Source organism: Paenibacillus gansuensis (assembly GCF_042684925.1).
Lineage (GTDB): Bacteria > Bacillota > Bacilli > Paenibacillales > DY6 > Paenibacillus_N > Paenibacillus_N gansuensis.
Genome location: NZ_JBHUME010000005.1, coordinates 57,672 through 519,044 on the forward strand (window position 1 = coordinate 57,672; position 461,373 = coordinate 519,044).

Sequence of the window (461,373 nt, forward strand, 5' to 3'; positions counted from 1 at the left end):
GTCGCTGAACCTGGTGTTAGTTAACTCTCTCCGAGCGGCCGCGGATGCCAAATTCACGGTTTACATTGGGTTCTTAACGATGGTAGGCATTAGTGTCCCGCTTGGATACTTGTTTGTCTTTCATTGGGATATGGGTTTGCCGGGCGTTTGGCTCGCCATTGCCTCTGATGAATGGCTGCGGGGAATTATCATGTGGTTCCGCTGGAAAAGCAAAGTATGGCAGCGACAATCATTGGTTGAACCTGCACCTGTATCCCACGGTATGGAAGCATGACTTTAACAAGCTTAAAAAGCTGCGGGGCCTTCACTGGTACCTGTAGCTTTTTTATCATAGTCCGACATTTCGTCCCGGCTGTCGATGTTTCAATTTAAAATAGAGTGACGAAATTTCCTATCAATACGAATCATGGGGGAGGAGATACTATGTATTTCAGCAAAAAATCAGGAACCGTCTATCTTATCTCTGGTCCACTTGGTGTAGGGAAATCAACCGTCTCCAAGACTCTGGCTAATGCGATGAACCAATGTGTCTTGATTGAGGGTGATCTCCTTCTCCATGTCTACCGAGGGGAGACCGAACCGCCATGGGAGGAACGACTCCGACTGGCATGGCTTAATATCGTCGCGGTGACGCGGAATTTTCTCCTGAACGGGCTAGACGTGGTTATCGATTTCGTCGTCGAAGATGAACTTCAATGGTTCACTAACCAACTATCGGATCTCGAGGTAACGCTCCATTATATTGTGCTGCACGCGGCACCTGACAACCTTACCGCTCGACTTTATCAGCGAGGAGATGCGCAATCTATCCACCGCTCGCTCTTCCTTCGGAACAAATTGATGGCGTCACCGACAAATGAGCCATTCCTGCTGGACACCGATGGTAAGAATCCGGTTGAACTTGCTGAAGAAATCATAAAAAATGTCAGATATCGGATACAGGGTTAGAAAATCCGAAACCGAATACCAACCCGGCTGTAAATGTTTGATTAGGTCATGCAGCGACAAGTCCTTGCACGTCTTTAACAGTGACCGCAGTGTATTTTTATCTCATTCGCTATAAACCGCGGCATGAATGTTGCCCCATCGTCTCCGTGATTGGATTCAACCAACTTATGATGTTATGCCTTCATCGAGTAAATAGGTACTTGCCTATGTCATATACTGGCAAAGACACATTTTACTTGGGGGTCATATGACGGATGGATTTTCGTGAAGAAGCATTGTTTGAATTAAGATTTTGGATGCAGATAATGGGTGACCACAGCCGGTTTTACAGCGAGTCTTTTGCGCCGGACGAAACAAACCGATTGGCGACGTCGAATGCTTTTACTCAGCGTTTTGATCAACTTCTTCTCCGGTCGAGGCAACCCCTGGACGACCAAAAGCTGGTATCGTTATTGCAGGAATCGGCGGTTGCCAGCGAGCAATTTCATCCGTTTACATTGTCGCTTCTGAAAGGTCGTTTAACCGGAAATATAAAAACGGGTCTCCCTCCTACTTTCTTTAATCACAAGGTAAGCGAAGGGTTAGAAGCGATTAGAGTACTGAGGGCTCTTGCCCAAGGCAAGTCACCCGAAGCTCATCCGCTCCACCATGATCTTCTTTGGCTTCTCGATGCGGCTGCCCACGCCGGGGCGGTCCGCGACAGATCTGATTTCACCGAGAAAAATTTGAAGCAGCGCGGCCACGAATTTGCAATGGCATGGGAAGAGTTTTATGTGGAGGCCGTCGAATATGCGGGATACCTGCGAACGAATATTTCTCAATTTCCGGCATTGGCCAGGTTCCATAGGGAGATCGAGTATAAGATGTACACGTTCTTAAAGTTTCTGCGGGAATTGGAGGAAATGGCTCTGAACAAGGAGCTGTTGGGCGGTATCAGTCCGTTAATGATCGACCACATGGCCCGCGAGGGATGTTATTACTTAACGAAGCTGACGCAGACAACGGAAGTGAAATCTCCGCCATGCGACCCGACAAAGCCGCGGACGGAATCGGCGCGAGCTTGATCAGCCGGATTGAGTAGAAGCTTATTCGCCCGAATGGGCGGCGTTAGAATTAGAATGTTTAGAATGAACGAACCTGCCGTGAGGCAGGTTTTATTTTGTCCAGAACTTGCACATTCATTGATATGTATCCAAAATTGTTGGTTAGCCGAATAGGTAACGCGCACTGAAACCCCTACAATATACATACGATATGAATTTGCAAGGAAGATTGGAATGAAACAGCAGCCGGCCGTTGCGAAACAGGCTTGAATCTTGTGATTAAAAGCTCAGTTCATTAAGCTAACGGGAACGTTAGTTCAATAAAGGAAACTGACGAGGCTGCCACGAATATGTATGGCAGCCTCGTTAAGCTAAAGGAATAAAGTGGAATTTATTATGTGGATTTTAGGCTATGCTAATTCATAAGATAAATCATGAATTGTCCTTAAGATTATTCTATATAGATGACGCCGAAGAGTTATTTAATTTGATTATTGCTTCAAAGAGAGAATGGCCCGGTTGGCTTGATTAAGAGTTGAGAATACCGTCGAAGCCATAAAGTGCGGGCTGGCTCGTCCGGTCGCCATTGTGTAAGAGTAGGGGGCATTCATGTTTGGTTTCGCTAAACATAGTAGGACTGACTGAGTAACGCAACAAGGATTTTCCTTTTATTGGAAAGTCCTTGTTTGTTGTCGATTGACAAAAATATAGTACCTTAACCTTGTTCCGCTTCCATGTTCATGCAGTTAATGGCCCACAGATGGCCGTCCAAGTCTACGAATCCCCAATGATACATAAACCCATGATCTTCAGGTTCAGCATGCAATTTCCCGCCCATGGAGACCGCGGTATTCACGATTTCATCGACCTTTTCGCGGCTCTCGAACGCCAAAGCGATCGTCATCTGCGCATACTTGCTCGTATCCACGGATTCCTTCTCCGTGAGCGTAGTAAAGAATGCTTGATTGATCAGCATGACCTGCAGGTTGTCGCCGATCACGATGGCTGTCGAATTCTCGTTCTCGGGGAATTGCGGGTTGAGCTCAAATCCGAGTCCGGTGAAGAACGCTTTCGATTGTTCTACGTTTTTTACAGGCAGGTTGAAACTCGTGAATGAGGACGTTAATGCCATTTTCAAAACACCTCTTTGTCAAATTATGACTTCGTATATATAGACGACAGCCGATCCGGGAATTCATCGGTCAACGGTAAGGAAATAGCAGGGACTTACTTTTTGTTTATTTGGCCCGGTCTGTATGGATGGTCCTGCCTTCATAATACATTTTGGATGGTACCGGCTCATTCTCTTTAGCTGACAGGGAAGCTGCGGCCAGCTTATACACGGCCGTTTTACTTCCTAAAGAAGACACATACCGCTCCAGATGGCTTTTTGCAAGAGGACGGTCATAATAACCTGGCACATATTTATCCAGCATGGCCTGCATGGCATCTGTAGCCTCGTTACTATCGTTTACCAGGGTTATAGTTCCTTCAATAATAACGCTCATATAGGCGGTATCCGTGTTGGCAGGTACCACGTCCGTGATCGTCCCGTAATCTTCGCCGACTGTAAAGCATCCCAAGGGGTTATGCTCAATATATGAGATTTTGCGGCCTTCTTGGGCGCCGTGAAAGTAGATGGCATCGTTCAACCAAACGAAGTTTAGCGGGATTACGTAAGGAACTCCTTCAGATGATAATCCCAGAAAACCGGTCTGGGCCCGTGCAAGGAAGTTCTGAATTTTTGCTGTATCGGTAGCTGTGCGTCTCTGTACTCGGATAGGGAACATGATAGAATCACCTTCATAATATTATTTTGATTTTTTATTTTTCAACTTGAATGAACTCTGATGTATGCAGCATATTGGGTGTCGGGGAACAAGAACATTATCTCATGAAAGGACGCGAAAATCGCGGCTTTTTGCATTTATGGGATAAAGTTCTTGTTAAAACCAAATGACAAGAACTTTATCTCATTTCCGAAATTGACAAGAACTTGATCTCATTCCCGACAGAACATACAATGTTACTAATAAGAACGGCAGAAATGGTGGTATGAGCATGAGTCACTACTTTGTTGGGGTCAAAACCATGAAGCGACTCCTTGTGCAAAATGGTCAAATCCTCGATAATCTACATTGGTGGTGTATAAGTAATGGATAACTCAAATCAGAGGATAGAGATCGCTACATTTGCAGGAGGCTGTTTCTGGTGCATGGTGCAGCCGTTCGACAAACTTCCCGGGATTGATTCTGTCGTTTCCGGGTATACAGGTGGCCATACCATAAATCCGACCTACGAAGAAGTCGGTACGGAAACGACAGGTCATGTCGAAGCTGTTCAAATTACATTTCAGCCGGAGTTGTTTCCTTATGAGCGACTCCTTGACATCTATTGGCAGCTAATTGATCCCACTGATCGTGGCGGGCAATTCGGGGACCGTGGCTCATCATACCGAACTGCGATATTTGTACATAATGAGGAACAGCGCAAGAAGGCAGAATCCTCTAAGCAAGCGTTGCAGAAGAGCAAACGATTCAAGAAGCCTATTTTGACCGAGATCGTACCCGCGGTGCAATTCTTTCCTGCAGAGGATGAGCATCAGGATTATTACAATACGCACCGAAGATCCTACAATTTGTATCATGACGGCAGCGGACGAAAAGAATTCTTCGAACGAAGTTGGAATACGAAGAAAGACAAGGATCAACTGCGTCAGCAGTTAACGGAGCTTCAATATAACGTTACACAGAATAGGGAGACAGAACCTGCGTTTCAGAACACATATTGGAATAACGAACGGGAGGGGCTTTATGTCGATGTCATAAACGGCGATCCGTTGTTCAGCTCCAGGGACAAGTACGATGCGGGAACCGGCTGGCCAACTTTCTCAAAGCCCATCGAAGAGGGCTGGATTCGGAAAGAAGCCGACTTAAGCAACGGTCAGGTGCGAACGGCGCTGTGCAGTCGAATATCCAAATCGCATTTGGGTCACTTAGTCCAAGATCGTAACCAACCTCAATACCGCATCAATTCCGCTTCTTTACGCTTTATTCCGGTAGAACAATTGAAGACGGAAGGGTACGGCCGCTATATGCCCTTTTTTGCATAATGGAGCGTCAACTTCGTGCTTATTCGCAGGATCTCACCAATGGATATTTCATTCTTTGGACAGAAAAGGCTTGGTACCGTCAAATTCGGCAACTGAAAGGCATGCGGGAACAGAAGGGGCGAGGTTTCGCTCCTTTTTTTGTTGTTCTGCTGCACGCTGCTCCACATACCTCCGGAAGCTTTCACTCCCATTTCTCGACGGGTCGTTGCCCTTTCATTCCTTCGTCACGCCTGTCCAGAGGGTGGAGGCCGGTATTTAACTCCTCGTTCCACCATTACACAATAACCTATTGTAACACTCTTCGTCGTTGATTAGATTCCATACATGAGTTATATGACCCGGTAAGCAGGAATAAGACGAATGCAGTTGATGGACGTTAATTTTTTGGCGGATTAGATCAGGGAATTCACGGTAATACCGATTTGCCCGACCTAAACCGTAACATTTGTTACTTTATGGTGACTATGTAACAAATAAGTGGGTACTGTTGATTGCAGAAGATTTGGATTATGCTATACGCACGGATGAGGAAAGGATGATGTGAAGTGAAAACCGATACAAATTATAACGTTAATTTTTTTGACATTGTTAGAGGAAGGCGATCTGTGCGGGAATATGACTCTGCTTACAAGATGACAAAGGAAGAAGTAGAGGAAATCATTCAAGACACTTTAATTGCGCCATCTGCAGGCAATCTTCAACCAACACGATATATGATCATTCATGATGAAGAATCCAAAAACCGTTTATACCCTATTGCAAATCATCAAGCCCAAGTGAAATCTGCCTCTGTTGTCATTGCCATACTAGGTGATCTGGAAGGTCATACGAAAGCTGAAGTAATATATGGGGAAGCAGCAGAGAAAGGGTATATGACACATGAGGTAAAAAATACTATTGTCAAAAATTATTCCGCATTGTTTTCACGGTTGAGTAACGAGAATTTGAGAGAGCTTGTTACTTTTGATGCCGGTCTCGCGACGATGCAGCTTATGTTAGCGGCAAGGGCCAGAAATTATGAGACCAATCCCATGAGCGGTTTTGATAAAGAAAGATTCAGCAAGGAATTTGGAGTTGAAGACCGTTATGTGGTTATGGCACTAGTAACCATAGGCAAAGGGGTTAAACCCGGTCATCAAACAACCCGTCTACCGGTAGAACAGGTAACTTTTTGGTATAAATAATCTCTCAGTGGGAAATTTCAACATGTCTGCATTAGGTACCATCTTCCGAGTAAGGAGACTTTAGGAGAAGCGCTAATCACCAGATATCATCGGGAACTCGTTGATACTGTCGCTCAAATTGACACTGAGACGCAGAACAATTTGGAGAAAATAAGAAGATATATTATAATTTTCAGTATCCCTGTCGATATGTACTGCACCTGCATGATCGTGATGCTTACTTCGGACTTGAATACCTTAACGGAAAAGGTGGATGAGAAGCTGGCTGAATTCTTCGACGCCAACTTGGCATGGTTTCCTTATATAAAAAGATATCCATCCGACCTGCATTTATTAAGACTAGTAAGTGTTGCACTTCGTTAGTAACAGATTTCTTGTCTATTAAAGATGATATTAAAATATCAAGCATTATAAACGTAGAATGGAACTGTTTGATAATCTAAGATTCTATTAAAAGACTCACATGTTAAAAAAATTGTTTTGCTCGGAAATGATATGCCCGGACTATCTGTAAGTGTAGCGCGCATCGCAATATTGATTCAAAAAGCGGTATAAGAAAAGGTCCGTAAAAAGCCTTGATCATCACTGATCGAGGCTTTTTTTGTCCGGAGTAAAAATCATCTGTGCATAATTATTCTCATCCCCACCTTCTCAGGATTTTTGGCGCCACTCATTTTTCAACAACTACGGATGATGGCGGCATGGATACAATCACTTTCGATGCAGTACAAGCAAGATATGTGAAGATATTATGTACGGCACGCGGGACACCTTGGGGAAGTTCTTTCTGGGAGATTGGCGTTTTTAACGAGAACTAACTGCCTCAAACTACAGCCATGTCTAAGGATATGGCTGTTTTTTAATAATCGGGGACTATATAGGAGATAACATAAATGAAGGGAATTATACTAGCACATGGGCAGGCTCCAGATTATTTTCATTAACAAAGGTGACAAATAAACATTTTTATCGATCGGAAAATAACCTGGAAGGGGAATTCCCGTCAAATTTTTGCAATTTCGGGCAAGGTAATTTAAAGATAAAATGGAAAATTGAAACAGATTTATATTCTTGACTGATCGTTCTTTATATGCTAAATTTACTTTGAAAGGAGGGAGCAACAGTTGGCCAGAACAAAGGAATTCGATGAAGATGCAGTTCTGCTTAAAGCCATGCACTTATTCTGGGAACAAGGCTATGAGAAAACATCTATCCAGGATCTGGTTTCCCATTTAGGAATTCATAAAGGGAGTCTGTATGATACCTATGGTGATAAACATACCCTATATATCAAAGCTTTGAAACGCTATATTGAATCGTTTGAGCAAAAGGTTATCCGCCCGGTTAAAAGGCATATGGCTGATACTGGTTCTGCCAAGGAAGCAATCCGTATGATGCTTGAAATGGCAGTTCTACTGAACGAAGAGATCCCTGTCGGCTGCTTTGCTGTAAATACCGCGGTCGAGTTGGCTAAACATGATTCTGAGTGTAGAGAATATGTGCTTCTGAGCTGGTCCCGGGTAGAACAGCTATTACACGAATTAATTGTGGAAGGCCAGCAATCGGGAGAACTTTCCATGTCACTAAACGTTGAATGGTTATCTCATTATTTTAACAATGCAATAATTGGACTTCGCGTTATGGCTAAGGGTATAACGGACAGAGAAAAGTTTAACCAAATTATTGAGATGAATATGTCAGTATTGGAATAATCGGATGAGTCAATATAGGAAAACATGATTGAAATTGATTCATCCTTCTACTTTGTTCCAAAATTTTGGCGTTTTTGTAGTTCAGCAGAATCAAATTTTATTCATTTTTGAACGATCGTTCAAAAATAGGGAACGAATGTTCTGTTTCCGGTATAGCGGGAGTAAATAATGATATTTTAATCAAAATATTAAAAGGAGAGTTGTAATAATGGTTAAAATGGAAAAACAATTGTACAAAGCTACGGTAACAGTTGAAGGCGCAAGAGAAGGTAGAGCAGTTTCGAGCGACGGTAACCTTAACGTTAACTTGGGATACCCGAAAGAACTAGGCGGTAACGGCACTGGAACAAATCCGGAGCAATTGTTCGCTGCAGGTTTTGCTGCATGTTTTGAAGGTGCAATGGGTACAGTGATGAGACAAAAAGGTATTAAATCAGAAGGAGTAACAATCGTTTCTAACTGTGCGCTTGGTAAAGATGCAAACGACGGTTACGTACTAGCTCTTACTTTGGACATCACAATCAAAGGCGTTGAAGTAAGCGTTGCTAAAGAAGTTGTAGCAGAAGCTCACAAAGTTTGCCCTTATGCTAAAGCAACTCATGGCAACATCGAAGTAATCTCGAACGTTATTGGCTAATTAGCCAGTCTTTTGAATTATTTTGAATCTTAGTTTTAAACATAAAATATACCGAGTAATTGTTCGCTTTCAGGTTTTGCTGCATGTTTTGAAGGTGCAATGGGTACTGTAATGAGACAAAATTATAGCAATCTCAAAATCTAACATGAAAAAAAATTAAGGAGCGATACAAATGCAAACAAATCTTTTCGATACTATTTTTGATCAAATGGGCCACGTTAGAAGTCAAACACTAGAATTGGTGGAGGGCGTAACAGAGGAGCTCGCAGATCGTATTCCTGAAGGGTTCCGCAATAATATCCGTTGGCAACTCGGTCACGTCTATCTCGCTACGGAAGCATTTTCATTGATGCAATTGAATCTTCCGTTACAATTACCGGAAGGCTTTATGGAGCGGTATGCTTACTCTACGACCCCGCAGGATGAGGCCGCAAAATCGTTCCCTGTGTTGACGATACCGGAGCTGGTGAGCATGCTGAAAGAACAGCCGGATAGAATTCGCGAGACGTTTCCAATTAGCCGCTTGAACGAAAGTGTATCTCCCCTTACAACGTCAACAGGACTTGATCTGCTTACACCAGAGCAGTCGATCCGTTATTGCCTGTATCATGAAGGATTGCATTTCGGGACCATCAACGCTTACAAAAAAATCTTGTCCCGTTAAAACCTATCCAGGTATACCTAGATAACGTCGACGGACTATTTATAAACTGAAAATATTCAATTTTTCGTTATACCTGAACTGTAACCCGAAAGGTCAGACACTTTGAAAAGTGCCCATCTTTCGGGTTTTTACGTTTTAATCATAATAACAACTACTAATGAGGTCCTTGAATAACTCTTCCCACGAAGCAGACGGTATTGTCGGTGTGGGTGTCTATAGTTTGACAAACAACGACAATCGTTTCATTTATTGTTGTCGTTGTTTCAATTATTGGCGAAGCTTTTACGGCGCATACTGCCTACAACGTACATAAGGATTGGGATCCCTATCATGACGATAGGAAATATATAAGGAACCCACAGTTTCTGGGCATAATCTTCAGAAACCAGTGCGATGTTAGGAGGGAGCACTGAAGCGACAAATATAATAGCGGCAAAATACCAGATGACTTTTTTCCAGTTCTTAATGCCAAGCCATTGGGCTGTTCCATATGAGCAAATAAACATATAGAGGGAGAGCTTTAAATATACGGCTAACACCCAAACGAGGATGACCCAAATATCCATATTTTCAATAAATTCTAATACTGAAATAAACCGCACAGCAAAAAAATAAGGATACAAAAAATTTGCCGGATAATATGGTCCGTAGATCATTATCACTAAAGTGACAGCAAGCGTAACTGTAATCGTTGTCGTAACGATGATCAGAAATAGATCAATGGTAGATTTTTTCTTTGAAACTAAGAACGGCATCAGCATAAAAATAAAATAAGTCTCCCCTAAAAAGGAGGCATAGGTAACCGAACCTTTTACAATCGAAGGTATCCCCGTATCTGCAAAGACGGGGAGAATGAAGTTCGGCTGAATGTTATTGAAATTGAAGATGAAGGTAAAGGCAATAACAACAAGGAGTAACGGACAGGCAATTTCACCGAATCTTCCCATTGTAGACAGATTCCCGCGATAATTTATATACAGCATTAACATTAGAACGACGGCGATTAGTATATAAATCGGCGTTTGACGAAACAAAACCGTTTGCAGGAAATCGGCCGCATCGCGCAAAACGACTGCTGAAACAGAATACCAAGTTACGAAATAAAGCAGAGAAATACATTTGCCAAGCCATTTTCCAAAAATAATCTCGGTAAACTGAATTAAGGTTTTATCGGGATACCTCAAACTAATTCTAGCCATCAGGAAACCAACGCCAACTCCGATCAATCCGCCAACTAACATTGAAATCCAACTGTCTTGTCTGGCTGCTTTGAGTGCCGGGCTGATCGTAAGCCAAATGGTCATACACACTTCCAAAGCCGTCATTACGCAGAAAAATTGCCACCGGGTAAGTTTCATCGTCGTCTCCCTTTACATAATCCTAATGGCCAGTCTGATGCGGCCTGGGTCCATAAACGCCGATTCGTTTTAACCGGGTCTGCACTTTGACGGTCACATCGAGCTTATGAAAATGATCTTCCCAATTCTGCTTCAACTTTTTCCACTCCTGCGGGTATTCTCTGTGCAAGGTTTCCCCGAAACCGTAGATGTCAGTCCTAAACTGCTCCTGAATTTTCCGAACACAATCTTTAGTTACTGACTCAACATATTGATTCATGCGATTTTCAACCATCTTGAGATCATGTGAGCGGCTCAAGTCTAAGTCCGTATTATTTTCCCTGACACTTCCTACACCTTTCAAATGAACGGTGATTATCGGCTTGCCGTTCTTCATTTCAGAAGTAATTTTAGATTTTAAATTGGTTTCATAGACAGTTACGTAACCTTTCCCTTCCGGTATATATGATGTTAGAAAATGGATTTTCAAACGGTTAATGATCCATAAACTGACCATCGATTCTTCATTGTTTAATAACCCTACCATTTGCAGCTTCTTATTAAAGACAGCCAGGCGATCGATGTTGACGACTTTGTTTTGCTCTTCTTTGGACATCCCGCTTAAGCTAATCGCAGACATAACCGGACTCGTTCCTTGGGAGGAGTAATTAACAACCAAGTCGCGGGAAGCGACATCACCGATTTTGGCATATTTGTCCTGCATTACAATGGCATCGGCTGAAAAGGGATTAAACGGGCTCTCGATTTTTAACACCCGCTCGGGATCACTGCCTAAAACCACAAACAAACCGGTACGGAGAGAAAGCTCAGCATTTCTGGTGTACATATCGATAATTTGACTTAGTCCTTCCTTAGCCAGACGTTCGGATATAAACACACTTCTGCGATGACCGATAAATAAACGCCGAGGCAGTTTATTCTGAATAGACAAGCATGTATCCAACAGCGTATTCCCTTCCGCAGAAATGACGATATTACTGCGGTTGGACCCGCCTTCTTTGGACTGGGAGGCGATTTGCTTCGGAATGGCGATTTGAGCGCTCACTCGAAACTTTTTTTTCTCTCCCTTATCCAGTAAGGTCCCCATCCAAAAGGCATAGTTGTTAATTTCGGTACGATCCCAGCATCCGGGCAAAAGTAAAAGACTGCTGCACATAAATATTAATAGTATACATTTAGCTTTCATGACTGCTGCCTTCCATGGGGAGAACGCCACACCGTGTCTTTCAGGCGCTTGATATGCAGGGGAGCAATCGGTGTGAAGTAAGGTTCTCCGAAAGATTCCAATATACAGAGGTGCACTATAATGGCAATAATTCCGGCTGATATCCCGAAGAAGCCTAACGTACCCGATAGTGCCATTAAAGGGAAACGGAGCAGCCGGAACGGCAGACCCATGCTGTATCTAGGAATGGCAAACGATGCGATTCCTGTGCTTGCCACAATAATGACAATCGGTGCGGAAATAAAGCCGGCCTGTACCGCCGCCTCACCGATTACGAGCGCTCCGACAATGCTAACTGCAGAACCTATGGCCTTAGGTAACCGGAGTCCGGCTTCACGCAATCCTTCAAACATGATGTCCATCAAAAGCGTTTCGACCATCGTAGGGAAGGGGATTCCTTCTCTTGCCGAGGAAATGCTCATCATAAGGGCTACGGGTATCATTTGGGGGTGGAACGTCGTCAATGCTATGTAAAAGGAAGGCAGCAGAAGAGACATGGTAAATAATATGAGCCTAATAATTCTGACGGCTGATACATACATAAATTTTTCATAATGATCTTCTGGGGCCTGAAATCCGTTCCAAAAAGTCATAGGTGCAATTATTACGTTGGGGGACCCGTCAACCAGAATTGCCACTTTTCCTTCAAGTAAGCTCGCGGCTACCGTATCCGGCCTTTCTGTATTTTGTAATTGAGGAAAAGGGGAGTACGTGTGATCTTCCAGGATTTCTTCTATATAACCTGCATCCAGAATGGAGGCAGTATTTGCCCGCTTCAAACGATCTCGCACTGTCTGAAGTAAACTCGCAGCAGCAGTTCCCTCTAAATAAGCCAATACGATTGTAGTGTTCGTTACTGTTCCAAGTGTAAAGGTTTCCATCTTTAATAAGGAAGTCGTAAGTCTCCGGCGCAGCATGCTTGTATTGGTTTTCAGCGCTTCGGTAAAGGCTTCTCTAGGACCCCGAATCGAAGATTCATTTACAGGTTCAGTCACGGAACGCTTATCAAATTTGGTAAAGTCGGCAATCAGTACATAAGGGCGGTCTTTACCCAGCAAAATTGCCTTACCGGTTAAGATTCCTTCCGTCGCATCGGTAAAGCTCTCTGATTTCACTAGTTTAGCAGCGGGAAGAATACCGTTCTTGAAAGAATCCATCCCGTCTTGTTGAAGTAATGGCTGGATCACAAATTGTTCTAATGCATCGGTATTGGTTAGCCCGTCTATGTATACCAGTAATGTTTCCATCTGTTCTTCCGAAGGCAGTTTTCGAAATACAATATCAGAACAACTGGAGAACACTTTACGCAGTACATTTTCATTTTCCTGAAGATTAGGGCTAAGCTGATAACGTAGAAGTTCCCTTTGCTGTAATACATCCCCCATGGCATTCCTCTGCTCCTTATCTTGCCAAGTTTAAAAGTAGTATGCCGTAATCATGGTTTCTTATTCTTTGAAAGGGAGACTTCCTTATTGTTCATTGGTGGAACATAAAGACACAAAAAAGAGATCGACCAGAAAGATCTGGTGACCTCGAACTAAGAATGGGAATGATACTTATTATAAATTAAATTTCATAGTATTTGAAACCTAGAGCGGATAATTATAGACAATGAACCCACTGTGATACGCAACCTTGTCATAGAGTGTACGGGCGGTGACGTTGTCCTGATGAGTTTGCCAGTAGAGATCCGTAACGTTATTGGCGCGCGACTCTTGAGCCGCCCGTTCAATGAGTGCGCGTGCTACACCTAGCCCGCGAACTGTTTCGTCAACGTAGAGGTCTCGAAGGTAGCAGCAGCACTCGCCTTTTTCCAAAATTGTACGATGAAACAGGTAGTGCGTAATTCCGACCAAGTTACCTTGAACATACGCGACTAAACCGAATATACCATCCGAGGAAAGCAAGCGATCCCAAACCTCTTTTGTCTGGGGGGGAAGTTCAGGGTAATTTCATGCCCTATTTAAATTCACCAATTCAAGATATGTACTAGATACACATGTACATCATGTACTTTTAGGTCCTAGCAAGATCTTTCCCCAGCACTATTCTCTAATACTAGTATATCTATATATAATAGAACAATGCGGTTAAGACCTAGATATCTCGAGATTTGGCCGGGATATTTCTCAGAACCCGTAAACTGCGCGCCTTGATATATTCACGGTGTTGGGACTCTTCAAGCGTGGGCTTGCCCGGTACACAACAAAATTCATTCATCTTACGTTCCTATAATGCAATAACAGTGCGGGCAACGGAAACGTTACTTGAATAAATTAGCGGCAGTCTAATACTTTATTTACGGAAAAGTTACATGTTAATGCAATTTTTATCGACATCGATAATTTCATTTTTTGATTTATTAATACCGAGTATACTTTGGCTTCAATCCGACCCAAATTCGTTATGTAAAGCATTGAGGATCTGAACTGGGAAAACTGTTCAGCTAGTGTCAACGGTGTATGGACTAAATACAGTATATAACTACTGTTTCGTTGAAAAATAAATGAGTTTAGGATCCTGATTTCTTTCATCATACTTCAAGTTGCCAGAACGGAGGTAGTTCTTGTGTACCGATTTGTCAAATAAAATCACCTCATAGGATTCACAACAGAGGTTGGTATGCGAGTATTAACCAATATCCATTTATGATCGGTAATAATCGCTATGTCCGTAGTTACCATTAACCTTATGAGCAGTATAGGCATATGTTGATGTATCTTAATACCGAAAGGAATAAGAACATGCAATATTATGACCAATCTTTAACAAACACGTATTATCAAGCTGCCTTCGCAGGCCGCGGACCAGTTTTTGCATGGCCAAATGCAGGCATTTATCCTCCTTCTCTGAATTGGAACTACGGTTATCATCACCCTGTTACACAACCGGCTTGGGGACCGCATTATTTGCCCCGTTCGGAACATGAGCAAGGTCTTGAACAGCGACAGCGTCTTACGTTTGTTCTCATCCACGGTTCCTGGGCAGATGCGAGTTTTTGGGATGGGATCGCCGCCGAACTGCGCAGAATGGGCCATACCGTTCATGTCCCTGAATATCCCGGACACGGTGCTGATCCAAACAAGAATGTTACCCATGCAATGATCACGAAATCGGTCGCCGATTACATCACTTCGAGAAATTTACAAAACATCATTTTGGTCGGCCACAGCTTTGGAGGTACCATTATTCAAAAAGTATCCGAGATGATACCTGACCGGATCAAGAGGCTCGTATTCTACAACGCGTTTGTACTTAAAGATGGGCAAAGCGTTGCAGATGAGCTGCCAGCTCCGGCCAGGGAAGCTTTTGAACAATTAAGGAAAGGCTCAAGGGACGATACCATCATGCTGCCGTTTCCAGTGTTCCGGGAAACTTTCGCAAATCTGGCCAGCCTCGCAACAGCTCAGCAATTGTACAACCAAATTCCCCCCGAGCCTGCCAAACCTCTATTTGAAAAGCTGGATCTCAAAAAATTTTACAGCCTGGAGATTCCAAAGAGCTATCTATTCCTTACGGAAGATAACGTTTTGCCTCAAGGCGAAGGGTTCGGCTTTCACCCGCATATGTCCATTCGACTAGGCTTATTCCGGTTAATCAAAGAACGCGGGGACCATATATCCACAGCAAAGACGGAGCCTAAAAAGGTAGCCCAAAGAATTTTCCAAGCTGCCAGAGATTGAATTGGAACGATAACGAAGTACGATATATTACGAGGCTGCCGCGGATCGACCGGCAGCCTCTTTACGAATTTACTTATCGATTTCATGTACATAGTTGGCTTGAATTACAATCCCAATTAACATTGGGTAAAACGAACTTACCCGGGACAACCCCTGCTAGGCGGCGTTGCCCGTACCGTAGTCACCCTAGGCGAAGATGGGGTTATCCGTCATTTGATTGCGATTCATCAATTTACATACGGTAAATTCCGCAATTTCACGGAGCAGCATTACGAAGCAATTAGAACGGCCTTGTCAGTCGTTCCCTTGTTCGTGGAGAAGTCCGATATAGAGCGTGATCTCTGGCAGAAGTATGCCCTCATCAATGTGCTGTCCGGGTTGACGTCACTCTTCCAAGCGTCCGTCGGAGATATTCGGGACTCCTCTCAAGGTATGGATACGTTTAAGCAAGCTTTTCAGGAAACGTCGGAGGTCATCCGCCTTGCGGGCGGCAAGTTAAACGAAGGCTTCATCGAGAAGCAATTGTTGATGATTGAAAAGTGGCCCCGAGAAGCCACGTCCTCTACGTTCAGAGATCTCTCACTGGGACTGCCCACGGAGTTCGAGCATATCCAAGGCTATGGTGGAGCTAGCGCATCGGTACGGATGCAGCGTTCCCCTTCTAGAGATCATCCGCGAGAAGTTGGAGATTTATGAGAATCGCCGAATAGCCGCCTTATTATAGCTTAATAAAATGAAGTAACTATAAATAAGTGTGAAAAAAAGATTGACTTTTTAGCGCCAGTAATATATCTTGAACTTAAGATAATTAAATGTGAGATATTTCATTGATGGTAATCCGGATCCAATTCATTGAAGTATTCAAAGAAAGACGGTCGGTGGTAAAGTTCGTCCCCGTATTCCGATCTCTTATTAGAAATAAAAGTTAGACACAATAATCAGGAGGAGAATGAATGTGAATAGTCATCAACTAGGTGCTTTAATTTTAAGAGTCGTACTAGGAATAACCTTTTTAGTTCATGGAATAGTTAAATTCCAAGGGGGAATCGGTAATATCGCCGGTTGGTTCGAAACCATCGGCCTTTCCGGATTTATGGCCTATGCGGTTGCAGGGATCGAAATCGCAGGCGGTATAGCGCTTATTATTGGATTGGGAACACGAGTAGTTTCCGCTCTATTCGCCATCATGATGATCGGAGCGACTTTAAAAGTAAAGTTATCGGTTGGTTTTCTGGGGAACGGCCAATTGGCTGGATGGGAACTAGACCTTGCCTTCTTGGCTATCGCTATCTATTTAGTTTTAAACGGAAGCTATGCATTATCGTTAGATAAAGCTTTGGGCTTTTCAAAAAGAGACGATAGAGCGGCTTAATGGAAATCCGGCATGGCTGCGTTCGTTACTACACTAAATTTTAAGAACAGGAGTGTGTGAAATGGGTTTTCTAAGCAGAATTTTTGGACAACAAAATCAAGAACAGGAGCGTGTGAAAATGGAAAATGTAAAATTGGCTGTTATCTATTACAGTATGACTGGAACGAATTATCGTTTAGCTCAATGGGCGGCAGAGGGCGCTAGAGAACAGGGTGCGGAAGTGAGAGTTCTTAAAGTTCCGGAACTTGCTTCTGAAGCGGAAATCCTTGCCAACCCCGCTTGGAAAAAGCATGCTGACGAAGCGAAGCATATTCCAACGGTAACCTTGGACGATCTGGAATGGGCTGACGCGATCATTTTCAGCGTACCGACTCGTTTCGGTACCATGCCGGGACAATTGAAACAGTTCCTTGATACGACGGGAGGACTGTGGTTCCAAGGCAAGCTTGCGAATAAAGCTGTCAGCGCCATGACTACCGCTCAAAATGCTCACGGAGGCCAAGAGCAAACGATCCTTGGCATCTATACAACGATGTACCACTGGGGTGCCATTATTGCAGCTCCTGGCTATACAGATACATCGATCTTTACGGCCGGCGGAAATCCTTACGGAACGAGCGTATCCGTGCAAAATGGGGAAATGGTTGAAGACGTTCAGGCTGCGGTTAAGCACCAAGCCAAGCGTACAGTAACTGTAGCGGAATGGATTAAGGCGGGACAATCTAAATAAATTTGCTAATGTTTAAAAGACAAATTTTAGTTGCGATTCACATGGTGTCTTAATTGTTTAGAACATTTTAATGAAATTGTGGTGAAGTATGCTTCAATTTCCTATACTGGCTGGGCGTAAGCCCAGTCTTTTTTTTGAACACACGGTTATGAAATAAGTAACTGCCATGGTAGCTTCTGCGGCCTTCATAGAAAAAAGGTCACCAGAGGCTTGGGGAAGACCTCATCCCGATGTGGAACTTTACATTTCAGGGTGGTAAGAACGAGGAGCCTAGAGATACGTCGGCGGCGGCATAAACCGAATCATTCAGGCGTCAGGCCCTCGTTGATCTATGGAGATTATTATTCTGCTTAAGCGGTTGCCAGATTGTTAAACGAGACGGTTGTGTACTGGTAAATCTATGATTTGAGATGAAGGAAGCGCCCTCGTTATCCATGTTTCGCGGATGCGAGGGCGCTTTCGTTTGCACGCCTGTTTACTCCCAATCTATATTCTCATTCTTCAGCAGCTGCTGCAGGGCACGGATCGCTGTAACTACACGTTTCGGATTGCTAGAGTGCGGTAAGTACTGGTGAAGATGCGGTTCTACGGAAAGGTAACCGTGATATTCACGATCTTTTAAAGCAGTTAGCAGCTCGGGCAGCTGCCCGAGACCAGAGCCGGCAGGTACCCAGCTTACCTCAGTAGAATCCTTCACGTGAATGTAATCGACATATTCTTTCAGAAGGGGGTAAGCTTCCGTCATCGGCTGGCTGCCGGCACGGACGAAGTTGCCCGGGTCGAAGGCCATACGGAGTGACGGGGAAGCGCAGTGACGCAGCAATTCTAAGCACCGTTCCGGAGCAGAGCCGTACAAATTGCTGTCGTTTTCCAGTAGGAGTACCATCTTATGCTGTTCAGCCAGCTTGACGAGACTCTCCATTCTCCACAGCGACTCTGTACGGCATTCATCAAGATTCGCGCCTTCCGGAGGATGGAATGAAAAAATCCGGATGTAAGGCGTTTCCAGCGCATTCGCAGCGTTGATTGCGGTTTCTAAAGCTTCGAGCTGCGGCTGAAACTCGTCAGCCAGCGGGTACTTGCCGATCGGTGAACCGATCGACGATACGGCAAACCCGCGCTGACGCAGGGAATAACGAATTCGGTCCAACTCTTCAGGCGTTAATTCCAATACATTTTTACCCCATAACCCGCGCAGTTCCAGATGCTTGACGCCCTGAGCTTCAAGAACGTCCATTTGTTCGTCCAGATCATGAGAAATTTCGTCGGCAAAGCAGGTGATTTTAGGTATAGCTATCTGGGTCATTTGGTCATGTCTCCTTATCCATTTTTGCTAAAAGAAGTTGAGAAATCCTCTTCCGGGGACGTCTCTAGGATCGGTTTCTTGACATATTTCGAGCTCTGAATCAGCTCCTGCAGCTTAAACTCATAGGTATCAGTGTCTATCGGCACTTGGATTGGCTTGCCTTGGAAAGATGACAACATAATGCCGTTTGCCAACGTCAGCGAGCCTGTGCCCTCGATCCCTTCTGCAATCAGATCGATATTCTCCCCTTGAAGCCGGCGGACGAATAACTCCGTCACTGCCTTATGTCCAGAAGGCTGGGCTGGGTCGATTGTAATTTCCTCCGGGGTAATATCCCAGGTAACGAAGCGCTGCGTAGTTGTACGGGTGAATGCTTGCAGCGGCTCCGGATAGCGGTGGATCCAGATTTTCCCGTGCTCCATAATGACCTTCGCCTTGTCACCAACGATTTCGAGCCTGTTCGTACCCGGTAGTTCGGCGGTAGTGACGATGAGGTGGCCGATCATGCCGCTTTCGTGTTCAAAATACGCAGTGACCTCGTCCTCGACTTCTATATCATGATATTTGCCGATATGGGCATGCCCTGATATAAGCGAAGGCAGACCGAACAGCCATTGATAGACATCCAGGGTGTGCGGGCATTGGTTCGTCAGGATGCCTCCGCCTTCGCCGGCCCAAGTAGCCCGCCAATCGCCGCTGTCATAATACGTCTGGGAGCGGAACCATTGGGTGTGAATCCACGTCACTCTGGCAAGCGTACCGAGCTCGCCGCTTGAGACGATGTCCTTCAGTTTGCTGTAGAAAGGAAGCGTACGCTCCTGAAACATGATCCCGAATTGGAGGTTCGGGTATTGCAGTTTCGCGTTTTCAAAAGCCGTGATCATCCGATAGGCATCATTCAGATGCACGGCAATCGGTTTCTCACAGAGCACATGGATACCGCGCTTGAACGCATCGATGGCGATACGCGGATGCTCGTAATGCGGGACGGCAATGATGAGGAAATCGAGCCGGGTGTTCTCTAGCAGTTCCACATGGTTGGCATAGGCTGAAGTATTGTATTCAGCGGCTTTGCCCTCCGCGTTGGAGGTTACGATGTCACAGACGCCAACAAGCTCGACCTGATCCATTTCGCTCAAGTATTTCAGATGATGATTGCCGATTGCACCGAGCCCGACGACACCGACTTTGATTTTGTTTGACGACATAAGTATCCTCCTTATAAATGCAGAATGATTGACTACCCCTCAAGGGTAAAGGATAATGGATGTAATTTCCTTGAACTTTTGGCTAAATAAGTGGAGAAAAATGACCTAATCAGGAGATGCCTTTTATGCTGGAAACCTACATAGATGAGATTGACAAACATATTCGATTCGCCCATCAGGTGAAGCCTGTGTTCACTATGAATTTTCATCTGCATCAAGGCTGTGAGATCTATTTCCTCATTCGGGGGGACGTCAACTACTTTGTGGACAAATCAATCTATTCGCTGCAGTACGGCGATCTGATCATTACGAATGAGCATGAAATTCATAAGCCTGCATTCTCGACGGATGCGCTGTATGAGAGGATCACGATGGAGTTTACACCGGCACTGGCCCGGATGTTCCACACGGCGAACTTCCAGCCGTCGGCTTGCTTCTACAATCGGCCAAACGGACGAAAAAACCGGGTGAAGTTAACAAGTAAGGAAGTTACACAGATTACGGCTTTGTTTATGAAATATGACCGATTAATGAAGTCCCCGCATGAAGGGGATGCAATCCTCAAGCTGGGCTGTTTCATGGAAATATTAGTGTTAATTCATCGTGCGTTCAGCGATCAGAGAGTGACCGAGGGCGGGCAGGACTTGCCTCATAAGCTAGCTCCTGTGCTGGAGTATATTGAATCGAATCTGGAGGAGGACTTATCTCTGGTGAATTTGGAGCGAAAGTTTTTTCTTAATCGCTATTATCTGAACCGGCTGTTTAAGAGGCATACAGGAAGCACGATCCATGAGTATATTATTTACAAACGGATTGCTAGGGCAAAGCAGTTTTTGGCTAATGGATACAATGTAACGGAGGCTTGTCAGCGTTCTGGTTTTAATGATTATACTGGATTTCTAAGGATGTTTAAGAAGAAGGTAGGCATTCTGCCGAAGGATTACACGAAATTGACTTTAAGATAGTAACATTGCACCTTCATGCAAAGATAGAAACGAGGGAAAACATAACTGAACCCGAAAGATAGACACTTTAAAAAAAGTGCCCGTCTTTCGGGTTTTTCTGTTTTCAGCTGCAGGCAGCATACTACATTTACTCTTCTCAAATTTTGAAACATTAATTCTGTAGTCTAAGTGACTAAGTTACGGTTTAAGTTCCTTTTACTTGCTAATATGAAGTGGCACTACATTAAATCAAATAGCAAATAGGAGGCTTTATATAATGAAAAATGTCGGAGGTTTTGACAGAGCTTTTCGTATCGTTGCAGGGATTGTCCTATTGTCACTTTTCTTTGTTCTGCCTGGGTACTGGAAACTGCTTGGAACTATAGCATTCCCGTTACTGATTACGGGATTGACTCAGAAATGCGCAATCAACAAAATGCTTGGCCGAAACACATGTAAATTGTAATTATAGGACATAAAAACCCCATCTCTATTTTATTGAGATGGGGTTTGTCTTTATTTTTCTGTTATTTTCGTGACGAATATCCGGACACCCTAAGTGGCAAAATATGCGCGTGTCTCTTGCCGTGTTTGTTTCGGCAGTGTGCGGTCCAGCTCTTCGTTCAACCAACCCAGCGTACGTTCCCGCAGGAATTTGCGCATATGTTCTTCCGCTTCCAGCATAACCGAATTAATCGCACAAAAAGCCGGGCCTGTTTCGCATGGCGGACACTCTTGGTTTTGATACAAATAACCGTTCGCAATAATGTTCTTGCATTGAAATATAGGTTTCGGTCCTTCGACGGCTTCTACGACGTCCCAGAACGTAATCGCATCGGGAGAGCGTGACAACCGATATCCGCCTTTTACTCCGGGCACAGAGTTTACAATGCCTGCTTTGGATAGTTTACCGAAAATTTTGGAAAGGTATGTCTCGGACACACCCTGGAATGTAGAAAGTTCCTTAATTCCTATACTTGAATCGGGTGGACTATCAATTAAATAAACAAGGCAGTGCAGGGCATATTCTACACCGATACTATACTGCATGTTGTCACCCGCTCCTTTGCAAATTTGTTGTAGTTAATATTAAAAACAAAAAAAATCTTTTGTCAAACATACATTATATTCAGCTGGTAACCAGAAACCGCCAACACGAAATCGTTTGACATGAAGTTTAATTTACGTTAAATTAAAGACATTAATAATCGACGATTAATTCAGTCGTCAATATTCTAATTTATACGATGATTTTATCCCGATCGCCTTCCTGCGGGCAGGTGAAAAGGCTGTGCAGCAGGAGAAGCTAACTGATGAAGAGCAGCGGGTGCTTGACCGTTCCGCCTTAATGCGATGTTCAACTTTTTGGGGAACCGCAATTCTTAACCGGGACGATTGTCCTGAACAAAGCGTTTAAAGAAGCGGAAGAAGATGCAAAGCATTTAACTGACGTGCAGGCGAAGATTGTTTCATGAACAAAAAAGGCATACTAAAAATCAAATTAAAATAAGAAATTTGGAGGAGATCATCATGGAAGTTAGATTTAATTATCAACAGGCAAACCAGGATGCTTTTCGGGCGATGCTGAAGCTGGAGGATTATGTTAAAACAAGCGGATTGGATGCAACGCTGCTCGAGTTTATCAAAATCAGAGCGTCGCAAATCAACGGCTGTGCCTTCTGTTTAGACATGCATACGCGGGATCTGCGTAAGATGGGGGAAACCGAGCAGCGGATTTATTTGCTCAGCGCATGGCGTGAAGCTCCGTTCTATTCTGACAAAGAAAAAGCGGTGCTGGAACTGACGGAGGCAGTGGTTCGAATTTCCGAACAGGGAGTACCGCAGGATCTGTACGAACGGGTTCGGGCTCACTTTGATGAGAAGGAATATGTAAATCTTATTATGGCGGTTAATACGATTAATGCCTGGAATCGACTTGCAATTTCCACGGGGATGTTCCCTAAAGAGGACAAGTAAGAGGGTTACGATGGGTTAACCATTTCGCTAAGAAATAAAATATACATAACAAGGCTGCCGTATTGATACGGCAGCCTTGTTATGTTGGCCGGCTTAAAGAGAATCCGGCCCGTTTCCGTGTTCGATGCCATACCCAAGTTTCTTAAGAAGCCTAATCAGTTCGAGTTTCTCCTCATCTGTGATGTAGGACAAATTATCGCAAATCGTCTGAACATGCTTAGGAAAGATCTGATGAAAATAGCTGCGGCCTTCCTCTGTCAATGCCACATTCGTTTTGCGCCGGTCCCCTGGGATGGACAGCCGTTCTACGTACCCTTTTTTCTCCAATTTATCTACCACATAAGTGATGCTTCCGTTTGGAATGGAGAATGTATCACTTATTTTTTGAATGGGGTGCGGACCTCTATTGTAAAGAAACTCAAGAATTTGGAAGGTTTCCGTACTGAGGCCATAAGAGTCGATATCGCGTTTTAAACTCCCGAACAGTGCATTCGACATGTTTCTAATGACGCGTACCACTCTTAGATCTAGAGCTTGCCCCTCCGCATTGCGTTCTGCCATTGTTCAACCACCCTTATCTATATATCCTATACAAAGGATATTCTACTTCTGTAAGAACTTCAATGGTTAAGATCCAAGCCCTCTGACATATTTGAGAACTTTCCAACAAGAAAACATGCACATGGGCTGCTACATTATACAATTTATCTACTGGTAGGTAGACTCGGGGGGTGAAGTTGGGAGATATTTATGCGGATTCTCATACAATGATTGCTGTGTGGGAAAAATGGAAGTGCAATGACTAAACTTGTCAGGAGAGATATGCATGAGTTTATTTAAAAACCTATTTAAAAAGGAGATTACCGAAATGCCGACATCCAAAGTGAATTTAGCAGTGATCTATTACAGCTCCACTGGAACGAACTATCAATTGGCTCAATGGGCAGCAGAAGGCGGACGTCAAGCCGGAGCAGAGGTAAAAGTCTTCAAAGTTACGGAAACTGCGCCGCAAGCTGCCATTGACAGTAATCCCGCCTGGAAGGCGCATCTGGAAGAAACCAAAAGTGTCCCAACTGTATCTTTGGAGGATATCGAATGGGCGGATGCGATCATCTTCAGTATGCCTACCCGGTTTGGGAACCTTCCGGCTCAGATGAAGCAGTTCCTCGATACAACCGGCGGTCTTTGGTTCCAAGGCAAAACCGTAAATAAAGTCGTGAGCGCTATGACTTCCGCACAGAATCCTAACGCAGGACAGGAACAAACCATTCTTCAGCTGTACACATCGATGTACCACTGGGGTGCGATTGTAGCAGCTCCTGGATTTACGGATCCTTCGGTATTTGTTGCCGGCGGGAATCCATACGGGACAAGCGTAAGTGTGGATCAAAACGGAGCGATGAAGGAAGACGTGCAGGCAGCTGCTGAACATCAAGCAAAACGTACGGTAACGATTGCTAAAGCGGTGAAGAACGAAGCGGGACAATCCTAACATTCGAAAGGTGAACGGGGACTTGACTATTCAGGGGAAAGTAGTTGTGATCACGGGCGGCAGCAGCGGTCTTGGGAAAGCAATGGCGATTGAGTATGTGAAACGGGGAGCTAATGTCGTCATCAATGGACGCCGGGAAGAAGCGTTAGTTGAAGCGGCAAAGGAAATTGACGCCACAGGAAAACACGTTCGTTATCTTGCCGGTGACATTGCGGATCCTAACGTCGCACAGCGGCTAATTGAAGAAGGTATCGCTGCCTATGGCCGGATTGATACGCTGATTAACAATGCCGGCATCTTCATGTCCAAGCCGTTTACGGAGTATACGCAAGAAGATTTTACCCGATATTTATCCACGAATGTCGTCGGGTTCTTCCACGTTACCCAAAGCGCGGCGGCAGTGATGCTTCAACAAGGCAAAGGACATATCGTCAACATCACGACAAGCCTGGTCGATCAACCGTCTGTTGACGTTCCTTCTGTTCTTGCTTCCTTGACGAAGGGCGGACTGCAGGCTGCAACCAAATCGTTAGCCATTGAATATGCTTCCCGGGGTGTTCGAGTGAATGCCATTTCGCCAGGCGTCATTAAAACACCTATGCACCCTGTTGAAGCGCACGAGACGCTGGCTAAACTGCATCCTATGGGACGCATGGGTGAGGAACACGAAATCGTCGAAGCTGTCGTATACCTGGATTCAGCGAACTTTGTAACAGGTGAAATCCTTCATGTTGACGGTGGACAGAACGCCGGTCACTGACCATAAGCTGCCGGTGCTGGAGTATCGCAAACAGCTTGTCGAAAACAATGATATCAACATGATTTTAACGGAGCACATCGCACTTCAGCTGAAATGGGCCCGCATCTCCAATAAGAAGGCGGACAAAGCAGGAGTCATTAGCGTGTCTTTGCGCCTGATGAACACCGTTGTGAAGACCGAATGCTTGCCGGGAATCGTATGACAGCGGATGCGGCCTTGCTGCTCCGCTTCCTCTACGATGGAGCGGGGCAATAGAGAGATGCCGAGTCCGGCGCTGACACATCCGATAACCGTTTCAAACGATTCGAATTCCATTTGCTTGACGGGCACGATTCCATCTTCCTGAAGTAATTGATACAGTCTAGCCCTGAAGGAACAGCCTGAATGGAATACCAGCAGAGTGCACGGCTGCACGTCATGGGTCGAATCGATGGGCGGATGGTCGGCAGAGGTGACAAGAACCAATTCCTCATCAATCACCTTCTCTTGAACCAAATCGGGATGTTCAACGGGACCTGCTACGAAGGCTCCGCTCAGTTCATAATGAAGGACGGCATGAAGATTCTGCTCGGTATAAGCGGTAAGTAAAGAAATATCGACCGACGGATATTGGGCATGATACTTGGAAAGCAGTGTAGGCAGCCGAACGGCAGCAGTAGTTTCTATAGCCCCTAAACGAAGCGGCCCTGAGGGAATGGTGGAATTTCCTACAGCTTGTCTGGCTTCCCTTATAACGTGCAGGATCTTCTCTGCATACGAAACCAGAATTTGACCTGAAGGAGTCAGCGTAATACCCCGGTTATGCCGGTAAAACAGCTGGGTTCCCAAATCGGCCTCCAGCTGTTGAATTTTATGGGTGACGTTGGACTGGGCAAAATTTAATGTTTGAGCCGCCTTAGATATACTGCCTTCCTGAGCTGTAGTGAAAAATACTTTTAGCAATTGAATATCCATATAGAGCTCCTCTGTATGTGGGATAAGATAATTTGAATTATACATGATAAGGAAACCAGGAAGAAATACGGACACATATTAGTTGAAAAACGAATATTGGCTTTTGTAAGCCGAAGCTTCGCCTTCTTTATATATGAAGGTGAGGCTTCGGCTTTGCTGTGGAGTATGAGTATAGAGCCGCCCCAGTATTCGCAGCCAAAAAAGTCTTATTGTAGGAAAGTGGTCATCCCTATAAAGTAAGGAAGGTAATTTTACAGTTATTTTATAGAGGAGAGATCAGTTATGAAAAAGAAGACGATTCTACTTCGTTCTTCCTGGCAAATCGTAAATATCGGTGATATTGCGCATACCCCGGGTGTGTTGACGCTGCTGGAAAATTACATACCTGAAGCAGAAGTAATTTTATGGGCTTCGGATGATTTTACAGAAGAAGCATTAGCTATGATCCGTAAAAGGTTTCCCAATCTTCAAGCCGTGAAGGGACGCATTGGAATGGATGGTAGAGCAGAAAATCCGGAGCTTCAACAGGCGTTGGATCAAAGTGATTTCCTGCTGCATGGTTCCGGACCGCTGCTGGTAGCCCATGAGGATGTGCTCGCTTATACGAAACACTTGGGGAAGCCGTTCGGCGTGTTCGGTATCACCTATGGAGGCTACAACGAATCGAACTGGCCTGAAGTGAGGCAGATTTTATCGGAGGCCGCTTTTATTTATTTCAGAGATTCCGTTTCTCTGGAACAAGCGAAAAGCGACGGTATCACAAGTCCGCTGATGGAATTCGGACCTGACGCCGCTTTCGCCGTTGATCTAAGAGATGAGCTGAGAGCGCAGGCTTTTTTGGCTGATAACGGCTTGGAGGAAGGGGAATTTCTTTGCTGTATCACACGAAACAGGTATACTCCTTTCTGGAAAGTGAAAGATGTTCCTTTCAGTGAAGAAAAACACGCTAGGAATGAAGCAATGAAGGAGCAGGACCATGAGGATCTCCGGCAGGCGATTATTGAGGTCACAAGGCAAACCTCTTTCAAAGTGTTGATTTGTCCCGAAGATATGACCCAAATGGAATTGACGAAGGAAATGCTTTGGGACAGACTGCCGGAAGATGTTAGGCAGCGCGTCGTTTGGCGGGAAAACTTTTGGCTTACGGATGAAGCTCTTAGCGTGTACGTGCGCTCTGCCGGATTATTCGGAAGTGAAATGCATTCCCCAATTATGTGCATAGGAAACGGAATACCGGCTATCGTATGCAGGTGGATGGAACAATCGACCAAAGGATACATGTGGAAGGACATTGGTCTTGAGGAGTGGCTCTTCGATTTGGATCAAGAGGCAGAGAGAAGAGCTGTCGTCCCTGCGGTGCTGGATCTTGCTATTAACAATACCGAAGCACGACGGAAAGCTTTAGCTGCAAAGGAGCGGGTGGAAGAGCTGCACAAAAACATGGCGGCTGTGTTGGAGAATGAACTTAACAAATAGACTTTAAAGGTGCATCCTTAGGGGTGCGCCTTTTTTCTATGGTTACAACTTCTAATTTCCAGAAAAAACAACAACAAAATATCATCCATCTCCAATTATTTCTATTTAGCGGCGGGTGGCGATCATTTACGCTAATAGTGCAAGGAGAATTTCAAGAGGAAAGGAGGTTAGCTTCAGCGTATTGTTGACTACAAAGATACCAAAGTTGAAGAGGAGGCAATGATATGAAAAAAAGCCTGGCCCATTGGAAAAAAGCAGGATCCATTGCATTTGCTGCAGTTCTGCTTATACAGCCTTTCAGCGCGTTACCGAAAGCGAACGCCGCGTTCAACACAACGTTCACCATCGATACGACACAGGAACGGTCAGCGATAAGTCCTTACATTTATGGCACAAATATGAGCTTGGGCGGCGGAGAGAATTTCAGTTTCGTCCGTCAAGGCGGAAACCGCATGACCGGGTACAACTGGGAGAACAATGCGTCCAACGCAGGCTCCGATTATTTGCACTCCAGCGATGATTTGCTTTGCGAGAGCCTCACGTCCACGGAATGCAATACGGCAGGCAGGTCGGTGACGAAGTTTCAGGACCAGCGGATAGCGGAAGGTACCAAGAGTGCGGTTACCCTTCAGATGGCGGGATACGTGTCTAAAGACAAGAACGGGGTGGTGTCTACAACGGAACAGGCGCCGTCTTCCCGATGGGTGGAAGTTGCGAACCGCAAAGGAAGCACGCTGAGTTATCCTCCTAACACTTCAGACAATAAAGTATACATGGACGAATTTGTCGATTATCTTGTCGATCAATATGGAAGCGCTTCTACAAGCAACGGCATTATGGCTTATCTGCTGGATAATGAGCCGGGATTGTGGGCGGAGACGCATCCTCGCATTCACCCGGCTAAAGCAGGAGCGGTCGAAGTAAAGAATAAATCGGTTGATTTGGCTAAGGTCGTAAAAGACAGGGATCCGTCAGCCCTCGTGATCGGAGGCGAAATGTACGGTTACGGCGAATATTTAAACCTGCAGGGCGCGCCTGACTGGAATTCCGTTAAAGGAAGCCACAGCTGGTTTATCGATTACTTCCTGAAGGAAATGAAGAACGCTTCGGATGCGGACGGAAGGCGTCTTGTAGATGTACTGGGCCTTCATTACTATTCCGAAGCGCAAGGCGGCGGTCAGCGCGTAGTTTGGAACGGCGGAGCCGGGACGGCCGAAACGCAGGCGGCCCGCGTTCAGGCACCGAGGACGTTGTGGGATTCCAATTACAGCGAGAACAGCTGGATTGCCCAAAACCATTCGGCTTTTCTTCCGGTCATTCCGAAAGTATACGATTCGATCAATGCGAATAATCCGGGAACGAAACTTGCATTTACCGAATGGAGCTTTGGCGGAGAAAGCCATATTTCCGGAGGAATTGCGGCAGCTGATACACTAGGTATCTTTGGACGATATGGGGTATGGGGAGCGAATTTTTGGGCGTCCGAGTCAGATTCCAGCTATGTAAATGCAGCGTTCAAGCTGTACCGCAATTATAACGGCAGCAACGGGACCTTCGGGGATACGAAAGTGAAATCCAATACGAATGATACTGCGAACAGCTCCGTGTACAGCTCTGTGTTCCAGGGAAATGACGGGAAACTGCATGTGATCGCCATCAACAAAAGCGCAAATGACAGTATGAACGCTGCTTTTAACATTACAAGCCCTTCGAACTTTACCAGCGGCCAGGTGTACGGGTTTGACGGCAGCAGTGCAAGTATCACACAAAAGGCATCCGTATCGGGCATAACGGGTAACAGCTTTACTTACTCCATCCCTGCTATGTCGGCATATCATTTCGTATTGACCGCTTCGGGAAGCGGAAACATTGACAGTGCGCAGTTTAACTTTGAGAGCGGTCAGCTGCAAGGCTTCTATGCAGCCGGCGGTGCCACAGTAGCTGCGAGTACGGCCCAAAAATACGCAGGGAGTTCTTCCCTCCAGTTGAGCGTGAACGGAAACGGCTACTACTATGCGAGAAAAGACAGCCCTTCCGGACTTACAGCCGGGAAGACGGTATCCTTCCGGGTATGGGTTCCTTCCGGTGCCGGCATCGAGTCGGTGCAGCCCTATGTTCAGGATGGCAATTGGAGCTGGTATGGCGCCTGGACGGGATACTCATCCCTAACCAAAAACGCATGGAACACGATCACGCTGACCATTCCGTCCAATGCGCCTTCCCCAATTAATGTAATCGGCTTGGAACTGAAAACATCCGCTTCATGGAACGGAAGCATATATCTAGACAGTATCAGCTGGTAATAGAGAAGGCCCTTGGCGGACATCGTCAAGGGCTTTCAACCGATGAGCGCCTGCGTCATGACTTAGAAAGCGGGGAAACCATATGTATCAGCTTTTGATCGTAGACGATGAAGAACAGCTTGCCGATGGTTTAGCCGAGGCTGTTCCCTGGGAAGAGATCGGAATCAAGGCAGTCTATAAAGCTTATTCGGCCAAAAAAGCGCTGGAATGGATGGATGCGGTACCGATCGATATAGTGATAACGGATATCCGTATGCCAGGCATGTCCGGGTTGGAGCTGCTGCAGGAAATCCGGAATCAATGGTCCAGAACAAGGGTAGTCCTGCTTACGGGCTATTCCGAATTCGATTATGCCAAACAGGCGGTACAAAGCAAAGCGGCGGACTATTTGCTGAAGCCGGTGCGGGAGCGGGAACTGATGCTTACCGTTGGGAGGATTACGGAAGAGCTGACGAGCGAATGGAAAGAAATTCTCTCCCATCAACAGGCTCTTCAAGCGCTGAGGGCGAATCTTCCTCTGCTCCGCGGAAGACTGCTGGCCCAGCTTCTTCAAGGACGGAAGTATGATTCCGCGCAGCTGGAAAAGGAACTGGGGCTTCTGGAACTGCCCTTTCGGGCAGATGATCTTTACAGCATGATGCTGCTGCGGATGGAAGACGATTTTGCAGCCTATGATTCTGCAGGGTTGTCCCTGATGGAATATGCTGTTGAGAATATTGTACAGGAAGTGCTGGGGGAACATTTCATGTCCTGGTCCTGTCGGGATCATCATGGCCACCTGATTTTCTTGATCCGCAGCAGAAGGGGACCGGCTCCTGAGGATGGATTCACTGATGAAAAGCAGGTAAATCAGCAGCTGGATCGCATGATATCGCAAATGTATCATCATATCCGGCATTTTTTGAAAGGAAAGGTGTCTTTCTGCCTGGGCAAATGGGAGCGTTTCCCATCCCGGTTAAGCGCTGTTTATCAGGAAGCGCTCAGCCAGCTGAGACGTACGACAGGGGAGGATGACCAATTTTTGGTGAAGGTGGAGGAGCCTCTGCCCGCCAGAAATGTGGCAACACTGCAAAGCTTATATGAACCTCCCCTGCTGCTGCACTTGGTAGAGATGAGCCGTTGGGACGAGGCAGAGACGAAGATCTTCTCCGTTCTGGAGGAGTTAGCGGCAGCGCCCAAGCATTCGCCGGAGCATCTTCAGGAGGCTTATTTCGCTATGGCAGGCGCCTTTTTGCATATGGCCCATAAGACGGGACGGACCTTTAGTGAACTAGTGCAGCCCAGTTTGATGCAAGGATTCGAGAATGCATCGATACGCACTGTCGCGGCTCTGAGGGAATGGGCGCTGACGGTTCTCTCTTGTTTCCGGAACAGCACAGCAGAAGAATACAGGGACCGGCGTATGATACTGATCCGTCAGGTTCAGTGTTACGTTGAGAAGCATTTGGCCGACTCGATTTCACTTCAGTCGATTGCGGATCATGTCTACATGCATCCGACTCATCTTTCCAAAGTATATAAGGCGGAAACAGGGGAAGGGTTAAGCGAGTATATGTACAGGCTTCGAATGGAAAAAGCGGCGTTCCTGCTGCAGCACACTAATGATCGGATTTATGAAATCGGGATCCGGGTCGGGTATGTAAACGCCAATTATTTTATCAAAATATTCCGCAAGTATTATCAGATGACGCCGCAGGAGTACAGGGAAGTGCAGAAAGCTATGCCAATATTGTTTCATGATCCATAAATCATTTCTATTTGAAACGGCTTACATACCTTCTACACTTAAACTTGTAAACCAATCGAATACTAGGGGGACTGCTTTTTGAAAACCGGAAATCGACATGCCTGGAAATGGATTGTCTGTATGGTTGCCTGTCTCGCGTTCGCAGCCGGATGCAGCGGTAATTCCGATCCAGGGAACTCGCAGGCGGATGGGAACAAGGGAAAGACGGAGTCCAAGCTGGTAAACGGGAAATTCGAACCTCCAATCACCATAACGACGGCCTTCTCTGTTGGTTCCGATACGAAATTTAAAGAAGGCGAGAGTGCGGAAGACAATGTCATGATCCGCTGGGGCCGGGAGAAGCTCGGGATCGATGTAAAACCGTTGTGGGTGGTTGCCTCGGAGAACGAAGGATACGACCAGAAGCTGAAGCTGACGCTGTCGGCAGGTGACAAAATGCCCGACGTAGTCGCAACAACGAACAAAATGACGGCCAACATGCTGATGGAATCCGGCCTCTTTAAGGACATTAAAGAGGATTTCAGAACATACGCAAGCGAGCGGATTCAGAAGCTGTATGAATCAAATGCCAGCGTGTGGAACAGCGTATCCAAAGACGGAAAATATATGGCTCTGCCGACGATGACTGAAGGTATCAACCTCGACTCCGTCATGTGGGTCCGTCAGGATTGGCTCGATAAGCTGGGCTTGAAGGCTCCGGAGACGATCGAAGATTACGAGAAAGTGATGGACGCGTTTGTAAATCAGGATCCGGACGGGAACGGCGCGAAGGATACGATCGGAATGTCCATTTCCCTGAAAAGCCGGGTGACGACCTGGATGACGGAAGGCAGTTTCATCTTCGGCGCTTACGGCAATGCTTACCCTTCGCAATGGGGAAAAGCTGCGGACGGAAGCCTGGAATACGGTTCAATCCAGCCGTCAGTAAAGCAAGGGCTGTCGAAGCTCGCAGAGTGGTATAAAAAAGGCTACATCGATCCGGAAGCGGCAACTTACGATGAGATTAAAGCAACGGAAAGTTTCATTCAAGGAAAGTCGGGAATTTTGTTTGGGGCGTTTTGGATGCCGGATTGGCCGTTGAATGAATTATACAAGAACGACCCGAAAGCAGTAATGAAAGCTTATCCGGTGCCGGCCGGACCGGACGGTAAACGCGGAATCCGCGGCAGCGACTCGGTCAACCGCTGGATTTTGTTCAACAAAGACTTTCACCATATGGATGCTTTCTTCTTGTACATGGATCATCTGTACGGCCCATCGCTGTATGACGAAACATCTGAATTTAAATACGGTGCTTTCGAGGGTTACGATTATGTCATGGTGGACGGCAAGCCAAGTATTGATGAGAAGGACTTCCCCGACGGGCGCCGCATTCCTAAACCTTTCGATTATTCCTTATCAGGCGGCGGCTTCGAAGAAGTTCCTCCGGGTGTAGTGCCGGACGAGAAGAATCCGAAGCTGCGCGCACTGAAAGGGATTGTGGAAACGCCTTATGATCAGAAGGCAGCCTCCAAAGGCATGGTGTACAATGCAGCGTATAAAATCGCTTACGAACAACGCAAGTATGCAAGCCCGAATCTGTTTACGGCACCGCCTACGGCAACCATGGAATCCAAGCTGAGCTTCCTGGATAAGATGGAGCTGGAAACGTTCAACAAGATCATATACGGCACCGCCCCCCTTGATGTGTTCGACCAATTCGTGAAAGACTGGAAATCCAATGGCGGAGATCAGATCACCGCGGAAGTCAACGAATGGTGGAAGTCGGCGGGCGGTCAATAAGAAACGGCAGGTGGAAAAGCCATGAATAGTAGAAGCGGGTGGAATTGGAGAAGGACTTGGCCTTTGCACCTTCTAGTCCTTCCTTCTGTAGTGCTTGTCCTTTTGTTCAATTACACACCGATGTTGGGCCTGGTTATGGCTTTTCAAGATTATAAGCCTTACTTGGGTTTTACGAAATCAGCCTGGGTCGGCCTGGATCATTTCAAGTTCATGTTCCAGATGCCGGACAGCAAGCAGATTATATGGAATACGCTGCTGATTGCCAGCTTGAAGATCGTCGTAGGCTTCATTGTCCCTTTCGTCTTTGCTTTACTGCTAAATGAAGTGCGGATTCATTTCCTGAAGCGTTCGATCCAGACACTGGTGTATTTGCCCCATTTTCTCTCCTGGGTCATCCTGGGCGGAATTTTACTGGATATGCTGTCCATAAAATACGGAATTGTGAATCAAATACTGGGGGAACTGGGGATCAAACCAATCTATTTTTTGGGTCACGGGGACTGGTTCCGGTTTACACTCGTCGTCAGCGATACATGGAAAGAATTCGGATTTTCCGCCATTATCTATCTTGCCGCGCTCGCCGGGGTGCATCCCGCATTATATGAAGCTGCAGAAATGGACGGTGCAAACCGCATGCAGCAGACGCTGCACGTTACCATTCCGTCTGTGCTCCCGATTGCAGCTGTGGTGGTCACCCTGTCGCTGGGGCGGGTGCTGGACGGGAATTTCGAACAGGTCTATATGCTGTTGAATCCGCTGGTTATGAGCAAGGGCGATATTATCGACACGTTCGTGTACCGTACCGGATTAATCGATAACAATTTCAGTTTCGCAGCGGCGGTCGGTGTATTTAAGTCCGTTATCAGCTTCATTCTTGTATTGGTTACGTACCGGCTGGCGCACAGGTATGCGAACTACCGTATTTTCTGAGGAGGAAGATCGATGTATCACAAAACCGCCGGCTACCGGATCTTTTCCGCTATCAATTTGCTTTTCCTAGTTGTGGTGTCATTGTCCTGTATTCTGCCGCTGGTTCACATCCTTGCAGTTTCCCTTAGTTCCAGCTGGGCGGCCAGCGGGGGGCTGGTCCGGTTCTGGCCGGTAGGCTTTACTACGGCAGCCTTCGAGAAAACGCTGAATAACCCTAATTTTCTACATGCTATTTGGGTTAGTGTGCTGCGTACTGTGCTGGGGACGGTCCTGACCATGACGCTTATTACGATGGCAGCCTACGCCTTGTCGAAGGAAGACAGGGCGTTCAAAGGCCGCACCGCTTACGTCTGGTTCTTTGTGTTTACGATGCTGTTCAACGCGGGCATCATTCCTACCTACATTGTTATTAATAAACTTGGGCTGCTCAACCAGATATGGGCGCTGGTGCTGCCGGGTGCGGTATCGGTGTTCAGTCTGGTGCTGATGCTGAATTTTTTCCGGGGGATCCCGAAAGAACTCGAAGAGGCGGCCTTGATGGACGGGGCGGGACATTTTCGCACGCTGTTCAGCATGTACCTTCCCTTATCGCTGCCATCTATTGCGACATTAACGCTTTTTTCCATAGTCGGTCATTGGAACGCCTGGTTCGATGCCCTGATGTATATGACGGATTACCGGAATTACCCTTTAGCCACCTTTCTTCAATCGATTGTGGTAAACCTGGACGCGACCCGGCTCGGAATCACCCCCGAAGACTTGAAAAGCATTTCAGACCGCACGTTGAAAGCATCCCAGGTTTTCATTGCATCGCTGCCCATCATTGCGCTTTATCCTTTCCTGCAAAAATACTTTGTTCACGGACTGACACTCGGTTCCGTCAAAGAATAGGCCGGTCTGGCCCTCGTCCAGCCCGCCGTTGTTTGGTAACATATGCCTATAACCAATCGGACGGGGTGGTCGAATGAGAAGGATGGACATCTATAAGCGGATTGTGCTGCTGCTGTTTAGTATGCTGGTGCCGATTTTGACGCTGTTCGGCTATTTGAACAGCCAGACCGTCATGCTGATGGAAAATCAGCTGAAGGAGTCGAATTTAAACAAACTTACTTTCTTTTTGACCCAGCTGGAAACGAATGCGGATAAAATGTCGGGAAACCTGCTTACGTTAAAGGAAGACAGGGATGTGCTCCAGTTTGTGAACAGCTACAGCTTTGAAGGCTATACAAAAGCCAGAACCAAGCTGGACGTGGAAAATAAGCTGGCCATCCAAAGCCTGGCAAGCTCGTGGAAGAACCGGATAGCGGTGTATGTTCTCTCAACAGGGCAGACGGCATCAAGCGATTCCACGGCCACGCCGGCCGATTTACGCGGCAGGAAGGAGTACCCGAAGCAGTGGAAACTGGTTCGTTCAGGGGAACAATCCTATTTTACGAGATATTTGACAGACAGCCTGAAAGCCAATGGAGAGCCGGGCAAAGCGAATGTAGTGATGGAAGTCCGCTTTTCAATCGAGAACATTAGAACGATGCTCAAGCAGTATCAAGAGGGAGGGAGCGGTGACCCGTTCATGCTTTTTCCCGGCGGGGTAGAGATCACCAACAGCTCCGGCAATGCGAACCTTGCCGAGATTACCCGAAGACTTGATCCCGGTGCTATGAACGAACGGGGGTATACCACGATGACGTTCGGCGGAGAAACTTACCTGGTCACCTATATTCATTCTCCGAAGCTTGGCGGATATCTGGTCGATTACCTGCCTACCGCAGAGTTTCTGGCACCTATTGAAAAGCAGCGCATTTTATTTTATTCCTTCGGCGGGCTGCTGCTGGCTACCAGTGTAATGGCTGCATGGCTGCTGTACCGTCATGTCCAGCTGCCGATCCGTCAGCTGCTTTCCGGAGTGCAGGGGATCAAAGATGGACGGTATTCGATTCGTGTGGCGCGTAAAGCGAAGACGGAATTTGATTTCCTGTTTAAACGCTTTAACGAGATGGCCGAGCAGATTCAAGAGCTTATAGAACACGTGTATGAAGAGAAGCTGCGGTCGCGGGATGCTAAAGTGAAACAGCTTCAATCGCAGATTAATCCCCATTTTTTGTACAACTGCTTTGCTCATATTATTCAAATGACCCGGCTGGGAAGGGAGGAGGCTGTCATAGCCATGTCCCATAATCTTTGCGATTATTACCGGTACACAACCAGGATCGAGAAGCCGCTGGCTAATTTGAAGGAAGAAGTGGAATTTATAGAAAATTATTTGGAAATCCAGAAGATGAGAATGACCCGGATGCGATACGAACTGGTTGTCGAGGAACGTTTACTGGAATTCCCGTTGCCGCGGCTCAGTCTTCAGCCCATTGTTGAGAACGCGATCATCCACGGCTTGGAGCCTAAAGAATCACCGGGATGGATTCGGATTTGCGCCAGACAACAGGGAGATTCTGTCCTGATCACGGTCTCGGACGATGGAGTGGGGATGGATGTCAGGCGATTAGAGGAACTGAACAGGAGCATACAAGAAACAGACCGGGGCGAAGAAGGCGGGTGCGGGCTTTCCAATACGCATCAAAGGCTGCGGCTCCATTACGGCGCCGATTCGGGGATTGTTTTGGCGGCAAATCAAGAGGAAGAGGGAATGAGAGTAGAGGTGCGGATTCATGCCGGATCCGGGGGAGCGGGAGTAATTAGAGCTTCAGGCATGTGAAAAGGATGGAGCAAGGAACAGAAATCAAACAGCTGAGGGGTGAAGATATGTTTACTGACATACAGAAAGCTAGAATGGAATGGTCGAAACTAAGGTACGGGATGTTTATCCATTTCGGGCCGAATACATTTGAAGGAACCGGATGGGGTAGCGGGGCCTTCCCCGCAGGCATGTTTGCTCCGGCGAATCTGGATGTATCCCAATGGGCTCAGACCGCTGTTGAAGCAGGTATGAAGTATGCTGTATTGACGGCGAAACATCATGACGGCTTCTGCTTGTGGCCAAGTGAGCATACGGACTATTCCGTCCGGCATTCTCCTGCGGGGATCGACATCGTGGGGGCTTTCGCAGAAGAGTTCCGCAAGGCAGGGCTGCAAGTCGGATTATACTATTCCTTGTGGGACCGTAATTATCCGGACTATGAAGATGACGAGAAGTATGCCCGCTACATGAAACTCCAAATTACAGAACTGCTCACAGAGTACGGGGATCTGGTGGAGCTTTGGTTTGATGGGGGATGGGATAAAGAACACCCGACAAGGGAATGGCCGTATCAACCAGAGTGGGAAACGATGCCTGACAGCGGGTTCAACCGCGGGGAACGGTGGCGCTGGGAATCCCTGTACCATCTGATTCACGAGCTCCAGCCGGGATGTCTTGTAATCAACAACTCTTCCAGTGACCGTCCGGGACAAGTCCGCTACATGCCGGTGGATGTAAGGACAGCGGAGCATTTTCATTATATATGGCAGGAACAGGAGTGTATGCTTCCACCGGCTTCCGGAGATGAACATGGACTGCCGCTCGAATTTTGCACCAGCTTGAATCCGGATTGGTTTTGGACGGGAAGAAGCTATCCGCATCCCGGGGTCGCCGCGATACGCGAATGGTATGGTGAGGCAAGGAGACACGGGGGGAACCTGTTGTTGAATGTCGGGCCGAACCGTGACGGGTTAATTCCGGAGTATCACAGGGCGATGTTAAAGCAGGCTAAAATATAACATCATCAAATCTCCAGCTTTTGAATGAATCACCCGAATCAGGGTTAGATTATATGTTAATTGTACATTCAAAGGTTGGAGGAAAATGATGCCTGCAATGAAACCTGCCCAAATGGAACGATCCTTAGAAGACATCGATCTCAACGTTCTCGTACAAAAGGGGATCAAAGGGCTGATAGTAAACTGGAATAATACGGTTCGAAACAAACGCTCCAGAAGTTACTCGATCCAACTCCAGGCGTGGTTGAAGAGAGCTTCGGACCATCATGAGCTGAAAGTGATTATCGTGACGAACAGCGAGCAGTCTGATGAAGCTAACGTGTTAAATACCTTCTTTCCCATCCTGTTTAGCGCCGGTAAGCCAAGGAAGGCGCCATTTCTGAAAGCATTGGACATTCTGGGTACGGAGGCATATCAGACAGCGGTGATCGGCAATGGCATCTTAACGGATCTATGGGGCGGGAACCGGCTTGGTATGTACACCATTTTCGTATCTCCGCCCTGGACAAGTCCACCGATGCTGGGTGCGGCCAAATGGGCATTGGTGAAGCTGTTGAACAGATAATTTGGATAATAACGCTACTAGCGGCAAAAACCTTGATTCGAAGTATCGGATCAAGGTTTTTTTGTGACCACATAAGAAAGTATAAGGTTTCATAAACGAAAACGGGCTTTTTTATTGGCGGATAAACCTGCATCTGAACACGGTGGTCTCCCTTCTTCGTAAGACCTCGAAAGAGGATGATCTCATTTTCTTCATACAGGATGATGAATTAAAACGACACCATTGTCATTTTTAATTGACAAGATCAAATACCGGGTGTTACAATTCAAAACGACAACAATGTCGTTTTTATTCAATAGGGACCGGCAAATTTGCGAAAGGAAGGTTAGGATGAAGAAAGCAGGAAGAGGTACATCCGGAAAACATGCTTTGAAACAGATCCTGCTTCCTCTGGCAGCGGCGGTTCTAGCACCGGTGCTGGCAGGAGCGGTAATTGGGGGAATCTACATCGCCGTTCAGCTATTACGGGGGTTCACCTTCGCGGAAGCCATGAAAGACGTGGAGCAGTTGCAGCAGACGATCATGCCTTATACTACAGCACTATTTGTTATTGCCATCATAATGTTTGCCTTTCAAGCCATAAGAAAATCAAAGAAATCCTAAGGAGGACATAAATCCATGTTAATCACAATGCTTACTACCGGATCCCGCGGCGACACGCAGCCCTACATTGCGCTTGGCCTGGCTTTGAAAAAGAAAGGCCACCGCGTACGAATTGCGGCATCCGAGTCCTTTAGGGACTTCGTGGAACAGTACGGGCTTGAATATTCGCTCATCCGGGGAGATGTAAATAAGATCGCTCAAAGTGAACTTGCTAAAGACGCAGGAAAGGCCGACAATCCTCTGAAGTTTTTCAAAAGCCTGAAGAAGGAAGAGTTTAAGCAGTTATTTCTGGAAATGCAGCAGGATATGTACCAGGCATGTCTTGGCGCGGATGCGATTGTATATCACCCGGGTGCCACACTGGGTTATTTTGCGGCACAGGAGCTGAAAATCCCGAGCATCTTGGCGACACCCTTTCCCATGACTCCAACCCGAGCCTATCCGAATCTGCTGTTCTATAACCGCCCAAGCTTCGGGAAACTGTATAATAAACTGACGCATCGAATTTTTGAGCAGGGATTTTGGATGATTTCCGGCGGTCAAGTGAAACAATTTTGGAAGAACCAGTTCGGCATGGTTCCGCGGAAGTTTTCCAACCCGTTCCCGAAACAGCGCACGGCAACCCACCCAACGCTCATCTCGCTTAGCCCTTCCGTGTTCCCTCGGCCGGACGATTGGTCAGAGCATGTGCATTGTGACGGATACTGGTTTTTGGAACCGGACCGGAGCTACAACCCGCCTCAAGAGCTTCAGGATTTTCTGGATGCAGGCAAGCCTCCGGTGTACGTAGGTTTCGGGAGCATCTCGGGCCAAGCGCAGGCTTCGGAAACGACAGCCATCGTCATCGAAGCGCTGAAGCGCAGCGGCCAGCGCGGCATAATCGCAAAGGGCTGGGGCGGGATGGAGCGTCCGGATGAATTGGACAAGGATATCCTCTTTATAGACGGGGCTCCCCATGATTGGCTGTTTCCCCGCATGGCTGCGGTTGTCCATCACGGCGGCGCGGGAACGACGGCGGAGGGGCTTCGATCGGGTGTGCCGAGCCTGATCATTCCTTTCACGAATGATCAGTTTGCATGGGGACAAAGAGTGCATGAACTCGGCGCAGGCGCCAAAGCGATTCCGCGAAAACAGCTGAATTCATCAAATTTGGCGGAAGCCATCCGGCATACGCAAACGGATGAGGTCAAAGCCAAAGCCCAGGCGCTGGGCAGCCGAATCCGATTCGAACAGGGGGCGGAGGCCTCTGCACAGGCAGTCATTGACTGCATTGAAACTTACCATAGGAAGGGGAAGTAACATGCCTAAAGTCAAAGAAGAACATTATGAGCTTAAGAAACTGGAAATTTTGGAAGCTGCCAAACGGGTTGCTTCTAGAAAGCCTATATATCACGTTACGATGAGGGATGTTGTACTGGAAGCAGGCATGAGCCAAGGAGGGGTCTATAAATATTTCTCGAATATCGATGAACTGTTCGCCGCTTTGCTGGGTCAAAATTCGCTGACGTCCGAGGTAAAAAGCGAAATTGACGCCATTTTTGAGGAAGACAAAGATCCTATGATAGTTCTACGCGATTTCCTGGACTATGTCGGAGCCTTTATCGAAACTTCCGTTAACGGCAGCGGCAAAATCATCCACGAGCTGATTGCATTCTATGCCAATGAACCGGAACGGTTTGAGAAAGTGAGCAGCCAGCTGCTGCAGGCTTCGACTCTGGATTATTTGCAAAAGAAGTTCATCCGCTTTCTTCAGGTACAAGTCGATGCCAACCGTTTTCAGCCGGCTGTACCGCTGGAAGAGGCAATAGCTTTCATTGCGACTGCGATCAATGGAATCACGCATGATGCTCTCATGGCCCAAAATGCCGTTTACGCCCGCAATCTTATGCCTGCTCCGAAAATACAACGGTTAATGAATACCCTTTATATTGCTATGAGTTCCATTCTGGGAGCCGTAAAACCTTAGTCGCGTACGTAACAGGACTACTTTGCACGAAAGGAGGCAGTCTAAGCATGCTGTTTCATAATAAGTACGTAAGACTGATCCTGCTGTCCAATATTCTTCTTCAGCTGGGGATTTGGGCCAGGAACTATGCCATATTGTTATATGTAAGTGATATTTCTAATAACAATCCTTACTATGTCTCTTTGATTTCGGCAGCGGAGTACGGGCCTATTTTCCTGTTTTCCATCATTGGGGGCACGTTCGCTGACCGTTGGAAGCCTAAACTGACGATGGTTTGGTGCGACATTTTATCCGGCGTCTCCATCTTTGGTGTTCTGCTGGCTCTGCTGTATGGTTCGTGGCACACGGTGTTTTTAGCAACGTTGGTTTCAGCGGTTTTGTCCCAGTTCTCCCAACCTTCGGCGATGAAGCTGTTGAAACAGCATGTTAAGGAAGACCAGCTGCAGCAGGTCATGGCGATGTATCAGACGATCGCTTCCTTGTTCCTGATCATTGGCCCGATGCTCGGCACGTTTGTCTATCAAAAGTTCGGCGTAGAGTTTTCAATTGGTGTCATGGGGGTTATGTTTATGGCTTCCGCCTTAGTGCTGCTGTTTCTTCCTGCGGATGAGGTCAAGTCTGTACCGGTGCGGCGGCAGGCATTTACCAGAGAACTGGGCAAAGGCCTCCGCTATGTCTGGACGAACCCTGCTTTGAAAAGGCTGGCGCTGTTGTTTGGTTTTGTCGGCTTGGGGGCGGGGCTTGTACAGCCCATGATGATCTTCATTTCTACGGAACAATTGGGGATGGGCAAAGACTTTCTCCAATGGATGACGATGGCAAGCGGTGCAGCTATGCTGTTGGGCGGCGGAGTCATTATGAAATTATCTGCAAAATTCAAGCCGCAGACTCTGTTGTTCATGGGGTTGATCAGCAGCGTTGTAACGACATGGGGCATAGGCTGGTCTACTATTCCTGCGCTGACCTTAGTGCTTCAAGCCGTTTCAGGGTTATTCTTTCCTTGTATCCACATCGGGATCAATACGCTGATTCTGCGCAACACGACCCAGGAGTTCACAGGAAGAGTCAACGGGGTAATGACCCCGATGCTAACGGGACTTATGGTGGTCGGCATGTCGGCTTCCGGCTTTATGAAAGCAAATCTGTCGCTGATGATTGTATATGCAGTCTCAAGTCTGCTGTATGCAGCAGGCGTTGTGTTCCTTGTCCCTCTATTTAAGCGGGAGAAAGACAATGTTACAATAGCAGGATGAAGACGGTACGCCGTCATGCGGAATAGAGAAGGAGTAAAGTTTATGGCAAAAGTGTACATGATTACCGGAGCATCGCGGGGGTTGGGCGAAGCGATAGCTCTGCAGCTGCTGGAAGAGGGGAACGAACTTCACTGCATAGCACGTACCCGCAGTGACAGGCTGGAGCAAGCTGCGTTGAAGTCCGGCGCCTCGTTGTCATGGTACCAGGCCGATCTCGGTCAAGCGGCCAATGAGGGAGGAGCGGCTGATGAGCTGCTCCAACAAATTTTTAGGAATTTCGATACAGGGGCTTTCTCCGGGCTGCGTCTCATCAACAATGCGGGCGTACTGAATCCGATCGGCCCTGCCCACCGAAACGACGCAGCAGATGCTGCAGCACATATCGCAGTCAATTTGACTGCACCGATGGCTCTAACCTCATCGTTCCTACGCTTCACCGAAGCCTTGGCGGCAGACAAACGGATTCTGCAAGTCTCCTCCGGAGCCGGACGCAAACCTTATGCGGGCTGGAGCGTTTATTGTGCCGCTAAAGCGGGTTTGGATCATTTCACGCGCTGCGTGAAGCTTGAACAAGATGCGCTTCCCCACGGAGCCAAAGTGGCCTCGGTAGCGCCCGGTGTGGTGGATACCCAGATGCAGGCACTCATTCGCGAAACAGAGGACGACCGGTTCCCAAGCCGTTCCAGATTTGTCGAGCTGCACGAGGCGGGCGGCCTGCTAATTCCGCACGAGGCAGCAAGCAGGCTGCTTGAGCTGCTTGAGCATGACCGGTTCGGCGAGGAGCCGGTAGCGGATATCCGGGATTGGGTGCGGTAGAGATACCCTATGCCTTGCGCACACTGGCCCGGTAAGTCTGGGGCGTGACGCCCATATGTTTTTTGAAAAACTGGCAGAAATACGAACTGTCCAAACCAGCGCACTCCCGGGCGACTTCGCTTACGGGTTTATCCGTATTGGCAAGCAGCATGCAGGCTTCCCGTATTCTTCGGGCGGCAATGGTGGCGGTCAGTTTCTGTCCCGTATGTTTTTTATAGAGATGGCAAATATGATGGGTGCTTAAAAATAATTCGTTCGACAAGCTTTCCAGCACAAAGGGACTGCGGAAATTGGCTTCGATCCAATCCTGTATTTTCTGAATATGGGGGGACTCCGTCCGGGCGGATCCGCTGACAGCCCCGGGCAGGAGGGAGGCGTGTTGTTCCAGTTGCCGCAGAATGGCAATGAGCAGCAGTGCCCGGTCTTCTTCCCCCGTTGCTTTCGCGTTGACAGTACCCCGCCTGATGTTGTAGCTTTCCAGCAAATTCGGCAGACTGTGATCCGTACCCAAGTCAAAAAAAGGCTGCTTCAGATTTCCTCTCCATAATTTCCGGTAAAAGGCCTGCAGGTTCGGAAAAGGCACCAGATACCTCTCGGCAATTCTCGGATCGAACGTCAGATTGGAGCGGATATAAGTGAATCCGTCTCTAGGCGGCACTTCCACTTTGTGAAGCTGGAACGGCTGAAAGCAGAACAGCCTATCCGGATGCAAAGGGTAGGCCCTGCCGTTGACGGTTACCGTCCCCTCTCCCTCATGAACATATAGAAATTCAAGCCCTTGATGAGCGTGAAACATTCTCCAGTGCTGGTCGCGGGTTTCCGTACGGCAGCTGAAAAGAAAGGAATCGGAACCCAGATCCATCGGTTCGATATGTGCCACTACAGCAGCTCCTCCATCGCAAGATAGCAACATTATAGCACAACATGCTCCTATCGGATCAGAGCTATAATGAAGGGGAATTACATTCCGGAAACGCAGATGGAGGGGAAGTAATATGCTATGGAAAGAGGCTATTGATCACACACTGGCCATTACACGCGCAAATATCGAACGGTTCGGAACCAGGTTCCCTCACGTGAGTGACGGGGACCGTACATACCAATTGAACGATAATACGGATTGGACGGACGGTTTTTGGAGCGGTATTCTCTGGCTCAGTTACGAGTATTCCGGGGAGACTCGGTTCCGCGATGCCGCAGTGCAAACGGTAGAAAGCTTCCGGCATCGGCTGGAGAACCGGATCGGCATAGGACATCATGACATCGGATTTTTGTATTCGCTCTCTTCTAAAGCGCAATGGATTGTCGAGCGCGATGAGCCTGCCCGGAAGCTTACCGTTCAAGCTGCGGATGTGCTGATGGAGCGGTGGCGTGAACGGACGCAGATCTTTCAGGCATGGGGTGCGGAGGACGACCCCGACAACGGCGGCAGGATCATCATCGACTGCCTGATGAATATGCCTCTGCTGCACTGGGCTTATGAACATACCGGAAATGAGAAATACAGAAAGCGGGCGCAAATTCATACCGAAAGGAGCCGGAGGTTTCTTGTCCGCGGAGACGGCAGTTCTTATCATACCTTTTACTTTGATCAACAGACCGGGGACTCGATCCGCGGAGGGACCCACCAAGGGTGGATGGACGGCTCCACTTGGACCCGGGGGCAGGCGTGGGGCGTGTACGGTTTCGCTTTAGCCTATCGTTATTTGCGGGATCCGGCTTTTTTGGAGACATCGAAACAATTGGCCCTGTATTTCCTTGAACGGCTGCCGGAAGACGGCGTGGTGTATTGGGACTTCGATGTTGAGGTTACACCGGAAACGAAACGGGACTCTTCGGCATCCGCAATTACAGCCTGCGGCATTCTGGAGCTGGCTGAACATCTGCCCCAAGAAGATCCGGACCGCGAACGCTTGATCGAAGGGGCCCGCCGCCAGTTAGAATCTCTTTACAAGTATTATGCGGAGCGGGATCCGAACGCCCAAGGCTTTTTGCGCAGAGGATCGTACGGCGTAAAACTTGGACATTCGCCGGATGATTACGTCATTTGGGGAGACTATTATTACTTGGAAGGGCTTCTGAGACTGGAGCGGGGGATCAAGGGATACTGGTATGACCGAAAATAGAAATAACAGCTAAGAAATCTGCGCCAACAGTGCCGACTTTGGATCTGTGTACCGCGTGCGGAACATCGCCGCCGGTGAATGCGGCAGCAAGTGAAATTAAGATGATGAAAGGACCATTGCGGCTGGTGCTGCAGGGTCCTTTTTCATCATTTGTGCCAAGTCGAAGAAAACCCAAGGGACAGGCTCTATAAAGCCGTTTGTCCATCTTATTCAGACAGTGAAGCTAGTTCCTGCCAGGCCTGGGCCATCCGCTGTCCCAATTGTTTGGCTGAAGTGTTGTCATAGTGCAGAAAATCACCCTTATGGGTAAGTCCCGATGATTCTACCAATCGAAATGAGCCAAGGGTAAGAGAGGCTTCATGAAGCGCCTCATCAATCATATGAGTGTACGGATAAGACCGGGGATCCATAAATGACCCCAGTTTTGAGGCGATGAATGGGACTCTTGGAGAATGTAAATCTTGTCTAATATCGTGAATGAATCCAAGTAATCGGTTAGGGTAAGCTTTTGCGTCCGAGATCTCCTTGGAGTCACTTTCGCCTTGAGCCCACAATATGCCCTTGAGAGATCCGCGTTCCATACATGATAAGGTGCGGGCAACTGCGTTCTGGTATAAATCTCCGCCTTTTATCCACCGTTCTATCTTAGTTCCGCCTACAGCACATGGAATTAATCCGATAGGCTCTCCACGCAGGTAAGGCTTGACGGCTTTGGCAAATGAGAGGCCTGGTCCTATCCCGGCAAGATCCGGGTTGTCGTAATGGACAGGTTCGAGCGCAGGCTGCCAATGTCCGTCGGCATCAAGCATGAAGATGTTCTCCTCCGTAACTGATCTACGATCCTGTTCAGTGAGTTCTCCTCTTCCGGCCATGTTGGATTGCCCGATCAATAGAAACAATTGCATATGTAAGCACCTCAATGTCTGATTAAATTTGGGGGAAATCGTAACATATACCTAGCCAAGGCGCAATCAGAAATGAAACCTTCCTTCGTTGAATATGTACATAGCGTCCTTTTTCAATGAGGTGACTCCTGAATGTGAAACTTAAGATTTACAAACCGATGGTCGGTATTTATAATACAAATAAAGGCAGATTGACACGTTTTTTAGGTTCTTTAATCGAACACGGAGGGGATTACTTTGAAGCAAGAGGAACGAAGACTGCAAACGATTAGGCTGCTGCTTGATTCGACCAAAGAGCTGATACGGGAAAAAGGGTGTCACTCCATCACTATGAAAGACATCATGGAAAAATCGGGATTGTCAAAGGGCGCTATCTTCCATTACGTGAAGAGCAAGGACGAGATTTTTGCCTGGGTGCTGCAGGAGCGGCTGGAAGAGACAAACGAACATTTTATGAACGTAGTGGAACAAGGCGAAAAAACGTTCGATGAACCCATGCAGAGGATCATTGACCGTCTTCCGGTGCTGGAAGATGCTCAAGACGTAACGAACAAGGTGCTGATTTATTTGCTTGGAAAGGAAGATCAGCCTCTCATCGCAGAAGCACTTAAAGAGTATTATGGGCGGTCCGTGCATTTAGCCAAGCAATGGATTCTGACCGGCCAACAGCATGGGGTGATTTCGGAATCGATCGATGCTGATAAAACAGCTGATATGTTCGTCCTGCTCTCGTTCGGTTTGCGTGTCCGCTCCTCGATTCCTTTAGGTTCGCTTTCGTTTACTACCCAAGATTATTCGACGTTCATGGTCAATATTTTAAAATCCCGATAAATAGAGAAACGGAGGATGATAGATGGTACCTTTATTTGCACTTGTTGTTTCGTTTCTGCTGTTCCAAGTCTCAGGGCTGTTCGGCTGGTCATATTTCGACAATTGGTATTCGTCGCTTCAGGGAGCAGTGGCCGTTATGCTGCTGCTTACCGCTTCCGCCCACTGGGGAAAAAGACGGCCTGATCTCATCCGGATGGTTCCGGCTGCGATTCCAAGACCGGATTGGATTGTGACAGCCACCGGGTGGCTGGAAATTGCGGGAGCTTTCGGCATTCTGTTCCCGGTTACCTCCCGTGCAGCTTCCATCTGCCTGGCGGTTCTACTCGCGGCCATGTTCCCGGCAAACGTAAGGGCAGCCCGCGAAAGATTGACTATAGGCGGGAGACCTGCACCTAATCTGCTTGTCCGTACCTTGCTGCAGTTCGTATTTCTCGCGGCTGTCCTCTTAGCGGGGTAAGTCTGCGTCTTGTCCATAGAGATCGGACCAGTAAGGATACAATTGATTTACAAAGGCAGCGTGGATTCTTTTCACGCTGCCTTTTCTATTCATGAATTAAATGTGTATCCATAAAGAAAACCCATTTACCTTGCGGGAATTATCTGATAATATAAGTAGAAATATTCAAATGCGATGAAGAGAAGAGTACGTAGGGACATTCTTACACAGAGAGCTCCGGCCGCTGAAAAGGAGCAAGAATGCCCTATCGAAGAAAGCCTCAGAGCAGCAATCGGAACCGGATTTATCGTGGGGATGACTTGCCAGGAGCTCCTGTTACAGAGCTGGAGTACAGCATGGATATGCAGTACTTGAAGAGGTTTCCGTGGCGACACGGTAACGAATCTGGGGTGGTACCGCGAGGAAATAGATCTCGTCCCTAAGGCTTTAGAAGTCTTAGGGGCGGGATTTTTTTAATTTGTACAGGTTTAAGACCATTATTTCACGTGAAAGGATTGGAATCAGATATGGCAGAGAAATTGAAGGTAGGTATCGTCGGCGGCACGGGGATGGTGGGTCAGCGTTTTGTTCAGCTGTTAGACGGGCATCCATGGTTTCAAGTAACGGCTATTGCCGCGAGCGCTGGTTCTGCTGGGAAAACCTATGAACAGTCCGTACAAGGCAGATGGAAGCTGGAGGAGCCGATTCCGCAGGAAGTGAAAGGAATTGTGGTGCAGGATGCTTCCAAGGTGGAAGAGGTAGCCGGTCAGGTTGACTTTATTTTCTGCGCAGTAGATATGAAGAAGAACGAGATTCAAGCGCTGGAGGAGGCCTATGCCAAAACCGGAACGCCTGTCATCTCGAATAACTCGGCTCATCGCTGGACAGCTGACGTGCCGATGGTCATTCCGGAAATTAATCCAAGCCATTTGGAAGTCATCGAGGCTCAAAGAAAACGGCTTGGAACGACAACCGGTTTTATTGCCGTCAAGCCGAACTGCTCCATTCAAAGCTATGTACCGGCATTGCATGCCCTGAAGGAATTCAATCCGACACAAGTGGTTGCTACGACATACCAGGCGATTTCAGGCGCAGGCAAGAATTTTACCGACTGGCCTGACATGCTCGACAACGTGATTCCCTATATCGGAGGGGAAGAAGAGAAAAGCGAGCAGGAGCCTCTGCGCATTTGGGGAAGCGTCGTGGACGGAGAAATTGTCAAAGCGAGCGGACCTTCCATTACGACGCAGTGTATCCGCGTTCCGGTTACCGACGGCCATTTGGCTGCTGTGTTCGTATCGTTTGAGAAGAAGCCGTCCAAGGAAGAAATTCTCGAGCGATGGAGCCAATACCAAGGACGCCCGCAGCAACTGGGTCTGCCGAGCGCACCTAAGCAGTTTATTACTTATTTTGAAGAAGAAAACAGGCCTCAGACAAAACTCGACCGTAATATCGAGCGGGGGATGGGCGTATCCGCAGGCAGACTGCGGGAGGATTCCTTATATGATTATAAATTTGTAGGTTTATCCCATAATACTTTACGCGGAGCGGCCGGAGGCGCAGTGCTGATTGCCGAGCTGCTTAAAGCGGAAGGATATATTCAAGCCAAATAGCAGCACGGTTTATTTCTGAAAACATGTCATGCGTTGAAATCTAGTCTGAGGAGTTTTCGGCAAGTGGTACCGCTAATACCGTTTCTGGTGATCCTGTAAATTTCAGGGTCGCCTTTTTTTTATGTTTGTCCGAAAGCTGTTGTTTTCTTGAACAGGCAATTTTTCCATTGGATAATTGTCCATATTTGAAGTTGTTTCATCCATTTACTCCCTACTAAACGTTCGTATAATTAATAAAGAATACATGAATCATATTGAATTTTCCTGATCAATCAATCGATGATCCGGTGAATGTAAGGGAGGAGTATCTACTTGAGCCATCCGGAAAAGGTGTCAACTCTGATTGTAGGAGCATCCATGTTGGGTTTGGGAATACTGTCGGGCAAAGGGGAAAACGCATTACTGCTGGAATCGGGGAACAGTGTCGGAAGTGAGTTTATCCGAAGCTTTAAGCTGGCAAGGACAGCATATTCGTCTGTAACTTCTAAAGGCAGGGAACTGGAACAAGAGATGGCCGGACGCAACATTTCCGGACAAGACGGAAGGCTTCATTTACCCGGACTAATGCCTGTTCTGATCAAGCTTATCGTTGAGGACAAGCTGAATGTACGAATGCAAACCTCCGTACTGGATGTAAAGGAGCATAAGGGCAAGTATGAAGTCCAGGTTTACGATGCATCAGGCCTGCGGACGATTTGGGCGGATGAAGTCATCGATACGACATTGGCTTGTTCGACACGGCCGGCAGACTTCCGGTGTAAGTCCAAACATGTAAATTTAATCGTAAGAGGGTTGCCGGACAGCTTGCCCGCGGAGGAGATCGAAGGATTTGCCGTTCTGCGCGGAAGGTTCGGGCAGGAGACTGTACTGCAGTTTCCTCTAGATCCTCAGGACGGATGGATCACAGCAAGAAACAAGCTGTTTGAGTTCTGGTTAAACCGGCCGGGGGCACTTGTTTCCAGCGCTTTCGTGACCCATGCGGATGAGTTTGATATGACGTACGATATGGACTGCAGCCAAATCGGTTCCTGCTGGTCTTGGCGTCCTTCCGGATATTATGCCAGTCCTCTGGAAGCTTTCGATCATGGAATTCATATTGGAAAAGGGGGTTGTTAGCCATGCTGTTTACGGAGAAAAGGGACGGGAGCATCACGTCGGCCGCTGTTCATGCCCATTTTAGCAGCCATTACGATGTCATTGTCGTTGGTTTGGGGACGGCGGGGGCTATTGCAGCCATCACGGCGGCGCGGAAGGGTCTGAAGGTTCTGGGGCTGGAACGCCTGACGTGCATGGGCGGCACAGGGACCGTCGGCGGGGTTGTCGGCTATTATTACGGGAACCGGGGAGGCATATTCGAAGGCATTGACGCCAAGGTAGCATCGTATCAGGAACAGGATGATTTTGTTCCGTTCGAAGGGGTGCATGCTGAAATTAAAAACTGGATTTTGGATAAAGAAGCGGTTACGGCCGGTGTGGAAGTCCATTATAACTCATTCGTAACCGGGGTATTTCTGGATGGGTTAAAGGTGAAAGGGATTCGCTGGGCTTCCCCTGCAGGAATTCACGAAAGCAGTGCTTCCATTGTGATCGATGCCACCGGCAATGCGGACGTATGCGAACTGGCGGGTTGTCAATTGGCAGCGGGAAGAGAGCTGGACCAGGAATGCCAGCCATTCTCTAACGTACAAATGAAGCTGTACTCTAACGGTTCCGTGGGTAACTTTTATACAGACTCCGGTTATATGCGGACAGGTGATCCGGTAAGTGTAAACAGGGCGATTTTTGAATCAAATTTATTAGGCACGCATCTGCGGGAAAAATTTACGGACGATCCGCTGCTATTGAAGACTGCACCGCTTTTAGGCATTCGTGAAAGCAGCCGCATTGTGGGGGAGGAGCAGGTTACGCTGTCCGATGTACTTGCGGACCGGTTAACGCAAGAACCGGTTTTCTTTGGATTTTCCAATTTGGATAATCATGGAAAGGATATGGCCTTTGAAAGCGAAATTCAGCAGGATTGGCTTGTTGCCGCCTCTCTTTTCGGACCTAACCTGAATGTGCCGATTCCAAAAGGTGTGCTGATCCCGCAAGGTTATGACGGGCTGCTTGCTGCAGGACGCTGCATTTCACTCGATCATGACATTGCTTCGGCGGTCAGGCAGAAGCGCGATATGGAGAAGTGCGGGGAAGTGGCAGCGTCTATGGCCTATCTTTCCGTCCAGCAAGGCGTTTCTCTCAAAGATGTCCCTTACGGGGAGCTGAGGAAGATGCTTCTTGAGACGAACTGCCTGAATCCGGAGCAGAAGATGGAGATTCGGGAGATTACGCCGCAAGAGGACCATAAACAGATAGCGGTACCTGAAGTTTCCTGGTTAACGGAGACGGATGAAATTAGGGATGCCCTTGCTGGCGAGAAACCGGGTATTGCCATCTGGTCTGTAAAACGGTTAGGCGAACAGGCTGCCGCTTCACTGACGGAATGGCTGATTTGCCAAGACCAGCCGCTGCTCCGGAAAAACAGTGCAATTGCTTTAGCATTATTAGAAAATCGGGTTTGCCTGCCGGTACTTAGGGAGATGGTGTATGCACGTGACCTTTATCTTCCCAAGACAAGCAGAAAATACAATCAGCCTCACGTGTTCGCGGCCATTTATCTGCTCGGCCGGTTGAAGGACCAGGAGATCATGCCTGAACTGCTTCATTTTATGAACGAGGATTCCTTCCTCTATACTCAGCAAACAGATAACAGGAACGAGGAGTTTATTTACGACCTTAAGGAACTCTATTTTCAATATTTCACCTTCTCCATGATGGCGGCCTTGCGGATTGCCGATACTTACGAGCATTGGAGAAATCCCCTCATGGAGGCTGTTTCCCGCCGATTGGCGGATCCGGGGCTGGATCTGACCATTACGCTGAAATCTCACTTCCGGGAGGCTAACGGCTTTCTTAAAAAGCGGATGAACGATCGGGTTCAGCGGATTTATGAAAATTATGTGAGGAAATGGGACTGCTAAACATTCGATTATGTTATACTCAGTTCTGATATTTCGTCGGAATGAAACGAATTTCTCACCTTCCAGGTCGGGAAGTTCGTTTCGCCTTTAAGCATAATTTTTCACCTTTCATTGAGGGGGAATCCCTATGGACCAGGAATTTATAAACGGCTTTATGCCGCGGATTTTTGATGTATTGCTGAGGGATGAGACTCACTGGCGACATCATGATTTTCAAGTCGTCATTCCTTCGACAAGAATGTGTAATTTGGGTTTCGTCATCCAGGGGGAAGGCACTCTGGAGATCAACGGGATCAAGCATCAGCTGCAGAAGGGCTGTGTTTATCACATCTCGCCGCCGGGCAGCAGTCTTATTTTCTCGACGAATGCAACGAATCCGTTGCTGTATATTGCAGTTCATTTTGACTACCGGTTAATTCAATGGGAGGGGATGGAGCTGCTGTCCAAAGAGCCGGCTGGAGCTCTCCCGCTGCCGCATGTCCTGACGACGGAAGAAGATTCGTGGACAAAGGAGAAATTTCAACAATTGCAGGATGGCTGGAATGAGAAACAACCGGGTTATGAATGGCGCTGCAGGGCGCTGCTTGTAAAACTGCTTTCAGAGGTGGAGAAGAGGCAGCACTCCGCCTCTTTAGCTTTGTTACGGTCGGAACAATCGATGAGGGGAGCGATGGAACATGTTCATTCTCAATTTAAACATCCCAAGAGCCGGTTGCAGATGGCAAGAGAGTGTTCTATGTCCATCAGTAATTTTTCGTTATTGTTCAAAAGGATATCCGGTTACAGCTATGTAAGTTATATTAACAAAATACGGATGGAGAGGGCTAAAAGCCTTTTGCGCAATGGCATCGCCCCGATCAATGAGATAGCTTACGAAGTCGGATATTCAGATCCGCTTTATTTTTCCAGGTTGTTTTCCCGGGAAACCGGAATGTCCCCGCGGGAATACCGTCAAGGCCAGCCTGGATGATAAGCCTGAGGCAAGGGCTTGACGCAAATGATGAAGTTAACGAAGGTGAACCCTGTGTTGAAGGAGGGCTCAACTTTTTTGCGTTATCAGATGTCTATTATCCTAATACCAAACTAAAACTTTCGCAGGAACTTTTCTAAACCTTTGGGTTGGAAATGCATGTGAAGATAATGATGGGAAACCCTCACTCAATGCATGAATTTTACGGAGCAGCTTCAGTCGTCTCAGGACGAAATAAGGAAAAGCCTGTGCCGGCAGAACGGGCTGATTCACCGGATTACAAGGGACAATGAGTGAAGGTAACCTGTTTGATCTAAGTCCGGATAAAGTGATAGGCAAAGAATTGTGCGACTTGCCGCCAGGTTCACTGGCGGAACAATGCACAACTTGGAGAAGTGTCGCATGCTGAGTTAAACAAAATTCACGCTATTTGACCGCCCGTATTAGACCGTTCCGTAAATTCAATGCGTTATTGGTCATGAGATCGTCATGCCGCAGCAGCATTTCCCAGACTTCCTCATCCATTAAGCTGCCCTCATCCATGTAAGACAGATGTTCCTCGTCCGGCTCCTCATGTTCGGAAATGGTAAAATCTAAATGGCTGTTCTCCAAAAGATCGACTTGGCTGAAGTTCAATGACTTCAGCTGAAGGGTCCATGCCTCCGCGCTAACGATGCTGTTTAATCCGAAGAAGTCGTTAAATTCCTGTAAAGCATTCGGTGCAGCTGAAGGATCCAGCATCAGCTCCCGGATATAGGCACACCCGCCCGGGACCAATACCCGATAGCATTCCGACAAGGCGGCTGATCTGTCCGCAAAATTAAATACAGACTCCACAAGCACGACATCGAACTCTCCGTCGCGGAAGGGAAGGGACGCTGCATCTGCCTGTATAAATTCAATGGATGTCTTTGCTGCTGCGGCCCTCTGCTTAGCTTTACGAATCATTTCTGAATGAAGATCCACGGCCGTCACCCGATGTCCTAAAGAGGCCAGCATACAAGCGGTTTTGCCCGTACCGCACCCGATTTCAAGAATACGGGTGTTGATACCGAGCGGGTATTGACGGAGCAGAGACCGGGTGGATGCAAGTCCCCCCGGGTGAGCACTCCCTGCGCCAAATCTAGCCAATACATCAATGTACTTCACTATCGATTCCTCCCCGGCCTGTTTCCAGTTCTGTGTAATTACCCTATGTTGCCGTTCAGGCCGGGAATTGGACTATGGTCCAGGTTCAGTAAATTTAATACGGATTTCAATTAAAGCATTTGAATAACCACGATTTGATGACACTCCACAGAAGGTACCGTGTAACGGATGGTCGTTCCTTGTTGATCGAACGGCAGGGCGGTCCCTTGCGGCTCCAAAGTCACTGCGGCTGCTTCGCCGGGAAGCTCTGCCGTCACCTGAATATCGGAAAGCGGGACGATATCTTCAATCACTTCAATGCCATCTCCCCGCTTGACAGGCGATGCGTAAAGCAAGTGGTTGACATAGCGGTTTTCTTTCGCCTGATGCTGCAGGGTGACAATGCCTTGTGCGGGGAGGGTGGATGTTAACGTATGACGCCCTAAAAGTTTACCAAGGGCATACAGCACCGTTTCCCGCAAAATCAGGCTGCCCTTTATCGCATAATCCTCGAATAGATTCCACGCGATGTAGACCCCATCTGCACCTTCCACCATGCCCGGCCCCGCCGGCTCTCCGGTGCTGGGCGTGTGCTGATGCGAGCAGAAAGTGAAGGTCTCGCGGTTAAAGTAGGGATGTTCCCGATAGCCGAGGACCTCACCGCTCGTAAGCGCTACATCCTGCCCCTGCCCGTACATGATATAAGAGGCAGGCCCCCAGAGGCTTACGTCGAAAGCAGGCTTGAAATAATCCGGCCGGTAAGGGTTTGAACCTTTCCAGGCAACGCCAAAATCGAAGGCGAAACCTGTTCCATCCTGTCTTAAACCGCTTGACCCCGTTGCCAGCAGCTTTCCGCCTTGAGCGAGGTAGGCTGACAGTTTTGCCTGAAGATCGCTGTCCACCTGTACTTCATCCGGGAGAATCACTGCCCGATAGGGAGTAAGGTCGGTTTCCCGGTCAGCAACATCAAATAGAATATGTCCCTCCAGCAGCATCCGAACGGCTCCTGTTTCGGACAAGGCCAGCCTTGATGCCAGTTCAGGAGAATCACTGGAATGAAGCGATTCCGGAGAAAGCAAAGCTACATCAGCCACGTTCGTTACGCCTGTGCACCAGGCTTCTTTCTGCTCCGCCTCTCTGTAAGCCGCTCCGATCAGCCGATAAGTAGCCTCATCCATCGTGCCCGACGGGTGCAGCTGGTCACCGATCGAGCATTTGGCCCCGTTCGCCAAACTTAATGCGACTTCATATCTTAGCGCATTCGGATGCTTGTACCCGCCGAATTCCCCCCAGGACGTATGGAATTTGCCTGTCATACCCAAATACTCCATGCCCAGCTGCTGTACATAACGGACCGAAGAAGGGAAGTGGTCGTAGCCCCAACCGCCGGTAGGAAGCGATTCGATCTCAATATGGCTGTTCATCCGGGCCAGATCCCTGCGCCCTTTGCGGATGTGGCCGCCGTTATGGAACACCGGAAGTCCCGGTTTCAACCGGTTGATCAGCTCCTGTATACGGGCGGTATAGTTGGCATAGGTACGCTCTCCCAAACGCAGTACGGCTTGCTCATCACCCGGATGCTGTCCTGCTTCGCGAAGTGACTGTATGCAATATTGGCAATAGCAGGTACGGACTCCCACGATATCCAGAAAAAGCCCGTCCGCATCGTATTGCTGCACGACTTCTTCGACCTGCCTTAGCAGGACGTCTAGATAAGGCGAATTAAAGCAGAATTCGTGATACCCCGGTTCCATGAAGCTTTTGGCCCATTGGGTTTGTTCCTGTTTGTTGCGGATGAGCCAGTCCGGATGGCGCCTGGCCAGTTTCTCATCCAGCCCGGCAGAGATGTAGACAGGTGTACGAACCCCGATTTCATGTGCGGCCTCGATCATGGCGCCCAGCAGATCAAAGGTCAAATGAGGGTACATTTCATTGGCCTTGCTCGGGTGATAGGCCCAACCATGGTGGCACTTGGAGAATACCGTTATAGAATCTACATGGCCCAGCTTAAGCATAGACTGGAATTGTTCCTTGGAGAACGATGCCCCAATGGCAGGGATAGCCTCAGAAGTATGAAAATCGAGATGAACTTGACGAAAACGCAAATGACTCAGCTCCTTTGTATTGGCTTTTAAATTGACTATAGGATAAAAAGGATTTCGCCGTATAGCGGAGAAAACGATATCTATAGCATAAAAGCGACTAAATATAGTAGGAGGCGAACCGATGGAGTGCTTACAGTTTGAAATTCCGCCGACCCCCCAATTTATGACCGTAGGGCATGGGACGTGGGCCCCTGGCCAGCGTCATTTTGAACGGAATTTTCAAGTATACGACATGTTGTTTGTCATAACAGGTGCGCTGTATATGGGAGAGGAGGGCCGGGAATATTCTATTCTTCCGGGTCAGCTGCTCATTTTGGAAGCAGGTAAAACGCATGTGGGCACGAGACCGTGTGAGGAACATACCGAAATCTATTGGGTTCATTTCATTCATGCGGAGCCGGCGGAGCATGTGGACTCTCAGCATATTGCCTGGGACAGTGTGATACCGAGGGATACGGACGAAAGCACAACGCCGACCAGGCAGTTTATGTATCTACCGAAATATGCTTATATCGACATCCGTCCGCTGCTTCCTATTTTGAACGGGATGGTGTCCCTGCATGCTGACTTCACGCTTCAGCGTTCGATGGAGCTTCATGCAAGAGTGATGCAGCTGTTCATGGAACTGCAAATCCAGGTAGCCGCATCCCAGCAGCCGACACAGTCCCGGAAAATCAGCGAGCAGGCGCAGGCGTTTCTTCGGGATACGCATCTGCAGCCTTTTTCTTCTGAAGCTCTGGAGCGGGAATTGAAGTATAATGTGGATTACATCACCAGATGTATGAAAAAGCACACGGGCATGTCTCCGGTGAAGTATTTGCACTACCTGCGGATTGAGGACGCAAAGCAGCGGCTGATTCATACGGATGCGCCGCTTCCTCTGCTGGCCGAGCAGACAGGATTTCCTGATTATAACTATTTCATCAGGCTGTTCAGGCAGCACACGGGCACTACGCCGGGCCAGTACAGGAGGATCCGCAGAGGGCAAGTGTAAGAACACGATTCGTACTGCATGCAAATGACGCGGGAGCAAGGCCGTTACGGCGCAAAGCTGAAGATGTGCGGTTGTTTAGTATTGGCTTTTTGGCTTTATCTGCGGTGTTCTTGCCGTTTACGCTGAATCTGTCTCAGGACATTCTCATCCCATCCTATATTGTTATGGCTGCAGGGGGACTGATCGTTTACCTGCGCTTATATCTTCTCTTGAGACGGGCGGGCAGGGTGTTGGAGAAACGCGGGACCAGAGTGGACGTGAAAATTTGAAAGGGGTCTGTACATGGTTATTCCTGAAAAGTTTCAGAGTAAAATCATAGGGGCTTTCGGCGAAGAAGGCCGGAGATGGCTTGAGACACTGGATGACAGGTTGCGGAGATATGCGGAAAGGTGGGAGTTACAGATAGGGGAGCCTTATGCTAACTTATCTTACAATTATGTGGTAAAGGCGGTTGACTCTACAGGAGAACTAGTGGTGTTAAAGCTGGGCGTGCCGAACTTTGATACAAGAAACGAAATTCACACGCTGGAAACTTACCAAGGCGAAGGATGTGTGCGGCTGCTAAAATCGGACCCCGCGGAAGGCGTTTTTTTGCTGGAACGGCTGAGTCCCGGTACGATGCTGAAGGAACTGGGGGAGGATGCGGCGCTGGAGCAAGCCATGAACGTTTGGAAAGCTTTGCGCCGTCCCGTTCCCGCTGGCTTCCGGGGTCCGAGTATTATGGATTGGGCAAGGGGGCTGGAGCAGTACGAACAGCGATATATTTCCGGGGAAATGCCGATCCCTGCTGAAGCTGTTGAAACCGCCCGGGACCTGTTCCGGGAGCTTACCGAAACCTCTGAAGGCGCCGAGCTGCTTCATGGAGATTTGCATCACCAGAACATATTGTATTCGGAGCAGCGCGGCTGGATAGCGATAGACCCGAAGGGTGTTGCAGGCGATCCGTATTTCGGCTTGATTACCTTTCTTCACAATGAACTCCACCACAACACGAATCCGAAACAATTGTTGAGACGGCGGATTGAGGGATTGTGCTCGGGACTGCGCTTGGACAAGACGAGGCTGCTGCAGGCCGCATTTTCTTTGACCGTGCTGTATGCCTGCTGGGCGGCGGAGGATCAGGACTCTTTCATGAAGGAAACCTACCGGTGTGCTGAGTGGTACGGGGAGTGGCTGCGCGAAGAAGAGATAGTAAGTTAAAGTAATGATCAGCAACAAAGGGACCCCGCAGGTTAAACTGCGGGGTCCTTTTTCATACGAGGTATGGGCAGCTATGCAACGGTACTTTTGGTCGCTACAGAGTCGCGGTCCTTCGTGCAACGGTACTTTTGGCCGATACAAAGACACGGTCCCTCATGCAACGGTACTTTTGGCCGCTGCAGAGCCATGGGTCCCGCGTGCAACGGTACTTTTGGCCGCTGTAGAGTCGCGGTCCCGCGTGTAAGGGTACTTTTGGTCGCTACAGAGTCGCGGTCCTTCGCGCAACGGTACTTTTGGCCGATACAGAGACACGGTCCCTCATGCAACGGTACTTTTGGCCGCTACAGAGTCACGGTCCTTCGTGCAACGGTACTTTTGGCCGTTACAGAGACACCGTCCCGCGATTTATTGCCCGCGGTCCTTCGCCTCATCCCGGATCTCTGATCGGAACGCGTCCAAGCTGTCGCGGCGGCGCTCGTTTTTCGCCATAATCCGCTCGCGGTCCTCGGGACTCAATTCGCTTGCATGCTCATCCAGATATTCTTCGGCTTCCTCGAGGCTGCTGATTGTATAATCAATGTTTTTCTGCAGATGCTCCACGTTATCAGCGCGGTTGTCCTGTTTTGCCATATTTCATCACTCCTGCTAAATAGTTTAGGCTTGCTTGTCGCACCTATACTACGTTCTCACCATTTTCGCCAATCTATTCATATGGAAACGTCTACAAAACATCACAAAAATCGAAATTGTATTATATCACCAGCTCCGCTTCCTTAGGTACAATTTGGATAAGCGCTTACATGATGGATGAGCGCAAAACCAGAACCGAAAGGATGAACTGATGTTGAAGAATAATGTGAAAAGCATGTCCAGATGGAAATGGGTGCCGTTAGCCGTGGCGGGCGTATGCCTGCTGAGCACCGTTGCCGCTAACTCCGCTTCCGCCGCAAGGGATCCTTGGCTGCAGCCGTTCGCCCAGGACAGCATCTGGAATATGCCGCTCGGCTCGGGAGCGGATTACCAGTCCAAGGGGCATTTTCCAGCCGGATCCTACGTGCATGCAGATCCGGAGTTCCATGTGAAAACTTCGGCAAGCGATCCGGTCCGCAACATATACGGAGTGCCGAATTGGACCAGCCGCTGCAGCGACACCTCCTCACCCCAGGGAACGATCAATATTCCCGACGACTTCATTGTACCGGATGCCATTACAACCGGCGGCGTGTATGAAACGCCTAACAATGTGGCAGCTTTTCTGAAACCGGATGGAAGGCATCTGATTCAATTGGAGCCGCTGACCCGCTGTACAGCCGGAGGTAACGTATTCGGTTACCGATGGCAGGAAGATCTGGATATTCAAGGCGCCGGGATCGGCGGGACTCACTGGGGCTCGGGCCTGTCTGCTATTGGGGGATCAATCCGTCACGGCGAGCTGACCGGCACAGATCCTATCAAACATGCCTTAAAGCTGAATGTATGGGGCAACTATTTGTACTATAACGCTTCGGATCCGACAAAGGGCTACCGTTGGCCTGCGGACCGCTCCGATGCCAAGTCGGCAAACACCTATTTCGGGACCAATCCGAAAATCGAGATGGGCGCCTTAATGGCCCTCCATCCGACGGAAACCGAGGCAAGCCTTGGACTGCAGACAGAGGCCGGCAAAAAGCTGTTCCATGCCCTGCAGGATTACGGCGCCTACATTGCCGATGATACCGGTTGGGATGCGTATGCTTTCTCACTATCAAATGAGGCGATGTTTGAATTCGAAGAGAAGTACGGTTATTCGTTCAATCAGGGTTCCGGAGCATCGGGAGAAGCCAAGAAATATTTCGACGATTTCAACAAGCTCATTACTAGCCTGTATGTAGTGGATAACAATACGGCGGCAAATGTCGGCGGCGGCGGAACACGCAGGCAGCCATTGGCGGATGCGGCGTTCGCAAGCATGGACAGCACGGCACCATCCGTACCTGCCGGTCTTTCGGTGACGAACCGTACTACTTCGTCGGTAAGTCTGTCTTGGACCGGATCCACGGACAATGTCAGAGTCATGCAGTACGAGATTTATAACGGCTCGGCATATGTCGGTTCCACTTATGGAAAGACGACGTACACAGCTTATAATCTTGCACCAAACACTGCATATGCTTTTAAAGTGCGTGCAAAGGATACCAACACCAACCGTTCCGCTTTCAGCTCGGCAGTGAATGTATCCACTTATGACGGATATACGGAAAATTTTAATGACGGGGCAGCGCAAAACTGGACGTTAGGAAGCGGTTCCCAGGTCGAGTACGGGAAATTGAAAATGACCAACTGGGGCGGGCCGGACATCTCATTTTATACGAACGGAACTTATTCTGCGCCGAATGCCGGCAATAATTATGTGTATAAAGTGAGGCTGCAAACCGATTCCGGGGATAATTTCGGGAAAACACGCGTGTATTTCAATTACAGCGACAGCAGCAACACGTACTATGTACAGTTTGGGGGAGGTACTTCCAACACGGTAGAGTTAAAAAAGGTGATCGGCGGTACGGAGTCGACCTTGGCGACTTACAGCGGCTCTTACGAAATCAAGAACGGGAGCTATCCTGCCATTGAAATCAAATATGAAAACGGAGGATATATAACCGTGAGCGGCAACCGCGGCGGGAGCGTGACTACTTTGTTCAACCGGATTCAGGATACTTCCAGAACATCCGGTAAAATCGGCGTAGGCGTCCAGGGGTCGCAGTCTTTTGCTGAAGATGTGGAGGTCCTTGTCAATTATGGCGTAACAGGAGGGGGCGGAAGCTCGCCTGCTCCCTATGCGGAGAACTTTGATGACGGCGCAGCGCAAAACTGGTCTTTGACCGGTTCGCTGGTGGAATATCAGCGTCTCAAAATGACCAACTGGGGCGGCACGGCACAGGGGATTTATACTGGAGATACGTATTCCGGATCCTACACGTATAAGGCCGCGCTTCAGACCGATGCTGCAGACGACAACGGCAAAACCCGGCTTTATTTCAATTACACGGACGCTAATAATACGTACTATGTAGAATTCGGCGGAGGCGCCTCCAATACGGTAACGTTAAAAAAAGTCGTGAGCGGGACGACCACGCAGCTCGCTTCGTACAGCGGTAATTATACGATCAAAAACTGGGACTGGCCGGTCATTCAAATTCAGTATAACAACGGATCCATTACGGTAAAAGGCACGAGAGCGGGTAATGTGACCACGTTATTCAATTCGGTATCCGATGCTTCATTGACCTCCGGCAAAGTAGGCGCGGGTGTACTCAATACCCAATCGTTCCTTGAAGATGCAAGTGTAAATTAATACATCAGCCTGCATGACCAAATAAGCCTGTTCTCCTATACGGAGAGCAGGTTTTTTTCGCTGGCATCACCGTACGTTGTTCTTCTTAAACAGCAGGCAGTAGATCCATAGATGAATACATGTCACCGTTATGTACACGGGGATGGAATAGGCTATCCGATATCCGTTCTTGTAATGAAAAATACCTGCAAGCACAGACAGCCATTCGACGGCGATGCCCATGGCGCTCCATAGTAAAATATATGCAATCAGCAGGTAACTCGTACGAATTTTGAACAGCTCATAGAAATAAATAAATATATAGCCGAACGGCATGTACATCGCGTAGGAAAACACATCGAGCAACTGATATTTGGACTGGTCCCCGACATCGTAGAAGTCATACGGGGGGATGGCAATGGTATGGTCAAAGAGTAAACCGAAAAAGACTCCGATCAACAGATGAAACAGGACGGCGGGAGGAGAAAACCGTCTGGGCAGCTTCCATACAGCATAACCGCCGATCACGATCATAGCGATTGTAAACCACTCATTTGCGTTAAAGCTCCGGTCATATACGATATTCTCCACTGCCATAGCCTCCTTTTTTCACGAGATAGACGCATAACTTCCCGATCCAGACCGAAAGGATCAGCAGCAAAAGAAGACAGGTGTAATCAAACCAGACACCAAAGCTGTTGTAAGACAAAGCATCGAACCAATGCAGCAGCTGGCAGGAAAACATAATAAACGCATAGGTGAAAATGGCGTACCCCCATCTCACGGAAGACCGCTGCGCCGTAAGCCACACATTGATAAAGGCGATCAGGGCAAGGGTAAATGTACCGTTGCGGAACAAAATGACCGACCAGAATTCAGCCAGCCCCGTATTGATTTTGACCTTCTCCCAATAGTAGGCCAGCAGGGCCAGCTTGTTGATATCGAGTATCGACAGGATCAAGTAAGCAAGTACATTCGTGATGACCGGCAGTTTTTTCGGAGCGCAGATAACGAGCATTAGGCTGAACCAGGCTACTAAGAACGAATAGACAAGTACCATACGACACCTCCTTTTCCTAGCTTTTCCTGTTTTCCGGCCGCTTATGAGAAATCCGAAAATTTCAAACCTTCTGCCGTAGATCGGGGAACAGCAGGGAGGTCCCGTTTCTTATACTTATCTTAAGAAACCCGAGGAAAGGAGGTGAAGCGGTGACTCAAACGATATGGCGTAATCTTCGTGCCTACAGAATGCTTTATCTGCTGCTGCTGCCGGGATTGATTTATTTTACCGTGTTTAAATACGTCCCGATGGCAGGGGTTGTAATCGCATTCAAAGATTACAGCCTGACCGATGGAATTTGGAAGAGTCCGTGGGTCGGATTGGAGAATTTCCGGCGGTTTTTCGAAGGTGTCTACTTCGCACAAATTATGGCCAATACACTGTTGATTGCACTTTATAAGCTGGTCATTGGCTTTCCGGCCCCCATTGTCCTGGCGCTCATGCTGAATTCAGTGAAGCGGGAGTGGTTTAAACGCTTGATACAGACGATAACCTACCTTCCGCATTTTATTTCCTGGGTCGTCATTTACGGTTTGATGCTCGCGCTTCTGTCCCCGGGCGAAGGGCTTGTGAATTTGCTGCTGAAGGAATACGGGTTCCAGCCGGTTTCGTTTCTGACGGAGCCTTCCTGGATCAGGACTTTGCTGGTATCTTCGGACCTATGGCACGGTGTGGGATGGGGCGCGATTATATATTTAGCCTCGCTGTCAGGCATCGACCCCTCGCTTTATGAAGCGGCTCAAGTGGACGGCGCTTCGCGCTGGCGTAAGCTATGGCACGTAACGCTGCCAGGGATACGGAATGTGATTATTCTTATGCTGATATTGCGTCTTAGCCACATACTCGATGTCGGCTTCGATCAAGTGTTTATGATGTCGAATATTTTCAACCAAGACCGCTCTGACATAATCGATACCTGGGTGTACCGGGTGGGTCTTCAGGAGATGGAATACGGCCTTGCTACCGCAGTCGGCTTGTTTAAATCGGTGATCGGCTTTGTGCTTCTGATGGGTGCCAATAAGCTTGCAAAGCGGTATGACGGTCAAATTTGGTAATGGAATACAGCAGGGTGACTCTTCAGAAAGGAGGACGTTATGGAACAGGTGACATGGTCAAGCAGAACCGTTCATGCAGTGAATTATGTGCTGCTTTCCTTACTGGCGCTTTCCTGCCTGCTTCCGTTCCTGTATGTGTTGAGCGTATCGGTCACGCCCATGTCGGAGATCGCCCGGCGGGGAATCGTGATCATCCCGCTGCAGACCACATTCTCAGCATACGAGGAACTCCTGGTAGGGAATCAAATGATTAACGCTTATAAGATTACGATTTTTATAACGGTTGTGGGCACGCTGCTGAATTTGCTGTTTACACTGACTACCGCTTATCCGCTGGCCAGGAAGCAGCTTCCCGGGAGAAACTTCTTTCTGCTGTTTATCTTGTTCACGATGCTGTTCAGCGGAGGAATGATTCCGCAATTCTTGGTAGTCAAAAGCCTGGGCCTTCTGAACAGCACCTGGTCCCTGATCATTCCGGGCATGGTCAGCGGATTTTTGCTACTTGTCATGAAGGGATACTTTGAACAGCTGCCCGAAGAAATCTTTGAATCGGCCAGACTTGACGGAGCAGGAGAAGCAAGGCTGATTTGGAATGTGCTCCTGCCCCTGTCCATGCCGATTTTTGCTACGATCGCTTTATTCTACGCGGTGGGACATTGGAACAGTTTTTTCGATGCTGTACTGTACATCAATGACCCTAACAAATATCCGCTGCAGCTTGTGCTGCGATATATTCTTCTCGGAGCGACCGATGTGACCAGCGAATTTATTCCTGAAGCTCAGGATCAGGTGAATCCGCTATCCATACAAATGGCCGCAGTCGTAATTACGACGCTGCCGATCATGCTGGTATATCCTTTTATTCAAAAACATTTTACAAAAGGAGTATTGCTGGGCTCTGTCAAAGGTTAATTATGGAAAAAAAGGGGAGTGTACATTAGAATGGCAAAAAACTGGGGGAAATTAACAGTTGCTGTGTTATGTTTAACTGCGTTGCTTACGGCATGTACGGGAAATAACAACCCGCCGGCGGACACCGGCAACAAAGATGGGAATCAGCCTCCGGCTCAAAGTCAAAATAACGGTGAGAAGAAAGACCCTCCGGCGGAAGAGAAAAAGTACAAAATCACGATGTTCAACCCTGGTTTCGGACTTGATAAGCCGCACCCTGACCGGGCGGATGACCCTGCAAGACAAATGCTGGAAGAGAAGTTGAACATTGAACTGGATTTTGTATTCTCTCCTGATCAGAAAATGCAGAAGATCAATACGCTGATTGCTTCCGGAAACGTGCCCGATCTGATATCGCTGGATGACCGGGATTCCGCGGTTAAACTGTTTAGTCAGAACGCCATTGTGCCGCTTGACGATTATTTGAAGGATGTACCGGAGCTGGTCGGCTATTTTGACGAGTCCCGCTGGAATGCCATGAAATATAACGGCCAAACGATCGGTGTGCCCGGAACGGAAGGCATCGGCGGAGTGAACGGCTATTGGATCCGCAACGACTGGTTAAAGAAACTGAACCTGCCGGTGCCGCAGACAAGTGAGGAACTGTTGGACGTCATGCGAGCCTTCACTTTCAAGGATCCGGACGGAAACGGCAAAGCGGATACGTATGGCTTTGCAGGCGGGTTGACGAAAGAAGGGAAGCTGGACTCAGGCCTTGAGTATCTGTTCTGGATGTTCGGCGTAAGCCCGGAAGGAATGCATCTTCAGGACGGAAAACTGGCAGTGGATAATGTGGATCCGCGGATGAAAGAAGCTTTGGCTTACGTGAATACGATTGTGAAAGAGAAAGTAATTGATCCCGACTGGGTTACGATCAATATGCGTTCGCAGCTGGATGAGAAGATGAACAAAGGGAAAGTTGGCGTCGTAGTAGCGGATTGGCGGCGGATGGAGCCAGACGGTCAGAAGCTGATGCAGGAAATGGGCGGCGAGGTGCCGGATTGGATTCAGATCGCTCCGCCGAAAGGACCTCACGGTGACCAGATCCTGTCTCTCGACGTATTCCAAAGCGCCCAATGGGTAGTTTCCAAGAAAACAGCCGAAGACCCGGCTAAAGTTAAGAAGGCGCTCGAGCTGCTGCAGTACATGTATACGGACAAGGAAATTTATCCTTGGCTGGCTTACGGGGTGAAAGATGTGACCTGGAAGCAGAACGGGGACAACGCGGAAGTGACGGACAAATTTGTGGATAAAGCTTACGGTTGGACCCGCCATTATGCATTCGTGCGCCGCGCCGACGACAAGACCTATTTTAATTTCAAAAATGAGATGACGAACAAAAACCTTGAACTGAACCAGAAGTACCTGAAGCCGAACGAAGTCATGCCTTTCCTGGTCCCGGATCCGGAGGATACGCTTGCAGTGGACCGGACCAAATATATGAGGGAAATGATGCTCAAGTTTATCACCGGCAAAGAGCCGCTTTCCAAGTGGGACAGCTATGTTGAAACACTCAACACGAAGTTCAAATTAAACGTCCTGATCGACAGCAGCACGAAGCAGCTGATGGAGCAAGGCATACTGAAATAAGGACTTGTCTCATAGAATCAGATAGAACCTATTTTACTCTAACGTATGGAACGTGATCGATATGGCCTGGATCTACAGAATCTCCTTCAAACTGTTTGCCTTGTGCTTTGTCATTCTGCTTAGCAGCATTGTTTCGATCAGCCTGATCTCCTATCAATATATGAGGGCGGAAATGATGAAGCATGAACAAGTTTATACGGAACAGCTGCTGTTGAAAGTGGAGCAATATCTCGACTTGTATTCCGCTATGGCGCAGTCGCTTCTCTCCTCTGTGGATACCATGGTGGAGGAGGGAACGGAGGAGGCTCTGCAGAGCCAAATGGATCACTTGTACGACTCTAGCATCGACTATATCAATAACATTTATATCATCCGGCCGGATTTGTCGGTAACCGGAGGCAACATCTATACGAAAGTATTCTCAGAAGCGGTCCCTGCCAGAGAGTCGATCTACAATAACGCAGTAAAAGCCTGGCCGGAAACCGTGATCAGCGAGCCTTATCAAAGCAAGTATTCCGGGTATACGGTAACGGTCTCCAAAGGGCTGCGCAAGGGGCATGAATATGTTGTTGCTGCGGTAGATTTGAATATTCGGTCGTTAAAAGGAAGGCTTCTTGAGCTGAGCGGCACCGATGATGTCACATTGGGCCTGCTCAGCGCCAAGGGGCAGGTCGTGGCTTGGCCGGCAGAAGGCCCGGAACGGGCGGGAAACCAGGCTCAGCCGGACATTGGCGGGCTGACGGTGCAGGATCTGCTGAACGAACCGTATCGCCAAATTACGGTGGATGAGGGCGGACGGCCTAAATTTTACATTGAAAAGCGGTATTTGGAAAGGCTGAACTGGGTTGCCGTTGCCGAACTGAAAGGAACCCGGGTTGAAAATGCTTTGGATCTGCTTGAGCATTATCTTGTCTATTTCATTATTTTTGGACTTCTGGTCAGTCTGGGGGCTTCCTGGGCCATATCCCGTTATATCCGAAAGCCGCTCAACTCCTTGATCAGGATTATGCGGAGAATGCGGAGCGGGAACCTGAACATCACGATCTATAACCGCCGGAAAGATGAGTTTGGCGAGCTGGCTTCCGCATTTTCAGAGATGATCCGCCGGATCCGCCATCTGATTGATGATCTCAATGCAAGCGAATCGTTAAAGAGAACGCTGGAAATTCAAATGCTGCAGTCCCAGATTAATCCTCATTTCCTATATAACACGCTGGGTTCCATCAGCAATGTAGTGGAGCTGGGCAGGCCGGAACAGGTCGATCCCATCATCAGGTCGCTCATTTCAATTCTGGAATACGGAGTGGAAGATGCCGCGGATGAAGTGACCTTGAAAGAGGAATTGGAGAACGTAAAGCATTATTTATATATACAAAATATACGCTACGACTGCACTTTCGAATTAGAACTTCATATTGCACCCGAATTGATGGGGATGAACGTATTGAGGCTTATGCTGCAGCCAATTGTGGAGAACAGTATTTTTCACGGTTATCAGGGAGGAAGAAAGAAAGGGCCGATCCGGATTGCAGCCTATTGCACGGAAAAAGGTGCCGTAATCGAGGTGACGGATTACGGGGCCGGTATGGAAGGAGCGGATGCTGAGCCATGGAAACGGCAGAGCGCAAGCGAAAACAAGCCGTCCCGAAGGCAGCGGATCGGGTTATATAACATCCACAAGCGGCTGCAGCTGCATTATGGAGACAAGAGCGGAATCGGCGTCAGGACCGCTCCGGGTCAAGGGACGACCGTCATCATTCGAATTCAGAAAGGCGGGGGAACGGGCCATGCGAACCTTAACTTGCCTGATCGTGGACGATGAGCCTTTGATCTTGCAAAGATTGGAGCAGTTATTTGGGAAATTGGAGTTTACGATGCAGGGATACAAGCTGATCGGCAGCGCTTCCTCCGGACAAGAGGCGTTGGAACTGGCTGCTGCAGCGAAGCCTGACGTCGTTATCACAGATATCGTCATGCCGGTTATGTCCGGGATGGAACTGATAGAGGCTATGAAGCCGATGCTGCCTCATAGTTTTTTTGTGATTTTAAGCGCGTACAAGGATTTCGAATATGCAAAGCAGGCCATTGCTCTAGACGTGACGGAATATGTCGTGAAGGTGCCTTTGGACGATAAGGCGCTGCTCGAAGCGCTCGGTAAGGCAAAAGAGCGGATCATGCTCAAAGAGGAGAGTGCAAGCCGTCTGAACCGAATGCAGCAATCGATTCGTGAGCATGCGCTGCGGCTTCGCAAACAGCTGGTAGCGGAGCTGATCGCCGGGACGTCTTCGGCTGACCGGATTATGGATCATAACAAAGGCCCGCTGCAAATCGATTTTGAGCCCCGGAATTACTGCGGTTTTCATCTGAAAATCGACCGGTTCCGGGATTTTCTTTCGAAATACAGCAGTACCGACCGGCAGCATTTGAAATATGCCCTGCTGAACATTGCAGAGGAGACATTGCATAAATACGGCAAAGGTTTCATGTGCGAACTGGAAGAGAACCGCCTGGCCGGCTTCATTTCATGGGAAGGGGTGAAGAGTGAGTCCCGCGTTGAGGAACAATGCTATGAGTTTGGCACAGAGCTGACGAGGAATGCATACGGCTATCTGCGGTTAAGGGTTTCCGTCGGGTTTAGCAAGCCCCGTCAAGGCTGGAGAACGGCGGGAGTATGCCTCTCGGAGGCGGGGCTTTCGCTGAAGGATGCATTTTACCAGCCGGGAACCGTAATCACACCGGTTCGGAGGCTGGTATACGATGACGGCGCTTTGGATAAGCTTCGGGCCCTATTAGATAGCTGTATGGAATACCTGCTCGCAGGCAGCGGAGGGGATGAAGATATTTCCCCGGTTTTAGGACTGCTTTCTGCCAAATCGGCAGAGCCGGTACGGGCTGCGGAAACGCTGCAAGCATGGATGTTTGAATTAAAGCGAAAGAGCCTGTTTCCGCTGACAGAGCAGCCGGACTGGACTCCGGACGGCATGCCGCTGCTTTTGACCAGAGAGGAATTAGAAGACGAACTCCGCAGCATCTGGCTGGGGGCCCTGAAGAAGAAGACGGAGCTGGACAGCGAGCATCGCGAACGTCCGGAAATCCGGAAAGCGAAGCAATATATTAAAACCAGGCTGGCGGAGAAGATTACTTTGTCCGAAGTGGCTGACTTTGTAGGCATGAATATGACTTATTTCAGCGAGACGTTCAAGAAAGAAGGGAACGAGAGCTTTACCGACTATGTTAACCGAATCCGGATCGAGAAGGCGGTTACACTGATCGGTTCCGGCAGATACAGCAACCAGGAGCTTTCCGCGGCGGTGGGCATCCCCAATGAGAGGTATTTTTGTACCCTGTTCAAAAAGTATACAGGCACAACGCCCCAGAAATTCGGGAACCGGGAGACAAGGAGGGGCTAACTTCCGAAAAAACCAAAGTTCTTTCCGAAAATGCTGAAGTTTTCGGCCTTAAGTTCTAACTAAACTAAGTGTAAAGCGCTTACAAAGTAGTGCTGGGCTATCATCTGCTGTTTAAGTGGGCAGACTGGTAGTTATCCTTGCACGGATCCCCGTTCAAACATGAGCGCCGGATTACCTAATCCTTAGGCTGGGGGATGGTTTAGTTGAAATTTAGGGCCAAATTGTTTAAAAAAGCAATTGGTGTAGTTGCTGCGGTTTTGCTGCTTCAAAGTGTATTGCCCTTTTTATATGTTTCTTCTTCGCTTCAGGCCGCTCCGGATAGGAGCATCCGTTATATCGAATCTTTTGCCTCGGGCCGGGCGGACGGCTGGAAACTGAGCAGCGCCTCTTGGAAGGTGTCGACGGTCAGCGACGCCGTGTACGGGGAATCTCAGGTGTTGAGCCAAGGGGTAAACGGATCAACGCCGGACACGGCTTTAACAGGCGACGCCAGCTGGACCGACTATACGGTTCGATCCTCGATTCGTCCGAAGAATACCGCGGCAAACGGCGGCAGCGCCATCTTGTTTCGCGCAGCGGACACCAAAAATTATTACTGGGTCCGCTTTTACCGGGCTGCAGACCAGACTGCCTATCTGCAGCTAATGCGGACTGTGAACGGCACGGTCAGCAGTATCGGGCAGAAGCCTTATGCCTGGCAGGACGGCACCTGGTATGATGTCCAAATTCAAGCTGCGGGTACCGTATTGAAGGTATCCGTGAACGGCAGCGCGGAGCTAAGCTATACTGATAAATCGGCGGCTCCTCTACTCAAAGGAGGAATCGGCTTCCGCACCTATTTATCGGAAGCGGAGATAGACCGTGTGGAGGTGAACGGTACACTGTCTCTGCCGGCGCGCGAGCTTGGGGTCCAGGCCGTAGTCACAGGGAGCGGCATCCGACTACAGTGGCAGCCGTTTCCGGAGCCGGAAGCCGCTTCTTATGTCATCCGTAAAGGAATACCCGATGCTGGGAGCGGAAGCGCTTCCTACTCCGATCTGATACAGGTCTCCTTGGAACAGGCAGCCCAGGGGGTTGTAGATTCGGCGGTCGAACCGGAAGGAAGCTATTCGTATATCGTGCAGGCATTGGATGTAAACGGGGCAGCGATAGGAGAGTCCGCTCCTGTTTCCGCCCAGTACAGTCCGGACAGCCAGCGGCTGTATATCGATTCCTTTAATGACGGCAGCGCCGACGGCTGGAGCCTCGGCAGCGGTTCCTGGGTAACCCGCCAGGCGGCAGGCCCTGCGGGAACGGAATCCTATGTACTTGCCCAAAGCCGAAACAGCCAGACGACGGAATATTCATTTCTGGGGGGAAGCGACTGGTCCGAGTATTCAGCTGAATTCGACATGCGCTCCTTAAACACCTCTCCCGGCGGAAGCAGCTCGATATTGTTCCGGGCGAAAGACGCCAAAAATTATTACATGTTCCGTTTCGTAAAAACAACCAGCTCTGCTTATGTACTGCAAACCTTTAAGGCGCTTGAAGGGAAGCTGACGACGCTTGCACAGCGTACGTTCGCATGGAAGGAAGGCGATTGGTACCGCGTTAAGGTCACTGTTTCCGGCAGCGGCTTTCAAGTGTATTTGAATGAGGAGAAGATGGCCGACATTCAGGATACCACGAACCCGCTGCTCACGGGAGGAATCGGCCTTCGGACGTATTTGACCGAGATGGAAATCGATCGGGTAAAGGCCGAAGGACGTATAGCTCCGCCCCGGCAGGATTACGGATTGCGGAGTAAGATAGACAATGGCCGGGTGCTGCTGGAATGGAAGCCTTCTGCGGAGCCTGAAGCTTACCGCTATCAGGTGTTCCGCGGCCGGATGGATGCAGTTGGCGGAACGTTCTCTTATGAACCGGTCAGCGGGCTGGTGAGTGAAACTTCGTTCACTGACCCCGCGGCTTTAGCGGGTGAAAGCTACTCGTATTATATCGAAGTATCCGATCAACTGGAGCGGGTGTTCTCCCGTTCGTACCCGACCACAGTCACCCCGCTGCAAGAAGAAACCCTTGCCGTGCTGCAGAATGGTATCATAAAAGTCGAATTTGTCCGTACGGCTGCAGCCGGTACGGAGCCGTTTATCGGAAAGCGGATTTATCTTGCGGACGGCTCCGGAGGCTGGCTGCAGACTCCCGTCAACCCGGTAGACGAGAAAATGGCGGTCATTTACTCGCCTGACGTGAAGCTGGGCAAAAATCAGTTCGAGACCGATAACCAGCAAACACACCCGGTATGGACGAATGTGTCAGGAAACTCGACGCCGAACCTGTTTGAGGCGGGAACAACGTATTGGGTCCGGCCGTCAACCCTTGAGCAACAGGGAGGGCAAGTGCTGCTCCGAGCGGCGGATCAGGCAGGTTCATTTCAGCTCGAACAGGTATGGAGCCTGGCGCCGGATGCCGGTTGGCCTAAAGTCGAACAAACGCTGATCCCGGGAAGCGCAGGGTATTGGTCGGTTATCTCCGAAGGTTTTTTTAATAAGCCTTTGAATGAAGTGGAATATCTGCAGCTGGGTTTCCTGATCAACCAGAAGCGGCTTCCCGCAGAGCCTTACACCGTACCGGAATACCAGCTGCCGAATCCAGTCGTACTGGCTCAAGCGGAAGTAGAGGGGGCGGGCCCGGTCAATTTCGGCTTGGTGCCGGACCGAAGCGAGATTCCTCCCCGGATGGCAAAGCTGGAAACATCAAGGTTCGGACTGCTGATTTCCGGCCCCAACCGTGCCGTTCAGCCCGGTTTGGCCGCACCGCTGCTAGGAACCGAGCTTTCCAAGATGGCTGCAGGGCAGTCCTTTACGTTCACGTACCATTACATTGTGGAAAAAGGGCAATGGGCGGATGTGTATGAGAAGGTTGCCAGGACCGTATTCGGCTTCGGCGATTACCGCACTTCCTGGAACACTTCCGTGACCGATACGATCCATAATTTAATTGATTTGATGATGGATGACGTCTATTCCGGCTGGTGGGCGAGAGCGAAGGGCTATAAAGACATTGAGATTCTGAATTCCGTTAAACACGGGAATACCCTTGCGGCTTACGAAGCTTACTTGTTGACCGGCAACGAGGATATTTACCGCAGGCGGGTGCTGCCGTTGACCGAGTTCCTTATTTCCCGAAGCGACCGTGTGTATTCGCCGATCGCGGACCGAAAGGGGGCCAGTGCCATATCCGAGCTGGGAGGCGAAACTACGGCTTACGGTGCTGCTGCGCTGATGCCTGCTTACGAGATGGGCCGGCAAAGCTCAGGTATCCTGCATGAAAAAGCATTGTCGGAGCTGGACAGCGGCCGGAAGGCAAGTTTGGAAGATTATATTGCAGCCTATAAGACAACGAAGAAGGAATCGTACTTGACGGCCGCGAAGCAGATCGCCGATCAGATCGTGACGGCGGAACTTGCCCCAGGGCAGACGTATACGCTTAGCGGTACGCAGTTTGTGTTTCTGAATTGGCCCGATTGGGAAGGGCTTATGGATTTATATGAGCTGACGGGAGAGCAGCGGTACTTGGATGGTGTCAAAAAAGCGGCGGACCTGTTTCTTACCTCCGTATGGATGCAGCCGGTGCCTGGTAAGGAACAGGTGACTGTACCTAGTTCCGTTCATCGTTCGCCTTATGTTCATTGGACCGGCGGCAGGATCGGATGGCCTTATGATCTGCAGGCAATCCAACAGACAACCGAAGGCTGGATCCCCTCTCAGGCGGGACTGACTTTGGAACAAGGCATTACCTATGAAGATCTGGGCGGCAACGGCGTCATTATGAATCCCGGATGGGCCGGGTACCTGATGAGATTGTCCCAGCTAAGCGGGAAGGCCTTGTATAAAGACGCTGCCCGCAGCAGTATCGTAGGTAGAAACGGCAATTACCCGGGTTATTACTACCGGCAGTTCTCAGTGAACCAAATGGACCCGTTATACCCTTACAAAGGGCCGGATATAACAGAGATCTATTATCATCACATTCCGATTCAGCTGGGGCTGACGGTGGATTTCCTGCTAAGCGATATGATGTACCGCGCGGGAGGAGCCATCCGTTTTGAGGGAGAGACCGACCCGGGCTTGAGTGTAGGGAACAATCAATATTTATGGTTCCGCAGCAAGTATTACGGCCATAAACCCGGAGAAATGTACGGACGGACCGGTATGCATCTATGGCTGCCCAAAGGGCTTGTAAACACCGGAAATCCGCAGGTAAGCTGGCTTACGGCAACTGACGGAAGTACCATGTTTATTCCCCTTTTGAACTATGATGATAAGCCGCAAACGGTAAATGTTAAGCTGAATACTGCGCTTGCCGGTGCTGCAGCAGACGGTACGTTACAGGTGCTGGATGAGCAAGGAAGAGCGCTTCCGTCAGCAGCCATGAAGGCTGGAGTCGTGAATGTAACGATTCCTGCCAAAGGGATGCGCACACTTCGGATGGACGGCGTAACGGGACGGACAAAAGCAATGGATTGGGGAGGCAGCGGTTTATCTCCTGATCAGCAAAAGCTTAGTTTCCGCAAAGACGAAACCGCAACGAATGAACTCGGAACGATTGAAAGCGCCTTGTTGATTCACGAGAAACAGAACTATGATGCTTATGTCTATACGACTGCGAAGGATGATATTATATCGGAAGCTGTGCTTCATTACAATGCAGGAAAAGGATGGACCCGGTCGGTCAATAATCAATTTCCGTTCGAGTTCTCTGTCGGTCCGCTGCCTCAGGAGCAGCCTTTCCAGTATATCCTGGAAACCAGGACACTGTCCGGCGAGGTGCACTCTTCAGAAATGCGGCAGATTCAGGTCACCAATGACCTTGCTTGGCAGCAAAGTCGCTTGACTCTTCAGCTGAATGCAGCAGAGAAAGCTGCAGCAGCCGTGACGGCCGGAAAGCCGGCGAACCAGCAGTGCGACCTTGTGCGCATGATCCAAACACTGAAGGTTTCAGGGGCGCGAGCTGTTTCGGATACGGCCGGCCAGACGGCGGAGAAAACGAATGTGCTGCTTCAGTTTCTCCGTGATCTGCAGAAAGTGAAGAGCTCCGCTGAGAAATGTTCGCCTTTATCGCTCAGAGGTCACTCCGCATCTCTTCATCAGGCCTTGGATATGGCGCATTCCGTTGTCCAACAACGGCTTGGGATACTGATTCCGGTATCCGCAGATGAGGCAATTACCTCCAACCGGCTGTTCCAGGGAGATAGCACTGCCGCAACTGTTACGATCGGAAATGGCAGCAGCTACACTGTCACGGAAGGGAAGCTGACCCTGCAGCTGCCGTCAGGCTGGAGTTCGTCTGCCGGCACGACAGTCAGCGTACCTCAGCTGCTTCCGGGGGGGCAGAACGTATTTCAGTCAAGCTTGACGGTATCTTCCTCTGCTCCGCCGGGAACTTATCTGCTGCCTGCTGTGCTTCAATATAAAGTCAACAATGCGCTGCTTACGAAACCATTGCAGGTAAAGGCAGATGTAGTTTCAAAGCTGAGGCTGGAACTTCAAACGTATAAAACCACCGTGCTGGCAGGGGAGCCTGCTCCGATACAGCTTACGCTGCGCAATGACGGTACTCAGCCGGTAAGCGGAAACATCGTACTCGAACTTCCTGCGCAATGGAGAGCGGATGGGGACCTCGCCTATTCCAATTTGGCTGCAGGAGGAACGCTTCAACGTACGATTACGGTTACGCCTGATCCCAATCTGCAGGCTTCGGAACAAACCATCGCGATTTCGGCTCAAGGAACCGGGGCCCAGTCTCCTAAAGTATTATGGAAGGCAACCGGAACCCGGAACGTAGCTTTATCGGCACTGGGCAGCCAAGCAACCGCAAGCACCGAGCTGGTTGCGGCGCACTCGGCGATGAAAGCCATAGACGGCGGCTACTCCTCGCCGCAGGCCGAACGGTGGATCAGCTTGGACAGCGAAACGATTCACGATCTAGTCATTAACTTCGGCAAGCCAAGGACGATTGGTAAAATTATCGTGCGCCATATGGGGACGGCGGGAGATCCTTCCTTTAACACAGCCGATTTCCAGCTGCAAACCGCTGCTTCCCCAAGCGGGCCATGGACCGACTTAGTAACGCCGGTTACAGGGAATACGGATTCGGTAACCGAGCATACGTTCACCCCTGTAACAACCAGCTATATCAGGCTTCATATCACCAAAGGAAGCCCTAGAGACAATTATGCAAGGATTTATGAAGTAGAGGCGATTCTAGCTGGACCTGGAGGTTAAACTGTTGTTTCAAATCGGGGTAAACCGAACACAGCCGGGCTGCTATTCGCATAATAGAATGTTCCCGCTGCATCCTTAGTAACAATAGATGGAAATGAATTAGGGCAGCCCTAAAAGGTATATGATACCTTCTGAGGGCTGCCCTTTCTTGAAACAGGGATGTTTCCTTCGGAATGGAACGAATTCCCTACTGAAGGGATGGCGGAAGCCGGTTCACCGCGGTTCTCTTGAATCGGTCAGGTTTGTTGCATTCTCTTTTGGGTAAGTAGTAACAACATCCCGAGGAGGTCCGCTATGGTTACCAACCGGTTTTTGAGAAACTGCGCGGGCGTCATTGCCGTGCTTGTCATTATCTATTTGCTGTATAAAATTAAATTTTTGTTCAGCCCGCTGCTAACGGTGTTTAATCTGCTGCTGGTACCTTTTGTGACGGCAGGTTTCTTCTATTATGTGCTCCGGCCGGCTATCCATTATTTGGACAGGAGGCATACGAAGCGGATCGTGTCGGTGCTGCTGATCTATCTATTGATAATCGGCCTGATCATGGTGCTGTTCGTGTCGGTGTGGCCTGTTCTGGTTCGCCAGGTAAAGGAATTTGTAAGCAATTTCCCGGCATTGGTAACCGCTCTTAACGGGCAGACGGCGGAACTGACCCAAAGCAAATATTTCTCGATGCTGAGCTCGGGTGATGTTGACTTATCGGCGAAGCTCTCCGAATATGCCAACCGTGCGTTTGCCTTCGTCACGGACTATACGAACCGGCTGTTTGCTTTTATTTCACGTTTCGTGATCGTGCTGGGAACCGCGCCTATCATCTTGTTCTTCTTGTTGAAAGACGGAGAGAAGACGCCGGGTAAAATCTTGAAAATCATCCCCAGAAGTTACCGGCCTGAAGCTGCGGCAGCGCTTACCGAGATAGACGATGCCCTAAGCGGCTATATCTCAGGAAGAATGATCAGTACGCTGCTGCTGGCCGTCATGATGTACATCAGTTTTCTGCTGATCGGGCTGCCGTATTCCTTGCTGCTTACCATTGTCGCGGCGTTGCTGTCGTTTATTCCGTTTGTGGGCACGTTTATCGGAGCCGTTCCCCCGATCATCATCGGATTCATAGAATCCCCGCAAATGGCGTTGTGGGTGCTGCTGATCATCGTGCTGGCACAGCAGGTCCAGGATAACCTGCTAACACCGCTGATATTCGGCCGCAAGCTGGATATTCACCCCCTGACATCGATTCTGCTGTTGTTAGTCGTCGGAAACTTTGCAGGCATCCTGGGGATGCTGCTTGCCGTTCCTGCGTACATGATTGTAAAGATCATATCCATCCATCTGTATGATTTATTCATGAAGGAGAAGGTAGACGAGATCATCGAGGAGCAATGAGAAAAGCCCGTTCAGTTAGAACGGGCTGCTTTCTTTCTCATCGCAAAGTACGCGCCGCAGACGAGCAGGGCGATCCCCGAAACGGAGAGAATCATCTGGGTAGGCGTCAAAGCAAGCCATTGGGCCAAATAAACGGAGTAAGCCAGAATAGAGGAGGTAAGCAACTTGGAAACGGCGGCAATGAGCAGAAACCGTTTGGGCGAGACGCCGCTGATGCCGGCCCCGACACAGACAAGCTCATCCGGAAGAACCGGAATAATGAATAGAAGAATCATAATGACCGTTTCATTCTTGGAGACGTATTTATGATACTGCTCCAATTTCGACGGTTGGATCAGGCGCTGCACCAGCTTCAATCCGCCGATCCGGGAAGCGGTAAACATGACTGCTTCTCCAAGCCAGGTACCCGCAAAGCCGATCGCGAAGGCGGGAAATGCACCGAACGCCGAGCTCCCGGCTACAACGGTCACGGCCTCGGGAATCGGCAGCATGATCGGCTGAGCGAAACAGAGCGCGAAATAGATCCATTTAGCGGTGGATAAATGCTCCTGGAACACCGACTCCAAACCCCGTTCGTCGGTAATGACCATAAATGCGGAAATATAGTAGATAACCATAATAATGAAGGTTACGACCGTATAGTAAACCGTTACCCAGTGCAGGACGCGGACAACCCGGTGCTGACCCAGCAAGTGCGCTGTAACCGTGCCGAGCGTCATCAACAATGCCATAACGGTCGCCGTAATTTGATATCCGGTAAATAGCGTCGGCATGCCGATGCGGATCATGAGAACGGCTAAAATGCCTAACAGCAAAGTGACGTAAGGGAATTTCTCGTATTTAGCCATACCGGACCTCTTTGATTTTACTTGTTGTGTTCATAATGTGCCTCTTATCATTTGAAATATGCTGTATTTAACTTGCTTTTCTATTGTAACTCAAGAACCGTAACTATGCATCTGATTCCAGACCGAACCGAACCTGGACCTCAGACGGGGAATAATTGAAAAGGCGCCCTGTGAAGGACGCCGTAAGAATGCGGTATTTACGAGAGGGTGACCATCGGTTTCACCGCCGCGTTGAATGCAGAACGATTCTCCCATAGAAAAGAGACAATGTTTTGCGGCTGGTCGAAAAATTGTTCCTGCTCATCTGCATAGTCCAGCCCGATCCCATGGATACTGAACAGGTCTTTCTCATACTGCATCAGAGTCCACTGTCCGCCGCGCTTGCGGTCTTCGAATACAAAATAGTGCTTTCGACCTTCCTGATCCCAATGGGCTACCTCTGGAAACGTCTCCAAAACCAAATCAATATCCGCTTTTTTCTTGATCAGCAAATCGGTCACTCTCCCTGTCTATGAAATGTATTTTCTGATAGCATTATATAAATAGTTTCGGGAGAAGAATGTCGGTTGTTCGGGGGGAAGGATGATAACTTTTGTCGAATTGCAAAATCCCGGCTTCTTCTGACATAAAGCGACAGTGAAGCCCGCAGTTTTCCGATATAATGAGGGAAAAGAAGATTGGATTTGCCATCAGAAACGAGTCGGGAGTGTTCAGGTTGGAACATTTTATCGTTAGGTCGGTGTTCGTCAGTTTTCTCTGCACCTTCATCGGTGTGTCATCCATATGGATGAATAAAGCTTCCAGCGTCCCGGCGGTGATAGCCTTTGGAATTGCATTCTGTCTAAGTATGGGGCTGTCAGGGAAATACAGTAAACTGAGTTGGTTTCAGCTGCCGCTCCTTGCAGGGTTCCACTGGTTCGCCGAGCTCAATTGGTGTTTCGTTTTATATTTCATCATCATTGCCTATGCCATTATGAAAAAGCCCAGCCTTTCCTATACGATTTCTATGTCAGCCGCCGCCATTTCAGTATACTCCTGCGTCAGGCTGTACTACCAGCCGGTCACTGAATACAATGTGCTGGTAACCGTACAGGATCTGATGAGCGTTGCCGCATTTGTGCTTTTGGTGCATTACGTGCTGGGTTCCGAGAGGGAGAAGCAGAGGCTTGCTTCGGAGAAGGAATTTTTGATCACACATGATCCTCTTACCGGCCTGTTGAATTACGAAGGGTATATCAGCAGGGTTGAGGAGCTGATGATAGCCCGGACTCCATTTGTACTGGTGCTGCTGGACTTCCAGGATTTCAAGTCTGTAAATACCGAGAGCATTTCAACCGGGAATGAAACGCTCACGAACATTTCGAACCTGCTGCGGCGACTGTTTCCTGATTACTATGCGGTGTCAAGATATGCCGGAGACCGTTTCGCCATCCTGATTCCGCCAAGAGGGGAAATGTCCGCCGTATTAACAGATAAACTGGAATCCGGGAGACTAGGCTATCAGGTAACCTACAGTTTTGGGGAGTTCCCGAGAGAATCTGCCGTGAAGGAAGAGCTGATTTCCCTTGTGGAGGAGAGGCTGTTTCAGGGAAAAAGGAATGTTTGGATCCATAGGGAAGAAGAATTGTTCCGATCGGAGAAGATGAAAGTAGTCGGCGAACTGGCGGCGGGAATGGCACATGAAATCCGCAACCCGTTAACAACCATCAAAGGTTTTATGCAGATTGCATCCCAGAATGATTTCAATGTGCGCCCCTGGTTTGATATTATTATGGGTGAAATCACCAGAATGAATGAGCTCACCGCAGAGTTTCTTCAGTTCTCGAAGCCGCATATCAGCAACATGAAGCCGGAACCGCTGGAAGAATGCATACATAGAGTGCTGTCGCTCACGGAATCCGATGCGCTGTTCCGGGGACATAGGATATTAGTCCAGCCTGCGATGGAGTCGATTTACATTTATACAGATCGGGATAAGATGGTGCAAGTTCTTCTGAATCTGATCCAAAATGCCTATGAAGCTATGCAGCAGCCCGGAGAAGTCTATGTTCGCGTAGCAAAAGAAGAGTATGTTGTGAGAATTGAAATCGAAGACACGGGGCCGGGAATTCCGGAGGAAGAATTGAAGGAAATCTTCAATCCATTTTATACAACGAAAGAAACGGGGACTGGATTAGGTTTATCGATCTGCCAGAAAATTGTACAAGACCACAACGGGGTCATCGACGTAAAAAGCACATTGAACCGTGGATCCATATTTAGTATATTTCTGCCGGTCTATGTAGCGGGTCAGCCCGAGCAAGAAACAGCGACAAATACACCTGAGAAACAGGCGAATTTTGCTTAACTGAACATAACATTATTAAAGTAAGTAAATATTTATTTGTAATTAACTTTAAAGTGGTATACAATAGCTCCTGTAAGTCATTTATAAATCAAAGGAGAGAACATATTATGGCAACAGTACTTTACATTACAGCACATCCTCACGATCATCAAACATCATACAGCATGGCTGTGGGCAAAGAGTTTATCGATGCTTACCGCGAAGCAAACAAAGGTGACGAAGTTATTCATCTGGACCTGTACTCCATGAACCTTCCTCAACTTGACGCTGACGTATTCAGCGGCTGGGGCAAACTGCGCGGAGGCAGCGCGTTCAACGAACTGAGTTCCGAGGAGCAAGCTAAAGTCGGCCGTTTGAACGAACTGGTTGACCAGTTTGTAGCAGCTGACAAATACGTATTCGTTTCCCCAATGTGGAACTTCTCGTTCCCTCCGGTATTGAAAGCTTACATTGATTCCGTATGTATCGCAGGTAAAACTTTCAAATACACAGAAACAGGTCCTGTCGGCCTGCTGACTGACAAGAAAGCTGTTCATATCCAAGCAAGCGGCGGCGTTTACTCCGAAGGCCCTGCAGCATCGTTCGAAAGCGGACACAGCTACCTGCAAAAAGTTGCTATGTTCACTGGTATTCCTTCCTTGGAAGGCATCTTTGTAGAAGGTATGGCTGCTGCTCCAGACCAAGCGGAATCGATTAAAGCTAAAGCAATCGTGAAAGCTAAAGAAGTAGCTGCCCGTTTCTAAGACTTGTATATCACAAAAGCCTCTCCAGCCCGCGTCAGCGGATGGAGAGGCTTTTTTTATGAAAGTGAAACGAACTTCCCGCCTGCAGAGGACGGCGAAATCCGTTAGTAACGTCCTGCTGCTGCTTTTCGGAATGCAGCCATATAGGCTTCGGCTTTCTGTGTGATCAAAGAAAAATCGCCTGACGCCAGCGCCTCTTTCGTCAGATCCGAGCCGATACCGACAGCAAAGGCTCCTGCTGCCACCCAGTCCTGCAGGTTTTCCAGGTTCACGCCGCCTGTTGGCATCAGGTTTGCCTGCGGCAAAGGACCGCGGAGGGTAGGGATGATCGAGGGAGAGTACAGATTGCCTGGGAATAATTTCACAACATCGACGCCTAATTCCATGGCGGACGTAATTTCCTTGACAGTCATCGCTCCCGGCAGGACGGGCACGCCATAGCGGTTGCATAAGCGCACAGTGGCCTCATCCAGGCTTGGAGAGACTACGAATTCCGCACCCGCAAGAAGAGTAGCGCGGGCGGTTTCAGCATCCAGCACCGTACCCGAGCCGATGACGGCATACTTCTCCCCGGAGGGATCTTCGCTTTGATAAGTTTTGGTCAATTCAGTGATAGCCTCGCAAGCCTGAGGAACCGTCATCGTGATTTCGATAATCCGGATGCCGCCCTCGATTGCTTTTTCCGCCATAAGGGCCACTTGCTCCGCTGAAGAACCGCGCAGTACGGCAACAACCCCCGCATCACGGATTTGCTGCAGCAGCTGTATTTTTTTCATAATTCCACCATTCCTCCTTAACAATATATCCGGATGCACCCGGCTACCGTTCGATATGGCCCCGCCCGGTCAGATAACGGTCCACTTCGTCCCACGTCGGGAGTGCTTCCCAGTCTCCTTGCTGCTGTACAGTAAGGGCACCGGCAATTCCTCCGATCCGGACGGCTTCCTGCAAATTATATCCTTTGGACAAACCGGCCAAAAAACCGCCCGTAAACGCATCCCCCGCTCCAATCGGATCGATCATATGCTCGACGCGTTCAAACGGGATCCGCACGATGTCCTCAGGTGTAACCAGGACGTTGTGGCCGTCCCAGCTCTTCACTACGGTAATGCCTGGCAAAGCGCGGAGCTGCCGGAGCAGTTCGGCCTCATCTTCGGTCTGGTAAAGCAATTTCAACTCGTCATATCCTGGCAGAAAATAATCCGCCATGCCCGCCAGCTTCAGCAGCACGGGACGGGCTTCATCCGCACTCCAGAGCTTGAGCCGGATGTTGGGATCGAAAGAAATCCGGGTACCGGCCTCAACCGCCGCGGTCATTGCTGCTTCCACTGCATCTGCGCAGGAACCGCTCAGCGCAGGAGTTATGCCGGTAACGTGCAGCAGGCGTGCGTCCGCGATATACTGTTTGTCTACATGGGCAGGGGAGAGGAGACTGGCGGCTGAACCCCGGCGGTAATAAAAGACGGATAATCTGCCCCTGACATTTTCGCGGAGCATAAGTCCGGTAGACGCTTCCGACGTCGAGATTACCCGGCTCACGTCCACTCCTTCTCCGCGGACCGTCTTGACGATACTTGTTCCAATGGGGTCCTCGCCGACCCGGCTGAACCAGCCGGCTGAACAGCCCATTCTAGCCAATGCGATGGCTACATTGCTCTCGGCTCCCCCGAAAGTTTGCGTGAGGCGGGCCCGCTGCTGCAAGCCGCCGCTATCTTCCGGATAAAGCAAGCCCATTGTTTCGCCAAAAGTAATTACGTCCCATTTCTTCGTTCTCAACATTATCTGGCCAACCACCCTCCGTCCACGCTTAATACGTGGCCATTCACATAGTCCGAAGCGGAGGAAGCGAGGAAGACGACAGGTCCCTGCAAATCTTCCGGCTTCCCCCAGCGTCCCGCAGGAATCCGTTCCGTAATCGATTGATAACGTTTCTGATCCGCTAAGATCGGGGCGGTATTATTTGTTTCCATATAACCAGGCGCTATGGCGTTTACTTGAATGCCGGATCCGGCCCACTCATTGGCGAACGCTTTCGTTAAACCGGTAACTCCGTGTTTACTCGCTGTATAGCCCGGGACGTTGATGCCGCCCTGGAATGAAAGCATGGAAGCAATATTAATGATCTTGCCGCTTCCGCGCTCGATCATATGCCGTCCGGCCAGCTGGCACAGCCGGAAGACGGCGTTTAAATTCAGTTGAATGACGTCGTTCCAGTCCTCCATGGCATGGTCGGCTGCAGGCGTTCTGCGAATGATGCCGGCATTGTTTACCAGAATATCAATGCGGCCGTACACATGGACCGCCTTATTGAACAGGGAGTCCAAATCATTGACCCGGCTTAAATCAGCAGAGATTTGCTCCGCCTGCCCGCCTTGGCTGCGGATACTCTCCACCATGCTGGCGCTGCCGGACGACGAGATTCCGATGATGGAAGCGCCCGCGGCAGCAAGGCCTTCCGCCATTGCCCGGCCCAGTCCGCCTGAGGTTCCGGTAACTAACGCCGTTTTGCCGTTTAATTGAAACATCCGAAATTCCTCCTCACCTAGACAAGATTGGAATAGATTATGCAGTATTAAAGCGCGTTTATTTGGGTGCGACTTGGATGTTGAGGCCCGATGACCGATAGGCGGCTTCCGTCTCCGAAGCGATTCCCGAATCGGTCAGCACAGCTTCGATCTCCGGAAATTGGGCGTACGTCAATAAAGCGCTCTGCCCGAACTTGTGGTGGGCCGCTGCTACATAGGACGTGCGTGAAGCTTCCAACAGCGCCCGTTTCATTTCCATCAGTTCCCCCGTGTAAATCGTAAATCCGTAATCGGTATGAATACCAGTTGCGGACAGAAACGCCTTGTGTATGTTTAGCTTTCGGACAAATTCCACTGACTCCGGACCCGCCAGCATATTTCGTACGCGGTAGCCGCCGGGAACGACCAGCCGGATTTGCTCTTTGGAAGCCAGCTCCGAAATGATATGAATGTCGTTCGTCACAACGGTTTGAGGACGGTTTTCCAACTGCCTCGCAATCTCTAGTGTCGTGCTGCCAACGTCCAGAGCGATAACTTCGTAAGGTTCAATCATGCTGACAGCCATGGCTGCTATGGCGCTCTTCTCGGCAGCATGCGGCGTCACAGGCCCCTTGGGCGTAAGCAGGCCCAACTGGTCCGAATGGGCGAGAAGGGCGCCGCCATGCACCCGGTGGAGCAATCCTTTCTCCTCCAGCTTGGCCAGATCCTCGCGGATCGTCTTGCCCGTCACTTGCAGCTGTTCGCTCAACTCGGCTACCGTAACTTCCCGCTTGCTGAGGAGCTGCTCCATGATGGCTTCATATCTTCGCACAGAATTCATTTCAGTTCGCTCATCGCCACGGGATCCATATCTTCAAACGTCTGGTTCTCTCCCGCCATGCCCCAGATAAACGTGTAGCTGCCTGTTCCCGCCCCGCTGTGGATGGACCAGCTTGGAGAGATGACGCCTTGTTCGTTGCGTACTACCAGGTGCCTGGTTTCCTGCGGCTCGCCCATGAAGTGGAACACTGTGCTGTCCGCCGTCATATCAAAATAGAAATAAACCTCCGAGCGACGGTTGTGCGTATGGCAGGGCATCGTATTCCAAATGCTGCCTGTCTTCAGCAGGGTCATGCCCATGACAAGCTGGCAGCTTTGAATGCCGCCCGTGTGAATATATTTATAGATTGTCCGCTCATTGGATGTAGCAGGGCTGCCCAAATGGTTCGGCGCCGCTTCGCTGATGGCAGCTTTGACGGTAGGGTAAGAGGTGTGTGCAGGAGTGGAATTGAAGTAAAACTTAGCCGGTTCGGAGGAGTCGCTGCTGCTGAACAGAACATCGCGTGCTCCCCGTCCGATATACAGGCAGTCCTTCGTGTCCATCGGATAGGCTTCGCCGTCGACAGTAACCGTACCTTGGCCGCCAACGTTAATGATGCCGATTTCCCTGCGCTCAAGGAAGGTGGCGGCCCCAATGGAGGCAGCATCCGCTGCCAGTTTTACATTTCCCTTAACAGGCAGTGCCCCGCCAATGATAAAGCGGTCTACATGCGTGTAATACAAGGTTAACTCGTCTTCGGCAAATAAAGTTTCCAGCAGAAATTCTTCCCGCAGCCGCGCGGTATCAAACGCTTTCACTTCCTTGGGGTGGGACGCATAACGATTTTGCATACTCTGCCTCCTAATGTTCATATGTGTTAATAAATGTTCATTTAGGTTCATATTAAACCACATATGTTCATTTCGCAAGGATTAATTAGCATGAAAAAAATGCGCACCGATCAGAGCCAAGGCAGCTTGCAATCCTCCGCTTTCGTTTGGACGAAAGACTGGATAGAGGGTTGGCGCATCGAGCGGCCTTCCTGCCAGCGCCATTCACTGAACTGGACTTTCACGGTGACGCCGGGACGCACCCAATAAGCATCCTTGTGCCGTTCCGGCCGATTTGTAAAAGGGCGTTCCTTTACAACCGAAGGGGCTAACAAATCCGTAAGCTGACGCCAGTCGGCTTTGGAAAGTTTGCCTGTTCCCGTATGACCGATATACCAGAATTTCCCTTCATGATCGAACTGGCCCAGCAGCACTGCATTGACAAAACCGCCTCCCAGCGTAAATCCGCCGATGGCCGCAACGGTATCCCCGTAATTTTTCACTTTCATCCAACGGTCGTCTTTCCTTCCGAAGGCGTAGGCGCTTCGCAAGTCTTTACATACGATGCCTTCCATGTTCTGCTGCTGCATGACCTGAAACAGCTTGTTTCCGTCGGGATGCGCCGCGGCAAGCTGGATGTGAGGAAGCGGGGTAATGATCTTTTCCAGCAGCTGCAGCCGTTCTGCCAGCGGCCAAGTGTGAACCCAGGTTCCGTTATGATATAGTACATCAAATATCATGTAGGTCACCGGAACCGCCGGCTGAACTTCTTTGATCCGTTCCATGCGTGTAAGCAGATCCCTGCGCATCACTTCATGAAACGAGGGCTTTCCGTCGCGGCCCAGGGCAATCATTTCCCCGTCCAGAATGACCGATTCGGCCATGCAATAGGAATGTATATCCTGAAGTTCAGGATAGTGGTGCGTACGCTCTCGCTGTTTGCGGTTATATACGGTAACGGTTCCCTGATCATAATAAGTGACCATCCGGGTGCCGTCCCATTTGATTTCGTATCTCCAATGATCTCCTTCGGGGACGGAAGTTCCCATGACCGGTTCAAAAGGCGTTATCAGCTGCAAAATATCATTCGACCTCCTAGTGGTTACACATAGTTTGAACAATGCGAAGTAGAATAATAACGCAAGTAAGGAAGTTTCATGCAATCCGGAAGGAGCAGCACTTTTGAAGCAAATGTCGGTAGGAGTTCTAATCACGGACGGGAGGCAGTTTCTTGCCTGCCATTCCACAGGCAATTCATTCTATGATCTGCCTAAAGGGCTGAAAGAAGAAGGGGAGACGCCCGTCGAAGCGGGGATCCGCGAAACAAGGGAGGAAACGGGGATCGAGCTGGACGCCGCGCTCTTGGAGGATTTGGGCGTATTTCCTTACCTGCGGAATAAGGACCTCCATCTGTTCCGCTGGACTGCTGACCAGCTGCCGGATGTAAAGCAGCTGCGTTGTACCTCGTATTTTATCCATCCGCGTTCAGGCAAAAAGATACCGGAAGCGGACGGTTACAAATATGTACTGTTTGAGCAGCTTGAAAAGGATATGGCGAAAAGTATGGCCAAGCTTCTCCGGTCATTGTACCCCAAGGAGATGGATGTGCTTTGAAAAAGCCGCAAACCCGGACAGGGCTGCGGCTTTGGCATGGGCAGGGATTATTTTTTTAGATTGTTCCACGTTTTATTTAAGTCATCCAAGAGCTGATCCCTTGTGCGCTTTCCGGAAATATAGGCCTGTATGTTGGCGGCGAACTCGTTAGGAGCGCCTTCCGGAAACTTGAACCAGTTCCAGCTGAGCGTTTTGCCCTCGGAGCTGTACTGGCTGATATTTGTGGCGAGGTCGCCAAGGACATCAGGATTTTTGACCTCAATCGATTTCAGTGCCGGAATGAACTTGAACTCTTCTACGATATAGCGTTTTCCGGACTCGCTGGTTACCAGCCAATTCAGGAAATCTTTCGCTTCCTGCTTCACCTTGGAGTTTTTGTGAACGACCCAGTTGTTCGGAACGCCAACCAGCAGCTTGTCGTTTTCGGCCGGATCATCGTTAATCGGCATCGGCAGTACGCCAAGGTTTAATTCCGGATTGATCTGGTCAATTTGGACCTGGGTCCAATTCCCTTGCTGCATCATGGCGGCTTGTCCGCTGGCGAACATGGTCACTTGAGAATTATAGTCCGTGGTCAACGGATTTTTGTTGCTGTATTTCAGTGTGACGTCAAGCAAATCCAGCCATTGATTGAACTTTTCGTTCCCTTTGATTTTCGCTTGGCCGGAGTTCAATTGTCCGATAAACTGATCCGGATCCGGCTGGTGTGCGAAAGGTACGTTCACATTGTGGTTGCCCAGCACCCACCATTCCTGGTAACCGTTTGCGAACGGCGTAATTCCTTTGGCTTTCAGCTTCTCGGCGGCCGCTTTCAACTCGGTCAGCGTATGGGGAGGCTCCGTAATGCCGGCTTCATTAAACAGATCTTTATTATAAACAAATCCGTAACCTTCGAGGTTCATTGGCAGGCCGTACAGCTTACCGTCTTTCGTCATCGGCTCCTTAGCTACATCCAGCACATCGTTCACCCATGGCTGATCAGACAGATCCTCCAGATATTCCAGCCACGTATCGCGTTCTGAGAACCCTCCGTTAAAGAAAATATCGGGAATGTCTCCGGATGCGACTTTCGCTTTCAAACCGGCGCCGTAATCCTGGCCTCCGCCCATGGATTCGATCTGGAGCTTAATGCCCGGATGCTCCTTCTCGTAATCGGCTTTCATCCGATCCAGCGCCTCGGCGATTTCCACTTTAAAGTTGAACAGCTTGATTGTTTTTGTTTTGCCTCCGCCATTGCCTCCGGAGGAACCGCCTTCCCCGGCTTGATTGTTACCGCCGTTGTTCCCATTGTTCCCGCATCCGGACAAGACGCTTAGAGACAAAATCAGGGACAGGCCGATCAGCTTCCATTTTGACATAGAAACCCTTCCTTTCATCGCTTTCCATAATGTGGATATCGGTATCTGTTATATAGTGACCAATGACCCGTAATCCATACATACCCCTTAGATGAAGGAGGGAAACCATCGGCCTATGCAGGGTGAAACGCCTTACACCGTCCTTTTAGGCGAAAAGATCGTTTCATTCCGGAGAAATATCAGAACTGAGTATAATGTGAAACTTATACTCTCTGATATTGCCAAAAAAACCGCCCTTCGGCGGTTTCCATGTTAATCTATGTCGCAGGAAGGGGAGGCAGGTCTTGACCCGATACAATCAGGCTGAGTCCGCGTTCGCACACCCCATAAGGCTGCCAAGGACAAGAATGGCATAGTACCGGAATATCTTCCGGAACATACGATACTCTAATTTTCTGAACGATGCTGTTCCAGGAAAGAGTCTCCCCGCGGGTCAGCCCGAGCCTGTCCAGTATGGCATCGTCTTTGGCATGCACTCCCGGGGTGTCGCAGTGATTGGGCTGATCAGCCGGAAAGCAGCTGCACAGGTCATCCGCACCCTTGACCAGCGTAACCTCTGTTTCCGGAGACTCGCGCAATTGTTCGTACACGTTCCGCATATTGGCCGCGAACCCGGGTGAATATCCCATGCCGCGGAATCCTAATAAACATAATAAATGATGGCCTCGAAGGTGAATCTTCATATACCCGACACTCCTCTCCATTGCTCCCAGCACCGGATTCCGGCCAGCAGCAGGAAAATAACGATACCGAACCGAAGCGCACGGCCTCCTATTCTCTTGTCCGTCTGCAGGACCGGAAGCTGCTCTCTCTGACGGCTGCCGAAGCCTTTCATTTCCATTGCGAGAATAAGTTCCTCCACCGATTGAAATAACGATAGCAGCAGCGGGATGGCGAAAACAGGCAAGTCGCGTACGGGCATCTGGTTTTTGCGGAAGCTGCGTTTTCCCCGCGCCTTGGCAATAGTGGCGAACCGGTCTGTTTCCTCCACAATCAAAGGGATGAATCGAAGGGTCAAGGATGCGGCTAAAGAGAGCATTTGTACCGGCGCCCCCAAATTCTTCAGCGGCCTCAGAGCAGCTTCCAGGCCTTGCTTCATGGCGGAGGTGCTTGTGGTCAGTGTAAAGGCCAGCCCCAGCAATGTAATTTCAAAAAGTACGGAAAGCCGCCGCAGCGTTCCTAGCGCCCTGGAACCGTCAAATTCGACCCGATGCAGCCTAGGCACAGAAGCTTCGGTTGCAAAGCCGATGCCCGAAATGAAGACCGCCAGTGCCATAAAGTAAAGGAACGGCCTGCTAAGCTGCGCAAGCTTCCGCCGGTCCGCGGGTTGAAGCATCAGAAGCAGAACCGGGACGATCAGCATGGACGCAGCCAGGCCGGTCCAGCTGCTTTGCAGCAGGACTCCCAGGGAAATGAGCATGTATACCAGCCATTTCAGCTTGGCGTCCAGCTGGTACAGCATGCCGATCCCGCTGCCGGTATGCAGCGGGGGAGCAGGCTGTTCCTGCCGTGAGGCCGGTGGCTGAACGGCAGGGCCGGGGCCGGGTGCAGGGTCTGGGCTATGCCGGGACCCTGCGCCGGCCTGTAGCCGCCGCGCCAAGGCCGCTGCCATCCCGGCGGGTGCCGGGATGCCTTCGGGCAAGGCGCAGCCGGCCTGGCGGAGCGCCCCGGCGAGTTCCATCGCCGGCGTGAGGCCCACCCCCGCATCGACCAGGAGATGCGGGTGCTGGTAAAGCTGCTCCGGCGCGAGGTCCGCGGCCAGTTCGCCTTTCGCCAGAACGAGCACCCTGTCCGCGAGCGGCAGGAAGGCATCGATATCGTGCGTAACCAGCACGATGCTGCGCTTTTCCTTCCACCGGCTGAGCTCCTCGCGGAGCCGGGTGAGGCTTTTGGCGTCGAGCCCGGCGGACGGCTCGTCGAGCAAAAGCCAGGGCGCCTCAGCCGCCATTAAAGCGGCCAGAGCGGCCCGGCGCTTCTGTCCGCCGCTCAGCGTGAACGGCGAGGCGTCCAGCAGGGACACCGGCAGCCGCTGGCTGTGCATGGCGGCGTCCGTGCGCCGGAGCCTTTCGGGTTTAGGCAGCCGGTAAGGCTTCAGCGAATAATCGAATTCCCGTTGGAGCGTGGGGGCGAACAGCTGGTGTTCCGGGAATTGAAACGCAACCGCGCTCTGCAGCAGCAGGGGGCGGCTGACACGATTTTTGCGCCAAAGGGGCTCTCCGTCATACAGTAGCTCACCGCTCCCCGGAGGCACAAGTCCGCCCAGCGTCCGCAGCAGCGTTGATTTCCCGGAGCCGGATTTACCTATGATCAGGGTAAGGCTCTCCTTAGGCAGAGAGCAGCTGATGTCCTTTAGGACCGGTTCCGCCTTAGCGTCCTCTCCATATACGGTGAGATTTCTGATAGTTATCGGCATAACAGGTTCACAGCCTTAGCTAGTTGGTCCGGAGTCAGAGGGCGTTCCGGCCAGTCGACCCCGTACTTGTGCAGTTCTTTTACGGTCTGTACCGTAAGCGGCGGCTCCAGGCCGAACGATTCGCAAGGGGAGAGCTGGCCGGTAACAGCGTTACCGTAAAAAAAATCAACCGGCGTCCCGTCATACGCCAACCGCCCCTCTTCCAGCAGCAGGATGCGGTCGGCATATACCAGTTCTTCCATCCTGTGGCTGATCCAGAGAATCGTCGTCCCTTTGGCATGAAGCCGGGATGCGGCCTCAAGCACCAAGCTTCGGGAGGACGGGTCCAGCATCGACAAAGATTCGTCGAACAGCAGTACGTCGGCACCCGCCGCAAGGCAGCAGGCAATGTTCAGCAGCTGCTTCTGTCCGCCGGACAAGAGGCGCACAGGGGTATGTAGCGGCACATGCTGCAAGCCGGACTCCCGCAGATAACGCTTCATCTGCGCTTCGCGTTCTGTGACAGCTGCAGGCGAATCCTCCGGAAGACTGAGCCATATTTCCTCATAAACGGTTTCCCCTAAAATCTGAATCTCCGGATGCTGCATTACCATATGAACCCTGATTCCGTCTGCAGTGATCACTTTGCCATCCGTTAGCGGGCTTAGCCCGGCAGCCGCTTTCGCAAGCGTACTCTTTCCGCTCCCGTTATCTCCTGCAACGGCAACCCAGGTCCCTTGCTCCACAACCAGTGAGATCCGGTCCAATGCGGGGTGTCCGGTAGCATTGCCTATGTAGTCGACCGTGACATCCTCCAATTGAAGTACCGGCGAAAAAATACGTGACATGAGTCTACCATTTCCTTTTTTTGCGTGCTATAATGCGAATTGTTAACCTGAATTGTTGATACTTGGTTAACAATCGAAATTACATATAACTTTATCATGGGAAAGGGAGAATGACAATTGGCACAAGCACTATCTTTAAGAGGAGTGGCCTTCAGCGCATTATTCGCCGCCCTTGTGGTTGTTTTCGGTTATGTCAGCATTCCTCTGGCGTTTAGTCCGGTTCCGGTTACGCTGCAGACGCTGGCTGTACTGCTGGCGGGAGGGCTGCTCGGGGCGAGGTACGGTTTTTTCAGCATGATGCTGATCATCGTGCTTACTGCTTTAGGCATGCCTTTGCTGCAAGGAAAAGGGGGCTTATCCACTCTGTTAGGACCCACGGGCGGCTATGTCATCATGTGGCCTTTCGCGGCAATGCTGATAGGTTTTGTCGTCAGCAAATTGCGGAGCAACAACACGGCAGCGTTCCTGACGATCTTGCTCACTATGGCGTTTGGTTCCCTCTTGATCTTTGTTACCGGTGTGCCTTGGCTTGCCTATGCCGCAGACTTGAGCTTCTCAAAGGCGCTTGCCGGCGGGTTTTACCCTTTCATCATCGGCGACGCTCTGAAAGCCATAGCGGCCACGGTGATTACCGCAGCTGTCCGCCAGGTATTCCCGCTGGAACGGTTAACCGGCCATGGGCATTATGCAGTGCGGCAGCAGACTGTTTCCAAGTAAAGCATAGCAATCTCCCGCAGAACGGGAACAAGACCCTGGCCTAGAGCCGGGGTCTTGTTTCTACTTGGCGTTAATAACTGATTGGAAAGCAAGATTCCAAATCAAGATTCCATGTAACCGAAAAAGGAAAATGGCTGCCTGCTATCGAAATCAACCGATGTTAGAGTACTGCGCCGCAAATGCTGCCACATTCTCTTCGCAGCAACGCCATTTCAGGGAGCAGGGGAGGCCCCGGCTTGAGCACGCTTATGAAGCATTCTTGATCTCTTGTATTTCAAATATTCGGCTTCGATTTCTTTCTTGGTGATTTCATTTTTCTGGAGCGTAAGTTTGTCGCTGAAACGGATAAGCAGCTCAGCTGTGTTTATTGCATCGTCAATGCCTCGGTGGGCTTGGCCCGTGGGCACGATGCCGGCAATGTCCAGTGCATCCTTCAGGCCAAGCTGCTGTTTCAGCTTATCATTCATGAGCCGGCTGATCTGCTGCTGCACATCGTTGTAATTTACGAACCAGTCCAGAGGGATTTTCGTGCGGACACATTGGTTCACCATATGCAGCCGGTCATCGCGGCCCCAGGAGCATAAATAATAGTCTGTTCCGAGCCAGGAGGCAAAGCGCTTAACTCCTTCCTCGAAGGGAACTGCGCTCTGCACGTCGGCCTCCGTCATTTTGATGAACTTGCGCGTACTTTTTGACACATGCCCGCTCTTCGGCAGGATATACACTTGAAAATCGTCCGTAATGGTTTTGGTGGCCAAGTCGACCTTACACGCCCCGATTTCCACGATTTCACTTAGCTGGCCTTTACGAAATCTTTTGACCAATTCTAAATCATACACAACAGCCTGCAACCTGATCCTTCCTTCCGGACGCTTGATGTCCATCTTAGTTTCGTATAGGAAACTGTTGATTTAGAAAATGCACATGCGTCATACTGAATTAATCATACTCTGTTCGGAGCTGGTGATCTATGTTTACTTTCGATGAGGAACCTCTTTTATTGAATTTTTTCTTCGTGTTGGTTCCGCTGGTCTTCTACCATTTTATCCTAACAAAAGATCATGTACTCCAAACCGCGCTGCGGGATGTGCTGTCGTTTCTATTGTTCGGGCTGGCTTCGGTTGTTTGTATGAAATTTCCGGTTACCGTCCATGAGGGGCTTATTTTTGATTTCCGTTTAGTCCCGTTTCTGCTTGCGGGCTTTTACTGCAGAGTGCCTGTTTTTGCGGCCCTGTATGCAGTGCTGGTCGGGTACCGCTTTTGGATCGGAGGCGCCGGTGCCTATTTAAACCTGATCTCCGTATCATCAACTTTCTTGTTCATACTGCTGTGCAAGCCGGCGTACCGTTCCTCCAGTCTACCGGTCAAAATACTGGTCGCTGCAGGATTGTCTTTTCTGTGCAAATCAGCTGCCCTTACCGTGAATTTATTGCTGGACCCCGGATACCAGATGAAGCTGGGTCTGCTTATTTTTGCCATCCAATCATTGTTTACCGGTTTAGCCGTTTATATTGTGGAGGCGATTCACCGGAACGCGGACCTCCGCAGGGAGTTGATGGACAATGAGCGGATGCGGGTCGTCAGTGTCATTTCCGCCTCGGTAGCCCACGAAATCCGCAACCCGCTTACGGCGGTGAGGGGCTTTATTCAGCTGCTGTCCAGGAACGAATTGGCCGAGGACAAAAGGCGGAACTACGGCATGATCTGTCTGGATGAACTTGACAGGGCGCAGCAGATTATTAACGACTATTTAACGTTGGCCAAGCCTCAGCCGGAAGTGCTGGAGGAGCTCGATATAGCGGATGAGGTTGCCTATGTTGCCAAGGTGCTGACATCCTATGCGAATTTGGAAGGCGTTGAAATTTCTACGACCTGCGCCCCGGAACTGGCCGTCATGGGAGACCGCTCCAAGTTTCGCCAAAGCATTATTAATATAGCCAAAAATGGCATCGAGGCGATGGAGTCGCTTGGCGGAAATTTGGAGATTACGGCCGGAAAACAGCAGGGCCAGGTTATGCTGCGCATCCGCGATAACGGCAACGGCATGAACAAGGAGCAGATTAGCCGCCTGGGAACGCCGTATTTCTCCACGAAAGAGAAAGGAACCGGACTCGGCACAATGGTATCCTATACCATTATCCAAAGCATGATGGGGAAAATCAGCGTGAACAGCGAACCGGGGAAAGGAACCGAATACGTCATCCTGCTGCCGCATATAAATAGGGTAAGATCCGGGTGACCGGAGAGAATGGTTCCGCATATAATTGTAAGCGTTAACATGGATGCGCTATTCCATTTTGGGAGGGAATATCATGGGAACCCGCTTATATTCCGAGTATTTGATAAAGAAGCATTGCCCGCATGTGAAATACGTGCGCGTTCATACGAGCGGTAAACATACCGCGATGATCTATGCCTGGAACGAGGATTTGAAGCTGAGCGAGGAAGAGACGGCGGACCTGGAGCACTTTGCTTCGTTATATTTGCTGCAGCATGTCTGTTTTCATGTGAAAGCCTACCCTGCATTGCGGGCAGACCGTGTGCCTATGATTGAGGATTTGCCGGACCGGATCGTGGAAGCGGCTATGCAGCGGGACCTGGATCAATACAAAATTTTGCGGGTCATCAATTCCCTGTTCACGAATGCGGACGCGTCCTTCCAATTTTACGACGTAAAAACAGGGACCATCCATTTCGAAATCAAGTCCGAGGATCCGATTACGGCTATCGAAAAGGAGCTGGTCCGCAAATACTTATACGAGATCATTCCGCTCGGCTCTTATGTGGAAGTGCATTATGTGTGAAGGATGAGGTTACATTTCTATATTTAGCAGGGCTCTGGCTGAGAAGCCGGGGCCTTTTTTGATTGTTCCTAGTTAAGATACGAAATGTATCATGAATTGGCGTTCTGATACATATTTTGGTGTAGACGAAGATGACGATTCCTTACATGCCAGCAGGATATCCCTCGGATGATAGATACATATTGTATCTAAGTAGTAAATGACGAATGGAGTGATGAAGTTTGAACATGAAAAGAAAGATGACTCTGTCCTTGCTGGCCCTTAGTGTCACGGCTGGTACCTTTCAGGGAATTCCCTTGTCCTCCAAAGGGTTGGCACAAAAGCTGGGCGCTGCCTCCACTGCCTGGGCTGCAGAGTTTAGCGATCCTTATGTTGTGGAGCGTATGCAGAAAATCCACATTGCGCTGATCGCCATCTCTGAGCAAGTGCCTCAGGACCGGGCGGATGTCCGGGCCGCACGGGATCAGCTGAAGCTGCTGGATCCATCAAAACCTGAGGATCTTGCCTTGATCGATCCGGTATGGAACGAAGTGAAATCAGCTTTTACGGCGGAGGAGCAGGACGGTGTACGGGAAGACATCTTGGGCTTTATCCAAAGTCTGGCGATTACCTATGTCGGGGATGGCAGCGAGCTGGAAGAGATCGCGCAGCAAAATCAGTTTAACGACACAGCACGGAAGTTTGCCGCCAAAGCCGGGGTCAATCAAAATTTGCGTGTCGCGGATTTCAGGGAATTTATTTTTGGCAGTTCCACCTACAAAGGCCTTGAAGTTAAAGCCAAGGAGCATACGGCTAAGCTGACCCTTCCCCAAATTTACGACATTCTTAACAGTCTTCCTGCTAAAGAAGCCTTTGCCGCGGCAGTGATGAAAGATGTGCTGGATGAGCCGAACGCCAATGAGAATGTCATTGGAAAGATTCTGAATTATTACAACAGCTACTCCCCCAATACGATTCCCGCCCTTAATCAGACTCTGACAAATCTGCAGGGAAAGGTACCCAAAGGAAAAGATGCAGCCAAAGCGCTCACGTTCGCGTTTCTGCGGTCCGAGAGTGAAACCTATGCTGCCAAAACCAGCAACCACGGTACCCGGGTTGAGGCTGCGCTGAAGCTGTTTGGCAGAGAAGTGCCGCCGCCATTGGTCGACTGGTCCGTTAAACCAGGCACAACGGCTACAGCCCAAATTAGTAAGCAAGGCATCATCACGATAGATAATAAAGAGGCTTCGGGCAGCGTAACTGCGGTGGCGACTGTATTAGGCCGGCCTCTGGGAGAAAAAACGTTCACCCTAACCAATGAAGGCAGCGGCGGAGGACCGGGGAATCCCGGGAATCCTGGAAATCCGGGGGCGAGTGAAATTATTGCCCAAATTAATGCGTTAACGGCCAAACTCCTCACTGAATGGAAAGATGCTTCCCCGAAGGAGCGGGCAGCACTGTTTAAAGCCTATAACAAGGCGCTGCAGGAACTGCTGCTGAAGCTGATTCTGGTGTCCCTTCCGGTTACAGGTTCTAACGGAAAGGCACAAGGCACCTTATCCGGCATCAGTGTGACGGGGAAGCTTGACGAAGCTGAGACGGTTCTGTCCGGAGTAAAAGCCCAATTGAGCACTTTGAAAGGTCTGCCTAAGATCAAATTCCCGCTGTATGCCGATTTCGGAAAAGACGCTTCTTCCTCTTTCACGATTACGATCCCGAAAGAGGTATGGAAAGAGGCTGCCGGCAGCGGGATCAGCGAGATCACATTGCTTGTGAACGGAGCGAGCATCAGTTTCCCGGTCACGCTGTTTGACGGGGATGCGGTTCTTACAGTCAGCCGTAAAGCCTCTGTAGTCGCCTCTAAGGCGACGCTGTCGGACACTTATGACTTTACATTAACGGTCAACGGCAAACCGGCAGAGCAGTTCAATGAGCCTGTTACGGTCATATTGCCGGTGTCGGGCGTGAAGAACAAGGAGTATGTGACTCTGGCTAAAATAGCCGGCGGAAAACTGCAGCTTAAAGGCGGTAAAGTAACGGAGCAAACTCTGGAAAAGCCGTTGTCGTCTTTCTCGGAGTATGTGATTATTGAAAACCCGGTTTCCTTCAGCGACGTGAAAGAAGTGGAGCTTTGGGCAGGACACCAGATCAGCGTCCTTGCAGCACAGGGCGTATTGGAAGGAAGCGGCGAGGAATATGGACCGCGTTCGCAGTTGACAAGAGGCGAATTTGTCAGTCTGATCATTCAGGCGTTCGGATTGGAAAACAGGAATGCCGGTTCTGCTTTTAAAGATTTGAGCAAAGCGGACCGGTTTGAGCCGTATCTTGCCGCGGCGGAAAAGCTGGGCCTGATCCAAGGTCTGCCGGGAGGCAAATTCAAGCCTCAAGCCCCGATTACGAGAGCTGAAGCGGCTGCAATCACGGCCCGCGCACTGTCCTTATTGAATCCGTTTGTCGTACAGCCTGAAACCGCGCCTGTCCTCTCCGAATTTAAGGATGCGGACAAATTGCACGCCAGCTTGAAAGATGCGGCGGCACTCACGGTGTCAGAGGGCATCTTTGTCGGTTACAACAGGCAGTTTATACCTGATGGCAAGCTGACGAAAGCAGAGGCGGCCGTCATTCTGTATAAGCTGCTTAAAGCGGCCGAATAGTGCGGAGGGCAAGGGATATGCGGAAATGGTGGAAAACAGCAGCTCTTCTCCTGATCGCTTGCTGTACGGCTGCTGCTGTACCCGTTAGTTCCAAGGACATCACGCTTTCGCTGGTGCCTGTCGTTCTTCGGACGTCAGACGGGGGAGCTTATGCGCTGTCTGCTCCGGCGATTCAAGGGAAAATGTATCTGCCTCTGAGAAAAGCGGCCGATGCCCTGCACAAATCGGCGGTTTGGGAGGAGGGGAAGCTGCGGATTCACAGGTCCGGCAAGATTCCGTCCGAAAACCTTAAGGCAGGTGCCGGCAGTCTGAATAGTCCGTATCCACAACCGTCCGGCAAGGCCCGGACCTTGGTTTGGAAAGGGGCCCAATTATGGACGGTACCTGTGACGGAAGAAGAAAGGAACGTGACAATTAAGCTGGAATTAGTCCTGTACAAAGGGACATTCTATATCCCTCTCCGCTCGTTTGCCTTAGCTTTCGGCCAACAGGTACAATGGGACGCAGCCGCCCGGACAGTGACGTTGGGTGATACACTCCCGGCTGCTAAACCCGATGACGGAAAGCAGGGAGAGCCGCAGCCTCCAGACGATGATGCGCCGGGCAGCGCCGGAGAGCCTTCCACCGGCTCCATGACGGGGAACGATAGGGATAGGGAAGCCGTACAGGCGTTTACAGCTCTGGAGGCTTCCTGCGAAGCGGATTTGCGGGCACTGTATGAACAATACGATCCATCAAAGACCAAGCAGGAGCAGAAGGATCTGATTGCGAAAGCTAAAGCGGCGTTGGACAGCTGTAAAATCCGGTTTGACGCCTTGTATACCGGCTTCCAGTCCCAAGGAGTCAGTGCTTCCGTGCTTGAGGAGGCAAAGAAACAATATGAAGCAGGGTTAGGATTGCTTCAAGGATTATAAACAACAGAAAAGAAGAATCCCAAATGCAGACATTTGGGATTCTTCTTTTCGATTTCGTATTCACTTACTCACCATCAATACGGATCGGCTTCATGACCGCTGTCTTTGGACTGGTCCACCGCATCGCCTTTGGCGGTCTCGTTCTCCGCGCCGGTCCGGTCCAAGCCTGCGCGCACCCGCCGTCCATACTCGGCATCGGCCTGTGTAAAGTAGCTGACCATGCGCTCCTGAATGTCCGCTTTGCATGTGCTCAGCGCACCTGCCAGGTTCGAGATAAGCTCATCGCGTTCCCAGTCTTCAAAAGCGCGGTACGTATCGCCTGCCTGCCCGAAATCATTAGTACGCCCGATTTTTTCGCGTACCAGTTTTGCATCGTAATGGGGCTCATGCTCTCCTCCGCGTTTGGGAGCTTCTTTCAAGCCGCCCAAGGAAGAAGGCTCATAGTTCACATGCGGGTTCTGTCCAGGCGCACGGTCTACCCTGATCTGCATCTGGCCTCCGCTTTGATTGGTCGCCACCTGTGTTTTGGGAGCGTTAATGGGTAGCTGCAGATAATTGGCTCCAACCCGGTGCCGCTGGGTGTCGGAATAAGAAAAGGTGCGGCCCTGCAGCAGCTTGTCGTCCGAGAAATCGAGACCGTCCACCAGCACGCCGGTACCAAATGCAGCTTGCTCCACTTCCGTAAAATAGTCTTCCGGATTGCGGTTCAGCGTCATTTTTCCTACGGGAAGGAAAGGGAATTGCTCAGGCGGCCACAGTTTCGTAGGATCAAGCGGGTCGAAATCCAGCTCCGGATGCTCGTCGTCGCTCATGATCTGCACGCATAGCTCCCATTCCGGGTAATCTCCGTTTTCAATCGCCTGATACAGATCGATAGTAGCGTGGTTGAATTCAGTGGACTGGATCGCGTGGGCATCTTTTTGCAGCAAGTTTTTAATGCCCTGTTTCAGAGGTTCCCAATGATATTTCACCAACACGCCTGTTCCGTCTGCATTCACCCATTTATATGTATTGACGCCTGAACCTTGCATCTGGCGGTAGTTGGCGGGTATGCCCCAAGGAGAGAACAGGAAGGTGACCATATGCGTTGCTTCCGGTGTCAGCGAAACAAAATCGAAGAACCGTTCCATGCTTTGCGTATTCGTAATCGGATCGGGCTTGAAGGCATGGACCATGTCGGGGAATTTTAGCGGATCCCTGATAAAAAATATTTTCAAATTGTTCCCGACAAGATCCCAATTGCCGTCCTCCGTATAGAACTTCACGGCAAACCCCCTCGGATCGCGGAGCGTCTCAGGTGAATGGCTCCCGTGGATGACAGTGGAAAATCTGACAAACACAGGAGTTTGCTTGCCTGGCTCCTGGAACAGTTTTGCCCGGGTGTACTTGGAGACGGGCTCATCTCCGGCCTTGCCGTACGCCTCAAATACGCCGTGGGCGCCTGCTCCGCGGGCATGGACGACCCGTTCGGGTATCCGCTCGCGGTCAAAATGGGTGATTTTTTCGATAAAGTGGTAGTTTTCCAGTGTTGTAGGGCCGCGGCTTCCTACAGTTCTCACGTTCTGATTGTCCGTTATCGGATGACCTTGACGGTTCGTCAGAATGCCTTCTTTGGATCCCTGCTCCTTTGTATTGCGCTGTTCTTCGCTCATCGTCCGCATGCCACCTTTCCATGTCAGCTCCCATTGAACCTGTATCATCGGGGAGCAAATAGACTGTTGACTAATCCATATGATCTAAACTAGCCTTATATTCGGACAAATATATCCAGTCAAAGGGTAAAAAACGGCGCGTTTTTAAAAAAAGTTCATAATTAATTTTTAAGATATTGTAAAGTTATGATAATATAGTACGGGGATAATTTTCGTCAAAATTTGCTATAGGTGGTCTGATCAATGTTTAAGAAAAAAGATGTGTTCTTCACCACACTGGAATCCATTTCGGACAATTTGCTGGAAGCCGCGCAATGTTTTGCCAAAGGTATCGAGCAGCCTGGAAATCTCAGTGATTTTGCGAAGAAGATGAAGGCTTATGAGAATAAAGGAGACAGCTATACTCACTTTATTTACAAAGAGCTGAACAAAACGTTTATTACACCGATCGAACAGTCGGATATTATGGCATTGACTTCCGCTTTAGATGACGTACTGGATGAGATGGAGGCATGCGCTTCCCGTTTCGAGATGTACGATATCCGGACAACGGACGAGCATATGAAACGTTTTGCAGGAATTCTCCTGGAATGTTCGGTGGAAATCCAGAAGGTGATGAGACTTCTCAGCACTAAGAAACTGCTTGCTATGAGAGAACATTGTATCCGCATTAATGAACTTGAGAACGAGGCGGACGACCTGCTTCGGGTATGCATCAAGAACGTATTTGCGGAAATTAAGGACCCTATTGAGCTTATAAAAAGAAAAGAATTGTTTGAAATGTTCGAAGAAGCAACTGACAGCTGCGAGCGTGTAGCCAATATGCTTGAATCCGTGATTATGGGGAATTCGTAAACATGACGGCGATTATTATAGTGATCTTTTTGGCTCTGGCATTTGACTTCATCAACGGGTTTCACGATACAGCCAATGCCATTGCCACTTCGGTTTCCACCCGGGCTTTAACGCCTAGAAGAGCGATTCTGCTTGCATCCACGCTGAACTTTGTCGGCGCCATGACCTTTACGGGCGTGGCTAAGACCATCGGCGGCAGTGTGGCCGATCCCGCCACGCTGGAGCATGGGATGCTGATCGTAACTGCAACTTTGATTGCGGCGATCGCCTGGAATCTGATTACCTGGTGGTTCGGTATCCCGTCTTCCTCTTCCCACGCGCTGATCGGTGCGTTGACAGGTGCGGTTGTATCTGCGGCAGGCTTCTCTGCGGTAAACCCTGCGGGCTTTAAGAAGATTCTGTACGCGTTACTGTTATCGCCGATCATTGCATTTGCCGTGGGCTTCACGATCATGTGGATCTTAAAGATGGTATTCGCTAAAGCGAATCCTCATAAGACGAACAAAGGCTTCCGCGGGATGCAGGTACTCACCGCAGCGTTCCAATCTTTTACCCACGGTACGAACGATGCCCAGAAAGCGATGGGGATCATCACCTTTGCACTGGTAGCCGGAGGGTTCCAGGAGACGTTGGACGTTCCGACTTGGGTGAAAATTTCCGCTGCCCTGGCCATGGCCCTGGGTACATCGGTCGGAGGATGGAAGATCATCAAGACGATGGGAACCAAAATTTTCAAAATCGAGCCGGTAAACGGTTTTGCTGCGGATTTGTCTTCGGCAGGCGTCATCTTGACGGCTACACTGAACGAACTTCCTGTCAGCACGACGCATGCAATTACCTCTTCCATTCTAGGGGTTGGTTCCGCTAAACGGTTTTCTGCTGTGAAGTGGGGCGTAGCTGGACGTATAGTGGTTGCATGGGTGATTACGATCCCGGTGGCGGGCCTGCTTGCAGCAGTTATTTACAGATTGATTGCGCTGGTAAGCCTGTAAGAGGACAAGCTCAATATCATTTTTTTAGGGGGGCCTGCGGGCTCCCTTTTTGCGTTTTTGTTTGTTGAGGTTGCTTGTTGCAGTGTGTATAAATCGCGTCAGGGTAAATATGAATCAGGGCTGCGCCTAAAGAATCGCAGCAGCGAATTCCTTTTTCCGGCAAAGTGGAAGTATGTCCTCCGTTTTTTGGGTACATAATGAGTGTACGGTATATTTCATACGGTGAAGGGTGGAGTCCACGATGGTCAACTGGATTAAGCAAGTAAACTTGTTATGGCTGTTTGTCCTCCTGTTTGCATTTCACGGGATTCTCTACTATGCGCTTGGTACCGAGAGCTGGTTCACGGTGACGCTGATGGCGACAGCCGTAGATACGGCCGTTGTTGCGCTGGTGCAGTTCCTGCTTCCGGGCAGGGGACGGCAAAATCAATAAGCCGGCCGTGAAGGCCTGTATCGAAACGGCAAGAAACCGGAAACCTTTTGACATCCATCAGACAGGTTCCGGTTTTTTTGCTATGTGTTGTTGCAAATTACATGTTCATTGTTTCTCACCAGAATTAATCAACAAAATATGCGGATTTCCAGAATAACCAGGGGATGAAAATTAGTTTCGGCGGTGCTGCGGACCGTGCGGGCGCATGCTTTCGCCGTATTTGTCCTGCCTGCGGATCGTGGCCATCAGGGAAACGGCTAGCATGAGCTCAAATACATTTGTTATGGCCGAACTTTCCAATTTCATCGGGATAGCGCGTCCGATAAACAATATCGCCGTAGCCAGCGCCATCCACGGCCAACGCCGTTTCACCCATAACCAGATGCCCGCAATAACAGCCCCGTATAAAAGTCCCCCTGCCCCCGGGCTATTCTGCCGGCGCCGACAAGAAACAGGACAGCGTAGGCAGCGGCCAAAGCAATGTAAATATAGAAGTCCAATACGGTCGCCTCCAACAGTAGAGTGAAAAGTTAATGACAACTTATATTTGTACTTCATCGCTGTAAATGAATCAGGTCAGCCCGACCGGAACATGGAACGGAATTGTGCAGGCGTCATCTGCTCATGCCTGCGGAAGATTTGAATAAAATAGCTGCTTTCCGCAAAACCCGACGCTTCCCCGATTTGCTTTACCGTCATTTCGGTATTCGTCAGCAGCTGCTTCGCACGTACGATGCGGCTCTCTGTCATAAAACTGATCGGGGGCCGTCCGATGATCTCATGAAACCGTCTGCTGAAATAGGAGGGGCTGTAGCCTGCTTTGTTGGCCATGTCTTCGAGCCGGAGATCCTCATGGCAGTGGTTGCGGATATAATCCGCTGCCGAGCGGATCGATTCCCATTGCGGATCTTTGGGCTCATTGAGCTGCGTGGCGTGATATTGAATGCGAACTAGAAGTTCGTACAGCCTGGAGGAGATCGAAGCTTCTTCTTCAATCCGGAAGGTCCGTGCCGATTCCAGCAAAGAATGGAACAGCCTATGAACCGTTTCGGTATCGGAGAAGGAGAATAACCAGGCATCTGCCGTGCCTTTGTCCTGCAGCAGTTCCGCCGCATATGCCCCGCTAAAATGCACCCAGCAGGCTTCCCAGGGACAATCGGGATTAGCTTTATACTCTTGGGTCAACCCCGGGCCGTACAAAAAGCCGGTCCCCCCGGATAACTCATAGATTCTGCCCATCGACGTCAAGGTGCCCTCACCCTTGAACACCAAGTGCAGGTTGTAAGTGTAATGAAACGGATCCGAAGATGCACCTGACCTGTACACAGCATGGCCCTCATCGTCCATGACTTTCCCGATATATTCCGGGTAACAAACGTAGCGTCCGTAAGACGGCTTCGGTAAAGGGATAATTTCCTGCATGAGCGGCCTCTCTTTGACAAAATGATGATATATGATCGCAAAAATATACTATTTCTGTAACCGGAATGATCATTTAGGATAGATATGTAAAGTCTTTTTTTGGAACAACTCTAACAATATTTTAACAAAAAACTATTATATCCACTACTGTAATAAAACAAGAGGAGGAGCTGTCATTGGCTAAAAGCATTCGCAACGATCGACTCCAGCTGGGAGTGTGCTACTATCCTGAACATTGGCCGGAATCGCTGTGGTCCGATGATTTTCGGAGAATGCGCGAGATGAACATCAGTGTAATCCGGATAGCGGAATTCGGATGGGCTATCCTGGAGCCGGAAGAAGGGAATTTCCGTTTTGAGCTCTTTGACAAGGCGGTTGATCTCGCGCATGAGTACGGGCTTCAGGTGATTTTGGGCACCCCGACGGCTACGCCGCCTGCCTGGTTAACCGAGAAGTATCCGGAAGTGCTCAACGCTTCGCGGGAAGGTGTGCTGTTCAGGCATGGCATGAGAAGGCATTACAACTACAGCAGCGCGAAATACAGGGAATTGGGCAACCGCATTACAGCCAAAATGGCCGAAAGGTACGGCAATCACCCGGCCGTCATTGGCTGGCAGATCGACAATGAACTGAACTGCGAGATCAGTGAGTTCTATGCGGAAGCGGATCATGCCGCTTTCCGGGAATGGGTGCGGAACAAGTACGGAACGTTGGACCGTCTGAACGAGGCCTGGGGAACGGTAGTATGGAGCCAAACCTATACGGATTGGGGGCAAATTTATTTAAGCCGGCCGAACCCGGGACAGTCCCCGAATCCGCATTTGCTGCTGGACGAGAAACGGTTCACGTCGGATAATGCGATTTCCTTTGCCGGAGAACAGGCGGACATCATTCGGGCGGCAGCGCCTTCCCAATGGATCACTACGAACGGCCTCTTCGGGCGGCTGGATAATCATGATTTGACAGAGCAGCACTTGGATTTCTTCTCTTATGATTCTTATCCGCAATTTGCTACGATTTTCCCCGAAGGAGGAGTGGAACCGCTCATGGACCGGCGATGGGGAGCAAGCTTGTCCAACGTAAGGTCCGTATCGCCCCAGTTCTGTGTCATGGAACAGCAGGCAGGTCCAGGCGGCTGGGTGAACCGCATTGAGATGGCATCCCCGCGCCCGGGGCAGCTGAGGTTGTGGACGTATCAATCCGTTCTTCACGGGGCTGATATGGTGCTCTATTTCCGCTGGCGTACGGCAACGGTGGGAACCGAGATCTATTGGCACGGGATAAACGATTATCATAACCGTCCGAACCGCAGGGTCCGTGAATTGACACAGGTCGGCGAAGAATTTACACGGTTGGGGGAACTTGCTGCAGGCAGTGAGTATAAGGCCGGTATCGCCATAATCAGGGACTATGACAACCAATGGGACGCGGAATTCGATGTGTGGCATGGGCCCCTGAACGGCCAAAGCGTCAAATCCTGGTACAAGCAGCTGCAGTATCAACATATACCGGCAGACTATCTTTATCTTAAAAATGATACCTTAGTGGAAGATCTGCTGCGCTACGAAGTGCTTGTGTATCCGCATCCCGCCATACTGCCGGATGAGCGGGCCGCGGTGCTGGAAGCTTATGTGCGGCAGGGAGGCAAGCTGGTATTTGGGGCACGCACCGGGTATAAAGATATCCACGGCCGCTGTCCGATGCGTCCGCTTCCCGGCCCTGTTGCCGGGCTGTGCGGCATAACGGTGGAAGACTTCACGCTCATCAAAGGAACGGTAGAGGCGCCGCTGCTGCAGTGGGGAGCAGCTTTAGAGAATGTGAAAACGACCGGCGGCAATGAAATTAGGGCGGCAGGGTTTAACGATATTCTGAGTGTCGAAGCCGAGGATGTGGAAGTGACGGCTGTATATGCATCGGACTATTATGCAGGACAACCGGCCATGACCAAGCGCAAAGTCGGGCAGGGAGAAGTGTGGTATTACGGCGCAGCATTTTCGGAGCCGGTTGTGGATAAGCTGCTGGAATGGCTGGGCCTGGAGTCTCCTGTAAAGGAATGGCTGACTCTGCCTAAAAGCGTAGAGATGGGGATCCGCTCCAAGGACGGGCAGGACCTGATCTTCTTGCTGAATTACAGCGGAGAGCCCATTGCAGCAGCTTCCTCACGTCCCGTAAAGGATGTGCTTACCGGCAATATGCTGCATGGCGAGATTTCGCTTCCGGCTTATGGTGTGATGGTGCTTGAACAATAAAGCTTGATTGGAGAGGGGGTGCCCTTAAAGGTGTAAGTCACCTTTAAGGGCACCCCCTCTCATAGCATGTCAAGTCATGTTCCCGTCAACCGGATGCAGGCAGGACAAGCCATTTTTATTCAAAATGCGAATGGTAATGTTATTTTATGTTACATCGTTTGATGTTCGGAAGAACTCCGTTTCTTTACAATGAAGATACGGCATCGATTATTGGAGCTTGCACGGTACGACCGGGCGCGCTCCGACGGGAGAGGCAAGGACAATAGAAGTCTGCAGGGTGCCATAGGGCATAAGGCGTTCCACCAGAATGCGCAATTCCTCCATGCCCGCTACGGCAGCTTTAAGGATGTATCCAATGTGGCCGGTAACGCGGTGGCATTCCAGTACGACGGGCAGCGAGGCAGCCGCTTTCTCGAACACCAAAGGTGTTACCTTCAATTCGCTGATCTGAATGAATAACAGCGTTCCGCGTCCGACGGCATCGGGGGAGACCGTTGCCGTAAATCCTTCAATAATGCCCCGTTCCTGCAGCCGGTGGAGCCTTTCCGTTACACTGGGGCGGCTCAGTCTCAGCTGTTTGGACAATTCGCTGACCGTCATTCGGCCGTCCTTTTGCAGCAGCAGCAGCAATTGAAGATCGGTTGCATCCATCGGGGCCGCCGCCTTTCTGTCCTCGTGATATAACAAGTATAAGCCGCCTCCGGCCAAAAAATAACACCAGGGTGAAGTACACAACAAGGAGGCACCGCTATGGGAAGATTGAAAACGATCGCCGCCGGATGTATTGTCACTGCAGCAGGCCTGTTATTACTGAAACACGCGCATCTGCTGACCGGCGGGACAGCCGGACTGAGCCTGACCCTTCATTATGTATCCGGCTTCGCCTTCGCTCCGTTATTTTTCCTGATCAATCTCCCCTTCTACTACTTTTCTCTGCGCCGGTTAGGCCTACCATTCACAATATCCACTTTGGTTTCCGTCACGTTTCTTTCGCTGATCACCGGCCTGGACCGGTATCTGCCCCCGTTTCCGGTTCCGCCCGCAATTGGAGCGATCCTCGGAGGAGCACTTATTGGCCTCGGCGTTTCCGTGTTGTTCTCGCACCGTTCCTCCCTGGGAGGGGCGAATATCTTGGCGCTCTATCTGGATAAGAAGTACCAGTGGAATCCGGGCTATACGGTCTTTCTGTTCGATACGTCTGTGGTGCTGTGCGGATTGTACGGGGTGACGCCGGAGCAAGCAGTATATTCCGTCTTGTCTGTTCTCGTAACGTCAACCGTAGTAGGTTCCATAAAATCCTTTCATTCCCACTCCAGCCGATTTATGCTATAACTAGTAGGAAACTATATTTATCGGGGTGCAATGCAATGAGTAAATTTCTTCTGTTTTCTTTGTTATGGTATGTATTAGGGAATCCGTTTCTCGCCATTCTTGCCATGCTGGCCATCGTGTATGTTTTGGACCGCCAATTTGTAGGGGTGTTTCCAAGCTTGACGAAGCCGTTCAAGCGGATCAGGAACATTAGCAGATTAAAGCAGCAGATTGCGATGAGTCCGAGCGATACTTCGTCAAAATACGAACTGGCACGACTGCTTATGGAAAGAAAGAAATACCGGGAAGCGGGCCGCATCCTTAACGACCTTGTCCGGCCGCTGGACGGTTCGGCCGATTTCTGGATCGACCTGGGTACGGTGAAGCTGCAAGAACAGGCAACGGAGGAAGGGGAATCCATGATCAGGAAAGGGCTCGAAATCAATCCTAGGGCCAAATACGGCCAACCTTATCTGATCCTTGCAGAACATTACGGCAACCGGGACGAATCCAAAGCGCTGTCTTATCTGGACCGTTTCCGCGAAATCCACAGCTCTTCCTGTGAGGCCTATTACCGGATGGGGGACCTGCTCAGCAGGCTGGGCAGCAAGAAAGAAGCGAGGGAAGCATTGGACGAAAGCTTTGCCGTGTACCGGGCTCTCCCGAAATATAAGAAGAAGACCGAGCGGAAATGGGTAGTCAAGAGCTTTTTCAAGAAACTGAGCCTATAGCCTTTCTATATAGCAAAAGCAAACCCGGGCCAGCAGATGGCCCGGGTTTAAGTTTCATATTTGCTATTACCTGCGTCAAGATGGTTAAGTTAAAATTCCTTCAATTCGCTCTACGATCTCTGCATCCAAAGTGATGCCGGATGCCTTGACATTCTCTGTCACTTGCTCCGGACGGGATGCGCCTACCAGCGCGCTCGCTACGTTAGGCTGGCGTAAAATCCAGGCTAGGGCCAGCTGTCCGACAGTAATGCCAAGGTCGCCGGCGACTTCGCTCAGTGCACGGACTTTAGCGATTTTCTCCTCCGTAATGCCTTTGGCCATCCAATCCAGCTTTGCTGCGCGGCTGTCTTGAGGCAGCTCGCTGGCGGAAGTATATTTTCCTGTAAGCAGGCCTTGGGCAAGCGGGGAAAAGACTACCTGGCCAATGCCGTTGCGTTCGCCGAAAGGAATGACTTCCTTCTCGATATAGCGTTCGAACATGTTGTAAACCGGCTGGTTCACGACGATGCGGTCGAGCAGGTAACGGTCGGCTGTCCCCAGCGCTTCCGCCATTTGCGATGCTGTCCATTCACTCACGCCAACGTACAGCACTTTTCCTTGACGCACCAGATCATCAATCGTCCGCAGCGTTTCGTATAGAGGCGTTTCCGGGTCATGGCGGTGGCAGTAGAAAATATCTACATATTCCACACCGAGCCTCTTCAGACTGGCATTGCATTGCTCCACAATGTGCTTGCGGGATAAGCCACGGTCGTTCGGGCCGTCGCCCATCGGCCAGAAGGCTTTTGTCGCCAGTACGTAAGATTCCCGCGGGAAGGCTTGGATCGTTTCTCCCAGCAGAATTTCGGCTGCACCTTGTTCATACACATTAGCTGTGTCAAAGAAATTAATGCCTGCCTCATAAGCGGTATGTATAGCTTGCACCGCGTTTTCGCGCTCGGCGTATCCGCCGTAGGTCAGCCAGCTGCCAAGGCTGATTTCGCTGACTTTGAGGCCGCTTCCGCCTAATTTACGATAGTTCATAGGATCAATCCTCCTGATAGTTGGTTTGTCTTCTGCAAAGTTCCTTTTACAACACCCATTATAGTCAGGTAATTATTGTTTTGAAAGTAGTGAAATGTTTATCACTTTATTATATGAAATATATATACTATACTTTATTTCACTAGTTTGACAGGGAGGATCAAGGCGAATGGCGGCGAATAATTACATACCGAAAGTACCTGAAACCATCGATTGCAATATAGAAAAAACATTGGACGTTCTCGGAGGGAAATGGGCTTTTCTCATTCTTCGGGAACTGTTCTGCGGCACAAGGAGGTTTGGCGAGCTGCAGAGGCTGATTCCTTCGGTCAGCCCAAGGGCGCTTACAAGTACGCTTCGGCATCTGGAGGATAAGGGCGTGCTCGAGAGGCATGTATTTCCTACCGTACCCGTGACGGTAGAGTACTCGCTGACGCCCAAAGGGGAGGATTTACACCAGATTCTGAAAGAGATGAAATTGTGGGCGGCAAAATGGACCTAGGCAAAAACTAAATCGACAGGAGCGGATCGAATGACGTTGCGTATTGGAATGGCCGGAACCGGGTGGTTTGCAAATGTGCATGCCCAGTTGCTTAACGCTATGGACGGAGTACAGGTGACTGCGGTATGCGGCACGTCCCGGGACAAAGCTGATTTGTTTGCCGCCAAGCTGGGCGGGGCAGCAGGGTATGCTGATTTTACGGAGATGCTGGACGGGGAGACGCTTGATGCTGTTTATATTTGCGTACCGCCTTCATCGCATGGCACGATGGAGGAGCAGCTGATCGAGAGAGGAATTCCCTTTTTAGTAGAGAAGCCTTTGGATGCAGGCATTGAAAAGCCACGGCGGATCGCTGCCATGCTGGAAGAGAAGCCGCTGATTACTTCCGTGGGTTACCATCTGCGTTACAGGGATACGGCAAACCGGCTCCGGGAGGCGCTGAAGCTGGGAACCGTCGGCATGCTTTCCGGAGAATGGATGGGGAACTTCGTCAACAATGCATGGTGGCCGAAGCAGGAGCGCTCCGGTGGCCAATTCGTGGAGCAGACCACCCATATCGTCGATTTATTGCGTTACACGGCAGGGGAAGTGGCTGAAGTATATGCGGCGTATGCCCAGCGCCATGTCCATACGAAATACGATCAAGTATCCGTTGACGACGTGGGGACCGTTGTTTTGAAGCTCCGGTCGGGAGCCGTAGCAAGCTTGAGCAACACCTGCCTGCTGCCCGACGGCGTGTTCGAGGCCGGTTTGAAAGCCTATACGCCTGACGGCTTATGGAACTGGAGCATGGAGGAGCTAAGGCACACGGCAACGGGCCAGCTGACGACCATTGTGAAAGATCAAGGCAATCCGTATGAAGCGGAGAACGCAGCGTTTATTCAAGCGGTGCGCACCGGCGACGCCTCTTTGATCCGCTCGGATTACTCGGATGCATTGAAAACGCAGGAAGTGACTGTAGCGGCGCTGGAATCAGCCCGTTCGGGTAAGCCTGTTTTGCTGCAAGGTGAAACGGCTGGCGCCGTCCTGTAAACGAGAAAGAAAAAAGCACCGTTCCTCGAGAAGGATCGGTGCTTTTTTGCGTCCGCATGACAAAGCACAAAGTCGGTTACTGGAGCAAGTCCGGAACTAATCGGCAGTGTCGCCGGTGCGGTCTGCATTCCCCTCGGTGTTCCCGGTATCGTCGTTTGTCTTGCCTGAATTCCCTGAACCTGAAGTAGTATCGGAAGAACCGGCATCTACACCGGGGTTGTTCCCGCTCTCGCTTACATTGCCTTGAGGCGTATCCACTACATCAGGGTCGTTGCTTCCGCAGCCGGCCAGTCCGATCGCCAGGACGGCGCACAGGGCTGCAGCAGCCATTCGCTTGTTGTTCATGTTGCTCCACTCCTTTGCAGGTTGTTACAAAGGATATACACGGATCCGTCATCAAGTAAACAATGCTGTTACTTCAAGTCATCATAGTAAACCGTTACTACGATATCCTGATTGTAATTGCCGAACTGCTTTCCAAACAGGCTTACACCGCCGCAGTTGCGCGCATCCTCGTGCGACGCGATACGAAAGCGGAAGTCTTCCCCATGAACAATGGAAAGATCACGAATCGAGACATCGGTCAATTTCACGCCGTCCAGGTAAGTGCCGTCTTCTCTGACGGACAGCTTTTTCAGCAGGCCATGTTGTGTCCCGATGTCCCACCAGGCAGGCGTAAATACGCCTCTTCTGCTGCCAAAGTCTCCCGGGCAAGTCCAAACGCCGGTAAGCGTGTCGTTCAAATAAAAGCTGATATCCGAAGGCCAATTTTCGTTGTAGCCGGGCGCTTCCGAGCAAAGCTCCAGTGAAAATTCCACAGCACGGACAGACTGGCCGGCATGAAGATAATTCGGTATGCGGTATTCCACGAATCCGCTCCCGAACCACAAGTGCGCGGCCTGAACCCGCCCCGGATCCGAGAAATACCGCGGGTCGTCATACAAGCCCAGCGCTTTCGTCCCGGATACGAGGCCGCATGTCGGTTTCACGGCGTAATCCGCATATTGGCCGATGGGAACTTCGACCGAATATTTAGCGCTGTCCTCAGCAGGGAGGACCGGTTGACGAAATTGCAGAGTTAAGGAGTCCAGATGCAGAGAGCAGACTTTCTGAGTTCCCCGCACTCCCGCGGAACTATGGGAAGTAATAATGCCGGCATCTTCCAGCTTCTGTATATGTTTGGTTACTATGGCGGAGGACAGCTGCAAGGCTTCCGCCAATTCCTTTATGTTATGCGGCCTGTCCCGCAGCAGTTCAATGATGCGGACTCTGGTTTCCGAAGAGAAACATTCCAATATCGCCATATGTTTCGTACTTACCTCAATTTGCATAACGAACCCCGCTTTCTATTGCGTCCATTATATAACTCAAAAGTTAATTAATCAACATTTATGTTGACTTAATAGCAGGTGTTGCATAAAATAAAATCATTCCTGAACTTTTATATAATGAAATTAACTTAATAATTAACTAATGGGAGGCTTTTCTTATGAACACAATCGCAGCTAGGACGGAATATCCGCGCCCGCAATTCAGCAGAGATGCTTGGGTGAGTTTGAACGGGGAATGGGAATTTGAGTTTGACGATCAACGGGCAGGGGACAGCGAACGCTGGCAGCTTGGAAACCGCGAATTTAGTAAGCGGATTCAAGTTCCTTTTACGTTCGAAAGCAAGCTGAGCGGCATCGGGGAAACCGGTTTTCATGACGTGGTATGGTACCGCCGTACGTTGACGCTACCGGAGCATTTTGCAGGAAAAAGAACGATTCTTCATTTTGGGGCTGTCGACTATGACGCCTCGGTATGGGTAAACGGAGCATTGGTCGTGAAGCATGAAGGCGGCCATACGCCGTTTCACGCGGATATTACGGATGCCCTGCAAAGTGGAGAGAACACCATTATCGTTAAGGCTGAAGATTACGGTACGGATGTCTTTTTGCCCCGCGGGAAGCAGTTCTGGGAAGAGAAATCCCACAGCATCTGGTATACCCGCACAACGGGTATCTGGCAGCCGGTTTGGTTGGAAGCGGTAAGTCCTGTGCATTTAAAGAAAGTGAAATATGTACCGAATATCGATACGAACGAAATTCAAATCCGCACGTTTGTTGCGGGATTACAGCGGAATTCCTCCGATAACGTTAGTCTTCAAGTTAACCTTAGCTTTAAGGGAGAGCCGGTTTCCCAGGATACGTTCCAGGTAACTTCCTTTGATGAGAGCCGCACTATCAAGCTGAAAGGGCTGAACGACCACGGAATGGACCGGTTCTGGTCGCCGGAGCGCCCGAATTTGTACGATGCCGAGTTCGTGGTACTGGTCAACGGAGTGGAAACGGACCGGGTCAGCAGCTACTTTGGGATGAGGAAAATTTCATTGGAAAACGGCAAGTTCAATCTGAACAACCGTCCTTATTTTATGAAGCTGGTATTGGATCAGGGATACTATCCGGACGGCAACCTGACGCCTCCGACGGATGACGCAATGAAGCAGGATGTGGAACTGACGAAAGCGATGGGCTTTAACGGGGCCCGCAAGCACCAGAAAGTAGAAGACCCGCGCTACCTGTATTGGTGTGACCGTCTGGGGCTGCTTGTATGGGGCGAGGCGGCAAATGCTTACGACTATTCCGAGGAATATGTAAGAAGATTTACAAAAGAGTGGCAGGAAGCGGTAGACCGTGATTACAACCATCCTTGTATTGCCGTCTGGGTGCCGATGAACGAAAGCTGGGGCATCCCTAACGTGCAGATCGATGTCCGTCAGCAGCAGCATGCGCTCACTATGTACCATCTGACCAAATCGCTGGATACGACGCGTCTTGTCGTTTCTAACGACGGCTGGGAGCAGCTGAAGACAGACTTGTTCAACATTCATGACTACGAATGGAGACGTGAAGTGCTTGCAGACCGCTACAGCACGGCGGAGAAAGCCGTCACGGCGATGCCTGCGAACCGTCAGTTGAGCGTAGGCGGATATACTTACGAAGGACAGCCGATTCTGGTAACCGAATTCGGAGGCATTGCATATAAGAAGAGCGATTGGGAAGGCTGGGGATATTCCGGCGCGTCGAACGACGAGGATTTTGAAACCCGGCTGCGCAATGTTATTCAGCCGCTGATCTTCTCCGGCGTAGTGCAGGGCTATTGCTATACGCAGCTTACGGACGTGGAACAGGAAATTAACGGGCTTCTGACCTATGACAGACAGCCGAAAATTCCGTTGGAAGTCATTAAATCGATTAACGAAGGAAAGTAATAGGAAGGGGCCGGTTGGAAAGCGGACCGGCCCTTTTATTTTTCAATATAGAAGGGATACTCACACATGAAAAGTTACGTAAATCCGCTGCGGATCGAGATCGGGGATCGGGCAAGGTCCTTTAAGGACGTGCCTTACCAGTATAATCCAGATCCTTATATTTTGAAATATAACGGCAGGTATTATGCTTATGCGACGGCGGCAGCCGGAGTCACGGTCATGCAGTCGGAAGATCTGGTTTCTTGGACTCACGGGGGTTTTGCGTTTACCTATTCGGGGGAGTTTGATTACTGGGCGCCTGCGGTGTTCTATGATAACGGGAAGTTCTATATGTACTATTCTTCGCGGGAAGGGCAGCAGGAGGATGTGCATTATGAATTTATGAAGGCGGCCGTGTCCGATACGCCGGAAGGGCCTTTTGTTTATGCCAAAACGCTGTTCGAATTCTTCACGATCGACGCACATGTAGTGAGGGACGCACAAGGGGAGCTGTATTTGTTCTACTCCACGAATGAAACAGTCGGTACGGACCGCGAGCGGCCCGGTACCGTGATTCTGGCCGACCGCCTGATCGACCCGCTGACACCGGAAGGAAACCCCCGCCTCGTTGTGAAGCCGACCATCGACGAAGAAATTTACGAAGAGAACCGGTTCGGGGACGGACGGGATTGGCATACGATCGAAGGAGCATTCTATTTGAAACGCAGGGACAGGCATTATGTCATGTACAGCGGAAATGCCTTCACCCGTCCGACGTATTATATCGGGTACTCCTCGGCACAGGACAAACCGGGAGCCGGCTTATCGGAGCTGGACTGGATGAAATATCCGGACGAGGATACGTTTCGGCCGCTGCTGATGAAGAATGAGGAAGTTTCCGGGGTCGGCCATAATTCGGTGGCCAAAGCTCCGAATAATGTGGATGATTGGGTTATCTACCACGGACGCTTCGCAGATGTTGGTCCGGGACCGGTCGATACCGAACTGCGCCAGATGCGGATGGATCCGCTTGTTTGGCTCGGCGAGCGGATGTTCGTTCCCGGGCCTACGTCGACGGAACAGCCGGCACCGGCCTTGCCTTCGTTTGCGGACAGCTTTGCCCGCAGCGATCAGGCCGGCCTTGGCGGCGGCTGGGAAACTGCCGGAGGCGAATTCGCCCTGGAAGGACGCGAAGCGGTGCAGCTGTCGCGCATTGGACGCGCGGCAGCACTAGTGCCGGGCACGTACGACTGCGCCTTGTTCGAGGCCAACCTGCGCTGGCTGCCGAACCATATGGGCGGGCTATACGGCATCATTGCCGCTTACCTGGACGAAGCAAATTACACGGAAGTGCTGCTGGACCGCGGTAAGCGGACGATCAGCGCCGTGGAAACGGTGAATGGGGTGCGGCGGACGGCTGCGTCCGCGCAGGTGCACCCTCGCTTCCGTTTCGAGGCGTATCACCAGCTGCTGCTGCGCAAATCAGGCGCGCAGTACGCTGTAGAGCTGGACGGCGTGCGGGCGCTCAGCTTCCGCAGCCGCCACAGCGGCGGCCGTCTCGGCGTGTGCACGCACTCGACGGCCATCCGCTTCGCCGGCATCGCCGTGACACGTCACCTGGCGATGGAGGCCGGCAATGCGGAGGCGGCGATGAGCAGCATCGCCGCAGAGCAGGGCAGCTGGACGCTGGAGGGGGATACTCTCAGCGGAGAGCCTACCGGCGGCGCAGCGGCGCTGACGCTGCGGAAGCCGGAAGGCATGGGCGGCGCAGCCGTGCGCTTTGACGTGAGCGTCAAGCGCAGCAGCGCGCCGTCAGCGGAGCTCGCCATCCGCCTGGACGGGCTGGCGGATGCGCAGCGGATCAAGCTTCCGCATAGGAAGGATGCGGTCACGGAGCATACCGTCACCATCCTTCATACGGAAGGATTCCTGCAGATCCGCTTAAACGAGGAGGTACTGTTCCGCGGCGATTGCGCGGGTGAACTCGTGTCCATCAGCTTGACTTCGGAAGGCCGGTATGCCGTATCGGCGTTAGAGTGGACAGGGCAGTAGGTACAGCAGGAAAGGAGGCTGCCGGAATGAATGACCCAAAAGCAACGGTAAAAGCAGGGTACGATAAAGTTTCGTATGCGTACAGGGAAAATGATGCGGGTTCAGAAACCGAACGATACCGTGAGATGGCTGAGGAGTTTACCGGTAAGGTCCCAAAAGGCAGCAAGGTATTGGATTTAGGATGCGGATGCGGAGTTCCGGCTGCTAAGCTGTTATCTTCGAGGTACCGGGTAACGGGAGTAGATCTATCGGAAGTGCAGATCGAAAGGGCCCGGGCACTGGTGCCTGATGCTGAAAAGTTCATATGCTGCGATATGACGGAGGCGGATTTTTCGGAGGGTGAATTCAATGGCATAGTCTCTTTTTACGCCATCATTCATTTGCCGGTCGAGGAGCAGTATGAACTGTTTCAATCCATCTACAGGTGGCTGGCGTCCGGCGGTTATTTTCTGGTTACGACGGGACATGAGGCCTGGACCGGAACAGAGCGAAATTGGCTGAAAGTGGAAGGGGCAGATATGTTCTGGAGCCACCATGACCGGGATACGTACGCAGGCTGGTTTGGCAGCATTGGATTCGACATCGTAAACGAACGGTTTATTCCGGAAGGGGACAGCGGTCATACCCTGTTTCTCCTTCGTAAACCGAAGTAGCAGAACAAGGAACCCATGTAAGAAGCGTTTGTTGTCAGCCTCTTGCCTGGCGTTCCTTTTTTAATATCCTCCATCTTGCCTTCAGCCTTCTTATTTTACCTCGCAAAAATAAGGGAAAAACAACCCCCAGTAACATCACAGCCCAACTGGGAAGCTAAAAGACGTTCTTATTTTAAAACTGTCCTCAAAGCGGCATGTCCCTCCCCATCCAAAAATATGTCCATTACGTCCAAAAAAGCGACATGTGAACAGCATCTCCCTCCCGGTACAATGAAATTCAGAAAGGTAGCGTTTACAACATGTTCCGGCAAGCACGCCTTTCTAAACAATCCAAATTTTGGGGGACTGTCACATGAGAAAGACACTAAAAGGCCTTGGTCTGATGCTGCTTGTGCTAAGCTTTGTGTTCGTAGCCGCCTGCGGCAACAGCAACAACAGCGGCAGCAATAACGGAAACAAAGGCAATGAAGCGGCAGCCGGCAACGGCGGCGCAAAAGCTGAGAAAGCGGACATCCTGTTCTGGACGCCATTCTCCGGCGCAGACGGCGAGTTCATGAAGAAAATTGTAGAGAAATACAACTCTTCCCAAGATACTTATAAAGTGAAACTGGTCATCCAGCCGAACGGCGAGTACTATAAGCAGCTGGATGTAGCGCTGAGCACCGGCAAAGAGCGTCCGGACCTGGCGATTATGCACGTTGACCAAATTCCGACCTACGTGAACAAAGGCGCACTTCAGCCGATGGACGACATGGCGAAAGCAGCCGGCGTCAACAAAGCTGACTATGTGGCGGCTCCAGTTGACTACGAAACCATCGACGGCAAATGGTACGGCGTACCGTTGGACATTCACCCGCTGGTGATGTACTACAACAAAGATCTGTTTGAGAAAGCAGGCATTACAGCACCTCCTGCAACGCGCGCTGAATTCGATGCGGCAGTGGAGAAACTGACGGATAAAGCAAAAGGCGTATATGGTTATGTTCTACCAACCTTATGGCCTCAGCAGTTCATCTTCCCGACTCTGGTATGGCAGAACGGCGGAGATCTGTGGAACGGAACAGACGTAGCTTACAACTCTCCGGAAGCGGTTGAGATGGTGAAGTACATGCGCAGCTTAGTTGAAAAAGGCATTTCTCCGGGAGACGTACAGCAAGATGGAGAAAATACCCTGTTCCTTCAAGGCAAAAACGCAATTCAATTTAACGGCCCGTGGATGAAAGGCCAGTTTGACGAAGCAGGATTGAACTATGGCGTAGCACCGGTACCTCAATTGGGTAAAGCGAAACAAGCGGTATTCGGCGGTTCCCATAACTTCGTAATGCCTAAAGATGTAACTGATGCGAACGTAATCAAAGGCGCAGGCGACTTCCTGAAATACGTGTCCACGAACTCTATGGACTGGGCAGCTTCCGGTCAGGCGCTTGCTTCCAAACCGATGCTGGAAAGCGCGGAATTCAAAGCTTTGGAAATGCAAAGCAATGTTGCTAAATCCTTCGACTATGTACAATTTGCTCCAAACGTATTGAACTGGGCTCAAATTTCCGAGCCGATCTGGGGCGAGCTGAGCAGCGCGCTGCTAGGCAAGAAAGATCCGCAAAAAGCAATGGACGACGCTGTAGCGAAATCCAGACAAGCGATGAAGAAGTAACCGCAGCTGACTAGATCAGAACGGTTGCAAGAGAAGACAGGGAGGCCGGAAGGCTTCCCGTTTTCCTGCATTTTCACGAGAATTGGAGGAGTTTCCCATGGTTAAGAGTGACTGGAGATCCCGGTTTACCTCTTCATTGTTCGTCCTTCCTTACCTGACCAGTTTTTGCGTATTTTTGCTTTTCCCGATTTTGTATGGTGTGTATATCTCCTTTCACAATTTCGAAATGCTTTCCTCTACACGCAAATTCGTAGGCTTCGAACATTATGTCAAAATTTTTACGCCAGGCTCTTATTTAAACGATCAATTTTTTAGCGGACTATGGAACACGTTTCAGTTCGTCATTTACTCTGTCCCACTGCTGGTAATACTGGGACTGCTGCTGGCCATGCTGGTCAATGCGCTTCCAGGCAAAATCCGGGGCTTGTTCCGGACCTTCTACTTCATGCCGTATGCTATTTCCGGTTCGGTTATGGCGGTTATCTGGCTGATGATGTTTGATACCAATGCAGGTTTTATCAACGGTATGCTTGCGAAATTGAATATATCGCCGATTCCTTGGCTGACGGGCCTTCCATGGGCCTGGGTGTCTCTGGTAATGACGACGCTCTGGTGGACGATCGGCTTTAATATGGTTATTTTTATCAATGCATTGAATGAAGTTCCTGAAGATTATTACGAGGCTGCTTCCATTGACGGCGCTAACGCCTGGAACAAATTCGTAAGTATTACGCTGCCGTCCATCCGGCCGGTTATGCTGTTTATTATCATTACGTCTACGATCGCTTCGTTTAATATTTTTGCACAGCCGTTCCTTCTCACCCGCGGAGGTCCCGGCGACAGTACGAAAGTGCTTCTGATGAACGTGCTCGACGAGGCTTTTAAAGGCAAAGATATGGGATCGGCTTCCGCAATGGCGATTCTGATGGCTTTGATTATTATGCTGGTGTCGGCAGTGCAGTACCGCATTGCCTATGCAAGAAAGGAGTAGCGCCATGAAGAAAACGATGATGATCCTGCTTGCCATTATTGTGGCTGTTGTCTTTCTGCTTCCATTGATTTGGATGCTGTCTACTTCATTCAAGAACGACTTTGAAGCGCTGGCCGGCCAAATGAACTTTATTCCGAAGAAGCCGACACTGGATAATTTCCGGGATGGGCTGAGCGGAGACATGTTGAATGTGCCGATCGTCCGCTGGATCACCAACTCGCTGGTTTCCGGCTTTGCCGGGACGGCGATCGTATTGCTGATCAGCTCTATGGCTGCTTTTGCACTGGCACGCCTGCAAGATTTGCCTTTACGCAAATTCATGTTCTCGATGTTCGTCGCTTCCATGATGATTCCCGGCGTACTGACATTTCTTCCTATGTATATGGAGTTTAACTATTTTGGCTGGATTAATACGTACTATGCGCTCATCTTGCCGTATTCATCCGGAGCTTTCGGCGTATTCCTGCTGTATCAGTTTTTCTCTTCCTTCCCTAAAGAGATCGAAGAAGCGGCGCGGATCGACGGAGCGAACAAATGGCATCTGTACTCCCGCATACTGCTGCCTGCTTCGGTATCGATCATGGTCACGCTCTGCATCTTCACATTTATGGGAATTTACAATGACTTCGTATGGCCGCTGTATGCGACAACATCTCCGGAGATGCGGACCATTACAGCCGGTATCGCAATGATGGCGCAAGGAAGTTATACGCAGGCTTACGGAAAGCTGATGTCGATGACGGTCATCGCGACACTTCCGGTTCTGATCGTGTTTGTGCTCGGCCAGCGCTCCTTCGTAAAAGCCATCACTCAGGCAGGCGTAAAGTAAGTTTCAGTAACACCATTGATGTCATCCTATATGCTTTAAGAAGAGACCCTTGGGGTCTCTTTTTGAAATACTGGGGAGTGATTCAGACTCCCTGTTCGCGCAACGAAGCAGGTTCATATGACGGAGGCGGGATCCTAATGAAACCAATTCATCGAAAAATGGCTGGAACAGCGGCTGCCCTAATAGTGGCGGCTGCAGCCGGCGTGGGGGTATGGGCAGTGAAAGAAGAGAAATCTGCAGGGAGTGCCATTACAGTTCCCTATAACGGCCATGGCGGTACATTCAAAAATACATTGGCAGACATAGATACGCCGGATCCCAGCATGGTGTACAAAGACGGATATTACTATATGACGTTCACGCATAACGGGACGGATGTCACGATAATGAAGTCCAGAACGGTCGACTTTAAGCAGGCTCTCAAGAAAACGGTATGGTTCCCGGATGTCGGAACGAAATACAGCGCGAACCTTTGGGCTCCTGAGATCCAATATATCCAGGGGAAATGGTACATTTATTTTGCTGCGGACGACGGTGCCAACGAGAATCACCGCATGTATGCTTTGGAAGCGGACAGCGGCGATCCGATGGGCTCCTATACGTTCAAAGGCCAGATCAAAGATGCAACGGATAAATGGGCGATTGACGGTTTAGTAATGGAATTGGAAGGAAAGCTGTATTTTGTATGGTCCGGATGGGAAGGCGATGTGAACATTCAGCAAAATACGTACATCGCTCCGATGAGCGATCCGCTGACCATCAGCGGTCCGAGGGTGCTGCTGTCCGAGCCTGATCTGGAATGGGAGCGCGCTGGGGGACCGCCTTATATTAATGAGGGACAGTCGATTTTATACAAAGACGGTACGGTTCATCTTGTCTATTCCGGGGCGGGCAGCTGGACGCCGTTCTACAGCTTGGGGATGCTGAGTTTGAAAAAAGGCGCGGACCCGCTGATTGCCGCCAACTGGACGAAGACGATGGAACCGCTGCTTGCGATGGATGACAAAGCAGGCGTGTACGGTCCAGGGCATAATTCATTTGTTTCTTCGCCTGACGGTAAAGAACAGTGGATTATCTACCATGCGACATCGGGCGTTTCCGACGGCTGGAACAACCGCAAAGCCCGGGCCCAAAAAGTAACCTGGGATGAGCAGGGTATGCCTTCGTTCGGTACACCGCTCTCCTTAGATACGGCGATTCCTAATCCTTCCGGATCCGGCATCTTTGCATTAAAGCCATCAGAAGCTGCAGGCACGTATAATGTGGATTTAATTCCTTCAAGCCAGGATCTGGAGGCGCCGGTTATGATCCATTACACAAACTCCGCAGGTGAAGAGAAGCAAGCGGATATCATCACGGCTGGAGGCGCACCGATTCAGGTTAAACTGCCGCCGACGGAAGGCAGCGCACCGGGATACGCCTATGCCTATGTTCCTTTGAAACAAGGAATGAACAAGATCAGCATAACCGGCGGTGATGCTTCCTTGTCAGTTATCGCGGTAGAAATTCCGCGTTATGAAGCAGAGGATGCGGCTGTTGGACCAGACGGAAACGCTGAGGAGAATGCTTTTGCTTCCGGCACGGGCATCCTAAACATTCAGGCCGGGCAGAAGGAGAGTGTCCGATTCCCGCAGGTCAACGTTCCTTATGATGCAGACTACAACATCAGGCTGGCGATTGCCAATCTTTCCGGAAAAGAAGCGAAGGTAACCTTACGCGTGGAAGGCGGAAAGAAGAAGACGGTGACTGTTCAACCTACAAAGCGAAATGATTTCCAACCCGTCATGATGACGGTTCCATTGAAGTCAGGCGCAAACGGGATTATACTTGAACAGGCTGATGCCGATCTGGCGTTGGACTATATCGATGTAACCGGAATAACACCATAAACAGGGGGAAGGGGCTATGAACCACTTGTCCTTTAAGAAATGTAAAGCAGGCATGCTGACATGCTTCATATTGATCTTCATCGTGTTGGTTACGGCAGGCTGCAAAGAAGAAGAGAACGAGTCTCCTGCCGTACCTGCACCCGTTCAAACACCGTTGCGGCTGGAATATTGGACACCTTTCAGCGGCGGTGATAATTTGTTCATGACGGAGCTGGTTGACCAGTTCAACAGGGAGCATCCCGCGATTCAAGTAGCTCAGAAAAATTCAAGGCTGGATGATTACTACTCCCGGCTGAAAACCGCCGTCCTTTCGGGGAATGCCCCGGATGTCGCCATTATTCACGCTTCCAGCCTGCCTCAGTTTGTTCAGAATGGCTATATTGAAGATGTATCGTTGTCTGCCAAAAAGGCGGGAATCGAATGGAACAACTATAATTCAGCCAATATGAAGGCAGCCACTTTTATCGGCAAGCCCTACGCCGTTCCTTTGGATACTCACGCGCTGGTTATGTACTATAACAAGCCGATGCTCCGTACGGCCGGTGTTCTGAACGCAGACGGAAAGCCGGTTCTTGCAAAGGGTACCAAAGGGTTTACCGCCTTTTTGAAGACACTGCAAGCCTCACTTCCCGATGGCATTACCCCGCTCGCCCAGCCGAGCACCAGAATCGATTCGGTCTGGTTGTGGTGGAGCCTGTACAACCAGATGGAAGGCGGAGGGACGTTTTATAATAAAGAGGGTACCAAAGCGGTGTTTGACAATAAACAAGCTTTGGAATCGCTTAAATACGTTGACGGCCTATATAAAGCGCGGCTGATCGGACCGGACATTAATGACGCGTTCAAGATGTTTTATGAAGGGAAGGCTGCAGTCTTTATTACCGGGATGTGGGCTACCGGAGCTTTGGAGAAGGCGTCCGGCCTGGACTTCGGGGTCGTTCCGCTGCCAACCTTGTATGATAAGCCTGCGGCCTGGGCGGACTCTCATACGCTGGCCATTCCGACGCAGCATGAAATGTCTGAAGAAAAAAGAGAAGCTTCCATGGTATTTATAAAGTGGCTTACGGAACACGGAGCTAAGTGGGCGGAAGCAGGCCATGTGCCAAGTATGAAGCAGGTGATTCATAGTCCGGAGTTTCAGGCGCTGCCTTACCGCAGCGATTATGCAGCATCAGCGAATTCTGTAGCCTACTGGCCTAGACATACACGACAATGGACCTTGGTTGAAATGATTATCCGTCAATTCGAACGGATGATTTACGGCCAGCAGACTCCGGAGGAAACACTAAAAGCTGCTGTGAAACAAATTAATCTCGAACTGTCCAAGTAAGGCGGTGACCTAGTATGAACATCGGAAATCCCCTGCAGGCGGCCAACCGCTGGTTCCGAAACCTTGAGCTGGCCCGGAAGCTGATTTTGATAAACGTCCTGTTGATTGCCGTTCCGCTGGGAGTCATGTGTATGTTCGCCTTCGCCAGCTTTACGGGCAAGATGGAGCAGCAGGTCGGCAAATACCAGCTGCAGACGCTGAAGCAAGTCACTTATAACATCGATACGTATATGAACGAATTGAATCGGCTGTCGCTGATTCCTTACCAATATCAGGAGATTCTCGACTTTCTCGCTTCCGAACGCCAGCCGGGGCAGCCTTTGGAGCTCCAGGAGATCGATCAGTTGAACAGCTTTGTCTCCAAAGTGTTTCTGAACGGCCGGGTCGATATTATGGGTGTTTCTCTGTACGGGGAAAAAGGCGCGTCCTATGTAGTCCTGCCCGAAAGCCAATATATAACGACGTATAAGCTCGATGACACCGCCGAATGGCTGGAACAAGCCAAAGGACGCTACGGTCAACCGACATTTATTACGACCCATGAAGTCCAATCCACCAGCGGTACGGTATACAAAGTGTTTTCGATCGCCCGGGAGCTGCGGAGCTTCGATACCGGACAAACGATCGGATATATCGTTATCGATATTGATCCGGCGGCTGTCCGCAACATTTTGTCCCAAGTCAGCCTGGGCAGTAAAGAATCGCTTTATATTGCAGATAGTATCGGCGATCTGGTGATCCGCAAAGAGAACACGGATGCGTATCCTTCCATGGGACAGCTGAGCGGAGAAGGCGTCCTGCACCGGGAACAGAACGGAAACAGTCTTCTGGTTGCCCATGTGAAATCCAAAATAACCGGATGGACCACCGTCGGCGTAGTTCCCGTAAGGGAATTGACAAAGGAAACCGTAGTCGTCCGCAACTCGCTGCTGCTGATCGGAAGCCTATGTATCCTGCTTGCGGTCCTGTTGTCCGCCTTCATCGCATTCCGTATCACGATGCCTCTTCGGAAGCTGAGAAGTCTGATGCGTAAGGTTGAACATGGTGAGCTGAAGGTCCAGTTTCCCGTGAAACAGTCGGATGAGGTCGGGCAGCTGGGGAACGCGTTCAACATGATGGTTTCCCGGTTAAATGAGCTTGGTTATTTGCTGTACGAGACGGAAATCAGGGAAAAAGACGCCCAAATTGCGGCTCTGCAAAGTAAAATTAATCCTCACTTTTTGTACAATACGCTGGGCTCGATTTCCATGTATGCCGAAGTAGAGGGCAACCGGGAGATCGTCACGATGACCAATAGCTTAAGCAGGCTGTTGAGGTATTCTTTAAGCGGGCGGAAAGAAACGGTCACCCTTAAAGATGAAATAGAGCATGTGAAAGGTTATATGACCATCCAAAAGATGAGATACGGCGACCGGATCCATTTCCGGCTGGATGCCGATGAGTCGCTGATGGATTGTACCGTCATTCCGCTCATGATTCAGCCGATTGTAGAAAATGCGATTAACCACGGGCTGGATAAGGGGATCGGCGACGGGAACATCTCGTTAAGCTGCACTAAGCACAATGGCGTATTATCGGTTACAGTTGAAGACGACGGAATCGGCATGACCGTGGAACAACTCGAGGAAATCCGGTACCGGTTGGATCATTGCCAGGATTTAGGAGGAACTACGGGCAACGGATTATTGAATGTTCACCGCAGAATTCGCCTTCATTACGGAGAGGGTTACGGGCTTCAATTGGAAAGTATGCCGTACCGCGGCTTGAAAGCGACATTAACGCTGCCGGTTTCTTACCTGGCGGGCAAGAATAGCGGGGAGGCCTGACACCTATGGACAAACACAAAATTCTGATTGTCGACGACGAGGCGATTTTTCGTAAAGGGCTCCGGAAAATGATCGAATCCTCCGGGGGACCTTGGGAAGTGGCGGGAGAAGCAGTGGACGGTTATGAAGCGCTTGAACGTCTGGAGGCGCTTCGTCCTGATGTCATGATTACAGACATCCGTATGCCGAGGATGGACGGTATCCAACTGCAGCAAATCGTAAAGGAGAGGTTTCCTGAGCTTCTTGTTATCGTGCTGAGCGGCTATGACGAGTTTACTTATGTACAGCATTCCCTCCGCCATGGCGTTAAAGATTATTTAATGAAGCCGGTGGAACGGGAAGAATTATTCCGTACACTGTCTGAATTGGAGAAGGAGTTAAGCCGCGCGGAAGCCGGTAAATCCGCCACCGCAGACTCTGCGCCGGGCAGCGATCCCGAAATCAGGAAACATGTGAGCGAGCATTTGATTACCGGCCTGCTGCGGGGCTATGTGAGTGAGAAGGAACTCGAACTGCTTTCGAAAATCGGTGTGCAGTTCAATGACCCGCGATTTGCCTGCCTGATTATCAAGCTGGACAAAGATATGATGGACAGGGACCGCTACCGGAAGGCCGATCCTTCGCTGTTTCAGCTCTATATTCAACAAATCGTGCAGGAAATATTGAACCAGAGGACAAACGGGTTCTGCTTTGTGTTCTCGGATTCGGAAGTCGTTGCCTTAGTGAATTTGAAAGAGGGCGAAGCCGCTGCCCAGAGCCTTTCAGATATTTCCGAAACGATCCGGATCCGTATGATTTCACTGTCTAATTTAACGGTAACTATCGCGCAGGGAACTATCGTAGATGGCATCAGGGACATTCCGCGCTCGTTTAACGAAGCCAAAATTGCCCTGTTGTACCGGCTCCTGTTAGGCGGAGACCAGGTGCTTACTTATGAGCAAACGGCCATGGCGCAGACGATCCCGGCCGAAGTGAAGCCCTGGTCTTGGGACGATCTGGAGTCTTCTATTCACGACGGGCGCCAGGAAGAGACAGAACGCCGTGTAGTTACCGTTGTTACAGACTTGTGTGAGCAGTCCAAAAATCCGGAAACGATTCAGCAGCAAATCAGTAAACTGTTGATCTACTATTACGATTTGGCTGAGAAGCTGCAGGTGACCAAGCTTTGGCTGCAAGGAAAAAGCATGCAGAATGTGCTGTTTGATATCTGCTCGATTACCTCCCGCTCCGAACTGGTTGATGCGTGCCGTGTTCTGCTCGGCCGGCTGGCGCGTTCGGTGGAGGAAGGGCGGAAGCAGCAGGATTCTGATCCTGTCGATAAGGCGCTGCGTTATGTGTCACGGCATTTCCGCGAAGCCATCACGCTGAAGGAGGTAGCCGATCAGGTGTATTTGAATCCGGCTTACTTCAGCACGCTGTTCAAACAACGGACCGGCAAAACGTTTGTGGAATACTGGACGGACTTACGAATTGAAGAAGCCAAGAAGCAGCTCTCTTATTCGAATGAGAAAATAGCCGTCATTGCAGAGCAGACCGGGTTTGGGAATATCAGGCATTTTAACCGGGTGTTCAAAAATGTGACAGGCTCAACTCCTAATGATTATCGGGAACAGGCCCGTTCCGTGAGGCAGGACTGATTATTCCTGTATATCGGCTTCACCTTCCTCATCATCCCGCAATTCCTGCTCCACCCTCTCAAATGCCGAGGACAGGGGGACTTTCGTCAAGTCCTCCTGCTGCTTGGCCCAATACTTAATGTTTTCATACAAATCCTTGTCATCCATCACGCACCTGTCCTTTCTGTCCGATGTTGCGGATAGTTTGCGCCAAAGCGGAAAAGAACATCTAAGGAATATTATCGGGTTACTTCGGGGAAAGATAATGCTTGCTGTAAATTTGCCAAGTACCGGGGGATTTCTATGAAATATTACCTTTTGTCGCATAACGATCTGGACGGTGTCGGCTGCGGCATCGTAGCCAAGCTTGCGTTCGGGGACCAGGCCGATATCCGTTATAACTCGCTTTCAGGCTTAAACGTAAGTGTAGAGAGATACCTGGATCGATGGAAAGGGAAAATCCGTGCGGACCAAATGCTCTTTATTACAGATTTATCAGTTCACGAATCCAATGAACAGGCGCTGAGCGAGTTCGCGGAAAAGGGCGGACAAGTTCGCCTGATCGATCATCATAAATCCGCGCTCCACTTGAACGACCGTCCTTGGGCGGAAGTGACCGTAGCGTATGAGGACGGCCGGCTTGCGTCGGCGACTTCGTTGTTCTGCGAGCATTTGATCAAGCAGGGCCTGCTGGAACGGTTTGAGGCATTGGACCATTTTGTAGAGCTGGTGCGCCAGTATGACACTTGGGAATGGGATGCCAACGGGAACGAAGAAGCGAAACGATTGAACGACCTGTTTTATATGGTGTCGATCGATGAGTTTGAAGCCAGTATGCTGGGCAGGCTGCGCAAAGGGGAATCGTTCTCTTTTGATGCTTTTGAAGAACGCATCCTGGACATGGAAGAGGAAAAGATTGGCCGGTATGTGCGCAGGAAAGGGAAAGAACTCGTTCAGACATTTATCGGCGGATTGTGCACGGGCATTGTTCATGCAGAGGCCTATCATTCGGAACTGGGTAACCTGCTCGGTAAGCAAAACCCGCATTTGGACTATATCGCTATTTTGAATATGGGAGGCAAACGGGTCAGCCTGCGTACCATCCATGACCATATCGATGTCTCGGAAATCGCGGGGCAATATGGCGGGGGCGGCCATGCTAAAGCTTCAGGCTGCATGATGACGGAGGAAGTGTACCGGAGCTATGTGTCTGAAATTTTCCCTTTGGAACCGATCCGGCTTGATGCGTTCCGGAATTATTATAACCTGAAAGATTCGGCCGCCGGCGCCCTTTACGAGGACCGGGAAGGCAGCTCGTATTATTTGCACCGCACGCGCGATGGCTGGGGAATTGAGCAGAATGGACAGATCAAGGAGCAGACATTTTCTTCGTTCCAGGAAGCTGAATCTCACATAAAAAGGCAGTTCGGCGCAGCACTGTCGCGGGACGAACGTTACGTTAAGTATCTCACCGATCATCTGCTCCAGACAAAGTTTCCGGTGGAACAAGTGAAAGTCTAGTCGGATTAACGAACTGCAGACACGCTATCTCTTCAATATCCAGCTTTATCGAATTGTATCGAATCAAGGCCACCTTATTTCGCTGACTTTTCACCTTAAAGCGGATTTTTCCGGCTAATAGCGTGTTTCCGGTTCTTTAGACGGGTTGGGCACCGTGTTTTTCGGCGAATAGGGTGTAGAGGATTTATTAGGGGACCCAAAAAGCAAATAAGCACCCGGGAGAGGTGCTTATTTGTTATTACTTAAATAAAAACGCTTTACTTCTGCTTAACATTGATAAGTTTAAACGTCTCAATACTATGATCCATCGTGACAGTTACCATGACGGAATCGTCAGCGTAAACACGGGAATTTGTTTTACCGTTGTCTTTAATATGAATGTTTTTAACAAATTCAGGCTTACCATAGGTGTAACCAAGACTGCTTCCGTCGTACTCAACCTTTAATTTACTCACTTTCACACTCGGATCTCCAATGTATTCGAGACTGAAGTTCTTCGTGAGATTGTTATCATAAGAAAGACGCCCATCCACCTTATCCCATGTCTCAGTTCCTTTGACATGATACTCCGCCTTCCAGTCTTGGCTGGACCCCTTAAACTTGTTATCCAGTTTGGTGATTTCTGCGTGAGAACACGAGGTAAGGAGCAGCATTGCGATCCACAATCCTATTTTTTTCAATGTAATCCTCCAAAAAGATGACGTCTACAAATATTACCATAGCATCCTTTTTCTTAAAAGCAGAAAAAGTCCCCATCTCTCTTTCCATCCCTAAATAACAAAAATCTAACAAAAGGCGTGTCTATGCTAACAAATTAAGCTATACTGATGGAAACGGTAACAAGGAACAGGCACCCACATGACTTCACAGGGATCAGGCAATCAGCAGACAACGAGATGGTCCTGGTTCAGCAATATGCGTATGGAGCGCAAGCTTTTGCTTATCTTTCTCGTCATTATCACCGTCCCGTTAGCTCTGATCGGGTACATTTCCTATAACAATTACGCGAATCAATTGAATACGGCTGTGTACTACCAGAACCTGAGCAGGCATAAGGACTGGCTGAAGCATGGATCGAGTTTTTCGTGAAGGAATCCGGTTATGTGGACGATTCCGGCTTCAAACAATGGAACGACAGATGGAAGCAAGCACGGTCCCAGACCGCAAAATAAGGAAAGATGGAATGGTGCAGATTTTATGTCAAAAAAAATAACCATGCAGCAAATCGCAGATTACTGCGGTGTATCGAAATTCGTAGTTTCCAAAGCGCTTTCGGGCAAAGGGGGTGTCAGCAGCTCAACAAAGGAGCGTGTCATTCAGGCTGCTTCCCAGCTTGGCTATTTTGCGCATAAGAAGATAAATTTCAAGCCGGAGAAGGGTCTGCCCGCCCAGGCCGGAAACGGGAATCACAAGCAAACCGTGCTGGTGCTGATGCCGAACGTCCGGTTTCAGACCAAGGATTCGGTGTATTGGGGGCGGATTGTTGACGGGGTATCGGCCAGGTTGGAGGAGATGGGGCTTGGGATGATCATCATCTCGGAGCAAAGCAACGAACATTTTCTGCAATTGTTCAACCCCAGCGGCATCCTTGGGCTGATCGGCGTAGGGGAAATTTCCACAGGCATGCTGCTGGAGGTGCACCGAATGGGCATCCCGATCGTGCTGATCGACCATGAAGATCCGTTGATCCCTTCGGATACCGTGTTCGTGAACAATTATGATTGTATGGCCCGATTGACCAAACATTTGATAGGTCTGGGCCACCGCAGGCTTGTTTTTTTCGGCAGCCTGCAGTTTTCAAGAAGCTTTCACGATAGATGGCTCGGGTTCCGAACAGCGCTGGAATCCAGCGAGTACGCAGGGCATGAAGGTGACGAACTGCTGTACCCACTGGAGGGGGTTGCGGAGTTCCAGGACCAGATCGGGCGCTGGATTCAAAAGCAAAAGAAAACTTCCTCGATGCCCACAGCCATCGTTTGCGCCAATGACGCCATTGCCATTCAGGCGGTGCAAACGCTGGTGGAAGCAGGGGTCCGCGTTCCCGGAGAGATATCCGTTACCGGGTTTGACAATATTGCCCCGGCGGACCAGCTTGAACCGTCGCTGACGACGGTGAATGTGCCGAAGGAGATGCTCGGCCGCCGTGCCGTTGAGCTGCTGGCCAGCCGCATCGCTGACCGGGACAAGCCTACCGAAAAGCTGCTGGTTTCCGGCGATCTCATGCTCCGGAACTCGAGCGGGGAAGCAGCCAAGGCAGCCGCGTGTGATTGTCTGCAGCGGTAAATTAAAAGGAGGCACCCATCATTGAGTGGAGCCTCCTTTTACTTTTATGATTTCAAATACTCCAAGTTCCGGTTCAAAAAGGTCGCCGGCGTTACCCCGAAGGATTACCGGGACAGTTATGCGAAATAGCGTTTCACGGCAAAAGAAAGCAGCCCGGCAGATTACTGCCGGGCTGCTGCCGCATTGTCGGGAGAACGGCCGTGCATCAGCCGGAACTTCTCCGGCGTCATGCCTTCCGCTTTGCGGAACGTGGCAATGAAATGGCTGGCCTCCCGGAAGCCGGTCATCGCCGATACCGATTGCACGGTGAGCCGCCTGTCCATAATCAGAAACTGCTTGGCTTTCAACAGCCGGAGGGAAATGAGATACTGGTAAGGAGTATAGCCGAAAGCTTTGCGGAACAGAGAATTCAGCTGGCGGGCGGAAATGTCCAGAATGGCGGCCATCGTGTTCATGTCCAGGTCGGGATCGCGGTATTCGGATTCCAGAAACTGCAGAAGCGGGAGCAGGCGCTCCTTCAACGAGTAGAAGGAGGGCTGGTTGTCCACTTTACCGTGTTTCTTCAACTCTACCAGGAACCGGTACACTTCAATGGAATGGTCCAGGCCGGTAATATCGCGGTAAGCCTCGACCCCTGAAATCATCGAAGGCAGCACCTGTTTGAATGCGCTTCCAATATGCCAGTGATAAACCGAGGAAAAGCGGATTCCCAGCGAAGCAGCCGTTTCATTCACTAACTGGCCGTTAAATGTAAGATAGTAAGTGCTCCAGCGTTCGCCCACGGCTTCATACTCATGAGCTACGCCCGGCAGCAGCAGTATGCCGTGATTTTCGGGAAGCGTCACGCTGTGCGACTCCAAATGGATAATGCCCGAACCGCTTGCCGTGTGCAGCCAATGATAACAGGGATAGCCCTCCGGCCTGGACATGAACTGTTCATGATTGTTATATCCAATACTGTCAATATAAAAGGGTAAAGTCTGCTCGGGAACAGGCAGTAGAAAGCGGATCCAGGGTTCAGTCATGGCGTCCTCCTCGAGAAAGCGATTTCGGTAATATTATATCGCATTCTTTTTCTATTGGTAAGAGCGGACTCCACTGTCAACAATTGCTCTTTATTGCGCACCAGGGATGACCTATAATCGAGAGAGAAGAAATAGATCATCTGAGGGGATTATTCCTATGAATATACTCATGCCGCAGCAGCGCCCGGGAGAGCGCTTTGCGGATTGGCTGTACGGCCGTGTAACCAGGATGCGGAGTTATGATACCCGGTATTGGAGGACCTCCTCCGTTGGGGTCGGACTGATGTGCAGCTTGGTGCTGGCTTGTACCGCGCTTGGGATTCCTACCGGGTTCGGAGCAGGCGCGGATATTGCGGTTCTGGTCCTGCTGGGGCTGTTGGGGATGGTACTGGCCGGTTATGCAGGGGCCTTTGTGTTCGCGGTGATGTACCTCCCCGTCCCCAGGTTTCACACGGCCTATGCACTTTATACAGGAGGCGTAGCCTACACGGCGTTTGCTTATGCCGATGTAGGCGAGCTGGAGGCGCTGGCGATTGCGCTGGCCGTCACGGCGGCAGCCGAGCTGCTAGGGATCGGCCTCGCCGTGCTGCGCAGCCGGCGCCTGCCCGCGCCGGCGAAAGCCGCGGCAGCCGTGCTGGCCGCGGCAAGCCTCTGGACGGCGGTGTACCAGCCGTCCATCGGGGTGCCCGCAGCGCTGAAGTTTGGCGCTGCGGACCGGGACGCCGTCGCGGCCGATGCCGGGAGCGCGGCGGATCAAGCGGACGGCGCCGGCGTGCCGGCAGGCGCCGTGGACCGCGCGGGCGGGCCCGCGCAGCTGGCCGCGGCGGATCCTGCCGCGCCGGGAGCGTACCGCTACCGCAGCTTCACCTACGGCAGCGGTACGGACCGCCGCCGGGCCGAGTTCGCCGGCGGCGCGGAAGTGCGGACGCAGCCGGTCGACGCTTCGGCTTACATTACCAAATGGAAGCCGCTGCGAACCTGGTTCTGGGGCTTCGACCAGCATGCGCTTCCGGTCAACGGAAGGGTGTGGATGCCGAAAGGAGACGGCAAGTTTCCGCTGGTGCTGATCGTCCACGGAAACCATTTGATGGAGCAGTATTCGGACGCAGGCTACGCATACCTGGGAGAGCTATTCGCCAGCCGCGGTTTTATTGCGGTGTCCGTGGATGAGAACTTCCTTAACTATTCCGTCTGGTCCGGCATTCCGAATCAGGACATGAAAGTTCGCGCGTGGATGCTTCTGAAGCATTTGCAGCAGCTGCAGGAGCTGAGTTCTAAGGAAGGGTCGCCTTTCTTCGGCAAGATCGACTGGTATCAAATCGGGCTGATCGGCCACTCCCGAGGAGGACAGGCCGCGGCGATGGCGGCGGACAGGGACCGCTGGTTTGCCGACGATAAGGGACTGGATTCCTTGAACGGGCTGAACATAAAAGCGGTGGCCGCCGTAGCTCCTACGGATACGACTGTGGACCATACGGCCGCGAAGTTGAAAGACACGTATTACTTCACAATGCAAGGCGCCCAGGACGGGGATGTGAATAATTTTAACGGGGAAGAGCAGTATATCCGCAGTTCGTTTTCTGAGGGGACAGAGCGGTTTAAATCGTCCCTATATATTGGGGAAGCGAATCACAGCCAATTTAATTCGGACTGGGGACGGATGGATAACAGCATGCCGGACGGAATCCTGCTGAGCCGGAAAGGAATGCTGAAGGCAGCGGAGCAGCGGAAGATTGCAAAAGTGTACCTGAGCGCTTTTCTGGAAACCGCTTTGCATGGGGCAAGCGAGTACAGGGGATTATTTAAGGATTACCGGACAGGGCTGGACTGGCTGCCTGAAGCGCACTATATCAATCGGTTCGAGGACGGCACGTTCCTGTCGATCGACCGGTTCGATGAGGACCGGAACAAGATGGAGCTCAGCGGAGGAACCGCCAATGCGGAAGGAAACGGATTGTCCTGGACCGAGCAGGATGCGCTGAACCGGGACCGGAAGGAAAAAGGCACCCGCGGCGTCGTTCTGGAATGGAAGGATGAGGGAGCCTATACGATCGAGTTATCGCCTGATTACAGGCAGAAGATGAAGGGCAGAAACCTGTCGGAGCTGGTGCTGAATCTGGCTGATATGGGCAGGGACGTATCCTCGGCCGGGAACACTGTGCCGGAAGATTGGAGCGATCCGGACATTACAATGGAGCTTCGGACTGCGGACGGTCAGACCTCGCGCCTTCCGTTAAGCGATTTCGGAACCTACAGCGGCATGCAGCCGACCCGTTTCCTTGCAGTACCGTGGCTGGAACACCGGCTTCGCGACGGAAAGTACAAGGAATCGGTCGAGCCCGTGTTTCAAACGCTGACTGTGCCGCTGTCCGCATTTGCCCGGACATCACCCGGCTTTCAGCCTGAGCAGCTGACCTCGATCACCATCCGCTTCAGCGGCGGACCCGGCAAGATCATGCTCGACGATATCGGCATGAAATAACAGATACATGATACCTCTGCACAAACCAGGCTTGATTTCCGGGTGTGCAGGGGTTTTTGCATAGAAAGTGCATCTCCTGCAAGCGAGTGCACGTACCTACACCCCGCGGTAAGCTTTCCGGTGAAAAGCAGTAATGCTGCGGAACAGCGAAGGGCCGTCCTCGGGAACGGAGGGATCTGGGGTCATTTTGCAATACATAGCTTGATAAGGTTCAGGCACCCAAATGTAGTTGTGTACATAATCGGTTAAGATGAAGCCGTTCGCCTGCCAGAAATGATGCCGTTTCTCATCCTCCGCCGTCGTTCCCGCTTCCGCTTCGATCAGCAGGGTAGTGAACCCTCCGGTACGAAGGGCCCAATCCTTCAGCAGATTCATGAAGGACGTACCGATTCCGGTGCTTCTCCGCTCTGGAGCGACACCAATGTAATCGATCAGCAGAACACGCGGATGACTTGTCCGGCCGCTGATCGCCATTGCCAACGTTTCTCCGGTTGTGTGATCAGCCCCGATATGCAAAAAACACATCTGTTTCTGAAACATGCTTTGGATGACAGCCCGCTTCTTGCGGGTGTGGGCAGCAAACGACTGATGATACACGTTCTCCGCACGCTCCCATAGCTGAGAATCCCACTGATCCGTTGTGAAAAACTCCATGTTCCGGCCTCCTTTAGTACAACTATACCCTTTTTCCTGTTCAAGATTCAGCCGGTGACGATTACAAAAAAAGAAAGCTTTCCCAAGGAAACGATCATCCCTGAAAAAGCCGGTTTTCAATCAAGACTTACTTTACGGAAACGCGGATTACATTCCACGAAGCTTTGCCCAACTGTGCCTGAACGACGGTCCCGTCCGCTTTGGCATTGCCCAGCTTATGAGGCGCAACCTGGTCCGGATCACCCGATGTGTTGACGGCCTTCAAATCGGCATGCTCCAAAACGAGATGCTCGATTACGGAACAGGTACCGAAACTTCGGAGATCAACTGTAAGCGGAAGCGGCTGTTCGATGGACCGGTTCACAGCGAAAACCGTTACTTGGGAAGCTTCTTCGTTGTAAACGGCGATACTCTCTAAGTACGGAACATCCGTCACCTCTTTCGTATCGTACTTCGGCGATTTCACGAGAGGCACCAGCGCCTGGCCGCGTCCATAAAGCGAGGCATGCAGGAACGGATAGTAAATCGGCTGTACCCAAGCCTTGCCGCCGGTTTCGGTCATAATCGGAGCGATTACATTCACCAGCTGGGCTAGACAGGCCATTTTGACACGGTCCGCGTGCTTCATCAGGGCAATGAGCAGGCACCCCACGACAAGCGCATCTTCCATAGTGTAGACATCTTCCAGCTGGGGAGGGGCGGTTTGCCACGGCTCGATCCGGGTATCGGCTTCATGGGAATGAAACCATACGTTCCATTCGTCAAAAGACAGATTCATCGTTTTTCGGCTGCGTTTCTTGGCCTTCACATAATCGCAGGTGGCCGCAACACTGGCTATAAACTGTTCCATTTGCAGCGAGCGGGCAAGGAACAACGGTGTGTCCTGTTCCGCGTTGCCGTAATACTGGTGCAGCGAAAGATACTCTACATGATCGTACGTATGGTCCAACACCACTGCTTCCCATTCAGGATAGGAAGGCATGTGCAGGTTCGAGCTTCCGCAGGCAACCAGCTCAATGGAAGGGTCAACCCACTTCATTACTTTTGCCGTCTCGCAGGCGATACGCCCGTATTCTGCCGCCGTCTTGTGCCCGATTTGCCATGGGCCGTCCATTTCGTTGCCGAGGCACCAGGTTTTGATGCCGTGAGGCTTATCGTATCCGTGACTTTTGCGCAAATCACTCCAATACGTGCCTGACGGATGGTTTGCATACTCGACCAGGCTGCGTGCTTCTTCGGGTCCGTGTGTCCCGAGATTCACAGCCCACATCACCTCGGAGCCTGCGGCTTTCGACCAGTCAACGAATTCGTTCAGCCCGAACCGGTTCGGTTCGATCGTTCTCCAGGCCAGTTCCAACCGGGACTTCCGCTCTTCCAGAGGACCGATCCCATCCCTCCAGTCATAACCGGAGACAAAGTTGCCGCCGGGATACCGGATAATCGGCACTTGAAGTGCCTGGATGAGTTCCAGCACATCGGTCCTGAACCCTTGGCCGTCCGCCTTCGGATGGCCCGGTTCGTAGATCCCGCCATACACGGCTCTTCCTAAATGCTCAATAAAAGAGCCGAACAGCCTTTTATCGACCTCACCGATCTGAAAATCTTTATCTACGGTCATTTCCGCTCTTATGGCATTGCTGTTGTCCATACCTTTATCCTCCCTTATTAAATTAATAAAAATGTGAATTGAAGTAAAGCGCTTACAACGTTATAATTACATTAAAGCGGATGTGGTTCTTTTTGGCAATGCTTTTTCATGACTGATTTTGAATTCATATAAATGTAAATTAGTAGAGTAGAATGGGGGAATACGATGCTGTATGCATCCACTGACCGGAAATGGCTTCCTTTGTACGAGGCGCTGGCCAGCAGCGTCAGGCTTCAAATTCTGGAACTTCTGGGGAATGGCTCTTCCAATGTGAAGGATTTGGCGGAGCAGCTGGGGCTGAGCCCTGCCATCGTAACTATGCACGTCCGTAAGCTGGAGGTAGCAGGCCTGATATCGACAGCCAGAATCCGAAAAGACGGGGGGACTCACAAAATTTGTTCCCTGTCCGAAACGGCGATCGAGATTGCCCTTCCTTCCGCCATGCTGCGCCAACCGCAGAACGTGTACGAGCAATCTATTCCCGTAGGGCATTACACTTCGTTCGAGGTGCATCCGACATGCGGCCTTTCCACTTCCGAACGATGGATTGGGGAATTTGACGACCCCAGGCATTTTTTGAACCCGGAGCGTATGAATGCGGGCGTTCTATGGTTCGGGAAAGGGTATGTGGAGTATCAAACGCCGAATTATCTCAGAAATGGGCAAAAGGTTGAGCAGATAGTGATTGAGGCGGAGCTGGCCTCGGAAGCGCCCGGAGTGAATGAAAACTGGCCTTCGGATATTTCTTTTTACCTGAACGGGGTGCCGCTTGGCTTTTGGACAAGTCCCGGAGACTTCGGTTTATCGCGCGGCAGGTACACGCCTGACTGGTGGTCCGACAGTGTGAACCAGCACGGGCTGTGGAAGGTGATCCGTATTACCAGGGAAGGGACGTTCGCCGATGAGGAGCATATTTCAGACACGACCGTAGATGACGTTGTTACGAACCAGCATTATTGGACGCTTCGTTTTGCCGTTGAGGAGGGGGCGCGGCATGCAGGGGGTATGACGTTATATGGAGCCGGTTTCGGCAATTATAATGAAGATATGAAATTCAAAGTGTTTTACCGCAACGACCATGGCATATAGGAGCGGACCGAGTCCACTTGTACATACAAGTTTACCGCATTATGTTATAATAGACAGCAAACATGATTTGTACTATATGAGGTGTAGGTATTGAAGGAAAGCGGAACGGATCAAGGAAAGATATCAGACAAAAGTAAATCTGCCCCCAAGTATATGCAGCTGAAATCAGAGATATTATCTTGGCTTCACACCGGTCAGCTTAAAGCGGACGAGCAGATGCCTTCGGAGAACGAAATCGCAGGCCGGTTCGGGATGAGCCGCCAAACGGTGCGCCAGGCGCTGGGCGAACTTGAACAGGAGGGCTGGTTATACAGGCTGCAGGGAAAAGGGACATTCGTGTCGGCTCCGAAAAACAAGCCCGCGGCGGACCAGCCTTTGGTCGGAATGCTGACAACGCATATATCGGACTACATTTTTCCGCATATCGTACGGGGGGCGGAGGCCGTGCTTCGGGAACGGGGCTACGGACTGATGCTGTCGAGCACGGACAATGATAAGGACAAAGAGGCGCAGAATTTGAAGCTCCTGCTTGGAAGGCCTCTTCAAGGGCTGATTGTGGAGCCGACGCGGAGTGCGCAGGGGAACCCGAACCTGAATCTGTTTTTGTCGCTGGAGTATAACGGAATCCCTTATGTCATGATCAATGAGCGGTATGCCGAGCTGGAATGTGCTTGTGTCAAAATGGACGACGATGCCGGAGGTTTTCTGGCCGCGGAGCATTTGATACAGGGAGGACACCGCCGGATTGCCGGTTTTTTCAAAACCGATGACCTCCAGGGGGTAAACCGGCTGAAAGGATTCAGGAGAGCGCACAGCCAATATGGATTGCCGCTTCATCCGGAGTATGTCGTTCACTATGCTACGGAAGAGAAGGCCACAAAAACGATGGATGCTCTGCTTGCGCTGCTCGAAGGGCCGGATCGTCCGACAGCGGCGGTCTGTTACAATGACGAACTGGCCGTGCTGCTCCTGGATGCGGTCCGAAAGGCCGGATTACGTGTGCCTGAGGACTTATCTATTGTGGGCTTTGACGATTCGATGCTCGCTACGGCTACGGAAGTCAAGCTGACATCGGTCTCCCACCCTAAAGCGGAACTGGGCATTCGCGCGGCTGAGCTTCTTATGCAAATGATGAGCGGCAGCGGTCCAGGCCCGGGCGCTCCCATCGATGTCGTTTTTCCGCCGAGTCTGGTTATTCGAGAATCTACAAGATCGATATCATCAACGTAGAAAGTCCAGCGGTTCCGGGTCCCTTTGGTCGAAGGTGAATTATCGGTTGGATGACAGGGAAGAGGAGAGGGTCTCATGAACGAGCAGATAAGCAAGGTCAGGAAGGCTGCGGAAACCTGCAGCTGCGGCCGGCATGAACCTGTTGCGATCGATCCGATCGTGATCAGCAGGGATGCTTTACAACAAGCTGCGATCTACATGGCTAAGAGGCAGTATCAGCGGGTGGTGCTGTGCGTTGACGACCATACCTATGAGGCTGCGGGGCGGAAACTGGAACAGGTTTTGCAAGAAGAGGGTATTGATGCTGCGGTTTGCGTGATCTCTCCTAATGCTGCAGGAGATGTTGTTGCTGATGAAGCCTCGATCGTTCAGCTGATGCTGGCGATACAGCCATCCGTAACTCAGGCGGTCATTGCGGCAGGGGCAGGCACGATCCATGATATAGTCCGTTTTGCGGCATACCGGTTGCAGCTTCCGTTCCTTTCCGTACCGACGGCTCCTTCGGTCGACGGTTTTACATCCAAAGGAGCACCCATTGTCATCCGCGGCCAAAAAATCACCGTGCCCGCCTGCGCTCCCGAGGCCCTGTTTGCGGACATCGATGTATTGACCGCTGCCCCCGGGGAGCTAGCTGCAGCGGGATTCGGGGACATGCTCGGCAAGTACACCTCGCTGTTCGATTGGGAATTCGGGCATGCAGCAGGGGGTGAGCCTTACTGCCAAGCGGCTGCATCGCTTACAAGAGAGGCGTTGGAAGCCTGCGCTGCCCATGCGGAGGAGATAGGCCGGCGTACGGAGCAGGGCATCCGCATCCTGATGGAATCGCTCATCCAGTCGGGGCTGGCGATGCTGCTGTTCGGGCAGTCGCACCCCGCTTCGGGCGCAGAGCATCACCTCTCCCATTATTGGGAGATGGACTTTTTGCGCCGGGGGAAGCGGCAGGTGCTCCACGGCGCGAAGGTCGCCGCGGCCAGCGCGGTACTCGCGCAAGTTTACCGGGAACTGGCGGAGGACGGCCGCCTGTTTCCGGGTTCGGCGCGGGCGCAGCTGGCGGCCGCCGCGCGGGGGTTGCCGCAGCCGGAACGGATGCGGGCTTGGCTGCGCGCGGCCCGCGCTCCGGAGATGCCGGAGGAACTCGGCATCGACAGCGGGCTGCTGGCGCGCAGCCTGCGGGAGGCCCACCTTGTGCGGCCGAACCGCTTTACCCTGCTGCGAGCTCGGAACGAGCAGCAGGGGCAGGGCAGCGCGGCCCCCTGATAGGGGGGCCGCTTCTGCCTGCTTACCCGCGAAGTATCCACCCCCATGATCCCTCTATAGCAGGAACAAAACTGCGTGATGCCGCCGAAAATTTCCGCACTGACTAACCCTGTAACCAAGCCCCATTTTTCAACTCATACGAAAATCAGCATCCCCTCTCGTAACTATACTGATATGTTGTTACATAAAAGTGATAGCCAACATGTACGTACAAGTGATATACTGGCAACAATACGTCATAAATTGAATTACAGCAGCTAAGGAACCAGCCCTAATGAAAATTACATATGAGCAGAATTGAGGGATGCACATGCTGGAACAGTTGAAGCAGGAAGTGCTGGAAGCGAATTTGGACCTTCCCCGGCACAAGTTGGTAACGTTTACATGGGGGAATGTAAGCGCGATAGACCGCAGCAGCGGCTATGTTGTCATCAAGCCGAGCGGTATTCCCTACGAGGATCTGCACAGGGACCAGATGGTGGTCGTGGACTTGAATGGGAATGTGATAGAAGGTGATTTGAAGCCGTCCTCCGATACGCCGACACATCTGGTGCTGTATAAGGCGTTCCCCCGTATCGGAGGCATTGTGCATACCCATTCCCCTTGGGCCACGAGCTGGGCGCAGGCGGGCAGAGGAATTCCTGCGCTGGGAACGACGCATGCGGACTATTTCTACGGCGAAGTGCCGGTTACACGTCCCATGACGGAAGCCGAAATTAAAGGCGCCTATGAACTCGAAACCGGCAATGTCATCGTGGAGCGGTTCCGCGATCTCGATCCCGATATGGTGCCGGGAGTGCTGGTCCACTGCCACGCGCCGTTTACCTGGGGACGAAATGCGCACAACGCCGTCCACAACGCAGTCGTGCTTGAAGAAGTGGCGAAGATCGCTTCCCGGACTTACGCGCTCAATTTCAATGCCCAGCCTATGGACCAGGATTTGCTGGACCGGCATTTTCTTCGTAAACATGGGGCGAACGCCTACTACGGGCAATCTTCCTCATAATCGGCGTAAAACCGCATTACTAAACTAAAGGAGTGTTACAAAATGGGAGCAAAATACGCAATCGGTGTGGATTACGGTACACAATCCGGACGTGCAGTACTGGTGAATTTGGCTGACGGAACGGAAGTTGCGGATCATGTAACGCCTTACCCGCACGGGGTAATCGATGAAGTACTGCCGGTTTCCGGAGTGAAGCTGGAACATGACTGGGCGCTGCAGCATCCGGCTGACTATATCGAAGTGCTCCGCCGTTCCGTTCCGGAAGTGATGAAGCAGTCCGGAATTTCACCTGACGATGTCATCGGTATCGGAATCGATTTTACCGCATGCACGATGCTGCCGGTGAATGCGCAAGGTGAGCCGCTGTGCTTGCTGCCTCAGTACAGCGCCAACCCTCACAGCTGGGTGAAGCTTTGGAAGCATCACGCAGCACAGGAAGAAGCCAACCGGATCAATGAAACCGCCGCGCAGCGGGGCGAAACCTTCCTGCCAAGATACGGGGGCAAAATTTCCTCCGAGTGGATGATCGCCAAAGCGTGGCAGATTCTGAACGAGGCACCGGATATTTACGATCAAGCGGACCAATTCCTGGAAGCGGCTGACTGGGTCATTTATAAATTGAGCGGCACGGTCCTTAGAAATTCCTGTACAGCGGGCTATAAAGCGATCTGGCATAAGCAGGACGGCTATCCGGACCGCGAGTTTTTCAAGTCGCTGGACCCACGGCTGGAGCAGCTGACGGCTACGAAGCTGCGCGGCACCATCGTTCCTCTTGGCACGAACGCGGGCGGGCTCACGGCGGAAATGGCCGAACTGATCGGCCTTACTCCAGGTATTGCGGTGGCCGTAGGCAATGTCGATGCGCATGCCGCCGTGCCTGCGGTCGGCGTAACCACTCCGGGCAAGCTGGTTATGGCGATGGGAACGTCCATCTGCCATTTGCTGTTGGGCGAAGAGGAGATGCAGGTCGAAGGCATGTGCGGGGTAGTGGAAGACGGCATTATCCCGGGCTATTTCGGATATGAAGCGGGGCAGTCCGCGGTCGGAGATATTTTTGAATGGTATGTGGAAGAGGCGGTTCCGGCCTATGTGAAAGAGGCATCGGCGGAAGCCGGGCTCAGCGTCCACGAATGGCTGGAACAGAAAGCGTCGGCTTACAAGCCTGGACAAACCGGACTTCTGGCGCTGGATTGGTGGAACGGGAACCGTTCTACGCTTGTTGATACGGACTTGACCGGGCTGCTGCTCGGCTGCACGCTGCTCACGAAGCCCGAGGAAATATACCGTACGCTGCTTGAAGCAACCGCGTTTGGAACGCGGAAAATTGTCGACGCCTTCCACGACAGCGGAGTACGCGTCGAAGAATTGTATGCCTGCGGTGGACTGCCGCAGAAGAACGCGCTGCTCATGCAGATTTACGCTGATGTGACCAACCGCGAGATTAAAGTCGCCGCGTCGAAGCAGACACCAGCGTTGGGAGCCGCGATGTTTGCCGCTGTAGCGGCCGGCGCGGAAGCGGGCGGTTATGACTCGATTGTCGATGCGGCGGAACGCATGGCCCGAGTACGGGAGGAAACATTCCGTCCTATTCCGGAGCATGTGGCTGTCTACGAAAAGCTGTACCAGGAATACAGCCGCTTGTACGATTATTTTGGACGAGGTGACAATGATGTGATGAAACGCCTTAAAGCGATGAAAGAGGAAGCCTCGCAGCCTGCTGCGCAATTTTCGAACGCCAACTAAACCAAGGAGGAGTTACCGCATATGCTGCAAATCAAACCAAGCCGCTTCTGGTTCGTAACCGGAAGCCAGCACTTGTACGGACCGGAGACCCTGAAGGAAGTGGACGCCCATTCCCAAACCATTACGCAAGGATTGGACGGGGATGAAGCCATTCCGTACGAGCTGGTGTTCAAGCCTGTTCTAACGACACCCGAAGCCATTCGTACTCTGTGTATTGAAGCCAACGCCGATGATGAATGTGCAGGAATCATCACATGGATGCACACTTTTTCACCAGCCAAAATGTGGATCGCCGGCCTCTCCCAACTGAATAAGCCGCTGCTTCACCTGCACACGCAGTTTAACCGGGATATCCCTTGGGACTCGATCGACATGGATTTTATGAATCTGAACCAGGCCGCTCACGGCGACCGCGAGTACGGCTTTATCGGGGCACGTATGGGGATTGCACGCAAAATCGTAGTCGGCTACTGGGAAGACCCGGAAGTCCGCGGCAAAATCGGAAGCTGGATGCGCACAGCTGCAGCCTTCGCCGAAAGCCGCAGCCTGAAGGTCGCCCGCTTTGGAGATAACATGCGCCAGGTCGCCGTAACGGAAGGGGACAAAGTGGAAGCCCAAATCCGCTTCGGATGGTCCGTGAACGGCTATGGTGTCGGCGATCTCGTGCAGCGGGTTGAAGCCGTCTCGGATGCGGACCTCAACCGGCTCATGGACGAGTACGACTCTACATATGAAATCGCGCCGGAAGGACGCGCGGACGGCGCCGTACGCGACGCGATCCGCTACCAGGCGCGGATCGAGCTCGGCCTGCGCGCGTTCCTGGAAGAAGGCGGATTCACTGCCTTTACAACTACGTTCGAGGACCTGCACGGCCTCAAGCAGCTGCCTGGCCTCGCCGTTCAGCGCCTAATGGCTAGCGGTTACGGCTTCGGCGGCGAGGGCGACTGGAAAACCGCCGCCCTCGTAAGGCTCATGAAGGTCATGGCGGGCAACCGCGGCACTTCCTTCATGGAAGACTACACCTACCATCTCGATCCCGCGAACGAGCTGGTATTGGGCGCGCACATGCTGGAGATCTGCCCTACGATCTCGGCCGGCAAGCCGAAGATCGAAGTGCATCCGCTCGGCATCGGCGGCAAAGAGGATCCGGCACGCATGGTATTCGACGGCCGCTCCGGCTCCGCGCTGAACGCATCGATTATCGATTTGGGCAGCCGATTCCGGCTGCTGATCAACGAAGTGGATGCGGTCCAGCCGCAGCAGGAAATGCCTAAGCTCCCGGTAGCGCGCGTGCTTTGGAAAGTGCAGCCGAACCTGAAAGACGGCGCAGAGGCATGGATCCGGGCAGGCGGCGCCCATCACACCGGATTTTCTTACGAGGTGACGACGGAGCAGCTCGTTGATTTTGCTGAAATGACGGGACTGGAATGTGTCATCATCGACAAGAATACGACGCCTCTGGCGTTCCGAAATGAACTTCGCCTGAACGACATGGCCTGGAAGCTTATGAAATAAATGCTTAAACCTTTCCGCCGGAGATCTTATGCCGACGGGAAGGTTTTTTTACGAAGACAGCAGGATTGTTAAGGTTTTGAGCATCATTGTTACTTCATGCGGATCGGGGTTTCTTTTATGATGGAGATAGAAGATCATCTAACTTATCGTGGAAGAAAGGCGGATTGGCTATGACGCAGACAGGCATAACACTTACACAGGAAGAAAAGGATTTTTTTGAAAGGGAAGGTTATCTAGTCGTTAAAGGGTTGTTTTCTACAGAGCAAGTCAGTGAAATTGTAGAGACGTTTGAGGACATCTCGAAGCAGACCGTTCCCGGATACTTTGAACCCGATATGGAAGCCGACGACGATCCGCTGAAGCGGTACCCGCGGGTGATGCATCCGCACAGATTCAATGAGACCGCCAGAAAGTATATGCTTCACCAGCCTGTGCTCCAAGTGCTGGCGGATTTATACGGAGAAGAACCCTTGGCAGCCCAGAGCATGTACTATTACAAACCGCCGGGCTCCCGTGGACAGGCGCTGCACCAGGATAATTTTTACCTGAAAGTGGAGCCGGGCAATTGTATTGCCGCTTGGACAGCAATCGATGCAGCCGACGAAGAGAATGGCGGACTTCTGGTCGTTCCGAAAACCAATACGCTGGATATTTCCTGCCCCGACGTGGCGGATTCCCAAGAATCGTTCACTACGCACTATGTAAAACCGCCTAAAGATCAGAAAGCCATGCCCGTCGCAATGGATAAAGGGGATGTGCTGTTCTTCAACGGCAACCTCATCCATGGTTCGTACCGCAACAAAACGAAGGACCGGTTCCGCAGAGCCTTCATCTGCCACTATGCCAACAGTTCGGCAGCAAGCATTTCCTCGCATTACCGTCCGCTCTATAACAGCAGAGGGGAAGAAGTCATGCTTGAGGCGAATCCGGACGGAGGCCCTTGCGGCCAGGAGTTCGACGCTACTTATTATCATTAAGGTGTTAAATATAAGGGCCGCCCAGCGGCCTTTTTCTTTTGAGCGTTGTCAAGCGAACTTCTGTTTTTTTATATAATCCACCCTTAATCTTATATAGACGCATCAGGCTTGAAAGGGTACGCTTACATTATAATGACACCGCTATCAAAAGGAGAGTCCGCTCATGTTGAAAACAAAATCCAAATTCAAATATACTCCCCCTGCCAACGGGTATCCCGAGTGGAACAATAATCCTGACATTTTTCAATTGAACCGGCTTGAAGCTCATGCTACATGGATCAGCTACAATACGCTTGAGGAAGCGCTTAAGGGGGATTTCGAATCTTCCTCTTCCTACCACTCCCTGAACGGTACCTGGAAATTTGCCTGGTCGGAGAATCCGGCGAAACGTCCGGAGGATTTTTACAAAAATAACTTCAGCACCGACACATGGGATGACATCAAAGTGCCCGCTCACTGGCAGCTCCAAGGCTACGATTATCCGCAGTATACGAATATCAATTACCCTTGGTCGGTCAGGGAACCGCTGAAGGCGCCTTTTGCACCGGTGGAGTACAACCCTGTCGGCTCTTATGTGCGCTCGTTCACCGTTCCGGAGGCCTGGAAGGGCAAGCCCGTGTTCATCAGCTTTCAAGGTGTAGAATCCGCTTTCTACGTTTGGCTCAACGGGGAGCTGGTCGGGTACAGTGAAGATACGTTTACTCCGGCGGAGTTTGACCTCACTCCTTATTTGACGGAAGGCGAGAACAGACTGGCCGTGGAAGTGTACCGCTGGTGCGACGCCAGTTGGCTGGAGGATCAGGATTTTTGGCGGATGAGCGGAATATTCCGGGATGTGTACCTGTATACCGCGCCGGAACAGCATATGTATGACTTCTTTGTAAAAACCGAATTGGACGACGAGTGCCGGCATGCACAGCTGCAGGTTGACGTTCAGGTTCTGGATTATGAGGAGCAGGGAGGGCTTGATACACTTGCTGTCCACGCTTCGTTATACGAAGCCGGTTCAACGGATCCCCTTGCTTCCTTTGAAGTTATCAGCCAATCGTATGGAAAATACAATAGGCGGGGACAGGAACATATTGCGCAGCCGAAGCTGTGGAGTGCCGAACACCCGAACCTTTACACTCTTGTGCTGGAATTGCAGAACGGGCAGGGGCAGACCATTCAGTACGTTTCATGCAAAATCGGCTTCCGTAAGTTTGAAATCCAGGACGGCTTGATGAAAATTAACGGTCAGCGCATCCTGTTCAATGGCGTTAACCGCCACGAATTCAACTGCGATCACGGGCGCGCGGTTTCTTATGAGGACATGGTCCGGGATGTGAAGCTCATGAAATCCCATAATATTAATGCGGTGCGCACCTCCCATTATCCGAATCATCCGAAATGGTATGAGCTATGCGATGAATACGGCCTTTATGTCATTGACGAAACGAATATGGAAACGCACGGCAGCTGGTCCTATGGGCAAAAGATCGAAGGAGACACCGTTCCCGGCTCGAAACCGGAGTGGACGGAGAACGTGCTGGACCGGGCTAACTCGATGTTCCAGAGGGATAAAAACCATCCGTCCGTCATCATCTGGTCGTTAGGAAATGAATCGTTCGGCGGGGATAATTTTATCAAAATGCATGATTTTCTGCGGGAATCTGACCCGTCACGGCTTGTGCATTACGAAGGCCTGTTCCAATGGCGCGCTTCCGAGGCGGCTTCCGATATGGAAAGCCAGATGTATTCGACGCCGCATATGCTGGAAGAGTATATCAGGGTTGGGAATACAAAGCCGTTCATCCTGTGCGAATACAGCCATGCAATGGGGAATTCGAGCGGCGGCCTCCATATTTACATGGAGCTGTTCCACAAATATCCTTTGCTGCAGGGCGGGTTCATCTGGGATTGGATTGATCAGGCGATCCGTACCAAAGATGAGAACGGCGTTGAATATATGGCCTATGGCGGCGATTTCGGGGAAACCCCGCATGACGGCAATTTCTGCGGAAACGGCCTGGTTTTTGCGGACGCGACTGTCTCCCCGAAACTGATGGAAGTGAAGAAGTGCTACCAAAATGCGAGATTTGCCGCCCTAGATGCCGAAGCAGGCAAATTCTCGGTTTGGAACGGGAACCTGTTTACAAATCTGGAAGAGTATGATCTGCAGTGGCAGTGGCTGGAGAACGGTGTGGAAACTTCCCGGGGGATGCTTGAAGTAAGCGCAGCTCCGGGGGAAACGGCAGAGCTTGATCTGTCCTCTCTGTATACGAAAGCCAGAGACAGTTCCAAAGAACACGTGTTGACGATCTCACTTGTACTGAAACAGGATACCGCTTGGGCGCAAAAGGGTCACGAGGTTGCTTACGAGCAGTTTATCGTACCGGCGAATGCAGCTGTTATAATTGAAGAATCGCTTGCTGCTCCTGCCGGTACATTGCAGACAGAAGTGACGGAGCGCAACCTTAAAGTTTCCGGCAGCGGATTCGAGCTGACTTTCAGTCTGGAGCACGGGGCTATAGATTCCTATGTTTTTGAGGGCACATCGTTGTTGCGCGCACCAGCCGTTCCTAACTTCTGGCGTGCGTACACCGATAACGACAGGGGGAACGGCCATGCGAAGCGGACAGTAATCTGGCGCGAAGCGGGCGCTTCCCGGAAGCTGAGAGAGTTCCGGTGGAAAGCGGAGGAAAGTTCGGTCACCGTAGTGGTGAGGTATAGTCTGGAGGGCGGATCGGCCTTGTCATTCGATTATCGCATAGCTGCCGACGGGAAAGTTCAAGTGATCCAAGAGCTGGTGCCGGGTGCCGGCCTGCCGGAGATTCCGGAAATCGGAATGATGCTGGAGCTGGACGCCTCCTTCGAAAACCTTACATGGTACGGTCGTGGACCGCATGAGAACTATTGGGACCGGAATACCGGCGCCAGATTGGGCCGGTATGCAGGGAAAACGGCGGACCAGTTTACGCTGTATCTGAGACCGCAGGAGTGCGGCAACAAGACGGACGTACGAAGCGCTTCCATTACGAATGCGGCCGGGGTCGGGCTCGAATTTACGGGGCTGCCTGCGTTCGAACTGAACGCACTGCCTTATACGCCGTTCGAGCTGGAGGCTTACGACCATCCTCATAAGCTGCCGGCGTCCGATAAAACCGTAGTCCGAGTAAATTACAAGCAAATGGGCGTAGGCGGAGACAACAGCTGGGGAGCGCTTCCTAGCAGTGAGTTTATGCTTTATGCAAACAGGAGCTATACGTTCAGCTTTGCTTTTCAGGGTGTTACCGGTAACCAGCAAGCCTGACACTGATGGAGCAAGGACACAGTTTAAAAGATGGGGATGCCCTAAAGGTAGCTTATACCTCTAAGGGCATCCCATTTTTGTGTTAGGAGCGGATTGCTGTTCATTTTGCGGCGAGCAATCTGTTGTTTGAAATTAGGGATGTTATACTGCCGTTCAAGTTACGCATGTAACTTGCATACAGGGCAGCCCCCGTCCCTACCATTTGCGCAATTGCATCATCCAATCCCGCAAATGGCGAATTGGCTAACAAAGTTTCATTTTATCAAAATTGCATCATTTCTAACGCGGACTTAAGCCAGCACAATAGTACATAGTAAGAAAATTAAACCTAATTAGATTCGGCTGCAAACGAACCGATGCATTTGCCACGAATTTCTGCATGCTCAGCAGGTGGATCTGATCCGTTCTCTAATGGGTACGGCCGCCAGATGTTTCTTTTGGGATCGACAAGAGGGAGGAATACCTATGCAAAGACTGCTCGTGCATGAATCCGGCAGGAGATTAATAACGGAAGACGGCAAGCCCTTTTTCTGGCTCGGCGATACAGCATGGGAGCTGTTTCACAGGTTGACGCTCGAGGACGCGGAGTATTATATGAAAGTCAGGAAGGCGCAGGGTTTTAATGTCCTGCTGGCCGCTGCACTGGCTGAACACGATGGGATCCGCACGCCTAATGCCTATGGGGAGCTGCCGCTTAAGGATGAGGATCCGAAGAGGCCGAATGCACGGTATTTTGAACATATGGACCGGGTAGTCCGGCTTGCGGGTGCATACGGTATATATATTGGCTTGCTTCCGACTTGGGGAGACAAAGTACTGGAACCGGGAGACGGGCCGCGGATTTTTCATCCGGTATACCAGGGCCAAGGAACAACGGAAGCTTACGACCGGGCTTATACGTACGGACTGTGGCTGGGGAAGCGTTACCGTGACATGCCCGGTATCATTTGGATACTTGGCGGCGACCGTGACTACCATGAACGCAATGACCCTACAGGGGAGTTGAAGCAGCTGTGGCGCGAGATGGCGAGAGGTCTTCGGGAAGGCGATGGGGGCACCCATCTGATCTCATTTCATGTGTGTGTCGGCTCATCCATTTACTTTCATCAGGAGGACTGGCTGGATTTCAATTTATCGGGAAGTTACCATTTTGAGCGGGACCAGGCGACTTCCTATGAATATACCAGAAGGGATTATGCGCTTACCCCACCTAAACCGACTCTCGAGGCAGAACCGAGATACGAGCATCACCCGGTCAACTGGAATCCGGAACTTGGTTTTTTTAACGAATATGATGTCCGCCAGTCCGCATACTGGTCTGTATTCTCCGGCGCATGCGGCTTTACTTACGGCTGCCATGACGTGTGGCAATTTTGGGATGAGCGGCGGCTCCCGATCTGCTATTCCTCTATTCCCTGGAAGGAGGCTCTTCATCTGCCGGGGGCGAACCAGCTGCAGCTATTGAAGATGCTTGTACAGGCTGACGATACCGGAGAGGTGTTTCGTCCATGCGAACCAGGTGTACTTGTTTCCACCGTCGAAGGAGGAGGTTATATTTGCGGCATGCGAAGCGGGACGCGGGCTTTGTTTTACACCCCGAAAGGTTCGCCAGTTAAGATAGCTCTGCCTCTGCTGGAAGCGGACATTACCGAAGCAATGTGGATACGCCCCCGGGACGGCTTCAGCAGGACTGCGGACGCAACGGGGATCAAGGGCAGCGTTTACGTTCCTCCAACGTCAGGAAACGAAGAAGATTGGGTGCTGGAGTTAAACCTGAAATAACGTTACATGAAGTCTCCGTTGCAGGCGATTGGGAACCATGTTTTGCAGGGATTTCATATGGACAAACCGAACAACCCCGGGAGAGACCCCCCGGGGTTGTTTAATATGGCATTAGCAGGCGGCACACCCCGCGGCGCGGTTATTGTTTGACCAGCGGCGATACCGTGCCGCTGTAAAGTAGATGCAGCTCATGGAGCGCGCGGGTGCACGCGACATAGAGCAGCTTCGCATCGGCCGGGCGGCCGCGGTAGTTCCGCTCGTCGGCATCTGCGATGACGACGGCGTCAAACTCCAGGCCTTTGGCCAGGTACACCGGTACGACGGACAATCCGCCGCCGTACGCCGACTGCTTCGCATCGAGGAGCGACGCCTCGATGCCCTCCGCCGCGAGCTCGCGCTGCAGCTCGCGGCAAGCGGCCGCTGTGCGGCCGATGACGGCGATTGTCTTCGCCGCCGTCTCACCGAGCCCGCGCACGAGCCGCGCGAGCTCTGCGCCCCGCTGCTTCGGCGCGGCGTAGTGGACGCCTACGTCCTGACCGCTCCGGAATACCGGAACGGCCAGGAGCGGCGCCCCGCTGCCCCGAAGCAGCACCTCGTTCGCGAAGTCGATAATCTCCATCGTCGAACGGTAACTGCGGTCCAACTGGTAGTACCCGGTTTCCCCTTCATCGAACAGGCTGAGAAATTCGTCCCATGCCCGAATACCTTTATACCCGTGTATGCCCTGTGATAAGTCGCCGAGAATCGTAAAGGAAGTGTCCCTTGTGAAACGCTTAAGCAGCGCCACCTGGAATGGGGAGAAATCCTGCGCCTCATCGATAACCACATGGTCGAATTTGACCCGCTTTTCATCCCCGTACAGGGCGTGCCGGATATAGACGAGGGCGGGAAGGTCCTCTTCGCGGATTTTTCGGGATTTGGCGTTTTTGGATAATTCCTCAGCCAGAGAAGAGGGGACATAGCTCTTGAGCTCTTCCGGAACGAGGTCACTGCGGTCGGCGTGTGCTAAAATCTCAAGATAGATGCTGAAAGGCTTCGTATCGCCCCATTCTTTCATGTAAGCTTTAAGCCGGGCAGCCGCCTTTTTCTTCAAATCTTTGCGCCGGTTCGGGTCTCTGACCTGATCCAGAGCCATTTGCAGCCAGCGCTCCATCCGGGCGGCTACGCGTTCTTTTCGCTTGACCAGCGGATAATGCGCATATTCTTTCGTATACCATTCGTTAATCGTCGTGAGAGGAAGAACAGCGGTGTCCCACGCTTCAAACTCGCTTCGCGGCATCAACCGGCGCTCCATGCCGACCAGGCACCGATCGATGTAAGCAAGAAATTCCACCGAACCTTTAAAACGGCCGGGGGTAATCTCATTCTGATCCGCATCCTCCGCCTTTACAGCGAACCAATGCTCCAGTTCTTTTGCCGCATCCACCAGGCTGACTTCATGCTCCAGCAGCTCAAGCGCCCAGTCCTGGAACGTAGTTTGCTGAATGTCGCCTACACCGAGCTCAGGCAGAACGCCCGAAATATAATCCAAGAACATCCGGTTCGGGGCCAAAATGATCATCCGCTCAGCCCGTACCTGCTCCCTGTATTGATAGAGCAAAAAGGCCAGCCGATGCAGCGCAACCGTCGTTTTACCGCTGCCTGCAACCCCTTGAATGACCAATGCGGTCTGGCGCGGGGAGCGGATGATTTTATCCTGCTCGGCCTGAATCGTAGAAACGATATCGCGCAGCTTGTTGTCCTTGTTTTCGCCCAGCCGGTACAGCAGGAACTCATCCGTTGCCGAGGCTTCCCCGTCCCCGTCTGCACCGGAGTAGGTATCGACTACACGCTCCAGCTCCCTTTGACGGATGACGATATTCCGCTTCAAATGGACTTTGCCTTCGATCGTCCCTTCCGGGCAGTCATACGCTGCCGGAGCGCTTCCCCCCGTAAACGAATAGAACAGGCTTGCTACCGGCGCGCGCCAATCGATCACGAGCGGCTTGTTCGTCGCTTCGTGGTCGATGCCTTTTTTCCCAATATAGAGGGGTGAGAGTTCGGCTGCTTTCGGACTTTGTTCCTCAAAATCCATCCGCGCAAAATAAGGCTCATGCAGCGAGGACCTCAAATTCCGCCGCCGGGCCTCTCTCGTTTCCTCCAGCACCTGTTCTGTAAAGTCATGCCCTGTATAGCGGGACATCCCTTCCAGACGGCTTAATTGTTCATCCATCACCGCTGCCGTTTTGGTGAGCTGCAGCTGCTCTTCTGCAAAGGCACTTTGAGTCTTTCCTTCCAAGATCAGTTACCTCCTTATGTGATCGAATCCCTTGTAAGTTAAGGATTTCCACTATACCACAACGGCGGCTTCTGGGCAATTAGTCTCTTGTTCGCGGGCGTGAAGTAAAATAGAATGAACATATACAGATTTTGGTATATATGTAAGGAGGCATTTCAGACCGAACCGTCCAAAGAGCAGGCTTCGGCACGCAGGAATCATATGTTACGGCTTCATTTTTTCTTCTTCGCAGCCTTTATTATCTTTTCTGCTTTACTCCTTCGCCTAGCCATGCTGCAGTTTGTGGAAGGTCCGGCCATGTCCCGGATGGAAGACAGCCGTACCAGCAAATCCGTTTCCATTCCGCCGATCCGCGGCAATATTTTGGACAGGACAGGCCATCCGCTCGCTTATTCTACTTCAACGCAGTCGCTGTATTACCGGCTGGATACAAGCATGCCAAGGGAAGAGATTTTAACATTGGCTGAGCGCGTGTCCGGTATATTCAACAAGTACGGCCGCCATACTGCCGGGGAGAAAGTAATGACGCAGGAGGAAGTCCTGAAGGCGATGGATGCGGGCGTAGAGGCTGACGGAAGCGAGAAGGCCATTCTTAATTATGCTTTTGAACCCAGACGAATCAAATCGCAGCTAAGCAATGAGGAAATCGCTTATGTGATGGAGCACCGCGACGAGCTTCCAGGTGTGGAAATAGTGGAGGAGAGCATCCGGAATTATGATCCGGACACGGTAGCCGTACAGCTGGTCGGTTACCTGCGTCCGTATAATACAGCGGTAGGATCTATTGATTTTTACAGGGAAAAGGAGAAGCGGTTGAAAGAGGCCAAAGATTCGTCCGATGCCCTGAACAAGTACCTTATGATTGAGAATGTAGGCTTTGACGGTCTCGAGCTGATGTATCAGGAGGAATTGAGAGGGCGTAACGGGCTTAAAACTTACTCGGTCAACTCGGTGAACAATATTGTCGGTTCCGTAACGGTGCAGCCTCCGCAAAAAGGCCATAATCTGCACCTTACCATTGACAAACAGGTCCAGCTGGCAGCAGAGAAAGCCATCGTTCAGCACATTGACGTCATTAACCGCTCTTATGGAAACAAATTTCAATATGCGCCGAATGCCAAGTCTGGTTACGTAGTTGCCATGGAGGTAAACACCGGGAAAGTAGTGGCCATGGCCAGCATGCCGGATTATAACCCGGACATCTGGAAATCCGGCAGAATCAGCCCCGCTGTGTATAAGCAATTCCAGAAACGGATGTCCAACGGCACGATTCAAACATCCAAGTCGGAATGGCCGGACAACATTTTGAAAAATTACCCGACTTCAATCTTACCGCTGGGATCAACGCAGAAGCCTTTGACCGTGCTGGTCGGGTTGGCCGAAGGTGTCATCACGCCGGGCACCACTTATCAAGATACGGGGGTATTCCAGTACGGGAGAAAACCGGAAGAGCTGACGAACGCTGATAACCATGCGTACGGACCTCTCAAGCCTGCCGAGGCGATAGCAAAGTCATCCAACACGTTCATGGCCGCCATGGTCGGCAATAAACTGTATCAGAAGTATAAAGGAAGCAAATCCGTCGAGGTTTGGGACCGCTATATGAAGCAGTTTGGTCTGGGGGTTGTGACGGGAAGCGGGCTGCCGAACGAAAGCGACGGAACTGTAGACTATTTCCATGAAGCGAAGGCGGCTTCTCCGCAATCAGCGATGATCTTGGCATCCTTCGGCCAGCAGGCCCGGTATACGGCCTTGCAGCTGGCTCAGTATACAGCGATGCTGGCGAACCGTGGGAAGCGGATGAAACCGCAGTTTGTTGAGAAAATCACTACCAATGATAATCAGACATTGGTACGCGGATATAAGGCCGAAGTGTTGAACACGGTGTCCTTTCCAAAAAGGTATTGGGATATCGTGCAGGACGGGATGGAGCGCGTAAAGAAACAGGGGTTTGAAGGGTTTCCATACCAGGTAGCTTCCAAAACCGGAACGTCCCAGCAGGATGTCTGCAACCGCAAAGCGATTGAAAACGCGGTATTTATCGCCTATGCACCGGCTGACAACCCCAAGCTTGCCGTGGCCGTCGTAGTTCCCGACGGCGGATATGGCGGCTACGGCGCTGCGCCCATCGCCAGGAAAATATTTGACGCCTATGATCAGGCTGTCGGGTTAAAGTAGGGGAGAGAAGCTGCTATGAATTCCTATCAGAAAGGCGCTCTCCTTTTTTTTACAGTAATCATCGTCGGGTGGTTCGTCACTTCGCTTTCTCCGGACTTGGTCATCCGAAGATACATCTTATTTATGGGGCATCCGGTCCGCGCCGTAACAGCTCTTATCCCCGATTCAACCAGAAACGACCCGAAATACGGCCATTTATTTCTTCCGAGCGAAGGGTACCGGGAACAGGCTGCCGGGGGAGAGATGGATGTGTTTTACTTGAAGAAATTCGGTATCATCTGGGCAGTGGCGAGTGTAGGAACGGCACCTTGATTACTTTGGCAGGGAGTGAGCGTTGTGGCTAAAGACAACGTACAACATAAGGGGTTGGAATCCGAATTAGGCAGCAGTCAGAGCTCAGATCCATATAACCCTTTTCAGGATGCAACGATCCATCAGAGTGTGCAAACGGACCCTGTCTCTCGGCAACTGGATGTCCGGGAGGGGTTCAACGATGCGCTGAAACATGTGGATACAGTGAACGGGCACCGTCTGCCGAAGCAGCTGACCGACTTTCCGTCACGATGGAGAAAGGTACTCCGATGGGCGATCATAGCCTATATCCTGATGTTTGCCGCCTTCTTGCTGTATAGCACCTTTATAGACCGTTGATCCGATGTACACGAACAACCGCCGGGCGGCTGCCCGGCGGTTGTATGTCTTAGCTCGCTTACCCCTCAATGTGCCTTGGATCGTGACCGTAACTGTTCTTTTCCCGGAACCGGCCGTTCTCGCCCTGAATCGTATGCTCCAGCCCCCGCCTTTTCGCAATGCCGACCGCTGCCTCAATCGCTTCCTTTTGCGTTGGATATTTCCCGGCACCTTCCGGTTTCCCGTTAATTTCATTGACCCAGCTATCTCCATGCTTTAAGGTAACAATCGATTTGTTCGCCATGTTGTCCATCTCCTTGGTCTTATATCAATTTCTTACCTAGTACCCGTGGGGATGGAGGGTGAAACAAGTACTGTTTATGCACTCCCAAAAAAAGTATACTATGGATATGACGAAGTACGTCCTGTTTCTCTATTTAGGAGAGATAGGGCGTTTTTTATGCTGAGGAGGTTAAAAGATGTCGTTTGCGGATACTCATGCACAGTGGTTAAAGGAACATTTGTCAAGCAGGACGGGGGAGCATAAGGGTAGACTGGAAAGAGGTCACGGACATGGGGAGATCCTATTTTTGCAGCAGGTTTGGTGGCCTTTAAGGGGACATCTGCGCGATCTGCATCCGGAATTTGAAGTAATGGATTGGAGAGGGCGACCTTATTATGCTGACTTTTTGTGGATATCGGGGCAGGTTAAATTAGTGATTTTAATCAAAGGTTATGCGACTCACGTGAGGGACTTGGACAGGCGGGGCTTTTGCCGCGAGGTTAACCGTGAAACTTTTCTGCAATCGATCGGCTACCGAATCATTTCTTTTGCATACGACGATGTAGAAAAACGCCCTGATTTATGTATCACCTTGCTGCGAATGATGTTGAACCAGTTTGAAGCGGCGGACAAATCCACAACAAAATCCCGTTTAGAGGAAAAAGAAGTAGTCAGGCTTGCGTATAGATCGGCCGGTATTGTAACACCTCGGGTAGTAGCTGCTCATTTAAATGTAACTCCGAAAACTGCAAGACTTATTCTGAAAAGATTATGTCAACAAGGTATGCTTAAGCCCTTACTTGCCGGAAAAGGGGAGCGTGTCCATAAATATGAGCTGGCAAGGGTGAATTTGGATTGGTGAGGTAAATCCTGCATTTATAACATCCTTCACTTTCGCTAAAGGAGAAAACTTCCTCTATTCCAGCTGATTTTCCTGAAAAACATCAAATAAGGGAATAGATTACTCTTACTCCACCTAATTTAGCTGTTTTTGACTGAAAACCGAGGGAATAGAGGAAGAAATGTTACTTATACAGTTTGTATAGAGAAAATCATGGAAATTAGAGGCAGTAATTTCTTTTAATTCCTACCGAGGCTACTTGTTACTCAACTCTCCCACAATCCATTCGCAGATCCGATGCGTTTCCAAAGCGTCCCGAGGGGAGATGGACGTGCCGGAGGCAGCGCCGCTTCCGCCTGCATCAGCGGCATGGCTGCTGCCCTGAACAGCCTGACGGGCGCGGAGGACATCGTTGATAAAGCTGTCGATGATTTGTACAAAACCGCGCCGGTACAGGACCGGATCCCAGTCCTTGAAGCGGAGCAGCCGCTCTTCGCCGCCGGTGAAGCGGGAGGTCGTGTTCAGGTCATGGACGACCCACTTGTTGCCGGGGGACATGACCTCGAGCGTTTCTTCGTTTTTGCCGTTGTCTCGGTTCATTAGGCCCATCAAGGAGAAACCTTCGCCATCGAGATGGAGTACGAGGTGATGGAGACGGCTTTCCTTCTGCAGCGCCTTGACGCGCATCTCGGTAATTTCGCTGGGAGCAAGCCAGCGCACCGTATCGACGACATGAATGAAGTCGTCGAACACGAACCGGCGCACCTCGCCGGGAAGGTAGGTGCGGTTTTTCTGCATCAGCACAAGCCGGCGTTCATCTTCAGCCTTCAAGGCAGCAACCATGGGCGCGAACCGCCGGTTAAAACCGACAGCTAGCATGAGGGTCATGTTCTCCGCCAGTTCCACGAGGCGAAGCGACTCCGCATACGTGTAGGCGATGGGTTTATCCACATAGACATGAACGCCTGCCCGAAGAAGCTTCTCCACAATCTCAGGATGCGATTCGGTAGCCGTATGAACAAACGCGGCATCAATCCCGTGCAGCAGCAGCTCATCAACGGAAGCTGCTTTGTTCTGTATCCGGTACATGGACGAGACGTGCTCCAGCGTCTGCCTGTTTCGGGTACAGAACACCAACTCCACATCGTTTCGCGCCGTGATCACCGGCAAATAAGCTTTACATGCGATGTCGCCCAATCCGATGATTCCTAGTTTCAGCATGTCTGGATACTCCTTTATCAATCTGACCTATTCTGTATACAACAGCTAACTAGTACCCAAGCTTATAATCCATAAGATTCATCGACGGTTTTCCATGCTCTACGTAGCTCCGCAGGTTCGCGCTGAACAGCTCCGCTACCCGTTCCTTCAGGCGGTCCGTGTCGCCGCCGATATGGGGAGTGAGGATGACGTTGTCCATCGCCCACAACGGATGTTCCGGCGGAAGCGGCTCCGTCTCGAACACATCCAAGCCGGCGCCGCCGAGATGCCCCGAGCGCAGCGCCTCCATCAGCGCCTCCGTCCGCACGGACTTCCCGCGGCCGACGTTAACAAACCAGGCGCCCTGCTTCATCGCAGCGAAGCGGCCGACATCGAACAACCCTTCCGTTTCCGCGGTCAACGGAAGTACATTCACGACCGCGTCGCTGAGTGCGAGCACCTCGTCGAGCTGTGCCGGTTTATACATGTCTGTGACATGCGGAGCCGGAAGCCCGGAACGGCGCACGCCGATGACCTGCATGCCGAACGCCTCCGCCAGCCGCGCGATCTCGCTTCCGATCGCGCCGGCGCCGATGACAGCGAGCGTCCGTCCGCGCAGCTCCGTATAGACGGGACTGCTTTTCCAGACTGCTTCAGACTGTCTGCGCACCGCGTGGTGCAAGTTGCGGGACAGCATGAGCAGCATGCCGATGGCTGTCTCCGCCATCGGTACCGGATGCACATGGCACGCGTCCGTCAGCAGAATACCTCGTTGTTCCAACTGATCAAGCGGCATGTAATCGGCTCCGGAAGACCAAAGCTGAACCCAGCGAAGCTTGGATGGCTGGCGCAGCAAATGCTCCGTATAATCGGGACTCCAGCCGCAAAGAATTTCGGCTTCCTGCAATTCTGCCGGCGTGAAGTCCTTCGGCCGGCCAAATCGTACGTTCCAGCCGGGAGCGGCCTCACGTATAGCTGCTTCCTGTTCCGCGGTGAAGCCATGGAGCGCAATGATCGTGCGTTCTGTCATTGGTTTCTCATCCTTTCCATAATAAAACATGATAAGATAAGCATACCAAATTCTACCCGTTATTGTCGCGCGGCGGTGAATTGCGGGGTATGATGAAGCCATAAGGAGCGATTACTATGGACCGTCTGATCACAAGGGAAGATCATCTTGAACTGTTATCGAAAGTCCGCACGGCGGCACAAGTCTATCCAGAGGTGACGGAAGCCGTCGACGGGTTCGGGCATACTTCGTTTCGGGTGAAAAATAAACCGTTCATCATGCTCGGCGCTTCCGAGAATGGAATGTCCTGCTCGATTAAGACTTCCCCCGAAACACAAAGCATGCTGCTGCAGGGTAACGTATATACCCGGACACCCTATATCGGACAGCACGGGTGGGTGACGGTCTATCTATCCGAACGTACGGACTGGAAGGAACTTAAGGATCTGATCGAGGAAGCATACCATCGGACCGCTCCGCCCAAACTTCGTAAGCTGCATGCCGAACGTCAGGAGCGAACATGAGAAATGACCTTATCGAGGTCTTTCGAAGCGAGCGACCGCGTTCATGTGTAAGTCTCAGAAAACGTGTACTTTCATATGCGGTAAAAAAACGCAATTCCCCTCCACGACAGAGGGGAATTGCGGCTGTAACCCAACAATGTTATTCGCTTTCCATCATCCGGACAAGCTTTGGCGATAAAGCCAGAAGTACAAAACCCAAGGCAATGGCCATCACACCGATAACCAGGAATACCTCGAAGTAGCCGAGAGACTGCGTGAAAGCAGCCAGCTGCCCTCCCAAAATATTGGCCACACCGGTGCTGGCAAACCATACGCCCATGAGAAGTGAAGCTAATTTTAACGGAGCGATTTTGCTGACAAGAGAAAGTCCGACCGGAGATAAGGCCAGTTCCCCAAGCGTATGAAGCAGGTAGGTGAATACGATGAACAGCATATTCACTTTGTGTGTAATGTTCGCTTCATCTCCCCCGGATTGGGACACGGCAACAAGCAGTACCATATAACCCAGTCCGAGCAAAATCATCCCCAAAGCCATTTTAGTAGGCACTTTCAGATCTCCTCGCGGGGAGCGGGCCAATTTGAGCCATAATACCGAAACGGCGGGTGCCAGCAGGATGATCAAGAGCGGGTTCACCGATTGGAACCACGAAGTAGGCACGGTCCATCCGAACAAATCCCGGTCTACGAACTTCTCGGTATATAAGGTGAGGGAGCTGCCCGCCTGCTCGAACCCGGCCCAGAAGAACACGACAAAGCAAGTGATGATGATAATTACGGCCGTTCTCTGCCTTTCCCCCCGGGTCAGCGGTTCTCGGGATTTGGCTGCATCGGGGCCGGAGGCAGTGGCTGCCGTTTTTTTACCGATGTCCCCTAAATACCTGTTGCCTAATGTATTGAACAGAATCTGGCCGATGACCATGCCGATGGCCGCGGCAAGAAATCCGTACCGGAACCCGTATCTCACCACACCGTCTACCGTGGTCCTGAAGGCTTCCTCTGCCAAAAATCCGCACACGAGCGGAGCCAGAAACCCTCCCAAATTAATTCCCATATAAAAAATGGTAAACGCCGCATCGCGCCGCGGATCGTTCTTTCCGTACAGTTCCCCTACTAAGGTCGAAATATTGGGTTTAAAAAATCCGTTCCCGAAAATCAGAAGGGCAAGACCCAAATACAGACCGGTCCTGGAGTGGACGGCAAACAATGCGAAATTGCCCAGCGCCATAGAAATCCCGCCGATAGTAATGGCTAGCCTCCGGCCTAAAAAACGGTCGGACAGATAACCCCCGGCCATAGGTGTAAAGTAGGTTGCACCGGTATATAGTCCATATATGCTTAAAGCCGTCGCCTCGTTGTATCCCAGTCCTCCGGAGATCAACGCAGTTGTGAGGTACAATGTCAGAAGCGCCCTCATTCCATAAAAACTGAACCGTTCCCATAACTCGGTAAAAAATAGGAGATACAAACCTGGTGGATGTTTTGTATCTTGCTGCAATGCAGTATTTGCGGTAGTCATAGTATTCTCCTTTTTCTTCTAGTTTGCTGCGTAAAACTCACATTATACGCACAAAGAAACAAGGGCATCGTTCACGATACCCAAGTCACAAACAACTCCTATTTTGTAAAACAGCCCATAGGTTTTGAAACATCCAAAGTCTGGAGCACCTCTGTACCCGCCGCTTAGAACCTGATATAGTTACATCATCAATGGAGTCAGACTTATCTATTAGGAGGACGTAATATGTTTCATGCTTCAATGTACACTGGGAATCTGCAGGAAGATTATCAGCTTCTCGGCCGTCAGCTTCAGGCGCTGCTGGAGGACGAGCCTGACCGGATCGCCAATTTATCCAATACCGCTGCCTTGTTGAACCAATTTCTGGACCGGATCAATTGGGTAGGATTTTACTTATATGAAGAGAGTACGGAGCAGCTGGTTTTGGGGCCGTTTCAAGGGCTGCCCGCTTGCGTCCGTATTCCCATAAATAAAGGAGTTTGCGGCACGTCCGCAGCTAAACGTGAAACGATCCGTGTTGCGAATGTGCATGATTTCCCCGGTCACATTGCCTGCGATGCCGCTTCCCTTTCCGAAATCGTGATTCCTTTGATCTCAAATGGAAAGCTGATCGGCGTGCTGGATATCGACAGTCCTGAAGAAAACCGTTTCAGCAGTGAGGAACAGGTGGAACTGGAGCGTTTGGTGGATAAGTTGATGCCATATATCGCGTAATTTGTTGTTTCTTATTCCCGTCATAAGGGTAATTACTCTTTGAAATATTTTCACTAAGAAGATAGGGAATTGAGGAACCATGAATTTGAAGTACGATTACAGAAGTTTAAGTACGGCAGAGAGACAAATTTATGACTTGCTGACCACGTTTCGCATTGACACTGAGAACTATGAAGAATTGACCAAACGAAGCGGTTTTAGCGAATTTCATGTGAAAGCGGCTGTTCAGCTTCTGAAGTTGAAAGGGCTGCTGAAATGATATTGAACTCCGAAGGATGAGGCGGGGTTCATTTTTTTTTGCATCCGGACACGGAATACTACGTATTGGAATATAGGGGGTGTGTGTATGGCAGAACTACAGAATCCAACATCGGTACCCGATACACGGGAAGAGTTAATCCGGGCCATCCATGAAATCCGCAAATGGGAGTCGGAACAGAAAGATCTTTGGTTCTGGGAGAAACTCGGCAGACTTCCGTTCGTGCTGCTGGATAAATTGACCCCTGCCTTTGTGCAAAAAAAGATAGGGCTCATCGTCAACGAACTGGGCAGTTACATCCAGACCGGAGGACGTTATCTCATATCCAAAAAAGCGGTGCTTAGCCGCTTGGGAGCAAGCGGGGAGGCTTTGGGGTCAGATCTTATGGAACGGCTGCCCTTAAGCCGGATGGATCAGGCCGCCGATAAGCTGGCACGAGACCGTTCCGGGTTCGCTGCCGTTCAAGGGGCTGCAACCGGGTTTGGCGGGGTATTTACTCTGGCAGCGGATATTCCTGCTGTACTGGGACTTTCCCTAAAATGCATAGGCGAAATTGCCCTGTGCTACGGGTATGATCCTCATGAGAAACAGGAACGGATTTTCGCCGTGAAAGTGCTTCAGTTCGCTTCTTCGGATATTGTAGGTAAGAAAGCGGTTTTGGACGAACTTTCTGCCTTTCATTCAGGAGAAGGGCCGCGCCAAGTCATTTCAGAATTAAAAGGCTGGATGGAAGTTGTACAAGTTTACCGTGATAACTTCGGCTGGAAGAAGCTGTTTCAGATGGTTCCCGTGGCAGGCATGGTGTTTGGATCGCTGATCAACCGGAGTACGCTGCAGGATGTGGCGGAAGCAGGGAAAATGCTGTACCGGAAACGGAGAGCGATGGAGCGGCTGGAGCTGTTGGATTCACCTAAAATATCTGATTCTGAAATTTCTCCTGAATGAAACGAACTGTTCGTTTAAGGACGGCGCCGGCCGTTGTCACCTTGGAGAGAGGCTTGGTAATCTGAGGAAAGAACTTCTTTTATTTGAGATGACGCTGCTTTTTAAGTAAAAAGGAGGGACGGCAAATGAAGTTGAACAATAAGATCGGCGTGATTGTGGACAGTTTCAAATCAGGTGTGAGAGAAGGGCTTATCAAAGCGAAGCAGGCCGGGGCGGATGGCGTGCAGATTTATGCGGTATCCGGGGAGATGGATCCTGCGGCGTTGAACCCTCAGCAAAGGCGGGAACTTCGTAAATACATCGGGAGCCTCGGACTGGAAGTGTCGGCGCTTTGCGGAGACTTAGGTGGCCACGGGTTTCAGGATCGTGCGGCAAATCGGGCCAAAGTGGAACAATCTAAACGTATTATGGATTTGGCGCTGGATTTGGGAAGCCCGATTGTTACAACCCATATTGGTATCATCCCTGAAGATAAGAACAGTGAAGTGTATGCAGCCCTCCATGATGCCTGCACTGAGCTGGGGAATTATGCAAAAAGCGTGAATGCCTATTTTGCCATCGAAACCGGGCCGGAGACCGCCGCTCATTTGAAACAGTTTCTCGATTCCCTGCCTACGAACGGGGTTTCCGTAAATTTTGATCCGGCGAATATGGCAATGGTTACAGGGGATGATCCGGTTCAAGGCGTATATTTGCTTAAGGACTATATTGTACATACGCATGCCAAGGACGGTGTCCGGTTAAGGAGTATCGACCCCCGGGATGTGTACGGTTTTTACGGATACGAGGGGATGAATCATGCACACATAGCGGAGATGGCCGAACAAGGCGAGGCTTTTCGTGAAGTACCGTTAGGCAAGGGCAGCGTGGATTTCGACTCTTACTTTCAGGCGCTGCAGGACATTGGATATGAGGGTTACCTGACCATTGAGCGGGAAGTGGGAGAGAATCCGGAAGAGGACATCCGTAACGCCGTTCAATTCATAAAACAATATCGATCGTAAAAGGGAGATTCTTGCGGCACATCTGCGGGTAATACGCGGTGTGCTATTTTTTTCGTCTGAAACGGATCGCCCCATTAAGGATAAATTGTCAATTCATAGGCAACCTAGAAAGGTATACCTCTCGAAAATCAGCAGCGTGCAAAATTAAATTTGACGAAATTTGTCGGAGTGAGTATAATTCGTACTATTCCACTAGGGATTTTAAAAAAACATCAAGGGGATGAAGGTAATGAGAAAAGGATTCACGTTTGCAATGTTGATGCTCGTACTGGCTATGGTGGTCAGTGCCTGCGGAAACAATAACAATACAGGCAACAAGGGCAACAATTCCGCCGGAAACAACGGGGGCAATGCAGCTGCACCGGCTAATCTGCTGGAGCAGATCAAGAAGGATGGCACCCTGCGTATCGGTACGGAAGGGACTTATGCTCCTTTTACATTCCATGACAAGAGCGGCGCACTGACAGGCTTTGACGTGGAAATCGCCCAGGAAGTAGCGAAGCGCCTTGGGGTAAAGGCAGAATTTATCGAAACGAAATGGGACGGCATGTTTGCCGGACTGGATGCGAAGCGCTTTGATATGGTAGCCAATCAGGTATCGATCCGCGACGACCGGAAAGAGAAATATGATTTTTCCGATCCTTATATCACTTCCAAAGCTGTGTTGATGGTGCATAAGGACAACGATGACATCAAATCACTTGACGACTTGAAAGGCAAAAAGTCCGGACAGTCGCTTACGAGCGATCTCGGTGACATTGCAAAAAGCCATGGAGCGGAAATTGTTCCTGTCGACGGTTTCAACCAGGCGATGGAACTTCTCATTTCCAAACGAATCGATGCAACGATCAATGACTCTCTGTCCTTCCTGGACTTCAAAAAGCAGCGTCCCGACGTTCCGGTAAAAGTAGTAGCCGAAACAGAGAATGCGTCGCAAAGCGGGCTGTTGATAAGAAAGAACAGTAAAGAACTGGTAGACGCTGTAAACAAGGCGCTTGCTGACATGACGGCGGACGGAACGTATCTGAAGATCTCCAACAAGTATTTCGGGGAAGACGTATCGAAATAGAAACAGGTGATAGCGAATGAACGATAGAACGGAACGGATCATTCAAATCCTTATGGATTCTTTCTGGCCGATGCTGAAAGCGGGATTGCAGTTTACCATCCCGCTTACCATCGTCTCTTTTATTCTAGGACTTATTCTTGCATTTCTTACGGCTCTTGCCCGGATGTCCGGGGTGAAGCTGCTGGAGTGGCCTGCCCGCTTTTATGTATGGATTATCCGCGGCACTCCGTTGATCGTGCAGTTGTTTATTATATTCTACGGGCTTGCAAGCGTTGGTATAAGGATTGACCCGTTTCCCGCAGCAGTGATCGGATTTACGCTAAGTGTCGGCGCCTATAACTCTGAAGTAATCAGGGCTGCATTGCAGTCTATTTCTAAAGGACAATGGGAGGCGGCTTACGCAGTAGGCATGACCGGCAGGCAGGCGCTGAGGCGTATTATTGTGCCTCAGGCGGTCCGTGTGGCTGTGCCGCCCTTGGGCAATTCTTTTATCAGCTTAGTTAAAGATACGTCTCTCGCGGCAACAGTAACTGTTGCAGAAATGTTTCAGATCTCGCAGAGGATCACAGCTGCCACCTATGAACCTCTTTGGCTGTACATTGAAGCGGCCTTTATCTACCTGATGTTCAGTACCGTACTCTCGACATTACAAGGATATTTAGAACGGCGTAACGACCGTTATGTTTCCAAATAGGAGGCGGCCAAATGATTACGATGCAAGGGCTGCACAAAAAGTTCGGCGATCTTGAAGTGCTTAAAGGCGTGGATCTGAAAGTATCGAAAGGAAGTACAGTAGTTATCATCGGTCCGTCCGGTTCCGGCAAAACCACGCTGCTGCGCTGTATCAATTTGCTGGAGATTCCTACCGAAGGGGTCGTAGAAATCGGCAATCAGTCCATCCGGTTTAGTCCGGATGCGAAAGTGACGAAAACCGATATCCTTTCCATGCGCAGAAAGACGGGCATGGTGTTTCAGGGCTACAACCTGTTTCCCCACAAAACCGTGCTTCAGAATGTGATGGAAGGACCTGTTACGGTGTTAAAAAAACCATCCGCTCAAGCAGCGGCGGAAGCGAAGGAACTGCTCGCTAAAGTGGGACTTGCCGATAAAGCCGACCAGTTCCCGCATCAGCTGTCAGGCGGACAGCAGCAGCGAGTAGGCATTGCCCGTGCTTTGGCTATGGAGCCGGAGGTCATTTTGTTTGATGAACCGACTTCTGCTTTGGACCCGGAGCTGGTAGGCGAAGTGTTGAAGGTAATGAAAGAAGTGGCGTCGGAAGGCATCACGATGGTGGTTGTTACGCATGAAATGCGTTTTGCCCGGGATGCTGCGGATAAAGTGGTGTTCATGGATCAGGGGATCATCGTTGAGGAAGGCCCGCCGGAGTATATTTTCGAACAGTCACAGAATCCAAGAACGCGGACTTTTTTGAACCGGATCTCATCGATTGAATAGGTGATTTGATGCGGCACAAGTTTGCAAACCTATTGTTTTGTACCTAAGCTAGCGTTATAATTTGGGGACAAACCTATGTTGAGATAAAGGATGTTGATTCATGAGCCTCGTCGATCTTTCCGGTGTCACTCCGCAGTTTTTTCTATTGGCGGTCATTTTCATCTTGTTGATTGGATCGCTGTTCAGCTTTGGTGTGCTTCGTTTTTTTCAAAAACGGGTCAGAGACAGCCTGCTTAGCTTCGGACTTGCTATCGCGGCATTCGTTGTTATGTGTGTTAAATTTTTCGGAACGTCAGGGTAACCGTATCTTTCAAGAAAACAGCTTTTCCTTCGGGAAAGGCTGTTTTTTATTGGGCGGAATTGGGAAAGCTAAAGGCCCGCAACCCAATTGGAATTTGGAAGGAGCATGGGCTATGAAGTTAGTAAAGAGGTGGAAGCTGCTTCTCGTGTCGCTGTGCGCTATAACGATAAGTTGTTACATGCTGCCCACTTTATCGGCTGCCTCAGCGGTGCCTGCAGAGATGTACACCCAGGCGGAAAAAAGGATTGCCGTAGTCATCGATGATTTCGGCAATAACATGAAGGGAACGGAAGAAATGCTGAAGCTGCCGATACCTTTGACTGTGGCGGTGATGCCGCTGCTGCCTTCTTCCCGCCGGGATGCGGAAACCGCGCACCGTCTCGGTAAAGAGGTCATCGTTCATCTTCCGATGGAACCGGTCCGCGGCAAAAAAAGTTGGCTGGGACCCGGCGCGATTACAACCGATCTGACAAATGAAGAAATTCGCTCGAGAGTGCTGGCGGCCATTGACAGCGTTCCTTTTGCGGTGGGGATGAATAACCATATGGGTTCCAAAGCTACGGCAGACCCTCGTGTGATGAAAGTCGTACTGGAGGTCTGTAAGGACAAAGGGTTGTTTTTCCTGGACAGCAGGACCAGCTTTAAAAGCGTGATCCCGCAAGTCGCTGAACAAGTGGGGGTGCCTGTGGTCAGGAACGCGGTATTTCTGGACGATGTGTATTCAGCCGCCCATGTGTCCAAACAAATTTCCAAATTGAAAATGTACCTGGATTCTCATCAAACCTGTGTAACCATCGGGCATGTGGGGCCTCCCGGGAAAATTACGTCCGCCTTGCTGGCCCAATCGATCCCTACGTTCAAAACCACCCGGTTCGTAACCGTGTCCGAATTACTACCGAAGCCGTTACCTCAGATACCCTGAGAGGACAGCAGGGCAAAAAGAAAAGCACAGAACGGTTTCGTTCTGTGCTTGTTGCTGTGTAGTTAACAATTAAAGCAAAGTGCGGTCCGATCCGTAAGTTGTGCCTACTCTTGAGTCGTAATTACCATACGTGTCGGAGTTCAAAGCGCCATGGGAACGGAAGATGTCATATACGCGGGCTTCACGGTCCGCCTCGGCGTTGACAATCACGAGCAGCTTGTCATTATCGACATACTCGTTATACCGTTCCGCCTCGTCTTCCGGAATGCCGAGGCCGATCAATCCGCCGACCAGCGTACCTGCACCAGCTCCAACCGCTGCGCCGGTAAGCGTCGCTGCAATCGGCCCCGCCGCCAGCAGAGGCCCGATACCTGGAATCGCCAGCAAGCCGATACCCGCCAGCAGTCCAGTCACACCGCCGATCACACCGCCCGTTGCGGCGCCAGTAGCCATACCTTCCGGTACGCTGGAACCCGTCTCCTCGCTAATCGTCTCCAAATGATCCTTATTCCGGCTCACAATAGAAATGTCATCGGAATGATAGCCCAACGCCTTCAATTCCTCAATCGCCCGAATTGCTTCATCCCTTGTATCAAACGCGCCAACAATATGCTTCTTCATTCTTCTCGACCTCCTAGTTTAGTTGTGTTGTTGTTCATAGCATTACTTAAACATGTCCGGTCGAAGTTAAACGGGCAATCTTAATGTGATGTGACCGAGTAAGTACCTATGCAGATATGCTGCTTCCCTTCTAGCGCCCAAAAGTACCGTTACAAGAGTGCCCGTGCCCCTGTAGTGCCAAAAAATACCGTTACAGAAGTGCCGGTGTCCCTGTAGCGCCCAAAAGTACCGTTACAGAAGTGCCGGTATCCCTGTAGCGCCCAAAAGTACCGTTACAGATGCACCAGTGCCTCTGTAGCGCTCAAAAGTACCGTTACAAGAGTGCCGAAGCCCCTGTAGTGCCCAAAAGTACCGTTACAGATGCATCAGTGCCCCTATAGCGCCCAAAAGTACCGTTACAGAAATGCTAGTGCCGCTGCAGCGCCCAAAAGTACCGTACCAGATGCATTCGTGCTCTTCTAAGGTAAACCTAAAGCATGGATTTCCTCCACCGCTCCAAAAAAGACGGGTTGAGCAGGTATGCATGTACTCTCCTGCGGCCCGGTAGGAGTCGATTTAATACTTGTTTCGCTGTTAGCGCTTTTAATATCTTTCTTACTGACTTGGGACTGAGGCCGAGTAAATCGCTGATCTCTTTAGTTGTTAATCTGTATTTACCCGACACACTTACATAGCGCAGTACTTCTTTCTCTTTTAAGCTAAATTGATAATCCTCCACTCCCGAACCGCCCCCAGCACCGAAGAAAGTGCCCAGCCACTGCTGAAGGAACTGCTGGCATTGGCGGGGGCGTTCTTTGATGTCGTCGTAGGAGATCCGAAACACTTTCCAACCGTCCAGAACCAGCTGGTTCTGTCGGTTCAAACCGTCCGCAAACCGCTGGCGGTCGATGTTCCTGACATGAGGCCCGAATCCGTCGATTTCGATACAAATCCGGTGAGGCCCCCGCAAGTAAGCGAAGTCCAAAAACCGAGACCCGTCGCGGAAATCCGCCACTTCATATTCGGCATGAAGCTGTCGAAGTGCCCCGCAACCGGCCACCAAACCTGCTTCAGAAACGCCTTTTCGGCGTATCCATGTTCCTCTAACCGGCGTTTCCGCTCCCCGTCGCAAGAGCTCAGCTGCCTACACATCCAATCCTCGTATATCTCCTCCATATCCAGTTCCTCCTTTGCGCAATAAACGCAAAAAACCGCCTCTCCCAGTAAGGAAGAAGGCGGTGTGCTTCACACGCATAGTCATATTCATTCATCATAACCCAGTCCAATCCCTCCTGTCAAAACCGTTACCGCCCGGCTCTTGCTTTCCGGTACTTACATGACTATAGTGTAGTAACGGGAGGTGTACATGTATTGTCCAGTTTTAAATCATACTTAACCTTTGTAAAGCCATACAGGCGCATGGTCATAATTACAGTCCTGATCGGTATGGTGAAGTTCGGAATTCCGCTGACTTTGCCGATCATTATGAAATATGTAGTCGACGATCTGCTTTTGGGACCAATGCCGGCGGACGAGAAAATTAGCAAGCTGCTGACTGTTATGGCGGGGGCTTTTGCTTTATTTGTCGTGGTTAGAGCACCGGTAGAGTATATCAGGCAGTATTTCGCGCAAAAAACGACCAGCCGGATCCTGTTCGATCTGAGAAGCAAGCTGTATGACCATATTCAAAAACTCTCGCTCCGCTACTACCACAACCGCAAAGTAGGCGAGATCATCTCCAGAATGATCAACGACGCCGAACAGACGAAGAGCCTGGTCGAGACCGGCATGATGAACATTTGGCTGGATTTGTTCACGCTCACGATCGCTATCGGCTTTATGTTCACCCTGGATCCGGGGTTGACGCTTGTTTCCATCGCGATTTTCCCTTTTTACGGGATTGCCGTGAAAAAATTATACAAACAGCTCCGATTCCTCTCCCGGTCCCGCTCGCAGGCATTGGCGGAAATGCAGGGATACCTGTACGAGAGGGTAAACGGGATCCCCGTTATTAAGAGTTTCACCCTAGAGGAACACGAAAAAAGCCAGTTTAACCGAAAGAACGGGCACTTTCTGGAGAGGGCGCTGGCCCTGACCCGGTGGAATGCCATGACGAATTCCATAATTAATACGCTTACAGACATCGCTCCGCTGTTGGTTATCAGCTACGGCGGCTATCAGGTAATCCAGGGAAATATAAGTGTCGGTTCCCTGGTTGCCTTCTTTGCCTATCTTGACCGGTTATATTCGCCGCTTCGCAGGCTGGTGAACTCTTCAACCGAACTGACCCAGGCCTCGGCTTCGCTTGACCGTGTCATGGAGCTGCTTCATGAACCATATGACATATCGGATTCGCCGGGCGCCCGGCCGCTGCAAAGGGTGCAGGGGGGGATCAGTTTCAACAATGTTCACTTTAAATACAATCCGGACGGAGAATGGGTGCTAAAGGGGATTGATTTGGATATAGAGCCGGGACAGACGGTTGCTTTTGTAGGCATGAGCGGGGGAGGCAAATCCTCATTGATCAGCCTGCTTCCCCGCTTTTACGATATTCAGGAAGGAGCGATCCGGATAGACGGGACAGATATCCGCAGCGTGACCATCCACAGCTTAAGGAGCCAAATCGGCATGGTTCTTCAGGATAATCTGTTGTTCAGCGGCTCTGTTCGCGAAAACATTCTGTTCGGGCGCCCGGACGCAACGGAAGAGGAAATCATCCAGGCGGCTCAGGCGGCGAATGCGCACGAATTTATCACCGGGCTTCCAAATGGATACGAGACGGAAATCGGGGAAAAAGGCGTGAAACTGTCCGGCGGCCAAAAACAAAGGGTTGCTATTGCCAGAGTATTTTTAAAAGACCCGCGTATCCTTGTGCTGGATGAGGCGACTTCCGCCTTGGATCTGGAATCGGAACACCTTATTCAGGCTTCTCTGGAGTCGTTGGCACGTGACCGTACTACGCTGATTGTCGCGCATAGACTGTCCACGATCACCCATGCGGACCAAATCGTACTGATTGAGCACGGTGAAATCAAGGAAAAAGGGAAGCACGAAGAGCTGATGAGATTGGACGGAGCTTACGCGAGACTGTTTAATGTCCAAAATTTAAACGCACCGGAACCAACTTTATAATCTCAATAGAAGAGCTGCCGGCTAGTAAGCCGGCAGCTCTTTTGTCGATTCAATAAGGAGTAGGGAAAGGTCCGAGGAAGATCAGCCTTAAAGAGACACGGTCAAACGGAATGAGCGGAACGAACAGGGAACTGCCCGTGATCAGCCTGCCGTTTACTCTCAGCTCATAACCTACCTGATAGCCGATGCGAATGCCGGAAACGGCCCGAATCTGTCCGCCAATACCGAATTGGACCTGGCCGGTTTCAAGCAGTGCTTGATACAGTGTGATGCCTGGAAAAAACCGGACACTGTACGTTCTAGGGAAGATTGGGATCGATCGATCTCCCGAAATGGTTACCTGAATGGAAGAGACCGGTCCGGGGCCGGGATACGGCGGGAATGGTCCAGGGAACGGTCCAGGGAACGGTCCTGGTCCAGGGTAAGGCGGGCGGGGCCGGGGTCGGGGCCGGGGCGTCGGGAATGTTCCGGTCCCGGTTCCAGATTCAGGTCCGGGTCCCGGGCTGGGAAACAAGGACCGGGAGCTGGCATCGCCAGTGGAGAACGGCTGGCCGGACGATTCATTGTGCCAATCGTATTGCGTCATGTGGCATAAACTCCTTTGCCGGTAAAATGTCATGGAATACGATATGCTAAATGGCGCCTATGGGTGTTTGTACCGTAGCTGAAATGCCCAGTTGCCTCGAAAAATATCCAATTGCCAACATTTTCACAATGAATCCCAGTTTCCCCCGTGGTAAGCTGTTACATGTCCAACACAACATAAAGGCCGAAGCTCATAAGTGAGCGCGGGGAACCCACAGTTTTGGGGTGAAGCCGCATTTGCGGCGGGGCAGACTCTTCCGTCCCTAACCCGTCAGCTAACCTCGCAGGCCGAATTCGAAGGGAGAAGATTTTATGAAACTATTGGACTTGAAAAAAATGGCGCTTACAGGCGTAATCGCTTTAACGCCGGTGCTAGGAGCCGGAGCTGCGTTTGCCGAAACAGGTACGCCTGCTGTGCAAACGTATCAAGTGAAGGTGAACAGTAACTTGTATACGGTTGCGGTTAACCCGCAAATGTTGCATCCGGATCTGGTCTGGCCCGGATTTATCGTCAAACTGCCGCAATTGCAGCAGCCTGTCGTGCAGCAGCCTGTAAAGCCGCAGCCGATCCCGCAAAAACCTGCAGTGCCGCAGCCGGCCCCGCAAAAACCGGTTCCGCAAAAGCCTCCGGTACAGAAGCCTGTTGAGCAGCCGGCAGTACAACAGCCAACAGCGCCAAAACCGGTACCGCAGCAGCCTGTAGCCTCTGCTGACAGCAGCTATGTCAAAGAAGTAGTGAGCCTTGTGAATCAGGAGCGCGCCAAAGCCGGTCTAAAGCCCGTTGCTTTCGACACTGCCTTATCCAAAATGGCACATGACAAAGCAGTAGATATGTACAATAAAAATTACTTTGACCATAATTCACCTACGTACGGTTCGCCGTTCGATATGATGAATTCCTATGGAATCAAATACTCTACTGCCGGTGAGAACATCGCTAAAGGCCAGCAGTCGCCGCAACAAGTCATGAACGACTGGATGAACAGCCCGGGCCACCGTGCCAACATCCTCAACGGCAGCTTCACCAAAATCGGTGTAGGTTATTACCAAGGCGAGTGGGTACAGGAATTTATCGGGTAAGCCATCATTATTTTATAACATAAGTACACATCAAGGGACTTCTGCACATTCGCAGAAGTCCTTTTTGTGGATTCCAAGCCTCCAAGATTTAAAATTGTAAAAACGGGGTAATTACTTGAAGCTACGGCAACTATTCAACCTAGGGAAGGAAGTGTTTGGAATGCTGAATTCTATACAGCTGCATCCAACCGGCGAGATGGTTTTGGAATCGGGCACCTACATTAGCGAAAACGGCGTCAAATACGACTTGGCCCGGGGCGATAAATTCCCGGCATGCCCGGCGGACGGAAGCAATACGACATGGCGGCCTCAGGATCATCTTCATCAAACTGGGGATTTGGTCACAGAAACCGGCGTTTATGTTTGTAATGCAGGCGAACGCGCTGAGTTTGAGAAGGGAAACTATTTTCCGGTATGTCCCGTAACCGGAGAAGGTACCCAATGGAAACACGTATAGTAAGCCAATGGAATCCATGCAAAGAGTGCCGAAAGGCGCTCTTTTTGTTGCCCTGCCCAGACCCGGGCTAAGCGGGCTACTTTGCATCGGCTCCCTTTTGCATGTAGAATAGGTAAGTTGGTTCATAATAGATAAATAAAGGGAAAGGGGAGCATCAGAGTGACGTTAGGGGCCAGAGTTTTTAAAACGGGAGTCGCGGTTACTCTCGCCCTGTATGCCAGCATGCTGCTGAATTTGTCCCCGCCCATCATCGCCGCGGTTGCTGCTTTATTCGCCATGCAGCCTTCGATCTACCGTTCCTGGAGGTACCTGCTGGAACAGCTGCAAACCAATACGCTTGGCGCGGCGCTTGCCCTCGTGGCCGGATATTTTTTTCAGAATGATCCGATTGCAGTAGGGGTTACTTGTATCATCGTCATTGTGCTATGCCGGCAGTTGAAAATGGAGGAGTCTATCGGTCTTACTCTCGTTACGGTTATCGCTGTTATGGAGGCGCCGGGGGTCATGAAAGCAGCGGATCACATCCTGTTTGCTTTGAACCGTTTTCAGCTTACGATCATCGGTATTATTTCGTCCTTCCTAATCAACATCCTGTTCATTCCGCCGAAGCCGCAAGGCCAGTTCTTTTCGCATGTACAGCAGGTGTTCGGCAATTTGTCCCTGCTGCTCCGCACACTGATTTCCAACGAGATCAAGGAGAATGTGTTTCAAGAGGAGAAAGAAAAGCTGGAGCGCTCGATCCAATCGCTTATCAACAAATATAAGCTGTTTGAAGAGGAAGAGAAGAAACTCAAGCATAAGAAATTCAGTGATGTTCGGCTGCTGGTCGTATATAAGCAAATGCTGAATACCCTTCATAAAGGCTATGAAATTCTGGAAACGGCGGAACAGCACTATTTTCAGGCGGCAAGAGCAGAAGATACCGATGCGGATTTCGATCAAATACTGGAGAAAATCAACAAGTATCACGAGCATGTACTGTTGAAGTTTGACCGCATCATTAAGCCGGATCATTCCGATCAGTACTGTATGGACAAGGAAAATGAGGAGTTTCTGAGCAGCATTATGGACGCTTACGCGGACCGGAAAGACGGCCGGCTTCGTTTAGCGATTGTAGCGGCAGCCATTTACGACTACGGTTTCCAAGTGAGCAGGCTTGATAAGTTGGTGGACCGGCACATCCGGGAATAAGTCCCGCCGGGTCAGGAAATTTCAACCGTTTCTTTCTGAATTCATGGTATAATAGGACCAGAAATTTTATATACGGGGTGGTCACCTTGACAGTATCCATTATTGCGGACAGTGCGGCGGATTTACCGAAATCGTTGATCGAGCAGTACGGAATTGAAGTTTTGCCGTTAAGTGTATCCGATGCGGCGGGACAGTATTCGGACGGAGGAACGCTGCAGCCGAAAACGCTGTTTGAACGGATGAGGGAAGGTCACGTTTACAAGACGGCCCAAGTATCGATCGACCAGTTCCGCAAGGCGTTTACCAAACTGGCGGTGGAAGGAAGATCCGGCGTCTATGTAGCTTTCTCCTCCGGAATTTCGGGGACCTATCAAACTTCGCTGCTCGTGAGAGACATGGTTCAGGAGGAGTATCCTGATCTGGATTTGCGGATTGTGGACACCAAATGCGCCTCTGTAGGCTGCGGACTGGTGGTTGTAAAGGCGGCAGAAGCGGCCCTTGCAGGCAAGAATGCAGACGAGGTGGCGGAAACCGCCGAGTATGCAGCACAGCATATGGAGCATATTTTTACAGTAGATAATCTGGAGTATTTGTACCGGGGCGGACGCGTAAGCAAGACATCGGCTTTTATCGGGGGCTTGCTGAATATTAAGCCGGTACTTCACATGGAAGACGGGAAACTGGTGCCGCTGGAGAAAATCCGCGGAAAGTCCAAGGTGCTCGGACGGATGGTAGAACTGATGGAAAAGCGGGGGGCTGCCGATCTGAAAGATCAGACGATCGGGATCTCTCACGGAGACGATCCGGAGGCGGCTGAAACGCTCGAGCGCATGATCCGGGAGAAGTTCGGATGCGACAAATTCGTTACGAATATGATCGGCGGTGCCATCGGCGCTCACGCAGGACCCGGGACACTGGCTTTATTCTTTTACAATGAGCAGTTATCGTGATAGTCACTGGAAATCACACGGCGTTCAAGCTGTGTGATTTTTTTTCGCGGTTGACTGCTTGAATCACGGGTAGAATACAGTATACTAAGGTATGTTGTGCCAAGCATCCTGTAAGGAGGATTACCTATGTTATTTCAATATTATCCAAGCGTACCGCATTCTTATAAATACGAGCTCCACAAAGATATGAATTTTGCCGCAGCCCATTTCATTCCGGCCTCTTCGGCCGGCCATTGTGCCGACATGCATGGACACACCTATGTCGCAGACATTACGATCGTAGGCAATGAGCTGGACGAAGCCGGTTTTCTGGTAAACTTCGCCGACCTGAAGAAACTGATTCACGGGCGGTATGACCATACGTTGCTGAACGGACATGAAGAATTTAACGGGGCCCCCGGGGAGGAAAGCGGCAAATTTCCAACGACGGAAGTGGTAGCGAAGCAGATTTGGGAGCGGATCGAAGCTTATTTAAGCGAAAGACCCAACCGGCCGCATTGCCTGCAGGTGCTGGTGAGGGAAACACCGACCAGCTATGTCATTTACAGGCCTTGATGTATAAATGATGTTCGCAAATGGCAAGAAAGGCAGTGCACCTTTACGGAGTGCACTGCCTTTTTATTTAAACGGGCCAGCGTTACATGATGTTTGAGTGATCGTGGTGCAGGTTGGCTGCGGTATAAGATCGGCTGCGATAAAGGCGGCTGGCTGCCGGAATACCAGTTTTCTTACCACGGGCTGCTGCCTAGACGGATCCGCTTTTCGCCGTTAGTAAGGAAATCGTACCACCGCTGGCGGAAACGAACCTGAGGGCCATCGGCCGTAAATAGCAGTCACTTCCTCTTCAATGGGCGTAAACGTGACGAAGTTTATAAATTTGCTCCGTTTCCCTTCGTCGGAAGGAGTTAGAATCCACTATTGGGGGACACCTCCAGAAAAAAGATTTTAGTTCGTTTTATAGATTTTACATACATTATACAATCATTATACAAATTCATGAAACGATTGGATAGCGTCAGAAAGTCCCATTTTTCGGTTACTCTGTCATTTACCCAGTTGGAAAAGCAGCCGACTCGCTCTTTGGCAAATAAAAAAGCATTTCAGAAAACCGTTTCCGGTTCTGAAATGCTTAGCTTACATGAAGTTAGTCTTTCAAAATCGCTTCAATCCGCTCCAGCTCTTCAGCTGTAAAGTCAAGATTGTTCAAAGCAGCCACATTCTCCTCAATCTGGCTTACACGGCTTGCACCGATCAGTGCAGAAGTAACACGACCGCCGCGAAGTACCCAGGCAAGTGCCAGCTGAACCATAGTCTGCCCTCGTTCCTGGGCGATTTCATTAAGCTTGCGCACCTTGGCGATTCGCTGCTCGGTGACGTCGGTTTCTTTGAGGAAATGTCCTCTGCTTGCACGGGAATCGCTTGGGATGCCGTCCAAGTAGCGGTTGGTCAACATGCCTTGAGCCAACGGACTGAAGGCAATGGAGCCGACCCCGTTCTCCTCCAGCACATCCAGCAGAGCGTCCTCAACCCAACGGTTGAACATGGAATAAACCGGTTGGTGAATAAGCATCGGCGTCCCCAGTTCCTTCAGGATACGGATCGCTTCCGCAGCCTGATCCGCCTGGTAGTTGGAAATCCCAACGTATAAAGCTTTCCCTTGACGTACAATCAGGTCCAAAGCCGCCATCGTTTCTTCCAAAGGCGTATCCGGGTCCGGACGATGATGATAGAAAATATCGACATAATCCAATCCCATCCGCTTCAGGCTCTGATCCAGGGAACTGACTAAATATTTCTTGGAGCCCCACTCGCCGTAAGGGCCTTCCCACATATAGTAGCCGGCCTTTGTGGAGATGATCAGCTCATCGCGGTAAGCCGCCAGATCCTGTTTCAAAACCTGGCCGAACGTTTCTTCCGCCGAACCCGGAGGAGGGCCGTAGTTGTTAGCCAAATCAAAATGCGTAATGCCCAAATCGAAAGATCTGTGGATCATGGACCGTGCGTTTTCCAAAGTGTCAATTCCGCCGAAGTTATGCCACAAGCCGAGTGAGAGGGCGGGCAGCTTAAGTCCGGATTTACCGGCGCGGTTATACTTCATCGAAGCATATCGTTCTTTACTGGGTTGGTAAGCCAAGTCACAAAACCTCCTATGGACCAAAGATAGTATGTAATTCCATACGTATTATACCATAAATGATTGCGTTTACTATAATAGATGGCCGTTCCAGGGCAGACCCTTCTGGAACCGTTCCCGGTCGTGTGAGCGCCAAAGCACGAGGGAGGCGTATTCGTACATCTCCCAGATCCGGCAAGGTTTGGCATCGGAGCCAGAGGCTTCAAGAATGCAGTTGACCGCCCGGCGGGCCGCTTCGTTCGCACCCTCCATCGTAGCCAAATCCGTATTGGTCCTCACATAATCGGAAGCAAGGAATAAATTAGGAATTTGAGTGTACGCATTCGGGCGCAGATCCCATGTATGCACTTTATTCACCAGCAATGGTTCCATATTGGAACAGGCCCCGTCCGGGTTCGGGTATTGAATGTCGTCATCAAGGAACCAGCTGTGCAGCGCATCGTCGCACAGGACCGTCTGTCCGTCCACGTTGAGGCTTTGCTTCAGCTGCTGCCAAACTTCCTCTTTGATTTCATCAGGAGAGCAGTACATGGCCTGTTTGCCGTATATCAATCCTTCCGTCGTCCAATCGGAAATATCCACGGACAGTACGCCTTTCACCTTACCGTCGCCGTATCCGGACAGATCCGTATGGGGCCAGAACTGCTTTTGGGAAACCGACGTAAGCGCCCAAGGCGTGTCCATATAAATCATATGCCCGTGTATAATAGGAACGTCTTCCGTTAGAAAAAATTGAATCCCATTCATCCAGTCAACGGATTTCGCCAGTTCCGGCAGACGGCCGAGCAGGGGGTCCGCAGCGATCATCGGTTCGGTCACGAGGCCGGCCATCACTTCTACCGGCAAAGCACAAATATAATAATCACCGGTGACGCGGACCGGCTGTCCGGCGATTTCCACCCATGCGCCTTCGATTACTCCGTCTACGCAGTCAATGGACAGCAGTTTTGCATCCAGATGATACTCAACGCCCATACTTTTCAAGTGTTCTAACCATGGATAGAGCCAGACTTCATTCGTTGGGCCGTTCAGAAGCCTGTCGGCGCTCCCCGGAGTGACCATATCCATCATGATCTGCCCGCAGACGGCTCCTACCGTAAAAGCATTGGCTTCCCGCGACTTGGCGGCTACCAGAATCCGGGTCAACCCTGTGAACACTTTGCGGTAGGCCTCCGACTGTTTGTCGGCTTGAATGAAGTTCCACCAGCCGACCCGCTGATATTCCAGGAAACGCCGTTCGTCGCAAGCCGTCATGACCTGCCACAGCTTATTGACATAATGTTCGATATCCTCATCGCTGAGCCCAAGACGGTTATCGAACATCGACTTGATCAGCGTGCGGATATCGGACATGGATCTGGGCAGCTCTGTGCAGAACTCCACTGGCTCATGATCGAAGCGGGCCAACCCGAGCCGGGTTCCCTCGATGAGGTTGTCGTAGACACCTTTTTTATTATTTTGGTAAGGTATGCGTTTCAAAGTATCGGTAATGTGGTTATAGAACTTAGGAAAAAATCTGAATCCGTGTTCGCCAGGCAAATCCTTCCGGCCGTCCTTACCTGAGCCTTTGACGGGAATGCTTCTTGCTTTGCCTCCTGGTAAACCTTTCCTTTCATAGACTTCAACAAAGTAACCGCGTTCGGCCAGCTCGTGTGCAGCACTCATTCCTGCTACACCGCCGCCCAAAATAACAACTTTTGGCATCTTTTACCTCTTTTCTATAGTGCTTAAGAACCAGCGCTAAAGTCCCTTTTCTTTCTAATTTATACCATATGGGCAGAGGAGCCGTAAATCCTTGTTTGAATTTCCATAAGTTGTGACGTAATTGTTCATATTTCGTTGCAATTTTTTAAGTTTATTTTAATATTCGTAATTTATACTATTTTCATAGGGCACGAAGTGAACCTTTTCACGATGTTTCACGTTATACTTATTAAAACTGTCGCCTACTGGAGGTCTTTAATTATGAAAACTGTTATTGAAGTCCAAAATAAGAAAGTTCCAGTATACTTTGAAGAGAAAAGCAAGAAAGCACTGGATAAATTAATTGAAGTGATCAACCTGAAGATTCGGACAGGGAAGCGTACCGTTACCCGGTTTCTAACTTCGCTTGACAGTATAGAGATTGTCGGCAGCGATGCCATTCTTTATTCCACTAAAGAAACGGATACTCTGGCGCTGTCGTTATACTAATTAAACTATGGATTCCGCAGGAGCAAAGGTGGGTCGTTCCGTTTGAAAACCGTGATGATTACAGGCGGGGCGCAGGGCATCGGCCGCGCCGCGGCCCTCCGCTTTGCGGAGGAAGGATATCGCGTGTCCATCAGCGATATTGATCAGGATGCCGGATTGGAAACGATCCGGCATATACATAAGCTCGGAGGGAGCGCCCTGTTCCTGCGCGGTGACAATGCCAGCGAGGCGGATATCCGCCGCTGGTTCGCTGTCGCCGGGGAGGAGTTCGGCGCGCCCAACGTGCTGGTGAACAACGCGGGCATCGGCAAGGGCGGCTCCATGCTGGAGCTGTCCCTTGCCGACTTCGACCGCGTGCTCGGGGTGAACCTTCGCGGCGCTTTCATCTGCGCACAGGAGGCCGCTCGCCGCATGCGTGACAGCGGCGGCGGGGGCAGCATCATCAACATTGCGTCCACACGCGCGTTGATGTCGGAGCCCGACACGGAAGCCTATGCGGCATCGAAAGGCGGCATCCTCGCGTTAACGCACGCGATGGCTGTGAGCCTCGGCCCCCTAGGCATTCGTGTCAACGCGATTTCCCCCGGTTGGATCGAGACCGGGGACTGGCAATACTCGGCGCGGACCAAGACGCCGCGCCACTCGGAGCGCGACCGCCTGCAGCATCCCGCCGGCCGTGTCGGAGTCCCCGGCGATATCGCCGAAGCCTGCCTGTACCTTGCAGGCCCGCACGCCGGGTTCATCACCGGCCAAAACCTCGTCATCGACGGCGGGATGACGGTCAAGATGATCTACGAAGAATAGGCGGGTGCCTCTCTTGGCGTAATTCGGATAGGGGAGATCGGAGTGAAGGTACACGGCGCGATCGACGGCCGGACCCGCTGCAAGCATTATCATAGCGAGCGGGATATCATTGCCATCAAGATGAAGTGCTGCGAAACTTATTATAGCTGCTACTATTGCCATCAAGAGGAAGCTGGACATGTAGCTGCCGTATGGCCTGCCGAACAATGGAACACCCCCGCGGTTCTTTGCGGAAACTGCCGCTCAAAATTAACGGTACGGCAATATATGGACTGCGATTATTCGTGTCCGTCCTGTGGTGCTGCTTTTAACCCGGGATGCAAGCTGCATAACCACTACTATTTTGAAACGGAACACTCGGACTAATGGTTGAACGTACATAGAATGAACATCAACCTGAGCGGAATCTGCGAATTGAGCGGAGGAAACTCAGGTTTTTTCGCTTGCCCTCCCGGATGCGGTTTTCCAACGTTTTTTTGGGTAAATATAAGGATCTAACACAAAAATCTGCAAGGAGGAAACAGGATGAAAACGACTAAAATGCTGCAGATAAAGGATTGCTCATAGCTTGTGCCTTTCTATGGACAGCTTGCGGCGGAAGCGGCGGTTCTCCTGGCAACTCCAGCTCGGACCAAAAACCGATTCCGGACACTGCCTCTCCTCCGTCCAATACTTCAGGAGCAGGAACAACGGAACCATCTGTTCCTGACAATACGGACCAATCGGGCACTTCGCCTGCTCCTGCGCCGCAGCAAGGGCATACGGCCCATCATCAGACAGCGCCGTCCGGTACTGATTCGACGCGGAATGTAATCATGCGGATCTATAAAGATGCACAGAAAGGCAAAGCGAATGGGATCCAGTTTACCGCGCATGCATCGCATATTGATGAAATTACCGCTAAGTGGGGTGAGCCGGATTCCACGGACAGGGCGGGAAAAGGGTTTTATGCAGTGTATAAGAAGAGGCAGGCCGTCTTTGGTTACAACAAGGGCGGCCAGATTTTCGATGTACGTTCCCTATCCCCGAAACTGCACAGCATTACAGCTTCTCAGATAAAAGAAGCTCTGGGGGAACCGGCGGAGGTAAGAAAGACCGGAAACGACAGGATTTATGTGTACCGGGTGAACAAGCAATATGAACTGAAATTTGTCATTCCCTCAGCTTCGGGGAAAGTGGATCATATTTCCGTCTTCTCGCCCAAGGATGCAGTGAATCAAATGGCCGGATAACAATAGGGTAAAAGTAAGCAAAACAACCTGTAAGGAGCCGTCAGTCTCCATTACAGGTTGTTTGTGTTACCACATTAAGAAAGCATAAGTTTTCGGGACCGAAAACAGGCTTTCTTATTGGCGAATAAACCTACATGTAAACGCGGCCGCTCCGCTTTGGAAAGACCTCGATCGAGGTTTATCTCAAGTCTCCAAATTTCTCGCCGAGCTGCTTCTTTCTGTTTGCTTCGGTTCGCGGAACGTGCCGAACAGGCGGTCGTACAGCGTATTCGTCACGCCGAACCAGTAGTGCTCATTTTGGAAATGATGCCATAAATGCACCTTTTTCATCCAACGTCCCCATGGCGTCCTGGGCACGATCGGACGGTGGGCTGCATAGTGGGTCCATTCGTAGTACAGCAGAAACCCTGCGGTTCCCGTAAAAAAGGCAGCTGTAGTCTTCGTATCACCGGTCAGCACATAAAGCAGCACACAAACCCCTGAAATCAGCGGCAAACTGTACCATACGGGCAGAAGCATCAGCTTGATATCGTCAGGTACTACATGATGGTCATAATGAAGCCTTCGGAGAAAAGAAAGGAAGAGCCGGTTTTTTGGAGGTTTTAAGTGAAATAGAAAGCGGTGGATCGCATATTCGCTGAACGTATAGGTCAGCGCGCCGGAGGCAATGGCGGCCCAGCTTTGCCATCTGCCAAGGCTGTCTGCGCAATAGCCGAAAGCCAGCAGCAAGAGCGCGCACATTACGAGGACATCTTTATGTCCGAAAAATTCTTTAACATACTTCCGCATTCTAGATTGCAGCCCCTTTTTGCCTGTGATGTGTGAGCAATTCCACTTACATATATACGACGAAGCAGGCATCGATTCCTCCGGCACGGAAAGAGATGTATTTGGCAACCTTTAGGTGAGTAAGCTACAATAGGAGCAGGAAACGCATAGTTAAGGAGTGTTCGCAATGGAAGCCAAAACTGTGAAAGAATCCCGGGTCATCCGTACGGATCTCGTGATGCCGAATGAGACGAACAATCATAACACGATGTTCGGGGGGATCCTGATGCGCAACATTGACGCCAATTCGGCCATTGCCGCACGCAGGCATTGCCGTACTGATGTAGTGACCGCTTCTACGGATTCAGTGGATTTTCTGGTACCTATTAAGCCTACGGATTCTGTGTGCCTGGAATCGTTCGTTACCTGGACGGGGCGAAGCTCCATTGAAGTGTTTACGAAAGCGATAGCGGAAGACTTGAATACAGGTCAACGGCGAATAGCGGCCACGGCCTTCCTTACCTTTGTCAGCATCAGCCCGGAGGGGAAACCGCAGCAAGTGCCGCAGATCCTGCCCGAGACAGAGGAAGAGAAGAAACTGCATGAAACCGGGGCGGTACGTGCTGAATTGCGCAAAACCCGCCGGAATCAGGCAAAGGAGCTGGCGTCTTATATCTCGTTGTCCAAACCATGGGAGTAAGGGGAAATGAGAAAAATATGAATAAGTTGGAAATAGTACAGCCTTCTAAAGAACATATAGACGGTATTGCAGTCCTGTTCAACGCGTACCGGGAGTTTTACGGACAACCGGAGGATCTGGCAGGTGCCAAAGCTTTCTTGCATGAAAGGTTCGACCGCGGCGAATCCGTACTGTTTGCCGCAAGAAATGAAGAAGGCGCTTTCATCGGGTTCGTTCAGCTGTACCCGTCTTTCTCTTCGGTTTCGATGCAGCGGCTGTGGATCCTTAACGATTTGTTTGTAGCCCACGAGGGGAGGCAGCAGGGTGCGGCAAGGCTTCTTATGGAAGCAGCGAGGGCTTTTGCGGTTGAAACCGGGGCCAAAGGCCTGAGTCTAAGCACAGCCCTGGACAATACGGCTGCACAACGCTTATATGAGTCGCTTGGATATAAGAAGGACACGGAATTTTACAATTATTTTTTTGGCGCTGACAGTATGATCAAAGGGTTGAATCACGTTTGTTTTTCAGTCTCCGATTTGGAGAAGAGCTGCAGGTTCTGGTCAGAGATGATGGGCGCTAAGCTGCTGGTCCGCGGGAAAAGCACGGCCTATTTTGACTTGGCGGGCATGTGGATAGCTTTGAATATGGAGACGGAGATTCCGCGGAAGGAGATCGAGTTCTCCTATACTCATCTTGCGTTTTCCGTCTCTGAAGAAGAGCTTGATGTATTCAAGGACAGATTCAAGAACAACGGTGTGAACCTTCTGCCTGGCAGGGAACGCGATCCGCGGGATGCGAGGTCGGTTTACTTTACGGACCCAGACGGACACAAACTTGAGCTGCACACGGGAACGCTGCAGGATCGGCTGGACTATTACCGGAATGCTAAACCGCATATGTTGTTTACGGAAGACTTATGATGAGGAGTAATTATGGAGCCGATTCTATTATATGCAAAAGAAGTAGCAGTTGAGGCAGTGCTTGCCGCAGGAACAGTGCAGTTGGCAAAATTTAAGGAAGCGGTGTTCGAGGTCAACGACAAGGACGATGCAGGGGATTTGGTTACCGAAGTCGATCTCTTAGCGGAAAAAGAAATTTTGGAACGCTTGCAATACCACTTCCCGGATCATCAGATCCGCAGCGAGGAAACAGGGTGGAGCGGGGCGGAAGGAGACTGGCTTTGGCTGGTAGATCCTTTGGACGGAACGAACAATTACGCTGTCGGACTGCCGTTGTTCGGAGTGTCGGTCACGCTGTTATACCGGAAAGAGCCGGTTCTTGGCGTCATTTACGAAACGGTTACGGACCGTATATACACGGCCGTCAGAGGCCAGGGTGCCGAATGCAACTCGAATCCGTTGGTGCAGGCTGCGCCCAGATCTTCCGATATCCGTAAAATGACGATCAGCTGGATTCAAGGCCATGCCGTGCAAAAACACCCTGAAGCCTTTAAACTCAAGCAGTATATCGATCTTCATTGCAAAAGAACGCTGCGGCTTTGGGCGCCTTCACTGGCATGGTGCTTAACCGCCAAAGGAACGCTGGACGGGATCGTACTGTACAACTCCGAAGGCGATGATCTATATGCCGGCGTACTTATGGTTAAGGAGGCAGGCGGTATCGTTATGGACTTTGAAGGGAATGAGTTTTCCGGGATGAGCAAGGAGCCCTATCTGATCGCCTGCCATCCCGATCATAAGGAACTGATGCTGCAACTGGTCAGAAACGGGCTGGCGGCAGACAGGTAATGAATCTGCGCCACAGGAGGCATAGTTCATGGTAATTAAGGAGAATTGGGTTACCAGTCTCGGGACAGAGATCCATTATATCGAGTCTATTCCCGAGGAACCGTCGTCTGAAGTGCCGCTGTTCATCTGTCCCGGGTTATCGATGAATGCGGAAGATTATATCCCGCTCATGAAACAGCGGACCGCAGATGCGCGGCCGTTACGTTTCGGGGGCGGGGAAAAAGCGGGACGCCGGAGTCCGGGTAGGCGCTGGCAGATCATTTGGCGGATATGGAAGCCGTTTTATGCGAGCTGGATTATCCGTCCTATGTTATATTCGCCTATTCGCGCGGCGTTTCTTACGCTTTAGGCTTCCTGGCGGAGCGGAATCCGTTGTTGTCCGGGATGATTCTTGTCGATTATCCCGCGGAGCATAAAGTCATGCCGTCCGGATGGGCTGAAGATTATATTACCAATTATTTAGTCCCTGCGGGCAGGCTGGAGGCGATCCGTCCAAAGGCGGTGAAAGGCATTGAGCAGGAAGCTGCAGCCGTTGAATTTTATGACGCTTTAGCGCGCACACGATTCCCGGTACTTATTATGAGAGGTGCCCTGGAGGGCGGCCTAATCACACCTGAGGATGAACGTAAATACAGGGATGCTCCTCCTTTTGGGGAACTCGTTACATTCCATCATTCCGGCCACGATGTGCATGCATCGGAAACAGAAAAATACAACCAGTGTATCAAGCATTTCCTGAATAAAATTGACCGATTGTAGATAACCGAATACAGGGAGGGCAATGCTGTATGTTGGAAGAATCTATTTGGTATCAATTGGAAACGGCTAGACATATCACTTTGCGCTGGATCGCTAAAATGACGGAAGAAGTCTGCGATGTGCAGCCTGAGGGTTTTCCGAACAACTTCCGCTGGCATTTAGGCCATATCGCTACGATACAAGCTCAGCTGGCGCACTATTATATCGGACTTCCGCTGATGCTTCCGGACGGCTATCCGGAACGTTTCGCCAACGGGACGCGGCCGTCCGAGTGGATGACACCGGGCCCGGCTCTGCCCGAGCTTGCCGAGGTGCTGGCCGGACAGATTCCCTCTCTCCGCGCGGCTTTGCCGGACGGATTAGCAGTCCCCGCTGTAAAGACGTTCGAGCGTGTCGGCCGCCGGATGGAGACCGCGGCGGATATTTTACTGTTCTCGGCTTATCACGAGGGCCTGCACATCGGCATGATTAACGGGATCAAGTACGGCATGGGCGGCGGAAAAAGGTAGAAAGCATGGTTGCAGGAAGAGCCGGAAACGGCTAGATAAAGGATACCTTACCTTCCCCGCCAGCTTCTCATAGACAGCTAAACAAGCAATTGTGTATACTTTACTATCTACGGATTTTGAACTATAACCTAATTTGAAGCGGAGCGGGGAAGCGTATTATGGCTAAACTTTATTATCGTTACGGGACGATGAACAGCGGCAAATCCATTGATATCCTGAAAATTGCGAACAACTATGAAGAACAGGGCAAGAAAGTACTGATCTTTACTTCGGCAATCGATGACCGCCACGGGGTCGGCAAAATTACGTCCAGGGTCGGTATCCAGCGGGACGCCCTGCTTTTGGATGAGACGGTCTACGACAAAGTTCTCGCAGAGAAACCGGACTGCGTCGTTATTGACGAGGGCCAATTCGCCAGCAGTGAAATTATTGATCAACTGGCCGCAATTGTGGATGAGCAGGATATCCCTGTGATCGTATATGGACTGATGACGGATTTCCAAGGCGATATGTTCGAAGGCAGCAAGCGGCTGTTGGAGCTCGCGGACCGGATTGAAGAAATCAAAACGATCTGCTGGTACTGCAAAAGCAAAGCGAGATTCAATACCAGGTTTAAGGACGGCAAGGCCGTATTTACAGGGGAACAGATTGAAATCGGCGGGAACGATAAATATCTTCCTTTATGCCGAAAATGTTATATGAGAGAAAAGCTTGCCTCGCAGGCTTAAATTACGTTCATTTGACTTTGTATCCGGCGTTTCTTACAATTAGTAAGGTACATATAAACCGTTAGGGACAGGGAGATGAATGTATTGAGATCTTTCGCTTTTCAGAATCCTACGAAATTAATCTTCGGTAAAGGCCAGCTTGAGCAGTTGACTACTGAAGTTCCGAAATACGGTAAGAAAGTTCTCCTGGTTTACGGGGGAGGAAGCATTAAACGTAACGGTATTTACGATAATGTGATGCGCCTGTTGTCAGGAATCGGTGCAGAAGTCCACGAATTGTCCGGGGTGGAACCGAATCCGCGCCACACCACCGTCAATAAGGGAGGCCAAATCTGCAAAGAGCAGGGCATTGAACTGATTTTGGCGGTAGGCGGCGGCAGCGTGCTGGATGCAGCTAAGGCGATTGCCGTTGCGGCGAAATATGACGGGGATGTTTGGGATATTGTGAGCAAGAAAGTGCCGGTTCCGACCGAGGCAGTGCCTATCGGTACCGTGCTTACCCTGGCCGCAACCGGCTCCGAAATGAACTCGGGCTCCGTCATTACAAATTGGGAACTGAACGAGAAGCACGGATGGGGCAGCCCGGCCGTGTTCCCGAAATTCTCGATCCTGGATCCGGAGCATACCGCTTCCTTGCCTAAGGACCATACGGTATACGGTATTGCCGATATGATGGCGCATGTATTCGAACAGTATTTTCACCATGATCCGCATACGCCGGTTCAAGACGGCTTTTGTGAATCCATTCTTCGCGCCGTAATCCAGACCGCCCCAAAACTGGTGGAAGATCTGACCAACTACCAATACCGTGAGACAATCCTTTACTCTGGGACGATGGCGCTGAACGGAACATTGTCCATGGGCGTTCTCGGCGACTGGGCCAATCATGGTCTGGAGCATGCGGTATCGGCCGTATACGATATTCCGCATGGCGGGGGACTTGCCATCCTGTTCCCGAACTGGATGACCTATGTACTTGATGAGAACGTTGGCCGTTTCAAACAGCTGGCCGTCAATGTGTTCGGCATATCAGCAGACGGCAAATCCGACAGGGACGTCGCAGAAGAAGGCATCAAGGCGCTTCGCAGCTTCTGGACCTCCATCGGAGCTCCAAGCCGATTGGCTGACTACGGTATTGATGATTCGAAACTGGACCTCATGGCGGACAAGGTACTGGCTGCCGGCGGTCAAGTGGGTCACTTCAAAGCATTGAATAAAGAGGATATTCTAGCGATCTACAGAATGTCGTTATAAGCTGAAACGGCCGCATCCGTAAGGGTGCGGCCGTTTTTATTCGGGCAGCTCGGCGCTCTGGTACACATAAGGGTCTTTAGGAGGTTGAATTGCAACAGCACTGGACAACTCGAGTTTCATCCGCGGTTCACCGTTCCGCTTGATGACGGTCAGCTTACCCGTCACACGAAACCACTGATCGTCTTGAAGCTTACGGCCATTCCTCAGTTCCGCTAAGATCCCAAGCGGAAGCGCATCCGCGGAACAGCACTGGACACTAAAGCGGCTGACCGCAAACTCGTCCGGGGCCATGGTCTCATCACGGAATAGAAAGCCGCTGACACTGATCCGTTTGCCTGCAAAGGCTTCCTGGTACAGGTCGAGGGTAGTCAACGCATCAATGTAGTTTTCCGATGTGATCCGGATCAGGTCTTGGCTGTAAAGTTGTTTCGCATAAGCTGCGTATTCCTCTGTAAACGGAGTCGAGGGAAAGAGGCTATCCAGGGACGGCTTTTTCCCTTCCGGCAACGAAGGGGCTGACCCGGCATCATTCCCGGTTTTGAGCGCGGAAGCAGCGCTCCAATTCATTCCTTTTTGGGCGGCCATCGAGCTGCTGAGCGTATGATCCGGCAACAGGATACCCATAGCAACGGGAACAATAAACAAACTATATATGACCAGGCTCCGAATGGAAGAGGAAGGCGGAGCATGGTCATGGCCGCAGCCGCAATCATGTTCCGTCTCCGGTTTCAGCCGGAATAGGCGATAGATATGATAAACAGCCCCTGCATAAAGAACGAGCGAAGCGCATTTTACATACAATTCCATACGGGGCGCGATATATAAGGACATGGAACCGCGCTTGACCAAATCCGCAATAAATAATGCGAGCCCGGCAAGAATAACAGCCCTCAGAACAGTGTGCACCTTTCGGATACGTAAATCAGCCATCCCTCGTCATCCCCCTTACTTTGCAAGCCATAAGGCGTCAATAAGATGTGAACCCGCGAGTACCGAGGCAGTAATGAGCAGCATCAGGTACAGCACAAACTTTTTGTTGAACACCGAGAAGAGCATCAGGGTCGTCTTCATATCCAGCATGGCCCCGAAAACAAGAAACGTCAGTAGAGGTCCCGGACTGAACGCTGATGTGAAAGACGCCGCAACAAATGCATCCGAAGTGGAGCAGATGGAAAGCACATAGGCTAGTCCAGCCATAAACATATGCCCCCCGGCGGACTCACTGCCTAATGACATCAGCGTGTCCCGGCTTATTCCGGTTTGGATCAGAGCGGTCAGCAGAATGCCGAACAGCAAATATTTGCCCATATCAAAAAATTCGTCCGAAGCATGAGAGAAGAAAGAGCTAAACTTCCCTCCGATCCCGGCGGTTCCATGCGGATGGTGTTCATGGGTATGGACATGGTGATGATGGGAAGAGGCGTTTTTCAACGGATTGTGTCTGACAGTAAAATAGAGAATGCCGCCGATTGCAGCCGAAACCGCAAAAGCCAGTCCCATTCTGGCATACACGAGCTCCGGCTGATGATGAAAAGCCATCGAAGTGGAAGCAAACACAACCGGGTTCAGGATGGGAGCGGCAAGGATATAACTGATTCCCGCATAAACCGGCATCCCCTTTCGAATAAGCCCCCGGACGACGGGGATCATGCCGCATTCACATAATGGAAGGGCAATCCCAATCAAACAGGCGGTGATAATCGCTAAGGCAGGGTGCTTTGGAAGTACCCGCCTAATGCTGTCTTCCGACACAAAGGTATGCAGCAGGGAAGATACCAATACACCCAACAGCAGAAAAGGCAGGGCTTCCAGCAGAATGCCCAAGACGATCGTTTTAAAATTCTGGATGGTATCGAAAGTTAGGAACGGGGTGACAGCTGCCGGCATTTCGGATCCCTCCACATGTGATCTTTTTAGAGTATATGAGCCCGTCCTATAATGTAGCACGCTAAACGTAAATTTTACGATTAATTAGTTTGTAATCCCAAGTTAGACAAGGTATCTTAGTAATAGAATCAGCAATACATAGAGGAGGATTTATGAAGATTGAGAGTACGGAAGTTTATCTCCTGACCGGTTTTTTGGGGAGCGGCAAGACGACACTGCTCGGCAGGATGCTCGATTATTTTGTTGAGACCGGCAAGAAGGCGGCCGTTCTTATGAATGAACTGGGGGAAGTAAATCTGGATGGAATGCTCTTGGGAGAAGAGGTTCCGATGAAGGAACTGTTAAGCGGATGTATTTGCTGCACAGTTCGGGGGGACTTCGGATTCCAGCTGCACCGGTTGTTGGAAGAACATGCTCCCGATGTCGTTATTGTGGAATCTACCGGCGCTGCGAATCCGATGGAAGTGCTGGACGAACTGTCAGAGCTGTCCTTGTATACGGGAGTGGAGCTGAAAGATGTGATCGCTGTAGCGGACGCGCTTCAGCTGCAAGAGGCCGCACAGAAAGGCAAAGGGCCGACGTACCGGCTGATGAAAGATCAATTGAGATGCGCTTCGGTCATCATCCTGAACAAAACCGATTTGATCCCTTCTCAGCAGCTGCCTACTATTCAGAAGCTGTTAAGGGAATGGAATCCGGCCGCCCCGGCCGTCGTGACCGTCCGGTGTTCGGCGGATCTGGAACAACTTCTTTCAGGGGATGCGGTTCACCCGGAACCTGGAAGCATGCAGGAGAAAGGCGGCGAGCCCAGAAGTTCCCACAATCACGTGTTAGTTTATACGCAAGAGTTGGATAAGCCCGTAAACAGCGAGTCGTTCGAGGCGATGTTCGAGAACATGCCGGAACAGGTGTATCGTGCTAAGGGCATCGTTTCTTTTACGGATACGTCCAAAAGGTATCTGTTCCAATATGCTTATAGACAGCTGGAGTTCACGCCGATTACTCCTCAGGGGAAAGTAAAGGACGTGGCAGTGTTTATCGGGGAGCATTTTGACAAACAGGAGATTCGAAAACGGGTACATGAGCTTATGTAGTTAGCAGGCGACTCTCCCGTTACCTTTGTATCGATTCCGGAAGTAGGTTGGCGGCCTAGTTTTAATTTGAAGGTCAAGTCATCCAAACCGCCGGTTTCTACGAAGTGTAGGATGGGAGGGATATTGGATTGAAAGGGGATATCCTACTAATGACTGAACTTGCAGCAGACGGGGATTTGCTGAAGCGCATTGCCGCCAAGGACGCAGAAGCCCTGGAGCAGCTGTACGACCGGTACGAGAAACCAATGTATTCATTCGCTTACCGGATTGTGAAAGATGCGATGCAAGCCGAAGAGATCGTTCAGGAACTGTTTTTCCGTATCTGGAATGCAGCTGTAAACTATGATCCTTCCCAAGGAAAAGTAACGACATGGATGTTTACCTTAACCCGCAATATTGCCATAGATCTGCTTAGGAAGAAGGAAAACCGCACGGTTAAAGAGATGACGGAACCCGAGAAGATGCAGCGGTATGCCGATCAGATGACCGACACGGAGAAGCAGGCCGAGACGAAATGGGTCGGAGAAGAAATCAGAACGGCGCTTACAACGTTGAATCAAGATCAGCAGCAGGTGATTGAAATGATCTATTTCGGGGGATTGACGCAGCAGGAAGTTTCCACACGGCACAATATCCCGCTGGGGACTGTCAAAAGCAGGGTTAGGCTGGCTATGAAGCAGCTGAAGTCGGCCCTGTCGGGGATCGGGAAGGAGGAAGCGTGGAAATGAAAGAACAACACGGAATGCCTTGCGACTTGTTAGAACTTTTTGTGATAGAAGGACTGGATGAAGTAGATAAAGCGGAATTTGAGAAGCATTTGGCGTCTTGCGCCTCATGCCAAGAAGGGCTGGCGGAATTAAGCCCCGTTATGGACGCTCTTCCCTATGCTGCGGAGCAAGTGGAAGTGCCTCAGGGAATGAAGGGCCGCATATTGGGTTCCATTCTGAGAACGGAACAGGCGGAGCCGAATCCGGAGACGGCTGCCGCGATTTCGGATCTTGACGATCTTATGCCCAAGGTGACGCCGGAACGTCCGGTATACGAAGTTTCAGCCAAGCGGACCGGCTGGAGCAAGTTCCTTAATTACGGCTTGGCCGCCGCTGCGCTGATATCGATTTTTTATAATGTGCAGCTGAAACAAGAGATCAGCCGGCTGGAGACGATTGCGGCTGCTCCCGAAAAGCCGGTTCAGCGACTGCAGACCAACAACGTCGTATCTTTAAATCCGGCAGTGGAGGGACTCGTGGCGAAAGGGCGTGCCTCGATTGTCATTGACAGCAAAGGTACGCATCTGTTGGTTCAGGCGGAAAATTTACCCGAACTGAAACAAAATCAGGCGTTCCAGCTATGGCTGATCAAAGGCGGGGAACCGGTGAATGCGGGGACTTTCGTATCGCATAATGGATCGGGCGCTGTCTATTATACGCTTAGCTCCAAGGATCAGGGCTACGATACGATTGCCATTACGCTGGAGCCCGATGCGTTCGGAGAGAAGCCAAGAGGGAACCCGGTGCTTGCCGCCAAAGTGGAATCCTAGACGTCAGCAGACTGCACTGGTAACGTTAATATCCCTTACACAATCCCGTTGACAGCTGTCTTCTCATGATTTTATAATGAGGTGCTGGGAGACAAGTCAAGTTAGTTAACATAAGGGGATGCATAACATGACGATTGATCAACTCGCGGGCGGCCTGGACACGATATGGGTGGTTCTGAGCGCCGCGATGATTCTTCTGATGGAGGGCGGCTTTGCCCTTCTGGAGGCCGGTTTTGTCAGGCAGAAGAACGCAGTCAGCATTATTATGAAAGTGTTTGTAGACATTACGTTCGGAGCTTTAGTGTTCTTCCTGTTCGGGTTTGCGCTTATGTACGGCAAGGACGCAGGAGGCTTCATCGGAACATCCGGATTTATGCTGGACGGGGATCTGGCACATATCCAGTATCTGATTTCCCACGAAACCTATTGGCTGTTCCAGTGCGCGTTCGTTATCGCCGTCATTTCGATTGTATCGGGTGCGGTAGCCGAACGGTTTAATTTTAAAGCATACATTCTTTATACAATTGCCATGACAGGCATCATCTATCCCGTGGCAGGGCACTGGGTATGGGCTGTCGGGGGCTGGCTGGGCAAGCTGGGCATGATCGATTTTGCCGGCTCGGCGGTCATTCATGCCTTGGGCGGATTTTCCGCCCTCGCCGCAGCGATGTTCATCGGACCCCGGATCGGGAAATTCAATCAGGACGGTTCCGCAAATATCGTGCCCCCTTCAAATCTGCCTCTGGCTTCCGTCGGCGCGTTTATCCTATGGTTCGGCTGGTTCGGATTCAACTCGGGCAGTACGCTCAGCGCGGCAAACTTCTACGAGGCGATTGGCCATATCGCCGTCACTACGATGCTGGCTGCGGCAAGCGGAGGAGCGGCCTGCATCCTGTTTACAATGCTGCGTTACCGAAAGTCCGATCCCCCGATGGTCATTAACGGGGCATTGGCCGGCCTTGTCGGTATTACCGCAGGCTGCGCTTACGTCTCCGACGGGGCAGCGATGCTGATCGGCGCGGTATGCGGGATAGCGATGGTATTCGCTACCGAAATGCTGGAGCGCCGGGGCGTCGACGACCCGGTCGGCGCGTTCGCGGTTCACGGCATCAGCGGCAGCCTCGGCACGCTGGCCGTGGGGTTGTTCGCCATGCCCGAGCTGACGAAAGGGTTCGGCCTGGAAACGGCCGGACTGTTGTATGGCGGGGGCTGGCAGCTGCTGGGCGCACAAGCGCTTGGACTTGTGCTGATCAGCGCCTGGGGCTTCGGGCTCACCTGGCTCGTCCTGAAGGCGATCCAAGCCGTCGTGCCTGTGCGGGTCACCTCCGACGAAGAGCTCGTCGGACTGGACGTAGGCGTGCACGGCGTGCCGGCTTACAGCCAAGAGCACGATTTTATCGCTTTGCCTACGATGGACGGCAAATGAGATAACCTCGATCGAGGTCTTTCGAAGAGGAGTCGACCGCGTTCAAATGTAGGTTTATCCGAAAACTTATACTTTTTTATGTGGTGAAACAAGGAACCCGGAAATGCTGTACTTCAGCGCATTCCCGGGTTCCTTGTTCATTGTTTCACTTTGGTTTGAACGTATACCTTGCCGTACGATACGAAACACTACATGTTAGACTAAACGGCACAACAAAAGCCCCGCAGGTTACCGGGGCTTCTTGATTATGATTTATGCTGCTCCAACATTGCTTTGGCTGCCTCGATTTCCTGCCGGAGGCGCCGTGCTGTCTCCATCGGTTTCTTCACATAATGGATGTACTCAACCGCCAGATGGTGGTCCGGCTTTTTGCCTGTGAGCATTTTGCGGATACCTGACATCGCCTGATAGGTCTGTTCTTCTTTCATCCGCCTCTTCTCATAGCGCTCTATCGCTTTCTCGATCTCGGATATCTGCTGCTCGCGCTTCGCGATATACGTTTCTATAAATGAGTAGATGTCCGCGCCGGGCGGCATGGTAACACGATCATATGATTGTCCCCATAAAGCATCAAACATGAGAGTACACCTACCCTTGAATGTAAGCTATTTTCACACCACAATTTAAGTTTACCTTATTTTTGCATCCTTGAAAAGACCTTCTTCCCGAAAACTTACACATAGGAAATCGCGATTAGAGCCATAATAAGGAGTATCGGCCGACAACCGGAATGAAAATCGCCTGGATAAAGGATGGTTCGAACCAATGGAATCGGATAAAAAGTGGGACCTTATTTCGATCGCATCGATCCCCCTCATCATGACGCTGGGCAATTCCATGCTGATCCCAGTTTTGCCAGCTATCCGTACGCGACTGGGGATAACGTCGCTGCAAGTCAGCCTCTTGATTACCGTATACTCGGCTGTGGCCATTGTTCTAATTCCGGTCGCAGGCTATCTTTCCGACCGTTACGGCCGCAAGGCTGTAATCATACCAAGTCTGATCGCTACGGCATTGGGCGGTCTGCTTTCCGGCCTCGCTTCGTGGTGGATGCCACATCCATATGCTTTGATTTTAGGGGGCCGTGTTCTTCAGGGGATTGGCGCAGCGGGTTCCGCACCGATTGTTCTGCCTTTGATCGGGGATATTTTTAAACGGGAAAGCGACGTAAGCCAAGGACTCGGTATCGTAGAAACGTCCAATACGTTCGGAAAAGTGCTCAGCCCTATATTAGGATCGTTTCTCGCTTCATTTATATGGTTCCTGCCCTTTCTTTTTATCCCGATTTTCTGCTCTATTTCTATACTGATGGTTGCATTTCTTGTGAAATCTCCCGAGAAAAAGGAAGAGCCGCCTGAATTCAAACAGTTTCTTAAATCCGTAAAGTTTATTTTTACGGAAAAAGGCCGGTGGCTTTATGCGATTTTTGCGATCGGGGTCATCTGCATGTTCGTTATTTTCGGGACGCTTTTTTATTTGTCGGATGAGTTGGAACGGCTGTTCAATTTAAAAGGGGTTTTAAAAGGGGCGGTGTTAGCCATTCCGCTGGCAGCTTTATGCCTTGCTTCCTTTTTTACAGGAAAGGCAATCGGCAAAAACAAACCGTTGATGAAATGGCTGACATTTATCGGTACGGTCCTTCTTACCGCAGCTGTCTTTGGGTGCGGGATGATTCATTCGATTCCTTGGATTATTGCACTGCTGTGCCTTGCCGGTATAGGTATGGGGCTAATCCTTCCTTGTCTGGACGCCTTTATTACTGAAGGGATTCAAAAAGAGCAGCGGGGGACAATCACTTCAATATACAGCTCCATGCGGTTTATCGGTGTTGCGCTGGGCCCGCCGGTTGCCTCCGTTCTCCTTGGGGTTTCACACCACGTCATGTTTTACACGATTTCCGGGGCGTGCCTGCTGGCTGCATTGATCTCGCTCTTTGCGATTCATCCCCATGCGAACGATAAACCCCCGGGAGGATCAGGAAAGTATGAGCCTTCGGAAGGCAAAGGGCATGATAAATTGAAGATCCGGATCGGGTGAAATGAACCTGTATCGAGGTCTTTCGAAGAGGAGCGACCGCGTTCAACTGTAGCTTTATTCGCCAATAAGAAAGCCGTTTTCGTTGCCGAAAACTTAAACTTTCTTATATGGTAATAAAACAGGGCTTTCTCTGCATGGTCTTCTAATAAGATCATGCGGAGAAAGCCCTTTATCTCATTACAGCTTGCCGTGCTTGCGGTAACGTTCCGTCAATGTTGTCAGCATGCGGATTCCGATCTGATTTTCGGCACCTTCCGGGATAATAATGTCGGCGTATTTCTTAGAAGGTTCTATGAACGCGTCGTGCATCGGTTTCACCGTCATTAAGTATTGATCCACCACGGATTGCAGGGTACGTCCCCGTTCCTGGATATCTCTTACTACCCGGCGCAAAATACGGATATCCGCATCCGTATCCACGAACACTTTAATGTCGAGGCCGGAACGAAGGTGATCGTCCGAAAGAACATGAAGCCCTTCCACTATAACGATTTGCTTCGGTTCAACCGTCTCCGTTTCCGATGACCGTGCATGCACTGTGAAGTCGTATACCGGGATTTCCACGGTTTCTCCATCCCGGAGACGGGAAAGGTGCTGCAGAAGCAGTTCATTATCGAAAGCATTCGGATGATCGTAATTAATGCGTTCACGCTGTTCCATGGACAGCTCGGAGTGATCCAGATAATAACTGTCCTGCGAGATCAGGACGGCATTCGCATCTCCCATTCGTTCCATTATAGAGCGGGCCACCGAGGTTTTGCCGGAACCGGTGCCGCCGGCGATACCTATAATCAACATAAAGCGTATTCTCTCCTGTCTTTACCTGAAATTCACTTTCACAGTTTACCATATATTTAACAGAAGCCAAAATGGGAATTATGTGACCGGATATCCCGACCTTTTTTCGGAAAAACTGGAACTACAAATCGCCGGCAATCGGGAGGTAACCGAACATGAAAACACCGGAACCAACGAATCATGAGGAACTTCAGCAGTTGACCAAAAGCCTGGATACGAATGCAGCTTATTTAAAACAGGCGCTCGGCGTGAAAAAAAGCTTTGACGTAATCCATCGGGAACTGGAATTCGCCGGGATCAAGATGGGGCTGTTCTTCGTGGACGGTTTTGTTAAAGATGAAGTATTGAACGTGATTTTCCTCCATTTGGCGAAACTTAAGCCTGAAGACATACAGCCTCAGACAATCATGAAGCTGCTGCATACCCATATTGCCTACGTGGAGACGGAAACCGTCAAAGAAACGGAAAAGCTGATCGGTGCCGTGCTTGCCGGTCCGCCTGTTCTTGTCATTGACGGTTACGACGAAGCTTTGCTGATTGATGCCCGTACCTATCCTGCCCGGGGCCCCGATGAACCTGATATTGAACGGGTTGTCCGGGGGGCTAGGGACGGTTTTACGGAAACCCTCATTTTCAATACGGCATTAACCCGCAGGCGTCTGAGAGACCGTTCCCTTAGGATGGAATACATCCAGATCGGCAGACGTTCCAAGACCGATATAGCAATGGCTTACTTGGAAGACGTAGCGGATGATGAATTGGTCAGTGAAATCAGGAGCAGATTGACAGGGATCGAGGTGGAAGGCCTGGCAATGGCCGATAAAGCAATCGAGGAATTTCTGTTCAAAAAACACTGGAATCCATTTCCAATGGTCCGGTATACCGAACGTCCTGACGTAGCTGCGATTCATTTAATGGAAGGACATGTTCTTATTTATACGGATACGTCGCCAAGTGTCATGATTACGCCTACCACATTATTCCATCACGTGCAGCATGCCGAAGAATACAGGCAGAAGCCGATCGTAGGAGCATATTTGCGTTGGGTCAGATTTGCCGCCATGTTAGGTTCCGTATTTATGCTGCCTCTGTGGCTTATGTTTGCCTTGCAGCCTGAGCTGCTTCCGGATATGCTACATTTCCTTCTCCCCAAAGCGAAGGAAAATCAAGTTCCTTTTGTCGTGCAGGCTCTGCTGGCTGAAGTCGGTATTGATGCGCTCCGGATGGCGGCGATTCATACTCCCTCTTCTTTGGCGACGGCCCTCGGCTTGGTGGCTGCTCTAATGATTGGAGATATTGCGGTGGATGTGGGGCTGTTATCGAAGGATATTCTGCTGTTTTTGTCCATTTCGGCGTTGGGTACCTTTGCTACTCCCAGTTATGAATTCGGGATGGCTACCAGAATTGTACGTATTTCGCTGCTGCTGCTTACGGGGTTATTCCATTGGGTCGGGCTGGCAGCCGGCACCTTATTCTGGTTTGTGCTGCTCGCCTTCACCAGGCCTCTAGATACTCCGTATTTGTGGCCGTTGCTTCCATTAAACATAAAAGCAATGGCTGACATTCTCGTTCGTTCTCCGGTACCGGCCAAGAAGAAACGCCCCTCCGTACTGAAACCGAAAGACGGTACACGCTTATAAATGCAAAAAAAACCGGGGCCGCGAGGCTCCGGTTTTTTGGTGTGTAATCTACACCCTGCTGCTTCTTCCTGTGAACAGGGAAATGATAAACAGCACGATGAACACGAAGAACAGCACTTTGGCGATGCCTGCCGCTGCACTTACGATACCCATAAATCCGAATACGGCTGCAATCAAGGCAATGATTAGAAAGATAAAGCTCCATTTTAACATTGTATTCAGCCTCCTTAGGTGTAGTATGCTTTGTCATGCTCTAACTTAAACCCAATTCCCAGGCTTGAAACACAGGGTATTTCGGCGCTGCACCCTTGTTTCAAAGCCGACGCCCCAGGGTATTTCTCATACATATCGACACAACAGATTCCTAAGGAGGATATGAAATGATTACTCAATTAAGCGTTGCGCTTATCGCTGTGGCATTCACATTTCTAGTAGTATATTTAATTAAAACATTAAAGAAAGTAATGGAGTCGCTTGATCAGACAAACCGGACACTCACAGAGGTGCAGCATACGGTAAATGATCTCTCCGTAGAAGCAAAGCAACTCATTCACACGGTAAATCAGATTACAGCGGATGTGAAAGGCAAGATCAGTTCGGTCGATCCTCTCTTCGAAACGGCTCAAGACGTTGGCGAGGTCCTTCATGAAGTCACTGCAACAGTGAAACATGCAGCTGCGTCTGTACTGGGAAACCACAGCGGACAGACTACGACCGCAACGCATTTTATGCCTGATGGAAGCTACACGCAAGAAAAGCAGAATTCTACGCTGAACCGGTTGTCCCATATTGCGAACTATGTATCTCTCGGAAGCCGCATCTTGAACCGCTGGAAATCATCCAGAGTAAAATCCACCTTCTAAAGCAGGCTGCTTACGAAAGGGGCGGACACCTATGAAGAAACGTCTGATTTGGGGATTACTGCTCTGTTTGACGGTGTCGGGTGCAGCGGCGGGAACGCTGCTTCAAGAAGGCTCAGCTTCCGCGGAACCATCTCGCTTTCAGGTGAACGGAATTTCGCTGGGGCAGACGAAAACCGCCGTTGTTCAAAAGAAAGGAGAACCCGTCTCTATAGTAAAAGACAGGCTGCTGGGCACGGAAGAATATCGGTACCGGGATGCGAAGGTCGGTTTTTATGATGGCCGGGTAGAATATATTTCCCTGGCGGCAGCAAGGAGATACATGTCATTGGACGGGAAGCTGGTAGGCATCAGCCGTGCCGGGCTGACCGGGGTGTTCGGCGCTGCCGATTACCGGGCCGAAGACGGGATGGTCTTCATTCAAGCTGACACCGCATTTAAAGCGTACACCGACCCTGAAACGGGAGCAATTGTAAGTGTCGATTACTTTTTTGGAGATGAAACGTGATTCTTTTTGGAGAGGCTGTTTCAAACGGCACCGTATGGTTTAATGTATTTTATAGTTCCTGCCTTTGTGTTTAGCCCAAGATGCTTTACATCAAAAGGCCAAGCTTAACAATATACCAATCCAGTTGAGAATACAGTCTCATCTAGATTGGTATATTTCCGTATGTAAGACAAATTGGCAGAAACCGCTTCTTATGGAACAGGCTGGCTGTGGAAGGATGGACTTTCAAACAGGGATGGACTAGTATGGTTACAAATGCTTAATCGGCACTTCGAAGTGGGTATGAAAAATAAAGGAGCTCTCCATACATGAGTATAATGATCATAGATGATAACCCCACGAACTTAATTATTATTAAAGAAATACTGAAAAAAGCGGGCTACCGCAAGCTTATGGCCGCCTCGTCAGCGAAGGCGATGTTTGAGCTGCTTGAAACCTCCGAAGGGAAAGGGGAAGAACCCGTTCATTTGATCCTGCTTGATATTATGATGCCGGACATGGACGGTATCGAAGCATGCCGGAAGCTGCAGTTATCGGAAAAGCACCGCAACATCCCGGTCATCATGGTTACCGCATTAGGCGATTCCAACAAACTTGCGGAAGCGCTCGATGCCGGGGCCATTGATTATGTAACAAAACCGATCAACCGCGTTGAACTGCTGGCAAGGATCAGGGTAGCCCTGCGGCTGAAATACGAGAAGGACTGGCACAAGGAACGGGACGATCACATGCGAAATGAGCTGGAGCTGGCCAAACAGGTTCAGCACGGGGTGCTCACACCGGCGCTGCTGGAACGGAACATCAAGATCGACGCAATCTATCAGCCCTCACAGGAGCTGGCAGGAGACCTTTATGCCTGGTACCCGGTAGATGAGGACAGGTACGGCATTATTTTGCTCGATGTGATGGGACACGGTATTTCGTCTTCGCTGGTGAGCATGTTTATTGCTTCTATGCTCCGCGATATTATAACCACTCTTGCCAAACCTGAGAAGGTCATACAGGAATTGAACCGGAGAATGAATCTGCTTTACGTTCCCGGACATTTTGTCCAATATTATTTTACGGCCATTTACATTCTGGTGGATACGAATCGGAAGACGATCGAATATGTCAATGCAGGCCATCCTGCCGGTTTTCTGCTGTCGCCCGACGGTCAATGCCGTTCGCTGTCGCAAGGATCCAGCGCTGTCGGTTTTTTTGAAACGATTGAGGTCACTCCCGGCTTGATGGAATATACGGACCGGGCGAAAATTCTGCTGTATACGGACGGGATACTGGAACAGCTGGATCCGGAGGAGGATCAGATCGAAGCAATGTCCAGACTGGCTGTGCAGCATGCTGACTCGAGTTTGGAACAAATCAGAGAGAGATTCTTCACAGGACAGGAGAAACAGGACGATATGTGTTTTGTGATGATTGATCTTACCCCTGACGGATCCGCGGGTAACAAGCAGTAGAAACAATCATGTATTGAAGGGGAGGGGAACCCGCTTGAGAATCAGAGGTAAACTGCTGCTCGGGTTCAGCGCAATGATGCTGATTATGCTGATCCTGACTTCGGTAGCCTATAACCGGATGTCGGCTATTGACCATCAGTTGAAGACGATTTATAACGATCCGTATCAGAATTACAAATACATCCAAAGTTTGCGCGGCCAGGTTAATACTGTTTCGCGTCTGCTTGCCAATGCGATGATCCAAAGGGAATCTACGTCTGCTAACGAGATGAAATTGAAATCGGCTCAATCTCAAGTGCTGGAGTTACTTGAGAAACTGTCTGCGGTCCGCACGGTTGATGTTCAAGAGAGCCAAATGTCCGAAAGATCAGCTGAGCTGGCCAAACGTTTCATGACCTATGTGGACACGGTCATTCCCATGATACAGGGTGGACGGTATACAGAGGCCGTTTCACTGCGTTCGTCTGAAGGATTGAAAAGCCAAGAAGAGTTTTTAACCTTTACCGAGCAATTTCTATCTTTTGAAGAAAAGAAAATAGAAACCGTATTCTATTTGTCCGCAACCACATTTAATAAATCGATCATGTGGCTGTCTATACTTACGCTAGCCGGGCTGCTGATTGGTGTACTTATTATCGTTTGGACAACACTGTCCGTCTCCCGAGGCATTTCAACGGTGAATACGCTCATTAAGGGGTTCACTTCAGGACAGTTCAAAGCTTTGCAGCGCATTAAAATAACATCCAAGGATGAATTGGGGCAGGTTGCTCACTTTATCAAGGATTCGGCCGCGGCATTGGAAGAGAGAAACCGTAACAACCAGCTGTTGATACAAGAGAAAGAAGATTTAAGCTGGCTGAAAACTCAGGTGGCACGGCTTACTGAACTATACAGCGGTTTAACCAGCTTGGAGAAACTGGCGCACAAATTTACCGGTGAATATACACCGATTTTGGGGGCTGCATTCTCTGCTTTTTATATACGTGACCGCCAGAATCTAGCCTATTTGAAGTTAGCGGGAACGTACGGTTACGATGTTTCGGACGTGAAGCCTGTCAGGGTGGGTGAAGGGCTGGTCGGCCAATCTGCCAAGGATAACCGCAGAATCCTGCTGAATAACGTCAAAGCGGAATATGTGAAAATAAAGTCCGGAATCGGCGAAACGGAGGAAGTGTTCTTGCTTCTGCAGCCGATCAGCTTTGAAGGGTCGGTTTTGGCTGTTATAGAATTAGCCAAGTTTCATGAATTTACCGAACGTGAATTGGATCTGGTCGGACAGTTGGCGGAAACGATGGGTACTTTAATGAGCAGGCTCATCGACCGGATGAGAGTGGATGAGCTGCTGAAAGAATCGCAGTCGCTGACGGAGGAAGCCCAGGCGCAGTCGGAAGAGTTGCTGGCGCAGCAAGAAGAGCTGCGGCGGTCAAATGAGGAGCTCGAGCAGAAAACGCAAGCCCTGATGCTTTCAGAAGAGAGATTGCAGAGACAGCAGGAGGAACTGGAACACAGCAATGAAGAGCTGGTGATGAAAACCCAGCTGCTCGAACAGCAAATCAGGAAGACGGACCAGAAACATCAGGAAGTGGAACTCCAGAAGGAATCGCTGGAGAAGCAGGCAATGGAATTGGCCATGAGCACCAAGTATAAAACGGAATTTCTTGCAAACATGTCTCATGAACTGCGCACGCCGCTTAACAGCCTGCTGATTCTTTCCCAGCTGCTGGCTGATAATAAGAACGGTAACCTGGATTCCAAGCAGCTGGAATACGCCCAAACGATTCATTCTTCCGGCAGCGACCTGCTGAAGCTGATCGATGAGATTTTGGATTTATCCAAAGTGGAAACGGGCAGGATGGAAGTATATCCGGAGGAAGTCGAACTGGAGCAAGTCGCCACTTATATCGAAAGAGTCTTCAGCCCCGTTGCGGCCGATAAACGTTTGGAACTCATCGTCCGGCTTGATCCGAAGCTGCCGAAAAGTGTGTACACAGACGAGCAGCGGCTGAAGCAGATCTTGAAAAATCTCGTTTCAAATGCCATTAAATTTACGAAAAAGGGTTATGTGGAAGTTAACGTACTTGCATCCGGAAACAAGAAGATTGAATTCAAAGTAAAAGATACCGGCATAGGCATTGCCAAAGAAAAGCAGGAAATGATTTTTGAAGCCTTCCGGCAGGCAGACGGAACAACCAGCCGCAACTACGGCGGCACGGGACTCGGCCTATCGATCAGCAGGGAATTGGCAAAGCTGCTGCAAGGCCAAATCTCTGTAACGAGTGTAGAAAACAAAGGCAGCGAGTTTACCCTGACTCTTCCGCTTTACTACAGCATGGAGCTCTCATCCGAGGCAGCCGCAGCTGCGGAGGAACAGCCCGTAGTAACCTTGCCGGCGTATCATGAAGTAATCGCTACGATTGCGGCAACCAGGAAGGAAATCCAGGAACCGGCCGCAACAGCCATGCAAATACAGGACGACCGGGATGATCTGGACGAGGAGGACCGCGTGATCCTCATCATTGAGGATGATGTGAACTTTGCCAAGGTGTTGTTGGATATGGCGCGCCAACGCGGGTTTAAAGTACTGGTGGCTTTACAGGGGGACCATGGCTTGACCATGGCCAAAATGTATACGCCGGAAGCCATCCTGCTGGATATTCAGCTGCCGGTGATGAACGGCTGGTCGATTCTGCATCATCTCAAGAATGCTTCCGGGACGCGGCATATTCCGGTTCATGTGATCACAGTGAATGAAGAAATTCTTCAAGGGCTCTCGATGGGAGCACTTGCCTTTCTGAAAAAACCTTCCGGCAGGGAACAGCTGGAAGAAGTCTTTTCCGGGATTGAGGGATTTCTTGAAAAGAAGCTGAAACGGCTGTTGATCGTGGAAGCGGACGAAGAGCAGTGCCGCAATCTGGAAGAATTGATTGGACACGACGATATCGAGATTACCTGTGCAGATACCGGGCGCATAGCGATGGAACTGCTCTCCGGCCAACAGTTTGACTGCATGGTGCTGGATTTGTTCCTGCCGGATATGTCGGGTTTCGACATTCTGGATATGCTGAGGGATACTCATCAGCTGCAAAGCTTGCCGGTCATTATTCATACAAATGAGGACTTGGATAAGAAATCCGAACTCAAACTGAAGAAATACGCCGAATCTATTATTATTAAAGATGTCAAATCACCGGAGCGGCTGTTGGACGAAACCGCTTTGTTCTTACACCGGGTGGAAGCGGACCTTCCTGCAGATAAAAGAGAGATGCTGCGAAAATATCAGAATAAGGAAGCCATTTTCGAAGGAAAACAAATCCTTCTGGTAGATGACGACATCCGCAATGTCTTTGCCATCTCCAGTATACTGGAAGCTAACGGCATGGAGGTGGCTTTTGCCGAAAACGGCAAGGAGGCGCTGGAGCATTTGAACGGAACGGTTCCGTACGATCTTGTCCTTATGGATGTCATGATGCCGGAGATGGACGGATACGAGGCGATGCGCCTGATCAGACAGCATCCGAAGTTCGAGAAGCTCCCGATTATTGCGCTCACCGCGAAGGCCATGAAGGAAGACCGCCAGAAATGCATTGAAGCAGGGGCATCCGACTATGTTATAAAACCGATCCAGAATGAGCAATTATTATCCCTGATGAGAGTTTGGCTTTACAAATAAGGGTTAGAAGGTTGGGTTATGGAAAATAAGCATACCGACGAGGAAGAGCGGGAGAAGATTGAAATCGGGCTTCTGTTGGAAGGGATTTACCGTTATTATGGGTTTGATTTCCGCAATTATGCCTACAGCTCACTGCGAAGGCGGATCTGGCACCGGGTTTATTCGGAGAAACTTCAAACCATTTCGGGGTTGCAGGAGAAAGCATTGCATGACAGGGCATGCCTGGACCGGCTTCTCTCTGACTTAAGCATCTCCGTCACTGAAATGTTCCGGGACCCGGGCATGTTTCTGAAATTCCGGGAAGAGATCGTTCCCGTTCTTCGCAACTATCCTTATATCCGTATATGGCATGCAGGGTGTTCCACTGGGGAAGAAGTGTATTCGATGGCCATTTTGCTTCAGGAAGAAGGGTTATACGACCGTACCCGGATTTATGCGACCGATATGAATCAAGCTTCCTTGGAGAAAGCAAAAGCCGGAGTTTATCCTCTTGAGAAAATGAAGCAATACACTCAGAATTATATAGAAGCGGGGGGGAAGCAGTCTTTCTCCTCCTACTATACCGCGAAGTATAATTCGGTCATCTTTGATCCCAGCCTGAAAAAAAATATGATCTTTGCGGAGCACAATCTGGTGACCGACCGTTCTTTTAACGAATTTCAGGTCATTTTGTGCCGCAACGTACTGATTTATTTCAATAAAGAGCTGCAGGACCGCGTTCATAAGCTGTTTTACGAAAGCCTCAGCCCTAACGGATTTTTGGCTTTGGGCAGTAAGGAGTCCATTCATTTTACTTCTTACGCAGACTGTTACCAGGTCATCAGCGACCGGGAAAACTTATATATGAAATTCACATAATGCCGGAAAGGAGGGGAAGCGTAATGCTGTCTTCTGAAATGGATGACACAATTAACATTTTGCTGGTGGACGATCAGCCTGAAAATTTACTGACGCTGGAGGCAGTACTGTCCGAAGAAAACTATAATCTAGTTAAGGCCGGCTCGGGGGAGGAAGCGCTCCGTTACCTGTTAAAGCATGATTTTGCGGTTATTGTACTGGACGTTCAGATGCCGGGGATGGATGGGTTTCAGACGGCCAAACTGATCAAAGCGAGAGAGAAAACAAAGCATATTCCGATTATCTTCATCTCAGCCAACAGCAAAGAAACCAACCATCTGTTTGCCGGATATTCCGTCGGCGCAATGGACTACATGGTGAAACCGTTCGTACCGCAAATTTTAAAGTCTAAGATAGAAGGATTCGTCAGTCTCTATATCAGCAACAAGACACTTCAGACCCAGACGAGGCTGCTGCATCAGAAAACCCATGAACTCGAAAAGATGAACAGTGAATTGCTGCGGGTTACGTACAGTCTTTCCAAGGCGGAAGCCCAGGCCAGGGTCATTCACGAAACTTCGATCGATTCTATGGTCACTTTTAATGACGAAGGCCGTATTCTCGCTGTCAATCCTGCAGTGGAGACCATGTTCGGCTATCAAGGAGATGCGCTGATCGGCCAGGATATTACCCGGCTGCTGCCCTTCCTTTCGGATATGGAAAACAACGGTGTGGGGATTCACGGCAAATATATCGTCGGGAAATTAACGGAGGTACAGCCCAAGCGAATGGATGGAAGCACCTTCGACGCTGAAATTCAAATCGGGGAGGCCATCATCGAGGAAGCCCGCATTTTCGCTTGCACGATCAGCGACATAACCGAGCGAAAGCGGACAGAACGGGCGCTCTTGCAGGCAAAGGAACGGGCTGAGATCGCTGCAAGAGCCAAGAGCGAATTTCTGGCGATGATGAGCCATGAAATCCGCACGCCGATGAACGGCGTTATCGGCATGACTGATTTACTGCTGGAAACGGGATTATCAGAGGAACAGCAGGAGTATGCCGATATTATCCGCAGAAGCGGCGACGCTCTGGTAGCCATCATCAACGATATTCTGGATATCAGCAAGATGGAGTCGGGCCGTATGGAGCTCGAAGAGCAGCCGTTCAATCTGAAGGGTCTGATTGAAGAAGCCTTGGACCTGTTCACTGCGAAATCCAAGGAATATGATCTGGAAATGATCTACTGTGTAACTCCTGATCTTCCCGCATGGTTTTCTGGAGATACTACCCGTCTAAGGCAGATTCTGATGAACCTCGTCGGCAATGCCGTCAAATTCACGGAAAGAGGCGGCGTTTATATCCTGGTAGACAAGATTCAGGAAGATGATGAGCTGATGGAAATCCGATTCTGTGTAAAAGATACGGGAATCGGCATCCCTCCGGACAAAGTGGAACATTTATTTAAACCTTTCTCTCAGCTGGATTCTTCCATGACCCGCAAATACGGCGGAACGGGATTGGGACTGGCCATCTGTAAAAACCTGGTAGAACTGATGGGCGGCCGGATTTATGTGGAAACGCCTGAGGAAGGGCAGGGGACGATGTTTATTTTCACCCTGCTGCTGGCCCCATATCATAATCCGGATGTATTGGAGTTCGAAGAGTCCAAGAACAGGGATGTTGCAACGGAAGGATACGAGCAGCCTGTCTCCTTTCAATCCCTTATTGCGGAAGACAGGCTGGCTGCAGGCAGCCCCCATACCGATCAGGGTTCCGCCAGAAAACGCGTGCTTGTGGCGGAGGATAATGTCATCAATCAGAGACTGATCGGATGTATGCTGGGGAAATTAGAAATAGATATGGACCTGGCTGAGAACGGGGCGGCCGCCGTTGATCTGGCATTACAAAACCGGTATGACCTGATCCTGATGGATATGCAGATGCCGGTAATGGATGGGCTCGAGGCTTGCAGGCTGATCCAAAGCAAAGATGAAAATGCTCCGCCTGTCGTGGCCATGACCGCCAACGTTCTGGATGACGATAAGAACAAATGTATTGAGGCAGGAATGCAGTCCGTTCTAACCAAACCGTTGAAGATCAAGCAATTACGCAATCTTCTGAATGAGTGTTTTAACAGTAATCAAGATATGAAGTTGTAACGACAAAAAAAGGCCGAACCCGGGTTATGGGTTCGGCCTTTTTACCACATAAGGCGAATAAACCTACATTTGAACGCGGTCGCTCCTCTTCGAAAGACCCCGATAGCCTTACTTAGTGAACGAAAGATCCATTTGCAGAATTTGCTGCTTTGTTTTCGGTGTGCCGTATTCCAGCATCAGGCTGTAAAATTCTTTGAGCGGATTTTCAACTGCCTCAGAGCGGCGTTGAGCCTGCTTCGGCTGGCGGAACTGTTTATCCTTTTTTGCATTTACATGTGCCTTCTTCATAGATGTCACCTCTTATGGAATGTACAAGACGCGGGTCAGAACTTAGGGAAAACATACTGCACCAGGAAGTATAAGATACCGAAAATGATGATAATATAAGCCACATACTTAATGAGTGTCGACGCCACCAGGCTGGAATCCGATTTATGCTCTACATGGCGCTGTTCGATTTCTACATTTTTATTCTCATCCATCATTCATAACCTCCATTAGGTAAGTTGGTAATCTGCAGTCTGAATGTCTTGCCGTCTATCAGTCCTTACCACGGTCGACCTTTCTCTAAACAGGCGCATTCCACATATTGGAAAAGTTTTGTTATGAAATTTGTGTTTCAATTTGATGTTACGTGGTTTAATTAGAACAGACAGCTATATATACTAAAAAATATTTTATTTATAGAGAGGGATCTTAATGAATCAGATGGATAAGTTTCAAATCAGAACGGAAAACAAAGAGAATGAATGCGTGCTGTATGTGAGCGGAGAGCTTGATCTTTCCATGGCAGGCGAGATGCGCTCAGCCGTTGAACCGCTGATGGAGCAGACGGAAAGAACGCTGGTACTGAATCTGAAAGACCTGACCTATATTGACAGCACAGGCATTGGAATCATTCTTTCGATCCTCAAGGCAAGAACTGCCAATAAGGGGCCTTTCCTTGTAGAAGACATTCCAGTGAAAATCAAGCGTCTGTTCGACATGACCGGCGTTTCCAAATTCATCCCGACAAACGGACAATTCGCATAAAGAAAGGATCGAAGAGAAGAATGAATGCAGCAGACAAATACGTAAGTTTGAAACTCCCGGCAGATGCGGAGTATGTGGATATCGTAAGGCTGACCTTATATGGCATTGCTGTCAAAATGGGCTTTTCGTATGAGCAGATTGAAGATATGAAAGTAGCTGTATCCGAGGCCTGCAACAATGCAGTGCTTCATGCTTATGAGGGCATAGCGGCAGGCTATATGGAAATCCGGTTCGAGCGCGGCGTGGATTCTCTAAGCATTACGGTGAAAGACGAAGGCAAGAGCTTCAATGTGGAAGGCCGCGATCCGAACCGTGCATCGATGCATGACAAGCAGTTGGAAGAAGTTCAAGCGGGCGGGTTGGGCTTGTACTTGATGCAGGCCTTAATGGATGATGTACGCGTTGAAAGTAACAGCGGTACGGAGGTAGTGCTGACAAAGCTGCTTAGCCGCAGTGCGGAGAAGGAGATGGCATGATGCCCGGCTCTGCTTCGCAACAACCGCAGTATGATTGGATTGCTCAAATTCTGGAATATCAGCAAACCCGCGACAATGATATTGCCACAGCTTTATTGAAGCAATATGAGTCCATCGTCAAAATTGCTGCCGGCAAAATTTCGCGCAACCGCCCGGATCTGTATGAAGATTTATATCAGGTGGGGCAGCTGTCTCTGCTCCGGTTATTTGACCAGTACGATACCAACGTCGGCATTCAATTTGAGCCCTATGCAATGAAAAGCGTCATCGGTCATATGAAAAATTACCTGCGTGACAAAGCCTGGTATGTGCAAGTTCCGCGCAGAGTGAAGGAAAAAGGCTTTGTTATCCAGCAGGCAATTGACGACCTGACCGTCAAGCTGGAGCGTTCGCCTTCTGTCGAGGAGATTGCGGAACACCTGCAATTGTCCCTGGAAGAAACGATGGAGGTTCTAGCCGGCCGGGAGTGCTATAAATATGTATCACTTGACACTCCTCTTTCCCATGAGGAAAGCGCGGCAACCATCGGCGACTTGATCGGCAGCGGTGTGGATGATTATGATTCCGTGGAGAAGAAGCTTGATCTTCGCGAGGCTTTCGTCAAACTGAAAGACGATGAACAGAAAGTGCTTACCCTTGCTTACGAGAAAGGCTTATCTCAGCGCATGATTGCCCAAATGCTGGGCGTGTCCCAAATGAGCGTGTCCCGGATCCAGAAGCGGGCGGTAGATAAGCTGAAAGAACTGTTGACGGATTATCAGGATGTTATGGACGGATAAAGCAGCAGCCCCGGTCGGGTGACCGGGGCTGTTTTGTTCAAACCACGTTAGATAGTTTACTTGATGTACGAAACAGCTCTGCTGCCGGGTGGGTTTGTCCTTGTACCTGACAGGTAAGAATATCGGCTGCCAGCATGCTCAGAACGGGTTGATTATAACCGCTCCCGAATCCGTAATAGATCCCGCGTTTCTCGGAATCTTCCCCGATGACAGGAAGCGATGCTCCCGCATCTTCCCCGTGAAGGATCCATTGTTTCTCAAGGCTGACGGGGTGTTCCGGAAACAGGTCGCGAAGCTTGTCTTGCAGGTTCCGGAAAGACGCTTGTCTCTCTGAAGGAAGAACGGGCCTGTCCGGTACCGCATGTTCGGTAACAGATGCCAGAAGCCGCCCCTCAGGGGTTGTCCGTACACGCAGCTGAGCCTGCTCTGTATTCTCAAGAAAGCTGCTGTATTCCCACCGGTCCAGGTTATGGAGCGGCGGGGTAATCCCCGCGTACGTCCGGATCTTCCGTACGCGGTTTTTTCTGCTGCATCCGGCCCCGGGTCCTTCTTGCCCGCCTGCGTAGATGACGCTGCGGGCGCTTACCCGGCCTAAGGCCGTATGCAGCAGGTAGCGCCGTCCGGCCTGTTCCCGGCCGAGGACGGCACTGTCACCGTACAGCCGCACCCCGGCTGTACGGGCACGCTCTGCCAGGCCGTCCGCGAAGCCGGCCGGGTTCATCTCCGCATGGCCGTGCGTGCAGAACGCAGCGGCCTTGCGGAAGGGGTACAGCCGCCGCAGCTCGGATTCCTCGAGGAAGGCGGCCGGGATCCCGTGCGCGGAGAACGCACGGTACTCTCTTGCCAGCCGCAGCGTGTCGGCGTCGCTGTCCGCGAAGCGGAGGCTGCTCCGCCGCTGGATGGCGGCGTGCGGCAGCTGTGTGCCAAGCCGCTGCAGGTCGGCCGCGGCTTTGCAGCAGAACCGCTGAAACTGCACCGCTGCGTCTGTCCCGATGACGGCTGCCCGCTCATGAAGCATCATTGATCCGGTATGAATTATGGTCCCAGCAGCATGCGCCGCTTCTACAGCCGGATTCGAACCCTCTTCCAGCAGAACGACGTTCTCCCCTGCCTCTGCAAGCTTCAGTGCGCATAGCAAGCCCGTAAACCCTCCCCCTATGACGGCAGTATCGCTTTCTACATGCCCTTTCAAGGAAGCGCAGGCAGCCGGAGAAGCGATATTCCCTGGTCCGACCCATATTCCGGTTTCTGAATTCAAACGATGAATCCTCCTTTTTCTTTATATAAAACCCCGCTCTATATCTTTTATTACATTTATCAACTGTTTTCGACACTTTGAAACTTCTGTAACTTTCTACAATGTTTCTTGTTTCATCTGACGGTAGCGAGTGTATAAATCAATACAAACGTTAATAGAGTAGATTCGCGTTTATAAACTTGATAACCAGATGAAAGGTGACGATAGAGAATGAAACGAACAGAATGTGTTGCCATGCTGCTGGCAGGAGGAGAAGGGACCCGCCTGAAGTCTCTGACAGCCAATGTGGCAAAGCCCGCCGTACATTTCGGGGGGAAGTACCGCATTATCGATTTTGCCCTGAGCAACTGTGCAAACTCCGGTATCGACACCGTTGGTGTGCTGACGCAATACCAGCCGTTAGCTTTAGGCTCGCACTTGGGTGTGGGAACCCCTTGGGATTTGCATCATGACCGCGGCGGCTTAACCGTATTACCGCCCTATATGGATAAGAAGGAGATGAAGTGGTACACCGGGACGGCTAATGCGGTCTACCAGAATCTCGCTTATCTGGATAGCTGCAACCCGGAATATGTACTGATTTTGTCCGGCGATCACATCTACAACATGGATTACCGCGCTTTAATCGATCGACATAAAACTACGGGAGCGGATGTGACCATTTCGGTCGTAGGCGTGAAGTGGGAAGAGGCAAGCCGATTCGGCATCATGTTTACCGACGGCGAGGACCGGATTACGGAATTTGCCGAGAAACCGGCCAATCCGAAGAGCAACCTGGCTTCCATGGGGATTTATGTATTTAAATGGGACGTGTTAAAAACATATTTGATGCGGGACGAACTGATTCCCGGCTCTTCCCATGATTTCGGCAAAGATATCATTCCTGCTATGCTAGCTGACAAGGTGAAGCTGTATGCCTATCCGTTCGAAGGCTACTGGCGCGATGTAGGAACGATTGAAAGCTTATGGGAGGCTCATATGGATTTGCTGGGCGAACAGCCGCTGTTCAAGTTGAATTCGAAGCGCTGGCCTCTATACACCGCTTCCCAGTCGAGAAGTCCTCAATATATTTCTGCTACCGCATCTATCGCCAACTCGCTTTTGAGCGACGGATGCCAAGTTTCAGGTGACGTTTCGTCTTCGGTTCTCTCGTATGGAGTCAAAGTAGGTGAAGGTTCCGTTATCCGTAATTCCGTCATCATGCCGAACGTGAAAATCGGCAGAAACGTTCAAATCCATAATGCGATTATCGGGGAGGGAACGGTGCTTGCGGACGGCGACATCGTAGGCAACTCCCAATCGGTATCATTGGTTTGCAAGGAAGACATAGTTCCACTGGAGAAGGATAACAAGGTCATCTTCACCTCACGCGAAAAGCAGCTACTACATTTACTGGAAAGGATCGGATAACATGCAGGATATTCTTGGAATCGTTAACCTGACACATACCAAAGAAGAGGCATTGGCGGAACTTACCTGGAACCGCTGCGTAGGCACACTCCCGTTTGCCGCGAATTACAAGCTGATCGATTTTGCCTTATCGAATTTGGTGAATTCCGGCATTACTAAAGCAGCGGTCCTTTCCAATGCGAATTCGCGTGCGTTGATCAATCATGTTTCGTCAGGCAAGGCATGGGGGATGGAACGCCGCCGAGGGGGATTGACCGTGCTGCCGACGTTCCTGGATTTCGGTTACTTGACCGGGGATGTTCATAAATTCTATGCCCATCTCGATTATTTGGAAAGCTGCCCGGAATCTTATGTTCTGCTGACTTCCAGCCATATGATCAGCTCGGCCAACTATTTGCAGTTGTTCGAAATGCATCAGCAGCGGAATGCGGATGTCACCGTTTTGTACAAACCTATTGATCCTGCTCAGGAAGAAATGCCGGCAGGCTGCGATGTATTGCAGCTTGACAGCAAGGGATATGTTACTGGCGCGGCTCCAAGCCATACGGCCTGGAACCATGGCATTCAGAATGTGTATATGGGTACGGCGGTGATGAGCAAAGACTTTTTAGTACAACAGGTCCGTAAAACTTATGCCGAAGGCAAATTTACTACCCTTATGGATGCAGTGCTTCATGCGGACGGCGCCTGCGAAGTGTTTGCTCATCCGTATTACGGCTATACGGCCAACATAAGCTGCACATCCAGCTATTTAAAAGCAAGCCTTGACCTTCTTCGTCCGCAGGTATGGGAGCAGCTGCTTGGAGGAGACCAAACGGTCTTTACGCCTGCGATCGAAAGCTCGCCGACCCAATATGCCCTTCATTCCATTGTGCGGAATTCTCTGATAGCAGGAGATTGCATCATTGAAGGAAACGTAGAAAACTGTGTTATTTTTCACGAATCCCGCATTGCTCGCGGTGCAAGGCTCAAAAATTGTGTCGTTCTGCATGGAAGTCGTGTTGATGCCGATGCGGATTACGAAAATGTCATTATAGGACCTAACGGTGTTATTACTCCGGAAGAAGACTATATCGGCGTAGACAAAGAGTTGCCTGCTTATAGCAGCGGCCTGTTAATCTGAATTGAATCTATGTACTTGCCAAAGCAGCTCCCCGGATCAAGTGTCGGGGAGCTGCTTATTTTCCTTTTTGCTATATTGGTTTATCACAACAGAAAACACCCGGCTTGCCATACCCTATAGGTATAACAGCCAGGTGTTTCTACGTTTCTATGTTACTCTGTTACCTATCTAAGCAGTGATTCCGCTCCGTCGATATAGATCGGAGTGCCGGTGATGTGGTTCGATTCCTCGGAGGCAAGGAAGAGCACTAGATTTGCTACCTGTTTAGGGGAACCTGGGCCGTCTTCCAGCGGCTGGCTTCCGCCTTTCGGAAACTCGATCGGAATTTCGATCTTATCAAGTTCAGGGGTTCTCTTTGTGCTTTGATCAATATGTGTAGAGATGGCACCGGGACAAATCGCGTTGACCCGTATTTTGTATTGCGCCAATTCCAAAGCGGCCATTTGCATAAAGGCAACCTGACCTGCTTTTGCAGTTGAATAGGCGCTCATTCCGAAGCCGGAGAAAACACGGTTCCCGTTAATGGAGCTGGTGATAATAATGCTTCCGCCATTTTCTTTGAGGTGCGGTATTGCATATTTCACTGTTAGGAAGGTGCCGGTTAAGTCGATACTGATCGTTTTGCTCCAGTCCTCCATCTCCATATCTTCAATCGGAGCGAGCGTGCCGTTAATGCCGGCATTCGCAAACACAATGTCGAGCTTTCCCCATGTACCGATGACTTCTTTCACGGCCTGCTTTACCTGCACAGGGTCGGAAACATCCACATCGAGTGCAATCGCTTCGCCGCCGGCTTCTTCGATCTGCCGTTTGACTTTATTGACATTATCGCCTTTCAGATCGATCAGCCCGATTTTGGCTCCCTCTTCTGCAAGCCGAAGGGCCGCCGCTTTCCCGATGCCGGAACCGGAACCGGTAATAAAGGCTACTTTCCCTTGCAGACGTTTCAGGTTCACCTCTTGTTGCTTTCCTGCAGTATTCAAGATGTTCGCCCCTCTCCAGTATCAATTCAACGTTTTTTTCCAAGGAAGTTATTCATCATATACACGTGTTTTTCCAGCGCCAGCTTGAACTCCGTCAGCATGTCAGCCGTAGCATCGTCTTCTTTGTCTTCCTCCGCCATCGTAATGGCCTCCTTCAATTCATCGCAAAGCTGCGTGAAATCCGCAACCACCTGATTTACCATCTCTTCTGCGCTTTCGCCGCCTTCCGCTTCGTTGATCGTAGCGGCTTTCAGCACGTCCTGCAGCCGGGAAGCCGGCTTGTAGCCTAGACCCAGCATTCGCTCAGCCAGTGCGTCTAAATGAAGGGTGACCTCATTGTACATTTCTTCGAACTTCGGATGCAGCGAGAAGAAAGTAGGGCCGGTAACGAACCAGTGATAGTGGTGAAGCTTCATGTACATTACAGAGAAATTGGCTACCTGCTGATTCAGCGCTTCCTCGAGCGTATTTACATTTTTTGTTTTGGTTGGCATAGGTATTTCTCCTCCAATGAACTTATTTTTATGGATCAAGATGTATTGCCTACCCCTTATCTAACCTTACAGCCCTTTGGCTAAACACCGGCAGAGAATTCCGATTCAAACATTTTGTTTGGGTTTAATTAGAAATAAATCATGCGTCAGTTTGGACGCGCCGTGAAATCTACCGTGACCCTCATTTGGAAAGGATTGAGAGCGATGACTAACGAGAAAGAATCGGTGAAGTTATACATACCGGCGGATGAACGTTATATGGATGTAGTTCTTGCCGCGTTATACGGCATAGCAAGCAAGATGGGATTTTGTTTTGAAGATATGGAAGATATGAAAATAGCTGTGACCGAAGCTTGCCGGGGTGCCGTCTCTTTTGGAGAACGGAATGGGAAAAGCGGAGAGCTGCAGCTTTCTTTTCTAATGGACAGTGAAACCCTTACGATTATCGTAAAAGACGAGGAATCCGGCTATTTCTATCAGCGCTCGATCCCGCCGGCTCAAGACGATTTTCAACTAAGCATGCTCATGCTGAACAGCCTTGTCGATCAAGTGCATATTACGCAGGACGGCGGTACGGAAGTGGTGCTCATGAAACAAGTTCACAGGAGCGGATGGTTATGAAGCCGCAGACCGGGCGCACGCTTGAGCAGGAACAGCTGGACCGGATTCAGCTGTATCAGCAAACCGGCAGCCATGATGTCGCAACCGAGCTTCTGCAGCACTTCGAACCGATGGTCAAACTGGCCGCCATCAAAATGTCCCGCAACCGCAATGACCTGTACGAAGATCTGTATCAAATAGGACAAATTGCATTATTGAAGCTGTTCAGCCAATATGATGCAAGTTTGGGGATCCCGTTCGAGCCGTATGCGATGAAAAGCTTGATTGGACGGATGAAGAACTACCTGCGGGACAGCTCTTGGTATATTCAAGTTCCGCGGAGAATCAAGGAAAAGGGAGTCCTGTTCCAACAGGCAATAGACGAGTTGACCATGCAGCTGGAAAGATCCCCCAATATAGCCGAGATTGCAGAGCATTTGCAGCTCTCAGTGGAGGAAACGGTCGAAATTCTGGCGGGAAGAGAGTGCTATCAATATGTATCTTTGGATACGCCTCTATCGGCCGAGGAGGCCGCAACAACGATCGGTGATATGATCTCTTCGGACGCGGACGATTATTCACAGATTGAGAATAGGCTGGACCTTGCGCAGGCATTTGAGAGACTGAAAGAAGAAGAGCGGAGTATATTGAATCTAAGCTACCAAAAAGGGTATTCCCAACGGATGATCGCGCAGGAGCTGGGAATGTCCCAAATGAGTGTTTCCCGAATCCAGCGCAGAGCTATGGAGAAGCTGAAGCGGCTGCTGGCCGAGCCAAACCAAAGTTAAATTATCGAGGAAACGATTCAAGTATATGGGCAAAGGGTAAAGATAACTAACCCCAAAAGCCTTACAAAATCCCTTCAGGTGGTGAGAACAATGCAAAAGGTGAAACATCGTGTGAAATGTTTTGACAGCGAAATATTGGTTGTTGAGAAGACGGAGGCCAAGTACGAGCTCAGCATTCAATCGTTGCTAAACCCGCTGGGGTTCGGGATTCCTTTGGAAACGTTTACAAATGAGGATGATGCGATTTCAGCGTCGCAGTATTTCTGCCACATGTATACCATTGCAAAAGAAAAGGGATATTATCTTCAAAATAACTCCTTTAATAAACCGGACAAAGAAAGCATTACCGTCCAATGGGTCATCCATAATAAATTTACGGAAGACGAATGGTCAACGATTCTGGCCGGTTAATCCGGCAGTCATAGAAGTGCTGACAGAAGCGGGCTGGCAGGCCCGCTTTTATGATGTGTATATAGAGAGGTGTCTGGTATGCCCCAAGGCAAATATTTTCGAATCGGCTACGGGATGATCGTGTTTCTCGTGATTGTCTGGCTGCTGCATCAGGTGGATTTTATATTCAGGCCCTTGTGGACGATAGGGAAAGCTCTGTTCTTCCCTTTTCTGCTTGCGGGTGTATTCTACTACATTTTACGGCCTGTGGTGCTCTTGCTCGAACGAAGGAGAATCAGCCGGACCTTATCGATCGTTGTGCTTTATTTGCTCATAACGTGTGTCATAGTCAGTTTGAGCATGTTCATAGGACCTGTCATCAGGAAGCAGGTAGAAATGCTGATCGCCAATCTTCCGGAACTGATCGACAGCTTTCGAAGCCAGCTGCTGGAATTGCAGGCGAAGCCATGGGCGAGAGGCCTGTTTCAGGAAGGAAATACGGATCTCACCGACCGGGTGGCAGACTATTTCAGCGGGGCGATGACAACGATAGGAGACAGGGCGCTCAATTTAATGGCGGTCACTACAGGCATTCTCGTCATTCTCGGAATGGTTCCGTTTATCCTGTTTTATATGCTGAAAGACGGGGAGAAAGTGCCTCACATTCTGCTTCGGTGGCTGCCGCAAAGGCATGAAGTAGAGGGGCGCAAAATACTTACGGAGATGGATGACGCGCTCAGCTCGTATATTCAGGGACAGTTTATCGTAAGCCTGGTGTTGGGTGTTATTATTTATATAGGGTATTCGATTATCGGCATGGAATACTCACTTCTCCTGGCTATCCTGGCTATGATGACCAATGTGATCCCCTCTGTGGGTCAGCTAATAGGCGTCATTCCAAGCATCATTGTAGCGTTTATTCACTCTCCGTCCATGGTTGTAAAAGTAGTCATAGTCGTCACTATCGCACAGCAGATCGAAGGGAATTTATTATCGCCCCATATTATGGGCAGAAAGCTGGATATCCATCCGCTTACGATCATCATGCTGCTATTAGTATCCGCCAGCCTGGCCGGTTTTCTGGGCATGCTCCTGGCCGTTCCGCTTTATGCCATTGCCAAGGTCATTGTGCAGCACGCGCTCCGGCTCTTCATCCTGCAGCGCTCCGCCCCCGAGCCCAGCAAAGAACCCTAACCGGGAATGGTTAGGGTTCTTTCTTGTACTTCAACATATCAGAATGTATATGATTACGATTGGATCGGATCCGGTACGACGCCGCGCTCACGCAGCTCTCCGTTCGTCTTCATGCCTTCCATATCCTTGCCGAGCCGGATCATTTCCTTTTCGTTCTGGGCCATAGAACTGTTGTTGCTTTGCTGCATTTTCTCCCAGTCTTCCAGCTTCCGCCGAAGAACTTCCGCTGTCTCGTGGAGTTTGGCCGAAGCTTCAGTGCGCAGCTCTTGCTCCGCTTTACCGGCTGTTACAGCTGCATTGACCCATTCCACGGAGGCGGTCCGGTCATCGGCCGACATATGATAGGGAAGAAGAAGGACAGTTTCGCCGCTTGAAGATTCGTCACTAAGTACATACCGATAGGTAAAAGCCTCCTCATCTTGTCCGTGTGAGTAACCGAGACCTGTCAAAACATTATGAAGCAGATGATAGGGCAGCCGTGTATGAGGAAGTGTTTCTTGATCCGATACAGGTTTCATGCAGGTTCGCCTCGCTTTCTTGCTTATTTGTACGCGTTAATATAATCCTGCAAATCGGCGATATATTTTCCGATGACCGGCATATCGATAAACATGCTTAACAGCCATCCCAAAAGACCGATAACCAGTGCTGTTCCAAGTGTCATTCCCAGTCCCCGGGCAAGTCCCGCGGTAAAGTTGTTGAAGAGCCTTTTTTTCATGTTTCCGTAATTTTCAATAATGTCCTTAAACTCGCCTTTTTCAAAAAAGTGATTTAACGTCTCAATTTTACCGTCCAGCTTTCGGATGTCCTTCTGTTCTTCCGTGCGGGAGCCGGGAGTTTCCACATCTTTGTGTGTCCAATCCCGTTCGGTAAAAGTTCCTGATGTGCGCGTACCGGGGGTACGGTTTCTGTTCGTTGTGCTTGCCGGCATGGCTGTTCACCTCCAAGTTGTATGGGAAGAAAAAATAGCCAGTTTCTATGAAGATAGAACGGCTGGCTATTTCTCTGGAATGCGTGTATGGGCTTAAGCTTATTTAGACGACTGGTTACCAGACTTGTTATGATCTAAGGTTCCGGTGGAAGATGTGGAAGTGGAGCCGTAACCGGATCCTGTTGATGTAGCCGAAGAAGTTGCACTGTAACTTGATTCCTTGCCGGAAGGGGAAGAAGATGAAAGTACTGTATCTCCCGTCCCGGAAAACGGATCGGCAGCTTTTTGCTCGTTCCGCCAAGTTTTGTATTCTTCGATAGCGCCTTGTCCCAGTTCCTTAGCTTTGCTCAACATCTGGGAAGCCTGACCCGCAACGCTGCCGGCTTGGGTTCCGACATTGGAAGCAAGGTCTTTAGCCTTTGTCCCCAGCGTACCGGTTAATTCCGATGTCTTTTCATTCAAAGTAGAGCAGGAGCTCATTAAGTCTTGACGAAGCTCGGTGCCTTTCTTTGGAGCGAATAGAAGCCCTGCAGCTGCTCCCACCAGGCCGCCGACAATAATTCCTGTCATCATGCCGCCGCCGCTCTTAGTTTGAGTACTCATGAAAATCCTCTCCTTTTTGGTTGAAAGTAATGGTTAAACTTCGGGATGTTGATTAAGCAGTTCTGCGGAACATTCTGAAAATAATGCCAAGCAGGAAGACGAACAATGCAGCGCCGATGATGGCTGGAATCACCGCGAAACCGCCGATGTCCGGACCCCAGTTGCCAAGAAGCAGATTACCCAGCCAAGCACCTACAAAGCCGGCGATCATCGAGCCGATCACCCCGCCCGGCATATCGTTTTTTACTAATGCGTCGCCGATCAGACCGATTACGATCGCCATAATAATACTAATAAGAAAACTCCACATGCTTACCACTCCTTTGTCGTTTCGTATTGGGTTTGTCTTGCATGCCTATTCTTAAACGGCAGTATTTGCTTTGAAACATGGAAAGGGGAAAGACAGGATCGATGCAGATGCAAAACGGCTTCCGCTAGGAGCGGAAGCCGTTGGGGGAGACTCAATCGTTTGCAGTCCCGGTATCGTTATTTGTTGCCGTCTCATCATCGTAAAGCTTACATGTTTCACCGTTTTCTAACATCACGACTCCATCCGAAGTTCCGGCTTTATAGGCGTCGCTGTACTGCTCATGAGTAGTGGCTGTTCCTTGAGAAAGCTGGCCTTCTCCCTCATAGTCGGTAACGTTGTAACGGTGTTCGGCTACTTCATCGGCCGCTTTCAGTAAATCGCGATTGGGCAGTGATTCTTCCCGGTTGTTGCCTGCCATTTACAGTACCCCCTTTTGGCGCATATTGGTACATCCTTAGGCTAGGGTAACCCGAATGACAGAAAATTATCGGCCGAGCAAGCCTTTTTAAATATAGTTTGGGGTAATTTTAGCTAATAGAGCTTTGACCGGAGGCGCATGAAACTTCCAAGTCAGGGGAAATCTACCTGCAAAGGAGGGTTCCTATGTCATTTCTGACCACGATACTTGGACTGAAAGGAACAGCTAACGAGAAGGACGGGTCCAGCCGCATGCAAAGAGGCGTGCCTGCGGAGTCTCCCAGCTTGTCCTGTGTAATGAAAGAGAACAGGGACTTTATCGAGAAGTCGCTCGGGCAAGATTCGGATATTGTACTGAAAGAGATAGCAGCCGGCAGCTATCCTTTACAAGCGCTGGTCATGTATACAGACGGACTGACCAGTCAAGCCATTGTTAACGAAACGATTCTTAAGCCCTTGGCTGCCGACTCAAAGAGCGGCTCATTACGAGAGAGCGCCACACCGGAAGCGGCTTACCAATGGCTGCTTCACGAAGCGATAACGAACGGCGGCATCAAAGAACTTACATCATGGCCGGAACTGTATTTGGAGCTGTTGGGCGGCAATACCGTCATCCTCCTGGACGGAGTCGGGAAGGGACTTTCCGTGGATACTTCCAGCCCGAAAGAGAGAGCTATTGAGGAACCCTCCTCGGCAACAGTCATTCGTGGTTCCAGGGAAGGCTTCACAGAGAACCTTAGGACGAATACGATGTTGGTACGCAGAAAAATCCGGGATTCCAGGCTTCGCTGCAGACAGATGAATATAGGCGAAATGAGCAAGACGGAAATCGCAGTAATGTATATGGAGGGCATAGCGAAAGAAGATGTTGTTCAGGAGCTTTTTGCCCGGCTTCATGCAATCAAGGTGCCCGGCATTCTGGAAAGCGGAAATATTGAAGAATGGATACAGGACCAATTTTGGACACCGTTCCCAACGGTTTTTAACACCGAGCGCCCTGACATGGTGTCTGCCGCCCTGATGGAAGGACGTGCAGCCGTTGTAGTGAACGGCACCCCTTTCGTGCTTATTGTGCCTGCTTTATTCACCCATTTTTTTCAGGTAGCGGAAGACTATTATCAGCGGGCGGATATCGGTTTTTTGATCCGGTTGTTAAGATACATCAGCTTGCTTATCTCCTTATTGGCACCGGCCTTATTTATCGCAGTTACAACCTTTCACCAGGAAATGCTCCCTACTCCATTGCTGATCAGCTTGGCGGCACAGCGGGAGGGGATCCCCTTTCCCGCCTTGATCGAGGCGATTGCCATGGAGTTCACGTTTGAAGTGCTGCGGGAAGCGGGCGTCAGGCTGCCTAGAGCAGTCGGACAAGCCGTGTCCATCGTCGGAGCGCTTGTCATCGGCCAAGCGGCTGTGGAAGCGGGTATCGTTTCGGCGGCCATGGTTATTGTAGTTTCCATTACGGCGATTACCAGTTTTGTATTCCCCGCTGTAAACATGAGCATTTCGATCCGGATGTTGCGTTTTCTGTTTATGATTCTTGCAGGCAGCTTCGGACTATTCGGAATTACGGTCGGGCTGATTGCCCTCACTCTCCATCTGTGTTCTCTAAAATCATTCGGCGTCCCCTACATGTCGCCTTTTGCCCCCTATGATACCTACGATCAGGGTGATGCGATCTTCCGTATGCCCCCATGGCTGATGAGGCGAAAGCCGGATTATCTGGGAGGTAAACCGCATGCAGACCGGAACCGGTAAACATCATTCCAAGCATAAGGAGGCGAAAGGGTTGGGCTCCATAACCATAATCAAGGCAGTTAAAAGCGCGATGATTTTACTGCTTCCTATTGTGATGATAACTTTATTTCTTCCAGGCTGCTGGAACAGGAGGGAGCTGAATGATCTCGCCATAACCCTTGGGTTGGGCCTGGATAAAGAGGAGAATGGCAATTATACGGTTAGTGCGCAGGTGGTGAATCCCTCCTCTATCGGCGGAAAAAGCCGGGGAGGCGGGGCAACTCCTGCAGTGGTATATACCGCCGAAGGCCGCACTATTCTGGAAGCGGTTCGCAAGATGACAAAGCAGACACCCAGAGAAATTTATTCCGCTCACCTTCGGGTGCTGGTGATCGGCGAGCGACTGGCAAAGGAAGGCGTTGCGCCTGCTTTGGACTACCTTGCCCGGGACCATGAAATCCGGAACGACTTCTATATCCTAGTGGCAAGACGTACTACGGCTCAAAAAGTGCTGCGGATATTTACTCCTTTGGAAACCGTGCCTGCCCAAAAAATGTTTAACTCCTTAACGACATCGGAACAGGTATGGGCACCGTCAATCGGCATCTACTTAGATGATCTTCTTTCCCGAGTGATCAGCAAGAATATGTGGCCTGTATTGACCGGTGTCGAAATTGCCGGTCCCGTTTCGGAGGGGGAGTCACTGGATTCCATGCAGACGATTGACCCACCTGCCCGATTAACCATTGGAAATTTAGCTGTTTTCAAAAAGGATCGGCTGGTAGCCTGGCTCAATGAGAAGGAAAGCAAAGGCTATAATTACATTATGGACAATGTAAAAAATACGGTCGGACATGTCCGTTGTCCGAAGGGAGGCGTGTTTAACGCAGAAGTCGTGAAAGCGGACACCAAATTCAAAGGAAGCCTGGAGCATAACAAGCCGGTCATCGATGTACATTCCGTGATTGAAGCAAATGTAGCGGAAGTCATGTGTGACGCCGATATTTCCGATGTCAAGGTCATGCAGCAGTTGGAGTGGGCTGGCAGAAAAGCGGTGTTAGATATTATGGAAAGCTCCGTACAAAAAGCTAAATCATGCAAGTGTGATGTCTTCGGTTTTGGAGAAACATTTCATAGAAAGCATCCGCAGCAGTGGAAGAGAATGGAGAAGGAGTGGGATGAGATGTTTCCAAGGGTAAAAGTCCGATATCATGTCGGATATACGCTTCGCAGAACAGGCACGCTGAATAAAGCGATCAGGCCGGCGGAGAGCGGAACATGACGTATCTTTACATTGGCGCCTTCACCTTGCTGATCCTGCGGCTCGAAATGCCGACACTGCGAAGATCCGGCTCATGGAATACGATCTGCGCATTCTTGGTGCTGCTGATTGTTGCAGTTCTCTATAATGTTGCAGTCTATATCGTCGGAATACAAGCGACTCCATTGGCATGGATCGACCATTTGATTACATTGGTAATAAAATAAGCTTTCTTTTCTGAAAGGGATGGCTATGAATGCGCGGTTCGGATTCGATGAATATAAGACAGCTTTCCATCATCATGCTGCTTTATGTGCTTGGCGGGGCTATCTCGCTTCTTCCGTCTGTGTTTGCAAAGTTTGCGGGAGAAGCTGCATGGCTGGCAAGTATTGGAGGCATGGGAATGGCCTGTTTCTTCGCGCTTCTGTACAGCGGGCTTTACAAGCGCATGAATGCACAATCTATTGATGAGTATGCTTTCAAGAAACTGGGAAGGCTGGCAGGCGGAGTCATAAACCTGTTCCTTCTCCTTTTAGCTATGATCTTAATTGCCGGGAATATACGAAATATCGTCGGTTTTCTGACAATACAATTGCTGCCGGAAACACCCATGACAGTGCTTATTTTTGTAGTTGTGCTCCTCACCTCATATGCCATGAAGGTAGGGTTAACCAGCATAGCCCGAGCGGGAGAGCTGTTTTTCCCCTTTATCCTTTTTATCTTGTTTATTTTTATCATTTTCCTAACCAATGACGCCCGATTGGAAGAGCTGGAGCCTATTTTGGGATACGGCTGGGAAGGGATCGCAAAGGGAGCCCTGTTTTTTCAGACGTTTCCCTTTTGGGAAATGGTATTGTTTTTGTCTATAGCACCCATGGCAACCAGCCGGGCAACTATGCTTCGTAAAGCTTTTCTCTTTTCTATTATTTTTGGCGGCGCAATCATTACTATGCTGACTTTGTTCTGTATCATGATTGAAGGCGCGGAATTAACAGGCTATAACGTGTTTCCGACGTTTAGACTTGCTCAATCCCTTCACGGGGGAGGGTTTTTCGGCCGTTTGGAAATTTTAATGGCGGGCATTTGGTTTGTCACGATCTTTTTTAAAACCGCTGTCTGCTACTATGTGTCTCTAACCCTTTTTGCTCGAATGGTAAGGTCCAAGGAGTGGAAACCGTTTATTTATCCTTTTGGTTTCTTCATGGTCCCTTTTACGTTGGTTATTTCCCCGAACTCCACTTATTCCGGTTATGCTACCATGAAAATCATTCCTGTACTTACTTTTATTGGGGGAGTCGGCATCCCCTTGATCCTGTTGGCTTCCACTTTTGTTGGGAAAACCCGGGGAGAGAATATCAATGAAAGGTAACGTAGCGCCTCGCCAGCTTTTTTGCATGATGTTCCTTTTCGAATTAGGCAGCTCCGTTGTAGTAGGCTTGGGACTTCAGGCCAAACAGGCGGCATGGGTCGCCGTATTGATTGGGATGGCTGCCGGTTTGCTGCTTATGGCCATGTATTATTACATATATCGCTTCTCACCCTCGAGGAACTGGGCAGAAACATTGGTCTATCTGCTTGGTCCCTATGCGGGTACTGCATTAGCTTTAGGATATATGCTTTATTTCCTGTATATCGGTTCCAGGGTATTAGGGGATTTCGGCTACTTAATCTCCATTACGGCCTTTAACGAGACGCCCGTTTTGGTAATGAACGCCGTTATGATGATATTGATCATGTACTCGTTCAATAAAGGAATTCTAGTTTTGGCCCGGGGCTCCGAAATCATGTTTGGTTTTCTGTTTTTCGTAGGCATCATTGTCGCCTTCCTCACTGGGATGTCGGGCATTGTAAAGCCGGAGCAGTCTTTACCGCTGTTTGAAGACGGGCTGAAGCCTTTGCTGCAAACAGCTTTTCCGCTGACGGTAACGTTTCCTTTCGGGGAATTGATCGTGTTTCTGATGATCCTGCCGACCCTTAGAAAGGAAGACAGTAATATATTAGCAACGATGCTTAAGGCGGTATTCATTGGAGGGGTGACCCTTGCTGCCGTTATATGGACCGAGATCGCGGTGCTGGGGCCGGACCGTGCTTCCATGGAGCTGTTTCCGCTGATGACCGTGCTTGGAAAAGTAGGAGTAGGGGATTTTATCCAAAGGCTGGATGCAGTTGTACTGTCTCTGCTGATCGTAGGTGTATTTTTCAAGATAGCGGTGTATTATTACGGCGCGGTTACAAGCTATGCTTCCTTATTGAAAATGAGCGGAAAAGGGGAAAGAGGAGTGGTTGCTGTTTTAATCGGGGGGGCGATGTTATGGCTTTCCATTGCGATGAGCCGAAATTATTCGGACCATATTAAAGTAGGTTTGCAAGCCGTGCCTTATTACATGCATGTCCCTATGCAAATTGCCGTGCCGCTGATCGTTACGTTGTTCATCTTTATACGGAGCAGGAGGCAGGGGAAATAAGTCCGAAGGTCAGGGGAATCAGCCTTTGCGGCTGAGGATCTTCGCTCTTTCTTCCTCTGTCACGAGCGGGCAGACCGTACAGGAAATTCCCGCCGGCAGCAGGTGCTTCTGGCAGCAGCTGCTTCTGACTCGGAAGGTCGTTCCAGGATGCAGCGGATGGTCCTGCAGCTTCCCGGGAAGATCGAGGGGGAATTCCGATGTTCTGATGAATTCCCAATCATCCCTTATACGCGTTTTTTTCTGCTCGCTTGCCGCTTCTGTTGCCCAAAGCTTGTAATGATTCGCCAGATAAATATAGGCGTTTTCCCATAAAAGGGACAGCTTCAGATGATAATGTTTGTGGATGGACTCCAATACCGGCTGCAGATGGTCAGACGCTATTTGACGGAAGACGTGATTTCCCGTAACTCCCTTTGTTTCATGGTTCACTGCGGTAAGCATGGAAGGATCAGCATGCAGCATGATCCCGCCGAGTCCGTTGCTGATCACTTCCAAAGCGTTAAGCTGAGGAAGCGGTGCCAACCTGTGCACATACCAAAGATCTAATAACCCGCATAACGCACGCGCATAGGATTTGGTAAAAAGAGAAGCGGCCACCGCAGCCCGAGGAGCCTGTAAAGCCTCCTGATGAATGCTTATGAACGCTGCTAAGCTGTCGGGAACTGCCAATGCGGAACCGTGAACCGCCGCAGTCCCGGCAGGTCTCCTTCCAAGATAAAGTCCGTACTGCTTCTCTATTCTTGCCAATTCCTCCTGTGTCAGCATGCTGCAGTCCTCCGATCGTTGTAGATTACGTGTTGCCGGTGTGTCTTCCTTTGCCGTAAGGGATGCATAGCGGAGTACCGAAAAGCGGGTCCTGAAGAATCCGGCAATCCAGATCGAACACGCTTTTCATCAGCTCGGTTGTAACCAGCTGCTCCGGGCTGCCTGAAGCGTACACTTTCTGGTCCCTGACCGCGATCATATGGCTTGCATACCTGCAGGCCAGGTTGATATCGTGGAGTACCATAACAATGGTCCGGCCTTCCTGCTCATTCAGATGAAAGAGCAGGTCGAGAACTTCAATTTGATGAGTTAAATCCAAATATGTGGTTGGTTCGTCCAGAAGAATCGTTTCCGTGCCTTGAGCAAGGGTCATGGCGATCCATGCCCTTTGGCGCTGGCCGCCCGATAAGGAATCTACCGTACGGTCGGTGAGTTCCATCAGTTCGGTAGCCTCCAGCGCCTTCCTTACGCTCCGTTCGTCCTCCTCGGACCATTGGCTCAGCCAGGACTGGTAAGGATACCGGCCCTGCTTCACAAGTTCATATACAGTCAGCCCCTCCGGAGCTTGCGGGGATTGCGGAAGGATTGCCAGTTTCTTGGCAATATCCCTGGTCGGAACCCGGGAGATGTCTTCCCCGTCCAGCAGTACACTGCCTCCTTTGGGCTTGAGAAGCCTGGCCAGCGAACGAAGAAGCGTGGATTTCCCGCATCCGTTGCTGCCGATCAGGACAGTGATTTCCCCTTGGGGAACATGAAGGCTCAGATCCTTGATAATCGTCTGATCTCCATAAGCTAAAGTTAGGTCGCGGGCCGCAAGAACGGACATGAAGCATCTTTCCTTCCATTGATGTTTATGAGAGGTCGTAAGTTAACTATTACGATTTTTGTACAACAGATAAATGAAAAAGGGTGCGCCGACGGCGGAAGTGATGAGGCCGACCGGTAAATCCAGCGGACTGAACGCGGTCCGCGCAGCCAGATCGGAAGCCGTTACTACGGCAGCTCCGGTTAGAGCGGACACCGGCAGCAGCGAGCCAAAAGACGGACCGACCAGCCTGCGTGCGATGTGCGGGGCTATCAAAGCAACAAAGCCGATAGCACCTCCAACCGCTACAGCAGAGCCTGCAAGGGCAACGATGATGAGCAGCAGCAGCAGACGGTCTTTCTGCACGGCGCTGCCTACGCTTTGTGCGGCGTCATCGCCCATTTGCTGCGCGTTCAGTCTTCGCGTGAACAGAAGCGCAAGCACAAAGAATATCAAGAACCACGGAGTCAGAGCGCCCACTTGGGCCCAAGTAGTCCCGTAGACGCTTCCTGCAAGCCAGTTCAGCGCTTTGCTGGTCAAGTACATCGGGCTGGTTACGATCAGCAGCGTCGTCAGAGCCGACATCACAAAGCCGATCCCTACGCCGACCAGCACGAAGGTGAGCGGTCCCACGCCGCGTTTCCAGGCAGCGGCATAGATCAGGGCAGCGGTCAGCAGCGCGCCGCCGAAAGAAGCAAAAGGCAGCAAGTGGATGGAGGCACTTTCAAACAGAACGAGAAACCCGACAGCTGCGGCTGAAGCGCCGCTTGTAATTCCAAGAATATCAGGCGATGCCAGCGGATTGCGTCCCATTCCCTGCATCATGGCTCCGGAGACACCCAGCGCGGCTCCGATAAGAATGGAAGCGGCCGCCCGGGGCATGCGAAGCTGATTCACAATGAGCGTATCTTTGGCCGTACCGGCACCGAAGAACACCTTCAGAACGCGGAAGGGTTCCAGGGAAACCGCTCCGATAGATGCGCTTGCTACCAGAAGCGCGAACAAGAGAAAGAGCAGAGAAAACATGATCCACACGTTTTTTCGCCGGATTTGTCCGGACAAGCCCAGTTTCTTGTTTCGGAATGTATAAAATGTATGATCAGCTGGAATTTTCTTCATCGGCTCAACCCCTTTCTGGCGGTATAAATGAAGAAAGGCGCCCCCAGCAGAGCTGTCATCACACCGATCGGCATTTCATTCGGCATGGCCACGAAACGGCCGGCGATATCCGCTAAAATCAGCATGATCGCTCCAAGAAGAAGGCTGTAAGCCGTCATCCACCGCAAATCGCCTCCGGCAACATAGCGGGCCAGATGGGGGACAATCAACCCGATAAAAGCGATCGGTCCTGCAGCTGCGACAGACGCGCCTACGAGCAGGATGATGCAGCCAGCCATTCCTGCTTTCACCCACACGGTACGCTGCCCGAGACCTTTGGCTACGTCATCGCCTAACATGAGCGTGTTCATTGGGCTGGAAAGAAGGAGCGTTCCGGCCCAACCTGCAGCCATGAAAGGCAGCACATGATAAAGAATGGTCAGCTTGCGGCCCTCGACCGAACCGGAGAGCCAGAAAAGCACTTCTTCCGTCGTGCGCTGGTCCACGACCAGTACCGTTTGGATAAAAGAGGTTGCGAGCGCCGTAACGGCTGCTCCTGCCAAAGTTACCCTAACAGGGGATAAACCGCCGCGTCCCAGCGATCCGAGAAAATAAACGGCGGCCCCGCTCAGGGCTGTCCCTAGGAAAGCGATCCAAGTGAAGGACTGCAAGGATGCTGTTCCAAATAAGGTAACGGCAAGTACTATGCTTAGCCCGGCCCCGGCGTTTAATCCGAAAATCCCGGGTTCTGCGACAGGGTTGCGCGTGAGCGCCTGGAGCAAAACCCCAGCGGCGCCCAGACTTGCCCCAACGCAGGCTGCAATCAGCACGCGCGGTATTCTGACATCCTTGATAATAATCTGGTCATTCGTACCCTGGAACCGGGTCAGCGCCCCGGTGAAGTCGGCAAGAGAAAACAGCTTGCTTCCATAAAGAACACCGGCCGCCGCCAGCAGCAGCAGGATGAAAATAGATAAGGCCAAGCCTGCCCATCGGGCAGCATTAGAACGAAGCAATACGGAAGGCATAACAAACTCCTTACAGATAAGATCAGATATAATTTCGTTTCAAGTAAGATCAAATTCGAATAACAACCGATAGAATCCCTCGCTTAAGTTTAGGGGATGAGAGTGTACAAGTCAATGACTCTGATACTCATTCTCAATTGATGGTTGACAGAAGCAAGCTTCTCCATTAGGATATACATAGATTGCACATGAGAATCATTATCACTAGGGGGAGAAACATGAAAGCAAGCAGGAAATTCAATGTTACACAAGCACTGATCGTAATACTTATGGTTGCACTCGTTTTGGCAGGATGCGGAAACAACGCGGGCAGCTCGAACGGGGAAGGAAATAATCAAGGAAACAATGCGGGTGCTTCCGGTAACGAAGCACAGAATGCCGAATATAAAGTGAAACATGCGATGGGGGAAACTACCATTAAAGGTACGCCTAAGCGTGTTGTAGTGCTGACGAATGAAGGAACCGAAGCGCTGCTGGCCATGGGCGTTAAACCGGTTGGAGCGGTTAAATCCTGGACAGGAAACCCGTGGTATGAACATTTGAAAGCGGATATGGAAGGCGTTGAAGTACTGGGCGACGAAAGCCAGCCGAACCTGGAGAAAATTGCTGAGCTTGCTCCCGATCTGATTATCGGCACGAAGTTCCGCCAGGAGAAGATTTACTCACAGCTGGAAGCCATCGCTCCGACGGTGATGTCAGAGACACTTCGCGGAGAGTGGCAGAATAATTTCAAGCTCTATGCCGAAGCTCTGAATAAGAAAGCGGAAGGCGATAAAGTCATTGCTGAGTTTGATGCGAATGTGAAAGCATTTAAAGAGAAAGCCGGCGACAAGCTGAACACGAAGGTTTCCATCGTCCGTTTCATGCCGGGCAAAGTGCGCATTTACTACAAGAACACGTTCTCTGGAATGATTTTAAGTGAACTTGGCATGGCGCGTCCTGCCGCACAGGATAAAGATGAGTTTTCCGATGACGTATCCAAAGAACGGATTCCTGATATGGAGGGTGATATCCTCATATACTTCACCTATGAAGAAGGGGATAATAAAGCCACCGATCTGGAGAAAGAGTGGATGCAGGATCCTCTATGGAAAAATTTAAACGTAGTAAAGAACAACAAGGTATTCAAAGTGGATGATACAACATGGAATACATCAGGCGGCGTCATTTCCGCCAACAAGGTCATTGAGGAACTTTACGGTTTCCTTGATATTCAAAAATAAGTGAAGCAGGCGGCCGTGCATCGGCCGCCTTTTTTTGCGCTGAATCGGTACCATGGCCGTCGGTTTGACGCGCTTTCAAAATTAAGGCATTATAATTTTATTACGGAAGAGGGGGTTGCAGCTTGAATACGGACCAAATCGTGAAGGTTATGTCTGAACAGGGCCTTCGCATTACTGACCAGAGAAAGACTCTTGCCAAGCTGTTTGCCGAAGCGGAAGGATATTTGACAGCCAAAGACGTGTACGATGAGATGGGCAGGTCCTATTCCGGGTTGAGCTTTGACACGGTGTACCGGAACCTGCGGGTTCTTCATGAACTTGGAGTGCTCGAGCAGTTCGTCTTTGAAGACGGGATCAAATTCAAAGTCCACTGCCAGGAGGCCCATCATCACCATCATTTGATCTGCCTGCAATGCGAAAAAACTTATCCTCTGGTGTTCTGCCCGATGGATACCGGCTGCAAAGTTCCGGACCACTTTCAAGTTGTAAAACATAAATTCGAAGTATTCGGCTATTGCCAGGACTGCCGGACGGAGCAGCAGACTTGATCGCTTCGTTACTGAAAGGCCCTATTCATGTGTACCGCAGATGGATTTCGCCATTGAAACCCCCTACCTGCCGGTTCTATCCGTCCTGCTCCGCCTATGCTTTGGAAGCGATCGAAGTGCATGGCGCCGGGAAGGGGGCGGTCATGGCAGCCTTGCGCATTTGCAAATGCCACCCGTTTCACCCCGGGGGGTACGACCCCGTTCCTTCTGCCGCACGCTCAACTAAAGAAGACTAAATGGAGCAGCCTTTTGCAGCGTCCCAACCTGTCCTTGGACAGGTTTTTTTGTAATATCAGAGTTCTCATATTTCTCCGGAATGAAACGATCCTTTCGCCGAGAGGACGGCGTAAGCCGTTTCACCTTGTTTACAGTAAGTCCATCTGGCCGTAAGGGGGGATTGACCCATTTTGCCAAAGGTTCCGTACCAACTGTCATGTTCAGCATAGTTTATAGTACCTGGATCATGATGATGCAAGGGCGGCGGATCAGCAGGCGATGACTGGGGGATGGGGGGAACGGATATGCGGGTACAGTTAGGGTGCGGTTTTCAAAAGTTGGAGGGATTTGTGGGCATAGACAAGTTCGGTATTCCCGGAGTAGATATCGTCTGTGATATGGACAAAGGCCTGCCTTTGGAAAAAGATTCAGTTTATCAGTTAGTGGCTTCTCATTGCCTACAATGGTCGGTAGATCCGATGAAGGTTATGCGTGACATTTACCGGGTATGCAAGCACAAGTCGATTGTATATGTTATCGCACCCTATTCGCGGACCGCGAAGACTTCGGAAATCCCCGGCTCTGCCTTTCCTTTTAATGAATATACGCCGAGGCTGTTCACGGAATGTTGGGAGCCCTTTCGGCACCGGATCAAGTTTCCTGAGGGCTGGTTCCGGAAGAGTGAGAAACGCGGGGAGACCGCATCGTCTTTCGTTTACTCTGAAGGTGCTGAACAACCCGGGATGGATTTCCGGCTTTTGAATATAGAGCTGTCTTGCGGTGATGAATACCGCTGCGGTCTGCTTGATGAGGACGATCGGGAACTTCTTTTGGAACCGCAGGTGAGCCCATCCGTCGAAATTCTGTATCAGTTGGTCGCCGTGAAAAAGCCCCTGCAGGAAGAAGAGTGGGAGGAACTGGCCCGGTCGATGAAAAGGGACTTATCCTTCGACGGCTTTGAGCTGGATACGCCTGCGGCGGCTTCTCCGGAAGTGCCTGCTATCCATGAGCCGGAATTGGCAGAAAGCGCTTTGATGGAAACAGCTCCTCTTTTGACAGAAACGGGGACTCCCGGTGCAACCAAGATAAGATATAGGAGAAAGAAGGTTTCCCCCGGCCGCAAAAACAAGAAACGGCGCACAACTTCCGCCCGTAAAAGAGTCCCCCAAGCCGTAACGGCCGGCACCCGGAAAACAATAGTCGATGAAACCGGAAAACCTGCTGCAGTTCCCAAAAAGCCTATTGTCCGAAAAGCGGCGTCCCTGCGCCCCTAAAACTTGACATAGCACCTGCAAAAACGGTATATTCACCTTAGTATAGAACAACATAGGTTATTACGTTCCTGTGAACGGATGAGTACGAAGCACAGCCTATTACCAGAGAGCCGGGGCAGCTGAAAACCGGTATAGGCGGACTTGGGAAGATGGTCCGGGAGGAACCGCGCGCGAGCCTTCTTATTAGTTGAAAGAAGCGTGAGCCGCGGCGCGGATTCCGGCGTTAACGGAACGGCTTCCGAAAGGAAGCTTATAAGCCCTGCGGCATCCCGGTTACATGATTGGGAAGCAGGGGAACTTGGGTGGTACCGCGTGAGCACAAGCTCTCGCCCCATAGCTGGATGGGGCAGGGCTTTTTTTGTTGCCCCGAGACGTAAACTTTAACGAAGGAGCTGCTTCCTATGACGGACAACAACAAAACATTTTACATTACAACACCGATCTACTATCCGAGCGATAAGCTTCACATCGGACACGCTTACACTACGGTAGCAGGAGATGCGATGGCCCGGTATAAGCGGCTCAGGGGCTTTGATGTGCTGTATTTGACAGGCACCGATGAACACGGCCAGAAAATCGAGCGTGCCGCCGAGAACAAGGGAGAGACGCCTCAACAGTTCGTCGACGGCATCGTAAGCGGCATTAAGCAGCTATGGGATAAGCTTGAGATCCGGTATGACGATTTCATCCGCACGACCGAGGACCGTCATAAGACGGTGGTTGCCCGTATTTTTGAACGGCTGGTAGCACAGGGCGATATTTATAAAGGGGAGTATGAGGGCTGGTACTGTACCCCTTGCGAATCCTTCTTCCTGGAGCGCCAGCTTGTAAACGGAAATTGTCCGGACTGCGGGCGTGCCGTGGAACTGGTGAAGGAAGAAAGCTATTTCTTCCGGATGAGCAAGTATGCGGACCGACTACTCCAATATTACGAGGAGCATCCGGACTTCATCCAGCCGGAATCCCGGAAGAATGAGATGATTAATAACTTTATTAAGCCGGGCCTCGAGGATTTGGCGGTTTCACGGACTACGTTCGAATGGGGCGTCAAAGTTCCGGGCGATCCGAAGCATGTGATCTATGTTTGGATCGATGCGCTGTCCAACTATATCACCGCACTGGGATACGATACGGAGAATCCGGATAGATACAACAAGTTCTGGCCTGCCGATGTGCATCTGGTGGGCAAGGAGATTGTCCGTTTCCACACCATTTACTGGCCGATTATGCTGATGGCGCTGGATCTGCCGCTGCCGAAAAAGGTGTTCGGGCACGGCTGGCTGCTGATGAAAGACGGGAAAATGTCCAAATCCAAAGGCAATGTCGTAGATCCTGTCACTCTGATCGACCGCTACGGACTGGATGCGCTGCGATATTATCTGCTGCGTGAAGTGCCTTTTGGATCCGACGGCACCTTTACACCCGAAAGCTTCGTGGAACGTGTGAACTTTGACCTGGCGAACGATCTGGGCAACCTGTTGAACCGGACGGTAGCGATGATCGATAAGTATTTCGGCGGAGAAATCCCGGCATACCTGCCGGGAGCTACGGAGTATGACGCTGCGTTGAAGGAAACGGCGGAGACTTCCGTGAAGAAAGCCGAAGAGGCACTGGAGCAGATGGAGTTCTCGGTAGCGTTAAGCTCAGTCTGGACGCTTGTGAGCCGCACGAATAAGTATATCGACGAGACCCAGCCCTGGACGCTGGCGAAAGACGACAGCAAGCGTGAGACGCTCGGTTCGGTCATGTACCACTTGGCCGAATCCCTGCGGATCGTCTCCGTGCTGCTGCAACCGTTCCTCACCCGCACGCCGCAGCAGATCTGGTCGCAGCTCGGCATAGCGGAAGGCACGCTGACCGCATGGGACAGCGTGCATACCTTCGGCACCTTGGCCGCGGGAACCCGCGTGGCCAAAGGGGAGCCGTTGTTCCCCCGGCTGGAAACGGAGCCGGAAGTCGCCTTCATCGCGGAATCGATGGGAGGCGCTGCGGCTTCGGCTGGAACAGCCGGTGAGGCACAGCCTTCGGGGCAGTCGGAAGCCCCGAAGGGAGAAGCGGCCGCGCAGCCGGAACTCAAGGCGGAAATCGGCATTGACGATTTCGCCAAGGTGGAGCTGCGCGTAGCGCAAGTGCTTTCCGCCGAGCCTGTGGCCAAGGCGGATAAGCTGCTGAAGCTGCAGCTGGACCTCGGCTACGAACAGCGCCAAGTGGTTTCAGGTATCGCTAAATTCTATTCTCCCGAAGAGATGGTAGGGAAGAAAGTCATTTGCGTGACGAACCTGAAACCGGTCAAATTGCGCGGCGAGCTCTCGCAGGGAATGATCCTGGCTGCTTCGCAAGGCGATCAGCTTACGCTGGCAACAGTTCCGGACAGCATGCCGAACGGCGCTCTCGTAAAATAAGCCGGAGCAATGAACAATTAATCTGATGGACCGCCCTACGGAAGGGGGAAGCCCCTTTTCGTAGGGCATCCTTATGTTACAAGGTACTAACCGCCGTAATCCCGTTGACAAGGGCCCGGTTCCCTCGTATAATCAATCTGACCTTGTAAATAGAAATGTTTACGATTTACACATAACAAACGGTAAGTTTGCTCTTTCCGCTTGCCTATGAATATACGTGAAGAGGTGTTTTGAGATGAGAAGGTTTAGGAATCGGGGATTGGGAATCGGGATCAGCGCTGTCATCCTGGCATTGCTGCTAACGGCGTGCGGGCAGGATTCCGCTGCGGAAAACAAAGCTGCCGAAGGAAAAGTAAAGGTGATCACGACCATCTACCCATTGGCCGACTTTGTGCGGAACATCGGCGGTGACCATGTGTACGTCTCCAATCTGGTGCCTGCAGGCGTGGAACCCCATGACTGGAGCCCGAAGAGCCGGGATATGAAAAACATTGAGGAAGGCCGGCTGTTTATCTATAACGGAGCGGGATTTGAAGGTTGGGTGAGCGATTTTCTTCACAATATCCCTGCGGACTCCAAGCTGAAGACTTTAGAAGCCAGTAAAGGAATCAAGCTGATTTCAACGGCAGAGCACACGGAAGAAGAACATACGGATGAACACGCAGAGGAAGAGCATGGTGTTGAGAATGAACACGACCATTTGGCGAATGACCCTCATACCTGGACCAGCCCTGCCTCCGCGCTGATCATGGCGCAAAATATTATGAACGCCTTAGTTCAGGCTGACCCTGCGAACGAGACGGACTACAAGGCCAATTACGAAGCTTACAAGGCAAAACTGGCGGCTCTGGACGCCAAGTTCCGGACAGATTTGGGTAAGGCGGCCAAGAAAGATATCGTGGTTTCCCATCAGGCTTTCGGTTATCTGGCACGGGATTACGGGTTGAATCAGGTTTCCATCATGGGACTGTCGCCCGATGCGGAGCCAAGGGGCCAGGACTTGCTGGAAATCGCTACATTTGTGAAAGAACATAAAGTTCGTTATATTTTCTTTGAGGAGCTTGTGTCGGACCGCTTAGCCAAAACACTGGCGGCTGAAGCCGGTGTTGAAACACTGGTTCTAAACCCGGTGGAAGGCATAACCGAAGAACAAGAGAAGAAAGGCGAAGATTATATCTCTCTGATGAACGGAAATTTGCAAAATTTATTGAAGGCATTACAATAAAGGTACTTGTAACGTAAAGGAGCATTGTTATGTCCCAGCCTGATTTATTCACGGCAGCATGTCACGAGGACGTAATTACGATCCGTGACCTTTCTTTTGCCTACGACCACAAGCCGGTGATCGAGAATTTGCAGTTTTCGGTGAAACAGCGGGATTTTGTAGGGCTGATCGGTTCCAACGGGGCGGGAAAAACAACCTTGCTGCGTATGATTGTGGGGTTGGTAAAGCCGACGGAAGGCGAGATCCGGCTTTTCGGTGAACCGATAACCACGTTCCGGGATTGGGAGCGGATCGGATACGTGCCCCAGAAGAGTTCGCTCAATCCGCTGTTCCCCGCTACGGTGCGCGAAGTTGTGGTGTCCGGGTTGTACGGCAAGAAAAACCTGTTCCGGCGACTGACCAAAACCGATCTGCAAAAATGCGACGATGCGCTCCATGCAATGAGCATTGAAGACTTGGCGGAGAAGCGGATCGGGCAGCTTTCGGGAGGGCAGCAACAGCGGGTATTTTTGGCTCGGGCTTTGGTGAACAACCCGGATCTGCTCATCCTGGACGAACCTACGGTCGGTATTGATATCGAGACCCAGCAGGGATTTTTCCACATGATCAAGCATATGCATCAGCATCACCATATCACGTTTCTGATGGTTTCCCACGATATGGACATGATCGAAACCTATTTGGGCAAAGAGCCGGTCGAACGCAGCGGCAAACTGAAATTCTATGTGAAACATTCGCATGAGATCGAGGATTGCCGGGAAACGGACTTGGCTCACAGCCTCAAGGATTTACGGATCAAGCTGCAGTCCCACGTCACGTATTAAAAGCTGTTGCAGCCGGCTTAGAGGGAGAGTTTAGCAGTTGGAAAGTTTGGATATTTTGTACAGCGATTTTTTTCAGCGGGCCATTCTAGGCGGCGTGCTCATTGGACTGGCTGCCCCTTTGCTGGGTATTTTTCTTGTACTGCGGCGTTTATCCATGATCGGGGATACGCTGGCGCACGTTTCCATCGCAGGCGTAGCCCTCGGATTTCTTGTGAATATCTATCCGCTGGGCATGGGACTTGTATTCTCCATTATTGCCGCGTTCGGAATAGAGAAGCTTCGCAAAACGTATAAAACCTATGCTGAACTGTCGATCGCCATTATTATGTCGGGCGGCGTGGCGCTGGCGACGTTTCTGTTTTCCCAAGGAAAAGGATTTAACCTGAATGTCACGAGTTACTTGTTCGGAAGCATCTATACGCTCGATAACACGGATGTGCTCATTGTGGGCATTGTAACAGTGATTGTGCTTTGTGTTGTGTTCTTCTTATTTAAGGAATTTTTCCTGATGTCGTTTGATGAAGACGCGGCGGGTGTCAGCGGTCTGCCGATTCAGTATTTGAACATGGTCATTACTATTCTTACGGCATTGGTCATTAGCGTCAGCATCAAGATTGTCGGTGCCTTGCTGGTTTCTGCTCTATTGACGATCCCGGTGGCTACCAGCCTTGTATTTTCGCGGGGATTTAAACAGACAGTGATCTGGTCCGTCATCTATTCCGAGATTTCCGTTGTAGCCGGGCTGCTCATTGCGGGACTGTTCAACTATGCTCCAGGAGCTACCGTCGTGCTTTCCCTGATCAGCATTCTTGTACTGACGCTGCTGTTTAAACTGACTTTCCGCAGGGGATTATCGATATAGGGGGACGTACCATCTTATGGCGCATATTAACGTTTGGATCGCTTTTTGGGCGGGGCTTGCATCGTTCATCTCGCCTTGCTGTCTGCCGCTGTATCCTTCCTATTTGTCCTATATAACCGGGATTTCCGTAACTACGCTGAAATCATCGGAAGGACGGACCCGGGAAGTGCGGATCAGGACGATGACGCATACGCTGTTTTTCATCCTGGGCTTCTCTATGATTTTCTACAGTCTGGGATTTGGGGCAGGTATTATTTCGGACGTGTTTGCTGATTCGAATTACAGGGATTTGTTTAAGAAGATTGCCGCCATCCTAATTTTTGTCATGGGATTATTCCTGCTCGGTATTTTTAAACCTGAATTTTTGATGAAAGAGCGTAAGCTTCAAATGAATTTCCGGCCGGCCGGCTATGCGGGCTCGTTTCTGCTCGGGATCGGATTTGCTGCCGGGTGGTCGCCTTGTATCGGGCCGATCCTGGGCTCCATCATGACATTGGCCGCTACGGAGCCGGGCACCTGGTTTCCTCTGATTACCGCATATACGCTCGGTTTCGCCGTTCCGTTCTTTGTGCTCGCCTTCTTCATCGGCAGCACTCGCTGGATTTTAAAATACTCTAATCTATTGATGAAAATAGGCGGGATCCTGATGCTGATCATTGGGGTACTGTTGTACACGGATCAAATGACGGTTCTGACGAGATATTTAAATTCGATTACGCCGGAATGGCTGAAATTTTAATAGGTCTAGAATGACGGACTCCGCGGTTGCGGGGTCTTTTTTTCAAAATATCAGAAAGTATAAGATTTATTCTTATACCCGATTCTGATATTTCTCCGGAATGAAACGAGTTCTGCGCCTGAAAGTACAGCGTCAGCCGTTTCACCTTGCGCAAAGTTCTTTTCATCCCGATGGGCGAATATGGTGTAAGGTAACTGTAATGCATAAAGGAAGGTGGAGTCTCCTCATGAGCAGTAATGACCACACCCAATACCGGGCGGGTACATCTATCGGCCTTCTGCCCGGAGATATCCTTACCGCTTGCGATAATGAATTGAACGTGCCTACCGGTTACCTGGGCCATAGCGCCATTGCCGTGGATGAACGCCATATTGTAGAAGCCGTAATCAGCTATCCCTACATTCAGCTGGCCAGCAAAGAATCCTTCTTCTCCCCGCATCCGCTCTGTGCCGTTTATCGCCCCAAAGACCCTTCCTGGGGAACGGCGGCTGCACGCTGCGCGTATGATTATTTCTTAAAGAGCCGGGAGCACTTGCAAAAGGGGACGGTTCTTCCGCCATTTTCATTTGATCTCAACGTGGCATTGGACGATCCCTGGACGTCGGTTTACTGTTCAAAGCTGGTATGGTTAAGTTATCATTTCGGAGTTGGTTACACGCTGCCGAATGACTTCGGACTGTTCACTCCGGAGGATTTGGATTACAACCTTAGCCGGGATCCGAACTTCATTCTAGTTTACAAACATCCGGGGTTTCAGTTCTTGATCGACTCCTGATGATTTAGGCGGAATTGGTATCCAACCTGCCTATTTTAGAGGAACCGGGACATTCGTACAGAACAACAGGCCATTTCACTCATAGTATACAGTGGTTCATCACCCAGAACCAAAAACCACAACTAAGGAGTGAATGTTACAATGACAAGAATTGGAACAGGAATGGGCGGCTTTAACGCAGGACTGAATGCAGGGGTACACGCGGATGCGCATTTGAACGCTTATGCGAACACAGGTGTGGGCAACGTAGGACATTGCGGCGGCGGCTACGGCGGCTTTTACGATGTCGGCATGATCCTGGTATTATTCATCCTTTTGGTAATTATCAGCCGTACGTTCGTATAATAAAGCAGGAAAGCCGACCTGTATAGGTCGGCTTTTTTTCCTATTAAGTGAAGTACTCCAGTTTTGCTTTAGGGAACTTTTCAAAGATCTGTTCTGTAATGAACTCCCGGAGGGCCTCAGCCTGATCCTTCGGATACACATATTTTCCTTGTCCCCAGCGTCCCCATTTATATTGCCGTTTGGCTTCGTCCATCTCGAGCTTGGACTTAGGATACCGCTTCTCTATCACGGTTTTCGCTGTTTTGGTAAAACGGTGCTGGATCAGCTCAAAGGTTAAGTCTCGCGTAGCTTCTTCCGGAAGCGTATTCTTCAGCTTCTCAAACAGTTCCGTATACCCCTGTTCCCATCCGTCATGCCATATGATAGGTGCCACAATGAACCCTAGAGGGTAACCGGCCTTTGCCACTTTTCCGGCGGCCTCAATCCGTTCTTCAAAACGGGAAGTAGCAGGCTCGAAATTTTTGATGACGTAGGCCGCGTTAACGCTGAACCGAAACCTGGTGTGCCCGTTATGCTTTGCATCCAGCAGGGGATCCACATGGTGATATTTTGTCACGAAACGAAGACGACCGAATTCTTCCTTCCCCATAAATTCAATGTATTCCTTCAAAGAACCGGAGATATGCTCCAAACCGACCGGGTCCGACGTACAAGCTGCCTCAAACCGGGTAATTTCCGGTTTGCGCTCCTCAATATATTGTTTAGCTTGCTTCAAAATATCATCCGTATTCACATAAACCCGGACATAGGGCTTGGCTCCGAGCGTAGTCTGCAAATAGCAGTAATGGCAGTGCCCCATACATCCGGTAGCTACGGGGATGGCATATTCTGCGGAAGGCTTCGATGTATCGAATTTTAATGTTTTCCTTACTCCTACAACCAAGGTACGCTTAGCAATTTTGTATTGCTCAAGTTCGGTTTCGCCCGGAAGATTCGTAATCCGGTTATGGGATGTAGTCATCCGGTACGGTATGCCTTGTTCTTTCACCCAGGCAAAAATCCGTTCGCCTTTCGGGTACTTCAGGGCTTCCGGTTCAAAATAAGCAAGTTCGGGAGCGAACTCTCCCGTACTTCGGGGTGCTTTTTTCTTTTTATCTGCGGGTTCCAGCACTAAGGTTGTCATCGGCTTTCCGCCTCCTTTCCATAAAGATAGTTGTAGTTTTCACCGTACTTCACTTCGTAAAACATGGTAATATTCTGTCATGTTTGCGTCTATTCCAGAACGACTTGATTTCATGGACAACCAAGGGTATCATAAAGAGTACTGCGAATTTGAACTGCTTGAAGGAGGGGAACACGAATGGCCACCCCCAGCATGGAAGACTATTTGGAACGGATCTATAAGCTAATCGACGAGAAGGGCTACGCGCGTGTTTCCGACATCGCCGAAGGATTGGAAGTGCACCCTTCCTCCGTAACGAAGATGATACAGAAACTGGATAAGGACAATTATCTGGTTTATGAGAAATACAGGGGCTTAATCTTAACTTCCAAAGGCAAGAAGATGGGCAAGCGGCTCGTTGACCGCCATCAGCTGCTGGAGCAATTTTTACATATTATCGGCGTGCAGAACGAGAACATTTACAAGGATGTTGAAGGAATTGAGCATCATTTAAGCTGGGATTCGATCACCTGTATCGAGACGCTGGTCGAATACTTTACCCGCAGCCCGGAACGGCTGGCGGAATTGCAGAATATCCGTAATGAAATGGACGAATAACCAAGACCGCATCTTCATAGAAGAGATGCGGTTTTTTATGTCTGCCGGAATATGTACAAACCGCAGTCTCATACATACGTAATAGCGGATGGCATCAGTCGATAGAGAGCGGGTGCAGCAAGAATGGACGTAAACGCAGTATTTCAGGGAGGCGGGGTTAAAGGGATTGGACTTGTAGGGGCCGTAACGGCAGCGGAAAGCAGCGGAATCAAATTTCATCAGGTGGCCGGCACTTCATCAGGTTCGATCGTGGCTTCCCTAATTGCCGCGGGCTATACTGCCGAGGAGATGAGGCAAACTATAAGTTCAACGCCCTTCAGCCATTTTCTTGCCAGAGACTGGTTACACCGTATTAACTATGCAGGACCGGCACTCCGCATTCTGCTTCGGAAAGGGCTTTATTCCGGGGAGCGGCTCGAATTATGGGTTAAGGGCCTTTTACAGGCCAAAGGGATTCGTACCTTCAACGATCTCCCTCCGGGAAAACTAAGAGTAATTGCTTCTGATATTACACAGGGCAAGCTTCTGGTACTCCCGGATGACCTCATCCATTACGGAATAAAGCCGGGACAATTCGAAGTAGCTAAAGCGGTTCGGATGAGCTGCTCGATTCCTTATTTTTTCGAACCTGTGCTGCTTCGGAAACCTTTGAGGGACAAAAATCCGATGGATGCCTTCCATAAGCAATTTTATTACATTGTAGACGGTGCGCTTCTCAGCAATTTTCCGTTATGGCTGCTTGATGAACATCATGGCAGGATGCCCAAGCTGCCGACGCTGGGCTTTCAGCTGGTTGGAAAGAGGACGGGGGAGCCCAACAGGATCAATGGTCCGTTTACGATGCTTCAGGCTTTGTTCGAAACGATGCTGAATGCTCATGATGAGCGCTATATTGGTAAGCATAACGATTATCGTACCATCAAAATACCTGCGGACATCGTAGGCACAACCGAGTTTTCGGTTTCCCCGGAAAAAAGCCAGGCCTTGTATGAAGCAGGGCGTGAAGCAGGCAGGATTTTCTTTGATCGCTGGTCGTTTAAACAGTATTTAGAGACTTATATCGATAGGGAAAAGGAACCGAAAGGACTGCATAAACTTATGGTGTGAATAAAAAACTTCCTCGGACCGATAGGATCAGAGGAAGTTTTGCTGATTTAATGATAGGTTGGTGTATCGTCATCATCATCCTTCTTGTTTCCCTGAATGACGGTAAAAGGATACTTTTTACGTTTCGGTTTCGTGTGGTTCAAATCGATCGGCCCTCGGCTGTTTCGGTTGCCTCCAGGCGCCTTGAAGCTCCGGAATTTCCCTCTCAAGGAAGTTGGGGGGAACTTGTAGAGCAGGAATACAACGCCGAAAACGATTACCGGTATTATAAACGCTCTTAGATTGGACAACAGTCCGATCAGCATCAGGGCCATAATTATATAAAATACAATCCGCTGTCTTCCGTACATATAGCGTGCCCCCTTATGAAGATAAGTTGGTTAGGCTCCCTGGCTTTGGCCTGCATCCCGGATTACTTGGACCGGCGCTGGGGCGGAATCGATTTCCAGCATACGTTGAAACGAAGCGATGGAAACTTCGACCTGGTCATCCGTAGGCTCTTTCGTGGTCAGCAGCTGCAGCCAAAGTCCAGGATAGCCTAGATAGCGGAGTACCGGTGTCTCGCGCAGGGAATTCGTGAAGCGAAGAACTTCATAAGAAACCCCGATAACTAAGGGCAGCAGAAGCAGCCGCTGGTAAACCCGTTCCCATAGATTGTCGTAAGGCACAAGCGAATAAATCAACACTCCAATGATGACTGTAAAAATGATAAACGAGCTGCCGCAGCGGTAATGCAGCGTATTGAATTTCTGGACGTTGCGAACCGTCAATTCTAACCCTGCTTCATAGGCTGAAATGACTTTATGCTCAGCGCCATGATATTGGAACAGCCGTTTGATTAGCGGTGTCTGGGAAATAAGAAACAGGTACGCAAGAAGAAACAGTATTTTGATAATACCTTCAATTAGCGTATGAAGCGCCCTGTTCTGAAATGCGTCCGAGAAGAGGAAATCCTCGATGAATACGGGTACAAGCGTAAACAAGACTTTCCCGAATAAGAAGGAAAGTACCCCGACCACGGCTACGCCGAGCATCATGGATAGGCTGAAACCGCCTTTGGAGTCCTTCGTGCCGCCTTGTTCCTTGTTTTCCGGACCTGCTTCGTCGTCTGCATAGGCTTCCGCAGAGAAGTTCAGATGACGGGAACCTTTAGCGCTTGCTTCTATAATACCGACAATCCCGCGGATTAACGGAATTTTTTTGAGCGATTGAACCCAGGCCTTATCCTGCCGCGGCACCTCGAAAAAGGTGATTTCCTGATTTTTGCGGCGGACGGCGGTGACGTTCACGGTCTTGCCTGCGAACATGACGCCTTCGATAACGGCTTGGCCCCCGTAGATGTTATTTGGCTGATTGTTCGACAACGAATGTCAACTCCCCTTATGTGTAGATATCTCCTATATTAAAGGAATCGCTTCAAGTTTGCCACTGTTTACGGAATGGACACGGGGAACATACTAAGTAAGAGTTCTCAAACCCGTGAGGAATATGGTAAAATGGCAATGATATTTTTGCCAGCAGGTTAGGAGCCATAGGATGATGAAACGAACGATTCTAGTATTGAACGGTCCTAATTTAAACATGCTTGGGATCCGGGAACCCGGTGTGTACGGTTCCGAATCGCTTTCAGCGATAGAGGACAGGCTTAAGGAAGCAGCTGCCGTCCTTGGCGTGGAAGTAAGCTTTTTTCAGTCCAATGTAGAAGGCTATCTGATCGATCGGATTCACGAAGCTTATGGCAAAGCGGACGGGATTCTGATTAATCCCGGGGCGTTTACACATTACAGTTACGCGATACGGGATGCTTTATCGGCGGTGCAGCTTCCCGCAGTAGAGGTACATTTGTCGAACATACATAAGCGGGAAACGTTCCGCCATGTTTCCGTGACGGCTCCGGTGGTACTGGGGCAAATTTCAGGCTTGGGCGCCTACGGCTATGAATTGGGCCTGCAAGCGCTCTGCCGACATTTAGGGGAGAGGGATGCGGATCATGCAGCAAAGTAGAATTGACAGCTTAAGAACGAAGATGGCCGAGCAAGGTCTGGAAGCTCTTCTTGTGACCAACAGCTTTAACCGTAAGTATATTTCGGGATTCACCGGAAGTTCCGGTTATGTGCTTATCACCGAAGGGCGTGCCGTCCTATTTACGGATTTCCGTTATATGACGCAGGCTCCGGCCGAAGCCGTACATTATGAAGTGATCGAACATCATCAGAATCCCATTCATTCCATCCGGGATGCATTGACAGGCATGAACATTGTGAAACTCGGTTTCGAGCAGGGGGATCTAACCTACGCCACCTATACGGCTTACGCCAAAGAACTGGGTGCCATTGAACTGGTACCGACAGATGGTCTGGTAGAGGAACTGCGGATGATCAAGGACGAGCATGAGCTGCAGGTTATGCAGGACGCCGCAGCTTTGGCGGACCGTACCTTCGAGCATATTCTTACATTCATCAAACCTGGCATGACTGAGTTAGAAGTCGCCTTGGAGATGGAATTTTTTATGCGAAGGAATGGTGCGACTTCCACATCCTTTGAGACGATCGTCGCTTCCGGTGAACGTTCCGCTCTGCCGCATGGAGTAGCCAGCCCCCGTGTCATCCAAGGCAATGAGTTCGTGAAATTCGATTTCGGCGCTCTGTATAAGGATTACTGCTCGGATCTTACGCGGACGATCGTGCTGGGCAAGGCTGAAGCGAAGCACAAGGAGATATATGATATTGTGCTGGAAGCACAGCTGCATGCGCTGGAACACATCCGTCCGGGCATGACAGGAAGAGAAGCGGATGCCTTGACGAGAGATATCATCACAAGGTATGGTTATGGGGAGTATTTCGGTCATGGAACCGGACATGGTTTAGGTATGGAAATCCATGAAGCGCCACGATTGTCCCTTAACGGCAGCACGGTCCTAAAGCCGGGCATGACCGTTACGGTGGAACCTGGAATCTACCTTCCCGGCTTCGGCGGAGTCCGGATTGAGGACGACATCGTCATTACAGAGAACGGGATTAAGATACTTACACAGGCTTCGAAGCAATTTACAACGATCTAGCGTGTTGGACCAATTTTAGGAGGGACTTTCATTGATCTCAGTTAACGATTTTAAAACAGGACTAACAGTAGAAGTAGACGGCGATTTGTTTTCCGTTCTTGATTTTCAGCATGTAAAACCGGGGAAAGGCGCAGCTTTCGTACGTTCCAAGCTGAAGAACCTGCGTAACGGCAACACCGTAGAACGCACATTCCGTGCAGGCGAGTCGATCGGCCGCGCTCACGTTGAGAACCGTGCGGTACAATATTTGTACTCCGCTGCGGATGAATATACATTTATGGATAACGAAACATACGACCAGTTCTCCCTTTCCGGTGACCAGCTGGAATGGGAATTGAATTTCCTTCAGGAGAATATGACAGTAAACATCATTTCCTACCAGGGCGAAATTCTCGGCATCAACCTGCCTAACAGCGTTGAACTGAAAGTAGTGGAAACAGAACCGGGCATCAAAGGTAATACGGCTACCGGCGCTACGAAGAACGCTAAGCTGGAAACCGGCTTGAATGTACAAGTTCCTCTGTTTATCAATCAGGATGACGTTCTGCTTATCGATACCCGTGACGGAAAGTATATTTCCCGGGCTTAAGTAACGTTTATACAATGAAACCGTCCCATAGGGGACGGTTTTTTATTTAAATTTCAGCAAGTATAAGTTTTTCCTTATACGCTGTTCTGATAATACCCCGGAATGAAACGATCTTCCCGCCTGAAGGACGGCGTAAGCCGTTTCACATGGCCGGGCATCAGCCTTTTCTATAAGCGTTCAAATGAAATTTTATACGTAAGGGAACTTGATCCTATGCTATAATGTTTGAATAGTTTGAAAAGTCAAGATGAGGAGTGAACGAGCGTTGTCACTGATCGTAATGAAATTCGGCGGCAGCTCCGTCGGGGATGCCGAACGGATGAAAAGGGTAGCCGGCCGGATCCTGGAGAGAAAGCGGGAGGGGAACCGCTGCGTCGTGGTCGTTTCAGCAATGGGCGATACAACGGATGACCTGATTGACCAGGCGAATCTGATTTCGGCGAATCCGCCTGCCAGAGAGATGGATATGCTGCTTACGACCGGAGAACAAATTTCCGTCGCTTTGCTTTCCATGGCCATTCATGCGCAAGGATCCCAAGCCGTTTCTTTTACAGGATGGCAGGCAGGGATGCGGACAGACAGCGTCCACGGAAAAGCACGGATTATGGACATCCGGCCTGAACGGATCCTGAAATCGTTGGACGATGACCAGATTGTTATCGTAGCCGGTTTCCAAGGGATGAGCGAAGCGGGAGAGATTACTACATTGGGACGGGGCGGTTCCGATACAACGGCTGTTGCGCTGGCGGCTGCCATCCGTGCGGATCTGTGTGAAATTTACACGGATGTGAACGGAGTTTACTCAACGGATCCTAGAGTTGTAAAGGTAGCACGTAAGCTGAACGAAATTTCTTACGACGAAATGCTGGAACTTGCCAACTTGGGGGCAGCCGTGCTGCATCCGCGTGCAGTGGAGTACGCGAAGCATTATCAAGTGCCGCTGGTCGTGAGGTCCAGTTTTACCCATAACGAAGGAACTTTAGTGAAGGAGGAAGCCGAGATGGAGCAAGGCGTTGCAGTCCGCGGCATTGCATTCGACAAGAATGTGGCTAGAATCAGTATTTTGGGAGTACCCGATGTTCCAGGCCAACTGGCTAAGGTATTTACTTCCCTGGCAGAACATAGCATTGACGTAGATATTATCGTGCAAAGCGGTGTAATGAACGGACAGGCCGATTTCTCGTTCACAGTCTCCCTGTCGGACGGTGACAGAGCGCTGCATACCATCCGCGGCATTCAATCTGCGATCGGGTTCCGTGAAGCTACCTTTGAGGACAATCTGGTGAAAGTTTCCATCGTCGGTGCCGGTATGGTCAGCACGCCGGGAGTGGCAGCCAAAATGTTCGAAGTGATTTCCAGACGCGGCGTAAGCATCAAGCTCGTCAGCACTTCTGAAATCAAGACATCCTGCGTCGTGGAAAATCATCTGCTCCATGAAATTGTCGCTGATCTTCATACAGCTTACGGTTTAGATACGAATGAACAGGCTTTTGTCGGCGGTCCTGCCGATAGAAGATAGGAAATAGCAGTAAGAAGCCCGCCGGCAGACCGGCGGGCTTTCTCATGTGATGCGGTTCATAATCAGCTGTACGATTTTGAGGAGCATGGCGGTAATGCCGGCCGCCATCAGCGGTCCCACGGGGATGCCCCGCAGAAATATAATGCCGAAGATCGAGCCGATGACCAGGCCGACAATCATTTGGGGATCCACTTTCAGCAGGTCCAGACCTTTGCCGTTCATATAGGTTGCAATAGCCCCTCCGAGCAAAGCCACAATACCCGGCCATGTGCTGAAGGCGGCCAATATGTCTTTATAGCTGATCCGCTCACTTGCGAACGGCACTAAAACGCCCATCGTCAAAAACAACAGTCCGAGTTCTAAGCCCCTGCGTTCAATGGAAGGAAGAAACCGGTCCAGATGGATCAGTTTCACGATTAATAAAATACAAGCGGCCGTGGTAATAATGTGGGATCTCCCGATAAGCCCGATAACGATGAGGGCCAGTAAAACGATATCTCCGTTCATGGCAAGCCCGTGCCCCTGTCCTATAGATTCTATCTTAGTCTATGAACGGACGGGCTGTTTAGAACTTGTATGGTCTGCAGGCTGTAGGAAACCCGGCAGTTATAAATGAAACGGTACCATCGTGCCTTGTTCCAAAATGGGTACTAGGTTGGAAACATTCGCTTCCGCACAGTACACGACGTCCGCTTTATATCCTATCTTTAATAACCGCCTGCCGTTGCTTGAGGCCAGCAGCGTTTCAGTCAGCTTCCCGCTGCTGTGCAAATATGCCGCACGCAGTGCCAAACCTAAATCATTAACCTCGAGGGCGCCGCTTCTGGCCTGGAGAATATGCTCGGTAATCAACCCGGCGCATAAGCCGTCCTCCAGAGAGAATTCATCCTTAGTGCCGGCGCATAAAATAACGGTATCGCGTCCAAGCCGGATGGCTGCTTTCGCGCAAGCGGCTGCGTTGCGCAGGCATCCGGCCAGCACATGAGACGCTTTATGGGCTTTGTGAAGGGCGCGGGTCCCGTTCGTGGTTGTCAGGATGACCCTGCGGCCCTGAATCTCCTGTGAAGTATACTCCAAAGGGGAATTGCCCAGATGAAATCCGGCTATTTTCCGGCAATACCGTTCTCCTCCGAGCACATCCCCCCTATCCTGCAGCGTGCGTGCCTGTTGTACTGTTTCGACAGGCAAGACACCGGTGCTTCCATTTTCCAATGCCGCAGTGATCGTACTCGTGGCTCGTAAAACGTCGATGGCGATCACGGTTTTATGAAGAAGTTCTTCGCTGACTGCCTCATTTACACTGGAGATCACGTGGACTTGCATCAATCCCACCTCCTGTCCTTTTCTGCCTGCCGCTTGCCGGATCCAGGGGCTGTCAGATTACGAAATCAATCTGTTCTCCCAGTTTGAACGTATCCGATCTAAGCCCGCGCCGCAGCGCTTCTAAGGAAAACACATCGTCAGGTGCGATATTGCCTAAATGAATGTCCGCTCCCAGCATGCCCAGCAGCTGTGATTGCTGCGATTTTAGCGGCGCTTCCCACATGATGCGGGACAAGTGAGGGAGATGTTCGACGATAGATTTGAAATCATCCTGCTTGAAGGCGCCTTTTTCATCAAAAATGCCGACACCCATGCCGGATTCACGCCCCTCGATCGTTACAAGCTGCGCGCCGAATTCCAGGTCCGACTCTACCGTCCGGATCAACTCCTGGATTTCGATAGAAGATCCCCAGCACTTTTTTCCATATTCCGTAAATACCTGCAGCCCGCTGCGTATTCCTTCCAAAATGAGCCGGATACGTAAATTTCGTTCGATTTCAATCGTGCCGTCGGAAACCTCCACCGCCGTAAAGCCCAGCTCGCTGACCGTTTGAAAATAGGAATCCGTAAGACCTTTGGTAACGGCTACCTCCAGAAAAGTGCCTCCTGGAAGAATGAGAATGTCGTGGGCGCGGGCCAATTCGATTTTTTTCTTTAGCACATCCAACGGGTACAGAGCCGAAGTGCCGAATCCCAGTTTGATTAAGTCAATGTAAGGTCCGGCGGTGAGCACCAGATCTTCATAAGCATGCAGGCCCAAGCCTTTGTCAATGACCATCGTTTTGCCTGAGCGGCGCGGTTTGGCTTCCCTTTGACCGGAGGGGTCTGCAAGCAGGCTGTGCCAGACTGTCTGAGAAGTTGGTTGCATTGGCATGTTCTCCTCGCTTCTATTTGAAATGAGCATCTTTGATTTCCTTAGGAACGGCCGCCGTCGGCAGCCAAAATCATCTTTGAGCAATATATGCATGCACCTATGGGGTGGTGTCCGTATGCCTAAAAAGAGACAGGCCCGCATACAGTAAATTGATGACTCAATAGAAGGAGGGGAACCGGGCATGATCAATAAAATTGTGATGTCTATGGCTATGTTGAGGCTGGCTTCAGGTACGATCGAAATTATTGCCGCTCTGTTAATGCTCAGATTCAATCAGGTCGAAAAAGCCATTATGGTTAATTCGGGATTGGCTCTGGTAGGACCGCTGGTGTTGATTACGACAACAACGATCGGTCTCGTAGGCATCGCGGATAAGCTGTCTCCAAGCAAGTTTCTATGGATCGCGGCCGGCGTGTGCTGTCTCTTTATCGGCATTATCAAAAAATAAAGCTTTCTACCAATTCCGATTTACTAGTCATATTTTCACTAGCGTCGCATAAGTTAGGGTATCAAGGTGAAGGGGGCGAATTTCAATGGCGGCTGATCTTTATGCTGTACTTCCCTCTTTGGTAAAAAGTTTGATTCTCTCGCTTCCGGACAAGGTACAAGCCCGCCTGGAAGAAATCCGGATTCGGGAAGGCCGTCCCCTGGAAATCGTCTACGACGGATGCTTCCGCTTCGTATCCCCACAAGGAACGCTGTCGGAGCACCCGGAAGTCGCCTACTGTCCGCCGCGGGAAGAGTGCCTTAAGCTGCTCGATCTGTTGTCCAATCACTCGTTGTACACACTGGAAGAAGAGCTTCGCCGCGGGTACATTACCATCCGGGGAGGACACCGTGTCGGCCTGGCCGGCCGGGCCGTGTTGGACCGCGGGCAGGTCAAGCTGGTACGGGATATCGCAGGCTTCAATCTGAGGCTGGCGAGGGAGATGAAAGGAGCGGCGGACGGGCTGTTTCCGCTGCTGATGGATCCGGTCAAGCGCATGCTGCACCACACCCTGCTGATCTCACCGCCGCAGCAGGGCAAAACAACGATGCTGCGAGACCTGGCCCGCATCGCGGGCAACGGCTTTCCGGCCCAGCATATCAAGGCCCGGAAAGTGGGGATTGTCGACGAGCGTTCGGAACTCGCCGCCTGTGTCAAGGGCGTTCCGACGTTCGATGTCGGTGCCCGGACGGATGTGCTTGATGCCTGCCCGAAGGCGGAGGGAATAATGATGATGATCCGGTCGATGTCGCCTGACGTGCTTGTTGTGGACGAGATCGGCAGGAAAGAAGACGCGGAGGCGATTCACGAAGCGCTCCATGCCGGCATCACCGTAATGGCTTCCGTCCACGGCCGCAGCGTGGACGACATCCGGCACCGCCCGGGGCTGGCGGCGCTGGTGCAGGAAGGCGTGTTCGGCCGCTACGTGGTGCTCGGCTCGCACGCCGGGCAGCGCACCCAAGCCGTGTTCGACGGCTTGGGGCGCCGCATGCAGCGCGGCGCGGACCCGGCGGCGCACCCGGGTGGGCCGCCGGCTCCTGCCGCGGCGTACCGGGAGAGCCCCGCATGATCCGGCTCGTCGGAGCCGTGATCGTTGTCGCCGCCGGCACGCTGTTCGGCTTCGCCCAGGCGTCCAAATACGCCAACCGGCCGAAGCAGATCCGCCAGCTGATCCAAGCGCTGCAGCGGCTGGAAACCGAGATCCACTACGGGTTTACACCGCTCCCCGAGGCGCTGCAGTCGCTCTCCGCGCAAGTGCCGGAACCGCTCGCGGCACTGTTTAGAACCGCTTCCGGCAAGCTCCGGGAGACAGAAGGAATGACGGCGGCGGAAGCGATTCAAGGCGCGATCGAGGAAGTCTGGACCCGGACGGCGCTCGGCAAGCCGGAACGGCAGGTGGTGAGGCAGCTGGGGTTTACTCTTGGCATCAGCGACAGGGACGATCAGATCAAGCACGTAAAGCTGGCCATGAATCAGCTGCAAAGCGAGGAAGCGGCGGCCAGGGAGGACCAGAAGCGGTACGAAGCGATGTGGAAAAGCCTCGGAGCCTTAGGCGGTGCGCTGGTCGCTATTTTGATGTATTGAAAGAGGTGCCTGATGAACATCGACGTGACGAGCATATTCCAAATCGCAAGCGTCGGCATTATCGTAGCCATGATCCATACTGTATTAAAGCAAATGGGCAAAGAGGATTATGCGCATTGGGCGACGCTGATCGGATTTGTCGTGGTCCTGTTTATGGTCATCCGCATGCTGGACGACCTCTTTAGGCAAATCAAAACCATCTTTCTGTTCCAGTAGGTGAAGCATGGACATCATTCAGATTGTCGGGATCGGTATTGTAAGCACCGTGCTCATACTAATCCTGAAAGAACAGAAGCCGGTGTTCGCCTTCTTGCTGTCCGTCTTCGTAGGGATCGGAATCTTCTTATTCCTCATCGGCAAAATATCATCAATCATCCATGTGCTGGAAAATCTGGCGCTGAAAACAGAAATTAACATGATTTTTCTCAAAACAATTCTTAAAATCATCGGAATAGCCTACATCGCCGAGTTCGGAGCTCAAATCGTCCGCGACGCAGGTCAGGAGGCCATTGCTTCCAAAATCGAATTAGCAGGCAAAATCCTGATCATGGTCATGGCCATCCCTATCATCACGGTCATCGTGGAAACCGTGCTGAAACTATTGCCCGCCTAGGGCCGGTAAAGTTGGGTGAGTCAAAGATAAGCAGCCGGGAGTTGAATCGATCATGTCATACCTCAACAGCACACGCTGGAGAGCAGTCCTAACGATGATGCTGGCTGCCTTTCTCTATTTGACGGCACAAAGCTTAGCGGCCTCTCCGGCCGACGCGCTGATTGAGCAGCAGGCCCAAAACCTGCCCACGGACCAGGTAGAGCAGTTCTGGGACCGGCTGGTAAAAGAGTATGGCGGATACCTGCCGGACGGACAGGTTCCTACTTTTATGGAAATGCTTGTTCCCGGAGGCAAAGGGCTGAATCTCTCCGATGTGTTCAAAGGAATTTTGAAATACCTGCTTCATGAAATACTGTACAACGGCAAGCTGCTCGCTTCGATTGTCATCCTTACCGTGTTCAGCACCATTCTGGAGACGCTGCAGTCCGCTTTTGAACGCAGTGCTGTAAGCAAGATTGCATACTCGATCACTTACATGGTTTTAATTATCTTGGCCATTAACTCTTTCAGCGTAGCGATCGGTTATGCGAAAAACGCCATAGAGAACATGATTCACTTCATGATGGCGATGATTCCGCTCATGCTGACCCTGCTGACTTCTATGGGGAATGTGGCCACCGTAACGCTTATGCATCCATTGATTGTCTTCATGATCCACACTATCGGCACACTGATTTACGTCATCGTGTTTCCGCTGCTCTTCTTTTCGACAGTGCTTCATATCGTTTCTTATCTGTCGGACAAGTATAAAGTGACCCAGCTCGCGAATCTGCTCCGGACGATCAGCGTCGGCTGCATGGGATTATTCCTGACCGTGTTCCTCGGTGTCATATCGGTTCAAGGCGCAAGCGGCGCAGTGACCGACGGGGTGACCATCCGTACGGCAAAGTATGTGACAGGCAATTTTGTACCCGTAGTAGGAAGAGTGTTTTCGGATGCGGCCGATACGGTGATCAGTGCCTCACTGCTCGTGAAGAACGGAATCGGAATTGCCGGAGTGGTCATCCTGATCTTCCTCTGCGCGTTCCCGGCTTTGAAAATCCTGACGCTGGCCTTGATTTACAACGTAGCTGCCGCCGTCATGCAGCCGCTCGGCGACAGTCCGATCGTCGGCTGTCTCCAGACCATCGGCAAAAGCATGATCTATGTATTCGCCGCACTGGCCGTCGTAGGCCTGATGTTCTTCCTGTCGATCACCATCATCCTTACGGCGGGCAATATGACCGTGATGATGCGCTAAGGAGGAACAACGATGCTGGAATGGCTTAGCAGCTGGCTGAAAGATATTATTCTGATTATTCTGCTCGCTGCCTTCGTTGACTTGATCCTGCCGAATAAGGCATTGACCCGCTACGTGAAGCTGGTTGTCAGCTTATTTATTCTAATGGCGATTCTCTCGCCTCTTGTCCAGCTGCTGAAGGCGGACTGGAGTGAGAAAAAGCTGACGTCAGCCATCGAATCCCTGCCGGAGGCAAGGCCGGGCGGGTCTGCCGGGGAGCCGGACTTAGAACAGATTCTTGCAGGGGGAACTAAGCTTCAAGCCGAGCAGATGCAGCTGACCGTACCAATTGTGGAGACGCGGCTAGCCGGCATGATCCGGGATGAACTCCAGGCAGTAAATACAGAGAAAGTTGTAGAAGTGAAGGTGACTACGGTCCAAGGAAAGGACGGGGAGCTGAAACTGGATACAGTCGAAGTAGAAGTGTCTGCTGTCCAGGCGGCCGCAGCCTCAGAGAGCAGCGGGGAGGGCGAATGGACGATGCAGCCCGTTCAGCCGGTCCAAGTGCAAATTGATGTGGAACAATCCCGGGATTCCTCCTTGGAGGGAGCCGTTGACAATAGATGGAAAGAACAGGCCGAAGCCGCAAAACAGCGGTTTTTGAAACAGCTGGGACCCAAATGGGGGCTGACTTCGGAACAGCTGAAGGTGTCCTATGCGGAAGAAGCCGGCAGCCCGGATGAGAAATGAGGTGAACGAAGGTGGGAAAGTTTACGGAATGGATGGAGAAATGGGCCGGCGGAGGTCCAGGAGGCAGCAGACGGGCGCAGACCATGCGCTGGATTGTCCTGCTGGGCCTGGCCGGCGCCGCGCTGATGATCGTAAACTCGTTTGTGACGGTGAAGGAACTGGATCCGTTAAACGAAAGCCGGGGTTCACCCGGGCAGGCGGCGGAACCCGCGTTCGGCGGCGCCAAAGACGAGTCGGAGTTCAGTACGTACGAAAGGCAGTACGAATCCAAGATTAAGGATATTCTGGACAAAATCGTCGGTGTCGGGTCTGTCGATATTCTGGTCACGGTGGATTCCACCGAAGAAGTTGTCGTGAAGTCCAATACAAAAAATACGCAGCAGGTCACCGATGAGAATGATCCTGGAGGCGCACGCAGGCATATCAGCGATGTGAATGAAAGCAGCGACGTCGTCCTTCACGAAAGCGGCGGGAACCAGGAGCCCATCATCGTGAAGAAAATTCAGCCGCAAATCCGGGGCGTTATTATCGTAGCCAAGGGCGCTGAGAATGCCACCGTGAAACGGCTGATCAAAGAAGCGGTGGAGCGCGGCCTCAGCGTGCCGTCACACCGGATTTCCGTGGTCCCTAGAAAACAATAAATTAACTAATACCAAGGAGGAATTAACAATGAATACAAAAAGGCAAACGGTTTGGCTGGTATCGATGTTGAGCTTGATGGTGGTTCTGTCCGCATACTACCTGTTCACGGATACGCCGGGCACCAATACGGACCTTACAGCGACTGAGAGCTTGAACGAGCAGAAGATGGAAGATACAGCAACGGAAGCGGCAGGCGAAGCGATTACGGCGGAAGATGTGACAGACGCTCCGAAAGGTGCGGAAGCTGTGGAGACAACCGATGCTGCCGGCACATCGGATCCGGCAGACAAATCGGAAGCAGCCGATCCTGCGGCTGAAAGCAAAGATTCCGCATCGTCCGGCGAAACCGCCTCGAAAGATGCCGATAAAGAAACGGCAGCTGAGGATATGCTGGGCACAGAGGATCTGACGGATGAGGCCGTATTGAAAATGGTGGAAGCGCAAGGACAGAACTCGGCGGATTTCTTCGCCCAGAAAGCGATGGAACGCGACGATAACTTCGCAAAGCAGTATGAAAAGCTGTTAGCAATGACAGTTGATATGAAAAATACCCCTGAACAAGCAACGCAGGCGCAAAACGACATTGATTTGATGCAGCAGCGCGAAGCGAAGCTGACCACTTTGGAAGAAGAGCTTATGAAAGAATACCAGAACGCGGTAGTTCTGAACGATGAAGATCAATGGACGGTCATTGTCCAATCTGAGAAACTCCAGCCAAGCGAGGCGGTCAGCATCCTCGACCGCACCATCACGGAACTGAAAGTGGATCCGGATAAAGTATCCGTCCAATACAAGAAGTAACTTCCGGGTCCTGATTACTATAGCGAAGCCATACGCGGAAAGAGTCCCGGAAACGGGCTCTTTCTATTTCTTCCTTTTGTGATATAATAACTAAAGTTGCGATGGGTTTGCATACATATCAGGAATATTGAAAGCATAAGGCCGCAGCAGGCCCGCCCGCTTTCGCATAACTCTTAAGGAGTGACGTATTTGTTTAAGCTTAGTGAAATCAAGGATCTGATTAAGTTAATAGACCAAACCTCTGTTCAAGAATTCGAGATTGAGAACGAAGGCACGCGGATCCTCATCAAGAAGCCGAATCCGGCGGAAACTTACGTGGTACAAGCTCAACAGCCGCAGGCTGTTTATTCGCAGGCACCGCTGCATGGAACAGCGCCTCATCATCTGCAGGCAACGGTAACGGCAGGAGGGGAATCCGCTTCCGTATCCGTACAGTCCGTACCGGAACAAGACACATCCCATTTACATAAAATTGTGTCGCCGATGGTAGGAACGTTCTATACGTCTGCTGCACCCGGAACACCTCCGTATGTCAGCACAGGAGATAAAGTGAAGCCAAAGACCGTAGTATGCATCGTGGAAGCGATGAAGCTGATGAACGAGATAGAAGCCGAAATTCAAGGCGAGATCGTGGAAGTGCTGGTGGAGAACGGACAGCTAGTTGAGTACGGGCAGCCGCTGTTTCTGGTAAAACCGGAATAAGAATGGAGCGACTAACATGAAATTTCACAAAGTTCTGATTGCCAACCGGGGAGAAATTGCCGTGCGGATCATCCGCGCGTGCCGCGAGATGGGCATCCAGACTGTAGCCGTTTATTCCGAAGCGGACCGTGAATCCCTGCATGTCAGGCTTGCGGATGAGGCTTACTGTATAGGGCCCACTCTTTCTAAAGACAGCTATTTGAATTTTACGAACATCATGAGCGTTGCAACGCTTACGGAATGCGACGCCATTCATCCAGGCTACGGATTTCTCGCTGAGAACGCGGATTTCGCTGAAATTTGCGAGACATGCAATATTACTTTCATCGGGCCGTCCCCGGATGCGATCAACAGGATGGGCGACAAGGCCGTGGCGAAACAGACGATGAAGGACGCACGCGTACCGGTTATTCCGGGCTCGGACGGGCTGATTGAAGACTTGGATGAGGCCGTGCGGCTTGGCCGGGAGATCGGGTATCCAGTTATTATCAAAGCAACGGCTGGCGGCGGCGGCAAAGGCATACGCATTGCCGAAGACGAGGACAGCCTGATTCAGCAGATCACGATGGCTCAGCAGGAAGCACAAAAGGCATTCGGAAATGCAGGCGTTTACCTCGAGAAGTTTTTGACAGGTATGAAACACGTTGAAATACAGATCATTGCGGATAAGCACGGGAATGTCGTTCACTTAGGAGAACGCGACTGTTCGGTACAGCGGCGTCGTCAGAAGCTGGTGGAGGAAGCTCCTTGCTCCACTCTGTCGCAAGAAACCCGCGAGGCAATGGGCGCAGCGGCTGTCCGCGCGGCCAAAGCGGTAGACTATTCCGGGGCAGGAACACTGGAATTTCTGCTTGGTCCGGATGAACAGTTCTACTTCATGGAGATGAACACGCGGATTCAGGTAGAGCATCCTGTTACAGAAATGATTACCGGCGTAGACCTGATTAAGGAAATGATATCGGTTGCCCAAGGGAACCCGCTGTCCTTTACACAGGAAGAAGTAGTCATTGACGGATGGTCTATCGAATGCCGGATCAACGCGGAAGACCCTGACAGGAACTTTATGCCTTCTCCGGGGAAGATCAATTTTTACCTTCCTCCCGGCGGTTTAGGCGTTAGGGTGGACAGTGCCGCCTATCCGGGTTATACGATTTCCCCGCATTACGATTCGATGATTGCCAAGCTGATCGTTTGGGGCAAGACGCGTACGGAAGCGATCGACCGGATGAAACGGGCGCTTGCTGAATTCGCGGTAGACGGCATCCATACGACGATACCGTTTCATATGAAGCTGATGAATCATTCGAAGTTTATCTCCGGCGATTTCGACATTAAGTTCCTGGAAGAGAACGACGTGAATGAACTGTAATTTGTCATAAATCTCCGCAAATGCTATATTATTAAAGTAAGAAAGCTTGTGTATGCGAACGTTGGTTCGCACCACTTGCGCCAGGAGGTGTGATGATATGAGTACAGTAGCTCCGGATTTTGAGAAAACCGATATCGGTAACATCCAGATCGCCCCTGAAGTAATTGAAATTATCGCCGGGCTGGCGGCTGTCGAGGTGCCGGGCGTTGCCGGAATGAGCGCCGGTTTCGTAGGCGGTATCGCGGAATTGCTCGGCCGCAAGAACTTGTCTAAAGGCGTGAAAGTGACTGTCGGTCAGCGGGAAGCTTCCGTAGACGTTTCCGTTATTATTGAGTTCGGCGTGCGAATTCCCGAGTTGGCAAGTGAAATTCAGCGTAATGTGAAGCGTTCCATCGATTCGATGACGGGCCTTCATGTAGTTGAAGTCAATGTACATATTCATGATGTTCTATTTAAAGGTGCCGAGAAGACTGAGGAAGACGACACCGTCCTTCGGGTGAAATAGGCATTGAATTCCGATAGAAGAACAGAATGATACGAAGGCGAACCCCCTGCAGATGTTAGGGGGTTTGCTCTAATGTTGGAAGGGGACAAGCAGTCGTGGTTAAAATTATGGACAGGCTTCTTTTGTTTATTTTCAGCCTAGCGGTCATTGCAGCGTCTTTTATAGCAGCCCTCGTAGGCTTGCGCGTGTTTCCCTTGAATGATGTAAGCCGTTTTATCGATGATATTTACGAATGGCCTGTACTCAGTATCATCATTGTTGCTGCTTCTGCCATTATACTTCTGATGGGGCTTCGCATGCTGTACATTTCCCTTCGCCGCGCTTCCGGGCAATCGCCGTCGATCAGCCAGCGGACGGAATTCGGAGATATTCAAATTTCAGTGGATACGGTGGAGAATCTTTCCTTGAAGGCGGCTTCCCGCATTCGCGGCGTGAAAGACCTGAAGTCGAGAATCCGCGTAACGGATGCCGGGCTAGAAATCGTCATCCGCTCCTTCGTCGACGGCGAGACGTCGATTCCTAATTTGTCCGAGGAGATTCAGCGTGCGGTAAAAAGTCATGTGGAAGAGATTACGGGTATTCCGGTAGCGCTGGTATCTGTTTATGTCGCTAATGTGACTCAGCCTCAGACTCAAACATTTAAAAGCAGAGTGGAATAGGGGAGGGTCCCGGCATGTGGAGAAATCTATGGGAGACCCATACGGGGAAAGTATGCGGCGCAGGGGCAGGGCTTTTTTTCGGAATCATTTATCTCTTTTTCGGATTCTGGAATATGCTTGTGTTCATGTTTTTGCTGGGCATCGGTTTTTGGATTGGCAGCAGAGCAGACCGCGGGGAAGAACTGATTCCCTTGGGCCCGGTATATGATTGGTTTCGAAGCAGGAAAAGAAGGTTGAAGTAAATCCTGTGTCGCTCCCCGGTAAGCGGATGGCTGTTTCTGCTGTCCTTTTTCCGGGGCGTGTCAGGATTTTTTTGTTTGGAAAGGCGTGGATATGTCATAATACAAAGTAACAGATATTTCATCCCGGGAGGAACCATACGTGAAACGAAGGTTAGCTAGAGAAATTGCGGTGCAAAGTTTGTACCAGCTTGAAATGAATGAGGTGTCTGCGGGCCATGCTGTGGATATGCTCATCGAAGAAGCTCAACAGGATAATGAATCTAACGTCGAACTTTCGGATGTACACGAACTTACAGCATATGTGAAAACGACTGTAGAGCAGATCTCAGCCCAAAAACAGCAGATTGACGATTTATTGTCCATATATTTAAAAGGTTGGCAGATGGACAGGCTTTCGAGGGTGGACCGGCAGATTTTGCGACTGGCTGCATATGAGATGGTATTTAAGGACGATGTGCCTGCCAAAGTTGTCATTAATGAAGCGATCGAGCTGTCGAAGCATTTCGGAACAGATGAATCCGGTAAATTCGTAAACGGCGTGTTAGGCAAAATGATCAAGGAACTGGACGAAATCAAATCCAAAAGCAAGGCTTAATTCACATAGATTATGGGATGTATTTCACTTCATTACAAGGGTTAGGGGAGATGGGTTTCATGAGCGCACAACGCATTAACGGGAAAGAAGTGTCCGAACAGATTCGGGAGGACTTAAAAGCCGAAGTGGAGCAGCTGCAGGCGAAAGGCATCCAGCCGGGGCTTGTCGTTGTTTTGGTAGGCGAAGATCCTGCGTCGCAAGTATATGTAAACAGTAAGGCCAAAGCCTGTGAGCAGCTGGGATATTACTCCGAAGTTCACCGGCTTCCGGCAGACACAACCCAGGCTGATCTGCTGGCGCTCATCGAGAAGCTTAACGGAGACGCGAAGGTTCATGGCATCCTGGTTCAGCTTCCTCTGCCGAAGCACATGGATGAGAAAGCGGTAATCGATGCGATCGCCTATGAGAAAGACGTGGACGGCTTTCATCCTCACAGCGTCGGGAATCTGATGATTGGCGACGAAAGCCTGCTGCCATGCACCCCTGCAGGGGTTATTGAGCTTATTAAGCGGACAGGCCATGAAATCCGCGGAAAGCATGCGGTTGTAATCGGGCGAAGCAACATCGTAGGCAAACCAGTCGCTATGCTGCTGCTTAGGGAAGATGCGACGGTGACGATTTGCCATTCCCGTACTGCCAATATAGAGGAAATTGCAAGGCAGGCGGATATATTGGTAGTTGCAACAGGTCGTCCAAAGATGGTTACAAAAAACTTTGTAAAACCGGGAGCGATCGTTATTGATGTGGGCGTGAATCGTATGGAGAACGGCAAGCTGGCTGGGGACGTCGATTATGACGATGTGCTGGAAACAGCGGGATATATAACGCCGGTACCTGGCGGTGTAGGACCGATGACCATTACGATGCTGATGAAGAATACACTGAAGGCGGCCAAACAAATTAACGGAATCCGATAAAGCAGGGAGGCGTTCGAACAGTGGGATCGCCAGGGAACCCGATACAAGGCGCTGACCGGATTTATTCGATTAAAGAACTGAACAAGTACATTAAAATGAAGCTGGAATCCGACCGGCTGCTGCAGGATGTCTGGATCCGCGGAGAAATTTCCAACTTTACGCATCATTCCAGCGGACATATGTATTTTACGCTGAAAGATAAGGACAGCCGGATCAAGAGCATAATGTTCTCCTCTTACAATCAGCGGCTGCCCTTTATCCCGAAGGAAGGCACGATGGTGCTTGCCAGGGGCAACGTTTCGGTTTATGAACGGGACGGAAATTACCAGTTCTATGTCACTCAAATGCAGCCGGACGGCATCGGAAGTCTATATCTTGCCTACGAGCAGCTGAAGAAAAAGCTGGAAGAGGAAGGGCTGTTTGCCTCTTCCGCTAAGAAACCGATTCCGAAATATCCCCGTGCGATAGGTGTAATTACCTCTCCAACCGGCGCGGCTGTGAGGGATATTATGATTACTCTGCAGAGAAGGCATCCCTCGGTGCCGATCCTGCTGTTTCCCGTACTGGTACAAGGCAAGCAAGCCGCGTCTTCGATCGCTAGAGCGATAGAGTCGATGAACCGGCTGGGTGAAGTGGATGTGCTTATTGTCGGACGGGGCGGCGGATCGCTCGAGGAGCTGTGGGCATTCAACGAAGAAATCGTGGCACGGAGTATTTACCGCTCCGCGATACCGGTCATTTCCGCTGTCGGCCATGAAACCGACTTCACGATCGCCGATTTTGTGGCTGACTTGCGTGCGGCCACGCCTACGGCCGCTGCCGAGCTGGCTGTACCGCATTTCGCCGAGCTGAGCGCACAGATCGCTCAGCTGCAGCAGCGGCTGCGCAAGGGGCTCTCGCAGCAGCTCGAGCGCAAACGCGAACGGCTTGCGCGCATGCAGCGCTCGCCGTTCTTCCTTCACCCGCGCAAGCATCTGCTGCAGCACGCTGAGCGGTTGGACCGCCTGCGGGATCAGCTGCAGTATAAAGCGACGCTGCGGATGAACCGCGCGGCGGACCGGCTCGGCAAAGCCGACCGGCTGCTCGCCGGCTTCAATCCGAAAGAACAGGTGCGCTATGCCAGACGGCGCACTGAGCAAGCGAGCCAGCGGCTTGTACAGTCGATGCTCGGCATCCAAAAACAACGCAGCCAGCTGCTTCTGAGCCATATGCGGCATCTGGATGCTTTAAGCCCGCTGAAGGTTATGCAGCGCGGATACAGCCTCGTCTATGATGAGACGGAGAAGCGGCTGATCAAGAATGTAAACGACGTCCAGCTGGGCGATGTAATTAAAGTAAGGCTGGAAGACGGGAAACTGCATTGCCAAGTGTGGTCCATGGAATCCACGGAAGGGGAGAACGGCGGAGATGGAGACGGAAACGAACAAGGAAATCCTGAATTTTGAGGAAGCGATGGAGAAGCTGGAAGACATTGTTGCCAAGCTGGAAAGCGGGGATGTTCCGTTGGAGCAGGCCATTGAATTGTTCCAGGAGGGCATGAAGCTGTCCCAGTTATGCGGCAGCAAGCTGGAACAAGTGGAACGCAAAATCGAGACCCTCATGGAGGAGAACGGAAACTTTACGAAGAAACCGTTCCTTCCCGGCAGTGCCGAGGAGAAAGGGGAGGCATTGTGAGCTCGCCTTTATCATTCACTGACTATATGAGAGCATTCGCATCTCGGGTGGAGCATCAGCTTCAAAGCGCTCTTCCCAGGGCATGGGATGTGCCGGCGGTCTTGTCGGAGTCGATGCAGTATTCCCTGATGGCCGGAGGCAAACGCCTGCGGCCTCTTCTCGTGCTGGCGGCTGCAGAGGCTATGCATGCACCGGGTGATCCGTCCGCAGAGCGGACCATTGAGGCTGCGCTGCCTGTCGCTTGCGCGATCGAAATGATACATACTTACTCTTTAATCCACGACGATCTTCCGGCTATGGATAACGATGACTTCCGCAGAGGGAAGCCGACAAATCACCGCATTTACGGTGAGGCGATGGCGATTCTTGCAGGGGACGCCCTGCTTACCCATGCCTTTTTCAGCGTTGCCCAAGCATGCAGGGAAGGCGGTATTCCTGCGGAGCGTGTATTAGCGATCGTAGAGGATCTGTCATACTATGCGGGAGCGCGGGGAATGGTCGGCGGACAGGCTGCGGATATCCTGGGAGAACAAGGCATTACGGATATCGGACAGCTCGAGTACATTCATATCCACAAAACAAGCGATCTTATCGTATTCTCGCTGAAAGCCGGAGGAAGAATCGGAGGCGCATCCGACGCCCAGCTCGAAGCTCTGGAACAGTTCGGCCTGCATTTAGGTCTTGCGTTCCAGATTCAGGACGACATTCTCGACCTCACGGGTGACGAGCAGAAATTAGGTAAGCCATTGCGAAGCGATGAAAAGCTCCAGAAAGTGACTTATCCATATCTGATCGGTCTCGATGCATGCAGAGCCAAGGTAGAGGAATTGACCGGCAAAGCCAAACAATCGCTGTCCGCTGCCGGACTTCCGAACCCGGAACGGCTGTTTCAGCTGGCCGATTACCTGATGCGCCGGGACTACTAAACAGCTGTAAACACAGATAGGATGTACCATTGGGTTTTGAAACCGGGATATGTTATAATGGGTAGTAATCTTTATTTGAGTGGTGCAGTATTCTAGTCAGTCTACCATTTCTGAAGGCGGGCCTAAAAATTCGCTAAAGGGCACATCGATGAAGTTCCTGGTGTTGGCTTCTGACGCCCAGTCGGGGGCTGATGCTGGGAGTTAAGGTTGTGGGGCGATCCGCAATGGCATGTGGGCGTTGACCCCGCTTCCGCGGAGGCCCAAGTGCGTGGCTTCAGCGCCACCGTGCGCTCGGCTACGGCTTGGGGTATGAACCTGCAGTTCGAGTCTCACCTGCCCGGTCCGGCTCTAGCTTGTCTAAAGCAAGAGCGCGGCTGTCGACTAAAATGACTTGGATGCAGCGTAGCCTGCCTTGAGTGATTCAGAGGGGATTATAGATGGTAGGAGCTTGTTTCTTAGGCCAAAGAAACTTTCGCCGGATGCTATATGAAATCTGTTTTGCAAAAGAGGCTAAGGGATGAGTTCAGGGCTGCAGAGGAAAACTCCTAGACTGTTCACCTGTTGGTGAGACTTCTTGGGGATTATAGTATGGACTAAGTGGTAATCCAGTCTGGCTGCCGGCGACGGCGTCAAGCGGAGCATAAAGGGAAACCGCCTGTTCGGCGACGAAGGGGTGTTCTCCGTTGGGAAAACCTACTGGACCTAAGCCATAGCGTTTACTCAAGAAGTTACCACTCAAAACCCTATAAAATTATGGATAGAGTTGCAAGACGACAGGAGTTAAGGAACTAATGAAATTTTCACTGGCCCACTCGTCGAAATGGAGCATTTTTATTGCCGGGGTATCTTTCCTGCTGGCATGCATTTTCTCCATAGCTTCAACGGCATTGCTGGAGGATGCGGCATGGAGCATCGGGATGTTGATCGTGTTCCTGCTGATTCTAGTCGGCATTGTTTTCGATGTGATGGGATTATCCGCTGCGGCGGCAAGCGAAACGCCTTTTCACGCCATGGCATCCGAGAAAGTAAAGGGTGCGCGCCAGGCGATCGGCATCGTTCGCAACGCTGACCGGTTCAGCAATTTCTGTAACGACGTGATCGGAGATATTTGCGGTGTCATCAGCGGCACAGCAACCGCTTTAGTCGTCTTGAAATTGATGATTTCGGTGAATGCGGAAAATTCAGCACTATCTACTGTAGTAAGCGTTGTTTTTGCCGGATTGGTTTCTGCCTTTACGGTAGGAGGGAAAGCAATGGGCAAGTCATTTGCAATCCATTATTCTACTGAAATTGTGCTGTCCATCGGCAAATTCTTTCATATATTGGAACAAAATCTAGGGATACGCGTATTTAACAGCAAGAAAAGCAAATCCAAGAACGGAAAGCGGGGAAACAAGCGTGCTGCTCGATCAGATTAATCAGCCGGGGGATATGAAGCACCTTACGACGGAAGAATTGGAACGGTTATCGCAGGAGATTCGTACGTTTCTCATTGAGAAGCTGTCTGTAACCGGAGGCCATCTTTCCTCGAACCTGGGGATTGTGGAGTTGACCGTAGCGCTGCATTACTTGTACAACAGCCCCGTAGATAAGTTTATTTTCGACGTGGGACACCAATCCTATGTACATAAAATCCTGACCGGCCGCAAGGACCGGTTTGACACGCTGCGCAAGCATAACGGCATGTCCGGTTTTATTAAACGGAATGAAAGTGTCCACGACGTATGGGAAGCAGGCCACAGCAGCACCTCCTTATCCGCGGCGATGGGTATGGCTTTAGCGCGCGATTTGAAAGGTGAAAGCAACAAAGTCATCGCCGTGATCGGGGACGGTGCGATGACCGGCGGAATGGCTCTGGAAGCGATGAATCATATCGGCCATGAGAAGAAAGATCTCATGGTTGTATTGAATGATAACGAAATGTCGATCGCTCCTAACGTTGGTGCCATCCATAATTACTTGAGCCGCATTAGGTCTGACAAGAATTATAAGAAGGCGAAGAACGAATTGGAAGGCCTGTTGAAGAAGATTCCATCCATCGGAGGAACGCTTGCCAAGACGGCTGAGAAAGTGAAAGACAGCTTGAAGTATATGGTTGTCTCCGGTGTTCTGTTTGAAGAACTGGGCTTTAATTATATCGGCCCGGTCGACGGACACAACCTTCCGCTGCTGCTGGAAACGTTCAGGCAGGCTGATAAAGTGAAAGGCCCGGTGCTGGTTCATGTCATAACCCGCAAGGGCAAGGGGTATGAGCCTGCTGAGCTGGATTCGCATACTTGGCATGGAGCTTCCTCCTACAAGATTGAGTCGGGTCAGATGGTGAAAGCCGTCGGCCATCCGATGTATACCGAAATATTCGGAAATGCTTTAATGGAGCTGGCTGAACAGGACAAGCGTATTCTGGCAGTCACGCCGGCAATGCCGGGGGGATCCGGCCTTCTTAAATTCGCAGCGAAATTTCCAGACCGTATGATTGACGTCGGCATAGCGGAAGAACATGCGGCAACGATGTGTGCAGCCGTTGCTTTGGAAGGGCTCAAGCCGGTGTTTGCGGTTTATTCTACCTTCCTGCAACGGGCTTATGATCAGACTTTACATGACATTTGCCGCATGAACCTGAACGTCATCTTTGCTATCGACCGTGCCGGATTCGTCGGTGCTGACGGTGAAACGCATCATGGTGTATACGATATCGCATTCCTCCGCCACATTCCGAACATTGTCATCATGATGCCGAAGGATGAGAACGAGCTTCGCAACATGATGTACACGGCGGTCCAATATAATGACGGTCCTATCGCTATCCGTTACCCTCGTGTAAATGCGCGCGGCGTTGAGATTGACGAACGAATGAGTGCTTTGCCGATCGGCAAGTGGGAAACCGTTATAGACAGCCCGAGCCCCAAAGCAGCCATTCTGGCGGTCGGACCTATGCTGGAGCTGGCCGAGATGGCTGCAGAGCAGCTGAAAAGGGAGGGCATTCCCACACGCGTAATTAATGCCCGGTTTATTAAGCCGCTAGATGAGGCTATGCTCCTGCAGCTGGCCAAAGAGAATATGCCGATCGTCACGGTAGAAGAGGCTTCCGAACGCGGCGGTTTCGGCAGCGCTGTATTGGAATTTTACTCAGAGCGGAATATTTGGGATATGAAAGTGAAGAATATGGGCGTACCGGACTACTTCGTGGAGCACGGAAGCGTGAAAGAGCAGCGTGCAGAAGTAGGCTTAGATGCGGAGCACATTGCTGCGGAAGTCCGCAACCTGATGCCGAAACATCGTCAACGCGCTTAAGGCAAGGGAGTTAGTTATGTCAGCAGGAAAAGAACGTTTGGACGTGCTCCTCGTAGAGCAGGGATATTATGAAAGCAGGGAGAAAGCAAAGGCCGCCATTATGGCTGGCCTTGTTTTCGTAGCGGAGGAACGGATGGAGAAAGCCGGGATGAAAGTTTCCCGTGATTTGCCCATCCGTGTGAAGGGTGCTCTGCATCCTTATGTCAGCAGAGGCGGCTTGAAGCTGGAGAAAGCGATCCGCGAGTTCCATCTTCCGATGAAAGATGCTGTTATGCTGGATATCGGATCATCGACCGGCGGGTTCACGGACTGCGCCCTTCAACATGGAGCGTCTTTTGTTTATGCAATTGACGTCGGTTCGAATCAGCTTGACTGGTCCCTTCGCAGTCACGAGCAGGTCAAAGTTATGGAGAAAACCAATTTTCGTTATTTGAAGCCGGAAGATTTAATTGGCCCGCAGCCGAACATGGCGTCTATTGATGTTTCCTTTATTTCTCTCAGGCTTATTTTACCTACGCTCAAGGAGCTTCTTGCCGGCAGCCCTGCCGCTCATGTTGCTGCGCTCATTAAGCCCCAGTTCGAAGCTGGACGGGAGAAAGTGGGCAAACACGGTGTAGTAAGGGAAGCGAAGGTGCATCAGGAAGTGTTGGAGACGGTACTGGCTTTTGCGGATTCGATCGGCTTTCAGCTGCAGGATCTTACCTTTTCGCCAATTACCGGCGGCGAAGGCAATGTAGAGTTTTTGGCGCATTGGACTTTGGGGGGGACGGAAACATCCGTATCTCCACCCTATGACGCTATTATTCAGCAAACGGTAAAGTCAGCTCACGCGACTTTTACGGCCAAGCCCATCAGCATACGACAACAGCAGTCATAGAAGCTCATCCTACGCCGGATGAGCTTCTTCCGCCGTAGAAGGAATTCGTCTTCGCCCGCGCGAATACGTATGCTGAGGTGATCGTATGGGGATTAACGGAGAATTGTTCGTGATGGTCCTGCTTGTCATGCTGATTATTTACGGGCTCTACCGGAGATTTAACACATGGCTTGATGAACCCGAAAAACCCGCCGTACCTGTGGATTACGACAGCTACGAACCTGACGGCGAAGCCGCATCCTTGTTAACGGATACAGGTTATGAGATTATACATGGAAAGAAACGAATTCCGATTGAGATTCAAATGGATGCCCAGCAGTTGGAAAGCCGGCTGTTTATCGACTATTTTGTCCGCAAAGATGATGAACTGTTCGCCGTTAAGGTAGCCAGAAGCCGGATGCCTGTCGAACTGACGGGCTCTGGGTTAAGGGACAGTCTACTCATCTATCAGCTGTTGTATGGCGATATGAGCGGGGTAATCTATATAGATACGGATGCGGGAACGCTCCGTGTAGTGAAATTCACAGTGGATTTGGAGTAAGGTACACTTCCAGGAGGTTGGAATGAAGACACAGCGGCATATGAAAATTCGGGAAATTATATTGGGCGGAGAGATTGAAACCCAGGACGAGCTGGCTGCGGAACTAAGCAAAGCTGGATTAAACGTGACACAGGCGACGATCTCCCGAGATATTAAAGAAATGCATTTAATCAAGGTGCCAGCTGCTGACGGCCGTTATAAATATTCGCTGCCTGCTGAGCAGAAATTTAATCCGGTTCAGAAATTGAAGCGGGCGCTGGCCGATAACTTTCTTTCCATTGATTACACAGAAAATATGATCGTTATGAAAAGTCTGCCGGGAACCGCCAATGCCATAGCTGCTCAGGTGGATAACCTGGAATGGCCGGGCGTCATGGGGACGATCAGCGGGGATGATACGATTTTGGTCATCTGCAAAACAAAAGAACAATGTAAAGAGACAGTGGATCAGATTCTTGATTTGATCTCTTAATAAGCAGTGCTTAGTTCATGGGTGAGGATGGTGCTCTATGTTAGTCGAAATTTCTATTAAAAATTTGGCGGTCATCGAACGCATTCACGTCAGCTTTGGAAAAGGATTTCATGTGTTGACAGGGGAAACCGGTGCAGGGAAATCGATTATCATCGATGCCCTCAGCCTGATTATCGGCGGGCGAAGTTCGGCCGACCTGGTTCGTTACGGCAGCGAGAAGGCAGAAATTGAAGCGATGTTTGATTTGGAAGAGGAACATCCGGTATGGAATGTTCTCAAGGAGCAGGGGATCGAGGGGGATGCTTCGGAACATTTGATTATTCGCCGGGAAGTCACCGCTCAAGGCAAAAGCGCCAGCCGTGTGAACGGACAACTTGTTAACCAGACCATGCTTCGTGAAGTCGGCGAAACTCTCGTGAATATCCATGGACAGCATGAGCACCAGTCTTTATTAAAATCGGAGCAGCATCTCAAATGGCTGGACCTGTACGGTGAAGAAAACATCAGTAAGGCTAAAGAGGAATATCAACATGCATATTACGCCTATACAAATACCTTGAAAGAACTCAGGGACCTGCAGGAAACAAGTAAACAGGCGCTGCAGATGATGGATTTATACCGTTTTCAAATGGAGGAAATTGCAGCTGCCAAGCTAAAACCGGGTGAGGATGAATTATTAGCCGAAGAGAAGCGGAAACTATCGAATGCGGAGAAGATGGCTCAGTCCGTTACCGACAGCTACGATCTTTTATACGGCACAAGCCGGGGGTTGGATTCCGTTCGTAAAGCCATCACCAAAATTGAAGAGATCGCAAGCTATGATAAGGCAGCCCTTGAACCGCTTTTGGAACAGGTACAAACCGCCTATTTTCAGTTAGAGGATGCTGCTTTCCAATTAAGAGACTACCGGGACGAAGTGGAATTCAATCCGGACAGGCTAGATGAAATCGAACAAAGGCTGGATTTGCTTTCATCCTTTAGACGTAAATACGGGGATAATGTGGAAGAAATTCTCGCCTATTTGCATAAGATCGAAGCGGAAGTCCAACTGGTTGAAAATAAAGACGAGCGGATCCAGCAGCTGCAGCATATCGCTGATGAGCAGCTTGCGGAAACGGTAAGAACGGCGTCCATTCTTTCCGATCTGAGACATCAGGCGGCTGAAAAGCTGGCCGGTGAAATCGAAACGGAACTTAAAGATCTCCAAATGGGGAGGACGGTTCTGAAGGTGGAGCTAAGTAAAGTAACGGATCCCCGCGGCTGGGAAGTTGGCGGGCAGATGCTGCGCTTCACGAAGGAAGGATTCGATACGGCCGAGTTTATGATTTCTCCAAACCCGGGCGAGCCTTTGAAATCTTTAAGTAAAATTGCATCAGGCGGAGAAATGTCCCGTATTATGCTTGCGATGAAATCCATTTTTGCCAAAGTGGACCGAATCCCGGTTCTTGTGTTTGATGAAGTGGATACCGGAGTCAGCGGCCGTGCTGCCCAAGCCATCGCAGAGAAAATGTCCGCCCTCTCGGACAGCTGCCAAGTATTCTCTATAACCCACCTGCCTCAAGTGGCCTGTATGGCCGACCTTCATTATGAAATCCGAAAAACGGTGGAACATGAGCGCACGGCTACCCAAGTCGAACAGTTGGATCATAACGGAAGAGTACAGGAGCTGGCCAGGATGCTGGGCGGAGTTGAAGTTACCGAAACCACTCTTCACCATGCGGACGAGATGCTTTCCATGGCAGAAAGTAAGAAATTAAGCGTGATGTAAGGAAACCGCGATAAGGTTTAACAGTAATAAAACATTTGGTGGGGGGTTACCTTATAGGTACGCAATTGGCGACCTGATGTTTCTCGTCAAGCGAAGAGAAGATAAGGGAGCGTGACCTTAAGTTGAACTCCATCAAATGCAAACGGCTGTTAGGCTTGCTTCTGGTCTTTATCGTTTGTTTATTCAGCACCACCTCTCCTTTCCAGAACTTTGCCTCTTTTCCCGAGAAACTGCGGATGTTTACAGGAGAACGTAAGATGTTGAACCTGCCCATGCCGGTGACAGCCCAAATTACGATGGATCATCCGGAAGTGCTTGCCGTGAATGGAACTTCCCGGACTTCATTCCAAGTAAATTTGAAGCAGCCGCTGAACCTCCAAACTCAACGGGCAGGGCAAACGCACATGAAGTTGAAATTATTCGGTACCATTCCTCTAAAAACCGTTGAAGTCAATGTTGTCCCGGATTTGAAGGTGATTCCCGGCGGCCAAACGATCGGAGTGAAAATCAGATCAGCCGGTATTTTGGTGGTCGGGCATCATTTGGTGCAGGAGAATGCCAGCCGCAAAATTTCCCCTGGAGAAGAAGCGGGCGTTATGTTAGGAGATCTTATTACAGCCATTGACGGCATCTACATCAACGATGTAGCAAAAGTGGCGGAGGTTGTAGAGAAGGCAGGTCGCGAAGGCAAAAAGCTGAAGCTTACTCTCAAACGCAATGGACAAATGATTACAACGCAAATTAAACCGGCATTGGATCAGGAAGATCAAGCTTACCGGCTCGGATTGTACATTCGGGATTCTGCTGCAGGTGTAGGAACGTTAACTTTTTATGCTCCGGATCAAGGCGTATATGGTGCGTTGGGGCATGTAATTACGGATATGGATACCCAAACGCCGATTGAAGTCGGTGAAGGCCAAGTGGTTCATTCTACAGTTACGTCCATCGACAAAAGCTCCAACGGGGAACCTGGAGAGAAACGCGCTACTTTGTTTCGGGACGGAAAGGTGTTAGGCAACATTGAGAAAAACACACATTTCGGCATTTTCGGAAAAATGACGGAGTTTCCGGATCATGGTGCGATGAAAGAGGCGCTTCCTGTAGCTTTTGCGGAAGATGTAAAAGAAGGTCCGGCGGAGATTTTGACAGTGGTGAACGGTCAAACCGTTGAGAAGTATCAGATCCAAATCGTTCATGTCGCTAAACAGCGCTACGCAGCAACCAAAGGTATGGTCATTCGGATCACGGATCCCCGGCTGATTGAAAAAACAGGCGGTATCGTGCAGGGGATGAGCGGAAGTCCGATTATCCAGAACGGAAAGCTTGTTGGTGCAGTAACCCATGTATTTGTGAATGATCCTACATCCGGTTACGGCTGTTTTATTGAATGGATGCTGCAGGACGCGGGAGTAATGATGAAACCAGTGATGAATCTTGAGGCGAGTTAGCTGCCTTGAGATTTTTCTTTTTTGTCGAATAAAGTTGGCTTCTGAAGAATCCTGTTGGAATATAAGATAAATTATTAATTATAATGTAATGCCGTAAAAAAATAAAGAAAAATAATTTTCGACAGAAGGAATTTGATCGGCTTTGTCGAATCCCTTAACTTACGGAAATAGAAAGGCAACACTCACATTTTCGAAGCCCATGAAGGAGGATCCAGACATTGCAAAAGATTCAAGTTCTTTTAGCTGATGACAACCGAGAATTCACCAACCTTTTGTCCGAATACATTGCCGAGCAAGAAGATATGGAAATAGCAGGTGTAGCTTATAACGGTGAAGAGGTGCTGCGTTACATGAAGCAGGCCAGAAAAACACCGGATGTGCTGATTCTGGATATTATTATGCCTCATTTGGACGGTTTGGGCGTCCTTGAAAAGCTTCGGGAATTGAATATGTCACCACAGCCCAAGATCATCATGCTGACCGCTTTTGGACAGGAGAACATCACGCAGAAGGCAGTACAGCTGGGAGCCTCCTATTACATATTGAAGCCGTTCGATATGGAGATTCTGACGAACCGGATCCGGCAGCTGGTACAAGGCCAAGCTGCAGCTATGACGGCTTCCTCCGCGCCTACGTCTTCGCTGATCAGCGGGGGATTGAAATCCAATGTGGTTCCGCTCGGCAAAGGCAAAAATCTGGATGCCAATATTACGAGCATCATACATGAAATCGGCGTTCCTGCGCATATTAAAGGATATCAGTATTTACGCGAAGCAATCACGATGGTATATAACAATATCGAAATACTGGGTGCTATTACGAAGACATTGTACCCGGCCATTGCCGAGAAGTTTAAGACAACTCCATCCCGAGTGGAGCGCGCCATCCGACATGCCATTGAAGTAGCCTGGACGCGAGGCAACATCGACAGCATTTCACACCTGTTCGGCTATACGATCAATATCAGCAAATCTAAGCCGACGAACAGCGAGTTCATCGCCATGGTCGCCGACAAGCTGCGTATTGAGCACAAGGTGTCTTGAGAGGGTTAGGGGCTTTGAGTGAGTAAGGATAAATACCACTTTTCAACAGGGAATGAAACCCTTTGGAGAGTGGTTTTTTTATTCTCTATGGCCATTGGTTTGAACAAATGTGTTTAACTGTGGGATAAACCGTTTACCAAATAAACAAGGCAGACATTGAATTGAAAGAAAGGGGATGTGATTTAAGTGAAAGCCAGCGGAACAACTTACACCTACGAAGCGAGCGGAACGGAAATCATCGAACCGGAGGAAACCTCGGTCTTGCAGCAGCCTGCTTCCGGAAGATTCTTAACATTGATTACCTGCCATCCTGTACACGCAGGTTCGCATCGGCTGATCGTCCACGCGGCCGCCGCTGAGCATACTCCTGTTTCATATCTATAAAAAAATGGAACCGCTACAGGCGGTTCCTTTTACATTGTAATAGAAGAAGAAGCTGATTTCCCCGATGATCCTGTTTGACGGAAAACAATTCTGCACTGTGTTCCCTGATTCGGCTTACTGTCAAATGAAATCCGCCCGTTCATCGTTTTCAACATAGAAGTGACCACCATCAAGCCTAGTCCCGTACCTTTTTCCTTCGTAGTATAAAATGGGAGTCCTGCGGATTTTAACTGGTCTTTAAACATACCGATTCCCGTATCCTTCACATGTAATTCAACACCTTCATGGCTTTTCAGTGTTTCGATGGTAAGGCGGCCTCCGTCAGGCATAGCCTCAATTGCATTTTTCGTTAAATTCAGAAGGCATTGGCGCAGCTTTTTGGAATCACCCATGATGATGACAGGCGTTTCTTCCCTGGATTGTAACACAATTTCTACATTGGAAAGTGCTGCCAGAGAGGATACGAAGGGAAGGGCGGACCGGATCTCCTGGTTCAAATCCAGCGGCTCACACACGTCAATATTCGGTTTGGCAAAATTCAAATAATCGGTAATGATCGAGTTTGCCTGGTCGATGCCTTCCAACGAAAGTGCTACGTAACGCTGAATTTCCGATTCTTCCAGACTGGGCTTACGCATCATTTGCATAAAACCTCTGGATATGGTTAGCGGATTCCTGATTTCATGGGAGATGGAGGCTGCAAGCTGACCGATCAGATGGTACTTCTCGGCGTGAATCAGTTTCTCTTTCACAATCTCCTGGCGCTTTACGTTAGCATACAGGAATGTTGTCAGCAGCGTGGATAGATACGAGCCGGCAACCGTTAGAAGAAAAAAGGGAACGTCATCGATAATGGACGGATTCATTAGGGAAACCATCAGTAAGTATAGTGTCAAGATGCCGACCGAAACGAAATATTTGCTTACATCGGAAGCGCTGGTATATTTCTTTTGAAAAGCAAGACCGACGGCGAGCATGACCGTGGTTGCTGAAATCACCGGGAGAATCTCATTATGTAAAATCAGCGAGTTGCCGAAATTGAATGCAGCCCAAGTACAAATTGCCGGCCAGCGGCCCTCGTACAGTACAGTGAAGCCTACACATACCGGGATCAGGTGAAGCACGTAAATTTCCGGTCGAATATCCTCATAGAAGAGATAGAAATAACTGAGGACGGCTAAGATGGCAATGAATAACCACTGCCGTTTGCGGGTTGTGTAAAGTCTGGTAGGTGTTATGACAAGGTATAGCAAGGCGGCGCTCATAAAATACATTAAACCATGCAGTTCCTGTAATAAGATGGTCTTGAACAAAATCTAACAATCCTTTCCTGCGGTACCTATAAACTGTCATTCCCTTCTATTATTGCATAAATCGACAAACATCTAAATAAAAAATAATCAGTTTCTCAAGGGTCAAGCTCCTATTGCTGGGCTGATGCATACGTTATAGAAGCCTATTGTATAAGGAGAGATTTTGGAATGGAAAAAAAGCCGATGAAGCCGGGAGTTAAGGCGCCTACAGGTGTAAAAACGCCAACAGCTCCCGTAGTAAAGCCAGCTCCTCCGAAACAAGAAACTACAGCTATAAAAGCTGAAACAACGAAAAAAGCAGAGACTACGATGAAAATGGAAACAACGAAAAAAGCGGAAACCACCATGAAAATGGAAACAACGAAAAAAGCGGACGTGAATGTAAAAACACACGGTTCCGGAACAATGGAACATCTGAATAAACAAATGCCGATGACATCCGCGGCTCCAATGCCGATGCCTAAGCCGATTCAGGTACCTACAGCAGCTATTTCGCCGGCAACGCTGCCTCCGATGAATAAAAATCTGGTATCACCGGTAACGATGCCTCCGATGAATCCGAATCTGGTTTCTCCGGCAACAATGACTCCGATGAATCCGAATTTGGTTTCTCCGGCAACGCTGCCTCCAATGAATCCGAATCTGGTTTCTCCCGCCACGCTGCCGCCTGTGAACCCGAATCTGGTATCCCCGGCAACATTGCCGCCGGTGAATCCGAATTTGGTATCCCCGGCCACGCTGCCGCCTGTGAACCAGAATCTGGTGTCTCCGGCAATGCTGCCGCCAGTGAATCTTGGCGCTGTCATGCCTGCAGGCATAGGCAATATGGCTCCTGCTTCGAAAGGGATGGTGTCGCCAGCAACGAAAGGGATGGTATCGCCAGCATACACCGGACCTGCAAACAAGGGGTTAGTCTCTCCTGCGTATACTGGTCCAGCAACCAAAGGCAACATATCCCCGGCATATACCGGACCTGCAACCAAAGGCAACGTATCCCCGGCATATACGGGTCCTGCTAGCAAAGGTAACGTGTCTCCGGCATATACCGGTCCTGCTAGCAAAGGCAACGTGTCTCCGGCATATATGGGCCCTGCTAGCAAAGGCAACGTGTCTCCGGCATATACGGGTCCTGCTAGCAAAGGCAACGTGTCTCCGGCATATACCGGTCCTGCTAGCAAAGGCAACGTGTCTCCGGCATATATGGGTCCTGCTAGCAAAGGCAACGTGTCTCCGGCATATACCGGTCCTGCTAGTAAAGGCAACGTGTCTCCGGCATATACCGGTCCTGCTAGTAAAGGCAACGTGTCTCCGGCATATACCGGTCCTGCTAGCAAAGGCAATATATCCCCGGCTTACAAAGGACAGACACTGCCTTTGGGGCCTAACGTCGAAATGCCTGCTTTCAACCCGGGCGTACCTTATCCAATGAACCCGTATATGGGCACACCTTACGGAATGGGTACTATGCCTTCCATCATGCCGTATGCACCATCCGGCTACGGCTCGCCTTACATGTCTTACCCGCCCGTTAATCGGTATAGCGTGATCCAAGAAGTCCAACCGCTCATTTCCTACGGCTTAAACGAAGCGGAAGCAAGAGGATATGATCAGGCTATGACAGAAGTAGCCGCCGTCTCCTATTTGATGGGTTTAGGATACGATTACAATACGGCCTATGAAACAGTTGACAGCTGGAATTTGGATTAAGTGAGTGAAGGAGCGCGCCGTTTGAAATGAAAAAAGCTGCCCGGTAAAAACCGTGGCAGCTTTTTTTGGCTTTATTCAGCAGTGAAAAGGATCACCGTTCCGAAATCTTCGTTATCCTCAATAGAAAGGGATGTACGTAAAGCGGAAGCTACAGGCTTCGCCGGTACATAAAGCACATTGTTGATTACATGAGGAGCATAAGGCAGGGCGGCAGGTTTACCGTTCACCACCGCCGATTTGGAGCCGACTTTCAGTTGAATGTAGCGTCCGTTGTCTTTCAAGGTTAGTTTCTTATTGCCGGCATCCCAGATGAAACTGTATTCCATCTGCTCGGCTAACAATTTGGCACCGATCATAACGGAACCTTTCTTGACGTAAGGCTGGCCGTACGCGTTATACGCTTCGGAAGGCAGGGACAGGTCCGTATCGGAAATGTAAAATTCGCCGTTGCGCTGTGCGAGCTTCAAATCATTCTTCATAATATCATACAGGGCGGACTTGGAGTCCAGCTGAGCGATAAAGGTGCGGGGGCTCGTAATGCTTTCCGCATCCATTGTCTGGATTCCCGCCGCTGCCTGATCAGGTGTAATTGCCCCGTTCTGTTTGGACATTTCGCTTGTACTTACGATTTTGACAGATCGGATGGGGAGATCGACTTCCCCCGGTATTTTCGGTATACGGTAGTACATTTCCATACGGTTTTGGCGAATCTTCATGGCGGAATCTATACCGAACTCAAGTTTGAAAGAATTATGGCGGTTGTTCAGTATTTTGTAAATCATCTGGTCGTCGTTGCTCATATCTTCTTTGAACTCGGACATGAAGTTGTGGAATTCATCCATAGCAGCGTCCACCTCTTCACGAACGGCATCCGCATCCGCTTCCTCCAAGCTTTCAAAGAAGAACGATATAATGGAGCGAATGTTGTTCTGGTCTTTAAGAAGGTTGCCGGCAAAATCGATTAGCACTTCATGCAGATCGGAACCCTTAATATCCATGGAGATCTTCGTGAGGTTCACTTCTTCGCCGTTAATAACCTCTTTCTGATTCAGTGCAAAGCTCGTGTTCTTCGGATTCGGCAGGTTCCGGATCAGCGTGCTCATGATTTTATCCCGAAACTCTTTATCCCGCTCCAGGCCGTTCGTGCCGAGCTCGGCAGCTTCCTCTGCGGGGAAAGTGATCAGTTTGGAATGCCCTTCGACCTTAAAACTGTATTGTTTCTCATCCATATACATTTCCCAGGGGATGGTCTTGGATCCCAGTGTCAGCGATCCTTTTACCGAAGCGTGGTTCTCGTCCTGTACTTTATAAGTATGTATGTCCAGGGAACCGGATCCGAGCAGCTCCAATCCGCGTCGTTCCTGAGCAGTAAGCTCAGCGTTCGGATCGGTTTCCAGCACCCATGATACCGATTGCTTGCCTTCGGCGGAAGAAACGGTTGTATTGTCCAAAAGCACCTGATTCAAGTCGATACCCCCGATAGCCTGACACGCAGTCAAAGCTGCCAGAATAAGCAAGGTAATCGCTAAGTAAAGTTTCTTGATGCCTAACTTCATAGTTACTTCCTCCTAATTTTGGTAATAAATAATGCTAGATTAGTATAGAGAACATCATGGAAGGTTTCAATGTTTTTTTGCGGGGAAAGTAATATATATTACAAAAAAAGGGATTCATGCCAGCGGAGGCCGGAATTATGAAGTGGATTGCACCGATGAAAGCAGAGAAAGGCTTGTCTCTATTGAACGATCCCGGCTGGATTTATGAGCCTAAATGGGACGGATTCCGGGTTCAGATCCATAAAACAGGGCTGAACGTGAAGGCCTATTCTTTAACCGGAGAAGAGATCGGCGAAAAGCTCACCGAACTGGAAAAGTGGGCACAGTCGATCAGCATCCGCAATGCGGTACTGGACGGTGAGGCGGTGTGTCTGCGCGGGAACAGACCGGACTATGACGATGCAGCCTACAGGCTGCGAATCAGCCGAAGCGACAGCATCAGGCAGGCGTCCAGGACCCATCCGCTGACGCTGGTTGTGTTCGACCTGCTGTACGATGGAAGGGACATGATGCAGGAAACGCTTGCCTTGCGTAAAGAACGGTTGGCGGAAACGGCAGGGACAGGCGCCAACTTGGTCCTTTCGCCAGTGTCGGAAGGCAGCGGAACCGGCTTGCTGCAATTTACGAAGGAACAGAAATGGGAAGGGATCATCGGCAAAAAGAAGAGCTCGCTCTATGTTCCGGGCATGCGCTCCCCGGACTGGCGCCGGCTGCATCATGAACGCATGGTGGACGGAATCATTCTCGGTTACCGGACAGCGCCCGGGTTCGCGTTGATGCTTGGACTCCACTTCCGTACGGTCCGCTATAAACCGGTAGCGTGGGTGGAGCAAGGGATTGACGGTCCCGAGGCAGAAAAGCTGCTCGGCATGCTAAAGCGCCTGGAAACCGTCCGCGAAGAAGGGATGAACAGGGTAGAACCGATATTGTGCTGCCGCTTCAGTTACACTGAACGGGGCTGGATGCACAAGCTTAGCGGAACCAAGTACGTCTGCTTCCTCCCCGGCAAGCGGCCTGAGGACTGTCTCTGGAGTACCTAACGTTTCTTGAGTGTCAAATAAGCTTTCAGGTGGGCACCCAGATAATGCTTCATTCTGAGTTCAACCTCGGCCCGGATGTACAGCCACATCATGTCAAACTGATTCTCATAACCTCTGCACAGATATTTGCAATGCACGCCGCTTGCAGTCCGCTCGCTGTCGAACACTTTGATGCCTCTCTGGCGGAACTCCCGCTTAAGTTCGGCTAAATTGGCCGTCACCCGGTCCATTGCGAGCTGGAGAGCCTGTTCGTACGGAGCCTTAGTCTTGACATGGCTGGCAATGATTTTCGTATCGCGCTCAAACACGGTAAGAACCATAGGCAGCAGCAGAAATTCCTTGACCATACCCTGCTCCTCTTCGGTAGGCCAGGCTGGGCGTTGATTCGGGTCAGGCATTAAGTTCACCGCCAAAATACGAATATATGTTCCTATTTTATGCGAACCAACGAAACTTATGCAAGTCCAAAAGCGGAAATATGCTATGGAATATTTTCACAGGGGGGTGCCGATACTAGCTGTATCAATGACAGGGAGTGTGCGGAGTGATGACTAGGCTGGACGGGGGCGGGGGAGCAAGGAGCCTTGCAGGAATTGCCAAAGCGGGAAAAGTAACGAAACACCTGCTTTCGTTCCTGAGGCAGGGGGATATTGCAGTCCTGATGCATACCGATCTGGATGAAACTGCAGCTGCAGGATTGCTGGAAGCAGGGGTTTGCGCAGTCGTCAACTGTGCGGAGACGATGAGCGGCCACTATCCGGCGCAGGGAGCGGGAGTGCTGCTGCGTGCAGGAATCCCGGTTTTTGAGGCCCCGGGGGACTGCTTCGGGACGTTGGCGGCTGCCTGCGGTCAGGAGCAAAATGCTTCCGGGACGCGGGTATGCATACAAGATGGCGTGTTGGAAGCGCCGCAGGTGCGAATACGGCTGGTTCCGTTTACGGAGGAGCGGCTTGCCGCGAAGCTTGTTCAGGCCAAAGCCAATGAGCCCGCCATGCTGAAAGGCTTTATCGGCAATACGCTTAGGTATGCCGAAGCGGAATCGTCGTTCGTGCTTCAGCCTATGCAGCTGCCGGAAGCATGTTCGTGTATGGAAGGGCGTCCTGCTGTAGTAGTGGCAAGAGGCAGCCGCTATAAAGAGGACTTGGCTGTACTTAGGGTCTACATTGAAAAAGAGAGACCGGTCTTGATCGGTGTGGACGGCGGGGCGGATGCGCTGTTGGACCAGGGTTGGCGTCCGCAATTCATTGCCGGGGATATGGACAGTGTGTCGGACAAGGCGTTAGCCTCCGGTGCACAGCTTTTGGTTCACGCCTATCCGGACGGGCGGTCGCCCGGATGGGAGAGAGTAAGGGAACTGGGACTTGAGGCGGCAATTCTTGCTTCGCCGGGAACCAGCGAGGATGTAGCGCTGCTTGCCGCTTATGAAGCAGGAGCGAATCCCATTATTACGGTCGGCAGCCATATCGGGATGGCCGATTACCTGGAGAAAGGCCGCCGCGGCATGGCAGGTTCGGTTCTGGTCCGCATCAAGGCGGGGGCCAGGATTATCGATGCCAGGGGCATATCTGTCCTGGCAGGAACCAAGGTAAGGCATGCCCCTGCAGGACGGGGGCGGCCAATGCGGGGTTGGAGGTTTTTGGCAAAAACAGGCACCAGTCTTCTGTTGGGCATTGCGGCAGCGGCAGCGCTGTGGTGGAATCCGTTGACGGCGGCCGCACCGGCAGCAGGCCGGCAGGGATTGGAGGGAGCTGCGCATGGAACGCACCGTTTCCATCATTATTCCGGCCTGGAATGAAGCCGGACGCATCGGAAATACGCTCCGGGAGCTGCATGCGATCCGAAGCGGAGCGGAAGCTGGGACGCCGCCGCTGTGGGATGAGCTGCTCGTCGTCGACGACGGGAGCAGCGACGACACGTTCAGCGAGGCGCTCCCCTGGGCGGACCGGGTACTGGTCAGCCCAGTGAACCTGGGCAAAGGTGCGGCGCTCGAGCTCGGCGCCGGCCATGCCCTCGGCGGCATCCTGGTGTTCCTGGATGCCGATCTGGAAGCAAGCGCACGGCATCTGCCGGTGCTGCTTGCGCCCGTGCTGAGCGGCGACGCCGATATGGCCGTCGCCCGGCTTCCTGCGCCGAAGCGCCGCGGCGGCTTCGGCCTGGTCAAAGGCCTGGCGCGCTTCGGGATCCGCGCGCTCAGCGGCTACAGCGCGGCTGCTCCGCTTTCGGGACAGCGCGCGCTGCGCCGCGAAGTGCTCAGCGGCGCGCCGAAGCTGGCCCGCAGGTTCGGCATCGAAGTCGGCCTCACCATCGATGCGGCCCGCGCCGGCTACCGCATCCGTGAAGTCGAGGTCCCGTTTCGGCACCGCGAAACGGGCCGGGACTTCCGCGGCTTCTGCCACCGCGGCCGGCAGTTCATCTCCGTAGGAAGGACGCTGGTTCACAAATGGCTGTTTCCGTCGCGCACGGCACCCTGACCCTGATCGGGGCAGGGGCTTTAACGGCATCGTCCGGCCGGTGGCTCCTGCCGCGAACTGCCGCGTTTTTGAGCGGACACGGCATCGTCCGGCTCAACTACCGGCAGGAGCAGATCCCGACGGCAGCAGGCGTTCTAGTTGCTGTCTTGACGCTTTTGTACGGATTGACGCTGCCTTTATGGGACAAGTATGTTCCTGCATTCAGCTTGCTTCCGGCGGATCGCCTGCCATGGCTGCAGGCCTACACATCTGCGTCGGCAGGCGTAGCTTTGATCGGCTGGCTGGACGATACGGCCGGAGACCGCGAGATCAAAGGGCTTCGAGGGCATTTTCGGGAATACCGGAAACGGGGAATCGTAACCACAGGCATGCTTAAAGCGGCAGGCACCTGTATACTGGCTTTAGCAACCGCCTGTTTCGGAGGCGGATCCATGGTTCGCATTCTGCTGGGCTGGGGTGTGATCGTGCTTAGCACCAATACGGTCAATTTATTGGATTTGCGCCCCGGGCGGGCCATCAAAAGCTACGTAATGCTTCTATTGATTCTGCTTGCCTTTACAGCCGAGACGAGAATGGCACTGGTTGCGCAGCTGCCGGCTTTGGCCGGGGCTCTGCTGCTGTTCCGGCCGGATCTTCAGGGACGGTTAATGCTCGGGGACACTGGCGCAAACAGCCTTGGTTTTGCCGTCGGCTCCGCTTGTGCCCTGACAGCGCCGACTGGTGTGCTTGCCGCATGGGCGCTTGCGCTTTTGGCACTGCATGCAGCTGCAGAGCGGATTTCGTTATCCGTCTGGATTGAACGCCGCCCTGTGCTTCGCTGGCTCGACCGGTGGGGAAGACCGTTATAAGGCAGACCTCCCGGCAGGAATGACCTCGTTTAGACTTCAGCTTATCGGAACGAAAAAAATCCCTTTAAAACGGACAGAGTAGATCTGTGCATTTTAAAAGGATTTTATTATGTATATGTTGCATAACTGTAGGTACAGTGATACAATGAGGTTTCAATTTATGTATAAAGTTTGCGCATAAATAAAACATCATCTCATATGTTTCTACAATTATGATATCATCATCCGAATACGGTTGTCAAGTCATATGTAGAAAATTTAGGTGAAACAAGGACGGGGAGGTTGTTTGCATGTCAAACCGGACAAAGGAAGAACGCAAGGAGCAGGAACGGGTAGACAGGGTAAGGGCCAAGCTTCGGGAGGGAATCGCGGCGACGGAGCCTGATGTGCTGGACTTGAAAGGCGAAGTAGTGGACATCCGCAGACATTTTTGGGATGAGGTAACGGTCAACCTGAGCCACCCTGACGATGTGATCGAAACGCATGCGAGTTTGAAGCAGCAGTCTGAGCTGCTGTCCGAAAGAGAACGGAGCCACCAAAGTGCGCATAAGCTTCTTGACAAAATGAAGAGGCTGCTGCCTGCACCTTATTTTGCCCGGATTGATTTTGCCGAGGAGCAGGAGGGTCTGCAGCAGGTGTATATTGGAACGGCTTCTTTTCTGGATGAAGAAGACGGAACGTTCCTGGTGTATGACTGGCGCACCCCGGTGGCCAGCCTCTATTACGATTACGGGCCGGGGCCGGCCGCTTACGAAACGCCGGGAGGCACCGTCACCGGGGAAATGGAGCTGAAACGCCAGTTCATTATCCGGGACGGGGACATCCGTTTCATGTTCGATACGGGCTTGACGATCGGGGATGAGATTTTGCAGCAGGTGCTGGGCAAAGGCGCCAACGAGCAAATGAAAAGTATTGTGGCGACCATCCAGCGGGAACAAAACCGGATCATCCGCAACGACAGCAGCCGGATGCTGATTGTCGAAGGGGCGGCGGGCAGCGGCAAAACGTCCGCGGTTATGCAGCGCGTAGCCTACCTTCTCTATAAATACAGAAATACGCTGAAGGCGGACCAGATGGTGCTGTTCTCGCCGAATCCGATGTTTAACAGCTATGTATCGGCGGTTTTGCCGGAACTGGGGGAAGACAATATCCGGCAGACGACGTTTCAGGATTATTTGGGACGCCGTCTGGAGCCGGAATTTACAGTAGAAGATCCGTACGATCAGCTTGAATATGAGCTTTCCGCCGGGGAGGATCCGGGCTACAAGGCTAGAATGAGCGGTATCCGTTTCAAATCTTCCTCTTTGTTTCTGAATGTTCTGCAGTCTTACAAGGAGCGTCTGGAAAGCGAAGGCATGCAGTTCCGGCCGCTGCGGTTCCGCGGGCGCACGCTGGTTTCCGGGGAGGAAATGGCAGCGAAATTCTACTCGTACGGACCATCGTTCCGCCTCCCGAACCGGGTGGAACTGATGAAGGAGTGGCTTCTGGAACGGCTGAAGGAATTCATGGAGCAGGAGACGGAGGAGGCTTGGGTACAGGAGGAACTGAATTATCTCGATCATGAAAAATACCAGAAAGCGTACATCCGGATGCGGAATGCGCGGAAACGGAACCGCTCGGAGCTTCATGATTCTGAAGAAGAAGAGCTGCTGCTGCGCAGGATGGTGGTGGACGAACAATTTCGGAAGCTGCGTACCAGAGTCCGTCATTTACGGTTTGTTCATGTCACTGCACTGTACCGCCAGTTGTTTGACGGCAATGAGCTGATGGGAGCGCTGACGAAAGAGGCGGGCCTTCCGGAGGAATGGCAGGGGATCTGCAAATATACACTGAGCCGGCTGGATGACAAGCGCCTTTGCTATGAAGATGCAGCGCCGTACCTTTACTTGAAAGAGCTGACGGAAGGCTTCCGCATGAACGGCGGCGTGCGTCATGTGCTTATTGACGAGGCGCAGGATTACACCGTGTTCCAATTCGAGTTTCTGCACAGGCTGTTCCCGTGGGCCCGCATGACCGCGGTAGGGGATTTCAACCAGGCGATCCATGCCGCCGCCGCAGCTTTCCGCGACGAGCAGACCGTTTCGTCGCTGTACGGCGAAGCCGGGACGGAGCGGATCCGCCTGACGCGGAGTTACCGTTCTACGCGCGAGATTGTGGAATTCACGAGCGCGATGGTCCGGGGAGGCGAGGAGATTGAGCCGTTCAACCGCAGCGGCGGCAAGCCGCTCATAGTGCGTGGACCGGCTGATCCCAAGGCCTATGCGGCCATGGTTGCGGAGCGGGCAGCCGGGCTGCGCGCGGAGGGGTTCGGCTCGGTCGCCGTTATCTGCAAAACGGCGGCTGCCAGCAAGCTCGTATACGACGCACTAAGTGAAGCGGGGGCGCAAGAGCTTGCGCTGGTAACCAAAGCTACGCAGTCTCTGCCGAAGGGAACGGTCGTGATCCCGGCCTACTTGGCCAAAGGCGTGGAGTTTGATGGCGTTCTGATATACGACGCTTCAGCCGAAGAATACGGCATTGAGTCTCTGCGGAAATTGTTTTACACTGCTTGTACAAGGGCGATGCACCGGCTGGAACTATGCACGCCGGGAGGGCTTTCCCCGTTTCTTGCGGAAGTTCCGCAGCATTTGTATGAGATGGCCGAACAGCTTCAGCCTGACGCGTATAGGGTATGAACTGCAAAGAGGTGAAGCGGCTTGAAGCCGTTTCACCTCTATTTTTTGGCGGAAATATGACAGTTATCACTAGAAGATTGATTTCCCGGTATAGTAAGATTGGGGTAGCGCTATGCTCCAGGGCGGTTTCTGCGCTTCGCTTTGAAGCGGGGAGCCACATAATTCCGTTTCCGGTCGCGGAAGAAAATCCAGCCACCGATAAATCCGATGCCGACGGCGAATTCGATAAGGCCGAGAATCATTTTGCCCCAGCGGAAGTCCGGGTTTGCCTCCTGATCTCCAAATTGGGAAAAATACAGGAACAGCGCATCCTTCATATGCAGAAAGCCGATAGTAGCCAGCACGCCGGGGACCACGAGAATCAGGATGGCGATAAAACGGTAAAATTTCAGTTTCATAGGGTAGAAATCCTTTCTGGTATCAATGAAGCGCTTTGTTTCATCATACCTCGTTCCCTTGTACGTGTCCATTTCCAAGTGCCTTGTAGTCCAGCCTTTCCAAAAAGGGTACAATAGGAACACACATGCATTCTAGCAAATTTGCAGCTTACATATAGATTTAGTAACCGGAGGTACATAGCTATGACCAAAACATATGACGTAGTAATTCTAGGAGGCGGAACCGGAGGGTACGTCGCAGCAATTCGTGCCGCCCAGCTGGGCAAAACTGTTGCCATTGTCGAAAAGGACAAGCTTGGGGGCACCTGCCTTCACCGCGGCTGTATTCCGAGCAAAGCGCTGCTTCGCAGTGCCGAAGTGTATGCCACCATGAACAAAAGTGCCGAGTACGGGATTGACGCGGCGGGGTTGTCCCTCAATTTCGCGAAAGTCCAGGACCGCAAGGAGGGCATCGTGGCCCAGCTGCATAAAGGCGTGCAATATTTAATGGGCAAGCATAAAATCGACGTGATCCGCGGCAGGGGCAGAGTGATCGGGCCGTCTATCTTCTCTCCGAAAAGCGGGGCTGTTGCCGTTGAGCTGGAAGACGGGGAGATGGAGACGATCGTACCTGTCAATTTAATAATCGCTACGGGGTCGCGTCCGAGAGTGCTCCCCGGACTTGAGCCTGACGGCCGGCTGGTGCTTTCCAGTGAGGAAGCGCTGGAACTGACTGAAGTTCCCAAATCGATCATGATCGTAGGCGGAGGGGTCATCGGCGTCGAATGGGCCTCCATGCTGAATGATTTCGGCAGCGAGGTGACGCTGGTAGAGGCTTCGCCTAGGCTGGTGCCGCAGGAGGACGAGGATATATCCCGGGAGCTGGAACGGCTGCTTAAGAAACGCGGGATAACTGTACTGACGGGCGCTGTTGTGGATACGGGAAGTGTACGGAAAGATGCGGACAGAGTCTTCCTTCAAGCCGCCTATAAAGGCGAAACCAAAGAGCTTGCCGCGGAAAAAGTGTTGGTGTCGGTCGGCAGGGAAGCAAATGTGGAGAATATCGGCATTGAAAATACGGATATTAAACTCGTGAACGGCGTGATTAAGGTCAATGAATCCATGCAGACGACAGAACCGCATATTTACGCGATCGGGGATGTCATCGGCGGGCTGCAGCTGGCCCATGCAGCCAGCCATGAGGGGATTACAGCAGTTGAGCACTTAGCGGGCCAGAAAATCCACCCGATAAGCGCACACCGGGTTCCACGCTGCATTTATACCCGGCCGGAGATCGCATCCGTCGGCTGGACGCAGGCGCAGGCCCAAGAGAACGGCCGTCAGCTGAAAATCGGGAAATTTCCTTTTTCCGCCATCGGGAAGGCTTTGGTATACGGGGAATCAGACGGTTTCGTCAAGGTGATCGCGGACAAGGAAACCGATGATATTCTCGGCGTCCATATGATCGGTCCGCATGTGACGGATTATATTTCGGAAGCCGCCTTGGCCCAGGTGCTGGATGCAGCGCCATGGGAAGTTGCCGGCACCATCCATCCGCATCCGACCCTGTCCGAAATTCTTGGCGAAGCCATGTCGGCCGTTGACGGCAAGCAAATAGGGATGTAAGCCGCAGCCGATTCATTTCCCTTTTCCGGCAAATCGATTATAATAGGTACTGAGAGTTAGTCTTAGTACCAGGTTATAAATTGTGTAATTGAAGGGCTCTGCTAAGGAAAATGCGACTTTTTGAGGAGGTTACTCCATGATACAGAATTCATACGCGGGAAACCGCACGAAGCACGAAGAGGTAGGATTGACGGATGAGCAGGCGGTCGATATGTACCGGTTCATGCTCCGCGCCCGCAGGTACGATGAGAGATGCATGCTGCTGCAGCGTGCGGGCAAAATTAATTTCCACGTGTCCGGGATCGGCCAGGAGGCGGCGCAGGTGGGGGCGGCTTTCGCTTTGGATCGGGAGAGAGACTATTTCCTTCCGTATTACCGGGATTACGCGTTTGTGCTTTCGGTCGGTATGACGGTTCAAGACCTGATGCTGTCCGTGTTTGCCAAGGCGGACGACCCGACGAGCGGCGGACGCCAGATGCCGGGCCATTTCAGCCATAAGAAGCACCGTATTGTAACGGGTTCCAGCCCGGTTACGACACAGGTTCCGCATGCGGTCGGTTTTGCGCTGGCTTCCAAGATGAAGAACGAGGGCTTTGTGAGCTTCGTTACGTTCGGGGAGGGATCCAGCAACCAGGGCGATTTCCACGAGGGGCTGAATTTTGCCGGCGTGCATAAGCTTCCGGTCATTTTCATGTGCGAAAACAATCAATATGCGATTTCCATTCCTGTGCATAAGCAACTGGGAGGCAGTGTAGCCGACCGGGGCAAGGGGTATGGCATTCCGGGCATCCGTGTCGACGGCAACGATCCTTTGGAAGTGTATCGTGTCGTGAAGGAAGCGCGGGAACGCGCCGTCCGCGGCGAAGGCGCCACCTTGATCGAAGCGATGATGTACCGGCTTTCGCCGCACTCCACGTCGGATAACGATCTGGCTTACCGGACGAAAGAAGAAGTGGAAGAGAACCGCGCCAAAGACGGCCTTCCCCGCTACAAGCAGTACTTAATCGACTGCGGCATTTGGAGCGAGGAGCAGGATGAAGCGCTGTCCGCGGAACTGACAGCCGAAATTAAAGCGGCAACCGAATTCGGGGACAACGCGCCGTTTCCGAAGCCGGAAGACACGCTGCTGCATGTCTATGCGACGCAGGAACAGGGGGAATAACCGATGCCGATGCTGGATTATATAGACGCCATTAATTTGGCGATGCATGAAGAGATGCTCCGGGACGAGAACGTATTCGTCCTGGGTGAGGATGTTGGCCATAAGGGCGGAGTGTTCGGCACGACCAAAGGCCTAATGGAACGCTTCGGGGAAGCCCGGGTGATTGACACGCCGCTGGCCGAATCGGCGATCGCCGGGGTGGCGATCGGCGCGGCCATGTACGGCATGAAGCCGATTGCTGAAATGCAGTACTCGGACTTTATGATGCCGGCGGTGAATCAGATCATCAGCGAGGCGGCCAAAATCCGCTACCGCTCCAACAATGACTGGAGCTGTCCTGTCGTCATCCGCGCGCCGATCGGCGGAGGGGTGTTCGGGGGATTGTATCACTCCCAGTGTCCGGAATCGATATTTTTCGGAACGCCCGGATTGAAAATCGTTGCTCCTTATTCGGCATACGATGCGAAAGGCCTGCTTAAGGCTGCCGTCCGGGATCCGGATCCGGTGCTGTTTTTTGAAAACAAGAAGTGCTATAAACTGATTCATGGCAATGTGCCCGAAGACGATTATACGGTGGAAATCGGTAAAGCGGCCGTAAGGCGCGAAGGTACGGACATTACCGTCATCACTTACAGCCTGCCGGTGCATTTTGCACTGCAGGCTGCGGAAGAGCTTGCTGAAGAGGGCATATCGGCACATGTGCTGGACCTGCGTACGATTCAGCCGCTGGACAAGGAAGCGATCTTGGAAGCGGTTCGCAAGACCGGCAAAGTGCTGATTGTGCATGAAGATAACAAGACCGGCGGCATTGGCGCCGAGGTATCCGCCATCATAGCGGAGGAAATGCTGTTCGAGCTGGACGCTCCGATTGCCCGCCTGTGCGGACCGGATGTTCCAGCGATGCCGATTTCCCCTCCGATGGAGAAGTTCTTCATGCTGAACACGGAAAAAGTCAAGGAAGCGATGAAGAAGCTGGCATTGTTTTAAGTGCTGCAGGACTGCAGCAGCGGAAGCAAACGGCCGGGCGGGCGTCAGTCCGAGGCCGCATACAGGGCGGACATGAGCGCAGATTAGCATATCGGTGCTGCACTGCGACTCATGGACAGCCGCATAAACGAGGTGCCTTGAATGAGCAAAGAAGTGGAAATTATCGTTCCGCAGCTGGCCGAATCTCTCGTGTCGGCTACGATCGGCAAGTGGCTGAAGCAGCCTGGCGAATATGTGGAACAATACGAAGTCATTTGCGAACTGTTTACGGATAAAGTCAACGCGGAGCTGCCTTCTACGGCGGAAGGCCGGTTGACGAAGATTTTGGTGCAGGAGGGCGAGAACGTACCGGTGGGCACGCCGATCTGCATCATTGAAGCGGTGGAGAGCGGAGCCGGAGGCTCGGCAGACACCGCTTATGCGGCTCCTGCGGCGCGGCAGGAGCCTGCGGCTGCAGGCACGGCCGGCTCCGCGGCCGCAGGGGGAAGCGCTTTGGCGCATGCCTCGTCGGATACGAGCATGCGCACGCGGTACTCCCCGGCGGTACAGGAGCTTGCCGGCGTGAACGGCATCGACCTTCGGCACGTAAGCGGCAGCGGACTTGGCGGGCGGATTACCCGCAAGGACGTGCTTGCTTATATCGCCGAAGGGAAGCCGGCGCCGCAGGCCGCTCCGGCTGCGCCGCAGCAGGCTGAACCTGCCGCCGTGACGCAGTCGCAGGGACCGGTCCGGACAACCGGCATCCATCTGAGCCAGACGCCGAAGCTGCCCGACATTGAAGTAGAGGGCCAAGAGATTGCCGGCCGCAGCGAATATTTCGTGGATGTCACGCCGATCCGCAGCACGATTGCGCGGAATATGCGCCAGAGCGTAACGGAAATTCCGCACGCCTGGACGATGATTGAAGTCGACGTTACGAATCTCGTGCAGCTGCGCAACAAATGGAAAGAGGAATTCAAGCAGAAGGAAGGCGTCAACCTGACGTATCTGGCGTTCCTCATTAAAGCGGTAGTAAGCGCGATTAAAGATTATCCGATCATGAATTCCGTTTGGGCTGTTGATAAGATTATCGTCAAGCGCGATATCAATATTTCGCTGGCGGTCGGAACGGAAGATTCCGTACTGACGCCTGTCATTAAGAAAGCGGACCAGAAGAACATTCCGGGCATTGCCCGTGAAATTGAGGAACTGTCGGGCAAGACTCGCTCCGGCAAGCTGAAGCTGGATGACATGGTCGGCGGCACGTTTACGATTAACAATACGGGTTCATTTGGATCCATTCTGTCTTACCCGATTATTAACTATCCGCAGGCTGCGATCTTAACTTTTGAATCTATTGTCAAAAAGCCTGTCGTCATCAACGATATGATTGCCGTGCGTTCCATGGCGAACTTGTGCCTGTCCCTGGACCACAGGATTCTGGACGGCGTCATTTGCGGCCGGTTCCTGCAGCGGGTTAAGGAAAACATGGAAAGCTACAACGCCGAGACAAATTTGTACTAAGACGAAAGAAGCGATGACTGATGAAGCCTTTGCAAGCATTTTATCATCCCAGAATGGAATATGAAGCCGCTTGGAATTTGCAAAAGCAGTTCGTAAAGGCGATCGACAGGCAGGAGGAAGCGGAAACGCTCCTCCTGCTTGAGCATCCGCCGACTTATACAATCGGTGCCGACAAGCATCCGGAGCATCTGCTCTGGGATGAAGAAGAACGGAACCGCCGCGGGATTTCGGTCTTTCAGATCGACCGCGGGGGTGACATCACATATCACGGTCCCGGGCAGCTGGTGGGTTATCCGCTGGTTTATTTGGATGCGCAGGGTTTGGATTTGCATGGTTATTTGAGAAATCTGGAACAGGCCGTGATCGATTATTTGCAGGAATTCGGCATAGAAGGCTCGCGTAAAGAAGAGTATACCGGCGTTTGGGTCGGAGACGTGAAAATTTGCGCCATCGGGGTCAAATTCAATAAATGCAGGCACCGCAGGGGATTTGTGACGAGCCACGGGTTTGCTTTTAATATTCATAAGGGAGTGGACGGGTTTCAGGGGATTATTCCATGCGGGATTACCGAATATGGAGTCACGTCGCTAGAGGAATGCACGGGCCGGAGAATTTCGCTGAAAGAAGCGGCGGAAGGCATTCTTCCGCACTTCTGCAGGGTGTTCGGCTTTGAACAGCCCGGCCTTCTGACCGAGCGTTCCGTTATTGAAGCAAAGGAGTAATTGACATCAGAAGGGTGGAGAGCAGCATAGCCCCCAGCATGATGTAGATGACGATCTTAAACCAACGGTTATTTTGACCCATGGTCGGTTACCCCTTTCCATTTGGTTTCTTGATGAACAAGCGTTATACTTTAAGCATATTGTAACTCATTTTTGTCGTTGGAGGGAAGTCTCAATGGTGAATCAGGAGCGGTTGGTACAGGAGTTTATGGAGCTGGTGCAGGTTGACAGCGAAACGAGGAACGAGCAGGAGATCAGTCAGGTACTGAAAAAGAAGTTCGCTGAGTACGGGCTGACGGTTACCGAGGACAACGCCCAGGAGAAGACGGGATTTGGAGCAAATAACCTGTTTGCTTCTCTAGCGGCTACTTCGGATAAAGAATTGCCTAGACTGTTTTTCACCTGTCATATGGACACGGTTACTCCCGGAAAAGGAATCAAGCCGCGCGTCGACGAGGACGGTTACATACGCAGTGACGGCACGACGATTCTCGGGGCGGACGATAAAGCAGGGATTGCGGCTATGTTCGAGACGATCCGTGTTCTGAAAGAAAACAACATACCTCACGGCAAAATCCAATTCGTCATCTCCGTCGGCGAAGAATCAGGCCTGATCGGCGCGCGCGCTATGGATGCATCCTACATGGATGCGGACTTCGGCTATGCTCTGGATTCGAACGGTGCCGTTGGCGGCATTGCCGTTGCAGCTCCTACGCAAGTTCGTCTGTATGTGGACATTCGCGGTAAATCCGCCCATGCCGGCGTAAATCCGGAAGACGGTATCAGTGCGATCCAAGTGGCGAGTAAAGCAGTGTCCCGTATGAACCTTGGCCGTCTGGACAAAGACACGACCGCCAATATCGGTAAATTTGCAGGCGGGGATCAGACGAATATTGTCTGTGATTACGTCCGTGTAGAAGCCGAGGCGCGCAGCTTGTACCAGGAGAAGGTCGACAAGCAAGTGGGGCACATGAAAGAGGCGTTCGAGAGCGCGGCATCCGACTTTGGCGCGACAGTGGACATTAAGACCGAGCTGCTGTATCCTGCGTTCAATTACGGCGACGACGCTCCGGTTGTTCAACTGGCTATGCGTGCGTTGGAGACGATCGGCAAAACGCCGAACACGTTCCAGACCGGCGGCGGCAGCGACGCGAACATGTTTAACGGTATGGGTATTCCGACAGTCAACCTCGCGGTAGGCTATGAGCATATCCACACCACGAAAGAGCAAATTCTTGTTTCGGAATTGGTAGACACAGCACGTGCTGTGGTTGCAATTGTGCAGGAAGTGGCTAAGGGGTAAAAGTACCATCATCAGGAAAGCCTGCCCGGCGGTAAATGCGGGCAGGTTTTTTTGGGATTTCATCATACTTATTTGCAAGCCTGGCGTTGGTGAGCTAATGAGTCCTAGGATCGCCATTTGCCCCAAATCTGCCCCTTCCTCCATCAAACGAACCCAAGACACGCTAATTAGCTGAAAAACCCGCTTTTGAGGAACAAATGAGCTAAATAAGGTGATGAGGGTTCGTTAGCATTCAAAACATCGGATTTTGCCCGAAATAGCGTGTCTGAGTTTCGTTAGCTAAACTTATGGCTGAGGTAGAACTGAGCAGAAGAAACTGCAGATGCAACACAGATGAAACTACCTGCAAAGGGGAAATTTTAGCATAAAGCGTTACTGTGGTAAAATAATAAAGCTTACATAACTATAGGCAGGGGAGTTAAATACATGTTTACACTAGGGGATATCAGTATCCGGCCTATGGAGCCCGGGGATATCGATATGATGTACCAATGGCATCTGGATCACGAACTTGAAACCTACAGCGGCTGGGGAAACCGGAGATCGGAAGCTTTGTTCAGGCAAAAATATGAAGGTTATATAATGAACCCGCCGGCTGATTTTATCATGTTTTCGGTTGTGGCCGGAGACGTACTTTGCGGAAGAGTTGAACTGGCGATGATCGATACGGAGAACCGTAAAGCGGCGGTCGGCATTTTGCTGGGCAACCGTACGGTATGGAACCGGGGCGTAGGGAGAACGGCGCTTAGGCTGCTGATCGACTATGCCTTTACGGTGAAAAATCTGGAGCGGGTGTACGCCGAAGCATATGATTTTAACGAGAGGTCGAGCCGGACGCTGGAAGGTGCCGGGTTTATGCATGAAGGTACGCTGCGTAGCCATGAGCATCATCACGGGAAGCCCCGGGATATGCGGGTCTACGGTTTGCTGAAAGAAGAGTTTTATAACAAGTATGAAAGCATATTTCTTAATCCGTAAGGAAACGGCGGGAATGCGATGATCCTTTGGAGAAAGGGCCTGGTCGTAAATGTGCTGGAGGAACGCAGCGGGATGCAGGTGCTGCAAGTACAAACCGACAGATTGATGCACCCGGCCGAAGGCGGCACGATTGTTCACGGAGAGGTATCCGTCAGGGCTGTTCATTACACGGATGTTCTCCCCAAAGCCGCGCCTGGCGACGAAGTGATGCTGAACGGTACGGCCTCTGTGATGGGGCTTGGTACGGGCGGTGTGGATTTTGTTGCGGGCTTTTGCGGGATATCGGAGGGGAAGCAGCTAAGCGTTCCTGTAAAGCTGCCGGACGACCCGCGCGAAGCCGGGCATCTGATGAAACTCCGCTACACGCCGCTGCAGCGCGCGGTCGTGAGCGTCGAGGCTCCCGAGAGCCCGCATCACGGGCTCTTTCAGGAGCCTCTAAGCCTGTGCGGCACGCCGGTACTGATCGGCGAGCTGCACAGCATGCTGCCGGCGGCGGTGTGCCGCATCCGCCAGCAGCAGCCCGGGGCGTCGGTCGCCTACGTCATGACCGACGGCGGTGCCCTGCCGGCCGCATTCAGCCGGCATATCGCCGCGCTCCGCGGCCTCGGGTGGCTGCGCGGCACCGTTACGTGCGGCCATGCCTACGGCGGCGATCTCGAAGCGCTGAACAAGTTCACCGCGCTTCTCGCAGCTAAACATGTGCTCGGCGCGGATATCATCATCGCCGCTATGGGTCCCGGCATTGCCGGGACCGGGACCGAGTTCGGCCATACCGGCATGGAAACGGCCGAACTGATCCACGCGGCCGCCGCGCTGGGCGGGCAGCCTGTGCTGATGCCGCGCTTGTCCGGCGGGGACTCCCGCGCGCGGCATCAGGGCGTCAGCCACCACCTGCGGACGGTGCTGACGAAAGCGGCGCTCGCGCCGGCGGCCGTTCCGCTGCCGGGCGGGCTGGCGCCGCAGGAGCAGCAGCGCCTCGCGCAGGAGCTCGGCGCCGCTGGGCAGCCTCATGTGCGGCACGCATTTCCGCGGATGCCGCACATCGCACAAGAAGAAATCCGCCTAAGCCAGGCGGATTATCCAATCGCCGTCACCACCATGGACCGGGGCCTGGCGGACGATCCTATATTTTTCGAAGCGGTATGCGCGTCGGCGGACTATGCTTTATCGAGGCTGCCCTAGGGGCGGAAGTCAGGGAGGCCAACGTGTCCTGGAGCAGCGCACCGGGGCCAGCCTGTTTATTCATGGTGCGGAGTTTATGACGAATTTCCCAAGCCTTCCCGGATAGGGATAAGTGTTGTCCGGATACATAGATTTTCATTGAAAGCCTCCGATTCCAGGGCTACTGCCGCGGTTTTTGTAAAATATCAGAATGTATATTTTATTTTCTTTATACCTGTTCTGATATTTCTCTGGAATGAAACGAACTGCTCCGCCTTAAGGACGGCGGCAGCCGGTTCACCTTGTTATAGGGAGTATATGCAGCGGTTGGACAAGTTATGTCGGGCGGGATGCTGCTGTCGGAGTGAACTATTTTATAGGGAGAGTGTTCCATATGAGCCACAAAAAATTCGAAGAAACCACGATCGAGACAAAGCCGATTTATCAAGGGAAGATCATTTCGCTGCAAGTTGATACGGTACGTCTGCCAAACGGCAATACGTCCACCCGCGAGATCGTGAAACACCCCGGCGCCGTAGCTGTACTTGCTTTAGTTGACGGAAAGATGCTGGTAGTGGAACAGTTCCGTAAAGCGCTCGAAAAAAGTCAGGTTGAGATTCCCGCAGGCAAATTGGATCCGGGTGAGGACCCGCTGGATGCCGCTCGGAGAGAGTTGGAGGAGGAGACTGGATATCGCGCGGGATCTATTCGTTTGCTGCATTCTTTCTATACATCTCCCGGCTTTGCGGATGAGATCGTGCACTTGTATCTGGCTGAGGACTTGACGGTGGGTGAGGTAAATCCGGATGAGGACGAGTTTCTGGAGATCGAGGCGATCACGCTGGAGCAGGCTCAGCAGTATATGAAGGAATGGCGCATCAGCGATGCCAAAACGATTACGGCCGTGTACGCATGGCAGGTCTATCAGCTGACGGGGCGGATTTAACATGGCAGACCGGCTGAGCTCCTATTACGTTGACATGCACATTCATATCGGCCGTACCGAAGAGGGCAAACCGGTCAAAATCAGCGGCAGCAAAGACCTGACGTTTTACAATATCGCCAAGGAAGCTTCGGAGCGCAAAGGCATCGAGGTTGTCGGAATCATTGACTGTCATTCGCCGACGGTACAGAAGGAAATCATCCAATATCTTGATAAAGGCGACATGACGGAGCTCTCCGGCGGCGGCATCCAATATCACGATACGACCGTACTGCTTGGAAGTGAAATCGAAGTGCGCGATCCCGGATTGGGACCGGCGCATTTGCTGGTATATTTGCCTACCCTGGCGGTGATGCAGGATTTTACGAAGTGGATGTCGGGCCATATGAAAAATGTGGAGCTGAGCTCCCAGCGCATTTACGTTCCTGCGCGCGTACTGCAGGAGGAAGTGCTGGGCCGCGGCGGGATCGTCATTCCCGCTCATATTTTTACACCGCACAAAAGCGTATACGGCAGCTGCTCGACCCGGCTGGAACATCTGCTCGATCTGGACGGCGTCGCGGCTGTCGAACTGGGACTCAGCTCCGATACGGAGATGGCCGGCACCATTTCCGAATTAGACCCCTTTACATACCTGACCGATTCCGATGCCCACTCCCTGGCTAAAATAGGCAGGGAATACAACGTTATGGCGCTGCAATCGCCCAGCTACGATGAGGTGGTAAAGGCGCTGAAGGGCGAGTCCGGCCGCGGAGTTACGGCTAATTACGGCTTGAATTCCCGGCTTGGCAAATACCATCGTACGTTTTGCGCACAGTGCAATTCCATCTTGGACGAGGAGGAGTCCGCTGTGGACCGCTGCCTGTACTGCGGCAGCAAGAAAATCGTCCGCGGTGTGATGGACCGGATCCGCGAGCTTTCGGACCGGGATACGCCTCCCGCGAATCGAAAGCGGCCGCCGTACCACTACCAGGTGCCGCTGGAGTTCATCCCGGGCCTCGGCAAGCGCAAGCTGGAGTTGCTGCTCGGACGCTTCGGGACGGAGATGAATATCCTACACCGAGCTTCTGTAGAGGAGCTTGCTGAAGCTGTAGGCGACGAGATTGCAGCCTATATTGTTCAGGCCCGTGAAGGCACGCTTCAGCTGGAGGTCGGCGGGGGAGGCACTTACGGAAAAGTCTCTAGAACAGGATCTTTGCCGAAGTGACCCTCTTCACGGAGGGTCTATTTGCCGCGAATGATTGATGCGTCAGAACCGGCTGACATTGTTATCTTTTAATTCAACTTGGAGGAGAATGAGTTCAATGTCTGATGTGAAAGTGTGTTGTACGGCGTCCAGGCATCAAATAAATTCCGTGCCGGGCATGAGCGGCAATCAGGATATTGCTTCGCTCCAGACCAATCGGTCCGCAGGCGAAGCGCCCGTCGAACATTATCTCCTTTACCTGCCTTCCTCTCAGTTTTTAATGGGGAGCAGCAGTACGGAGGGATTTCCGCAAGACGGGGAAGGTCCAGTCCGGCTTGTCAGTATCGATGCCTTCCGTATTTCGGCATATGCGGTTACGAATGCCCAGTTTAGGATATTTATTGAGGATACAGGATATCGGACGGAAGCGGAACGGTTCGGCTGGTCCTATGTATTTCACTTGCTCGCCAGCGAAAAGACTAAGGAGGAAGTGAAACAAGTTCCCCGGGATGTACCGTGGTGGCTCGTTGTAAAAGGCGCCTGCTGGTCTAACCCGGAAGGACCGGGCAGCGGCATCGACGGCAGGCTGGATCATCCCGTGATTCATATTTCCTGGAATGATGCCCAGGCTTACTGCAAGTGGGCGGGGGTGAGGCTTCCAACAGAGGCGGAATGGGAATATGCCGCCCGCGGGGGTCTGGAACAGAAGACGTACCCATGGGGGGACTTGCTAAAGCAGGACGGAATACATCATTGCAACATATGGCAGGGGAAATTTCCGGACAAAAATCATGCCGGCGACGGATTCCTCGGAACGGCTCCCGTAAACGCATATAAACCGAACGGATTCGGCTTATATAACGCCGCCGGCAACGTATGGGAGTGGTGTTCGGATTGGTTCAGCCCGGATTACCATGCCGTTACAGCTAACGAGAACCCGCTTTACCTGCGTCCAACAGGCAAAAGGTCGATGCGCGGCGGTTCTTATCTATGCCACCGTTCTTATTGTAACCGTTACCGTGTCGGTGCCAGAAGCAGCAATACACCGGACAGCTCCGGCGGGAACTGCGGATTTCGCGTAGCGGCGGACGCCGAGTAAACCCTTTATTTAATTGAATTTCCAAGCCTCATCCCGTCGTGCCAAGATGCAGACCCGCTCTCCTGCAAAGTGGAAAAAGTACAATGATAACTGGAATAAGCTCATTGTCCGTTTATCCCCCTCATCTCATAATGAAAATAGGAATTTGAATTGAATTCACTTGATGGGAGAGATGGGAATGTTGACGAAAGAGCAGCTTCAGCACTACGATGATCAGGGGTATATCATTTTGAATCGGTTGTTTACGGAAGAAGAGGTGGATGCCATCCGCTGCCGGATCGACCGGTTCGACGATGCTTCGGAGGCTGCCTTGAGAAAAGCGGGGCAAAGTTTTAACAGCATCCCGAATCAGATCAACTTCACTTGCAATTTGGCCCGCCAAGATCCAACGCTTGAACGTTTTATCAGCGACCGCCGCTTTGTTGAACTTACTACACCTATTTTGGGGCCAGATATCAGATTATATTGGGATCAATCGGTTTACAAGCGTCCCGAAGCAAACAGAGATTTTCCCTGGCACCAGGATAACGGGTATGTTCCAACGGATCCGGTGCATTACATGACCTGCTGGCTGGCGTTAGAGGATGCAACTCTGGAGAACGGCTGCATTTGGGTGAAGCCGGAGTCGCACAAGCTGGGATTTGTGGAACATGTGAAAACAGATATCGGTTGGCAATGTTACTTTGGAGAGGATCCTGGGATGCCGGTTCCGTTGAAAAAAGGAAGCATGGTCGCATTCCATTCGCTGCTGTTTCACCGCAGTACGCCGAACCGTAGTCAAACAACGCGTAAGGCTTATATAATGCAGTATTCCATGGATGGCGCGAAACACCCTGAAACCGGCGAATTGTTCGACAACGGCCCGCTGATTGCCAAGTCCGGAAAAGCTGTAATCGTCTAATGGAAACTGTTATGATGTGCTGTATCCGTAATTTACAGCAATACAGACACGGCTTACTGTTAGAGAAATATGCGAAGGCAGGCTGCCTGGTTACGGTGGAACGATGCCTCTCCCAATGTATCGGATGCGGCAAAGGGCCCTCGGTTACGGTAGGGAACGTATGGGTTGGGGCGGAGAGCGTCGAGGCGCTTGAAAAGCAGATCGATATTCGCCTTACAGCGGAACGGGGCTGAAATTGCTGCCAAATACGGGTTACGCGATACAGCTTATGTCAGCAGATTATTCACAAAGCAGATGAGAACGACACCCGGTACTACAGGCTCAATGCGGAATCTGCACGAAGGCTTGTGATAAAACGAACGGCATATAGTAGTCCGGACTTAACATGAATAGATAGCCCTGCGCTCGGTATGCGAACGCAGGGCGTTTTTCATTGAGTTTATTAGTGATGATTAGGTACATAGTAACGGGACTTGCCGCTGAGAGCCGATCCGTTTATACTCCAACTATTCGAATATAAGGGGGGATGTTCCATGCTTCTGGCTATTGATGTGGGGACCACGAATATGAAAGCAGGGATAATGAACGAGCAAGGAGACTGTTTGGCAGCCGCAAGCAGGCCGAACCGCCAGTTTCACCATCCCGATGGTTATATGTATTTTGATCCCGCAGTCCTGTGGAAAACGGTGGCGGAGCTCATCCGAGAGGTCGTAGAACAGGCCGGGCGGCCACCTGTGCCGGCTGTCGGGATTACAAGTATGGCGGAAAGCGGGCTTGTCATCGGAAGGAAGAGCGGAGAGCCCCAAACGATGATTCTTCCCTGGTTTGAGAGATGCGCCTTGGAGCAAGCCGGCAAGTTAGAACAGAGCGTGGATGTGCTGCAGCAGTTTGTCCGAACAGGGCTGCGTCCTTCTTATAAGTATGGATTGGCCAAGCTTCTATGGCTGCAAAAGTACGACCCGGCAAGTCTTCAGAACGGTGTATGGGTTTCTGTATCCGCATACATCGCTCATTGCTTAACCGGAAACATTGGCGAAGAATATACGCTTGCCGCACGTACCTATGCTTTTCGGATCGATAGCCGTGCTTGGGACACGGAGCTGCTGGAGCATCTTGATCTCCCAACGGAGCTGTTCCCCCCGGTACTTGAGGCAGGAACCGCATCCGGTACGGTTGTACCGAGTTTGGCGGAGGAGCTGGGGCTCCAGACAGACACGTTAGTATGTGTTTCCGGTCATGACCATGTATGCGCATCGCTTGCTGTTGGAGCGATCGCCGCGGGTGATGTTTACAACTCTATGGGGACGGCGGAGACGATGGTCGGCGTTCTGCCGGAGCGTCCGCTGGATAGAAATGATTATTCATCAGGACTATCCTTCGGATTACATCCGAGAAAAGGGCATCTGTTTTGGATGGGCGGACATTCGGCTTCAGGGGGATCGGTCGAATGGCTGCGCCAGCTGTTCGGTGTGGAAGCGCCCCTGAGCTATGAGCAAGTTTTGGAGGAGTTGACCCGGGCGGACCGCAAGCCGAGCGGCATTATCTTTCTTCCTCATCTCATCGGGAGCGGTGCGCCTGAGCCGAATCCTTATGCCAAGGGTGCGTTTATCGGCTTATCGTCCAAGCATGGGAGGGGAGACCTAATTAAAGCTGTCCTGGAAGGAAACGCGTATCAGATGGAGGCTATACGACGAAGTGGTGAAGATGCCAACCGAAGCCCTATCGAGAGGCTGCTAGTGGTAGGGGGAGGAACGCGGAACCGTCACTGGCTGCAGATCAAAGCCGATGTATCGGGCTTGGAGCTCCAGCTGCCCGCCATGATGGAGGCGACGCTTGTCGGTGCAGCGCTCACGGCAGGCGTAGCCGCCGGCATTTATCCGGACTTTCCCGGAGCGGCCGCCGCCGTTAGGAACCGGGACACGGGAATCATTCGACCGAGCCCCGAGACCCATGTTCAATACAAACGTTTTTTTGAGCAAGGCTATTGGCCGCTGAGACAGCCTCTACTTGCATACGACGAATGGCTGCATAACGAGAGGATGCTTAATGCTTACCTGCGGTAGACAAGCTTCCCGTTGACCATCGTCCATAAGACCTGAAATTCGTCGTCCAAGAGAACCATATCTGCATCGGCACCATCCCTAATCCGGCCCTTCTTCTCTAAGCCCAGAAGATCGGCCGGAGTTTTTGTGCCCATTGTTACTGCATCCCTCAGCGGAATGCCCGCTCGGACGGTTTTGGCCAATGCTTCGTTCATGGTTACCGTGCTGGAAGCAAGTGTACCATCGGCAAGCGTCGCAACCCCTTGTCTAACCATGACCTCGTGACCGCCAAAGACGTATTTACCGTCGCCTAAGCCCATGGCCTGCAGCGCATCGGTAATAAGCACCATGCTGCCGGCACCTTTCTCACGATACATCAGCCGCACAATGGCCGGGTGGAGATGGACGTCGTCAACGATGGCTTGTACGCTGACATGCTCTTCCTCGAAAGCTGCAACGACCAGGCCGGGGTCGCGGTGATGAATGGGCCGCATGCCGTTGAAACAATGCGTAACATGACTGGCTCCGCATTGGAACGCCTGCTTGGCTTCCTCGTAGGTAGCGTCGGAGTGGGCGATGGACACGATAATATCCCGATCCGCAAGAAAGGAAACCATCTCCATACCGCCCGGCAGTTCCGGTGCTATGGTCACCATTCGCAGAAGAGAGCCGGTATGGTCCAGAATGATCTTCATTTCCTCCGGATTGGGGTGCCGCAAATAGTTTTCATTCTGCATCCCCTTCCTCTTCAAGTTCAAATAGGGCCCCTCCGCGTGAATCCCCGCAATGTTAGCACCCGGCTCCTTGCCGGCAACCCGGGATACGCTTGAAATCATACGAAGAAGATCCTCTAAGGAGGAGGAAACGGAAGTAGCCAGAAACGAGGTGCAGCCCGATCGGGCACATGCTGACGATACGGCCTCGACGCTGCGATCAGTGCCATCCATCATATCAAAGCCGTCCGCACCGTGAATATGTACGTCGATCATCCCGGGAATGAGCAGCTGGCCGCACCCGTCAAGCGTGATATCTGCTGCAGCTGCAGCATCATTGCCGTAATGTACGCTTTCAATTTGGCCGCCGCGAACGATGACGGAGCCGGACAGGGCTTCTTCGCCGTCGCCCAAAAGCCGGACATTGAATATACCTACACTCTCCATTTTTCATACCCCTTTACAGTAAGTTGTAATTCATTATACATCGAAACCCCAAAAACAAAACATTCAAAAAGTCTCAATGAAAACGTTGACATTCTGACGGATCTGCGGTAAAACTATGTTAAATACTTCAACACCCCACATGAAAGCGGTTAAATATTGACCGTTCAGGTAGAAGTATTGTGGGATTGATGACGATTTTAAAATTGGGAGGCCAAGAGATGAAAAGAGTGAAAAGATCCGCCGTATTTACACTCGCTTTAACTCTGTTTGCAGGTGTAGCCTTAACAGCTTGCTCCAACAACAATGCAAATCAGAACAATCCAGCCCCGAGCTCGTCAACAAACAGCAGCACCTCGCAAGAGAAAGTCGTACTTGATTTCTGGACGTTCTGGGGCTCAGAGACCCGCCGTCCGATTATCGAGAAGATCATCACCGATTTCAACCAGGCACATCAAGGCAAGATTGAAGTGAAGCATACGTATTATCCGTTTGGCGACATCTGGACCAAATCGCTGGCCCAAATTGCTGCGGGGAACCCGCCGGATGTGATTGTAAACAGCATTGAAGAGGTCGGCCTTCGTGCTGCGAAGAAGCAGAACACCAATCTTGCTTCGTTCATTGAGAAAGAAAAAGATGTCAAAGACCGCTTCCGTCCTGATCTATACCAAACGATGCTGTACAAGGATGAGCCTTACGCACTTCCGTTCGTAACCGATACGCGGATGATGTTCTACAATAAGGCGGCATTCCGCGAGGCAGGGCTCGATCCGGAGAAGTTCCCGGCCACTTGGGACGAACTGGAGCAAGCGGCAATCAAGCTGGATAAGAAAAATGCGAAGGGCAAATATGAACGCATCGGCTACGCTCCTCATTTCGCAGGCTTCGATGCGAAGGCCATTGCAGCCAATTTTGACGGCGGGGTAGGCTTCCTGGGAGAAGACGGCAAGCCTACCATCAACACACAGGCCAAAATTGACGCTTATAACTACGTTCTTCGTTATACGGACCGCCTGGGCCAGAAGAACATCGATGAGTTCAAGGCAACCTTCGGCAGCAAAGAAACGAATCCGTTCATCGCCGGCAAGGTGGCGATTTGGCCTGATGCAGTAACCTTCCAAACTCAAATCCGCGACTTCGGTAAGAACATGGAAGTAGGCGTGGCACCAATCCCTGAAACCAAGCCGGGTGCGGGACATTGGAGCACCGGCGGCGGCTTTGTCGTTGAAATTCCGGCCGGAGCGAAGCATCCTGAAGCCTCTTGGGAATTCATTAAATACTTAACCGATATCGATGCTCAAAAGTATTGGGCAGTAAAGAACTATGATAACGTTGCGAACGTTAAAGCATCCAATGATCCGGAGCTGATCAAAGATCCGGTTTACAAAGCAGCAGTCGACAACCTGAAGGATACCCGCGTTTATACGCGGCCGGACGTAGCGGCTGATATGCTGAAAATGATCGACCCGCAAAGCGACGCCATTCTTATGAAGCAAAAAACGCCGAAGGAAGGGCTTGACCAGGCGCAGAAAGATGTATCGGATTTAATTGCGCAAAACGGCGGTTGATCTAAAAGCAGGGAGTGGTTGGGTTTCAGCCGCTCCCCTTTTTTCTAAATATTGCAAAAGGCACATAGAGAAAGGAAGTGAAGCACATGGCTGCAACACCGGTAAAAAAACGCAGGTTCTCGCTCGAGCGCAGGGAGGCACTGTGGGGTTATGCTTTTGTTTTACCTTGGATTATCGGATTTCTGGCTTTTACCTTCGGTCCTCTGCTCTTTTCGCTGTATACGAGTTTTACGAACTATGACATTACCTCCAAGATGGATTGGGTGGGACTGCGGAATTACCGCAATATGTTCTTTCATGATTCGTTGTTTTGGAAATCCCTCAAAAATACGCTCTTCTACGTTGTGTTCAACGTTCCATTAACTACGTTCGCGGCTTTGCTGCTGGCGGTAGCCCTGAACCAGAAAATTCCCGGTATGCGGATTTTTCGCACGGTGTTCTACTTGCCTTCCATCCTTGCCGGCGTCGCCGTGTTCTACTTGTGGATGATGCTGCTAAATCCCGGAAGCGGCCTTGTGAATTTGGCTCTAGGCTGGATCGGAATTGAGGGGCCGTCCTGGATGACCGACCCGCAGTGGACGAAGCCGGCTGTCATTCTGATGAAGCTTTGGGGTGCGGGCGGCGGCATGCTGCTGTACCTGGCTGCCCTGCAAGGGGTGCCGGATCATCTTTATGAAGCGGCCGAAATTGACGGGGCATCGAGCATCCGCAGATTCTGGCACGTAACCGTCCCTATGATCACACCGGTCATCTTCTTCGAACTCGTAACCAATCTGATCGGTGCATTCCAGATCTTTCAGGAAGGCTATGTTATGGTCAACGATGCAAATATGCCGGGATCTCCGATGAACTCGCTCTTATTTTTCAATCTGCATATGTTCCTTAAAGCGTTCCAGTCGTTCCAAATGGGGTATGCCACCGCGATGGCCTGGTTCCTGTTTGTTGTCGTCATTATTCTTACATTAATCAATATGGGGCTCTCTAAGCTGTGGGTGCACTATGAAGGGGGAGATCAAAGATGAATACGGCGGCTGCAGCGGCTAGGGCTGCTACTCCTTCCAAGTCTTATTTCCAAGGCCAGCGCGCACGGAAACGAATGCTTAATCTCTTCATTGTAGTTGTCTTAAGCGGGCTCGGTCTCATTATTTTGGCACCGTTCTGGTGGATGATCTCAACCTCATTGAAATCGATGCAGGAGATTATGACCTATCCGCCGACGAAGTATCCGCACTTTTTTCAATTCGAAAACTACGTGCATGCATGGACCAAGGGAAAGTTCAGCATTTATGCGCTCAATACTTTATTTTTGGCCGGAGTCGGTGTCTTTTCCCATGTACTTTCCAATACGTTCATTGCCTATGGATTTGCCAGAATCAAATTTCCAGGAAAAAGCTTCCTGTTTTCTCTGATGCTGGCCACGATGATGATTCCCGGGTTTTGTACGCTGATTCCGCAATATATCCTGTTCTCCAAGCTCGGCTGGGTAGGAACTTATCTCCCGTTGACGATTCCGGGATTTTTCGGAAGTGCCTTCCAGATTTTCATGCTGCGCCAGTTTTATTTAAGCATTCCTAAGGATCTGATTGAGGCTGCCAAAATCGACGGGGCGAACCATATTTACATTTGGGCCCGGATTATGGTTCCGCTTGCGAAGCCGGCTGTCATCGTCATTGCCATTTCTACGTTTCAAGGGGCTTGGAACGATTTCCTCGGTCCGCTGCTTTACGTTAACAAAGAGTCGATGTTCAACATTCAAATCGGTCTTACGGCTTTCCGTTCTGCGGAGCTGACTCAATGGAATTATTTAATGGCCGCATCCCTAATTGCCTTGGCCCCGGTCATTGCTATGTTCTTTTTCTTCCAGCGTTACTTTATCGAGGGTATGAATATCTCGGCCGGAACCAAGGGCTAGAGACACTAACAGAGATACAGGGAGGAAGACCATGCTGATTCACAGAGAAAATGACGTCTTACACATAAAAGGCGATCCATATAAGCTGACATTCGCCAAGGATAGACCGTTCGTATTTGTAGAGGATGGGTCCGGAAATCTGCTGATGGAGCTGTTCGTGCCTTCCAGCATTCACACATTGACGGGAAGGGACGACACGGTCGAAATCCTCGGAAGCTGGGAGGTGGAAGAGCAAGGCGAGACCTGTGTAGCTTCCATTGAAGCCAAAAGCTCCCTGTGGGAGCGCAAGGTATACCGCTTCCGGTGTACAAAGACCCGATTCACATACGAAATGGAGGTAGACGGCCACGGACAGTTGGCGGAAGTCAACTATTTCGGCGGTTATTATTCAGGGCATGTACGCTGGGGTTCAGGGTTTTTCTGGTCCGGTCAGCGGTTTGAGCAAGGCTTTAATCCCGAGCCGAACGGGCAGGAGGTCAATTATTTCGCGCCGACGGGCGGGTCGGTGATCGACCTGATGGGCGTGCCTCTTCCCGGCAAGGGGGACTGGTTCTTCACCCCGCCTCCGTTCTGCTTCGCATTTGAAGGCGCGCAAAACTGGGTGGGTATGGGAATAGAGGCCCGTCCGGGGCATAACACCTTCACAGAGTTCAGCTATCATGCACAATTCGGTTTCTATTTATCCTTATCCTACGAAGGTCATACGACCGTAAACGGTAGCTATGTCCTTCCAGCTATCGGATTTGATTTTGCGGATACGGAATATGGCGCGCTGGCTGCCCACGTCAAATCACTGCATGAACAAGGGTATGTCAAGCTTGGCAAGCCGGAAGAGAAGCCGGACTGGTGGACGGAGCCTATTTTTTGCGGTTGGGGCTCGCAGTGCTACGCCGCTTCTGTCGCGCAGGATCGTGCCCCGAATTTTGCGAGGCAGGAACTGTATGAGCAGTTCATGGACGTTCTTGATGAGAATGGCGTTACGCCGGGAATCGTAGTGCTCGATGATAAATGGCAGGCGCAGTACGGCGAAAATTTCGTAGATGAGGAGAAGTGGCCCGATCTCCAGGGATTCATCCGCCGTCAACATCAGGAGGGAAAAAAGGTGCTGCTCTGGCTGAAGGCTTGGGATCCTGAGGGAATACCTGCCGAAGAGTGCATCCGAAATGCGGGCGGACTGCCGATCGCGTTCGATCCGACCAATCCTGATTTCGAAATGCGCCTGAGGACATCGATCCGCAATATGCTCTCAGCGGAGGGCTACGATGCCGACGGCTTCAAAATCGACTTCTCCGCCCGTATTCCAAGCGGACCCGGCATTCGGGCATACGGCTCGGAGTGGGGCTTGGAGCTGATGAAAAAATATTTATGGATTTTATATGATGAATCAAAATCAGTTAAACCGGATGCTCTTATCATGTCGCACACCCCGCATCCATATCTTGCGGACGTAGTCGATATGATCCGGCTCAACGACATCAACACGGGTAAGGATGTCGTCGAAGCGATGACTCTTCGCGCGAAGGTTGCGGCGATTGGCTGTCCTGATGCGATTATCGATACGGATAATTGGCCGATCACGAACAAATCGGACTGGCGGGATTACGTCTCGCTTCAGGCGGAGCTGGGGGTTCCTTCTTTATATTATGTCAGCCACATCGATTCGACAAAGGAAGCTCTTGAGCCCGAGGATTATGCGTTAATCCGCAAGGCTTGGGATGATGCCCGCCGGAATAAAGGAATGGGCCGGATTGCAGAGGAAGCGAAGCTGGGGATCGGTGAGAGGAAGACAGCCGGCACCGTGGACAGCATGGCCCTCACTGGAGCGAAAGATGCTGCTAACGGAGCGTGGTGGGCATGAGTGGTACTGCGAATCAAGAGGCTGCATCCGATGTGCCGGCTTGGCATGGGGAACACGAGCCGGTGCAAGACGCAGTCGGGATGCCGCATAAGAAGTACCGCGTATTCGTGTACCACCACACGCATTGGGACCGCGAATGGTGGGCTACCATGCAAGACTTTCGCATCCGTCTCGTCGAACTGATCGACGAGCTGCTGGACACGCTGGAGAACGATCCGGACTTTCGATGCTTTCTGCTGGACGGTCAGACGGTTGTGCTGAAAGATTATTTGGAAATCCGGCCGGAGATGCAGGACCGGCTTCTGCACTTCATTCGTAAAAACCGGATTCAATGCGGACCTTGGTACATTTTGCCGGATGAATTTCTGGTCAGCGGCGAGGCGCATATCCGAAATCTGTGGCTTGGCGAACGGGTGGCCCGCAGGCTTGGATATGACAACTTGAAAGTGGGATATATACCGGATACGTTCGGGCATATCTCCCAAATGCCTCAGCTTCTTCAGGGCTTCGAAATCGACAATGCGATGGTTTGGCGAGGGCTTGGCGGCCCGGCAGGCTCCTTTCGGTCCGAATTCCTATGGGAGGCGCCGGATGGGACCCAGGTGTTCACATATTGGTTTCCGGACGGCTATTACGTGGTCGATTTTCTGCACTTCGACAATCCGCTCAAAACCTATGACGAAACCTATGGCCGTGTACGACGTTCCCTCGAGCGGTGGAAGCTTCGCACTTCAACCGACTGCCTGTTAATGCCCTATGGCGGAGACCACCGGTTGATCGATAAGCGGCTGCCGCGATTACTGAAGCAGGTCAACCGGGATTTGGAGGGCTCTGCAGAGCTGCAGTGGGCGACAACCGCCGAATTTATCGATGCGGTACGAGAGCAGGCGCCGAAGCTGGAAATTATTCGCGGGGAGCTTAGGCAGACCGGAGCGGATGCACCTCATTTGCTGCCGGGCGTGCTTTCGGCACGCATGTATTTGAAGCAGTTGAACTTCCGCGGTCAGAATGCACTGGAGCGGTATGCGGAGCCATTTTCGGCACTGGCATGGAGGACGGCAGGACGCAGGTATGAGTCTAGTCTGCTTTGGACGGCATGGGAGCAGCTGGTACAGAATCATCCCCATGACAGCATCTGTGGGTGCTCCATCGACCAGGTGCATCGTGAAATGCTTCCGCGTTTCGATCAGTCACACCAGATTGCGAGGGCTCTAATTGAAAAAAGTGTTCAGGCGCTTAATGCAGCGATCGATACTTCGTCGCTGGATGAAGGCGATACCGCGCTTGTCGCACGGAATCCCTTGCCGTGGGGCCGAACGGGAGCAGTGGATGTATGGATTGGACGCCATCTGTTTGAGCCTCATCCGCGAACGCATGTGTTAACGGACGAGAACGGGATGGAGGTTCTGTTCCAAGTCAGACCGGTTGAGGGGATGCAGCCGGGTACCGATAAGACGCGATATTACGAGGTCACATTTACCGCATTGGACGTTCCAGGCTTCGGCTACCGGACTTATCGTTTGGCGAAGCGGGAAATGCGGCAGGATCCGAAACTCGTTTACTTTACGGCGCTGCAGCCTACGGCCAAGCTGAAGGGAAGCACTGCTGAGGCAGAGCTGTCTCTGGGCAATGCATCCATGGAGAACCGGTTCCTGCGAATTGACGTTAACCTTCAGAACGGCACTCTTACCGTGACGGATAAAAGAACCGGTGAGGTTTATGAAGGGCTGAACGCTCTGGAGGATGGAGGGGATGCGGGGGATACGTACAACTACTCCGCGCCCCTTGGCAATGCCGTTCTTCGAACAAATGAGCACTGCCATGCCGTGCACGTATCGATAGTGGAGGCAGGCCATGCGCGTGCGACAATGCGTGTCGATGTGGATTGGGAGCTTCCGGAGCGGCTCACTGAAGATCGCCTCAGCCGGGCGGCGACCCGTATTCCGCATCGTATGACATCCTACATTACGCTTACTGCGGGTACCGCCCGCATCGATGTGCGTACCGAGTGGGACAATCGCTCGGAGGATCACCGGATCAGGGCCTTGTTTCCGCTGGGCTGTAACGTGAGTGCTTCCTATGCGGAAGGACATTTTGATGTCATAGAGCGTCCTGTACAGGTGCCGGAGGAAGGCGACGGATGGCCGGAGCCGTTCGTGCGAGAGCTGCCGCAGCAGGGTTATGTCAGTGTAAACAACGGCCGACGCGGTCTTATGATTGCAAACAAAGGCCTTCCGGAATATGAAGTGCCGGATGACGGCACAGGTACGATTGCGGTAACGCTTGTGCGGTCGGTCGGATGGCTGTCTAGGGAAGATTTGCTTAGCCGGGTCGGCGGGGCCGGACCGGATACGATTCAGCCGGACGCCCAGTGTCCGGGACGTTGCACAGCGGAATATTCGATCATTCCGCACAGTGGAACGTGGCTGGATTCCGAGGCATACAGGGATGCGCATGAATATATGACGCCCATGCACGGATCGGCAACAGACAAGCATGAAGGCTCCTCCGCCTGGGTCGGCGAGGGCATCCGGGTTGAGGGCAACCACAGCCTGCTGCTCAGTGCCTGCAAGCAGTCGGAGGATGGCGAAGCGCTCATCCTCCGTTTCTGGAACGTGGCAAAGGAGGCGACACGCGCGGTCATCTATGTCCCGTCTTTCCCCGCTGCGGAAAGGCCTTCGTCAATACAATATGTAAACCTGAAGGAGCAGTTCTTATCGAACGCGGAGCTGCTTGAGGACGGCGGGATTGCCTTGCATGCCGGACCCGCCCAAATCGTAACGTTGAGAATATGCTGATGCTGCTCATAAATGTAAGGCCATAGGAGAGATGCTTATGCAAACACTTGCCATTTTGCACACAACAACTGTGACGGTAGATCCGCTCAAGCAGCTGGCAGGGGAGCTGATTCCCGGCTGCAGTGTCATTAATTTCGTGGACGATTCCATTCTCCCGCAGCTTGCGCGTAACGGCGGGAATTTAGCGGAGGTTGAGAACCGGCTAGTGCACTATGCTAAATTCGCCGAGGAAGCGGGGGCGGACTGTATTTTGAACGCCTGTTCTTCTGTCGGAGCATTGGTGGAGAAGGAAAGGGCCGCGGTAACAATTCCGGTTATACGAATTGATGAAGCGATGGCGGAGCAGGCGGTTCGGCTCGGCAGCCGTATCGGGGTAGCCGCAACACTGCAGACGACGCTGAAGCCTACCGTCACGCTGCTTGAAGCGAAGGCGAGGCAAGCCGGAAAACGGGTGGAGCTGAGCCCGATGTTGGTGGAGGAAGCATATCGCCGGTTACTCGCGGGCGATAAACAAGGCCATGACGACGTGCTTGCCTCCGAACTGGAGCGGTTGGTCCTGCTGACGGATCTCGTCGTATTGGCGCAAGCGTCCATGGCCCGCGTTGCCGATCTGCTGCCGAAAGAAATGCAAGGGCGCTTTGTGACCAGTCCACGCCTCGGTATGCAAAAAGTACATGAAATCATGACCAAATCAACGAGGAGTGAATCATAATGGAAATCACCAGCAAGCCCGGCAATGTTGTAACCTTGAAGCAGGCTTCCGTCATGGCGGAAAAAGGGAAATACGCAATCGGCTCATTCTCGCCTCGATATACACCGGTGATACGAGCGGTCCTCAAGGCTGCGCAGAAGACACAGTCACCGTTTATTTGCCAGATTTCGCAAAAGGAGCTTGAGCGTTACGGGATCAGCCCGAGGGAATTCGCGGAAGAATTTTATGCCCAAATGAAATCGGAGAAAATTTCCGTCCCTGCAGTGCTGCATCTGGATCACACGAAGGTGTTCTCGGTTATTGAAGAGGCGATCTCGGCCGGCTTTACGTCCGTCATGATCGACGCGTCCGAGAAGCCGCTTGAGGAGAACATCCAGATTTCCCGGGAGGTTGTCCGCTATGCCCATAACAAAGGCGTTTCTGTAGAGGCGGAACTCGGAATGATCGGAACGACGGATTTTATCGAAACGGACCACGATGAGGAACTGTATACGAATCCGGAGGAGGCAAAACGCTTCGTTGATGAAACCGGCGTGGATTCTCTTGCGGTATCCGTCGGTACGGCGCACGGCGTATATATGGTGAAGGAGCCTAAAATCGACTTCGATAGGCTGGAGGCGATTCGATCGCTAACACCGGTGCACCTCGTGCTTCACGGCGGATCGGGTGTTCCTGCCTGGATGATTGAACGAGCGGTTCAGCTGCCTGAGGGCGGCATCAGCAAGGTCAACATCGCTACGGACCTTGAGCTGGCGCTCTTGGAAGCGCTGGGCCGCAAGGAGCGGATGACGAACGCTGAGCTGATGAAGCTGTCTCCGGAAGAACTGGAGGTCGGTCTGCAGGCTGTAGAAGCAACGGTTGTCGAGAAAATATCGGATTTTCTGGGCAGTAAGGGCCATGCGGCCGACTTTGGTCTGTAAGGGGGAACGGCCACATGTCCAGAGCGAACTCCCCATTCAGTATACGCGGAGTGATTGAAGGTTTCTATGGCGTGTACTATACGGCTGCGGAAAGGAACGATTTGATCCGTTTTTTGGGCAGGCACGACTTCAACTTCTACTTATATGGCCCGAAAAACGATCGGCAGCACCGGATGCGGTGGAGAGAGCCGTATCCGGACTATATTATGGATGAATTTGAAGAGACAGTGTCGATCGCCCGCGAAGCGGGCATCCGGTTCTGCTATTCCATCGGCAGCGGAGTTACGATGAGTTACGCTTCCGATGAAGATTTCGCCGCCGTGACGGCGAAATTCCTTGCCTTCTATGAACGGGGCGTGCGCGACTTCAGTATCACACTTGACGACATAGCATCCGAATTCAAGCATGCGGCGGACCGCAGCAGGTATACCACCTTTGCCGAAGCGCATGCAGACGTAACCAACCGGGTGTATCAATGGCTGCTGGGGCTGGACCCTTCTTGTACGCTGAATCTGTGCCCCACCGACTATCATGGTTCGGCTCCCTTCAGCGCGTATGTGCTGGAGCTTGGCGAGAAGCTGAACCCGGACATTGACCTGTTTTATACGGGACCGGAGATTTGTTCCCCTGAAATAACTTTGGAGCAGGTCTCAGCCTTTGCGGAAGCCGTCCGGAGGAAGCCGATTCTATGGGATAACTATCCGGTCAACGACCTTGATATGAAGTCGGAGCTGCATCTTGGTCCGATCCGGGGCCGGGATGCCCAACTTCCCGAATCGGTGCGGGGCATCCTCGTAAATGTGATGAATCAGGCGGAAGCTTCCAAGCTGTCCTTGCTGACATGGGCTGATTACATGCACGATCCGGGGGAATATTCTCCGGAAGTTTCGTGGAGATCAGCACTGCTTGATCTCGGCGGAGCAAGCGCTGAGGAACTACAGCTGTTCGCCTCTCACTCACTGAAGTCATGCTTGGGCGAAGAAGAATCAAGCAGGCTGAGGGAGCTCGCGGAAGCGGCAATGGAACGGCTCAGAGGCGGTACGGGCACCGATGAAGAAGCGGTTCGGGAGTTAGAGGAATATGTAACGAGACTGGACGAAGCCTGCTATCACTTGAAAAATCGAATGCGTAACACCGCACTGAGGAACAACCTGCTGCCGTGGATTGAAGTGCTCGAGCACTATCACTGGATGACAAAACGGGCTCTGCAGGTGAGAGAAGCGATGGACAGCGGGGAATCGTTTGAAGGGCCGCTCCGGATGATGAAAGAGTCCCGTGAGGAGATCTTGAGGCATCCAAAACGGATGGGCGGAGAGTCATTGCTGGAAATCGCGGAGTATGTCCTAGAATTAGCGGTGCTTAAGGAACAGGAGCTTAGCCCGACAGCCGGCTAAGCTCACGGCTTGCCGTGATTGACATTGAATTCAGCTAAGTGGAGGAACACAAGTATGCTGCAACGCATCTCACAGCATCTTTATGTATACGAAGATACTTGCCGTGTATACGCCGTAAAAACAACACAATCAGAAGTCGTACTTATCGATTTCGGCAGCGGCGGCATCATGGATGTACTCGAACAGCTGGGGGAGGTACGGGTAACCGACATCCTGATGACGCATCATCACCGGGATCAGGGACAAGGCCTGGCCCGGGCGGTCGAAGCGGGGATCCGGGTATGGGTTCCGCATACGGAGCAGGATCTGTTCCGTTTTGTAGATATCCATTGGCAGGGCCGGCAGCTTGAGAACAACTATAACGTTCGCCAGGACCGGTTCTCGCTTCTTGAGCCCATATCGATTGCAGGAACGCTCAAGGATTACGGTTTCTACTCTTTCGGCGGGGTCGAGTTTACGGTTGTGCCGACTCCGGGTCATACTACCGGCTCCATTTCACTGCTCGCAACCTTGGACGGCGAACGGACCGTCTTCATCGGCGATCTGATCGCTGCCCCCGGTAAATTGTGGTCGCTTGCCGCAACCCAGTGGAGCTACAACGGCGGGGAGGGGCTGGCCGCTACGACCGCTTCGCTTCTGGACCTGAAGGAGCGCTGGCAGCCGGATCGGCTGATGCCTTCTCACGGTTCGCCGATCCCCAATGCAGAGGAAGCCGTGGCCCTGACCGTAGTAAGGCTTTCCGAGCTGATGGGCCATCGGGGACAGAATCCGAGGCTGATTCAGCACCGGAACCAGCCTTATCAGGAGATCACTCCGCACCTGCTGCAAGCGAAGCAGTCCATGTCTAATTACTATGTGCTGCTGTCTGACAGCGGAAAGGCGCTGATGATCGATTTCGGCTATGACTTCATGACCGGCCTTCCAAACGGCTCGGACCGCGCCTCCCGCCGACCTTGGCTGTATTCGATTCCGGCGCTCAAAAAGCAGTTCGGGGTAACGAAGATCGATGTCGCTCTTCCGACCCACTACCATGATGATCATGTAGCGGGGTTCAATCTTCTTCGCGATATCGAAGGGACCGAGATTTGGGCGGCGGACAGCTTTGCTGATATTTTGCGGCGGCCGGAGCGATATGATTTGCCTTGCTTGTGGTATGATCCGATCCCTGTCGATAGGGAACTGCCGATCGGCAAGCCGTTCCGGTGGGAGGAATATGAATTTACGCTGTATGAGCTTCCGGGACATACGTTATACGCCGTGGCCATTGCCTTTGAAGCGGACGGACAAAAGGTGCTGGCGGCCGGAGACCAGTACCAGGGCGACGGACGACAGTGGAACTACGTTTATCAGAACCGGTTTCGTATCCGCGATTACACAGACAGTGCATTCCTATACGGCAAGCTGAAACCGGATTTGATCTTATCCGGTCATTCGGACCCCCTTTGGGTTCAGGAAGGCTACTTTGAGGAGCTGGAAGAACGGGGAGCCGCCTTGGAGCGGTTGCACCGGGATTTGCTTCCGCTTGAACACTGTGATTTAGGCGCTGAGGGCTTTGCAGCCCGGATCACGCCCTATCAGGCAAACGCCAGAGGCGGGGAGACATTGATTTGGGAGGCCGAAATTCTCAATCCGTTCCCCATTGAAGAAACAGCTGATGTTCAGGTTATCGTTCCGAACGGCTGGTTATGCAGCCCTGCACTCATATCTTTCAGGATCCCCCCTGGGGGAAGGCATAACATTTCATTCCAAATTCAGGCTCCGAAGGGCGTTACAGTCCGCCGTGCCCGTGTCGCGGTCGATGTTACGATCGGCGGAAAAAGGCTGGGGCAGCAAGCGGAAGCGCTGCTCACGATGATTTGAAAATACAGAAGGAGGGTACGTACTTATGGCAAAGAAAAAGCTTCATATGATCGGCAATGCCCATCTCGATCCGGTTTGGTTGTGGCAATGGCAGGAAGGGTTTCAAGAGGTGAAGGCGACGTTCCGCTCCGCTCTAGACCGGATGAAGGAATCAGATGACTTCCTGTTTACGTCGAGCTCCGCCGTATATTATGAATGGATTGAAAATAATGAGCCGGCGATGTTCGAGGAAATACGAGAGCGCATCAAGGAAGGTCGCTGGGAAATCGTAGGCGGCTGGTGGATTCAGCCGGACTGTAATATTCCAAACGGCGAGTCGTTCGTTCGGCAGGGCCTGTATGCACAGCGCTATTTTCACGAAAAATTCGGTGTGACCGCGAAGGTTGGATACAATGTCGACAGTTTCGGGCATTTCGGGATGATGCCGCAAATTCTGAAAAAGTCGGGCATGGATTATTATGTCATGATGCGTCCAATGCCCAATGAAAAGGGACTTCCCGGACGACTGTTCCATTGGGAATCCGATGACGGCTCGCAAGTGCTTACGTTCCGGATTATGTTTGAATACTGTACATGGGGCAAGGAGCTGGATAACCATGTCGCCCGCTGTGCGGGAGAACTCCGCGAGCCTGTTGACGAGCTCATGTGCTTTTACGGCGTCGGCAATCATGGCGGCGGTCCGACCAAGGAGAATATCGCGAGTATTCGCCGGCTGAATGAAGATCCGAATATGCCGGAGCTTGTATTCAGTACGCCGAACCGGTTCTTCGATGCTATTGCGGAGAAAGACGTCAAATATCCCGTTGTCCACGATGACCTGCAACACCACGCAAGCGGCTGCTATGCGGTACACTCCGAGGTGAAGAAGCTCAACCGGAAGTCGGAAAACCTCCTTATGGCGGCGGAAAAACTGTCTGCCATTGCGGAAAGGGTAACGAACCAGCCTTATCCCAAAGATTTCATTACAGCGTGGAAAGGAGTTCTGTTCAACCAGTTCCACGACATTCTGGCAGGAACGTCGATCGAGCCGGCCTATGAGGACGCCCGCCATCTTTACGGTGAGGCTCTCGCCATCGCGGACCGGAATCTCAATTACGCGGTCCAATCGCTTTCGTGGAACATTGACATCGAGGAAGAACAGGGCATGAAGCCGATTGTCGTGTTTAACCCTCACTCCTGGGATTTCCAAGCCAATGTGGAACTCGAAATGGGCGGCGGCGTGAAAGAAGGCATGATCCTAGTCGACGACACCGGCAATCAGATCGCATTTCAGGCGGTGCAGTCGCTTGCGACGGCCGGAGGACGCTTTCGGCTCAGCTTTATTGCGGATTTGCCATCCATGGGCTACCGCGTATACAAGCTTCGTACGGCGGCAAACGAAGCACGCATCCAAATCAGTCCGGTTAAAGCGAACGATTATTCAATGGAAAACGATCGCTTTCGCATCGAATTTGACCCGGCTACGGGCTTCATCAGCTCTCTGCACGATAAGAAGCTTGCCTTTGAGGTGTTCCGGCCTGAGAACGGCGGCGCCGCGCGGCCTGTCGTGATCGAAGACAAGAGCGACACGTGGAGCCATAATGTGTTTCACTTCAATAAAGTAATCGATGAGTTTAAGGCTGTGAGTGTGAAGCGCGTAGAGCATGGCCCGGTCAAATCGGTGATTCGTGTGATATCGACGTACGGCAGCTCCAGGCTGATTCAGGATTTCACGATGTACCGCGAGCTTGATTATATCGATGTGAAGGTTACGGTGGATTGGCGTGAGCAGTTCAAAATGCTGAAGCTGGTGTTTCCGATGAACCTTGTTTTTACCCGCCAAACGTATGAGATTCCGTACGGCTTCAAGGAACGCGAGCACAATGGAGAAGAGGAGCCGGGTCAGTCCTGGGTCGATTACGGCGGCATCGCCCGCGATAAGGGCGTACCGTACGGCTGCAGCATCATGAATGATGCTAAATACAGCTACAGCATCATGAATAAAGAGCTGGCGATAACTGTGCTTCGCAGTGCAATCTATGCGCACCATGATCCGGTTGTGCCCGAGGAGAACGGTCACTACACGTTTATCGATCAAGGCATACAGACATTCACCTACCGCATCATGCCGCATGAAGGCAACTGGGAGGAAGCCGGCACGGTGAAGCGGGCGCAGGAGCTAATCCAGCGGCCGGTTTCCATCATCGAGACCTACCATCAGGGGGTTCTGCCGCAATCCAATTCCTTCCTTACCGTGGATAAAGACAACGTCATCGTCGGTGCTATGAAGAACAGTGAGGACGGCGACGATTTGATTATACGTCTGTATGAGACGACCAAGACGGCGACGCAGGCTGCCATAACGCTGCCTCAATGGGGGAGAACGATCCGCGCTAATTTCGGTCCTTGTGAAATCAAGACGTTCCGCATTCCGAAGGCGGCCGACTTACCGGTCTCCGAAGTGAATATGATCGAATGGTAATGGACGTTTCTCGGCTGTGATCACCGGAAGCTCCGCAGCTAATGGGATATGTCCGGGATAACCGTTTTTTTCGCAGGAAGCGGTCGGAATACGTGCACCTATGGAAGCGGCGGAGCTTGGATATAATGGGATGAATAAGGAAAAGGGGGCCACATGATGCTGGACGGAAATCTTGCCCGCCGCCAATTGCAGGCTGCCGGAAAGTATATGATGGATCACGGTCTTGCGTGGGGTAATTCAGGGAATATCAGTGTTCGCACCGGAGACGATAGGTATGTCATCACGGGAAGCGGCACCTTTTTGGGAGAGCTTGCGGACGAAGATTTCGTGGAATGCACCTTCGCCGGCCGGACGTTCCCGGAAGGGCGCAAAGCGTCAAAGGAGATGCCCATGCACCGGGCTGTATATGAAATGCGTCCGGAAATCGGCGCCGTGCTGCATGCCTCGCCTTTCTACGCAACGTTGTTCGCCTGCGCTCAAGAGGAGATAACCTCCCTGTTGTTTGTCGAGACGATGTACTACCTGGAACGGGTTGAGCGCGTTCCCTATTTTCATCCGGGCTCGGAAGCGCTCGGCGATGCCGTTCGGGAGAAGGCTGCGAAAGCGAACGTACTGCTATTGGAAAATCACGGCGTGCTCGTCTACGATACATCGGTTCGTGAAGCTCAAATGGCTCTGCACACGCTGGAGACAGCATGCCGTATGATCCTCACATCCAGAAGCGCAGGCGTGCCGCTGTCCCGGATGGCTCCGCAGACGGCCTCCGATTTCCTTCAGAATGCGGGTTATAAGCAGCGAAGGGAGTGGCGGGAATGAGTGCGTCGCCTCGTTTGGTCGGCGTAGTAGCCGATGATGTGACCGGTGCGAACGATATTGGGATCATGTACGCCAAGGCTGGATACGAAACCCATGTTTATCCTTACGACGGCTCCTTCACCCCGGGCACTTCGGACGAGCGGCCGGATGTGATTATCCTGGATACCGACTCACGCTTCGATACGCCGGAGACGGCCTACGATAAAGTGTTTCATGCCACCAGAGATTTGCTGCAGGCCGGCTGCACCGTATTCATCAAGAAAACATGTTCGGTAGGCCGGGGTAATGTGGGCGCCGAGTTCGATGCGATGCTGGACGCACTGAATGAGCCGTGTGCAATTGTGGTATTCGGGTTTCCGAAGAACGGCCGAACAACACGGGAAGGCATTCATTACGTGCACGGTGTGGAGCTGGACCGCTCCGAATTTCGAAATGATCCGATGCATCCCATGACTCGCTCCGACCTAAAGTTCGTTTTACAGCAGCAAACACAGCGTACGGTGGCAGCCGTAACGTACGAAACGGTTGCGCAAGGCGCAGCAGCGCTGAAGGCCCGTATCGAAGAACTGAAAACAACATCTCAGTACTTACTTTTAGATGTGGAAGATCAGGACTCCCTTCGCACGATCGCCGAGGCGGTAAAGGATGAGCGCGTAACGGCCGGAGCTTCGGCCCTTTCCGAAGAGCTTGCGCTCGTTTGGGGCCGCAAGGAACGTCCCTCCGCCGGTCCGGTAGTAGCGGATCGCCCGGGGCTTGGCTGTGTGCTGGCGGCCGGCAGCCTGATGCCGCAGACGGCAGCGCAGATTGCCGAGCTGAAGCGGAAGCAAGAGGCGATTACCTTTGTGCTTAACACGCTGCTGCTGTTCTCTGCCTCGGATCGTGAGGCTGAAATTTCCCGTATCGCGGACGAGATGCAAACGGCTGTCCTGGCAGGACGAGATGTTTTGGTTCACTCCCCGAACTTGCCTGAATCGGTATCCCGCACGAAGGAGGAAGGCGAGCTCCGAGGACTCGACGGCAAGTCCGTGTCTCAGCTCGTGTCCGGCGCCATCGCGGAAGTTGTTGCCCGGGTTCTTGCCGGAACAGGGCAAAACCGGCTTATCGTTGCGGGCGGCGACACGTCCGCCGCGGTATGCGCCCGGCTCGGCGTCCGCGGCATGCGCCTTCATAAAGAGATTCAGCCTGGACTGCCTTCCTGTGTTACGTTGGGGGCTGGAATAGATCCACTGTGGCTTGTGTTGAAATCGGGAAGCTTCGGAAAAGCCGATTTTCTCTTGCAAGCGCTGCACCATATTCGTTACAGTGAGACAAACAGCCAAATTTTAGAAGAGGGGGAGGTATACCTGGATGATCGTCGCTCAACGTCGCCATAAAATTAAAGAGATGCTTCTGCAGGAAAAAAGTGTGAAGGTCGCCGATCTCGTTCGTGAATTTGATGTCTCCGAGGAAACGATCCGCCGGGATTTGAACCAATTGGAGCGGGAAGGACTGGTTCAGAAAAATTACGGCGGGGCCATTTTGATTGATGAGTACCTGATGCAGGCCTCGCCGGTTCCCCCCGTCCAACAGCGGAAGTTTGAGTATTATGAGGAAAAAGACGCGATCGGCAGGAAGGCAGCGGAGCTGGTGCAGGACGATCAAATCATCATTGTCGATTCCGGATCGACGACATGGTGCGTAGCCCGCCACTTGAAGCAGCGCAGCCGGCTCACGGTCGTAACGAACGGTATTAACATTGCGGAGGAGTTTGTCGAGAACGAACAAACGGAGATTTTTCTTCTCGGAGGGAAGGTCGTTAAACAATCGATGAGTTTGGTCGGTCCCGTGGCAGAAGAAGAGCTGAAGAAATACAACGCCGATTATGTGTTTATGGGAACCTCAGGCATATCACTGCGCAAGGGCTTCATGAGCTCGGATATTTATGAAGCGGAAATTAAACGCGCTATGGTTGCGGCCGGCCAGAAGGTAGCCGTTGTCGCCGATCACACCAAACTGCATCGGCAGGCCCTTATCGCTTACAGCACGTTTCAGGATGTGGATATTCTCATAACAAGCTCTTTGGCTGACCCCGACGTGCTGTCTGAGATCGGAAAGCTTGGCGTTCAAGTGGTCGTTTGCGATGTATGAAAAAGACGAAGATGGGAAAGGGGAGGACGGATGAGCGGGGTACTGGAGCATCTCATTCATAAATATCCGGAATTACAGGTTTGTCATTCCGATATTGAGGACGCATTAAATCGGATAAAGTCGTCTTATGAAGGCGGAGGAAAGCTGCTTTGCTGCGGCAACGGCGGAAGCGCTGCCGATTCCGAGCATATCGTAGGCGAGCTGATGAAGGGTTTCATGTCGAAGAGGCCTTTGCCCCGGAGCGAGCGGGAACTGCTTGAAGCGGCTTGTCCGGGAGAAGGATCATGGCTGGCGGAACGGCTGCAAGGCGCCCTGCCGGCAGTGTCGCTCGTGGCCGCAACGTCGCTCTGGACGGCGTACGCAAACGATGTCGACCCCGATATGGTTTTCGCTCAACAGGTGTACGGTCTGGGAAACCGGGGTGATGTTCTGTTTGGTATTTCGACCTCGGGGAATTCCAAAAATGTCATACGGGCACTGCAAGTAGCAAGAGCGAAGGGACTTACGACGATCGGTCTTACCGGTCGCAGCGGAGGTAAAATGGCCGGAATCTGCGATGTGACCATTCGTGTTCCGTGGGATTCAACGCCCGATATTCAAGAGCGGCATCTGCCCATCTATCACGCGATGTGTATTGAACTGGAGGAGGCGTTCTTCCCGTCATGACGATACTGGCAGGAGTAGATATCGGCGGCACCAAATGTGCCGTATCTGTAGGTCGTACCGTAGGACACGAGATTCAATTGATGGGCAAATACAGCTTTCCGACCCCGGCTGCTCCCGAGATTGCCATTTCGCAGATGCTCACAGCCTTGTCGGAGCTGCTGGAGCAGCAAGGCATCTCCTGGCGTGACGGAGGCGGAGCCATAGTTCTCAGCGCCATCGGAATCAGCTGCGGTGGCCCTCTTGACAGCCGCACCGGAATGATTCTCTCCCCGCCCAACTTGCCGGGCTGGGATCGGATCGATATCGTAACCCCTTTTCAAGAGCGGTTCGGCGTTCCGACCGGATTGCAGAATGATGCGAATGCATGCGCGCTTGCAGAATGGAAATGGGGTGCGGGCCAAGGGGCGAGAAATCTGATTTTTCTTACCTTCGGTACCGGTATGGGGGCCGGGCTGATCCTCGACGGCAAGCTTTACGTCGGTAAGAACGATATGGCCGGAGAAGTCGGGCATATCCGATTGGAGCAGAACGGACCGGTCGGTTACGGCAAATCCGGATCGTTCGAAGGCTTCTGCAGCGGCGGCGGTATCGCCCGTCTAGCGCGGATGAGGGCGAAGGAGCGTCTTCAGCTGGGAGAGCGTCTGTCCTTTTGCGCGTCCGAAAGCGAGCTGGAGGAAATTACAACGAAGAAGGTTGCCGAAGCGGCAATAGCCGGGGATCTGTTAGCGTTGTCTATTTTCGAGACGGTCGGCCGCAGACTCGGTCAAGGGCTTTCCATTCTGATCGACATTCTGAATCCCGAACGTATTATTATCGGCAGCATTTACGCCCGCCAGCAGTCTTTGCTTGAGCCTTATGTCATGGAAGTTATCGACCAGGAAGCGTTAGCGCTTTCACGCTCCGCATGTACGATCGTCCCTGCCGGTTTGGGGGAACAAGTCGGTGATTATGCGGGACTGTCTGTGGCTCTTCATTCACTGCAAGGGGGCGGCGGTCTCCCGTCGGCCGTTTTGCCTTAAACGCCGACTTGCCATAAACACCGATTAGGTATAAACGCCGAATAAAACCCTGCCGATGGGATGTGATTCTTCCAGGATGAGGCAAGGTGTCTTTGTATTGGGCATTTATCTGCGTTACCCTCGAGCTCGAATAGGAAAGGGAAAGGGATGAAAAGGCCGTGATAGAACTGTCTTTATCCAAGCAAGAATGGCTGCTGCGCGGTTACTGGCCCTGGATTCCGGTGAAGGACCGGAGCATGGAGACCGGCATCGAAATGGTTGGTGTCACCGACTGGATTCCGGCCACCGTACCCGGCGGCGTACACTACGATTTATTTCGCTCAGGCTGGATTCAGCATCCTTATAACGATTTGCAAAGCCTGCATTGCGAATGGGTTGAAAACCGCTGGTGGGTATACAAAACTTCGTTCCCTCGCCCGCAAGTAAGCGGTACAAAGTTTGAGCTTGTTCTACAAGGGCTGGATTATGAAACCATGGTATATTGCAACAATACATTGTTGGGCGAACATACAGGCATGTATCATCCGGCCGAATATGACGTGACAAATCTGGTTCGCGAGAACGCAAGTATTGAACTGAAGCTCGTATTTAAAGGGGTACCCCAAGAAATGGGCCAGATCGGATACACCTCCCGGACTTCGACGCAGAAGAGCCGCTTTAATTATAAGTGGGATTTCTCGACGCGACTGGTAAACATCGGCCCTTGGCAGGATATTGTTCTGCGTGTTCATGAGACTTGCTCCTTGGATGACCTTGCCATTCATACCGATACCTCCGACCAAGGAGAGGTTGGCCATGTCAGGATAAAAGCAAAGGTGAAACTCCACGTCCCTGAAATAACTCCGGCGGGACTAAAGCTGCAGCTTCGGCTTGAGGATCCGGAAGGCGGTCTCGCGGCAGTAACGGAAACGGAAATAGGGGAAGAGCTTAGGACGGAATCCCTGCTGGATATCCGTCAGCCAAAGTTATGGAATGTTCATGGCTTCGGAGAGCAGCCGCTCTACCGGCTTCATGTGCGCCTGGCAGGGGCGGACGGATATATATTTGATGAGCGAACCCATAACGTCGGCATTCGAAAGCTGGAGTACAAACACAATGAGGGAGCTCCGGACGATTCCTTCCCCTACACTTTCGTCGTTAACGGCACGCCGGTTTTTATCAAGGGAGTTAATATTACACCTTTAGATCACTTGTACGGCAACGTAAGCGGAGAGCAGTATGAATGGCTGGTTTACCGCATGAAGCGGGCTAATGTTAATCTGGTGCGTGTTTGGGGAGGAGGCTTGATTGAGAAAAGAACGCTGTATGACTTATGCGATCGTCATGGTATTCTCGTTTGGCAGGAGTTTATTCAATCAAGCTCAGGGATCGATAACGTTCCGTCGAAGCTTACGGGGTTTCTTGATCTTCTCGGTAAGTCCGCTGCCGCTGCGCTGAAGGAGAAGCGCAATCATGTGTCGCTAGCCGTATGGAGCGGGGGCAACGAGCTGATGAGTGCACCTGATACTCCATCCACGCTGGAAGACGAGAACTTGGCCATACTGCATAAGCTTGTCCTGATGCATGATCCGGAGCGGTTGTTTCTTCCCACCTCCGCCTCCGGCCCCCGTGAGTTCATCTCACGTGACAAGGGCGTAAGTCATGATGTACATGGAGGCTGGCAATATCAAGGCAATCCAGGCCACTATGAGCTGTACGGCGAATCGGACCATCTGTTCCACAGTGAATTCGGTGTGGACGGTGTGACCTCCGTCAGAAGTTTAAGGAAATTCTTCAGCCCGGAGCACCATTACCCCACCCGCATGAGGGAGCACGTTATATGGCGTCATCACGGCGAATGGTGGGGAACGCTCGACCGGGACCAGACGATCTTCGGTCCGATCCATGATATTTCTGATTTTTCCGATTGCAGCCAGTGGATGCAGGCCGAGGGGCTTCGCTACATTATTGAGGCTAATCGGCGGCGTGCCTTCCGCTCCAGCGGCTGCGTGGTGTGGCAGATGAACGAGCCATGGCCGAATGCATCCTGCACGAATCTCGTCGATTACTATGGCGATGCCAAAATGGCATATCATTGGATGCAAGAAGCTTATGCACCCCGTCGAGCGACATTAGACTATCGCCGGATTGACCATGCGGTAGGTTCTGACTTCGCCGCCTCCGTTTGGGTTCATAACGATGCATCAAGTACGGATGCCCGGGTACGGGTACGCGTGTATAACCGGTGTGGAACACTGATGCAGGAAGAGCTTTTCCATACATGGGCGGAATCCGGACGTCCGACATCCGTCGGCGAGCTGCGTTTCAACGTGACTCCGGATCACGAAGGCCTGTTTTTCGTTCGATTGGAGTGGGAGGATGCAGAACCATCCGCCCCATCGGCTATGTACACGTTCGGTACGGAGTCTGACCATGTCTATGCATCGGCTCGGTCCTACCACAACGTGCAGCTGTCGATAGAGCCCCAAACGGACTGGCAGACGGCGGCGACCGGCTTTGACCTGCCGTTTATAGAGCGGTCCTATTTGATTTCCAATACAGGCATGGTACCCGCTTTGCATATACGCGCTGCCGAGACGACGAATGCTTATTGGAGTGAGGTGGAGGAACAGTACTTTACGCTTCTTCCAGGGGAAGCACGACTCGTAAAAGCGCGTTGTACGAGGAAAGCTGGAGGCGGCTTTTTATCCGCTGATCAATACGGGCAGCAGGCGGATGTTCCGCCCCCGTCCTTGGAATTTACGTATTTCTGCGCAAAAACGGCTACTTCCGCTGCCCTGTAGCCAAAGGAGGACGTCCGATGAATGCAATCATCGTGTTAATGGATACGCTGCGGCGCGATTACTTGAGCTGTTACGGCAGCGAGCGGGCATCCGCCGGGCTAGCCGCTCCTGTCCTTACCCCGAATTTGGATCGTTTTGCTAATAAAGGGGCGCTGATGCGGCAAGCGTATCTCGGAAGCTCACCGTGCATGCCGGCACGTCGGGAGCTCATGACCGGAAGGTATGAATTCCCGTGGCGCGGCTGGGGACCGCTGGAGGACGATGATCTGGACATGTTCAGTCTGCTGCGTTCCCACGGCGTCAAGACGGCTATGGTAAGCGATCATTATCATTTGCTGGAACGGGATGCGGGAAATTATCATACAGGCTTCGAGGAATGGGATATGATTCGCGGTCAGGAGCATGACCCATATGTAGCTGATCCTGGGATCCAAACGACTATCGACCATTTCACTTCATCGGTATACTTGACTCATCAGCAGAACCTGCACGGCCGCGAACGGAAGGAAGAAGAGCTGTACTCGGCTCGCGTTTTCCGGGGAGCGGCGGATTGGCTTGAGCGCAACGGCACCCATGAGCGTCGGAAGGAGCAGCCGTTCTGCCTATACATCGACTGCTTCGATCCTCATGAGCCATGGGATCCGCCGGATGTCTTGGTGGAGCGCTTCGATCCGGGCTATGACGGGAAGAAGCCTCATAGTCCGAGTTACGGGCCAGCTTCCCGCTTCACGGAGAAGGAGCTTCGCCATATGCGGGCGCTGTACGCTGCGGAGACGACCGTCGTCGACCGTTGGTTCGGCTATTTCCTCGACCAAGTCGAGCGGCTTGGACTTTGGGAAGACACGCTGATCATCGCAACGACTGATCATGGCTATTATCTGGGTGAGCGCGGACTGGTAGGCAAGCCTGACCGTGTGCCGCTCTATCCGGAAATGAGCCGGATCCCCTTTATGGCTTATGCGCCGGAGTGCGAAGCGGGTTCGCGGCGATCAGAACTTGTGCAGCTTGTCGATGTGTTCCCAACGGTGCTGGATGCGCTCGGTATTCCGATGCCGACCGCTGACCAGGTAGAGCAATCGTCGATCGGCATCGTGGGCTCAGCCGGGAAAAGGGCTTGGGACGGAGTCGCTCATCGGTCGTTATTTTTGCATGGAAAGAGCTTGATGTCCCTGTTGCGGGGAGGCGATACACGGACGCATGATCTTGTATGCTCCGCCAAGTACGGTGATATTGTGAGATTGTCGGACGGGGAGTGGGCTCTTTATTTGCCGCCGTCTCCAGATGCGGAGTTGTACTGGTATGGCTTAAGAGCTCCGGGGCGGCTGTTCGGAGGCAAACGCGGCATGCTCGATAAGGAAAAGGGACGCTACCCTGTGCGGTTGCCGGAACCGAGTTGTTCTCTCCAGTTGTACCACATAAGCACGGATCCTGAGGAAACGGTTGATGTTGCGCAGGAGCAACCCTCCGTCTGTAAGCGCTTGATGGAAGACTTCCGGCAATGGCTGAAGCAGATCGGCGCGCCGGTTGAGGTTGCCGTTCGCTATGGAGCTGAATTAAACGCCGACATCCAGGAGGGTTAAAATGACGCGCCCGAATGTGATCCTTATTACAACAGATCAGCAGCGCTATGACAGTGTAGGCATCAACGGAAGCAAATTCATTCGAACACCGAACATGGACCGGATCGGCATGGAGGGTGCCGTCTTTAGGAACGCCTACTGTCCCAACACGGTATGCACGCCTTCGAGAGTTTCGATCATGACCGGACAGCATCTGTCCCGGCACGGTTCCTATAATATCGGCACGAATCCTCCCGAGTACCGTACCTTCCTCAGCCACATCCTGCGGCGCGAGGGCTATCGCACTCACCATATCGGCAAGGCTCATTGGCACCCGTGGGGAGCGTCCAACGCGGAAACCATGAAGCCGGACGAAGAGGGGACGCCGTTTCAGGACTTTGCCGGGTTCGAGAGTGCGGAGGTGTCCGTCGGTCATGCTACGTGGGGGATTCAGGGGCATTATGCTTCCTGGCTGAAGCAACAGGGAGCGGAGCTGGGATCTTTCAAGTTGAAACGGCTCTTCCAACAGGATTATAACGAAACCGGAGAATGGGACCTGCCGTCCAAGTGGCATTCGGGAGCGTGGCTTGCCGGAAGAGCCATCGATTTTCTTAAGAAACAGCAGAAGGACCGGCCGTTTTATTTAAATCTGGGCTTCCAGGATCCGCATCATCCGCATGTGCTTCCGTACGATTTCGTTAACCGCGTTCATCCGAATGCCGTACCTGTACCGGAAGCGCGTCCGGAAGACGACCGGAACATACCTGAGCATATACCGCATTTCCGCAGCGGCACGCTGATCGACAGCCGCTTTAACGGGCGGTTTGAAATGGCCGGCAACGGTAAATACGCATGGGGAGCCTATTACTCTGATGAACATAAATCACGCATGACCCGCGCCTATTATTATTCCATGGTCCAGCTGATTGATGATCAGCTGGGTCAGATTCTGTCCGCACTTGACGACCTTGGTCTGACTGATCGTACGCTGCTTGTTTTCACGTCGGATCACGGCGAGATGCTGGGTGACCACGGAATCGGGCAAAAGGGACCCTTGGTGTATGAAGGGGTAACGCATATTCCTTTACTCATGCGTTACCCTCACGGCTTTTCATCAAAACAAGTCGACGAGTGTGTTTCCCTGGTCGACATTGCACCGACTATACTTGATTTTGCGGGAGTTGAAGACGATATCCGGCGGGACGGCTGCAGTATAAAGCCCCGTCTCCAAGAAGGTAAGCCGCTTGCAAGAAAAGGTATACGGATTGAGTACAAAGAAGAACCCGACCGGATCCGCTGCAAATGCTGGGTAACGGAGGAGTGGAAGCTTGCCGTATATTCGGGGGAAAGTTTCGGCGAGCTGTATGATAGGAAGCGAGATCCGGGAGAGCATTGCAATCTATTTTATGAATCGGACTTCCAATCGGTCAAATCCGCCCTGATGACTGAGCTTCTGAGCGATATGGAGCGGAGTGAACCGGTGAATGACCGGCCCTCCCGGGTATAAGCAATCAAACGCGCAGTACCGGACGCTGTTGTTAATATCTGATACTTCGAGAGCAAAATAGCCACGGAGTAAGCACAGGGGGCCATCCTCAGTATACAGGCGGTTTTCCACTTGTCATAGACTCTTTTCGTACCTCATAAGCTAGAGTAGAGGACAAGGAGAGGGGGACCCGTTTGTGGCCCGGAGTTCGATCCAGACTTACATTAAAGATAATACCGCACTCTATGTGTTTGTGGGCGTTCTGTTTGTGATGGGCGTGATTTTTGGCGCCTTGATGGTCAATGCTTTATCAATGGAGCAGCAGCAGGATTTATCGCGGTTTGTGGGAAGCTTCGTGTCCTCCATCGAAACAGGCGGGGATACGCAGCAGAGGGAGACCTTTTTCCAAGTGTTCGGCATGCATATGAAGTGGATTATGTTGATCTGGCTGCTTGGCATTTCTGTGATCGGGCTGCCGTTAATTTTGATTTTGGACTTTTTAAAAGGAGTTATGGTAGGTTTTACGGTAGGTTACCTGGTAGGTGAAATGTCATGGAAGGGTATGCTGTTCGCACTGGTCTCGGTAGCTCCTCAAAACCTGATCATTATTCCTGCATTGATGATCGCAAGTGTGTCGGGAATCGCATTTTCCATGTATATGGTGCGTAACCGGATTATGCAAAAGCGCGGGGCACTGGCTGAACCGTTTATGTCTTATTCTGCACTTACGCTGGGCATATCCGCACTGCTGCTCGGAATATCCTTGTTTGAAGCTTATGTGTCCCCTGTATTGATGCGGTGGGTCACACCGATGCTGGGTTAGATGTCTTTGCAATCTACCATTCTCGTTGACTTCCCCCTTCCCGTGCGCCTATAATGAGAGCATATGTTTTGATTGCCACAATTGGGGTCGGTTTGTTCTGGGGGGAGAAGCAATGGAAGAGCGCATTGATAAGATCAAGCAGCAGCTGCAGTCACAAGGCTATAAATTAACGCCCCAAAGGGAAGCGACGGTGCGTGTTCTGCTCGAGAACGAGGAAGATCACCTTAGCGCCGAGGACGTATTTATGCTTGTGAAAGAGAAGGCCCCCGAAATCGGACTTGCCACCGTGTATCGTACGTTAGAGTTGTTGAGTGAACTCCATATCGTCGAGAAGATTAATTTTGGCGACGGAGTAGCCCGGTACGATCTCCGCACGGATACGAACCAGCACCATCATCATCATCTGATTTGCGTGCAGTGCGGCGCAATGGATGAAATTATGGAGGACTGGCTTGGACCGCTGGAAGAAAGGCTGGAGAAAGAGTTTCATTTCCAGGTAATCGACCACCGTCTGGATTTTCAGGGAATTTGCCATCGCTGCAGGGATAAGAATAAAGGTTGATAAATATAAATATACTCCCATGGAGCTTTATCCATGGGAGTTTTTTGGCTTATGTCGGATTGATGTACAATTAGCTTAGCCTTACTTTAGGTCCGTCGTCGCTTTCCGCCTACTGCGGACGCAGCGCGTACAGCGAGGTCAGCGCGTATGACCCCTGCCCCTTGGGCCCTTGTGCGGTAACCTTTAAGTTTGACAGCGGTCGATTGAAGGATGCGCTTTACGCATTTCGGAGTAAGCCTCGGATTCGCCTGCAGAACCAATGCCGATACCCCCGCAGCGTGAGGGGAGGACATGGACGTGCCGGATTCCCGCCGGTAACCCCCGTTATACCACGTGGACAGCACATCCATGCCAGGGGCAGTAATATCTACGCCCTTACCGCGGCTGCTGAAACGGGCGATCCGGTTCCGCCGGTCCGAGGCGGCGACGGCAATGGTCTCTTTGTACCTTGCCGGGTAGTCGATTTTCTTATTGTTCGGGCCTTCATTGCCGGCTGAAGCTGTTATAACGATTCCTTTGCCGTGAGCTTTACGAATCACAGACCGCAGCGCTTCGCTTCCTTCCGGTGAACCGAGGCTCATATTGATTACCTGAATGCCGTTTCGGATGCACCAGGCAATGCCTTCGGCTACATCGGAAATATATCCGCTTCCGTCCGCGCCAAGCACTTTGACGCCGTACAAGTTCACGGAAGGGAAAGCTCCCACTACGCCATAGCTGTTATTGAGTGCAGCAATAGTACCTGCGACGTGCGTTCCATGTCCGTTGTCATCTGCAGCCGATTTTCCGGGTGTAATTGTATTGCAGCGTCCGGATGTTTTCAAGTCGGGATGCCGGGCAATTCCGGTGTCAAGGACGGCTACCTTAATCCCCTTACCCGGTTTGGACAGGTTCCTTACTTGCGGAGCATGGATTTTGGCGATGCCCCAAGGTGTGGATTGCTTCGTCTTCAGGCTGCTGAGAGCCGGCTTGGGTACAAGAACATGAGACCTTACCTTGCGGTCGGTTTCGACTCTTTTCACGGAGGGGTGCCTGCGGAGTTTCTTCCAATCGGACTTATGATGAAAATGGCAGCAAACCGCATGGATTTCCCTGATCGTTTTCTCCGGATAAATGCCTTTGGAGCGCAGATGTTTGAGGCAGGACCGATAGCTTTGCGCATCTTTGAAAACAATCAGCTTCCGCTGTTTCCGGCGGCTGCCTTCCGCTTTTGACAGTTTGGATATTGCACGTTTCAGCGTACTCAAATTCATCACTCCGTTATCGTCATTCGGCTAAGGCCCAATACTGCATCGTATGCCGGATTTAGGGAACCGGCCCTGCGCAAATGCCCGTTTTCAGGTCTAGGACCCAAGCTGGGGGCATATCCTACTTACAAAGCACGCTGCCGCGAAGGAGGAACGAACGTGATCGTATCGCTGGGAAAATGGCTGGAACGGATCAAGTTTATATTTATTTTTGTGGTGCTGACGTTTTTTCTATATCATTTCGTCAGTGCTGTCACGGCCTGGATTCAACCTGACGACCCCTATAAAGAACCGATCGGGAGCGCAGTAAAAGTATTTAATACCACTTCGGACTACAACGGGGAGAGCGTGTCGCTGGGCGATAGGCTGAAATTTTTTTACTGGTACGGGGAATAGGAAAAGCAGGGGCATATGAAGGATTTATCAAGTTCCTGTAGAATTGATAAGAAACAGCCCCAATGAAAAGAGGCACGAGGACCAACCATGATGAATGACCTGCATACCTTTATTCATTACCTGTCCGTCGAACGGGGATTATCCCGCAATACGCTGGAGTCTTACGAACGGGACATCACCAAATATATCGAATTTCTCGCCAAAGAGGGAATAACTGCGTGGGAGCAAGTAACGAAAGCCCAGATTATTTCCTATATGCTTAAGCTCCGCCAACTAGGCAGGGCATCGGCAACGATCAGCAGAACACTGATTGCGGTCCGCTCCTTCCATCAATTTTTGGTGAGGGAACGCATAACGGCCGGGGATCCAACTTTGAATATGGAAACGCCGAGACAAGAGAAGAGGCTGCCTAAGGTGCTTTCCATTGCCGAAGTCGAAACGCTACTGGAAGCGCCGGAGACGTCAACGCCTGCCGGGCTTCGGGACAAGGCCATGCTTGAGGTGCTGTATGCTACAGGTATCCGGGTATCGGAGCTGATTTCCCTGGATGTGGACAGTGTAAATTTACCTATGGGGTTTGTCCGCTGTATCGGTAAAGGTTCCAAAGAACGGATCATTCCATTAGGACGAATCGCCGGCGAGTGTCTAGATGTATACATCCAGACGATGCGGCCTCAGCTCCTGAAATCGAACAGGGACGAGCCTTCGCTCTTTTTGAACCATCACGGGGCGCGCCTGACCCGCCAGGGGTTCTGGAAAATCATTAAGAAGCATGCCAAGGAAGTTTCCATCATGAAGGAGATCACACCGCATACGCTGCGGCACTCATTCGCTACGCATCTGTTGGAGAACGGGGCCGACCTCAGGGCTGTGCAGGAGATGCTGGGACATGCGGATATTTCCACAACGCAAATTTATACCCATGTGACCAAATCCAAAATGAAGGAAGTCTACGATAGAACGCACCCTCGCGCAAAAATGAATTAAGCTTGCGGCAGCGGCCATTTTGATACTGAAATGGCTTTTTTGCCGTTTTTTGCATTGTTAGGGCCCGCCGTGAGATAATACAATCGTATTCTGGAACTATTTATATAAAAGGAGGAGCGCACATGCGTTTTCAAAGAATCGGCGTCATCGTTCTCGACAGTGTCGGGATAGGCGAACTGCCGGACGCCGGTCAATTCGGCGATCAAGGTGCGCATACGCTGGGTCATATCGCGGAACGTGTACCGTCCTTGTCGCTGCCGCATTTGAGGGCACTGGGACTGGGTAACATTGAATCGTTCGGGAGCATAACGCCGGCGGATCGGCCCCAGGGGTATTACGGCAAAATGGCGGAAGTATCGGTTGGCAAAGATACGATGACCGGTCATTGGGAGATTATGGGTTTGAAATTAACGACCCCGTTTAATACATATCCGGAAGGGTTCCCGGCGGAGCTGATTTCCGCGTTTGAGGAGCAGACCGGACGCAAAGTGCTTTGCAACAAGCCTGCATCGGGTACCGAAGTGCTTGATGAATACGGTGAAGAGCAGATGAAAACGGGGGCGTGGATTGTTTACACCTCCGCAGACAGTGTATTCCAAATTGCCGCTCACGAGGAAGTAATCCCTCTGGAGGAGTTGTACAAAGCCTGTGAAATTGCGCGAAAACTGACCCTTTCAGAGGAATTTTCCGTGGGCCGCGTAATCGCAAGGCCTTATGTAGGATCGCCCGGGGCGTTCAAGCGGACGCCGAACCGCCACGATTATGCGGTTAAACCGCCTTCCAAGACGGTTATGAATTTCGTTCAGGAAGCGGGATTGGACTCGATCTCCGTGGGCAAGATCCGCGATATTTTCGACGGGGAAGGCGTAACGGCATCGCATCCGACAAAGAGCAATCTGGACGGCATCGAGAAGACGATCGAGCTGCTGGGGACAGGGTTCAAAGGGCTGCTGTTCACCAATCTGGTCGACTTTGACTCGCTATACGGTCACCGCCGGGATCCGGAAGGGTATGCCAAGGCGTTGGAAGAGTTCGACAGTTATGTTCCGCAGTTATTGGAACGGGTCGGCGAGAATGACCTGCTGATCATTACAGCCGACCACGGGAACGATCCGGTTCACGCCGGAACGGATCATACACGTGAATATGTACCTTTGCTTGTTTACAGCCCTCAGTTGAAGCAGCCTGCCACTCTGGGCATTCGCACGACGTTTTCCGATTTAGGCGCCACGATAGCGGACAACTTCGGCGTGCAGAAGCCGCAGAACGGAACAAGCTTTTTATCAGAACTAAAGTAAACGGGGGAATGAACATGTCTGAACAATTGAAGCAAATTTATGAAGCAGAGCAGTATATCCGCGAACGTATTTCTTTTGCGCCGGAAGTAGCGCTGGTTTTGGGTTCAGGGCTGGGTATTCTGGATGAATTGATGGAAGATACAACGGTCATTCCATTCAGCGAGATTCCGCATTTCCCTGTGTCTACGGTAGAAGGACATGCGGGCGATTTGATTATCGGCAAAATTCAGGGCAAACCGGCGATCATGATGAAAGGCAGGTTTCATCTGTATGAGGGGTACGATGTAAAAATTGTTACCCTGCCGATCCGGGTCATGAAGCGGCTGGGTGTGAAATCGCTGCTGGTTACCAATGCGGCGGGCGGCGTTAATACTTCGTTCGAACCCGGCGATCTGATGCTGATTGAAGACCATATCAACCTTACGTCGATGAACCCTCTGATCGGCCGGAACGAGAACGAGCTTGGCGTCCGTTTCCCGGATATGTCCGAGGCTTACAGCCGCCGGCTGCGCCAAATAGCGCTTGAGAAAGCGAAAGAGAACGGATTCACCCTGAAACAGGGTGTATACTTCGGTCTGTCCGGACCTAACTATGAAACTCCTGCCGAAATCCGCATGATCCGTATGCTGGGCGGCGATGCCGTCGGCATGTCGACGGTGAATGAAGTCATCGCTGCAAGGCATTCCGGCATCGAAGTGATCGGCATTTCTTGTATCAGCAATATGGCAGCAGGCATTTTGGATCAGCCCCTATCCCACCAGGAAGTAATGGAAACTACGGAGAAAGTAAAGCAGACCTTCCTCGATTTCGTCGTATCCATTATTCCGGAACTATAAGGAGTCTTAACCTATGACAACTGAGATAAACGAATTAACTTATATTGCTCAAATCCGCGCTGCCGCTTCGTTCGTTCAAGAACGTCTGGGAAGCTTGAAGCCGGTCATCGGTCTGATTTTGGGTTCCGGCCTCGGAGATCTGGCGGACCAGGTAGAATCTCCGGTTGCCATTGATTATAACGATGTGCCTCACTTTCCCGTGTCCACTGTCGAAGGACATGCGGGCCGGTTTGTAGCGGGAATGCTGGAAGGCAAGCCGGTCATCGTGATGCAGGGCCGTTTTCACTATTATGAAGGATACGATATGCGCAAAGTCGTATTCCCTGTCTATGTAATGAAGCAGCTGGGCATTGACGCGCTTGTCATTACAAATGCGGCAGGGGGAATGAACCGCAGCTTCTCTGCAGGCGATCTGATGCTGATAACCGACCATATCAACATGACAGGTGCGAATCCGTTGATCGGCAAGAACGACGCCGAGCTTGGGGTGAGGTTCCCGGATATGTCCGAGGCCTATTCCCGTGAATTCGGTATGCTGGCCAAACGCCTGGCGCCATCGATTCAAGGAGGGGACGGCGAAACGCTTTCGCTGCAGGAAGGCGTATATTGCGGGATCAGCGGCCCGACTTATATGACACCTGCAGAATTAAAGATGCTGGCGAAAATTGGCGGAGATGCCGTCGGCATGTCGACCGTAGGCGAGGTTATTGCTGCCCGCCATGCCGGCATGAGAGTGCTTGGAATCTCTTGCATCACAGATATGGCGATTGGCGAAGAGCTGGAACCGCTGACGCATGAGCAGGTTGTTGCGGTAGCGAACCGTACCAAACCGAAATTTATCGGCCTTGTGAAAGCTTTTGTAAGGGAAGTTCAAGTTTAGAACCTATTTTCAACCAGTTCACATAAATGTCACAATTGCGGAGACAAGTTCCGACAGCCTTCTCTGTTCTCCTCGTCGTATAATGTCCCATGGTACTTAAGAAATAAGGAAACAGGGAGAAATGCGACCATGGAACGGGATCTTTGCCTGATCATCAATTTTTTGCGTGAACAGATGGTAAGCAAGGCGAATGAAAGAGGAAGCTTTGTTGACGAGCAGGTTGTGGAATTAAGCCAGCAGCTGGATTTCTTTATTTATCAGTTTCAACTTATGAAATCCAAAAAAAGAAATCAATTTATGTTCGGTTTTTATGCACTGGTATCGGCCGGAAACAAATCTGTCAGCGCGGTCAGCTGATCTGTATATAGTCCCGGCCGGGTGCATATACTTCGGACATGCATAAGAAGAATCGAGCGTGCAGGCCCTGAGGCGTACGCTTTTTGTTTTTACTTCATGTCGAAAGAAGGGTTCCGTGTTGAGGACGGTTGATATTATTCAGAAGAAGAGAGACGGATTGGAATTAACGACGGAAGAAATCCGCTTTTTGATTGAGGGTTACACGGACGGCTCTATCCCGGACTATCAAATGTCTGCATGGGCCATGGCCGTATTTTTTAAAGGGATGAATGCCCGTGAAACGGCGGACTTGACCATGGCTATGGCTTCCTCCGGCGATCAAATCGACCTTAGTTCGATTCCGGGTGTGAAGGTGGATAAACACAGCACAGGCGGGGTAGGTGATACGACAACCCTGGTGCTTGCGCCGCTTGTTGCGGCAGCAGGTGTGCCTGTGGCCAAGATGTCGGGACGCGGGCTCGGACATACAGGCGGAACGATCGATAAGCTGGAGGCGATACCGGGCTTCTCGGTAGAATTGACGGAAGAACAATTTACCAGACAAGTTACGGAACAGGGGGTTGCCGTCATCGGCCAGAGCGGCAATCTGACTCCCGCAGACAAGAAACTATACGGCCTCAGGGATGTTACTGCAACGGTAAACTCCATCCCGCTGATTGCCAGTTCCATTATGAGCAAGAAGATTGCGGCAGGTGCGGATGCGATCGTGCTGGATGTAAAGACGGGCAGCGGCGCATTTATGAAGACGCTGGATGATTCCATCAAGCTGGCTCAGGCGATGGTGGCGATCGGCAGCGAGGTCGGGCGTGAATGTGTTGCGATTATCAGCGACATGGATCAACCGCTTGGCGCAGCTGTAGGCAACGCTTTGGAAGTTCAGCTTGCGGTTGAAACGCTGCAAGGCAACGGGCCGAAGGACCTGGAAGAGGTCTGCCTTACACTGGGTTCGCATATGCTGGTGCTTGCGGGCAAAGCGGCGACGGCTGAAGAAGCGGTCTCCAAGCTGCAGGAGCTGATCCGCAGCGGAGCGGGATTCCGGAAGTTCAAGGAATTTGTTGCCGCACAAGGCGGGGACAGCTCCGTCTTAGACGATCCTACCCGAATTCTTAATGTGAAAGAAGTCGTCCCGGTTGTGGCTGAACAAGACGGCTACGTAGCCTCCATCACTGCGGAAGAGATCGGAGTAGCCGCGATGATGCTGGGCGCCGGACGGGAGACGAAGGAATCCCAAATCGATCTCAGCGTCGGGCTGCGCCTCCGCAAGAAGAGCGGTGATGCCGTGAAGAAGGGCGAAACCCTGGCAGACATGTATGTGAACAATACCGGTTCCGTAGAGGCAGTTAAGCGCAAAGTGCTGGATGCCTACCGGATTGTCAGCAATCCGGTAGAGCCTGATCCTTTAATTTACGCGGTCATTACCAAGACCGGCGTCCAAAAGTTCGTATAATTGAAGAGGTTGAGTAATGGCTGTGTCCCGAGGATGCAGCCATTTTTTTGTATAAATCCCCCCACTCCTCGCCCCCGCCGAGAGAACCTTACCGAAACGTTCCATGTAACTTGTCAGTTCCCCATTGGAATAAATTTCATGCAAACCGTCAACACTGGTTATCAGCATTGAAAGCCAATTTCCAGGGAGGATTCTGAACTTATGATCACAGCAAGATGGAAATACCGCTTCATCACTTGTATTGCAGCAGCCACGACACTGGCAGCGCTTCTTACTCCGGCTGCGTCCGCGTCGATTGCTCCGGCTGCTCCTCAAATCGGGCTTAGTCAACTGAAGTTGGATCCTGCAGCCAATGCCAATGCCGCTACGGAAGCACCGAAGCCTCAAGGTGCGTTGGATCTGGCTCCGAATGCGACTTCCGCCGTCCTCATGGATGCGTCCTCCGGCACGATCATTTACGAGAAAAACGGCATGGAACAGCGTCCGCCAGCCTCCATTACCAAAATCATGACGATGCTGCTTATCATGGAAGCGCTGGACCGCGGAGAAATCAAGTTAACCGATAAAGTGTCCACAAGCGAATATGCCGCGTCCATGGGCGGATCGCAAATTTTTCTGGAGCCGGGCGAAGAAATGACAGTCGACGATATGCTGAAAGGCATTGCGATGGCCTCAGGCAACGATGCTTCCGTAGCTATGGCTGAGAAACTTGCCGGCTCTGAAGAGGCTTTTGTTCAGCGGATGAACGAGCGGGCTAAGGAGCTTGGCATGAACAGCACGAATTTCGTGAACTGCAACGGGCTGCCGGCTCCCAACCATTACACTTCGGCACATGATATTGCGTTAATGTCAAAAGAACTTTTGAAACACGAGGAAGTTACCAAATATACAAGCGCCTATCAGGATTATCTACGTAAAGACAGCGAAAAACCGTTCTGGCTGGTCAATACCAATAAGCTGGTCCGTTTTTATTCCGGTGCGGACGGCTTGAAAACAGGCTACACAGGTGAAGCTAAATTCTGCCTCTCTGCTACAGCCAAAAGAGGACAGTTCCGCATTATAGCGGTCGTCATGGGTGAACCGAATACGAAAATCCGCAACAGCGAAGTATCCAAAATGTTCGACTGGGGCTTTGCCCAATATACGAACCTTCCTATTTTCAAAAAGGGCGATGTCCTGGGCCAAGTGAAAATCGAAAAAGGCGATGTCACTAAAGTGGAACTGAAGGCGAAACAGGACTACAGCATTTTGATGAAAAAAGGCGAGGCCAGCAAGGATATCCGCCATGAGCTGATCTTGACGCCTGAGCTTAAAGCGCCGATCTCCGCAGGGCAGAAAATCGGGAAGCTGACTGTGTTTAAAGGGAGCAAACTAATAGCGGAATTTGATGTGGAATCTCCTGTCAACATTAAGAAGGCCAACTTCTGGATCATGTTAAAGCGGACGGCAGCAAGGATGTTTTTTGTCGATTGATCTGTCTGATTGTAGCGGTTTTCTTCTAGTTTTGTCGGGGGGCAGGAATCTCAAAGGATAACATAGAATCATGTGATCATGCCAAATAGGAGAGTGAGCGCACATGAGTCTTGAGATTGAGATGGAGCATCACCGCAACACGTTGATCGTAAGGCTGAAAGGCGAGCTGGACCACCATTCAGCCGAATCGGTCAAAGTAAAGATGGAAGACGCCATTCTAAGAGGATACAGCGACCATGTCATTCTGAGCCTGAAGGACTTAACCTTTATGGACAGCTCAGGGCTGGGCGTGATCCTGGGAAGATATAAGCTGGTCACCGGCAAAGGCGGAAAAATGGTTGTCTGCGATGCAAGCCCTTCGGTGTACCGTTTGTTTGAAATGTCGGGTTTATTCAAAATTGTGACCTGTTACGCAAACGAAAGGCTCGCGCTTACCGGATTGGAGGTAGTGTCATGAGTGAGACGAATTTCATGAATCTTCAGTTTGCCAGCAAATCCGAGAATGAGTCTTTTGCCCGTGTAGCCGTAGCGGCGTTCGTTTCCCAGCTGGATCCGACGATGCAGGAACTGACGGACTTGAAAACCGTTGTTTCCGAAGCAGTGACCAATTCGATTATTCACGGTTACGAGAACAATCCGGAAGGCGTTGTCACAATCAAGGCTCGGATTGAAGGCGATACCGTCACCATTGATATTGAAGATCAAGGCTTGGGGATCGAAGATCTGGATTTGGCCAAAGAGCCCCTGTATACATCGAAGCCCGAGCTGGAGCGGTCCGGTATGGGATTCACGATTATGGAAAACTTCATGGATCAGGTGGAAGTGACCTCAGAAGCCGGTAAAGGTACGAAGGTGCGCATGGTTAAGCGCATTGAATCTAAGAAAGCTTTATACAATTAGGGGTTGGATTATGGATGTCGATTTGAAGCAGGCCTCCCACAGTTATTTGGACGACTCGGAAGTGAAACGGCTCATTGCGTTGAGCCAAAGCGGCGATACGATTGCCCGCGATACGTTAGTCAACTGTAATATCCGGCTGGTATGGTCTGTTGTGCAGCGTTTCCTGAACCGGGGTTACGAGCCGGAAGATTTGTTCCAGATCGGCTGTATCGGTTTGCTGAAATCGGTCGATAAGTTCGATTTGTCGTATGATGTAAAGTTTTCCACCTATGCCGTACCGATGATTATCGGTGAAATTCAACGCTTTCTAAGGGATGACGGCACTCTGAAGGTGAGCCGCTCGCTGAAGGAAATGGCCAACAAAGTCCGGAAGACGAAGGATGAGCTCTCCAAGACTTTGGGCAGGCTGCCTACGGTCAAAGAAGTGGCTGAGGTGCTTCAGGTGACGCCGGAGGAAATTGTCTTCGCCCAGGAAGCGAATAAGCCGCCCACCTCCATCCATGAAACTGTGTTTGAAAACGATGGGGATCCGATCACATTAATGGATCAGATTGCCGATGAATCACAGGAGAAATGGTTCGAGAAGCTCGCCTTGAATGAGGCCATTTCCTCCCTTTCCGAACGGGAGAGGCTGATTGTATATTTGCGGTACTACCGGGATCAGACCCAATCGGAAGTCGCAACCAGGCTTGGCATCTCCCAGGTTCAGGTGTCGCGGCTGGAAAAGAAAATACTGCAGTGCATTAAAGACCAGATCGCTCAATGATCTGGTTTTTTTCATGCCTGAGTCCCTTCTTTGGCATACTAAGGAAAAAACGAGCCAGAAGGGGCCGATTTTATGGAACCGAAGCTCCCTGCCACTTTATACATAAGGCTTCGCAAGAGAATCCGGATCCGGAGAGGGGATCCGATTCAGTTGACGGATGCCGCCCAGCTGTTTTCGAGTGCAGAGGTAGAAGAACAAATCAGCGGCATTGTGCTGAGCCGGCCGACCGAGAAGGAAGGCAATCTTCTTTTGATCGATATGCTGCTCATCGTCCGTAAAATTAAGGAAGTGCTGCCTGAGCTGCAAATTGAACATTACGGGGAACCGCATGTGCTGGCGGAGATTTACACGGAGCAGAAGCCTCCGAATTTATTTCTGTTTGCCCTCGTGTGGGTTCTTCTGTTCTTCGGATCCGCATTGGCCATCATGAACTTTCATGTCGACGTCAGTATGATGGAGGTGCATCAACGCATCGTTGAACTGCTGACCGGCAAAAAGGTGGAACATCCGTATCTGCTGCAGATCCCTTATTCGATCGGCATCGGCATCGGTATGATTATTTTCTTTAACCACCTCTTTAAGCGGAAGTTAAACGAGGAACCGAATCCGCTGGAAGTGGAAATGTTCACCTATCAGGAGAGCATACATCAGTTTATCGTAACCGAGGAATACCGCAAAATGAATCCCCAAGGAGACGAGGACAGATGATGTACGACCTGCTCTTGTCTCTGTTTATTATCGTGTTGGGCTTGGCAGGCGGGATTGCAGTCGGAAGCGGAACGGTTGCTTTTTTGATTGTACTGGACATCATTCCGAGGCTGGCCCAGTTGACGAGGTCGTACCATCGGGTACATTGGATGGAAGCTGCGGTGATCAGCGGCTCCGTGTTATGGACGTTCATGGATTTTTTTGATTGGCGCCTGGGATTGGCTCCGGCCGGACTCACGGTGGTAGGCTTGTTTATGGGAGTATTTGTAGGGTTGTTGGCAGCAGCTCTGACGGAAGTGTTGAATGTGCTCCCGATTCTCGCCAAGCGGCTCCGCATGATGCAGTATATGCTGTGGCTTTTGACCGCTATGGTGTTTGGCAAGGTGTTCGGATCCTTGTTCGACTGGCTGATTTATCATAGGTAAGCGAATGCTGATTTGTGCAAAAGTTTCTACATTAAATGCATACCATTCCCATGAACTTCAGTCTATACTGTTGTTTGTAAGGTTGAAAATAATGCAAATAAACATATTGACTATAGGCAGGAGTGGGGATCAGATGTATTTACATGGAACCAGCAAAGTTAACGATAACGGCCGCCTTGAAATCGGCGGCTGCGATGTACAAGACCTGGCTGCACAGCACGGTACGCCTCTTTATATTGTAGACGAGGCACTGGTTCGCCAGAGATGCCGCGAGTATGTAGATGCTTTCCGGGCTTCCGGGCTGCAATTCCAGGTGGCCTACGCCAGCAAAGCATTCTGTGTGATGGCCATGTGCCGGATCGCCGACGAAGAAGGCATGTCACTCGATGTGGTTTCCGACGGAGAGCTGTATACCGCATTACAGGCCGGATTTCCGGCGCACCGGATTCATTTCCACGGCAACAACAAAACGCCGGAAGAAATTGAAATGGCCATCGACGCGAACATTGGATGCTTTGTCGTGGATAATTTCATCGAGCTGCACATGCTCAATGCCATTGCCGCAGAGAAAGGTGCTGTGGTGAAGGTTCTTCTCCGCATTACGCCAGGCGTTGAAGCGCACACTCATGAGTATATTTCCACCGGCCAGCAGGATTCCAAATTCGGATTCGATTTGGCGAACGGTTCCGCCTATAAGGCGATCAAGGAGGCTTCCTCCCTGCCAAACATCGATCTGTTGGGAGTACATTCCCATATCGGATCCCAAATCTTCGAAGTGGAAGGCTTCACTATGGCGGTGGAGAAAGTTTCGGCATTTGCCGTTGACGTCCGCCGTGAGCTGGATGTCACGTTCCGGGTAATCAATTTGGGCGGCGGTTTCGGAATCCGTTATACGGAAGGCGACACACCGCTGCAAGTATCAGAATATGTGAAGGCGATCACGGACGGTATCAAAACATTCTTCAGCCAAGCCGGATACCCTACGCCGGAAATTTGGGTCGAACCGGGCCGCAGTATTGTCGGCGAAGCGGGAACGACGCTGTACACGGTAGGTACAAGCAAAGAAATTCCCGGCGTGCGCAAATATATTGCGGTAGACGGGGGAATGACCGATAATCCGCGGTTTGCCCTGTACGAATCCAAGTATGAAGCCATGCTGGCTAACCGGGCAACAGAGAAGGCTACGGAAACCGTTACGGTAGCGGGCAAATGCTGCGAAAGCGGGGACAAATTGATCATTGATCTGGAGCTTCCTCCTGCCAAAACAGGCGATTTGCTGGCTGTTTCCTGCACAGGTGCCTACAATTATGCAATGGCGAGCAATTATAACCGGATCCGCAGACCTGCTGTCGTGTTCGTCAAAGACGGCCAGTCCGACGTTGTCGTGAAACGTGAAAGCTTTGGCGACATCGTGGGCAATGACATCATTCCCGCACGTCTGGAGAAGGAAGCAGTAGCAAAATAATGGTTGTTAGCGGCCCTTCTCCGGAAGGGCTTTTATTTGTGATCATCAGCCGCATATAGTATGATAGAGGACAGGCTGTACACTATAATGAGTCCAACGGAGGTACATACGATGAAAAAAGGTTCTATTAAGCTAAAAACCGGCGGCGAAGTGATCATTCAATTTTTCCCTGAGGAAGCACCGAATACCGTCGCGAACTTTGAAAAGTTAGCGAACAGCGGTTTCTATAACGGGCTGACATTCCACCGTGTCATTAAAGGATTTGTGGCACAAGGCGGCTGCCCTAACGGTACAGGCTCAGGCGGTCCCGGCTATACGATCAAATGTGAAGTGGCGACGAATGTCAGCAAGCACGAACGCGGTACGCTGTCCATGGCACATGCCGGACGCGACACCGGCGGAAGCCAGTTCTTCATCTGCTACGAACCGCAGCCGCACCTGGACAAAAACCATACCGTATTTGGTAAAGTCATCAGCGGAATGGAATTTGTAGACAATGTGAAGCAAGGCGACGTAATGGAAGAAGTGAAAGTTTGGGACGAAGAATAGCATCTGCAGCTGTATCCACAGTCTGAGAATGCCTGACCCGGTTTGCAGCGGACATGCTGCGGGCCGGGTTTTGTTGTGAATATCGGCATATTAAAATGACATGTAAGAAAAAGTTGTGTTTTCTGAAAACAAGGATTATAATGAATTCATTCTCACTATAATTTCATAAGCTACTTTCCTTCGGGGTCGGGTGAAATTCCCAACCGGCGGTGATGAGGCGTAAGTCTATGCAATGGCTGCGCCGCTCAGTCCGTGACCCGCGATACTTTGCGACAGCGCAGGTTGACACGGTGGACTCGGTGTAATTCCGAGACCGACAGTATAGTCTGGATGGGAGAAGGAAAACGCAGACTTTATTTATTATTCGTCTTGTACTTTTTTTCACAAGTCAAGAATTGGATAAGTCCCGGAGAGGGAACCAGGTTTGTGATGAGGGCATGGATTTCAGACAGTTACGGCTCGTGCCGCGCGGTCTGAAGAGCCGGCTTTCTTTCGTCTAGCCTGATTACCGGTTCTTCTCCCGCGTTTTTCCTATGTTCATCAAACCCCTTGGATGTTTCTTCCATGGGGTTTTTCTTTTGTGGGAAATGGCAGCAGGACAGGGGGACCGCACTGATGCAGACAATGAATGATGAATTTTATATGCGGCTTGCTCTGCAGATGGCCGCTTCCGCCCAAGGGCAGACCGGAGTGAATCCCGTGGTCGGCTGTGTCGTGGTAAACGACGGCCGGGTCGTAGGAATGGGCGCTCATCTGCAGATGGGTACCGCCCATGCGGAAGTACACGCTTTGAATATGGCCGGTCAGCAAGCGAAGGGGGCTACAGCTTATGTTACGCTGGAGCCGTGCAGCCATCACGGCCGTACGCCGCCCTGCAGCGACAGGCTGATCGCCGAAGGTGTGAAGAGGGTCGTCGTCGCGGCTTCGGATCCGAACCCGCTTGTCGCGGGGCGCGGCTTTGATCGTCTTCGCTCACACGGCATCGAGGTCACCGCGGGCGTGCTCGGGGATGAAGCGAGGGAGCTGAACGAAGTGTTCAACAAGTACATTGTGACCAGACTCCCTTACGTCACGTTGAAGACGGCTTCCACCCTGGACGGTAAAATCGCTACGCGGACGGGCCAAAGCAAGTGGATCAGCGGCGAAGCGAGCCGGGAGGCGGTTCATACGCTGCGGCACCGTCACCAGGCGATCATGGTCGGCGTCGACACGATCGCAGCTGATGACCCGCAGCTCACGACCCGCCTGCCCGTTCCGGGGCTGCACCCGATCCGCGTCGTCGTCGACTCCGCCCTTCGCATCCCAATGGATGCGAAGGTGGTCACCGACAAGACGGCGCCGACGATCGTGCTGACCACGGAACAGGCCGATCCGGCCCGGGCCGCTGCTCTTGAAGCAGCAGGCGTCACGGTGCTGCGCTGCGGCACCGGACCCAAAGTCGACCTTCCGCTCGCGATGAAACAGCTAGGCGAGAAGGAAATCGGCTCCGTCCTCCTGGAAGGCGGAGGACGGCTGAACGGCGCGATGCTGTCGGCCGGCCTCGTCGACAAGATCGTCCTGTTCATCGCCCCGAAGATCGTCGGCGGCGCCGCGGCGCCGGGCAGTTTCTCCTTCGAGGGCTTTGATACGATGGATGAGGCTGTGCTGCTCGATCGGGTAAAAATGGAACGTTACGGCGATGATATGTGTATCACCGGATATCCGCTAAATGCCATCGGAGGTGAAAGAAACGATGTTTACCGGGTTGATTGAAGAAACAGGCACGTTGAAGGGCGTCTCACGCCGGGGAGAAGCTATGTTGCTGACCTTGGCGGCCCGCAAAGTGCTGGAAGGCGTTCAACTGGGCGACAGTATTTCCGTAAACGGTGTGTGTCTCACGGTAACCACGTTTAACAGCCATGAATTTACCGTGGACGTGATGCCGGAAACCTACCGCCACACGAACCTAAAGCTGCTCTCTGCCGGCAGCCGTGTCAATTTAGAGCGTGCGATGTCTGCAAACGGCCGGTTCGGGGGCCATATCGTTCAAGGACATGTGGACACCTACGGCACAATTACGGAACGCCGGCATGATGCCAATGCAGTCGTGTTTACGATCCGTCCGGAAGACGGGAGTGTATTCAGGTACATCATCCCGCGCGGAAGCATTACGCTGGACGGGATTTCGTTGACCGTAGTGAGATCCGATGAAGAAACGTTCTCCGTTTCTATCATTCCTCACACGCTTGCCGAAACGGTGCTGCAGGATAAAAGACCGGGCGACACCGTCAATATTGAAACGGATCTTCTTGGCAAATACGTGGAACACCTGCTCCGTTACGGCGGGGGAGCGGGCGACCGGAACAAGGCCTCACATCCTGCAGACAACAAGCTGACAACCGCATTTTTAGCCGAGAACGGCTTCTTATAAAGAGAGCTTAAGGGAGGGAAACACCATGTCAGATACTGTAAAGCTGGACCGGATCGAAGAGGCAATTCAAGATTTGATGCAGGGTAAGGTCGTCATCGTTGTCGATGATGAGGATCGGGAGAACGAAGGGGATTTTATCGCACTGGCAGATAAAGCGACGCCTGAAGTAATCAACTTTATGATTACGGAAGGACGGGGCCTTGTCTGTGTTCCGATCGAGGAAGACCGGGCCAAAGCTTTGGATCTGCCGCCGATGGTGGCCCGCAACACGGACTATCACGGTACGGCATTCACCGTATCGGTTGATCATATGGAGACGACGACAGGGATCTCCGCTCATGAGCGTTCCCGTACGATCCGCGCATTGATCGATCCTAACACCAGAGCCGGCGATTTCCGCCGTCCGGGCCACGTGTTTCCGTTGGTCGCCAAGAAAGGAGGCGTCCTTCGCCGCGCCGGGCATACCGAAGCCGCTATTGATTTAGCGAAGCTTGCAGGGTCTTATCCTGCCGGAGTCATCTGCGAGGTTATCAAGGAAGACGGCACGATGGCGCGCCTGCCCGATTTGGTGCAGATCGCCAAGAGACACGATCTGAAACTGATTTCGATTGAGGATTTGATCCGTTTCCGCAACCGGATGGAAAATCTGATAAAACGGGAAGTCGAAGTGAATATGCCTACTGATTTCGGCGTGTTTCGTGCCATTGCCTACACGAATGATGTAGATAACAAGGAGCATGTCGCTTTGGTGAAAGGACAAATCGATCCCGACACCCCGACTTTAATTCGGGTACACTCCGAGTGCTTGACCGGCGATGTATTCCACTCTCACCGGTGCGATTGCGGCCCTCAACTGGCTGCCGCCCTTCGCCAGATTGATGAGAACGGCTCCGGCGTCCTGCTGTATATGCGACAGGAAGGCCGCGGCATCGGCCTGATCAACAAATTGAAAGCTTATAAGCTTCAAGAGCAGGGATTAGACACAGTTGATGCGAATCTACAATTAGGGTTTGCCGCTGATTTGCGGGATTACGGCATCGGCGCTCAGATTTTGAAGGATTTGGGCATCCGCCAGATTCGCCTGTTGACGAACAATCCCCGCAAAATCAGGGGGCTGGAAGGTTACGGCCTTGAAGTTGTGGAAAGAGTTCCGATCCAAATGGAAGAGAATGAAAGCAATACGAACTACTTGCATACTAAGAAGGCCAAACTTGGCCATCTGCTAAATTTCGATGTAAAGGATGAGGTACAATGACTAAATATTATGAAGGCAATCTGATTTCCGAAGGATTACGTTATGGTGTGGTTGTAGGGCGTTTTAACGAGTTTATTTCCGGCAAATTGCTGAGCGGAGCTTTGGATGCATTCAAACGCCACGGCGCAAATGAAGACGAAGTAGAAGTAGCCTGGGTTCCGGGTGCTTTTGAAATTCCCCTGGTTGCCCAAAAAATGGCGGAAAGCGGGAAATATGACGCCGTGATTACACTGGGTGCGGTGATCCGCGGATCCACGCCACACTTTGATTATGTGTGCAATGAAGCGGCCAAAGGCGTCTCTGCCGTTGCGTTGAAAACCGGGGTTCCTACCATTTTCGGCGTACTTACTGTAGATTCCATTGAGCAAGCAATCGAGCGTGCAGGAACGAAAGCCGGCAACAAAGGCTGGGAAGCTGCGACTACGGCTATTGAAATGGCGAATTTAACAAAAGCTTTAAAAGGCTAATCCGGTACGGTACAATACAGGGGAAGGAGGAGAACAGCATTGACCGTGCTCTATAAACTGCAGTCGTTCGAGGGTCCGCTCGATTTGCTTCTGCATCTGATCGATAAGTCAGAAATTGATATTTACAACATTCCGGTGCGAGAGATCACAGAGCAGTATCTGGATTACCTGAACACCATGCAGGAGCTGCAGTTGGACGTGACGAGCGAGTTTCTCGTTATGGCCGCTACACTTCTCTCTATTAAGAGCAAAATGCTGCTTCCCAAACCCCCTGTTATCGAGTACGAAATGGATGAATATTACCAGGAAGATTACGACCCTCGGGCCGAGCTCGTCCAAAAGCTGATCGAATACCGGAAATATAAAGGGATTGCCGAACATTTGCGGGAAAAAGAACTGGAACGCAGCCTGATCTATTCAAGGGAGCCTGAAGATTTGTCACCTTACCTGCCTGAGATGAAGGAAAATCCGGTGAAGGGGCTTCATGTGACGGATCTGATGGTTGCGTTTCAGCGTGCGCTGAAAAAAGCGGCAGCCCAGCAGTCCGTTGCCAAAATCCGCAGAGACGAAATTTCAGTCAAAGACCGGATGAAAGAAGTCGCAGCCCTGCTCCGCGACCGCGGGGGCAAGCTCCTCTTTTCCAAGCTGTTTTCCGGCGAGATGGGGCGTGAAGAGATTGTCGTTACGTTTCTGGCCTTGCTTGAATTAATGAAAATGAAACAAATTACCTGTTATCAATACCGTTTATTCGACGATATTGTCATTCAGGCGAAAGAGAAGGAAGCAGGTGACATCGATGGACTCGATGAATTATCAGCAGCTCAAGTCGATTATTGAGGGGCTGTTGTTTGTTTCGGGCGACGAAGGCATCGATGCGAAACAGATTGCAGAAGTAACGGAGCAGGATGTGCGGGTGATCACGGATATTTTGCAGGATATGAAAACCGACTTTGCCAAGGAACAGCGGGGCATGCAGATCATCGAAATCGCGGGGGCATATCAGCTGACAACTTTGCCGGCGCACGCCCCTTACTTCGAAAGACTGGCTTTTCAACCGCAGCGTGGAACGTTGTCCCAGGCCTCCCTTGAGACATTGGCCATCATTGCTTATAAACAGCCAATTACAAGGGTAGAGATCGAGGAAATCCGGGGTGTCAAATCAGACCGGGCCCTGCAGACATTAACCGCTAAGGAATTGATTCATGAGGTTGGACGGGCAGATGCGGTCGGCCGCCCGATCCTCTATGGCACAACGAAATCATTTCTTGACCATTTCGGGCTGCCGAGCTTGTCCGAGCTGCCGGAGACATCCGCGTTCGACAACGATCATAACTTGGAAGAAGAAACCAGGATGCTGTTCGATAAACTCGACAGCCGCCAGCTTACGATTGACGATATGGACTCCTAATTCGATGTGAAGCCTGCAGAACGGGACATTTCCCTTTTTGCAGGCTTTCTTTTTGTATCTTTCCACAACATCGGGTGATACTACCCTTATGTTGTTTTTGGAAGTGAAGGAGGCATTAGGGAGTATGGTTTGGATTATCGTTGCGGGGATCTTGGTCTTCCTGCTGTTTCTTGTATTTATTAGCCAAGTCCGTATTCATTTTAAAATAGCCCGTGTTATGAACGATGACGAGATCATATGCGACATGAAAGCTCTATATGGTCTGTTTACCTACCGGTATGAAGTGAAAAACATGGATTTTCAAGGTTTCGGCAAGGGGCTGAAATTAAAAGACGGGATGGGCCAGAAGAAAACGGATGTCCAGGATCAGGCGACCCAAGGAGAAAAGCGGATCACAGCTGAACTTGTACAGCAGTTTTATCAGAAATTTAAAGACATCATAGTCCGGGTGCAAAATTTGCAGGAGTGGGGGAAACGGCTGCTGCGTCATGTCAGGGTGACTGAGGTGCGCTGGTATACAACTGCAGGGGTAGGAGATGCTGTAGAAACTGCGATCCTCTCCGGAGTTATCTGGGGATTGAAATCATCCATTTTGGGATATGCATTAAGGTATGTACGCTTGAAGAAAACCCCGAAACTTGGGGTTTGGCCGGTGTATAATAAACCGCATTTTACGACCGAATTGGAAGGACAGGCACAGATTAGATTGGGTACTGTCATTCTGTTAATGTTTGTCCTCTTGCCTAGAATACGTAAAAAACAGAAATCGGATGACGCATGGGAAGGCCGTCTGTCGGAAGCATAGGGTCAGAGAAGTCCGTGCATACTAAAGTTACTTGCCGTGCAGTTCAACCTATATAACGTACAGGAGGGCAACCCTAATGACAGAGCATCCGATTCAAGGACTTATGCAAACCGCAATGGAAAATATTAAAGATATGGTGGACGTCAACACGATTGTGGGCGACCCAGTGGAAACGGTGGACGGCACCGTCATTATGCCGATTAGTAAAGTCGGTTTCGGTTTTGCCGCGGGCGGCAGTGAATTTGCAGCCGAAGAAGGCGGACATGATGCTCATAGCGCGAAAGTGGCCATGCCGTTCGGCGGCGGCAGCGGGGGCGGTATTTCGATTACGCCAATCGCTTTCTTGGTAGTCGGCAATCAAGGTGTGAAAGTCATTCCTTTAGATAACCAAACGCACATTCTGGAGCGACTGATTGATTCAGCTCCTTCCGTTGTTGAGAAGATCCAGTCCATGATGAAAGGAAATACTGGAGGACAAGCTGGCATGTCCGGGTCCCAAGGGACGTCAGGCGGCAGCGTCGGTCAGGGTACAACGAATTCCACTACAAATATCATCGTATAGTTTCAGGTACAGAAGACCGGCCGCATAGGCCGGTCTTTTTTGGTGCGCGATAAAAGGGGACATATGGCTTCGGAACAAGCATATATATGTACAAGTATGTTGTGCAGACATGCCTTAAGCCTCTGACCGGTAAAAGGCACATAGGAGGATGTCATGAAGAAGTGGTTTGTAAGTATTCTGCTTGCCCTGCTAATGTTATCGGTGCCAATGGCTGCTTTTCTTCCCGTTGTTTCGGCGGCAGGTAATCCGGCATCTGCAGGTGCGGCCGTAGCCGCCAGCGCAAAAGGTTATGCTCTGATTGATGTTACTTCGGGACGTATTCTGGCATCGCGTCAAGGAGATACCAAAATGCGGATCGCAAGCCTGACGAAAGTAATGACCGCCATTGTAGCGATTGAGAACGGCCGGTTATCGGACAAGGTGAAGGTTAGCCGCAACGCTTATGCTAAAGAAGGGTCGTCGATTTATCTCAAATTGGGTGAAGAGATGAGTCTCGAAAACCTTCTCTATGGACTGATGCTTCGTTCTGGGAACGATGCGGCTGTAGCCATTGCGGAACATGTGGGAGCTTCCCTTGACGGGTTTGTTCACATGATGAACCAGAAAGCGGAAGAAATCGGCATGGTGAACACCCATTTCGATAATCCGCATGGATTGGATACCGATACCCATTATTCTACGGCGAACGATATGGCGCGTCTTACGGCATATTCCATGAAAAATCCCGTGTTCCGCCAAATTTCCGGCACCAAACTGAAGAAAGCGCCGAATCCGAATGAAGAGTGGGACTACGTATGGCGGAACAAAAACAAAATGCTGTACCTGTATGAAGGCGCTGACGGCGGTAAAACAGGCTACACCAAATTGGCGGGAAGATGCCTGATTTCCTCAGCAACAAGAGGGACTCAGCAGCTGGCGGCAGTAACATTAAACGCTCCTGACGATTGGTCGGACCACCGCAGAATGTTCGATTACGGATTTGCCCGATTCCCGCTGCGTGAGCTGGTGCATTCCGGCGACCCGATTCCCGGCACTGCCTTTACGGCAGGTAGAAGTTTTTCTTATCCGCTTGCCGATCAAGAGACCGGGCTTCTTTCAAAGAAGATTGAACTGGAGCCTCAAGGAACCGATAACTACACACTCGGGTATAGGGGAAGGGTCATGCTCTATTTGGATCGGGAGCCGATCGGTGCCGTTCCGTTCGCAGAACCGGGAGTTAACATCCATTTTAGCCTTGACCAGGCCCGAAACTACGCGATGACAACGGCGGCGGATACGGGCAGCAGTAACAATTTTACAAATTCCTTACTGAATGTGCTTCGCACCGTGTTTACAGGAAATACCGGTCGTTAATGGAAGGGAGCGCTGCCCTTTGGTAAATTTCATCTGGTTGTTCTTTATTCTGGCAGGTTTCATTGTTGCTGCTGTGAACGGACGTATCGAAGTCGTTACTGAGGCTGCTTTTGAAGGGGCCAAAACAGGAGTCACCGTTTGTTTCGGGTTAATCAGCATCCTGGTATTTTGGCTGGGCATGATGCGGATTGCGGAAGATTCCGGTCTTCTGGGCAAGTTAGCTGTATTGCTGCAGCCATTTGTCCGGTTTCTGTTTCCCGGAATCCCGCGAAACCATCCTGCCATCGGCTACATCATGTCGAATATGAGCGCGAATATTCTCGGACTCGGCAACGCTGCTACACCGATGGGCATCAAGGCCATGCAAGAACTGCAGAAGCTGAATCCCCACAAAGAGCAAGCGACACCTGAAATGTGCACGCTTCTTGCTTTGAATACCTCCAGCCTCACCCTAGTGCCAACTACACTCATAGCGATCCGGATGAATTTCAATTCGCTGTCTCCGACGGACATTGTCGGCACCACCTTGATCGCAACATTCATTTCAACCGCTGCAGCTATAGCGGTAGACCGCTGGTACCGGCGACGACAGCCACCGATCCGATATACGAAAGGGTGACAGCAGGTGTATGAATTTATTAATATCATTTCGGCCTGGACGATTCCTGTCATGCTGGTGCTGATCCCGTTATATGCGGTGTTCCGCAAAGTTCCGGTTTATGAATCGTTCACGGACGGCGCTAAGGAGGGCTTTGATACCGCTATTAAAATCATTCCACACCTGGTCGGCATGATGGTGGCGATCAGTATATTCCGCGCTTCCGGGGCAATGGAATGGATCATCGGCATGATCAAGCCTATACTTGACTATCTGGGCATTCCAAGCGAGGTATTTCCCTTGGCGATTCTTCGCCCGATTACAGGTGCGGGGTCCCTCGCTTTCACGACGGACCTGATTAAACAGCACGGTCCTGATTCGATGATCGGGCGCATTGCCTCTACGATTCAGGGCAGTACGGATACGACACTGTATGTGCTTACCGTTTATTTTGGGGCAGTCGGGATCCGAAAGGCGGGGTATGCTTTAAAAGTCGGGCTGATCTCCGATCTGGTCGGTTTTTTGGCGGCTGTGGCCGTATGTTTTCTAGTATTCGCTTAAATGAAAGGCTCTGAAATCAATCACATATGCCTAAATTTAGAATGTTTATAACGCCGCGTCGAAACGGGGCGTTATTTGCCGTTTACCGAACTTGTGATTTCCCTGAAGGATGGGTATGATTAGGGTTGAGGTGAATCGTATTCATGGAAAGATTACAGAAAGTATTAGCCCAAGCGGGAGTTGCCTCCCGCCGCAAATGTGAGGAAATTATCCTTGCCGGGCGGGTGACGGTGAACGGGGAAGTGGTCAACACCCTGGGGGCCAAAGCCAACCCTAACACGGACGAGATTAAAGTGGACGGGAAACCCGTTGCTTTTGAGAAGAAAGTGTATTTGCTGTTCAATAAGCCTAAAGGTGTCATCACCAGTGCATCCGACCCGGAAGGCCGCAAAATTGTTACGGATTATTTGAAAGGAATCAAAGAGCGGGTTTATCCTGTCGGAAGGCTGGACTACGATACGGAAGGTCTATTGATACTGACGAATGACGGGGAGTTTGCGAATTTGCTTACCCATCCGAAGCATCATGTGCCGAAAACGTATCTTGCTACAGTGAAAGGCGTACCGCATGGAGACAAGCTGGAGAGACTCCGAAACGGCGTCAAGCTGGAAGACGGTATGACTGCACCTGCCGAAGTGGAGTATCAGGATGTCGATCCTGAGAAGAAGCAGGCGACCATTATGATCACCATTTACGAAGGCCGGAACCGGCAGGTGCGCCGCATGTTCGATGCCATTCATCATCCGGTGGACAAGCTGAAGCGGATTGCGTTCGGGCCGATTCTGCTGTCCAACTTGAAGCGGGGAACATTCCGGCCGCTCACGGCAGTAGAAGTGAAAGAGCTGCAGGACAGCGCTTTAAAGACACATAAAATTCAAAATAATCCGTAGGTGTCCTACTATCGGTTCGCTATAATATAGATAGTAACTTTTAGTAAGAGACTCTATTAAGTACGGGTGATAAGATGGGCAAACATAAAAAATGGATACAAATCGTCATACTGACAGCTGTTGTCCTCATCGGTGCCGTTACCATCGGAGGGAGCCTGTTCTCCGAGGGGAATAAGGCTCCGGCCGCAGGCGACAAAGCTCCGGCGTTTACGCTGTCCGGTCTGGACGGAAAGCAGCACAGCCTTTCTGATTATAAGGGGAAGTATGTGCTGGTTAATTTTTGGGGGACGTTCTGCCCTCCTTGCGTCGAGGAAATGCCGGCGATTCAATCTCAGTATCATCACTGGAATAAGGAAAAGCCGTTTGAAGTGCTTGGCATCAACCTGAGCGAGGATGCTTTTACAGTAAAGTCATTTATGAACCAGTACGGTCTCAACTTTCCTGTAGCGCTGGATACGAACCGGACAATTGAGAAGAAATACGGTCTTGTTTCTTATCCGACTTCGTTTTTTATCGGTCCGGACGGACGTATCGTGGAAATGTATCAAGGCGGTATGGATGAAACGATGCTGAAATTGAAAATCGAGAAATTACTTAGTGCTAGCTAACTAGATTGGGGAGGTTATCTGGGTGTTCGAGAACACGAAATGCGAATGCGGCCACCAGAACCCGATCGGAACCGTTCTATGTGAATCCTGCGGAAAGCCGCTGGCTGAAGAGGCCGGCGAAGAGATTCTTGAAATGCGCTACGATGGGGCGGCCCGCCGTTCCCAGCGCGTCAATCCTTCTTGGATCAACCGGATTTGGAACTTTTTTTCATCGGTAAAGATTGCCGTATATTTAATCGTACTTACTTTGCTGGGAGCCACCTTAGGCACCATATACCCGCAAGAGAACACATTCATTAATATTGATCCGGTCAAATTCTATCCTGAGAATTACGGTAAGCTGGGCGAAATTTATTATTTCCTTGGGTTGTCCCATACCTACGAATCCTGGTGGTTTAAACTGCTGCTCTTGATGATCGGCACTTCGCTTGTGATTTGCAGCCTGGACAGGGTACTTCCCTTGTACCGTGCCTTAAGCAAGCAGCAGATCCGCAAGCACCTCCAGTTCCTGACCCGTCAAAAAGTGCGCTATACCGGGGAATTGAGTGTGCAAGGCGATAAGGAACAGGAAGGCGCCGACTGGGTCAGCGAGATGGGTGCCATTCTCAAAAAACGCGGATATCGTATCCACAAAGACGGAACCGCTTTATTGGCCGAGAAGAACAGGTTTAGCCGGTGGGGCCCTTATATTAACCATATCGGCTTGATTATTTTCTTGCTGGCTGTTCTTGCACGCTCCATTCCCGGCTGGCATATGGACAACTATATGGATTTTCCTGAAGGGGAAGTCAAACAGATTCCTGAGACGAATTATTACTTAAAGAATGAAAAGTTTACGCTTGACCTTTATAAAGAATCCGACTTGCCGAAAGAATTTCAGGGAACAGGCAAGATCGTTCCGAAGCTATATGAAACGAAAGCGGTTCTTTATGAATGTACGGCGGATTGCGCCGACCCCTCAAAGCCTCCGGTGCTTAAGGAAGTGAAGCGCCATAACATTATCGTAAACGATCCTCTGCAGTACAAAGGGCTGATGGCATTTCAGTTTGATTTCGACGCAACACCGAAACTGCAGGCGGTAAACGCCAAGCTGAAGCTGAAACAAACCGGCGAATCGTTCGGACCGTTCCTTATTACGATGAAGAACCCTGGAGCCGAATACAAGGCAGGTCCCTACACCCTTTATCTGGAGCAGAAGTATTTGGACTTTACTTTGGACGCAAATGGCCAGCCTACGACCAAATCCCGGGAGCCGAATGCACCCGCCTTCATTTTTCTAATCAAAGGACCCGGGCTCCCGGCGGACGGAGCGCCATACATGTACTTCCCTAAACAGGTGGATAAACAGAGGTTCGGCCAAGATCAAATTAACGGTGCCTGGGCGGACCGGTTCGAAATTTCGGTAGATTCGATGGAAGACGTCCGTTTTTCGAATTATACAAGCTTCCTGAACTTGCGGGTAGACAAAGCGATGCCGTATATTTGGACCGGTGCGGCGATCTTCATGATTGGCGTAATTATGGGTCTGTACTGGCAGCACCGACGGATCTGGCTCCGCATTGACGGACGGACGCTGACTCTTGGTGCGCACACGAACAAAAACTGGTACGGCATGCGGAATGATGTCGCTTACGCACTGAACAAAATGGGCATTGCCGTAGAGGATTCTAAACAATTGGAGCAAGGGGGAAGAAAGGCTTGAGTCTTATGCTCGACATCAGCGGCGATGCGCTGCTATTGGCCTTGTTTATATACTGTTTCGCTTTTCTAGGGTTCGTTCTCTCCATTGCCGGACGCAGATGGAGCAACCGGGATCCGCAGGCTCACACGCTTCGCTGGAGCCGTTTGTCATTTATTTTAACCATAGTAGGACTGGCTTCTCACCTGACATATTTCATTACCCGCTGGATCGGCGGGGGCCACATTCCGAACAGCAATATGTATGAATTCATGACATTGCTGTCTATGCTGATTACTGTAGCATTTGTAATTATTTATTTGATCTATAAACCTGCAGTTCTCGGGATATTTTCACTGCCGATCAGCGTCATTATCATCGCTTATGCTTCTGTATTCCCTCAGGAAGTACAGCCTCTGATACCGGCCCTGAATTCTTACTGGCTGAAAATACATGTAACTACGGCTGCATTAGGAGAAGCGTTCTTTGCCGTCGGGTTTGCTTCAGGACTAATGTACCTTCTTCGCGCGACAGATTTTGAGTCCCGGACGAAACAGGCACGCAAAGCACAGCGCGGAATTGAGCTCATTCTGTTAACTGTCATTGTCGTAATTGCATTTATCGGAGGGGTATTTGGATTCAAAGCCGGAGGATACCATGCGGAGTTTTCTCAGCAGTCGACTGTTAAAAATAAGGAAACCGGCGCAGAGGAAGTGTCGAAACAGACGGTACGCTATATTTTGCCGCCTATTGTCAAACCCTATAACAGCGAAATTGTATCCTTCCAGCCTTACTTAGGAATAAAGGCTCCGCTGCTGGAAGCTCCGTCCTGGATGAACGGAGTGAATGCAGGACGGAAGCTGAATACCGTAATCTGGTCCCTGATCCTGGGCGCTTTGACTTATGCATTGCTGCGGCTTATCGCACGGAAGCCTCTTGGTAAGGCGATTCACCGCCTGCTTGACGGGATCAATCCGGAGGATCTTGATGAAATCAGCTACCGTGCTAATGCAATCGGTTATCCTATCTTTACGCTGGGAGCACTCATCTTTGCTATGATCTGGGCACATTATGCGTGGTCCCGTTTCTGGGGTTGGGACCCGAAGGAAGTTTGGGCTCTGATTACATGGCTGTTTTATACGGCGTATCTTCATTTGCGCTTATCCAAAGGCTGGCAGGGAAGCAAATCCTCCTGGCTGGCGGTCATAGGTTTTATCATCGTTATGTTTACTTTGGTAGGAGTTAACCTTGTCATTGCAGGGTTGCATTCTTACGCAGGAGTTTAACAGCAGTTACATCATTCCGTTTTGGAGGTGCTTTCCTTGAACGAACCTGGAAATCATGAAATTCTGGTCGTAGATGATGAAGAACGGATCCGCAGGCTGCTGCGGATGTATCTCGAGAAGGAAGGGTATACGATCGATGAGGCAGAAGATGGGGAAACTGCTCTGCAGAAAGCGACGGAACGCGATTACGATTTGATCCTGCTGGATGTGATGCTTCCCGGTATAGACGGCGTAGAAGTATGCAGCCGTCTTCGCCAGGTGAAATCGACCCCTGTCATCATGCTGACGGCCAAAGGGGAAGAAGTGAACAGGGTACAGGGCTTTGAGGTTGGAGCGGATGACTATGTCGTAAAACCTTTTTCCCCTAGAGAAGTGATCTATAGGGTGAAGGCCATTCTACGGCGTTCATCGGCCACTGCGTTCCTTTCAAAAGAAGCGAATACCAGCAATAACATTGTATTCCCGCACCTTATTATCGAGCATGACGCTCACAGAGTAACGGCCGGAGGGCAAGAGGTGAGCCTCACGCCTAAGGAATATGAACTCCTGCATTATTTGGCAACATCTCCGGATAAAGTATTCTCCCGAGAAGATTTGCTGAAGGATGTATGGAATTATGAATTTTTCGGAGATTTGCGTACGGTGGACACGCATGTTAAGCGTCTGCGCGAGAAGCTGAACAAAGTCTCTCCGGAAGCGGCCGCCATGATCACGACCGTGTGGGGCGTAGGATACAAATTAGAGGTGCCTAAATAACATGTGGCCGTGGAAAAGCGTCGTCGGTAAGCTCTGGGGAACGATTACGCTCCTGGTTATTTTTGTGCTCGGGATGCTGGCGCTGTTTCTTCTGGATTATATCGACCAAAACTTCGCCAACTCCAAAGCTGTTAAGCATTTGTTCGTGTACACTTGTATTATCGGTTTCTCGCTTACTACGATCTTTGCTTTCTTTCTCTCAACGAAAATCAGCCAGCCGCTTGTCCAGCTTAAGAATGCTGCGGCACAAATCACCCGAGGCGATTATAAGACAAGGGTTCCGGTAAGGTCTACCGACGAAATCGGCCAGCTTGCCAGCACATTTAATTTTATGGCTATTGAGCTGGATGAGACAATTAAAGACCTTAACCACGAGAAAGAACACTTGTCGAGTATTTTACGGAGTATGGGCGATGCCGTCATTACATTCGACGCAGATGGCAGTGTGATCTTGGCTAACCCGCAAGGTGAGAGGATCCTTCAGGAATGGGGACAAATCCTCTGGGAAGGTACGGAGTCGGAACAGCAGCCTTTGTCTGCGGGCGATTTGCCGGAACCGCTCAGAAAGCTGTTTTATACAGTAGTGGAGAAGCAAAGCGAATTAACGACGAAGCTGCATGTGCAGCAGGAAGTGTGGTCGGTTGTACTTGCGCCCCTTTATTCGAACGATATGATTCGGGGGGCGGTAGCGGTACTCCGGGATGTCACGGAAGAACACCGTTCGGACAAGCTGCGCAAAGACTTTGTGGCGAATGTGTCCCACGAACTGCGGACGCCGATTTCCATGCTTCAGGGTTACAGCGAAGCGCTGTTGGATGACATTGCGGCTACTCCGGAAGAACGGAAGGAACTGGTACAGGTCATCTATGATGAATCTCTTCGAATGGGGCGCCTGGTCAAAGATCTGCTGGATCTTGCCCGGATGGAAGCCGGCCATATGGAGATGAACTGGAATAAAGTCAATGTGTCGGAACTGGCCCGAAGAGTACAGCGCAAGTTCCAGGTTGTGTCCAAGGACCGGGGGATCCCGCTTTATTTGCAGCAGACGTCTAACGATTTGTATCTTGAAGCCGCTGATGAAGACCGCTTGGAACAGGTAATGACGAATCTTCTGGACAACGGGATTCGCCATACTTCTCCCGGCTCGAGTATCACCATTCGGTTGAAACCGATCGAGAGCAGCGCGGACCGTAAGCTCCTGATTGAAATTGAAGATGAAGGTCGCGGTATTCCGGCGGAAGATCTTCCTTTTATCTTTGAACGGTTTTATAAGGCTGACAAAGCCAGAACCCGAGGTAACAGCGGGGGAACGGGTTTGGGGTTATCGATTGTAAAAAATATCGTCGATGCTCACCGGGGGACCGTGAAGGTACAAAGTACCGTCGGACATGGGACGACATTCTTCATCACACTCCCTGGTATACTATAGGTCGAATATAGGACACTTTTCATGGTTTTCTACATGAAAAGTGTCTTTTTTGTTGAAATAAAGAGGAAAATCTTGTTGCTCGTGAAACAATACGGTGGATCGCCTTTACAAAATGTCTTGACAAGTTTGTACATGTATTTTATTGTACTAAGTGTACTATGTGACATAATACACATGATTCAACAATGGAGTTGAAAATATGATCGTAATTAATGAACGCAGTCCCATACCCATTTATGAACAGATTATCCAGCAGCTGAAAGAGCTAATTCTTAAAGGGGCAGTCACGAGCGGGGAAAAGCTGCCTTCCGTAAGAGAGCTGTCCGCTACCATTTTAGTCAATCCCAATACCGTCAGCAAAGCCTATCAGGAGCTGGAGCGCCAGGGCGTAATCGAAACGCTGAGAGGGAAGGGGACCTATGTTTGCAGCCAGCAAGCGGCCAAGATTACACCCGAAATGCTGGAACAGATTCGGCAATCGTTAAAGCAAACAGTGCTGGAAGCCTCTTATGCAGGGATTTCCGGGGAACAGCTGAAGACATGGATTGACCAGTATTTATTGGAACTAAGGAGTGGAACCAATGCTTGAAGTGAAGCAAGTAACGAAGAAAATCGATGGACGGCCTATTTTGCAGAATATAACCTTTTCCTTGGATTCAGGAAGCATAGCAGGGCTGGTTGGACGCAACGGGGCGGGTAAGACTACGCTTCTTCGGACAATGGCCGGCATCTTGGATCCGGAACAGGGCTCGATACAATGGAACAGCGTTTCAGTGCACAGCCATCCAGAAGTGAAGCGGGATATGGTTTACATTGCAGATTCCACCGAGCCGTTTCATGGGTATACCGCTATGGAACTGGCCGATTTATACCAGCAGATCTATCCCAAATTTGACAGGATGTATTTTATGGATCTCATGGAACGTTTCAAGCTGCCTTTTCACAAAAAAATCCGCCATTTCTCTAAAGGGATGAAGGCATTGACGGTGTTGATTTTATCGTTTTCTACTAGGGCCTCCTGCATTTTGCTGGATGAACCTACAAACGGGATTGATGCCATTGTAAAAAAACAAGTATTGTCCCTGCTCGTTGAAGAGGTTGCCGAATCGGGAGTCACGGTAGTAATCTCGACGCATCATCTGGAGGAACTGGAACGGATCGCGGATACCATTTTATTATTTAAAGGAACAACCGTAGAAACGATAGAGGGAAACGGGTCTTCCGGACCGTATGTCAAACTGCAGGTTGTCTTTAGGGAACAGGCACCGGCCGCGCTGCTATCCTTGCCGAATGTAAGAGTCAGCAGCCAGGTTGGACGTGTGTACACACTGTTGATTGAAGATCAGCAGGAGGAAACAGTTAGGCTGTTTGAACAGGAATCCCCGCTGGTTCTTGAGCGCCTGCCTGTAAGACTTGAGGATTTGTTCACTTATAAATTGGGGGACGAACATCATGTGGAATAAATTAGCCTGGAACCGGGCTTTATGGAGCAAAGATTATAAACAGGCGAAATTCTTATTATGGATGCTGCCTGTAATAACATTCCTATTTATGGGATTTAGCACTTACTTCAGTCTGCTTGCCATAGATGACGACACGTTAAAGTGGAGGCTAGCGGATCTAGAGGACGGTGTTTATCAGTTATCAGCGATCACAAATAATGAAGCAATGCTCCGGGTTGCGCTGGCCATCGTGGTGATTCTGTTGGCTGCCCTTCTGATCGGTGGGGAAAGACGGGGATCGATGAATGATTTTTCCTTTTCCCTGCCTTATACCAGAAGCGAGCTGTTTTTTTCCAAGTGGAAGATAGGCGCAGTCTTTCTTATCGCCTCTGTTCTGGTCAATGTTTTGATCGATATAGGATTTACGCTTGCTTCCAAATTTGCGCCCTATTTAGAGCTTGGCTATTACATGAAAGAAACAGGAAGTATGACCATCGCGTTACTCGCTTTATTTACCTTTGCTTTGGTTGTAGGCACTTTTACGGGGAACTGGATTACCCAAGTTGTGCTGACTGGTATTTTCAGTGTGTTCCCTTTTGGATTCTATTTCATATGTACGTATGGCTTTATGATTCACGCTCCTGCTGTGAGGGCAGCACGTTGGAATATTGAGGATAATCCGCTGTTTATTTTCGCATCCAATATGAGTTTAGGGATACACATATTGGATTATACACCGCTCGAACACATTTACGCGTGGGTACCTGTTGTGATGATCCTGATTTTGCTTCCTCTAGGTGCTTGGATTTATGAAAGGAACAAGATTGAGAACAATGGGAAAATGGTGATTTTCCCGATAATAGAACCAGTACTGAAATGGGGGGTCGTTGTTTGCTGCGGTTTAACCGGAGGGATGTTCTTCGAAGGGATAAGCTATGGGGATATGAATAAGGCGGAATATTATACAGGTTTCCTTCTGGCAGCAGCGGCCGCTTACTTGGTAATGAGGTTTGTAATCCGGCGCAGATTTAGAGAAAGATCATAAGGAGAGGAGAATTCACCGCATGGATAGAAAAGAAGCCTACATCCGGCTGGACAACATCAGCCACCAATTTCATATCGGCAAAAAAGGGAGCGAGCGCATTATTCCCGTCCTGCATGAAATCAATCTTCATATTCGAAAAGGGGACATCGTGTCCATCATCGGGCGCAGCGGATCCGGAAAATCTACGCTTCTGAACCTGATCAGCGGTTATATTCGGCCTTCGGAAGGTCAGATCATAATAAACGGCAGAGATGTCAGCAGGCTGTCCGAAGGGGATTGGGCCCATTTCAGGCTGGAACATTTCGGGTTTATATTTCAGAGCTTTCAGTTGATTCCAAGCATGACGGCCTATGCCAATATAGAACTGCCCTTGATCTTGAAAGGAATGGACGAAACGGCACGGCGTGTACAGACGATGGAAATGCTTCGTAAAGTAAACTTGGAAGAGTATGCAGAGCATTACCCAAGCGAGCTTTCCGGCGGACAGCAGCAGAGAGTATCCATTGCACGTGCTCTGGTTGTGAACCCGCCGATCATTCTAGCGGACGAGCCGACAGGCAGCCTGGACAGTGAAAATGAAGACAGCCTGCTTTCCTTTATCCGCAAGTTGAACGAAGAGGAAGGGATCACCTTCCTTATGATCACGCATGACGATAAAGTAGCCTCTATAGCAGATCACATCATCACATTAAAGGATGGGCGGATTGCCTAAAGTTATCTTTTTACAAAAGAAAGTTTCGGAAGAGGGGGAGAGAACCGGAGATGAAGTTCAGGGACAGAATGAGATTCGTTCAGGCGAATATGAAAAAGAATAAATCTAGAGTGTTCATGACTGTGCTAGCGACCGCTATGGGATGTGCATTTCTTATCGTGCTCGCATCCGTCGGATTCGGATTGGAACGAAGTGTTGTTAAAGAGGTGACGGAGGGGCAGCTGTTGACCAAAATTTCCATTGAGGGCAAGAAGGCCGGAAAAGAACATGCCCAGGTGGAGTCTTCCGATGTGCAGGAATTAGAAAAACTGAAATACGTACAGGCTGTCACAGCTCAGCGGACGATTAGGCAGGAAGCCTTGATTTTCTGGGGAAAAGAGAAATTACAGCCCCAAATGGCAGTCACCGACATGGTTTCTGAGAAAAAGGCAGGGTTGGAGCTTGCGATTGGAACGTTACCGGACAAGCCTCAGGAAGTGGTTGTCGGATATCATTTCGCCGCATTAATACTGAAAAACAAGGGAGAAACGCCGGAAGCCTTCCTAAATGCAGCGAAGAAGCTTCTTGGGCAGACGATTGAGCTTGAAGTTCACAGGTATAATGGAACGAAAAAAGAAACAACCCGTATTCCGCTCCAAATCGCCGGGGTCCGAAAGGCACCGTCCAGGGACTATTTGCAGGACTCCTCCGTGATGATGAGTATGGATGTCATGGATCAGGTTGAACAATTTACCCATACCCGAGGCGGATTGGTTTATCCTCTGCAGGAAGAGGGACAGGGGGGAACGGAAATTCCGGCTCCCGAACCGGTTGACAGCAAGAAGCCCGTCACTTACGATGCCGTATCGGTATTTGTCGATGACGCTTCCCATATAAAAGGCGTTTCCGATAAGGCCAAAAAATTGGGATATTTGACTCACTCTGTCGCGGATGAGCTGAAACAAGTGAATCTGTTATTCGGAGTGATGAAACTGGGCCTGCTGTTCGTTGGAACGATCGCTGTTCTGATTGCATCGATCGGCATTTATAATACAATGACGATGGCGGTAACGGAACGGGCGCAGGATATCGGAATCATGAAAGCCATCGGGGCGCATCCTTCTACAATCCGGAAGATCTTCCGGTTGGAGAGTGCATATATTGGAATTCTCGGGGCGCTTGCAGGAACAGCTGTTGCATACGCGGTCAGCGTGCTCGTGAATCTCGTAATGCCTGCGGTCCTTTCAGGTGTATTCAATGAAACCACACCGGACGGACTTCAATTTTCTTACATTCCCGGTTGGCTGGTCCTTGTGTGCATAGCTATCAGTATAGGTGTTGCGGTCGTGTCAGGGGTGCGTCCTGCCGCACGCGCCACCAAAGTGGATGTACTCAAGGCGCTGCGCAGAGATATATAAGGTAAGAAATGATTAGTTCATGTGATACAAAAAAAGCCCTCCGGTTTCCACTGGAGGGCTTTCTATTTTACAATCAATTTAGAGAGTAATTTCTTTGACAGTAATAATTTCCGGAAGCTTAGCTAATTCTTCGACTACAATCTTTGCAGGCTGTTTATCTACGGTCAGAACCATGATGGCTGCGCCGCCGACAATTTTACGGCCTACCTGCATCGTTGCGATGTTCACTTCGTTAGAACCGAGAAGCGTACCTACGCGGCCGATAATCCCCGGTTTGTCGTTATGGGAAATAATGAGCAGGTTGCCTTCCGGCGAAATATCGACCGGATATTGATCCAACTGAACGAACCTTGCTCCGTATCCGTTGAGCAGCGTTCCAGCCAATAGGCGCTCTTCTTTGTTAGATTTCAGCGTAAGCGTGATCAGGTTGGTGAAGCCTTTGGTCGCCGCTGTCTTGGAGACTACGACTTGAACGTCCCGTTCTTTGGCCAGGTGCATCGAGTTCACAACGTTTACGACATCGCCGCCTAGATGATGAGAGAGCACGCCGCGAACCACATAACGAGTGAGCGGATTGGTATCTACATCCGCAAGCTCGCCGGAGTAATTGACGTGAATCTCACGCACAGCGCCAATCGTGAGCTGAGCTAGGAAATGTCCCAGTTTCTCGCCGAGGTCAAAGTAAGGCTGCAGCTTGTTCAGCACATCGGCAGGTACAGGAGGCATGTTAACGGCATTCTTGAACGCTTGGCCGCGAAGAATCAGCAGCACTTGCTCCGAAACGTCGATGGCTACATTCTCTTGTGCTTCCACTGTAGAAGCCCCTAAATGCGGTGTTACGATGATTTGGGGATGCTTCAAGAAAGGATGATCCGGTCTAGGCGGTTCTTCTTCAAACACGTCGAAGGCTGCACCCGCAACGATCCCCTGGTCCACGGCTTCCATAAGCGCCAGCTCATCGATAATGCCCCCGCGCGCGCAGTTTACGATACGCATGCCTTTTTTCATAATTTCGAATTGAGGACGGGAAATCATATGACGGGTTTCCGGGGTCAATGGGGTATGGACTGTAATGAAATCGGCGTTGGCAACAATCTCATTCACAGTGCCAAGCTTTACACCCAGCTTCTCGGCGCGTTCTTCCGTAAGGAACGGATCGTATGCATGGATGGACATGCCGAACGCTTTCGCACGGGCTGCTACTTCGCTTCCGATACGGCCCATACCTAGGACGCCAAGCACTTTGTTTCGCAGTTCGACACCGAGGAACGATTTACGGTCCCATACGCCGTTTACTGTTTTGGCATAAGCTTGAGGAATGTGACGGGCCACAGCCATCATCATTGCGAATGTATGCTCACAGGTAGTGATGGTGTTTCCGTCCGGAGCATTAATGACGATAATGCCGCGCTTCGTAGCGGCGGGAAGGTCGATGTTATCTACACCTACTCCTGCACGCCCTACGACTTTCAATTTCTTGCCGGCTTCCATGATTCGTTCAGTCACTCTGGTCTGGCTGCGGACAAGCAGGGCATCATACTCGCCGATAATGTCGACCAATTCATCCTCGGATAAACCAGGCTTCTTATCCACAGTTACATCGCTTGCATCGTAGAGCAGTTGAATCCCCATATCGCTGATCGGATCTGAAACTAATACCTTGTACATTATTCTTGCCTCCCCTAGTGAATGTAAATCTATTGAAAAGCTTCAAGATGAAGCAGTTTCGGCATCGATTCGCGTTTCCGGATTGCAAAAAACTCCCGGCCTTATACACACGGCTAGCGTATATAAGGGACGAGAGTTATCTTCGTGGTACCACCCTAATTCACCGCCCATACCTGCAGGCAGCCTCATTGGTCTTCAGACCGGAGAAGTAACGGACTCCAACCGACCGCACCTACTTACTTTCAGTGCAATGACTCAGGAATGCTGGAAACATTCTTCCGTACGCCGGTTCGCACCACCCACCGGTTCTCTGGGTACATCCGAATATTCCTTTCCTTCACAGTGTTTATCGTTCTGTATTTTTCATAATGTAACATGGCTGCGTTAAGAGTGTCAATAGAACAACTGCACATTTACGAACATTCACAAAACCTTCAAATCTAATATGCTTTAGGTTTGAGGTCCGCGTAACTCGTAACTTTCGGCAGCGCCGCACGTATATAAAATTGCCGCTGTTGTTGGTTTCCATTGTATCATACTCCTGCGCCAGTGCAATGCATTAAAGCTTGAACCTATAGTAAAATTTAGTTATCATTCTATAAATAAACTTCAATAGGGGGAAAAGTATGAAACCATACACTTCCATAGCTCCGAATGAATTTCTATCAAAATACAAAGAAGGCATGAAGGATGCCGACATTATAGATGTACGCGAACCTGAAGAGTGGGACTATTACCATTTGGAGGAAAGCCGTCTGGTCCCCATGAACACAATCCCTGTAAGCCTGGACACGCTAAGTAAAGAAAAAACGCTGTACGTGATCTGCGCGCACGGCGTTCGAAGTGAACATGTATGCTATTATCTGAACCAGGCCGGATACGGCAATGTTGTCAACGTCGAGGGCGGCATGGCTGCGGTATCCGGCTTGTGCGGGTTCAAGTACGACTGATGATCCTCCTAGCGGACGAGAAGCGGGATTAAAGGAAGTTTCTCATTTGCGTAATACTTGTCCCTATTTTTTAAATAATCACCGGCTCGGACTGCTTCCGTCTCGATCAGCATCAGCGCAATTTCACGTACATTGGTCAGCTTAAGTTTTTGCAACGTTCCGTTTCGGAGCATTTGATCGATGCGGACTGACAAGTCTTGAGGGTCGAACGGTTCATACTGCTTTTCCTCGAGCAGAAGATTCGCCAGGTAAGCGTTTTTTGAGTTGAGACTCAGGCCGCTCCATTGTTTTAGATCGATCTTTTCTGTACCGGGCATAGATGCAAGCTTCAGGTTGGAATCGCCGCCGGCGTTCCATTTAAGAATTGCTTCATAATATTGAGCCTGCGCCAGCAGACCGAAATTGGCAGCTTCCTGCACATACGGGTCGGCCGTAATTTGGCGGATAAAAGCAGCAGTGCCGAGGCCTTCCGCTTTTTCTTTATACTTTGCTGCACTTTGTGAAAACAGTTTTAGGCTCTTAAGGTAATTCTTCTGCGCTTCCTGTAGCAAAGGCGTTGAGCCCGGCATCGAAGATTTGGCAGCTTTCCGGTATTCTTCGTCCGCAATCCGGCTAAGTTCGTTTAGCAAAGATGACGGAGACGCGGAGGTCTGCTGACGGTCCATCGCATCGAGATGGTCGAACCATTTGCCTTGAAAGACACGATAAGGCGAAAAAATGGTATGATAGAAAGAAACAAGTTGCTGTTGTGGATAGGAAGCCGCAGTTGGTTGCTTGCTCACAGGAGACAGTAATCCACTGTATTTGGCTTCCGCTTTTTGGGTTCCGATCTGGACTCCGTAGAAGAAAGCCCCCACAGCGCCAACCAGCATTAGAATAAAGAACAAGGAGAACAGGTACTCTGTACGGGATAGTCTCTTTTCCATGATTTAACTCCTAGTATAGATTTGAATATCAGTATAGGACAAAAGTCGTAAAAATGGAACCACTACGTCAAGACAGGCAGGTCGCTCATGAAAAAATTTAAACTTAACATCAAGCGGATTTCAGCAAATGAGCTAAGCGACAGGATGCTTTTGATCAATTTATACTTTACTCAGCTCCTATCTATAGTTATCGGCTTGATCGTCCTATTTTTTCAGCATCAAAATATAATTGATCTACTGGCGTTACCGCCAAATGTTTCGTTCCTCTACTGGGGAGCGGGGCTCGCGGCTGCCGTGCTGGTTGTGGATATAGTCCTATCCCGGTGGATCCCCGAAGAAGCGGCGGATGACGGAGGAATTAATGAACTGATCTTTAAGAACCGGTCCGTTTGGCACATTGCCGTCATTTCCTTTGTTGTTGCATTATGTGAAGAGATTTTGTTTAGGGGTGCGGTGCAGCATGCTTTCGGACCCTATTGGACGAGCATCCTGTTTGCCGCGATTCATGTCAGATATCTACGGCATTGGATCCCGACGGGACTTGTATTCAGCATCAGTTACGCTATGGGGTGGGTGTATATTCAAACGGGTTCGTTATGGACGCCGATTATCGCTCATTTCCTTATAGATTTGGTTATGGGATTAATTATACGTTTTCGGAGGGAATCATGAGTTTTGAACCGCGCAGCGCTAAACACAGCAGGAAGAGCACGAGGGCGCAGGACGAACAGCCGGCACTGCCTTCAAGAAGGGTGAAGCATCCGTCCAACAAAGAGAAAATGTCCAACTTGTACTATAATTTTCTTATCGTGTTGTTTATTGGTCTTACCGTTGGTTTAATTCTTCGTTTTAAATAAATGAATCTGCAATGAAACCATGAAAATGCAAGAGCCCTCCGTTCCCACGGAGGGCTTTTATGTGCTGTCTCTTGTTCAGGAGGTTCTGTGCGGATCAATGGCTGCAGGGTCGATAAAAGTGTATCCTTTGGATTCAAGCAGGGTCAGCAGTTCATCCAAAGCTTCTGCCGTCCATGGAAGCTCGTGCATGAGGATATTGCTTCCCGGATTGAGCTGCTTCATTACCGTTGCAATGACTTGATCCGGCTTATTTTTATTTTTGCCGAGCCAGTCTTCAGATCCGTTAGACCAGGTCATATACAGCATGCCCAGCTGGGCTGAGGTTTTCCTTACCGTATCTCCCCCGGAACCGAAAGGAGGGCGGAAAAAGGCGGGAGACGTACCGGTTACCTTTTTAACAATAGTTTGTACGTCCGTTAGCTGCTGTTTTACCTTCTGTGCGCTTTGTTTCTTTAAATCGATATGATCCCAGGAATGATTGCCAATGGTCTGTTTGCGGTCATGAATGAGTTTCAGCAGCTCCGGATGTTCTTTTACCCGGTAGCCGTTTACGAAAAAGATGGCTTTCGCTTTATGTTTATCAAGCGTTCCTAAAATACTTTCCAGCAGGGGCTTTTCTTTGGGACCATCGTCAAAGGTAAGCAGTACGGCTTTTTTCGGAGCAGCAGAATTTATGGGTTTAAAAAAATAATTTTTGTTCATATAGTACTGCTTCTGAACCTGTGTCTGCTTATTTGGTCCATTAGGTTGAACCGGTTGTGCCGGTTTGGCCGGTTTGTTACTTTTCGTCGGTTGAGGCGGCTGCTGTGGGGCGGGCTGAGGCTTTTGCGCAATTTCGTTCGCCGCTGCCGGCTCCGAAGAGCCTGCACTATCTGATTTTTCCGCACAGCCGTTTAAAGAAACCAGCAGTGTCAAAGACAATAATCCGATCATCAGTTTATTCATTGTTAGTTTCTCCTGTATTTCATTAGGTATGTAATCAGTGCAAGACATATTGTACCACAGCTGTTAAAGGGTGTTTCCTGTATTTAATATGAATGGAGCGCCGTCCAATCGTGGAAAATAGGTAACGGTACACCCCACTACAAAGCGAATGGAGGAACTTTTCATGCGTAATAGCGGATTTTTAGTTGGTGCAGCTGTCGGAGCTGCGGCTGCCGTGTACTTGATGAACAACAAACGCATGGTGTATTCTACCATGAATTCGCTCGGCGACACGGTTCAGAATGCTAAGGATAAGGTTGTAGGCGCAGCTGCGCACACCCGTTTCGGCAACGGCGGTGCAGTACGCAACAGCCAAGATTCTGGCGGATTGGACAGAGTAGAGGAAATCGTGCACAAAGAGCCGCATTTACAAAATGATGTGGACCAGATCATGAAGGAAAACCGCTATCCGCATAATTAACCTCAAACGGCGCTTTTGAAAAAGAAGGGTGAATCCCCTTCTTTTTTTTTGTGTGCAAAAGCATTGGTTCACCCGCGCGGATAGTTGGTTTATAACTATTATTTAGTAGTGCATTCACTCGAAAAAAATGATACCATAAAAAAGTGAACCCATTTCTCGGTCACACTTTTTTAATTTTTTCATATTCTATTATAACAGATGTTGCAAAGGAGGATCCTTTCATGAAGATAGAACGTTTAAGCCAAGACAAGATAAGGATTTTCCTAACATTAGATGATCTTATAGAGCGCGGCATACAGAAAGAAGATATGTGGAGAGAGATTCCTAAGGTTCACGAGCTGTTCAGCGAAATGATGGACCAGGCCTACTCGGAACTGGGGTTTGATGCTACCGGACCGTTAGCGGTGGAAGTATTCAGTCTTCCGGCCCAAGGGATGGTCGTCATTGTTACCCGCGGCAAGATGGAATCCTCCAAGCACGGCAATGTAATGGAAGAAGATGAAGACGAAGAAGAAATGTACGAAATGGAGGTTACGCTTGAACAAAGCGACCTGATCTCCTATGCATTTCATGATTTTGAGCATCTTATTAGGGTTGCCAAGCTTGTCAAAGCTCAATCGGTTGAAGAAGGGACGTTGTTTTCCTATAAAGGGAAATGGGTGCTTCATATCGAGAATGAAGATCTGGAAGACCGTAAATACCATGCTTTAATTGCCGTGCTGTCAGAGTTTGGGGAAGCTACTTCCGTAACAAGAGCGATGATGGAGGAATACGGCAAAGTAGTAATCGCCGAGAATGCGGTAAGTGTACTATGCACTCATTTCACATAACAGCCACCGTAAGTGGTACAAGAAGCATCCGCAAAGACGCAAGTTTTTGCCAGATGCTTTTTTTTATTCAGCACGCCGGACGGCCGATTCCTGAAGTACATAAGGGGCAGTTTGTGCTATAATAAAGGACGGAAAGGGGGATGCCGATTTTGGCGGTACTATCCTTATTGAGCTCGGCCATAGCACCGGGCGCAGCTTTGCTTGCCTATTTTTACTGGAAAGACCGCTACGACGCGGAGCCGTTTCCTAAAGTGTTTCTTATGTTTATCCTTGGGGCTGTTGCAGTCCTTCCTGCTGTCTTCTTTCAGCACGGCCTTCAATCGTTTACCGGAGAGAGTACATTGGCGTTTTCATTTATAAGTACATCCTTAGTAGAAGAAAGCCTCAAATGGATTATACTCATGGCAATAATTTACAATCATAAAGTATTCGACGAACCCTATGACGGGATTGTATATGCTGTTTCCGTTTCTCTCGGTTTTGCAACAGTCGAAAATATTTTGTATGCGTGGTATACCCAAAATACCTTCTCAGCCATGCTGTACAGAGCCTTTTTGCCGGTATCGGGCCACGCGCTTTTCGGGGTGATGATGGGTTATTACCTGGGGAAGGCTAAGTTTACCTCAAACAAGACCAAATATATCGGATATTCATTGATTCTGCCGATCGTTTGGCACGGATTATTCGACTACATCCTCTTATCTTCCGCTAAATACTGGGCTTGGTTTATCCTTCCTTTTATGGCCGTTCTCTGGATTAGGGGGCTGCGTAAAGTCCACACGGCTAACAGCCGCTCCCCGTTCCGCTGGCTGAAGCGGGATGAAGAGGTTAAATTGGAGGAAATCCGCCCATAATAGCCGTATAAGCTTGATTTGAATCAAGAGATACGGAGGACCTATGTCGAACGAACGAGTGAAAGTAACGATCCGCTGCAGAAAATGCAATGAGAAATTTACGCTGCGGGGCCGGCGGGATAAGGGCCGTATAGATACCGGCTTTAAGCAGTGCCTCTGCAATAATGAGAATGACTTTGAAATTCAGGAAGATTACTTATAACGCTTTGAACATGCATAATCCTCCTTTCTCGGGTCAAACTACCATCAATGTTTGATTCAGAAAGGGGCCCGTTATGTATAAGCGTTTAAGTGCCGTCATGTTTCCGATCTTCGCTGTACTGGCCATTGGTGCCGCACTGTGGGGATACAAAGAGAATCAGGAGAAGAATTCGATCCTGATCAAAGCTGAAAACCAGTATCAGAGGGCTTTCCACGACTTATCCTTCCACGTGGATAAACTGCATACAGAGCTCGGCAATACACTTGCCGTAAGTTCAGGTTCCCAGGCGTCCCAGCGCAAAGGCCTGGTCAACGCCTGGCGGATTACCTCCGAAGCTCAAAATGAAATCAATCAGCTTCCGCTGACGCTCCTGCCTTTTAATAAAACGGAGGAATTTCTTGCGAACATCTCCAATTTCTCTTATAGAGCCGCTGTCAGGGACTTAACGAAAGAGCCTCTCACGGACGGCGAATACAAAACATTAAAATCGCTATACAAGAGATCCCAGGAGATTTCAAAAGAGCTCCGCACGGTTCAGGCCAAGACGATCAAAAACAATCTTCGTTGGATGGATGTCGAGCTGGCTCTCGCTACAGAGAAAACGCCGAAAGATAATACAATTATCGACGGGTTTAAAACCGTAGATAAGCATGTCGATCAATATGAGGATATCGAGTGGGGCCCTACGGCTGCATCGATAGATGCCAACAATAAGCTGGTTGCCCTATCAGGTAAAGAGGTAACGAAAGAGGATGTGGCTCAGCGGGCGAAGTCCTTTTTTGGAATGTCGGCCGGTTCTTCTTTGCGGGTAGTTGAGAACGGCAACGGTAAAGAGTACAGTTCTTACAGCGTTTCTGCAACCAATGCTATGAATCAGAGGGTAATCCAAGCTGACTTTAGCAAAAAGGGCGGCCATTTGATCTACTTTATGCATGACCGCGATGTGGCCCGCAAAGCGTTGAGCATGGACGAATCCGTTCAAGCGGCACAGCACTTCCTGACAAAACGCGGATACAGAGGCATGGAGCCGGTTTCGTACGATGTATACGATAACATTGCACATTTTACTTTTGCTGCAAAACAGGAAGGCGTGATCCTCTACCCTGATAAGTTAACGGTGATGGTAGCGATGGATGACGGGGAAGTGACGGGCATGCAGGCTTCCGACTATGTTTACCATCACAAATCCCGAAAACTTCCGAAACCAAAGCTTACTTTGGAGAAAGCGCGTGAATCATTGAACCGCGACTTTAAAATCAGCGATACGAACCGGGCGCTGATTGAGAACGATCTCCGCCAGGAAGTGCTTTGTTATGAGTTTACTGGACGGATAAACGGTTCCACATACCGGATCTATATTAACGCGGACAATGGACAGGAAGAGAAAATTGAACAAATCACGCAAAGCGATATAGATGTAATGAAATGATTACGGCGAAGGGGTGCGATACAATCGCGCCTTTTCGTTTTTTTTTGCTTTCTAAACGCCCGTGCCGTGTTATAATCATATGGCTAGGTAGTTTGAACTAATAGAAAGCAGGCAGGTGGATAGCTTGTTCCCAAGAATAAGTCAAATTTTACATATACAAGTTGCCTCTTTGGATGAAGAGGAATCCAGACAGGAATACAAAACAAGAGTTTCTGACATCCATGACAATTACATCTCCATAGAGATTCCCATGAACGAAGCTACGGGCAGGCTGAAGAAGCTGTATATCGGAGATGACCTTTCGGTCGTATTCATTACGGAAGGCGGGGTCAAGAATTACTTCAACTCCTATGTGCTCGGTTTCAAAGAAGACGGGATCAGACAAGTCATTATAAAGAAGCCGGATATGGATGCCATATCCAAAATTCAACGAAGAAGCTTTCTGCGTATTCAGGCACAGCTTGAGATTGCGGTCCACCTTTCCGGAGGAGTCCGCTTTCTGGCTTTGACTGATGATGTCGGCGGAGGCGGAATCTCATTCCTTTGCGACCCTCAGTGGCCATTAAAGATGGGAGGACGATTGAGCTGCTGGCTGCTCATTCCGTACAAGAACGGAACCGTGGAGCATGCCAACTTTACGGCCGAAATCGTCAGAGTAAAACCGCTCGAAACAGGCAAGCAGCTGATTATGCTTAAATTTATTGAAATATCGGATACTGAACGCCAGCGTATTATCCGGTATTGCTTTGAGAGGCAGCTGGATTTTCGCAAAAAATAATCCATATCGATGAATGCCGTTACAGCCTCCAGGACATACTACCCGCAAAAAGAGAGGTTAGGTGTCCTGATGAGCAGCCGTAATTCCAAGCCGTCATATGAGCAGCTGTTTCTACTATTTTCGGACAAGGTAGAGTTGTGGTTGAAGAGAGTTGTGCTACTTTTGATCGCTCTATTGATAACAGCTCAGGCCCTTTTGCAGATTCCGCAGCTTCGCAAGCATCTTTCAGAAGTTGACAGGTTGGAAGGGGACCCCTTCCCTATTAGTAAGATATCGCAGTAAAGACTGACGAACTATGCAAAACAGGCTGTCATGTGATATAATTTTAACGCTTGCAGGCGGCGCCTGCTTTTTTCATTGTTAAGACAAAACAACCTTTTACATATGTAGTCATGCTGGGAGGAAGCTTTAGTTTGGAAACGCAACATCATGATCCCAAAATTAATATTGCCATCGACGGCCCTGCGGGGGCGGGCAAGAGCACTGTCGCACGATTAGTAGCTGAGAAAATGGGCTATATTTACGTAGATACCGGTGCGATGTACCGTGCCGTCACGTTGAAGGCACTCGAATCCGGCCTGAAAGATGGACCGCCGGAAGCGATCTCGGCATTAGCCAGAGGCTTACAGATCGGATTGGTTCCCGCTAAGGATGGCCAACGGGTGTCAGTTAATGGAGACGACGTAACTGACCTTATCCGTTCCATAGAAGTAAACCGGACCGTATCTATGGTGGCTCAAATAGAAGATGTCCGTAAGCTGCTCGTTGACAAGCAGCAGCACATGGCTGCTTCCAAGGGAGTAGTCATGGACGGGAGGGACATCGGTACGCAAGTACTCCCGGATGCGGAAGTGAAAGTGTTTCTGACCGCAAGTGCGCGTATGCGTGCAGAACGCAGATATAAGGAAATGGACGGAACGGCGATGACGCTAGACGAGCTGGAGCTGGATATCCAGCGCCGTGACCGAATGGATGCGGAGAGAGAAGTATCCCCTTTGATGCGTGCGGATGACGCTGTATTGATTGACAGTACTCAACTCAGTATTCACCAAGTGGTAGATCATATTATTGATTTGTGCAAGGAACAAATCGGCAAGGAGATCACTTGACATGCTGTACACCGTACTGAAGAATATCTTTTATGTATTATTTAAATTATTATTTCGTCTTGAAATTACAGGGACTTCGAACGTGCCTTCTGAGGGCCCGGTCATACTTTGCGCAAATCATACCAGTAACATGGACCCGCCCCTTCTGGGAACGCCGCTACGGCGTAAAGTTCATTATCTCGCAAAAGCCGAGCTGTTCGAGAATCCTCTTCTGAGCTGGGCGCTTCCCAAGCTTGGAGCGATTCCGATCAAGCGTGGCGGCGTTGCGAAGGATGCCATCAGAGCCGGTTTTCAGGTGCTGAAGGAAGATAAGATGATGGGTATTTTTCCGGAAGGGACACGAAAGAGCGACAGCAATGCAGCCAAGAAAGGCGCGGCGATGTTTGCACTGCGCAGCGGAGCAACCGTTGTTCCTGTGGCTATTGTAGGCAATTACAGACTCTTTCGTAAGATGAAAATTGTATACGGCTCACCTGTTGATTTGACGGAGTTTCAAGACGGCGGAGCCGATGTCCTGGATCAGGTAACAGATAAGATTATGGCCCGCATCAGGGAAATGATCAGGTCGAATCAATAACTTTCCTAATCATCCATGTATGGAAAACAAATATTGGAAAGATACTACATCTACGCTGATTTACACTCTGCGTCCTTGTGGGCGCGGGTTAAATACATTATAGTTAAACACATGAAGCCCTTATATATGTTATGGGTAGCGAATTGAAGGAGGTTGTTTACAATGACAGAAGAAATCAAAGATCAGGAAACAACAGGAGCAGAGAACACCGCTGCAGAGAACGGGGAAATGACCGAGCAGCAAATGACGGATATGGTTTCCCTTAAGAAGGGCGATACCGTTAAAGGTACCATCGTAAAAATTGAGGACAACCAAGCTTATGTTGATATAAGCTACAAATATGACGGAGTGATTCCTGTGAAGGAATTGTCGTCTCTGCAATCCGACAACGCCGGTGAGCTTGTTCAAATCGGCCAGGAAGTAGAATGCAAAGTAGTAAGCATCAACGATAACAAAGAATCTCTTATCCTATCCAAACGCGCGATTGACAGCGAGAACGCATGGGAAGGCCTTCAAGAGAAATTGGACAGCCAGGAAGTATTTGAAGTGAAAGTGGCCGACGTAGTAAAAGGCGGTCTTGTCGTAGATCTTGGATTGCGCGCTTTCATTCCGGCTTCAATGGTAGAACGCCATTTCGTAGAAGATTTCAGCGACTACAAAGGCCGTACACTTCGCGTCGTTGTAAAGGAGCTGGACCGCGAGAACAAGAAAGTGATCCTTTCCCAAAAGGATGTGCTTGATCGCGAATTTGAAGCGAATAAACAGGATATCGTAGGCAAGCTGGAAGTCGGACAAGAAATCGAAGGAACGGTTCAACGCCTGACTCCATTTGGAGCATTTGTAGATATCGGCGGTGTAGACGGTCTGGTTCACATCTCCGAGCTTTCCTGGACTCACGTAGCACAGCCTTCCGACGTGGTGAACGTTGGCGACAAGGTTCGCGTGAAAGTATTGAAGCTGGATCCGGCTGCAGGCAAAATCAGCCTGAGCATTAAAGCAGCACAACCAGGTCCTTGGGAAACGGCGGCTAACGACTTCAATATCGGAGATATCATTACAGGAACCGTGAAGCGCCTGGCTTCTTTTGGTGCTTTCGTTGAAGTGGCTCCGGGCGTAGAAGGCCTTGTACACATTTCGCAGATCTCCCACAAACACATTGGTACTCCTCATGAAGTTCTGAAAGAGGGCCAGGAAGTGCAAGTGAAAGTTCTTGATAAGAACTTGGACGAGAAGCGTATTTCCTTAAGCATTAAAGAAACGGAAGAGGCACCTGCTCAGTCCGAAACGGAAGAAAGAGCGGCTCGCCCTGCCAGATCCAGAGAACGTGCTCCGAAAGTCGAAAAAATCGACAACCCTAACGTTTCCCTAAGCAATGAAGGATTAAGCTTTACTTTAGCGGAGCGTTTCGGCGACAAACTAAACAAATTCAAAAAATAATCGATTTCTTACTGCAACGGCAGCCCCTCAGGGCTGCCGTTTTTCATTGTGTAAAAGCCGGAGTAAAGATGGCTGTTGATACAAAGAATAGGATGTAACGAGGTGATTTCCTATGAATCCAGGTTACATTGCATTATTATGCTGCAGCATCGTATTCATCTTATGTGCCAGCGGATGGAAAGACGTATTGTTTCGGGGAGTACGGCACCGGACTATCCTAATGTTCTTTACGATTGGATTGCCTTCCGTTTTTATAAATTGGGATGTAAGCGGCCAGGTTAAAATTAACGGAGGTTTTGTTTTTCTGCTTATATGCACCGCAGCTGTCTTGTTTCGTATCAACGGCCGGATGCTGTTCGTCCAGACGGTTACGGCCTCCGTACTGTTAGGCTCGGTTCTAGCTTTTGTAGAACGGATGAGCGAGGCAAGCCCGGTCATGATCCTGTACATCCCGGTTTGGGAGCAGGTATTGCTGCTGGGTTTGATCAACGGGCTTTTCTTCAGGGATACTTTCCTGCAGGTTGCCGCCATTACGCTGCAAGTTGCTTTTGCAGTTGTAATCGTTCAGTTTCTGCAGGCTCCGAATAATGGGTGGCACTTAGGAATGCCCGGTTTTTACGACCGATGGTGTCTGCTGTTTACAATAGCAAGAGGCGCCTCAGTTTGTTGGGAATTTGGCGAAAAATTTATCGGGAACAGCTGGCTGGTACAACGAATGAAAGAAAGAGGGTGGAGAAAATGACGCATTTTGACTACTATTACGATACGCGTTACACATTGGGGATCTGCATCGGCATTGCATTCGGATTTATTGCGAGGTTGCTGATGATGAGAACGGATTACAGGCAATATCCTACATACCCCCATGGCAAAATAATTCACTTGTCTCTAGGCGTTATTGCAGCAAGCTTAGGAGCCGTTGCCGTGCCATCTTTTCTAAATAAAGACTATACGGCTGTTACTTTTCTAACTCTTGCCGCGCAGCAATTCAGGGATGTAAGGAATATGGAGAGGCAAACGTTAACGAAGGTAGACGAAAGCGAGCTTGTTAAGCGGGGGGATGCCTATATAGAGGGAATTGCCATGGTATTTGAAGGGCGAAACTATCTTGTCATTTTCTGTGCATTCATAGCCTCGCTGATTACCATTTTAACAAACGGCATTTTCGGAGCAGCCGCCGGGCTTTTATCTTGGTTTATAGTTGAGCGCTTCAAATCAGGTAAACATATTACTGATATTGCAAAAGCCTCTATTGCTGAAGTAAGAGTCGACGGTCCGGATTTGTATGTGGACGATATTTTCATTATGAATGTCGGACTGGAAGAGTCACAAGACCTGATCCGAAAACATGGTATGGGGATCGTGCTTACGCCTGTAAACCGGAATGCCATAGTTACGCTGGCACATCCCGGACAGCGGCAGGCTATATTGCATGACTTATCTACAATGTTAGGGGTATACAAGGATACGGGGGAACCGTCGCTGACACCTCTGGCGAAACTTGACATGGACGACGGCCGCCTTGGCGTGTTTTTTCTGCCATTGGACAACACTCCTGAAACAGCACTCAAAGTAATCGCAAGGGTGCCGATGCTGGAGAATGCGGTCAGAATTCCTTCGGAAGCAAAAAGAAAGATGAAGGGCGGTGCAGCATGACCGAGATTTTAGCCGTAGTTACCTCAGAGGAGGGGAAGGCCGGCGGAGGGCTTCCGATCTTTTATGCAGACTCTCCGGAAGAGCTTCAGCGGCTCTCCCGTTCCTTAGAAAAAATACTGAATGCAATGGCCCATGATTTAAAGAACGGAACGATGATCCTGGTGAAACGCTGACAAACAATTAGCCAAGGCAGTAGATTTTTGCTATGATGGTAAACGTGAAACAAGAATAGGGAGTGAATGTATGGCAAGACCGATTGTTGCTATTGTGGGACGTCCTAACGTCGGGAAATCAACGATTTTCAACAGGATCATAGGCGACCGTTTAGCTATCGTGGAAGATAAGCCGGGGATAACCAGGGATCGAATTTATGGAACCGCGGAATGGAACAATATCGCATTTAGTATTATAGATACGGGCGGTATAGAAATAGACGACGAAGATTTTATTCTAAAGTCGATACGTGCACAGGCGGAGCTGGCTATTGAGGAAGCGGATGCCATTGTATTTATGGTGGATGCGAAAGCAGGACTGACACCAGCTGATCAGGAGGTAGCCGAATTGTTGTTCCGTTCGCGCAAACCGGTCATCGTTGCCGTAAATAAAGTCGACAACATTCAGCGGCAGGAAGATGTGTACGAGTTTTACTCCCTTGGTTTCGGTACGCCGATTGGGATTTCAGGCTCGCATGGACTTGGCATAGGCGACCTGCTGGATACAGTAGTAGAAAACCTGCCGGAGAAAGAAGACGTGGATTATGGGGAAGATGTCATTCGCGTCGCTTTGATCGGACGGCCGAATGTAGGGAAATCCTCTCTGGTGAACGCCATCTTGGGCGAGGAACGCGTCATTGTGAGCGATGTGGCCGGAACTACGCGCGACGCCATCGACACCCCGTTTGAGAAAGACGGGCAGAAGTACGTGCTCATTGATACCGCAGGCATCCGGAAACGGGGCAAAGTGTACGAAACGACCGAGAAATACAGTGTCATGCGGTCCATGAAGGCCATTGAGCGGGCAGATGTCGTTCTTGTGCTGATCAATGCTGAAGAAGGCATTATCGATCAGGATAAGCATGTGGCAGGTTATGCACATGAAGCAGGCAAAGCCTCGATATTCGTTGTTAACAAGTGGGACGCCGTTGAGAAAGACGAGAAGACCATGCAGAATTTCACTCAAACGATCCGCGACCACTTTCTGTATATGTCATACGCACCGATCGTATTCTTATCGGCTCTTACCAAACAACGTCTTCAGAAACTGCTTCCTGTCGTGAATCATGTATCCGAACAGCACGCACTGCGGATTCAGACGCATGTATTGAACGATGTAGTATTGGATGCGGTTGCGATTAATCCTCCGCCGTCAGACAAAGGCAAGAGGTTGAAAATTTCTTATGCAACCCAAGTTGCTGTGAAGCCGCCGACCTTTGTGTTCTTCGTAAATGAACCGGAGCTGATGCATTTCTCGTACGAACGGTATCTGGAGAACAAAATTCGTGCCGCTTTCGATTTCGAGGGGACGCCGGTCCGTTTGTTAAGCCGCCGCAAATCCGAAAGTGAATAGGGGAGAAGGACTTGCTGAACGCCATTCTAATTCTGCTCAGCTATTTACTGGGCTCAATCAGTTTTAGCTTTATCATCGGCAAGACCGTGAAAGGCATTGATATCCGGGAATACGGGAGCGGCAATGCAGGAGCAACCAACACGCTGCGTGTTCTGGGAAAAGGACCCGCCGTATTGGTTCTTGCACTGGACATCGTAAAGGGAATTGCGGCCGTTTGGGCTGCTCGGGCGCTGGCCCCCGACTTGATCTGGGTCCATGTGTTGTGCGGAATTGCTGTAATCATCGGACATAACTGGCCAGTTTTCTTCGGATTCCGGGGAGGTAAGGGGATTGCTACGACGATTGGCGTCATGGCCACCCTAAGCCTCCTGCCGGCGCTTTGCGCCGGAATTATTGCATTGGTCCTTGTTGCTCTTACTAGATTTGTTTCCTTAGGCTCGCTAGTTTTTACTGCTCTGCTTCCCGTTTTTCTAGTCCTATGGGGCAAGCCTGAAGAGATCATTTATACCAGTCTCCTTGTTTGCGCCTTTGCGTTTTACAGGCACAGGACGAATATCGTGAAGCTTCTGCAAGGCAAAGAAAACAAGCTGGGTGCATCACGGAAGTAACGCAAGGAGGTACATAACGATGTCGATAACCAAAGCCAAGGCAGCTGTCCTGGTTGCAGGAAGCTGGGGCACTGCACTAGCTTCTGTACTGGCGGGAAATGATCTTGATACGGTGCTGTGGTCGAGGAGCAAAGATCATGCCGACGAGCTGAATGCCAGCCGAATGAATGCCAAATACTTGCCCGGCGTTCTGTTGCCTGAGGGACTGAGAGCAACATCGTCCATAGAAGAAGCTGTAGGCGGAGCCCATGCGGTAGTTTTTGTGGCCCCTTCTTCCGCCATGAGGGAAGTAGCGAGGCTTGCGGCACCATACATAACGAATGAAACGCTTATTATTCATGCCACGAAGGGATTTGAGATCGAGAACGATACCCTTAAGCGGATGAGCACTGTTATCGCGGAAGAGCTCAACCGGAACGAAGAGGAGATCGTTGTCCTTTCCGGCCCAAGCCATGCGGAAGAAGTGGTCAGCAAATGCCCGACCACGGTTGTTACTGCGTGCCGCATTACGGAAGCTGCTGAGCGTGCCCAGGATTTGTTTATAAGCCCTTATTTCCGCGTATATACAAATCCGGATGCCATCGGTGTGGAAGTCAGCGGAGCGCTGAAGAATATTATTGCGCTGGGTGCGGGACTGTCGGATGGACTGAAATTCGGAGATAACGCTAAAGCTGCATTGCTTACACGCGGTCTTGCAGAAATTGCAAGAATGGGAACCGCAATGGGAGCCAATCCGTTAACGTTTGCGGGTCTGGCGGGCGTAGGCGATCTTGTTGTTACCTGTACCAGTACACACAGCCGGAACTGGCGGGCCGGTTCCTTGCTAGCGCAAGGGAAAGCGCTGGATGAAGTGCTCCAGACGATGGGGATGGTCGTTGAAGGGATAAGGACTACGAAAGCGGCACACACCCTTGCGGCACAATATAACGTCGAGATGCCGATTACAGAACAGTTGTACCATGTCCTGTTTGAGAACAAATCCCCGAAGCTGGCCGTAGAGGCGCTGATGGGACGAGGCAGAACGAATGAGATCGAGGAGATTGCCAAAACAACCAAGGAAAACTGGCTCCTCTAGTAATGCTGCTGCGCCTACACCAATTTTGTCCTTTCCTCATAACATATTCCAGGATGCTATGAGGAGGGATGATGGAATTGTCCAAAGATATCTCTAAAGAAGTGCTGAAGACAGTAAAGAATAAAACCGGTAAATCGATATCCCCGAACCAGATTAATAAACTTGCAAGCGGCGTAAAGCCTTCCACGGTAACGGATGAAGCGGAACTGCGCCAGTTAATTAAACAAGTTTCGGCGATGGCCAAAGTGCCGGTATCGGAATCCACGATTAACGATATTGTCAAAGCGGTAAAGTCCAGCGGACTAAATCCGAACAATATGGAAACGCTAATGAAAATGATGATGAAAAAATAACAATTTCAAGAACAAAAGCCCCCGGCTTTTGTTCTTTTTGTGCTGCAATGATATAATCAAAGTTAGCTTTTTTTGGCTTGCTAATTCTATGAATAATGGATGGGGTTTGGGAGATGGACGCCGGGGACAAAGAATTAATGTCATTTATGGGCATTGGCCTGATGCTGCTAGCAGCTGGTTTGGTTACGTTTGCAAGAGTGAAAACTCGAGGCTGGATTAAGATGATTATATCTGTGATTGCATTTTTCATGCTTCTGTTAGGGTTCTTTTACGGTATGTTGGCAATTTTATAAATGAACTGAAACACTCGTTGTTAAGAAAGGAAAGATTGGAACATGCTGCTGCTAAAAGGGAAGTCCGCTGAGAAACAAGTGGAGGAAGTGACCGGACTCAGTATTTTGGATTTGGCGTTAAAACATGAGGTGGAATGGGGCTTCTCCTGTACGAGAGGAACCTGCGCCAGATGTCGATGCCTTATCACGGAAGGAATGGAGTTCCTTAATGAACCGACGGATGCTGAGTGGGACCGTTTGGATGAGGAAGAACTGAAAGAAGGGTTCCGGTTAGGATGCCAGGCCGTTGTGAAGAAGAACGGAAACATCACAGCTGAGAATAAAACGTATTTCTAGTGAGGTCGAACATGGGCTATGAACAGCGAGAATTAGAAGCGGCATGGGAGGCTTTGAGCCATGTTTCCAGGCTGTTGGAGCCGCTTAGTCCCAATTGGCTCGTAGGGGGCAGCTGCGGGCTTCTGCTGCAGGGCGTCCCGATTGGAAGGCCTCCGCGGGATATTGACATCTATGTGGATGAAATACATACGGCAGCCGCTGCTTTCTGCTTAAAGGAATTCGCTACGGATCAGCTTCAGTACAATGAAACAGACATATACAGTTCACATTTGAGCCACTATGAGCTGAGCGGAATTTCGGTGGAGTTAGTCGGGGGCTTTGTAGTTCGTTCGATGAATTCCCGTTATGAAGTCAACGTGAGCGCCCGGTTGTCGCCGGTATCGGAAGAAGCGGTGATTAAGCAAGTGAAATTCCACTTAATGCCGCTGCCGCATGAATTCGTATTTAACGTGCTGAGGGAACGAATGGACCGGGTCCAGGCAATAGCGTCACGTATGGGCGCCGAGCCCGATAAATACAGGCCTGTTTTGTCATCAATAATAAAGGAAAATACGATTTCCGATGAGGCCAAACAGGTGATGAAGCTGGCACTTGGCGATGCCGGGGGAGCGTGGGCTGCATGCTGGTAGAAGTGACTTTTCTGCCTGATCAGAAGAAAGTGAAAGTCCGTCCGGGAACGACTCTGCTGGATGCTGCCCGTAAGGCTAAGGTGCATATCCGCACCCGCTGCGGGGGAAAGGCGGCTTGCCTGATGTGTAAAGTGACCGTTCCGGGAGGAGCAGGACTTCTTCCTATGAGCCGCAACGAATCGTTAAAGCTTGGCAGTCTCTCCGATACCGGCCAAAGGCTCTCATGCCAGGCGAAGGTCGCAGGCGATGTCACTGCCGAAGTGCCGGAAGATCCGCTAAAAGCTGCCATTCGCAGGCAGCTGGCACAGCAGCAGGAAGAGGATTTTTAGCTTACGATAAAGGAAGATGCAGATGAATACAGGTTTGATCCGTATAGCTGCGGTATTGGCGCTATTGATTCTTACAGTAAGCATAACAGGCTGTATGTACCCCGATGAACGACGGGGTGAGAACAATCCGGCGGCGGCAAAAGAATTTCTGGTTGTCGTTCAGAACGCAGTCAACGAATACCAGAAGGAAACGGGTCTGCTTCCGATCCAAAACAGCACGATGGATACCCCGTTATACGAGAAGTACGTTGTAGCCTTTAAACTGCTTCAGAATAGAGGGTTCTTAAGCAGTATTCCCGCCAACGCATTTGAGCGCGGCGGAACGAACTATTATATAGTGATTAACGAAGAAACGAATCCTGAAGTAAAGTTGATGGATCTAGTGTCCTATCAGCAAGCGGAGGCGGTCCAGAAAGCGGTGGACGACTACCGCGGCACCCATGGCGGAGTGCTGCCTGCTGCGTCTGAAGCAGCCAAGTCGTTCTATTGGATCGACTACAAACTGCTCGGAACAGATCCGCCTAAGGTGGTCAGTGTGTACACAGGACAGACGCTGAGCCTGATGATGCACGAAACGGGCCGGGTAGTGATCGACTATGCGCCCGATCTGATGCAGCTGGTTCAGAAACAGAAAATCCAGCCTATGCAAGGCAAGGATATGAGAGCACTGCTGGCCGAATCGTTTCCTCATGCGCCGGCCAAATCTTATCCTTACTTTTGGACACAAAAGGAACCGCGGGTTTCCGCAAAATAACATACGTATACGAATCCCTGAGGTCGTCACGGCCTTGGGGATTTTTTGCTATGAAAGGGTATATCGGGTTGCCGGAAGGCATATATCTCATGTGGGTAAGTTCTCTATCTCTATCGCGCAAACATAAGATTTTAGGAGACAACCGGAAAAATACTAGTCATAATCATGGGCTTTGTACATATGATGTTACTAGTCCGAATGAATGTACGAGTTCCGTCGCTGGCTTATGCGGCCAAGGCGATTGCCCCTGTAACTTAAGGAGCGCGGCGACACCTGCATCATTTCAAAAACCTTTTAGGAGGGAATCTCATTGGAAAAAGTGGATATTTTTAAAGACATCGCAGAGCGTACTGGTGGGGACATATATCTGGGAGTCGTCGGCGCTGTTCGTACGGGTAAATCAACGTTCATCAAACGTTTCATGGAAACCGTCGTTCTCCCGAGCATTCAGAATGAGTCCGACCGGATCCGTGCTATTGATGAGCTGCCACAAAGCGCGGCTGGCCGTACGATCATGACTACAGAACCGAAATTCGTTCCGAACAATGCCGTTCAAATCCGCGTAGCGGAGGGGCTGGATGTGAATGTCCGCCTGGTTGACTGCGTAGGCTATGCAGTGGAAGGCGCCAAAGGATACGAAGACGAGAACGGCCCGCGTATGATTTCGACGCCATGGTTCGATGAAGCGATTCCTTTCCAGGAAGCAGCCGAAATCGGTACACGCAAAGTCATTCAGGAGCACTCTACGCTGGGTGTGGTTGTAACAACCGACGGCACGATCGCCGAGATTCCGCGCCAATCCTATGTGGAGTCTGAGGAGCGGGTCATTGCCGAACTGAAAGAAGTCGGAAAACCGTTCGTTCTGATCATCAATTCGACAAAGCCCCGCGCAGAAGAAACCATTCAGCTGCGGAACGAGCTTGCCGCGAAGTACGACATCCCAGTAGTGACTACCAGCGCTGCTACTTTGTCTGAGGAAGAAGGATTATCCGTACTTCGTGAAGTCCTTTATGAGTTCCCTGTTCATGAAGTGAACGTCAACCTGCCGAGCTGGGTTATGGTTCTGGATGAGAATCACTGGCTCCGTTCGCAATTCGAAGCGTCCGTACGGGATACCGTTAAGGATATCCGCCGCTTGCGCGATGTGGACCGCGTAGTGGAGCAGTTCGCCCAATATGATTTCATCAGCCGTGCAGGACTTAGCGGCATGAACATGGGCCAAGGCGTAGCTGAGATCGACCTGTACGCACCGGATGAGCTGTACGATCAAATCCTCATGGAGGTGGTCGGCGTTGAAATTCGCGGCAAAGATCATCTGCTGCAGCTGATGCAGGAATTCAGCCATGCGAAACGGGAATATGACAGGTTCGCAGAAGCGCTGGAGATGGTCAAGACGACCGGCTACGGCATTGCGGCTCCTTCACTGGCGGAGATGGCTCTAGACGAGCCGGAACTAATCCGTCAAGGATCCAGGTTCGGGGTACGCCTGAAGGCAACGGCGCCGTCCATTCATATGATCCGGGTCGATGTGGAATCCGAGTTCGCCCCGATTATCGGCACGGAGAAGCAGAGCGAAGAGCTGGTGCGCTATCTGATGCAGGACTTCGAGAACGACCCGATCAAAATTTGGGAGTCCGACATTTTCGGAAGATCCCTGCATTCCATCGTCAGAGAAGGCATTCAAGGCAAAATCGCCCTTATGCCGGACAATGCGCGCTACAAGCTGCAGGAGACATTGGGGCGTATTATTAACGAAGGCTCCGGCGGTCTGATCGCGATCATTCTATAAAAACACTTAGACACCCTTTCATCCGAAGGGGTGTTTTTGCTGTCATTCCTGCAGAATTCGACCAACTTTTCGGGAATTGCCCGTAAAATATCATGTCAGGCACTTGAAATTGTCTTATCTCTGTTATACTATAAATCTGTTCCTTCACCGAAAAACGTGAAAAACACAGGTTTTATAAGGAAAATATCCCGTTTCTATGTATAATTTCGACGAAATCGGTTACACAGTAGGATAACAGGGTATCATCAGTCTTTGGGGGGAGGTGAATGGCATGAATAAATCTGAATTGATTACGAAAGTTGCAGAAACTACCGAGCTGTCCAAAAAGGATGTAACTAAAGCGGTAGACGCTGTGTTCGAGGCAATCTCCGAAGCTCTTTCCGGCGGGGATAAAGTGCAGCTGGTCGGATTCGGAAACTTTGAAGTTCGTGAACGTTCCGCTCGTAAGGGACGCAATCCGCAAACAGGTGAAGAAATCGAAATCCCGGCAAGCAAAGTACCTGCTTTCAAACCAGGTAAAGCGCTTAAAGACGGTATTAACTAAACCATTGTACATATCATACATGGAAGTTCCGGGCAAGAAACCGCGCAAGCGGTTTTTTGTTTGCCATTTCAGGATCATCATGAATAAACCGCCCTCTGCGAACAGAAGGCGGTCTCTTTACGTTAAGATCTGTATTTCCTGCGGATGCGGCCGTCCATGATAAAAGTTCCGAATGGCAGAAAAGCCGCTGCAAAAGCGCCGAGCACCGTCGTAATTTTCCAGCGGAGCTGTAAAGTAACAACTGCCAAAGCAATCATATAAAGAACGAACAGAAAGCCGTGCAGGCCCCCTACGACGGTTACCGCTTCCGGCCAGTCAGCCATATACTTCAGAGGCATAGCGATACCGAGCAGGACGAGAAAAGAGATTCCCTCGAAAATGCCAATATAACGAAAAGCGCGCAGTGATAACGAATGTGACATGTTTGTTTCCTCCTTTCCTTCATCCAGTGATATGTACAAGTATAATCCGAAATTTGATGCCACATGACGGGTTCCGCTCAAAATTCAGAAAAAAGTCACGAAGGCAGACATAGGATTGACAAAAATTAGGCCATCTTTTACAATCGTTTGTAAGAGCGGGGTATGGCGCAGCCTGGTAGCGCGCACCCTTGGGGTGGGTGAGGTCGCACGTTCGAATCGTGTTACTCCGATATCAGTTGTAGGTATAACGTCTCCTGATTCGTCAAGAATCGTCTGGGGACGTTTTTGCACGTTTGCGAGACATTGTCGTTATCAGAATTGCGTGATGGAATTTCCCAGTTTCTCAGTTTGTTCCGTTTCAGCTGCAAGTTGACATTGCATTTGTTTTGAAGCATCATAAAACGAAAGAACCATAGGAGGCTTGGGCTGATGGATAATACAAACAATGACTACTTTGTAGTAAAAGCCAAGGACAACGGCGTGCATGTAATCGGTCTGACACGGGGACAGGATACCCGTTTTCATCATACGGAAAAGCTGGACAAAGGGGAAGTGCTGATCGCCCAGTTTACAGATCATACGTCAGCAGTGAAGATCCGCGGCAAGGCGGTCATTATGACTAAGTACGGGATTGTAGACACAGAAGAATAATTTGCGGATGCAGGCATAGCCTGCATTTTTTAGTTGTACAATGTGGTAAGGGGGGAGTTGTCTGTATGCGCATTGCGGCTCGGATCTTCTTTATCACATTGATTTCTCTTGGGGTCGCCTGGACGCTGTCCTTTGTGCCCGGGCTGGCATTGACCAAGTCATTAAAAGAACGGGTGATGACTACATTCCGTATGGAGAAACCCGTGATGCTCGGAGATGAGAACCTGGTTGATTTTGTCGCACAGCTGCCTCTGCGAACCAGTCTGGACAAAGTGGATTGGGGTCATTCCGTTCTGTATATCGACTTGAAAATTTCAGAACCGGCCGGCGAAACACAGTCTGTTATTTTCGGGGATTTGTATGAAATAGCAGAGTTCGGCTTACTGGGTACAGAGAATGTAAAAGAAGTGATGCTTCGTGTTTACAATCCGGAAAGTGCAGACGGCAGAAGGCAGAAGGAACTTTTACTCTCTATGGAAGCCAAGCGAAGCGAGATTACAGCGGAGGATATCCTTAGTCTCAAGCTGCAGGATCAGACGCCGGATGCTACGGTCAGGTCGAAATTTCACATGAATTTGACAGATCTGTGGTTTGATATCATACCGAAATAGTACCATTCACTCCCGCACAGCTCAGGCAACCGAATTTTCGGAGCCGGGGGTGTGCTTGATTGTTTTTAGTATGCTATAATTGTTCAGATATGTTGTTATTTCCTTAGATTGCTCGGAGGCTTCTTATGAATACGTACCGGATTCCCGATTTAGCCAAAAAATTTACTGAACACGATATGATTGTTCAACATACAGATTTGCCTGAGACGCCGGATTTTCGCATCAAGCTGCTTCACACATTTCTCTCCGGGGATGCCGCCAAAGATCCCGAAAACAGCGAAGTATATTCGCTTGCGGTGATGCTGGTGCAACTGGGGCTGGATACACACGACCAGATTGATACCGATCAGGGGAGCCCTCAGGAAGGTGATCGTTCAAGGCAGCTGAAGGTTTTGGCCGGAGATTATTTCAGCAGCGGGTTTTATCATTTGTTATCCAAAGCCGGACATATTGAGGCTGTAACGTCTTTATCGGCGGCTATTTGTGAAATTAATCGCATGAAGATGCAGCTGTACTTGAGAATGAAGCAGTGGAAGATGACCGCAGATGAATATTTGCAGCACACGGTGGGAATTAAAACCCAGCTTTTTCTCTCTTTTGCCAAAAAGATGAACGGCGTATCCGCCTTAAGATGGCCTGAACTTTTACAGGCATTCACCAGATGCGAAGTGCTCGTGCAGGAAATGGAGTCCAGTGAGCTGCAGGACCCTGCACGCCGGAACTGGGCATACTGGCATGTATGGGAGCGGGCAACCAAAGAAGAGAAACAGCAGTTGAAAGACGGGTTGGACAGGGCCGGCTGGCTTGCCGTGCTGAAGAAATACAACGTAAAGAATGCCCTGCTGGAGCTGCTCCAGTCCCAATTGCAGCAGGCGGGGGCACTTATAGCGCAATTTGATTCTGACAAGCTCCGGCAGGAGCTTGGGCAATTGGGAGAGCCGTTTAAGCGTTATGTATCCTCTCCGGTATTGGAGGAAATTTGAGGTGAGCAACTTGAAAAGCAACCAGAAGGAACAGTTTGTCCATTCGGTATTTGAGTCGATCGCGCCGAAGTACGATATGATGAATGATCTGTTAAGTTTCCGCAGGCACAAGGCGTGGAGAAAATTCACCATGCGCAGAATGAACATGAAACCAGGAGATACGGCCATTGATCTGTGCTGCGGAACATGCGACTGGACGATCGCCATGGCGGAGGAGAGCGGCAGCGGCCCTATGGTGGGACTGGATTTCAGCCAGAACATGCTGAACGTCGGGGAGCATAAAATACGGGAAGCCGGCAGAGCTGAGCAAATCCGTCTCGTCCAGGGCAATGCGATGGAACTTCCGTTCCCGGATAACAGCTTTGATTACGCCACGATCGGGTTTGGCTTGAGGAACGTACCGGACTTAATGAAGGTGCTCCGCGAGATGCAGAGGGTAGTCAAACCAGGCGGGAAGGTTGTTTGTCTGGAATTGTCCAAACCTACCAAAAATCCGTTCAAGAGCATTTATTATTTTTATTTCCAGAGAGTGCTTCCCATGGTTGGCAAGCTTGTAGTTAAGCGTTACGAACAATATAAATGGCTGCCGGATTCCTTGGCCGCATTTCCGGACCACGTGCAGCTGAAGAAACATTTTGAAGAAACCGGTTTACAGCATGTGGAAGCGTATCCCCTTACACTTGGCATAGCAGCACTGCATATCGGTACGAAGGGAAGCGCGCATTCATGATCCGCAAAGCAAGAATTTTTTTGGAAATGATCAAGTTTGAACATACGGTGTTTGCCCTTCCCTTTGCTTTTATGGGGGCATTGCTCGGCTCCGTGTCTGTTAACGGGCATCTGCCTTCCTGGGCGCAGATCGGATGGATTATCGTCGCGATGTTCGGTGCCAGAAGCGCAGCCATGGGGTTGAACAGGCTGATTGACAAGACGATCGACAAGAAGAACCCAAGAACGGCGATGCGTGCAATACCTGCAGGCTTGCTGGGTTCTAAAGAAGTCATTCTGTTTGTTGTCATCTCATTTTTTCTGTTATTTCTCGGCGCATCCCAGTTAAATCCGCTCTCGGTAAAGCTTTTGCCGATCGCTGTATTTATGCTTGTTATTTATTCTTATACAAAGCGTTTCACCTGGTTATGCCATGTGGTGCTGGGTTTCACAATCGCGCTCGCTCCGTTGGGGGGGTGGGTAGCCGTTACGGGGACGGTCAATTGGACATCCCTGTTGTTCTATTTCTCTGTCGCCTTCTGGATTGCAGGCTTTGATGTGATTTATGCGTGCCAGGACGAAGAGTTTGACCGGGAAGAGAAGTTGTTTTCCATCCCAAGCCGTTTCGGCATTGCAAACGCATTGATAATCGCACGTTTTATGCATCTCGTTCCTGCAGCCGGCCTGCTTGCACTGGGGATTATCACTGGACTGAGCTGGCTGTATTTAACCGGGGCCATTGTCGCCATCGGCTTATTGTTCTATGAACACAAAATCGTAACCCCGACCAACTTATCCAGGTTGAACACAGCCTTCTTTACATTGAACGGGGCACTAAGCATTGTAATGTTTGTGTTTACGCTGCTTGATTTGGTGGTGTTCTCCTAGCATGAATTATCCAAACGTAAACGATATAACGGCACTTCCCGGGTCAGGCAAAAGGTGGATCGTGGGCATGTCAGGTGCCAGCGGAGCGCCCTATGGGCTGAGGCTTGTGCGTTATTTGCTTTCCCAGGGATATCATGTTCATCTTGTCATTACGGAAGCGGGCTGGCGAGTTCTGAAAGAGGAGCACGGCTGGGATCCGACCAAACGGCAGGCGATGTTGGAAAGGCATTTCAGCGGGCTGCCTGGGCGCATCGACTTTCATCCGCCTGCCGATATCGGTGCAGGCATAGCGAGCGGTTCTTTCCGCAACGAAGGTATGGTGATTATCCCTTGTTCCATGGGAACGCTGGCTGCCGTTGCGCACGGGCTGTCGGACAATTTGCTGGAACGGGCCGCGGATGTGATGCTGAAAGAGGGGCGTAAGCTGATTGTCGTTCCGAGGGAGACGCCGCTTCATGCGGTTCACCTGGAAAACATGCTGAAGCTAACACAGCTTGGGGCCAAAATTGTTCCTGCCATGCCTGCATTCTATCATGGTCCGCAGAGCATTGAGGATATGGTGGATTTTATAGCGGGAAAAGTGCTGGATCTGATGGATGTCCAGCATGACCTGTTTACTAGATGGGGAGCAGCCAAAGATGACACATACTAATTACCTTAGGATCGGGCGCATTGAGTACACCAATGCGTGGCCGGTCTTCTATCATTTTGCCGATGAAATCAGAAATCAGCAGGTAGAACTCATTTCGAAAGTCCCTTCCGAACTGAACAGGTCCCTGTCAGAGGGACGGCTTGATATGAGCGCCGTCTCCTCTTATGCTTACGGGGAAGGCAGCAGCAGCTATGTGCTGCTGCCGGACTTATCCGTAAGCAGTTTCGGCGCGGTGGGCTCGATCTTGCTGTTTATGAAGAAACCTCTTGAGGAAATTCGTAACGGTAAAATTGCGCTTACGACTGCGTCCGCAACTTCCGTAAATCTGCTGAAAATTGTCATGCAGAAATTTCTCGGCGGATCGCCAAGTTATGTTTCCGCAGCACCGGATTTGGAGCAGATGCTGAAAGAAAATGATGCCGCACTGTTAATCGGAGACGATGCGATCCGTGCAAGCTGGGCGGAACTGCCATACGAAGTGATGGATTTGGGTCAGGCTTGGCGCGACTTTACCGGCGAAGGGATGACGTTCGCGGTTTGGGCGGTTAGAGAAGCGGTAACAAGCCGTTATCCGGAGTTGGTCCGCGGTGTGAACGAAGCGTTTCAGAGAAGCAAAGAGCGCAGCATGAAGGACTTGTCCCCTGTTATAGAGGAAGCAATGAAACGAATCGGCGGAACGGCTTCTTACTGGCGCAGTTATTTTACCGGATTGCAGTATGACTTTGGACAATCCCAATGGAATGGTTTACAATTATATTTCCGGTATGCGAAGGAACTCGGACTGATGAATCAGGACGTGCACTTGCGGATTTGGACGGATAATACAGTGGTACAGGTGAACTCATGAAATTAATGGACATTTATGCCCGGTTGCGGGGCGATATCAGCTACATCGAGAAGGAATTGGAACGGAGTATTGATACGGAACATGCCGTACTCAACGAAGCTTCCCTGCATTTATTGAAAGCCGGAGGCAAGAGGATACGGCCGGTATTCGTTCTCCTGGCAGGTGAACTGGGCACTTATGATCTGGAGCGTCTGAAGAGGGTTGCCGTGCCTCTGGAGCTGATCCACATGGCATCTCTGGTTCACGATGACGTCATTGATAATGCGAATACCCGCAGGGGTCAGCTTACAGTGAAATCCAAGTGGGACAACCGGGTCGCGATGTACACGGGCGATTACATTTACGCCAAGGCGCTGACGATCGTCACCCAGTTGGAGAATCCTGTGATCCACCGGATTTTGTCCAAGGCTATGCTTGAAATGTGTATCGGCGAAATGGAACAAATCCGCGACTTCTTCAATACGGAGCAGACAGTTCGTAACTACCTTCTTCGTATCCGCAGGAAGACGGCTCTTCTTATCGCAATTTCCTGCCAGCTTGGCGCTGTGGCGTCCGAGGCGAAGCCAGAATTGGCAAGGCGGATGTACAATTTTGGATACAATGTAGGCATGGCTTTTCAAATCCGCGACGATATTCTGGATTTACTTGGTACTGAAAAGCAGCTGGGTAAGCCGCCCGGCAGCGATATGAGGCAAGGGAATATTACGCTTCCCGTACTGTTTGCCCTGCAGGAAAGCTCCATACGGGAGGAACTGCTGCATGAAATCAGTACGATCCGAGATGCGGACGGGCAGGCGGACACGTACAGGGTGATACAACTGATCCGCGGAAGCAAGGGCGTCGACAGGGCGGATGCAATGGCAGCCAAGTACATTGAAAAAGCGATCGCAGCCCTCGATATTCTCCCTGATAACAAAACCAGAAAAAACTTCAAAGACATCGCACATTTTATCGGAAAACGTTTACATTAACCTTGCAGGTATGTTATGTTAATTGTCGGGCCTTATTTTTATCTTCAGTTCAGGCCGCGACCCTAACATACATTTAAGTGCTAAATGGAGGACTTGCAATGGAAAGAACGTTCTTAATGGTTAAACCGGACGGCGTGCAGCGTGGATTAATCGGTGAAGTGGTTAAACGTTTCGAGCAAAAGGGTTTTCAACTGGTAGGCGCGAAGCTGATGCAAATCTCAAGAGAGAAAGCGGAGCTGCATTACGCCGAACATCAAGGCAAGCCTTTCTTTCCAGGTTTGGTGGATTTCATTATTTCCGGTCCGGTATTCGGTATGGTCTGGGAAGGGGATCAAGTTATTGCGCTTTCCCGTACGATGATCGGCAAGACGAACTCTTTGGACGCCCTTCCGGGCACGATAAGAGGCGACTATGCAGTACATACGAACTTGAACATTATTCATGGTTCCGATTCGCCGGAGAGCGCGCAGCGCGAAATTTCGAACTTCTTCAGCGAGCAAGAACTTATAACTTATACTAAACCGATCTCTCAGTGGATCTGATAGAACTTATTTTTATTTTCTTGTAATTCGACAACATTCAGCAGGAATCTGCCTCTGGCTATGGAATATAGTCAGAGGTATTTTTGTTGAGGGAGTTGGCAGCTTGGAAGACAAGGATTTTCTATATTTTATAGCTAAAGTGAAGGAAAGTACGAACATCGATTTGTCGCAATATAAAGAAGCGCAGATGAAACGAAGGCTGACTACGCTTCGAACCAAGCATGGGCATCCGAGTTTCGCTTCATTTTATGAAGCGATGATGAAAGACAAGAAAGTGATGCATGAGTTTCTCGACAGGATGACGATCAATGTATCGGAATTTTGGAGAAACCCGAATCGGTGGCAGATTTTATCGGATACGTTCCTGAAAGATATGATTGCCCGGAACCCTAGGCTGAAGTGCTGGAGCGCGGCTTGTTCCACCGGGGAAGAGCCTTATTCGCTTGCGATGATCTTAGCAGAGAAAGGCGTTCTGCAAAATTCTCGTCTGGACGCTACAGACATCGATGACGGCGCGTTGGAGAAAGCTAAACAAGCTTTGTACCTGGAAAGATCGTTAAGAGATGTTCCGTCATTATACACTTCCAAATATGTTCGGCAGGACGGTTCCATGTATCGAATTGACGAGCGCTTGACGAAAGCAGTCAATTTCAAGAAACAAAATCTGCTGACGGACACGTTTGACCAAGAATATGATCTGATCATATGCCGGAACGTGATGATTTACTTTACGGAAGAAGCGAAGCATGTGCTTTACCACAAATTTGCCAAGTCGCTGAAACGGGGAGGAATTCTGTTTGTTGGCAGCACGGAGCAGATTTTCACACCGGGGCAGTACGGACTGGAGTCGGCGGAAACCTTTTTCTACAGAAAAATATAGTATCGCGGTATAACCTTTTCCAGCCTTACCCATACTAACAACACGACAGTCTATAGTGGAGGTTGGCAGGGTGGATAAACGCAAAGTGATTACAGCATACAGGCGCGGGTTCATCACCATGCAGGAATGCGCTCAGATTTTGGGGCTGGACTCGGTGCAGATCCGTGGTTTGATTGAAGATACGCAGCCGGTAGGGCATGATAGCAGAACAGGGAAGCAGCCGGTAAACAGTTAATACAGGCAGGCATACGAAAGAAGCAGCAGCGGCTGTTTCGCAGCGTATGCTTTTTTTATTGGTGGATTATTTCGTACAGTTAGGCGGTTATGCTTTAAAGCGGTAAATTTTATTCCTTGTCAAACCGTTCATAACTATACTATAATTAGCACAAATATAGAGTGAAATGACGTATAGTACGGATTTTATCGGAGGGACGAGACGGATGTTACGATATTTAACAGCAGGGGAAACGCACGGCCCGCAATTGACCGCGATTGTAGAGGGACTGCCGAGCAATATGAAAGTGGATTTTGAGGAGCTGAATTTTCAGCTTCACCGCAGACAGCTTGGGTATGGACGCGGCCGCCGTATGCAGATTGAGAAAGACACGGCTGACATCGTTGGAGGAGTCCGCCATGGACGCACAACCGGCGCTCCAGTAGCATTAATCGTAGCCAATAACGATTGGAAGCACTGGACAAGCGTAATGAATATAGCTCCGATTGAAGGATCGGATGAAGAAAAGCGCAGAGTTCACCGTCCGCGTCCAGGTCATGCCGACTTGAACGGCGGTTTAAAGTATAATTTGAAAGATTTGCGAAATGTTCTGGAGCGTTCCAGTGCGCGTGAAACAGCAGCGCGCGTAGCATGCGGAGCTCTGGCGCGCCAGCTGCTTGCTGAATTCGGCATCAAAGTGGCGGGCCAGGTGCTTCGAATCGGAGAAGTGGAAGCCAAGCGTATAGAGCTTCCGATTGATGAGCTGATTGCAGTTACAGAGGCGTCTCCAGTCAGAGTCGCCGATAAGGAAGCCGAAGAGAAGATGATCGCCCATATCGACCAGGTGAAAGCCGAAGGCGATTCCATCGGCGGGGTTGTGGAATGCATTATTGAAGGCGTACCGGTCGGTTTAGGCAGCCACGTCCAATGGGACCGCAAGCTGGATTCCCGAATTGCCGGTGCAGTTGTATCGATCAACGCATTTAAAGGATGCGAAATCGGAATCGGCTTTGAAGCAGCCGAACTTCGGGGATCCCAAGTGCACGACGAAATTGTGTACAGCGATGACCGCGGATATCACCGGGCATCGAACCGTGCCGGCGGATTCGAGGGCGGAATGACAACCGGCGAGCCGATCGTCGTCCGCGGGGTGATGAAGCCGATCCCTACGTTATATAAACCTCTGCAAAGTGTGGATATCGATACAAGAGAACCGTTTACCGCGCAAGTTGAGCGTTCCGACAGCTGTGCAGTTCCCGCGGCCAGTGTCGTCCTGGAGAACGTGGTGGCTTGGGAAGTTGCCCGTGCATTTCTGGAGAAGTTCGGCGGGGACTCCATTGAAGAGATCAGGGCTAACCTGAACAATTACTTGAGTCAGCTGGAGAACTATTAATATGAGGGAACTTAAGGTCGATCTGGGGGAACGCTCTTATCCGATTTACATCGGAGAGGGGTTGCTGCAGGAAACCGGCGTAATGTTTCTGAAACACGGAATCGGTACCAAATCCCCCGTTCTTCTCGTTACGGATGAAACTGCCGGAGAACTTTACCTTCGTAAAGTTGAGGATGCACTGGCGAAGTCCGGGTACCGCACCGGCTCGTTTATCGTGAAGGCGGGCGAACGCTCCAAGTCTCTATCTGTGCTGGAAGATGCGGTCACGGCGGCTCTGGAAGCAGGGCTGGACCGCCATTCTGCCGTAGTTGCCTTGGGCGGCGGTGTGGTAGGCGATTTAGCGGGTTTTGTTGCAGCTACTTATATGCGCGGAATTAAGTTTGTGCAGATTCCGACTACGATATTGGCTCATGACAGCAGCGTCGGCGGCAAGGTAGCAGTGAACCATCCGCTCGCGAAGAACATTATCGGCGCTTTTCACCAGCCGGAATTTGTCCTGTACGATACAGCGACATTAAAGACCTTGCCTGAAAGGGAAGTGCGTGCAGGGTTATCCGAAGTGATCAAGCACGGGCTTATTTGGAATGCGGAGTTTGTGGATTGGTGTGAAATCCATGCCGAGAAGCTCCTTTCGCTGGACCCGGAATCACTTGAATATGCTTTATATGAAGGCTGCAGGGTGAAGTCGATCGTCGTCTCACAGGATGAACGGGAGAACGGGCTTCGAGCCATTCTCAACTTGGGGCATACGATCGGCCACGCTCTGGAAGCTGTAGCCGGTTATGGGGAGCTGCTGCATGGTGAGGCTATAGCCATCGGTATGGTCGGCTCGGCTCGTCTTGCAGCCAAACTTGGGCACCCGGAAGAAATTCATGCGGTGACGAAGCGGATTTTCATGAAATATGGTTTGCCGACATCAATCCCGTCTCACCTGGATACGGAAGCCATCCTTGGCGCGATGATGCACGACAAGAAGTTTGTAGAAGGCACCATGGTGTTTATTATACCCACAGCGATCGGAACGGTGGAAATCAATAAGAATGTTTCTACCGCATTAGTGCGAGAGATTGTGGAGGAATTGAAAGAGGAGGGGTAGGCTATGTACGTAAGAGGCATTCGCGGTGCTGTAACGGTATCGAACAATGAAGAACGGGAAATTTTAGAAGCTACGACGGAACTGCTCAAGGAAATCGTCAGCCAGAACGCTGTGAGTCCTGAAGACATCTGCAGCGTATTCGTAACCATGACTACGGATTTAGACGCAACCTTCCCTGCCAGAGCGATCCGCCAGATGGACGGCTGGGATTTGGTTCCTCTTATGTGTTCAGGGGAGATTCCAGTACAAGGAAGTTTACCTAAGTGTATCCGGCTAATGGTTACAGTCAACACAGAAAAACAGCAGCGGGAGATGGTTCATGTGTATCTGAGAGGAGCACAGGTGCTGCGGCCCGATTTATCCGGAAGCTCCGCCGCTAAGTAGATTGCTCTAGAGGATCGAACTTCGGGTTGACCGCAGCTTTAGGCATCATGTATAGTAGTGTTAGATGAAATATGTAGTTACGTATTGCAATGCACGCCGAGCTTCAGTAGATGCAGCTGGCGGCCAGAGTAGAAGGCAGCAGAGCCGAGCAGAGTTGAGATGAGATTGAGTTTTTGAGCAGAGTAGAGCAGAGACCCTTCCTTTGAGTTATGTTCCCAGGGAACATGTCATTGCGATGTTTCTTTCGTCTACACCTTACATATGCTCATAACCATTTCTAACCAAACCTCTACCGGCGTAGAGGTTTTTTTGTTTTTAGAATAGTTGATGTTCCTATCCTGAGGTTAAAGAGGTGCTGTCCATGTATACCCCTGAATTGAAAGAAGTTTTGAATTTATCCCGCCATTACAATCTAATTCCTGTTGTACGCCATTTTATGGCGGATACGGAAACGCCGATCCGTATATTCCAACACTTTTACGAGGAGCCGAATGCCTTCTTGCTGGAGAGTGTAGAGGGCGGGGTACAGTGGGCGCGGTATTCTTTTATCGGAACCGATCCGTTTTTGCTCATTCAGGGAAAGAACGGGAGCATGGACATCACAAGAGGCGGTGTGACGGAAACGGCGGATGAGAAACCGATTGAGCTTTTGAAGGCGTACTTACGCTCTTATAAGAGTCCTGCCTTACCCGAACTGCCGCCCTTTACAGGAGGAGCCATCGGATTCTTCGGATACGATCTGCTTCAATATTATGAGAAACTGCCCGCTCACCGGGTTGACGATCTTCTTATGAACGACATTCAATTTATGTTCTGCGATCAGATTATTGTATTCGATCACGTGAAGCAACAGTTGAAAGTCATTGCTAATGTCCATGTGCCTGAGCATGCAACCGATCGGGAGATCGCGGCAGCTTACGAGCTGACCTGTTCCAAGATTGAAGCTACCGTCAACCGGATGCGCACCCCTCTGCCGAATCTGAGCGGGAGCCAACGGCCGATTCCTGATGATGTGGAGCTAGGTGAAATCCATTCCAACGTCACTAAAGAGCAATTTATTGCCAACGTGGATCAGGCGAAAGAATATATTCGGGCCGGCGATATTTTTCAAGTTGTGTTGTCGCAGCGGTTTAACATTGAAACGGATGTCTCCCCTCTCATGGTCTACCGGATATTACGGACAATGAACCCTTCCCCGTATATGTACTATTTAAAAATGGGAGAAGAGATCATTGTCGGGACTTCGCCCGAAGCACTTGTGAAGGTGGACGGCGACCGGGTGGAAACGAGGCCGATTGCCGGTACGCGCCCAAGAGGCGGCACCCCTGAGGAGGATGCAAGATTGGAGCTGGAGCTTCTGGCCGATGAGAAAGAACGTGCGGAACATTTGATGCTTGTTGACCTTGGGCGGAACGATATCGGCCGTGTCTCGGAATTCGGAACGGTAAAATGCGATGCCTACATGGAGATTGAGCGATACTCTCACGTGATGCACATCGTCTCTAATGTCTCAGGCAAGCTGCGGGAGGATAAAGATTTTTTCGATGCTTTTCTCTCCTGCCTGCCTGCAGGGACCGTTTCCGGCGCACCGAAGCTCAGGGCGATGGAGATTATCGCCGAACTGGAGAACGAAGCCAGAGGAGCTTATGCAGGAGCGATCGGATACCTGGGGTTTTCGGGTAATATGAACACTTGTATTACCATCCGCACCATTATCTTTAAACATGGGAAAGCGTATGTCCAGGCAGGGGCCGGAATTGTATGGGATTCTGTGCCGCAGAGCGAGTATGAAGAAACGCAGAACAAGGCCAAAGCATTGCTGAAGGCCATACGGATGGCGGAAGCGGTGTTCGAGCCTCAGCAGCCTTCGACGACGACAAATCAGGACTATTATATAAACGTATAATCCATGTTAAGGGAGGAATAGAGGGTGGAACTAAATATGCTGCAGGAAACCGCTGATGTTAACGTCCAACAGGCAATTGCCAAAGTCATATCCGGGGAACACTTAACACGGCCGGAGGCGACTTCGGTGATGACGGAAGTCATGGAGGGCAAAGCGACATCCGCCCAAATAGGCAGTCTGCTTACAGCGCTTCGCATGAAAGGCGAGAGCATCGATGAGATTACAGGTTTTGCGGCGGCGATGCGCGCCAAGTCGAACCGGGTTCACACCATGCAGGATGGGCTGCTTGATACTTGCGGAACTGGCGGTTCAGGCTTGCATAAATTTAACATCTCAACAGCTTCAGCAATTATTGCGGCTTCCCAAGGTGTCCGTGTGGCAAAGCACGGAAACCGGGCGATGTCGGGCCGAACAGGCAGTGCGGACGTGCTGGAAGCGCTTGGGGTAAATATTTCGATCAACAGTGAGCAGGCTTCTGCCTGTCTGGATGAAGTTGGCCTCTGCTTCCTGTTTGCGCAGCTGTACCATCCCTCGATGAAGCATGCCGCCGGTCCGCGGAAAGAAATCGGCTTCCGGACCGTTTTCAACCTGCTAGGACCATTGACGAATCCTGCAGGTGCGGACCGCCAGCTGATGGGTATTTTTGACCTCACCAAAACAGAAACGGTTGCCCGTGTGCTGCAGCAGCTGGAATTAAAGCGGGCTATGGTCGTAGGGAGTCATGACGGTTTGGATGAAATCAGCCTGTCGGCTCCTACCCGAATTTCCGAACTGAAAGACGGGGAAATCCGTACGTATGACATCACACCTGACATTCTGGGCTTAAAAGCTTACAATATAAATGAAATCTCCGGCGGAACGCCTGAAGTAAATGCGGATATTATTAAGCGCGTGTTCTTGGGAGAACGCGGCGCATACCGTGATATCGTGCTGGCTAATGCAGGCGCATGCATCTATCTCTCAGAAGGCTGTACGTCCCTGAGGGAAGGGGTAGAGCTTGCAGCGGGTGCGATTGACAACGGGGCCGCCTATAACAAGTTAAACCAACTAATCCAATACACAGGAGAACTAAGCCATGTATCTTGATCGCATCGTAGCTACGAAACAACAGGAAGTAGCAGCATTGTCGGAACACTTTAACCAGGCAAAGGTCGAGAAAGTCATTTCTGAACTGCCGCCATGCCTTGGCTTTCACAAAGCTTTAAAGGAAGGGCGCAAGCGTCCCATGGGCCTGATTGCTGAAATCAAGAAGGCGTCTCCGTCCAAAGGGCTGATACGCGATGAATTCGGGCAGGTGGAACTAGCGCTTGCTTATGAAGCCGCAGGTGCCGACTGCCTTTCCGTTCTTACGGATACGCAGTATTTTCAAGGACATAACGATTTTTTAACAGATGTGCGTCTGCATGTGAATGTTCCTCTGCTGCGCAAAGATTTCATCATTGACCATACGCAAGTATTTGAAGCCCGGCTGATCGGAGCGGACGCCATTTTGCTGATTGCCGCCATTCTGACCGATAATCAGCTGAAAGCCTATTCTCTTATCGCAAAAGGGCTGGGCATGGATGTTCTAGTCGAAGTGCACGATCAGGAGGAATTAGAGAGGGTATTAACGATTGGGGCGGATCTCATCGGGATCAACAACCGGAACCTGCGCACTTTTGTCACAGACCTGAAAACAACGGAACAGCTTATCCAATCTATCCCCGAAGGGACCACAATTGTAAGTGAGAGCGGAATCTCAACTCCGGAAGAGGTGGAATATCTACAGTCTGTGGGGGCACATGCTTTACTCATCGGCGAGCACTTTATGAGACAGCAGGATGTCGGTCAGGCGGTAATTGATTTGCTTGGACCTGTTCGGAGGGGGCAGTGATGAAGAAATCAGGCGTCTTGCCAGCCGCAAAAATTTGTGGACTGCAAAGCGTTGAAGTGTTAAAATCGATCTTGCATTTACCCATCGATTATATAGGTTTTGTCTTTGCGAAGAGCCGCCGCCAAGTAACGCCCGCTCAAGCGGGTGAATGCATCCGCTTTATGAGGGAGCAGCAGTCGGCAGCGCTTGCCGCCGGTGTTTTTGTTAATCCTGCGCTGGAGGACATCGGGAATGTTCTAGCTGAGGCCCGGCTGGATGTCATCCAGCTGCATGGACAGGAAACACCTGAATTTTGCGCTGAGGTTCGCGAGCATTTTAACATATTGGTTTATAAAGCATTTCCGGTGAAGGAATCCACGGAGCGGGACGGAGCGGTTGTGGCGCGTTTGGATGCTTATGCGGGTGCCGTTGACGGGATGCTTATCGATACTTATGACCCCGTGCAAGGGGGAGGAACCGGCGAGACGTTCGCCTGGGAAGCCATACCGGCCTACACCCGCTGGGCTGAGGAGCATCATCTTCCCCTGCTGGTGGCCGGAGGGCTCCATGCCGGTAACGTAGGGGAGCTGCTTCAGCGCTATGATGTATACGGCGTAGACGTATCCAGCGGAGTGGAAACGGACGGCGTCAAAGACCCGGCCAAAATTTCAGCATTTATCGAAAGGGTGAAACAGCTATGACACAAGTGCCTGACGAGCATGGCAGATTTGGCAAATTCGGCGGACGCTACGTCCCGGAGACACTAATGAACGCACTTATAGAACTGGAAGAGGCCTACCGGCATTATATGCAGGATCCTGAATTCATAGAGGAAGTCAATTATTTGCTTAAGCAATATTCCGGCCGTCCTACCTCGCTGTATTACGCGGAAAGATTGTCTGAAACACTCGGAGGCGCCAAAATATATCTGAAGCGAGAAGACCTGAACCACACGGGTGCCCACAAAATCAACAACACGATCGGCCAAGCCGTACTAGCAAAGCGCATGGGCAAAAAGAAGGTTATTGCCGAAACAGGCGCAGGGCAGCACGGTGTGGCTACTGCAACGGTAGCGGCGCTTCTGGGGCTGGAGTGCAAGGTGTTTATGGGCGAAGAGGATACAAGACGCCAGCAGCTGAATGTTTTCAGGATGAACCTTCTTGGTGCGGAAGTAATCCCCGTAACGTCGGGTACACGGACTTTGAAAGATGCCGGGAATGAGGCTTTGAGAAATTGGGTCAGCAACGTGCATGACACCTTTTATATTCTCGGTTCGGTCGTTGGCCCTCATCCATATCCTATGATGGTAAGGGATTTTCAGCGGATTATCGGGGATGAGTCGCGTAAACAAATTTTGGAGGCGGAAGGCCGCTTGCCGGATGCGATAGTTGCCGCTGTCGGGGGCGGAAGCAATGCGATGGGTATATTTTATCCGTTTGTCCAGGATACGTCAGTGAAACTGTACGGTGTTGAGGCTGCAGGACGGGGCGTAGATACGGAAGAGCATGCAGCCACAATGACGAAGGGGACTCACGGCGTGTTCCAAGGGTCGATGAGTTATCTTCTGCAGGACGAGTATGGACAGGTACAGCCTGCACATTCCATCAGCGCAGGGTTGGATTACCCGGGTGTCGGTCCGGAACATGCCTACCTTAAGGACATAGGGCGGGCGACATACGTTCCGATTACGGATAAAGAGGCATTGGACGCCTTGCAGCTGTTGAGCCGTACGGAAGGCATTATTCCTGCTTTAGAGAGCGCACATGCCATCGCTCAAACCATCAAGCTCGCTCCGGAGATGAGCAAGGAAGAGATCATCGTCGTTTCTCTTTCGGGCCGCGGGGATAAAGACGTCGAGTCTATTATGGGTTATCTGGGAGGTGCCAAGCATGAATCGCATTGATCAGACCTTTGCCGGACTGAAACAAGAGGGCAAATCCGCTTTGATTCCCTTCCTGACGGTCGGCGACCCGGATGTGCCTACGACGATCAATATTATTAAGGCGATGGAAGAGGCCGGAGCTGATCTGATCGAGCTCGGGGTGCCGTATTCCGATCCATTGGCCGACGGCCCGGTAATTCAGCGTGCATCCCAACGGGCTCTGGAACACCGGATTACGGTGATCGATTGCATTCAAGCGGCGGGAGAGGCCAGAAGGCAGGGTGTCCAACTGCCGTTTATTTTGTTCACCTATTACAATCCGGTGCTGCAGCTTGGGTTCGATACGCTATTCGCCCTTCTAAAGGAGAATGACATCAGCGGGTTGATCATCCCGGATCTGCCGGTTGAAGAGAGCCACGTTATCTCTGAGTATACCGCTAAGCATAATATTCATCTGATCCCGCTAGTGGCGCCTACTTCCCGCCATCGCGTATCGAAGATCGCCAAAGATGCCGCAGGATTCATTTACTGCGTTTCATCCTTGGGGGTTACGGGGGAACGTTCCGCTTTTCATGAAGGAGTCGACCGTTTCATTGAAGAGGTGAAGGAATCTACAGAACTGCCAGTCGCGGTGGGCTTTGGCATCTCCTCCAGGGAACAGGTGGAAAGGTTCGCCGGCCGCTGTGAAGGAGTAATTGTCGGCAGTGCCATCGTAAGAAAGATTGAAGAGGTGCTGCCGCAGTTAACGAGCGGAGTGGATACAACCAAGGCGGGAGCAATTCAACAAATTAAACAATTTGTACAGCAGTTAAGAGTCTAAATTATGGTGAAGGTGGTTGAACCATGCAGCCCAAATCAAATATAATTCATCTTCCGGTTTACGAGCCGGGCAAACCTATGGAAGAAGTGAAACGGGAACTGGGATTAACGGAAGTCATCAAACTTGCTTCCAATGAGAACCCGTTCGGCACTTCGCCGAACGTAAAAGCAGCGATTGAGAACGAAATCAGCAACGTAAGCCTCTATCCCGACGGCGCAGCAGTCGAACTTACGGCAGCAGTAGCGTCGCATTTGGGTGTCCAGCCGAACCAGATCATTTTCGGCGCAGGATCGGATGAAGTGATACTCATGATTGCCAGAGCGTTCTTTCATAAAGGCGATGAAACGATTATGGCCACACATACCTTTCCCCAATACAAACATAATGCTGAAATAGAAGGCGCCGTTTCGATCGAAGTTCCTCTGAAAGACGGCAAGCATGATCTTCCAGCAATGTTGGCCGCGGTTACGGAGCGGACGAAAGTGGTTTGGATCTGCAATCCGAATAACCCGACGGGGACGATTGTAACCCGCAGCGAATTGGATGAGTTTATGCAAAAGGTTCCGTCCTCCGTCATGGTTGTACTGGATGAAGCCTATTGTGAATACATCGACGATGCGGAGTACCCGGACGGACTTGCTTATCTGAGCAAATATAAGAATGTTGTGCTACTGCGCACTTTCTCCAAAATTTACGGCCTGGCCTCCCTGCGGATCGGCTACGGGGTGGGACATCCTGACGTAATCCGCAGCATCAACCAGGTCCGCGAACCCTTCAATACAACGCGTTTTGCGCAGGCAGCTGCCAAAGCGGCATTAGAAGACAAAGAGTTTATCCGTTTCTGCCGGGAAGAGAACGCCAAAGGATTGGCCTACATCCGCCAAGAACTGGAGCGTTTACAACTAACCGCTTATCCTGCATATGGTAATTTCATTATGGTGGATACAGGGTGTCCTGCAGACCAAATGTTCGATTCGCTTCTGCGTAAAGGGATCATCGTAAGGGGCGGCCATAAGCTGAACTTCCCTACCTCTATACGGGTTACTGTAGGAAGCCAGGAACAGAACGAGAAATTTATCACAGCACTAGAAACGTCTTTACAAGAACTGAAGACGCGGGTGTGAACGAAATTCAGATAGCCAAAGATAAGGGATATGCGATGACAACTATATCTATTTTCGGGGTTGGGCTGATTGGCGGTTCACTGGCTCTATGCTTTAAGGGGAAACCCGGGCTCAGAGTCATCGGCCATTCCAACAATCCGGATTCGGCAGCTAAATACTTAAAACGCAACGTAGTGGATCATGCTACAACGTCCATGAAGGAAGCGGCGGAAGCAGCAGATGTTATTTTCTTATGCGTACCGGTAGGGAACCTGGAACCGTATTTGCGTGAACTCAGCGCCATGAATTTAAAGCCTGGGTGCATTATTACGGATGTGGGCAGTACGAAACACTCTATTGCTTCGACGGCAAGAACAATCTCTTTGGGCGGCAGTTACTTTATCGGCGGTCATCCTATGGCGGGTTCTGAACGTTCCGGCGTAGAAGCGGCTTCTTCCCATCTTTTTGAAAATGCATTTTATGTGCTGACACCGGACCCGAACGTGCCTGAAGAGGTATATGATACGTTAAGCAGGCTGCTGAAGCATACCAAAGCTCAGATCGTCAGAGTAGACTCACAGCAGCATGATGATATCGTCGGCGCCATCAGCCATCTGCCGCATGTCATTGCCGTGGCCTTAGTAAATCAAATCTCGGCTTATAACGAATCCGACCCGTTGTACAAGAACTTGGCTGCGGGCGGCTTTCGGGACATTACGAGAATCGCTTCCAGCGATCCTTACATCTGGCGTGACATTCTTATCAACAATAAAGAGGTTATGTTGAAACTTCTGCAAGACTGGAATTCCGAAATTGCAGAGTTTATGGAGCTCCTGGTACGTAACGACGGGGATGGCATCGTGAACCGTTTTGCCAAAGCAGGTGAATTCAGGAGCCAGCTGCCCGAACGCAGAAAAGGTGTTATTACGGCGCTTTACGATCTGTATGTGGATGTGCCGGACCATCCGGGAATTATTGGACGGATAACTACAGAACTGGGCAACCGCAAAATCAACCTGAGCAATATACAAATTATTGAGAGCAGGGAAGACGTGCCGGGGATTCTTCGCCTGTCGTTCCGCAACGAGAGGGAAATGGAACTGGCGGACGGCGCGCTCACTGAGCTTGGATTTTCGGTACATTATTAAGGATGAGTTAGCGGCAGGGACCCCCGGTGGAGGGGGTCTTTTTTGTTGAACATATGCAAAAGAAAGCGTTTCAAAAAAAACGTTGACAATCTGAAAGCGGATACATATAATAAAAGTACAGTATGGTTTCTCTCCACTCCTATCCGATAACTGGCACTATGTGCAACCACCCTTATTGGGTGGTCTTTTTTTTGTTTATATAGATAATAAGAAAGTTTTTGGGAATATCTCGTACAATAGTAAGAGTGTGTTTCCATTTTTCTGTAAAAATGTCGATAAAAGAAGGAATTTATAGTTTTAACTAGAAATGAGTAGGATGTTGTAGGTTTTACTTGCCAATCAGCTCGTTTTTTTTTACAATGAAGCGCAACTTTTTTTTCCTGCTGCAGTATCAATAGTAACCGCAGCTGGGGAAGAAGGTAGGGATTCGTTAGGAGGATCGCTGAATGACCGATTCCCAGTTAATACGTGAAATTAAAGACGGCAATGTCGAGTTGTATTCTGAGTTGATGCGCCGGTATCAGCGCAAAATCCTCGCTTTCATTTTTCATATGCTGAAAGGCGCCCATATGGAAACAGCGGCTGAGGATCTTTGCTCAGAGACATTCTATAAAGCCTACCGGAGTTTACAGACCTTCAGGGAAGTGGATGCCTCCTTCTCGACCTGGCTGTATACGATTGCGCGCAATACAGTCCTAAGCGAGCTGCGAAAGCAGAAGAGCCTGAACGTGTCGCTGGACGAAGGAATACATATCCCCCAAGCCCCGTCGGAAGCCATGCCCGAACAGCGGATGCTGCAAAGCGAAAAAGTCACGATGGTGCGGGAAGCAATAAACAATTTACCGGAGAAGCAAAGGGCTGCCCTGATTTTGAGGGAGTATGACCAAATGGATTATCAGGAAATCGCCGAGGTGCTCAGCTTAACTGTAAGCTCTGTGAAATCGCTGTTATTTAGAGCCCGCGCAAGCGTAAAGACGCAGTTGGAGCCTTATTTCGTAGAACCTATTTTTCAAGAATTTGAAGGGATGAATCGAAGATGAACTGTGAAGAGATCCAAGACCTGCTCGGGACGTACTGGGATCTGCCGGAGGAAGACCCGCAGCGGGAATTGGTGAACAGGCATTTGCAGACTTGCCGGTCTTGCAGCGAAGAATTCGAAATTTGGCGGGAATCGGAAGATTTAATTCAGGTCTCCGCGCTGATTGCGGAACGTCCTTCAGCTGAGAACAGAATCGTACAGTCTGTTATGGACCGCATCTATGCAGAAGAATCCTGGAAGCTTCCCGCACATAACCGGATTTACAATACTACTTACAAGTGGCGGAGGAATGTGTCTGCGGTTCTAGCCCTTTGTCTAGCATTCTTCTGTGTCAGCTTCGTTTACTCTCTTGTTAGCGAATCACACAGCCAAAAGGTTCAGACCGCCTTGGACAGTTCCGATTTGCTTCCTTCGGGGGCGCTTACCGAAAACGGCTTACAAGTCAGCGCATCTGTTTTTCAAGAATTGCCTGTAGCGAGTATTAGCGATCCGATCGTATTGAAAGTGGATATGTCCTACCCGGATTATTTAGTTGCGGTATCCTTGCTGGGGTTTATCAGCCTCTTGTTACTGCTCAACTGGTTTTCAAGAACCAAAACATGACCCAACCTCCTAGCCATCCAGGCAAGGAGGTTTTGTTTACATTTTGGAAAGTATAAGTTTCCTAACGTGATATACTAAGCTTATTCTGTACATTCGGGAAGGAGCATTTATGAGTACGATCGGTTTTATAAGGCACGGGGTTACCCGCTGGAACGCGGAAGGAAGGCTGCAGGGCCAGATCGATATTGAATTGAGCGGTGAAGGCGTTGCCCAGGCGGAAGCTCTTGCCTCGCGTCTTGCGGCAGAATCGTGGGATTGCATTTATTCAAGTGATTTGCAGAGGGCGCGCGGTACTGCAGAGATTATCGCAAACCGGATGGGGTTGAAGGACGTCCTTACGGATATAAGGCTTCGTGAACGTTCCTTCGGTAAGCTTGAAGGAACAACGTTGGATGAACGGGTTGCCGCATGGGGGAGCGAGTGGCAGTCTTTGGATCTTGGTGTGGAATCCGATGAAGCCCTGACTGCAAGAGCGCTTGAATTTATAGAAGAGCTGACCGAAATCCATCCGCATTCCCGTATTCTTATCGTTAGCCACGGAGGATATTTAGCCCAGCTTTACAAAACGGTTTTTCTGGAACATGAAGACGAGCATCTTACGAACACCTCTCTGACGATAGCGGTTCGGGAAGGCGGAACGTGGATTAAAACTCTATTTAACTGCACAGCACACTTACACTCAACGGAGCAGCCTACTTAAAAAGTAGGCTGTTTTTGTTTGAGCAGGTATGTTTTTCGTAGAATGACCCATAATGGTACTAATGATTTTGCTAGAGAACGGGGGTCTACTATGAATCTGGCGGATATGTTAAGTTACGCTGACATCCATGACTTGAGCCGAATCGCAACGAATTACGAATGCGAATGCAGTGCCCACTCCAAAAATGAGCTTATTCAATCGATCCTCTCGCGGATCAGCCGGAAAGAAGTGTTTCAGCAGCATGTAGACAGTCTTACAGCGGAGGATTTAAGATTTCTCAACTCGCTTCTGTTCGATCAAAGGGATTCATTCTCGCTGGAAGAGCTGGTCGCCCGGGTGCAGCAGACGAAATTCAACAAAGAAGAGAAAGCGGAATGGAATCCGCGGGATATGATCAGCAAGTTCAAGCAGCGAGGCTGGCTGTTTAACGGATTTTCGCAGCAAACGAAGTTTTTGTTTCAAGTGCCCGAGGATTTAAAACTGCGCTTCAGCGAGCTGTTAGCGAAACAGTTTCAGCAGGAAATCGTGAAAACCGGAGAACCGGCAGCCTATCGCGACGAGCAGGAAATGATACAGCGTGACATTCTGCAATTTCTCAAATACCTGCATCAAAGCGGAGATATTCAACTGACTTCCGATGGTTCGATGTACAAGAAAAATCAACAGCAGATTATTGAACTGTTCTCCGTTCATGAAGATTTAATAGGCAAGAGCGGGTGGCGTTTCGGCTACGGCCGAAAATTTAAAGAATATCCAAACCGCCTTTCCCTAATCTACGATTATTGCTTCTTTCACGGGATGATAGAAGAACGGGAGCAGCGGCTTTTGCTGACAGAAACGGGCAGGCAGAAGGCGGCGGAAGGCAAGCCTGAGAATTTGCTTCATGTATATAAGTTCTGGTTAAGACTCTACAAAGGACCAATCCATAATTTAGTTTCTCTGGTCCATTGGATCGACAAGCTGTCCAAACAATGGGTGACCGTACATAGTCTCAGTGACGTGCTGAAACGCTTTGTGAAGCCGTATTACTACGACACGCAGGAATCCATCATCGAGCAGAGGGTTTTGCTGATGCTCCTTCACTTGGGGTTAATCCGGCTAGGAGAGGATCCGCTTCATGGAATGACCGTACAGGTAACCAAGCTGGGAAGCAGTGTCATAAACGGAGTGTATGTTGCGCATGAGGACAAAATTGAGCTGCCTGCAGAACCCGCCACAGGCTAGGCCTCAGCATATTCCTGTCCGGCCGGGCAATGGCATAACGCGGTATCAATGAAGATGAATATCATTAGTGTAAGAACAAAAGCTGACCGCCACCCTAGAATCCCACTCTATGGCCAACTATTTTTTGATATTGGAGGTCGAACGTATGGATAAGATGAAAGTGAACTATGAAGTGATGCTGGGGTTGTATGCCGAATTTGTTCTGGATGAAGCGATTCGTAAATACAAAGAAGAGCATCTATATATAGAAATCGACAATGCGCTTGCCAAAGGCGACGAGCCTAAATTCCTGGAACTCACCAACGAACTAAAGGCACTGCGCTTGTAATGCATGGTAACTTTGCTCAGCTTTAGACACTCGGGGAATGTTTAAAAGATTTCATTTTTAAGCATTCCTTCGAATGTCTTTTTTGGTATGATGGGGTATGAACCTATCGGCAAAGGAGCAAGTACATATGAAATTCAGCGAAATTAAGGAGTCCGAATGGACAAGTCTCCAGCCTTATTTGGATACTTGCCTGTTACCCGTTACCGGTCTCAAGGGAGACGAAGAGCCTTGGCAGGCTGCTGCTGAACTAGAAAGGCTGCGGGATGTGCTGGATCTGATTGAAATACCCTATAAAGGCAGAACTGTAACCTACCCGGCATTGCACTATATAACGGAAGATGCCAGATTTGCCGACCATCTGGACGCTGTTTGTGAAAAATTGAAAGCGGGCGGTTTCCGATATGTCATATTGGTGACGGCCGGGGAGTTGAAGTTTTCCAAAGAAAGGAAGCAAGCGGACCTTATTATAAATCCCGCACTGTTCAAAGCGAATTTGGGCAGGACGAGAAGAACGGTCATTGATGAGCAAATCCTAGGTTTATGGCATGGCACAAGCGATCAAAAAGGGTAATTTAGCCCGTTCCGTCAAGGTTTCGACAAATGTGACAATTTGGCAAACATTTCGTGGCGGCGCCTTGCAAGAGTGTGTCTAAATTAAGGTGAAATTCTTGACGGTGTATATGACGTAATATATTATTATTATGTCCTAGTACGTCGTGAAATGGAATGAAACTTTTGAGACGTGAGAGTTGTCAGCAAAGGGGGTAGAATACGTATGAGTAACGAAAACAAGCAGAATCTGCCTGAATCCGCAGCCAAGAAGCCGAAGCGCCGTGAAATGACACGCCGCCAATTTTTGGCATATACGCTCGGAGGAACGACAGCTTTCCTGGCGGCAGGCCCGACAATTCCAATGGTCCGATTCGCAGTGGATCCTCTTCTGCGCAAGAAGGATACCGCCGCTTTCGTTAAAGTGGTTGAGGAAAGTAAGGTTACGACTGAACCTGTTTCTTACAAGTTTCAGGTACACCAGGTCGATGGCTGGTTTGAAAGCGATCCCGAATTCGAGGCTTGGATATTGAAAGACGACCAGAACAGGATTTACGCTCTTTCTCCTATCTGTAAGCATCTGGGTTGTACGATCGGCTGGAATAACGACCCTGCGACTCCGAACGAGTTCATGTGTCCTTGCCATAATGCGCATTACGACAAGAACGGCAAGAACCTGATCGTTGCGCCGACTCCGCTGGATGAGTATGAAGTGAAAGTGGACAACGGTTATGTGTACTTGGGCGGACTGAAACCGAATTCAAGAGTATAGGAGGCGTAACATCGGATGTTTAAGAATGTCTACAACTGGATAGATGAACGTCTTGATATCACGCCGGTTTGGAGAGACGTAGCGGACCACGAAGTACCCGAACACGTCAACCCGGCTCATCATTTTTCCGCTTTCGTTTATTGTTTTGGCGGTTTAACGTTCTTTATCACAGTAATCCAAATTTTATCAGGCATGTTCCTGACGATGTACTATGTGCCGGACATTATTAACGCATATGCAAGCGTTGACTATCTGCAGCATAAAGTTGCTTTCGGCGTAATCGTACGCGGTATGCACCACTGGGGTGCGAGTCTGGTTATCGTAATGATGTTTCTACATACCCTTCGTGTATTTTTTACGGGTTCCTACAAGGCTCCTCGCGAAATGAACTGGGTCGTAGGGATGCTGATTTTCTTCGTAATGTTAGGCCTTGGCTTTACAGGGTACCTGCTTCCTTGGGATAACAAAGCTTACTTTGCGACGAAGGTCGGGATCGAAATTGCGGCTTCCGTTCCGGTTGCCGGTCCGTACATTAAAGAATTCCTGCAAGGCGGTACGATCGTAGGAGCGCAGACGCTTACCCGTTTCTTCGCACTGCACGTATTCTTCCTGCCGGGCGTTCTTCTTGCTCTGCTAGGAGGACACTTCTTCATGATCCGCAGACAAGGGATTTCCGGTCCACTATAAGTTGAGCAGAGAGGAGGTAATCCTTTATGGCACACGGCCATGGTAACAAATCGAATGAGAAAGTGGTTTACGTCGGGGACTCCCGCGTTAAGAAAAACCCGAACACTTACATTCCGCCCGACTACACATCGTATCCGGGCAAATCAGAAGCATTCATTCCTAACTTTCTGTTGAAGGAATGGATGGTAGGCGCAGTCGTGATGGTAGGCTTCCTAGTGCTGACTGTAGCTGAACCTGCGCCGCTTGGCTATCCGGCGAACCCGTTGAACGGTTCTTTTATTCCTATGCCGGACTGGTACTTCTTGTTTATGTACCAGCTGCTTAAATATCCATACACTTCCCAAGATTATGTAGTGCTTGGAACATTAGGTGTACCGGGTATTTTATTCGGCGGACTGATGCTTGCCCCTTTCCTGGACACTGGCAAGGAGAGAAGGTTCTACCGTCGTCCGATTGCTTCGTCCCTGATGTTCTTATCGCTGATTGCCGTCATTTATTTGACGAATGTATCCTGGACGCACTACCAGCACGAGCTGGAGCTTACAGGTACGGTTCCCGAGCATATTGAGCGTGAGGAAAAGGCCAGAGAAGAAGCGGAGAAAGGCGGAGGCGGCGGAGGCACCAAGAAACCTGCTGTCATTCCTATCGTCGCTGAAGACGATCCGGGGGCACAACTGTATGCGAAAGCAACTTGTGTCACCTGTCACGGCGCCGATTTGAAAGGAATGCCGAATGCCAAGATTCCTGCATTACGCGGAGTCGGTGACCTTCATGACAAGGAAGCCATTCTGGGCATTATCTCCAACGGTTATGAACAGATGCCTGCACAGCATGATGCACTGATCGGATCAGGTTTCAGCGAACAGGACATCGATAAATTAGCAGATTGGTTGTCGAAACAGAAAGCTCCGGCAGCCGAGTAGCATCGCAAGACCTGACATCCCTTATACAGCTGAACAGGCTGAGGGGGGTCAGGTCTTTTTTTGAAAAATGATCCCATCAGCCGCATAAAGGAGCCTTGTCATTGAGACTTTCATTCTTTTGGAGCAAAGCGTTTCTGAAAAGCAGATGGATGCTTTGGAGTTTATTTATAACTAACTTTCTGGGAACGATTTACGGGTACATATGGTATGGTAATCAACTGAAAGTGACAGCCGCGGAAAGACCGGACTGGATGCTGATTTTCGTTCCCGATAGCCCGACGGCAAGCCTATTCTTCACTTTGAGCCTCATGTACCTGCTATGGGATTCCTATTCGGGGAAACAGAGGGATTCATGGGTGAGAAGACTGGTAGAGGCTTTTGCTGTCCTAACTTCCTTCAAGTATGGCATATGGGCAGTTACGATGATATTTGCGGCTGCCGCTCAAGGCGACACACTGGTTTGGCAGGATTGGATGCTTACCGTTTCACATTTGGGGATGGCCGTGGAAGTGTTGCTTTATGCCCGTTTTTACCGGTTAGGGTGGATCAGTTTAGCGGTGGTCTCCATTTGGACGCTTCTGAATGATTACATGGATTACGGACAATTGCTTTACCCGTGGCTGCCGGATGAACTTGACAATCAACTCGGGGCTGTAGAGCTATTCACTGTTTTACTCAGCATCGTCAGCATCGTAATCACGGCAATCTGCATCCGGTATAATCAGCGGCATAAGCAGGTCTAAAACAGGACATCCCCCCATAGATTGTGATAGGGGGGATGTCCTTTGTTATCGAACATGCGATGGGGATGGATACTGCTCCTGCTATATGCGGGAGCGGCAATAGCATTATCCGGCTGTGGTAATGAAAACCGCTCGGCTTACATGACTTTAGCCGGCGTAGAACAAAACGAGGAATTTCAAAAAACGAATCAGCTGAATCAGGCAGCAGACAAGATGTACAAGGCTGTATATGCTGCTGAGAGCTTCGAAGAAATTCTGGCGATCCGCCAGGAATTAAATAAATTTGGCGTCCGGCTGGTAAAGGTTAATTTCACCGGGATTACTTCCAAGGACGGTGCACGGGCACTGTATGATACACTCCTGGCTGCACAGACAGAATTTAACCGGGTACAATTTGACCAGGAGCAGGCTATAAAGGCGATAGCAAGGCTTAGACTGGCCACCGACGCATTGACGCATCCTACGCAGCCGATGTGGCTTCAATATTACCGCGGGATCGGCGAGGTAGTGGATCAGTTGGACCAGGCGGTAAAAGCATCAGACTGGGGACGGGCAATCACCGGTTTCAATGATTTGAAAGAACATTATGCTTTTATACGGCCAGCGGTATTGGTTCAGCGGCCGGTCCAGGAAGAGGAAAAGGTTACCTTTACATTAAAGTATTTGGAGAATGAGTTGTCGGAGCCTGACATATCAAAACGCCAGGTATTAATCGGCATCTCCAATTTACGGATGATGCTGTCCGATCTGTTTGCGAAAAAAGACACAGCCGTCTACAGTGCGGCTGTGTCTCCGGGAAATCCCTGGATCTGGTCCAGTGCCATAGGGGCGGCTATATTGACCGTTCTGACCTATGTTGGGTATGTAAGGTACAGGCACGAGAGAAATTATGTTCCTGTCCGGAAGGAGAGAAGAGGCGGCAAGGTTTATACCCTGTTTTAACATCTCATGACAGGTTAATGGCTCTCGTTACCACGGAATCCTTCACCAAGTACGTCATGAACATCGTTGATGATAACGAATGCTCTTGCATCTACAGAGTGCACGATTTCTTTGAGCTTTCTCGTTTCATGACGGTTCACGACACAATATAATACCTCTTTGGCCTGTTTGGAGTAAGCACCGGTCGCAGGGATGAGCGTTACGCCGCGGTCCATTTCTTTTGTAATCAGGTCCGCTATCTTGCTGCCGTGATTTGTAATAACCGTAAAAGCTTTAGCTGCATATGCGCCTTCCTGGATAAAATCGATGATTCTCGCTCCGATAAATACCGTGACAAGTGTGTAGAGAACCTTCTCGATCGGTATGTAAAATAGCGAAGCGCCGATTATGAGAGCATCCAGCAGCAAAATGACTTGTCCCATGCTAAATCCACGGTATTTTTGGGCAATGCGGGCAATGATATCGGATCCTCCGGTTGTGCCCCCCGCCCGAAAAACGATACCCAGGCCTCCGCCTACAGTGACGCCGGCGTACAAGGAAGCCAGAATAAAATCGTGCTCCGTTCTGAACGGTACGATTACACCGGATTCGATGAACGTTTCCATGAGCCATAAAAAGAAAGAGAACGAAAGCGTACCGAACACCGTGTAGGCGACCGAGCCGCGGCCGAGCGCTCTCCAGCCGAGAATAAATAAGGGAATATTCAGTACTAGTGTGGAGACGGAGGTGGGGATGTCGAGCGCATATTTCAATAAAATCGAGATCCCGGTAACGCCGCCTTCCATAAGCTCATTCGGAATGATGAAATAATGAAGTCCGAAAGCATAAATAGCAGTTCCAAGCATAATAGGAAGCAAAGTTTTGAAAATGATGTCTGGCAGGCTGTGTCGCATAGTCACGATCCTTCTCGCGGGTATAATGGAGTTGTAGTTCACCTACGAATCCATTATACCCATTTTCATTTTATTAGCAAAAAGGATTTGTTTTCACTCCCTCTTTACGATAACATAGGGGTTATAAAAAGATGACAGGATAGAGAGGGAATCCCATGCAGGAGAAGACATTGAAGGACATCCAGCAGGAAGTGGACCGTTATATTTCGCAGTTCAAGGAAGGCTACTTCTCACCGCTTGCGCTACTGGCCCGAATGTCCGAAGAAGTAGGAGAACTGGCGAGGGAAGTTAATCATACGTACGGCGAAAAACCTAAGAAACCGGACGAAGCCGACAATTCTATCGAGTTGGAACTAGGCGATATTCTGTTCATTACGGTTTGCTTTGCCAATTCGCTGGGCATCGATTTAACGGAAGCTCATGACAAAGTAATGCACAAATTTAACACAAGAGACGCGAATCGATGGACAAAAGTCAACACCGAAGAAAAGTAAGCATCATATGATGTACCATCACCTGTTATGTAATTTAGGAGGAGGATGGGCACATGGATGGGGAAGCATCGGTGAAAAAAGCGTACGAGGCTATATTGAATCACGACTTTGAAATGGCGATTGAATGGTTCGAAGAAGCGATTGCTATAGAACCTGAAAATGCTGCCTATCATTATAAGCTGTCCATTACGTATTCCAGAAGCGGAAAGTGGGCTAAAGCTAAGGAACATGCGGAACGTGCCTGCTCGCTCGACCCGGGCCAAGAGGAGTATAAACTTCAAATCCGCCTTTTGGAAGCGAAGGGGAATGTCCATCAGGCAGAACGGCTGGCGCAGGGGACTTCTTCCGATCTTCTTCACGCAATCAAGCTGCTGAAGAAGGCGATCGTCATGGATCCGTTGCTGGTGCAAGCCTACTTGCTTCTAGCTGAAATTTACAGAGAGTTTGCCGAGTTCGAAACGGCGGCTGCTTACGCTAAGGAAGCCTACAAGCTGGATCCGTCCAATCTTGCTGCTGCAAAGCTGGTACAGGATTGCGAGGCGAAATTCAGATACCGTAAATAATACGAAGCTGTAGAAGAAGGAGAACCGATATGCCGCAAAAGATCAAAGTTGCTGTCGCAGGAGCCAGAGGCCGAATGGGGCAGGAAGTTGTAAAGATGGTGCTGCAAGATCCTGAGCTGGAGTTAGTTGCAGCAGTAAGCCCTTCCGCTGCCGGCGTGGATGCGGGCAGGATGGTAGGAATGGAATCGGTGGGGGTACAAGTGGAATCGGAACTGGAAACGGCATTGCGAATCAGCAAGCCGGACGTTCTGGTTGATTTCACTACCCCTCAAACCGTGCTGCATAACACGGAGACCGCACTTAAGTATGGGGTTCGTCCCGTAATCGGGACAACCGGTTTTACGCCGGAAGATATCGAAAGACTGGACAAGCAATGTAAAGAGCTCGGCATCGGCGGTTTAATCGCGCCTAACTTTTCCATTGGAGCAATCCTTATGATGAAATTTGCAGCTGAAGCTTCCAAATACATGCCTCATGTTGAAATTATTGAATATCATGGTGATCAGAAACTGGACGCTCCGTCCGGAACCTCTATTAAAACGGCGGAGCTGATTTCGGAAGTCCGCCAGGAGCTGAGGCAGGGAAATCCGAAGGAAGAAGAGACGATCGACGGTGCAAGAGGCGGTTACTATAACGGATTCCGTATTCATAGCGTGCGTCTGCCAGGCGTGTTTGCTCAGCAGGAAGTGATCTTCGGCGCTTTCGGGCAAACGCTCAAGATCCGTCATGATTCTTATGACCGCGCAGGATATATGCCCGGCGTGAATCAGGCGGTCAAGAAAGTAATGACATACGCCGGAATGATTTACGGCTTTGAACACATTATGGACTAAGGGGATACATAAACGTATGTTGAATATAGCTTTTATTGCACATGACCGGAAGAAAGACGAGATGGTCAACTTTATCACGGCATATGAGCCCGTATTTGAAGGGCATAAGCTTTACTCTACCGGCACTACAGGTAAAAGGATCATGGACAATACGAAGCTTGAAATTCACCGCTTCATGTCCGGTCCGCTGGGCGGAGACCAGCAGATCGGAGCGATGGTAGCTGAGAACAAGATGGACCTGATCATCTTCCTTCGCGATCCGCTGATGGCACAGCCCCATGAGCCGGATATTATCGCACTCCTCCGCTTATGCGATGTGCAAGGTATCCCCGTGGCAACGAATATAGCAACGGCTGAGCTGCTTGTCAGGGCGCTGGACCGCGGCGATTTTGCGTGGCGCGAACTGGTGCACAAGTACAAGCCGGAAGCGTAAGGGGGGTGCCAACGTGTCAGCGAACCTTGATATTCTTGTGTTCGGAGCCCATCCGGACGATGCCGAGATCGGCATGGGAGGAACGATTGCTAAACATACCGCGGCCGGGCTGCGTGTAGGAATCTGTGATCTCACGCAGGCAGAGATGTCATCCAACGGTACGGTGGACCTCCGCAGGAAAGAAGCGGAAGAGGCTTCTTCTATTTTAGGGTTAGCCGTCCGTTCGAATTTAGCGTTAAAGGACCGGGGGTTGTTTATGACACCGGAGCATATAGATGCCATTACCCTGGAGATCCGTAAACATAGGCCCCGCCTTGTATTTGCGCCTTATTGGCAGGACAGGCATCCGGATCATATCCAATGCAGCCTATTGGTTGAACAAGCCGTGTTTAACGCCAAGCTGCGTAAAATGCTTCCGGAAGTGCCGCCATGCAGCGTGTCCCAACTCTATTTCTATTTCATAAACGATGTACATAAAGTAGATGTTATGGTGGACGTGACTGAAACGTACGGGCACAAAACAGCTTCGTTAAGAGCTTACCGCTCCCAATTTGAAGCTCCTTCTGCAGAGAATGGAATGGTGGAAACACCTTTAACACAGGAATACGTAGAACGTGTAGAAGCAAGAGACCGATTGCTGGGGCAGAAGCACCATGTACGGTATGCCGAAGGTTTTTCAAGCCGGCTGCCGCAAATGGTTCATCTATTTTAATTTGTTGGATAGCCTAAACATATAAGTTATTACAGAATATACGCTAAAGGACGGTTAGAAGATGGGAGACAGGCTGAAAATCGGAATTACGTGCTACCCGTCTCTGGGCGGTTCTGGCGTCGTAGCCACGGAGCTCGGCAAACTGCTTGCGGAAAAAGGCCATCAGGTCCATTTTATAACAAACAGCATTCCGTTCAGGCTAGGAAAGTTTCAGAAAAATATTTTTTATCATGAAGTGGAAGTTAATGATTATTATGTATTCCGCTATCCTCCGTACGATCTGTCATTAGCAAGCAAGATGGCTCAAGTGGCCCAGATGCAGCAGCTCGATGTCCTGCATGTGCACTATGCAGTGCCGCATGCCGTATGCGCTTTTCTTGCGAAGCAGATGGTAGGGGATCATTTAAAAGTTGTAACGACACTCCACGGTACGGACATTACCGTTCTTGCACAAGATGAATCGTTAAGCGACATTATCCGGCTGGGGATTAACAAAAGTGATGCGGTAACTGCTGTTTCCGACGATCTTCGCAAAGAAACAAGGTCGCTGTTATCCATTGATAAACCGATTGACCTCACTTATAACTTTGTAGATAAAAGGGTGTACTATCCGCGGGATGTATCGGGACAACGCCCTGATTTCGCGACGCCGAACGAGCGGATTTTGATGCACATTTCCAATTTCCGACCGGTGAAACGGGTGAGCGATGTGATAGATGTGTTTGCTAAAGTAGCTAAAGCGATGCCGGCGAAGCTGCTGCTGGTAGGCGAGGGGCCTGATTTACCCAAAGTTCAGTGTAAAATTAAGGAGCTTGGCCTGCAGGACCGGGTAGTGTTTCTAGGCAAACAAGACGATGTGGCGCAAGTCATATCGCTGGCGGATATTCTGCTGCTGCCATCGGAGAAGGAAAGCTTCGGCCTGGTAGCTTTGGAGGCAATGGCCTGCGGAGTCCCGACAGTCGGTTCAACGGCGGGCGGTATTCCGGAGCTTGTAACGCACGGCGAAACCGGATTTTTGGCACCAGTGGGCGATACGGAACTTATGGGCCAATACTGTATTACGATGTTATCCAACCCGAGCCTGTATGAACGGTTTAAGCAGGCCTGCCTGGATCGTGCGCGCTTCCAGTTCTGTAATGATCTGATTACTCACGAGTATGAGAAGATCTATTACAGGGTGCTAGGGAAAGAAATACCGTTGGAGAGTGTTGTGTGTGAGTAACCCGTGGAAGAACGAGTTGGAGCATGCGGCGGCAGATGTGCTGTATACGCTGGAACAAGCCGGCTATGAGGCCGTTATTGTTGGCGGATACGTACGGGACCGAATGCTGGGGAGAGCAGGGCAGGATATCGATATGGCTACCAGCGCATTGCCTGAACAGGTCATGCGTCTCTTTCCACGGACGGCTCCAACCGGGCTTCAGCACGGGACCGTCACGGTGATTTCGGGAAGCTTTACTTTCGAAGTGACGACGTACCGGAAAGAATCGGAGTACGAGGAGTACCGCAGACCCGGCAAAGTGGAGTTTGTGTCCGATCTGCACGAAGATCTGCGGCGCCGGGACTTTACGATGAATGCGATGGCGATGGATGCGAGAGCCAAGCTGATCGACCCTTGGGGCGGCATGGACGACCTGAAGGCTAAGGTGCTGCGGTGCGTCGGGGATGCCGACGCGCGCTTCCAGGAAGATGCGCTGCGCATGCTCCGCTGCGTGCGCTTTGCAGCTTCGTACGCGCTGGAAATCAGCGCGGACACCTGGACAGCGCTGCGCAAGCACCGCGCGCTGCTCACCCACATCGCGCGCGAACGGGTGCGCGCGGAGCTGGACCGCACGGTCGAGGGGCCGGACCCCGACCGTGGAGTGGATCTGCTGCAGGCGAGCGGCCTGCTGCAGCATGTCAAAGGCGGGCTGCCGCTGGCGCCGCTGTTCACAGCGGCGGCGGAAGCCGCCCCGCCGGCTGCGCCCGGCGAAGCCGGCCGCCTCGCGCGCGTGCAGCCGGCGTGGCTGCGCTGGGCGCAGCTGCTGCTGCTGGCGGGCCGCACGCAAGCCGAGGCGGAACCTTTGCTGCGCGCCCTCACCTTCCCGAACGGGAAGGCGGGGGCGGTAAGCAAAGTGCTCGGCGTGAGCGAGCGGCTGCAGCAGCAGGGTTTTGGGCGCGGCGCCTGGGTGCAGGCTGCGCTGCGGTTCGGGCGCGAGCCGCTGGAAGGCTGGCTCGCGCTGGCCGGAGCCGACCCGGCCGCAGCCGGCGGCGAACGCGGCGCCCGTGAGCGGGAGGCGTTCACCGAGTTGACGGCGAACGGACTGAGCTGGCTCGACGAGCTGCCCGTTGCGAAGCTGAGCGGCCTGGCCCTAAGCGGCGGGGAGCTGATGCAGGCATGGAATCGCAGGGGCGGTCCGTGGACCGGACAAGTGCTGGCAAGCCTGCTGGAAGACGCCGCGTTCGGGCGGGTTCCGAATGAGCGGGAAGCCCTGCTTTTGCGTGCGGAGCGGTATAGAGAGGACACGATGAATCATGAGCGAACCGATACTTGATGTATTCCGCGAACGCCCGGACGAATTCGTGTCGGGCGAGTACATAAGCGAAAAGCTGCAGTGCAGCAGAACGGCGGTCTGGAAACAGATCCGTAAACTGAAAGCGCAAGGATATGAATTTGAGGCGGTGCCGAGGCTTGGGTATCGGCTGAAGCAAGCAGCAGACCGCATTCAAGCCGAGATGCTCCAACGTGATCTGACAACACGGACGATCGGCAGAACGATAAGGATGCTGGATACAGTCGACTCCACACAGCGGGTTGCCCGCGAATGGGTAGCGGCGGGTGCTGAGGAAGGAAGCGTAGTGTTGGCTGAGGGGCAGACAGCCGGGCGTGGGCGGATGGAACGAAAGTGGCATTCCCCCCAAGGAAAAGGCATCTGGATGAGCCTTATTTTGAAACCGACCGTGCCGATACATTTTCTTCCCCAGTTAACGCTCCTCACAGCCGTTGCCCTCTGCAGAGCCGTTAAGCAGACGATTCCTGTAGAATGCGGCATTAAATGGCCTAATGACCTGTTAATCGGAGGCCGGAAAACGGCAGGAATCCTGCTTGAATCCAGTGCCGAAGACGAACGCCTGCGGTATGTGATTGCCGGTATCGGCGTTAGTGTAAACCTGACTGAGGAAGATTATCCTCCGGAGCTGCGCGAAATCGCTACCTCGTTAAGAATTGCTGCCGGGCATGCCGTGGACCGGACCGAATTGCTGCAAACTTTCTTTAAGCAATTTGAGGATTTATATGACTTGTACTTGCAGCAAGGCTTTGGACCTATCCGCACACTTTGGGAAGCTTCTAGCATTACCATTGGCCGGAAAGTATCGGTCAGGTCTGCTTCAGGTGACATCACCGGACTGGCTCTGGGTATAGATGAACATGGCGCACTGCTCCTCCAATTGGACGACGGGAATATCAAACCGGTTTATTCCGGAGATGTAGAAGCGAGAGCCTGAATATCGGTTTGTGGGAAATTAACAATGGTCAGCATCGTCGGCTTTTGTTATAATATAGGGGAAAGGCGGTATCTTTTGCAGAATCGCACTTTCCCCAAATATAGATAGTGTAATACGGACAATCTCATACTAACAATGTAGTATGTTGGATTCTGCTCTGAGCCGAAGGGACCGAGACAGAAGGATCATATGAAGTGGATTCTTGTGGAACGGGTGCCTTTTAGTTGTGAGCTAAAGGGTATTTTTTATGCCGATAATAAGTCAACACACCCCACAGGAGGAGTTAGCATGGGTAAAGTCAGTACAGCCAAATTAAAGCAAATGAAATCGGACGGTACACCGATCGCGATGATTACCGCATACGATTACCCTTCCGCTAAGTTAGCGGAGGAAGCAGGAGCCGACATTCTGCTTGTCGGGGATTCGTTAGGAAATGTGGTACTGGGTTACGATTCAACCATTCCGGTCACGATTGAAGATATGATTTATCATTCGAGGGTGGTAGCCAGAGCGGCAGCGCGGAGCTTTATCGTTACGGATATGCCGTTCCTTACCTACCACGGAAGCAGTGATGCGGTGCTCCGTCAGGTAGCCCGGGTGATGCAAGAAGGCCATGCGCACTCCGTCAAAATGGAAGGCGGACGTGAAATTGCCGGCAATGTGGAGACCGTTGTGAAGGCCGGAGTCCCTGTCATGGGACATTTGGGGCTTACCCCTCAATCCGTTCATCAGATCGGCGGATTTAAAGTGCAGGGCCGGGAACTGGCGCAAGCACAACAGTTAATCGAAGATGCGAAAGCATTAGAGCAGGCAGGCGTGTTCGCCATTGTGCTCGAGCTGGTTACGGAACAACTGGCACGCTTCGTATCCGAACAGGTATCGGTCCCTACGATTGGCATCGGGTCCGGGCGTTACTGTGACGGCCAGGTTCTTGTGTACCATGATGTTGTCCGCTACGCCTCCCCTTACCGGGATAAGAAATTTGTCAAAACCTACGCGGACTTGGAAAGCATCGTACGAAACGGAATCAGTGAATATGTGCGGGAAGTAAAAGAACGCAAGTTTCCGGACGAAAGCCATGTATTTGCCATGAACGAAGAATTAGTGCCGCACTTATACGGAACATCGGAGAAATAAAGGTTCCCGAACTTATAGATGAAGGCAGGTAAGATAGATGAAAGTTGTGGAAACGGTCAGCGGCATCAGGGAAACTTTAGCCAATATGCGGACTGCCCCTGGAAAGCGGTTGAAGGTAGGTTTTGTTCCTACGATGGGGTATTTGCATGAAGGACATCAATCGCTGTTATCGAAGGCTAAAGCGGAATGCGACATTGTTGTGCTCAGCATTTTCGTAAACCCCCTTCAATTCGGACCGAACGAAGATTTTGATAAATACCCTCGCGATTCGGAGCGGGATCTGCGATTGGCGGAGCAGTCAGGTTGTGACGTGGTGTTTATGCCTTCAGTACAGGAGATGTATCCGAATCCGATACGGACATCGGTATCGGTGAAAGGCGTAACTGAGCGGCTATGCGGAGCTTCGCGTCCGGGCCATTTTGACGGAGTGGCGGCTGTAGTGTTGAAGCTGTTCCATATCGTTCAGCCGGATAAAGCCTACTTCGGATTGAAGGACGCACAGCAGGTTGCCGTCATTTCGCAAATGGTATCCGATTTGAATGTACCTGTTGATATCGTTCCATGCCCCATTTTACGTGAGGCTGACGGGCTTGCCATGAGCTCCAGAAATGTATATTTATCCGCAGAGGAACGCAGGGAAGCCCTGGTGTTATCCAAAGCGCTTGGAATGGCGGAAAGGCTGGCGCAAGAGGAAGGTTTGACCTTTGAAGCTTTGCGCAATAAAATTGAGGGGGAGATTCGCTCCACTCCCCTGGCGGACATTGATTATATCGAAGTGCTCAGTTACCCTGAACTGGAACCAGTGGATCCTTCCATGGAAACAGTCAGCAGAACATCGGATATGATCGTAGCGCTTGCCGTCAAATTCGGTAAAACCAGATTGATCGATAATGTCATTCTTCATAGAAAATAAGGAACGTCCTAAGGAGAGGGGAGACCACATACATGTTCAGACATATGATGAAATCGAAAATTCACCGCGCGACGGTAACCGAAGCGAATCTGAACTATGTCGGCAGTATTACGATCGATGAAGATCTAATGGAAGCCACAGATCTATGGGCTAATGAGAAGGTCCAAATTGTGAATAACAATAACGGAGAGCGTTTCGAAACTTACGTCATTCCTGGAGAGCGCGGCAGCGGAGTCATTTGCCTGAACGGAGCAGCGGCACGGCGTGTGCAGCCGGGAGATCTGGTTATTATTATCTCCTATGCCATGATGACAAATGAAGAAGCGAAAAGTTATGAACCGAAAGTTGCCATTGTGGACGGAAATAACAAGGTCGTGCAGACGATGAAGGAAAAGCACGGCGTAGTGGTGTAAAGCTCTGGTTTCCCCCTTATGTAATCACTGGCATGGAGTATGAAAAGACCCCCGTAAACAAAGAATGAGGTTACAATGAGGTGTGACTCTTGCTTAAGGGGTGGGAAGATCATGATCAAGCCGATTTTTGCCTCGATGAACGAAGTGTTGGACGGGATACTTGCTGCTTATCCGACAGCCAGCGGGTCCGCTAAACTCGAACTGGACGACAAGCTGACGGTTCTGAAAGCAATGAGTGAAACCTTGATTGAGGAATGGCTGCTGTTTGAAGAAAAGCTTCGGAAGCTGCCGGCCGATCCTTCCGCCGACACCGATAGCACCCTGTCTAAACTGGCGGACGATGAACTGTTCGGTGAACCGTTCTTGGGGTCATCAGAAGACTTCAGGAAAGGACAGGGTTATTTCAAGCTCCTGATGTTTCACGAGTCGGTCCGTTATTTTTCGGAAGTGATTCGGAAACAGCCTGATTTTGTATTGGCCCGGCTTTATTTAGCTCTTTCTTATTTAAAAACAGGGGACTTGAATGAAGCTTACCCTCATTTTCAGATGATTATCCAGTTTACGGAGAATAAAAAGATGAAAGCCATCTCTTATAACGCCCTCGGGTGTATTCAAGCACAGCGGAATCATACCGAAAAAGCATGCGAATATTTCAAAGCCGCTTACAAAATGGATCCGTCCATTGCGGAGCCGCTGGCCAATTTGGAAGTATGCTCCCAAAATCAGGGTACGCTTAAGTTTGGTGCCGGTTTGACGCACTAGCGGGTAAGATGCATGGAGATTGGAGACAGGAATGAAATTCGCGGTTTTGGATTTCGAGACAACGGGAAGCGGCGCCTACGATGAAATCATACAAGTCGGCCTTGTTGTGATAGAAGATAAGGTTATTACAAGAAAATATGCTTCCTTTGTGAAGCCCACCGTGGAAATTCCCGCCTTTATTACACAGTTGACCGGGATTACCGAAGAGGATGTCAAGGACGCTCCGCCGATCGATGATGTTCTCCTTGAGATGATCCCTTTGCTCGATGACGCGGTATTGGTGGCTCATCATGCCCCATTTGACGTCGGATTTCTGCAGAGAGCTCTGGAGCATGCCGGGTATTTGCCGTTTGCAGGCAGAGTGCTGGATACGCTGGATTTTCTGCGTATCCTTTTTCCGCTTTTACCCAGCCTGCAGCTGTCCATGGTTTGCCGGGAGATGGGGATCCAACACGACCGCCCTCACCAGGCTGACAGCGACGCAGAAGTGACCGGAGAAGTCTGGATCCGGTGTATGGATAAATTAAGCGATTTATCGTTATTAACCCTGCAGCGTTTGTCCGCATTGTTTGCGGATGAAGGTACGGACTTTGCCTGGTTTATACATGAACAAAGGACACACAAAGAACTGTCTACCTCTTTTGATGAACAGGCAGGCAAATACTATCGTCAATTTGAAATGAATGTGGAAGAGTGGCCTGATGAGAACGGACCGCGGGAAGACAGCGGCGAGGATGCGTTGAATCATGTTCCATTTGACCAGTTTTACATTGAGCTGAAACAAAAGCTCCAGGGCGGATTGAAGAACTACGAAGACCGCAGCAGCCAAGAGCAAATGATAAGCGAGGTTCACGATTCGCTGGAAAGCGATAAGCACTTGCTTATCGAGGCTGGAACAGGCACAGGAAAATCACTCGGGTATTTGATACCTTCCCTGTACTACGGGATCCGCAGAGGCAAAAAGGTCATTGTCAGCACTCATACGATTAATCTTCAGGAACAGCTTAGAGAACGTGATTTGCCTTTATTGGAGAATATTTTCCCTGTCGAATTCAAGGCGTCGGTGCTGAAAGGGAGAAGTCATTATTTGTGCCTGCGTAAATTTGAGCATAAGATCAATTCCGGTGACTTCGAAAGCCCGAAAGAGGATCTGATGACGGCTGCACAGATGATTGTATGGCTTAGCCAAACCAAACACGGCGATGAAGAGGAAATCCATTTTGGAAATAAAGGCGCTGAGTTTTGGCAAACGGTGCAGAGCGACGCGGATTCCTGCCTGAATAGGGCTTGTCCGTGGTTTCGCAGATGCTTTTACCACAGAGCCCGGCATGAAGCAAACTTGTCGGATGTGGTGATTACGAACCACTCGCTGTTATTTACCGATGTGAAAGCAGATCACCGAATTCTTCCGTCTTACGATCATCTGGTCGTTGATGAAGCCCATCATTTTGAAGAAGTAGCCGGAAAACATTTGGGCATGAATGTCGGATACTTTACTATTGTTAATCTGCTGCTGCAGCTGTTAAAAGACAGCCGTTCCGGCCAGGTGCCTCACCTTAGGCAGATGATACAACTGTCCGGACAAGAGAAAAGTACAGAGTGGGTAGACCTTGTCGATGCAGTTATCCCCAAGCTGATAGAGGCTAAGGAACATTGGGATAAGCTGACAGAGCTGCTGTATGCGATCATGGCCGGGAACACATCTCAAGATGCATCCCAAGGGGAAACCGGACAACTGGTACTTCGGATCAAGAAGGACCATCTTCCGGAAGAATGGGATACACTGGCATCCATTGAGGATAATTTGTATTTGGAGCTCAATGACAGTGTCAGGAAATTAGAGAAACTGGTCTCGGAATTGAAGGAAGACGAAGAATCCGACCTGTATCAGCCTGCAGTAGACCTTACCGGAACGTTAAGGGATTTGGCTGCTGCTAAAGATAATATACGCTCTTTTATGAAGCTCAGCGAGCCGGATCATGTGTATTGGCTGGAAGCGAACTCGTACTACAAGAGCAAATCCTTGCAGTTGATGGCTGTGCCGGCTGATGTGAGCTCGCAGCTTAGAGAAAGGTTCTTTGAACCGAAACACAGTGTCATTATGACTTCGGCTACCCTCTCGGTGGATAAATCCTTCCAGTATGCCTCGGAGCAGCTAGGTCTGGATGCGATGGCCGCTACCGATAAAGTGAGGACGAAGCTGCTGGCGTCGCCGTTTAATTACCGCAAACAGGCGCTGGTCTGTATCCCGCGTGATTTCCCTGGTGTTCGGGGTCCTGGCGGTGAGGCTAAATTCATTGAAACTCTTGGAGGCTCTTTGAAGGAAGTTGCTCTAGAGACGAAAGGCAGGATGCTGGTACTCTTTACGTCCTACAGGATGCTCAAACAGGTTCATCAAGCGCTGAAAGACGAATTGGCCGGTCACGGCATCCAAGTGCTGGGGCAGGGAATTGACAGCGGCAACCGTTCGAAACTGACCCGCATGTTCCAGGATAGTCCTGCGGCAATCCTTCTGGGAACCAGCTCGTTCTGGGAAGGTGTGGATATTCCAGGTCAAGCATTAAGCTGTCTGGTCATCGTCCGTCTTCCGTTTCAGCCGCCGAACCACCCGCTTGTTGAAGCCAAGTCGGAAATTTTGCAGAAGCAAAACAAGAACCCGTTCATGAAGCTTTCGGTACCGCAAGCGGTTATCCGGTTCAAGCAAGGATTCGGACGTCTTGTGCGCACGGCATCGGATAAAGGGATTGTGATCATATATGATACAAGAGTACTTGATACCTACTACGGGAAACATTTTTTGTATTCCCTGCCCGGTCCCAAAATTGAACATATGAGTTTAAAACAATTGGTGCCAAGAATACGTACTTGGCAGGAAACCGGGGAGTAACCGAAACGGTAATGGGACGAGTGAGAACCATGGGAAGTTGCAGTACTATGCAGGGGGGAAACTAAGTTGAAAACACCGAAAATTTCAGAAGCGGTAGTGCGAAGGCTGCCGGTCTACCTGAGGTTCCTGAACGAACTGAAAGCGAATGAAGTGTTGACCGTTTCTTCTCAGGATCTCGGCCAGAAGCTGGATTTGAACCCGGCACAGATCCGTAAGGATTTAGCCCATTTCGGTGAATTCGGCCGAAAGGGAATCGGGTATGATGTGTCTTACCTGATTGAGAAAATAAGGGCTATCCTCAAGCTCGACCGGGTGATGAACGTTGCGTTGGTGGGGGCCGGAAACTTGGGCCGTGCTTTAAGCAATTATAATGCCTATTTGAAAGACAATATGAAAATCGTAGCCATATTCGATAATGTGCCTTCCAAAGTGGGAGAAACGGTTAACAACCTTCAAGTACAGCCAATGAGCGAATTGGCGTCCACGGTTAAGAACAGGGAAATCAGAATCGGGATTATTACTGTTCCCGCTGCGGAAGCTCAGAATGTAGCAGATAGTTTCGCGGCTGCGGGAATCGAGGCCATCCTGAATTTTGCACCTGTCATATTGAAGGTTCCTTCCCATATCAGGATTCATCACGCGGATTTCACCACGGATTTGCTGAGCCTGGCATATTACATTGAAGAAGAAGAGGAGCACGAATAGAATTTGGATAACAAACCCCCTGGACTCGCGGATTGAGCAGGGGGTTCCCTCTTTTGCAGGCTGTCATACCGTAAAATTGGATAAAGCTGCTATGAATTTGCGTTATGTTGCAAAACGCTGGTGAACCATGTAGAGTTAAAAACAGGATAGGAAGCTTCCATGAAAGGAATGGATCGATTGACGAAGCGATTATGGATCCGCAATGCGGCCATCATTACTATGGATGAAGAAATGCCTTTTATCCAGGGGCATTTGATTACTGAAAATGACAGAATTACCTACATAGGGACAGAAGCGCCGGAAGATCAAGGGCAATTTACAGAGATTGTGGACGGAACACACAAAGTGATTATGCCCGGCCTTGTAAATACGCATAATCATGCGGCCATGTCTTTCCTGCGCGGTTATGCCGACGACTTGAACCTCCAGGTATGGCTGCAGGAGAAAATGTGGCCGATCGAAGGAAAGTTCACAGCTCTTGATGTAAAATGGGGAACAGCTCTGTCGGTGCTTGAGATGCTCAAAGGCGGCACGACCACTTTTGTGGATATGTACGACCATATGGGGGAAGTCGCCAAGGTGGTCGAGATGTCCGGTATGCGCGGATGCCTTACCCGCGGCGTGATCGGACTTGTACCGCCAGAGGTGCAGCAAGCGAAGCTGGAGGACGCTGTGTCCTTTGCCAAAGAGTGGCATGGCCAAGCGGGCGGGAGAATTACAACGATGATGTCGCCTCATGCTCCGTATACCTGCCCGCCTGATTACATCGAGAAGATCGTGCAGGCTGCACATGATTTGGATTTGCCAATCCATACGCATATGTCCGAATCGCCGGGCGAGGTGGAGCAGAATGTGAAGCAGTACGGGGAACGTCCAGTAGAGCATCTTCGCAAACTCGGTGTTTTCGGGCGGCCGACATTGGTTGCCCATGCCGTGCACTTGACGGATGAAGAGATCGATGTGTTGAAGCAGTATGACGTCCGCGTATCCCACAATGCGGGGAGCAACCTGAAATTGGCGAGCGGCATTGCCCGCGTTCCTGACCTGCTTAGGGCAGGCGTGCTGGTATCGCTTGGAACAGACAGCTCTGCCAGCAACAACAATTTGGATATGTTCGAGGAAATGAGGCTTGCCGCCTTAATTCATAAGGGCGTTTCAGGCGATCCGACCGCTGTCCCGGCAGGTACGGCTCTCCGGATGGGCACTGCGGACGGTGCGCGTTCGATCTGGCTGAATGATACAGGCATGCTCAAGGCCGGTATGAAAGCGGACTTTATTGCCTTGGATGCCGATCAGCCTCATTTTTATCCCAAATCAAATTTTATCTCTCACATCGTATACTCCGCATCCGCTAAAGATGTTACCGACGTATGGGTGGACGGAGAGCAGTTGGTAAGGAAAGGAATTTGCCTGACTCTTGATGAAGAGCAGGTAAAATATGAATTCTCCCGCTGTTTCGAGCGTTTGACGCAGTAACGGAAGTACAGGAGGCAAGCAAGTGTTCAGAAATAAAAGAGCCGTTGTCGTCATCATATTAGGCATTATCCTGGCTGCCGTGGCGTTGAACCGGTTTTACTATTACATTCAGCTGGATCATTGGACCGCCCAGCAGAAAGCTGTTCAAGCCGCAAAGAAAGGAGCGGGAATCACGCAAGTGGACCGCATCGATTCTTATGTGTGGGATGAGGCTTATTATGTAGTAACAGGTAAGAACAAAGACGGGGAACAACTGCTGGTGTGGATGCGGGAAGACGGAAGCCGTCTGGAGTGGGAACTGGCTTCTCACGGTTCTAACCGCCAGCAGATTCGCAACTTGGTTGAAGGGCGTTCCCCAGGGGCTGCGATCCTCCGGATACAGCCCGGGAAGATGAAGGGCGCATATGTTTGGGAAGTGTTTTATAAGTATAATGACGGCAGCGGGGAACGTTATTTTTATGATTTCTACCAATGGAAAGACGCCAAATATATTGTTACTTACAAGATGAGCAAACACTAATCTCATATATTTTAATTCCAGAAAGGGGGGCTGCCGAAGGGAACGACGGTGGCCTCTTTCTGTCTATTTTTTTGCTCACAGGGCTGTCACAAGTAAGATAGAAAATAGTATAGCAAATGTGATATACTACATTTATTGATTAGTGTATATACTCCATTTTATAGAAAGGAGGCGTCAACATGAAATTGCGTCTCTTACCTATCGCAATTACAGTTATTCTTTCTGCCGGCCTTTTATTTGGAGGTTGGTTTATATATCAAAGCGTTGCCGTTGAGAATCCTCTAACTGCCGTTGTGGACAGCACTCCGGGAGTAGAAAAGGCGCAAACCAGCTTTGGTGACGACAGCATTGATATTCAGCTGCAGCTGAAAGCAGATGCAAATGCCAGAGAAGTCTATCAACACATTGCCCGTGAAGGAGCTTCGATCATTGGAGGACGGGAACTGAAATTGAATGTCACCAACAAGACCTCACCTGTTTTAGAAAAGATTTGGTCTCAAGGATTGTTCCAAGTAGCTGAAGCGATGGAAACAAAGCATTATGCTGACATTCCGGCGGCTTTGGAGAAACTGGCCAAGGCGCATTCCGGGTTGAAAGTGTCTACTGAAATGGACGAAGATAATGTTTATATTCGTTTAAGTGAAGGCAGCACAAGCAAGTTTGTAATTCTTCCGCGCATTCCTGCACAGATGGGAGTATGGACGCCATGAGTAAATACGGTAAAGAAATTTTAATTGGATTAGTACCCGTGATTTTTGCTTTCTTAATCTATCGGGGCTATAATGTCATTCCTTTGATTATGGCCTCCGCTTTCATTATTGCATTGTATTTTATGGCCAAAACCCGTACCGGAAGCGTAGGCGTGACATCTGGCTCCAAAGGCCGGACCAAGCCGTCCGTTAAGATGACGTTTGAAGACATCGGCGGTCAGGACAGCGCCAAGAAAGAGCTTGTCGAAGCGCTGGACTTTCTAATTAAGCATGAAGAGATTAAGAAGTTCGGCATCCGCCCGCTGAAAGGAATTCTGTTAACCGGTCCTCCGGGAACAGGGAAGACGCTGTTAGCGAAAGCGTCCGCTAGCTATACGAATTCCGTATTCATGTCGGCAGCGGGCAGCGAATTCGTAGAAATGTACGTCGGTGTCGGCGCAAGCCGGATTCGGGATTTGTTTAAAGAAGCCCGTACACGCGCGGAGAAGGAAAAGAAAGACAGTGCCATTATTTTTATAGATGAGATCGATGTCATTGGCGGTAAGCGTGACGGAGGACAGCAGCGGGAGTACGATCAGACGCTGAACCAGCTTCTGACAGAGATGGACGGAATGCACACCTCTACGTCTCCCCGGATTCTGATTATGGCTGCAACGAACCGTAAAGAAATGCTGGATAGTGCGCTGCTCCGTCCCGGCCGGTTCGACCGCCACATTCAGGTGGATCTGCCGGACAAAAAGGGACGTTTGCATATTTTGAACATTCATGCAAAGAACAAACCTTTAGCCGAAAATATCAGCTTGGATAAAATAGCGCAGGAGGCATACAATTTCTCAGGCGCCCAGTTAGAGAGCCTGATGAACGAGGCTGCCATTTATGCGATGCGCGACAACCAGACCACGATCGAGCAGCGTCATATGTCGCTGGCGGTAGACAAAGTGCTCATGGGTGAGAAAACCGACAGGGAATCTACCCGCGAGGAGAAAGAACGAGTAGCCATGCATGAACTTGGCCATGCGATTATCGCCGAGGCCGTCCGTCCTGGTTCTGTATCGCAGGTTGCCTTGACACCGCGCGGTCAGGCTCTTGGATATGTACGGCATAATCCTCAGAAGGATCAGTATCTGTATACCAAAGATTATCTGGAAGGCCAAATCATGATTGCTTTAGGCGGAGCTTCTGCGGAAGAGATTTTCTACGGCTCCCGCAGTACAGGATCGCGAAATGACTTCGAGCAGGCGGTAAATCTCGTTCGCACGATGATCGATTCCGGTCTGACGAAGCTTGGCATTGTGAATCCCGAGATGCTTTCCAAGGAAGAGTACTCTAAAGAGAACAATGAAATTTTGGAAGAACTCGCAAGTTCCACAAAAATGCTTTTGGAACAATACCGGATCGTGTTTGAGCAGTCACTGGACATTTTGATGAAAGAAGAAGTGTTGTCCGGGGACCAGTTCCGTCAACTGATGGAACAATGCAGGCAAAGAGTGACCGCATAATAGTAAGTTTTCTGCACTTTTCTGTTCATCTGCTCCGGCTTCGGCCGGGGTTTTTCTTTGTTTTGTTGCATGTAAGCGCGTTAATTTATGGTAATTGTGTTAAAAGTACATAAACAGGTGCATTTTCTGAAAAAAAGCTGTATTATTTTCATTGGACTTTTAGAAACTAGAATATTAGAACAGTAAGCAAAGGATGGAGCAGAACCCATGAGTTTTAAGAAAATCGGCGTCATCGGCGGAGGCACCATGGGCCAGGGCATCGCAGAAATGCTGTCCCGCAAAGGCCTGGACGTGTTGTTAGTCGAGAAAACAAAAGAAAAGCTGCACAACGCTTTCGATATGATCGAAATGAGTTTAGATAAGCAGTTGGAGAAATGGGCGATTACCAATACGGAGAAAAAGCTCATTTTGGCCAAAATTCATAAAGTGGACGAACTCGCTGATTTAAGCGATTGCGATATGGTGATTGAAACCATTACGGAAGATCTGGATGCGAAAAAAGAGATTTTCCGTGAATTAGACACGGTCTGCGGTCCCAATATTATTCTGGCCAGCAACACTTCCACTCTCAGCTTGACGGAGTTGGCAGGGGAAACATCACGGCCGGAGCGCGTAATCGGCCTTCATTTCATACACCCTGTATCCAAAATCGATCTCGTTGAAGTGATCCGCGGCTTGAAAACATCGGAAAACACGTTTACTTCCACAAAGGATTTTGTAGAAGAGACATTGGCGAAGAAAAGCGTCATGGTTTACGAGTCTCCTGGCTTTGTAACCACCCGTCTTATTTGTACGCTCATCAATGAAGCGCTGCACACCTTGCAGGAAGGGGTAGCTTCCGCTGAAGATATCGATGCTTCGATGAGGATCGGTTACGATTTCAAGTACGGTCCTTTGGAAATGTGCGACCGTTTCGGATTGGACTCGGTTGCTGCCGCATTGGACCGTATGTTCCGGGAGTACGGAGATATTAAATATCGTCCTGCAGTTCTACTGAAGAAAATGGTACGTGCAGGGCATTTGGGCGTGAAAACGGGAGAAGGCTTTTTCCGGTACGATAAGGATGGTGACCGTCTGTGAAAGTATTAGTAATTAACGCGGGAAGTTCCTCGCTGAAATATCAGCTGTACGATATGACGGACGAATCCGTTTTGGCCAAAGGCCGGGTAGAGCGGATCGGGATGGATTCCGCAATTCTGGTACATGAGCCCACCGATAAGCAGGATGTAACGGAAGTAAGCGAAATTTTGGAGCATACGACCGCTATCCGTAAAGTGGTGGATATCCTGACTCATCCGGAGCATGGCGTGTTATCCTCTATCTCGGAAATCCAAGCGGTGGGTCACCGGGTTGTTCACGGGGGAGAATCGTTCTCCAGTTCCGTAATAGTCACACCTGAAGTGAAGAAAGAGATTAAGCGGTTGTTCGATTTGGCCCCGCTGCATAATCCAGCCCATATCATGGGAATTGATGCAGTGGAACTGAACATGCCGGGTGTACCGCAGACCGTTGTGTTCGATACTGCGTTCCACCAGACGATGCCGGCGAAAACTTACATGTACGCAATCCCTCGCGTCCTATATACGAAGCATAAAGTACGCCGTTACGGCTTCCACGGTACCAGCCATTATTATGTCAGCCATCAGGCGGCGGATTTCCTCGGGAAGCCGATGGAAGAATTGAAAATTGTCACCTGCCATATTGGCAACGGTGGCAGTGTAACCGCCGTATTGAACGGCAAATCGTTCGATACGAGCATGGGCATGACACCGTTAGAAGGGCTGATGATGGGGACTCGCTCCGGTGATCTGGATCCGGCCATCGTGCCTTATGTTATGGGCAAGGAAGGTTTGACGATAAATGAAGTCAACTCGATGCTGAACAAACACAGCGGGCTGCAGGCGATTAGCGGGCTTTCGAGCGACATGCGGGAAATTACCCAGGCGATGGATGAGGGTGACCGTAATGCTACATTGGCATTCGACATGTACGAGTACCGGATCCGCAAATATATCGGTGCGTATGCCGCAGCGATGAACGGAATCGATGCCTTGGTCTTTACCGCAGGCGTCGGAGAAAATGCCGCGCTTGTAAGGGAGCGGGTTTGCGAACAACTGAGCTTCCTCGGCATTGAATTTGACCATGAGTCAAATAAAGTCCGCAGCGGAGACAACCGTCGTATTTCCACTGCAAGCTCTAAAGTACAGGTTCTTGTAATTCCTACGAATGAAGAGCTGGTTATTGCCAGAGACACCTACCGCCTCATTGAAGAGAACGGCAAGTAAGAGCTATAATAGAGAGGCACACTCGCATAAGCTTCATAGCTGCATTAGTGAACAAGGGAGAGGTTAAGTGTGACCGCAAAAAGTACCATTCAAGAGGTAAAGCATCACGTAGGCCAGACCGTGCGTATAGGCTGCTGGCTGCATAATAAACGTTCGAGCGGAAAAATTCAGTTTCTTCAGCTGCGGGACGGAACCGGTTTTATCCAAGGCGTTGTTGTAAAAAGCGATGTACCCGAGGAAGTATGGGATGCCGCCAAGCAGCTGACTCAGGAAAGCTCGCTTTGGGTGACAGGCACAGTTCGCGAAGACGAACGCAGTCAGAGCGGATTCGAGCTAACCGTACAAGGTGTTGAAATTATTCATATCACACAGGATTATCCGATTACGCCAAAAGAGCACGGTGTAGATTTCCTGATGGATCACCGCCACCTGTGGATCCGTTCTCCGCGCCAGCGTGCGATCCTAATCATCCGTGCGGAAATTATTAAAGCAATCCAGCAGTTTTTTGACGAGAGAAACTTCCATCTGGTGGATCCTCCGATCTTGACACCTTCTTCTGCAGAAGGGACAACAGAATTGTTTAACATCAAGTATTTCGACGAAGATGCATACCTTACGCAAAGCGGACAGCTGTATATGGAAGCAGCTGCTATGGCGCTAGGCAAAGTATATTCTTTTGGTCCGACGTTCCGTGCCGAGAAATCCAAGACGCGCCGCCACTTGATAGAGTTCTGGATGATCGAGCCGGAAATGGCGTTTGTAGAACATGAGGAAAGCCTGGAGGTTCAAGAGCAGTTTGTTGCGCATATTGTGCAGACCGTATTGAAGAACTGTGCGAAAGAGCTGAAGGTGCTTGAACGCGATACAACCAAGCTGGAGAACATTCATGGCGCGTTCCCGCGCATTACGTACGACGATGCGATTAAGTTCCTGCAGGAACGCGGCTATGAGATTCAATGGGGCGATGATTTCGGGGCTCCTCATGAGACGGCGATTGCCGAACATTATAATAAACCCGTGTTTATCACCCATTGGCCGGCCGAAATTAAAGCCTTCTACATGAAGCCGGATCCGAACCGTCCGGAACTTGTTCTGTGTGCGGATATGATCGCGCCGGAAGGGTACGGAGAAATTATCGGCGGTTCCCAACGGATCGATGATCCCGCTTTGATGGAAGAACGTTTTGCAGAGCACAAACTATCGATGGATGCTTACCAATGGTATATGGATCTGCGTAAGTACGGTTCTGTTCCTCACTCGGGCTTCGGACTAGGTCTGGAGCGTACCGTTGCCTGGATTTGCGGATTGGATCACGTTAGAGAAACGATTCCGTTCCCGCGCCTGCTGTACCGGTTGTATCCATAAGAAGCGGATGGGGTGTCCAATATGAGCAGCGGAACGAAAAGAATGTTTGCTCAAGGACTGTTTGCGGGGCTGCTAAGCGGCTCCGTTTCCGTCCCGTACTATTTGCTTACTTCCTACCGGAAGATGAAGCTTTCGGATTTGGAGGCCATGGTATTGATCCAGCTGCTTGCATTCCGGGAGAAGGAAATGAATGAATTTCCTACTTTTGAAGAGATGCAGGACAGGTTATCGGCCTCCGGCGACGCCGTGATCAAAGCTCTGCAGCGGTTGTTGAGAGACGGATTTATTGCTATTGACGAAGAAGTGGATGAGTCCTCGGGTATTCAATACGAACGGTACAATCTCGAACCGTTATATGAGCGGATTGCGGAAACACTGGCTGAGGAAACTGCAGCGAAAGCGAAAGAGGAAGCGAAATCGGTTGTTACCCCATTGAAGGCTGCAGCTGAACAGGCCAAGCTCACGGAAACAAACGTGTTCGTCATGTTTGAAAGAGAGTTTGCCCGCCCGCTGTCGCCTATGGAGTGCGAAACCATCTCCAGCTGGCTGGATCAGGACCGCTATCCATTGGAACTGATTACAGCTGCCTTGAAAGAAGCGGTGTTCGCAGGCAAACTGCATTTCCGCTATATTGACCGGATTCTGCTGGAATGGAGCAGAAACCGGGTGTTTACGGCCGAACAGGCCAAAGAATATACCCAGCGTTTCCGTACAGGATCGCGATGAAATAAGCCATCCCTGCAGCTAAGGGGATGGCTTATTTGTTGTTTCGTCGCGATGATTCATAAAGCCTTTCCTGTATTCCTGCGGCGTTTGTCCGATGATTCTTTTGAACATTTTGGCAAAATGGGAGAAATGGCTGTACCCGACAGAAGAGGCGGCCTGGCTAATTTTGATGCGGGGTTCCCGCAGCAGCTCCTTAGCTTTCTCCATACGGAGTTTCATAATATAGTCGCTTAAGGATAACCCGGTCTCTTTTTTGAACAGTCTTGATAAGTATGCCGAATTTAAATGTACCTTCCCGGCAATCTGCTCTCTGGAGAGTTCCTCATCCATATGTTGTTCAATATAAGCAATGGCTTCGGCCACGCAGGATGAATGTACGGGTGCATGTTCTTGTTCCTGATAACAGAAGTATTCATCGGCCAATTGTAAAGCCCATTGTTTCAGAAGATGCACCGATTTCAAACATGCCTCGCGTTTCTCCATACGGTCAAGCGCGGCAAGGTTGCCCGGACGCAGGCCTTTCATGGAAATGACTTGGTAAAACATGCGGATATACCCGTTATAAAAGTCCTTCAGCCTTCTTGCCGTAATCGTGTCCGCATCCGAATGATCAAACCAGCTGCATACCTGTTCCACAAACGGCTGCTTTTGGCCTGTTTCCAGCATCGTAATCCAACGTTCGAAATCCGGTAAGAATGAAGCACTTCCCTCCGTATCCGCCGTTTTCGACGATGAATGAAAGAGTACCGCGTTAGTCAATACCACATTTTCCTTCTCATGCTCTACCAGCCTAAGAAACATTGCAGAGAGCTCGTCCAAAGAACTCAGCTCGCCTATATAGCAAGATAGACTGCAATGAAAATATTCCGCGCATTTCTCGATATACGTAGAACACTGCGCATACAATTGCCCACTGAAGGATTGTTCCGGGCCGTACTGGCCTTCTGTGAATACAAGAACAAGGTTGGAACCATTACGCTCTTGAAGCACCTGGCCGGAGCGGGAGCCGAGGATGATCTCTGCAGCTGCATTTCTGAGTGCGTATTCCATGATCTCCTCATCGCGTGTATTCAGCTCCTTATGCCACTGTTCTATGCTGATAAGAATGGGAACAACTTTGGTATGAGCGGTAATAGGTATGTCATATAAAGTTGCAGCAGCTTCAACGCGTTCTTCTGTAAGCATTACACGCTGATTAACCAAGTCCTGCCAGAATCGTTCCCTTAGCAGAGGAAGCTGCTGGTCGCGGTGTTTCTGAAACTGGTCGTAGGCGGCATAAAATTGTTCAACGTTCTTTTTTTCCATAATTTTAGTGACCGCTGCGGCAATCAGCTTTTTTAACTCCCGAAAATCCAACGGCTTCAACAAATAATGCAGGCTTCCAAATTGAATCGCCTTATGGGCGTAATCAAAGTTGGCGTGCCCGGTTGTGATAATGCTGATGATATCCGGTTGAAGAGAATGTGCGAAATCAAGCAGCTCCAGGCCGTTCTTGCCCGGCATCTCAATGTCCGTTATTAATACATCGATCCGTTCCGAACGGAGAATTTCAGCGGCTTCTTCAAAATCATATGCTTCATAAATGGATCCGATCGGAAGGTCCGACCAGTCCATTCCTTTTGCAATGGCTTGAACGGCAATCATTTCATCGTCAACAATCAATAAATTATGCATCCCGGCCTCCGCAAGCGTAGAAAGTGGTTACTCTTATAGTACCATGGCTGAAGGGCAGGTATAGCATCATTATGACCATATGTAACACTGTCATGACTTCCTTAACCGGGATGATTGACTTAGATTTCTAAATTCGACTAAAGTTAGATCGATATTAGGAGGGATTACAGTGAAGATCGGAATGATCGGCTATAAATTCATGGGCAAAGCACACACCCATGCTTATCATGATGTGAACTTGTTCTTCCCGGAAACGCTGGTCCCCAGACGGATGCTGCTCTGCGGGCGGGATGAACGAGGTGTTGCTGAGGCGGCATCCAAGCTGGGTTGGGAAAGATGGACAACGGATTGGAAAGAGGTGGTGTCGGACCCTGAAATTGATCTGGTCGACATCAATGCTCCCAGCAACGTTCATAAAGAGATAGCCATCGAAGCTCTGAGAAACGGGAAACATGTCCTTTGCGAAAAACCGCTTGCCGTCTCCCTTTCAGACGCCAGAGAAATGCTTGCCGCCGCTGAGAACGCGAACGTCAGGCATATGATCTGTTTCAATTACCGGTTCATCCCGGCTGTGCGGCTGGCTAAACAACTGCTGGATGAGGGACGGATTGGAGAAGTGAGGCAGTATCGCGGCTGGTTTCTGCAAGATTGGCTGACTGACGAGCACGCGCCGTTTGTATGGCGCCTGGACCGCAGTATCGCGGGTTCGGGAGCGCATGGTGATTTGAATGCCCACACGGTGGACCTGGCACGTTACCTGATCGGCGAAATTGAAGAAGTATCGGGAATCAGCCGGACTTTTGTTAAGTACCGGGTCGAACCCGGGCATGGAAGCGGGGAAAGCCGGCAACGGACAGTCGATGTGGATGATGCCACGTCGTTTCTTGCAGCCTTCTCCAATGGCGCCATGGGTACGTTCGAAGCTTCCAGGGCAGCGGGCGGCAGGCGCTGCTCCAACGGTTTTGAAATCCATGGCAGCAAAGGCAGCCTTAGGTTTGATTTTGAGCGGATGAATGAACTGGAACTGTACGAGGGAAGCGATGATCCTTATGTGCAGGGATACCGTACTATTCAGGCAACGGAATCATGCCATCCCTATATGGAGGCCTGGTGGCCTGCTGGGCATGGTCTCGGTTTTGAACATACGTTTATCCATGCTGTACTTGAATTGCTGGAGGCTGTCCGTACGGGGAGAGAGTGTATCCCCAATTTTGCAGACGGGGTAAAATGCCAGCAGATCCTCGACGCCGTCGATCGCTCTATCGAGCTTCGCCGCTGGGTGAAGGTAGAGGAATTATAATAAAAGGGATTCACACACAAACATGGAACAAGGGAGAGGCAAATCATGACCAAGAGAGTGAAAGTTGGAATCATCGGCCTGGGAGAAGTAGCCCAAATTATTCATTTGCCTATTTTACAGGGGATGTCTGAACTTTATGAGGTGACTGCTATATGCGACGTATCGGAAAAGCTCCTTCATGCTATCGGAAACCGGTATCACATCCCTAACCGGTACTTGAAGAGTAAGGACCTGATTGCGGATCCGCAGGTCGATGCTGTCTTTGTGCTGAACAGCGATGAATATCATACGGAGTGCATATTGGAAGCGGCCAGACAGGGGAAGCATGTATTTGTGGAAAAACCGATGAGCCTGACAGAACAAGACGTGCATAAGGTTATCAAAGCTAAAGATGATCATGGCATCAAGGTCATGGTCGGATATATGCGCCGGTATGCTCCTGCTTTTCAAAAGGCTCTTGAAGAAGTCCGGTCCATGGTTAAAATCAACTTTGTACGCGTAAGGGATATTATCGGTCCCAACAGTTACTTCATTGGCCAATCCACTCCGGTACTTCGCTTTTCTGATATTCCGGATGAGCTCCGGGCGGACAAAGAAGAAAGAGCAGCCGTGTTAGCCAAGGATGCGTTGGGAGATTTAGCGGAGTCCTATAGCTCTACTTACCGGCTCCTGTGCGGTTTAAGCAGCCATGACTTATCTGCCATGCGGAATCTGCTGGGGATGCCCATGCGCGTGCTTGCTGCTTCCAGATGGAACAACGGAATGTTCCTTTCCGCTGTTTTTGAATATGAAGATTATCATGTCCATTTTGAGACGGGGCTGGATCAGCAGGGGCGTTTCGATGCCGGCATTGAAGTGTTCGGTAACACCAAAACGGTTAAAATCGATTACGATACACCTTATATCCGCCATTTGCCCGTCCAGGTTACGATCCAGGAAACGGAGGGGGACAGCTATAAAGAAACCGTCATTCGGCCAACTTACACTGATCCGTATACCGTGGAACTGAAACATTTTTGGGATGCGCTCGTGCTCGGTACTGAAATAAGGACTACCCCGGAAGATTCGCTCAATGATGTGAAATTGTTCCGCATGCTGATTCAAGCCATGGAGAAAACCAATAGAGAAAGGCAGCAGCTCGAGCAGCAGCCTGTCATCTGACTACCACGTTCCACTGCAAAAAGACGCCTTCTGGCGTCTTTTTTGAAATATCAGAAAGTATAAATTTCAGGTTATACTCGGTTCTGAAATTTCTCCGGAATGAAACGATCTCTTCGCCCAAAGGACGGCGTAAGCCGTTTCACCTTGCTGCTAAACGAACAACAGGTCACAATAGTGCTACCGTTGGTTATTGAAGTGTTAGAAGCTTAGCATAAGGTACCGCTATACTGACATCGAGCGCTTACAAGTTGCGATGCAGAAATGTAAGCGGATCCATAATAGTTTGGGAGGGTATGAAGTTGCGGAAACCGAAAGCAGTACAATGGAGAGCCTTCATGAAAATCGCTCTGAGCATCGCACTGGCATGGAGCTGGGTTCCCTGGGGGACGGAAGAGGCTGAAGCCGTATCATCCGAGTTGATCGGAAACGGGGAGTTTGACCAAGGGGACAACGGCTGGTTCACATGGAATGATGCTGCAACAGAGGTAACAGCCGGTATAGCAGATGATGCTGCCATGAGCGGTTCTAATGCATACGAAATCGCAATTACAAACGGCGGGGATGCTGAATGGAAAGTGCAGACTTCCTATGCCGTTCCGTCGGAAGCGGGAGCGTCTTACACCATCCGGTTTCAAGCAAAAGCTTCAGCACCGCGCAGCATAAAGGCAGGCATTCAACAATCCGCAGAGCCCTATACTCGCTATATGGAAAAGGTATTTGACCTGACACAACAGACTCAAAACTTCGAATACACGTACCGGCTCCCTGTAAACGATCCAACTTCAAATCTGGTCTTTTACTTAGGCGGCAGTAATGAGAGCGTGTGGATTGACCAGGTTTCGGTAAAGAAAGAGGAGCAATCCGCTCTGTTCTCGAGCTTTGAGGACGGAGACACGACGGGATGGTCTGCTTTGGGAGATTGGGAAGGGGCTACAGTTACGTCCGTCACTTACCAAGCCCACACCGGTATAAGCAGTCTATTAGCAGAAGGAAGAAAAGCGAACTGGCAAGGAGCGCAGTTCCAGCTGCTTGGCCTGGTGGAGAATGGACATACTTATGATTTTCAAGCTTGGGTCAGGCTGGATGATGACGTAACCGAACCGCAGAACGTCAAACTTACATTGAAACGCACGCAAGGGAATGCCGATTCTTACGATACAGTGGCTTCCCAAACCATACAGCCTCAAACTTGGACATTGCTTCAAGGGGAGTTTCTGTTTCCGGAAGCTTTGGAATATCAGGAGATCAGCCTAAAAGTAGATTCCGATTCGGCACCCGGAACATTTTCTTATTATTTGGACGACGTAAAGGTTGCTCCGAAAATATCACGTATTGAAATGGACATCCCTTCTTTGAAGGAAGTGCTGGAGCCTTATTTCCCTGTAGGTGCAGCCATAGAGCCGGCATCGGTTACCGCCGACGGGGATCATCAGCTGCTTGAAAAGCATTTTTCCAGCCTTACTGCGGAAAATGCGATGAAAGCTTATGTCATTCATGCTGAGGAAAATGCTTATAACTGGGCGCCTGCCGATGCTATCGTCAACTATGCTCAGGCTAACGGCATGAAAGTCAGAGGCCATGCGTTAGTATACGGTTTGTCCACACCCGATTGGTTTTTTAAAGACGGGGAACGGCCGCTGGATCCAGCCGATCCCGCAGATGTAGAGCTAGTCGACCGCAGGATGAAGCAGCATATCGTGGATATTGTAACAAGGTACGAGGGGATGGGACACGGGATTTATGCTTGGGACGTAGTTAACGAAGCGTTGGATGAAAAACAGCCGGACGGGATTCGACGAAATCTGTTCTACACGTTTCTCGGCGCATCCTATATCGAAAAGGCATTTCAATACGCCCATGAAGCGGATATGGCGGACGGGACGAAAGACATTAAGCTGTTTTACAATGATTTCATGGAGACCGATCCCGCTCGAAAAGCGGTAATTATTAAGATGTTAAAGGACTTCAAACAACGGGGGATCCCGATTGACGGAATGGGGATGCAGACACACATCGGACTTGATCAACCGACGTCAAAATCACTTTCGGACGCCATTGACCAGTATGCCGAAACAGGTGTGGAGGTCCAAATAACAGAGCTTGACCTGGACATTTACGACCGGTATCAAAGCGCCCAGTATCAGCTTCCGCGTGAGGCGGATGCAGCACAAGGATATCGCTTAAAAGAGCTTTTTGCCATGTTTAGGCAGAAAGCCGAGGAAGGGAAGTTAACCGGTGTCACGTTCTGGGGAATTTACGACGGAAAGTCATGGCTGAACATGGAGGAATACGGACATGGCTATCAGAATGCCGGACACCCGTTGTTGTTTGACCGTGATTATAAGGCCAAACAGGCATATTGGGGGATTGTGGATCCATCAAAGCTGTCCGTCCTGACGCGGGAGGCAGGGTCTGGGCATGGTACACCCGTTCTGGACTGCCAGACAGACCTGATCTGGAATTATTTAAGGCAGGAGCAGCTGGCGGGAGGGATGGCGGGCTTTCATATACTTTGGGACAGCGGGCATCTTTATGTGCTTGCTTCGGTGAAAGACACTACCAAAGATCCGTCCGACCAACTGGAGCTGTTTATCGATCCTAATAACACAAAATCGGACGGCCTGGAACCGGACGATCTGCAAATCACAATCAAGCGGGATGGAACAGCGAACCAGGATGGGGTATCGGCTCGCGTACTGGAAACGGAAACAGGATATATCGTGGAAGCCAGTATTGCTATAAATGCTCTATTGCTGGAAGAAGGAAAAGAAATTGGTTTCGATCTGAGGGTCACGCAAGGGGATACGGTAACTAGCTGGAACGATCCTTTGAATTCTCAAGAAAGAGGTACTGCGAATTATGGAACGCTGCAGCTCCAAAAGGTAAAAACTGCCCAAGCTGTTCGAGCAGTTACACCTCCTGTCATCGACGGAAATGAAGAGGAGCTGTGGGGTACCGCGCAGCAAATAGAAACTGCGACACAATCCCGGATAGACGCTTCGTATACAACGCCTGCAAGCGGGGTTTTCAAAACGATGTGGGACGAGAACTATCTCTATGTTCTGGCAAAGGTGAAGGACATTGTATTGAATAATGGGTCTCCAAACGCTTATGAGCAGGACAGCGTAGAAGTATTTGTGGATGAGAATAACGGAAAAACCGAATCCTTTGAAGCTTCCGGCGATGCCCAATATCGTGTGAATTATATGAATTCCTATACGTATAACGGTATGGATCCGAATCAGGAAATCATCTCGGAAGCTAAGAAAACAGATGACGGGTATGTCGTAGAAATGAGAATCAAGCTTCAATCTGTGAAAGGTCAGAAAAACACGCTTATGGGATACGATGTGCAGGTAAACGATGCAGATGCATCCGCAGCCAGAAAAAGTATCCGAACATGGTCCGGTGCGAATGACACGGGATACCGGAGCACTTCCGATTATGGGGTGCTGCAGTTCCTTCCTGCAGAAGAGGATCTTGGAACCGACCCGGAGGAAGTTACCCCGTCTGCGACTGTAGTGCTGTCCCCGGCTTTGACATGGAAAATCAGCAAAAGCGATGATGGACTGAAACAGGCAGCTGCTGTGGTTTCTGATACCTTGTTTAAACAGAAGTTGGCGGATCGCGCCTCCAATACAGTTACTATGGATTTGACCCCTTCGGATATGGTAGATGAGGTGCTGATTCAACTTCCGGGCGAAGCCTTCGCTTGGTCGGAAGAGAATGGCGCCGTAATTGAGTTTACCTATGAGGGAAGCAAGGTCATCATACCGCCGGGCACGGTCACAGGCATAAATAAAGCCAAACCCATCCTGTTGTCCATTCGCCATGAGCCGTCAGCTGAAATCAAGGAGTGGGTGGAAGGCGCGCCTCGCCGTACCGTAAATTTATCGGGTGTATACGAATTTTCTCTTACATCGGAAGACAGGCCGCTGAAAGCGGCTGTGAAACCAATCATCGTACGGTTACCGTTTGAACCCCGTACGGAAACGAAACACGACCGTATCGGCGTCTATGCTTTAAGTACGGATGATATGAAATGGAAATACGTCAAAGGGCACGTAAGTTCTAACCGTACATTTGAAATCGGAACCGAAGCTTTGGCTAAGTATGCCGTTATCGAGTTCCATAAAGGTTTTTCAGACATAGCCCGTTCTTATGCAGAGGATGCCATTGAAGCGTTAGCATCCAAACAGATTGTGCAAGGGAAAGAAGGGGGCAGGTATTCGCCTCATGATACTCTGACCAGGGCAGAATTCGTATCTATGCTTGCAAGGGCAGCCGGCGTTCATTCCGCAAGCCTTTCTCAAAGTTTTACAGATGTACCTGCAGGCAAATGGTATGCCAAAGATGTGAATGCTGCCGCTGAAGCTGGTTGGATCACGGGAGGCGGAGACGGTTCTTTTCTGCCGGAACAGATCATTACCAGAGAGGAAATGGCTGTGATGGCAGTCAAAGCTCTGCTTCAGATCCATCCTGAGGCCGGTTCGAAAACAGGATCTTCTATTCAGATGTTTAAGGATGAAACGTCCGGCAGCTTATGGGCGGTGCACTATATCGACTTAAGCCGGAAAACAGGCATCCTTTCCGGAAGCCCAGAAGGTCTCCTAGCGCCCCGTTTGAAGGCGGATCGCGCCCAGGCAGCGGTACTTCTGCATAAGTGGTACCAAGCTGTATATCAATAATTAATCCTGATCGCTGACTGGCGTGAAGCCGCTGAGAATACCCGCTTGCTAAAAGAGGCAGTTCCCTAGTAATGGAGGAAACTGCCTCTTTTATAAAAATAACAAAAAGTAGAACCGATCTCCCCGCCTAAAGGACGGCTTAAGCCGTTTCACCTTGGACGGCCAAATCGCCGTAAATATAGTTCTTTACCTGGTTTGTGCAATGCCGAATGTATTTATTGTCATTATACAATTTGCTCAACATGACTCCGCCTTCTATTAGTGCGACAATGACACTGCTCGCAGCCTCCACATCGAGATCCCTTCGAAACTGCTTTCGCTTCATGCCGTCCTCAATCATCCCGCAGAGCCCGGCCAACAGTTCATCCATGGCAGACTGTGCTTTTTGTTTCAACAGAGGATGGCCGTCGTCGTTCTCAACAGCGGTATTCAATATGGGGCAGCCGCCTTCCCATAAGTTCTGTTCAATCAACTTGGTATAAACATCACAGATTGCCAGTATTTTTTCTGCCGGATCGGACAGCTCAGACATTGCCTCCGTCAAGAAGCCTTTTAATTGAGCGAACATATAGTCAAACGCGCCCAGCGCAATTTCGTCTTTGCTTTCGAAATGGTTGTAGATGCCGCCCTTGCGTATATTTGAACGCTCCATAATATCCGACAGGGATGTCCCCCCATACCCTTTCGTATTAAATAACTCCGCCGATTGGCGTATGATATGTTCTTTGGTCATTTGTCCTTTGCCCATCACAATCCCTCTTTCAGAAAGTACCGTTTGGTCTTAAATTATCATACTCTGCCTATCTGCTCAAGGGTGTAAGTGAAATATAGGATTGATCCGTGAGGTAAACCATGGTAATCTTAAAACAGACCGGTCGGTATTAAAATTGAAAGGGTGAGTGTGATGAGTATGACGTTTCAACACATACGAAACGCTACATCAGTATTAAACGTAAACGGTAAAAGCATATTGATTGATCCTATGTTAAGTGATGCAGGCGAGCTGCCGCCAGTTCCGTTCACACGTTCATTTCGCCGAAATCCGCTAACGCCTCTTCCTGTTCCACTGCAGTTTTTCGAACAGATGGACGCATTACTTCTGACGCATCGTCACTTTGACCATTTGGATAAGAGGGCGCTTTCCATACTTAATAAAAAAATGCCTGTTTTCTGTCAACCGGAAGATCAAGCCTTCTTACATAATGCCGGATTTCTCAATGTAACCGCCATTGATCAGTCATACGAATGGTGCGGTATCCGGATGGAACGTATAAAAGGACGCCATGCTCCGGGATTCGCGGCAAAGCTCCTCGGGCCGGTATCCGGATACATCGTAAGCACACCAGGGGATGGCTCTGTTTATATCGTTGGCGACTGCATATATACGCCCGCTATAGAAGAGACCTTCCGGGAATATGAACCGGATGCCGCTGTCTTGAATACACCAAGAGCACAGATGCTGTTAGGAACGATCATAACAATGACTGCCGACGATATCGTTCGTATTGCCGATTTGTTTCCATCCACAAGACTTATTGCCGTTCATATGGACGCAATCAGCCATTGCACATTCAAGCGCCGGCACCTTCGGTCATATCTGAAGGAGAGGAGGCTGGAGCATATTGCTGCCGTGCCGGAAGACGGAGAAGTGATTCTACTCTAACGAAGTGGCGTACTTTCTTTTTCACGCTAATTGCTTTAGGCTTACCGGCAGTTGCAGCACTATGCGAAGCCCTCCCTCTTCGCGATTAGCGAAGCTTATGTTTACTTCCTCTTCACCGTAGTACAATTTGAGCCTGCGCTGTACATTCCAGATGCCTAAATGGCTGTTGTCGGTTTGGGGAAGCTGTGCGGATTGCTGCAGTTGTTCCAGCTTTTCAGCGCTTACACCGACACCGTTATCCTCAATTACGAGCTCGCACGCTCCGTCAGGCCCCAACGTGGTTATCCCGTACAGCGAAATGATAAATGGATTCATTTTCTTAGTAAAGCCGTGGATAATAGCGTTTTCCACAAACGGCTGGATCGTCAGCGGAGGAAGGAGTATACCTTTCCATTCCTCCGGAATTTGGACGTCAAAGATCAAATTGGACGGATAACGGTATTTTTGGATATGAAGATAGTTTTGAATGTGCTCAATCTCTTCCCGAAGCGGGATCAGTTCCTTGCTGCTTTGTGTCACATACCTAAAATAAGCAGCAAGCAGCCTGGTCATATTCTGTACGGAACTATAATCGCCCAGCTGAGCCATTCCGTTGATGATGTTGAGGCTGTTTGCGTAGAAGTGCGGATTAATCTGCATTTGCAGCTGCTTCAGTTCCGCTTGCTGAACCCGCAGTTTCTCTTCATATATAAAGAGTTTCAGGCTTTTAATTTCAGAAACCATGTGGTTGAACGTGGTCGTCATATAGTTGAACTCAGCGGATGCTCTCTGATTGAGCTGAATATCCATATTGCCTTGGGAGAGCCTTCGCATCCCGTTAATAATCGTTTGAATCGGACGGATCAGATGATGCTGCATAAATGCGACATAAAAAAGGATAATCAGTAAAATAGCAGCCGGGACGACCAATATCACTTTTTGAAAAAAGGACAGGTTCATTAATATTTCGCTGGAAGGGATCATGATGACATAACGCAGTTCCTGGGAAGCGGAGGTTTTGACAAATAACAGGTGCTCCTGTTCCTGCAGCTTAACCAATCTTTCCAAGTTCGTCGAATGGTCCCCCTGTTTCCGCAAAAAGTCCTGTATCCACTGCGTCTGCTCCGTAGAAAGGCCCCGGTTAGCCAGTACCCCTCCTGTTTTAGTCAAAATAGCCGAATTTTTGATGTTCAGCGTATCAAGCAATCCGTCCAAATTGATCCAAGCGCCCAAGATCAGCGTGGAGCTGGCGTTGTATAAACGGATCATATAGGTTTTGCCGCCCAATTGGATAAATGCTGTCTCCAGCAAACCTCTTTGCGGGACCGGCTGGACCAAGCTTCGGTCGTTCATCAGTTTTGTGGCCGCCTCCAGTTTTTGCTCGTAATCGTAAGCATTGGTGGACAGGACGGCTTCGTTATTTTTTACGGAATACAGCATGAACGAGTCGATGCCCTTCATATAGCTGAGGTTCATCGTAAACTTGTTGTTCACTCTGACTTTGGTCATAGTATATTCAGTATTGTCCGTAAAATTAAGGTCCATAGCATTCACGTCAAGTTCTTGCTGCTGAACGTTAATTAAGTATTTTTCGGTTGCTTCCATGGCTTCATCCGCTTGCTTCACATAATTGTTCAGCGTGGTTTCATAACCGTGGGTCACCTGTGTCTTGATCAGATTTCTGGCATAGTAGTTGTTGTAATAGAGGAAGAAGACAAGAGGGGTCAAAACCGCCAGAAATACCAAAATAAATTTGGTCCGGATTGATGTGAAAATGCTTGCGTTCGAATGCATCATATATAACGGCCTCCAGTGCTGCTCTGCAATGACTTTATTATGTGTCACGCTTACAAGACTTGTCCAGATGTATTGGCAGCCCGAGGACAACATGTCACCAAAGTGTTACAGCATGTAATCTCAGCGTTAGATTCCTTCGCTCTATGTTAGATATACTTGGTTCAAATCATAGAGAGAACAGGTGAGAGACAATGCATTCTTTAAGGAAATACGGGAAGTACTGGCCGCTGTACCTCATGCTGCTGCCGACGACGGTCATTTTGATCATCAACAATTACATTCCTATGTTCGGGCTGCTGATCGCGTTCAAAAACGTGAATTATACAGACGGCATATTCGGAAGTCCGTGGGCGGGATTTAAAAACTTCGAGTTTTTGTTCCGTACGAACGATGCCTGGATCATTACGAGGAATACGCTGTTGTACAACGTGGTATTCATAACGCTGAACATCGTAGTCGGGGTATCGTTCGCACTGCTACTGAATGAATTGAGAGGAAAATATCTTCCAAAGCTGTATCAAAGCGCTATGTTCTTCCCATTCTTCTTGTCGATGGTAGTGGTCAGCTATCTGGTATATGCCTTCTTAAACAGTGAGAACGGATATATGAACTCCACCGTGTTTCGCTGGTTCGGATGGGATCCTGCCGACTGGTACGCGGAACCGAAATACTGGCCGCTCATTCTTCCTCTCGTCAACATTTGGAAAAGCGTCGGTTACTATATGGTTTACTTTGTGGCTGCCATGGTCACGTTCAACAGTGAGTATTATGAAGCCGCTGTCATAGACGGTGCGAACAAATGGCAGCAGGCGATGAGGATTACGCTTCCGCAACTGACACCCTTAATTGTAATTTTGACCCTGCTGCAAATCGGTAGAATCTTTTATGCCGACTTCGGGCTGTTCTATCAAGTGCCGTTGAATGCGGGAGCACTATATGAAACTACCAACGTTATTGACACTTACGTGTACAGGACCTTCATCACAATGGGGGATGTCGGGATGTCTTCCGCAGCCGGTTTCTATCAATCCTTCGTCGGTTTCGTTCTCGTGTTCCTATCCAATTTCATCGTTCGCAAAATAAACAAGGACAACGCATTGTTCTAAGGAGGGCTTTCCATGTTCCATACGAGCCGCAGCATGAATTCGGTAAGCCCGTTCACCGGCAGCCTCATTCATCTTTTCTTTGCAGTTGTAACACTGTTATGCCTTATTCCGGTCATTCTCGTCATCTCGGTTTCCTTTTCGGATGAAAAAACGATCCTTGCCAACGGATATAAATTCATTCCTGAAAAATTCAGCACTTATGCATATGAGTACCTATTCCGCGATTCCGGTCAAATCCTCACTTCTTACGGGGTGACGTTGTTTGTCACGATCGCAGGGACCGTGCTTGGCGTACTGTTCATGGCACTGTATGCGTATCCCATCGCCCGTAACGACTTTCCGCACCGCAAGCTGTTCTCGTTCCTTGTGTTCTTCACAATGCTGTTTAACGGCGGGCTTGTATCCTGGTATATGGTTTATGTGAAAATGCTGGACTTGAAAAACAGCCTGTGGGCACTCATTATTCCTTTAATGGTTGGACCTTTCTTCGTCCTGATTTTGCGAACCTTTTTCAAAGGCTTGCCCGGCGAGCTGATTGAGTCAGCCAAAATCGACGGGGCGGGGGAGTTCCGGATTTTTCTCCGGATTGTGCTTCCACTCTCAACGCCTGCTCTGGCCACTGTCGGATTGTTTACCACGCTGAACTATTGGAACGATTGGTTTATGAGCCTGCTGTACATCACGGATAGTTCTAAAGTGTCGCTTCAATATCTGATGTATAAGACGATGCTGAACATCCAGTACCTCACTTCGAACTCGCAGGCTGCCCAAGGTGCATCGCAGGGCGGATCCATCTTGGAACTCCCTTCGGAGACGGTCCGGATGGCGATGTGCATTATCGGGATTGGCCCGATCGTATTGGCTTATCCGTTCTTTCAGCGTTATTTCGTTAAAGGTTTGATGGTCGGCGCTATCAAAGGCTGATCGGAAATGCCAAAAACAGCTATTCCCAGGTTTGCTGGATAGCATATATGATGTACTAAGAAAAGGGAGGCTCTACCATGAACAAACGATGGAACATCCTGCTCAGCGCCATACTCGGCACATCGCTTCTGCTGACGGCATGCGGCGGGAACAATAACAGCCCAGTGAACAGCGGTGGAACGAACGACAACAAAGGAAATGCTAATGCTGGCACAAACGCCGCAAACGGAAACACAGATTTAAAGCCTTATAAATTAACCTTGATTTATCCTGGAACCGAGCAGCCTGACGAGAAAGAAGTAGAAGAGAAAATGAGCGAGCTGCTGACCCAGAAAATCAATGCGACTATCGACTTGCAGGCTGTTGATTGGGGGGCTTGGAACGATAAAATGAACCTGATGTTCGCTTCCGGCGAGCCGGCCGACGTTGTGTTTACAGCCAGTTGGAACGGCCATTCCCAAAATGTCAAAAAAGGCGCTTTCGTAGAACTGGACGGGCTGCTTGAGAAATATGGACAAGACATTATCAAAACAATCAATCCTGATTTTCTGAAAGGCGCCAAAATTAACGGCAAACTGTATGCGATCCCTACAAACAAAGAAATTGCGGCATCCCGCGGTGTATTAGTACGTAAAGATATTGCCGATAAATACAAAATGGACTTTTCTAACGTAAAAACGATTGCCGATCTGGAGCCGTTTCTGAAGATTGTGAAGGAGAACGAGCCCGGCATGACACCGCTGTTCGAATCATCAACCCAAACGATTCCTACTTACATTACAGAATGGGATTCGTTGGGAGATGCAGCTATTCCCGGTGTAATCAAAGCCGCTGAAACCTCCACGAAAATCGTAAACCGGATGGAAGATCCGTCTTACATGGAAACTTTGAAAATTATGCGCTCCTGGTATACTAAAGGTTACATTAACAAAGATGCTGCCACTTCAAAACTGCAAGCGAATGAAACGGCGAAAACAGGAAAAGTATTCATGTGGCCAGAGAGCCTGAAACCGGGAAAAGATAAAGAAATGGAAGGATCCATCGGGTTTCCTTTAACCCAAATTGAGATTGCTCCACCGGTGATTACAACTGGAGACACAACGAATTCGATGCTTGGCATTTCCAAAACTTCCGGTAACCCGGAACGAGCGATGATGCTGATCAACCTGCTGCATTCCGATAAGGAGCTCCTGAACCTGCTGGATTGGGGAATTGAAGGGAAGCATTTTGTAAAAGCGGGAGACAATGTGATTAAACTGCCGGACGGTGCGGACCCTGCAAACAGGCCTTATAACCATGGTTCCGCCTGGATGTTCGGGGATCAATTCCTGAGCTATCTATGGGATAACGAAGATCCGAACAAATGGGAGGAATTCCGTAAATTTAATGCAAGCGCCAAACCGTCGATCGGACTTGGATTTACGTTCGATCCGGAACCTGTAAAATCCGAGATGGCTGTCCTGACCAATGTCGGTGCTGAATTTACAGCCGGTTTGGAAACGGGAGCGGTAGATCCGGAAGAAGTTTTGCCGAAATATATCAGTAAACAAAAGGCATCGGGCTTGGATAAAGTCATTGCTGAAAAGCAAAAACAATTTGATGCATTCTTAACCGCCAAATAAGCATGAAGCAAAGCCCTGGACGCTAAGTTCAGGGTTTTCTCATGTTTGTATAAGGTTTGTAATATTTTTGTAATAGATCGTTCAGTTTTAATTTAACTTCTTATGGTATATTGATGTACTAAGAACTTATTGTACAGAACGGAGTTGAAGGTATATGGAGAAGAGACGGGCCTGGCTGCCCAAGATGGGGAAGACCCTGGTGCGGCTTCACAGCTGGAACGCATGGGCCGTGCTGATTCTTGCGGTAACGGGCATTGTGCTGTCGATCGGGGCTATCAGGGGGGATTTAGGGGAGACCCGGGTCTGGCTGAAACATGTTCATACTTGGATTGGTTTGGGTACGATTGTTCTTTTGCTGATCTATGTGCCATACTTCATCAAACACTTGAAGCAGATTCGATCCAAACCGGGTCAGAAAATGAATTTGGGTGTTGTTTTATTTCTGACCCTCGGCTGGATCCTGTCAGGTATCGTACTTTGGCTGTTCAAGTATTTGCCTCCTGCCTGGAGCAACATAGCTCTACTGATCCACGATGCGTTTACCTGGATCGGTATTCCTTATGTGATCTATCACTCCGTTACACGGATGCGCTGGATGAAGGTGCCTGCCAAGCGGACGATTGTTGCGGAATCGGACATGGTTTCGGAGGAGGGAACTGCCTCCCGCAGGCAAAGGCCGGTAATCACCGGCAGCCCCAGATATGACAGGCGGGCTTTTTTGAAATGGGGAATGGCAGGTGTGCTGGCTGTAGTCGTAGGGCCTTCTTTCTTTCGTTGGATCGGCAATACATTTACGGGAAGCGGTGGAGGAAAGCCGGCCGCACTTCCAGGGGAGGATGCGAACCGGATGCTGCCGGCCCCCCAGCCTCTGCCGGAGTCAAAGGCCCTTATCGGCGGAGGGGCGCAAGGGAACTTTCGGGTATACACGGTTACGCCAATCCCCTCGTTTTCTTCGGATAGCTGGCAGTTCACGATTAAGGGGCTTGTCGATAAGGCTATGACTTTGAACTGGGAACAGTTTCTGGCCATTAAACGGGAGGTGCAGGTCAGCGATTTTCATTGCGTAACAGGCTGGTCCGTTTATAAAAACACCTGGGAGGGCATTCCGCTGCGTCAGCTTCTGGACCAGGCCGGAGTTAAAGCTTCCGCGAAGTACGTGAAATTTTATTCCGGCGATGGAGTGTATACGGATGCGTTGAGCTTGGAGCAGGCCTGGATGGAGGATGTTCTGGTTGCCGTTCTTCATGACGGAAAGCCGATATCAGCGGACTACGGGGGCCCCGTGAGGCTCGTAGTCCCCAAAATGTATGCCTATAAATCTGTGAAATGGCTCAATGGCGTCGAATTGATCGACAAGCCGCATATCGGTTACTGGGAAGAGCGCGGCTACGATAACGATGCCTGGGTATAGATTTTAGACATGCTGATGCTTCTTATGCTATGATGAACCGATGGGCAAGCTAGTTAACTAATAAGGAGTTTGAATCTGCATTATGGAAATTCGGTTTCAACTGACGGAAGAAGATATCGTCCGTTCCAATTTATATGTGTTGAAGCATTCGCCTACAGTACGCCGTATGACACGGGTACAGCAATTTGCTTCTCCGATTATCTTCCTGATCGTTCCTTTCGTTCTTCGCTTGAATACGGCTGGATTCGCCTTTTTTGCCGTCATTGCTGTCGTATGGGCTTTATTGTACCCGCTGATCCTGGAAAGAAGGACGAGAAGAAGCCTTCAAAAAATGATACGTCAAGGACAGTTTAACGATATATTGGGAGAGCATAGTTTGAAGGTGACATCAAATCAGATTGTGGAGCGAAGCGGTGCCGGCGAAATTATTACCGAACGCAAACAGATTCTGCGCGTGGATCAAACCGAGGATTATCTGTATTTGATGGCTGCTTCGGGTAGAGCGAACGTGATCCCAAAACGAAGTTTTGAGAATGAAGCCGCTCTGGAGCACTTTTTAGATAAATTACAATAAGTGATAACACAAAAACCTGCCGGGGCAGCTAGCCTCCGGCAGGTTTTTGTATAAGGCACTATTTTCTGGCCAAGTACAGCCTATAAGCATATTCGGATAGAAATTCAAAAGCTTCCAGGTGCCGTTTCGCTTCGAATGCATCGGCTCCCCAGGCATAAATTCCGTGTTTGCGAAGCATAATGCCGGGTATCCGCGGCTTCATGGCACCTTCGAGCAATGGCGCGATCGTCGGCACGTCAGCATAGTTAGGTACAATAGGGATTTCAATTTGCGCTTCCTCATCCCAAATGTTGAACGCTTTAATCAGTTCCACACCGTCTACCGGTATACTGCCGCGATCCCAATACAGTTCCGAAACGAGATTGTTGAACACCGTATGCACATGAAAAATAGCGCCGCAGCCCGTCAACCGGTAAATTTCACAGTGGATGGAGGTTTCTGCGGAAGGTTTTAAGCCCGTCGCTTCCACAGGTTTGCCGTTCTGGTCAACAAGGAGATAATCCTCCGGCGTATGGACGGCTTTATCTTTTCCGCTGGCTGTAATCGCAAAGGTGAACTGTTCCGGATGAAAGTCCCCGACTCGTACGGATAGGTTCCCGCTCGTGCCCGGAAACCACCCTCTGGCAGCAAACTGTGTTTTCACTTCGGTTAATTGAGCGTATGCTCGCTGCTTCTGCTCCAGCTGTATCACTTTATTATCCAAATGTATGTTCCTCCTGTTACTTCAATCTAGCGGGTAACCGCCTTTTTCAAATGTCCCAGCACATCATGGAACGTGCCGAATGCAATGTGCGGCAGCTGCAGTTCTTCACATAATTCCGTTAAATGGGAGCGGGAGAAGACGAGATCTGCGATCTTAGCCCCTTCGAAATCGGAAATGCTGTCCCCGATTAAAATACGGAAATACTGATCGGAAGCGAAAGACCGGATGATCGACGTTTTGCACATCCCGCAGCCTTGGTTCACACATTCCGCATCGCATGCATGAGGCCACAAGATTTCCATATGGGACCCGCTGAAATCGCTCCCGTTGCAGTAAATGCGGTCTATGCTGGATTCATATGGAGCAAGGATCGGCTTCAGGAAGAAATCGATCCCGCCGCTCGTAACGAGAAAAGGAATGTGCTGTTCCTTGCAATAGGCCAGCAGTTCTTCAAAACCTGCCCGGATCTTGGCATTGTTGATGGCAAATGAGGCAACTTCATCCCGCATGGAAGAAGGGAACAGTCGGAACATGGACCCTACGCAGTCCATAAGCGAAATCTGTTTCGAAGTCAGCTTGTCTACCATCTCCTTCCATCCTTCAGGCTGAAAGTGCTCCATAATGGCGAGGATGTTGTCATTTTCCGTAATGGTTCCGTCAAAATCGCAAAACAACACCGGCTGCTTCGAGCCGGTGTTTACGGAGGTTTCTTCTGTGTGTGTGCTCATGTTGTTCATTGTTTAACCCCCCAAGCTTGTATAGCTGCGGCTAGTTCCGCGTTCTGCGGCTGCTCCGCATAAGTTGTTAGAGTCATGCTGCTGAGTACAGCGTCGATCGCCTGGCGGAAAGCTCTTCCGCCGGCTGCCGCTCCCATCGGATGGCCGTGGACGCCACCGCCTGCGTTAACTACTACATCGGTACCGAAGTCTCTGATGATCCAAGGAACCAGGCCGGGATGAATGCCTGCTGATGGGACGGGAACACTTGGTTTCAGGTGAAGTTCTGCGGATGGAACAGCCGAAAGGCTGAACAGATAGTTGTTTGGAACGTCTTCCGTTAAGAGCACTTCCCGGATCGCCAGATTCTCATCCTTCGGCATGACTACAGAGCCATAAGGCGAAGGGAAGAGGACAAGGTCTGCGCCGGCAAGCCGCATCAGCTTACCCAGCAGCACTTTGGCAGAAATTCCATAATGCGGCGACGGATACATCGCTCCGGCCATGGCAGGATGCGCTGCAATGGGAACCGAAATCTCCGGATTCGAAGCAAGCTCATGCAGCGTATCGAAACCGTAAGCCAGGACATTGAACAGCAGAGCATTGGCCCCGGCATCAATCGCCTTCTTCGCTTGAGCGGCAAGATTGGAAGTCGGTCCGGTCAGGTTGACGGCATACAGCAGCTTTTGCCCGGTTTCCTGTTCTGCCAGGCGGGCCGCTTTCATGCATGCTTCTACACGCCGCTCGATCGGCGTCAGCGGGTTCTCGAACAGGATTTCGTCATCTTTAATCAGGTCTACGCCGCCGAGCGCCTGCTGGTAAAATTGCTCCTGCAAAGCTTCCAGATCATGGCCGATGACGCTCTTGAAAATACTCATCAGCAGCGGACGGTCCTGTACGCCCAGCAGTTTCCTCACACCCGGCAGACCAAACTTAGGTCCGTTGAATGCACTCATAAACCTTTGGCTGAACTTCAAGTCCATCAGTTTCACTTTGCCGTCCATAGACAGCTTGCCGAACACCGTTACCAATAGAGCAGGGATATCCCGGCTGAAGTTCACGTCAGGATAGGCGATCGCTATATCCGCATACCGTTCTGTGCCGGCCTCATCATAAATATCAACGGATACAACCCGTCCAAGATGCTTTTGCATTTCCTCTTTGCGGGCTTCCGGCAGATCCGTCCAGCTTCCAACGGTCAGGCCGACGGCAATTCCTTCGGCTTTTTTATGAAAATCGGCTTTGTCGTCATAAATGCGGTAAACCGCTAGGCAATATTCATTCAATGCTAGTTCCTCCCAATCATGGCTCCCATCTCAGCTGCACGTTCGCTTGCCCGGAGTACAGCCCGGTTAAAGCCCTCGGCAAACCTGTATTCAGCCAAAACTTCCAAGGCAGCCTGTGTCGTCCCATTCGGAGAGGTTACTTTTCTGCGCAGTTCCGCAGGATCCTCGCCTGTGATCTGTACCATTTGGGCTGCGCCCAAGAACGTTTGGACCGTAAGCTCTCTTGCGGTTTCGGCATCCATTCCGCCTTCCATAGCAGCAGCAGTCAGCTGTTCCATCAGATAATACACATAGGCAGGACCCGATCCCGAAACGCCGGTGACCAGATTTTGCAGCCGTTCTTCCACTACGGTAACGGTTCCGATCGATTCGAACATTTCCAGCGCGGTTTCCCGCTGCGGACCAGTAACGGAAGAAGAGAACGACACTCCGGTAGCGCCGAAACCGATGGTGCTGGAAGTGTTAGGCATAGTTCTAACGATCGGCAGCTTTAGTTCCAGTATACTCTCGATTGTCTCTATAGCCAAACCGGCGACTACGGAAATGAGCATTTGATCTTCCCTGATATAGGGTCTGATTTCGGCCAATGCGGTTTCACAGTCGGCCGGTTTGACAGCCAGGACAATGATATCGGCTTCACTGACATAACGCTGCTTGCTTTCAGCCGTTCCGGTCACACGGACGCCGTATACATTTCTTAAGTTCTGCAGCCGGTCCGAACCGCTGCGATTCAGCAGCGACAAGTTGCCTGGCAGGGTTTTCTGCTTTGCCAGCAGGCCGCGTACCAGTGCTTGGGCAATGGATCCCGCCCCATAAAAGCAAATTCGTTGTTCTATTAAGGATACACTCATTGCTTGTTCCTCCGTTCGTGAATGCAAATCTATACTTAACCCCGGACTTGACCGCTTCCGGTGATTTTGAATTTGGTCGATGTGAGGGCAGGCAGTCCCATCGGTCCGCGGGCATGCAGCTTCTGGGTGCTGATGCCGATCTCGGCTCCGAATCCGAACTCGAACCCATCCGTGAACCGGGTGGAAGCATTATGATACACAGCGGCGGCGTCGATTTCCTGAAGGAAACGGCCCGCGTTGGCTGCGTCTTCGGTCACGATGCACTCCGAATGCATCGTGCCGTACCGCCGGATGTGTGCCATTGCCTCATCCAGGCCATCCACAACGCGCA

General features: G+C 50.5%; 458 protein-coding genes, 1 tRNA gene, 3 pseudogenes, 2 riboswitches and 1 other annotated feature (2 of these 465 running past the window's edge). Of the genes and pseudogenes, 361 read left to right on the plus strand and 101 right to left on the minus strand.

Features of this window, described 5'->3' with window-relative positions:
* The 3 genes from ACFSUF_RS04225 to ACFSUF_RS04235 form a co-directional block, all read left to right on the plus strand.
* Positions 1–274, plus strand: the 3' end of a protein-coding gene (locus ACFSUF_RS04225; protein ID WP_377601718.1) for an MATE family efflux transporter. Its footprint begins 1,112 nt before the window's first position; only the last 274 of its 1,386 coding nucleotides appear in the window; the start codon falls outside the window, past its left edge; it ends in the stop codon at positions 272–274.
* 149 nt (positions 275–423) lie between these two features.
* On the plus strand, positions 424–948 hold the full coding sequence (locus tag ACFSUF_RS04230) for an AAA family ATPase (RefSeq protein ID WP_377600471.1): 525 nt from the start codon (positions 424–426) through the stop codon (positions 946–948).
* 254 nt (positions 949–1,202) lie between these two features.
* Entirely contained in the window at positions 1,203–2,012 is an 810-nt protein-coding gene (locus ACFSUF_RS04235; protein ID WP_377600473.1) for a DUF2935 domain-containing protein, read from the plus strand.
* A gap of 694 nt (positions 2,013–2,706) precedes the next feature.
* Here the strand turns inward: ACFSUF_RS04235 and ACFSUF_RS04240 are convergent.
* Positions 2,707–3,123: a VOC family protein gene (locus ACFSUF_RS04240; protein ID WP_377600475.1), complete on the minus strand. Its 417-nt coding sequence runs from the start codon at positions 3,121–3,123 to the stop codon at positions 2,707–2,709.
* A gap of 106 nt (positions 3,124–3,229) precedes the next feature.
* Entirely contained in the window at positions 3,230–3,781 is a 552-nt protein-coding gene (locus ACFSUF_RS04245; RefSeq protein WP_377600477.1) for a pyridoxamine 5'-phosphate oxidase family protein, read from the minus strand.
* Positions 3,782–4,146: 365 nt separating this feature from the next.
* On the opposite strand from ACFSUF_RS04245, the gene msrA reads away from it, so the two are divergent.
* The 5 genes from msrA (at position 4,147) to ACFSUF_RS04270 (ending at position 9,300) form a co-directional block, all read left to right on the plus strand.
* Positions 4,147–5,103, plus strand: a complete 957-nt coding sequence (gene msrA, locus ACFSUF_RS04250; RefSeq protein WP_377600479.1) for a peptide-methionine (S)-S-oxide reductase MsrA — start codon at positions 4,147–4,149, stop codon at positions 5,101–5,103.
* Between the two features lie 545 nt (positions 5,104–5,648).
* Entirely contained in the window at positions 5,649–6,287 is a 639-nt protein-coding gene (locus tag ACFSUF_RS04255; protein ID WP_377600480.1) for a nitroreductase family protein, read from the plus strand.
* Between the two features lie 1,124 nt (positions 6,288–7,411).
* Positions 7,412–7,999, plus strand: a complete 588-nt coding sequence (locus ACFSUF_RS04260; RefSeq protein WP_377600481.1) for a TetR/AcrR family transcriptional regulator — start codon at positions 7,412–7,414, stop codon at positions 7,997–7,999.
* A gap of 217 nt (positions 8,000–8,216) precedes the next feature.
* The gene (locus ACFSUF_RS04265) at positions 8,217–8,636 is read left to right on the plus strand and encodes an organic hydroperoxide resistance protein (RefSeq protein WP_377601720.1); all 420 of its coding nucleotides are present in this window, start codon (positions 8,217–8,219) and stop codon (positions 8,634–8,636) included.
* Positions 8,637–8,808: 172 nt separating this feature from the next.
* Entirely contained in the window at positions 8,809–9,300 is a 492-nt protein-coding gene (locus ACFSUF_RS04270) for a DinB family protein (protein WP_377600482.1), read from the plus strand.
* A 263-nt stretch (positions 9,301–9,563) separates the two neighbouring features.
* Here the strand turns inward: ACFSUF_RS04270 and ACFSUF_RS04275 are convergent, their stop codons facing one another.
* The 4 genes and pseudogenes from ACFSUF_RS04275 to ACFSUF_RS04290 all read right to left on the minus strand — a co-directional run.
* Complete coding sequence (locus ACFSUF_RS04275) at positions 9,564–10,658, minus strand: GerAB/ArcD/ProY family transporter (protein ID WP_377600483.1); 1,095 nt, start codon at positions 10,656–10,658, stop codon at positions 9,564–9,566.
* Positions 10,659–10,680: 22 nt separating this feature from the next.
* A complete protein-coding gene (locus ACFSUF_RS04280; RefSeq protein WP_377600486.1) occupies positions 10,681–11,844 on the minus strand; it encodes a Ger(x)C family spore germination protein in 1,164 nt (387 codons plus the stop codon).
* On the minus strand, positions 11,841–13,268 hold the full coding sequence (locus ACFSUF_RS04285; protein ID WP_377600487.1) for a spore germination protein: 1,428 nt from the start codon (positions 13,266–13,268) through the stop codon (positions 11,841–11,843). Before ACFSUF_RS04285 ends, ACFSUF_RS04280 begins: the two co-directional genes overlap by 4 nt.
* Positions 13,269–13,472: 204 nt before the next feature.
* Positions 13,473–13,796, minus strand: a pseudogene (locus ACFSUF_RS04290) (GNAT family N-acetyltransferase); the annotation flags it as partial.
* Positions 13,797–14,627: 831 nt separating this feature from the next.
* Here ACFSUF_RS04290 and ACFSUF_RS04295 point away from each other — a divergent pair.
* The 4 genes from ACFSUF_RS04295 (at position 14,628) to wrbA (ACFSUF_RS04310) (ending at position 17,668) form a co-directional block, all read left to right on the plus strand.
* Complete coding sequence (locus ACFSUF_RS04295) at positions 14,628–15,566, plus strand: alpha/beta fold hydrolase (protein ID WP_377600489.1); 939 nt, start codon at positions 14,628–14,630, stop codon at positions 15,564–15,566.
* Positions 15,567–15,779: 213 nt separating this feature from the next.
* Entirely contained in the window at positions 15,780–16,262 is a 483-nt protein-coding gene (locus ACFSUF_RS04300; RefSeq protein WP_377600490.1) for a ketopantoate reductase family protein, read from the plus strand.
* Between the two features lie 259 nt (positions 16,263–16,521).
* Positions 16,522–16,938, plus strand: coding sequence for a DoxX family protein (locus ACFSUF_RS04305; RefSeq protein ID WP_377600491.1), 417 nt, complete (start codon positions 16,522–16,524; stop codon positions 16,936–16,938).
* Between the two features lie 118 nt (positions 16,939–17,056).
* Positions 17,057–17,668, plus strand: a complete 612-nt coding sequence (gene wrbA / locus ACFSUF_RS04310; RefSeq protein ID WP_377600493.1) for an NAD(P)H:quinone oxidoreductase — start codon at positions 17,057–17,059, stop codon at positions 17,666–17,668.
* A 475-nt stretch (positions 17,669–18,143) separates the two neighbouring features.
* Here the strand turns inward: wrbA (ACFSUF_RS04310) and ACFSUF_RS04315 are convergent, their stop codons facing one another.
* Both ACFSUF_RS04315 and ACFSUF_RS04320 read right to left on the minus strand, forming a co-directional pair.
* Positions 18,144–18,974, minus strand: a complete 831-nt coding sequence (locus ACFSUF_RS04315; protein ID WP_377600494.1) for a sugar phosphate isomerase/epimerase family protein — start codon at positions 18,972–18,974, stop codon at positions 18,144–18,146.
* A 14-nt stretch (positions 18,975–18,988) separates the two neighbouring features.
* Complete coding sequence (locus ACFSUF_RS04320) at positions 18,989–20,182, minus strand: Gfo/Idh/MocA family protein (protein WP_377600496.1); 1,194 nt, start codon at positions 20,180–20,182, stop codon at positions 18,989–18,991.
* Between the two features lie 125 nt (positions 20,183–20,307).
* Between ACFSUF_RS04320 and ACFSUF_RS04325 the strand changes: the two genes are divergently transcribed.
* On the plus strand, positions 20,308–21,147 hold the full coding sequence (locus tag ACFSUF_RS04325) for a helix-turn-helix domain-containing protein (RefSeq protein WP_377600498.1): 840 nt from the start codon (positions 20,308–20,310) through the stop codon (positions 21,145–21,147).
* A gap of 256 nt (positions 21,148–21,403) precedes the next feature.
* The gene (locus ACFSUF_RS04330; RefSeq protein ID WP_377600500.1) at positions 21,404–21,592 is read left to right on the plus strand and encodes a YgaP family membrane protein; all 189 of its coding nucleotides are present in this window, start codon (positions 21,404–21,406) and stop codon (positions 21,590–21,592) included.
* Positions 21,593–21,681: 89 nt separating this feature from the next.
* Here ACFSUF_RS04330 and ACFSUF_RS04335 read toward each other — a convergent pair whose 3' ends face one another.
* Complete coding sequence (locus ACFSUF_RS04335) at positions 21,682–22,176, minus strand: RrF2 family transcriptional regulator (RefSeq protein WP_377600501.1); 495 nt, start codon at positions 22,174–22,176, stop codon at positions 21,682–21,684.
* A 480-nt stretch (positions 22,177–22,656) separates the two neighbouring features.
* Between ACFSUF_RS04335 and ACFSUF_RS04340 the strand changes: the two genes are divergently transcribed.
* Positions 22,657–23,103, plus strand: coding sequence for a carboxymuconolactone decarboxylase family protein (locus ACFSUF_RS04340; protein WP_377600503.1), 447 nt, complete (start codon positions 22,657–22,659; stop codon positions 23,101–23,103).
* Between the two features lie 93 nt (positions 23,104–23,196).
* Here ACFSUF_RS04340 and ACFSUF_RS04345 read toward each other — a convergent pair whose 3' ends face one another.
* The gene (locus tag ACFSUF_RS04345; RefSeq protein ID WP_377600505.1) at positions 23,197–23,664 is read right to left on the minus strand and encodes a MarR family winged helix-turn-helix transcriptional regulator; all 468 of its coding nucleotides are present in this window, start codon (positions 23,662–23,664) and stop codon (positions 23,197–23,199) included.
* 265 nt (positions 23,665–23,929) lie between these two features.
* Here ACFSUF_RS04345 and wrbA (ACFSUF_RS04350) point away from each other — a divergent pair, with 265 nt between their 5' ends.
* Positions 23,930–24,595: an NAD(P)H:quinone oxidoreductase gene (gene wrbA / locus ACFSUF_RS04350; RefSeq protein WP_377600506.1), complete on the plus strand. Its 666-nt coding sequence runs from the start codon at positions 23,930–23,932 to the stop codon at positions 24,593–24,595.
* Positions 24,596–24,617: 22 nt separating this feature from the next.
* The gene (locus ACFSUF_RS04355; protein ID WP_377600508.1) at positions 24,618–25,355 is read left to right on the plus strand and encodes an SDR family NAD(P)-dependent oxidoreductase; all 738 of its coding nucleotides are present in this window, start codon (positions 24,618–24,620) and stop codon (positions 25,353–25,355) included.
* A gap of 84 nt (positions 25,356–25,439) precedes the next feature.
* On the opposite strand, the gene ACFSUF_RS04360 is transcribed toward ACFSUF_RS04355, so the two are convergent.
* Positions 25,440–26,309 carry a LysR family transcriptional regulator gene (locus tag ACFSUF_RS04360; RefSeq protein WP_377600510.1) on the minus strand — a complete coding sequence of 290 codons (870 nt, stop codon included), beginning with the start codon at positions 26,307–26,309 and terminating at the stop codon, positions 25,440–25,442.
* Positions 26,310–26,591: 282 nt separating this feature from the next.
* On the opposite strand from ACFSUF_RS04360, the gene ACFSUF_RS04365 reads away from it, so the two are divergent.
* The 14 genes from ACFSUF_RS04365 (at position 26,592) to ACFSUF_RS04430 (ending at position 43,458) form a co-directional block, all read left to right on the plus strand.
* Positions 26,592–27,785: a polysaccharide pyruvyl transferase family protein gene (locus ACFSUF_RS04365; RefSeq protein ID WP_377600512.1), complete on the plus strand. Its 1,194-nt coding sequence runs from the start codon at positions 26,592–26,594 to the stop codon at positions 27,783–27,785.
* 224 nt (positions 27,786–28,009) lie between these two features.
* Positions 28,010–30,088 (plus strand): glycoside hydrolase family 44 protein, encoded by a 2,079-nt coding sequence (locus tag ACFSUF_RS04370; RefSeq protein WP_377600514.1) that lies wholly within the window; start codon positions 28,010–28,012, stop codon positions 30,086–30,088.
* A gap of 82 nt (positions 30,089–30,170) precedes the next feature.
* Entirely contained in the window at positions 30,171–31,835 is a 1,665-nt protein-coding gene (locus ACFSUF_RS04375; protein WP_377600516.1) for a response regulator, read from the plus strand.
* A gap of 78 nt (positions 31,836–31,913) precedes the next feature.
* On the plus strand, positions 31,914–33,617 hold the full coding sequence (locus ACFSUF_RS04380) for an extracellular solute-binding protein (RefSeq protein WP_377600518.1): 1,704 nt from the start codon (positions 31,914–31,916) through the stop codon (positions 33,615–33,617).
* Between the two features lie 21 nt (positions 33,618–33,638).
* Positions 33,639–34,547 carry an ABC transporter permease gene (locus tag ACFSUF_RS04385; RefSeq protein WP_377600519.1) on the plus strand — a complete coding sequence of 303 codons (909 nt, stop codon included), beginning with the start codon at positions 33,639–33,641 and terminating at the stop codon, positions 34,545–34,547.
* A gap of 12 nt (positions 34,548–34,559) precedes the next feature.
* On the plus strand, positions 34,560–35,438 hold the full coding sequence (locus tag ACFSUF_RS04390; RefSeq protein WP_377600521.1) for a carbohydrate ABC transporter permease: 879 nt from the start codon (positions 34,560–34,562) through the stop codon (positions 35,436–35,438).
* Between the two features lie 73 nt (positions 35,439–35,511).
* Positions 35,512–37,254 carry a sensor histidine kinase gene (locus tag ACFSUF_RS04395; protein ID WP_377600524.1) on the plus strand — a complete coding sequence of 581 codons (1,743 nt, stop codon included), beginning with the start codon at positions 35,512–35,514 and terminating at the stop codon, positions 37,252–37,254.
* A gap of 47 nt (positions 37,255–37,301) precedes the next feature.
* Positions 37,302–38,255, plus strand: a complete 954-nt coding sequence (locus ACFSUF_RS04400) for an alpha-L-fucosidase (protein ID WP_377600526.1) — start codon at positions 37,302–37,304, stop codon at positions 38,253–38,255.
* Positions 38,256–38,343: 88 nt separating this feature from the next.
* Positions 38,344–38,820 (plus strand): YqeG family HAD IIIA-type phosphatase, encoded by a 477-nt coding sequence (locus ACFSUF_RS04405; protein WP_377600528.1) that lies wholly within the window; start codon positions 38,344–38,346, stop codon positions 38,818–38,820.
* A gap of 330 nt (positions 38,821–39,150) precedes the next feature.
* Positions 39,151–39,423: a hypothetical protein gene (locus tag ACFSUF_RS04410; protein WP_377600530.1), complete on the plus strand. Its 273-nt coding sequence runs from the start codon at positions 39,151–39,153 to the stop codon at positions 39,421–39,423.
* A 15-nt stretch (positions 39,424–39,438) separates the two neighbouring features.
* Entirely contained in the window at positions 39,439–40,722 is a 1,284-nt protein-coding gene (locus ACFSUF_RS04415) for a glycosyltransferase (protein ID WP_377600532.1), read from the plus strand.
* Between the two features lies 1 nt (position 40,723).
* A complete protein-coding gene (locus ACFSUF_RS04420) occupies positions 40,724–41,389 on the plus strand; it encodes a TetR/AcrR family transcriptional regulator (protein ID WP_377600533.1) in 666 nt (221 codons plus the stop codon).
* A gap of 50 nt (positions 41,390–41,439) precedes the next feature.
* Entirely contained in the window at positions 41,440–42,642 is a 1,203-nt protein-coding gene (locus ACFSUF_RS04425) for an MFS transporter (RefSeq protein ID WP_377601722.1), read from the plus strand.
* Positions 42,643–42,684: 42 nt separating this feature from the next.
* Entirely contained in the window at positions 42,685–43,458 is a 774-nt protein-coding gene (locus ACFSUF_RS04430; RefSeq protein ID WP_377600535.1) for an SDR family NAD(P)-dependent oxidoreductase, read from the plus strand.
* A 7-nt stretch (positions 43,459–43,465) separates the two neighbouring features.
* Here the strand turns inward: ACFSUF_RS04430 and ACFSUF_RS04435 are convergent, their stop codons facing one another.
* A complete protein-coding gene (locus ACFSUF_RS04435) occupies positions 43,466–44,338 on the minus strand; it encodes an AraC family transcriptional regulator (protein ID WP_377600537.1) in 873 nt (290 codons plus the stop codon).
* 115 nt (positions 44,339–44,453) lie between these two features.
* On the opposite strand from ACFSUF_RS04435, the gene ACFSUF_RS04440 reads away from it, so the two are divergent.
* The gene (locus ACFSUF_RS04440; protein ID WP_377600539.1) at positions 44,454–45,584 is read left to right on the plus strand and encodes a glycoside hydrolase family 88 protein; all 1,131 of its coding nucleotides are present in this window, start codon (positions 44,454–44,456) and stop codon (positions 45,582–45,584) included.
* Positions 45,585–45,790: 206 nt separating this feature from the next.
* Here the strand turns inward: ACFSUF_RS04440 and ACFSUF_RS04445 are convergent, their stop codons facing one another.
* A complete protein-coding gene (locus ACFSUF_RS04445) occupies positions 45,791–46,489 on the minus strand; it encodes a sialate O-acetylesterase (protein WP_377600541.1) in 699 nt (232 codons plus the stop codon).
* Positions 46,490–46,726: 237 nt separating this feature from the next.
* Here ACFSUF_RS04445 and ACFSUF_RS04450 point away from each other — a divergent pair, with 237 nt between their 5' ends.
* From ACFSUF_RS04450 to ACFSUF_RS04475, 6 genes are all read left to right on the plus strand, one after another.
* The gene (locus ACFSUF_RS04450) at positions 46,727–47,320 is read left to right on the plus strand and encodes a TetR/AcrR family transcriptional regulator (protein ID WP_377600543.1); all 594 of its coding nucleotides are present in this window, start codon (positions 46,727–46,729) and stop codon (positions 47,318–47,320) included.
* Positions 47,321–47,342: 22 nt separating this feature from the next.
* Positions 47,343–47,777, plus strand: coding sequence for a DoxX family protein (locus ACFSUF_RS04455; RefSeq protein ID WP_377600544.1), 435 nt, complete (start codon positions 47,343–47,345; stop codon positions 47,775–47,777).
* A 506-nt stretch (positions 47,778–48,283) separates the two neighbouring features.
* Complete coding sequence (gene asd, locus ACFSUF_RS04460; RefSeq protein ID WP_377600547.1) at positions 48,284–49,369, plus strand: aspartate-semialdehyde dehydrogenase; 1,086 nt, start codon at positions 48,284–48,286, stop codon at positions 49,367–49,369.
* Between the two features lie 312 nt (positions 49,370–49,681).
* Positions 49,682–50,485 carry a hypothetical protein gene (locus ACFSUF_RS04465; protein WP_377600549.1) on the plus strand — a complete coding sequence of 268 codons (804 nt, stop codon included), beginning with the start codon at positions 49,682–49,684 and terminating at the stop codon, positions 50,483–50,485.
* Positions 50,486–50,487: 2 nt separating this feature from the next.
* Positions 50,488–52,386: an FAD-dependent oxidoreductase gene (locus ACFSUF_RS04470; protein ID WP_377600551.1), complete on the plus strand. Its 1,899-nt coding sequence runs from the start codon at positions 50,488–50,490 to the stop codon at positions 52,384–52,386.
* 127 nt (positions 52,387–52,513) lie between these two features.
* The gene (locus ACFSUF_RS04475; RefSeq protein WP_377600552.1) at positions 52,514–53,356 is read left to right on the plus strand and encodes an AraC family transcriptional regulator; all 843 of its coding nucleotides are present in this window, start codon (positions 52,514–52,516) and stop codon (positions 53,354–53,356) included.
* A gap of 426 nt (positions 53,357–53,782) precedes the next feature.
* Here ACFSUF_RS04475 and ACFSUF_RS04480 read toward each other — a convergent pair whose 3' ends face one another.
* Both ACFSUF_RS04480 and ACFSUF_RS04485 read right to left on the minus strand, forming a co-directional pair.
* Positions 53,783–54,505, minus strand: coding sequence for a class I SAM-dependent methyltransferase (locus ACFSUF_RS04480; RefSeq protein ID WP_377600554.1), 723 nt, complete (start codon positions 54,503–54,505; stop codon positions 53,783–53,785).
* A 110-nt stretch (positions 54,506–54,615) separates the two neighbouring features.
* Positions 54,616–56,589 carry an alpha-amylase family protein gene (locus ACFSUF_RS04485; protein WP_377600555.1) on the minus strand — a complete coding sequence of 658 codons (1,974 nt, stop codon included), beginning with the start codon at positions 56,587–56,589 and terminating at the stop codon, positions 54,616–54,618.
* A gap of 121 nt (positions 56,590–56,710) precedes the next feature.
* On the opposite strand from ACFSUF_RS04485, the gene ACFSUF_RS04490 reads away from it, so the two are divergent.
* The 3 genes from ACFSUF_RS04490 (at position 56,711) to ACFSUF_RS04500 (ending at position 58,783) form a co-directional block, all read left to right on the plus strand.
* Positions 56,711–57,583 (plus strand): helix-turn-helix domain-containing protein, encoded by an 873-nt coding sequence (locus tag ACFSUF_RS04490; protein WP_377600557.1) that lies wholly within the window; start codon positions 56,711–56,713, stop codon positions 57,581–57,583.
* Positions 57,584–57,654: 71 nt separating this feature from the next.
* On the plus strand, positions 57,655–57,852 hold the full coding sequence (locus tag ACFSUF_RS04495; RefSeq protein WP_377600558.1) for a hypothetical protein: 198 nt from the start codon (positions 57,655–57,657) through the stop codon (positions 57,850–57,852).
* 13 nt (positions 57,853–57,865) lie between these two features.
* On the plus strand, positions 57,866–58,783 hold the full coding sequence (locus ACFSUF_RS04500; protein ID WP_377600560.1) for an aminoglycoside phosphotransferase family protein: 918 nt from the start codon (positions 57,866–57,868) through the stop codon (positions 58,781–58,783).
* Positions 58,784–59,188: 405 nt separating this feature from the next.
* Here ACFSUF_RS04500 and tlp read toward each other — a convergent pair whose 3' ends face one another.
* The gene (gene tlp, locus ACFSUF_RS04505) at positions 59,189–59,413 is read right to left on the minus strand and encodes a small acid-soluble spore protein Tlp (protein ID WP_377600562.1); all 225 of its coding nucleotides are present in this window, start codon (positions 59,411–59,413) and stop codon (positions 59,189–59,191) included.
* Between the two features lie 211 nt (positions 59,414–59,624).
* Between tlp and ACFSUF_RS04510 the strand changes: the two genes are divergently transcribed.
* Positions 59,625–62,114, plus strand: coding sequence for a fibronectin type III domain-containing protein (locus ACFSUF_RS04510; RefSeq protein ID WP_377600564.1), 2,490 nt, complete (start codon positions 59,625–59,627; stop codon positions 62,112–62,114).
* Positions 62,115–62,180: 66 nt separating this feature from the next.
* Here the strand turns inward: ACFSUF_RS04510 and ACFSUF_RS04515 are convergent, their stop codons facing one another.
* Positions 62,181–62,684, minus strand: coding sequence for a hypothetical protein (locus ACFSUF_RS04515; protein WP_377600566.1), 504 nt, complete (start codon positions 62,682–62,684; stop codon positions 62,181–62,183).
* Positions 62,665–63,153: a hypothetical protein gene (locus tag ACFSUF_RS04520; protein WP_377600568.1), complete on the minus strand. Its 489-nt coding sequence runs from the start codon at positions 63,151–63,153 to the stop codon at positions 62,665–62,667. Before ACFSUF_RS04520 ends, ACFSUF_RS04515 begins: the two co-directional genes overlap by 20 nt.
* 149 nt (positions 63,154–63,302) lie before the next feature.
* Here ACFSUF_RS04520 and ACFSUF_RS04525 point away from each other — a divergent pair, with 149 nt between their 5' ends.
* From ACFSUF_RS04525 to ACFSUF_RS04555, 7 genes are all read left to right on the plus strand, one after another.
* Positions 63,303–64,208 carry an ABC transporter permease gene (locus ACFSUF_RS04525; protein ID WP_377600570.1) on the plus strand — a complete coding sequence of 302 codons (906 nt, stop codon included), beginning with the start codon at positions 63,303–63,305 and terminating at the stop codon, positions 64,206–64,208.
* Positions 64,209–64,247: 39 nt separating this feature from the next.
* Positions 64,248–65,120 carry a carbohydrate ABC transporter permease gene (locus ACFSUF_RS04530; protein ID WP_377600572.1) on the plus strand — a complete coding sequence of 291 codons (873 nt, stop codon included), beginning with the start codon at positions 64,248–64,250 and terminating at the stop codon, positions 65,118–65,120.
* Positions 65,121–65,150: 30 nt separating this feature from the next.
* Complete coding sequence (locus ACFSUF_RS04535; protein ID WP_377600573.1) at positions 65,151–66,749, plus strand: hypothetical protein; 1,599 nt, start codon at positions 65,151–65,153, stop codon at positions 66,747–66,749.
* 61 nt (positions 66,750–66,810) lie between these two features.
* Positions 66,811–68,571, plus strand: a complete 1,761-nt coding sequence (locus ACFSUF_RS04540) for a sensor histidine kinase (RefSeq protein WP_377600575.1) — start codon at positions 66,811–66,813, stop codon at positions 68,569–68,571.
* On the plus strand, positions 68,537–70,159 hold the full coding sequence (locus ACFSUF_RS04545) for a response regulator transcription factor (RefSeq protein ID WP_377600578.1): 1,623 nt from the start codon (positions 68,537–68,539) through the stop codon (positions 70,157–70,159). Before ACFSUF_RS04540 ends, ACFSUF_RS04545 begins: the two co-directional genes overlap by 35 nt.
* 203 nt (positions 70,160–70,362) lie before the next feature.
* On the plus strand, positions 70,363–76,422 hold the full coding sequence (locus ACFSUF_RS04550; RefSeq protein WP_377600581.1) for an NEW3 domain-containing protein: 6,060 nt from the start codon (positions 70,363–70,365) through the stop codon (positions 76,420–76,422).
* A 294-nt stretch (positions 76,423–76,716) separates the two neighbouring features.
* Positions 76,717–77,805, plus strand: coding sequence for an AI-2E family transporter (locus ACFSUF_RS04555; RefSeq protein ID WP_377600583.1), 1,089 nt, complete (start codon positions 76,717–76,719; stop codon positions 77,803–77,805).
* An 11-nt stretch (positions 77,806–77,816) separates the two neighbouring features.
* Here ACFSUF_RS04555 and ACFSUF_RS04560 read toward each other — a convergent pair whose 3' ends face one another.
* The gene (locus ACFSUF_RS04560; RefSeq protein WP_377600584.1) at positions 77,817–78,653 is read right to left on the minus strand and encodes a TVP38/TMEM64 family protein; all 837 of its coding nucleotides are present in this window, start codon (positions 78,651–78,653) and stop codon (positions 77,817–77,819) included.
* A gap of 197 nt (positions 78,654–78,850) precedes the next feature.
* Entirely contained in the window at positions 78,851–79,144 is a 294-nt protein-coding gene (locus ACFSUF_RS04565) for a hypothetical protein (protein ID WP_377600586.1), read from the minus strand.
* Between the two features lie 224 nt (positions 79,145–79,368).
* On the opposite strand from ACFSUF_RS04565, the gene ACFSUF_RS04570 reads away from it, so the two are divergent.
* Together ACFSUF_RS04570 and ACFSUF_RS04575 are read left to right on the plus strand one after the other, a co-directional pair.
* Positions 79,369–81,000, plus strand: coding sequence for a sensor histidine kinase (locus ACFSUF_RS04570; protein ID WP_377600589.1), 1,632 nt, complete (start codon positions 79,369–79,371; stop codon positions 80,998–81,000).
* Positions 81,001–81,107: 107 nt separating this feature from the next.
* Positions 81,108–81,743: an FMN-dependent NADH-azoreductase gene (locus ACFSUF_RS04575; RefSeq protein ID WP_377600591.1), complete on the plus strand. Its 636-nt coding sequence runs from the start codon at positions 81,108–81,110 to the stop codon at positions 81,741–81,743.
* A 104-nt stretch (positions 81,744–81,847) separates the two neighbouring features.
* Here ACFSUF_RS04575 and ACFSUF_RS04580 read toward each other — a convergent pair whose 3' ends face one another.
* The 6 genes from ACFSUF_RS04580 to ACFSUF_RS04605 form a co-directional block, all read right to left on the minus strand.
* On the minus strand, positions 81,848–82,519 hold the full coding sequence (locus ACFSUF_RS04580; protein WP_377600593.1) for a bifunctional 2-keto-4-hydroxyglutarate aldolase/2-keto-3-deoxy-6-phosphogluconate aldolase: 672 nt from the start codon (positions 82,517–82,519) through the stop codon (positions 81,848–81,850).
* A 43-nt stretch (positions 82,520–82,562) separates the two neighbouring features.
* Entirely contained in the window at positions 82,563–83,522 is a 960-nt protein-coding gene (locus ACFSUF_RS04585; RefSeq protein WP_377600595.1) for a sugar kinase, read from the minus strand.
* Positions 83,522–84,268, minus strand: a complete 747-nt coding sequence (gene kduD, locus ACFSUF_RS04590; protein ID WP_377600596.1) for a 2-dehydro-3-deoxy-D-gluconate 5-dehydrogenase KduD — start codon at positions 84,266–84,268, stop codon at positions 83,522–83,524. The genes ACFSUF_RS04585 and kduD overlap by 1 nt, the downstream gene beginning before the upstream one ends.
* A 58-nt stretch (positions 84,269–84,326) precedes the next feature.
* The gene (locus ACFSUF_RS04595) at positions 84,327–85,088 is read right to left on the minus strand and encodes a DeoR/GlpR family DNA-binding transcription regulator (protein WP_377600598.1); all 762 of its coding nucleotides are present in this window, start codon (positions 85,086–85,088) and stop codon (positions 84,327–84,329) included.
* A complete protein-coding gene (kduI, locus tag ACFSUF_RS04600; RefSeq protein ID WP_377600599.1) occupies positions 85,085–85,918 on the minus strand; it encodes a 5-dehydro-4-deoxy-D-glucuronate isomerase in 834 nt (277 codons plus the stop codon). Before kduI ends, ACFSUF_RS04595 begins: the two co-directional genes overlap by 4 nt.
* Positions 85,919–86,028: 110 nt before the next feature.
* Positions 86,029–86,946, minus strand: coding sequence for an ATP-dependent DNA ligase (locus ACFSUF_RS04605; protein WP_377601723.1), 918 nt, complete (start codon positions 86,944–86,946; stop codon positions 86,029–86,031).
* A 142-nt stretch (positions 86,947–87,088) separates the two neighbouring features.
* Here ACFSUF_RS04605 and ACFSUF_RS04610 point away from each other — a divergent pair, with 142 nt between their 5' ends.
* On the plus strand, positions 87,089–87,511 hold the full coding sequence (locus tag ACFSUF_RS04610) for an NUDIX hydrolase (protein WP_377601724.1): 423 nt from the start codon (positions 87,089–87,091) through the stop codon (positions 87,509–87,511).
* A 47-nt stretch (positions 87,512–87,558) separates the two neighbouring features.
* Here ACFSUF_RS04610 and ACFSUF_RS04615 read toward each other — a convergent pair whose 3' ends face one another.
* The 4 genes from ACFSUF_RS04615 to ACFSUF_RS04630 all read right to left on the minus strand — a co-directional run bounded on the left by ACFSUF_RS04615 (position 87,559) and on the right by ACFSUF_RS04630 (position 92,109).
* A complete protein-coding gene (locus ACFSUF_RS04615) occupies positions 87,559–88,869 on the minus strand; it encodes an ABC transporter substrate-binding protein (protein WP_377600601.1) in 1,311 nt (436 codons plus the stop codon).
* Positions 88,870–89,126: 257 nt separating this feature from the next.
* Positions 89,127–89,552, minus strand: coding sequence for a DUF1284 domain-containing protein (locus ACFSUF_RS04620; protein WP_377600602.1), 426 nt, complete (start codon positions 89,550–89,552; stop codon positions 89,127–89,129).
* Positions 89,549–91,282, minus strand: coding sequence for an ATP-binding cassette domain-containing protein (locus ACFSUF_RS04625; RefSeq protein WP_377600604.1), 1,734 nt, complete (start codon positions 91,280–91,282; stop codon positions 89,549–89,551). The genes ACFSUF_RS04620 and ACFSUF_RS04625 overlap by 4 nt, the downstream gene beginning before the upstream one ends.
* Positions 91,273–92,109, minus strand: a complete 837-nt coding sequence (locus ACFSUF_RS04630; protein WP_377600606.1) for an energy-coupling factor ABC transporter ATP-binding protein — start codon at positions 92,107–92,109, stop codon at positions 91,273–91,275. The genes ACFSUF_RS04625 and ACFSUF_RS04630 overlap by 10 nt, the downstream gene beginning before the upstream one ends.
* A gap of 117 nt (positions 92,110–92,226) precedes the next feature.
* Here ACFSUF_RS04630 and ACFSUF_RS04635 point away from each other — a divergent pair, with 117 nt between their 5' ends.
* Positions 92,227–92,826: a biotin transporter BioY gene (locus ACFSUF_RS04635; protein WP_377600607.1), complete on the plus strand. Its 600-nt coding sequence runs from the start codon at positions 92,227–92,229 to the stop codon at positions 92,824–92,826.
* A 212-nt stretch (positions 92,827–93,038) separates the two neighbouring features.
* Here the strand turns inward: ACFSUF_RS04635 and ACFSUF_RS04640 are convergent, their stop codons facing one another.
* The gene (locus ACFSUF_RS04640; protein ID WP_377600608.1) at positions 93,039–93,677 is read right to left on the minus strand and encodes an exonuclease domain-containing protein; all 639 of its coding nucleotides are present in this window, start codon (positions 93,675–93,677) and stop codon (positions 93,039–93,041) included.
* 119 nt (positions 93,678–93,796) lie between these two features.
* Here ACFSUF_RS04640 and ACFSUF_RS04645 point away from each other — a divergent pair, with 119 nt between their 5' ends.
* The 4 genes from ACFSUF_RS04645 to ACFSUF_RS04660 all read left to right on the plus strand — a co-directional run bounded on the left by ACFSUF_RS04645 (position 93,797) and on the right by ACFSUF_RS04660 (position 99,177).
* Complete coding sequence (locus ACFSUF_RS04645; RefSeq protein ID WP_377600610.1) at positions 93,797–95,065, plus strand: ATP-binding protein; 1,269 nt, start codon at positions 93,797–93,799, stop codon at positions 95,063–95,065.
* Positions 95,066–95,138: 73 nt separating this feature from the next.
* Positions 95,139–95,630, plus strand: a complete 492-nt coding sequence (locus ACFSUF_RS04650) for a hypothetical protein (protein ID WP_377600612.1) — start codon at positions 95,139–95,141, stop codon at positions 95,628–95,630.
* Between the two features lie 227 nt (positions 95,631–95,857).
* The gene (locus tag ACFSUF_RS04655; RefSeq protein ID WP_377601726.1) at positions 95,858–98,263 is read left to right on the plus strand and encodes an S-layer homology domain-containing protein; all 2,406 of its coding nucleotides are present in this window, start codon (positions 95,858–95,860) and stop codon (positions 98,261–98,263) included.
* Between the two features lie 17 nt (positions 98,264–98,280).
* Positions 98,281–99,177, plus strand: coding sequence for a stalk domain-containing protein (locus ACFSUF_RS04660; protein WP_377600613.1), 897 nt, complete (start codon positions 98,281–98,283; stop codon positions 99,175–99,177).
* Between the two features lie 74 nt (positions 99,178–99,251).
* Here the strand turns inward: ACFSUF_RS04660 and ACFSUF_RS04665 are convergent.
* Positions 99,252–100,778 (minus strand): annotated as a pseudogene (locus ACFSUF_RS04665) (catalase); the annotation flags it as partial.
* A 294-nt stretch (positions 100,779–101,072) separates the two neighbouring features.
* Between ACFSUF_RS04665 and ACFSUF_RS04670 the strand changes: the two are divergent.
* From ACFSUF_RS04670 to ACFSUF_RS04680, 3 genes are all read left to right on the plus strand, one after another.
* Positions 101,073–101,684 carry a DUF47 domain-containing protein gene (locus tag ACFSUF_RS04670; protein WP_377600615.1) on the plus strand — a complete coding sequence of 204 codons (612 nt, stop codon included), beginning with the start codon at positions 101,073–101,075 and terminating at the stop codon, positions 101,682–101,684.
* Positions 101,685–101,686: 2 nt separating this feature from the next.
* Entirely contained in the window at positions 101,687–102,676 is a 990-nt protein-coding gene (locus tag ACFSUF_RS04675; protein ID WP_377600616.1) for an inorganic phosphate transporter, read from the plus strand.
* A 241-nt stretch (positions 102,677–102,917) separates the two neighbouring features.
* Positions 102,918–103,109 (plus strand): hypothetical protein, encoded by a 192-nt coding sequence (locus tag ACFSUF_RS04680; RefSeq protein WP_377600618.1) that lies wholly within the window; start codon positions 102,918–102,920, stop codon positions 103,107–103,109.
* A 171-nt stretch (positions 103,110–103,280) separates the two neighbouring features.
* Here the strand turns inward: ACFSUF_RS04680 and ACFSUF_RS04685 are convergent, their stop codons facing one another.
* The 3 genes from ACFSUF_RS04685 to ACFSUF_RS04695 form a co-directional block, all read right to left on the minus strand.
* Positions 103,281–103,481 carry a hypothetical protein gene (locus ACFSUF_RS04685; protein WP_377600620.1) on the minus strand — a complete coding sequence of 67 codons (201 nt, stop codon included), beginning with the start codon at positions 103,479–103,481 and terminating at the stop codon, positions 103,281–103,283.
* Positions 103,478–103,609, minus strand: coding sequence for a hypothetical protein (locus tag ACFSUF_RS04690; RefSeq protein WP_377600622.1), 132 nt, complete (start codon positions 103,607–103,609; stop codon positions 103,478–103,480). Before ACFSUF_RS04690 ends, ACFSUF_RS04685 begins: the two co-directional genes overlap by 4 nt.
* 76 nt (positions 103,610–103,685) lie before the next feature.
* On the minus strand, positions 103,686–104,531 hold the full coding sequence (locus ACFSUF_RS04695) for a helix-turn-helix domain-containing protein (protein ID WP_377600624.1): 846 nt from the start codon (positions 104,529–104,531) through the stop codon (positions 103,686–103,688).
* A gap of 176 nt (positions 104,532–104,707) precedes the next feature.
* On the opposite strand from ACFSUF_RS04695, the gene ACFSUF_RS04700 reads away from it, so the two are divergent.
* Positions 104,708–106,780, plus strand: coding sequence for a beta-galactosidase (locus ACFSUF_RS04700; protein ID WP_377600625.1), 2,073 nt, complete (start codon positions 104,708–104,710; stop codon positions 106,778–106,780).
* Between the two features lie 207 nt (positions 106,781–106,987).
* Here ACFSUF_RS04700 and ACFSUF_RS04705 read toward each other — a convergent pair whose 3' ends face one another.
* Positions 106,988–107,431, minus strand: a complete 444-nt coding sequence (locus tag ACFSUF_RS04705; protein WP_377601728.1) for an Lrp/AsnC family transcriptional regulator — start codon at positions 107,429–107,431, stop codon at positions 106,988–106,990.
* Between the two features lie 99 nt (positions 107,432–107,530).
* On the opposite strand from ACFSUF_RS04705, the gene ACFSUF_RS04710 reads away from it, so the two are divergent.
* Together ACFSUF_RS04710 and ACFSUF_RS04715 are read left to right on the plus strand one after the other, a co-directional pair.
* Positions 107,531–108,112, plus strand: coding sequence for a YitT family protein (locus tag ACFSUF_RS04710; RefSeq protein ID WP_377600627.1), 582 nt, complete (start codon positions 107,531–107,533; stop codon positions 108,110–108,112).
* A gap of 35 nt (positions 108,113–108,147) precedes the next feature.
* Positions 108,148–108,822: a tetratricopeptide repeat protein gene (locus ACFSUF_RS04715; protein ID WP_377600629.1), complete on the plus strand. Its 675-nt coding sequence runs from the start codon at positions 108,148–108,150 to the stop codon at positions 108,820–108,822.
* Between the two features lie 84 nt (positions 108,823–108,906).
* Here the strand turns inward: ACFSUF_RS04715 and ACFSUF_RS04720 are convergent, their stop codons facing one another.
* Complete coding sequence (locus ACFSUF_RS04720; RefSeq protein WP_377600631.1) at positions 108,907–109,845, minus strand: aldo/keto reductase family protein; 939 nt, start codon at positions 109,843–109,845, stop codon at positions 108,907–108,909.
* A gap of 169 nt (positions 109,846–110,014) precedes the next feature.
* Here ACFSUF_RS04720 and ACFSUF_RS04725 point away from each other — a divergent pair, with 169 nt between their 5' ends.
* Both ACFSUF_RS04725 and ACFSUF_RS04730 read left to right on the plus strand, forming a co-directional pair.
* Entirely contained in the window at positions 110,015–110,347 is a 333-nt protein-coding gene (locus ACFSUF_RS04725; protein ID WP_377600633.1) for a winged helix-turn-helix transcriptional regulator, read from the plus strand.
* Between the two features lie 30 nt (positions 110,348–110,377).
* Entirely contained in the window at positions 110,378–111,379 is a 1,002-nt protein-coding gene (locus ACFSUF_RS04730; RefSeq protein WP_377600635.1) for a Gfo/Idh/MocA family protein, read from the plus strand.
* A gap of 96 nt (positions 111,380–111,475) precedes the next feature.
* Here the strand turns inward: ACFSUF_RS04730 and ACFSUF_RS04735 are convergent, their stop codons facing one another.
* On the minus strand, positions 111,476–111,724 hold the full coding sequence (locus ACFSUF_RS04735; RefSeq protein ID WP_377600638.1) for a hypothetical protein: 249 nt from the start codon (positions 111,722–111,724) through the stop codon (positions 111,476–111,478).
* 68 nt (positions 111,725–111,792) lie between these two features.
* Positions 111,793–112,710 (minus strand): ArsR/SmtB family transcription factor, encoded by a 918-nt coding sequence (locus ACFSUF_RS04740; RefSeq protein ID WP_377600641.1) that lies wholly within the window; start codon positions 112,708–112,710, stop codon positions 111,793–111,795.
* Positions 112,711–112,868: 158 nt separating this feature from the next.
* Here ACFSUF_RS04740 and ACFSUF_RS04745 point away from each other — a divergent pair, with 158 nt between their 5' ends.
* The 10 genes from ACFSUF_RS04745 to ACFSUF_RS04790 all read left to right on the plus strand — a co-directional run bounded on the left by ACFSUF_RS04745 (position 112,869) and on the right by ACFSUF_RS04790 (position 127,469).
* Entirely contained in the window at positions 112,869–114,632 is a 1,764-nt protein-coding gene (locus tag ACFSUF_RS04745) for a glycoside hydrolase family 2 protein (protein ID WP_377600644.1), read from the plus strand.
* 66 nt (positions 114,633–114,698) lie between these two features.
* Positions 114,699–116,663 carry a glycoside hydrolase family 43 protein gene (locus ACFSUF_RS04750; RefSeq protein ID WP_377600646.1) on the plus strand — a complete coding sequence of 655 codons (1,965 nt, stop codon included), beginning with the start codon at positions 114,699–114,701 and terminating at the stop codon, positions 116,661–116,663.
* A 26-nt stretch (positions 116,664–116,689) separates the two neighbouring features.
* Positions 116,690–117,316: an SAM-dependent methyltransferase gene (locus ACFSUF_RS04755; RefSeq protein ID WP_377600648.1), complete on the plus strand. Its 627-nt coding sequence runs from the start codon at positions 116,690–116,692 to the stop codon at positions 117,314–117,316.
* 352 nt (positions 117,317–117,668) lie between these two features.
* Positions 117,669–118,967 carry an ABC transporter substrate-binding protein gene (locus ACFSUF_RS04760; RefSeq protein WP_377600651.1) on the plus strand — a complete coding sequence of 433 codons (1,299 nt, stop codon included), beginning with the start codon at positions 117,669–117,671 and terminating at the stop codon, positions 118,965–118,967.
* Between the two features lie 97 nt (positions 118,968–119,064).
* A complete protein-coding gene (locus tag ACFSUF_RS04765; RefSeq protein ID WP_377600653.1) occupies positions 119,065–119,958 on the plus strand; it encodes a carbohydrate ABC transporter permease in 894 nt (297 codons plus the stop codon).
* A 4-nt stretch (positions 119,959–119,962) separates the two neighbouring features.
* Positions 119,963–120,787 carry a carbohydrate ABC transporter permease gene (locus ACFSUF_RS04770; protein WP_377600655.1) on the plus strand — a complete coding sequence of 275 codons (825 nt, stop codon included), beginning with the start codon at positions 119,963–119,965 and terminating at the stop codon, positions 120,785–120,787.
* 137 nt (positions 120,788–120,924) lie between these two features.
* Positions 120,925–122,676, plus strand: a complete 1,752-nt coding sequence (locus ACFSUF_RS04775; RefSeq protein WP_377600658.1) for a family 43 glycosylhydrolase — start codon at positions 120,925–120,927, stop codon at positions 122,674–122,676.
* Positions 122,677–122,692: 16 nt separating this feature from the next.
* On the plus strand, positions 122,693–124,006 hold the full coding sequence (locus ACFSUF_RS04780) for an ABC transporter substrate-binding protein (RefSeq protein ID WP_377600660.1): 1,314 nt from the start codon (positions 122,693–122,695) through the stop codon (positions 124,004–124,006).
* 14 nt (positions 124,007–124,020) lie between these two features.
* The gene (locus ACFSUF_RS04785; protein WP_377600662.1) at positions 124,021–125,832 is read left to right on the plus strand and encodes a cache domain-containing sensor histidine kinase; all 1,812 of its coding nucleotides are present in this window, start codon (positions 124,021–124,023) and stop codon (positions 125,830–125,832) included.
* 5 nt (positions 125,833–125,837) lie between these two features.
* Positions 125,838–127,469, plus strand: coding sequence for a response regulator (locus tag ACFSUF_RS04790; RefSeq protein ID WP_377600665.1), 1,632 nt, complete (start codon positions 125,838–125,840; stop codon positions 127,467–127,469).
* Here the strand turns inward: ACFSUF_RS04790 and ACFSUF_RS04795 are convergent, their stop codons facing one another.
* The gene (locus ACFSUF_RS04795; RefSeq protein ID WP_377600667.1) at positions 127,470–127,616 is read right to left on the minus strand and encodes a hypothetical protein; all 147 of its coding nucleotides are present in this window, start codon (positions 127,614–127,616) and stop codon (positions 127,470–127,472) included.
* 135 nt (positions 127,617–127,751) lie between these two features.
* Between ACFSUF_RS04795 and ACFSUF_RS04800 the strand changes: the two genes are divergently transcribed.
* Complete coding sequence (locus ACFSUF_RS04800; protein ID WP_377600669.1) at positions 127,752–128,969, plus strand: DHH family phosphoesterase; 1,218 nt, start codon at positions 127,752–127,754, stop codon at positions 128,967–128,969.
* A gap of 257 nt (positions 128,970–129,226) precedes the next feature.
* Here ACFSUF_RS04800 and ACFSUF_RS04805 read toward each other — a convergent pair whose 3' ends face one another.
* Positions 129,227–129,649, minus strand: coding sequence for a hypothetical protein (locus ACFSUF_RS04805; RefSeq protein ID WP_377600674.1), 423 nt, complete (start codon positions 129,647–129,649; stop codon positions 129,227–129,229).
* A gap of 178 nt (positions 129,650–129,827) precedes the next feature.
* Here ACFSUF_RS04805 and ACFSUF_RS04810 point away from each other — a divergent pair, with 178 nt between their 5' ends.
* Positions 129,828–130,058: a CHASE3 domain-containing protein gene (locus ACFSUF_RS04810; protein WP_377600676.1), complete on the plus strand. Its 231-nt coding sequence runs from the start codon at positions 129,828–129,830 to the stop codon at positions 130,056–130,058.
* A gap of 108 nt (positions 130,059–130,166) precedes the next feature.
* Positions 130,167–131,252, plus strand: a complete 1,086-nt coding sequence (locus ACFSUF_RS04815; protein WP_377600678.1) for a LacI family DNA-binding transcriptional regulator — start codon at positions 130,167–130,169, stop codon at positions 131,250–131,252.
* 161 nt (positions 131,253–131,413) lie between these two features.
* Here ACFSUF_RS04815 and ACFSUF_RS04820 read toward each other — a convergent pair whose 3' ends face one another.
* The gene (locus tag ACFSUF_RS04820; RefSeq protein WP_377600679.1) at positions 131,414–132,277 is read right to left on the minus strand and encodes an AraC family transcriptional regulator; all 864 of its coding nucleotides are present in this window, start codon (positions 132,275–132,277) and stop codon (positions 131,414–131,416) included.
* Between the two features lie 157 nt (positions 132,278–132,434).
* Here ACFSUF_RS04820 and ACFSUF_RS04825 point away from each other — a divergent pair, with 157 nt between their 5' ends.
* The gene (locus tag ACFSUF_RS04825) at positions 132,435–134,759 is read left to right on the plus strand and encodes a poly(ethylene terephthalate) hydrolase family protein (protein ID WP_377600681.1); all 2,325 of its coding nucleotides are present in this window, start codon (positions 132,435–132,437) and stop codon (positions 134,757–134,759) included.
* 96 nt (positions 134,760–134,855) lie between these two features.
* On the opposite strand, the gene ACFSUF_RS04830 is transcribed toward ACFSUF_RS04825, so the two are convergent.
* Both ACFSUF_RS04830 and arfA read right to left on the minus strand, forming a co-directional pair.
* Positions 134,856–135,413 carry a GNAT family N-acetyltransferase gene (locus ACFSUF_RS04830; protein WP_377600683.1) on the minus strand — a complete coding sequence of 186 codons (558 nt, stop codon included), beginning with the start codon at positions 135,411–135,413 and terminating at the stop codon, positions 134,856–134,858.
* A gap of 127 nt (positions 135,414–135,540) precedes the next feature.
* On the minus strand, positions 135,541–137,061 hold the full coding sequence (gene arfA, locus ACFSUF_RS04835) for an arabinosylfuranosidase ArfA (RefSeq protein WP_377600685.1): 1,521 nt from the start codon (positions 137,059–137,061) through the stop codon (positions 135,541–135,543).
* Positions 137,062–137,226: 165 nt separating this feature from the next.
* Here arfA and ACFSUF_RS04840 point away from each other — a divergent pair, with 165 nt between their 5' ends.
* The 9 genes from ACFSUF_RS04840 to ACFSUF_RS04880 all read left to right on the plus strand — a co-directional run bounded on the left by ACFSUF_RS04840 (position 137,227) and on the right by ACFSUF_RS04880 (position 150,952).
* Complete coding sequence (locus ACFSUF_RS04840; protein WP_377600687.1) at positions 137,227–138,150, plus strand: ArsR/SmtB family transcription factor; 924 nt, start codon at positions 137,227–137,229, stop codon at positions 138,148–138,150.
* Positions 138,151–138,303: 153 nt separating this feature from the next.
* Positions 138,304–139,380, plus strand: a complete 1,077-nt coding sequence (locus tag ACFSUF_RS04845; protein WP_377601730.1) for a GntR family transcriptional regulator — start codon at positions 138,304–138,306, stop codon at positions 139,378–139,380.
* Between the two features lie 75 nt (positions 139,381–139,455).
* The gene (locus tag ACFSUF_RS04850) at positions 139,456–140,637 is read left to right on the plus strand and encodes a sn-glycerol-1-phosphate dehydrogenase (protein ID WP_377600689.1); all 1,182 of its coding nucleotides are present in this window, start codon (positions 139,456–139,458) and stop codon (positions 140,635–140,637) included.
* A 310-nt stretch (positions 140,638–140,947) separates the two neighbouring features.
* Complete coding sequence (gene araD, locus ACFSUF_RS04855; protein WP_377600691.1) at positions 140,948–141,643, plus strand: L-ribulose-5-phosphate 4-epimerase; 696 nt, start codon at positions 140,948–140,950, stop codon at positions 141,641–141,643.
* Between the two features lie 42 nt (positions 141,644–141,685).
* The gene (locus tag ACFSUF_RS04860; RefSeq protein ID WP_377600695.1) at positions 141,686–143,386 is read left to right on the plus strand and encodes a ribulokinase; all 1,701 of its coding nucleotides are present in this window, start codon (positions 141,686–141,688) and stop codon (positions 143,384–143,386) included.
* Positions 143,387–143,407: 21 nt separating this feature from the next.
* Positions 143,408–144,901: an L-arabinose isomerase gene (araA, locus tag ACFSUF_RS04865; protein WP_377600696.1), complete on the plus strand. Its 1,494-nt coding sequence runs from the start codon at positions 143,408–143,410 to the stop codon at positions 144,899–144,901.
* Between the two features lie 170 nt (positions 144,902–145,071).
* Positions 145,072–145,878: a phytanoyl-CoA dioxygenase family protein gene (locus tag ACFSUF_RS04870; RefSeq protein WP_377600699.1), complete on the plus strand. Its 807-nt coding sequence runs from the start codon at positions 145,072–145,074 to the stop codon at positions 145,876–145,878.
* Between the two features lie 163 nt (positions 145,879–146,041).
* Positions 146,042–149,170, plus strand: a complete 3,129-nt coding sequence (locus ACFSUF_RS04875; RefSeq protein WP_377600702.1) for a glycoside hydrolase family 2 TIM barrel-domain containing protein — start codon at positions 146,042–146,044, stop codon at positions 149,168–149,170.
* A gap of 465 nt (positions 149,171–149,635) precedes the next feature.
* A complete protein-coding gene (locus ACFSUF_RS04880) occupies positions 149,636–150,952 on the plus strand; it encodes an apiosidase-like domain-containing protein (protein WP_377600703.1) in 1,317 nt (438 codons plus the stop codon).
* A gap of 139 nt (positions 150,953–151,091) precedes the next feature.
* Here ACFSUF_RS04880 and ACFSUF_RS04885 read toward each other — a convergent pair whose 3' ends face one another.
* Positions 151,092–153,230 carry a HelD family protein gene (locus ACFSUF_RS04885; protein WP_377600705.1) on the minus strand — a complete coding sequence of 713 codons (2,139 nt, stop codon included), beginning with the start codon at positions 153,228–153,230 and terminating at the stop codon, positions 151,092–151,094.
* A gap of 201 nt (positions 153,231–153,431) precedes the next feature.
* Between ACFSUF_RS04885 and ACFSUF_RS04890 the strand changes: the two genes are divergently transcribed.
* Genes ACFSUF_RS04890 through ACFSUF_RS04900 form a run of 3 tightly spaced genes read left to right on the plus strand, consistent with a single transcriptional unit; the run spans position 153,432 to position 156,059 of the window.
* Positions 153,432–155,408: a peptidoglycan D,D-transpeptidase FtsI family protein gene (locus tag ACFSUF_RS04890; RefSeq protein WP_377600707.1), complete on the plus strand. Its 1,977-nt coding sequence runs from the start codon at positions 153,432–153,434 to the stop codon at positions 155,406–155,408.
* 15 nt (positions 155,409–155,423) lie between these two features.
* Positions 155,424–155,720, plus strand: a complete 297-nt coding sequence (locus ACFSUF_RS04895) for a hypothetical protein (RefSeq protein WP_377600709.1) — start codon at positions 155,424–155,426, stop codon at positions 155,718–155,720.
* 24 nt (positions 155,721–155,744) lie between these two features.
* On the plus strand, positions 155,745–156,059 hold the full coding sequence (locus tag ACFSUF_RS04900) for a hypothetical protein (protein WP_377600712.1): 315 nt from the start codon (positions 155,745–155,747) through the stop codon (positions 156,057–156,059).
* A 58-nt stretch (positions 156,060–156,117) separates the two neighbouring features.
* Here ACFSUF_RS04900 and ACFSUF_RS04905 read toward each other — a convergent pair whose 3' ends face one another.
* Positions 156,118–156,342, minus strand: a complete 225-nt coding sequence (locus ACFSUF_RS04905) for a DUF2188 domain-containing protein (RefSeq protein ID WP_377600714.1) — start codon at positions 156,340–156,342, stop codon at positions 156,118–156,120.
* Positions 156,343–156,517: 175 nt separating this feature from the next.
* On the opposite strand from ACFSUF_RS04905, the gene ACFSUF_RS04910 reads away from it, so the two are divergent.
* Positions 156,518–157,183: a hypothetical protein gene (locus tag ACFSUF_RS04910; protein ID WP_377600716.1), complete on the plus strand. Its 666-nt coding sequence runs from the start codon at positions 156,518–156,520 to the stop codon at positions 157,181–157,183.
* A gap of 234 nt (positions 157,184–157,417) precedes the next feature.
* Here the strand turns inward: ACFSUF_RS04910 and ACFSUF_RS04915 are convergent, their stop codons facing one another.
* Both ACFSUF_RS04915 and ACFSUF_RS04920 read right to left on the minus strand, forming a co-directional pair.
* Positions 157,418–158,383 carry a Gfo/Idh/MocA family protein gene (locus ACFSUF_RS04915; protein WP_377600718.1) on the minus strand — a complete coding sequence of 322 codons (966 nt, stop codon included), beginning with the start codon at positions 158,381–158,383 and terminating at the stop codon, positions 157,418–157,420.
* Between the two features lie 49 nt (positions 158,384–158,432).
* Positions 158,433–159,392, minus strand: coding sequence for a D-2-hydroxyacid dehydrogenase (locus ACFSUF_RS04920; RefSeq protein WP_377600721.1), 960 nt, complete (start codon positions 159,390–159,392; stop codon positions 158,433–158,435).
* 116 nt (positions 159,393–159,508) lie between these two features.
* Here ACFSUF_RS04920 and ACFSUF_RS04925 point away from each other — a divergent pair, with 116 nt between their 5' ends.
* Positions 159,509–159,895: an MmcQ/YjbR family DNA-binding protein gene (locus ACFSUF_RS04925; protein WP_377600723.1), complete on the plus strand. Its 387-nt coding sequence runs from the start codon at positions 159,509–159,511 to the stop codon at positions 159,893–159,895.
* A 139-nt stretch (positions 159,896–160,034) separates the two neighbouring features.
* On the opposite strand, the gene ACFSUF_RS04930 is transcribed toward ACFSUF_RS04925, so the two are convergent.
* Complete coding sequence (locus ACFSUF_RS04930; RefSeq protein WP_377600725.1) at positions 160,035–161,411, minus strand: peptide MFS transporter; 1,377 nt, start codon at positions 161,409–161,411, stop codon at positions 160,035–160,037.
* Between the two features lie 225 nt (positions 161,412–161,636).
* On the opposite strand from ACFSUF_RS04930, the gene ACFSUF_RS04935 reads away from it, so the two are divergent.
* From ACFSUF_RS04935 to ACFSUF_RS04975, 9 genes are all read left to right on the plus strand, one after another.
* Positions 161,637–162,125: a GAF domain-containing protein gene (locus ACFSUF_RS04935; RefSeq protein ID WP_377600728.1), complete on the plus strand. Its 489-nt coding sequence runs from the start codon at positions 161,637–161,639 to the stop codon at positions 162,123–162,125.
* Positions 162,126–162,204: 79 nt separating this feature from the next.
* On the plus strand, positions 162,205–162,384 hold the full coding sequence (locus ACFSUF_RS04940) for a hypothetical protein (protein ID WP_377600729.1): 180 nt from the start codon (positions 162,205–162,207) through the stop codon (positions 162,382–162,384).
* An 87-nt stretch (positions 162,385–162,471) separates the two neighbouring features.
* The gene (locus tag ACFSUF_RS04945) at positions 162,472–163,329 is read left to right on the plus strand and encodes an EcsC family protein (RefSeq protein WP_377600731.1); all 858 of its coding nucleotides are present in this window, start codon (positions 162,472–162,474) and stop codon (positions 163,327–163,329) included.
* 125 nt (positions 163,330–163,454) lie between these two features.
* A complete protein-coding gene (locus ACFSUF_RS04950) occupies positions 163,455–164,333 on the plus strand; it encodes a sugar phosphate isomerase/epimerase family protein (RefSeq protein ID WP_377600733.1) in 879 nt (292 codons plus the stop codon).
* Positions 164,334–164,562: 229 nt separating this feature from the next.
* Positions 164,563–165,402, plus strand: a complete 840-nt coding sequence (locus ACFSUF_RS04955) for an amino acid ABC transporter substrate-binding protein (RefSeq protein ID WP_377600735.1) — start codon at positions 164,563–164,565, stop codon at positions 165,400–165,402.
* Positions 165,403–165,418: 16 nt separating this feature from the next.
* On the plus strand, positions 165,419–166,096 hold the full coding sequence (locus tag ACFSUF_RS04960; protein WP_377600737.1) for an amino acid ABC transporter permease: 678 nt from the start codon (positions 165,419–165,421) through the stop codon (positions 166,094–166,096).
* Between the two features lie 11 nt (positions 166,097–166,107).
* On the plus strand, positions 166,108–166,857 hold the full coding sequence (locus tag ACFSUF_RS04965; protein ID WP_377600739.1) for an amino acid ABC transporter ATP-binding protein: 750 nt from the start codon (positions 166,108–166,110) through the stop codon (positions 166,855–166,857).
* 100 nt (positions 166,858–166,957) lie between these two features.
* Entirely contained in the window at positions 166,958–167,158 is a 201-nt protein-coding gene (locus tag ACFSUF_RS04970) for a hypothetical protein (protein ID WP_377600741.1), read from the plus strand.
* Between the two features lie 112 nt (positions 167,159–167,270).
* On the plus strand, positions 167,271–168,080 hold the full coding sequence (locus tag ACFSUF_RS04975) for a divergent polysaccharide deacetylase family protein (RefSeq protein WP_377600743.1): 810 nt from the start codon (positions 167,271–167,273) through the stop codon (positions 168,078–168,080).
* Between the two features lie 69 nt (positions 168,081–168,149).
* Here the strand turns inward: ACFSUF_RS04975 and ACFSUF_RS04980 are convergent, their stop codons facing one another.
* Together ACFSUF_RS04980 and ACFSUF_RS04985 are read right to left on the minus strand one after the other, a co-directional pair.
* Positions 168,150–168,701, minus strand: coding sequence for a general stress protein (locus tag ACFSUF_RS04980; protein ID WP_377600744.1), 552 nt, complete (start codon positions 168,699–168,701; stop codon positions 168,150–168,152).
* 469 nt (positions 168,702–169,170) lie between these two features.
* Complete coding sequence (locus tag ACFSUF_RS04985; RefSeq protein ID WP_377600746.1) at positions 169,171–169,812, minus strand: DNA-binding response regulator; 642 nt, start codon at positions 169,810–169,812, stop codon at positions 169,171–169,173.
* Between the two features lie 239 nt (positions 169,813–170,051).
* On the opposite strand from ACFSUF_RS04985, the gene ACFSUF_RS04990 reads away from it, so the two are divergent.
* Positions 170,052–171,812 (plus strand): ABC transporter ATP-binding protein, encoded by a 1,761-nt coding sequence (locus ACFSUF_RS04990; RefSeq protein ID WP_377600748.1) that lies wholly within the window; start codon positions 170,052–170,054, stop codon positions 171,810–171,812.
* A gap of 49 nt (positions 171,813–171,861) precedes the next feature.
* Here the strand turns inward: ACFSUF_RS04990 and ACFSUF_RS04995 are convergent, their stop codons facing one another.
* Positions 171,862–172,398: a hypothetical protein gene (locus ACFSUF_RS04995; protein ID WP_377600750.1), complete on the minus strand. Its 537-nt coding sequence runs from the start codon at positions 172,396–172,398 to the stop codon at positions 171,862–171,864.
* Between the two features lie 171 nt (positions 172,399–172,569).
* A riboswitch (cyclic di-AMP (ydaO/yuaA leader) is annotated at positions 172,570–172,703 on the plus strand.
* 6 nt (positions 172,704–172,709) lie between these two features.
* Here ACFSUF_RS04995 and ACFSUF_RS05000 point away from each other — a divergent pair.
* The 6 genes from ACFSUF_RS05000 to ACFSUF_RS05025 all read left to right on the plus strand — a co-directional run bounded on the left by ACFSUF_RS05000 (position 172,710) and on the right by ACFSUF_RS05025 (position 176,885).
* Positions 172,710–173,477, plus strand: coding sequence for a CAP domain-containing protein (locus tag ACFSUF_RS05000; protein WP_377600752.1), 768 nt, complete (start codon positions 172,710–172,712; stop codon positions 173,475–173,477).
* 160 nt (positions 173,478–173,637) lie between these two features.
* Positions 173,638–173,934 carry a hypothetical protein gene (locus ACFSUF_RS05005; RefSeq protein ID WP_377600754.1) on the plus strand — a complete coding sequence of 99 codons (297 nt, stop codon included), beginning with the start codon at positions 173,638–173,640 and terminating at the stop codon, positions 173,932–173,934.
* 159 nt (positions 173,935–174,093) lie between these two features.
* Positions 174,094–175,125, plus strand: a complete 1,032-nt coding sequence (locus tag ACFSUF_RS05010) for an FUSC family protein (protein ID WP_377600756.1) — start codon at positions 174,094–174,096, stop codon at positions 175,123–175,125.
* A gap of 86 nt (positions 175,126–175,211) precedes the next feature.
* A complete protein-coding gene (locus tag ACFSUF_RS05015; RefSeq protein ID WP_377600758.1) occupies positions 175,212–176,075 on the plus strand; it encodes a DegV family protein in 864 nt (287 codons plus the stop codon).
* A gap of 126 nt (positions 176,076–176,201) precedes the next feature.
* Positions 176,202–176,630 (plus strand): 6-pyruvoyl trahydropterin synthase family protein, encoded by a 429-nt coding sequence (locus tag ACFSUF_RS05020; RefSeq protein WP_377600760.1) that lies wholly within the window; start codon positions 176,202–176,204, stop codon positions 176,628–176,630.
* A gap of 93 nt (positions 176,631–176,723) precedes the next feature.
* Positions 176,724–176,885 carry a hypothetical protein gene (locus ACFSUF_RS05025; RefSeq protein ID WP_377600762.1) on the plus strand — a complete coding sequence of 54 codons (162 nt, stop codon included), beginning with the start codon at positions 176,724–176,726 and terminating at the stop codon, positions 176,883–176,885.
* A gap of 334 nt (positions 176,886–177,219) precedes the next feature.
* On the opposite strand, the gene mgrA is transcribed toward ACFSUF_RS05025, so the two are convergent.
* Both mgrA and ACFSUF_RS05035 read right to left on the minus strand, forming a co-directional pair.
* Complete coding sequence (mgrA, locus tag ACFSUF_RS05030) at positions 177,220–178,209, minus strand: L-glyceraldehyde 3-phosphate reductase (protein ID WP_377600764.1); 990 nt, start codon at positions 178,207–178,209, stop codon at positions 177,220–177,222.
* Positions 178,210–178,281: 72 nt separating this feature from the next.
* Positions 178,282–179,913: a hydroxysqualene dehydroxylase gene (locus tag ACFSUF_RS05035; RefSeq protein WP_377600766.1), complete on the minus strand. Its 1,632-nt coding sequence runs from the start codon at positions 179,911–179,913 to the stop codon at positions 178,282–178,284.
* A 261-nt stretch (positions 179,914–180,174) separates the two neighbouring features.
* Here ACFSUF_RS05035 and ACFSUF_RS05040 point away from each other — a divergent pair, with 261 nt between their 5' ends.
* From ACFSUF_RS05040 to ACFSUF_RS05055, 4 genes are all read left to right on the plus strand, one after another.
* Positions 180,175–180,402, plus strand: a complete 228-nt coding sequence (locus ACFSUF_RS05040; RefSeq protein ID WP_377600768.1) for a hypothetical protein — start codon at positions 180,175–180,177, stop codon at positions 180,400–180,402.
* A gap of 54 nt (positions 180,403–180,456) precedes the next feature.
* Positions 180,457–181,206: an SDR family NAD(P)-dependent oxidoreductase gene (locus ACFSUF_RS05045; RefSeq protein ID WP_377601732.1), complete on the plus strand. Its 750-nt coding sequence runs from the start codon at positions 180,457–180,459 to the stop codon at positions 181,204–181,206.
* A 42-nt stretch (positions 181,207–181,248) separates the two neighbouring features.
* A complete protein-coding gene (locus ACFSUF_RS05050; RefSeq protein WP_377600770.1) occupies positions 181,249–181,572 on the plus strand; it encodes a CHY zinc finger protein in 324 nt (107 codons plus the stop codon).
* A gap of 191 nt (positions 181,573–181,763) precedes the next feature.
* On the plus strand, positions 181,764–182,438 hold the full coding sequence (locus tag ACFSUF_RS05055) for a YjgB family protein (RefSeq protein WP_377600772.1): 675 nt from the start codon (positions 181,764–181,766) through the stop codon (positions 182,436–182,438).
* 183 nt (positions 182,439–182,621) lie between these two features.
* On the opposite strand, the gene ACFSUF_RS05060 is transcribed toward ACFSUF_RS05055, so the two are convergent.
* Positions 182,622–183,227 (minus strand): sterol desaturase family protein, encoded by a 606-nt coding sequence (locus ACFSUF_RS05060; RefSeq protein ID WP_377600774.1) that lies wholly within the window; start codon positions 183,225–183,227, stop codon positions 182,622–182,624.
* 166 nt (positions 183,228–183,393) lie between these two features.
* On the opposite strand from ACFSUF_RS05060, the gene ACFSUF_RS05065 reads away from it, so the two are divergent.
* From ACFSUF_RS05065 to ACFSUF_RS05105, 9 genes and pseudogenes are all read left to right on the plus strand, one after another.
* Complete coding sequence (locus ACFSUF_RS05065) at positions 183,394–183,906, plus strand: acyl-CoA thioesterase (protein ID WP_377600776.1); 513 nt, start codon at positions 183,394–183,396, stop codon at positions 183,904–183,906.
* A 17-nt stretch (positions 183,907–183,923) separates the two neighbouring features.
* A pseudogene (locus ACFSUF_RS05070) lies at positions 183,924–184,334 on the plus strand (N-acetyltransferase family protein); the annotation flags it as partial.
* 45 nt (positions 184,335–184,379) lie between these two features.
* Positions 184,380–184,805, plus strand: coding sequence for a metallothiol transferase FosB (fosB, locus tag ACFSUF_RS05075; RefSeq protein ID WP_377601734.1), 426 nt, complete (start codon positions 184,380–184,382; stop codon positions 184,803–184,805).
* A 12-nt stretch (positions 184,806–184,817) separates the two neighbouring features.
* Positions 184,818–185,633: an inositol monophosphatase family protein gene (locus ACFSUF_RS05080; RefSeq protein WP_377600778.1), complete on the plus strand. Its 816-nt coding sequence runs from the start codon at positions 184,818–184,820 to the stop codon at positions 185,631–185,633.
* A gap of 28 nt (positions 185,634–185,661) precedes the next feature.
* Positions 185,662–185,982: a hypothetical protein gene (locus ACFSUF_RS05085; protein ID WP_377600780.1), complete on the plus strand. Its 321-nt coding sequence runs from the start codon at positions 185,662–185,664 to the stop codon at positions 185,980–185,982.
* Positions 185,895–186,392 carry an alpha/beta fold hydrolase gene (locus ACFSUF_RS05090; protein WP_377600782.1) on the plus strand — a complete coding sequence of 166 codons (498 nt, stop codon included), beginning with the start codon at positions 185,895–185,897 and terminating at the stop codon, positions 186,390–186,392. Before ACFSUF_RS05085 ends, ACFSUF_RS05090 begins: the two co-directional genes overlap by 88 nt.
* A gap of 29 nt (positions 186,393–186,421) precedes the next feature.
* A complete protein-coding gene (locus ACFSUF_RS05095; RefSeq protein WP_377600784.1) occupies positions 186,422–186,901 on the plus strand; it encodes a DinB family protein in 480 nt (159 codons plus the stop codon).
* A 158-nt stretch (positions 186,902–187,059) separates the two neighbouring features.
* Positions 187,060–187,629 (plus strand): thymidine kinase, encoded by a 570-nt coding sequence (locus ACFSUF_RS05100; protein WP_377600785.1) that lies wholly within the window; start codon positions 187,060–187,062, stop codon positions 187,627–187,629.
* A gap of 75 nt (positions 187,630–187,704) precedes the next feature.
* A complete protein-coding gene (locus tag ACFSUF_RS05105; protein ID WP_377600786.1) occupies positions 187,705–188,883 on the plus strand; it encodes an iron-containing alcohol dehydrogenase in 1,179 nt (392 codons plus the stop codon).
* A gap of 36 nt (positions 188,884–188,919) precedes the next feature.
* Here the strand turns inward: ACFSUF_RS05105 and ACFSUF_RS05110 are convergent, their stop codons facing one another.
* Positions 188,920–189,813: a TIGR03943 family putative permease subunit gene (locus tag ACFSUF_RS05110; protein ID WP_377600788.1), complete on the minus strand. Its 894-nt coding sequence runs from the start codon at positions 189,811–189,813 to the stop codon at positions 188,920–188,922.
* 15 nt (positions 189,814–189,828) lie between these two features.
* Positions 189,829–190,770, minus strand: a complete 942-nt coding sequence (locus ACFSUF_RS05115; RefSeq protein ID WP_377600790.1) for a permease — start codon at positions 190,768–190,770, stop codon at positions 189,829–189,831.
* 152 nt (positions 190,771–190,922) lie between these two features.
* Between ACFSUF_RS05115 and ACFSUF_RS05120 the strand changes: the two genes are divergently transcribed.
* The 4 genes from ACFSUF_RS05120 (at position 190,923) to ACFSUF_RS05135 (ending at position 194,827) form a co-directional block, all read left to right on the plus strand.
* A complete protein-coding gene (locus tag ACFSUF_RS05120) occupies positions 190,923–191,864 on the plus strand; it encodes a CobW family GTP-binding protein (RefSeq protein WP_377600792.1) in 942 nt (313 codons plus the stop codon).
* A 149-nt stretch (positions 191,865–192,013) separates the two neighbouring features.
* Positions 192,014–192,592: an RNA polymerase sigma factor gene (locus tag ACFSUF_RS05125; protein WP_377600794.1), complete on the plus strand. Its 579-nt coding sequence runs from the start codon at positions 192,014–192,016 to the stop codon at positions 192,590–192,592.
* Positions 192,589–193,401 carry an anti-sigma factor gene (locus ACFSUF_RS05130; protein WP_377600796.1) on the plus strand — a complete coding sequence of 271 codons (813 nt, stop codon included), beginning with the start codon at positions 192,589–192,591 and terminating at the stop codon, positions 193,399–193,401. The genes ACFSUF_RS05125 and ACFSUF_RS05130 overlap by 4 nt, the downstream gene beginning before the upstream one ends.
* A gap of 127 nt (positions 193,402–193,528) precedes the next feature.
* Positions 193,529–194,827: an ammonium transporter gene (locus tag ACFSUF_RS05135; protein ID WP_377600798.1), complete on the plus strand. Its 1,299-nt coding sequence runs from the start codon at positions 193,529–193,531 to the stop codon at positions 194,825–194,827.
* A gap of 245 nt (positions 194,828–195,072) precedes the next feature.
* Here the strand turns inward: ACFSUF_RS05135 and ACFSUF_RS05140 are convergent, their stop codons facing one another.
* On the minus strand, positions 195,073–195,405 hold the full coding sequence (locus ACFSUF_RS05140) for a hypothetical protein (RefSeq protein WP_377600800.1): 333 nt from the start codon (positions 195,403–195,405) through the stop codon (positions 195,073–195,075).
* Between the two features lie 187 nt (positions 195,406–195,592).
* Between ACFSUF_RS05140 and ACFSUF_RS05145 the strand changes: the two genes are divergently transcribed.
* A complete protein-coding gene (locus ACFSUF_RS05145) occupies positions 195,593–196,864 on the plus strand; it encodes an MFS transporter (protein WP_377600802.1) in 1,272 nt (423 codons plus the stop codon).
* 177 nt (positions 196,865–197,041) lie between these two features.
* Here the strand turns inward: ACFSUF_RS05145 and udk are convergent, their stop codons facing one another.
* Positions 197,042–197,662 carry a uridine kinase gene (gene udk, locus ACFSUF_RS05150; protein ID WP_377600804.1) on the minus strand — a complete coding sequence of 207 codons (621 nt, stop codon included), beginning with the start codon at positions 197,660–197,662 and terminating at the stop codon, positions 197,042–197,044.
* Between the two features lie 155 nt (positions 197,663–197,817).
* On the opposite strand from udk, the gene ACFSUF_RS05155 reads away from it, so the two are divergent.
* On the plus strand, positions 197,818–199,302 hold the full coding sequence (locus ACFSUF_RS05155) for a spore germination protein (protein WP_377600806.1): 1,485 nt from the start codon (positions 197,818–197,820) through the stop codon (positions 199,300–199,302).
* A gap of 48 nt (positions 199,303–199,350) precedes the next feature.
* Here the strand turns inward: ACFSUF_RS05155 and ACFSUF_RS05160 are convergent, their stop codons facing one another.
* Complete coding sequence (locus tag ACFSUF_RS05160) at positions 199,351–199,515, minus strand: DUF1328 domain-containing protein (RefSeq protein ID WP_377600808.1); 165 nt, start codon at positions 199,513–199,515, stop codon at positions 199,351–199,353.
* Positions 199,516–199,682: 167 nt separating this feature from the next.
* Here ACFSUF_RS05160 and ACFSUF_RS05165 point away from each other — a divergent pair, with 167 nt between their 5' ends.
* The 6 genes from ACFSUF_RS05165 to ACFSUF_RS05190 all read left to right on the plus strand — a co-directional run bounded on the left by ACFSUF_RS05165 (position 199,683) and on the right by ACFSUF_RS05190 (position 208,799).
* A complete protein-coding gene (locus tag ACFSUF_RS05165; protein WP_377600809.1) occupies positions 199,683–200,165 on the plus strand; it encodes a DUF948 domain-containing protein in 483 nt (160 codons plus the stop codon).
* A gap of 31 nt (positions 200,166–200,196) precedes the next feature.
* Positions 200,197–200,670 carry a hypothetical protein gene (locus tag ACFSUF_RS05170; protein WP_377600811.1) on the plus strand — a complete coding sequence of 158 codons (474 nt, stop codon included), beginning with the start codon at positions 200,197–200,199 and terminating at the stop codon, positions 200,668–200,670.
* A gap of 308 nt (positions 200,671–200,978) precedes the next feature.
* A complete protein-coding gene (locus ACFSUF_RS05175) occupies positions 200,979–202,130 on the plus strand; it encodes a SpoIIE family protein phosphatase (protein ID WP_377600813.1) in 1,152 nt (383 codons plus the stop codon).
* Between the two features lie 34 nt (positions 202,131–202,164).
* Entirely contained in the window at positions 202,165–205,800 is a 3,636-nt protein-coding gene (locus ACFSUF_RS05180) for a response regulator (protein ID WP_377600815.1), read from the plus strand.
* An 18-nt stretch (positions 205,801–205,818) separates the two neighbouring features.
* Positions 205,819–206,658, plus strand: a complete 840-nt coding sequence (locus ACFSUF_RS05185) for a CheR family methyltransferase (RefSeq protein ID WP_377600817.1) — start codon at positions 205,819–205,821, stop codon at positions 206,656–206,658.
* Between the two features lie 23 nt (positions 206,659–206,681).
* Positions 206,682–208,799, plus strand: coding sequence for a response regulator (locus tag ACFSUF_RS05190; RefSeq protein ID WP_377600819.1), 2,118 nt, complete (start codon positions 206,682–206,684; stop codon positions 208,797–208,799).
* A 108-nt stretch (positions 208,800–208,907) separates the two neighbouring features.
* On the opposite strand, the gene ACFSUF_RS05195 is transcribed toward ACFSUF_RS05190, so the two are convergent.
* Both ACFSUF_RS05195 and ACFSUF_RS05200 read right to left on the minus strand, forming a co-directional pair.
* Entirely contained in the window at positions 208,908–209,087 is a 180-nt protein-coding gene (locus tag ACFSUF_RS05195) for a hypothetical protein (RefSeq protein WP_377600821.1), read from the minus strand.
* 35 nt (positions 209,088–209,122) lie between these two features.
* Complete coding sequence (locus ACFSUF_RS05200; protein WP_377601790.1) at positions 209,123–209,284, minus strand: hypothetical protein; 162 nt, start codon at positions 209,282–209,284, stop codon at positions 209,123–209,125.
* Positions 209,285–209,498: 214 nt separating this feature from the next.
* On the opposite strand from ACFSUF_RS05200, the gene ACFSUF_RS05205 reads away from it, so the two are divergent.
* The 3 genes from ACFSUF_RS05205 to ACFSUF_RS05215 are packed head-to-tail and all read left to right on the plus strand — an operon-like array spanning position 209,499 to position 211,086.
* Positions 209,499–209,831, plus strand: a complete 333-nt coding sequence (locus ACFSUF_RS05205) for an STAS domain-containing protein (protein WP_377600823.1) — start codon at positions 209,499–209,501, stop codon at positions 209,829–209,831.
* A gap of 20 nt (positions 209,832–209,851) precedes the next feature.
* Entirely contained in the window at positions 209,852–210,307 is a 456-nt protein-coding gene (gene rsbW, locus ACFSUF_RS05210; RefSeq protein ID WP_377600825.1) for an anti-sigma B factor RsbW, read from the plus strand.
* Entirely contained in the window at positions 210,304–211,086 is a 783-nt protein-coding gene (locus tag ACFSUF_RS05215; RefSeq protein WP_377600827.1) for a sigma-70 family RNA polymerase sigma factor, read from the plus strand. Before rsbW ends, ACFSUF_RS05215 begins: the two co-directional genes overlap by 4 nt.
* 37 nt (positions 211,087–211,123) lie before the next feature.
* On the opposite strand, the gene ACFSUF_RS05220 is transcribed toward ACFSUF_RS05215, so the two are convergent.
* A complete protein-coding gene (locus ACFSUF_RS05220; protein ID WP_377600829.1) occupies positions 211,124–212,344 on the minus strand; it encodes an NAD(P)/FAD-dependent oxidoreductase in 1,221 nt (406 codons plus the stop codon).
* Between the two features lie 210 nt (positions 212,345–212,554).
* Between ACFSUF_RS05220 and ACFSUF_RS05225 the strand changes: the two genes are divergently transcribed.
* Both ACFSUF_RS05225 and glgD read left to right on the plus strand, forming a co-directional pair.
* Positions 212,555–213,754 carry a glucose-1-phosphate adenylyltransferase gene (locus ACFSUF_RS05225; RefSeq protein ID WP_377600830.1) on the plus strand — a complete coding sequence of 400 codons (1,200 nt, stop codon included), beginning with the start codon at positions 212,555–212,557 and terminating at the stop codon, positions 213,752–213,754.
* Position 213,755: 1 nt separating this feature from the next.
* Entirely contained in the window at positions 213,756–214,877 is a 1,122-nt protein-coding gene (gene glgD / locus ACFSUF_RS05230; protein WP_377600832.1) for a glucose-1-phosphate adenylyltransferase subunit GlgD, read from the plus strand.
* 164 nt (positions 214,878–215,041) lie between these two features.
* Here glgD and ACFSUF_RS05235 read toward each other — a convergent pair whose 3' ends face one another.
* Positions 215,042–215,833 carry an SDR family oxidoreductase gene (locus ACFSUF_RS05235; RefSeq protein WP_377601736.1) on the minus strand — a complete coding sequence of 264 codons (792 nt, stop codon included), beginning with the start codon at positions 215,831–215,833 and terminating at the stop codon, positions 215,042–215,044.
* A 53-nt stretch (positions 215,834–215,886) separates the two neighbouring features.
* Complete coding sequence (locus ACFSUF_RS05240) at positions 215,887–216,354, minus strand: Dps family protein (protein WP_377600834.1); 468 nt, start codon at positions 216,352–216,354, stop codon at positions 215,887–215,889.
* Positions 216,355–216,558: 204 nt separating this feature from the next.
* On the opposite strand from ACFSUF_RS05240, the gene ACFSUF_RS05245 reads away from it, so the two are divergent.
* The 4 genes from ACFSUF_RS05245 (at position 216,559) to ACFSUF_RS05260 (ending at position 219,326) form a co-directional block, all read left to right on the plus strand.
* Positions 216,559–216,975, plus strand: a complete 417-nt coding sequence (locus tag ACFSUF_RS05245) for an ATP-binding protein (RefSeq protein ID WP_377600836.1) — start codon at positions 216,559–216,561, stop codon at positions 216,973–216,975.
* Entirely contained in the window at positions 216,972–217,742 is a 771-nt protein-coding gene (locus ACFSUF_RS05250) for a sigma-70 family RNA polymerase sigma factor (protein ID WP_377600838.1), read from the plus strand. The genes ACFSUF_RS05245 and ACFSUF_RS05250 overlap by 4 nt, the downstream gene beginning before the upstream one ends.
* Before the next feature lie 90 nt (positions 217,743–217,832).
* Complete coding sequence (locus ACFSUF_RS05255; RefSeq protein ID WP_377600840.1) at positions 217,833–218,153, plus strand: hypothetical protein; 321 nt, start codon at positions 217,833–217,835, stop codon at positions 218,151–218,153.
* 78 nt (positions 218,154–218,231) lie between these two features.
* Positions 218,232–219,326, plus strand: coding sequence for an AI-2E family transporter (locus ACFSUF_RS05260; protein WP_377600842.1), 1,095 nt, complete (start codon positions 218,232–218,234; stop codon positions 219,324–219,326).
* Between the two features lie 53 nt (positions 219,327–219,379).
* On the opposite strand, the gene ACFSUF_RS05265 is transcribed toward ACFSUF_RS05260, so the two are convergent.
* From ACFSUF_RS05265 to ACFSUF_RS05285, 5 genes are all read right to left on the minus strand, one after another.
* Positions 219,380–219,844 (minus strand): hypothetical protein, encoded by a 465-nt coding sequence (locus ACFSUF_RS05265; protein WP_377600845.1) that lies wholly within the window; start codon positions 219,842–219,844, stop codon positions 219,380–219,382.
* Positions 219,845–219,867: 23 nt separating this feature from the next.
* Positions 219,868–220,257, minus strand: coding sequence for a DUF5665 domain-containing protein (locus ACFSUF_RS05270; protein ID WP_377600847.1), 390 nt, complete (start codon positions 220,255–220,257; stop codon positions 219,868–219,870).
* Between the two features lie 99 nt (positions 220,258–220,356).
* Positions 220,357–220,860 carry a YtxH domain-containing protein gene (locus ACFSUF_RS05275; RefSeq protein ID WP_377600848.1) on the minus strand — a complete coding sequence of 168 codons (504 nt, stop codon included), beginning with the start codon at positions 220,858–220,860 and terminating at the stop codon, positions 220,357–220,359.
* A gap of 52 nt (positions 220,861–220,912) precedes the next feature.
* Positions 220,913–221,170, minus strand: coding sequence for a GlsB/YeaQ/YmgE family stress response membrane protein (locus ACFSUF_RS05280; protein WP_377600850.1), 258 nt, complete (start codon positions 221,168–221,170; stop codon positions 220,913–220,915).
* Between the two features lie 151 nt (positions 221,171–221,321).
* A complete protein-coding gene (locus tag ACFSUF_RS05285; RefSeq protein ID WP_377600851.1) occupies positions 221,322–221,588 on the minus strand; it encodes a YozQ family protein in 267 nt (88 codons plus the stop codon).
* Positions 221,589–221,773: 185 nt separating this feature from the next.
* Here ACFSUF_RS05285 and ACFSUF_RS05290 point away from each other — a divergent pair, with 185 nt between their 5' ends.
* From ACFSUF_RS05290 to ACFSUF_RS05310, 5 genes are read left to right on the plus strand one after another with little or no spacing between them, the layout of a single operon-like run.
* Positions 221,774–223,345: a spore germination protein gene (locus tag ACFSUF_RS05290; protein WP_377600853.1), complete on the plus strand. Its 1,572-nt coding sequence runs from the start codon at positions 221,774–221,776 to the stop codon at positions 223,343–223,345.
* Complete coding sequence (locus ACFSUF_RS05295) at positions 223,326–224,606, plus strand: Ger(x)C family spore germination protein (RefSeq protein ID WP_377600855.1); 1,281 nt, start codon at positions 223,326–223,328, stop codon at positions 224,604–224,606. Before ACFSUF_RS05290 ends, ACFSUF_RS05295 begins: the two co-directional genes overlap by 20 nt.
* The gene (locus tag ACFSUF_RS05300) at positions 224,603–224,812 is read left to right on the plus strand and encodes a hypothetical protein (RefSeq protein ID WP_377600857.1); all 210 of its coding nucleotides are present in this window, start codon (positions 224,603–224,605) and stop codon (positions 224,810–224,812) included. Before ACFSUF_RS05295 ends, ACFSUF_RS05300 begins: the two co-directional genes overlap by 4 nt.
* Positions 224,813–224,841: 29 nt before the next feature.
* Entirely contained in the window at positions 224,842–225,954 is a 1,113-nt protein-coding gene (locus ACFSUF_RS05305) for a GerAB/ArcD/ProY family transporter (RefSeq protein ID WP_377600859.1), read from the plus strand.
* Positions 225,944–227,050, plus strand: coding sequence for a GerAB/ArcD/ProY family transporter (locus ACFSUF_RS05310; protein WP_377600861.1), 1,107 nt, complete (start codon positions 225,944–225,946; stop codon positions 227,048–227,050). The genes ACFSUF_RS05305 and ACFSUF_RS05310 overlap by 11 nt, the downstream gene beginning before the upstream one ends.
* A gap of 18 nt (positions 227,051–227,068) precedes the next feature.
* Here ACFSUF_RS05310 and ACFSUF_RS05315 read toward each other — a convergent pair whose 3' ends face one another.
* Genes ACFSUF_RS05315 through ACFSUF_RS05330 form a run of 4 tightly spaced genes read right to left on the minus strand, consistent with a single transcriptional unit; the run spans position 227,069 to position 230,746 of the window.
* The gene (locus tag ACFSUF_RS05315) at positions 227,069–227,815 is read right to left on the minus strand and encodes a hypothetical protein (RefSeq protein ID WP_377600863.1); all 747 of its coding nucleotides are present in this window, start codon (positions 227,813–227,815) and stop codon (positions 227,069–227,071) included.
* Positions 227,816–227,840: 25 nt separating this feature from the next.
* Positions 227,841–228,641 carry an ABC transporter ATP-binding protein gene (locus tag ACFSUF_RS05320; RefSeq protein WP_377600865.1) on the minus strand — a complete coding sequence of 267 codons (801 nt, stop codon included), beginning with the start codon at positions 228,639–228,641 and terminating at the stop codon, positions 227,841–227,843.
* 42 nt (positions 228,642–228,683) lie between these two features.
* The gene (locus ACFSUF_RS05325) at positions 228,684–229,739 is read right to left on the minus strand and encodes a FecCD family ABC transporter permease (RefSeq protein ID WP_377600867.1); all 1,056 of its coding nucleotides are present in this window, start codon (positions 229,737–229,739) and stop codon (positions 228,684–228,686) included.
* Positions 229,736–230,746 (minus strand): FecCD family ABC transporter permease, encoded by a 1,011-nt coding sequence (locus tag ACFSUF_RS05330; protein ID WP_377600869.1) that lies wholly within the window; start codon positions 230,744–230,746, stop codon positions 229,736–229,738. The genes ACFSUF_RS05325 and ACFSUF_RS05330 overlap by 4 nt, the downstream gene beginning before the upstream one ends.
* A gap of 218 nt (positions 230,747–230,964) precedes the next feature.
* On the opposite strand from ACFSUF_RS05330, the gene ACFSUF_RS05335 reads away from it, so the two are divergent.
* The 11 genes from ACFSUF_RS05335 to ACFSUF_RS05385 all read left to right on the plus strand — a co-directional run bounded on the left by ACFSUF_RS05335 (position 230,965) and on the right by ACFSUF_RS05385 (position 241,179).
* A complete protein-coding gene (locus ACFSUF_RS05335) occupies positions 230,965–231,969 on the plus strand; it encodes an ABC transporter substrate-binding protein (protein ID WP_377600871.1) in 1,005 nt (334 codons plus the stop codon).
* A gap of 149 nt (positions 231,970–232,118) precedes the next feature.
* Positions 232,119–232,517: a Fur family transcriptional regulator gene (locus tag ACFSUF_RS05340; protein ID WP_377601737.1), complete on the plus strand. Its 399-nt coding sequence runs from the start codon at positions 232,119–232,121 to the stop codon at positions 232,515–232,517.
* Positions 232,517–232,753 (plus strand): membrane protein insertion efficiency factor YidD, encoded by a 237-nt coding sequence (gene yidD, locus ACFSUF_RS05345; RefSeq protein WP_377601739.1) that lies wholly within the window; start codon positions 232,517–232,519, stop codon positions 232,751–232,753. The genes ACFSUF_RS05340 and yidD overlap by 1 nt, the downstream gene beginning before the upstream one ends.
* Before the next feature lie 285 nt (positions 232,754–233,038).
* A complete protein-coding gene (locus ACFSUF_RS05350) occupies positions 233,039–234,007 on the plus strand; it encodes a hypothetical protein (RefSeq protein ID WP_377600873.1) in 969 nt (322 codons plus the stop codon).
* Between the two features lie 401 nt (positions 234,008–234,408).
* The gene (metG, locus tag ACFSUF_RS05355; RefSeq protein ID WP_377600875.1) at positions 234,409–236,409 is read left to right on the plus strand and encodes a methionine--tRNA ligase; all 2,001 of its coding nucleotides are present in this window, start codon (positions 234,409–234,411) and stop codon (positions 236,407–236,409) included.
* A 235-nt stretch (positions 236,410–236,644) separates the two neighbouring features.
* On the plus strand, positions 236,645–237,634 hold the full coding sequence (locus ACFSUF_RS05360; protein WP_377600878.1) for a metal ABC transporter substrate-binding protein: 990 nt from the start codon (positions 236,645–236,647) through the stop codon (positions 237,632–237,634).
* 29 nt (positions 237,635–237,663) lie between these two features.
* Positions 237,664–238,458 (plus strand): metal ABC transporter ATP-binding protein, encoded by a 795-nt coding sequence (locus ACFSUF_RS05365; protein WP_377600880.1) that lies wholly within the window; start codon positions 237,664–237,666, stop codon positions 238,456–238,458.
* A gap of 46 nt (positions 238,459–238,504) precedes the next feature.
* A complete protein-coding gene (locus ACFSUF_RS05370) occupies positions 238,505–239,320 on the plus strand; it encodes a metal ABC transporter permease (RefSeq protein ID WP_377601741.1) in 816 nt (271 codons plus the stop codon).
* Between the two features lie 16 nt (positions 239,321–239,336).
* Positions 239,337–240,059 (plus strand): cytochrome c biogenesis CcdA family protein, encoded by a 723-nt coding sequence (locus ACFSUF_RS05375; protein ID WP_377600882.1) that lies wholly within the window; start codon positions 239,337–239,339, stop codon positions 240,057–240,059.
* 226 nt (positions 240,060–240,285) lie between these two features.
* On the plus strand, positions 240,286–240,834 hold the full coding sequence (locus tag ACFSUF_RS05380; RefSeq protein WP_377600884.1) for a hypothetical protein: 549 nt from the start codon (positions 240,286–240,288) through the stop codon (positions 240,832–240,834).
* Between the two features lie 237 nt (positions 240,835–241,071).
* A complete protein-coding gene (locus ACFSUF_RS05385; RefSeq protein ID WP_377601743.1) occupies positions 241,072–241,179 on the plus strand; it encodes a YjcZ family sporulation protein in 108 nt (35 codons plus the stop codon).
* Positions 241,180–241,222: 43 nt separating this feature from the next.
* Here the strand turns inward: ACFSUF_RS05385 and splB are convergent, their stop codons facing one another.
* Complete coding sequence (gene splB, locus ACFSUF_RS05390; protein ID WP_377600887.1) at positions 241,223–242,302, minus strand: spore photoproduct lyase; 1,080 nt, start codon at positions 242,300–242,302, stop codon at positions 241,223–241,225.
* A gap of 177 nt (positions 242,303–242,479) precedes the next feature.
* Between splB and mntR the strand changes: the two genes are divergently transcribed.
* Both mntR and ACFSUF_RS05400 read left to right on the plus strand, forming a co-directional pair.
* A complete protein-coding gene (mntR, locus tag ACFSUF_RS05395; RefSeq protein WP_377600889.1) occupies positions 242,480–242,899 on the plus strand; it encodes a transcriptional regulator MntR in 420 nt (139 codons plus the stop codon).
* 123 nt (positions 242,900–243,022) lie between these two features.
* Positions 243,023–244,006, plus strand: a complete 984-nt coding sequence (locus tag ACFSUF_RS05400; RefSeq protein WP_377600891.1) for a patatin-like phospholipase family protein — start codon at positions 243,023–243,025, stop codon at positions 244,004–244,006.
* Positions 244,007–244,053: 47 nt separating this feature from the next.
* Here the strand turns inward: ACFSUF_RS05400 and ACFSUF_RS05405 are convergent, their stop codons facing one another.
* Entirely contained in the window at positions 244,054–244,356 is a 303-nt protein-coding gene (locus ACFSUF_RS05405; protein WP_377600893.1) for a hypothetical protein, read from the minus strand.
* A gap of 30 nt (positions 244,357–244,386) precedes the next feature.
* Positions 244,387–245,313: a DUF1385 domain-containing protein gene (locus tag ACFSUF_RS05410; RefSeq protein WP_377601744.1), complete on the minus strand. Its 927-nt coding sequence runs from the start codon at positions 245,311–245,313 to the stop codon at positions 244,387–244,389.
* A gap of 232 nt (positions 245,314–245,545) precedes the next feature.
* On the opposite strand from ACFSUF_RS05410, the gene aroQ reads away from it, so the two are divergent.
* From aroQ to ACFSUF_RS05430, 4 genes are all read left to right on the plus strand, one after another.
* Positions 245,546–246,010: a type II 3-dehydroquinate dehydratase gene (gene aroQ, locus ACFSUF_RS05415; RefSeq protein ID WP_377601746.1), complete on the plus strand. Its 465-nt coding sequence runs from the start codon at positions 245,546–245,548 to the stop codon at positions 246,008–246,010.
* Complete coding sequence (locus tag ACFSUF_RS05420; protein WP_377600895.1) at positions 245,997–247,067, plus strand: M24 family metallopeptidase; 1,071 nt, start codon at positions 245,997–245,999, stop codon at positions 247,065–247,067. Before aroQ ends, ACFSUF_RS05420 begins: the two co-directional genes overlap by 14 nt.
* Before the next feature lie 31 nt (positions 247,068–247,098).
* Positions 247,099–247,656: an elongation factor P gene (gene efp / locus ACFSUF_RS05425; RefSeq protein ID WP_377600896.1), complete on the plus strand. Its 558-nt coding sequence runs from the start codon at positions 247,099–247,101 to the stop codon at positions 247,654–247,656.
* Positions 247,657–247,921: 265 nt separating this feature from the next.
* A complete protein-coding gene (locus ACFSUF_RS05430) occupies positions 247,922–249,175 on the plus strand; it encodes an aspartate kinase (RefSeq protein WP_377600898.1) in 1,254 nt (417 codons plus the stop codon).
* 42 nt (positions 249,176–249,217) lie between these two features.
* Here the strand turns inward: ACFSUF_RS05430 and ACFSUF_RS05435 are convergent, their stop codons facing one another.
* From ACFSUF_RS05435 to ACFSUF_RS05445, 3 genes are all read right to left on the minus strand, one after another.
* Complete coding sequence (locus ACFSUF_RS05435; RefSeq protein WP_377600900.1) at positions 249,218–249,682, minus strand: DUF441 domain-containing protein; 465 nt, start codon at positions 249,680–249,682, stop codon at positions 249,218–249,220.
* Between the two features lie 99 nt (positions 249,683–249,781).
* Positions 249,782–250,498, minus strand: coding sequence for a 2-phosphosulfolactate phosphatase (locus ACFSUF_RS05440; protein ID WP_377600902.1), 717 nt, complete (start codon positions 250,496–250,498; stop codon positions 249,782–249,784).
* Positions 250,499–250,550: 52 nt separating this feature from the next.
* On the minus strand, positions 250,551–251,366 hold the full coding sequence (locus ACFSUF_RS05445) for a phosphosulfolactate synthase (RefSeq protein ID WP_377600904.1): 816 nt from the start codon (positions 251,364–251,366) through the stop codon (positions 250,551–250,553).
* Positions 251,367–251,553: 187 nt separating this feature from the next.
* Here ACFSUF_RS05445 and ACFSUF_RS05450 point away from each other — a divergent pair, with 187 nt between their 5' ends.
* The 28 genes from ACFSUF_RS05450 (at position 251,554) to ACFSUF_RS05585 (ending at position 274,881) form a co-directional block, all read left to right on the plus strand.
* On the plus strand, positions 251,554–251,820 hold the full coding sequence (locus ACFSUF_RS05450; RefSeq protein ID WP_377600906.1) for a YqhV family protein: 267 nt from the start codon (positions 251,554–251,556) through the stop codon (positions 251,818–251,820).
* 85 nt (positions 251,821–251,905) lie between these two features.
* The gene (gene spoIIIAA, locus ACFSUF_RS05455; protein WP_377600908.1) at positions 251,906–252,928 is read left to right on the plus strand and encodes a stage III sporulation protein AA; all 1,023 of its coding nucleotides are present in this window, start codon (positions 251,906–251,908) and stop codon (positions 252,926–252,928) included.
* Complete coding sequence (spoIIIAB, locus tag ACFSUF_RS05460; RefSeq protein WP_377600909.1) at positions 252,925–253,443, plus strand: stage III sporulation protein SpoIIIAB; 519 nt, start codon at positions 252,925–252,927, stop codon at positions 253,441–253,443. The genes spoIIIAA and spoIIIAB overlap by 4 nt, the downstream gene beginning before the upstream one ends.
* A 12-nt stretch (positions 253,444–253,455) precedes the next feature.
* Positions 253,456–253,659 (plus strand): stage III sporulation protein AC, encoded by a 204-nt coding sequence (gene spoIIIAC, locus ACFSUF_RS05465; RefSeq protein WP_377600911.1) that lies wholly within the window; start codon positions 253,456–253,458, stop codon positions 253,657–253,659.
* Between the two features lie 7 nt (positions 253,660–253,666).
* Positions 253,667–254,056: a stage III sporulation protein AD gene (gene spoIIIAD, locus ACFSUF_RS05470; RefSeq protein WP_377600913.1), complete on the plus strand. Its 390-nt coding sequence runs from the start codon at positions 253,667–253,669 to the stop codon at positions 254,054–254,056.
* 52 nt (positions 254,057–254,108) lie between these two features.
* The gene (spoIIIAE, locus tag ACFSUF_RS05475) at positions 254,109–255,296 is read left to right on the plus strand and encodes a stage III sporulation protein AE (RefSeq protein ID WP_377600915.1); all 1,188 of its coding nucleotides are present in this window, start codon (positions 254,109–254,111) and stop codon (positions 255,294–255,296) included.
* A gap of 12 nt (positions 255,297–255,308) precedes the next feature.
* Positions 255,309–256,025 carry a stage III sporulation protein AF gene (gene spoIIIAF, locus ACFSUF_RS05480; protein WP_377600917.1) on the plus strand — a complete coding sequence of 239 codons (717 nt, stop codon included), beginning with the start codon at positions 255,309–255,311 and terminating at the stop codon, positions 256,023–256,025.
* Positions 256,026–256,036: 11 nt separating this feature from the next.
* The gene (gene spoIIIAG, locus ACFSUF_RS05485; protein WP_377600918.1) at positions 256,037–256,666 is read left to right on the plus strand and encodes a stage III sporulation protein AG; all 630 of its coding nucleotides are present in this window, start codon (positions 256,037–256,039) and stop codon (positions 256,664–256,666) included.
* Between the two features lie 28 nt (positions 256,667–256,694).
* Positions 256,695–257,468: a SpoIIIAH-like family protein gene (locus ACFSUF_RS05490; RefSeq protein WP_377600919.1), complete on the plus strand. Its 774-nt coding sequence runs from the start codon at positions 256,695–256,697 to the stop codon at positions 257,466–257,468.
* Positions 257,469–257,657: 189 nt separating this feature from the next.
* On the plus strand, positions 257,658–258,170 hold the full coding sequence (gene accB, locus ACFSUF_RS05495) for an acetyl-CoA carboxylase biotin carboxyl carrier protein (RefSeq protein ID WP_377600921.1): 513 nt from the start codon (positions 257,658–257,660) through the stop codon (positions 258,168–258,170).
* A gap of 16 nt (positions 258,171–258,186) precedes the next feature.
* Positions 258,187–259,539 carry an acetyl-CoA carboxylase biotin carboxylase subunit gene (gene accC / locus ACFSUF_RS05500; RefSeq protein WP_377600923.1) on the plus strand — a complete coding sequence of 451 codons (1,353 nt, stop codon included), beginning with the start codon at positions 258,187–258,189 and terminating at the stop codon, positions 259,537–259,539.
* A gap of 97 nt (positions 259,540–259,636) precedes the next feature.
* Positions 259,637–260,044: an Asp23/Gls24 family envelope stress response protein gene (locus tag ACFSUF_RS05505; protein ID WP_377600925.1), complete on the plus strand. Its 408-nt coding sequence runs from the start codon at positions 259,637–259,639 to the stop codon at positions 260,042–260,044.
* A 95-nt stretch (positions 260,045–260,139) separates the two neighbouring features.
* Positions 260,140–260,703, plus strand: coding sequence for an alkaline shock response membrane anchor protein AmaP (gene amaP, locus ACFSUF_RS05510; protein ID WP_377600927.1), 564 nt, complete (start codon positions 260,140–260,142; stop codon positions 260,701–260,703).
* A gap of 14 nt (positions 260,704–260,717) precedes the next feature.
* A complete protein-coding gene (locus tag ACFSUF_RS05515; RefSeq protein ID WP_377600929.1) occupies positions 260,718–260,945 on the plus strand; it encodes a DUF2273 domain-containing protein in 228 nt (75 codons plus the stop codon).
* Between the two features lie 139 nt (positions 260,946–261,084).
* On the plus strand, positions 261,085–261,540 hold the full coding sequence (nusB, locus tag ACFSUF_RS05520; RefSeq protein ID WP_377600931.1) for a transcription antitermination factor NusB: 456 nt from the start codon (positions 261,085–261,087) through the stop codon (positions 261,538–261,540).
* Between the two features lie 59 nt (positions 261,541–261,599).
* A complete protein-coding gene (gene folD, locus ACFSUF_RS05525; protein ID WP_377600933.1) occupies positions 261,600–262,457 on the plus strand; it encodes a bifunctional methylenetetrahydrofolate dehydrogenase/methenyltetrahydrofolate cyclohydrolase FolD in 858 nt (285 codons plus the stop codon).
* 95 nt (positions 262,458–262,552) lie between these two features.
* On the plus strand, positions 262,553–263,902 hold the full coding sequence (xseA, locus tag ACFSUF_RS05530) for an exodeoxyribonuclease VII large subunit (RefSeq protein ID WP_377601748.1): 1,350 nt from the start codon (positions 262,553–262,555) through the stop codon (positions 263,900–263,902).
* Positions 263,865–264,131, plus strand: coding sequence for an exodeoxyribonuclease VII small subunit (gene xseB, locus ACFSUF_RS05535; protein WP_377600935.1), 267 nt, complete (start codon positions 263,865–263,867; stop codon positions 264,129–264,131). Before xseA ends, xseB begins: the two co-directional genes overlap by 38 nt.
* Positions 264,128–265,057 (plus strand): polyprenyl synthetase family protein, encoded by a 930-nt coding sequence (locus tag ACFSUF_RS05540; RefSeq protein ID WP_377600937.1) that lies wholly within the window; start codon positions 264,128–264,130, stop codon positions 265,055–265,057. Before xseB ends, ACFSUF_RS05540 begins: the two co-directional genes overlap by 4 nt.
* A gap of 791 nt (positions 265,058–265,848) precedes the next feature.
* Complete coding sequence (locus tag ACFSUF_RS05545; protein WP_377600939.1) at positions 265,849–266,475, plus strand: hypothetical protein; 627 nt, start codon at positions 265,849–265,851, stop codon at positions 266,473–266,475.
* Positions 266,456–268,348: a 1-deoxy-D-xylulose-5-phosphate synthase gene (dxs, locus tag ACFSUF_RS05550; protein ID WP_377600941.1), complete on the plus strand. Its 1,893-nt coding sequence runs from the start codon at positions 266,456–266,458 to the stop codon at positions 268,346–268,348. The genes ACFSUF_RS05545 and dxs overlap by 20 nt, the downstream gene beginning before the upstream one ends.
* Positions 268,349–268,364: 16 nt before the next feature.
* Positions 268,365–269,225 (plus strand): TlyA family RNA methyltransferase, encoded by an 861-nt coding sequence (locus ACFSUF_RS05555; RefSeq protein WP_377600943.1) that lies wholly within the window; start codon positions 268,365–268,367, stop codon positions 269,223–269,225.
* 85 nt (positions 269,226–269,310) lie between these two features.
* A complete protein-coding gene (locus tag ACFSUF_RS05560; RefSeq protein WP_377600944.1) occupies positions 269,311–269,766 on the plus strand; it encodes a hypothetical protein in 456 nt (151 codons plus the stop codon).
* A gap of 22 nt (positions 269,767–269,788) precedes the next feature.
* Positions 269,789–270,238, plus strand: a complete 450-nt coding sequence (gene ahrC, locus ACFSUF_RS05565) for a transcriptional regulator AhrC/ArgR (protein ID WP_377600947.1) — start codon at positions 269,789–269,791, stop codon at positions 270,236–270,238.
* 37 nt (positions 270,239–270,275) lie between these two features.
* Positions 270,276–272,006, plus strand: a complete 1,731-nt coding sequence (recN, locus tag ACFSUF_RS05570; protein WP_377600950.1) for a DNA repair protein RecN — start codon at positions 270,276–270,278, stop codon at positions 272,004–272,006.
* 122 nt (positions 272,007–272,128) lie between these two features.
* Positions 272,129–273,454, plus strand: a complete 1,326-nt coding sequence (spoIVB, locus tag ACFSUF_RS05575; protein WP_377600952.1) for a SpoIVB peptidase — start codon at positions 272,129–272,131, stop codon at positions 273,452–273,454.
* 218 nt (positions 273,455–273,672) lie between these two features.
* Positions 273,673–274,497 carry a sporulation transcription factor Spo0A gene (spo0A, locus tag ACFSUF_RS05580; RefSeq protein WP_377600954.1) on the plus strand — a complete coding sequence of 275 codons (825 nt, stop codon included), beginning with the start codon at positions 273,673–273,675 and terminating at the stop codon, positions 274,495–274,497.
* Between the two features lie 186 nt (positions 274,498–274,683).
* Complete coding sequence (locus ACFSUF_RS05585; RefSeq protein WP_377600956.1) at positions 274,684–274,881, plus strand: sortase domain-containing protein; 198 nt, start codon at positions 274,684–274,686, stop codon at positions 274,879–274,881.
* A 29-nt stretch (positions 274,882–274,910) separates the two neighbouring features.
* Here the strand turns inward: ACFSUF_RS05585 and ACFSUF_RS05590 are convergent, their stop codons facing one another.
* On the minus strand, positions 274,911–276,194 hold the full coding sequence (locus tag ACFSUF_RS05590) for an ATP-binding protein (RefSeq protein ID WP_377600958.1): 1,284 nt from the start codon (positions 276,192–276,194) through the stop codon (positions 274,911–274,913).
* Between the two features lie 168 nt (positions 276,195–276,362).
* Here ACFSUF_RS05590 and ACFSUF_RS05595 point away from each other — a divergent pair, with 168 nt between their 5' ends.
* A complete protein-coding gene (locus ACFSUF_RS05595) occupies positions 276,363–277,901 on the plus strand; it encodes a hypothetical protein (protein WP_377600960.1) in 1,539 nt (512 codons plus the stop codon).
* A gap of 71 nt (positions 277,902–277,972) precedes the next feature.
* Here ACFSUF_RS05595 and ACFSUF_RS05600 read toward each other — a convergent pair whose 3' ends face one another.
* Positions 277,973–279,457, minus strand: a complete 1,485-nt coding sequence (locus ACFSUF_RS05600; RefSeq protein WP_377600962.1) for a copper amine oxidase N-terminal domain-containing protein — start codon at positions 279,455–279,457, stop codon at positions 277,973–277,975.
* Between the two features lie 137 nt (positions 279,458–279,594).
* On the opposite strand from ACFSUF_RS05600, the gene ACFSUF_RS05605 reads away from it, so the two are divergent.
* Positions 279,595–280,497 (plus strand): ATP-dependent DNA ligase, encoded by a 903-nt coding sequence (locus tag ACFSUF_RS05605; RefSeq protein WP_377600964.1) that lies wholly within the window; start codon positions 279,595–279,597, stop codon positions 280,495–280,497.
* Here ACFSUF_RS05605 and ACFSUF_RS05610 read toward each other — a convergent pair.
* Complete coding sequence (locus ACFSUF_RS05610) at positions 280,494–280,844, minus strand: hypothetical protein (protein WP_377600966.1); 351 nt, start codon at positions 280,842–280,844, stop codon at positions 280,494–280,496. The genes ACFSUF_RS05605 and ACFSUF_RS05610 overlap by 4 nt on opposite strands.
* 200 nt (positions 280,845–281,044) lie before the next feature.
* Here ACFSUF_RS05610 and steA point away from each other — a divergent pair, with 200 nt between their 5' ends.
* The 4 genes from steA to helD all read left to right on the plus strand — a co-directional run bounded on the left by steA (position 281,045) and on the right by helD (position 286,491).
* The gene (steA, locus tag ACFSUF_RS05615) at positions 281,045–282,292 is read left to right on the plus strand and encodes a putative cytokinetic ring protein SteA (RefSeq protein WP_377601750.1); all 1,248 of its coding nucleotides are present in this window, start codon (positions 281,045–281,047) and stop codon (positions 282,290–282,292) included.
* A complete protein-coding gene (locus ACFSUF_RS05620) occupies positions 282,252–282,968 on the plus strand; it encodes a glycosyltransferase family 2 protein (RefSeq protein WP_377600968.1) in 717 nt (238 codons plus the stop codon). Before steA ends, ACFSUF_RS05620 begins: the two co-directional genes overlap by 41 nt.
* Positions 282,938–283,816 (plus strand): hypothetical protein, encoded by an 879-nt coding sequence (locus ACFSUF_RS05625; protein WP_377600970.1) that lies wholly within the window; start codon positions 282,938–282,940, stop codon positions 283,814–283,816. The genes ACFSUF_RS05620 and ACFSUF_RS05625 overlap by 31 nt, the downstream gene beginning before the upstream one ends.
* A 290-nt stretch (positions 283,817–284,106) precedes the next feature.
* A complete protein-coding gene (helD, locus tag ACFSUF_RS05630; protein WP_377600972.1) occupies positions 284,107–286,491 on the plus strand; it encodes an RNA polymerase recycling motor HelD in 2,385 nt (794 codons plus the stop codon).
* Positions 286,492–286,601: 110 nt separating this feature from the next.
* Here helD and ACFSUF_RS05635 read toward each other — a convergent pair whose 3' ends face one another.
* Positions 286,602–286,889: a DUF2627 domain-containing protein gene (locus ACFSUF_RS05635; RefSeq protein ID WP_377600973.1), complete on the minus strand. Its 288-nt coding sequence runs from the start codon at positions 286,887–286,889 to the stop codon at positions 286,602–286,604.
* Between the two features lie 183 nt (positions 286,890–287,072).
* Between ACFSUF_RS05635 and lpdA the strand changes: the two genes are divergently transcribed.
* From lpdA to lipB, 5 genes are all read left to right on the plus strand, one after another.
* On the plus strand, positions 287,073–288,494 hold the full coding sequence (gene lpdA, locus ACFSUF_RS05640) for a dihydrolipoyl dehydrogenase (RefSeq protein ID WP_377600975.1): 1,422 nt from the start codon (positions 287,073–287,075) through the stop codon (positions 288,492–288,494).
* 136 nt (positions 288,495–288,630) lie between these two features.
* Positions 288,631–289,656 carry a thiamine pyrophosphate-dependent dehydrogenase E1 component subunit alpha gene (locus tag ACFSUF_RS05645; protein WP_377600977.1) on the plus strand — a complete coding sequence of 342 codons (1,026 nt, stop codon included), beginning with the start codon at positions 288,631–288,633 and terminating at the stop codon, positions 289,654–289,656.
* Positions 289,657–289,659: 3 nt separating this feature from the next.
* A complete protein-coding gene (locus tag ACFSUF_RS05650; RefSeq protein ID WP_377600979.1) occupies positions 289,660–290,643 on the plus strand; it encodes an alpha-ketoacid dehydrogenase subunit beta in 984 nt (327 codons plus the stop codon).
* 141 nt (positions 290,644–290,784) lie between these two features.
* Positions 290,785–292,146, plus strand: coding sequence for a dihydrolipoamide acetyltransferase family protein (locus ACFSUF_RS05655; protein ID WP_377600981.1), 1,362 nt, complete (start codon positions 290,785–290,787; stop codon positions 292,144–292,146).
* Positions 292,147–292,166: 20 nt separating this feature from the next.
* Positions 292,167–292,868, plus strand: a complete 702-nt coding sequence (gene lipB, locus ACFSUF_RS05660; RefSeq protein WP_377600983.1) for a lipoyl(octanoyl) transferase LipB — start codon at positions 292,167–292,169, stop codon at positions 292,866–292,868.
* Here lipB and prli42 read toward each other — a convergent pair.
* The gene (gene prli42 / locus ACFSUF_RS05665; protein ID WP_377600985.1) at positions 292,849–292,950 is read right to left on the minus strand and encodes a stressosome-associated protein Prli42; all 102 of its coding nucleotides are present in this window, start codon (positions 292,948–292,950) and stop codon (positions 292,849–292,851) included. The genes lipB and prli42 overlap by 20 nt on opposite strands.
* A gap of 93 nt (positions 292,951–293,043) precedes the next feature.
* On the opposite strand from prli42, the gene ACFSUF_RS05670 reads away from it, so the two are divergent.
* The 3 genes from ACFSUF_RS05670 (at position 293,044) to ACFSUF_RS05680 (ending at position 296,331) form a co-directional block, all read left to right on the plus strand.
* Entirely contained in the window at positions 293,044–294,171 is a 1,128-nt protein-coding gene (locus ACFSUF_RS05670; protein ID WP_377600987.1) for a M20/M25/M40 family metallo-hydrolase, read from the plus strand.
* 426 nt (positions 294,172–294,597) lie between these two features.
* Positions 294,598–295,149, plus strand: a complete 552-nt coding sequence (locus ACFSUF_RS05675; protein ID WP_377600988.1) for a GNAT family N-acetyltransferase — start codon at positions 294,598–294,600, stop codon at positions 295,147–295,149.
* Between the two features lie 18 nt (positions 295,150–295,167).
* On the plus strand, positions 295,168–296,331 hold the full coding sequence (locus ACFSUF_RS05680; RefSeq protein WP_377600990.1) for a DUF3866 family protein: 1,164 nt from the start codon (positions 295,168–295,170) through the stop codon (positions 296,329–296,331).
* Here ACFSUF_RS05680 and mciZ read toward each other — a convergent pair.
* Complete coding sequence (gene mciZ, locus ACFSUF_RS05685; protein ID WP_377600992.1) at positions 296,273–296,470, minus strand: Z-ring formation inhibitor MciZ; 198 nt, start codon at positions 296,468–296,470, stop codon at positions 296,273–296,275. The genes ACFSUF_RS05680 and mciZ overlap by 59 nt on opposite strands.
* A gap of 234 nt (positions 296,471–296,704) precedes the next feature.
* Between mciZ and ACFSUF_RS05690 the strand changes: the two genes are divergently transcribed.
* The 6 genes from ACFSUF_RS05690 to ACFSUF_RS05715 all read left to right on the plus strand — a co-directional run bounded on the left by ACFSUF_RS05690 (position 296,705) and on the right by ACFSUF_RS05715 (position 302,502).
* On the plus strand, positions 296,705–297,256 hold the full coding sequence (locus ACFSUF_RS05690; protein ID WP_377600994.1) for an NUDIX hydrolase: 552 nt from the start codon (positions 296,705–296,707) through the stop codon (positions 297,254–297,256).
* Position 297,257: 1 nt separating this feature from the next.
* Entirely contained in the window at positions 297,258–298,460 is a 1,203-nt protein-coding gene (locus ACFSUF_RS05695; RefSeq protein WP_377600996.1) for an endonuclease Q family protein, read from the plus strand.
* A 97-nt stretch (positions 298,461–298,557) separates the two neighbouring features.
* Positions 298,558–299,538 carry a formylglycine-generating enzyme family protein gene (locus tag ACFSUF_RS05700; RefSeq protein ID WP_377600998.1) on the plus strand — a complete coding sequence of 327 codons (981 nt, stop codon included), beginning with the start codon at positions 298,558–298,560 and terminating at the stop codon, positions 299,536–299,538.
* A gap of 178 nt (positions 299,539–299,716) precedes the next feature.
* Positions 299,717–300,439: a phytanoyl-CoA dioxygenase family protein gene (locus ACFSUF_RS05705; RefSeq protein WP_377601000.1), complete on the plus strand. Its 723-nt coding sequence runs from the start codon at positions 299,717–299,719 to the stop codon at positions 300,437–300,439.
* Complete coding sequence (locus ACFSUF_RS05710; protein ID WP_377601002.1) at positions 300,439–300,672, plus strand: hypothetical protein; 234 nt, start codon at positions 300,439–300,441, stop codon at positions 300,670–300,672. The genes ACFSUF_RS05705 and ACFSUF_RS05710 overlap by 1 nt, the downstream gene beginning before the upstream one ends.
* A 300-nt stretch (positions 300,673–300,972) precedes the next feature.
* On the plus strand, positions 300,973–302,502 hold the full coding sequence (locus ACFSUF_RS05715) for an FGGY-family carbohydrate kinase (RefSeq protein ID WP_377601004.1): 1,530 nt from the start codon (positions 300,973–300,975) through the stop codon (positions 302,500–302,502).
* On the opposite strand, the gene nagA is transcribed toward ACFSUF_RS05715, so the two are convergent.
* The gene (nagA, locus tag ACFSUF_RS05720; protein WP_377601006.1) at positions 302,490–303,641 is read right to left on the minus strand and encodes an N-acetylglucosamine-6-phosphate deacetylase; all 1,152 of its coding nucleotides are present in this window, start codon (positions 303,639–303,641) and stop codon (positions 302,490–302,492) included. The two genes, ACFSUF_RS05715 and nagA, sit on opposite strands and share 13 nt — an antisense overlap.
* A gap of 218 nt (positions 303,642–303,859) precedes the next feature.
* Between nagA and ACFSUF_RS05725 the strand changes: the two genes are divergently transcribed.
* The 20 genes from ACFSUF_RS05725 (at position 303,860) to fur (ending at position 330,962) form a co-directional block, all read left to right on the plus strand.
* Complete coding sequence (locus ACFSUF_RS05725) at positions 303,860–305,206, plus strand: ABC transporter substrate-binding protein (protein WP_377601008.1); 1,347 nt, start codon at positions 303,860–303,862, stop codon at positions 305,204–305,206.
* A gap of 86 nt (positions 305,207–305,292) precedes the next feature.
* A complete protein-coding gene (locus tag ACFSUF_RS05730; protein WP_377601010.1) occupies positions 305,293–306,228 on the plus strand; it encodes a carbohydrate ABC transporter permease in 936 nt (311 codons plus the stop codon).
* Positions 306,225–307,118 (plus strand): carbohydrate ABC transporter permease, encoded by an 894-nt coding sequence (locus tag ACFSUF_RS05735; protein WP_377601012.1) that lies wholly within the window; start codon positions 306,225–306,227, stop codon positions 307,116–307,118. Before ACFSUF_RS05730 ends, ACFSUF_RS05735 begins: the two co-directional genes overlap by 4 nt.
* Positions 307,119–307,149: 31 nt before the next feature.
* Positions 307,150–308,976, plus strand: coding sequence for a hypothetical protein (locus tag ACFSUF_RS05740; protein ID WP_377601014.1), 1,827 nt, complete (start codon positions 307,150–307,152; stop codon positions 308,974–308,976).
* The gene (locus ACFSUF_RS05745; RefSeq protein WP_377601016.1) at positions 308,973–311,774 is read left to right on the plus strand and encodes an alpha-mannosidase; all 2,802 of its coding nucleotides are present in this window, start codon (positions 308,973–308,975) and stop codon (positions 311,772–311,774) included. Before ACFSUF_RS05740 ends, ACFSUF_RS05745 begins: the two co-directional genes overlap by 4 nt.
* A gap of 37 nt (positions 311,775–311,811) precedes the next feature.
* Positions 311,812–312,486, plus strand: a complete 675-nt coding sequence (locus ACFSUF_RS05750) for an aspartate/glutamate racemase family protein (RefSeq protein ID WP_377601018.1) — start codon at positions 311,812–311,814, stop codon at positions 312,484–312,486.
* Complete coding sequence (locus tag ACFSUF_RS05755; RefSeq protein ID WP_377601020.1) at positions 312,486–313,406, plus strand: class II fructose-bisphosphate aldolase; 921 nt, start codon at positions 312,486–312,488, stop codon at positions 313,404–313,406. The genes ACFSUF_RS05750 and ACFSUF_RS05755 overlap by 1 nt, the downstream gene beginning before the upstream one ends.
* A gap of 14 nt (positions 313,407–313,420) precedes the next feature.
* Entirely contained in the window at positions 313,421–314,800 is a 1,380-nt protein-coding gene (locus ACFSUF_RS05760; RefSeq protein WP_377601022.1) for a protein O-GlcNAcase, read from the plus strand.
* 54 nt (positions 314,801–314,854) lie between these two features.
* Positions 314,855–316,660 carry an MBL fold metallo-hydrolase gene (locus tag ACFSUF_RS05765; RefSeq protein ID WP_377601024.1) on the plus strand — a complete coding sequence of 602 codons (1,806 nt, stop codon included), beginning with the start codon at positions 314,855–314,857 and terminating at the stop codon, positions 316,658–316,660.
* A 25-nt stretch (positions 316,661–316,685) separates the two neighbouring features.
* Positions 316,686–319,121, plus strand: a complete 2,436-nt coding sequence (locus tag ACFSUF_RS05770; RefSeq protein ID WP_377601026.1) for an alpha-mannosidase — start codon at positions 316,686–316,688, stop codon at positions 319,119–319,121.
* 153 nt (positions 319,122–319,274) lie between these two features.
* Positions 319,275–319,937 carry a class II aldolase/adducin family protein gene (locus tag ACFSUF_RS05775; protein ID WP_377601028.1) on the plus strand — a complete coding sequence of 221 codons (663 nt, stop codon included), beginning with the start codon at positions 319,275–319,277 and terminating at the stop codon, positions 319,935–319,937.
* Positions 319,934–321,310, plus strand: coding sequence for a four-carbon acid sugar kinase family protein (locus ACFSUF_RS05780; protein ID WP_377601030.1), 1,377 nt, complete (start codon positions 319,934–319,936; stop codon positions 321,308–321,310). The genes ACFSUF_RS05775 and ACFSUF_RS05780 overlap by 4 nt, the downstream gene beginning before the upstream one ends.
* Positions 321,285–322,064, plus strand: a complete 780-nt coding sequence (locus tag ACFSUF_RS05785; RefSeq protein ID WP_377601033.1) for a DeoR/GlpR family DNA-binding transcription regulator — start codon at positions 321,285–321,287, stop codon at positions 322,062–322,064. The genes ACFSUF_RS05780 and ACFSUF_RS05785 overlap by 26 nt, the downstream gene beginning before the upstream one ends.
* 30 nt (positions 322,065–322,094) lie before the next feature.
* Complete coding sequence (locus tag ACFSUF_RS05790; RefSeq protein WP_377601035.1) at positions 322,095–322,730, plus strand: D-sedoheptulose-7-phosphate isomerase; 636 nt, start codon at positions 322,095–322,097, stop codon at positions 322,728–322,730.
* Positions 322,727–323,749 (plus strand): ROK family protein, encoded by a 1,023-nt coding sequence (locus tag ACFSUF_RS05795; RefSeq protein WP_377601038.1) that lies wholly within the window; start codon positions 322,727–322,729, stop codon positions 323,747–323,749. The genes ACFSUF_RS05790 and ACFSUF_RS05795 overlap by 4 nt, the downstream gene beginning before the upstream one ends.
* Before the next feature lie 158 nt (positions 323,750–323,907).
* Positions 323,908–326,532 (plus strand): glycoside hydrolase family 2 protein, encoded by a 2,625-nt coding sequence (locus ACFSUF_RS05800; protein ID WP_377601040.1) that lies wholly within the window; start codon positions 323,908–323,910, stop codon positions 326,530–326,532.
* Positions 326,533–326,549: 17 nt separating this feature from the next.
* Positions 326,550–328,112: a sulfatase gene (locus ACFSUF_RS05805; protein WP_377601041.1), complete on the plus strand. Its 1,563-nt coding sequence runs from the start codon at positions 326,550–326,552 to the stop codon at positions 328,110–328,112.
* 1 nt (position 328,113) lies between these two features.
* Positions 328,114–329,598 (plus strand): sulfatase family protein, encoded by a 1,485-nt coding sequence (locus ACFSUF_RS05810; protein WP_377601043.1) that lies wholly within the window; start codon positions 328,114–328,116, stop codon positions 329,596–329,598.
* A gap of 175 nt (positions 329,599–329,773) precedes the next feature.
* Positions 329,774–330,400 (plus strand): stage II sporulation protein M, encoded by a 627-nt coding sequence (spoIIM, locus tag ACFSUF_RS05815; protein WP_377601045.1) that lies wholly within the window; start codon positions 329,774–329,776, stop codon positions 330,398–330,400.
* 112 nt (positions 330,401–330,512) lie between these two features.
* Positions 330,513–330,962, plus strand: coding sequence for a ferric iron uptake transcriptional regulator (gene fur / locus ACFSUF_RS05820; protein WP_377601047.1), 450 nt, complete (start codon positions 330,513–330,515; stop codon positions 330,960–330,962).
* An 86-nt stretch (positions 330,963–331,048) separates the two neighbouring features.
* Here fur and ACFSUF_RS05825 read toward each other — a convergent pair whose 3' ends face one another.
* The gene (locus ACFSUF_RS05825) at positions 331,049–332,209 is read right to left on the minus strand and encodes a S8 family peptidase (protein WP_377601049.1); all 1,161 of its coding nucleotides are present in this window, start codon (positions 332,207–332,209) and stop codon (positions 331,049–331,051) included.
* A 159-nt stretch (positions 332,210–332,368) separates the two neighbouring features.
* On the opposite strand from ACFSUF_RS05825, the gene ACFSUF_RS05830 reads away from it, so the two are divergent.
* The 37 genes from ACFSUF_RS05830 to ACFSUF_RS06010 all read left to right on the plus strand — a co-directional run bounded on the left by ACFSUF_RS05830 (position 332,369) and on the right by ACFSUF_RS06010 (position 365,358).
* The gene (locus tag ACFSUF_RS05830; protein ID WP_377601051.1) at positions 332,369–332,605 is read left to right on the plus strand and encodes a DUF4227 family protein; all 237 of its coding nucleotides are present in this window, start codon (positions 332,369–332,371) and stop codon (positions 332,603–332,605) included.
* 87 nt (positions 332,606–332,692) lie between these two features.
* Positions 332,693–333,592, plus strand: a complete 900-nt coding sequence (gene xerD / locus ACFSUF_RS05835; protein ID WP_377601053.1) for a site-specific tyrosine recombinase XerD — start codon at positions 332,693–332,695, stop codon at positions 333,590–333,592.
* Between the two features lie 122 nt (positions 333,593–333,714).
* The gene (gene deoB / locus ACFSUF_RS05840; RefSeq protein WP_377601055.1) at positions 333,715–334,890 is read left to right on the plus strand and encodes a phosphopentomutase; all 1,176 of its coding nucleotides are present in this window, start codon (positions 333,715–333,717) and stop codon (positions 334,888–334,890) included.
* 8 nt (positions 334,891–334,898) lie between these two features.
* Positions 334,899–335,726, plus strand: coding sequence for a purine-nucleoside phosphorylase (locus ACFSUF_RS05845; RefSeq protein ID WP_377601057.1), 828 nt, complete (start codon positions 334,899–334,901; stop codon positions 335,724–335,726).
* Positions 335,727–335,739: 13 nt separating this feature from the next.
* Entirely contained in the window at positions 335,740–336,606 is an 867-nt protein-coding gene (locus tag ACFSUF_RS05850; protein ID WP_377601059.1) for a purine-nucleoside phosphorylase, read from the plus strand.
* A gap of 129 nt (positions 336,607–336,735) precedes the next feature.
* Positions 336,736–336,963, plus strand: a complete 228-nt coding sequence (locus ACFSUF_RS05855; protein WP_377601061.1) for a Spo0E family sporulation regulatory protein-aspartic acid phosphatase — start codon at positions 336,736–336,738, stop codon at positions 336,961–336,963.
* A 118-nt stretch (positions 336,964–337,081) separates the two neighbouring features.
* Positions 337,082–338,410 carry a pyrimidine-nucleoside phosphorylase gene (locus ACFSUF_RS05860; RefSeq protein WP_377601063.1) on the plus strand — a complete coding sequence of 443 codons (1,329 nt, stop codon included), beginning with the start codon at positions 337,082–337,084 and terminating at the stop codon, positions 338,408–338,410.
* Between the two features lie 201 nt (positions 338,411–338,611).
* Entirely contained in the window at positions 338,612–339,883 is a 1,272-nt protein-coding gene (locus tag ACFSUF_RS05865; protein WP_377601065.1) for a D-alanyl-D-alanine carboxypeptidase family protein, read from the plus strand.
* A gap of 103 nt (positions 339,884–339,986) precedes the next feature.
* Positions 339,987–340,340, plus strand: a complete 354-nt coding sequence (gene spoIIAA / locus ACFSUF_RS05870; RefSeq protein ID WP_377601067.1) for an anti-sigma F factor antagonist — start codon at positions 339,987–339,989, stop codon at positions 340,338–340,340.
* Positions 340,337–340,783, plus strand: a complete 447-nt coding sequence (gene spoIIAB / locus ACFSUF_RS05875) for an anti-sigma F factor (RefSeq protein ID WP_377601069.1) — start codon at positions 340,337–340,339, stop codon at positions 340,781–340,783. The genes spoIIAA and spoIIAB overlap by 4 nt, the downstream gene beginning before the upstream one ends.
* 10 nt (positions 340,784–340,793) lie before the next feature.
* Entirely contained in the window at positions 340,794–341,549 is a 756-nt protein-coding gene (sigF, locus tag ACFSUF_RS05880; RefSeq protein ID WP_377601071.1) for an RNA polymerase sporulation sigma factor SigF, read from the plus strand.
* 72 nt (positions 341,550–341,621) lie between these two features.
* Entirely contained in the window at positions 341,622–342,257 is a 636-nt protein-coding gene (locus ACFSUF_RS05885; RefSeq protein WP_377601073.1) for a stage V sporulation protein AA, read from the plus strand.
* Positions 342,257–342,682, plus strand: coding sequence for a stage V sporulation protein AB (locus ACFSUF_RS05890; protein WP_377601751.1), 426 nt, complete (start codon positions 342,257–342,259; stop codon positions 342,680–342,682). Before ACFSUF_RS05885 ends, ACFSUF_RS05890 begins: the two co-directional genes overlap by 1 nt.
* Positions 342,683–342,815: 133 nt before the next feature.
* Entirely contained in the window at positions 342,816–344,147 is a 1,332-nt protein-coding gene (gene lysA, locus ACFSUF_RS05895; RefSeq protein WP_377601075.1) for a diaminopimelate decarboxylase, read from the plus strand.
* Positions 344,148–344,258: 111 nt separating this feature from the next.
* Positions 344,259–344,696, plus strand: a complete 438-nt coding sequence (locus ACFSUF_RS05900) for a peptidylprolyl isomerase (protein ID WP_377601077.1) — start codon at positions 344,259–344,261, stop codon at positions 344,694–344,696.
* 172 nt (positions 344,697–344,868) lie between these two features.
* Positions 344,869–345,042, plus strand: a riboswitch (FMN riboswitch).
* A 269-nt stretch (positions 345,043–345,311) separates the two neighbouring features.
* On the plus strand, positions 345,312–346,448 hold the full coding sequence (ribD, locus tag ACFSUF_RS05905; protein WP_377601079.1) for a bifunctional diaminohydroxyphosphoribosylaminopyrimidine deaminase/5-amino-6-(5-phosphoribosylamino)uracil reductase RibD: 1,137 nt from the start codon (positions 345,312–345,314) through the stop codon (positions 346,446–346,448).
* Positions 346,429–347,106, plus strand: a complete 678-nt coding sequence (gene ribE, locus ACFSUF_RS05910) for a riboflavin synthase (RefSeq protein ID WP_377601081.1) — start codon at positions 346,429–346,431, stop codon at positions 347,104–347,106. Before ribD ends, ribE begins: the two co-directional genes overlap by 20 nt.
* A 25-nt stretch (positions 347,107–347,131) precedes the next feature.
* Entirely contained in the window at positions 347,132–348,361 is a 1,230-nt protein-coding gene (locus ACFSUF_RS05915; protein ID WP_377601083.1) for a bifunctional 3,4-dihydroxy-2-butanone-4-phosphate synthase/GTP cyclohydrolase II, read from the plus strand.
* Positions 348,358–348,828, plus strand: a complete 471-nt coding sequence (gene ribH / locus ACFSUF_RS05920; protein ID WP_377601085.1) for a 6,7-dimethyl-8-ribityllumazine synthase — start codon at positions 348,358–348,360, stop codon at positions 348,826–348,828. The genes ACFSUF_RS05915 and ribH overlap by 4 nt, the downstream gene beginning before the upstream one ends.
* A gap of 39 nt (positions 348,829–348,867) precedes the next feature.
* A complete protein-coding gene (locus ACFSUF_RS05925; RefSeq protein WP_377601086.1) occupies positions 348,868–349,665 on the plus strand; it encodes a segregation and condensation protein A in 798 nt (265 codons plus the stop codon).
* Complete coding sequence (scpB, locus tag ACFSUF_RS05930) at positions 349,634–350,236, plus strand: SMC-Scp complex subunit ScpB (protein WP_377601753.1); 603 nt, start codon at positions 349,634–349,636, stop codon at positions 350,234–350,236. The genes ACFSUF_RS05925 and scpB overlap by 32 nt, the downstream gene beginning before the upstream one ends.
* A 124-nt stretch (positions 350,237–350,360) precedes the next feature.
* Entirely contained in the window at positions 350,361–351,041 is a 681-nt protein-coding gene (locus tag ACFSUF_RS05935; protein WP_377601088.1) for a DUF2953 domain-containing protein, read from the plus strand.
* Positions 351,042–351,117: 76 nt separating this feature from the next.
* Positions 351,118–351,603 (plus strand): GerW family sporulation protein, encoded by a 486-nt coding sequence (gene ytfJ / locus ACFSUF_RS05940; protein WP_377601090.1) that lies wholly within the window; start codon positions 351,118–351,120, stop codon positions 351,601–351,603.
* Positions 351,604–351,756: 153 nt separating this feature from the next.
* Positions 351,757–352,956: a D-alanyl-D-alanine carboxypeptidase family protein gene (locus tag ACFSUF_RS05945; RefSeq protein WP_377601093.1), complete on the plus strand. Its 1,200-nt coding sequence runs from the start codon at positions 351,757–351,759 to the stop codon at positions 352,954–352,956.
* Positions 352,957–352,975: 19 nt separating this feature from the next.
* Positions 352,976–353,575: a nucleoside recognition domain-containing protein gene (locus ACFSUF_RS05950; RefSeq protein WP_377601095.1), complete on the plus strand. Its 600-nt coding sequence runs from the start codon at positions 352,976–352,978 to the stop codon at positions 353,573–353,575.
* Between the two features lie 6 nt (positions 353,576–353,581).
* Positions 353,582–354,115: a spore maturation protein gene (locus ACFSUF_RS05955; protein ID WP_377601097.1), complete on the plus strand. Its 534-nt coding sequence runs from the start codon at positions 353,582–353,584 to the stop codon at positions 354,113–354,115.
* 143 nt (positions 354,116–354,258) lie between these two features.
* Entirely contained in the window at positions 354,259–355,005 is a 747-nt protein-coding gene (locus tag ACFSUF_RS05960) for a pseudouridine synthase (protein WP_377601099.1), read from the plus strand.
* 74 nt (positions 355,006–355,079) lie between these two features.
* On the plus strand, positions 355,080–355,613 hold the full coding sequence (locus ACFSUF_RS05965; RefSeq protein ID WP_377601101.1) for a redoxin family protein: 534 nt from the start codon (positions 355,080–355,082) through the stop codon (positions 355,611–355,613).
* 22 nt (positions 355,614–355,635) lie between these two features.
* On the plus strand, positions 355,636–357,315 hold the full coding sequence (resB, locus tag ACFSUF_RS05970; protein WP_377601103.1) for a cytochrome c biogenesis protein ResB: 1,680 nt from the start codon (positions 355,636–355,638) through the stop codon (positions 357,313–357,315).
* Between the two features lie 5 nt (positions 357,316–357,320).
* The gene (gene ccsA, locus ACFSUF_RS05975) at positions 357,321–358,577 is read left to right on the plus strand and encodes a cytochrome c biogenesis protein CcsA (protein ID WP_377601755.1); all 1,257 of its coding nucleotides are present in this window, start codon (positions 357,321–357,323) and stop codon (positions 358,575–358,577) included.
* A gap of 36 nt (positions 358,578–358,613) precedes the next feature.
* A complete protein-coding gene (locus ACFSUF_RS05980) occupies positions 358,614–359,333 on the plus strand; it encodes a response regulator transcription factor (protein WP_377601105.1) in 720 nt (239 codons plus the stop codon).
* A gap of 1 nt (position 359,334) precedes the next feature.
* The gene (locus tag ACFSUF_RS05985) at positions 359,335–360,762 is read left to right on the plus strand and encodes an ATP-binding protein (protein WP_377601107.1); all 1,428 of its coding nucleotides are present in this window, start codon (positions 359,335–359,337) and stop codon (positions 360,760–360,762) included.
* A gap of 199 nt (positions 360,763–360,961) precedes the next feature.
* A complete protein-coding gene (locus ACFSUF_RS05990; protein ID WP_377601109.1) occupies positions 360,962–361,351 on the plus strand; it encodes a GntR family transcriptional regulator in 390 nt (129 codons plus the stop codon).
* A complete protein-coding gene (locus tag ACFSUF_RS05995) occupies positions 361,344–362,225 on the plus strand; it encodes an ATP-binding cassette domain-containing protein (protein ID WP_377601111.1) in 882 nt (293 codons plus the stop codon). Before ACFSUF_RS05990 ends, ACFSUF_RS05995 begins: the two co-directional genes overlap by 8 nt.
* Positions 362,215–363,249 carry an ABC transporter permease subunit gene (locus ACFSUF_RS06000; protein WP_377601113.1) on the plus strand — a complete coding sequence of 345 codons (1,035 nt, stop codon included), beginning with the start codon at positions 362,215–362,217 and terminating at the stop codon, positions 363,247–363,249. Before ACFSUF_RS05995 ends, ACFSUF_RS06000 begins: the two co-directional genes overlap by 11 nt.
* A gap of 19 nt (positions 363,250–363,268) precedes the next feature.
* Positions 363,269–363,961, plus strand: a complete 693-nt coding sequence (locus ACFSUF_RS06005; protein WP_377601115.1) for an ABC transporter ATP-binding protein — start codon at positions 363,269–363,271, stop codon at positions 363,959–363,961.
* 50 nt (positions 363,962–364,011) lie between these two features.
* A complete protein-coding gene (locus tag ACFSUF_RS06010; protein ID WP_377601117.1) occupies positions 364,012–365,358 on the plus strand; it encodes an ABC transporter permease in 1,347 nt (448 codons plus the stop codon).
* A gap of 78 nt (positions 365,359–365,436) precedes the next feature.
* Here ACFSUF_RS06010 and serA read toward each other — a convergent pair whose 3' ends face one another.
* Positions 365,437–367,026: a phosphoglycerate dehydrogenase gene (gene serA, locus ACFSUF_RS06015; RefSeq protein WP_377601119.1), complete on the minus strand. Its 1,590-nt coding sequence runs from the start codon at positions 367,024–367,026 to the stop codon at positions 365,437–365,439.
* Positions 367,027–367,148: 122 nt separating this feature from the next.
* Positions 367,149–367,376: a binding site (T-box leader), on the minus strand.
* 276 nt (positions 367,377–367,652) lie between these two features.
* On the opposite strand from serA, the gene ACFSUF_RS06020 reads away from it, so the two are divergent.
* Positions 367,653–367,976 carry a rhodanese-like domain-containing protein gene (locus tag ACFSUF_RS06020; RefSeq protein WP_377601121.1) on the plus strand — a complete coding sequence of 108 codons (324 nt, stop codon included), beginning with the start codon at positions 367,653–367,655 and terminating at the stop codon, positions 367,974–367,976.
* Positions 367,977–367,984: 8 nt separating this feature from the next.
* Here ACFSUF_RS06020 and ACFSUF_RS06025 read toward each other — a convergent pair whose 3' ends face one another.
* The gene (locus ACFSUF_RS06025) at positions 367,985–368,902 is read right to left on the minus strand and encodes a hypothetical protein (protein ID WP_377601123.1); all 918 of its coding nucleotides are present in this window, start codon (positions 368,900–368,902) and stop codon (positions 367,985–367,987) included.
* Between the two features lie 87 nt (positions 368,903–368,989).
* On the opposite strand from ACFSUF_RS06025, the gene ACFSUF_RS06030 reads away from it, so the two are divergent.
* Positions 368,990–369,574: a CPBP family intramembrane glutamic endopeptidase gene (locus ACFSUF_RS06030; RefSeq protein ID WP_377601124.1), complete on the plus strand. Its 585-nt coding sequence runs from the start codon at positions 368,990–368,992 to the stop codon at positions 369,572–369,574.
* On the plus strand, positions 369,571–369,759 hold the full coding sequence (locus ACFSUF_RS06035) for a hypothetical protein (RefSeq protein ID WP_377601126.1): 189 nt from the start codon (positions 369,571–369,573) through the stop codon (positions 369,757–369,759). The genes ACFSUF_RS06030 and ACFSUF_RS06035 overlap by 4 nt, the downstream gene beginning before the upstream one ends.
* Positions 369,760–369,834: 75 nt before the next feature.
* On the opposite strand, the gene ACFSUF_RS06040 is transcribed toward ACFSUF_RS06035, so the two are convergent.
* Positions 369,835–370,704: a polysaccharide deacetylase family protein gene (locus ACFSUF_RS06040; protein ID WP_377601127.1), complete on the minus strand. Its 870-nt coding sequence runs from the start codon at positions 370,702–370,704 to the stop codon at positions 369,835–369,837.
* 163 nt (positions 370,705–370,867) lie between these two features.
* On the opposite strand from ACFSUF_RS06040, the gene ACFSUF_RS06045 reads away from it, so the two are divergent.
* From ACFSUF_RS06045 to ACFSUF_RS06155, 23 genes are all read left to right on the plus strand, one after another.
* Positions 370,868–371,164 carry a hypothetical protein gene (locus tag ACFSUF_RS06045; RefSeq protein WP_377601128.1) on the plus strand — a complete coding sequence of 99 codons (297 nt, stop codon included), beginning with the start codon at positions 370,868–370,870 and terminating at the stop codon, positions 371,162–371,164.
* 221 nt (positions 371,165–371,385) lie between these two features.
* On the plus strand, positions 371,386–371,994 hold the full coding sequence (locus ACFSUF_RS06050) for a genetic competence negative regulator (protein ID WP_377601130.1): 609 nt from the start codon (positions 371,386–371,388) through the stop codon (positions 371,992–371,994).
* 140 nt (positions 371,995–372,134) lie between these two features.
* Entirely contained in the window at positions 372,135–372,848 is a 714-nt protein-coding gene (gene prsW / locus ACFSUF_RS06055) for a glutamic-type intramembrane protease PrsW (protein ID WP_377601132.1), read from the plus strand.
* A 43-nt stretch (positions 372,849–372,891) separates the two neighbouring features.
* Entirely contained in the window at positions 372,892–373,050 is a 159-nt protein-coding gene (locus ACFSUF_RS06060) for a hypothetical protein (protein ID WP_377601134.1), read from the plus strand.
* Positions 373,051–373,123: 73 nt separating this feature from the next.
* Positions 373,124–374,479, plus strand: a complete 1,356-nt coding sequence (gene ypeB / locus ACFSUF_RS06065; protein ID WP_377601136.1) for a germination protein YpeB — start codon at positions 373,124–373,126, stop codon at positions 374,477–374,479.
* A gap of 115 nt (positions 374,480–374,594) precedes the next feature.
* Positions 374,595–375,257: a flagellar brake protein gene (locus ACFSUF_RS06070; RefSeq protein ID WP_377601138.1), complete on the plus strand. Its 663-nt coding sequence runs from the start codon at positions 374,595–374,597 to the stop codon at positions 375,255–375,257.
* A gap of 413 nt (positions 375,258–375,670) precedes the next feature.
* Positions 375,671–376,366, plus strand: coding sequence for a (d)CMP kinase (gene cmk, locus ACFSUF_RS06075; protein ID WP_377601140.1), 696 nt, complete (start codon positions 375,671–375,673; stop codon positions 376,364–376,366).
* Position 376,367: 1 nt separating this feature from the next.
* Positions 376,368–376,943 (plus strand): lysophospholipid acyltransferase family protein, encoded by a 576-nt coding sequence (locus ACFSUF_RS06080; protein ID WP_377601142.1) that lies wholly within the window; start codon positions 376,368–376,370, stop codon positions 376,941–376,943.
* Between the two features lie 162 nt (positions 376,944–377,105).
* Positions 377,106–378,380, plus strand: a complete 1,275-nt coding sequence (gene rpsA, locus ACFSUF_RS06085) for a 30S ribosomal protein S1 (RefSeq protein ID WP_377601144.1) — start codon at positions 377,106–377,108, stop codon at positions 378,378–378,380.
* Positions 378,381–378,492: 112 nt separating this feature from the next.
* Positions 378,493–379,122, plus strand: coding sequence for a hypothetical protein (locus ACFSUF_RS06090; RefSeq protein WP_377601146.1), 630 nt, complete (start codon positions 378,493–378,495; stop codon positions 379,120–379,122).
* Complete coding sequence (locus ACFSUF_RS06095; RefSeq protein ID WP_377601148.1) at positions 379,119–380,036, plus strand: YIEGIA family protein; 918 nt, start codon at positions 379,119–379,121, stop codon at positions 380,034–380,036. Before ACFSUF_RS06090 ends, ACFSUF_RS06095 begins: the two co-directional genes overlap by 4 nt.
* Positions 380,033–380,209 carry a capping complex subunit for YIEGIA gene (locus tag ACFSUF_RS06100; RefSeq protein ID WP_377601150.1) on the plus strand — a complete coding sequence of 59 codons (177 nt, stop codon included), beginning with the start codon at positions 380,033–380,035 and terminating at the stop codon, positions 380,207–380,209. Before ACFSUF_RS06095 ends, ACFSUF_RS06100 begins: the two co-directional genes overlap by 4 nt.
* A 70-nt stretch (positions 380,210–380,279) precedes the next feature.
* The gene (der, locus tag ACFSUF_RS06105) at positions 380,280–381,602 is read left to right on the plus strand and encodes a ribosome biogenesis GTPase Der (RefSeq protein WP_377601152.1); all 1,323 of its coding nucleotides are present in this window, start codon (positions 380,280–380,282) and stop codon (positions 381,600–381,602) included.
* Positions 381,603–381,613: 11 nt separating this feature from the next.
* A complete protein-coding gene (gene plsY / locus ACFSUF_RS06110) occupies positions 381,614–382,210 on the plus strand; it encodes a glycerol-3-phosphate 1-O-acyltransferase PlsY (RefSeq protein WP_377601155.1) in 597 nt (198 codons plus the stop codon).
* A gap of 19 nt (positions 382,211–382,229) precedes the next feature.
* Positions 382,230–383,285: an NAD(P)H-dependent glycerol-3-phosphate dehydrogenase gene (locus ACFSUF_RS06115; protein WP_377601157.1), complete on the plus strand. Its 1,056-nt coding sequence runs from the start codon at positions 382,230–382,232 to the stop codon at positions 383,283–383,285.
* 77 nt (positions 383,286–383,362) lie between these two features.
* Positions 383,363–383,638, plus strand: a complete 276-nt coding sequence (locus ACFSUF_RS06120) for a stage VI sporulation protein F (RefSeq protein ID WP_377601159.1) — start codon at positions 383,363–383,365, stop codon at positions 383,636–383,638.
* Positions 383,639–383,751: 113 nt separating this feature from the next.
* Entirely contained in the window at positions 383,752–383,931 is a 180-nt protein-coding gene (locus ACFSUF_RS06125; RefSeq protein WP_377601161.1) for a DUF2768 family protein, read from the plus strand.
* Between the two features lie 42 nt (positions 383,932–383,973).
* On the plus strand, positions 383,974–384,267 hold the full coding sequence (locus ACFSUF_RS06130; RefSeq protein WP_377601163.1) for a 2Fe-2S iron-sulfur cluster-binding protein: 294 nt from the start codon (positions 383,974–383,976) through the stop codon (positions 384,265–384,267).
* An 11-nt stretch (positions 384,268–384,278) separates the two neighbouring features.
* Positions 384,279–384,896 (plus strand): nucleotidyltransferase domain-containing protein, encoded by a 618-nt coding sequence (locus ACFSUF_RS06135; RefSeq protein WP_377601165.1) that lies wholly within the window; start codon positions 384,279–384,281, stop codon positions 384,894–384,896.
* A complete protein-coding gene (locus ACFSUF_RS06140; protein ID WP_377601167.1) occupies positions 384,887–385,225 on the plus strand; it encodes a 2Fe-2S iron-sulfur cluster-binding protein in 339 nt (112 codons plus the stop codon). Before ACFSUF_RS06135 ends, ACFSUF_RS06140 begins: the two co-directional genes overlap by 10 nt.
* Before the next feature lie 22 nt (positions 385,226–385,247).
* The gene (locus ACFSUF_RS06145) at positions 385,248–385,979 is read left to right on the plus strand and encodes a hypothetical protein (RefSeq protein ID WP_377601169.1); all 732 of its coding nucleotides are present in this window, start codon (positions 385,248–385,250) and stop codon (positions 385,977–385,979) included.
* 310 nt (positions 385,980–386,289) lie between these two features.
* A complete protein-coding gene (spoIVA, locus tag ACFSUF_RS06150) occupies positions 386,290–387,768 on the plus strand; it encodes a stage IV sporulation protein A (RefSeq protein ID WP_377601171.1) in 1,479 nt (492 codons plus the stop codon).
* A gap of 271 nt (positions 387,769–388,039) precedes the next feature.
* Complete coding sequence (locus tag ACFSUF_RS06155; RefSeq protein ID WP_377601173.1) at positions 388,040–388,312, plus strand: HU family DNA-binding protein; 273 nt, start codon at positions 388,040–388,042, stop codon at positions 388,310–388,312.
* Positions 388,313–388,434: 122 nt separating this feature from the next.
* Here ACFSUF_RS06155 and ACFSUF_RS06160 read toward each other — a convergent pair whose 3' ends face one another.
* Complete coding sequence (locus tag ACFSUF_RS06160; RefSeq protein ID WP_377601175.1) at positions 388,435–388,734, minus strand: DUF3817 domain-containing protein; 300 nt, start codon at positions 388,732–388,734, stop codon at positions 388,435–388,437.
* 156 nt (positions 388,735–388,890) lie between these two features.
* Between ACFSUF_RS06160 and ACFSUF_RS06165 the strand changes: the two genes are divergently transcribed.
* The 34 genes from ACFSUF_RS06165 (at position 388,891) to ACFSUF_RS06330 (ending at position 416,775) form a co-directional block, all read left to right on the plus strand.
* Positions 388,891–388,964: transfer RNA gene (locus ACFSUF_RS06165), tRNA-Pro, on the plus strand.
* A 199-nt stretch (positions 388,965–389,163) separates the two neighbouring features.
* Positions 389,164–389,385, plus strand: a complete 222-nt coding sequence (mtrB, locus tag ACFSUF_RS06170; protein WP_377601177.1) for a trp RNA-binding attenuation protein MtrB — start codon at positions 389,164–389,166, stop codon at positions 389,383–389,385.
* A 65-nt stretch (positions 389,386–389,450) separates the two neighbouring features.
* The gene (locus ACFSUF_RS06175) at positions 389,451–389,996 is read left to right on the plus strand and encodes a hypothetical protein (RefSeq protein ID WP_377601179.1); all 546 of its coding nucleotides are present in this window, start codon (positions 389,451–389,453) and stop codon (positions 389,994–389,996) included.
* 125 nt (positions 389,997–390,121) lie between these two features.
* Positions 390,122–390,979 (plus strand): heptaprenyl diphosphate synthase component 1, encoded by an 858-nt coding sequence (locus ACFSUF_RS06180; RefSeq protein ID WP_377601181.1) that lies wholly within the window; start codon positions 390,122–390,124, stop codon positions 390,977–390,979.
* A gap of 1 nt (position 390,980) precedes the next feature.
* Complete coding sequence (locus ACFSUF_RS06185) at positions 390,981–391,709, plus strand: demethylmenaquinone methyltransferase (protein ID WP_377601182.1); 729 nt, start codon at positions 390,981–390,983, stop codon at positions 391,707–391,709.
* A complete protein-coding gene (locus ACFSUF_RS06190; RefSeq protein ID WP_377601184.1) occupies positions 391,706–392,575 on the plus strand; it encodes a UbiA-like polyprenyltransferase in 870 nt (289 codons plus the stop codon). Before ACFSUF_RS06185 ends, ACFSUF_RS06190 begins: the two co-directional genes overlap by 4 nt.
* 1 nt (position 392,576) lies before the next feature.
* Entirely contained in the window at positions 392,577–393,227 is a 651-nt protein-coding gene (locus ACFSUF_RS06195; RefSeq protein WP_377601186.1) for a UbiX family flavin prenyltransferase, read from the plus strand.
* Positions 393,214–394,074, plus strand: coding sequence for a menaquinone biosynthesis protein (locus tag ACFSUF_RS06200; RefSeq protein WP_377601188.1), 861 nt, complete (start codon positions 393,214–393,216; stop codon positions 394,072–394,074). Before ACFSUF_RS06195 ends, ACFSUF_RS06200 begins: the two co-directional genes overlap by 14 nt.
* Entirely contained in the window at positions 394,071–395,045 is a 975-nt protein-coding gene (hepT, locus tag ACFSUF_RS06205) for a heptaprenyl diphosphate synthase component II (RefSeq protein WP_377601190.1), read from the plus strand. The genes ACFSUF_RS06200 and hepT overlap by 4 nt, the downstream gene beginning before the upstream one ends.
* A gap of 98 nt (positions 395,046–395,143) precedes the next feature.
* Positions 395,144–395,587, plus strand: coding sequence for a nucleoside-diphosphate kinase (ndk, locus tag ACFSUF_RS06210; protein WP_377601192.1), 444 nt, complete (start codon positions 395,144–395,146; stop codon positions 395,585–395,587).
* A gap of 103 nt (positions 395,588–395,690) precedes the next feature.
* Entirely contained in the window at positions 395,691–396,467 is a 777-nt protein-coding gene (locus ACFSUF_RS06215) for a CheR family methyltransferase (RefSeq protein WP_377601194.1), read from the plus strand.
* Between the two features lie 70 nt (positions 396,468–396,537).
* Positions 396,538–396,702: a hypothetical protein gene (locus ACFSUF_RS06220; RefSeq protein ID WP_377601196.1), complete on the plus strand. Its 165-nt coding sequence runs from the start codon at positions 396,538–396,540 to the stop codon at positions 396,700–396,702.
* A 205-nt stretch (positions 396,703–396,907) separates the two neighbouring features.
* On the plus strand, positions 396,908–398,074 hold the full coding sequence (aroC, locus tag ACFSUF_RS06225) for a chorismate synthase (protein ID WP_377601197.1): 1,167 nt from the start codon (positions 396,908–396,910) through the stop codon (positions 398,072–398,074).
* Between the two features lies 1 nt (position 398,075).
* The gene (gene aroB, locus ACFSUF_RS06230; RefSeq protein WP_377601199.1) at positions 398,076–399,170 is read left to right on the plus strand and encodes a 3-dehydroquinate synthase; all 1,095 of its coding nucleotides are present in this window, start codon (positions 398,076–398,078) and stop codon (positions 399,168–399,170) included.
* A gap of 3 nt (positions 399,171–399,173) precedes the next feature.
* Positions 399,174–399,554, plus strand: a complete 381-nt coding sequence (aroH, locus tag ACFSUF_RS06235) for a chorismate mutase (protein ID WP_377601201.1) — start codon at positions 399,174–399,176, stop codon at positions 399,552–399,554.
* 361 nt (positions 399,555–399,915) lie between these two features.
* A complete protein-coding gene (gene trpE, locus ACFSUF_RS06240; protein WP_377601203.1) occupies positions 399,916–401,460 on the plus strand; it encodes an anthranilate synthase component I in 1,545 nt (514 codons plus the stop codon).
* 36 nt (positions 401,461–401,496) lie between these two features.
* Entirely contained in the window at positions 401,497–402,546 is a 1,050-nt protein-coding gene (gene trpD / locus ACFSUF_RS06245) for an anthranilate phosphoribosyltransferase (protein WP_377601756.1), read from the plus strand.
* The gene (trpC, locus tag ACFSUF_RS06250; RefSeq protein WP_377601205.1) at positions 402,536–403,333 is read left to right on the plus strand and encodes an indole-3-glycerol phosphate synthase TrpC; all 798 of its coding nucleotides are present in this window, start codon (positions 402,536–402,538) and stop codon (positions 403,331–403,333) included. Before trpD ends, trpC begins: the two co-directional genes overlap by 11 nt.
* Entirely contained in the window at positions 403,333–404,013 is a 681-nt protein-coding gene (locus ACFSUF_RS06255) for a phosphoribosylanthranilate isomerase (protein WP_377601206.1), read from the plus strand. The genes trpC and ACFSUF_RS06255 overlap by 1 nt, the downstream gene beginning before the upstream one ends.
* Positions 404,010–405,215, plus strand: a complete 1,206-nt coding sequence (trpB, locus tag ACFSUF_RS06260; protein WP_377601208.1) for a tryptophan synthase subunit beta — start codon at positions 404,010–404,012, stop codon at positions 405,213–405,215. The genes ACFSUF_RS06255 and trpB overlap by 4 nt, the downstream gene beginning before the upstream one ends.
* The gene (gene trpA, locus ACFSUF_RS06265; protein WP_377601210.1) at positions 405,202–406,014 is read left to right on the plus strand and encodes a tryptophan synthase subunit alpha; all 813 of its coding nucleotides are present in this window, start codon (positions 405,202–405,204) and stop codon (positions 406,012–406,014) included. Before trpB ends, trpA begins: the two co-directional genes overlap by 14 nt.
* Before the next feature lie 23 nt (positions 406,015–406,037).
* Positions 406,038–407,138 (plus strand): histidinol-phosphate transaminase, encoded by a 1,101-nt coding sequence (hisC, locus tag ACFSUF_RS06270; RefSeq protein WP_377601212.1) that lies wholly within the window; start codon positions 406,038–406,040, stop codon positions 407,136–407,138.
* Positions 407,139–407,173: 35 nt separating this feature from the next.
* Complete coding sequence (locus ACFSUF_RS06275; RefSeq protein ID WP_377601758.1) at positions 407,174–408,265, plus strand: prephenate dehydrogenase; 1,092 nt, start codon at positions 407,174–407,176, stop codon at positions 408,263–408,265.
* A gap of 446 nt (positions 408,266–408,711) precedes the next feature.
* The gene (locus ACFSUF_RS06280) at positions 408,712–409,305 is read left to right on the plus strand and encodes an RNA polymerase sigma factor (protein ID WP_377601214.1); all 594 of its coding nucleotides are present in this window, start codon (positions 408,712–408,714) and stop codon (positions 409,303–409,305) included.
* Positions 409,302–409,907 carry an anti-sigma factor family protein gene (locus ACFSUF_RS06285; RefSeq protein ID WP_377601216.1) on the plus strand — a complete coding sequence of 202 codons (606 nt, stop codon included), beginning with the start codon at positions 409,302–409,304 and terminating at the stop codon, positions 409,905–409,907. Before ACFSUF_RS06280 ends, ACFSUF_RS06285 begins: the two co-directional genes overlap by 4 nt.
* Before the next feature lie 109 nt (positions 409,908–410,016).
* Positions 410,017–410,607, plus strand: a complete 591-nt coding sequence (locus ACFSUF_RS06290) for a histidine phosphatase family protein (RefSeq protein WP_377601218.1) — start codon at positions 410,017–410,019, stop codon at positions 410,605–410,607.
* 90 nt (positions 410,608–410,697) lie between these two features.
* Positions 410,698–411,831 (plus strand): hypothetical protein, encoded by a 1,134-nt coding sequence (locus ACFSUF_RS06295; RefSeq protein ID WP_377601220.1) that lies wholly within the window; start codon positions 410,698–410,700, stop codon positions 411,829–411,831.
* A 145-nt stretch (positions 411,832–411,976) separates the two neighbouring features.
* Positions 411,977–412,159, plus strand: coding sequence for an IDEAL domain-containing protein (locus ACFSUF_RS06300; protein ID WP_377601222.1), 183 nt, complete (start codon positions 411,977–411,979; stop codon positions 412,157–412,159).
* A 127-nt stretch (positions 412,160–412,286) separates the two neighbouring features.
* Positions 412,287–412,730: a DUF2487 family protein gene (locus tag ACFSUF_RS06305; protein WP_377601224.1), complete on the plus strand. Its 444-nt coding sequence runs from the start codon at positions 412,287–412,289 to the stop codon at positions 412,728–412,730.
* A 204-nt stretch (positions 412,731–412,934) separates the two neighbouring features.
* Positions 412,935–413,480 carry a ubiquinol-cytochrome c reductase iron-sulfur subunit gene (locus tag ACFSUF_RS06310; protein ID WP_377601226.1) on the plus strand — a complete coding sequence of 182 codons (546 nt, stop codon included), beginning with the start codon at positions 412,935–412,937 and terminating at the stop codon, positions 413,478–413,480.
* A 15-nt stretch (positions 413,481–413,495) separates the two neighbouring features.
* Complete coding sequence (qcrB, locus tag ACFSUF_RS06315) at positions 413,496–414,167, plus strand: menaquinol-cytochrome c reductase cytochrome b subunit (RefSeq protein ID WP_377601227.1); 672 nt, start codon at positions 413,496–413,498, stop codon at positions 414,165–414,167.
* A gap of 26 nt (positions 414,168–414,193) precedes the next feature.
* The gene (locus ACFSUF_RS06320; protein WP_377601229.1) at positions 414,194–415,090 is read left to right on the plus strand and encodes a c-type cytochrome; all 897 of its coding nucleotides are present in this window, start codon (positions 414,194–414,196) and stop codon (positions 415,088–415,090) included.
* Between the two features lie 101 nt (positions 415,091–415,191).
* Positions 415,192–415,833 (plus strand): DUF1405 domain-containing protein, encoded by a 642-nt coding sequence (locus ACFSUF_RS06325; protein ID WP_377601231.1) that lies wholly within the window; start codon positions 415,192–415,194, stop codon positions 415,831–415,833.
* 42 nt (positions 415,834–415,875) lie between these two features.
* Positions 415,876–416,775, plus strand: coding sequence for a sporulation protein YpjB (locus tag ACFSUF_RS06330; protein WP_377601233.1), 900 nt, complete (start codon positions 415,876–415,878; stop codon positions 416,773–416,775).
* A gap of 14 nt (positions 416,776–416,789) precedes the next feature.
* Here the strand turns inward: ACFSUF_RS06330 and ACFSUF_RS06335 are convergent, their stop codons facing one another.
* Positions 416,790–417,668, minus strand: a complete 879-nt coding sequence (locus ACFSUF_RS06335) for a YitT family protein (protein WP_377601235.1) — start codon at positions 417,666–417,668, stop codon at positions 416,790–416,792.
* Between the two features lie 155 nt (positions 417,669–417,823).
* On the opposite strand from ACFSUF_RS06335, the gene ACFSUF_RS06340 reads away from it, so the two are divergent.
* The 22 genes from ACFSUF_RS06340 to ACFSUF_RS06445 all read left to right on the plus strand — a co-directional run bounded on the left by ACFSUF_RS06340 (position 417,824) and on the right by ACFSUF_RS06445 (position 439,587).
* Positions 417,824–418,162: a nucleotide pyrophosphohydrolase gene (locus ACFSUF_RS06340; protein WP_377601236.1), complete on the plus strand. Its 339-nt coding sequence runs from the start codon at positions 417,824–417,826 to the stop codon at positions 418,160–418,162.
* 53 nt (positions 418,163–418,215) lie between these two features.
* The gene (locus ACFSUF_RS06345; RefSeq protein ID WP_377601238.1) at positions 418,216–418,725 is read left to right on the plus strand and encodes a tetratricopeptide repeat protein; all 510 of its coding nucleotides are present in this window, start codon (positions 418,216–418,218) and stop codon (positions 418,723–418,725) included.
* 29 nt (positions 418,726–418,754) lie between these two features.
* The gene (dapB, locus tag ACFSUF_RS06350) at positions 418,755–419,558 is read left to right on the plus strand and encodes a 4-hydroxy-tetrahydrodipicolinate reductase (RefSeq protein WP_377601240.1); all 804 of its coding nucleotides are present in this window, start codon (positions 418,755–418,757) and stop codon (positions 419,556–419,558) included.
* Between the two features lie 16 nt (positions 419,559–419,574).
* Positions 419,575–419,991: a methylglyoxal synthase gene (locus tag ACFSUF_RS06355; protein WP_377601241.1), complete on the plus strand. Its 417-nt coding sequence runs from the start codon at positions 419,575–419,577 to the stop codon at positions 419,989–419,991.
* Positions 419,992–420,004: 13 nt separating this feature from the next.
* Positions 420,005–420,703 carry a bacillithiol biosynthesis deacetylase BshB1 gene (gene bshB1, locus ACFSUF_RS06360; RefSeq protein ID WP_377601243.1) on the plus strand — a complete coding sequence of 233 codons (699 nt, stop codon included), beginning with the start codon at positions 420,005–420,007 and terminating at the stop codon, positions 420,701–420,703.
* 61 nt (positions 420,704–420,764) lie between these two features.
* Complete coding sequence (bshA, locus tag ACFSUF_RS06365) at positions 420,765–421,925, plus strand: N-acetyl-alpha-D-glucosaminyl L-malate synthase BshA (protein ID WP_377601245.1); 1,161 nt, start codon at positions 420,765–420,767, stop codon at positions 421,923–421,925.
* Positions 421,918–423,237: a CCA tRNA nucleotidyltransferase gene (locus ACFSUF_RS06370; RefSeq protein WP_377601247.1), complete on the plus strand. Its 1,320-nt coding sequence runs from the start codon at positions 421,918–421,920 to the stop codon at positions 423,235–423,237. Before bshA ends, ACFSUF_RS06370 begins: the two co-directional genes overlap by 8 nt.
* Positions 423,218–424,189 carry a biotin--[acetyl-CoA-carboxylase] ligase gene (locus ACFSUF_RS06375; protein WP_377601249.1) on the plus strand — a complete coding sequence of 324 codons (972 nt, stop codon included), beginning with the start codon at positions 423,218–423,220 and terminating at the stop codon, positions 424,187–424,189. The genes ACFSUF_RS06370 and ACFSUF_RS06375 overlap by 20 nt, the downstream gene beginning before the upstream one ends.
* A 288-nt stretch (positions 424,190–424,477) precedes the next feature.
* Entirely contained in the window at positions 424,478–425,326 is an 849-nt protein-coding gene (panB, locus tag ACFSUF_RS06380) for a 3-methyl-2-oxobutanoate hydroxymethyltransferase (protein WP_377601250.1), read from the plus strand.
* A gap of 37 nt (positions 425,327–425,363) precedes the next feature.
* Positions 425,364–426,239 carry a pantoate--beta-alanine ligase gene (panC, locus tag ACFSUF_RS06385; RefSeq protein WP_377601252.1) on the plus strand — a complete coding sequence of 292 codons (876 nt, stop codon included), beginning with the start codon at positions 425,364–425,366 and terminating at the stop codon, positions 426,237–426,239.
* Positions 426,240–426,271: 32 nt separating this feature from the next.
* Entirely contained in the window at positions 426,272–426,652 is a 381-nt protein-coding gene (gene panD, locus ACFSUF_RS06390; protein ID WP_377601254.1) for an aspartate 1-decarboxylase, read from the plus strand.
* Between the two features lie 111 nt (positions 426,653–426,763).
* Positions 426,764–427,414, plus strand: coding sequence for a tetratricopeptide repeat protein (locus ACFSUF_RS06395; protein ID WP_377601256.1), 651 nt, complete (start codon positions 426,764–426,766; stop codon positions 427,412–427,414).
* Positions 427,415–427,445: 31 nt separating this feature from the next.
* Positions 427,446–430,301 (plus strand): ATP-dependent DNA helicase DinG, encoded by a 2,856-nt coding sequence (gene dinG, locus ACFSUF_RS06400; RefSeq protein WP_377601258.1) that lies wholly within the window; start codon positions 427,446–427,448, stop codon positions 430,299–430,301.
* A 66-nt stretch (positions 430,302–430,367) separates the two neighbouring features.
* Complete coding sequence (locus ACFSUF_RS06405) at positions 430,368–431,006, plus strand: redox-sensing transcriptional repressor Rex (protein ID WP_377601260.1); 639 nt, start codon at positions 430,368–430,370, stop codon at positions 431,004–431,006.
* Positions 431,007–431,225: 219 nt separating this feature from the next.
* Positions 431,226–432,482: an amidohydrolase gene (locus ACFSUF_RS06410; protein ID WP_377601760.1), complete on the plus strand. Its 1,257-nt coding sequence runs from the start codon at positions 431,226–431,228 to the stop codon at positions 432,480–432,482.
* 22 nt (positions 432,483–432,504) lie between these two features.
* Positions 432,505–433,002 (plus strand): cell wall elongation regulator TseB-like domain-containing protein, encoded by a 498-nt coding sequence (locus ACFSUF_RS06415; protein ID WP_377601262.1) that lies wholly within the window; start codon positions 432,505–432,507, stop codon positions 433,000–433,002.
* 179 nt (positions 433,003–433,181) lie between these two features.
* A complete protein-coding gene (locus tag ACFSUF_RS06420; protein ID WP_377601264.1) occupies positions 433,182–433,712 on the plus strand; it encodes a hypothetical protein in 531 nt (176 codons plus the stop codon).
* Complete coding sequence (locus ACFSUF_RS06425) at positions 433,709–435,211, plus strand: AAA family ATPase (RefSeq protein WP_377601266.1); 1,503 nt, start codon at positions 433,709–433,711, stop codon at positions 435,209–435,211. Before ACFSUF_RS06420 ends, ACFSUF_RS06425 begins: the two co-directional genes overlap by 4 nt.
* Positions 435,212–435,418: 207 nt before the next feature.
* Positions 435,419–436,291, plus strand: coding sequence for a 3-hydroxyacyl-CoA dehydrogenase family protein (locus ACFSUF_RS06430; RefSeq protein ID WP_377601268.1), 873 nt, complete (start codon positions 435,419–435,421; stop codon positions 436,289–436,291).
* Positions 436,288–437,496 carry an acetate/propionate family kinase gene (locus tag ACFSUF_RS06435; protein WP_377601270.1) on the plus strand — a complete coding sequence of 403 codons (1,209 nt, stop codon included), beginning with the start codon at positions 436,288–436,290 and terminating at the stop codon, positions 437,494–437,496. Before ACFSUF_RS06430 ends, ACFSUF_RS06435 begins: the two co-directional genes overlap by 4 nt.
* 69 nt (positions 437,497–437,565) lie before the next feature.
* Entirely contained in the window at positions 437,566–438,861 is a 1,296-nt protein-coding gene (gene asnS, locus ACFSUF_RS06440; protein ID WP_377601271.1) for an asparagine--tRNA ligase, read from the plus strand.
* 21 nt (positions 438,862–438,882) lie between these two features.
* Complete coding sequence (locus ACFSUF_RS06445) at positions 438,883–439,587, plus strand: DnaD domain protein (RefSeq protein WP_377601273.1); 705 nt, start codon at positions 438,883–438,885, stop codon at positions 439,585–439,587.
* An 18-nt stretch (positions 439,588–439,605) separates the two neighbouring features.
* Here the strand turns inward: ACFSUF_RS06445 and ACFSUF_RS06450 are convergent, their stop codons facing one another.
* The gene (locus ACFSUF_RS06450; protein WP_377601275.1) at positions 439,606–441,261 is read right to left on the minus strand and encodes a response regulator transcription factor; all 1,656 of its coding nucleotides are present in this window, start codon (positions 441,259–441,261) and stop codon (positions 439,606–439,608) included.
* A gap of 181 nt (positions 441,262–441,442) precedes the next feature.
* On the opposite strand from ACFSUF_RS06450, the gene ACFSUF_RS06455 reads away from it, so the two are divergent.
* The 3 genes from ACFSUF_RS06455 (at position 441,443) to ACFSUF_RS06465 (ending at position 448,410) form a co-directional block, all read left to right on the plus strand.
* Positions 441,443–442,561 (plus strand): Gfo/Idh/MocA family protein, encoded by a 1,119-nt coding sequence (locus tag ACFSUF_RS06455; RefSeq protein WP_377601762.1) that lies wholly within the window; start codon positions 441,443–441,445, stop codon positions 442,559–442,561.
* 45 nt (positions 442,562–442,606) lie between these two features.
* Positions 442,607–443,722, plus strand: coding sequence for a Gfo/Idh/MocA family protein (locus ACFSUF_RS06460; protein WP_377601277.1), 1,116 nt, complete (start codon positions 442,607–442,609; stop codon positions 443,720–443,722).
* Positions 443,723–444,021: 299 nt separating this feature from the next.
* A complete protein-coding gene (locus ACFSUF_RS06465; protein WP_377601280.1) occupies positions 444,022–448,410 on the plus strand; it encodes an endo-1,4-beta-xylanase in 4,389 nt (1,462 codons plus the stop codon).
* A gap of 139 nt (positions 448,411–448,549) precedes the next feature.
* Here ACFSUF_RS06465 and ACFSUF_RS06470 read toward each other — a convergent pair whose 3' ends face one another.
* Positions 448,550–449,158, minus strand: coding sequence for a TetR/AcrR family transcriptional regulator (locus ACFSUF_RS06470; protein ID WP_377601282.1), 609 nt, complete (start codon positions 449,156–449,158; stop codon positions 448,550–448,552).
* Positions 449,159–449,320: 162 nt separating this feature from the next.
* Here ACFSUF_RS06470 and ACFSUF_RS06475 point away from each other — a divergent pair, with 162 nt between their 5' ends.
* Positions 449,321–450,073: an MBL fold metallo-hydrolase gene (locus tag ACFSUF_RS06475; RefSeq protein WP_377601764.1), complete on the plus strand. Its 753-nt coding sequence runs from the start codon at positions 449,321–449,323 to the stop codon at positions 450,071–450,073.
* Between the two features lie 21 nt (positions 450,074–450,094).
* Here ACFSUF_RS06475 and ACFSUF_RS06480 read toward each other — a convergent pair whose 3' ends face one another.
* On the minus strand, positions 450,095–451,849 hold the full coding sequence (locus ACFSUF_RS06480; protein ID WP_377601283.1) for a sensor histidine kinase: 1,755 nt from the start codon (positions 451,847–451,849) through the stop codon (positions 450,095–450,097).
* A gap of 191 nt (positions 451,850–452,040) precedes the next feature.
* Here ACFSUF_RS06480 and ACFSUF_RS06485 point away from each other — a divergent pair, with 191 nt between their 5' ends.
* The 5 genes from ACFSUF_RS06485 to ACFSUF_RS06505 all read left to right on the plus strand — a co-directional run bounded on the left by ACFSUF_RS06485 (position 452,041) and on the right by ACFSUF_RS06505 (position 457,486).
* The gene (locus ACFSUF_RS06485) at positions 452,041–452,955 is read left to right on the plus strand and encodes an ABC transporter permease (protein ID WP_377601285.1); all 915 of its coding nucleotides are present in this window, start codon (positions 452,041–452,043) and stop codon (positions 452,953–452,955) included.
* Positions 452,956–452,967: 12 nt separating this feature from the next.
* Entirely contained in the window at positions 452,968–453,879 is a 912-nt protein-coding gene (locus tag ACFSUF_RS06490) for a carbohydrate ABC transporter permease (protein WP_377601287.1), read from the plus strand.
* A gap of 77 nt (positions 453,880–453,956) precedes the next feature.
* Positions 453,957–455,501 (plus strand): ABC transporter substrate-binding protein, encoded by a 1,545-nt coding sequence (locus tag ACFSUF_RS06495; RefSeq protein WP_377601288.1) that lies wholly within the window; start codon positions 453,957–453,959, stop codon positions 455,499–455,501.
* A gap of 154 nt (positions 455,502–455,655) precedes the next feature.
* Positions 455,656–456,912 (plus strand): molybdopterin-dependent oxidoreductase, encoded by a 1,257-nt coding sequence (locus tag ACFSUF_RS06500; RefSeq protein ID WP_377601290.1) that lies wholly within the window; start codon positions 455,656–455,658, stop codon positions 456,910–456,912.
* 82 nt (positions 456,913–456,994) lie between these two features.
* The gene (locus tag ACFSUF_RS06505; protein ID WP_377601292.1) at positions 456,995–457,486 is read left to right on the plus strand and encodes a YcxB family protein; all 492 of its coding nucleotides are present in this window, start codon (positions 456,995–456,997) and stop codon (positions 457,484–457,486) included.
* 58 nt (positions 457,487–457,544) lie between these two features.
* On the opposite strand, the gene mtnB is transcribed toward ACFSUF_RS06505, so the two are convergent.
* The 5 genes in view from mtnB to ACFSUF_RS06530 are tightly spaced (at most 35 nt apart) and all read right to left on the minus strand, a layout consistent with a single transcriptional unit that may run on beyond the window.
* Positions 457,545–458,189, minus strand: coding sequence for a methylthioribulose 1-phosphate dehydratase (gene mtnB, locus ACFSUF_RS06510; RefSeq protein WP_377601294.1), 645 nt, complete (start codon positions 458,187–458,189; stop codon positions 457,545–457,547).
* A gap of 26 nt (positions 458,190–458,215) precedes the next feature.
* Complete coding sequence (locus tag ACFSUF_RS06515) at positions 458,216–458,926, minus strand: 2-hydroxy-3-keto-5-methylthiopentenyl-1-phosphate phosphatase (protein WP_377601296.1); 711 nt, start codon at positions 458,924–458,926, stop codon at positions 458,216–458,218.
* The gene (locus ACFSUF_RS06520; protein ID WP_377601299.1) at positions 458,923–460,191 is read right to left on the minus strand and encodes a 2,3-diketo-5-methylthiopentyl-1-phosphate enolase; all 1,269 of its coding nucleotides are present in this window, start codon (positions 460,189–460,191) and stop codon (positions 458,923–458,925) included. Before ACFSUF_RS06520 ends, ACFSUF_RS06515 begins: the two co-directional genes overlap by 4 nt.
* 2 nt (positions 460,192–460,193) lie before the next feature.
* Positions 460,194–461,042 carry a pyrroline-5-carboxylate reductase gene (gene proC, locus ACFSUF_RS06525; protein WP_377601301.1) on the minus strand — a complete coding sequence of 283 codons (849 nt, stop codon included), beginning with the start codon at positions 461,040–461,042 and terminating at the stop codon, positions 460,194–460,196.
* Between the two features lie 35 nt (positions 461,043–461,077).
* Positions 461,078–461,373, minus strand: partial view of a glutamate-5-semialdehyde dehydrogenase gene (locus ACFSUF_RS06530; RefSeq protein WP_377601303.1) — the final stretch only. It continues 952 nt past the right edge of the window; only the last 296 of its 1,248 coding nucleotides appear in the window; its start codon lies off the right edge, out of view — the gene reads right to left on this strand; the stop codon is at positions 461,078–461,080.

Bases quoted from the DNA above. Each gene is read 5' to 3' on its own strand.
- mtrB (WP_377601177.1), top strand. From the start codon at position 389,164: ATGGATAATACAAACAATGACTACTTTGTAGTAAAAGCCAAGGACAAC.
- ACFSUF_RS04360 (WP_377600510.1), bottom strand. From the start codon at position 26,309: ATGGATATTCAATTGCTAAAAGTATTTTTCACTACAGCTCAGGAAGGC.
- ACFSUF_RS04555 (WP_377600583.1), top strand. From the start codon at position 76,717: ATGGTTACCAACCGGTTTTTGAGAAACTGCGCGGGCGTCATTGCCGTG.
- ACFSUF_RS06335 (WP_377601235.1), bottom strand. From the start codon at position 417,668: ATGCGACACAGCCTGCCAGACATCATTTTCAAAACTTTGCTTCCTATT.
- ACFSUF_RS04950 (WP_377600733.1), top strand. From the start codon at position 163,455: ATGAAGTTGAACAATAAGATCGGCGTGATTGTGGACAGTTTCAAATCA.
- panD (WP_377601254.1), top strand. From the start codon at position 426,272: ATGTTCAGACATATGATGAAATCGAAAATTCACCGCGCGACGGTAACC.
- ACFSUF_RS05295 (WP_377600855.1), top strand. From the start codon at position 223,326: ATGCAGACCGGAACCGGTAAACATCATTCCAAGCATAAGGAGGCGAAA.
- ACFSUF_RS05680 (WP_377600990.1), top strand. From the start codon at position 295,168: ATGATCCTTTGGAGAAAGGGCCTGGTCGTAAATGTGCTGGAGGAACGC.
- ACFSUF_RS04670 (WP_377600615.1), top strand. From the start codon at position 101,073: ATGTTTAAGAAAAAAGATGTGTTCTTCACCACACTGGAATCCATTTCG.
- spoIIIAE (WP_377600915.1), top strand. From the start codon at position 254,109: ATGTCATACCTCAACAGCACACGCTGGAGAGCAGTCCTAACGATGATG.
- ACFSUF_RS04815 (WP_377600678.1), top strand. From the start codon at position 130,167: ATGTCAAAAAAAATAACCATGCAGCAAATCGCAGATTACTGCGGTGTA.
- ACFSUF_RS05775 (WP_377601028.1), top strand. From the start codon at position 319,275: ATGATGCTGGACGGAAATCTTGCCCGCCGCCAATTGCAGGCTGCCGGA.
- ACFSUF_RS04705 (WP_377601728.1), bottom strand. From the start codon at position 107,431: ATGGATGCAACCGATCTTCAATTGCTGCTGCTGCTGCAAAAGGACGGC.
- ACFSUF_RS04755 (WP_377600648.1), top strand. From the start codon at position 116,690: ATGAATGACCCAAAAGCAACGGTAAAAGCAGGGTACGATAAAGTTTCG.
- ACFSUF_RS05785 (WP_377601033.1), top strand. From the start codon at position 321,285: ATGATCGTCGCTCAACGTCGCCATAAAATTAAAGAGATGCTTCTGCAG.
- ACFSUF_RS05865 (WP_377601065.1), top strand. From the start codon at position 338,612: ATGATCACAGCAAGATGGAAATACCGCTTCATCACTTGTATTGCAGCA.
- ypeB (WP_377601136.1), top strand. From the start codon at position 373,124: ATGTATAAGCGTTTAAGTGCCGTCATGTTTCCGATCTTCGCTGTACTG.
- deoB (WP_377601055.1), top strand. From the start codon at position 333,715: ATGCGTTTTCAAAGAATCGGCGTCATCGTTCTCGACAGTGTCGGGATA.
- ACFSUF_RS05145 (WP_377600802.1), top strand. From the start codon at position 195,593: ATGGAATCGGATAAAAAGTGGGACCTTATTTCGATCGCATCGATCCCC.
- ACFSUF_RS04490 (WP_377600557.1), top strand. From the start codon at position 56,711: ATGGAGTGCTTACAGTTTGAAATTCCGCCGACCCCCCAATTTATGACC.
- ACFSUF_RS05690 (WP_377600994.1), top strand. From the start codon at position 296,705: ATGAGCCACAAAAAATTCGAAGAAACCACGATCGAGACAAAGCCGATT.
- ACFSUF_RS06050 (WP_377601130.1), top strand. From the start codon at position 371,386: ATGAAGATAGAACGTTTAAGCCAAGACAAGATAAGGATTTTCCTAACA.
- ACFSUF_RS04345 (WP_377600505.1), bottom strand. From the start codon at position 23,664: ATGGCAGAACGCAATGCGGAGGGGCAAGCTCTAGATCTAAGAGTGGTA.
- ACFSUF_RS04615 (WP_377600601.1), bottom strand. From the start codon at position 88,869: ATGTCAAAATGGAAGCTGATCGGCCTGTCCCTGATTTTGTCTCTAAGC.
- ACFSUF_RS04945 (WP_377600731.1), top strand. From the start codon at position 162,472: ATGGCAGAACTACAGAATCCAACATCGGTACCCGATACACGGGAAGAG.
- lipB (WP_377600983.1), top strand. From the start codon at position 292,167: ATGAAGCCTTTGCAAGCATTTTATCATCCCAGAATGGAATATGAAGCC.
- ACFSUF_RS06395 (WP_377601256.1), top strand. From the start codon at position 426,764: ATGATCAAGCCGATTTTTGCCTCGATGAACGAAGTGTTGGACGGGATA.
- ACFSUF_RS04785 (WP_377600662.1), top strand. From the start codon at position 124,021: ATGAACATCGGAAATCCCCTGCAGGCGGCCAACCGCTGGTTCCGAAAC.
- ACFSUF_RS05945 (WP_377601093.1), top strand. From the start codon at position 351,757: ATGAAGAAGTGGTTTGTAAGTATTCTGCTTGCCCTGCTAATGTTATCG.
- ACFSUF_RS04935 (WP_377600728.1), top strand. From the start codon at position 161,637: ATGTTTCATGCTTCAATGTACACTGGGAATCTGCAGGAAGATTATCAG.
- ACFSUF_RS06090 (WP_377601146.1), top strand. From the start codon at position 378,493: ATGAATCCAGGTTACATTGCATTATTATGCTGCAGCATCGTATTCATC.
- serA (WP_377601119.1), bottom strand. From the start codon at position 367,026: ATGTACAAGGTATTAGTTTCAGATCCGATCAGCGATATGGGGATTCAA.
- ACFSUF_RS04995 (WP_377600750.1), bottom strand. From the start codon at position 172,398: ATGACGCAATACGATTGGCACAATGAATCGTCCGGCCAGCCGTTCTCC.
- nagA (WP_377601006.1), bottom strand. From the start codon at position 303,641: ATGGAGAGTGTAGGTATATTCAATGTCCGGCTTTTGGGCGACGGCGAA.
- ACFSUF_RS04395 (WP_377600524.1), top strand. From the start codon at position 35,512: ATGAGAAGGATGGACATCTATAAGCGGATTGTGCTGCTGCTGTTTAGT.
- ACFSUF_RS05285 (WP_377600851.1), bottom strand. From the start codon at position 221,588: ATGGCAGGCAACAACCGGGAAGAATCACTGCCCAATCGCGATTTACTG.
- hepT (WP_377601190.1), top strand. From the start codon at position 394,071: ATGAAATTAATGGACATTTATGCCCGGTTGCGGGGCGATATCAGCTAC.
- ACFSUF_RS04475 (WP_377600552.1), top strand. From the start codon at position 52,514: ATGGACCAGGAATTTATAAACGGCTTTATGCCGCGGATTTTTGATGTA.
- ahrC (WP_377600947.1), top strand. From the start codon at position 269,789: ATGAAGACACAGCGGCATATGAAAATTCGGGAAATTATATTGGGCGGA.
- der (WP_377601152.1), top strand. From the start codon at position 380,280: ATGGCAAGACCGATTGTTGCTATTGTGGGACGTCCTAACGTCGGGAAA.
- ACFSUF_RS04280 (WP_377600486.1), bottom strand. From the start codon at position 11,844: ATGAAAGCTAAATGTATACTATTAATATTTATGTGCAGCAGTCTTTTA.
- ACFSUF_RS05985 (WP_377601107.1), top strand. From the start codon at position 359,335: ATGTGGCCGTGGAAAAGCGTCGTCGGTAAGCTCTGGGGAACGATTACG.
- xseA (WP_377601748.1), top strand. From the start codon at position 262,553: ATGAAGCTGGAATCCGACCGGCTGCTGCAGGATGTCTGGATCCGCGGA.
- ACFSUF_RS05420 (WP_377600895.1), top strand. From the start codon at position 245,997: ATGCAGCAAAGTAGAATTGACAGCTTAAGAACGAAGATGGCCGAGCAA.
- ACFSUF_RS06005 (WP_377601115.1), top strand. From the start codon at position 363,269: ATGGATAGAAAAGAAGCCTACATCCGGCTGGACAACATCAGCCACCAA.
- ACFSUF_RS05435 (WP_377600900.1), bottom strand. From the start codon at position 249,682: ATGAACGGAGATATCGTTTTACTGGCCCTCATCGTTATCGGGCTTATC.
- ACFSUF_RS05750 (WP_377601018.1), top strand. From the start codon at position 311,812: ATGCAAACACTTGCCATTTTGCACACAACAACTGTGACGGTAGATCCG.
- ACFSUF_RS04850 (WP_377600689.1), top strand. From the start codon at position 139,456: ATGAACGAGCAGATAAGCAAGGTCAGGAAGGCTGCGGAAACCTGCAGC.
- ACFSUF_RS05400 (WP_377600891.1), top strand. From the start codon at position 243,023: ATGGACGTAAACGCAGTATTTCAGGGAGGCGGGGTTAAAGGGATTGGA.
- wrbA (WP_377600493.1), top strand. From the start codon at position 17,057: ATGGAAAATGTAAAATTGGCTGTTATCTATTACAGTATGACTGGAACG.
- ACFSUF_RS06045 (WP_377601128.1), top strand. From the start codon at position 370,868: ATGCGTAATAGCGGATTTTTAGTTGGTGCAGCTGTCGGAGCTGCGGCT.
- ACFSUF_RS06030 (WP_377601124.1), top strand. From the start codon at position 368,990: ATGAAAAAATTTAAACTTAACATCAAGCGGATTTCAGCAAATGAGCTA.
- ACFSUF_RS06025 (WP_377601123.1), bottom strand. From the start codon at position 368,902: ATGGAAAAGAGACTATCCCGTACAGAGTACCTGTTCTCCTTGTTCTTT.
- ACFSUF_RS04680 (WP_377600618.1), top strand. From the start codon at position 102,918: ATGGTCAACTGGATTAAGCAAGTAAACTTGTTATGGCTGTTTGTCCTC.
- ACFSUF_RS04910 (WP_377600716.1), top strand. From the start codon at position 156,518: ATGTCGTTTGCGGATACTCATGCACAGTGGTTAAAGGAACATTTGTCA.
- ACFSUF_RS04410 (WP_377600530.1), top strand. From the start codon at position 39,151: ATGAAGAAAGCAGGAAGAGGTACATCCGGAAAACATGCTTTGAAACAG.
- splB (WP_377600887.1), bottom strand. From the start codon at position 242,302: ATGACAACCTTAGTGCTGGAACCCGCAGATAAAAAGAAAAAAGCACCC.
- ACFSUF_RS05410 (WP_377601744.1), bottom strand. From the start codon at position 245,313: ATGTTCGCAGGCAAGACCGTGAACGTCACCGCCGTCCGCCGCAAAAAT.
- ACFSUF_RS05770 (WP_377601026.1), top strand. From the start codon at position 316,686: ATGGCAAAGAAAAAGCTTCATATGATCGGCAATGCCCATCTCGATCCG.
- ACFSUF_RS05165 (WP_377600809.1), top strand. From the start codon at position 199,683: ATGATTACTCAATTAAGCGTTGCGCTTATCGCTGTGGCATTCACATTT.
- ACFSUF_RS04285 (WP_377600487.1), bottom strand. From the start codon at position 13,268: ATGGGGGATGTATTACAGCAAAGGGAACTTCTACGTTATCAGCTTAGC.
- ACFSUF_RS06375 (WP_377601249.1), top strand. From the start codon at position 423,218: ATGAGCGAACCGATACTTGATGTATTCCGCGAACGCCCGGACGAATTC.
- ACFSUF_RS06290 (WP_377601218.1), top strand. From the start codon at position 410,017: ATGAGTACGATCGGTTTTATAAGGCACGGGGTTACCCGCTGGAACGCG.
- folD (WP_377600933.1), top strand. From the start codon at position 261,600: ATGAGCGCACAACGCATTAACGGGAAAGAAGTGTCCGAACAGATTCGG.
- sigF (WP_377601071.1), top strand. From the start codon at position 340,794: ATGGATGTCGATTTGAAGCAGGCCTCCCACAGTTATTTGGACGACTCG.
- ACFSUF_RS06285 (WP_377601216.1), top strand. From the start codon at position 409,302: ATGAACTGTGAAGAGATCCAAGACCTGCTCGGGACGTACTGGGATCTG.
- ACFSUF_RS05450 (WP_377600906.1), top strand. From the start codon at position 251,554: ATGATCAATAAAATTGTGATGTCTATGGCTATGTTGAGGCTGGCTTCA.
- ACFSUF_RS05330 (WP_377600869.1), bottom strand. From the start codon at position 230,746: ATGCCTTCCGTATTGCTTCGTTCTAATGCTGCCCGATGGGCAGGCTTG.
- ytfJ (WP_377601090.1), top strand. From the start codon at position 351,118: ATGACAGAGCATCCGATTCAAGGACTTATGCAAACCGCAATGGAAAAT.
- ACFSUF_RS06450 (WP_377601275.1), bottom strand. From the start codon at position 441,261: ATGCATAATTTATTGATTGTTGACGATGAAATGATTGCCGTTCAAGCC.
- ACFSUF_RS05005 (WP_377600754.1), top strand. From the start codon at position 173,638: ATGCTGAATTCTATACAGCTGCATCCAACCGGCGAGATGGTTTTGGAA.
- ACFSUF_RS05085 (WP_377600780.1), top strand. From the start codon at position 185,662: ATGGTAATTAAGGAGAATTGGGTTACCAGTCTCGGGACAGAGATCCAT.
- ACFSUF_RS05115 (WP_377600790.1), bottom strand. From the start codon at position 190,770: ATGCCGGCAGCTGTCACCCCGTTCCTAACTTTCGATACCATCCAGAAT.
- panC (WP_377601252.1), top strand. From the start codon at position 425,364: ATGAAAGTTGTGGAAACGGTCAGCGGCATCAGGGAAACTTTAGCCAAT.
- proC (WP_377601301.1), bottom strand. From the start codon at position 461,042: ATGAGTGTATCCTTAATAGAACAACGAATTTGCTTTTATGGGGCGGGA.
- ACFSUF_RS05915 (WP_377601083.1), top strand. From the start codon at position 347,132: ATGTCAGATACTGTAAAGCTGGACCGGATCGAAGAGGCAATTCAAGAT.
- ACFSUF_RS05060 (WP_377600774.1), bottom strand. From the start codon at position 183,227: ATGCGGAAGTATGTTAAAGAATTTTTCGGACATAAAGATGTCCTCGTA.
- ACFSUF_RS05200 (WP_377601790.1), bottom strand. From the start codon at position 209,284: ATGATGGATGAGAATAAAAATGTAGAAATCGAACAGCGCCATGTAGAG.
- ACFSUF_RS06320 (WP_377601229.1), top strand. From the start codon at position 414,194: ATGGCACACGGCCATGGTAACAAATCGAATGAGAAAGTGGTTTACGTC.
- ACFSUF_RS06190 (WP_377601184.1), top strand. From the start codon at position 391,706: ATGATCCGCAAAGCAAGAATTTTTTTGGAAATGATCAAGTTTGAACAT.
- ACFSUF_RS04265 (WP_377601720.1), top strand. From the start codon at position 8,217: ATGGAAAAACAATTGTACAAAGCTACGGTAACAGTTGAAGGCGCAAGA.
- spoIIIAC (WP_377600911.1), top strand. From the start codon at position 253,456: ATGAACATCGACGTGACGAGCATATTCCAAATCGCAAGCGTCGGCATT.
- ACFSUF_RS04415 (WP_377600532.1), top strand. From the start codon at position 39,439: ATGTTAATCACAATGCTTACTACCGGATCCCGCGGCGACACGCAGCCC.
- ACFSUF_RS04430 (WP_377600535.1), top strand. From the start codon at position 42,685: ATGGCAAAAGTGTACATGATTACCGGAGCATCGCGGGGGTTGGGCGAA.
- dapB (WP_377601240.1), top strand. From the start codon at position 418,755: ATGCCGCAAAAGATCAAAGTTGCTGTCGCAGGAGCCAGAGGCCGAATG.
- ACFSUF_RS04770 (WP_377600655.1), top strand. From the start codon at position 119,963: ATGAAGAAAACGATGATGATCCTGCTTGCCATTATTGTGGCTGTTGTC.
- ACFSUF_RS05810 (WP_377601043.1), top strand. From the start codon at position 328,114: ATGACGCGCCCGAATGTGATCCTTATTACAACAGATCAGCAGCGCTAT.
- ACFSUF_RS04735 (WP_377600638.1), bottom strand. From the start codon at position 111,724: ATGAACAACAAGCGAATGGCTGCTGCAGCCCTGTGCGCCGTCCTGGCG.
- ACFSUF_RS05605 (WP_377600964.1), top strand. From the start codon at position 279,595: ATGAAGTGGATTGCACCGATGAAAGCAGAGAAAGGCTTGTCTCTATTG.
- ACFSUF_RS05365 (WP_377600880.1), top strand. From the start codon at position 237,664: ATGTCCCAGCCTGATTTATTCACGGCAGCATGTCACGAGGACGTAATT.
- ACFSUF_RS04890 (WP_377600707.1), top strand. From the start codon at position 153,432: ATGTTACGGCTTCATTTTTTCTTCTTCGCAGCCTTTATTATCTTTTCT.
- wrbA (WP_377600506.1), top strand. From the start codon at position 23,930: ATGAGTTTATTTAAAAACCTATTTAAAAAGGAGATTACCGAAATGCCG.
- ACFSUF_RS04620 (WP_377600602.1), bottom strand. From the start codon at position 89,552: ATGAAGATTCACCTTCGAGGCCATCATTTATTATGTTTATTAGGATTC.
- ACFSUF_RS05375 (WP_377600882.1), top strand. From the start codon at position 239,337: ATGGCGCATATTAACGTTTGGATCGCTTTTTGGGCGGGGCTTGCATCG.
- ACFSUF_RS05805 (WP_377601041.1), top strand. From the start codon at position 326,550: ATGAATGCAATCATCGTGTTAATGGATACGCTGCGGCGCGATTACTTG.
- ACFSUF_RS05315 (WP_377600863.1), bottom strand. From the start codon at position 227,815: ATGCTGACACAGGAGGAATTGGCAAGAATAGAGAAGCAGTACGGACTT.
- ACFSUF_RS05310 (WP_377600861.1), top strand. From the start codon at position 225,944: ATGAAAGGTAACGTAGCGCCTCGCCAGCTTTTTTGCATGATGTTCCTT.
- ACFSUF_RS05080 (WP_377600778.1), top strand. From the start codon at position 184,818: ATGGAGCCGATTCTATTATATGCAAAAGAAGTAGCAGTTGAGGCAGTG.
- ACFSUF_RS05735 (WP_377601012.1), top strand. From the start codon at position 306,225: ATGAATACGGCGGCTGCAGCGGCTAGGGCTGCTACTCCTTCCAAGTCT.
- ACFSUF_RS05935 (WP_377601088.1), top strand. From the start codon at position 350,361: ATGGTTTGGATTATCGTTGCGGGGATCTTGGTCTTCCTGCTGTTTCTT.
- ACFSUF_RS04545 (WP_377600578.1), top strand. From the start codon at position 68,537: ATGCGAACCTTAACTTGCCTGATCGTGGACGATGAGCCTTTGATCTTG.
- ACFSUF_RS05545 (WP_377600939.1), top strand. From the start codon at position 265,849: ATGAAATTTTCACTGGCCCACTCGTCGAAATGGAGCATTTTTATTGCC.
- trpE (WP_377601203.1), top strand. From the start codon at position 399,916: ATGTATACCCCTGAATTGAAAGAAGTTTTGAATTTATCCCGCCATTAC.
- ACFSUF_RS06495 (WP_377601288.1), top strand. From the start codon at position 453,957: ATGAACAAACGATGGAACATCCTGCTCAGCGCCATACTCGGCACATCG.
- ACFSUF_RS04375 (WP_377600516.1), top strand. From the start codon at position 30,171: ATGTATCAGCTTTTGATCGTAGACGATGAAGAACAGCTTGCCGATGGT.
- ACFSUF_RS06490 (WP_377601287.1), top strand. From the start codon at position 452,968: ATGTTCCATACGAGCCGCAGCATGAATTCGGTAAGCCCGTTCACCGGC.
- ACFSUF_RS04750 (WP_377600646.1), top strand. From the start codon at position 114,699: ATGAAAAGTTACGTAAATCCGCTGCGGATCGAGATCGGGGATCGGGCA.
- ACFSUF_RS06130 (WP_377601163.1), top strand. From the start codon at position 383,974: ATGCTGCTGCTAAAAGGGAAGTCCGCTGAGAAACAAGTGGAGGAAGTG.
- ACFSUF_RS05170 (WP_377600811.1), top strand. From the start codon at position 200,197: ATGAAGAAACGTCTGATTTGGGGATTACTGCTCTGTTTGACGGTGTCG.
- ACFSUF_RS06345 (WP_377601238.1), top strand. From the start codon at position 418,216: ATGGATGGGGAAGCATCGGTGAAAAAAGCGTACGAGGCTATATTGAAT.
- ACFSUF_RS04790 (WP_377600665.1), top strand. From the start codon at position 125,838: ATGGACAAACACAAAATTCTGATTGTCGACGACGAGGCGATTTTTCGT.
- ACFSUF_RS06460 (WP_377601277.1), top strand. From the start codon at position 442,607: ATGACCAAGAGAGTGAAAGTTGGAATCATCGGCCTGGGAGAAGTAGCC.
- ACFSUF_RS05320 (WP_377600865.1), bottom strand. From the start codon at position 228,641: ATGTCCGTTCTTGCGGCCCGCGACCTAACTTTAGCTTATGGAGATCAG.
- ACFSUF_RS04240 (WP_377600475.1), bottom strand. From the start codon at position 3,123: ATGGCATTAACGTCCTCATTCACGAGTTTCAACCTGCCTGTAAAAAAC.
- mciZ (WP_377600992.1), bottom strand. From the start codon at position 296,470: ATGAAAATCTATGTATCCGGACAACACTTATCCCTATCCGGGAAGGCT.
- ACFSUF_RS06295 (WP_377601220.1), top strand. From the start codon at position 410,698: ATGAATCTGGCGGATATGTTAAGTTACGCTGACATCCATGACTTGAGC.
- prli42 (WP_377600985.1), bottom strand. From the start codon at position 292,950: ATGGGTCAAAATAACCGTTGGTTTAAGATCGTCATCTACATCATGCTG.
- ACFSUF_RS05000 (WP_377600752.1), top strand. From the start codon at position 172,710: ATGAAACTATTGGACTTGAAAAAAATGGCGCTTACAGGCGTAATCGCT.
- ACFSUF_RS04775 (WP_377600658.1), top strand. From the start codon at position 120,925: ATGAAACCAATTCATCGAAAAATGGCTGGAACAGCGGCTGCCCTAATA.
- ACFSUF_RS05675 (WP_377600988.1), top strand. From the start codon at position 294,598: ATGTTTACACTAGGGGATATCAGTATCCGGCCTATGGAGCCCGGGGAT.
- ACFSUF_RS05240 (WP_377600834.1), bottom strand. From the start codon at position 216,354: ATGCCAACCAAAACAAAAAATGTAAATACGCTCGAGGAAGCGCTGAAT.
- ACFSUF_RS05100 (WP_377600785.1), top strand. From the start codon at position 187,060: ATGGCTAAACTTTATTATCGTTACGGGACGATGAACAGCGGCAAATCC.
- ACFSUF_RS05360 (WP_377600878.1), top strand. From the start codon at position 236,645: ATGAGAAGGTTTAGGAATCGGGGATTGGGAATCGGGATCAGCGCTGTC.
- ACFSUF_RS06040 (WP_377601127.1), bottom strand. From the start codon at position 370,704: ATGAATAAACTGATGATCGGATTATTGTCTTTGACACTGCTGGTTTCT.
- ACFSUF_RS05290 (WP_377600853.1), top strand. From the start codon at position 221,774: ATGTCATTTCTGACCACGATACTTGGACTGAAAGGAACAGCTAACGAG.
- ACFSUF_RS05045 (WP_377601732.1), top strand. From the start codon at position 180,457: ATGATTACAGGCGGGGCGCAGGGCATCGGCCGCGCCGCGGCCCTCCGC.
- ACFSUF_RS04810 (WP_377600676.1), top strand. From the start codon at position 129,828: ATGACTTCACAGGGATCAGGCAATCAGCAGACAACGAGATGGTCCTGG.
- prsW (WP_377601132.1), top strand. From the start codon at position 372,135: ATGCCGATTTTGGCGGTACTATCCTTATTGAGCTCGGCCATAGCACCG.
- ACFSUF_RS05795 (WP_377601038.1), top strand. From the start codon at position 322,727: ATGACGATACTGGCAGGAGTAGATATCGGCGGCACCAAATGTGCCGTA.
- ACFSUF_RS04390 (WP_377600521.1), top strand. From the start codon at position 34,560: ATGTATCACAAAACCGCCGGCTACCGGATCTTTTCCGCTATCAATTTG.
- ACFSUF_RS05205 (WP_377600823.1), top strand. From the start codon at position 209,499: ATGAATCAGATGGATAAGTTTCAAATCAGAACGGAAAACAAAGAGAAT.
- rpsA (WP_377601144.1), top strand. From the start codon at position 377,106: ATGACAGAAGAAATCAAAGATCAGGAAACAACAGGAGCAGAGAACACC.
- ACFSUF_RS05595 (WP_377600960.1), top strand. From the start codon at position 276,363: ATGGAAAAAAAGCCGATGAAGCCGGGAGTTAAGGCGCCTACAGGTGTA.
- spoIIAB (WP_377601069.1), top strand. From the start codon at position 340,337: ATGAGTGAGACGAATTTCATGAATCTTCAGTTTGCCAGCAAATCCGAG.
- trpA (WP_377601210.1), top strand. From the start codon at position 405,202: ATGAATCGCATTGATCAGACCTTTGCCGGACTGAAACAAGAGGGCAAA.
- ACFSUF_RS04760 (WP_377600651.1), top strand. From the start codon at position 117,669: ATGAGAAAGACACTAAAAGGCCTTGGTCTGATGCTGCTTGTGCTAAGC.
- ACFSUF_RS05035 (WP_377600766.1), bottom strand. From the start codon at position 179,913: ATGCCAAAAGTTGTTATTTTGGGCGGCGGTGTAGCAGGAATGAGTGCT.
- aroH (WP_377601201.1), top strand. From the start codon at position 399,174: ATGTACGTAAGAGGCATTCGCGGTGCTGTAACGGTATCGAACAATGAA.
- ACFSUF_RS06275 (WP_377601758.1), top strand. From the start codon at position 407,174: ATGACAACTATATCTATTTTCGGGGTTGGGCTGATTGGCGGTTCACTG.
- ACFSUF_RS05655 (WP_377600981.1), top strand. From the start codon at position 290,785: ATGAGCAAAGAAGTGGAAATTATCGTTCCGCAGCTGGCCGAATCTCTC.
- ACFSUF_RS04500 (WP_377600560.1), top strand. From the start codon at position 57,866: ATGGTTATTCCTGAAAAGTTTCAGAGTAAAATCATAGGGGCTTTCGGC.
- ACFSUF_RS05275 (WP_377600848.1), bottom strand. From the start codon at position 220,860: ATGAGTACTCAAACTAAGAGCGGCGGCGGCATGATGACAGGAATTATT.
- ACFSUF_RS04610 (WP_377601724.1), top strand. From the start codon at position 87,089: ATGTCGGTAGGAGTTCTAATCACGGACGGGAGGCAGTTTCTTGCCTGC.
- kduD (WP_377600596.1), bottom strand. From the start codon at position 84,268: ATGTTTCAATTAAACGGCAAAACGGCGTTAGTTACCGGAACCTCAGGC.
- ACFSUF_RS05670 (WP_377600987.1), top strand. From the start codon at position 293,044: ATGGTGAATCAGGAGCGGTTGGTACAGGAGTTTATGGAGCTGGTGCAG.
- ACFSUF_RS06000 (WP_377601113.1), top strand. From the start codon at position 362,215: ATGTGGAATAAATTAGCCTGGAACCGGGCTTTATGGAGCAAAGATTAT.
- ACFSUF_RS04270 (WP_377600482.1), top strand. From the start codon at position 8,809: ATGCAAACAAATCTTTTCGATACTATTTTTGATCAAATGGGCCACGTT.
- ACFSUF_RS05850 (WP_377601059.1), top strand. From the start codon at position 335,740: ATGACAACTGAGATAAACGAATTAACTTATATTGCTCAAATCCGCGCT.
- recN (WP_377600950.1), top strand. From the start codon at position 270,276: ATGTTAGTCGAAATTTCTATTAAAAATTTGGCGGTCATCGAACGCATT.
- ACFSUF_RS04940 (WP_377600729.1), top strand. From the start codon at position 162,205: ATGAATTTGAAGTACGATTACAGAAGTTTAAGTACGGCAGAGAGACAA.
- ACFSUF_RS04745 (WP_377600644.1), top strand. From the start codon at position 112,869: ATGAACACAATCGCAGCTAGGACGGAATATCCGCGCCCGCAATTCAGC.
- ACFSUF_RS05745 (WP_377601016.1), top strand. From the start codon at position 308,973: ATGAGTGGTACTGCGAATCAAGAGGCTGCATCCGATGTGCCGGCTTGG.
- ACFSUF_RS04645 (WP_377600610.1), top strand. From the start codon at position 93,797: ATGTTTACTTTCGATGAGGAACCTCTTTTATTGAATTTTTTCTTCGTG.
- ACFSUF_RS06135 (WP_377601165.1), top strand. From the start codon at position 384,279: ATGGGCTATGAACAGCGAGAATTAGAAGCGGCATGGGAGGCTTTGAGC.
- ACFSUF_RS04325 (WP_377600498.1), top strand. From the start codon at position 20,308: ATGCTGGAAACCTACATAGATGAGATTGACAAACATATTCGATTCGCC.
- ACFSUF_RS05855 (WP_377601061.1), top strand. From the start codon at position 336,736: ATGGAACGGGATCTTTGCCTGATCATCAATTTTTTGCGTGAACAGATG.
- ACFSUF_RS05065 (WP_377600776.1), top strand. From the start codon at position 183,394: ATGGAAGCCAAAACTGTGAAAGAATCCCGGGTCATCCGTACGGATCTC.
- ACFSUF_RS06480 (WP_377601283.1), bottom strand. From the start codon at position 451,849: ATGATGCATTCGAACGCAAGCATTTTCACATCAATCCGGACCAAATTT.
- ACFSUF_RS04530 (WP_377600572.1), top strand. From the start codon at position 64,248: ATGGAACAGGTGACATGGTCAAGCAGAACCGTTCATGCAGTGAATTAT.
- ACFSUF_RS04860 (WP_377600695.1), top strand. From the start codon at position 141,686: ATGGGAGCAAAATACGCAATCGGTGTGGATTACGGTACACAATCCGGA.
- ACFSUF_RS06515 (WP_377601296.1), bottom strand. From the start codon at position 458,926: ATGAACAACATGAGCACACACACAGAAGAAACCTCCGTAAACACCGGC.
- ACFSUF_RS05965 (WP_377601101.1), top strand. From the start codon at position 355,080: ATGGGCAAACATAAAAAATGGATACAAATCGTCATACTGACAGCTGTT.
- ACFSUF_RS05280 (WP_377600850.1), bottom strand. From the start codon at position 221,170: ATGTGGAGTTTTCTTATTAGTATTATTATGGCGATCGTAATCGGTCTG.
- ACFSUF_RS04235 (WP_377600473.1), top strand. From the start codon at position 1,203: ATGGATTTTCGTGAAGAAGCATTGTTTGAATTAAGATTTTGGATGCAG.
- ACFSUF_RS06280 (WP_377601214.1), top strand. From the start codon at position 408,712: ATGACCGATTCCCAGTTAATACGTGAAATTAAAGACGGCAATGTCGAG.
- ACFSUF_RS04965 (WP_377600739.1), top strand. From the start codon at position 166,108: ATGATTACGATGCAAGGGCTGCACAAAAAGTTCGGCGATCTTGAAGTG.
- ACFSUF_RS06180 (WP_377601181.1), top strand. From the start codon at position 390,122: ATGAATACGTACCGGATTCCCGATTTAGCCAAAAAATTTACTGAACAC.
- spoIIAA (WP_377601067.1), top strand. From the start codon at position 339,987: ATGAGTCTTGAGATTGAGATGGAGCATCACCGCAACACGTTGATCGTA.
- ACFSUF_RS05255 (WP_377600840.1), top strand. From the start codon at position 217,833: ATGCAAAAGGTGAAACATCGTGTGAAATGTTTTGACAGCGAAATATTG.
- ACFSUF_RS04560 (WP_377600584.1), bottom strand. From the start codon at position 78,653: ATGGCTAAATACGAGAAATTCCCTTACGTCACTTTGCTGTTAGGCATT.
- glgD (WP_377600832.1), top strand. From the start codon at position 213,756: ATGCAGGATATTCTTGGAATCGTTAACCTGACACATACCAAAGAAGAG.
- tlp (WP_377600562.1), bottom strand. From the start codon at position 59,413: ATGGCAAAACAGGACAACCGCGCTGATAACGTGGAGCATCTGCAGAAA.
- ACFSUF_RS06060 (WP_377601134.1), top strand. From the start codon at position 372,892: ATGTCGAACGAACGAGTGAAAGTAACGATCCGCTGCAGAAAATGCAAT.
- xseB (WP_377600935.1), top strand. From the start codon at position 263,865: ATGGAGACGGAAACGAACAAGGAAATCCTGAATTTTGAGGAAGCGATG.
- ACFSUF_RS04585 (WP_377600595.1), bottom strand. From the start codon at position 83,522: ATGTTGAGAACGAAGAAATGGGACGTAATTACTTTTGGCGAAACAATG.
- ACFSUF_RS04230 (WP_377600471.1), top strand. From the start codon at position 424: ATGTATTTCAGCAAAAAATCAGGAACCGTCTATCTTATCTCTGGTCCA.
- ACFSUF_RS04880 (WP_377600703.1), top strand. From the start codon at position 149,636: ATGCAAAGACTGCTCGTGCATGAATCCGGCAGGAGATTAATAACGGAA.
- ACFSUF_RS04320 (WP_377600496.1), bottom strand. From the start codon at position 20,182: ATGTCGTCAAACAAAATCAAAGTCGGTGTCGTCGGGCTCGGTGCAATC.
- ACFSUF_RS05215 (WP_377600827.1), top strand. From the start codon at position 210,304: ATGATGCCCGGCTCTGCTTCGCAACAACCGCAGTATGATTGGATTGCT.
- ACFSUF_RS06035 (WP_377601126.1), top strand. From the start codon at position 369,571: ATGAGTTTTGAACCGCGCAGCGCTAAACACAGCAGGAAGAGCACGAGG.
- ACFSUF_RS05335 (WP_377600871.1), top strand. From the start codon at position 230,965: ATGAAAGCAAGCAGGAAATTCAATGTTACACAAGCACTGATCGTAATA.
- ACFSUF_RS05705 (WP_377601000.1), top strand. From the start codon at position 299,717: ATGTTGACGAAAGAGCAGCTTCAGCACTACGATGATCAGGGGTATATC.
- spoIIIAD (WP_377600913.1), top strand. From the start codon at position 253,667: ATGGACATCATTCAGATTGTCGGGATCGGTATTGTAAGCACCGTGCTC.
- ACFSUF_RS04780 (WP_377600660.1), top strand. From the start codon at position 122,693: ATGAACCACTTGTCCTTTAAGAAATGTAAAGCAGGCATGCTGACATGC.
- rsbW (WP_377600825.1), top strand. From the start codon at position 209,852: ATGAATGCAGCAGACAAATACGTAAGTTTGAAACTCCCGGCAGATGCG.
- ACFSUF_RS04725 (WP_377600633.1), top strand. From the start codon at position 110,015: ATGGCGGCGAATAATTACATACCGAAAGTACCTGAAACCATCGATTGC.
- ACFSUF_RS04720 (WP_377600631.1), bottom strand. From the start codon at position 109,845: ATGAACTATCGTAAATTAGGCGGAAGCGGCCTCAAAGTCAGCGAAATC.
- ACFSUF_RS06305 (WP_377601224.1), top strand. From the start codon at position 412,287: ATGAAATTCAGCGAAATTAAGGAGTCCGAATGGACAAGTCTCCAGCCT.
- ACFSUF_RS05135 (WP_377600798.1), top strand. From the start codon at position 193,529: ATGACGATTGATCAACTCGCGGGCGGCCTGGACACGATATGGGTGGTT.
- ACFSUF_RS05020 (WP_377600760.1), top strand. From the start codon at position 176,202: ATGTTATTTCAATATTATCCAAGCGTACCGCATTCTTATAAATACGAG.
- ACFSUF_RS04980 (WP_377600744.1), bottom strand. From the start codon at position 168,701: ATGAAGAAGCATATTGTTGGCGCGTTTGATACAAGGGATGAAGCAATT.
- ACFSUF_RS04955 (WP_377600735.1), top strand. From the start codon at position 164,563: ATGAGAAAAGGATTCACGTTTGCAATGTTGATGCTCGTACTGGCTATG.
- ACFSUF_RS06445 (WP_377601273.1), top strand. From the start codon at position 438,883: ATGAGCAGCGGAACGAAAAGAATGTTTGCTCAAGGACTGTTTGCGGGG.
- ACFSUF_RS04440 (WP_377600539.1), top strand. From the start codon at position 44,454: ATGCTATGGAAAGAGGCTATTGATCACACACTGGCCATTACACGCGCA.
- ACFSUF_RS05715 (WP_377601004.1), top strand. From the start codon at position 300,973: ATGCTTCTGGCTATTGATGTGGGGACCACGAATATGAAAGCAGGGATA.
- ACFSUF_RS06080 (WP_377601142.1), top strand. From the start codon at position 376,368: ATGCTGTACACCGTACTGAAGAATATCTTTTATGTATTATTTAAATTA.
- trpC (WP_377601205.1), top strand. From the start codon at position 402,536: ATGTATCTTGATCGCATCGTAGCTACGAAACAACAGGAAGTAGCAGCA.
- fosB (WP_377601734.1), top strand. From the start codon at position 184,380: ATGATCAAAGGGTTGAATCACGTTTGTTTTTCAGTCTCCGATTTGGAG.
- ACFSUF_RS04695 (WP_377600624.1), bottom strand. From the start codon at position 104,531: ATGCAGGAAATTATCCCTTTACCGAAGCCGTCTTACGGACGCTACGTT.
- steA (WP_377601750.1), top strand. From the start codon at position 281,045: ATGACTAGGCTGGACGGGGGCGGGGGAGCAAGGAGCCTTGCAGGAATT.
- araA (WP_377600696.1), top strand. From the start codon at position 143,408: ATGCTGCAAATCAAACCAAGCCGCTTCTGGTTCGTAACCGGAAGCCAG.
- ACFSUF_RS05710 (WP_377601002.1), top strand. From the start codon at position 300,439: ATGGAAACTGTTATGATGTGCTGTATCCGTAATTTACAGCAATACAGA.
- ACFSUF_RS04930 (WP_377600725.1), bottom strand. From the start codon at position 161,411: ATGACTACCGCAAATACTGCATTGCAGCAAGATACAAAACATCCACCA.
- ACFSUF_RS05265 (WP_377600845.1), bottom strand. From the start codon at position 219,844: ATGAAACCTGTATCGGATCAAGAAACACTTCCTCATACACGGCTGCCC.
- ACFSUF_RS05445 (WP_377600904.1), bottom strand. From the start codon at position 251,366: ATGCAACCAACTTCTCAGACAGTCTGGCACAGCCTGCTTGCAGACCCC.
- ACFSUF_RS04870 (WP_377600699.1), top strand. From the start codon at position 145,072: ATGACGCAGACAGGCATAACACTTACACAGGAAGAAAAGGATTTTTTT.
- ACFSUF_RS04905 (WP_377600714.1), bottom strand. From the start codon at position 156,342: ATGGCGAACAAATCGATTGTTACCTTAAAGCATGGAGATAGCTGGGTC.
- ACFSUF_RS05505 (WP_377600925.1), top strand. From the start codon at position 259,637: ATGAGTACAGTAGCTCCGGATTTTGAGAAAACCGATATCGGTAACATC.
- ACFSUF_RS04655 (WP_377601726.1), top strand. From the start codon at position 95,858: ATGAAAAGAAAGATGACTCTGTCCTTGCTGGCCCTTAGTGTCACGGCT.
- ACFSUF_RS05105 (WP_377600786.1), top strand. From the start codon at position 187,705: ATGAATGTATTGAGATCTTTCGCTTTTCAGAATCCTACGAAATTAATC.
- ACFSUF_RS05245 (WP_377600836.1), top strand. From the start codon at position 216,559: ATGACTAACGAGAAAGAATCGGTGAAGTTATACATACCGGCGGATGAA.
- asd (WP_377600547.1), top strand. From the start codon at position 48,284: ATGGCAGAGAAATTGAAGGTAGGTATCGTCGGCGGCACGGGGATGGTG.
- ACFSUF_RS05620 (WP_377600968.1), top strand. From the start codon at position 282,252: ATGGAACGCACCGTTTCCATCATTATTCCGGCCTGGAATGAAGCCGGA.
- ACFSUF_RS06160 (WP_377601175.1), bottom strand. From the start codon at position 388,734: ATGTCACATTCGTTATCACTGCGCGCTTTTCGTTATATTGGCATTTTC.
- lysA (WP_377601075.1), top strand. From the start codon at position 342,816: ATGTATTTACATGGAACCAGCAAAGTTAACGATAACGGCCGCCTTGAA.
- ribE (WP_377601081.1), top strand. From the start codon at position 346,429: ATGTTTACCGGGTTGATTGAAGAAACAGGCACGTTGAAGGGCGTCTCA.
- ACFSUF_RS05650 (WP_377600979.1), top strand. From the start codon at position 289,660: ATGCCGATGCTGGATTATATAGACGCCATTAATTTGGCGATGCATGAA.
- ACFSUF_RS04845 (WP_377601730.1), top strand. From the start codon at position 138,304: ATGCAGCTGAAATCAGAGATATTATCTTGGCTTCACACCGGTCAGCTT.
- ACFSUF_RS05140 (WP_377600800.1), bottom strand. From the start codon at position 195,405: ATGTTTGATGCTTTATGGGGACAATCATATGATCGTGTTACCATGCCG.
- ACFSUF_RS04830 (WP_377600683.1), bottom strand. From the start codon at position 135,413: ATGGAGTTTTTCACAACGGATCAGTGGGATTCTCAGCTATGGGAGCGT.
- ACFSUF_RS05790 (WP_377601035.1), top strand. From the start codon at position 322,095: ATGAGCGGGGTACTGGAGCATCTCATTCATAAATATCCGGAATTACAG.
- ACFSUF_RS04960 (WP_377600737.1), top strand. From the start codon at position 165,419: ATGAACGATAGAACGGAACGGATCATTCAAATCCTTATGGATTCTTTC.
- ACFSUF_RS06475 (WP_377601764.1), top strand. From the start codon at position 449,321: ATGACGTTTCAACACATACGAAACGCTACATCAGTATTAAACGTAAAC.
- ACFSUF_RS04295 (WP_377600489.1), top strand. From the start codon at position 14,628: ATGCAATATTATGACCAATCTTTAACAAACACGTATTATCAAGCTGCC.
- ACFSUF_RS05645 (WP_377600977.1), top strand. From the start codon at position 288,631: ATGATACAGAATTCATACGCGGGAAACCGCACGAAGCACGAAGAGGTA.
- ACFSUF_RS04385 (WP_377600519.1), top strand. From the start codon at position 33,639: ATGAATAGTAGAAGCGGGTGGAATTGGAGAAGGACTTGGCCTTTGCAC.
- araD (WP_377600691.1), top strand. From the start codon at position 140,948: ATGCTGGAACAGTTGAAGCAGGAAGTGCTGGAAGCGAATTTGGACCTT.
- ACFSUF_RS06505 (WP_377601292.1), top strand. From the start codon at position 456,995: ATGGAAATTCGGTTTCAACTGACGGAAGAAGATATCGTCCGTTCCAAT.
- ACFSUF_RS04365 (WP_377600512.1), top strand. From the start codon at position 26,592: ATGAAAAAGAAGACGATTCTACTTCGTTCTTCCTGGCAAATCGTAAAT.
- ACFSUF_RS04875 (WP_377600702.1), top strand. From the start codon at position 146,042: ATGTTGAAAACAAAATCCAAATTCAAATATACTCCCCCTGCCAACGGG.
- ACFSUF_RS05600 (WP_377600962.1), bottom strand. From the start codon at position 279,457: ATGAAGTTAGGCATCAAGAAACTTTACTTAGCGATTACCTTGCTTATT.
- ACFSUF_RS05560 (WP_377600944.1), top strand. From the start codon at position 269,311: ATGGGGATTAACGGAGAATTGTTCGTGATGGTCCTGCTTGTCATGCTG.
- ACFSUF_RS06300 (WP_377601222.1), top strand. From the start codon at position 411,977: ATGGATAAGATGAAAGTGAACTATGAAGTGATGCTGGGGTTGTATGCC.
- ACFSUF_RS06140 (WP_377601167.1), top strand. From the start codon at position 384,887: ATGCTGGTAGAAGTGACTTTTCTGCCTGATCAGAAGAAAGTGAAAGTC.
- bshA (WP_377601245.1), top strand. From the start codon at position 420,765: ATGGGAGACAGGCTGAAAATCGGAATTACGTGCTACCCGTCTCTGGGC.
- udk (WP_377600804.1), bottom strand. From the start codon at position 197,662: ATGTTGATTATAGGTATCGCCGGCGGCACCGGTTCCGGCAAAACCTCG.
- ACFSUF_RS06200 (WP_377601188.1), top strand. From the start codon at position 393,214: ATGACACATACTAATTACCTTAGGATCGGGCGCATTGAGTACACCAAT.
- ACFSUF_RS04315 (WP_377600494.1), bottom strand. From the start codon at position 18,974: ATGACCCAGATAGCTATACCTAAAATCACCTGCTTTGCCGACGAAATT.
- ACFSUF_RS05270 (WP_377600847.1), bottom strand. From the start codon at position 220,257: ATGCCGGCAAGCACAACGAACAGAAACCGTACCCCCGGTACGCGCACA.
- ACFSUF_RS04335 (WP_377600501.1), bottom strand. From the start codon at position 22,176: ATGCAGTATAGTATCGGTGTAGAATATGCCCTGCACTGCCTTGTTTAT.
- ACFSUF_RS05095 (WP_377600784.1), top strand. From the start codon at position 186,422: ATGTTGGAAGAATCTATTTGGTATCAATTGGAAACGGCTAGACATATC.
- ACFSUF_RS05155 (WP_377600806.1), top strand. From the start codon at position 197,818: ATGAAAACACCGGAACCAACGAATCATGAGGAACTTCAGCAGTTGACC.
- ribD (WP_377601079.1), top strand. From the start codon at position 345,312: ATGCAGACAATGAATGATGAATTTTATATGCGGCTTGCTCTGCAGATG.
- ACFSUF_RS05725 (WP_377601008.1), top strand. From the start codon at position 303,860: ATGAAAAGAGTGAAAAGATCCGCCGTATTTACACTCGCTTTAACTCTG.
- ACFSUF_RS05260 (WP_377600842.1), top strand. From the start codon at position 218,232: ATGCCCCAAGGCAAATATTTTCGAATCGGCTACGGGATGATCGTGTTT.
- ACFSUF_RS05250 (WP_377600838.1), top strand. From the start codon at position 216,972: ATGAAGCCGCAGACCGGGCGCACGCTTGAGCAGGAACAGCTGGACCGG.
- ACFSUF_RS04520 (WP_377600568.1), bottom strand. From the start codon at position 63,153: ATGGTACTTGTCTATTCGTTCTTAGTAGCCTGGTTCAGCCTAATGCTC.
- ACFSUF_RS04580 (WP_377600593.1), bottom strand. From the start codon at position 82,519: ATGAAAAAAATACAGCTGCTGCAGCAAATCCGTGATGCGGGGGTTGTT.
- ACFSUF_RS05440 (WP_377600902.1), bottom strand. From the start codon at position 250,498: ATGCAAGTCCACGTGATCTCCAGTGTAAATGAGGCAGTCAGCGAAGAA.
- ACFSUF_RS06145 (WP_377601169.1), top strand. From the start codon at position 385,248: ATGAATACAGGTTTGATCCGTATAGCTGCGGTATTGGCGCTATTGATT.
- ACFSUF_RS06125 (WP_377601161.1), top strand. From the start codon at position 383,752: ATGGACGCCGGGGACAAAGAATTAATGTCATTTATGGGCATTGGCCTG.
- ACFSUF_RS05960 (WP_377601099.1), top strand. From the start codon at position 354,259: ATGGAAAGATTACAGAAAGTATTAGCCCAAGCGGGAGTTGCCTCCCGC.
- ACFSUF_RS05110 (WP_377600788.1), bottom strand. From the start codon at position 189,813: ATGGCTGATTTACGTATCCGAAAGGTGCACACTGTTCTGAGGGCTGTT.
- aroC (WP_377601197.1), top strand. From the start codon at position 396,908: ATGTTACGATATTTAACAGCAGGGGAAACGCACGGCCCGCAATTGACC.
- ACFSUF_RS04470 (WP_377600551.1), top strand. From the start codon at position 50,488: ATGCTGTTTACGGAGAAAAGGGACGGGAGCATCACGTCGGCCGCTGTT.
- ACFSUF_RS04370 (WP_377600514.1), top strand. From the start codon at position 28,010: ATGAAAAAAAGCCTGGCCCATTGGAAAAAAGCAGGATCCATTGCATTT.
- aroB (WP_377601199.1), top strand. From the start codon at position 398,076: ATGAGGGAACTTAAGGTCGATCTGGGGGAACGCTCTTATCCGATTTAC.
- metG (WP_377600875.1), top strand. From the start codon at position 234,409: ATGACGGACAACAACAAAACATTTTACATTACAACACCGATCTACTAT.
- ACFSUF_RS05625 (WP_377600970.1), top strand. From the start codon at position 282,938: ATGGCTGTTTCCGTCGCGCACGGCACCCTGACCCTGATCGGGGCAGGG.
- ACFSUF_RS06020 (WP_377601121.1), top strand. From the start codon at position 367,653: ATGAAACCATACACTTCCATAGCTCCGAATGAATTTCTATCAAAATAC.
- ACFSUF_RS04915 (WP_377600718.1), bottom strand. From the start codon at position 158,383: ATGCTGAAACTAGGAATCATCGGATTGGGCGACATCGCATGTAAAGCT.
- ACFSUF_RS04340 (WP_377600503.1), top strand. From the start codon at position 22,657: ATGGAAGTTAGATTTAATTATCAACAGGCAAACCAGGATGCTTTTCGG.
- ACFSUF_RS05765 (WP_377601024.1), top strand. From the start codon at position 314,855: ATGCTGCAACGCATCTCACAGCATCTTTATGTATACGAAGATACTTGC.
- ACFSUF_RS04840 (WP_377600687.1), top strand. From the start codon at position 137,227: ATGCTGTATGCATCCACTGACCGGAAATGGCTTCCTTTGTACGAGGCG.
- ACFSUF_RS04540 (WP_377600575.1), top strand. From the start codon at position 66,811: ATGGCCTGGATCTACAGAATCTCCTTCAAACTGTTTGCCTTGTGCTTT.
- ACFSUF_RS06115 (WP_377601157.1), top strand. From the start codon at position 382,230: ATGTCGATAACCAAAGCCAAGGCAGCTGTCCTGGTTGCAGGAAGCTGG.
- ACFSUF_RS05120 (WP_377600792.1), top strand. From the start codon at position 190,923: ATGAAGATTGAGAGTACGGAAGTTTATCTCCTGACCGGTTTTTTGGGG.
- ACFSUF_RS04675 (WP_377600616.1), top strand. From the start codon at position 101,687: ATGACGGCGATTATTATAGTGATCTTTTTGGCTCTGGCATTTGACTTC.
- ACFSUF_RS04795 (WP_377600667.1), bottom strand. From the start codon at position 127,616: ATGGATGACAAGGATTTGTATGAAAACATTAAGTATTGGGCCAAGCAG.
- ACFSUF_RS04405 (WP_377600528.1), top strand. From the start codon at position 38,344: ATGCCTGCAATGAAACCTGCCCAAATGGAACGATCCTTAGAAGACATC.
- ACFSUF_RS04710 (WP_377600627.1), top strand. From the start codon at position 107,531: ATGGGAAGATTGAAAACGATCGCCGCCGGATGTATTGTCACTGCAGCA.
- ACFSUF_RS04975 (WP_377600743.1), top strand. From the start codon at position 167,271: ATGAAGTTAGTAAAGAGGTGGAAGCTGCTTCTCGTGTCGCTGTGCGCT.
- ACFSUF_RS06410 (WP_377601760.1), top strand. From the start codon at position 431,226: ATGGATGAAGAAATGCCTTTTATCCAGGGGCATTTGATTACTGAAAAT.
- ACFSUF_RS06485 (WP_377601285.1), top strand. From the start codon at position 452,041: ATGCATTCTTTAAGGAAATACGGGAAGTACTGGCCGCTGTACCTCATG.
- helD (WP_377600972.1), top strand. From the start codon at position 284,107: ATGTCAAACCGGACAAAGGAAGAACGCAAGGAGCAGGAACGGGTAGAC.
- ACFSUF_RS06470 (WP_377601282.1), bottom strand. From the start codon at position 449,158: ATGGGCAAAGGACAAATGACCAAAGAACATATCATACGCCAATCGGCG.
- ACFSUF_RS04660 (WP_377600613.1), top strand. From the start codon at position 98,281: ATGCGGAAATGGTGGAAAACAGCAGCTCTTCTCCTGATCGCTTGCTGT.
- ACFSUF_RS04245 (WP_377600477.1), bottom strand. From the start codon at position 3,781: ATGTTCCCTATCCGAGTACAGAGACGCACAGCTACCGATACAGCAAAA.
- ACFSUF_RS06155 (WP_377601173.1), top strand. From the start codon at position 388,040: ATGAATAAATCTGAATTGATTACGAAAGTTGCAGAAACTACCGAGCTG.
- ACFSUF_RS05900 (WP_377601077.1), top strand. From the start codon at position 344,259: ATGAAAAAAGGTTCTATTAAGCTAAAAACCGGCGGCGAAGTGATCATT.
- ACFSUF_RS06175 (WP_377601179.1), top strand. From the start codon at position 389,451: ATGCGCATTGCGGCTCGGATCTTCTTTATCACATTGATTTCTCTTGGG.
- spoIIIAF (WP_377600917.1), top strand. From the start codon at position 255,309: ATGCTGGAATGGCTTAGCAGCTGGCTGAAAGATATTATTCTGATTATT.
- ACFSUF_RS04575 (WP_377600591.1), top strand. From the start codon at position 81,108: ATGGCAACAGTACTTTACATTACAGCACATCCTCACGATCATCAAACA.
- ACFSUF_RS05350 (WP_377600873.1), top strand. From the start codon at position 233,039: ATGCGGGTACAGTTAGGGTGCGGTTTTCAAAAGTTGGAGGGATTTGTG.
- ACFSUF_RS04605 (WP_377601723.1), bottom strand. From the start codon at position 86,946: ATGGGAACTTCCGTCCCCGAAGGAGATCATTGGAGATACGAAATCAAA.
- ACFSUF_RS06195 (WP_377601186.1), top strand. From the start codon at position 392,577: ATGAATTATCCAAACGTAAACGATATAACGGCACTTCCCGGGTCAGGC.
- kduI (WP_377600599.1), bottom strand. From the start codon at position 85,918: ATGCAAAATCGTTATGCGTCCCACCCCAAGGAAGTGAAAGCGTTTGAT.
- ACFSUF_RS04535 (WP_377600573.1), top strand. From the start codon at position 65,151: ATGGCAAAAAACTGGGGGAAATTAACAGTTGCTGTGTTATGTTTAACT.
- ACFSUF_RS05490 (WP_377600919.1), top strand. From the start codon at position 256,695: ATGAATACAAAAAGGCAAACGGTTTGGCTGGTATCGATGTTGAGCTTG.
- ACFSUF_RS06100 (WP_377601150.1), top strand. From the start codon at position 380,033: ATGACCGAGATTTTAGCCGTAGTTACCTCAGAGGAGGGGAAGGCCGGC.
- accC (WP_377600923.1), top strand. From the start codon at position 258,187: ATGAAATTTCACAAAGTTCTGATTGCCAACCGGGGAGAAATTGCCGTG.
- ACFSUF_RS04800 (WP_377600669.1), top strand. From the start codon at position 127,752: ATGAAATATTACCTTTTGTCGCATAACGATCTGGACGGTGTCGGCTGC.
- ACFSUF_RS04400 (WP_377600526.1), top strand. From the start codon at position 37,302: ATGTTTACTGACATACAGAAAGCTAGAATGGAATGGTCGAAACTAAGG.
- ACFSUF_RS05185 (WP_377600817.1), top strand. From the start codon at position 205,819: ATGGAAAATAAGCATACCGACGAGGAAGAGCGGGAGAAGATTGAAATC.
- ACFSUF_RS05995 (WP_377601111.1), top strand. From the start codon at position 361,344: ATGCTTGAAGTGAAGCAAGTAACGAAGAAAATCGATGGACGGCCTATT.
- ACFSUF_RS05610 (WP_377600966.1), bottom strand. From the start codon at position 280,844: ATGGTCAAGGAATTTCTGCTGCTGCCTATGGTTCTTACCGTGTTTGAG.
- ACFSUF_RS04765 (WP_377600653.1), top strand. From the start codon at position 119,065: ATGGTTAAGAGTGACTGGAGATCCCGGTTTACCTCTTCATTGTTCGTC.
- ACFSUF_RS05890 (WP_377601751.1), top strand. From the start codon at position 342,257: ATGTACGACCTGCTCTTGTCTCTGTTTATTATCGTGTTGGGCTTGGCA.
- ccsA (WP_377601755.1), top strand. From the start codon at position 357,321: ATGCTCGACATCAGCGGCGATGCGCTGCTATTGGCCTTGTTTATATAC.
- msrA (WP_377600479.1), top strand. From the start codon at position 4,147: ATGGATAACTCAAATCAGAGGATAGAGATCGCTACATTTGCAGGAGGC.
- ACFSUF_RS04925 (WP_377600723.1), top strand. From the start codon at position 159,509: ATGGACCGTCTGATCACAAGGGAAGATCATCTTGAACTGTTATCGAAA.
- ACFSUF_RS04275 (WP_377600483.1), bottom strand. From the start codon at position 10,658: ATGAAACTTACCCGGTGGCAATTTTTCTGCGTAATGACGGCTTTGGAA.
- lpdA (WP_377600975.1), top strand. From the start codon at position 287,073: ATGACCAAAACATATGACGTAGTAATTCTAGGAGGCGGAACCGGAGGG.
- qcrB (WP_377601227.1), top strand. From the start codon at position 413,496: ATGTTTAAGAATGTCTACAACTGGATAGATGAACGTCTTGATATCACG.
- ACFSUF_RS06420 (WP_377601264.1), top strand. From the start codon at position 433,182: ATGAAATTGCGTCTCTTACCTATCGCAATTACAGTTATTCTTTCTGCC.
- ACFSUF_RS04895 (WP_377600709.1), top strand. From the start codon at position 155,424: ATGAATTCCTATCAGAAAGGCGCTCTCCTTTTTTTTACAGTAATCATC.
- spoIIIAA (WP_377600908.1), top strand. From the start codon at position 251,906: ATGGCGGCTGATCTTTATGCTGTACTTCCCTCTTTGGTAAAAAGTTTG.
- ACFSUF_RS05380 (WP_377600884.1), top strand. From the start codon at position 240,286: ATGAGCAGTAATGACCACACCCAATACCGGGCGGGTACATCTATCGGC.
- ACFSUF_RS05040 (WP_377600768.1), top strand. From the start codon at position 180,175: ATGAAAACTGTTATTGAAGTCCAAAATAAGAAAGTTCCAGTATACTTT.
- ACFSUF_RS05225 (WP_377600830.1), top strand. From the start codon at position 212,555: ATGAAACGAACAGAATGTGTTGCCATGCTGCTGGCAGGAGGAGAAGGG.
- ACFSUF_RS06095 (WP_377601148.1), top strand. From the start codon at position 379,119: ATGACGCATTTTGACTACTATTACGATACGCGTTACACATTGGGGATC.
- ribH (WP_377601085.1), top strand. From the start codon at position 348,358: ATGACTAAATATTATGAAGGCAATCTGATTTCCGAAGGATTACGTTAT.
- ACFSUF_RS05740 (WP_377601014.1), top strand. From the start codon at position 307,150: ATGCTGATTCACAGAGAAAATGACGTCTTACACATAAAAGGCGATCCA.
- panB (WP_377601250.1), top strand. From the start codon at position 424,478: ATGGGTAAAGTCAGTACAGCCAAATTAAAGCAAATGAAATCGGACGGT.
- ACFSUF_RS05405 (WP_377600893.1), bottom strand. From the start codon at position 244,356: ATGTACGGAAGACAGCGGATTGTATTTTATATAATTATGGCCCTGATG.
- ACFSUF_RS05760 (WP_377601022.1), top strand. From the start codon at position 313,421: ATGTCCAGAGCGAACTCCCCATTCAGTATACGCGGAGTGATTGAAGGT.
- ACFSUF_RS05195 (WP_377600821.1), bottom strand. From the start codon at position 209,087: ATGAAGAAGGCACATGTAAATGCAAAAAAGGATAAACAGTTCCGCCAG.
- ACFSUF_RS05130 (WP_377600796.1), top strand. From the start codon at position 192,589: ATGAAAGAACAACACGGAATGCCTTGCGACTTGTTAGAACTTTTTGTG.
- dinG (WP_377601258.1), top strand. From the start codon at position 427,446: ATGAAATTCGCGGTTTTGGATTTCGAGACAACGGGAAGCGGCGCCTAC.
- ACFSUF_RS05190 (WP_377600819.1), top strand. From the start codon at position 206,682: ATGCTGTCTTCTGAAATGGATGACACAATTAACATTTTGCTGGTGGAC.
- ACFSUF_RS05635 (WP_377600973.1), bottom strand. From the start codon at position 286,889: ATGAAACTGAAATTTTACCGTTTTATCGCCATCCTGATTCTCGTGGTC.
- scpB (WP_377601753.1), top strand. From the start codon at position 349,634: ATGAATTATCAGCAGCTCAAGTCGATTATTGAGGGGCTGTTGTTTGTT.
- ACFSUF_RS04650 (WP_377600612.1), top strand. From the start codon at position 95,139: ATGGGAACCCGCTTATATTCCGAGTATTTGATAAAGAAGCATTGCCCG.
- ACFSUF_RS04455 (WP_377600544.1), top strand. From the start codon at position 47,343: ATGGTACCTTTATTTGCACTTGTTGTTTCGTTTCTGCTGTTCCAAGTC.
- ACFSUF_RS04595 (WP_377600598.1), bottom strand. From the start codon at position 85,088: ATGAATTCTGTGCGAAGATATGAAGCCATCATGGAGCAGCTCCTCAGC.
- mntR (WP_377600889.1), top strand. From the start codon at position 242,480: ATGGCCACCCCCAGCATGGAAGACTATTTGGAACGGATCTATAAGCTA.
- ACFSUF_RS05700 (WP_377600998.1), top strand. From the start codon at position 298,558: ATGTCTGATGTGAAAGTGTGTTGTACGGCGTCCAGGCATCAAATAAAT.
- ACFSUF_RS06310 (WP_377601226.1), top strand. From the start codon at position 412,935: ATGAGTAACGAAAACAAGCAGAATCTGCCTGAATCCGCAGCCAAGAAG.
- ACFSUF_RS06430 (WP_377601268.1), top strand. From the start codon at position 435,419: ATGAGTTTTAAGAAAATCGGCGTCATCGGCGGAGGCACCATGGGCCAG.
- ACFSUF_RS04715 (WP_377600629.1), top strand. From the start codon at position 108,148: ATGAGTAAATTTCTTCTGTTTTCTTTGTTATGGTATGTATTAGGGAAT.
- ACFSUF_RS04630 (WP_377600606.1), bottom strand. From the start codon at position 92,109: ATGTCACGTATTTTTTCGCCGGTACTTCAATTGGAGGATGTCACGGTC.
- ACFSUF_RS05325 (WP_377600867.1), bottom strand. From the start codon at position 229,739: ATGAAGAAAATTCCAGCTGATCATACATTTTATACATTCCGAAACAAG.
- aroQ (WP_377601746.1), top strand. From the start codon at position 245,546: ATGAAACGAACGATTCTAGTATTGAACGGTCCTAATTTAAACATGCTT.
- ACFSUF_RS05125 (WP_377600794.1), top strand. From the start codon at position 192,014: ATGACTGAACTTGCAGCAGACGGGGATTTGCTGAAGCGCATTGCCGCC.
- ACFSUF_RS04445 (WP_377600541.1), bottom strand. From the start codon at position 46,489: ATGCAATTGTTTCTATTGATCGGGCAATCCAACATGGCCGGAAGAGGA.
- ACFSUF_RS04420 (WP_377600533.1), top strand. From the start codon at position 40,724: ATGCCTAAAGTCAAAGAAGAACATTATGAGCTTAAGAAACTGGAAATT.
- ACFSUF_RS04970 (WP_377600741.1), top strand. From the start codon at position 166,958: ATGAGCCTCGTCGATCTTTCCGGTGTCACTCCGCAGTTTTTTCTATTG.
- ACFSUF_RS05780 (WP_377601030.1), top strand. From the start codon at position 319,934: ATGAGTGCGTCGCCTCGTTTGGTCGGCGTAGTAGCCGATGATGTGACC.
- trpB (WP_377601208.1), top strand. From the start codon at position 404,010: ATGACACAAGTGCCTGACGAGCATGGCAGATTTGGCAAATTCGGCGGA.
- ACFSUF_RS06500 (WP_377601290.1), top strand. From the start codon at position 455,656: ATGGAGAAGAGACGGGCCTGGCTGCCCAAGATGGGGAAGACCCTGGTG.
- ACFSUF_RS04820 (WP_377600679.1), bottom strand. From the start codon at position 132,277: ATGACTGAACCCTGGATCCGCTTTCTACTGCCTGTTCCCGAGCAGACT.
- ACFSUF_RS05845 (WP_377601057.1), top strand. From the start codon at position 334,899: ATGAACATGTCTGAACAATTGAAGCAAATTTATGAAGCAGAGCAGTAT.
- ACFSUF_RS04510 (WP_377600564.1), top strand. From the start codon at position 59,625: ATGTTGAAGAATAATGTGAAAAGCATGTCCAGATGGAAATGGGTGCCG.
- arfA (WP_377600685.1), bottom strand. From the start codon at position 137,061: ATGGACAACAGCAATGCCATAAGAGCGGAAATGACCGTAGATAAAGAT.
- ACFSUF_RS05340 (WP_377601737.1), top strand. From the start codon at position 232,119: ATGTCTGAACAGGGCCTTCGCATTACTGACCAGAGAAAGACTCTTGCC.
- ACFSUF_RS05695 (WP_377600996.1), top strand. From the start codon at position 297,258: ATGGCAGACCGGCTGAGCTCCTATTACGTTGACATGCACATTCATATC.
- ACFSUF_RS04730 (WP_377600635.1), top strand. From the start codon at position 110,378: ATGACGTTGCGTATTGGAATGGCCGGAACCGGGTGGTTTGCAAATGTG.
- xerD (WP_377601053.1), top strand. From the start codon at position 332,693: ATGATGAATGACCTGCATACCTTTATTCATTACCTGTCCGTCGAACGG.
- fur (WP_377601047.1), top strand. From the start codon at position 330,513: ATGGAAGAGCGCATTGATAAGATCAAGCAGCAGCTGCAGTCACAAGGC.
- ACFSUF_RS05515 (WP_377600929.1), top strand. From the start codon at position 260,718: ATGTGGAGAAATCTATGGGAGACCCATACGGGGAAAGTATGCGGCGCA.
- ACFSUF_RS05555 (WP_377600943.1), top strand. From the start codon at position 268,365: ATGTCAGCAGGAAAAGAACGTTTGGACGTGCTCCTCGTAGAGCAGGGA.
- ndk (WP_377601192.1), top strand. From the start codon at position 395,144: ATGGAAAGAACGTTCTTAATGGTTAAACCGGACGGCGTGCAGCGTGGA.
- spoIIIAB (WP_377600909.1), top strand. From the start codon at position 252,925: ATGATCCGGCTCGTCGGAGCCGTGATCGTTGTCGCCGCCGGCACGCTG.
- ACFSUF_RS06255 (WP_377601206.1), top strand. From the start codon at position 403,333: ATGAAGAAATCAGGCGTCTTGCCAGCCGCAAAAATTTGTGGACTGCAA.
- ACFSUF_RS05300 (WP_377600857.1), top strand. From the start codon at position 224,603: ATGACGTATCTTTACATTGGCGCCTTCACCTTGCTGATCCTGCGGCTC.
- ACFSUF_RS05730 (WP_377601010.1), top strand. From the start codon at position 305,293: ATGGCTGCAACACCGGTAAAAAAACGCAGGTTCTCGCTCGAGCGCAGG.
- ACFSUF_RS04920 (WP_377600721.1), bottom strand. From the start codon at position 159,392: ATGACAGAACGCACGATCATTGCGCTCCATGGCTTCACCGCGGAACAG.
- ACFSUF_RS05175 (WP_377600813.1), top strand. From the start codon at position 200,979: ATGAGTATAATGATCATAGATGATAACCCCACGAACTTAATTATTATT.
- ACFSUF_RS04825 (WP_377600681.1), top strand. From the start codon at position 132,435: ATGAATATACTCATGCCGCAGCAGCGCCCGGGAGAGCGCTTTGCGGAT.
- ACFSUF_RS04740 (WP_377600641.1), bottom strand. From the start codon at position 112,710: ATGCAAATTGAGGTAAGTACGAAACATATGGCGATATTGGAATGTTTC.
- hisC (WP_377601212.1), top strand. From the start codon at position 406,038: ATGCAGCCCAAATCAAATATAATTCATCTTCCGGTTTACGAGCCGGGC.
- ACFSUF_RS06010 (WP_377601117.1), top strand. From the start codon at position 364,012: ATGAAGTTCAGGGACAGAATGAGATTCGTTCAGGCGAATATGAAAAAG.
- ACFSUF_RS05305 (WP_377600859.1), top strand. From the start codon at position 224,842: ATGCGCGGTTCGGATTCGATGAATATAAGACAGCTTTCCATCATCATG.
- ACFSUF_RS06425 (WP_377601266.1), top strand. From the start codon at position 433,709: ATGAGTAAATACGGTAAAGAAATTTTAATTGGATTAGTACCCGTGATT.
- ACFSUF_RS06455 (WP_377601762.1), top strand. From the start codon at position 441,443: ATGATCGGCTATAAATTCATGGGCAAAGCACACACCCATGCTTATCAT.
- ACFSUF_RS04625 (WP_377600604.1), bottom strand. From the start codon at position 91,282: ATGCCGATAACTATCAGAAATCTCACCGTATATGGAGAGGACGCTAAG.
- ACFSUF_RS06355 (WP_377601241.1), top strand. From the start codon at position 419,575: ATGTTGAATATAGCTTTTATTGCACATGACCGGAAGAAAGACGAGATG.
- ACFSUF_RS06340 (WP_377601236.1), top strand. From the start codon at position 417,824: ATGCAGGAGAAGACATTGAAGGACATCCAGCAGGAAGTGGACCGTTAT.
- trpD (WP_377601756.1), top strand. From the start codon at position 401,497: ATGCTGCAGGAAACCGCTGATGTTAACGTCCAACAGGCAATTGCCAAA.
- ACFSUF_RS04330 (WP_377600500.1), top strand. From the start codon at position 21,404: ATGAAAAATGTCGGAGGTTTTGACAGAGCTTTTCGTATCGTTGCAGGG.
- ACFSUF_RS05990 (WP_377601109.1), top strand. From the start codon at position 360,962: ATGATCGTAATTAATGAACGCAGTCCCATACCCATTTATGAACAGATT.
- ACFSUF_RS05755 (WP_377601020.1), top strand. From the start codon at position 312,486: ATGGAAATCACCAGCAAGCCCGGCAATGTTGTAACCTTGAAGCAGGCT.
- ACFSUF_RS05885 (WP_377601073.1), top strand. From the start codon at position 341,622: ATGGAACCGAAGCTCCCTGCCACTTTATACATAAGGCTTCGCAAGAGA.
- ACFSUF_RS05160 (WP_377600808.1), bottom strand. From the start codon at position 199,515: ATGTTAAAATGGAGCTTTATCTTTCTAATCATTGCCTTGATTGCAGCC.